Source organism: Poseidonocella sp. HB161398 (assembly GCF_005870025.1).
Lineage (GTDB): Bacteria > Pseudomonadota > Alphaproteobacteria > Rhodobacterales > Rhodobacteraceae > Mangrovicoccus.
Genome location: NZ_VATA01000001.1, coordinates 1 through 356,169, shown reverse-complemented (window position 1 = coordinate 356,169; position 356,169 = coordinate 1). Strand labels below are relative to the sequence as shown.

Annotated in this window: 290 protein-coding genes and 9 pseudogenes; 147 read left to right on the top strand and 152 right to left on the bottom strand. The window is 71.3% G+C overall.

Going from position 1 to position 356,169, the window contains the following annotated elements; all coding sequences use genetic code 11:
* Nucleotides 1–244: 244 nt before the first annotated feature.
* Nucleotides 245–442 (bottom strand): annotated as a pseudogene (locus tag FGX59_RS39555) (ISL3 family transposase); the annotation flags it as partial.
* 595 nt (nt 443–1,037) lie between these two features.
* Nucleotides 1,038–1,364 (bottom strand): hypothetical protein, encoded by a 327-nt coding sequence (locus FGX59_RS01445; protein WP_138464622.1) that lies wholly within the window; start codon nt 1,362–1,364, stop codon nt 1,038–1,040.
* Nucleotides 1,365–1,918: 554 nt separating this feature from the next.
* Here FGX59_RS01445 and FGX59_RS01440 point away from each other — a divergent pair.
* Entirely contained in the window at nt 1,919–2,146 is a 228-nt protein-coding gene (locus FGX59_RS01440) for a hypothetical protein (protein WP_138464621.1), read from the top strand.
* A 62-nt stretch (nt 2,147–2,208) separates the two neighbouring features.
* Here FGX59_RS01440 and FGX59_RS01435 read toward each other — a convergent pair whose 3' ends face one another.
* From FGX59_RS01435 to FGX59_RS01375, 13 genes are all read right to left on the bottom strand, one after another.
* The gene (locus FGX59_RS01435) at nt 2,209–3,000 is read right to left on the bottom strand and encodes a TIGR01459 family HAD-type hydrolase (protein ID WP_138464619.1); all 792 of its coding nucleotides are present in this window, start codon (nt 2,998–3,000) and stop codon (nt 2,209–2,211) included.
* The gene (locus FGX59_RS01430; RefSeq protein WP_138464617.1) at nt 2,997–4,256 is read right to left on the bottom strand and encodes an FGGY-family carbohydrate kinase; all 1,260 of its coding nucleotides are present in this window, start codon (nt 4,254–4,256) and stop codon (nt 2,997–2,999) included. The genes FGX59_RS01435 and FGX59_RS01430 overlap by 4 nt, the downstream gene beginning before the upstream one ends.
* Nucleotides 4,253–5,257, bottom strand: coding sequence for a class II aldolase/adducin family protein (locus tag FGX59_RS01425; RefSeq protein ID WP_171060470.1), 1,005 nt, complete (start codon nt 5,255–5,257; stop codon nt 4,253–4,255). The genes FGX59_RS01430 and FGX59_RS01425 overlap by 4 nt, the downstream gene beginning before the upstream one ends.
* Nucleotides 5,254–6,753, bottom strand: coding sequence for a glycerol-3-phosphate dehydrogenase (locus tag FGX59_RS01420; RefSeq protein WP_138464615.1), 1,500 nt, complete (start codon nt 6,751–6,753; stop codon nt 5,254–5,256). The genes FGX59_RS01425 and FGX59_RS01420 overlap by 4 nt, the downstream gene beginning before the upstream one ends.
* 4 nt (nt 6,754–6,757) lie before the next feature.
* Nucleotides 6,758–7,441, bottom strand: a complete 684-nt coding sequence (locus tag FGX59_RS01415; RefSeq protein WP_138464614.1) for a class II aldolase/adducin family protein — start codon at nt 7,439–7,441, stop codon at nt 6,758–6,760.
* Between the two features lie 13 nt (nt 7,442–7,454).
* Nucleotides 7,455–8,495 carry a 2-hydroxyacid dehydrogenase gene (locus FGX59_RS01410; RefSeq protein WP_138464613.1) on the bottom strand — a complete coding sequence of 347 codons (1,041 nt, stop codon included), beginning with the start codon at nt 8,493–8,495 and terminating at the stop codon, nt 7,455–7,457.
* On the bottom strand, nt 8,492–10,087 hold the full coding sequence (locus FGX59_RS01405; RefSeq protein WP_138464612.1) for an FGGY-family carbohydrate kinase: 1,596 nt from the start codon (nt 10,085–10,087) through the stop codon (nt 8,492–8,494). Before FGX59_RS01405 ends, FGX59_RS01410 begins: the two co-directional genes overlap by 4 nt.
* Complete coding sequence (locus tag FGX59_RS01400) at nt 10,084–11,193, bottom strand: ABC transporter ATP-binding protein (RefSeq protein WP_138464611.1); 1,110 nt, start codon at nt 11,191–11,193, stop codon at nt 10,084–10,086. The genes FGX59_RS01405 and FGX59_RS01400 overlap by 4 nt, the downstream gene beginning before the upstream one ends.
* Nucleotides 11,190–12,287, bottom strand: coding sequence for an ABC transporter ATP-binding protein (locus FGX59_RS01395; RefSeq protein ID WP_138464609.1), 1,098 nt, complete (start codon nt 12,285–12,287; stop codon nt 11,190–11,192). The genes FGX59_RS01400 and FGX59_RS01395 overlap by 4 nt, the downstream gene beginning before the upstream one ends.
* A gap of 4 nt (nt 12,288–12,291) precedes the next feature.
* A complete protein-coding gene (locus tag FGX59_RS01390) occupies nt 12,292–13,149 on the bottom strand; it encodes a carbohydrate ABC transporter permease (protein ID WP_138464608.1) in 858 nt (285 codons plus the stop codon).
* A gap of 3 nt (nt 13,150–13,152) precedes the next feature.
* Entirely contained in the window at nt 13,153–14,076 is a 924-nt protein-coding gene (locus tag FGX59_RS01385; protein WP_138464607.1) for a carbohydrate ABC transporter permease, read from the bottom strand.
* Between the two features lie 73 nt (nt 14,077–14,149).
* Nucleotides 14,150–15,589 (bottom strand): extracellular solute-binding protein, encoded by a 1,440-nt coding sequence (locus tag FGX59_RS01380; protein ID WP_138464605.1) that lies wholly within the window; start codon nt 15,587–15,589, stop codon nt 14,150–14,152.
* A 28-nt stretch (nt 15,590–15,617) separates the two neighbouring features.
* The gene (locus FGX59_RS01375) at nt 15,618–16,613 is read right to left on the bottom strand and encodes a sugar-binding transcriptional regulator (protein ID WP_240722201.1); all 996 of its coding nucleotides are present in this window, start codon (nt 16,611–16,613) and stop codon (nt 15,618–15,620) included.
* A 155-nt stretch (nt 16,614–16,768) separates the two neighbouring features.
* Here FGX59_RS01375 and FGX59_RS38090 point away from each other — a divergent pair, with 155 nt between their 5' ends.
* Both FGX59_RS38090 and FGX59_RS38085 read left to right on the top strand, forming a co-directional pair.
* Nucleotides 16,769–17,089, top strand: coding sequence for an alcohol dehydrogenase catalytic domain-containing protein (locus FGX59_RS38090; RefSeq protein WP_206078269.1), 321 nt, complete (start codon nt 16,769–16,771; stop codon nt 17,087–17,089).
* On the top strand, nt 17,086–17,352 hold the full coding sequence (locus FGX59_RS38085; RefSeq protein ID WP_206078268.1) for a hypothetical protein: 267 nt from the start codon (nt 17,086–17,088) through the stop codon (nt 17,350–17,352). The genes FGX59_RS38090 and FGX59_RS38085 overlap by 4 nt, the downstream gene beginning before the upstream one ends.
* Before the next feature lie 539 nt (nt 17,353–17,891).
* Here FGX59_RS38085 and FGX59_RS01365 read toward each other — a convergent pair.
* Entirely contained in the window at nt 17,892–19,304 is a 1,413-nt protein-coding gene (locus tag FGX59_RS01365) for an amidase (protein ID WP_138464602.1), read from the bottom strand.
* 825 nt (nt 19,305–20,129) lie between these two features.
* Here FGX59_RS01365 and FGX59_RS01360 point away from each other — a divergent pair.
* Complete coding sequence (locus tag FGX59_RS01360; RefSeq protein ID WP_138464600.1) at nt 20,130–21,599, top strand: MFS transporter; 1,470 nt, start codon at nt 20,130–20,132, stop codon at nt 21,597–21,599.
* An 8-nt stretch (nt 21,600–21,607) separates the two neighbouring features.
* Here the strand turns inward: FGX59_RS01360 and FGX59_RS37435 are convergent, their stop codons facing one another.
* Entirely contained in the window at nt 21,608–21,766 is a 159-nt protein-coding gene (locus FGX59_RS37435; RefSeq protein WP_171060469.1) for a hypothetical protein, read from the bottom strand.
* Between the two features lie 558 nt (nt 21,767–22,324).
* On the bottom strand, nt 22,325–23,680 hold the full coding sequence (locus tag FGX59_RS01355; protein WP_171060468.1) for a calcium-binding protein: 1,356 nt from the start codon (nt 23,678–23,680) through the stop codon (nt 22,325–22,327).
* Between the two features lie 296 nt (nt 23,681–23,976).
* Here FGX59_RS01355 and FGX59_RS01350 point away from each other — a divergent pair, with 296 nt between their 5' ends.
* Complete coding sequence (locus tag FGX59_RS01350) at nt 23,977–24,519, top strand: sigma-70 family RNA polymerase sigma factor (RefSeq protein ID WP_138464596.1); 543 nt, start codon at nt 23,977–23,979, stop codon at nt 24,517–24,519.
* Nucleotides 24,504–25,214 carry an anti-sigma factor domain-containing protein gene (locus FGX59_RS01345; protein ID WP_138464594.1) on the top strand — a complete coding sequence of 237 codons (711 nt, stop codon included), beginning with the start codon at nt 24,504–24,506 and terminating at the stop codon, nt 25,212–25,214. The genes FGX59_RS01350 and FGX59_RS01345 overlap by 16 nt, the downstream gene beginning before the upstream one ends.
* 1,065 nt (nt 25,215–26,279) lie before the next feature.
* Here FGX59_RS01345 and fahA read toward each other — a convergent pair.
* Together fahA and hmgA are read right to left on the bottom strand one after the other, a co-directional pair.
* Nucleotides 26,280–27,533 (bottom strand): fumarylacetoacetase, encoded by a 1,254-nt coding sequence (gene fahA, locus FGX59_RS01335; protein WP_138464590.1) that lies wholly within the window; start codon nt 27,531–27,533, stop codon nt 26,280–26,282.
* Nucleotides 27,534–27,627: 94 nt separating this feature from the next.
* Complete coding sequence (gene hmgA, locus FGX59_RS01330; protein ID WP_138464588.1) at nt 27,628–29,013, bottom strand: homogentisate 1,2-dioxygenase; 1,386 nt, start codon at nt 29,011–29,013, stop codon at nt 27,628–27,630.
* Nucleotides 29,014–29,176: 163 nt separating this feature from the next.
* On the opposite strand from hmgA, the gene FGX59_RS01325 reads away from it, so the two are divergent.
* The 4 genes from FGX59_RS01325 to FGX59_RS01310 all read left to right on the top strand — a co-directional run bounded on the left by FGX59_RS01325 (nt 29,177) and on the right by FGX59_RS01310 (nt 31,626).
* Nucleotides 29,177–29,650 carry a MarR family winged helix-turn-helix transcriptional regulator gene (locus FGX59_RS01325; RefSeq protein WP_138464586.1) on the top strand — a complete coding sequence of 158 codons (474 nt, stop codon included), beginning with the start codon at nt 29,177–29,179 and terminating at the stop codon, nt 29,648–29,650.
* Entirely contained in the window at nt 29,634–30,263 is a 630-nt protein-coding gene (maiA, locus tag FGX59_RS01320) for a maleylacetoacetate isomerase (RefSeq protein WP_138464583.1), read from the top strand. Before FGX59_RS01325 ends, maiA begins: the two co-directional genes overlap by 17 nt.
* 99 nt (nt 30,264–30,362) lie before the next feature.
* Nucleotides 30,363–31,100: a tellurite resistance TerB family protein gene (locus FGX59_RS01315; RefSeq protein ID WP_138464580.1), complete on the top strand. Its 738-nt coding sequence runs from the start codon at nt 30,363–30,365 to the stop codon at nt 31,098–31,100.
* 70 nt (nt 31,101–31,170) lie between these two features.
* Nucleotides 31,171–31,626, top strand: coding sequence for a MarR family winged helix-turn-helix transcriptional regulator (locus FGX59_RS01310; protein ID WP_138464578.1), 456 nt, complete (start codon nt 31,171–31,173; stop codon nt 31,624–31,626).
* A 459-nt stretch (nt 31,627–32,085) separates the two neighbouring features.
* Here FGX59_RS01310 and FGX59_RS01305 read toward each other — a convergent pair whose 3' ends face one another.
* Nucleotides 32,086–33,402, bottom strand: coding sequence for an MFS transporter (locus tag FGX59_RS01305; protein ID WP_138464576.1), 1,317 nt, complete (start codon nt 33,400–33,402; stop codon nt 32,086–32,088).
* A 280-nt stretch (nt 33,403–33,682) separates the two neighbouring features.
* On the opposite strand from FGX59_RS01305, the gene FGX59_RS01300 reads away from it, so the two are divergent.
* The 3 genes from FGX59_RS01300 (at nt 33,683) to FGX59_RS01290 (ending at nt 35,430) form a co-directional block, all read left to right on the top strand.
* On the top strand, nt 33,683–34,039 hold the full coding sequence (locus FGX59_RS01300; RefSeq protein WP_138464574.1) for a hypothetical protein: 357 nt from the start codon (nt 33,683–33,685) through the stop codon (nt 34,037–34,039).
* Nucleotides 34,040–34,154: 115 nt separating this feature from the next.
* On the top strand, nt 34,155–34,793 hold the full coding sequence (locus FGX59_RS01295; RefSeq protein ID WP_240722205.1) for a HupE/UreJ family protein: 639 nt from the start codon (nt 34,155–34,157) through the stop codon (nt 34,791–34,793).
* A gap of 13 nt (nt 34,794–34,806) precedes the next feature.
* Nucleotides 34,807–35,430, top strand: a complete 624-nt coding sequence (locus FGX59_RS01290) for a transmembrane anchor protein (protein WP_138464570.1) — start codon at nt 34,807–34,809, stop codon at nt 35,428–35,430.
* 276 nt (nt 35,431–35,706) lie between these two features.
* Here FGX59_RS01290 and FGX59_RS01285 read toward each other — a convergent pair whose 3' ends face one another.
* The 4 genes from FGX59_RS01285 to FGX59_RS01270 form a co-directional block, all read right to left on the bottom strand.
* Complete coding sequence (locus FGX59_RS01285; RefSeq protein WP_138464568.1) at nt 35,707–36,075, bottom strand: copper-binding protein; 369 nt, start codon at nt 36,073–36,075, stop codon at nt 35,707–35,709.
* Between the two features lie 41 nt (nt 36,076–36,116).
* The gene (locus tag FGX59_RS01280) at nt 36,117–39,296 is read right to left on the bottom strand and encodes an efflux RND transporter permease subunit (RefSeq protein ID WP_138464566.1); all 3,180 of its coding nucleotides are present in this window, start codon (nt 39,294–39,296) and stop codon (nt 36,117–36,119) included.
* Nucleotides 39,293–41,470: an efflux RND transporter periplasmic adaptor subunit gene (locus FGX59_RS01275; protein ID WP_138464564.1), complete on the bottom strand. Its 2,178-nt coding sequence runs from the start codon at nt 41,468–41,470 to the stop codon at nt 39,293–39,295. Before FGX59_RS01275 ends, FGX59_RS01280 begins: the two co-directional genes overlap by 4 nt.
* A 110-nt stretch (nt 41,471–41,580) precedes the next feature.
* The gene (locus FGX59_RS01270; RefSeq protein WP_138464562.1) at nt 41,581–41,946 is read right to left on the bottom strand and encodes a hypothetical protein; all 366 of its coding nucleotides are present in this window, start codon (nt 41,944–41,946) and stop codon (nt 41,581–41,583) included.
* Between the two features lie 146 nt (nt 41,947–42,092).
* Here FGX59_RS01270 and FGX59_RS38545 point away from each other — a divergent pair, with 146 nt between their 5' ends.
* Genes FGX59_RS38545 through FGX59_RS01255 form a run of 4 tightly spaced genes read left to right on the top strand, consistent with a single transcriptional unit; the run spans nt 42,093 to nt 44,728 of the window.
* Complete coding sequence (locus tag FGX59_RS38545) at nt 42,093–42,395, top strand: hypothetical protein (RefSeq protein WP_240722200.1); 303 nt, start codon at nt 42,093–42,095, stop codon at nt 42,393–42,395.
* 53 nt (nt 42,396–42,448) lie between these two features.
* Nucleotides 42,449–42,883 carry a cytochrome c gene (locus tag FGX59_RS38540; RefSeq protein WP_370295661.1) on the top strand — a complete coding sequence of 145 codons (435 nt, stop codon included), beginning with the start codon at nt 42,449–42,451 and terminating at the stop codon, nt 42,881–42,883.
* A 1-nt stretch (nt 42,884) separates the two neighbouring features.
* Complete coding sequence (locus tag FGX59_RS01260; RefSeq protein WP_138464560.1) at nt 42,885–44,267, top strand: multicopper oxidase family protein; 1,383 nt, start codon at nt 42,885–42,887, stop codon at nt 44,265–44,267.
* 29 nt (nt 44,268–44,296) lie between these two features.
* Nucleotides 44,297–44,728 (top strand): cytochrome c, encoded by a 432-nt coding sequence (locus FGX59_RS01255; RefSeq protein WP_171060467.1) that lies wholly within the window; start codon nt 44,297–44,299, stop codon nt 44,726–44,728.
* 936 nt (nt 44,729–45,664) lie between these two features.
* Here FGX59_RS01255 and FGX59_RS01250 read toward each other — a convergent pair.
* The 7 genes and pseudogenes from FGX59_RS01250 to FGX59_RS01220 form a co-directional block, all read right to left on the bottom strand.
* Nucleotides 45,665–46,975: a TRAP transporter large permease gene (locus FGX59_RS01250; RefSeq protein ID WP_138464556.1), complete on the bottom strand. Its 1,311-nt coding sequence runs from the start codon at nt 46,973–46,975 to the stop codon at nt 45,665–45,667.
* Nucleotides 46,972–47,421: a TRAP transporter small permease gene (locus tag FGX59_RS01245; RefSeq protein ID WP_138464554.1), complete on the bottom strand. Its 450-nt coding sequence runs from the start codon at nt 47,419–47,421 to the stop codon at nt 46,972–46,974. The genes FGX59_RS01250 and FGX59_RS01245 overlap by 4 nt, the downstream gene beginning before the upstream one ends.
* On the bottom strand, nt 47,418–48,431 hold the full coding sequence (locus FGX59_RS01240; RefSeq protein WP_138464552.1) for a TRAP transporter substrate-binding protein: 1,014 nt from the start codon (nt 48,429–48,431) through the stop codon (nt 47,418–47,420). The genes FGX59_RS01245 and FGX59_RS01240 overlap by 4 nt, the downstream gene beginning before the upstream one ends.
* Nucleotides 48,432–48,514: 83 nt before the next feature.
* Nucleotides 48,515–48,727: a DUF2783 domain-containing protein gene (locus tag FGX59_RS01235; RefSeq protein ID WP_240722199.1), complete on the bottom strand. Its 213-nt coding sequence runs from the start codon at nt 48,725–48,727 to the stop codon at nt 48,515–48,517.
* Nucleotides 48,720–50,342 (bottom strand): FAD-dependent oxidoreductase, encoded by a 1,623-nt coding sequence (locus tag FGX59_RS01230; protein WP_138464550.1) that lies wholly within the window; start codon nt 50,340–50,342, stop codon nt 48,720–48,722. The genes FGX59_RS01235 and FGX59_RS01230 overlap by 8 nt, the downstream gene beginning before the upstream one ends.
* A 507-nt stretch (nt 50,343–50,849) precedes the next feature.
* The gene (locus FGX59_RS01225; protein ID WP_138464548.1) at nt 50,850–51,800 is read right to left on the bottom strand and encodes an MBL fold metallo-hydrolase; all 951 of its coding nucleotides are present in this window, start codon (nt 51,798–51,800) and stop codon (nt 50,850–50,852) included.
* 320 nt (nt 51,801–52,120) lie between these two features.
* Nucleotides 52,121–52,393 (bottom strand): annotated as a pseudogene (locus FGX59_RS01220) (transposase); the annotation flags it as partial.
* 238 nt (nt 52,394–52,631) lie between these two features.
* Here FGX59_RS01220 and FGX59_RS01215 point away from each other — a divergent pair.
* Nucleotides 52,632–53,105 carry a MarR family winged helix-turn-helix transcriptional regulator gene (locus FGX59_RS01215; protein ID WP_138464546.1) on the top strand — a complete coding sequence of 158 codons (474 nt, stop codon included), beginning with the start codon at nt 52,632–52,634 and terminating at the stop codon, nt 53,103–53,105.
* A 3-nt stretch (nt 53,106–53,108) separates the two neighbouring features.
* Here the strand turns inward: FGX59_RS01215 and FGX59_RS01210 are convergent, their stop codons facing one another.
* On the bottom strand, nt 53,109–53,462 hold the full coding sequence (locus FGX59_RS01210) for a Rieske 2Fe-2S domain-containing protein (protein ID WP_138464544.1): 354 nt from the start codon (nt 53,460–53,462) through the stop codon (nt 53,109–53,111).
* 69 nt (nt 53,463–53,531) lie between these two features.
* Nucleotides 53,532–54,644 (bottom strand): 4-hydroxyphenylpyruvate dioxygenase, encoded by a 1,113-nt coding sequence (hppD, locus tag FGX59_RS01205; RefSeq protein ID WP_138464541.1) that lies wholly within the window; start codon nt 54,642–54,644, stop codon nt 53,532–53,534.
* Between the two features lie 130 nt (nt 54,645–54,774).
* Between hppD and FGX59_RS01200 the strand changes: the two genes are divergently transcribed.
* Nucleotides 54,775–55,251 carry an Lrp/AsnC family transcriptional regulator gene (locus FGX59_RS01200; protein WP_240722198.1) on the top strand — a complete coding sequence of 159 codons (477 nt, stop codon included), beginning with the start codon at nt 54,775–54,777 and terminating at the stop codon, nt 55,249–55,251.
* 1,318 nt (nt 55,252–56,569) lie between these two features.
* On the opposite strand, the gene FGX59_RS01195 is transcribed toward FGX59_RS01200, so the two are convergent.
* From FGX59_RS01195 to FGX59_RS01160, 8 genes are all read right to left on the bottom strand, one after another.
* The gene (locus tag FGX59_RS01195; RefSeq protein ID WP_138464536.1) at nt 56,570–58,168 is read right to left on the bottom strand and encodes an alpha-amylase family glycosyl hydrolase; all 1,599 of its coding nucleotides are present in this window, start codon (nt 58,166–58,168) and stop codon (nt 56,570–56,572) included.
* 26 nt (nt 58,169–58,194) lie between these two features.
* Nucleotides 58,195–59,172 carry a levansucrase gene (locus FGX59_RS01190; protein ID WP_138464534.1) on the bottom strand — a complete coding sequence of 326 codons (978 nt, stop codon included), beginning with the start codon at nt 59,170–59,172 and terminating at the stop codon, nt 58,195–58,197.
* Between the two features lie 21 nt (nt 59,173–59,193).
* The gene (locus FGX59_RS01185) at nt 59,194–60,861 is read right to left on the bottom strand and encodes an alpha-glucosidase (RefSeq protein ID WP_240722197.1); all 1,668 of its coding nucleotides are present in this window, start codon (nt 60,859–60,861) and stop codon (nt 59,194–59,196) included.
* A 34-nt stretch (nt 60,862–60,895) separates the two neighbouring features.
* Nucleotides 60,896–61,900 carry an ABC transporter ATP-binding protein gene (locus FGX59_RS01180; protein WP_138464532.1) on the bottom strand — a complete coding sequence of 335 codons (1,005 nt, stop codon included), beginning with the start codon at nt 61,898–61,900 and terminating at the stop codon, nt 60,896–60,898.
* A 16-nt stretch (nt 61,901–61,916) separates the two neighbouring features.
* A complete protein-coding gene (locus tag FGX59_RS01175; RefSeq protein ID WP_138464530.1) occupies nt 61,917–62,750 on the bottom strand; it encodes a carbohydrate ABC transporter permease in 834 nt (277 codons plus the stop codon).
* Complete coding sequence (locus tag FGX59_RS01170; RefSeq protein ID WP_240722196.1) at nt 62,747–63,751, bottom strand: carbohydrate ABC transporter permease; 1,005 nt, start codon at nt 63,749–63,751, stop codon at nt 62,747–62,749. Before FGX59_RS01170 ends, FGX59_RS01175 begins: the two co-directional genes overlap by 4 nt.
* 154 nt (nt 63,752–63,905) lie before the next feature.
* A complete protein-coding gene (locus tag FGX59_RS01165; protein WP_138464528.1) occupies nt 63,906–65,189 on the bottom strand; it encodes an ABC transporter substrate-binding protein in 1,284 nt (427 codons plus the stop codon).
* A 157-nt stretch (nt 65,190–65,346) separates the two neighbouring features.
* Nucleotides 65,347–66,390, bottom strand: a complete 1,044-nt coding sequence (locus FGX59_RS01160; RefSeq protein ID WP_138464526.1) for a substrate-binding domain-containing protein — start codon at nt 66,388–66,390, stop codon at nt 65,347–65,349.
* Nucleotides 66,391–66,848: 458 nt separating this feature from the next.
* Here FGX59_RS01160 and FGX59_RS01155 point away from each other — a divergent pair, with 458 nt between their 5' ends.
* Entirely contained in the window at nt 66,849–67,532 is a 684-nt protein-coding gene (locus FGX59_RS01155; RefSeq protein WP_138464524.1) for a hypothetical protein, read from the top strand.
* Nucleotides 67,532–69,646, top strand: a complete 2,115-nt coding sequence (locus FGX59_RS01150; protein ID WP_138464522.1) for a serine protease — start codon at nt 67,532–67,534, stop codon at nt 69,644–69,646. Before FGX59_RS01155 ends, FGX59_RS01150 begins: the two co-directional genes overlap by 1 nt.
* A 403-nt stretch (nt 69,647–70,049) precedes the next feature.
* Here the strand turns inward: FGX59_RS01150 and FGX59_RS39550 are convergent.
* Together FGX59_RS39550 and FGX59_RS01140 are read right to left on the bottom strand one after the other, a co-directional pair.
* A pseudogene (locus tag FGX59_RS39550) lies at nt 70,050–71,024 on the bottom strand (transposase); the annotation flags it as partial.
* A gap of 243 nt (nt 71,025–71,267) precedes the next feature.
* Complete coding sequence (locus tag FGX59_RS01140) at nt 71,268–72,281, bottom strand: LacI family DNA-binding transcriptional regulator (RefSeq protein WP_138464520.1); 1,014 nt, start codon at nt 72,279–72,281, stop codon at nt 71,268–71,270.
* Between the two features lie 254 nt (nt 72,282–72,535).
* On the opposite strand from FGX59_RS01140, the gene FGX59_RS01135 reads away from it, so the two are divergent.
* The 6 genes from FGX59_RS01135 to FGX59_RS01110 all read left to right on the top strand — a co-directional run bounded on the left by FGX59_RS01135 (nt 72,536) and on the right by FGX59_RS01110 (nt 80,697).
* Complete coding sequence (locus FGX59_RS01135; RefSeq protein WP_138464518.1) at nt 72,536–73,579, top strand: ABC transporter substrate-binding protein; 1,044 nt, start codon at nt 72,536–72,538, stop codon at nt 73,577–73,579.
* A gap of 14 nt (nt 73,580–73,593) precedes the next feature.
* Nucleotides 73,594–74,637, top strand: coding sequence for an ABC transporter ATP-binding protein (locus tag FGX59_RS01130; protein WP_138464516.1), 1,044 nt, complete (start codon nt 73,594–73,596; stop codon nt 74,635–74,637).
* Nucleotides 74,634–75,551: an ABC transporter permease gene (locus tag FGX59_RS01125; protein WP_206078267.1), complete on the top strand. Its 918-nt coding sequence runs from the start codon at nt 74,634–74,636 to the stop codon at nt 75,549–75,551. The genes FGX59_RS01130 and FGX59_RS01125 overlap by 4 nt, the downstream gene beginning before the upstream one ends.
* A complete protein-coding gene (locus FGX59_RS01120) occupies nt 75,544–76,332 on the top strand; it encodes an ABC transporter permease (protein WP_138464514.1) in 789 nt (262 codons plus the stop codon). Before FGX59_RS01125 ends, FGX59_RS01120 begins: the two co-directional genes overlap by 8 nt.
* Nucleotides 76,333–76,345: 13 nt before the next feature.
* Entirely contained in the window at nt 76,346–77,260 is a 915-nt protein-coding gene (locus FGX59_RS01115) for a 5'-methylthioadenosine phosphorylase (RefSeq protein WP_138464512.1), read from the top strand.
* A 2,561-nt stretch (nt 77,261–79,821) separates the two neighbouring features.
* Entirely contained in the window at nt 79,822–80,697 is an 876-nt protein-coding gene (locus FGX59_RS01110; RefSeq protein ID WP_206078266.1) for a helix-turn-helix domain-containing protein, read from the top strand.
* On the opposite strand, the gene FGX59_RS37430 is transcribed toward FGX59_RS01110, so the two are convergent.
* The 3 genes from FGX59_RS37430 to FGX59_RS01100 form a co-directional block, all read right to left on the bottom strand.
* Entirely contained in the window at nt 80,642–81,577 is a 936-nt protein-coding gene (locus FGX59_RS37430; protein WP_171060466.1) for a helix-turn-helix domain-containing protein, read from the bottom strand. The genes FGX59_RS01110 and FGX59_RS37430 overlap by 56 nt on opposite strands.
* The gene (locus FGX59_RS37425; protein WP_171060465.1) at nt 81,574–82,200 is read right to left on the bottom strand and encodes a hypothetical protein; all 627 of its coding nucleotides are present in this window, start codon (nt 82,198–82,200) and stop codon (nt 81,574–81,576) included. The genes FGX59_RS37430 and FGX59_RS37425 overlap by 4 nt, the downstream gene beginning before the upstream one ends.
* 1,445 nt (nt 82,201–83,645) lie before the next feature.
* Nucleotides 83,646–84,545 (bottom strand): LysR family transcriptional regulator, encoded by a 900-nt coding sequence (locus tag FGX59_RS01100; RefSeq protein WP_138464506.1) that lies wholly within the window; start codon nt 84,543–84,545, stop codon nt 83,646–83,648.
* 89 nt (nt 84,546–84,634) lie between these two features.
* Here FGX59_RS01100 and FGX59_RS01095 point away from each other — a divergent pair, with 89 nt between their 5' ends.
* From FGX59_RS01095 to FGX59_RS39545, 4 genes and pseudogenes are all read left to right on the top strand, one after another.
* A complete protein-coding gene (locus FGX59_RS01095) occupies nt 84,635–85,813 on the top strand; it encodes an MFS transporter (RefSeq protein ID WP_138464504.1) in 1,179 nt (392 codons plus the stop codon).
* A 13-nt stretch (nt 85,814–85,826) separates the two neighbouring features.
* Entirely contained in the window at nt 85,827–86,651 is an 825-nt protein-coding gene (locus FGX59_RS01090) for an aldo/keto reductase (RefSeq protein WP_138464501.1), read from the top strand.
* A 517-nt stretch (nt 86,652–87,168) separates the two neighbouring features.
* A pseudogene (locus tag FGX59_RS38535) lies at nt 87,169–87,364 on the top strand (hypothetical protein); the annotation flags it as partial.
* A gap of 1,148 nt (nt 87,365–88,512) precedes the next feature.
* Nucleotides 88,513–90,300, top strand: coding sequence for a transposase (locus tag FGX59_RS39545; RefSeq protein ID WP_138464499.1), 1,788 nt, complete (start codon nt 88,513–88,515; stop codon nt 90,298–90,300).
* Between the two features lie 283 nt (nt 90,301–90,583).
* On the opposite strand, the gene FGX59_RS01080 is transcribed toward FGX59_RS39545, so the two are convergent.
* The 7 genes from FGX59_RS01080 to FGX59_RS38080 all read right to left on the bottom strand — a co-directional run bounded on the left by FGX59_RS01080 (nt 90,584) and on the right by FGX59_RS38080 (nt 99,728).
* On the bottom strand, nt 90,584–90,973 hold the full coding sequence (locus FGX59_RS01080; protein WP_138464497.1) for a hypothetical protein: 390 nt from the start codon (nt 90,971–90,973) through the stop codon (nt 90,584–90,586).
* A gap of 703 nt (nt 90,974–91,676) precedes the next feature.
* Entirely contained in the window at nt 91,677–92,966 is a 1,290-nt protein-coding gene (locus FGX59_RS01075) for an HlyD family type I secretion periplasmic adaptor subunit (RefSeq protein WP_138464495.1), read from the bottom strand.
* Entirely contained in the window at nt 92,963–94,651 is a 1,689-nt protein-coding gene (locus FGX59_RS01070; RefSeq protein WP_171060464.1) for an ATP-binding cassette domain-containing protein, read from the bottom strand. The genes FGX59_RS01075 and FGX59_RS01070 overlap by 4 nt, the downstream gene beginning before the upstream one ends.
* A gap of 67 nt (nt 94,652–94,718) precedes the next feature.
* Nucleotides 94,719–96,701: a hypothetical protein gene (locus tag FGX59_RS01065; RefSeq protein ID WP_206078265.1), complete on the bottom strand. Its 1,983-nt coding sequence runs from the start codon at nt 96,699–96,701 to the stop codon at nt 94,719–94,721.
* A 136-nt stretch (nt 96,702–96,837) separates the two neighbouring features.
* On the bottom strand, nt 96,838–97,560 hold the full coding sequence (locus FGX59_RS01060; RefSeq protein ID WP_138464488.1) for an anti-sigma factor domain-containing protein: 723 nt from the start codon (nt 97,558–97,560) through the stop codon (nt 96,838–96,840).
* Nucleotides 97,557–98,099, bottom strand: coding sequence for a sigma-70 family RNA polymerase sigma factor (locus FGX59_RS01055; RefSeq protein ID WP_206078264.1), 543 nt, complete (start codon nt 98,097–98,099; stop codon nt 97,557–97,559). Before FGX59_RS01055 ends, FGX59_RS01060 begins: the two co-directional genes overlap by 4 nt.
* A gap of 1,224 nt (nt 98,100–99,323) precedes the next feature.
* Complete coding sequence (locus tag FGX59_RS38080; RefSeq protein WP_206078263.1) at nt 99,324–99,728, bottom strand: hypothetical protein; 405 nt, start codon at nt 99,726–99,728, stop codon at nt 99,324–99,326.
* A gap of 971 nt (nt 99,729–100,699) precedes the next feature.
* Here FGX59_RS38080 and FGX59_RS01045 point away from each other — a divergent pair.
* From FGX59_RS01045 to FGX59_RS01035, 3 genes are read left to right on the top strand one after another with little or no spacing between them, the layout of a single operon-like run.
* Nucleotides 100,700–101,419, top strand: a complete 720-nt coding sequence (locus tag FGX59_RS01045; RefSeq protein WP_138464486.1) for a glutathione S-transferase family protein — start codon at nt 100,700–100,702, stop codon at nt 101,417–101,419.
* The gene (locus FGX59_RS01040; RefSeq protein ID WP_138464484.1) at nt 101,416–101,769 is read left to right on the top strand and encodes a DUF1428 domain-containing protein; all 354 of its coding nucleotides are present in this window, start codon (nt 101,416–101,418) and stop codon (nt 101,767–101,769) included. The genes FGX59_RS01045 and FGX59_RS01040 overlap by 4 nt, the downstream gene beginning before the upstream one ends.
* A gap of 3 nt (nt 101,770–101,772) precedes the next feature.
* On the top strand, nt 101,773–102,438 hold the full coding sequence (locus FGX59_RS01035; protein WP_138464482.1) for a glutathione S-transferase family protein: 666 nt from the start codon (nt 101,773–101,775) through the stop codon (nt 102,436–102,438).
* A gap of 869 nt (nt 102,439–103,307) precedes the next feature.
* On the opposite strand, the gene FGX59_RS01030 is transcribed toward FGX59_RS01035, so the two are convergent.
* Nucleotides 103,308–104,261, bottom strand: coding sequence for a LysR family transcriptional regulator (locus FGX59_RS01030; RefSeq protein ID WP_138464480.1), 954 nt, complete (start codon nt 104,259–104,261; stop codon nt 103,308–103,310).
* 11 nt (nt 104,262–104,272) lie between these two features.
* A complete protein-coding gene (locus tag FGX59_RS01025; RefSeq protein WP_171060463.1) occupies nt 104,273–105,250 on the bottom strand; it encodes a LysR family transcriptional regulator in 978 nt (325 codons plus the stop codon).
* A 445-nt stretch (nt 105,251–105,695) separates the two neighbouring features.
* Here FGX59_RS01025 and tssK point away from each other — a divergent pair, with 445 nt between their 5' ends.
* The 8 genes from tssK to FGX59_RS00985 are packed head-to-tail and all read left to right on the top strand — an operon-like array spanning nt 105,696 to nt 117,313.
* The gene (gene tssK / locus FGX59_RS01020) at nt 105,696–107,033 is read left to right on the top strand and encodes a type VI secretion system baseplate subunit TssK (RefSeq protein ID WP_138464476.1); all 1,338 of its coding nucleotides are present in this window, start codon (nt 105,696–105,698) and stop codon (nt 107,031–107,033) included.
* 14 nt (nt 107,034–107,047) lie between these two features.
* On the top strand, nt 107,048–108,280 hold the full coding sequence (locus FGX59_RS01015; protein ID WP_138464474.1) for an FHA domain-containing protein: 1,233 nt from the start codon (nt 107,048–107,050) through the stop codon (nt 108,278–108,280).
* Complete coding sequence (gene tssL / locus FGX59_RS01010) at nt 108,273–109,511, top strand: type VI secretion system protein TssL, long form (protein WP_171060462.1); 1,239 nt, start codon at nt 108,273–108,275, stop codon at nt 109,509–109,511. Before FGX59_RS01015 ends, tssL begins: the two co-directional genes overlap by 8 nt.
* A 9-nt stretch (nt 109,512–109,520) precedes the next feature.
* Complete coding sequence (gene tssM / locus FGX59_RS01005; RefSeq protein WP_138464469.1) at nt 109,521–113,057, top strand: type VI secretion system membrane subunit TssM; 3,537 nt, start codon at nt 109,521–109,523, stop codon at nt 113,055–113,057.
* On the top strand, nt 113,057–113,821 hold the full coding sequence (tagF, locus tag FGX59_RS01000) for a type VI secretion system-associated protein TagF (protein WP_138464467.1): 765 nt from the start codon (nt 113,057–113,059) through the stop codon (nt 113,819–113,821). Before tssM ends, tagF begins: the two co-directional genes overlap by 1 nt.
* A 48-nt stretch (nt 113,822–113,869) precedes the next feature.
* The gene (locus FGX59_RS00995) at nt 113,870–115,408 is read left to right on the top strand and encodes a hypothetical protein (protein ID WP_138464465.1); all 1,539 of its coding nucleotides are present in this window, start codon (nt 113,870–113,872) and stop codon (nt 115,406–115,408) included.
* Nucleotides 115,409–115,448: 40 nt separating this feature from the next.
* Complete coding sequence (locus FGX59_RS00990; RefSeq protein ID WP_138464463.1) at nt 115,449–116,429, top strand: peptidoglycan-binding domain-containing protein; 981 nt, start codon at nt 115,449–115,451, stop codon at nt 116,427–116,429.
* Between the two features lie 5 nt (nt 116,430–116,434).
* Nucleotides 116,435–117,313, top strand: coding sequence for a DUF3365 domain-containing protein (locus FGX59_RS00985; protein ID WP_138464461.1), 879 nt, complete (start codon nt 116,435–116,437; stop codon nt 117,311–117,313).
* A 175-nt stretch (nt 117,314–117,488) separates the two neighbouring features.
* On the opposite strand, the gene FGX59_RS00980 is transcribed toward FGX59_RS00985, so the two are convergent.
* Nucleotides 117,489–119,168, bottom strand: a complete 1,680-nt coding sequence (locus FGX59_RS00980) for a hybrid-cluster NAD(P)-dependent oxidoreductase (protein WP_138464459.1) — start codon at nt 119,166–119,168, stop codon at nt 117,489–117,491.
* Nucleotides 119,169–119,241: 73 nt separating this feature from the next.
* Nucleotides 119,242–122,436 (bottom strand): FHA domain-containing protein, encoded by a 3,195-nt coding sequence (locus FGX59_RS00975; protein WP_171060461.1) that lies wholly within the window; start codon nt 122,434–122,436, stop codon nt 119,242–119,244.
* 280 nt (nt 122,437–122,716) lie between these two features.
* On the opposite strand from FGX59_RS00975, the gene FGX59_RS00970 reads away from it, so the two are divergent.
* The 3 genes from FGX59_RS00970 (at nt 122,717) to FGX59_RS00960 (ending at nt 126,581) form a co-directional block, all read left to right on the top strand.
* Complete coding sequence (locus FGX59_RS00970) at nt 122,717–123,742, top strand: cytochrome-c peroxidase (RefSeq protein WP_171060460.1); 1,026 nt, start codon at nt 122,717–122,719, stop codon at nt 123,740–123,742.
* 57 nt (nt 123,743–123,799) lie between these two features.
* Nucleotides 123,800–125,527: an ATP-binding protein gene (locus tag FGX59_RS00965; RefSeq protein ID WP_138464453.1), complete on the top strand. Its 1,728-nt coding sequence runs from the start codon at nt 123,800–123,802 to the stop codon at nt 125,525–125,527.
* Nucleotides 125,528–125,624: 97 nt separating this feature from the next.
* Nucleotides 125,625–126,581 carry a response regulator gene (locus FGX59_RS00960; RefSeq protein WP_171060459.1) on the top strand — a complete coding sequence of 319 codons (957 nt, stop codon included), beginning with the start codon at nt 125,625–125,627 and terminating at the stop codon, nt 126,579–126,581.
* Nucleotides 126,582–126,636: 55 nt separating this feature from the next.
* Here the strand turns inward: FGX59_RS00960 and FGX59_RS00955 are convergent, their stop codons facing one another.
* The 11 genes from FGX59_RS00955 to FGX59_RS00905 form a co-directional block, all read right to left on the bottom strand.
* Nucleotides 126,637–128,616, bottom strand: a complete 1,980-nt coding sequence (locus tag FGX59_RS00955) for a type VI secretion system Vgr family protein (RefSeq protein ID WP_138464449.1) — start codon at nt 128,614–128,616, stop codon at nt 126,637–126,639.
* Between the two features lie 31 nt (nt 128,617–128,647).
* Nucleotides 128,648–129,985: a hypothetical protein gene (locus FGX59_RS00950; RefSeq protein WP_138464448.1), complete on the bottom strand. Its 1,338-nt coding sequence runs from the start codon at nt 129,983–129,985 to the stop codon at nt 128,648–128,650.
* Complete coding sequence (tssG, locus tag FGX59_RS00945; RefSeq protein WP_138464446.1) at nt 129,982–131,055, bottom strand: type VI secretion system baseplate subunit TssG; 1,074 nt, start codon at nt 131,053–131,055, stop codon at nt 129,982–129,984. Before tssG ends, FGX59_RS00950 begins: the two co-directional genes overlap by 4 nt.
* The gene (tssF, locus tag FGX59_RS00940) at nt 131,019–132,893 is read right to left on the bottom strand and encodes a type VI secretion system baseplate subunit TssF (RefSeq protein ID WP_138464445.1); all 1,875 of its coding nucleotides are present in this window, start codon (nt 132,891–132,893) and stop codon (nt 131,019–131,021) included. Before tssF ends, tssG begins: the two co-directional genes overlap by 37 nt.
* Nucleotides 132,890–133,423, bottom strand: coding sequence for a type VI secretion system baseplate subunit TssE (gene tssE / locus FGX59_RS00935; protein WP_138464443.1), 534 nt, complete (start codon nt 133,421–133,423; stop codon nt 132,890–132,892). The genes tssF and tssE overlap by 4 nt, the downstream gene beginning before the upstream one ends.
* 72 nt (nt 133,424–133,495) lie before the next feature.
* Nucleotides 133,496–134,026 (bottom strand): type VI secretion system tube protein Hcp, encoded by a 531-nt coding sequence (locus tag FGX59_RS00930; protein WP_138464441.1) that lies wholly within the window; start codon nt 134,024–134,026, stop codon nt 133,496–133,498.
* Between the two features lie 66 nt (nt 134,027–134,092).
* Nucleotides 134,093–135,565 (bottom strand): type VI secretion system contractile sheath large subunit, encoded by a 1,473-nt coding sequence (gene tssC, locus FGX59_RS00925; protein WP_138464634.1) that lies wholly within the window; start codon nt 135,563–135,565, stop codon nt 134,093–134,095.
* Between the two features lie 29 nt (nt 135,566–135,594).
* On the bottom strand, nt 135,595–136,143 hold the full coding sequence (gene tssB, locus FGX59_RS00920) for a type VI secretion system contractile sheath small subunit (RefSeq protein ID WP_138464439.1): 549 nt from the start codon (nt 136,141–136,143) through the stop codon (nt 135,595–135,597).
* Nucleotides 136,144–136,177: 34 nt separating this feature from the next.
* Nucleotides 136,178–137,173, bottom strand: coding sequence for an ImpA family type VI secretion system protein (locus tag FGX59_RS37420; protein WP_171060458.1), 996 nt, complete (start codon nt 137,171–137,173; stop codon nt 136,178–136,180).
* Nucleotides 137,174–137,899: 726 nt separating this feature from the next.
* Nucleotides 137,900–139,273 (bottom strand): NCS1 family transporter, encoded by a 1,374-nt coding sequence (locus FGX59_RS00910; RefSeq protein WP_138464435.1) that lies wholly within the window; start codon nt 139,271–139,273, stop codon nt 137,900–137,902.
* 41 nt (nt 139,274–139,314) lie between these two features.
* Nucleotides 139,315–140,013: an aspartate/glutamate racemase family protein gene (locus tag FGX59_RS00905; protein ID WP_138464433.1), complete on the bottom strand. Its 699-nt coding sequence runs from the start codon at nt 140,011–140,013 to the stop codon at nt 139,315–139,317.
* Between the two features lie 128 nt (nt 140,014–140,141).
* Between FGX59_RS00905 and FGX59_RS00900 the strand changes: the two genes are divergently transcribed.
* Nucleotides 140,142–140,816, top strand: coding sequence for a GntR family transcriptional regulator (locus FGX59_RS00900; RefSeq protein WP_171060457.1), 675 nt, complete (start codon nt 140,142–140,144; stop codon nt 140,814–140,816).
* 346 nt (nt 140,817–141,162) lie between these two features.
* On the opposite strand, the gene FGX59_RS00895 is transcribed toward FGX59_RS00900, so the two are convergent.
* From FGX59_RS00895 to FGX59_RS00880, 4 genes are all read right to left on the bottom strand, one after another.
* Nucleotides 141,163–141,918, bottom strand: coding sequence for an aminotransferase class I/II-fold pyridoxal phosphate-dependent enzyme (locus FGX59_RS00895; RefSeq protein ID WP_138464430.1), 756 nt, complete (start codon nt 141,916–141,918; stop codon nt 141,163–141,165).
* The gene (locus FGX59_RS00890; protein WP_138464428.1) at nt 141,918–142,502 is read right to left on the bottom strand and encodes a hypothetical protein; all 585 of its coding nucleotides are present in this window, start codon (nt 142,500–142,502) and stop codon (nt 141,918–141,920) included. Before FGX59_RS00890 ends, FGX59_RS00895 begins: the two co-directional genes overlap by 1 nt.
* A 228-nt stretch (nt 142,503–142,730) precedes the next feature.
* Nucleotides 142,731–143,984: a tripartite tricarboxylate transporter permease gene (locus tag FGX59_RS00885; protein ID WP_138464426.1), complete on the bottom strand. Its 1,254-nt coding sequence runs from the start codon at nt 143,982–143,984 to the stop codon at nt 142,731–142,733.
* Nucleotides 143,985–144,724: 740 nt separating this feature from the next.
* A complete protein-coding gene (locus FGX59_RS00880; RefSeq protein WP_138464424.1) occupies nt 144,725–145,066 on the bottom strand; it encodes a hypothetical protein in 342 nt (113 codons plus the stop codon).
* Between the two features lie 489 nt (nt 145,067–145,555).
* On the opposite strand from FGX59_RS00880, the gene FGX59_RS37415 reads away from it, so the two are divergent.
* The 6 genes from FGX59_RS37415 to FGX59_RS00860 all read left to right on the top strand — a co-directional run bounded on the left by FGX59_RS37415 (nt 145,556) and on the right by FGX59_RS00860 (nt 149,297).
* A complete protein-coding gene (locus FGX59_RS37415) occupies nt 145,556–146,527 on the top strand; it encodes a hypothetical protein (RefSeq protein ID WP_171060455.1) in 972 nt (323 codons plus the stop codon).
* Nucleotides 146,487–146,804, top strand: coding sequence for a hypothetical protein (locus FGX59_RS37410; RefSeq protein ID WP_171060454.1), 318 nt, complete (start codon nt 146,487–146,489; stop codon nt 146,802–146,804). Before FGX59_RS37415 ends, FGX59_RS37410 begins: the two co-directional genes overlap by 41 nt.
* A 14-nt stretch (nt 146,805–146,818) precedes the next feature.
* The gene (locus FGX59_RS39540; RefSeq protein ID WP_370295666.1) at nt 146,819–147,250 is read left to right on the top strand and encodes a DUF3604 domain-containing protein; all 432 of its coding nucleotides are present in this window, start codon (nt 146,819–146,821) and stop codon (nt 147,248–147,250) included.
* A 498-nt stretch (nt 147,251–147,748) separates the two neighbouring features.
* Nucleotides 147,749–148,075, top strand: a complete 327-nt coding sequence (locus FGX59_RS37405) for a hypothetical protein (RefSeq protein WP_171060453.1) — start codon at nt 147,749–147,751, stop codon at nt 148,073–148,075.
* A gap of 11 nt (nt 148,076–148,086) precedes the next feature.
* Nucleotides 148,087–148,683: a chloride channel protein gene (locus FGX59_RS37400; RefSeq protein WP_171060452.1), complete on the top strand. Its 597-nt coding sequence runs from the start codon at nt 148,087–148,089 to the stop codon at nt 148,681–148,683.
* A gap of 158 nt (nt 148,684–148,841) precedes the next feature.
* Nucleotides 148,842–149,297 (top strand): hypothetical protein, encoded by a 456-nt coding sequence (locus FGX59_RS00860; RefSeq protein WP_138464416.1) that lies wholly within the window; start codon nt 148,842–148,844, stop codon nt 149,295–149,297.
* Between the two features lie 1,050 nt (nt 149,298–150,347).
* Here FGX59_RS00860 and FGX59_RS00855 read toward each other — a convergent pair.
* From FGX59_RS00855 to FGX59_RS00845, 3 genes are read right to left on the bottom strand one after another with little or no spacing between them, the layout of a single operon-like run.
* Nucleotides 150,348–150,983 carry a VOC family protein gene (locus tag FGX59_RS00855; RefSeq protein WP_171060451.1) on the bottom strand — a complete coding sequence of 212 codons (636 nt, stop codon included), beginning with the start codon at nt 150,981–150,983 and terminating at the stop codon, nt 150,348–150,350.
* Nucleotides 150,983–154,681, bottom strand: coding sequence for an AAA family ATPase (locus FGX59_RS00850; RefSeq protein WP_138464412.1), 3,699 nt, complete (start codon nt 154,679–154,681; stop codon nt 150,983–150,985). The genes FGX59_RS00855 and FGX59_RS00850 overlap by 1 nt, the downstream gene beginning before the upstream one ends.
* A gap of 13 nt (nt 154,682–154,694) precedes the next feature.
* A complete protein-coding gene (locus FGX59_RS00845) occupies nt 154,695–155,270 on the bottom strand; it encodes a GNAT family N-acetyltransferase (protein ID WP_138464410.1) in 576 nt (191 codons plus the stop codon).
* A gap of 196 nt (nt 155,271–155,466) precedes the next feature.
* On the opposite strand from FGX59_RS00845, the gene FGX59_RS37395 reads away from it, so the two are divergent.
* The 6 genes from FGX59_RS37395 to FGX59_RS00820 all read left to right on the top strand — a co-directional run bounded on the left by FGX59_RS37395 (nt 155,467) and on the right by FGX59_RS00820 (nt 161,997).
* Nucleotides 155,467–155,625: a hypothetical protein gene (locus tag FGX59_RS37395; RefSeq protein WP_171060450.1), complete on the top strand. Its 159-nt coding sequence runs from the start codon at nt 155,467–155,469 to the stop codon at nt 155,623–155,625.
* Nucleotides 155,625–156,611: a homocysteine S-methyltransferase family protein gene (locus FGX59_RS00840; RefSeq protein ID WP_138464408.1), complete on the top strand. Its 987-nt coding sequence runs from the start codon at nt 155,625–155,627 to the stop codon at nt 156,609–156,611. The genes FGX59_RS37395 and FGX59_RS00840 overlap by 1 nt, the downstream gene beginning before the upstream one ends.
* Nucleotides 156,612–156,721: 110 nt before the next feature.
* On the top strand, nt 156,722–156,973 hold the full coding sequence (locus FGX59_RS00835) for a hypothetical protein (protein WP_138464407.1): 252 nt from the start codon (nt 156,722–156,724) through the stop codon (nt 156,971–156,973).
* Between the two features lie 66 nt (nt 156,974–157,039).
* Nucleotides 157,040–158,740 carry a hypothetical protein gene (locus FGX59_RS00830; RefSeq protein ID WP_138464405.1) on the top strand — a complete coding sequence of 567 codons (1,701 nt, stop codon included), beginning with the start codon at nt 157,040–157,042 and terminating at the stop codon, nt 158,738–158,740.
* Nucleotides 158,741–159,373: 633 nt separating this feature from the next.
* Complete coding sequence (locus FGX59_RS00825) at nt 159,374–160,132, top strand: metallophosphoesterase (protein ID WP_138464403.1); 759 nt, start codon at nt 159,374–159,376, stop codon at nt 160,130–160,132.
* Nucleotides 160,133–160,545: 413 nt separating this feature from the next.
* Complete coding sequence (locus FGX59_RS00820; RefSeq protein ID WP_138464401.1) at nt 160,546–161,997, top strand: fused MFS/spermidine synthase; 1,452 nt, start codon at nt 160,546–160,548, stop codon at nt 161,995–161,997.
* A 171-nt stretch (nt 161,998–162,168) separates the two neighbouring features.
* Here FGX59_RS00820 and FGX59_RS00815 read toward each other — a convergent pair whose 3' ends face one another.
* The 3 genes and pseudogenes from FGX59_RS00815 to FGX59_RS39535 form a co-directional block, all read right to left on the bottom strand.
* Nucleotides 162,169–163,380, bottom strand: coding sequence for an MFS transporter (locus tag FGX59_RS00815; protein ID WP_138464399.1), 1,212 nt, complete (start codon nt 163,378–163,380; stop codon nt 162,169–162,171).
* A gap of 143 nt (nt 163,381–163,523) precedes the next feature.
* A complete protein-coding gene (locus FGX59_RS00810; protein WP_138464397.1) occupies nt 163,524–164,417 on the bottom strand; it encodes a LysR family transcriptional regulator in 894 nt (297 codons plus the stop codon).
* A gap of 87 nt (nt 164,418–164,504) precedes the next feature.
* Nucleotides 164,505–164,873 (bottom strand): annotated as a pseudogene (locus FGX59_RS39535) (hypothetical protein); the annotation flags it as partial.
* A gap of 1,423 nt (nt 164,874–166,296) precedes the next feature.
* Here FGX59_RS39535 and FGX59_RS00805 point away from each other — a divergent pair.
* A complete protein-coding gene (locus FGX59_RS00805; protein ID WP_171060449.1) occupies nt 166,297–167,142 on the top strand; it encodes a CPBP family intramembrane glutamic endopeptidase in 846 nt (281 codons plus the stop codon).
* A 104-nt stretch (nt 167,143–167,246) separates the two neighbouring features.
* Nucleotides 167,247–167,996, top strand: coding sequence for a YbaY family lipoprotein (locus FGX59_RS38515; protein WP_138464393.1), 750 nt, complete (start codon nt 167,247–167,249; stop codon nt 167,994–167,996).
* 11 nt (nt 167,997–168,007) lie between these two features.
* Here the strand turns inward: FGX59_RS38515 and FGX59_RS00795 are convergent, their stop codons facing one another.
* Nucleotides 168,008–168,583, bottom strand: a complete 576-nt coding sequence (locus FGX59_RS00795; RefSeq protein ID WP_138464392.1) for an exopolysaccharide biosynthesis protein — start codon at nt 168,581–168,583, stop codon at nt 168,008–168,010.
* Nucleotides 168,584–168,910: 327 nt separating this feature from the next.
* Between FGX59_RS00795 and acs the strand changes: the two genes are divergently transcribed.
* Nucleotides 168,911–170,863 carry an acetate--CoA ligase gene (acs, locus tag FGX59_RS00790; protein WP_138464390.1) on the top strand — a complete coding sequence of 651 codons (1,953 nt, stop codon included), beginning with the start codon at nt 168,911–168,913 and terminating at the stop codon, nt 170,861–170,863.
* Nucleotides 170,864–173,470: 2,607 nt separating this feature from the next.
* Here acs and FGX59_RS00785 read toward each other — a convergent pair.
* Nucleotides 173,471–174,538 (bottom strand): SDR family oxidoreductase, encoded by a 1,068-nt coding sequence (locus tag FGX59_RS00785; protein ID WP_138464389.1) that lies wholly within the window; start codon nt 174,536–174,538, stop codon nt 173,471–173,473.
* A 100-nt stretch (nt 174,539–174,638) separates the two neighbouring features.
* Between FGX59_RS00785 and FGX59_RS00780 the strand changes: the two genes are divergently transcribed.
* Nucleotides 174,639–175,040 (top strand): helix-turn-helix domain-containing protein, encoded by a 402-nt coding sequence (locus FGX59_RS00780; RefSeq protein WP_138464387.1) that lies wholly within the window; start codon nt 174,639–174,641, stop codon nt 175,038–175,040.
* 19 nt (nt 175,041–175,059) lie between these two features.
* Here the strand turns inward: FGX59_RS00780 and FGX59_RS00775 are convergent, their stop codons facing one another.
* The 5 genes from FGX59_RS00775 to fdhA form a co-directional block, all read right to left on the bottom strand.
* A complete protein-coding gene (locus tag FGX59_RS00775) occupies nt 175,060–175,758 on the bottom strand; it encodes a hypothetical protein (RefSeq protein WP_138464385.1) in 699 nt (232 codons plus the stop codon).
* A 93-nt stretch (nt 175,759–175,851) separates the two neighbouring features.
* Nucleotides 175,852–176,046, bottom strand: a complete 195-nt coding sequence (locus tag FGX59_RS00770) for a hypothetical protein (RefSeq protein WP_138464383.1) — start codon at nt 176,044–176,046, stop codon at nt 175,852–175,854.
* A gap of 214 nt (nt 176,047–176,260) precedes the next feature.
* On the bottom strand, nt 176,261–177,304 hold the full coding sequence (locus tag FGX59_RS00765) for an FAD-dependent monooxygenase (RefSeq protein WP_255471523.1): 1,044 nt from the start codon (nt 177,302–177,304) through the stop codon (nt 176,261–176,263).
* Nucleotides 177,305–177,547: 243 nt separating this feature from the next.
* Nucleotides 177,548–178,570, bottom strand: coding sequence for a LysR family transcriptional regulator (locus tag FGX59_RS00760; protein WP_206078260.1), 1,023 nt, complete (start codon nt 178,568–178,570; stop codon nt 177,548–177,550).
* A 999-nt stretch (nt 178,571–179,569) separates the two neighbouring features.
* On the bottom strand, nt 179,570–180,754 hold the full coding sequence (fdhA, locus tag FGX59_RS00750) for a formaldehyde dehydrogenase, glutathione-independent (protein ID WP_138464381.1): 1,185 nt from the start codon (nt 180,752–180,754) through the stop codon (nt 179,570–179,572).
* A 3,027-nt stretch (nt 180,755–183,781) separates the two neighbouring features.
* Between fdhA and FGX59_RS39530 the strand changes: the two genes are divergently transcribed.
* Entirely contained in the window at nt 183,782–185,896 is a 2,115-nt protein-coding gene (locus FGX59_RS39530; protein ID WP_370295653.1) for a transposase zinc-binding domain-containing protein, read from the top strand.
* Between the two features lie 223 nt (nt 185,897–186,119).
* Complete coding sequence (locus tag FGX59_RS00735; RefSeq protein WP_138464380.1) at nt 186,120–186,308, top strand: hypothetical protein; 189 nt, start codon at nt 186,120–186,122, stop codon at nt 186,306–186,308.
* Between the two features lie 884 nt (nt 186,309–187,192).
* Here the strand turns inward: FGX59_RS00735 and FGX59_RS37390 are convergent.
* The 6 genes from FGX59_RS37390 to FGX59_RS00710 all read right to left on the bottom strand — a co-directional run bounded on the left by FGX59_RS37390 (nt 187,193) and on the right by FGX59_RS00710 (nt 194,052).
* Complete coding sequence (locus tag FGX59_RS37390) at nt 187,193–187,366, bottom strand: hypothetical protein (RefSeq protein ID WP_171060448.1); 174 nt, start codon at nt 187,364–187,366, stop codon at nt 187,193–187,195.
* Nucleotides 187,367–187,621: 255 nt separating this feature from the next.
* Nucleotides 187,622–187,834, bottom strand: coding sequence for a hypothetical protein (locus tag FGX59_RS00730; protein ID WP_138464378.1), 213 nt, complete (start codon nt 187,832–187,834; stop codon nt 187,622–187,624).
* Nucleotides 187,835–188,184: 350 nt separating this feature from the next.
* Nucleotides 188,185–190,527, bottom strand: a complete 2,343-nt coding sequence (gene repC / locus FGX59_RS00725) for a plasmid replication protein RepC (protein WP_240722203.1) — start codon at nt 190,525–190,527, stop codon at nt 188,185–188,187.
* Between the two features lie 195 nt (nt 190,528–190,722).
* Nucleotides 190,723–191,721 (bottom strand): plasmid partitioning protein RepB, encoded by a 999-nt coding sequence (repB, locus tag FGX59_RS00720; RefSeq protein WP_138464374.1) that lies wholly within the window; start codon nt 191,719–191,721, stop codon nt 190,723–190,725.
* The gene (gene repA / locus FGX59_RS00715; RefSeq protein WP_138464372.1) at nt 191,718–192,905 is read right to left on the bottom strand and encodes a plasmid partitioning protein RepA; all 1,188 of its coding nucleotides are present in this window, start codon (nt 192,903–192,905) and stop codon (nt 191,718–191,720) included. The genes repB and repA overlap by 4 nt, the downstream gene beginning before the upstream one ends.
* 208 nt (nt 192,906–193,113) lie before the next feature.
* Nucleotides 193,114–194,052 (bottom strand): LysR substrate-binding domain-containing protein, encoded by a 939-nt coding sequence (locus FGX59_RS00710; protein WP_138464370.1) that lies wholly within the window; start codon nt 194,050–194,052, stop codon nt 193,114–193,116.
* 222 nt (nt 194,053–194,274) lie between these two features.
* On the opposite strand from FGX59_RS00710, the gene FGX59_RS00705 reads away from it, so the two are divergent.
* The 9 genes from FGX59_RS00705 (at nt 194,275) to FGX59_RS00665 (ending at nt 203,017) form a co-directional block, all read left to right on the top strand.
* A complete protein-coding gene (locus tag FGX59_RS00705; protein ID WP_171060447.1) occupies nt 194,275–195,144 on the top strand; it encodes a transporter substrate-binding domain-containing protein in 870 nt (289 codons plus the stop codon).
* A 69-nt stretch (nt 195,145–195,213) separates the two neighbouring features.
* Nucleotides 195,214–195,885, top strand: a complete 672-nt coding sequence (locus FGX59_RS00700) for an amino acid ABC transporter permease (RefSeq protein ID WP_138464367.1) — start codon at nt 195,214–195,216, stop codon at nt 195,883–195,885.
* A gap of 7 nt (nt 195,886–195,892) precedes the next feature.
* Nucleotides 195,893–196,621, top strand: coding sequence for an amino acid ABC transporter permease (locus tag FGX59_RS00695; protein WP_138464366.1), 729 nt, complete (start codon nt 195,893–195,895; stop codon nt 196,619–196,621).
* Nucleotides 196,622–196,623: 2 nt separating this feature from the next.
* Complete coding sequence (gene argH, locus FGX59_RS00690; protein WP_171060446.1) at nt 196,624–198,138, top strand: argininosuccinate lyase; 1,515 nt, start codon at nt 196,624–196,626, stop codon at nt 198,136–198,138.
* Complete coding sequence (locus tag FGX59_RS00685; protein ID WP_138464362.1) at nt 198,135–198,890, top strand: amino acid ABC transporter ATP-binding protein; 756 nt, start codon at nt 198,135–198,137, stop codon at nt 198,888–198,890. Before argH ends, FGX59_RS00685 begins: the two co-directional genes overlap by 4 nt.
* The gene (locus FGX59_RS00680; RefSeq protein ID WP_138464361.1) at nt 198,887–199,996 is read left to right on the top strand and encodes an FAD-binding oxidoreductase; all 1,110 of its coding nucleotides are present in this window, start codon (nt 198,887–198,889) and stop codon (nt 199,994–199,996) included. Before FGX59_RS00685 ends, FGX59_RS00680 begins: the two co-directional genes overlap by 4 nt.
* Entirely contained in the window at nt 199,980–200,267 is a 288-nt protein-coding gene (locus FGX59_RS00675) for a (2Fe-2S)-binding protein (protein WP_138464359.1), read from the top strand. The genes FGX59_RS00680 and FGX59_RS00675 overlap by 17 nt, the downstream gene beginning before the upstream one ends.
* Nucleotides 200,264–201,622 (top strand): NAD(P)/FAD-dependent oxidoreductase, encoded by a 1,359-nt coding sequence (locus tag FGX59_RS00670; protein WP_138464357.1) that lies wholly within the window; start codon nt 200,264–200,266, stop codon nt 201,620–201,622. Before FGX59_RS00675 ends, FGX59_RS00670 begins: the two co-directional genes overlap by 4 nt.
* A 54-nt stretch (nt 201,623–201,676) precedes the next feature.
* A complete protein-coding gene (locus FGX59_RS00665) occupies nt 201,677–203,017 on the top strand; it encodes an FAD-binding oxidoreductase (RefSeq protein WP_138464355.1) in 1,341 nt (446 codons plus the stop codon).
* Between the two features lie 1,212 nt (nt 203,018–204,229).
* Here the strand turns inward: FGX59_RS00665 and FGX59_RS00660 are convergent.
* The 9 genes from FGX59_RS00660 to FGX59_RS39525 all read right to left on the bottom strand — a co-directional run bounded on the left by FGX59_RS00660 (nt 204,230) and on the right by FGX59_RS39525 (nt 217,056).
* A complete protein-coding gene (locus tag FGX59_RS00660; RefSeq protein WP_240722194.1) occupies nt 204,230–204,952 on the bottom strand; it encodes a GntR family transcriptional regulator in 723 nt (240 codons plus the stop codon).
* Between the two features lie 2 nt (nt 204,953–204,954).
* Nucleotides 204,955–206,106, bottom strand: a complete 1,152-nt coding sequence (locus FGX59_RS00655; RefSeq protein ID WP_138464353.1) for a DSD1 family PLP-dependent enzyme — start codon at nt 206,104–206,106, stop codon at nt 204,955–204,957.
* The gene (locus FGX59_RS00650; protein ID WP_138464351.1) at nt 206,099–208,204 is read right to left on the bottom strand and encodes a hydantoinase/oxoprolinase family protein; all 2,106 of its coding nucleotides are present in this window, start codon (nt 208,202–208,204) and stop codon (nt 206,099–206,101) included. The genes FGX59_RS00655 and FGX59_RS00650 overlap by 8 nt, the downstream gene beginning before the upstream one ends.
* Before the next feature lie 9 nt (nt 208,205–208,213).
* Nucleotides 208,214–209,953: a hydantoinase B/oxoprolinase family protein gene (locus FGX59_RS00645; protein ID WP_138464349.1), complete on the bottom strand. Its 1,740-nt coding sequence runs from the start codon at nt 209,951–209,953 to the stop codon at nt 208,214–208,216.
* Nucleotides 209,950–210,753, bottom strand: a complete 804-nt coding sequence (locus FGX59_RS00640) for a hypothetical protein (protein ID WP_138464348.1) — start codon at nt 210,751–210,753, stop codon at nt 209,950–209,952. Before FGX59_RS00640 ends, FGX59_RS00645 begins: the two co-directional genes overlap by 4 nt.
* On the bottom strand, nt 210,750–212,033 hold the full coding sequence (locus FGX59_RS00635) for a TRAP transporter large permease (RefSeq protein ID WP_138464346.1): 1,284 nt from the start codon (nt 212,031–212,033) through the stop codon (nt 210,750–210,752). The genes FGX59_RS00640 and FGX59_RS00635 overlap by 4 nt, the downstream gene beginning before the upstream one ends.
* On the bottom strand, nt 212,030–212,656 hold the full coding sequence (locus FGX59_RS00630) for a TRAP transporter small permease subunit (protein ID WP_138464344.1): 627 nt from the start codon (nt 212,654–212,656) through the stop codon (nt 212,030–212,032). The genes FGX59_RS00635 and FGX59_RS00630 overlap by 4 nt, the downstream gene beginning before the upstream one ends.
* Nucleotides 212,653–213,735: a TRAP transporter substrate-binding protein gene (locus FGX59_RS00625; protein ID WP_240722193.1), complete on the bottom strand. Its 1,083-nt coding sequence runs from the start codon at nt 213,733–213,735 to the stop codon at nt 212,653–212,655. The genes FGX59_RS00630 and FGX59_RS00625 overlap by 4 nt, the downstream gene beginning before the upstream one ends.
* Nucleotides 213,736–216,336: 2,601 nt before the next feature.
* Nucleotides 216,337–217,056, bottom strand: a complete 720-nt coding sequence (locus FGX59_RS39525) for a transposase (RefSeq protein WP_370295665.1) — start codon at nt 217,054–217,056, stop codon at nt 216,337–216,339.
* A 1,106-nt stretch (nt 217,057–218,162) separates the two neighbouring features.
* Between FGX59_RS39525 and FGX59_RS00610 the strand changes: the two genes are divergently transcribed.
* The 3 genes from FGX59_RS00610 to FGX59_RS00600 are packed head-to-tail and all read left to right on the top strand — an operon-like array spanning nt 218,163 to nt 220,975.
* Nucleotides 218,163–219,692, top strand: a complete 1,530-nt coding sequence (locus FGX59_RS00610) for a cytochrome-c peroxidase (protein WP_138464340.1) — start codon at nt 218,163–218,165, stop codon at nt 219,690–219,692.
* A gap of 52 nt (nt 219,693–219,744) precedes the next feature.
* Entirely contained in the window at nt 219,745–220,344 is a 600-nt protein-coding gene (locus FGX59_RS00605; RefSeq protein WP_138464339.1) for a hypothetical protein, read from the top strand.
* On the top strand, nt 220,337–220,975 hold the full coding sequence (locus FGX59_RS00600; protein ID WP_171060444.1) for a GNAT family N-acetyltransferase: 639 nt from the start codon (nt 220,337–220,339) through the stop codon (nt 220,973–220,975). Before FGX59_RS00605 ends, FGX59_RS00600 begins: the two co-directional genes overlap by 8 nt.
* On the opposite strand, the gene FGX59_RS00595 is transcribed toward FGX59_RS00600, so the two are convergent.
* Nucleotides 220,959–224,609: a BTAD domain-containing putative transcriptional regulator gene (locus FGX59_RS00595; protein ID WP_171060443.1), complete on the bottom strand. Its 3,651-nt coding sequence runs from the start codon at nt 224,607–224,609 to the stop codon at nt 220,959–220,961. The genes FGX59_RS00600 and FGX59_RS00595 overlap by 17 nt on opposite strands.
* Nucleotides 224,610–224,825: 216 nt before the next feature.
* Here FGX59_RS00595 and FGX59_RS00590 point away from each other — a divergent pair, with 216 nt between their 5' ends.
* Nucleotides 224,826–225,446: an RNA polymerase sigma factor gene (locus tag FGX59_RS00590; RefSeq protein ID WP_138464333.1), complete on the top strand. Its 621-nt coding sequence runs from the start codon at nt 224,826–224,828 to the stop codon at nt 225,444–225,446.
* Between the two features lie 96 nt (nt 225,447–225,542).
* On the opposite strand, the gene FGX59_RS00585 is transcribed toward FGX59_RS00590, so the two are convergent.
* Complete coding sequence (locus FGX59_RS00585) at nt 225,543–226,193, bottom strand: hypothetical protein (RefSeq protein WP_138464331.1); 651 nt, start codon at nt 226,191–226,193, stop codon at nt 225,543–225,545.
* A gap of 80 nt (nt 226,194–226,273) precedes the next feature.
* Nucleotides 226,274–227,215, bottom strand: coding sequence for a homocysteine S-methyltransferase family protein (locus FGX59_RS00580; RefSeq protein WP_138464329.1), 942 nt, complete (start codon nt 227,213–227,215; stop codon nt 226,274–226,276).
* 270 nt (nt 227,216–227,485) lie between these two features.
* On the opposite strand from FGX59_RS00580, the gene FGX59_RS00575 reads away from it, so the two are divergent.
* Both FGX59_RS00575 and FGX59_RS00570 read left to right on the top strand, forming a co-directional pair.
* Nucleotides 227,486–227,713, top strand: coding sequence for a DUF1127 domain-containing protein (locus FGX59_RS00575; protein ID WP_138464328.1), 228 nt, complete (start codon nt 227,486–227,488; stop codon nt 227,711–227,713).
* A gap of 36 nt (nt 227,714–227,749) precedes the next feature.
* Nucleotides 227,750–228,016 carry a hypothetical protein gene (locus FGX59_RS00570; protein WP_138464326.1) on the top strand — a complete coding sequence of 89 codons (267 nt, stop codon included), beginning with the start codon at nt 227,750–227,752 and terminating at the stop codon, nt 228,014–228,016.
* A 58-nt stretch (nt 228,017–228,074) separates the two neighbouring features.
* Here the strand turns inward: FGX59_RS00570 and FGX59_RS00565 are convergent, their stop codons facing one another.
* Nucleotides 228,075–229,340: an MFS transporter gene (locus FGX59_RS00565; RefSeq protein WP_138464324.1), complete on the bottom strand. Its 1,266-nt coding sequence runs from the start codon at nt 229,338–229,340 to the stop codon at nt 228,075–228,077.
* Nucleotides 229,341–230,103: 763 nt separating this feature from the next.
* Here FGX59_RS00565 and FGX59_RS00560 point away from each other — a divergent pair.
* From FGX59_RS00560 to FGX59_RS00545, 4 genes are all read left to right on the top strand, one after another.
* Nucleotides 230,104–231,084, top strand: a complete 981-nt coding sequence (locus FGX59_RS00560) for a HAMP domain-containing histidine kinase (RefSeq protein WP_138464322.1) — start codon at nt 230,104–230,106, stop codon at nt 231,082–231,084.
* Nucleotides 231,081–231,431: a response regulator transcription factor gene (locus FGX59_RS00555; protein WP_138464321.1), complete on the top strand. Its 351-nt coding sequence runs from the start codon at nt 231,081–231,083 to the stop codon at nt 231,429–231,431. The genes FGX59_RS00560 and FGX59_RS00555 overlap by 4 nt, the downstream gene beginning before the upstream one ends.
* A gap of 60 nt (nt 231,432–231,491) precedes the next feature.
* Nucleotides 231,492–231,731: a hypothetical protein gene (locus FGX59_RS00550; RefSeq protein WP_138464319.1), complete on the top strand. Its 240-nt coding sequence runs from the start codon at nt 231,492–231,494 to the stop codon at nt 231,729–231,731.
* A gap of 212 nt (nt 231,732–231,943) precedes the next feature.
* On the top strand, nt 231,944–232,312 hold the full coding sequence (locus FGX59_RS00545; RefSeq protein WP_138464316.1) for a hypothetical protein: 369 nt from the start codon (nt 231,944–231,946) through the stop codon (nt 232,310–232,312).
* 82 nt (nt 232,313–232,394) lie between these two features.
* Here the strand turns inward: FGX59_RS00545 and FGX59_RS00540 are convergent, their stop codons facing one another.
* The 3 genes from FGX59_RS00540 to FGX59_RS00530 all read right to left on the bottom strand — a co-directional run bounded on the left by FGX59_RS00540 (nt 232,395) and on the right by FGX59_RS00530 (nt 237,468).
* The gene (locus FGX59_RS00540; RefSeq protein ID WP_138464314.1) at nt 232,395–233,348 is read right to left on the bottom strand and encodes a DUF2927 domain-containing protein; all 954 of its coding nucleotides are present in this window, start codon (nt 233,346–233,348) and stop codon (nt 232,395–232,397) included.
* A gap of 345 nt (nt 233,349–233,693) precedes the next feature.
* A complete protein-coding gene (locus FGX59_RS00535) occupies nt 233,694–236,066 on the bottom strand; it encodes a DUF1989 domain-containing protein (RefSeq protein ID WP_240722192.1) in 2,373 nt (790 codons plus the stop codon).
* Between the two features lie 58 nt (nt 236,067–236,124).
* The gene (locus FGX59_RS00530) at nt 236,125–237,468 is read right to left on the bottom strand and encodes an NAD(P)-binding domain-containing protein (protein WP_138464312.1); all 1,344 of its coding nucleotides are present in this window, start codon (nt 237,466–237,468) and stop codon (nt 236,125–236,127) included.
* A 191-nt stretch (nt 237,469–237,659) separates the two neighbouring features.
* Here FGX59_RS00530 and FGX59_RS00525 point away from each other — a divergent pair, with 191 nt between their 5' ends.
* The 6 genes from FGX59_RS00525 (at nt 237,660) to glnT (ending at nt 244,060) form a co-directional block, all read left to right on the top strand.
* Entirely contained in the window at nt 237,660–238,940 is a 1,281-nt protein-coding gene (locus tag FGX59_RS00525; protein ID WP_138464309.1) for an ABC transporter substrate-binding protein, read from the top strand.
* A gap of 35 nt (nt 238,941–238,975) precedes the next feature.
* Complete coding sequence (locus tag FGX59_RS00520) at nt 238,976–239,614, top strand: XRE family transcriptional regulator (protein WP_138464308.1); 639 nt, start codon at nt 238,976–238,978, stop codon at nt 239,612–239,614.
* A 151-nt stretch (nt 239,615–239,765) separates the two neighbouring features.
* The gene (locus tag FGX59_RS00515; RefSeq protein ID WP_138464307.1) at nt 239,766–240,659 is read left to right on the top strand and encodes a glutamine amidotransferase family protein; all 894 of its coding nucleotides are present in this window, start codon (nt 239,766–239,768) and stop codon (nt 240,657–240,659) included.
* A gap of 2 nt (nt 240,660–240,661) precedes the next feature.
* The gene (locus FGX59_RS00510) at nt 240,662–241,345 is read left to right on the top strand and encodes a protein GlxC (RefSeq protein WP_138464306.1); all 684 of its coding nucleotides are present in this window, start codon (nt 240,662–240,664) and stop codon (nt 241,343–241,345) included.
* Nucleotides 241,345–242,670 (top strand): FMN-binding glutamate synthase family protein, encoded by a 1,326-nt coding sequence (locus tag FGX59_RS00505; protein ID WP_138464305.1) that lies wholly within the window; start codon nt 241,345–241,347, stop codon nt 242,668–242,670. Before FGX59_RS00510 ends, FGX59_RS00505 begins: the two co-directional genes overlap by 1 nt.
* Nucleotides 242,671–242,743: 73 nt before the next feature.
* Nucleotides 242,744–244,060, top strand: a complete 1,317-nt coding sequence (gene glnT / locus FGX59_RS00500) for a type III glutamate--ammonia ligase (protein WP_138464304.1) — start codon at nt 242,744–242,746, stop codon at nt 244,058–244,060.
* Nucleotides 244,061–244,114: 54 nt separating this feature from the next.
* Here glnT and FGX59_RS00495 read toward each other — a convergent pair whose 3' ends face one another.
* Complete coding sequence (locus FGX59_RS00495; RefSeq protein ID WP_138464303.1) at nt 244,115–245,065, bottom strand: GlxA family transcriptional regulator; 951 nt, start codon at nt 245,063–245,065, stop codon at nt 244,115–244,117.
* Between the two features lie 120 nt (nt 245,066–245,185).
* Here FGX59_RS00495 and FGX59_RS00490 point away from each other — a divergent pair, with 120 nt between their 5' ends.
* The 14 genes from FGX59_RS00490 (at nt 245,186) to FGX59_RS00430 (ending at nt 259,059) form a co-directional block, all read left to right on the top strand.
* A complete protein-coding gene (locus FGX59_RS00490; RefSeq protein ID WP_138464302.1) occupies nt 245,186–246,436 on the top strand; it encodes a sarcosine oxidase subunit beta family protein in 1,251 nt (416 codons plus the stop codon).
* Nucleotides 246,437–246,443: 7 nt separating this feature from the next.
* Entirely contained in the window at nt 246,444–246,716 is a 273-nt protein-coding gene (locus tag FGX59_RS00485) for a sarcosine oxidase subunit delta (protein ID WP_138464301.1), read from the top strand.
* Complete coding sequence (locus FGX59_RS00480) at nt 246,713–249,658, top strand: sarcosine oxidase subunit alpha family protein (RefSeq protein ID WP_138464300.1); 2,946 nt, start codon at nt 246,713–246,715, stop codon at nt 249,656–249,658. Before FGX59_RS00485 ends, FGX59_RS00480 begins: the two co-directional genes overlap by 4 nt.
* The gene (locus FGX59_RS00475) at nt 249,651–250,214 is read left to right on the top strand and encodes a sarcosine oxidase subunit gamma (protein WP_138464299.1); all 564 of its coding nucleotides are present in this window, start codon (nt 249,651–249,653) and stop codon (nt 250,212–250,214) included. Before FGX59_RS00480 ends, FGX59_RS00475 begins: the two co-directional genes overlap by 8 nt.
* On the top strand, nt 250,204–251,121 hold the full coding sequence (gene folD / locus FGX59_RS00470; RefSeq protein ID WP_138464298.1) for a bifunctional methylenetetrahydrofolate dehydrogenase/methenyltetrahydrofolate cyclohydrolase FolD: 918 nt from the start codon (nt 250,204–250,206) through the stop codon (nt 251,119–251,121). The genes FGX59_RS00475 and folD overlap by 11 nt, the downstream gene beginning before the upstream one ends.
* 20 nt (nt 251,122–251,141) lie before the next feature.
* Nucleotides 251,142–252,080: a formyltetrahydrofolate deformylase gene (gene purU, locus FGX59_RS00465; protein ID WP_138464297.1), complete on the top strand. Its 939-nt coding sequence runs from the start codon at nt 251,142–251,144 to the stop codon at nt 252,078–252,080.
* Between the two features lie 147 nt (nt 252,081–252,227).
* Nucleotides 252,228–252,941 (top strand): FadR/GntR family transcriptional regulator, encoded by a 714-nt coding sequence (locus tag FGX59_RS00460; protein WP_138464296.1) that lies wholly within the window; start codon nt 252,228–252,230, stop codon nt 252,939–252,941.
* A gap of 327 nt (nt 252,942–253,268) precedes the next feature.
* Nucleotides 253,269–254,648 carry an ammonium transporter gene (locus tag FGX59_RS00455; protein ID WP_138464295.1) on the top strand — a complete coding sequence of 460 codons (1,380 nt, stop codon included), beginning with the start codon at nt 253,269–253,271 and terminating at the stop codon, nt 254,646–254,648.
* Between the two features lie 27 nt (nt 254,649–254,675).
* Nucleotides 254,676–254,849 (top strand): hypothetical protein, encoded by a 174-nt coding sequence (locus FGX59_RS37380; RefSeq protein ID WP_171060442.1) that lies wholly within the window; start codon nt 254,676–254,678, stop codon nt 254,847–254,849.
* Nucleotides 254,850–254,933: 84 nt separating this feature from the next.
* Entirely contained in the window at nt 254,934–256,067 is a 1,134-nt protein-coding gene (locus FGX59_RS00450) for an aminomethyltransferase family protein (RefSeq protein ID WP_138464294.1), read from the top strand.
* A 67-nt stretch (nt 256,068–256,134) separates the two neighbouring features.
* The gene (locus FGX59_RS00445; RefSeq protein ID WP_138464293.1) at nt 256,135–256,737 is read left to right on the top strand and encodes a dimethylamine monooxygenase subunit DmmA family protein; all 603 of its coding nucleotides are present in this window, start codon (nt 256,135–256,137) and stop codon (nt 256,735–256,737) included.
* Nucleotides 256,734–257,681, top strand: a complete 948-nt coding sequence (locus tag FGX59_RS00440) for a PDR/VanB family oxidoreductase (RefSeq protein ID WP_138464292.1) — start codon at nt 256,734–256,736, stop codon at nt 257,679–257,681. Before FGX59_RS00445 ends, FGX59_RS00440 begins: the two co-directional genes overlap by 4 nt.
* 11 nt (nt 257,682–257,692) lie before the next feature.
* The gene (locus tag FGX59_RS00435) at nt 257,693–258,736 is read left to right on the top strand and encodes a DUF3445 domain-containing protein (protein ID WP_138464291.1); all 1,044 of its coding nucleotides are present in this window, start codon (nt 257,693–257,695) and stop codon (nt 258,734–258,736) included.
* The gene (locus FGX59_RS00430; RefSeq protein WP_305036022.1) at nt 258,733–259,059 is read left to right on the top strand and encodes a multidrug efflux SMR transporter; all 327 of its coding nucleotides are present in this window, start codon (nt 258,733–258,735) and stop codon (nt 259,057–259,059) included. Before FGX59_RS00435 ends, FGX59_RS00430 begins: the two co-directional genes overlap by 4 nt.
* A 14-nt stretch (nt 259,060–259,073) precedes the next feature.
* Here FGX59_RS00430 and FGX59_RS00425 read toward each other — a convergent pair whose 3' ends face one another.
* From FGX59_RS00425 to FGX59_RS37375, 5 genes are all read right to left on the bottom strand, one after another.
* Complete coding sequence (locus FGX59_RS00425; RefSeq protein ID WP_138464290.1) at nt 259,074–259,373, bottom strand: SHOCT domain-containing protein; 300 nt, start codon at nt 259,371–259,373, stop codon at nt 259,074–259,076.
* Between the two features lie 120 nt (nt 259,374–259,493).
* Entirely contained in the window at nt 259,494–260,999 is a 1,506-nt protein-coding gene (locus FGX59_RS00420) for a multicopper oxidase family protein (protein ID WP_138464289.1), read from the bottom strand.
* Nucleotides 261,000–261,052: 53 nt separating this feature from the next.
* Nucleotides 261,053–261,379, bottom strand: a complete 327-nt coding sequence (locus tag FGX59_RS00415; protein ID WP_206078259.1) for a hypothetical protein — start codon at nt 261,377–261,379, stop codon at nt 261,053–261,055.
* Between the two features lie 668 nt (nt 261,380–262,047).
* Nucleotides 262,048–262,659, bottom strand: coding sequence for a LysE family translocator (locus tag FGX59_RS00410; RefSeq protein WP_138464288.1), 612 nt, complete (start codon nt 262,657–262,659; stop codon nt 262,048–262,050).
* 187 nt (nt 262,660–262,846) lie between these two features.
* Nucleotides 262,847–263,647 (bottom strand): AraC family transcriptional regulator, encoded by an 801-nt coding sequence (locus FGX59_RS37375; RefSeq protein WP_171060441.1) that lies wholly within the window; start codon nt 263,645–263,647, stop codon nt 262,847–262,849.
* A gap of 968 nt (nt 263,648–264,615) precedes the next feature.
* Here FGX59_RS37375 and FGX59_RS00400 point away from each other — a divergent pair.
* The 3 genes and pseudogenes from FGX59_RS00400 to FGX59_RS00390 all read left to right on the top strand — a co-directional run bounded on the left by FGX59_RS00400 (nt 264,616) and on the right by FGX59_RS00390 (nt 268,606).
* Nucleotides 264,616–265,986, top strand: coding sequence for a PLP-dependent aminotransferase family protein (locus tag FGX59_RS00400; RefSeq protein WP_138464286.1), 1,371 nt, complete (start codon nt 264,616–264,618; stop codon nt 265,984–265,986).
* Between the two features lie 153 nt (nt 265,987–266,139).
* On the top strand, nt 266,140–266,823 hold the full coding sequence (locus FGX59_RS00395; protein WP_138464285.1) for a GntR family transcriptional regulator: 684 nt from the start codon (nt 266,140–266,142) through the stop codon (nt 266,821–266,823).
* A 659-nt stretch (nt 266,824–267,482) separates the two neighbouring features.
* Nucleotides 267,483–268,606: pseudogene (locus FGX59_RS00390) on the top strand (transposase).
* A gap of 244 nt (nt 268,607–268,850) precedes the next feature.
* On the opposite strand, the gene FGX59_RS00385 reads toward FGX59_RS00390, so the two are convergent.
* From FGX59_RS00385 to FGX59_RS39515, 3 genes are read right to left on the bottom strand one after another with little or no spacing between them, the layout of a single operon-like run.
* Nucleotides 268,851–269,486: a nitrile hydratase subunit alpha gene (locus FGX59_RS00385; RefSeq protein ID WP_138464284.1), complete on the bottom strand. Its 636-nt coding sequence runs from the start codon at nt 269,484–269,486 to the stop codon at nt 268,851–268,853.
* 11 nt (nt 269,487–269,497) lie between these two features.
* Nucleotides 269,498–269,821, bottom strand: a complete 324-nt coding sequence (locus FGX59_RS39520) for an SH3-like domain-containing protein (protein ID WP_171060440.1) — start codon at nt 269,819–269,821, stop codon at nt 269,498–269,500.
* Nucleotides 269,818–270,114, bottom strand: coding sequence for an SH3-like domain-containing protein (locus tag FGX59_RS39515; protein ID WP_171060439.1), 297 nt, complete (start codon nt 270,112–270,114; stop codon nt 269,818–269,820). Before FGX59_RS39515 ends, FGX59_RS39520 begins: the two co-directional genes overlap by 4 nt.
* A gap of 853 nt (nt 270,115–270,967) precedes the next feature.
* On the opposite strand from FGX59_RS39515, the pseudogene FGX59_RS00370 reads away from it, so the two are divergent.
* The 8 genes and pseudogenes from FGX59_RS00370 to FGX59_RS00340 form a co-directional block, all read left to right on the top strand.
* Nucleotides 270,968–271,353, top strand: a pseudogene (locus FGX59_RS00370) (transposase); the annotation flags it as partial.
* Between the two features lie 90 nt (nt 271,354–271,443).
* Nucleotides 271,444–272,609 (top strand): annotated as a pseudogene (locus tag FGX59_RS38500) (IS110 family transposase); the annotation flags it as partial.
* A 533-nt stretch (nt 272,610–273,142) separates the two neighbouring features.
* A pseudogene (locus tag FGX59_RS00365) lies at nt 273,143–274,171 on the top strand (IS5 family transposase); the annotation flags it as partial.
* Nucleotides 274,172–274,378: 207 nt separating this feature from the next.
* Entirely contained in the window at nt 274,379–275,659 is a 1,281-nt protein-coding gene (locus tag FGX59_RS00360) for an FAD-dependent oxidoreductase (RefSeq protein ID WP_171060438.1), read from the top strand.
* A 40-nt stretch (nt 275,660–275,699) separates the two neighbouring features.
* Nucleotides 275,700–276,146: a flavodoxin domain-containing protein gene (locus FGX59_RS00355; protein ID WP_138464280.1), complete on the top strand. Its 447-nt coding sequence runs from the start codon at nt 275,700–275,702 to the stop codon at nt 276,144–276,146.
* A 63-nt stretch (nt 276,147–276,209) separates the two neighbouring features.
* A complete protein-coding gene (locus FGX59_RS00350; protein ID WP_138464279.1) occupies nt 276,210–277,592 on the top strand; it encodes an FAD-dependent oxidoreductase in 1,383 nt (460 codons plus the stop codon).
* Nucleotides 277,592–277,999, top strand: a complete 408-nt coding sequence (locus FGX59_RS00345; RefSeq protein WP_138464278.1) for a Rid family hydrolase — start codon at nt 277,592–277,594, stop codon at nt 277,997–277,999. Before FGX59_RS00350 ends, FGX59_RS00345 begins: the two co-directional genes overlap by 1 nt.
* A gap of 123 nt (nt 278,000–278,122) precedes the next feature.
* Nucleotides 278,123–278,536 carry a nuclear transport factor 2 family protein gene (locus tag FGX59_RS00340; protein WP_138464277.1) on the top strand — a complete coding sequence of 138 codons (414 nt, stop codon included), beginning with the start codon at nt 278,123–278,125 and terminating at the stop codon, nt 278,534–278,536.
* Between the two features lie 541 nt (nt 278,537–279,077).
* Here the strand turns inward: FGX59_RS00340 and FGX59_RS00335 are convergent.
* The 4 genes from FGX59_RS00335 to FGX59_RS00320 all read right to left on the bottom strand — a co-directional run bounded on the left by FGX59_RS00335 (nt 279,078) and on the right by FGX59_RS00320 (nt 283,112).
* Complete coding sequence (locus tag FGX59_RS00335) at nt 279,078–279,956, bottom strand: alpha/beta fold hydrolase (protein ID WP_138464276.1); 879 nt, start codon at nt 279,954–279,956, stop codon at nt 279,078–279,080.
* Between the two features lie 23 nt (nt 279,957–279,979).
* The gene (locus tag FGX59_RS00330) at nt 279,980–280,762 is read right to left on the bottom strand and encodes an SDR family NAD(P)-dependent oxidoreductase (RefSeq protein WP_138464275.1); all 783 of its coding nucleotides are present in this window, start codon (nt 280,760–280,762) and stop codon (nt 279,980–279,982) included.
* Nucleotides 280,759–281,556 carry an MOSC domain-containing protein gene (locus FGX59_RS00325; RefSeq protein ID WP_138464274.1) on the bottom strand — a complete coding sequence of 266 codons (798 nt, stop codon included), beginning with the start codon at nt 281,554–281,556 and terminating at the stop codon, nt 280,759–280,761. Before FGX59_RS00325 ends, FGX59_RS00330 begins: the two co-directional genes overlap by 4 nt.
* Before the next feature lie 65 nt (nt 281,557–281,621).
* Nucleotides 281,622–283,112: an APC family permease gene (locus FGX59_RS00320; protein ID WP_138464273.1), complete on the bottom strand. Its 1,491-nt coding sequence runs from the start codon at nt 283,110–283,112 to the stop codon at nt 281,622–281,624.
* A 352-nt stretch (nt 283,113–283,464) separates the two neighbouring features.
* On the opposite strand from FGX59_RS00320, the gene FGX59_RS00315 reads away from it, so the two are divergent.
* Complete coding sequence (locus tag FGX59_RS00315) at nt 283,465–284,133, top strand: TetR/AcrR family transcriptional regulator (RefSeq protein ID WP_171060437.1); 669 nt, start codon at nt 283,465–283,467, stop codon at nt 284,131–284,133.
* Nucleotides 284,134–284,192: 59 nt separating this feature from the next.
* On the opposite strand, the gene FGX59_RS00310 is transcribed toward FGX59_RS00315, so the two are convergent.
* The 4 genes from FGX59_RS00310 to FGX59_RS00295 all read right to left on the bottom strand — a co-directional run bounded on the left by FGX59_RS00310 (nt 284,193) and on the right by FGX59_RS00295 (nt 288,561).
* The gene (locus tag FGX59_RS00310) at nt 284,193–285,395 is read right to left on the bottom strand and encodes a cytochrome P450 (protein ID WP_138464271.1); all 1,203 of its coding nucleotides are present in this window, start codon (nt 285,393–285,395) and stop codon (nt 284,193–284,195) included.
* Nucleotides 285,396–285,455: 60 nt separating this feature from the next.
* Nucleotides 285,456–286,655: a cytochrome P450 gene (locus FGX59_RS00305; RefSeq protein WP_171060436.1), complete on the bottom strand. Its 1,200-nt coding sequence runs from the start codon at nt 286,653–286,655 to the stop codon at nt 285,456–285,458.
* Between the two features lie 16 nt (nt 286,656–286,671).
* On the bottom strand, nt 286,672–287,127 hold the full coding sequence (locus FGX59_RS00300; protein WP_138464269.1) for a flavodoxin domain-containing protein: 456 nt from the start codon (nt 287,125–287,127) through the stop codon (nt 286,672–286,674).
* Nucleotides 287,128–287,202: 75 nt separating this feature from the next.
* On the bottom strand, nt 287,203–288,561 hold the full coding sequence (locus tag FGX59_RS00295; protein ID WP_138464624.1) for an aminotransferase: 1,359 nt from the start codon (nt 288,559–288,561) through the stop codon (nt 287,203–287,205).
* Nucleotides 288,562–289,244: 683 nt separating this feature from the next.
* On the opposite strand from FGX59_RS00295, the gene FGX59_RS00290 reads away from it, so the two are divergent.
* The gene (locus FGX59_RS00290; RefSeq protein WP_138464268.1) at nt 289,245–290,699 is read left to right on the top strand and encodes an APC family permease; all 1,455 of its coding nucleotides are present in this window, start codon (nt 289,245–289,247) and stop codon (nt 290,697–290,699) included.
* Between the two features lie 42 nt (nt 290,700–290,741).
* On the opposite strand, the gene FGX59_RS00285 is transcribed toward FGX59_RS00290, so the two are convergent.
* Both FGX59_RS00285 and FGX59_RS00280 read right to left on the bottom strand, forming a co-directional pair.
* The gene (locus FGX59_RS00285) at nt 290,742–291,446 is read right to left on the bottom strand and encodes a zinc-binding dehydrogenase (RefSeq protein ID WP_240722190.1); all 705 of its coding nucleotides are present in this window, start codon (nt 291,444–291,446) and stop codon (nt 290,742–290,744) included.
* A gap of 686 nt (nt 291,447–292,132) precedes the next feature.
* Complete coding sequence (locus tag FGX59_RS00280) at nt 292,133–293,032, bottom strand: LysR family transcriptional regulator (protein ID WP_138464267.1); 900 nt, start codon at nt 293,030–293,032, stop codon at nt 292,133–292,135.
* A 109-nt stretch (nt 293,033–293,141) separates the two neighbouring features.
* On the opposite strand from FGX59_RS00280, the gene FGX59_RS00275 reads away from it, so the two are divergent.
* Nucleotides 293,142–293,849, top strand: a complete 708-nt coding sequence (locus FGX59_RS00275) for an NAD(P)H-dependent oxidoreductase (protein WP_138464266.1) — start codon at nt 293,142–293,144, stop codon at nt 293,847–293,849.
* 672 nt (nt 293,850–294,521) lie between these two features.
* Here FGX59_RS00275 and FGX59_RS00270 read toward each other — a convergent pair.
* Entirely contained in the window at nt 294,522–295,271 is a 750-nt protein-coding gene (locus FGX59_RS00270) for a class II aldolase/adducin family protein (RefSeq protein ID WP_138464265.1), read from the bottom strand.
* Between the two features lie 828 nt (nt 295,272–296,099).
* Between FGX59_RS00270 and FGX59_RS37360 the strand changes: the two genes are divergently transcribed.
* A complete protein-coding gene (locus FGX59_RS37360; RefSeq protein WP_171060435.1) occupies nt 296,100–296,624 on the top strand; it encodes a cytochrome c in 525 nt (174 codons plus the stop codon).
* 403 nt (nt 296,625–297,027) lie between these two features.
* On the opposite strand, the gene FGX59_RS00260 is transcribed toward FGX59_RS37360, so the two are convergent.
* Nucleotides 297,028–297,717: a helix-turn-helix domain-containing protein gene (locus FGX59_RS00260; RefSeq protein WP_138464263.1), complete on the bottom strand. Its 690-nt coding sequence runs from the start codon at nt 297,715–297,717 to the stop codon at nt 297,028–297,030.
* A gap of 125 nt (nt 297,718–297,842) precedes the next feature.
* On the opposite strand from FGX59_RS00260, the gene FGX59_RS00255 reads away from it, so the two are divergent.
* On the top strand, nt 297,843–298,646 hold the full coding sequence (locus FGX59_RS00255) for a class I SAM-dependent methyltransferase (protein ID WP_138464262.1): 804 nt from the start codon (nt 297,843–297,845) through the stop codon (nt 298,644–298,646).
* A 172-nt stretch (nt 298,647–298,818) separates the two neighbouring features.
* Here FGX59_RS00255 and FGX59_RS00250 read toward each other — a convergent pair whose 3' ends face one another.
* Nucleotides 298,819–300,234 (bottom strand): GntP family permease, encoded by a 1,416-nt coding sequence (locus tag FGX59_RS00250; RefSeq protein WP_138464261.1) that lies wholly within the window; start codon nt 300,232–300,234, stop codon nt 298,819–298,821.
* 790 nt (nt 300,235–301,024) lie between these two features.
* On the opposite strand from FGX59_RS00250, the gene FGX59_RS00245 reads away from it, so the two are divergent.
* Complete coding sequence (locus tag FGX59_RS00245; RefSeq protein ID WP_138464260.1) at nt 301,025–302,539, top strand: winged helix-turn-helix domain-containing protein; 1,515 nt, start codon at nt 301,025–301,027, stop codon at nt 302,537–302,539.
* Between the two features lie 96 nt (nt 302,540–302,635).
* Here the strand turns inward: FGX59_RS00245 and FGX59_RS00240 are convergent, their stop codons facing one another.
* The 3 genes from FGX59_RS00240 to FGX59_RS00230 form a co-directional block, all read right to left on the bottom strand.
* Nucleotides 302,636–303,454 (bottom strand): class I SAM-dependent methyltransferase, encoded by an 819-nt coding sequence (locus tag FGX59_RS00240; RefSeq protein WP_138464259.1) that lies wholly within the window; start codon nt 303,452–303,454, stop codon nt 302,636–302,638.
* An 80-nt stretch (nt 303,455–303,534) separates the two neighbouring features.
* Nucleotides 303,535–304,047, bottom strand: coding sequence for a flavin reductase family protein (locus tag FGX59_RS00235; protein ID WP_138464258.1), 513 nt, complete (start codon nt 304,045–304,047; stop codon nt 303,535–303,537).
* Nucleotides 304,047–304,700, bottom strand: a complete 654-nt coding sequence (locus FGX59_RS00230) for a FadR/GntR family transcriptional regulator (protein WP_171060434.1) — start codon at nt 304,698–304,700, stop codon at nt 304,047–304,049. Before FGX59_RS00230 ends, FGX59_RS00235 begins: the two co-directional genes overlap by 1 nt.
* 481 nt (nt 304,701–305,181) lie before the next feature.
* On the opposite strand from FGX59_RS00230, the gene FGX59_RS00225 reads away from it, so the two are divergent.
* The 12 genes from FGX59_RS00225 (at nt 305,182) to FGX59_RS00170 (ending at nt 318,788) form a co-directional block, all read left to right on the top strand.
* Nucleotides 305,182–306,657, top strand: a complete 1,476-nt coding sequence (locus FGX59_RS00225) for a 4-hydroxyphenylacetate 3-hydroxylase N-terminal domain-containing protein (protein WP_138464256.1) — start codon at nt 305,182–305,184, stop codon at nt 306,655–306,657.
* An 11-nt stretch (nt 306,658–306,668) separates the two neighbouring features.
* Nucleotides 306,669–307,703 (top strand): leucyl aminopeptidase, encoded by a 1,035-nt coding sequence (locus FGX59_RS00220; protein ID WP_138464255.1) that lies wholly within the window; start codon nt 306,669–306,671, stop codon nt 307,701–307,703.
* A gap of 5 nt (nt 307,704–307,708) precedes the next feature.
* Nucleotides 307,709–308,632, top strand: coding sequence for an ABC transporter permease (locus FGX59_RS00215; protein WP_138464254.1), 924 nt, complete (start codon nt 307,709–307,711; stop codon nt 308,630–308,632).
* The gene (locus tag FGX59_RS00210) at nt 308,632–310,629 is read left to right on the top strand and encodes an ATP-binding cassette domain-containing protein (RefSeq protein WP_138464253.1); all 1,998 of its coding nucleotides are present in this window, start codon (nt 308,632–308,634) and stop codon (nt 310,627–310,629) included. The genes FGX59_RS00215 and FGX59_RS00210 overlap by 1 nt, the downstream gene beginning before the upstream one ends.
* Nucleotides 310,630–310,690: 61 nt before the next feature.
* Complete coding sequence (locus tag FGX59_RS00205) at nt 310,691–311,761, top strand: ABC transporter substrate-binding protein (protein ID WP_138464252.1); 1,071 nt, start codon at nt 310,691–310,693, stop codon at nt 311,759–311,761.
* Nucleotides 311,762–311,832: 71 nt separating this feature from the next.
* On the top strand, nt 311,833–312,918 hold the full coding sequence (locus tag FGX59_RS00200; protein ID WP_138464251.1) for an ABC transporter substrate-binding protein: 1,086 nt from the start codon (nt 311,833–311,835) through the stop codon (nt 312,916–312,918).
* Between the two features lie 67 nt (nt 312,919–312,985).
* Nucleotides 312,986–313,648: an isochorismatase family protein gene (locus tag FGX59_RS00195; RefSeq protein WP_138464250.1), complete on the top strand. Its 663-nt coding sequence runs from the start codon at nt 312,986–312,988 to the stop codon at nt 313,646–313,648.
* The gene (locus FGX59_RS00190) at nt 313,632–314,474 is read left to right on the top strand and encodes a hypothetical protein (RefSeq protein ID WP_171060433.1); all 843 of its coding nucleotides are present in this window, start codon (nt 313,632–313,634) and stop codon (nt 314,472–314,474) included. The genes FGX59_RS00195 and FGX59_RS00190 overlap by 17 nt, the downstream gene beginning before the upstream one ends.
* 5 nt (nt 314,475–314,479) lie before the next feature.
* Nucleotides 314,480–315,877, top strand: a complete 1,398-nt coding sequence (locus FGX59_RS00185; protein ID WP_138464248.1) for an amidase — start codon at nt 314,480–314,482, stop codon at nt 315,875–315,877.
* Nucleotides 315,874–317,202 (top strand): amidase, encoded by a 1,329-nt coding sequence (locus FGX59_RS00180; protein WP_138464247.1) that lies wholly within the window; start codon nt 315,874–315,876, stop codon nt 317,200–317,202. Before FGX59_RS00185 ends, FGX59_RS00180 begins: the two co-directional genes overlap by 4 nt.
* A gap of 6 nt (nt 317,203–317,208) precedes the next feature.
* Nucleotides 317,209–318,294: an AbrB family transcriptional regulator gene (locus FGX59_RS00175; RefSeq protein ID WP_138464246.1), complete on the top strand. Its 1,086-nt coding sequence runs from the start codon at nt 317,209–317,211 to the stop codon at nt 318,292–318,294.
* Nucleotides 318,291–318,788, top strand: coding sequence for a GNAT family N-acetyltransferase (locus FGX59_RS00170; protein ID WP_206078257.1), 498 nt, complete (start codon nt 318,291–318,293; stop codon nt 318,786–318,788). The genes FGX59_RS00175 and FGX59_RS00170 overlap by 4 nt, the downstream gene beginning before the upstream one ends.
* 31 nt (nt 318,789–318,819) lie before the next feature.
* Here FGX59_RS00170 and FGX59_RS00165 read toward each other — a convergent pair whose 3' ends face one another.
* From FGX59_RS00165 to FGX59_RS00145, 5 genes are all read right to left on the bottom strand, one after another.
* Complete coding sequence (locus FGX59_RS00165) at nt 318,820–319,248, bottom strand: hypothetical protein (RefSeq protein WP_138464245.1); 429 nt, start codon at nt 319,246–319,248, stop codon at nt 318,820–318,822.
* Entirely contained in the window at nt 319,245–320,459 is a 1,215-nt protein-coding gene (locus tag FGX59_RS00160; protein ID WP_138464244.1) for a hypothetical protein, read from the bottom strand. Before FGX59_RS00160 ends, FGX59_RS00165 begins: the two co-directional genes overlap by 4 nt.
* Before the next feature lie 2 nt (nt 320,460–320,461).
* Nucleotides 320,462–322,939 (bottom strand): TonB-dependent siderophore receptor, encoded by a 2,478-nt coding sequence (locus FGX59_RS00155; RefSeq protein WP_138464243.1) that lies wholly within the window; start codon nt 322,937–322,939, stop codon nt 320,462–320,464.
* Nucleotides 322,940–323,092: 153 nt separating this feature from the next.
* Nucleotides 323,093–324,079 carry a FecR family protein gene (locus tag FGX59_RS00150; protein WP_171060432.1) on the bottom strand — a complete coding sequence of 329 codons (987 nt, stop codon included), beginning with the start codon at nt 324,077–324,079 and terminating at the stop codon, nt 323,093–323,095.
* Between the two features lie 82 nt (nt 324,080–324,161).
* The gene (locus FGX59_RS00145) at nt 324,162–324,722 is read right to left on the bottom strand and encodes an RNA polymerase sigma factor (RefSeq protein ID WP_240722189.1); all 561 of its coding nucleotides are present in this window, start codon (nt 324,720–324,722) and stop codon (nt 324,162–324,164) included.
* A 269-nt stretch (nt 324,723–324,991) separates the two neighbouring features.
* Between FGX59_RS00145 and FGX59_RS00140 the strand changes: the two genes are divergently transcribed.
* Complete coding sequence (locus FGX59_RS00140) at nt 324,992–325,171, top strand: hypothetical protein (RefSeq protein WP_138464240.1); 180 nt, start codon at nt 324,992–324,994, stop codon at nt 325,169–325,171.
* A gap of 526 nt (nt 325,172–325,697) precedes the next feature.
* Here FGX59_RS00140 and FGX59_RS00135 read toward each other — a convergent pair.
* Nucleotides 325,698–327,014 (bottom strand): ATP-binding protein, encoded by a 1,317-nt coding sequence (locus FGX59_RS00135; protein WP_138464239.1) that lies wholly within the window; start codon nt 327,012–327,014, stop codon nt 325,698–325,700.
* Entirely contained in the window at nt 327,011–327,736 is a 726-nt protein-coding gene (locus FGX59_RS00130; protein ID WP_138464238.1) for a response regulator, read from the bottom strand. Before FGX59_RS00130 ends, FGX59_RS00135 begins: the two co-directional genes overlap by 4 nt.
* A gap of 165 nt (nt 327,737–327,901) precedes the next feature.
* Between FGX59_RS00130 and FGX59_RS00125 the strand changes: the two genes are divergently transcribed.
* From FGX59_RS00125 to FGX59_RS00115, 3 genes are read left to right on the top strand one after another with little or no spacing between them, the layout of a single operon-like run.
* Nucleotides 327,902–328,156, top strand: a complete 255-nt coding sequence (locus FGX59_RS00125) for a hypothetical protein (protein WP_138464237.1) — start codon at nt 327,902–327,904, stop codon at nt 328,154–328,156.
* On the top strand, nt 328,153–329,304 hold the full coding sequence (locus FGX59_RS00120) for an efflux RND transporter periplasmic adaptor subunit (RefSeq protein ID WP_138464236.1): 1,152 nt from the start codon (nt 328,153–328,155) through the stop codon (nt 329,302–329,304). Before FGX59_RS00125 ends, FGX59_RS00120 begins: the two co-directional genes overlap by 4 nt.
* Before the next feature lie 22 nt (nt 329,305–329,326).
* Nucleotides 329,327–332,464, top strand: coding sequence for an efflux RND transporter permease subunit (locus tag FGX59_RS00115; RefSeq protein ID WP_138464235.1), 3,138 nt, complete (start codon nt 329,327–329,329; stop codon nt 332,462–332,464).
* Between the two features lie 9 nt (nt 332,465–332,473).
* On the opposite strand, the gene FGX59_RS00110 is transcribed toward FGX59_RS00115, so the two are convergent.
* Complete coding sequence (locus FGX59_RS00110; protein WP_138464234.1) at nt 332,474–333,412, bottom strand: sulfotransferase family protein; 939 nt, start codon at nt 333,410–333,412, stop codon at nt 332,474–332,476.
* 198 nt (nt 333,413–333,610) lie between these two features.
* Between FGX59_RS00110 and FGX59_RS00105 the strand changes: the two genes are divergently transcribed.
* Nucleotides 333,611–334,816 (top strand): hypothetical protein, encoded by a 1,206-nt coding sequence (locus FGX59_RS00105; RefSeq protein ID WP_138464233.1) that lies wholly within the window; start codon nt 333,611–333,613, stop codon nt 334,814–334,816.
* Nucleotides 334,817–336,287: 1,471 nt separating this feature from the next.
* Nucleotides 336,288–337,598: a peptide antibiotic transporter SbmA gene (sbmA, locus tag FGX59_RS00100; protein ID WP_138464232.1), complete on the top strand. Its 1,311-nt coding sequence runs from the start codon at nt 336,288–336,290 to the stop codon at nt 337,596–337,598.
* 36 nt (nt 337,599–337,634) lie between these two features.
* Here sbmA and FGX59_RS00095 read toward each other — a convergent pair whose 3' ends face one another.
* The 3 genes from FGX59_RS00095 to FGX59_RS00085 all read right to left on the bottom strand — a co-directional run bounded on the left by FGX59_RS00095 (nt 337,635) and on the right by FGX59_RS00085 (nt 339,526).
* Nucleotides 337,635–338,549 carry a nickel/cobalt transporter gene (locus FGX59_RS00095; protein ID WP_138464231.1) on the bottom strand — a complete coding sequence of 305 codons (915 nt, stop codon included), beginning with the start codon at nt 338,547–338,549 and terminating at the stop codon, nt 337,635–337,637.
* Nucleotides 338,540–339,175: a DUF1007 family protein gene (locus tag FGX59_RS00090; protein ID WP_138464230.1), complete on the bottom strand. Its 636-nt coding sequence runs from the start codon at nt 339,173–339,175 to the stop codon at nt 338,540–338,542. Before FGX59_RS00090 ends, FGX59_RS00095 begins: the two co-directional genes overlap by 10 nt.
* Nucleotides 339,176–339,265: 90 nt before the next feature.
* Complete coding sequence (locus FGX59_RS00085; RefSeq protein WP_138464229.1) at nt 339,266–339,526, bottom strand: PepSY domain-containing protein; 261 nt, start codon at nt 339,524–339,526, stop codon at nt 339,266–339,268.
* Nucleotides 339,527–339,909: 383 nt separating this feature from the next.
* On the opposite strand from FGX59_RS00085, the gene FGX59_RS00080 reads away from it, so the two are divergent.
* Nucleotides 339,910–340,617 (top strand): GntR family transcriptional regulator, encoded by a 708-nt coding sequence (locus FGX59_RS00080; protein ID WP_138464228.1) that lies wholly within the window; start codon nt 339,910–339,912, stop codon nt 340,615–340,617.
* Between the two features lie 21 nt (nt 340,618–340,638).
* Here FGX59_RS00080 and FGX59_RS00075 read toward each other — a convergent pair whose 3' ends face one another.
* The 5 genes from FGX59_RS00075 to FGX59_RS00055 all read right to left on the bottom strand — a co-directional run bounded on the left by FGX59_RS00075 (nt 340,639) and on the right by FGX59_RS00055 (nt 345,698).
* A complete protein-coding gene (locus FGX59_RS00075) occupies nt 340,639–341,580 on the bottom strand; it encodes a dihydrodipicolinate synthase family protein (RefSeq protein WP_138464227.1) in 942 nt (313 codons plus the stop codon).
* A 32-nt stretch (nt 341,581–341,612) separates the two neighbouring features.
* Entirely contained in the window at nt 341,613–342,920 is a 1,308-nt protein-coding gene (locus FGX59_RS00070; RefSeq protein WP_138464226.1) for a TRAP transporter large permease subunit, read from the bottom strand.
* Nucleotides 342,921–342,924: 4 nt separating this feature from the next.
* A complete protein-coding gene (locus FGX59_RS00065; RefSeq protein ID WP_138464225.1) occupies nt 342,925–343,437 on the bottom strand; it encodes a TRAP transporter small permease subunit in 513 nt (170 codons plus the stop codon).
* A 13-nt stretch (nt 343,438–343,450) separates the two neighbouring features.
* Nucleotides 343,451–344,512, bottom strand: coding sequence for a TRAP transporter substrate-binding protein DctP (gene dctP, locus FGX59_RS00060; protein WP_138464224.1), 1,062 nt, complete (start codon nt 344,510–344,512; stop codon nt 343,451–343,453).
* A gap of 190 nt (nt 344,513–344,702) precedes the next feature.
* On the bottom strand, nt 344,703–345,698 hold the full coding sequence (locus FGX59_RS00055) for an endonuclease/exonuclease/phosphatase family protein (RefSeq protein ID WP_138464223.1): 996 nt from the start codon (nt 345,696–345,698) through the stop codon (nt 344,703–344,705).
* Between the two features lie 1,738 nt (nt 345,699–347,436).
* Between FGX59_RS00055 and FGX59_RS00050 the strand changes: the two genes are divergently transcribed.
* Nucleotides 347,437–347,709: a hypothetical protein gene (locus tag FGX59_RS00050; protein ID WP_138464222.1), complete on the top strand. Its 273-nt coding sequence runs from the start codon at nt 347,437–347,439 to the stop codon at nt 347,707–347,709.
* Between the two features lie 127 nt (nt 347,710–347,836).
* Nucleotides 347,837–347,989 carry a hypothetical protein gene (locus FGX59_RS37355; RefSeq protein WP_171060431.1) on the top strand — a complete coding sequence of 51 codons (153 nt, stop codon included), beginning with the start codon at nt 347,837–347,839 and terminating at the stop codon, nt 347,987–347,989.
* Nucleotides 347,990–348,932: 943 nt separating this feature from the next.
* Here FGX59_RS37355 and FGX59_RS00045 read toward each other — a convergent pair.
* Together FGX59_RS00045 and FGX59_RS00040 are read right to left on the bottom strand one after the other, a co-directional pair.
* Complete coding sequence (locus tag FGX59_RS00045; RefSeq protein WP_171060430.1) at nt 348,933–350,138, bottom strand: cache domain-containing protein; 1,206 nt, start codon at nt 350,136–350,138, stop codon at nt 348,933–348,935.
* A gap of 270 nt (nt 350,139–350,408) precedes the next feature.
* Nucleotides 350,409–352,235: a molybdopterin cofactor-binding domain-containing protein gene (locus FGX59_RS00040; RefSeq protein ID WP_138464220.1), complete on the bottom strand. Its 1,827-nt coding sequence runs from the start codon at nt 352,233–352,235 to the stop codon at nt 350,409–350,411.
* 23 nt (nt 352,236–352,258) lie between these two features.
* Here FGX59_RS00040 and FGX59_RS38065 point away from each other — a divergent pair, with 23 nt between their 5' ends.
* The 6 genes from FGX59_RS38065 to FGX59_RS00010 all read left to right on the top strand — a co-directional run bounded on the left by FGX59_RS38065 (nt 352,259) and on the right by FGX59_RS00010 (nt 355,264).
* Nucleotides 352,259–353,098, top strand: coding sequence for a hypothetical protein (locus tag FGX59_RS38065; RefSeq protein ID WP_206078256.1), 840 nt, complete (start codon nt 352,259–352,261; stop codon nt 353,096–353,098).
* Between the two features lie 12 nt (nt 353,099–353,110).
* Nucleotides 353,111–353,749 carry a DUF2460 domain-containing protein gene (locus FGX59_RS00030; RefSeq protein WP_138464219.1) on the top strand — a complete coding sequence of 213 codons (639 nt, stop codon included), beginning with the start codon at nt 353,111–353,113 and terminating at the stop codon, nt 353,747–353,749.
* Nucleotides 353,750–353,844: 95 nt separating this feature from the next.
* Entirely contained in the window at nt 353,845–354,243 is a 399-nt protein-coding gene (locus FGX59_RS00025; protein ID WP_138464218.1) for a hypothetical protein, read from the top strand.
* A gap of 54 nt (nt 354,244–354,297) precedes the next feature.
* On the top strand, nt 354,298–354,561 hold the full coding sequence (locus tag FGX59_RS00020) for a hypothetical protein (RefSeq protein WP_138464217.1): 264 nt from the start codon (nt 354,298–354,300) through the stop codon (nt 354,559–354,561).
* Complete coding sequence (locus FGX59_RS00015; protein WP_138464216.1) at nt 354,561–355,007, top strand: hypothetical protein; 447 nt, start codon at nt 354,561–354,563, stop codon at nt 355,005–355,007. Before FGX59_RS00020 ends, FGX59_RS00015 begins: the two co-directional genes overlap by 1 nt.
* 14 nt (nt 355,008–355,021) lie before the next feature.
* Complete coding sequence (locus tag FGX59_RS00010; RefSeq protein WP_138464215.1) at nt 355,022–355,264, top strand: hypothetical protein; 243 nt, start codon at nt 355,022–355,024, stop codon at nt 355,262–355,264.
* 530 nt (nt 355,265–355,794) lie between these two features.
* On the opposite strand, the gene FGX59_RS00005 is transcribed toward FGX59_RS00010, so the two are convergent.
* Nucleotides 355,795–356,169 (bottom strand): transposase (locus FGX59_RS00005; RefSeq protein WP_171060429.1); only part of this gene is annotated, 375 nt, incomplete at its 5' end.

The following is a 356,169-nucleotide window of genomic DNA, read 5'->3' as shown; positions in this document are numbered from 1 at the left end:
CAGCCAGAAATGGCTCATCGCGCGCTCGACCGAGGCGCCGCGCCAGCGGATCACGTCCGGAAGCCCGTCCCAGGAGCCGAAGAAGACATAGGCGAGGAACACCGCCGCCACCGCCATCAGCGGCAGCCCGAGCTAGCGCCGCTCTGCTTCGAGAAGCGGCACCACGCCGAGGCAGGCAAGGCCGATATCAGTGTAAACAGGCGTCCAAACATGGCTCTGACTCGATTTTGATGCAGGGCTTTGTCTATGGCATCGCGGTCATCCTCGCCTTCAGCGTTGCGACACCCGCCCGGCCGTACATTTGCGGCTTCAGCATTTTCAGGCGGTTGATCTGTCCCTCGGTCTGGCCATTGGACCATGGCTCCGTCAGGGCTGCGGCCACCGCGTCGCAATCTTTCCGGAGGCCACGGGCAAAGGCGCCCAGCATGCTGTCCTCGGCCTCTTCGAGCCAGGGAGCCAGCGCAGCTTCCTTGCCATTGCGGAATGAGCGCGGGTGCGCCATCGGTCCGAGCGCCCGCGCGAATGCGGCGAACCTGTCCGCCAGCGTCCTGGCGGTTGCCAAGGCCGGCAGCGCCGCCTCGATGCGGGCAACCATGAGCGCGTCTTCCCGGTTCAGATGGTCCCAGCCCAGTGTCAGCAGCCGCGCGATCTTGCGGGCGGGCGGCGCTTTTCCCGTCCCCGCGGAGAGCGCCCGCCCTGCGCGGCGCTGACGAGTGGCCCACTCTCCGAGTTCAAGACGGTCTGCGAAGCAGGTCGATCGATCCGCGGGATCGATCGAAGACGCAGAACACGGAGCCCGTGAGCCATAGGAACCGGATGAGGGGCTGCAGGTCTGCACTGGCATGGGCGTTCAGCTGCTCGAACTCCTCGACCGTCAATGTCGTGCTCCGGACGTTGACTGCCAGGTGCCGAGGATACTTGCCGACGGTGGTCCAGCCCCTCTTGCCCTCCTAGCCGACCGCCTTGGCTGCGCAGGTCAGGCAAGCCTTGAATTCGGTCAACTGCTTGTTCCAGGAGCAGCGCACCGCACGCTGTCCTCACTCGTCCGGGCGAGGGCGTTCGGCGACGTAGCTGTCCCGCCAATCCAGGACCCGCTCGGCTGTGACCTCCGACAGCCGGAGCCCCTCGAATATGGGACCCAGCGCCTTGAAGCCCGCTGCCAGGGAGCTGTCTATCCTGGCGCTGCGGCTCCGGCTCCTGCGATGTCCCTCGTGAAGCGTCGACGCTTCGCCGAAGGTCGGGTCCGTGCCCTGTCCGGGAACGGCTTCCATCGCCTTCTCGACCACCTCAGCCCAGGAGAGCTCACCTGGCAGCGTCTCGAAGGTGTAGCTGCCATATCTGTCCTGGTCCTGCGGATCATCCACTTCGGAGCCGAGGTCTCGGACGTCCGGCGCCAGCCGATAGCGAGCTTGCCACGCACCAGAATGTGGATGTACGGGCTGCTTCGCGGTATGAGCTTCAGGCGCTTGGGCAGCGAGGACAGGTCAGTCAAGGGCGTTCAGGTCCAGTTGAGAACTGGGTTTGCATTCCCGTGTTGCCAACTGAAGCGCCCTAGATTAACCCCCTTAATCCATTGGCGTTTTCAACTCTCGACTGGAGAGGTCTGGGACTTCCAGGAGCGTGGAATTGGTCCCCCGGACTGTCTCCTCCACCTCATTCGGAAAAGATCCCGGGATGGCCATGCTTGCCACTTTTCTCCGAGCACCCGGTGACCTCCGGATCGAACCAGACCGGCAGCGGGAGGCGCCGGTTCAGCGACGCGCTCGCAATTGCGCTCGGACCAATGGCGCGACAATGGCTCGCTAGCCGGACCAGTTCGCCGCAGGGTAGCGCGTGGCGTCGGGCCTTGGAATGCCGACGATCTAACCCTCAGGATTCCGGTACTGAATCCCTCTCCCCGATATGTGCGGCAAGCCCCTTGGAAGTCTTCTTCCGCAGCCTGCCGGAACTCATCGGCTTTCGTCTTGCCGCTTCCCGCGCCGGGTGTGGTGCCGGAGCACGTCAAAGGTCTCACGCGGACCTGGACGCCTTCGCACCGACATTGCCGGTCAAGATGCGGATGCTGGACACTGCGCTCCATTTCCTGCCGCCCCTGTTCCAGCGGTGCGGAAACAAGCCTGACGCGGCCGAGCGGCCTGGCAAATGACCGTCGGCACGCCCGGGAATGCCCGGATCCCTCCGCCCTCGCCGGAGCTGCGGCCCCGCTTGCTACCAGGCGAGCCGCTCCGCCGCGAAATCCGCCTCGGCGCCGGGAAGTCCGGACTGCACCCCGCCGCGGATCAACAGCGTCGCCAGACCGGCGGCGCGGGCCCCGGCGATGTCGTGCAGCGGGCTGTCGCCGATCATCAGCGTCCGCGCCGGATCGGGATGGCCGAGCGCTGCGAGCGCGGCCTCGTACATGGCGGGCGCCGGCTTGCCGAGGAATTCCACCGGACCGCCCGCCGCCGCATAGTCCTCGGCCACCGCGCCGGGCCCGAAGACCGCCGCCCCGCCATCGACCGTGATCAGGTCGGGATTGACCAGCAGCGCCGGCGTCCCGCGCCGCGCATGCGGGGCGAGCATCGCGGCATAGGCGGCCCGGTCGCGGCGCTGCGGCTCCACCGCGGCGATGATCACCGCCGCGGCCTCGTCAGCGGGACCCGCCGGGCACAGGCCGAGCCCGTCGATGAGCCCGGTCTCGCCCTCACGGGCGACCAGCAGGACCGGGCTGCCGGGCGGCAGCGCCGCGAGCCGGGCGCGCGCAAGCTCGCCCGAGCTGATCACCGCGCGGAAGAGCGATCCGGGAAAGCCCAGCCGCGCCAGCCGCTCGGCATTCGCCGCGGCGCGCTTGCCGGAATTCGTCAGGGCGACGACCGGGACGCCCGATCCGGCCAGCGCCTCCAGCGCCTCCCGGGTCCCGGGGAAGGCCGCGCAGCCGTCATGGAGCACGCCGTACTGGTCGGCCACGACCGCATCGAAGCGCGACGCGACCTCGGACAGGCCCGCGATCTGCCGGGTCATCGGACCGCGGCCGGCAGGGCCGCAAGGGCGATCCGCGCGGTGCCGACCGCCGCATCCTCGGACAGGGGCGGTGCGTCCGCGACGCCGAGCGCCGCCTCGCGCAGCGCCCGCCAGACCGGGTTTCCCGCGCCGCCGCCCACGGTCCTGAGCCGCGCGAGCCGCGGCGCGCCGAGCGCCGCGAGACGGGCATAGCCCTCGGCCTCGATCCGGGCCATGGCCTCGAGCATGCCCTGCAGGAAGAGCGCGTCGGCCGCCGGGCGCGGCTCCAGCCGCGGCGGCAGGGCGGGGTCGGAAACGGGGAAGCGCTCGCCCGGCCGCGGCAGCGGATAGTAGTCGAGCCCACTCGGACTTGCCGGGTCGATCTGCGCGCTCAGCCGCTCCAGCTCCGCGCGCGAGAAATGCGCGGCAAGCACCCCGCCCCCGGTATTCGAGGCACCGCCGGCCAGCCAAGTCTCGCCGATCCGGTGGCTGTAGATACCGTGCTCGGGGGCGAAGACCGGCCGGTCCGACAGGAGCTTCACGGTCAGCGTGGTGCCGAGGCTGGTGACGCCGTCTCCGGGGCGGTCCGCGCCGGTCGCGAGGAAGGCCGCGCAGCCATCGGTCATCCCCGCGACGACCGGCACCCCGCGCGGCAGGCCGAAAGCGCCCGAGCTGCGGCCGGTGACGGCGCCGACCGGCCGGACCTCGGGCAGGAGGCCAGGCCGCAGCGAGGTGCGCGCCAGCCAGTCCGGCCAGCGCCGCAGCACGGGGTCGTAGCCGGTCTTCAGCGCGTTGCTCTCGTCGCTGGCGACCGGGGCATCGGCCAGCAGCCCGGCGATCCAGTCGGCCTGGTGCAGCAGCCGCGCGACCCCGGGCCGGTCCTGCAGGACGATGGCCCGCGCCAGCGCCGAGGCGGCGCCATGAGCGGCGCTTTCCCGCGGGGCGACGGCGGCAATGGCGGCCGGGATGGCCGGGTCCCCGACCGCGTCGTGATACATCAGCGCCGTGCCGACCGGCCGGTCGCGGGCATCGAGCGCCAGCACCGTGCCCGAGGTCCCGTCCACCGCAACCGCGCCCACCCGGGCCGGATCCTGATCGGCGAAGAGCAGCGCCAGCGCCGCCGCGAGCGTGTCGCGCCAGACGCCCGGCGTGCGCAGCGCCTCGTCCCCGCCCGGCATCCGCGCCGAGGCGAAGCCCGCCACCGCGCCGCCGGGCGCCAGGAGCGCCGCGCGCACGCCCGAGGTGCCGATATCGATGCCGAGGGCCAGCGCGCTCATGGGGCGGCCGCCATCTGCCGGGCGGTGCGTTCGGCCTCGAGCGCCTGGCGGTACTTCTCGGCATCCCAGCCGAGCAGCGCCCGGCACTCCGCCCCAGTCAGTCGCGAGGGCTCCGTTCCCGCGGGCAGGCGGAAGACGATCTCGCCCAGCGACTGCGCGAGGGCGATGGCCGCCGGGGAGGCGTCGGCGGCCATCGCGGCCCCGCGCCCGGGCACCAGCACGAGGCCGGAAACCGGGCCGGGATCGGCGGGAAGCGTGTCAGCCACAAGCGGCTCGGGGCCGAGGAAGATCACCTGGTCCGGGCAGAGCGCCAGCCCGGCCGCCATCGCCAGCCGCGCCGGATCGAATGCCAGCGCATTGGTCGCGCCCGGAGGCAGGGCCCGCCAGCCCGGCGCATCTAGCGCGGCGGCGGCCTGCGGAGCGGGGCCGGTATCGAAGCGCTGCCGCGCCTCCGCCAGCACCGCCCCGGCCTCCGCCACCGTCTCTGCGGCGGCGATGATCCCGTGATTGGCCAGGACCGCGCCGCGCGCGCCGGGCTGCCAGGCCGCCAGCACCGCCCGCGCCAGATCCGCCCCCGGCTTGACATAGGGCACATGCACCAGCCGCAGCGCGTCGAGCTCCGCCGCCGGGACCGGCCGCAGGGAGCGCGCGAGGGTGGCGACGCAATGGGTGTGGAGCACGACCGGCGCGTCGAGCGCGGCGTGGAAGCTCGCCTCGATCGAGGGCCGCAGCCCCTCGCCCAGCTGGAAGGCCTGCGGCGTCTCGGCTGACGGATCGCCGGCCAGGAGCGCGGCCTTCAGCCCGGCGGCATCGACCGGCGAGAAGACATCGGCGGTGGCCGCATCGGCCAGCCAGGTGCCCGAGGCCTTGACCAGCATGGTCCCGCCGGCCTTCAGCGACACGTTCCCGCCCGGCCCCTGCACCTGCAGCGGATCGGCGCCCAGCCGTGCGGCGCAGGCCGCGAGCGCGGCGAATTCGGCGGTGTCCCTCAGATCGCTCATGCCGCGCGGTCCCCCATCAGCCAGTCGCCCACCGCGGCCTGCTCGGCCGCCGTCATGCTCAGGTAGTGCTTGGTGCGCCGGACCAGCATGTCCTCGGCGGTCACCGCCCATTCCGTCGCCCGCAGCCACTCTGCCTCGCGCGCGTAGAAGAGCCCGCCGAAATGGCGGCCGAGATCGGCCATGGCCCCGGCCCCGTCCAGCATCTGTTCGGCCCGCGTCCCGTAGCAGCGCGCATAGTGCCGCGCGAGCGGCTCGGGCAGCCAGGCATGGCGGGCGCGGAACCCCTCGAACCAGGCGGCGAAATCCGCGTCCGGCAGGTCCCCGCCCGGCAGCGGCGCCGTCTCCGTCCAGGGGCCCGTCATGGCGGGGAAGACCGGGCGCAGCTTCTCCAGCGCCGCCTCCGAGAGCTTGCGGTAGGTGGTCAGCTTGCCGCCGAAGGCCGAGAGCAGCGGCGGCGCCTCCGGCCCGCCATCGAGCTCGAACGTGTAGTCCCGCGTCACCGCCGAGGCGCCCTTGGCGCTGTCGTCGTCGAAAAGCGGCCGCACGCCGGAATAGGCCGAGAGCACGTCCGACGGCGTCAGCGCGATGCGGAAATGGCTGTTGAGGATGCCGAGCAGGTAGTCGGTCTCGGCCGCGTCGATCTCCACGTCCTCGGGCCGGTCGTCATAGGGGATGTCGGTCGTGCCCACCAGCGCGAGGTCGTCGAAATAGGGGTTCACGAAGATCAGCCGCCGGTCGGGCGCCTGCAGCACGAAGCCGTGCCCGCCCGTCCACCAGCGCGGCAGGATCAGGTGCGAGCCCTTCACCAGGCGGATGCGCTTCGCGCTGGAGACGCCCTCGACCCGGCCCAGCACCTGCTCCACCCAGGGGCCGGCGGCGTTGAAGAGGGCGCGCGCCCGGACCTCCCGCGTGCCCTGGGGACCGCGCAGGGCCACATGCCATAGCCCGCCCTCGCGCCGCGCCGAGACGGCCTCGGTGCGGGTGGCGATCTCGGCCCCGCGCGCCGCCGCGTCGATGGCGTTCAGCACGACCAGCCGCGCGTCGTCGACCCAGACATCGTAATAGGCGAAGGCATGCGGGAAGGCCTCGCGCACCGTCTCGCCCTCGGGGATGCGGTCGAGCCGCGCCGCGCGGGTGCCGGGGATGCGCTTCCTGCCGCCGAGATGGTCGTAGAGGAACAGCCCCAGCCGGATCAGCCAGCGCGGCCGCTGCGCGGGCGAATGCACCAGGAAGAGCCGCAGCGGCCAGGTCATGTGCGGCGCCGCCGAGAGCAGCACCTCGCGCTCGATCAGCGCCTCGCGGACCAGGCGGAACTCGTAGTATTCGAGATAGCGCAGCCCGCCATGGATGTACTTGCCGGAGCGCGAGGACGTCCCCTGGCCGAGATCGTCCTTCTCGGCCAGGAGCACGCGGAGGCCGCGCCCGGCGGCATCGCGTGCGGTTCCGGCGCCGTTGATGCCGCCGCCAATGACGACCAGATCGTAGGGCGCGTCCATGGTCTCAGGCCTCTTCCGCGATCAGCTGCCGGTGCTCGTCCTGCACCCCGTAGGAGCCGAAAGAGGCGGTCGTCTTCGCGATGTCCTCCTCCGACAGCAGCACCGGCCCGCCGATCAGCAGGGTGTTGTAGTACTGCTTCGCGATGGTCTCCAGCTCGACCGCCAGCCACATCGCCTTTTCCAGCGTGGCGCCGACCGCGATCGAGCCGTGATTGGCCAGCAGGCAGGCGGTCCGCCCCTCGAGCGCCTCGAGCGCATGCGCCGACAGCTCGGCGGTGCCGAAGGTCGCATAGGGGGCGCAGCGGACCTCCATGCCCCCGAAGGCCGCCATCATGTAATGCACCGCCGGGATCGGCTTGCGCGCGATCGCCAAGGTCGTGCAGTAGGTCGGATGGGCATGGACCACCGCACCGGCATCGGGCCGCCCCCTGAGGATGTCGAAATGGAAGCGCCATTCGGTCGAGGGCTTCAGCGGCCCCTCCCAGGCACCGTATTCGCCGTCGAAGGGCATCGAGGCGATCATCTCGGGCGTCATCGCCGCATAGGGCGTGGCCGAGGGGGTGATCAGCATCCGGTCGCCGAAGCGCGCCGAGATGTTGCCCGACGTGCCCTGGTTCAGGCCGCTGGCATTCATGAAGCGGCAGTTTTCGATGATGGCCTTGCGCAGGTCCAGTTCGGCTTTCTTCATCTCTCTTCCTCGGTCAGCAGGGGTTGAGCGGCGGTTCGCCCGCCAGCCAGCGGCGCACTTCCTCTGCCGCGCCGGCAGCGGCGATGCGCACGGTCTTCAGCGATGCCCCGGCGATATGCGGGGTCAGCGTGACATTGGGCAGCTGCAGAAGCGGCAGATCGGGGGGCACGGGCTCGACCGCGAAGGTCTCCAGCATCGCGCCGCGCAGGTGCCCGTCGGCCAGCGCGTCATGCAGCGCGCCGTAATCCATCAGCGGGCCGCGGGCGGTGTTGACGAGGATCGCGCCGGGCTTCATCGCGCGGATCGTCCGCTCGTTCATCATGTGCCGGGTCTCCTCGGTCACCCGCGGATGCAGCGTCACCACGTCCGAGCGTTCCAGCAGCGTCTCCAGCGGCACCATCCGCACGCCGTCGGCCATGTCGGCCGGGTCGAGCTGCTTGTAGGGATCCGAGACCAGCACCTCGGTGCCGAAGGCCCGCAGCAGCCGCACCACCCGCGTCCCGATCGCGCCGTAGCCGATCACGCCGACGGTCATGTCCGACAGCTCGTCGCCGGTGATGTCGGCGCGGTAGAGATCGCCGCGGTACTCGCCCCGGCGCAGCGCGTCATGGCCGCGGGTGATGTTGCGGGTCTCCGCCAGGATCGCGCCGATGGCAAACTCGGCCACCGCCGAGGAGTTGCGCCCCGGCGTGTTGACCACCGTCACCCCGTGATCGGCCGCCGCCTGCATGTCGATATTGACCGGGCCGCCGCGCGACACCGCCACCAGCTTCAGCGCGGGCAGCGCCTCGAACATCCCCCGCGAGAGCGGCGCGAGATGCGTCACCAGCACCGGCGCGTCGCCGACATGGCCGATCACCTCCTCGGCGCTGCCCATGTACTCCTTCAGCCCGTCCATGCCTGGGCTGGCATAGCCGTGCTCCATCGGCGCGTCGGGCCAGGGCTGCTGCAGGCGGCGGCAGGCGATGGTGCCGCCGCAGGCCTCCTGCAGCGCTTCCTCGAACATCTCGGGCAGCATGAAGCGGTCGCCGATGATCGCCACGTCAGTCGTCATGCCATGATCTCCTGCGGCACGGTTTCGGGAAGGGGGGCCGCGGCGAGGCCGGCGCGCATCTGCGCCTGCCGCTCCCAGGCGGGGGCCATGGCGGCGCGGGTCTCGCGGTAGCCCTCGAAGAGCTTGTCATAGGTCCGCGCCAGCCCGGCATCGGGCGCCGTCGCGGGCTCGAGCAGCGGGCGCACCCAGCGGTCATTGGCCTCGCCGGCATCGGCGAAGACCCCCTGGGCGATGCCCGCGATCATCACCGCCCCGGCCGCGCCCGCCTCTGCCCGGGCGACGGTGCGCACCGGCCGCTCCAGCGCCGAGGCGAGGATCAGCCGCAGCGCGCCCGAGCGCGCGGCCCCGCCGGTCAGGCGGATCTCGCCGGGCAGCGGGCCCATCGCGGCGTAGCAGTCGCGCGCCGCCAGGGCGAGCCCGTCATAGACCGCGCGCACCAGGTCGAACCAGCCGGTGGACTGGTCGAGCCCAGTGAAGCTGGCCCGCGCGGCGGGCTCGGTGAAGGGGCCGCGCTCGCCCGCGGCGGAGATGTAGGGATGGAAGAGCGCCGCCCCCGGCCGCGCCGCCATCACATGGCCGTCGAGGCTGCGCAGCAGGTCGGCGGGGCTGCGCGCCACGCCCTCCGCGGCGAGAATCTGGCAGCCGAGCCCGAGCAGCCAGTCGATGTTCAGCGTCGCGGCCATGTTGGTCTGCAGCTGCGCATAGGCCGGGCCCGGGAAGGGCATCGTGTAGCCGGTGCGGTCGGCATTCAGCGCGACCTCCGACTGGTCGGCGGCAAAGCGCATGTGCACGCCGGTCGAGCCGAGGATGGTGAAGCCCGGACGCGCCGCGGCATCATGCAGCCCCGCGCCCATCGCCGAGGTCATGATGTCGACATAGCCGAGCGAGACCGGCAGCCCCGCGGGCAGCCCGGTCGCCGCCGCCGCCGCGGGCGAGAGCGCATGGGCCTCCTTCGATCCGTCGAGGATCGGCGGCAGCAGGCGGCGCAGCGGCGACAGCCCCAGCGCCTCGATCACCTCCTCGGAATAGTCCCGGCTGCGGTAGTCGCCGAAGGTGAAGACGCCCTCGGTCGGATCGGTGGCGAGCACGCCGGTCAGCCGGTAGTAGAGCCAGTCCTTGCAGTGCAGCGCCGTCGCCGCGCGCTCCAGCAGCTGCGGCGCATGGCGCGTCATCCACAGCAGATGCGTGCGCATCTGGCAGACATTCACGCCCGAGCCGCAGATGCGGTAGACCGCGCCGATCCCGGGCAGCTGCGCCAGGTCGCGCGCCTCCGCCGCCGCCCGCGCGTCGAGCCAGAGCCAGCCGTCATGCACCGGCCGCCCGGCGGCATCGACCAGCCAGGTGCCGTCGCCCTGCCCGGTCACGCCGAGCGCCAGCACGCGGTCGGGCCCGACCTGGGCGGCGACCTCGCGCAGCACCGCGGCGGTGTCCTCCCAGGTGCGCAGCATGTCCTGCTCCACCCCGCCATCGGGCAGCGTGGCATAGCTGTTGCGGCGGCTGGCGACGGCCAGCTCGCGCCCGTCGAGCCCGAAGGCCACGGCCTTGATGACCGAGGTTCCCGCGTCGACGCCGATCAGGATGTCCGCGCTCATGCCAGCTGCCCGCCATGGCTGATCGCGCGGCCGGTGGCGCGGTCGAAGATGTGCAGGTCGGCCGGGGCGATGGCGATCGGGATGCGGTCGCCCTGGCGCAGGTCCGCGCGGTCATGGCGGACCGAGACGATGGTGCCGCCGGCGAAGCCCGCCGAGATATGGGTCTGGTCGCCCAGCCACTGGTTCGCCGCGACCTGCGCCGTCAGCCCGCCCTCGGCGATGCGCACCGCATGGGGCCGCACGCCCAGCGTGATCCCCCGCCCCGCCGCGAGCCTTTCGCGGAGCGCGCCGGGAAAGGCGCCGGCGTCGTAGTCGAGCGACGCGCCCTCGCCCAGCCGGAAGGCCAGCCGCCCGCCGCTGTCCTGCGGCTCGGCATCGAAGACATTCATCGGCGGCTCGCCGATGAAGGTGCCGGTGAAGAGGTTCGCGGGCCGCTCCTTCAGCGCGGCGGGCGTGTCGAACTGCTGCAGCTCGCCATTCTCCATCACCGCGATCCGGTCGGCCAGCGCATTCGCCTCGGTCTGGTCATGGGTGACGAGGATGGCGGTCAGCCCGCGCTCGCGGATGAAATGCTTGATCCGGCCGCGCAGGAGCGCGCGCAGCTGCGGCTCGAGCTGGCCCATCGGCTCGTCGAGCAGGTGCAGCGCCGCCCGGCGGATCAGCGCGCGGGCCAGCGAGGCGCGCTGCTGCTGGCCGCCCGAGACCGAGGAGGGATAGCGGTCGAGGATGGCGGTGATCTCGACCAGATGCGCGACCTCCTCCACCCGCGCCGCGACCTCGGAGGCCGCCAGCTTCTCGCCCTTCAGCGCGAAGGCGATGTTCTCGCGCAGGGTCAGCGGTGGGTAGAGCGAATAGCCCTCGAAGGCCATGGCGACGCCGCGGCGGCCAGGCGGCAGGCGGTGGACCTCCTGCCCGCCCAGCGAGATGCGCCCCGAGCTGACCTCCTCGAAGCCCGCGATCATCCGCAGCGTCGAGGTCTTGCCGCAGCCCGAGGAGCCCAGCAGCGCGACGATCTCGCCCTGGCCGATGGCGAGGTCCAGCGCCTTCACGGCATGGACCTTGCCGCCGTAGATCTTGTTGACCGACGCGATCTCAAGGTAGCTCATGCCGCGGCCTCCCTTGCATGCAGGACCGGAACGATGCGCTGGCCGGTCAGGCGGTCGAAGAGGATGGCGTTCTCCGCCGCCGCCGAGATCCGCGCGCTGCCCTCGGACGGCGCGGGCGTGCCCGCCGGGCGCGACACGAAGAGCTCGCGGCCGCGCTTGGTCTGGGTCAGCGTGACGGTCTTCTCGTTGAAGGGCGTCTCCGCCTCGATCTCCACCGGGATGCCGTGCTCGGCGAAATGCAGAGCCTCGGGACGCAGCCCGATCACCGCCGCCCGGCCCACCGCCGCCTCGTAGCCCGGCGCCAGGTAGAGCTTCTGGTCCGAAAGCCGGACATGGACGCCGCGCTCGTCCCGCTCGGGGATGACGTCGAGGAGGTTGATGACCGGCTCGCCGAAGAGCCGCGCGATGCCGATGCTGGCGGGGCGCAGGTAGATGTCCTCGGGCGTGCCGATCTGGGCGATGCGGCCCTCGTCGAGCACCGCGATCGACTGGCCGATCGCCATCGCCTCCTTGTAGTCCTGGGTGACGTAGATCACCGTCGCGCCGCGGTCGGCCAGGAGCCGCGGCAGCTCCAGCCGCATCTCGAAGCGCAGCTTGGCGTCGACATTGCGCAGCGGATCGTCAAGGAGCAGCACGTCGGGCTCGGCCACCAGCGCGCGGGCCAGCGCGGTGCGCTGCTTCTGGCCGTTCGACAGCGCCTTGGGGTGGTGGCCGAGCACGTGGTCGATCTTCAGGAGCCGCGCGACCCGCCCCACCCCGTCGAGGATCTGCGCCCGGCTGGAACGGCGCGCCTCCAGCGGGCTGGCGATATTGGCCTCGGCCGACATGTGCGGGAAGAGCGCGAAGTTCTGGAAGGCCATGCCGATGCCGCGCGCCTCGGGCGGCAGCCCGGTGACGTCCTCGCCGCCCAGAAGGATGCGGCCCGCGTCGGGCTCCACCGCCCCGGCGATGCAGCGCAGCAGCACGGTCTTGCCGGCCCCCGAGGCGCCGAAGAGCGCGAGCGTCCCGCCCTCGGGCACCTCGAGCGACACGCCGTCGAGCACGGCCTGGCCCTTGTAGGTCTTGGTCAGGTTTTCGATGCGGATGGCTTTCATGGGCTTATCCTTTCACCGCGCCGAGGGAGAGCCCTTCGACCAGGTAGCGTTGCGCGTAGAGGGCGAGGGCCAGCACCGGCAGGATCGACAGCACCACCGCCGCCGCGATCTGGCCGTACTGGATGCCGCTGGCGGTGACGAAGGCCAGCGCGCCCACCGTGACCGGCTGCTTGTCCGCCGAGGCCAGCACCAGCGCGAAGACGAAGTTGTTCCAGGCGAAGATGAAGGCCAGCAGAGCCGCCGCCGCGATGCCGGGCCCGGCCAGCGGCAGCGAGATCCGGCAGAAGGTCGAGAACCAGCTATGCCCGGCGATGCGGTAGGCATGCTCGATATCGGGGCTGATATCCTCGAAATAGCCGCGCACGATCCACAGGATCAGCGGCAGGCAGATCAGCTGGTAGACCCAGATCAGCCCCAGATAGGTGTCGGCAAGGCCGATCTGCTGGAAATAGAGCGTCAGCGGCAGCAGCACGAGGAGCGGCGGCGCGAAGCGGAAGCTCAGCAGCGTGAAGGCGATGTCCTCGGAGCCGCGGAACTTGTGGCGGGCGAAGGCATAGGCGGCAGGCACCCCGAGCACCAGCGACAGCGCCACCGAGCCTGCCGAGAGGATCACCGAATTCATCAGGTTCCGCATGAACTCGATCCCCATCGAGGCGACATTGCTGTCGAGATGGCCCGAGATGATCGCGGCATAGTTCGACACGGTCGGCCGGAACACCACCGAGGGCGGGGAGCGCAGGATGGTCTCGTTGGTCTGGAAGCTCATCAGAACGATCCACAGGATCGGGAAGATGAAGAAGCACACGACCAGCACCAGCGCCAGGCCGCGCAGCAGGCGTTCGAGGGGCGATTGATGGGTCATGGCTCAGGCCTCCCCGCGGGCGCGCTCGCGGAGCCGCAGCCAGTTCTTGATGAAGACATTCGACAGGAAGAAGGTGATCGCCCAGAGGATGATCAGCAGCGCCGCCGAGCGCCCGACATTGGTCGACTGGAAGAAGGTCAGGTAGGCCTCGACCTGGAAGACCATCAGCGTGTCGCCCGGACCGCCCTGGGTCATGGCGTAGATGATGTCGAACTGCTGGATGCTGTCGAGCAGCCGGAACAGCGCCGCCGTCAGCAGGTAGGGCGTCAGCATCGGCAGGGTGATCCGCCAGAACTGCTGCAGCCGCGGCACGTTGTCGAGCGCGGCCGCCTCGAAGGGCTGGGTCGGCAGCGAGCGCAGCCCGGCCAGCAGCAGGATCATGATGAAGGGCGTGTAGACCCAGACATCGACCAGCACGACGGTCAGGAGCGCGGTCGAGGGATCGGCGCCCCAGCGCATGTCGCCGAAGCCGATCGCCTGGGCGAAGTAGCTCAGGATGCCGAAATTCGGGTTGGTCATCAGCTTGAACATCAGCGCCGCCAGCGCCGGGGCGGTCATCAGCGGCATCAGGAGCATGATCGAGACGAAGTTGTTGACCCGCGTCCGCTTCTGCAGCAGGAGCGCGATCCCCAGCCCCAGCGCCAGCTCGATCCCGACGGTCAGCGCGGCATAGAGCAGGCTGACCTCCAGCGTGTTCCAGAAGGACGGGTCGGTCAGGAAGTCGAGATAGTTCTCGCCCCAGTTCATCGCGCGGTTCCAGGGCTGCGACAGCCGGTAGCGCTGCAGCGAGTAGAACACCGCCGTGAAGAACGGGACCAGGATGCCGATGCAGACCAGCAGGGCCGGCATGCTCAGCAGGTACGGGAAAAGCGCGGGCGGTACCCGGAAGCGCCGCGAGGGCGTCCGGGCAGCGGTCATGTCAGCCATCTGCACACCTCTTGGGGGTCGGCGGGCCGCTCCGGGCCCGCCTTTTCTCGGACGATCGGCGGTGCCGGGCGCGTCAGCCCAGCCCGGCGTCCTTCAGCTGCCGGTCGATGCTCGCCGCCAGCTGGTCGAGCCCCTCGTCGACCGGGACTTCCTTCGCCACCATCTTCTGCAGGCTGGCGGCCCATTCGGTCATCAGGTCGAAGAACAGCGGCTGCGGCGTGAACTTGATCGACGCGCCCGGGGCCGAGACGTCATGCATGTCGACATAGCCCGGATAGCTGCCCGACAGCCGGTCGCGGAACCCCGCATCGGCCCAGACCGACTTGCGCACCGGATTGACGAAATCCATCTGCGTCGCGCCGAAGAGCGCATGCTCGGGACCGCTTGCCCATTGCAGGAAGTACCAGGCGGCATCCGGCTGCTTCGAGAATTTCGACATGGCCAGCGACCAGATCCAGATATTCGGCGTCGGCTTGCCGTCGCCCGAGGCGGCGAAGGGCGCATAGGCCAGCTGCCCCTCCATGGCGTTGCCCGCGCCGTTCATGAAATAGCCCAGGATGTCGGCGTCGTAGATCATCGCCGACTTGCCCGCGCCCAGATCGGTGCCGACCTGGTACCAGGTATGGGTCGACCAGTCCCTCGCGCCGCTGTCCTGGATCATCTTCACCCATTTGGCGTGGAAGTCCTTCGAGCCCGCGGTGTTCATCGCCGCCGAGAGCTTGCCGTCGTCATTCACGTTCAGGTCGGACTGGCCGAGATTGGCATAGGCCGACAGGAAGCCCGGATGGATCGTCGCCCAGCTGCGCGAGCCGCGCACGCCGATGCCGTAGACCCCCTCGTTGGCGGCCTGCGCCGCCGCGGCGGCCTCCATCAGCCCGTCGAGATCGGTCGGCACGCCGACGCCGGCCTTCTCCAGCATCGCGGCATTGTAGGTCAGGTTGTTCTGCTCGTAGCCCCAGGGGATGCACCACTGCTTGGCATCCTCCGATCCCAGCGCGCCGCCGGGCTGGCCGTTCCAGGCGCAGGACTTGCGCACGCCCTCCAGCATGTCGTCCCAGTTGTAGTGCGGATTGGTCTTCGCCGCGTCCTGGATCCATTCGGAGTGGTCGACCACCCAGCCCGCGGGCCCGTAGGTCCAGGTCATGTAGGCGCCGGTCATGAAGGCGTCGTACTCGCTGGAGCGCGAGGACAGCGCGGCCGTGACCTTGTCGAAATAGACGTCCTCGGGGAAGATGTCGTACTCGACATTCATCCCGGTCAGCGCCTTGAAGTTCTCCAGATTGGCGATCATCGCATCCGTGTAGGGATGCTTGTTCAGAAGCAGCTTGACCGACTTGCCGGAATGCGCCTTCCAGTCGAAATCGGCCGCCAGCGCCCGCGTCGCCGCGGCATTCACCAGCACCGACGCCGTCCCGGCGGTCATTCCCAGTGCCGCCAGCCCGCGCAACAGGCTGCGGCGGCTCATCTGGCCGCGCATGTAGGCGTCGACCAGGTCCTTTTCCTTTTCGTGCATTCCCGGGTTCCTCCCTGAAGCCCGCGTTTCATTCGGCGGCGACTGTCTCCTTGCCCTCCAGCCGCCCGACGAGGGTGCGGGCCGTGGCCTCGTCGATGATCAGTCCGGTCAGGAGGCCGCTCTTGAGGGCGGCTGCGATTGCCTCGACCTTGCTGGCGCCGCCGGCAATGGCGACGATGTCCCGTCCGCGCAGATCCCCCAGCGGCGCGGACATGGTCCGGCCGTCGAAGGGCGTGGAGAGGATATTTCCCCCGGCATCCAGGAACTGGCCGAGGATCTCGGCCACTGCGCCCTCCCGGCGCAGCGCTCCGGCCAGGACCGGCCCGTCCTGCTCTGCCTCGGCGATGCCGACCGAGCTCTGCAGGTCGCCGATGCCGACGATGGCCAGCGTGGCGCGGTCCATGTGCTCGAACGCCGTGCGCAGCATCGACTGCCCCATCAGCATGTCCTTGTCCTGCGCCGTGTCGGTGAAGAGCGGCGCCGGCATCAGGTAGCCCGCCGCGCCGGTCTTCTGCGCAAGCCGGTGGATCACGTCATAGGGGTTCGCCGCCAGCGACCGCGTCAGCCCGCCGAGAAGCGACACGAAGGTGACGCCGGGCCTGGCCCGCGGCCGCATCGCCTCGACGACGGCGGCGATGGTGCGGCCGTGGCTGACGCCGATCACCTCATGGGCGCCCGAGTCCAGCATGTGCCCCAGCCAGTTCGCCCCGGCCGCGCCAAGCGCCCGCAGCGGGATCGGCGCGGGTTCCGCCAGATCCATCGCGACATGGCAGGCCGTCAGCCCGAAGCGCTCGATCAGCGCATTCTCCAGCTGCACGCAGGGCGCGGCGGTGGCGTCGACGGTGATGTGGACGAAGCCGAGCCCCTGCGCCTTGGCGATGGCGCGATGGGCGCTGCTCGTGGACAGGCCCAGCCGCTCCGCCACTTCGTTCTGGGTCAGCCCCCCGACGAAATGCAGCCATGCCGCGCGCGCCACGATGTCGACATCGGACTCCTGCGGCGAGGATTTCGGGCCTCGCGCCAATGGTCTTCCTCCCTTGCGGCCCTCTCCGGGCCCGCCCCGGTCGCCCGGTGCGTTTTTTTTCGTTAATGGAATATTTTTCATTCCGGGTGAGTCTGTCAACGTTTTTCCGAAATGAGGCTGTTGGGACGGACCCCGGCGAGCTTCCCGCGGACAGGATGGATATCGGCCGCCGCGACCTGCAGCCCGGCGATGTCCACTTCGGGACCCTCGATTGCGGCAGCCGCCATTCCGGCCTGCACCAGCCAAAGACCGGCTCCGGCGCCAGCCATTTCCCGATGATCCCCGGGCAGGAGATCACCGGCCGCGTCACCGCGGTCGGCAGCGACGTCAAGAGCTTCAAGCCCGGCTGCCTCCTCGGCAATTGCGGCACTTGCGGCACCTGCCCCGCCTGCCGCCGCGGCCCGGAGCAGATCTGCGCGGACGAAGGCGGCACACGCTGCCCTTCAACGCCCCCCGAGAGGTATCTCGCGGCATGACCGATGGCGGCTTTTCGCAGGCAATTCCTGCAAGGAAGCCTGCATGCTGCGCGTGCCGAAGACCCGCGGTCCGGCCGCGCCTTTGCGCGGCAATCGCCGTCTATTCGCCGTTCAAGCACTGGGGGATCGGCGCAGTCACGACGGCGGGCATCGGCGGGCTCGGCCGTGTCGCAATCCGCACCGCCCGGGCGATCGGCGCGCATGTCGTTGCCTTCACAACCTCCGCCGCCAAGGCCGACAACGCCAAGCGGCGCGGCGCATGAGGCCGTCCTGTCCACCGATCCGGCGCCGATGACCGCGTTCAAGTCGAAGGTCGACCTGATCATCGACACGTTCTCGGCACAGCATGACGCGAACGGCTACCTAACCTGCTGGCCTGCCCGCCCAGCCGCCGGGAGTCGGCGCGTTCAATGTCGTGAAGGGGCGCGGAAGCTTCCCGGGACGGATAGCGGCGGGATCGCGGAGGCGCGGGGATGCCGGATTTCTGCGCCGGGCACGGCATCTCCGCGGAGAGGATCAGCGAGGCCTTCGAGCGGCTGGAGAAGAACGGCGTCCGCTAGCGCTTCGTCATCGGCAAGGAGACGCTGGCTGGAGCTGGCGCCACCGGCCGCAACGGGACAGGCGGCCGGCCGCCGGTATCGGCCGCCTTTGTCCCTGGCGTGCGGTGCCAGGCCGCGCGCCCCGCGGCAAGCCCTCCGCGCGGTCCGCCGCTATCGCCAGGCAGGGCCAATCGCAGCCGGGAACCGGCGCACGGATGCTTTCACATGGCCGCGCCGGACCGGTGCGCCGCTCGCGGAGCCGGTCAAAGCGCGATCTGCGGGTGGCGGCCGGCCAGATCCAGCGCCTTCTCGAACTGCCGCGCGGCGCGCAGCACCAGCGCCTCCTCGTTCGGCCGGCCGATGATCTGCAGTCCCACGGGCATGCCCTGCACGAAACCGCAGGGCACGCTTGCACCGCAATAGCCGGCGAAATTCACCGGCAAGGTGTAGGAGACCAGCGACGGGATGCGCAGGGTCAGGTCGTCGGGATCGACGACGGGCGAGACGATGCCGATCGAGGGGGCCAGCAGAAGATCGGTCTGCTCGAAGATGCCCTCGAGGTGGCGGATGAACTCGGCCCGCCGCAGCAGGGCCCGCGAATACGCCGTGCCCGTGATCCCCGCCGCCCATTCGAACCGGGTCCTGGCATAGGGCGCCAGCATCGCCGCCTTTGCCGGGTCGGCCATGATCTCCTCGCCCAGGTTCGCCTGGCGGTCGACGAAATCCAGCACCCGCCAGGCCTCGTCCACCCCTTCGGTCTCGAGCACGGCCGCCGTTGAGGAAAGCCGCGCCCCGAATCCGGGCGCGCGCCCGGCCGCCTCGCGCACCCGCGCCACCACCTCGGGATCGCTGAACCCGGCCGCCGCGGCGTTGTCCCACCAGGCGAGGCGCACGCCTTCGATCCCGTGCTCTAGGCCGCCGAGATAGTCGGGCGGCGTGTCGGTGCGGCAGAGGGGATCGCCCGCCATCGGCCCCGCGATCACCTGCAGCAGGGTCGCGGCATCGCGCACGTCGCGCGCCATCGGCCCGATCGCCGAGAAGAACAGCGTCGAGCCGAAGCCGCCATGGCGCGGCACCCGGCCCCGCGACGGCAGCAGCCCGAAGACGCCGCATTGCGCCGAGGGCAGGCGGATCGAGCCGCCCGCGTCGCTGCCGAGCGCCAGCGGGCCGAAGCCCATGGCCAGCCCCGCCGCCGCCCCGCCGCTGGAGCCGCCCGCAGTCCGGCTTGTGTCCCAGGGGTTCAGGCATTCCGGCGCGAGATTGCCGGCCGTGCGCCAGTACATCCCGAATTCGGGCGTGTTGGTCTTGCCCAGGATCACCCCGCCCGCGGCCCGTATGCGGGAGACGTAGATGCTGTCATGATCGGGCACGTGATCCGCCAGGATCCGCGACCCGCCGGTCGTGCGCAGCCCGCGGGTGAAGAACTGGTCCTTGATCGTCACCGGCACCCCGGCCAGCGGCCCGGCGCGGCCCGCGGCAATCTGCGCATCGACCGCGCGCGCCTCGGACAGGGCCTGGTCCTCGTCAACGGTGATGAAGGCATTCACCCCGCCGTCGAGGCGGCGGATGCGCTCCAGCAGGCGGCGCGTCACGGTCTCCGACGTGATCCCGCCCGCGATGATCCTGTCGCGCAATGCGTGCGCTGAGAGCCATTCGATGTTCTGTTCGCCTTGCATTCCCGGTCCGCTCTTGGGTCAGATTAGTCTCGCAGGCCATCCCGCGGCAGCGGCGGCAGGACCTGCCCTCCCGTCCAACAGCCGCATCCGCCCCATGTCAATCGACGCGGTGGCGCAGGCTGAAGGCGCGACCGGGTTCGCCGCGGCCATATGCGCGACTGGGACGGCGGCACGCCCGCCCCCGGAGAACCGGACGCCGGTCCCGTCCGGCGGAGAGCGTTCTGGAAGGCACCGGCAGTATCAGGCTGCCGGAATAGGTCTTCAGGGCGCGTCCTGGAGGGGATGCTCCGGATTTGGTCAGGGCTTCTCCCTGGATTCGGAAATTCCAGCCGCGTTCAGGACCAATTTTCCAGCTTTGCGCCCAAGCTCCGTGGCAAGACAGGCATTTTCGGCAACCTGCGAGGGCGGCTCCGGACGCGCCCGGGCCGGGTCGATCACGTGGCGGACGGTCTGACACCTCCCGGAGCCAGGCGCGGCCTGGCCTGGCCGTTCCGGCCGCCACGCCAGCGCTGCCGGCGCCCATCCGGATATCCGCCTGCGCCCGCCGCGAGCGCCACTGCACAGTGCCCGGGACCGCCGGCGGCACGCACGGACCGTCCTCTTGGGCCAGAGCCGGGCTGCTTGCATCCGAGGCGCGGCCGACGGACGGGAAGGTGCCGCTGGCGGCAGCGCGCCCCTGCAAGACCGCCCCGCGAACCGGTCCCCCAGCCGCCGCCTCCGGCGGGCCGCGCGGCCGACGCGGACGTTATGCCCTGTGTACCATGTGCGTCGGCGTCGGGCAGGGAACGGCCATGATCATCGAAGCCGCCTGAACCGGAGCGCCGCTTGACCGACCAGCCCGCCGATACCGCCCCGCGCCCCGGCCGCCAGGAGATGGCCGTCTTCCTCTTCCTGATGCTCACCCAGCTGATCGCCACGCTCGACAACCAGATCGTCGCGACCGCGCTGCCCACCATCGTCGGCGAGCTGGGCGAGGCCGAGCATTTCAGCTGGCTGGTCTCGGCCTATGTCCTCGCCCAATGCGTGGTGATGCCGGTCTACGGCAAGCTCGGCGACCTCTTCGGGCGCAAGCGGATCATGCAGGCGGCGCTCCTGATCTTCTCGGCGGGCGCGCTGCTCTGCGCGATGAGCACCTCGATGACCGCGCTGATCGTGGCGCGCACGCTGCAGGGGCTCGGCAATGGCGGGCTCCTGGTGCTGGTGCTGGCGATCAGCGCCGACATCTTCGAGCCGCGCACCCGCGCCCGCTTCCAGGGCTATCTCAGCTTCGTCTTCGTCTTCGGCTCGGTGGTCGGACCGGCGCTCGGCGGGCTGATGACCGAGTGGCTGGGCTGGCGGTCGATCTTCCTCGTCACCCTGCCCGTCGCGCTGGCCGCGATCCTCGGCTTCCGCCGCTTCCTGCCGGTCCGCGGGAACCGCCCCACCCCCTCGATCGACTATGCCGGCGCGCTGACGCTGGCCGCCGCGGTCACCGCCATCGTCATCTGGGTCGATAGCGGGCGGCTCTTCGGCAGCTTCTCGGCGCCGCAGAGCCTGTTCCTCGCCGCGCTGGTCCTGCTGCTGCTGCCCGCGCTCTTCTCGATCGAGCGCAATGCCCCCGAGCCGGTCCTGCCGGTTGCGCTGCTGCGGCAGCGCTCCTTCGCGCTGCTGGCGCTGCTGGCGCTCGGCAATGGCGGGATCTCGATCGGGCTGATCACCTATCACGCCTATTTCCTGCAGATGGGCGTCGGGCTCTCGCCCGCGACGGCCGGGCTCTTCTTCATCGCGCTGACCATCGGCGTCTCCGCCGGCGCGCTGACCACCGGGCGGCTCCTGTCCCGCGGCGGGCATTTCACCCTGCCGCTGCGGATATCGCTGGCCGTCTTCGTGCTGGCGCTCGGCAGCCTCGCCGCCGCGCCGGGGCGCCTGCCCGTGACGGTGCTGCCGGCGATCTTCGTGCTCCTGGGCACCGGCATGGGGCTGGCGATGAACGCGCTGGTGCTGGGCGCGCAGCTGCTATCGCCGCCGGAGACCGTGGGCGCGGCCACGGGCAGCATCACGCTGATGCGCACCGTCGGCGCGGCGATCGGCATCGCGGTCTACGGCACGATCATCGCCCATGCGGTCGAGGGTCTGCCGGCGGCGAGCGGGCTTTCGGGCACGGCGCTGACGCCCGGGATGATGGGCGAGCTGGAGCCCGGCCTGCGCGCCGAGGTGATGGCGACCTATGGCGCGGGCTTCTCGGTCCTCTACATGGCGGCCGCCGGGATCGCGGCGGCGAGCCTGGTGCTGACTTTCTTCATCAGGCGGAACTGAGCAGAGGGTCAGCCCAGGCGCCCGCGGATCCCGGCAGGCAGCCCGGCCGGCCGCCGCGTGTCCAGGTCGATAATGAGCGACACGACCCGCGCCCGGCCGCTGGCGAGGTCCTCGAGCTGGTGGCGCAGCTCCACCGTCTTCGCCCCCGCCGGACCGAACCACGACACAAGCCGAACTGCCTTCCCGGCACGCGCGGAGGCGGGTCCAATCGCGGAAGTACCGGTTGCGCGGGTTGCGCCATGCTGCACCGGCTCCGCGCTCCATCTTGCCCTGGCCGATCTTCCGGGAATGCCCGGCCTCCGGCCAAAGGCAGATCGCCCTGCACGCAGAGCGGCTGACCGCGAACAGATGCCTGGAAGCGCGGCCCGTTCATTCTCGCCGGCCCGGTTGGAGGATGCACCTTTCGCCCTCAGGGCAACCGGGGCCTTCCCCGATCACCGGGGCAGCCGCCCTCATCCGCGCCGCCGCTATCCGGACGCACCCCGCCGCGAAACCCGCCAGCTACAGGCGGATCGCTACGCCGTTATTCGACAAATGGGGGACGCTTGCCCGACAGACGGGCCGAACCGGCGCCCCGGCCTGCCGGAGCAGGTCTTCGTCGTGCACTGCCAAGGGATCGCGAGGACCGTATGAAACCGGACAGTCCCGGCGCGCGGGCGCCATGCGCCGATCATCACCATCCGGAAATGGCCCGGCCCGCCGGAGGGCGCGCCGGGCCGACTGCATCAGAAGAGGAAGTCGCCCTGGTCCAGCTGATCGACCGTCACGTCGGCCAGGAGGATCGATGTGCTGCCGAACTCGATCATGGCATCCGTGCCGCCGCCGGCTTCGGTGATGGACAGGTCGTCCATGCCCAGGCCCAGCCCGGCAAGGGTGATCAGGTCGACGCCGTCCTCGAAATCGCCGATCACGTCGTCGCCCTCGTCCATGTCGGCATAGGCGAACTCGTCCCAGCCATAGCCGCCGTAGAGGAGATCGTTGCCGTCGCCGCCGGTCAGCACGTCGTCGCCCAGCCGCCCCTTCAGGATGTCGTTCCCGGCGCCGCCGTCGAGCGCGTCCGCGCCCCTCTGGCCGTCGAGCTTGTCGTCCCCGCCGCCGCCATGCAGCGCGTCCGCGCCCTTGTGCCCGTCCAGGGTGTCATTTCCCTCGCCGCCATGCAGCGCGTCGACGCCGCGGCCGCCGACCAGAAGGTCGTTGCCGTCGTCGCCGAACAGCCGGTCCCGGCCCTCGTTGCCGTAGAGGCGGTCGTCGCCGCTGCCGCCGCGCAGCACGTCGCTCTGGGCGTTGCCGCGGATATGGTCGTCATCCGCGCCGCCCTCGATGCGGTCCTTGCCGGCCCCGCCATGGACGGTGTCATTGCCCGCCCCGCCATCGAAGACGTCATCGCCGCCCCCGAGATGGACGCTCACGGAGGCGCGCTCGAACTGGTCCTCGAGGATGTCCAGCGCCTGTTCGCGGCTGGTGGCCTCGATCTCGCCGGCGGCCACCGGCAGCAGACCCACATAGCCGTCCTGGGTGCCGTCGATCTCGCCGCCCGTGCCCGCGCCGAAGCCCGCGCCGACGACCTGGCCGTGAAGCACGATTTCCCGCGATTCCAGCGGCATCAGGTCGTCCGCGTCATAGTCGTTGCCGCTGACCGGGCTGAAGAAGTTCGCGCCGTCGCCCAGGTCGTAGCTCTGGATGAAGTCGAGCGTGCCATCCGCCCGCGTCATCGGCAGGGCGCCGCCGCCATCCACCAGCGGCAGCAGGATGTCGCCATAGGCGGCCAGGCCCTCCAGCACTTCGACGAAGCCGTCCTGGTCCGCATCGTCGGCGGTGACGGGCATCCTGGCATCGCTGGGCGTGCCGTCCTCGTTGAAGGTGCCATGGACATGCTGGGCATGCTGGACATCCGGCGTGAGGCCCTCGGCGGAAATGGAGATGTTCAGGTACCGGGTGCCGTCCTCCTCGGTGCTGACGGCCAGCAGGGCGTCACCGGTAACGCCGGAATTGTTCATCGCGGCCAGGTCGACCGTCCAGAAGGCCTCCGCGCGGTTGAGGAAAGCCTCGTAGGATGAATAGGATGAACCCAGATGGGCCATGTCGTAACCTCCCTTGGAATTGAACCGACACTGGTAGTCACGAACCCGCCGCCCGGAGAGTTTCAGCACGGCCGGAATTTTTTTCCGCCGCCGTTCCGGGGCGGGCCGCCAGCGCATCGCCGCGTCCGCGCCGGACGGCCGGCTGAAACTTTTCCGCGGCCGGACTCGTGTCTGGAAGGCAGAGGGCGCGCAGGCCGGACGGGACCCGCGGCAAAGATGCCCCGGGGACGCAACTTTCCGGCGCTCGCGGCCAGGCGGCGATTGACAGTGGCGCCCGGCATGCCTCTCTTGGCCCCATGACGCCAAGAGAGGACATCGAACGGCTGATCGCCCGTGTCGCGCTGCGGGACCAGTCTGCCTTCGCGGCGCTCTACGACGTGACCAGCGCCAAGCTGTTCGCGGTCTGCCTGCAGGTGCTCGACCATCGCGGCGAGGCGGAGGAGACCCTGCAGGAAGTCTATGTCCGCATCTGGCACAAGGCGGACAGCTACGCGGTCACCGGCCACAGCCCGATGACCTGGCTGATCACGGTGGCGCGGAACCTGGCCATCGACCGGATCCGCAGGCGCAGGGCGGCGACCGTCGCCATCGACGAGGCCGGCGCCGTTGCCGATGACCGTCCCGGGCCGGAGGCCGCCGCCATCGCCCGGTCCGAGAGCAGCGCGATCAGGGCCTGCCTCGACGAGCTGGAGACCGAGCGTGCGGATGCCGTGAAGCGGGCCTATCTGCACGGGGAGACGTACAAGGACCTGGCACAGCGCTATGATGTGCCTCTCAACACCATGCGCACCTGGCTGCGGCGCAGCCTCATGACACTCAGGGAATGCCTGACCCGATGACCGGCCCGGAGGATACATATGGCGACGAGGCCCTCGCGGCCGAGTACGTGCTGCGGCTCCTGGAGGCGCCGGACGAGCAGGCATTCGAGGCCCGCCTGCGCGAAGAGCCGCAGCTGCGCGCGCTGGTCGCCCAGTGGGAGGACCGGTTCGCGCCGCTTGCGGACGGCCTGCCCGGCGTGCCGCCGTCCTCGCGCCTGCGCGCCGCGGTCCTGCATGCGGTCGGCGCCGGTCCGGCGCCGCGGAGCGGCTGGCTGTCCGGATGGCGGGACCGGCCCGTGCTGCGTCCAGTCCTCGCGGCCGCGGCGATTGCGGTGGTGGCGTTCGGCCTCTTCCAGTCCGGCCCCCGGGACGGCACCGCGACCGGCTACCGGGCGGAACTGGCCAGCGAAGATCGCAGCGTCACGCTTCTGGCGCGCAGCGACGCCTCCGCGGACCAGATGCTGGTCGAGGTGACGGCCGGGTCGCCTCCGGCGGGGCGGGTCTTCGAATTGTGGCTGATTGCCGACGGCGCGCCGGGGCCGGTCTCCCTGGGGGTGCTCGACGCCGGCGGCGAGACCCGCATCACGGTGCCGACGGCGCTTCTGGCCGCGCTTCCCGCGGGCATGCTGGCGGTGTCCGACGAACCTCCGGGCGGCTCCCCGACCGGCAGCCCGACAGGCACCGTCATTGCGACCGGAGCGGTGGAGGCCCTCTAGCCTCCGGACCCGTTGCGGGTCGCTGGCAGCCGGCGGCCTGGGCCGCGCAGGAGCTCCGCGGCGATCGGCCAGGGCCGCGCCGCTGCGCGTCGCTCCTCCGTCAGCCGGCCGGATATGATCCCGTCCGGCGGCGCCACTCGCCGCAAGAGAGTTCCTCCCGCCTTGCCTCCGGGCGGGGATGCAGCGGCGCATCCGGCCGGCCTGCAGCGCTTCTCCGGTCCCGTCTTCATCGCATCCCGATCCCGGGGCAGGCAATCGCCACCCGGCGCGCGTGCCGTGGTCGTCGCGGAGGGGCGGTCCCACAGGGCCTTGCCCGGCGGTGTCCCGCGAGGATGCCCGGCAGGGACCATGCCATTGACCGGGCGGCCCGCCCGATCGGGACGTGCTGCAGCTCGTTGGCCATTGCCCCTGCTGCGATCTGTCAGGCGGCCACGGCCCTGCTTGCCCCCGCGCGATGCGCCTTCAGGCGCGCCGCCGCTCTGCGCCATGCCCGCCGTCTTCCCTGCGAAGACGCCCCCTCTCGCACCATCGCCTCCGGCGGTTCTGCGGCGTCTTGCCGGGACCGCGTTCCTTGGCGGCCCCCCGCCACCGCAGCCCCTCGCGGTTCATGACGGCACTCCCGCTCAAGCGCCGCCTGTCACTGGCCGGCGACGTGGCATGGGGCATTGGCAGGGTGCTGGACAGGGATGCCAAGATTCCGTCCTGCAGGAAATCGTTCCAGATCGGGTCAAGACGGCCGCCGGAACTCAGCAAGTTTCGCCGCCTCCGGCACCATTTTCGCGGCATTTCCCGCGACCTCCATGGCCGGGCAGACCTTTTGAGCCCCCTGCCAGGGATTATGGCGGCCAGCGCCCGAACCGCCCGCCGGCCCGCGGGAGGAGGTCAGGCTTGTCCGCAGATCTTCCCGCACGGCGCCATATCTCTGCCGGCCGGGACCAAGGCGCCCGGCCGGTCGCGCGCCCTCCGGGCCTGTGACGCGGCGCAACTGCCGGCCCTCGCATGACCGGGCCAGAGCCGGTCCGTCCGCGCGCTACGGACCGTTGCAAGGGCCGGCAGCGATCCGGCTCAGCCGGCGTAGGGGTCCTCGAGCGCGGGGAGGACCTTGCCGGCCGCCTCGCCGAAGCCGATCGTGTAGCCGTCGCCCCGCGCCGCGCCGCGCAGCGTCAGGGTGTCATTGTCGGCGATGAAGCTGCGCGTCGCGCCGCCCGGAAGCTCGAGCGGCTCCTTCCCGCCCCAGCTCATCTCCAGCAGGCTGCCGCGGCTGTCCTTCTGCGGCCCCGAAATCGTGCCCGAGCCCAGAAGGTCGCCCGTGCGCATCGCGCAGCCCGATGTGGTGTGATGCGCCAGCTGCTGCGCCGCCGAGAAGTACATCTCTCGGTAGTTGGTGCGGGCGATCACCGTCTCCTCCCCGCCCTCGGGGGCGAGGCCGACCTCCAGCGCGATGTCGTAGAGGCCGGGCTTCGGCTCTTCCAGATAGGGCAGGGTCTCGCGCTCGCGCGGCGGCACCGGCACGCGGAAGGGCTCCAGCGCGGCGGCCGTGACGATCCAGGGGCTGATCGTCGTCGCCGTCGCCTTGGACTGGAACGGCCCCAGCGGCTGGTATTCCCAGGCCTGGATGTCGCGCGCCGACCAGTCGTTCAGCAGGACATAGCCGAAGATCATCTCCTCGGCCCCGGCCACCGTCACGGGCCCCGTGCTGGACCGGCCGACGATGCAGCCCATCTCCAGCTCGATGTCGAAGCGGGCCGAGGGCGCGAAGCGCGGCAGCGCCTCGTCCGGGCCCTTCACCTGGCCCCAGGGGCGGCGCACCGGCGTGCCCGAGACCACCACCGACGAGGCGCGGCCATTGTAGCCGATCGGGATCGACAGCCAGTTCGGCGGCAGCGCGTTCTCGGCGCCGCGGAACATCGTGCCGACATTGGTCGCATGGTGCTTCGAGGCGTAGAAATCGGTGTATTCGGTCACCGCGAAGGGCATGTGCAGCTGCAGATCGGCCAGCGGCAGCAGATGCGGCGCGACGGCCGCCTCCTGCGCCGACCCCTCGGCCAGGAGCGCCGTCAGCTCCGCCCGGAAGGACGCCCAGAGCGCCGGGCCATGGGCCATGAAGGCGTTCCAGGAGGGCGCGTCGAACGTGCCCGCGGGCACCGTGACCAGCCCGGCCGCGGCCAGAGCGGCCGCGTCGAGCACCCGGTCGCCGATCGCCACGCCGCAGCGCGGCGCGCCGCCCGCGGCCGAGACCACGCCATAGGGCAGGTTGTTGAGCGGGAAGGGGCAGGCCGGGTCGTTTGCGGCCGGAAGCCAGGAACGGATCAGGGTCATGGGAACTTTCGCGTGTCTTCTGTTCGGAACCGGCGGGGCGGGAAAGGCACCCCGCCGCCTGCGCCATCTGCCGGGCGGGACCCCGGCAGCGGCGTCACTTCTCTCCGGGGGTGCCGTCGAACTTCTTCTCGAGGCTCGTCCAGCAGTCGATGTAGTCGTCCTGCATCGGCGCCTCGCGGGCGGCGAATTCGGTGAGGTGCTGCGGGAAGCGGGTCTCGAACATGAAGGACATCGTCTTGTCCTGGAAGACCGGCTTCATCTCCTCGTTCGAAGCGCCCTCGAAGGCGTTGCGGTCCGGCCCGTGCGGCAGCATCATGTTGTGGAGGCTGATGCCGCCCGGCACGAAGCCCTGCGGCTTGGCGTCGTAGATGCCGTAGATGTTGCCCATCAGCTCGGACATGATGTTCTTGTGGTACCAGGGCGGGCGGAAGGTGTTCTCGGCCACCATCCAGCGCTCGCGGAAGAGCACGAAGTCGATATTCGCGGTGCCCTCCTGGCCCGAGGGCGCGGTCAGCACGGTGAAGATCGACGGGTCGGGATGGTCGAAGAGGATCGCGCCGACCGGCGAATAGGTGCGCAGGTCGTACTTGTAGGCGCAGTAATTGCCGTGCCAGGCCACCACGTCGAGGGGCGAGTGGCCGATCCAGGTCTCGTGGAACTCGCCGCACCACTTGATGACGACGCGGGACTTCGCGTCGCGGTCCTCGAAGGCGGCGACGGGCGACTTGAAATCGCGCGGGTTCGCCAGGCAGTTGGCGCCGATCGGCCCGCGGTTCGGCAGGTCGAACTTCTGGCCGTAATTCTCGCAGACGAAGCCGCGGCAGGGCCCCTCCAGCACCTCGACCCGGTAGACGAGGCCGCGCGGCAGGATGGCGATCTCCTTCGGCTCTAGGTCGATCACGCCAAGCTCGGTGCAGAAGCGCAGCCGGCCCTCCTGCGGGACGACCAGCAGCTCGCTGTCGGCGGAATAGAAGTACTCGTCGACCATCGACTGGTTGACCAGGTAGACATGGGTGGCCATGCCGATCTGGGTGTTGACGTCACCCGCGGTGGTCATCGTGCGCATGCCGGTGATCCAGGTCATCGGCTCTTCGGAATGCGGCACCGGATCCCAGCGGTACTGGCCGAGCGAGACGATGTCATTGGCGGCCGCGCCGTCCTTCGAGGTCGTCACATGGGGCGCGGTCTTCCAGTAGGGCACGGCGATCCTGGCGAAGCGTCCGGCATGCTTGACCGAGGGCCGGATGCGGTAGCACCAGGTCCGCTCGTTCTGGCCGCGCGGCGCGGTGAAGGCGGTGCCCGAGAGCTGCTCGGCATAGAGGCCGTAGGCGCATTTCTGCGGGCTGTTCTGGCCCTGCGGCAGCGCGCCCGGCAGCGCCTCGGTCTCGAAGTCGTTGCCGAAGCCCGGCATGTAGCCCTCATGCGTCCCGGTCGTCCCGGCCGCGCGGACCATCCCCTCGGGAAGGCTGTGGCTCGTCATCGTGAAATCCTCCGTTCCGGCCGGGTCTCCCGTCCCGGCCTCTGCTCCCGTTATTCATTGCATTTGCAATGATGTCAAGCTAGACGTTGCATATGCAATGAAACAGCCCTTGCCAGGCGGCGCGGCCGCAGGCGAGACTGGCCAGGTGGAGAAGGAGATTTCCATGGAAGATCAGGATGATCCTGCCCTGCCCGGCTTCGATCTGGACCGCTTCACGCCCTACCGGCTGTCGGTGGCGGCCGAGCGGGCCTCCGAAGGGCTTGCCCGGCTCTACCGCGTCAGATTCGGCATCTCGGTGGCGGAATGGCGGGTGCTGGCGCATCTGGAGCATTCCGGCAATGTCTCGGTCCGGGACATCGAGGCGCGGGTGGCGCTGGAGAAATCCAAGGTCTCGCGCGCGGCGTCCCGCCTGGAGGCGGCCGGGCTGATCGCCAAGGCGGTCGATCCGGCGGACCGGCGGCTGGTGCAGCTGAGCCTGACGCCCAAGGGGCGCGCGCTGATGGCCGAGATGCTGCCGGTGGCCCTGGGCTTCCAGGAGGAGATCGAGGCGCGGCTGGGCGATGCCTTCGCGGGCTTCGAGCAGGGGCTGCAACGGCTTCTCGACGACATGGAGGACAAGGATGATCCGTCTGCATGACTACTGGCGCAGCTCCGCCAGCTACCGGGTGCGCATCGCGCTGGGACTGGCCGGACTGCACTGGGAGGCGCTGCCGGTCGATCTGGTGGCAGGCGCGCAGCGCGAGCCGGCGCATCTGGCGAAGAACCCGCAAGGTCTGGTGCCGGTGCTGGAGATCGACGGGCTGGCGCTGACCCAGTCGCTGGCCATCGTCGAGTATCTCGACGAGACGCGGGGGCTGGGGCTGCTGCCCGGCGATGCGGGCCAGCGTGCCCGGGTGCGGGCGCTGGCACAGGCTGTCGCGATGGAGATCCACCCGGTCTGCAACCTGCGGGTCGCCCACCATGCGGTGGCGCGTTCCGGCGGCGGGATCACCATGGAGGGCTGGATGCAGGCCTTCATCGCGCCCGGGCTCGCGGCGCTCGAGGCGATGGTCGATGACGGCGACTATTGCGCGGGCGGAGAATTGACGCTGGCCGATATCTGCCTCGTGCCGCAGCTCTACAATGCCCGCCGCTGGGGCGTCGACCTGTCCCCCCTGCCCCGGCTCGTCCGGATCGGCGCGCATCTCGACACGGTTCCGGCCGTCGCGGCCGCGCATCCCGACCGCGTGGCGGCCCCCGTCACCGGCTGACGGGCGATCACCCTTGCGTCAGGCATCGCGATCCGAACTTGAAGCGCGGGGCCCGCGTTCACAACTCCTTGTCATCACGTGATGAAAAAGGATCAGACGATGGATGTCACCAAGCTCCTGGAAGGCTTTCTGGGATCCAGTGCGGGCCAGTCCCTGAAACAGAGCCTGCCGGCCGCGCGCCCGGGCAGCAGCGGATCCGGACTGGCGGACAGCCTGAAGGGCAGCCTGCCGGGCGGGCTGGCCGGCGGCGCGGCAGCCGGCGGGCTGATCGCCATGGCGCTCGGCTCCAAGAAGGCGCGCAAGATGGGCGGCAAGGCGCTGACCTATGGCGGCATGGCGGTGGTCGGCGGGCTGGCCTACAAGGCCTATCGCGACTGGCAGGGCGGCAGGCCCCCGGCGGCGGGAACCGCTGCCCCGACCCTGCCCGCGCCGGAGACCGGGTTCGATCCCGCGCAGGATCCGCAGGCCCCCGGACAGGATTTCCGCCTGGCGCTGGTGCGCGCGATGATCTCGGCGGCGCAGGCGGACGGGCATGTCGATGCCGGCGAGCACCGCGCCATCCGCGCCCAGATCGAGGCGATGGAGCTCGGCCCCGAGGAAAAGGGCGCGCTCTTCGACTTCTTCTCCGCGCCGTCCGATCCGGCCGCGATCGCCGGCCTGGCCGGGAGCGACGCGCAGCGGGCCGAGCTCTATTTGGCCTCGGTCCTCTCGATCGATCCGGACACGCCGGAGGAGGCGCGCTATCTCGACAGCCTCGCCGCGCGTCTGGGCCTGAATGCGGGGCTGCGCGGCTATCTCGACGCCGAAGCGGAGGCCGCGCGGACGCAGCTGGCGTAAGAGGCGCCGCCGCATCTTGACAACCCCCGGCCGTTTCCGCTGCAACGATCCGGACACGGCCGGAGACCCCATGCAGATCGAGACCTTCTTCCCCTACCGCCTGGCCATCGCGGCCGAGGGATTTTCGCGCCGCCTGGCCTCTGTCTACGGGCAGGAATTCGGGCTCAGCCGCGAGGAATGGCGGCTTCTCTTCCTCGTCAAGGACGGCCCGATCGACTCGAGCGTCCTGGCGCGGCGCACGACGCTCGACAAGGTGCAGGTGACGCGCGCCTCGCAGCGGCTGGAAGAGCGCGGGCTGATCACGCGCCGCACCGCGCCCAATGACCGCCGCCTGCGCGAATTCGAGATCACCGGGGACGGCCGCGCGCTCTTCGCAGCGGCCTTCCCGCAGGTGGAGGCGATGGCGGCGGAGACGCTGGCCCGGCTGGACCCGGGCGACCGCGCGGCGCTGGAGCAGGGGCTCGACGCGCTGCTGCGCGCGATGGACGCCCTGCCCGTCCCGCCGGAGGGCAGCCCGGAGCTCTGATCGCACCGGTCCCCGCGCGGCCTTGCCGGATCACCTTCGGATCCGCGCCGGCAGTCCGCCTGCCATCGAAGCTGGCCGGGACGCCCGCGATCCCGTCCGCCGAAGCCCGCCGCGCCCGCGGGCCCGGAACGGGCCGCCGCACGTTTGCCCGCGCCAGCCTCCTGCGCGTCGTGGCCGCCATCCGCGCGCGGCATGCTCCTTCAGCGCCGCAATGCCGGAAGTCCCTGGCGGCACCTTCGATGCTGGCGCTCCATGCGGCGGTCCTGCGCAAGACGGCCGAAAGCCGCGGTTTCCCTTTCCCCGCATGCATGCGTCCTGCAGCGGCCCTGGCCCCGCGACAGGGGAAGGTGCCAGCCGCTGTTCGACGGACCAGCGCGGCGCCATTTGGAGCATCGTTCCGCCACTGGGGACGACCCTGAAGGCCGGGCCCAGCACCTGGACCGGTCCGCGACCCGGCCTTCAGGGCCGTCCCCAGTGGCGGTGGAGGTCGTCTATGACGAAGGGGTGGCTGTGGGTGCGGCGGCCCTCGACATGGGGATGCTCGAGGGGAAGGTCGTCATGGGTGTGCTCCAGCGCTTCGGCCTCCTCCGCGGGCCAGAGGATCAGCGCGAGCACGATGCCAAGGACCGCCAGCGCGGCCAGTGAGACGAGCGCGGGGACCGTGCCGAAGCCGGTCATCAGCCAGCCGGCCAGCGGATAGGCCAGAAGCCAGCAGGCATGGCTCAGGGCGAATTGCGCGGCGAAGATCGCCGGGCGGTCGCCCGCATGGGCGGAACGGCGCAGCAGGCGGCCCGAGGGGGTCAGCACGGCCGAATAGCCCAGCCCGGCCGCGGTCCACGCAGCGAGAAGCACCGGCCAGCCGGGGCCCGCGACAGCGACCGCCGCCGCGAGCCCGAGAAGCGCGGCGGCCATCAGCGCAGCGCCTGCCAGCATCACCGGCCGGTCGGGCAGCCGGTCGAGGAGCCGCGGCAGGGCGAGCGCCGCCGTCATGGAGCCCGCGCCGAAGGCGAAGAGCGTCCAGGCCAGCGCGCTGTCGCCCAGCCCCAGCTCGGCGCGCACCAGCACCACCGAATTCACCAGAACCATCGCTCCGGCCGCCGCCGCCGCGAGGTTCAGCGCCAGCAGCCCGCGCAGCCGCGGCGTTGCCAGGTAGATGCGGATGCCGCGGGTGGTGCGGTCGTAGATGCCGCGGCGCGGTCCCGGCCGGGGAGACGGCAGCACGACCGACACGACCAGCGCCGCCGAGGCGAGAAAGCCCGCGACAGTGCCGAAGAACAGCGCGTCGTAGCTCACCATCGCCAGCAGCAGCGCCGCGAGGGCGGGCGAGGCGATGTTCTCCAGGTCGTAGGCCAGCCGCGACAGCGACAGCGCGCGGGTATAGCGCGCCTCGTCGGGCAGCACCTCGGGGATCGTGGCCTGGAAGGCCGGGGTGAAGGCGGCCGAGGCCGATTGGAGAACGAAGATCAGGAGATAGACCTGCCAGGCCTCGGCGACGAAGGGCAGGCAGACCGCCACCGCGCCGCGCACCAGGTCCAGCGCGACCAGCAGGCGCCGGCGGTTCACCCGCTCGGCGACGGCCGAGGCCACCGGCGCGATGCCGACATAGGCCACCATCTTGATGGTGAAGATCGTGCCCAGCACCATGGCCGCGCCCCCGCCCGCGAGGTCGTAGGCCAGAAGCCCCAGCGCCACGGTGGCAAGCCCGGTGCCCAGCAGCGCCACGATCTGGGCCAGGAAGAGGTGGCGGTAGGTGCGGTCGGCGAGAATGGCCAGCATGATGCTCTCGGAAATGGCGGGTTACGGCCCGCATCTCGCCAGGCGCCCCGGCCCCGGGGCAGCGGTCCGCCTGCCCGGCGCTTGACGCCGGCTGCGGCTGCCGGCGGGACCGAAGCAGGGGCGGCCCTGCGCGATCACGCCGATGGCCGCGCGCGGCCGGCCCCCGGCGCGCGTCAGCCGGGCTACGACCTTGGGGTGGCTTGCATGGCGATGCGGGTCTGGCACAACGGCAGGGTACCCTCCTCCGGGGGAGACGGCAAGGCAGGCAGGAGGGCCCGGCATGGCGGCACGAAGAGGCAGAGGAGGCGCGGCGGGCATCGCTGCGGCGGCCTGTGCGCTCGCGCTGCTCGCGGCCCAGCTGTTCCCTTCGCCGCATGTGCCGAAGCTGCTGCGCGTGCTCTCCGATCATGCCGCGATGATCGCGGATCACGGCCACAGCCACGGGCTGGAGGAGGACATCGCCTGGGCCCTGCACGGCCACAGCCATGACCAGGCCGATCACGACCATATCCAGGCGGTGCTGCCCGCGCATCGCGGGGCGGTGGTCCCGGCCGAGGTCACGGCCCTCTGGCACGCCCCGTCGCTGGCGCACTGGACGCCGCCCGTCTTCCGCCTCGAACGGCCGCCGCGGGCCTGACATGTCCCGCAAGGGACCCCTCGGCAGAAAACGGCCTTTCAAGGAGAACCACATGCAATTCGCAGATGCGACAGGACGGCTGCGGCCGCTCCTGCCCGCGCTGGCAGCCGTCGCGATGGCGACCGGCGCCGCCGCCCATGACGTCACCGAAGGCGATGCGGGCTACATCCAGGAAATCTGGGGGGTCCATCTGGTCCCCTTCCTCTATCTCGGCGCCAAGCACATGGTGACCGGCTACGACCACATCCTGTTCCTCGCGGGCGTGGTCTTCTTCCTCTACCGGATGAAGGAGGTCTGGCTCTATGTCAGCCTCTTCGCCCTCGGCCATTCGACCACGATGCTCCTCGGCGTCTGGTTCGGCTGGGGCGTGAACAGCTACATCGTCGATGCGGTCATCGGCCTGTCGGTCGTCTACAAGGCGCTCGACAACCTGGGCGCCTACCAGCGGTGGTTCGGGGTGCAGCCGGATACCAGGGCGGCGACGCTGATCTTCGGCTTCGTCCACGGCACCGGCCTGGCGAGCAAGATCCTGGCGTACCGGATCGCGCCGGACGGGCTGCTGCCGAACCTGCTGGCCTTCAATGCCGGCGTCGAGATCGGGCAGCTGATGGCGCTGGCCGTGATCCTGATCGTCATGGGCTTCTGGCGCAGAGCGCCGAACTTCATGGCCCAAGCCTATACCGCAAACGTGGTGATGATGAGCATGGGGTTCATCCTCATGGGCTACCAGATCACCGGCTATTTCGTCGCCTGAAGGGAGACAGACCATGTTCAACAGCCACCGTCCCAGCCTCGAGGAACTGCCCAGCACAGCCCAGCTCCTGCGCTCCACCCTGATCGCGGCGGCCTCGGCCGCGGCGATTCTCGTCACCGTGGTGCTGCCCGCGGAATACGGCATCGACCCGACCGGTGCGGGCCGCGTGCTCGGCCTGACCGAGATGGGCGAGATCAAAAGCCAGCTTGCGGAGGAGGCCGAGGCCGACCGCCAGATTGCGCCCGCAGCCGGGGAACAGTCCAGCCTGCTCGACGGGCTTCTGGGGCTCTTCGTGGGCCAGGCCCATGCGCAGGAGGCCCCGGCCTGGCGCGACGAGGTCACCTTCGCGCTGGAGCCCGGCGCCTCGGCGGAGTGGAAGATGATGATGGCGCAGGGCGATCAGGCGCAGTACCGCGTCACCGTCGAGGGCGGGCGGGTCAATTACGACCTGCACGGCCATGGCGGCGGCGAGACCGCCAATTACGAGCGCGGCCGCGGCTCCGCCGGCTCCGAGGGCGGCCTGATCGCGCCCTTCGAGGGCGAGCATGGCTGGTTCTTCCGCAACCGCGACAAGGTCCCGGTCACCGTCACCGTGCAGGTGGCGGGCGACTACTCGGAATTCTTCGAGATCCGCTGAAAGCGGCGGGGCCGGTCCCTCACCGGCCCCGCGCCGTCGCATCGCCCGGAGGGCCGGATCGCGCCCGCGCCGGACAGGCCGGGCATCCGCTGCGCCTGGCCGCCAGGCGCGATGCCTTCGGAGACCGCGGCCGGCATCGCCGCGCCTTCCGGGCCCAGGCGCAGATCCTGCCGCAGTCCCGGCAAGCCGCCGCGCGGCTGGCTGGCGAGGTTTCCGGGCTGACCGGGCCCCGCCGGGAAGCGGGGCCGGGCGCGGACCCGGCCCCGTCCTGCCGCGTCACTCGGCGGGGTCGAGCCCGCCGATGCCGTACATGCCCTCGCCGTCCTGGCCGAGCATCATCCGCACATGGTCGCCCGGCTCGATGCCCTCGGGGACCGTGAAGCCCTCCATCAGCGGCATGTCCATGGTCATGGCGGGCCAGCCGATCTCGGGGATCGGGCCGTGGGTGACATTGACCGTGCCGTCGCCGAAGGAGTTCACCACCGCATCGGCGCCGACCATGTGCGGCATGTCTTCCGCGTCCATCGGCATCTCGTCGGCCTCCATCGGCATGTCGCCGTGATCCATGCCGGACTGGGACATCTGCGCCCAGGCGGACGGGCCGAGGCAGAGCCCCAGGGCCAGGGTTGCAAGCATCGCGCGCATCTTCTTTCTCCTTGGGATGTGCGTGGAAAGGGGCCCGGCGGTCATTCGCCGGGCTGGAGCTGACCTGCGCCGGAACGGGGTCCGGCGGGGGTCCGGTTGGCGCGCCCCAGCGTGATCCGCTTCCAGATCACGAAGAGCGCGGGGATGACGAAGAGGGTCAGGAGCGTCGCCGTCACCATGCCGCCGACCATCGGCGCGGCGATGCGCTGCATGATCTCGGACCCGGTGGCGGAGCCGTACATGATCGGGATCAGCCCGGCGAAGATCGTGGCGACGGTCATCACCTTCGGCCGCACGCGCAGGAGCGCGCCCTCGAAGACCGCCTCCTCGATATCGTCCCGGGTCAGGCGGCGTCCGGTCCCGTGCGCGGCCTTGCGGCGCTTCTCCCAGGCGAGGTTCAGGTAGAGCAGCATGACGATCGCCGTCTCCACCGCCACGCCCGCCAGCGCGATGAAGCCGACGAGCACCGCCACCGACAGGTCGAAGCCGAGGAACCAGACCAGCCAGACCCCGCCGGCCAGCGCGACAGGCAGAGCGGCCAGCAGGATCGCCACCTCGGTCGCCCGCTTGAAGGCGAGGAACAGCATCAGCGCGATGGTCAGCAGCGTCGCCGGCGCGACCAGGACCAGCCGCGCGCGGACCCGCTCGATATACTCGTACTGGCCCGACCAGGCGATGGAATAGCCCGGCGGCAGGACCACCTCGCGCGCCACCACTTCGCGGGCCTCGGCGACATAGCTGCCCAGATCGCGCCCGGCGATGTCGATGAAGACGAAGCCGGTGCGCCGCGCATTCTCCGACCGGATCATCCCCGGCCCGTCGACCACGCTGATCTCGGCCACGGCACCCAGCGGCACATGCGCGCCCGAGGGCGTGACGACCGGCAGGTCGCGCAGCCGCTCGGGGCTGTTCCGCCAGTCCTGCGGATAGCGAAGGTTGACCGGATAGCGCTCCAGCCCCTCGACGCTTTCCGAGACCTGCATGCCGCCGATCGCGGTCTGGACGACTTCCTGCACCTCGGCGACCGACAGCATGTAGCGCGCCGCCTCCGCCCGGTTCACGTCGATCTGGATGAAGCGCCCGCCGACCGGCCGCTCGGCATAGGCCGAGGCGGTGCCGTCGATGTGGCCCACCACGCGCTCCACCTCCACCGCGATCTTCTCGATCTCCGACAGGTCCGCGCCGGTGACCTTGACGCCCACCGGCGTCTTGATGCCGGTCGCGAGCATGTCGATGCGGTTCTTGATCGGCTGGATCCAGACATTGGTCACGCCCGGCACCTGCACGATGCGGTCAAGCTCGGCGCGGATGCCCTCCATCGTCATGCCGGGGCGCCACTCCGCCTCGGGCTTCAACTGGATCGTGGTCTCGATCATCGTCAGCGGTGCCGGATCCGTGGCGGTCTCGGCGCGGCCGAGCTTGCCATGGACGGTCGCGACTTCCGGCACCGTGCCGATCAGCCGGTCGGTCTGCTGCAGCACCTCGCGCGCCTTGCCGATCGAGACGCCGGGATAGAGCGAGGGCATGTAGAGGAAATCGCCCTCCTTCAGCTCGGGCATGAATTCGGTGCCGATGCGCTGCAGCGGCCAGGCCATCGAGGCGACGACCGCGACCGCGAGCAGCGAGGTCGCCCAGGGCCAGGCCACCGCGGCATCGAGGAACGGCCGGTAGGCCCAGATGCAGAGCCGGTTCACCGGGTTCTTCCGCTCGGGCAGGATGCGGCCGCGCACGAACCAGCCCATCAGCACCGGCACCAGCGTGACCGACAGGATGCAGGCCGCCGCCATCGCATAGGTCTTGGTGAAGGCCAGCGGCTTGAACATCCGCCCCTCCTGGCTTTCCAGCACGAAGACCGGCAGGAAGCTGACCGCGATGATGGCGAGCGAATAGAACAGCGCCGGGCCGACCTCGGAGCAGGTCTCCGCCACGATCCGCCAGCGGTTCTCCTTCGTCAGCGGCTCCGTCTCGATCCGCCGGTGCATCGCCTCGATCATCACGATGGCCGCATCCACCATGGCGCCGATGGCGATGGCGATGCCGCCGAGCGACATGATATTGGCGTTCACCCCCTGCAACCGCATGACCAGGAGCGCCGCGCAGATGCCCAAGGGCAGCGACAGCACGATCACCAGCGACGACCGCAGGTGCAGCAGGAACAGCCCGCAGACCAGCACGACGACAAGGAATTCCTCGGCGAGCTTGTGGGAGAGGTTCTCGATGGCGCGCTCGATCACGCCGGAGCGGTCATAGGTGGTGACGATCTCCACGCCCGCGGGCAGGGTCGGGCGCAGCTCGCCGAGCTTCTCCTCCACCGCCCGGATCGTGGCCAGCGCGTTGCCGCCCCAGCGCATGATCACCACGCCGCCCGCGGCATCTCCCAGCCCGTCGAACTCGCCGACGCCGCGGCGCATCTCTGGGCCCATGCGGATCTCGGCCACGTCGCCGAGCGTCAGCGCCGCGCCGCGCCCGTTCACCTTGAGCGGCGCCGCGGCGAGGTCGTCGAGCCCGTCGACATAGCCGGTGGCGCGGACCATGTACTCGGCCTCGCCCATCTCGATGACGCTGCCGCCGGTCTCGCGGTTGGCATCGCGGATCGCGCTGCGGATCTGGCCCAGCGTCAGGTCGTAGGCCCGCAGCCGGTCGGGATCGACCACCACCTGGTACTGCCGCACCATGCCGCCGATCGTGGCGACCTCGGAGACGCCGTCGATGGTCTGCAGCTCGTATTTCAGCCACCAGTCCTGCAAGGATCTGAGCTGCGCGATGTCATGCTGTCCGGTCCGGTCGATCAGCGCGTATTGATAGATCCAGCCGACCCCGGTCGCGTCCGGACCCAGTTCCGGCGAGACGCCCTCGGGCAGGCGCGAGTTGATCTGGCCCAGGTATTCCAGCACGCGCGAGCGCGCCCAGTAGAGGTCGGTGCCCTCCTCGAAGACCACGTAGACATAGCTGTCGCCGAAGAAGGAGAAGCCGCGCACGTCGACCGCGCCCGGCACCGCGAGCATCGCGGTGGCCAGCGGATAAGTGATCTGGTCCTCGATCACCTGCGGCGCCTGCCCCGGATAGGGGGTGCGGACGATCACCTGCACTTCGGACAGGTCCGGGATCGCGTCGACCGGCGTGGTCCTCAGCGCCCATATCCCGGCGGCACCGAGCACGATGGCGAAGAGCAGGACCATCAGCCGGTTGGCGATGGACCAGCGGATGACGGCGGGGATCACGGCGCGTCTCCTGCGGTCAGCCTCAGCGACATGTCGGCCCCCTGCGCGAAGCGCAGCGGCATCTCCTGCCCGACGGGCAGGGCCTCCGGGTCCACGCCCTCGGCCAGCGGGAAATCCATCGTCATGCCCGGCATCCCGATCTGCGTCATCGGACCATGCGTGACATTGGCCACCCGCGCGGCGGCGTCCACGCTGTTGACCGTGCCGGTCGCCTCGATGATCCGCACCGGCGGCGCGACGGCCGCGAGGCGCAAGCTCATGCCGGCGTCCTGCACGAAGCTCAGCCCGGTCTCCTGCCCGAGCGGCAGGCCCTCCGGGTCCACCCCTTCGGCCAGCGGGAAGTCCATGGTCATGCCCGGCATGCCGATCTGCGTCATCGGACCATGCGTGACATTCGCCACCCGCGCGGCGGCATCGACGCTGTTGACCGTGCCGGTCGTCTCTATCCTCCGCGACGGAGCGCCAGCCGGAGCGGGCGCCGGGGCGCCGGCACGCTCTCCGGCAGGGCGCACGGCCACGATGGCGTACATGCCCGCGTCATTCTCCGCGAGGTCGAAATCCACCGGCACGCCGAGCGGCACCGACGCCGCGTCCACCCCCTTCAGCTCCATGTCCATGGTCATGGCGGGCCAGCCGAGATCCGGGATCGGATCGTGCGACAGGCTCAGCCGTCCCTCCGCCGTCACTGCCTGTGCCGTGCCATGCCCGGTCGCGGCAACGCCGTCGTCGCGGCCGATCCGCGACAGCGCCAGAAGCCCGTCGGCGCCGCGCACCAGGGTGAAGGCCACCGCCTCGCCCGGCACGAGCCGGTCGAGGCGCAGCCCGGCCGCCGCGGCGAAGACGGTCTCCATCGCGGGCCAGTCCAGCGCCTCGATCGCCCCGTGCCGGATCGTCACGCGCCGCGCGGCGGCATCCACCTTCACGATCCCGCCCCGGCCCCGCGCCGGGGCCTCCTCGGTCGGGGCCATGCGCATCATTCCGGCATTCAGCACGCTCTCGCTGTCGATCAGGAACTGTGCCGAGGCGACCACTTCCTCTCCGGGCGCCAGCCCCTGCACGATCTCGGTCCGCCCGCCCGCGCCGAAGCTGTCGCGCAGCCCCGTGGCCACCAGCCGCGGCCGGAAGCTGCCCTCCCCGGTCTTCAGGATCACCCGCTCGGCGCGTCCCGTCCGGATCAGCGCCTCCGAGGGCACGGTGACGGCCTCCTGCGCGGCTGCCGGCAGGAGCCGCACGGCGCCGAACATGCCCGGCCGCAGCTTGCCGCCCGCCGTCCCCAGCACCAGCCGCACCGGCAGGGTGCGCGTCACGGTGTCGAGCTCGGGATAGATGTAGTCGATCCGCCCCTCGAAGACCTCGCCGGGCAGCGAGTCGAAGCGGATCCCGGCGCGCATGTCGGGCGTTAGCCGTCCCAGGTCGCGCTCGAACACCTCCGCGATCAGCCAGATCTGGCCCGGATCGGTCAGGGTCATGGCGCGGATGTCGGGCTTGAGATACATCCCCTCCGCCGCTTCCAGCGCCACCACCACGCCGTCCTGCGGCGCCAGGATGCGGATGTTGCGCGGCGTCTGGCGCGTCTCCGAGATCTCCGTGATCTGCGCCTCGGAGAAGCCGATGCTGCGCAGCCGGTTCTTCGCGATCTCGGCGATCCGCCCGCCGGGCCGGTCCTCGATCGCGCGCACCAGCTCCGCCGCCGCGGCCCCGGCCTCGGGCGAGAACAGCTCGAAGAGCAGGTCGCCCGCCTGCACCCGGTCGCCGATGGCGCGCACCTCCAGCCGCTCGATCCAGCCCTCGACGCGGGTATGGACATGGGCGGTGCGGTGCTCGTCCCAGTCCGCGAAGCCGACGGTGCGGATCTCCTGCGCGATCTCCTCGCGGCGCGCCACCGCGGTGCGCACGCCGATGGCGTTGATCTCGGCGGCCGACAGCATCACCTCCGCCGGGTCGCCCGCGGGCTCGCCGCCCTCGTAGACCGGGATCAGATCCATGCCCATCGGCGACTTGCCGGGCGCGTCCCGGCGGTAGTTCGGGTCCATCGGCGCGACCCAGTAGAGGATCTCCGGGCCGTCGCCCCTGCCCGCGCTGGGGGCGGAAAGATGGTAGCGTTCGAGGGCCACGCCGCCCCCGAGTCCTGCGCCCAGGGCGAGTACCGCCAGGGCCTGATAGCGTCCGCGCATGGAATTGCCTCGCGTGCCTGTCCTGAATCCGGGATGCACCGGTCCCGGACCGCGGCCCGGATCAGGGGCGCGGCAGGGTCCGGCAGGTCAGGGCGGAACGGATGCCGCCCTCAGGCGGCTGCGCGGGGCGGGCGCTCGGGCCCTCCGGGCGGGCCGGGCACATGCGAGACCGGCTCGGGCACCCAGTAGGCGAAGAGGATCCAGGATTGCGGTCCCGGAACCGGCGCCGGGACGAGCATGCCGCCGGTGCAGCAGATCACCCCGGTGCAGCCGGCGATCTCCTTGGCCGGAAGCGCGGGCTTGCCCGGCTTGCCGTGAAGCATCGCATGTCCGGCATGGTGCATCTCCGCGGCCACCGGGCCGGGATGATGCGGGGCGGCCAGCGCTACCGGGACGGATTGGGCGAGCACGGCCAGCACCAGCGCGACGGATACGATCCGCGCGGCCAGCAAACGGCAGGCTCTGGTCCAGGTCATCCGGCGCATGGCGCGGATGAGACCGCAATCGCCGGGGAAAGGCAACGGGATTCGCGCAACCTGCGGCAGCAGCGCCCGGCAGGCGCCGCCGGGCTTGACGCGGGGACGCCCGGGCTGCGATATGCCGGGCCGGAGAAGGAGAGCCCTTGCACGCCATCCGCATCATCGCCCTCACCGCCCTGCTTGTGCTGGGGCTGCTTCCCGCCGCGCCGACGGCGGCCATGGCGATGGATCACGGCAGCTGCGCCGCCTGCGCGGGCGGGACCGGGGCGGCACACCCCGCCGCGGCGTCCTGCGACCATGCCCAGGCCTGCTGTCCCGCCGCGCTGCCGCTTCCGCCTGCCTGTGCCCGTGCCGCATCGCGCCGCGCGGTTCATGCCGTCCTGCCGGCCGCCCCTGCCGTGCCGTCGCGCTCCGCCGGAACCGATCCGCCGCCGCCCCGCACCTGATCCTGCCGTTTCCGACATGTCCCCGCTTCCGGAACCAGACCAGGATCGACACCTTGAAGAAACCCGTGCTTCTCCTCGCCGCGGCAGCCGTGACCGGCGCCGCCGCCTACCAGCTGCTGCGCCCCGAGCCGCCCGCCCTGCCCGCCTCCGGGCGACCCGCCCCGGGCGAGCCGATCGTCGAGATCGACCTGCCCGCCGATCTGTCCGCCACCGCCAGGACCGGCAAGCAGGCCTTCGACGCCGTCTGCGCCAGTTGCCATGGCGAGAATGCCGTCGGTCGGCAGGGCTCCGGCCCGCCGCTCGTGCATGTGATCTACGAGCCCGGCCATCATGCCGACATGGCTTTCCAGATGGCCGCGGCCCGGGGCGTCCGCGCGCATCACTGGCGCTTCGGCGACATGCCCCCGCAGCCGGCCGTGACCCGCGGCGACGTGACCGCGATCATCGCCTATATCCGCGAATTGCAGCGTGCCAACGGGATCGACTGACATGAGCCTTCCCCTGTCGCGCCGCGGCTTCTGCACCGGCCTCGCCGCCCTGCCGCTCGCCCGCCCGGCATTTGCCGGGCCCGCGGAACTCGCCGCCATGCCGGCCAGCGTGCAGCTCGCCCCGGAGGGCTATCCGGCGACCGGGGTCTGGAGCTATGGCGGCTCCGTCCCCGGTCCCCTGATCCGCGCGCCGCAGGGCACGCGGATGGCGCGGCGGCTCGAGAACCGCCTGGACGTGCCGACCTCGGTGCACTGGCACGGCCTGCGCATCGACAACGCGATGGACGGCGTGGCCGGGCTGACCCAGGACGCGGTGCCGCCGGGCGGCAGCTTCGACTACGCGTTCGCGCTGCCCGATGCCGGGACCTACTGGTACCACGCGCATGCGAATTCGATGGAGCAGGTCGCGCGCGGCCTCTCCGGCGCCCTGGTCGTGGACGAGCCGTCGCCGCCCGATATCGACCGCGACGAGCTGCTGATGATCGACGACTGGCTGATCGACCCGGAGACCGGCCAGCTGGCGGATGGCTTCGCCAGCCCGATGGCGCGCAGCCATGGCGGGCGGCTGGGCAACCTTGCCGGGGTCAACGGGCGCTGGGACTTCGCGCTCGAGGCGAAGCAGCACGAGCGGCTGCGCCTGCGGCTGGTCAATGCCGCCAATGCGCGGATCTTCGTGCTGCGGCTCGACGGGCTCGCGGGCTGGACCGTGGCGCTGGACGGCATGCCGCTGGAGACGCCCGAGCCGGTGACCGCGGAGATCGTTCTGGCCCCCGCCCAGCGGGCGGACCTGATCGTCGATGTCACCGCGCAGGACGGCGTTCCGGCCGGGCTGCTGATGCAGGCAGGCCAGGACGGCTGGAAGACGCTGGCCGGGGTCCGCGTGACAGGCCGCCTGGCGGCGCGCCCGCGGGAGGCGCCTGCGCCGCTGCCGCCCAACCCGCGGATGGACCGGCCGGTCCTCGACGGCGTGCGCAGCCTCGCGATGCCGCTTCAGGGCGGGGCGATGCGGGGCCTGGAGTCTGCGCGTTTCGAGGGTGCGGAGCTCGACGTCGGCGCGCTGGCCGCGCGCGGCCAGTACTGGGCGCTGGCGGGACAGGCGGGCCCGGGCGCGGACCCGTTCGCCCGGCTTTCCCTGGACGAGGCGGTGCGGCTGCGCTTCGGCAACGCCACGGTGTTCCCGCATGCGATGCACCTGCACGGGATGCATTTCCGCGTGGTGGCGCGGGACGGCAGCCAGGGGCCGATGCGCGACACGGTGCTGGTGCTGCCCGGCGAAAGCACGGAGATCGCCCTTGTCGCGGACAATCCCGGCAAGTGGCTGCTGCACTGCCACATGCTGGGCCACGCCGCGTCCGGCATGACGACTTGGATCGAGGTGGCCTGAGGGGCCCGACCGCAATGAGAGGAGACGACATGAAGGCTTTCGGATTTGCCGCCGCCGTCACGCTGGCGGCAGCCGTGCCGGTGACCGCCCATAACGGCGTGACCGACCCGGTGGTAATGGCGCGGATGCACGGGATGAAATCGCTCGGCATGCAGCTGAAGACGCTGGGCGCGATGGCAAAGGGCGAGCGGCCCTTCGATGCGGCGGCGGCGCAGGACGCGCTGGCGCTGCTCGCGGAAGAGGCCGGCCGCATCCCCGCGCAGTTCCGGGACAAGGTGACGGTGCCGCAATCCGAAGCCCGTCCGGCCATCTGGGAGGACTGGGACGACTTCTCGGCACGGGCCGAAGCGCTGCGCCTGGCGGCTGCCGGGCTGGAGATCGCGGACGCGGACGGGCTGGGCCCGGCGCTGCGGGATCTCGGCGGCGCCTGCAAGGGCTGCCACAGCGTCCACCGGGAATGACCGCGGCGCGGCGCTGACCTCTCGGCAGGCGGAACGCCCGTCTCCCGGGACCGCCAGGCTCCGGCCCGCAGGAGGCCCGCCCCGTCCAGCGCACCCGCGGCCGCCAGCGGTTCCGCCTGCCGCATGACGATCGGCGCGAAGGCGGCGCATGACGGGCGTCTCTGCCGCTGCGCCTCCGCAGGCGGCCCCGAGACATCTAGGGCCGCCCCGATCCGCGGCAGAGAGGCCGACCGGTCGCCGGCCGTGCAAATGCCCGAGCAAGGGGGGCAGCGGCACTATTGCTGCCCAGTGAGATGCCGCTCGGAATTCGGGGCCGATCCGGATGCTTTCCGGGATGGCCGCCCTGCGGCGGCGCCGATGCCCGCGGGCAGGGGCGCCTGCCTGCCCGTTCGATCCCGAGGCTCGGCAGGACGATCCCGCCACCGCCATTCCCCCGCCGCGAAAGCCCGCCGGACCGCGGAGGCGGCGCAGTGCTCGGACCCCTCCGCCAGGATGCGATCACAGTTGAGCCGGGGCACCGGACGGACCGGCTGGCTGCACCGCTTCCTCTTGTCGGCCGGGCGAGGCAGCGATCGGTCCTCTTTCCGTGCAGGGCCGGGCCGGCGGCATGGACCGGACTCGGCGACCCGCTGGCCCGGGCACGACAAAAGCGGTCCGGCCTCCGCGGCATGCTCCGGCGGCGGAGGCGCGATGAAGGCCGGCGAGCGCCATCTGGCGCAGCGATCCGTCGCCGCCGTTGACGAAGCTGGCGGCCGCCCGGACCCGGGGCCCCGCCTGCGGCGCCGCGCCGGGCGCCCTCTTGCCGGCACGGCCAGGCCCGCGCCGCTGCGGCGGCAGGGCAGCGGCCGCGCGGGCGGCAGACCTGCCGTCCAGCCTGCCTTCGCTCGGATATCAGGCAAGGCGCCGCGCCCGGACATGCCCGGGCGCGGCGCGGTCCTAGCCGACCAGCCAGAGCGAGAGCGAGGGCACGCCCACGATCAGCGCGATCCGCAGGATGTCGGCCACCCAGAACCAGAACACGCCGCGGAAGATCGTGCCGAGCTTCACGTCCTGCACCACCGAGCGCAGCACGAAGACGTTCATCCCCACGGGCGGGGTGATCAGGCTGATCTCGGTGGCGACCACGACGATGATGGCGAACCAGATCACCACATGCTCGGGATCGCGCAGGATCGGCGAGGCGAATTGCAGGTACTCGACCACCGGATAGAAGACCGGCACGGTCAGCAGGATCATCGACAGGCTCTCGAACACGGTGCCGAGCGCCAGGTAGATCGCCACGATGACCAGCATCACCAGCCAGGGATTGATGTCGAGATCGTAGACAAGGTCGGCAATGGCGTCAGGCAGCCCCGCGAAGCTGACGAAATTGCCGAAGATCTCGGCGCCGATGATGATCGCGAAGATCATCGCCGTGGCCGAGGCGGTATCGGCGAAGGCCCGCCCCAGCGCGGCGAGGCTCATCTGGCCCATGCCGAAGGCGATCAGCAGCGAGGCGCCCGCCCCCATACCCGCCGCCTCGATCGGGGTGAAGAACCCGCCGTAGATCCCCGCCATGATGAAGACGAAGAGCCCCAGCGTGCCCAGCACCCCCATCGTGTCGCGGCGCGACATCGGCACGGTCTCCGACACCGGCGGCGCGAGCTTCGGGTTCATCCGCACCGCGACCAGCACGGCAAGCAGGTAGAGCGCGATGCCCAGCACCCCCGGCAGCAGCCCCGCGACGAAGAGCTTGCCGATGTCGCTTTCCGTCAGGATGCCGTAGATGATCAGGATCACCGAGGGCGGGATCAGGATGCCCAGCGTGCCGCCCGCGGCGATCGCCCCGGTCGACAGGCTGTCATGGTAGCCGAAGCGGCGCATCGAGGGCATGGCGACCTTCGACATGGTGGCCGCGGTCGCCAGGGACGAGCCGCAGACCGCCGAGAAGCCGCCGCAGCTGAGCACGGTGGCCATGGCAAGCCCGCCGCGGAACCGCCCGAAAAGCCGGTCGGCCCCCGAGAACAGCCCGTGCGCGATGCCCGAGGCGGCAAGAACATTGCCCATGAAGATGAAGAGCGGCACGACCGAGAGCGAATAGCTCAGCCCGGTCTCGAAGACGGCATTGCCGACCATGGCCCCGGCGGCCTCGGGACCGCGCAGCAGCGCGAAGCCCGCCGCCCCGGTCAGCGCCATGGCGAAGGCGATCGGCACCCGCAGGAACGCAAGGCCCAGAAGCAGGGCGAAGGCGATGAGCGACGCGGTCATGGATTGCGCGCTCCGGCCAGGGCGATCACGGCGGAGACCGCGCAGCTTGCCACGCCCGCGCCCGCGATCACCGCCATCGGCAGGCCGAGCGCATTGCTCCTGGCCCCGGTCGCGGCCTGGTCCTCCGCGACGATCCCGAGGCGGAGCGCGAAGAAGGCCAGAGACAGGGCGGTGACGACGGCCGCGACGATGCCGAAGACCCGGATCACGCGCGGCGCCAGGACATGGGCCAGGAGGTCGACCTCGACATGCTCGCGCCGCGCGGTGGTCAGGGGCAGCGCCGTGAAGACCAGCAGCGCCAGCAGGATCTGGGTCAGCTCGAAGGCGCCGGGCAAAGGCGCGTTCAGGATGTAGCGGCCGATCACGTCGGTCACGGTCACGAGGATCAGCGCCGCGATGAGCAGCGCCGAGAGCCCGCGGAGGACGGCGAAGAAGGTCCGGGTCATTCGCTTGCGGCGCCGGTCATCCCGCGGAACGCGGCCAGCGCGGCCAGCCCGTCGCGGTCGTCATCCAGCGTGTCGGCCCAGGCTGCCTCGAGCTTGGAGGCCTGCGCGCGGATCGCCTCCTCGACCGGCGCGGGCGCGGGATAGAGCAGGATGCCCGCCTTTTCGATCTCGGCCTCGGCGGCCGCATCGGCATCGTTCCACGCCTTGCCCACGCGCTCGGCGAAGGCCTCGCCCGAGATCGCCTCGATCGCCGCCTGGTCCTCCGCCGAGATGCCATCCCACTTGGCCTCGTTCATCACCAGGAACCAGGTCGTGTTGTAGATGCCGCCCGGCACGGTCATCGAGTACTTGATGTCGTCGGTCAGGCGGAAGGCGGTCAGCGCCTCGTAGGTGAAGGCCACGCCGTCGATCACGCCGCGGCTGAGCTTCTCGTAGACTTCCGGAGAGGACATGAAGAGCGGCGTCGCGCCGAGCCCGGCCATCAGGTCGGCGGCATAGCCGCCCGGCACGCGGATCTTCATCCCCTGGAGGTCGGAGACCTGGGTGATCTCCATCTTGTTGTTATGCAGCAGCCCCGGCCCGTGCATGAAGAGGCCCAGCAGCTTGGTCCCCGCATGTTCCTCCCCGGCGCCGAGGCGGCTGGTGTAGATCGACCAGAAGGCCCGGGAATTCGCCACGGCGTCGTCGCCGAGGAAGCTGAACTGGCCGAGCTCGGCGCCCTTGAACCGGTCATCCTCGGTGAAGCTGTGCAGCCCGTAGGTGATGTCGGCCACGCCGTCGCGGGCCATGTCGAAATGCGCCGCCGGGCTGCCCAGCGGCTTCCTGAGCACGCGGACGGTGACGCGGCCATCGGTGACGGTCTCCACCTCCTCGGCCCAGGGCTCGATGGCGTTGACGACGATCGGATGGCGCGGCGGCAGCCAGCTCGACAGCACCAGCTCTTCCGCCATGGCGGAGCCGGCGGCAAGGCACAGAGCGGCCGTGGCCGCGAAGCTCGTGAATCTGGACATGGGATCCTCCCTGAGAGTTGTCCGGTCTCTTCCTGTTCTCCCGGCGGGCCTCCCCGCCCGCCGGGTCGCGCGTTTGTCCCGGCTCAGCGGCGGGCGCGGGCCAGCGCCTCGTCAAGCACCTTCTGGTCGCCGACATGGTTCATGAGGATGAGGATGAGCCGGGCGTTCATCGCGTGGCTCTCGGCCTCGGGCAGTCCGTCATGGGCGGCGATCAGGCGGGCATAGGCCTCGTCGGGATCGCCGAGATTGGGGGCGGTGGTCAGCATGCGGGTTCCCTCGATGGATGTCTCAATCATGGCCGAGCGCCTTCCTTGCCGCGGCCAGCACCGCCGCCTCGTCGAACTGGTCCCAGCGGGCCGCCACATGCTGGTCGGGGCGGATCAGGTAGACGGCCGCGGCGGCGGCGGCGAGGAAGCGCGGGCCCGCCTCGGGCGTCTCCGCCGGGATGGAAAAGCCCGTCACTGGCAGCCCCGCGCCCTCGAGCGCGGCGGGCACCTGCGTGCCGATCCCCAGCAGGGTAAAGCCCTCCCCGGCCAGCGCCGTCAGCAGCCAGCCCTCCCCCAGCGCCAGATCCGGCACCGGGCTGCCCGGTCGGGTGCGGGCGGGCATCGCCGGATGGTCGGGACCGTTGAGGTCCGAGCCGTCATAGGTGCAGGGCACGGAGAGCCGCCCGGAATTCACGATGGTCCGCGCAAACGGCATGGTCTCGGCCAGGTCGAGCACCGCATTGCGGAACATGTGGCTGACCGGGCTCTTCGGCGTGATGAAATCCGTGGCCCTTGTCGAGTTCAGGATGTTCTCGTCGGCGCCATGGACGCGCTCGGCATCGTAGCTGTCCAAGAGGCTCTCGGGCGCCGCGCCGTTGATCACCGCGGCGAGCTTCCAGCCCAGGTTGTCGACATCCTGGATGCCGGAATTCGCGCCCCGCGCGCCGAAGGGGCTGACCTGATGCGCGGCATCGCCCGCGAAAAGCACGCGGCCATGGCGGAACCTCTCCATCCGGCGGCACTGGAAGGTGTAGATCGAGGTCCAGACCAACTCGTATTCCGTCCCCTCGCCCAGCATCGCGTCGATGCGGGCGCGGATATTCGCCTCCTCCAGCTCCTTTTCGCGGTCGATATCCCAGCCGAGCTGGAAGTCGATCCGCCAGACATCGTCGGGCTGGCGGTGCAGGAGCGCGGAGGCGCCGGACTTGAAATGCGGCTCGAACCAGAACCAGCGCTCGGTCGGGAAATCCGCGGTCATCTTCACGTCGGCGATCAGGAAGTTGTCCTCGAAGACCCGTCCCTCGAAGCCGAGCCCCAGCATGTCGCGCAAGGGCGAGCGCGCGCCGTCGCAGCCGATCAGCCAGTCCGCCATGATGCGGTAGGGCCCGTCCGGCGTCATCAGGTCGAGCGTCACGCCGTCTTCGCCGGTCTCCACCGCATCGACGCGGTTGGCGCCGCGGATCTCGATCGGCGCGCCCGCGGCCTGGGCGCGCAGGATGGCGTCATGCAGGAACTTCTCGAAGGCGGGCTGCTGGAGGTTGATGAAGGCCGGGTGCTTGTGCCCCGCCTCGGGCAGGAGGTTGAACTCGTAGAGCTGGCGGTCGTCATGGAAGACCTTGCCGAGGTTCCACTGCACGCCCTTGGCGACCATCTCGTCGCCCGCGCCCAGCCGGTCGCAGATCTCGAGCGTCCGCTTGGCGAAGCAGATGGCGCGGCTGCCCATGCCCACGCCCTCGTGGTCGTCGAGGACCAGCACGGGGATGCCCCGGCGGCCGAGATCGAGCGCGGTGGCCAGGCCGATCGGCCCGCCGCCCATGACCACGACCGGATGGCGCGCGGGGGCTTCGAGGTCCTGATCGGGGGATTTGAGGTAGGGGTACAGCTTGTACGCGAGCTGGTAGCGCGGTGCGACGAAGTCTTTCATGGCTCCTCCCGGCGTGGCGGCACGCCTCTCCCGGCCGGGCGCGGCATGGCGCCCGGGTGATTGTGGCAGACGAGGCGCCGGGTCAGGCCCGGCGCGGGACAGGGTCAGGGGGCGGGCCCGGCAGCCGGACGCCCCGCCGGAGCGCTTGGCCGGCGGGATCCGGAAGCTGCCCGGGGACCCGTCTGCGTTGCGCATGAGGCCCCGCGGGCCCCGTGCGGCGTCCGGCGCCGGGCTGCGAGAGCCCTGCCTCCGGTCTTTGGGCCTCTGCGGCCCTGAAGATGGCGAAGGAGGACCCTTGGCCGGGCCCGAGGCTCCCGTGTTCGGCGCCCGGAACCTCCGGCTGAGCTCTGCCCGGACCCTGATGGCCAGGGCTCCGCCCGTTCGGCGCTCAAACGCTCCAATGGAGCCTTCGCCGGGCTCCGCCCGGACCGTGCTGGCCGGGGCTCCGCCCGTTCGCGGCTCGGAAGCTCCACTGGAGCTTCCGCCGGGCTCCGCCCGGACCGCCGCTCACCCCTGCAGGGCCGCCCACATCTCGCGGTCGCGCCCGGCGGTCCAGACGCGCGGCGTGTCGATGCCGCGGGCCTCGTCCCAGGCGCGGGCGACGTTGAAGGGCAGGCAGTGCTCGTAGATCGCGTAGTCGCCGAATTTCGGGTCGCATTCCGCGCGCACCGCGTCCCAGGCCTCCTTCAGCGTGCCGCCGCGTGCCGCGACCTTCGCCACCGGACGGTAGGTCGAGGCGACGAAATCGGCGGTGTTCGCCAGCGCCTCGGCCACCATCGCCTCGCCCACCAGAGCGTCGCCGCGCCCCGGCGCGATCGACTTGGGCGCGAATTCCGCGATGGCCTTCAAGGTCTCCGGCCAGTCGCCGAAATGGCCGTCGCCGCAATAGCAGGCCGAGTGGTACTCGACGATGTCGCCGGTGAACATCACCTCCTGGTCGGGCACCCAGATCACCGCGTCGCCGGCGGTATGGGCGCGGCCGAGATGCAGGATGTCGACGCGGCGCCGGCCCAGATAGACGGTCATGCGGTCCGAGAAGGTCGTGGTCGGCCAGGTCAGGCCGGGGATTTCTTCGTGCCCCTGGAAGAGCCGCGGGAAGCGGCCGAACTCGCTGTCCCAGTCCTCCTGGCCGCGCTCGGCGACCTGGGCGCGGGCGGTGTCGGACATGATCACCTCGCGCGCGCCATAGGCCGAGGCGCCGAGCACGCGGACCGCGTGGTAATGGGTCAGCACCAGGTGCGAGATCGGCTTGTCGGTGACCGAGCGGACGCAGTCCATGACCTTGCGCGCCAGGCGCGGGGTCGCCTGGGCCTCGACGATCATGACGCTCTCGTCGCCGATGATCACGCCCGTATTGGGATCGCCCTGCGCGGTGAAGGCGTAGAGACCCTCGCCCACTTCGGTGAAGCTGACGACCTTCTCCTCAAGGTCCCCGGCAGATGCAAATGCCTTGTTCATCGCGTGTCCTCGTCTTCGGGCACAGGCCGAGGAGCGCCGGGACCGCCCTCCTTGGCGCTGCCCGGCCGGATCTCCTCCCCGAAACCCGTCGCTGTTGCAACGTCATTAGTCGTTACATTTGCAACGGTGTCAAGTGCAACTTTTGATCCGAGAGATTGGACGCCCATCTCCCTCTTCGCATCGCGAGCGTCACAAGCCTGAATATATGTGTATCTCTAGTCACCTGGAACTAAAGTTTGTATCATTATTTTGCCTGATGCGGGAGGATGTGATGGGTGGCCGTGTTGCTGTTCCAATTGATCTCAGCGACGAGGAACGCTCATGACGGCCTTCCGTTCGCCGTGATCGGCGGCCAAGCCGACCATCATCCGCGCGAAGATACCCTTGTCACTCCAACGTTTCCAACGGTTGTAGAGTGTCTTGTGCGGGCCATATTCCGCCGGGGCGTCGCGCCAACGTAAACCATTGCGATTGATGAAGATAATCCCGCTCAACACTCGTCGATCATCGACGCGAGGCTTGCCGTGGGACTTGGGAAAGAAGGGCTCCAGACGCGCCATCTGCGTGTCGCTCAACCAGAAAAGATCAGACATGTTCACCGCTCGATTTCCGAGCCGTGAATCACGCTGCCACCGGGAAATCAATGGGTCCTGACCCTAGCCTATTATGGGATGATCGGACCCGATCCACATGTCGATCCGACCCTGCAGTCTTGTAGCCATCTCCCGCTACTCGGTGCATCGGTAACTATATTCCCGGGCGAATCCCGTTGCAGTTGCACCCAGACGCCAAGTCCTGCCATAACAGGACCAGCCGCAGACGGAGACACGCTTGCCCCGCAAAGACCCGCCCCCGGACCCCGAATTCAACCTGGAGAACTTCCTGCCCTACCTGCTGAACCAGGCGGCGGAACGCACCAGCGAGGAGTTCCACGAGCATTACCGCGCCGAATACGACCTGACCCGGACGCAATGGCGGGTGGTCGCCAATCTCGGGCGCTTCGGCTCGATGGCCGCGGCCGAGATCTGCCGCATCTCGCATATCGAGAAAACCGCAGTCAGCCGGGCCGTCTCGGTGCTGGAAGGCCGCGGATTGCTGAGCCGCAGCCGCGACGCGGCGGACAAGCGGCAGGAGAGCCTGACCCTGACGCCCGCCGGAACCGAGGTGTTCCGCACGCTGGGGAAGCGGGCGATCGACTATGACGACCGGCTGAGGAACCGGCTCGGCCCGCATCTGAGCTCGCAGCTCGAGGCGATGCTGCGGCAGCTGATCCTCGCGGCCGGCCACGGGGACGGCGACGCGTGAGGCTCAGCCGCCGATGAGGACGATGCCGTCCTCGAGGCTGATCGGCACCGGGTCGAGGCCGCAGGGGGCGCCGCGCTCCGCCGCGCCGGTGACGGCGTCGAACATGGCGCCATGCGCGGTGCACATCAGCCGGCGGCCGTCCGCCGACAGGATGCTGCCGCCCTGGTAGTCGAGCGGCAGGTACTGGTGCGGGCAGGCATTGACGAAGGCGCGGATCCCGGCAGCGTCCTTGACGAGCAGCAGCGGGAACCGCCCCGCGCCGCTTTCCACCATCACCGCGCGGACGCCGTCCAGATCGGCCAGCGCGCAGATCTGCGTGCCCGCGGGCGGGGCGGAGCTGTAGTCGGTCCAGGGCATGCAAGTCTCTCCGGGCACGGGAAGGACCGCCCCGGCGGCCCGGAGCGGCAAGTCACGGCAGGCGGGGCGCTATTCCGCCGGTTCGGCCTTCAGGACGCCACGGCGGATCTGGTCCTCCTCGATCGACTCGAAGAGCGCGCGGAAATTGCCCTCGCCGAAGCCGTCATCGCCCTTGCGCTGGATGAATTCGAAGAAGATCGGGCCGATCACCGTCCTGGAGAAGATCTGCAGCAGGATCCGGGTCTCGCCGCCGCCGACCACGCCCTCGCCGTCGATCAGGATGCCGTGCTGGCGCATCCGCTCCAGCGGCTCCCGGTGGCCCGTCACCCGGCGGCGGGACATCTCGTAATAGGTGTCCGGCGGCCCCGGCATGAAGTCCATGCCCGCCGCCGCGATCGCGTCGGTGCCGGCATAGATGTCCTCGGAGGCGATGGCGATGTGCTGGATGCCCTCGCCCTTGTATTCCTTCAGGTATTCCTCGATCTGGCTGTGCTCGTCCGTGGACTCGTTGATCGGGATGCGGATCTTGCCGTCCGGCGAGGTCAGCGCCCGGCTGACCAGCCCGGTCTGCTTGCCCTTGATGTCGAAATACTTGATTTCGCGGAAATTGAACGTGTCGTGGTAGAACTTGTACCAGGTGTCCATGTTGCCGCGCACGACATTGTGGGTCAGGTGGTCGAGATAGTAGAAGCCGAAGCCCTCGGGACGCGGATTCTCCTCGCCCAGCCAGTCGAATTCCGCCGCATAGCAGGAGCCGTCCGCGCCATAGGTGTCGACGAAGTAGAGAAGCGATCCGCCGATGCCATGGACCGCCGGGACGTCCAGCGACTTGCCCGGCCCGGTGTATTCCGTGGCACCCGTGTCGAGCGCGCGCTGCAGGGCCTTCTGCGCATCGACGACGCGCCAGGCCATGGCAGGGGCGCAGGGGCCGTGCTCGGCGACGAAGCCCGCGGCATGGCTGCCCGGTTCGGCATTCAGCAGGTAGTTGATGTCGCCCTGGCGGTAGAGGGTGATCGCCTTGCTGCGATGCCTGGCGACCGGAACGAAGCCCATCTGGCGGAAGATCCGGTCGAGCTGTTCCGGCTCGGGATGGGCGAATTCGACGAATTCGAACCCGTCCGTGCCAGCCGGATTGACGTCGGAAATCTCGGGCTTCGGGGCGTCATGCGGGAAGGGTCCCATGCGCGTGTCCTCCTCTGAGCTGTTCTGGCGCCAGAATGCGGGAAATCCGGCGCAAGAGGGTTGCATTTGAAACCTTTCCGGACAGAAAAATGACTGCAGAGATGCATGAAATGCCGGAAGGATGCACGAGATGCGCATTGACGACTATGACCGCGCGATTCTGGACGCATTGCAGCGCGACGGGGCGATGACCAATGCGGCGCTGTCGGAGGTGGTCAACCTCTCGGCCTCGCAATGCTCGCGCCGCCGCGCCGCGCTGGAGGGGGCGGGGATCATCTCGGGCTATGCGGCGCGGCTCGACGCGAAGAAGCTGGGGCTGGGGCTGCGGGCCATCATCCGGGTCAACCTGCGCGACCACGGCCAGGGCAACGAGGAGGCCTTTGCCCGCTTCCTCGGCGACCAGCCCGAGATCCGCGCGGCCTTCTCGGTCTCGGGCGACGCGGATTACGTGCTGGAGATCAACGCCCGCAGCCTCGAGGCCTTCGCCGAATTCATCCATGGCCGCCTGCTGCCCCATCCGCAGGTGGCGCAGGTCCGCTCGGAAATCGTGCTGAAGGTGCTCAAGGACCGCGACGGGCTGGAGCTCGACGCGCTCAGTCCGCGCTAGACGCCGTCACGGGCGGCACGGAGCGGGTGCAGGTCCCGGCATCGGCATTGCGCCCGGAAAGGATGGCCATGACCGGCCGGCGCCGGCCCGCCCGGCCTCCCCCTGGGCCGCGGCAGGCGCAGGGCAACCGCCGGGCGCTGCCCCGGCCCGAAACGCTCCGCCTCGGCGGACGCCGCTGGCACCAGTACAGGAGAGCCCGGTGTCCCGCAGGAACTCGAAGGGGACGAGGCCGCTGACCGCGCCGCACAGCATGAGGGACCCGCCCGGCTGCAGCCCTTCGGGCGCAGCGAGGTGGCGCATGCCGGAGGAGGCATTCCGGGCGGACGATCGCGGGTCGTGACCGCGCGGCCGACAGGGCTCATCACCACGGTCGGCACATCCGCGAAGGCGGGACGCGCGGACGCCATTGCACCGGGCATGTCGAGAGGGACCCGGAAGGCAAATCCCGCGCCCCGGCCACCGGATGGCGACAGGCGCCACCCGGGCTCTCGCGGCCGCACGCAATCCGGGCGCGGAGACCGGCCCCGCCGCCAGGCCCGCGCCGCGGCAGGGCGCCGGCTGCCTTGGAGAAGGTCCGTCCGTCGCAGGCAGGGATCCCATGGGCGGCGCGCGGCCCCTGCCTCGGGACGATGGCAGGCAACGGCGTGCCTCGGCGAGGCTCGCACCCTGATCCGCGCACGACCTCGCTCCCGCCCCTGCCTGCTCTCCACTCCAAAGGGCCGCAGCCTCGGAGCGGCCGGCTGCGCCCTTCGCCGACCCGGACCGGGGCCGGCCAGATCTTGCCTCTGATGGCAGCGGAAGCCTGTGCACGTCGTCGCGCTCAGGCCCCATGTCCTGAACCTCCAGCCGCTTGCCGGCATGCAGGGCAAGCCCGCCTCTCCGACCCCGTTCCCTTGGCCATTCGTCCGGCCAGGCGCCACAGGTCCGGCGCCTGGCCGGCACGGACCCCGGAACACGCGCCCGCCCCCGTTCCGGCCGGCACGGCCCGGGCGAAGCAGCCGGACGTCCGCCTTGAGAGAGTGCGCGCGGCCGTCCCGTCCCGGCCGCGCTGCGCTCGCCATCTGCGACCGTCGCATCGACGCCGACAATGCACGGAGACTGGCAGGCCGCTTTCAGGCTCCGGCCCCCGCCGCAAACGCGGACCAACTGGAACTGGCGCAGCGAGCGCGCGCTGCCGGCCGGCCTCGACACCGCGGGCCCCGCTTTCATCTAGCTCGGCGCACCGGCCGCCCGGCAGCCTTCCCGGTCGTGATCGAGGCCGAGCGGCGGGCGCCCCGGCCGACTCGGAGGGGCGGACCGGGGGCCGATGCCTCCGCAGCTACTGGCGCAGGATCACCGCCTCGTCGGGCGCGAGGACGAGCCCGCTCGACAGCCCCCGGGGACGCGCGGGATCGGAAGAGAGCAGGACCTCGCCGCCAAGCCCCGTCGCCTGCGGGCGGGAAGTGAAATTCAGGCAGACGGTCACAGCCCCCTCCGGCATGGAACGGTCGAAGACATAGAGCCCGTCCCCCGCCTGCCGCGTCCGGTAGCTGCCGATCTGCAGGCAGGGCTCTTCCCGGCGCAGCTGCAGGAGCGCGCGGATGAAGGCCAGGATGGAGCCCGGCGCGGCGGACTGGCGGGCGGCATCGCCCTCGGCGGGCAGGCAGAGCGGCAGCCAGGGGTCCGCGCTGCTGAAGCCCGCGCCCTCGCCCGGCTGCCAGGCCATCGGCGTGCGCGCGGGGTCGCGGCCGAGCCCGAGCCCCGGCACCCGCTTCTCCCAGGGGTCCTGCACCGCCGCGGGCGGGATGACGGCATTCTCGAGGCCGAGCTCGTCGCCCTGGTAGAGCGTCGGCGTGCCGCGCAGCGTCAGCAGGAGCGCCGCGGCGACCCTTGCCTGCGCCGGGCCCGCGCGGCTGGCGATGCGGCCGATATCGTGATTGCCGAGCACCCAGTTCGGCCAGCCGCCCTCGGGCAGGGCCGCCTCGTAGGTCTCGACCAGCCCGGCGATCTCCGCCGCGTCCCAGCGCGCCCGCAGGAGCATGAAGTTGAACGGCAGATGGAAGAGGTCGAGCGCGTCGCCGTAGTAGCTCATCACCTCGCCGAGCGACCCCGAGGTCTCGCCGATCAGCACCCGGTCGGGGAATTCGTCCGAGACCTGGCGCATCAGCCGGACGATGCGGTAGCCCTCGGGCTGGTTCTTGGAATTCGCCTGCAGATGGCTGTGGGTCGGGCCCATATGCGGCGCCCAGTCGGGATTGGGCGGGTTGTCCCCCTTGTCGACATCCGGCGCGACATGGGTGATCGCGTCGACCCGGAGCCCGTCGACCCCGCGGCGGTACCAGAAGCGGATGACCTCCAGCATGGCCGCGCGCAGCTCCGGATTCTGCCAGTTCAGCGCCGGCTGCTCGGGCAGGAAGGTGTTGTGGTAGTACTGGCCCGTCGCCTCGTCCCAGGTCCAGGACGGGCCGCCGAACTCGCCGATCCAGTTGTTGGGCGGGCTGCCATCGGGCTTGGCGTCGCGCCAGATGTACCAGTCGCGGCGGGGATTGCCGCGCGAGGACCGGCTTTCGAGGAACCAGGGGTGGCGGTCCGAGCTGTGGCTTGGGACGAAGTCGAGAAGCAGCTTCAGCCCGCGGTCGTGGCAGGACGCGACCAGGCGGTCGAAATCCTCGAGCGTGCCGAAGACCGGGTCGATGCCGCAGTAGTCCGAGACGTCATAGCCGAAATCGGCCATCGGCGAGGGGAAGACCGGCGATAGCCAGATCGCGTCGATGCCCAGGTCGCAGAGGTAGTCGAGGCGGGACTCGATCCCGGCGAGGTCGCCGACCCCGTCCCCGTCGCTGTCCTGGAAGGAGCGCGGGTAGATCTGGTAGATGACGGCGGTCTTCCACCAGTCGGCGGCGGCCGCCTGGCAGGCGGCGAGGTTCAGCGTGTCCATGAGCGCAGGCTCCTTGATCGGAAATGTCAGGATTGGGGAACGAGGACGAGGCGCCCGTCGGGCGCCACGCCAAGCGGCGCGGGGTCCATGAGATAGCCGCCGAAGGCGTCGCGGCCGCCATCGGCGAAGCCCGTCAGCATCGGGCCCGCGCCGGTCTCCACCATGCGCGCGGCATAGCGGCGGCAGGGCTCCGCGCCGTCGAGGAAGGGCCCGGGCGCGATCTGCCAGGGGCCGCGCGGGTGCTCGGCCACGAGGTAGTGCGAGCCGGTGACCGGCGGCTGCGGCGCCTGGCGGCGATAGGCGTCGGACCAGTGCCTGGCGGCGGTGCAGAAGAGGCAGTGCCAGCGTCCGCCGAGGCGGAAGACCTGCGGCACCTCGAGCTGGCCGAACCCGCCCGCGAAGACCGGCGGCTGCAGCTCCCAGCTGTGGAGATCCGGCGAGGTGGCGAAGCCGATGGCGCCCGCGTCATTGGCCTCGGCCCGGCCGGGCACGCGGGCGGTGAAGTACATCAGCCAGCCATCGCCCTCGGGATCGGGCATCACCCAGGGATCGCGCATCGCCCGGTCCGGCCAGTGGCCGACGGCATGCCCGGCCTCGTAATGCACCGCCGCAGGACCGACAAGATCGAGGCAGGGGCCGTCGCCGACCCGCTCCCAGTCATGCAGGTCGCGGCTGACGGCATGGCCGATCCGCTGCCAGAGCCCGCCCTCGGCCCGGTCGCAGCCGGTATAGAACAGGTGGTGCAGCCCGTCCGGGCCGGTCACGACCGAGCCGGTCCAGGTCGCCTGGCTGTCGAACCCCTCCGCCCTGGGCGCGAGCGAGGTGCCCAGATAGGTCCAGCTCTGCAGGTCGTCGCTGACCGCGTGGCCCTGGCGGGCGTTGAAATGGCGCAGCTCGGGATCACCGAGCGCGCGGTCGGCCTCGAGGAACCAGGCATGCCAGCGCCCGCCGTCATGCAGGTACCAGCTGTCCCAGATCCACTTGTCCTTGAGGGTCAATGCCATGAGTGGGCTCCCGCTCTGCGCTCAGGGGCCGCCGAAGAGGACGGCGAGGCTTTCATAGGGGGCGAGCTCCAGCCGGGGCCCGAGATCGCCGCGCAGTCCGTGGCTGCCGAGAAGGCCGCGCCCGCTGCCCTGCATCTCCTGCGGCACGTCGAAGACCGCCGGGTCAGCAGAGAAATTCGCCACCACCGCCAGCCGCGTGCCGCCGAGGCGGCGCTCATAGGCGAAGACCTGGGCATGCTCCGGCGCCATGGCGCGGTAGCTGCCATGGACCACGACGGGCTGGGTACGGCGCAGCGCGATCAGGGCGCGGTAATGCGCGAGGATGCCGCCGGGATCGGCGCGCTCGGCGTCCACGTTGATCGCCGCATGGTTCGGGTTGACCCCGATCCAGGGCGTGCCGGTGGTGAAGCCCGCCTGCGGCCCCGCGCTCCACTGCATCGGCGTGCGGGAATTGTCGCGGCCATTGTCGTTGGCGCCGGCGATGAAGGCCTCGGGCGACATGCCGCGGGCCATCGCCGCCTCGTAATGGCCGAGCGTCTCCAGGTCGCGGAACTCGCCGATCTCGGCGAAGGCGGCATTGGTCATGCCGATCTCCTCGCCCTGGTAGACGAAGGGGGTGCCCTTCATCAGGTGCATGACCGTGGCCAGCATCTTGGCGGCCGCCACCCGCTGCGGCCCGTCGCAGCCGTATTTCGACACCTGGCGCGGCAGGTCGTGATTGCTTAGGAAGAGCGCGTTCCACCCGTCCTGGTCCAGCACCGCCTGCCAGTCCTCCAGAACCGCGCGGAAGCGGCCCAGATCGAAGGGCTTCGGCTTCCACTTGCCGTGCTCGGGATCCCAGCCCTCGACCACGTGGTTGAACTGGAACACCATGTCGAGCTCGGCCCGGTCGCGCCCGCAATAGAGCAGCGCCGTGCCCCGGCTGACCGACCAGCTCTCGCCGATCGACAGCAGGTCGCGCCCGGCCAGCACCTCGCGGTGCATCTCCTGCAGGAAGCCGTGCAGATAGGGGCCCTCCTCGAAGAGGCCCGCCTCCACGTCCTTGCCGATCAGGCTGATGACGTCCATCCGGAACCCGGCGATGCCGCGGTCGAGCCACCAGCGCATCATCTCGTGGATCTCGCGGCGCAGCGCCGGGTTCTGCCAGTTCAGGTCGGGCTGGCCGGGGCTGAAATAGCCCAGGTAGTAGCGCCCGGCCGCGGGGACATAGGTCCAGGCGGAGCCGCCGAAGCAGGCCTGAAGGTCGCTCGGCGGACCGCCATCGGGGCCCGGGTCGCGCCAGATGTAGTAGTCGTGCTCGGGCGCCCCGCGCGAGCGGCAGGCCGCGCGGAACCAGGCGTGTTCGTCCGAGCTGTGATTGACCACCAGATCCATCACGATGCCGATGCCGCGCGCCTTCGCCTCGGCCACCAGCCGGTCGAAATCCGCCAGCGTGCCGAATTCCGGGGCGATGTCGCGGTAGTCCGAGATGTCGTAGCCGTTGTCGCGCATCGGCGAGCGGTAGACCGGCGAGAGCCAGATGAAGCCGATCCCGAGCTCTTCGAGATAGCCGAGCTTCGAGATGATGCCGGGAATGTCGCCGATGCCGTCGCCATTGCTGTCGGCGAAGCTGCGCGGGTAGATCTGGTAGCCGGTGGCCGATTGCCACCAGCGGGCCGCGTCCATGGGCGGGGCCGGATCATGCAGCATGCTTGGTCCTCCTTGGGGTTGCGCCGTAGCCCGCTCAGTGGAGCGGCAGGCCGCCGGCGTCGAAACGGTGCAGGTTCTCGGGACGGGGCCGCAATCCGACGGTCTCGCCCAGGGCGATCGCGCGGCGTCCCTCGCGGCGGACCACGACGGGCTCCTCCGCGCCGATATCGACATAGAGGTAGGTGTCCGAGCCCAGGTCCTCGGCATGGACGACCTCGCCCGACCAGACCGCGCCTTCCCCGGTGATGTCAATGTGCTCGGAGCGGATGCCCAGCGTGCGGCAGCCATGGCCCGCGGCGATGGCGCCGTTCAGCAGGTTCATCTTCGGCGAGCCGATGAAGCCCGCGACGAAGGTGGAATTGGGCTTCTCGTAAAGATCCGCCGGGGTTCCGACCTGCTCCACCTTGCCGTCGCGCAGCACGCAGATCCGGTCGGCCAGCGTCATCGCCTCGACCTGGTCATGGGTCACGTAGACCATCGTCGCCTTTTCCATGTCGTGATGCAGCTTGGCGATCTCCAGCCGGGTCGCAACGCGCAGCGCGGCGTCGAGATTCGACAGCGGCTCGTCGAACAGGAACACGCGCGGATCGCGGCAGATGGCGCGGCCGATGGCGACGCGCTGGCGCTGCCCGCCCGAAAGCTGCCGCGGCAGCCGCTCGAGCAGATGGCCGATCTGCAGCATCTCCGCTGCCCGCTCTACCCGCTCGCGGATCGCGGCCTTTCCGGCCTTGGCGAGCTTCATGCCGAAGGCCATGTTCTCGTAGACGGTCATGTGCGGATAGAGCGCGTAGGACTGGAACACCATGGCGATGCCGCGGTCCGAGGGCACCTTGGAATTCATCCGCGCGCCGTCAAACAGCAGCTCGCCCGAACTGATGCTGGTCAGGCCCGAGATCAGCCGCAGGAGCGTGGACTTGCCGCAGCCCGAAGGGCCGACGAAGACCATGAACTCGCCCGCGCGGATCTCCAGGTCGACGCCTTTGATCACCTCGGCGGCGCCGTAGGACTTGCGGATGTCGTGAAGCTGGATATGTGCCATTTTCGGGTCTCCCGGTTCAGCCCTTGACCCCGCCGGCCGTCAGGCCCGCGACGATCTTGCGCTGGAAGATGAGGACGAGGACGATCAGCGGAACGGTGACGATGACCGACGCCGCCATGATGGTCCCCCAGGGGGTTTCGAACTGCGACGCCCCGGAGAGGAGCGCGATGGCGACCGGCACCGTCCGCGTCGTCTCCGAGGCGGTGAAGGTCAGGGCGAAGAGGAACTCGTTCCAGGCGCCGATGAAGGCCAGGAGCCCGGTCGTCACCATCGCCGGCCACAGGAGCGGCAGGAAGACCTGGGTGATGACGACCCAGGGCGAGGCGCCGTCGACGATGGCGGCCTCCTCGATCTCCACCGGCAGGTCGCGCATGAAGGTGGTCAGCACCCAGACGGTGAAGGGCAGCGTGAAGATCGTGTAGCTGAGGATCATCGCCCAGGGCGTGTTGAAGATCCCGAGGAAGCGGACCATCTCGAAGAGCCCCGACAGCACCGCGATCTGCGGGAACATCGACACCGCGAGGATCGTCATCAGCAGAAGCCCGCGGCCGCGGAACCGCACCCGCGACAGCGCATAGGCGGCCGTCACCGCCAGAAGCAGCGCGGCGCCCACCGTCGCGGTTGCAATGAAGACCGAGTTCAGCACGTTGCGCGGAAAGGCCTGCTGGCCGAGCACCGCGAGGTAGTTGCCGAAATCGAAGCCCTGCGGCAGGTAGTTCACCTCGAACAGCGCGGTGCCGGTCTCGAAGCTGGTGATGACGGCGTAGTAGAAGGGGAAGACCGAGACGGTCACGATGGTTGCCACGGCCAGCGCGAAGCCGGCCTTCTTCGTCAGGTCGAGCGCGGTCATGCCGGTGTCCTCCCGCCCAGATCCACCTTGCCGAGCCAGATGTAGAGGCTCACGAAAATCGCGATCAGCGCGAAGAGCAGCGTCGACTGCGCCGATCCGTAGGCGAACTTGTCGAACTCGATCAGGTTCTCGCGGCTGAGGATCGACATGGTCTTGGTGGCCGAGGAATTCGGCGTCAGCACGTAGACCAGGTCGAACATGCGCAGCGCGTCGAGCATGCGGAAGATCACCGCCACCATCAGCGCCGGGCGCACCAGCGGCAGGGTCACGCGGAAGAACACCTTGACCGGATGCACCCCGTCGACCTTCGCCGCCTCGTAGATGTCGCGCGGGATCATCTGCAGCCCGGCCAGGCACAGCAGCGCCATGAAGGGCGTGGTCTTCCACACGTCGACCAGGATCACCGCCGCCATCGCCGTGTCGGCATTCGCGGTCCAGGCGATCTTCTCGGAAATCAGCCCGGCGCGCAGCAGCATGTCGTTGAGAATGCCGAACTGGTCGTTGAGCATCCAGCCCCACATCTTGGCCGAGACGATGGTCGGGATCGCCCAGGGGATCAGGATCGCCGCCCGCACGAGGCCGCGCATCGGGAAGCGGACATTCAGCACCAGCGCCACCATCAGCCCCAGCACGGTTTCCAGCGAGACCGAGATCGCGGCGAAGCGGACCGTGTTCCAGACCGCGTTCCACCAGGCCGGATCGGCCAGCGTGCCGCGCCAGACGACCCGGCCCGAGGAGAGCTGGCGGTAGCTGAGATAGTTGTCGAAGCCCACCCAGCGGCCGTCATAGAGGCTGGTGAGCGTGGTGTCGGTGAAAGAGAAGTAGATCGAGCGCGCCAGCGGCCAGGCGGCCACGCAGATCAGCATGGCGAGCATCGGCGCGAGGAACCAGAAGGCGGCGCGGCGGCGGCGGGCCTCCAGGTCGGGCTCCTTGCGCAGGGCGCGCGGGCGGGCGTCGCTCGGCGGAGCGGTGTCGCTCAGGGGGGCGGTCATGTCGGTCATCGGGTCTCCCGGGACTGTCTCCCGGCGGAACGGCGGCGCATCGGCGGCCGTCCGGCCGGGCACCGGGCAAGGCGGGGGCGCCTGCCGCGATGCGGGGGAGCGGGCAGGCCTGCCCGCGGGAAAGCTGGGTCGGGACGGGTCGGGGCGGCACGGGCTACCAGCCGCGGCCTTTCAGGTCGTCGAGGTCGAGCTCCAGCAGCTCTAGGTTCTCGGCGGCGCTGCCCTGGCCCGACAGCGTCTCGTGCACGGCGCTCCAGAACCGCGCGGAGACCTCGTTATAGGCGCCCTTGGTCGGCGCAGAGGGACGCGGCACGGCCTGCTCGAAGATCTCCTTCCAGCGCGGCACGATCGGCTGGGCGGCGGCGATCTCGGGATCGTCGTAGAGCGCGACCAGCGTCGGCAGATGCGCCTCGCCGAGCGCCCCGGCCTTCTGCGCCTCGGGACCGGCGAGATAGAGCGCCAGCGAAATGGCCGCCTCCTGGTGCTGCGAGTATTTCGACACCGCCACGTTCCAGCCGCCCAGCGTCGCCGCCGAGCCGCCGTCATCGCCGCCCGCAGGCAGGGGCGCGACGCCGAAGAGCCCCTTGACCGGGCTGTCCGCGCCATTCCCCAGCGCATAGGCATAGGGCCAGTTGCGCATGAAAAGCGCGTTGCCGGTCTGCCAGACGCCGCGCGCCTCCTCTTCCTGGTAGGCCAGCACGCCCGGCGGCGAGATCGTCCCGACCCAGCCGGCCGCCAGCTCCAGCGCCTCGATGGCGGCGGGGTTGTTCACCGAGATGGCGCCATCCGCCTCGACCACATGGCCGCCGCCCGAGGAGGCGAGCCATTCCAGCGCGTTGCAGCTGAGCCCCTCATAGGCATTGCCCTGCCAGACGAAGCCCCAGAAATCGCCGTTCCCGGCCGCCCGCTCTTCCGCCTGGATGCGCGCCGCCGTCTCGGTCAGCTCCTCCCAGCTGCGGGGCACTCCGGCGCCGTACTTCTCCAGCAGGTCCGCGCGGTAGTAGAGCGCCGGCGCATCGGTATAGAGCGGCAGCGCGACCAGCCGCCCGTCGACCGTCTGGGACTCGATGATCGCCGGAAAGCTCGCCGCGGCGATCTCCGCGGCCGGCCCGGACAGATCGACGAACTGGTCGGCCAGCTGCGCGGCCCAGATGATGTCGGTCTGGTAGAGGTCGATATCGGCGTTCCCGGCCGCCAGCCACAGCCGGTACTGGCCGAACTGGTCCGAGGTCGAGGCGGGCATCGGCACGAAATTCACCGTGTTGCCGGTCGCCTCCTCCCAGGGCTTCACCCTCTCGCGGAAGCTATCGATCGCCGTGCCGACGACGCCCGAGGCATAGCTGATCTCCACCGCCGCCGCGGGCCAGGCCGCAAGCGCCAGCACGATGGCCGTGCCGATCGCCGTGCCGCCGCGCCATTTCGCCGAAATCCGTTCCATCCAGTACCTCCCGTCTGGGTTCCGGCCGCGCCGCAGGCAGGCGGCGGCGGCCACGTTCCGGCTTCCCTCCCGAAATCCGAAACGTTTCGGCAATCTTGATAAGCGAATCACTGGCAGCCTGTCAATTCGCCTGTCACAACCGGAAGCTGTCTCCGCTTCAGCCCCTGGCGGGGGCCGTCGACGCGCCGTCTATGAAGCTATAGGGAGATATTTTCTGAAGCTCTTTCAATTCCTTGCCCTCGATCGCATCTCTCAGGACATCGGCAAGCGGCCCCCAGCTTTCCGACAGCGAAGCGCGCGTGACGGTCAGGGCGGGAAAGAAAAGTTCTGGCCGCGCATGGGCCACGACATCGTCATGGGCCACCACCGAAACGTCTTCGGGGATGCGCAGGGAGAGCGCGGAGAGCGCCGTGTAGACCCCCTTGGCGATGCGCAGGTTGCCGCAGATCACAGCCGTCGGCGCATCCCCCGGATCCGAGAACATCTGCACCGCGGAGACCATGCCGAAATCCTCGGTCATCGGCCCGTTGCGCAGGCGGGCGCGGGACGGCGCGGCGCCGAATTCCGCCAGCCCGGTCTCGAACCCGTTCTGGCGCGAGTGGACATAGGCGAAATGCTCGGGACCGGAGATCAGCCCGATCCGCCGGTGGCCCAGGGCGCACAGATGGCGGGTCAGATGCAGGACCAGCCCGAAATTGTCGATGTCGAAAAAGGGATGCTGCGCGGCCTCCCCGGTCCGGCCATGGACCACGAAGGGGATGCTGTTCTCCATCAGGTGCCGGATGCGCACATCATCGGGACGCGGCCCGGTCAGGACAAAGCCGTCCAGCGATCCTCCGCGGACCAGCTGGTCGTAAGTCCTTATTATATCGTCACGTTCATGGCCCTCTGCCTTCGGCGCCAGATGCAGGACGAACTGCATGCCGCGCTCGGAGAAGGCCTCGGACAGGCCGGTGACCGTGGCGAAGAGGATCTCCTCGCGCTCGATCCCGGCAAAGCTCCGCTCGACGAAGCCGACCACGCCGGAGCGGCCCGAGACCAGCCGGCGCGCGGCCCGGTTCGGGAAGTAGTTGAGCTGCCGCGCCGCCGCCTCCACCCGCAGGCGGGTGGCCTCGCTGACATCCGAATGGCCGTTCAGGGCCCGGCTGACCTGCGTCACCGACAGGTCGAGATGCCGCGCAAGGTCCCGCAAAGTGGTCATGTCCGTCCCCGTGCTTCCTCCACCGGCCGGACACTAGACCGCCCGCCGGCGGTTTGGAAGGCGGCTTACGGCCTCTCCGGCCACTTCCGCAACGTTTCGGACGCCACCCGGACCGAGTTCTGCGCCGCCCGGAAGAGATGCGGCCCCGCCCCTGCTGCCGACGCGGACGGGCACCGGCCGAAGCGTTTCGGGAGCCGCGGGAGAAGGCGCAGCGGTCCTGCCCGGCCGCACAACGGCCCGGCGCCCCGGGTGCAGTCCGCAAGACGTCCGGTGCTGCTCCCTTCCGCCGCGACGCCCTGCAGCACGGGCCGACGAAAGGCGGTGTCCGGAACGGTCCTTGCGGCGACGACACGCGGACAGGGCAGCGCAAGCGGGAAACAACCTTGGCGTGTCTAAATACGCACTCATGCTACCATAGGGTCGCGACTCAGGAGGTCGCGATCCGGGGGGATGCCAGAATGGCACGCGATCCGCAGAGGGACGGAGGCGCTCTCGCCGACCTGTTCGCAGGATCCGGCATCGGGCTGCTGCTGGGCACGGTCATGGGGCTTTCGGTGACGCCGGTGGTGGCCACCGTGGTCGGCGTGCTGGCCACGCTCCTGGCGGCGATCCTCGGGCTGGACGCCAAGGAGGGCGGCACGCGCCTGCCGGCGGTCAACGCGCTGCGCATCGGCGCCTTCGGCTTCGCGGCCGTCGCCGGGCTTGCGCTCGGGCTCTACGCGCGGATCAACAATCCGCTCGCGGCACCGCCCCGTGCCGACATGGCGCGCTGGAGCGAGGCCTTCCCCGAGAACCCCACCCTCGCGCGGCAGATGATGGTCTTCGAGCGCACCCAGCTCCAGCCCGCGGAAGTGGCCTTCCGCGAAGACCGCGCCGCGCCGGTCGCGGCCGGGCCCTCGGCCGCAGCGCGCCAATCGGTGCTCTTCTCCGGCTTCGGCAGCTACGACGCCTGCCAGCAGCTCGATCCCGGCCGCTTCGCATCGGATGCCGACACGCTGGCGGCCTATGGGCGCGGCGATCCGCCCGTGCTGGTGCGGCGCACGGCGGCGCGCATCGCCGCCCTGCCCGAGGCGCAGCGCGGCACCGCGCTGGCCCTGGCCCATGGCCTGCTCTGCGATGTCCAGGCCGGGGACGATCCCTGATGCGCCCTCCCGCGATCGCTGCCCTGGCCCTCTTGGCGCTGCTGCTGCCAGGGGCCGCCTCCGCCCGGACCGATGCCGAAAGCGCCCGCTCGGTGGTTCAGGTGCGCTGCGCCACGGCCGACGGCGAGATGAAGGCGACCGGCTTCGTCTGGCCCGCGCCCGGCCGGATCGTCACCGCGCTGCATGCCGTGGCGGGCTGCCCGGCGGGCAAGGGCTTTGTCTACAGCCAGGCAGCCGGGCGCGAGGCGGGGATCGCCCGCATCGCCGCGGTCGACCTCGAAGCCGACCTTGCGCTCCTGGACCTCGAGGACGACCTGGGCCTGCAGCCGGTCCCCTTCGCCGGGGACGCTCCGGATCTGCGCGGCCTGCACTATGCCTGGGGCTATCCGCTGGCCGCCGCGCAGCTGATCGACCTGAGGGTCGATTTCGCCGGCGGGCTCGAGGGCGGGACGACGACGCTCGGGCGGGCCTTCTCCTCGGGCGACCTGGCCAAGCTCTTCCTCGGACAGGACTATCCGACCCGCGACACCGAGATCCTGCGGGTGACGACGACGCTGCAGCCGGGCCATTCCGGCGCGCCGATCTTCGATGCCGGCGGGCGGGTGGTGGCCATTGCCGATGGCGGTCTGCTGGGCGGCTGGCGCGGGATCAACTGGTCGATCCCGGCGCATGTCTACCTGCCGGGCCTGCCCGCCTCCGGCGATCCGGTGCCCGGCGCGGTTTCGGGCCAGGCCGCGCTTTTCAGCGCCTATGCGGTCGGCGAGCTGAAATCCATCCCGCTCGGCGCGCCGGACATCCCGGCCGCGCCCGCTGCCGCCCCGGCCGAGGTGCTGGTGCAGACCGGCCTTTTGCCCTTGCCGCTGGTGCTCGACCTCTTCGGCGCCGAAGACAGCGAGGACCTGTCCTGGATCGTCGAGGATCTCGAGGACATCCTGCCCCGGCGCTCGGACTGGCAGGCCTTCCGCTTCGCGGCCCTCCAGTCGGCGCGCTCCGGCGCGCTCTTCTTCGCGCCCGAGCGCGACGCGGTCGCCTATGACCCGGCCACCGGCCTCTTCGAGGCGCGCAGCATCGACGGCGGCGCCCGGCAGATCGCCTATTTCCGCGAAGGCCGGGACTTCGAGACGGCCCTCGCCGAGGGCAGCGCGGCCTTCTTCGGCCATCTCGCGGGGCTGGGGCTCGCCGGCGTGCCGGCCGCGGTGCCCGCCGCAGAGGTGGACCGGCAGCTCGAATACATCGACTACGAGGAGACCGTGGGCGGGGACGACGACCCCGCCGCGCTCGACCTGGTCGTGCAGATGAACGGCCCCGTCTTCTCCGGCCGCGCGATCTACCGGACCCGGCCGTTCGAGGACATGAGCGACGCGGACTATGTCGATTTCATGATGATGGATCTGGCGACCTGGGACCTCAACAGCCTCTGGCCGCTCGACGAGGAGATCGAAGCCGCTCTCGATCCCCGGGCGCTGGCCGCGTCGGGCTACCAGCCGGAGCCGAGCGCGCTGACCCTGGTGCGCCGGGTGCCGCTGGCCGATGTGGCGAAGGGCTTCGTCGCGGACCGCAACTACGGCTGGAAAAGCGACCTGTCGCATCTCAAGTCCCGGCTGGCCGATCCGGCGGAATTCGACGCGCTGGCCTTCGACATCTACGAGGACCACGCCACCGGCGCCACGGTCGCCGTGCCCGAGGGCATTGCCCTTGCCTGGCAGCCGGATCTGGGCGCGGTCGCGGCCGAGCTTGCGGGCGGCAAGGTCCGGCTGGCCGTCGCCGTGCAGCGCGCCGCCAGCTTCCGCGCCGCGACTGGCGCGGGCGCGTCGGAATTCCTGTCCCGGCTGGCCGGCTATGCCGACTGGTCGGACAGCGGGCCGCTCGACTGCGAGATGGAGATCGACGCGGAGGAAGGCGAAGCCTATTGCTGGGACTATTTCGACGGCACCGACCGGGGCAGCGGCGGCTATGCCGATCTCTACCTCGCGCTCAGAGTGAAGCGCGACGTCCTGCTGGCCAGCTCGGTCTATATCCTTGGCGAGGAAGACGACCTGAGCGATGCCGAAGTCGTCACCTATCTGATGACGCTGATCGGGGCGGAGTACCTCTCGGATTTCGCCGCGCAATAGCGCCCCTCCTGCCGCGCCCCGCCCATCGGCCAGACGGCGCGGACAGCCCCGGGCCGCCATTGCAGCCTGCCCTCCGGCAGCTGCATGCTGCCGGTGCAGGAAGGCCGGTGCGGCGACCCTTCCGGGCGCCTGGAACAGTCGCTGCACTCCGCCGGCGGCTTGCCGCGCGGACACACGGGCCGCCGGCTCTTCCCGGGCCTGCGCCCTGATGCTGCAAAGCAGCACATCGCGTTCGGGCAGGCCTCCGCCCCGTCCCGGGAGGATGGCGTTGAAGACCCCGGATGGGCTGGCAGTGGCCCGAGGATCGGAACGCCGGTTCCCGCAAGGGATGAAACGCCCCGTGCAGGGCGTTGTTGGATAGATCCGTTGGCGACCGCAGTCCCCTTTTCCCAAGACACGCCCACCCTGCGGCCACGGTCATCGGGATGCCAAGGGCCGTGACGCGGTTCATGAATGAGCGGCAAGCGCCATTGGTCCGAGCGCGGCCGCGAATGCGCGGACCTGGACCTCGGCAACCTGGCGGTCGAAGGTGAGGCATCGCGCCGCCATCGGTCCGAGGCCGATGCCGAACGGAGGGAGATCAGCCTCTGGCCGAGCAGCTTCACGCAGGTCATCCAGTCGCCGCGGAAAAGGTCCCCCGGACGGTTTCCTGATCTTCCTCCATCTCGTCTATGCCGGGGTGGATCTTGCGCCATGAGCGGGCCGCGCCACCGGTCCGAGCGGCACCGCGACTGCGCAGCTTGGAGCCGCCATGCGTGCGCCTGTAACGTGCTACGTGCTTTCGCGGCGCCACGATCGCTTGGCACGCTTCGCCGTCCACCGTGATGCCCGTGCTGTCCGCTGCCCGGCAGGGTATTGCGCAGCAATGTCCGAGAGGAGACGAGCAGGTGAGGCACGTCCCTGGGTTCACTATACGGAATGGTCACGTCCATTGTTCGACGGGCTTTCGCGGCGCCATTGGCGCCACAGTCCCGTCTCGCTCTGGCGGCGCGACAGGGTGCTGAAGTCCGGCGCGGACCAGCCGAGTCCGGACAGGTCCGGCAGGCGCGCCACGAAGCCTCACCCCGTCGCCATCCTTGCTCGGACCGATGGCGCAAGCGATAGCAACTCCTCGGACCAATGGCGGACAATCGCACGCCCTGCCGGAGCGGCAGTCCGAGGAGGGACTTGAGGGTCAAGCAGGCCTGGATCGCGTTCGTCGGGGAATTGATCCTACTCATTCGCTGTATGCCTGCTGGCGGGTGCGACGCCCGGAAGGCGCCGCTTCCCATTGCATCGAGGGATTGAACCAGACGGTCGGCGATCAGCGCTGCCTCAGCGCCTGATTGTAGCCATGCCAGCTGGCTGTCCTGTACGTGGTCGTCGCCGGTCTGCTCAGGGCCGCCAGCTATCATCCTGGAGTCGCGCCGTGACTCCCCGGCCGGATTTGCGCAGCAAGGCCGGAGCAGGAGACCCGGGAAAGGTCATCGGCAATGCCCCCGGCAGCAGGCCCCGGCCTTTCGAATGCGGGATCGGAGGCTCCGGCCGCGCCCCCGGGCGGCCGACGAAAGCGGCGGGAGCATGGCGGCCACCGGCGCGGCACGGCTCTGCGATGCGGCGCCCGGCTCCGGCCGGGCGGGCCTCAGCCCGCGGCTTCGAGCGGTCCCGGCGCGATGACCGTCCTCAGGGGCGGCGCGGCGGGGGTTTCGATGCGGCCCGCCAGGGCAGCGACCAGCGTCTCGCCCGCCAGCGCCATGTCGACGCGATGCGCCAGGACCGGCAGCGAGAGATAGCCGCAGAGCCGGGTGTTGTCGCGCGCGATCAGGGCGACGTCCGTGCCGGGGACCAGCCCCCGCTGGCGCAGCGCGGCGATCGCGCCCAGAAGCCCCAGCTCGCTGGCGCAGATCAGCGCAGTCGGCGGATCCGCCTCGTCGAGCATCCGCGCGAAAGAGGTCTGGCTGGCCTCCAGGCTGAAATCGTCGCGGCCGACCAGCGCGGGATCGGCGGCGAGCCCGGCCGTGGCCAGCGCCGCGCGGTAGCCCTCCAGCCGGTCGGCGCTGCTGACATCGGTGCCCGACAGGAGCTGCAGCGCGATCCGGCGGTGCCCGGCGGCGGCCAGATGGGCGGCGGCCTCGCGGGCGATCCGGTGATTGTCGATATCGACATAGGCATGCAGGCTCGCGCCGGCCGAGCGCCCGAATGTGGCGAAGGGCACGCCGTTCTGCTCCAGCCAGGCGACGCGGCGGTCCTCCTCGGTCATCCGCGTGATGACGACCCCGTCCGAGGCGCCGAGATGGACGATCTTGCGCAGGGCCTCCAGCGGGTCCTCCTCGGGCAGCGGCGACTGGATCGCCAGGGTGTAGCCGCGCGCCCGCGCCGCCACGGTCATGCCCTCGATCAAGGGCAGCCGGGCGATGTCCGACAGGTAGGCCCGCGCCTCGAGCGGCAGCACCGCGGTGATGGCATGGGTGCGCCCGGTGCGCAGCGCCAGCCCGCGCAGGTTCGGCACGTAGCCGGCCGCCGCGGCGGCCTCCTTCACCCGCGCGACGGTCTTCGGATGCACTTCCGGCCCGTCCTTGAGGGCCCGCGACACGGTGGTCACGGAGAGGCCGAGGCTGTCGGCGATCTGGCGGAGATTGGGGCGGGTGGCAGGCATGGATCGGTCCGGGAGGCTGGGTCGGCGGCCAGATTGCCCGCGGCGGGCGGGAATGGGAAGGCATCCGGCGGCCATTTCCGCGGCCTGTGTCCAATTTTTGGGCAGTCGCGGCGGCGCCCCCCGGAAATATCGATTGTAGACTAACAAATTTCTTCCGGAATTGTCGCCTTTCTGAAAATCGTAACGTTACGAATTGAGAAAACGGCCGGAATCGCCCGGCTCGACCGAAACTCCAGACTCGACAGGGAAGCCCGATGAACCTTTTCCGCAGCCTGCCCTCCGCGGCGCTGGCCATGGCCATGGCCGCCCCGCTGCAGGCCCAGACCCTCACGATCACCACCTCCGGAGGCGACTACGGCGCTGCGCTGCGCGAGGCCCTGTGGGCCCCTGCCAGCGACGCGCTCGGCTACCAGATCCGCGAAGACACCCAGAGCGACAGCCTCGCCGCGCTGCGCATGCAGGTGATGTCGGGCGCGGTCTCCACCGACGTGATCCAGATGGGCTCGCTCGAGGCGGCCCAGGCCGCGGCGATAGACCTGCTGGAGCCGCTCGACCCCGGGATCGTCGATATCGACGGCCTGCCCGAGGGCGCGCGGAACGCCTATTGCCACCCGTTCGACAGCTACGGCACGGTGATGGCCTGGAACACGGAGACCTATGGCGACGCGCCGCCGCGGAACTGGGCGGAGTTCTGGGACACCGAGACCTTCCCCGGCCGCCGGGCGCTGCGCGCCAACGCCCAGGACCTGCTGGAGATCGCGCTGCTGTCCGATGGCGTCGCCCCGGACGAGGTCTATGACGTGCTGGCCACCGGCGAGGGGCTCGAGCGAGCGATCGCCCGGCTCGAGGAGCTGAAGCCCGCGGTCGCGGTCTGGTGGAGCTCGGGCGCGCAGTCGACCCAGCTGCTGAAGGACGGCGAGGCCGATCTGGTCGTGACCTGGAACGGCCGCGCGGCGAACGCCGCTGCCGATGGCGGGGCGGCGGATTACAGCTTTGCCGGCTCGGTGATCGGCACCGACTGCCTCGCCGTGCCCGCAGGCGCGCCCCATGCGGCGGAGGCGATGAAGCTGATCGCCGCCATGACCACGGCCGAGCGCGAGGCGCGGCTGACCGACCATATCCTCTACGGCCCGGTCAACCCGGCCGCCTACGCCACCGGGCTGATCCCCGAGGAGCGGCTGGCGCTGCTGGCCACCGCGCCGGCCAATGCCGGAACCTCGGTCTTCTCCGATCCCGCCTGGTGGGTGGAGCATGGCCAGGAGGCGCAGATCGCCTTCGACGAGATGATGAACCGCTGAGCCGGGGAGCCAGAATGACACCGATCCCGATCACGCTCGACGCGCTGCGCAAGACCTACGGGGATTACGTCGCGCTCGACGATGTCTCGCTGGCGATCCGCCCGGGCGAGTTCCTGACGCTGCTGGGGCCCTCGGGCTCCGGCAAGACCACGCTGCTGATGGCGCTGGCGGGCTTCGTCCGTCCGGAGGCCGGGCGCATCCTGATCGGCGGGCGCGACGTCACCCGGCTGGCGCCGAACCGCCGCGACATCGGCATCGTCTTCCAGAACTACGCGCTCTTCCCGCATATGGATGTCCTGGCGAATGTCGAATACCCGCTGCGGCTGCGCAAGGTTTCCCGCCGGCAGGCGCGCGAGCGGGCCATGGCCGCGCTGGCGCGGGTCAAGCTCGACGCCTTCGCCGGGCGGGACATCTCGCAGCTCTCCGGCGGCCAGCGCCAGCGCGTCGCGCTCGCGCGCGCCATCGTCTTCGAGCCGCGGATCATGCTGATGGACGAACCGCTCTCGGCGCTCGACAAGAACCTGCGCGAGCACATGCAGCTGGAGATCCGCCGCCTGCATGACGACCTGGGCATCACCACGATCTACGTCACCCATGACCAGCGCGAGGCGCTGACCATGTCCGACCGGATCGCCGTGATGAAGGACGGGTGCATCCGCCAGATCGATGCGCCGCAGGACATCTACAGCCGCCCCGGCTCGGGCTTCGTCGCCGAATTCATGGGCGAGGCCAATATCCTGGCGGGCGGCGACTGCGCCACGCTCGACGGCACGGCGCTGTCCTCAGCGGCGACGCTGATGATCCGCGCCGAGAACCTGCATCTCGACGCGCGGACCTGCGGGACGGACGGGCTCCGGCTGGAGGGGCGTCTCGCGGGCAAGGCCTATCGCGGCGAGAACTGGCTCCTGCAGGTGGCGCTGGCCTCCGGCAAGGAGGTCATGCTTTCCATCCCGGCCGCCGCCGCGGCGGGCTGCGAGACGCTGGCCCCCGGCGATCCTGTCGCCGCCTTCGCCGCGCGCCGCCATGCCCATCCGATCCCGGCCCCGGAGGCGGCATGACCGGACCTGCCGCGATGACCGCCCCCGCCCCGCCCGCCGATGACGGCCGCGCCGGGCTGCGCCGCGATGCGCAGCGCGAGCGCGCCTTCTTCCTGTCGCTGTCCCTGCCCGCGCTGGTGCTGGTCGGGCTCTGCGCCATGCTGCCGATCCTCTGGATCCTGCGCCAGAGCGTCCTGACCCTGCGCGGCGAGTTCACCCTCGCCAACTGGGAGAAGCTGCTGTCGAGCAGCCTGACCTGGAAATCCGTCTGGACCACGGTCGAGCTCTCGGGCGCGACGCTGGTGCTGTGCATGGCGCTCGGCATCCCGCTGGCGCTGGCGCTGGCCTCGGCGCCGCAGAAGCTTGCCAACCGCCTGCTGATCCTCGTCATGCTGCCGCTCTGGACCTCGATCCTGGTGCGCACCTATGGCTGGCTGGTGCTCCTGCGCCGCGACGGGCTGGTGAACCAGGCGCTGACCGGAACCGGCATCGCCTCCGAGCCGCTGGCGCTGGTCTACAACTTCACCGGCACGCTGATCGGCATGGTGCATTTCATGCTGCCGCTCTTCGTGCTGCCGGTCTATGCCGCGATGCGCGACATCGACGGCAACGCGATCCGCGCCGCCGCCAGCATGGGGGCGAGCCTGCCCAGGACGCTGGCAACCGTCGTGCTGCCGCTTGCGGCGGGCGGCATCCGCTCGGGCGCGATGATCGTCTTCATCTACACGCTCGGCTTCTTCATCACCCCCGCGGTGCTCGGCGGCGGCCAGGTCAGCCCGGTGGCGATCCGCATCGAGAAGGTCATGTCGACCTTCCAGGACTGGGGCCAGGCCTCGGCGCTCGGGGTGCTGCTGCTGATCCTCGTCGCCATGGCGGCGGCAATGCTGGCGGCCGCGCGGCGGCTGGCCGGACGGAAGGGACGGACCCATGCTTGATGCTTTCGACGCCCGCGGCTTCCGCGCGGGGCTGTGGATCTACGCGGGCGCGGTGCTCGCCTTCCTGATCCTGCCGACGCTGATTGTCATCCCGATCTCCTTCTCGGCCTCGGACCTGCTGGAATTCCCGCCGCGGGACTTCTCGCTGCGCTGGTACGAGACCTTCTTCGGCTCGCCCACCTGGATGGCGGCGCTGAGGACCTCGCTGATCCTCGGCCTGCTGACTGCGGCGCTGGCCGTGCCGGCTGCGCTCCTGGCCTGCATCTCGATGGACCGGCTCGGCGGCAGGACGGCGAAGGCGCTCGGCGGCTACGTGCTGGCGCCCTCGGTGATCCCCGGCATCCTGCTGGCGATCGGCCTCTTCTTCGTGCTGGCCCGGCTGCGCCTCGTCGGCACGCTGGGCGGGGTGCTGATCGGCCATGTCGTGCTGGCCATCCCGGTCGCCGTCATCGTGCTGCGCCCGGCCGTCGCCCGCTTCGACTGGGGGCAGGTGATGGCGGCGCGCAGCCTCGGCGCGGGCTGGGCAAGGGCGCTGGTGCAGATCCTGCTGCCGCAGATGTCCTTCACGCTGATGACCGCCGCGCTCATGGCCTTCCTGACCTCGCTCGACGAGGCCGTGATCTCCATCTTCGTCTCCTCGGGCCAGAACGCCACGCTGCCGAAGCTGATGTTCCTGTCGCTGCGCGACCAGATCGACCCGACCATCGCCGCCATCTCCACCCTCTGGAGCGTCCTCGTCATCGGCATCGTGCTGATCGTCAATGCGCGCCGGAAGGCCTGACAGGGAAAGACCCATGACCACCGAACCCGCCATCTCCCCCGAAGCCCGCGCCGCCGCAATCCCGCAGGTCGGGCTGGCGCTGATCACCGGCTCGGCCAACTGGGGCCTGGCCTTCCCCGAGGATCTGGCCATGGAGGGCGTCACCGTCCTGGCCCGCGACCTCGCCTACGAGACCCCATGGGGCGTGTCGGAGAACTGGAAGCTCCTGGAATTCGACGGCGCGCTGACGCCCGAGGGACGGCCCAAGCGCGCGCTCTGCATGTATTCCCACGGCAATCCGCGCGACGAGATCGACCATGAATGCCACCGCCGCGCCTTCTGGGTGCTGCAGCAGGCCGGGGTGAAGCGGGTGCTGGCCTGCTCCACCATCGGCGCGCTCAACAAGGCGATCCAGCCGGGCGACCTGGTGATCAACGCCGATATCATCGAGCTGACCCAGACGCCCTATTCGCTGCTGCCGGGGCGGCAGCGCTTCGACGCCTCGGGCAAGGCGATCGTCTGCGCCGCCTGCGCGGATGTCCTGGCCGAAGAGGCCCGCCGCGTCTGGCCCGCCGCCTGCCGCGTCCACGGGATCGAGCAGGGGCTGGTCGCCGCCCATGCCTACGGCCCGCGCCTGACCACCCCGGCCGAGGCGCTCGCCTTCCGCTCGATGGGGGCCGACGTGATGAACCACTCGATCGCGCCCGAGGCGACGCTGAGCCGCGAGATCGGCGCCTGTTTCGTCCCCTGCGCCTTCGTCACCGCCGGGTTCAACGACTACATGGACCGCGGGCGCGGCACGCTCCTGCAGGACGACGTGCTGCCCTCGCTGTCGCGGCTGTGCTCGGAACTCGCCCTGCGCGCCGCCGCCCGCCTGCCCGCCAGTGCCGGCTGCGCCTGCCACGGGCTGAAGACCCCCCAGCCCGCCGCCCGCTACGACCGGTTCTGAGCGCCCGCACCGGGATATGGTTCTGAAGGAGAGCTCTTCCCGCCGCGGCGCCCGTCACCTGCGTGGCGGCGTCTGCGGCCGGGCCGCGTTCGATAAAACGCGGACCCCTCCGGCCGCCGGGCGGACCCGGTGCCGGAGGGGTTGCCCATATCGGGCTTCGCTACCTAATCAAATTTCCGTATCAAAATACGTCAGAGAGCCTTGCGGCGCCTCTTTCAAAGTCTCAGGTCAATCAAACTGGATACAGATTACCACCGGCTCCCCCCGGACAGAAGGTCCGAAACAGGGCAGTGCCCCGGTGAAAAGGATAGACCTCCTATCCCTTAGGGTAGCGCCTCCGGGCTTGACTCAACCCAAGCGTGCTTCCCGCGCCCCGACTCTCCCGCCGAGTCACCCGGCACTGCGCCCCTGTCCGCGCCTGCCGGTGCTTTCTGCGGCTTCCTCATGACCTGGCACGAACACGCCCCGCCCGCTGCCGGTCGCGGCAATGCCCGCGACAGGCCCCCCTGCGGCACGGCCATGCGAGGGGCGCCGACCGGCTTCGACCGCTCCTCCGGCGAGGCGGAGAGCCACCGGGCCCAAATCCTCCCTGCCAGCGCCGGAGCCGCTGATGCAGGGACATCGATCCTCCAGAGCCTTCCGTCTGTGTCCCGTCTCACGGCCGGTGCGGCGCCAGCGGCGGGCCGTCGGGGCATTGCGGGCCTCAGTGTCTTCCAGTTCGCGCGCCGCACCACATCCTTCGGGGCCTCCCACTTGGCGCGCCCGGCCGGAACCCCGCGCCGCCTCGCGCCACGGCGGCCTGCGGGCCGGAATGGCGCAGCCGATCTCGTTTTCCGCCAGTACCGCTTGGGCGCCCGTTCCGCGGGCCGCGTCCGCCGTGATCCGCCCCGGATGCGCGCCGAGCGTAGCCGCAATGGATTAACCTGTCGGGAGAAGAGGCCGGTGCCCTGCCCCTCGCGTGTCCCGTGCCCGGCATCGATCCCCGCGGCGGCGCTGTCCTCGACGGGCGCAAGGGCGCCCTGGCCAACGGCGCTCGATCCGGAGGCAACTCGCGTCGGGGCCGGTCGAGCAGAGCTTCTTCTGCCCGTCCGCAGCACGCGATAGCCGTTCGGCGGCATCAAGCTGCTGCGCGACCGGTGCATCCATGCCGGCATCGCTCCGGATCGGGGGGCATTCATTTCGCCCGTTTCGGCCATGACCGATCCTGTGTTCCGGCACTGCCATACGCCCTGCGCGGAGACGATCCGGAGCGTTTCCGCGCCCGATCGCTGCCGGATGCGCGCGCGCGACGAATGGCCGGGCAGGTCTCCGTGAAGCGCGCAGCCCGCGGCCCAGCGGATTTCCAAGTCCACCTGTGCTTCCCGCCCGGGTCTCCGGTCCCCGACGGTCCCGGCAAGGCCACCCGCCGGCATCCGGCGGATCGCCGCTCCGCGGTCCATTCCCGGGCTTCGCTTGTGCGGGATGCGGAGGGGACGGGCTTTGCCGGGCAGCCCGCCGGGCCGGTGGCCGCGTCAACCCGCAGGAGCACGTGGCCGTGCGGGGTCAGGCTGCGCAGCGATCCGGTCGCGGACAGGCCGGCCCGGCACCGCCTTCGCCTTGTCGGCACGGACCCCGTGAGCCAACCCGAAGCGGCTTTTCCAACAAGCTCCGCCCGGGGTCCTGGCCCTCCTCCGGCGGAGAAAGTCCCAAGGAGGCCATGCTTGCCTGTTCTCGCCCCGGGCCACGCTCCAAGAGGATCGAACCAGATCGGGCGGGCCCGCACGTCTCAGCGGAGCGCCCGACATTGCGCTCGAAGCAATCGCGCAGCAATGGTGCGCGAGCCGGACCGGGACATCATGCGGTCGCCGGCGGCACCCGATGTCGGCATGCGGCCGGTCCAAGCGCCGGATTTCCCGCACGGATCCCCTCTCGCCGCTATCTGCGGCTAGCTCGGCGCAAGTGAACCAGAGCATCCGTCCCTGCGCCGCGCCGGACGCCTGGCCCGGGGGCGGACCAGGCCCATCGGTCGGCCGCGCCAGGATGAGCAAGCGTCCAGGCTGGTCCGCGGGAGCGGGCCGAACGTTCCGGGGGAGCACTGGAGGCGCGCAAAGCGTGCTGGCGGAGACATCCATCCGCCGCCCGCCGGAGCGGGAGATATTGAAACGGGACCGCCAGGACGGCACTGGGCGCCGCCCCGGTCGCATCGGGACCATGCCTCCTGCCGGGGCGGAGCGGAACCGCCCTGACCGGCAAGCGCGGCCGGGATGGCTGCCTGAAACCGGCGCCCCCGGAGCGGACCGGGCGCGGCGGGGCACGACCCGTCCGCGGGCATCGTTCGGCATCCTGCCGCGGCGACGACAGAGCCGGCAGACGGCGGATCGCCGGTGCGCGTTCTTGTACGAGACGATCGGTTTCTTGCACGAAATGACCGCAAAACCGGCCCGGAGGGCGCGGCGGTATTGGCGGCGCCGCGCCTTTGCGGCAGACTCCGCGGGCAGTGGCGGCCGCCGCCCGCGCTCCGGGGCACGCCTTCCGAGAGGCTGGACGACATGTCGACGAGAATGATGGCAAGCAACGAACGCATGGAGTTTCTGCGCGTCCAGAAGACGCGGACGGTGCGCGCGTCGGTGCTGGACAAGGCGGCCGTCTCGGTCTCGCGGCTGACCCGCGACACGCCGAACCACGGTTTCGCGGAGCAGCACGCCCCCGAAGACGCCTTCATGCTGGCCTACCAGCTGCGCGACTACGAGGGCGACCTCTGGGTCGACGGCCGGAATCTCGATCTCGGCTCCCTGCGCAAGGGCGCGTTCAGCTTCTACGACTACAAGCGCTCGTGGCAGGCGAACCTGAAATCCCGCTTCGACTGCGTGAATTTCCATGTCCCCCGCGAGGCGATGACCGCGCTCGAGGAGGATCTCGGCACGCGCCGGGTCGAAACGCTCAACCCGGCGCCGGGTGCCGATGTGGCCGATCCGGTGGTGAGCGGGCTGGTCGGCGCGCTGCTGCCGGCCTTCGAGGCGCCCGAGACCGCCAGCCTGCTGTTCCTCGACCATGTCAGCCTGGCGCTGTGCACGCATCTTGCCATTACCTACGGCGATGCCACCGTGACGCCGCCGTCTCCGGTCCGCGGCCTGGCCCCCTGGCAGCTCGTGCGGGCCTGCGAGATGATGGATGCGCAGCTCGACGGGAGCTTGAAGATCGCCGAGATCGCGGCGGCCTGCCGGCTGTCCCGGTCGCATTTCACCCGCGGCTTCAAGCTGTCCACCGGGATGCCGCCCTATCGCTGGATCACGCAGCGCCGGATCGACCGGGCCCGGGATCTCCTCGGCAGCAGCCGCCTGTCGCTGCAGGAGATCGCGCTGAGCTGCGGCTTCGCGGACCAGAGCCACTTCACCCGCGCCTTCACCCGCTCGACGGGGATCTCGCCCGGACGCTGGCGCCAGGCCCGGCGCAGCTAGCCCGCGCATCCCCCGCGCCTGCCCGGCGGGGCGACCCCTGCGCCCTGCGCCAGCTGGCCGGCGCCTCCCCCATGATCGCGGAGAAGACCCGCGTCAGGTGGCTCTGGTCCGCAAAGCCGCAGCGCGGCGCGATCTCCGCGACCGGCATTCCCGAGCGCAGGAGGTCGCGGGCCCTGGCGATGCGGTATTCCGTCAGCCAGCGCAGCGGCGTCTTGCCGAAGCTGGTCTTGAAGGCGCGTCCGAAATGGCTCTGCGACAGGCCGCAGGCGGCGGCCAGGTCCGCAAGCGCGACCTGCCCGGACAGATGCGCCGCGAGGACCTCCGTCGCGCGGGCTTCCTGCCATGGCGCGAGCCCGCCCTTGCGCGGCACCCTGAGCCGCAGCCCGCCATGGCGCTGCACGAGATGCGCCAGGACGGCCAGCCCCATCTGGTCGAGGAAGAGCCGGCTGGCCGATCCGGGATCCTCCAGCGCGGGACCCAGGGCCCGGGCCAGACCGTGCAGCGACGGGTCGCCGATGCCGTGGGCGCTGCCCAGCCTGGCGAATTCGGGCCGGCCAGCCGAGACGGCAAAGGCGCGAAGCGCATCGAACGGGATGCGGAACCGCACCGCGTCGGGGGGCGCGCTGCAGGCCTCCCGCCAGCCGGGGCGCAGATCGCGGATCGAGACCGCGCCCTCGGCCAGCGGCCCCTCGGCCCAGAGGCGGTCGCCGCGCCAGAGCCGGTGCATCCGCTGCGCCCGCATGTGGATGTCGACCAGAAAGCCGTCCTGCCCGGACAGGCCCTCGCAGGGGTCGCGGAGATCATCGGCGGATCGCAGGCGCGCGGCGCGGATCGCGTGCAGGGCGAGCGTGCCCTCATCCGCTGCGCAGACGGCCGTCACTGGCGCGGCCCTCCGCAGCGGCATCCGGGGTCCATGCAGCCGGGGCAGCAGGCCGGATCGCCGACCAGCGGCCCCGGCGGCCGTTCGTAGGCGTGCACCAGATGCGCGCAGAGCGCCATCGCGACATGCCGCAGAAGCGGCTGCGAGGCGGCGGGGCGGCCGAAAAACGGCCAGAGGGCGCTTGCAAGATGCGCCACCACCGGATCGGGTTCGCCCCGCAGGCATCGCAGCTTTCCGCTGCCTCTGCCCGAGAGCGCCGCCACGCGCCGGAGCAGCGGCTTGGGGCAGACAAAGGCGATGGCGCGCAGCGCGCTCCGCAGGGAGATCGCGGCGCCGTCCCGCAGATCGACGAGGCAGACGCCGCCGGCGGGATAGGTCCGTGCGGGCCCCTGCGCGCCATCCTCCTGGATATCCGCATGTTCGGCGGGATCGAGATAGAGCAGCAGGAAATAGGCGTCCTCCGCGGGCAGGCGGACGTCCCGTCCCCGCGGACCGGGCGCCGCCGTCTCGATCAGGTTCGCGGACAGCGCGGCGCTCCCGAGCGGGAGGATGCTGAGGCAGGGCGCGGCGGCCAGCCCGAAGGAGCGTCCGACGCCGCAATGGCCCTCGTCCGTCGATGTCATCCCGGCCCTCCGTGCCGCCAATCCCGTCCGGCCCGGGAAGACCGGAGGCCGTTCCCGAGGCGGGGCCGTCATCCGCCGGTCCCGGGATACGGCGCTCAGGATAGCCGGGCGGGGCGGCAGGGTCTTGTCGATTCCTGCCGTCCCGTGCCGCCCCGCACGAAAGCCGCCGCGCCGGTCCTTGCGGCGCGCGGACCGGCAAAGGCCGCGACCGCCGCTGCCCGGCGTCACGCCGCAGCGCCCGGCCCGGGTCAGACCGGATTGCGGCGCCGGGCGCCAGCAGGCGCGGCGCGGCCCCCAGGAGCGCCCGGCCGGTCCGGGCCCGCATCTCCGGAACAGGGTCATGCGCGCCGCCGTCGGGCCGGGGCCACGGACAGGCCGGTCCGGGCGGGCCGCCGACAGCGCCGTTGCGCCATGCGCGGCGGGCCTCAACCTTCGGACCGCAGCCATCTCCGCGGCACACACAGGAGCCGCGCGGCTCTCCGGGAAATCCCCCCGAGGGCTGTCACATAGCGCCGGTCAGCCCTGCGGATCGCCGCCTCCGGCGTTCCGGTGCAAGGCCCGGACCAGCGGCGCGGGCGCGGGCGCGGGCGCGGGCGCGGGCGCGGGCGCGGGCGCGGGCGCGGGCGCGGGCGCGGAACAGCATGTCCCTCTTGCCGCCAAGCTCCAGCCGCAAGCGCCCGACCCTCGGTTGACGGCTGCACAGGCTGGCAGCCGGAGGCGACGCTATGTGCCACATGCGCGAGACACGCCGAACCCAGCAGCGGCGGCGATGCAGCGGCCGGGTGGCCGCGTTGCGAGGTCCCCGGGACCCGGGATGATCCCCGCACGGCCGCCCGGGACGTCTGCATCGGGACTTCGCACCGGCGCCGATTTCCATGAGCCGGGCCAGATCAGAGCGGACGCCGCGACCGGCTCGGTCGTCCCTCCCGGAGCCCGAGGGGAACAGCCCGGCGGCGTCCGCCTCGCACGCCCGCCCCGCCTGCCTTGACCCACGCCAGCCCGTTCGCGCACTGCCCGCGCTGGACCGTGCCAGCCAACTCGCGCACGCACGGCCTCGTGGACCCGCCAGCTCATTTCGCGCCCACGGGATCGCGGGCCCGCCAACGCGAGGCATCGCAGCTTCGCCGGGACAGGGCACGGCGGCCGGGTGCCACGTTCCCGCTCCGGATGCCCGATGACGACCGCCTGCCCCCGCAGGGTGCCGGCAGGCGTCGTTCCGGCGTGCCCCCGGCGATCCGTCGGCGGGAAGGCGCACGCGGATTGGCCCGCAGGATGGCCCCGGCCGGCCCCAGGACATCCGGGCCGCCTTCCCGCGCGCAGCCGCGAGTGCGGGGTCCTCTCGAAGCCCGGTCGTACCGGCCCGGCGGTGGCATGCCTGCGCGTGCGGCACGGGGCCTTCCGGACCGCCACCGGACCGCAGGGGCACAGGCAAGCGGCAGGCCGCGTCAGGGAATTTCGCGCCCGGCAAGAGCCGCCCCGAGCCAGTCGAGGAACACCGCGAGCCGCCGCAGGCCCGAGGCCCGCGTGAGATAGAGCGCCGTGATGTCCAGCGGTTCGGCGATCAGGCGGTCGGCGAAGAGCGACGCCAGGCGCCCCGCGGCGATATCCTCGGCCACCATGAACTCGGACAGCCGGGCGATGCCCATGCCGCCGAGGATCAGGCTGCGCACCGCCTCTCCGTTCTCCGCATGGACCGCGGCGGGAACGTCGACCGGCGCAGCGAGCCCGGTGAAGCGGAGCGCGTTGATATGCGATGGCGCGGTGAAGCGGACCTGCGAAAGGCGGGCGAGGTCTTCGGGCCGTTCCGGCCAGCCGGCGCGGTCGAGATATCCCGGCGCGGCCACCAGCCGCCAGGGCGTGCGGCCGAGCGGACGCTGCAGCAGCCCGCTGTCGGCGAGCGTGCCGAAGCGGATCGCCAGATCGGCGTGGCTGTCGATCAGGTCGACGGGCCTGTCGGTCATGTCGAGCGTGACATCCACCTGCGGATAGTGCGCATGGAACCCGGCCAGGCGCGGCGCGATCGCATGGAGGACGAAGCCGACCGGGGCGTTCACGCGCAGCGGCCCGCGCGGCGCCCGTCCCCGGCTGGCGAGATCCGACAGCGCCTCGGTCCGGGTGACGATGTCCTGCGCCGCCGAAAGCAGGTCGCTGCCCTCGGGCGTCAGCTCGATCGCGCGCGTGCTGCGGCGCAGCAGCGTGACGCCCAGCTGCGCCTCCAGCCGCGTCACCGTCCGGCTGAGCGTCGAGGGCGCCACCCCCAGATGCCGCCCGGCCTCGGCAAAGCCGCCCGCCTCGATCACCGCGACAAAGGCCGCCAGGTCCCGGGTCTGGGGTAATTCGTGCATTTCGCGCAACGAGCCTTTGCCAAGCTGCCTGTTCACGCAAAAGCCTATCGCGGCCATCTTCGCCGCGAAAGCGGAAACCGGAGATCCCCATGCCCCTTGCTCTCTGGGCGCTGACGATCAGCGCCTTCGCCGTCGGCACGACCGAGTTCGTGATCGTCGGCCTCATCCCGACCATTGCCGCCGACCTTGGCGTGTCCCTGCCTTCGGCCGGGCTCCTGGTCAGCATCTACGCTCTCGGCGTCACCATCGGCGCCCCCGTGCTGACCGCGCTCGCCGGGCGCGTTCCCCGCAAGACCCTGCTGCTGGCCCTGCTTGCTCTCTTCATCGCCGGCAATGCCTTCGCGGCCGTCGCCCCCGGCTACAGCAGCCTGCTGGCTGCGCGTTTCATCACGGGCCTGGCGCATGGCGTCTTCTTCGCCATCGCCTCGACCATTGCCACCAATCTCGTGGATCGCGCCAGGGAAAGCTCGGCCATCGCCCTCGTTTTCCTCGGCCTGACCGTCGCCCTCGTGACCGGCGTGCCGCTTGGCACCTGGATCGGCCAGGCCTTCGGCTGGCAGTCGGCCTTCCTGGGCGTGGTCGTGCTTGGCCTGATCGGGCTGGTAGCCTCGGCGGTGCTGGTGCCGTCCAACCTCCGGCAGGGCGCGGCGCCGGGCCTGCGGGCGCAGGCCCGGGTGCTGACCTCGCCGCGGCTGCTGCTGGTCTACCTGATCACCGCGATCGGCTATGGCGGCAACTTCATCGCCTTCACCTACCTCGCCCCGATGCTGACCGACGTGACCGGCCTTGGCGCCGGGGCGGTGAGCCTGGTGATCCTGCTCTATGGCGCCTCCGTCGCAGTGGGCAACATCCTGGGCGGCAAGCTGGCGGACCGCATGGGCGCTGTGCCCGCGCTGACGCTGATCTTCAGCGGGCTGACGGTGGTGCTGCTGGCCCTTGGCCTGGTGCTGACTTCGCCCGTGGCGACCATCTTCGTGATCGCGATCTGGGGCGGCTTCGCCTTCGCCAATGTTCCGCCGCTTCAGGTCTACACCGTGCAGATCGCCCGCGAGGTGGCACCCGACGCGATCGACGTGGCCTCGGGGCTCAACATCGGCGCCTTCAACCTGGGCATCGCCCTGGGGGCCTGGTCCGGCGGCCTGATCGTCGAGGGCATTGGCCTTGCAGCGGCCCCGTTCCTGGGCGCGGCCGCCGTCGTGACCGGCGTGCTGCTGACCCAGCTTTCCGGTCGTCTCGACCGGGCCACCTCCCCTGTCCCCGCAGAATGAAGGAACCGCACCCATGACCATTCGCAAGATCGGCCCCGCCGGCATCCCCTCGCTCGGCCTCGGCACGTTCCGCATGAATCCCGGCGAAGCGCGCGCGATGACGCTTGCCGCCCTGGCCGAGGGCTACCGCCATATCGACACCGCACAGGCCTATGAGAACGAGGCCGAGGTTGGCGAAGGACTGCGGGCCTCGCCCGTGGCCCGCAGCGAGGTCTTCGTCACGACGAAGATCCTGCCGAAGGACTTTGCCGCAAGCGACTTCCGCAAGGCGACGGAGGCTTCGCTGAAAGCGCTCGGCACCGACTATATCGACCTGCTGCTGCTGCACTGGCCCTCGAAGGAGGTGCCGCTGGCCGAAACCCTGCCGGTGCTGGACGCGCTGATCGCCGAAGGCAAGGTGCGCTTTGGCGGGGTGTCGAACTTCACCATCCCGATGCTGAAGGTGGCCGAGGAGATCCTGGGCGCGCCGCTGGCAGCCAACCAGGTGGAGATGCATCCCTTCATCGACCAGGCGAAGCTGCGGGACTTCATGGCCGGCGCGGGACTTCCGCTCGAGGCCTATGCGCCGCTGGCGCAGGGCAAGGTGATGGACGAGCCCGTGCTCGCCCAGATCGCCGAGGCCCACGGGACCAGCGCGGCGGCGATCGCCGTGGCATGGCTTCTGCACAAGCCGGAGACGGTAGCCCTGCCGAAGACCGCAAAAGCCTCGCGTCTGTCGGGCAATCTCGCCGCGGCGGAGATCATCCTGAGCGACGAGGAGGTCTCCCGGATCGATGCGCTGGCGCGCCCGGATGGGCGGATCGTCTCGCCCGACGGGCTGGCGCCCGGCTGGGACTAGCCCGCTCCGGCAGGACGGCCCGCTCCGGCGATTGCCGGTGCGGGCGGCTGTGGCCTCCCGTCCGCCCGACACTGTCCGAAGCGTCCGCTCCGGCGGCAGTTCCGGCGCCGCCCGCGGGGCCGGCCGTCAGCGCGGGCGCCGCAGCCCCTGCGATCTCCGCGGCAAAGGCCCCGCATCGCGGAGGCGGCCGCCCCGGGGACCGGCATCCCCGCGGCGCCGGCCTGTCCACGGCCATCGGGCAGATCCGCGGCCTCCCGGACCCGCTCCGGACAGGAATTGACGGAGCAGGTCTCCGGTTGCGGCCCCTGCGCGGCAGCGTGCCTCCCCTTCCGGAACTCCGGAATTGCGGCCTCCGCAGACGAGCGATGCCCAGCCTCCTCCGGCACCCGGAGCGCGGCCAGGCGGATGGGCGGCCTGCGAGACGGCCGTCCCGGACCATTGCGCACGCTGGGCGTTGCTGCAGACCTCACCGGCTCCCGGGAGTCACGGCGGGAATGCGGTGGTTGAAGAGCCGGCCATGACGAAGCCCGAACCTGCCCGCCGCCGCACTGCGAGGGGGAAGTCTCATCGCGAGCCAATGATGCGCCACTGGTCCGAGCACATTGGCGCACACGCAGAAGCGGCGCGGGTCGCTGCCCGTCTGGCTGGACCGGGACAGGGCCCGGCTCGCGCCGAGGGCAGGCAAGCCGGGGCGTCCGCCGCACGTCTCCGAATAATGAGGATCAGCCGACGGTCCGGAGGAGTCCGGACCGGTCCGCGCCAGCGGCACCTCCTCCGGGGGAGGCTTAGGCGCCCTGACGGGCGAACGCCCTCCAGAGCCTGACGGGTGGGAGCCCCCCAGCCGGCGGCGTTGCGTCAGGCTGGGGCGGAGAGGCCTTCACCGTCAAGCCGGCGTGTCGCTCATGGAGGAACTTGCCATGGCGGGCGCCGGTCCGGCTAGGGATGTCCTTCGGCTGCACGGAGCGGAGGCCTTGCGACGACGCGCGTGCCCCGGAGCCGCGTCCTGCGGTTCCAGTGCCGGATCGCGCCCCGCAAAATCGCCATGGGGCCTGCGCGAGCTCGCATCGCCGGGCCCGGGACCTGCCGGCGTCGGTCAGTGACCTGCTGCGGGAACCGCCGCGCCCTGGCGCTTGACGGAAGGCGTCACGCATGCCGGCGGGATCAGGCGCAGGCCACGGACCGACGCCGCCGGGGCGGATGCGAATGGCGGCAGAGCCATTGCCGAGGCCGCCCCGGGAGCGACGATGCGGACGGCGCCGGTGAGGACAGCCTCGGGACAGCCTCAGGACGCGGGCGCAGCAGGCGCTCGCCATCCCCTTGCGCAGCCGTGAGCTGCGGGTCGCGCAGGGACCCCGGCTGGCGCAGGCGCTGCGGGCTCGCTTGGCCGGGCAGGGTGCCGTCGCGCCGGGCGGGCGCCAGGCCGGGCGGGGCAAGTCAGCGCCGGGCCCGGGCTCCGGAGCCCGCAGGTCCGGAAGGGCCTCCATCCGCGCGGCTCCATGCCGGCCGGCGGCAGGACGAGGCCAAGCGGGCCCTGCGCGTGTCTGCAGCCGGCCACTGCCCCGCGGGACACGGCCATCACTCGCGGCACGCACATGCCTCATGGCGCAGGTGCTCCCCGGCCCGGCTGCCATTGCCGCGCCATCGGCCCGGGTGGCAAGCGTGTCGCGCCATGCGGCCGGAATGGTCTCCGGCATCCTCGAGATGGCAGGGCTGACTGGCCGGCACCCGACGTCTCCACGCTCAGCCGGGGCCGGAGCGAGTCGGGGCCGCGGAAGCCCATCGACTGATCCACATCCAGGTGCCGTCCCGCCGAGCTCCCGGCCGTCTGAACCTGGCGCCCCCTCTCGCGCATTGCAGCGCAATGCCCTGCCGGGCCGGCAGGGCTGATCGGCGCATTCGGCACCTGCGCAGCGGCACCTGTTTTCCCGCGTTCCCCGCGCCGCGGGGCTCGGCCCGGAAGGCCCTCGCAGCGGCGATCCAGGACGCAGATGCCCATGGCGTCTCGACACGCACAATGGACGATCCGGTCCAGGCGATGGGTGCGGGCGGCTTCTCCTGGGGCCAGATCAGCCGCCTCTGCGCGAAGATCGGCGAGCGTGCGGACACCTTCCTGAGGGGCGGCCGGCCGGGGGCGGATGGCCCTTCGGCGGGGAAAGGCTCCCCCTCAGCCTTTCCTGCTCCGCCCTGGCTCGTGGATCGGTGCGACCTGCCTCGGGCTGCGCCAGGGCGGCCGGATCGCAGCGGGGGCGGTCGCGCTCGCGGCTTGCATCGGCACCGCCTGCCGGCAGCATCCTCCGGATGCGCCTGCCGGGCATGGCGACCGGCGCCGCCGGGCCCTTCCGGAGCGGCTGCGGGACTTTTGCGGCGCGACCGGCGCCACGGGTCCGGCCCACTCTGGAAACGATGCTCCGGCCGCCATGTCCGGAGCGGCATCGAGGCCGGGAGGAGACCCCTCAAATCCTCCGCCGAGCGGATCCCCGCGAGGGATCCCGACCGCCAGACCGCCGAGATCCGCATCCGCGCCAGTCGCGGCTGCGCCCGGACCGATGGCGCCTGCCGCGCCTCCAAGCACCGCTTCAACGCCCCCGGCGCCGCCGAGATCCGACCCGTGCCCCGACCTCGGCTCCGGAAAGGCGCATCACGTCCGGATGACGCTTCCAGCACCAATGCCCCGTCAATGCCGAGGCGGGCAGCGCCGCCGGTCCGGGCGGATCCGCGAACGCGCAGCTTGGAGCCGCCATGCTTGCGCCCGAGCCACGCGCCTTCGACCTCCATCTTGATGCCATTCGGGATCATCCCCGGACCGATGCCGGACGCCGCCTCGTTCTCCAAGAGCAGGTCCAAGGCGCGCATCATATCCTTCCGAAGCCCGGCCCGCCCCGGGTGCAGAAAGCCGCCCTCGGGACGCTCGCGGCGGATGGCGGCCCCGGTGAAGACCGGGCCGCCGCCCCGGACCCGGACCTGCGGCCAGATGCCGGAAGGCGCCGCCGGCACATCCACACCCGCAGCCCGCTGCAAGACCCCGAGCCTCATGCCGGACCCGGGAGAGATCTGCCGGCGGAGATCGCCGGTCTCCGGTCCGGGCGGAATGGTCGCCTCCCGCAGTCCCGGCGCCGGCGACAGGGATCGCCATGCCGCGCCGGGCCGCCCTGCACAGGGTCGCGGGGAAGACCGGCGGGCGGCGGCTGACGCCGCCGAGGCGCGTGCGGATCAACGCCTGCCCGGCCCGTTCCGCGGGCGGCCACCCGCGGCCTCCACGCCCGGCACGGATATCCGCGCCAGGCCGACGATCCAGGTCACCGCGCCCTGTCATGCGGCCATCGCAGACGGATCAGCTCCCGGCCAGGGTCGCAAAGGACTTCGAGAGGCGGGTCCGCGGACCGCCCGCCGCCGGAGGCGGCTGCACGCAAATATCTGCGCGCCTCCCTGCATGCCGGGCGCGTCGCGGCGGCAACGCGGGTTGGATGCCGATGCAAACGCGTGCTCAGCGTCCCGCGGCCGGGCCCGGGGACGCGTTTGCATCGCAATCCAACCGTCAGCGCGACCCGTGCGGCGGATCTCGCGTCGCGGCTTGCCTGGGCCGAAGCCGCGCCGGGACCCGGATCGCCCGGTCCCGCAAGGGCTAGCTGCGCATGCATCGGCATCCTGACCGCCGACCGCCGCGGCATGGATGGCCAATGCCTCCGCAGGTCGCGACGGGACCCCTGTGGCGGCTCCGCAGGCCCGGCGCATCGGCCGCATCTCCACGGAGCTTGCAGAGCGCGGCCGGATCCCGGTCGAGGGCCCGGCCGGAGCGATCGCTATCGCCGATGCCAGGGACCAGCCGCGCGGAGCATGGCCCCGCCTGCGGGCAGGAACCGCGCGGCATCTCCCGCGGTCGGCCAGCTCCGGGTGCGGGCCCATGGGCCGGGAACCATCTTCACGGCCTCCGGCTAGGGCAGCCAGACCTCGACCGTGCCTGCCCGCGGAAGCGGACGGTAGCCGGTGAAATCGGCGAGTTCGTCCCGGCAGGTCCCGAAGGACAGCCTGCAGGCCGCCGCCGCCTTCTCCCGGTCGCCTGCGCGGAAATACCGGACGCTGGGGCTGCGCACCGGAAATCCGACCTTGCGGATCTCCACCTCGCCGGCGCCCGCCTGGCGCAGCTTCCCGGCCAGGGCGCGCGGCGCCTCCGAGCCGGCGGCATGGTGGATGACGACCCGGGCAGCCGCGATCGGAGCCAGGGCCCGCTCCATGGCGGCACCGGCCGCCGCAGCCAGCTCTGCCTGCAGGGGACGCGGGCGCGGCACCGGGCTGGCGGCGGCTGCCACCGGCCTTGCCGGCATCAGCGGCTCCGCGCCGGGATCGCCGCGCGCCCGGAGTATGGCGGGAACCAGAGCCGCGGGCGGCGCGACGGCGGTTCCGCCGCGCCAGGAGGTTCCGGCAGGACGCGCCGGCAGGCCGGGAAGCCGCTCGGGCGCGCGCTCCGCCAGTTTGACCAGCGCGCGCTCCGCCGCGATAACCGGTGCGCGCTCCGCCGCGACGACCGGCGCGCGCGGCAGGTCCTCTGGCCGGAACAGGGCGGGCGGTAGCTCCTGCGGGGCCGACCGCGGCAGGGCGGGCGGCGCGGCCGGAGGCTCTCCGGCCCTGCCGGCCTCCAGAGCGGGACCGGGCGGCGCAGGCAAAGGCGTCGCGACCGAGGCGGTCCCCATGGCAAGCCTCACCTCCGGCGCCAAGGGCGTCGGCCGCAGAGTGCCCCCGAGCCAGCCGGACAGGGCAATCGCCGCGAGCACGGCCGGGACGGCCCCGGCCCGCCCTCGCGGCGGGGCGGGAACCGGACGGGACGGCGGCTCCGGCAACGGGAGCGGGGCGGCGCATGCGGCAGGCGCCGGGACGGGCGGGACCTCCGCCCGAGGCGGCAGCGCCCCTGCGGGGACCCCGGCCTGCCGCATGGCGCGGCGGATCCGGTCCAGATCGACATGGTCGCGGAACAGGTCCTCGGCGATTTCCCGGCGCGCCGGCAGGGCGGCCTTTCCGGTCGGGCGCATGCTATTCCTCCCGCATCGAGCGCGCCATCGCATCCGACAGCGGCGAGACCAGGTACTGCAGGGCCGTCCTCCCGCCGGTCGCGACCACGGCGGTGACCGGCATGCCGGGCTCCAGCTGCCGGTCCGGCGCGGCAGCCGCCAGGGCGATGCGCATCGTGTAGGCGCGGGTGCCATCCCCGGCCACCTCCGGCGCCCCGGCGCTGAGTTCCGCCGAGATCAGCTCGACCCGGCCGGCCAGCGGCGCCTCCGTCCGCGACCGGACGCCCGGCAGGCGCAGCTCGGCGGCCATCCCCTCGCGCAGCCGCGCGCGCGCGGCGGGCGGGAAGCGGGCCTCGACGAAAAGGCGGCTTTCTGCCGGGACGATCTCCAGCATGGTCTCGCCCGGAGCGGTGACGCCGCCGAGCGTGGCGAGCCCGAGATTGTTGATGCGCCCGTCCACCGGCGCCGTGATCCGGCTGCGCGCGATGCGCTCCCCTTCGGCGGCGATCCGCGGCTCCAGCGCGGCCAGGGCCGCCACCACTTCGGACAGCTCGCGCGACACGGCCGAGAGGTATTCCGACCGCGCCCGGGCATGGTCCAGCCGGGCCTCGGCCTGGGCGGCGCGGGTCTCGGCGATGCCGGCCGCCAGCGCATCGCGCGCGCCCGCCAGCATCAGCCGGTCGCGTTCCCGCGCGTCCAGGTCGCGCCGCGCGACGATCCCGCGATCGGCCAGGCTGCGGGCGGAGACGGCGCTTTCCTCCGCCAGCGCATGCTGCGCGCGGACCGAGGCCTGCTCCGCCTCCTGCGCGGCGAGACGGGCGGACAGCCGGGCGATGCGGCCCGCCAGCATCTCGTCGCGCGCGGCAAGCTCGGCGCGGCGCGCCTCGAAAAGCGCCGCCTGGCTGCGCGCCGCGGAGGCAAGCCAGGGCTGCGCCGGCGCCGCGGCCTCCGGAAAGGACGGAACCCGGCCGTCCCGCTCCGCCTCCAGCCGGATCTGCCGGGCCCGCAGCGAGTCCCGCTCGGCGCTCAGCGCGGCCAGCGCGGCCTCGCTCTCGGACGCGTCTAGCCGCACCAGGACATCGCCGGCGGCCACCCGGTCGCCGTTGCGGACGCGGATCTCGCGGACGATGCCGCCCTCGAGATGCTGCACCGCCTTGACCTCGCCATCGACCTTGAACCGGCCCTCGGCGACCACCGCGCCCGAGACCGGCGCCTGCGCCAGCCAGAGCCCGGCCCCGGCCGCCGCCAGCCCGATCACCGCCGCTGCCCGGACCAGCGGGCGGGCGATCCCGTCTTCGTGCGATTGCGTCATTGCGCAGCCCCCCTTGCCATCTCCCCGCCGGTTCCGACCGCGCCGATGGTCCGGCGCCGCATCGTGCCGATGATGCGGTCGCGGGGCTCGAAATGTTCGATCATGCCGTCTTTCATCATCAGGATGCGGTCCGCGAAGGAGGCCAGCACCGGCTTGTGCGAGATCACGATGACCGTCGTTCCGGCCTCTTTCAGCGCCCGCAACGCGTTCAGCGCCGCCACCTCGCCCTCGGCATCGGCCAGCGAGGTCGGCTGGTCGAGGATGACGAGCTGCGGCCGGCCGAAGAGCGCGCGGGCCAGCGCGATCCTCTGGCGCAGCCCGGGCGGCACCTCGCCCCCCGCCGCGCCGGTCCGGGCCGCGAAGCCGCCGGGCAGGTCCTCGATCAGCGCGCGGATGCCCGCGGCCTCTGCCGCCGCCGCGACCTCGGCAAAAGGCGCCTCGGCAAAGCTGGCGATATTCTCCGCCACCGTGCCGGGATAGAGCGCGGGTTCCTGCCCCATCCAGCCGATCAGCCGCGCCCGATCAACCGGATCGAGCGAGGCCGGATCGACCCCCGCCACCCGGAGCTGGCCGCCCGCAAGCGGCAGGCAGCCGGCCAGCACCCGCGCCAGGGCCGACTTGCCGGAGCCCGCCGGGCCGAGCACGGCGATGGTCTCTCCCGCCGCGATCTCCAGCGCGATGCCGCGCAGGGCCGGGCGCGCCGCGCCTTTCGGCAGGACCATCGCGCGCGACAGCGAGACCGCCGCCCCCGCCCCGGTCCGCGCAGGGGCGGCATGCGCCGGCGCGGGTCCGGCCTCTTCCAGGCGGCAGAGCGCCGCGCGGGCCGCCCCCGCCTGCCGCAGCGCCCCCGGCAGCGCCTCGATCGGGCCGAGGGCGCGCCCGGCCAGGATCGCCGAGGCCAGCATCGCCGCCGGCGCCATCAGCCCCTCGAGCGTCAGGATCGCGCCGGTCGCCAGCGCGGCGCCATGCGCCAGCATGCGGACCATGCGGTTGAACGCACCGAGCCCGGCCGCGGCCTCCCCGGCCTCCCGGCGCAGCGCGCTCTCCTCCGCCAGCGCTGCGGCCAGGCGCTGCTGCAGGTTCGGAAGGGCGCCGATCGCCTCGAGCTCGCCGCGGTCCCGGTCGAGGGTCTCGGCCAGGGCGCGCGCCCCGGCTTCGGAGGCTGCGATGCTGGCCTCGCGGCGGCGTCCCGACCAGCGCGCGACGAGCACCGCGCCGAGGATCACCGCCGCGCCCGCCGTGGCCACGAGCCCCAGGAGCGGATGGATCAGGAAGAGCGCGAAGAGGAAGAACAGCGTGAAGGGCGCATCGCAGAGCGTCGTGGCCGCAGTGTCGGCCAGCATGCCGCGCAGCATGCCCAGATCGCGCAGCCGCCCGGCCTCGCTCTGCCCGGCGGGCTGCGGGGCGCCGCCCAGATGCCGCTCCAGCCGCGCCGCCGCACGGGCCAAGAGCCGTCCGCGCGCCGCATCGGCCGCCGCCATGGCGATCAGCACCAGGAGCAGCATCGCCGAGAGCGAGGCCAGCGTCTCCAGGCTGCGGGAGTCGAGCACCCGGCCGTAGAGCTGCATCATGTAGAGCGGCGAGGCGAAGAAGAGGATGTTGACGGCCAGGCTGAAGCCGAGCGCCAGGATGGCATGGGCCCGGATCGCCTCCGCGGCCGTGTGCTGTCGGGTCGTGTCGGGCATGTGCGCTCCCTTCGCGTGCCTGTCGGTGGAGATGGCCCGCGGCGGCGGACCGCCGCGGGCCGCGGCGTCAGGCCATGGATGCCAGGTCGTCGGCATCCGGCAGGTCGGCCATCGCCGGCATCTCGGCCATCTCCGCCATGGGCTCCGGCGCGGCAGGGCCGGACTGCGAAGAGAGCAGGGAAAGGCCCAGGTCGATCTCCAGCTCGATCGCGGCATCGGCAAGCAGGGACACGAGATCCCCGGTGCCGACCGCGGAGAGCTGGCCGTCGCCATCGACGCGGAGGAAGCCGTACTCGCCGTCGTCGATCTCGTCGGAGAAGCCGGCCAGCGTGTAGGTGTTGTCGGCATTGCCGAGGGTGAACTCGTTGTCCTCGTCCGCGACGGCGCCATTGCCGATCGCGGTCGCGTTCATCCCGGTTGCCGAGGCGGCCTCGCCCACCGCCAGCGAGAAGTCGCCGCCGGCCTCCGCCAGATGGCCGAGGGCATGCGCCCGCTCGCCGCTGGCCTCCGCCTGCCAGCCGAAGGCCGTGGCGGCGGTATTGCTCGCCACGCTCTCGCCGCCGACCGCGGTGGTCGAGGTGCCGGCCGCCATGGCACTGTCGCCGATGGCCAGCGCGTCGGTGCCGCTGGCCGAGGCCTGGTTGCCGATGGCCGTGGCGAAATCGCTCTGGGCACCGGCATCCTCGCCGACGGCAAGGCTGCGCACCCCGTCGGCCGAGGCCAGATGGCCGAAGGCCTGGGCGCGTTCCGCCCCGGCGCTGGCCTGCCAGCCGACCGCCGTCGCGCCGGGACCGTCGGTCATGGTCTCGCCGCCGAGGCTGGTGGTGGAGTTGCCCATGGCGCTGGCGCTGTCGCCGATCGCCAGCGCGTCGATGCCGCTGGCCGTGGCCATGTTGCCGATCGCGGTGGCATTGTCGGATTTCGCCGCGGCCGCCTCGCCGACGGCCAGGCTGCGCACGCCCTCGGCCGAGGCCAGATGCCCGAAGGCCTGGGCGCGTTCCGCCGTGGCCGAGGCCTGCCAGCCGACTGCCGTCGTGCCCGGCCCGGTGGTCAGGGTCTCGCCGCCGAGGCTGGTGGTCGAGGGGCCCTGCGCCACGGCCCGGTCGCCCAGGGCCAGCGCATCCGCCCCGTCGGCACGGGCGCCCATGCCGATGGCGGTCGAATGGTCGGACAGCGCCTTGGCATGGTCGCCGAGCGCGATGCCGAACTTGCCCCGGGCCTCGGCGAGCACCCCGAAGGCCTTGGCGTAATGCGCGCTCGCATCGGCATTCAGGCCGAAGGCCATGGCGCCGAAGCCGTCCGCCTCCGCGCCGTTGCCGATGCCGATCGCATGGCGCCCGGTGCTGGCGGCCATGGCGCCGACCGCGACGCTGCCGACCCCGGCGGACATGGACGCATTGCCGATGGCCAGCGCGTCCCAGCCGGCCGCATGGGCCTCGTTGCCGATGGCGACACTGCCCGGCGACTGCGCCCGCGCCGCTTCGCCGACGGCCAGGCTGCGCAGGCCCTCGGCCGAGGCCAGATGCCCGAAGGCCTGGGCGCGTTCGGCCGTGGCAGAGGCCTGCCAGCCGACCGCTGTCGCGCCGGGCCCTTCGGCCATGGTCTCGCCGCCGATCGCCGTGGTCGAGGGACCGGCCGCCATGGCCGCGTCGCCGATCGCCAGCGCGTCGGTCCCCTCTGCCATCGCCATGTTGCCGATGGCCGTGGCATTGGAAGACGACGCCGCGGCGGCCTCGCCGACAGCCAGGCTGCGGTCGCCATCGGCGGTCGCGAGATGCCCCAGCGCATGGGCGCGCTCGCCCGAGGCCGAGGCCTGCCAGCCGAAGGCCGTGGCCGCGATGCCCTCGGCCGCGCTTTCGCCGCCGACGCTGGTGGACGACTTGCCCGCCGCCGAGGCATCCGTGCCGATGGCGACGGCGTCCTCGCCCGTTGCCATCGCGTTCATGCCGATGGCGACGGTGGTCTCGTCGACCGCCATGGCGGAGGCGGCGCCGGGGAAGGCGTCTTCCGTGGAGCCGCTCGCGGAAACGGGTGTTTGATCGCTGGACATGGTTCCTCCTTGGTTGGCCGCCATGCACCTGCCGGGCATCCGGCATGCTTCAGGCGACTGGCCAAGGAAACGGGCGCAGCTCCGCGAACGGATGCAGGGAGCGGAACTTTTTTCGCTCCCTGCCGGAAACCGCGTCTCAGAAGGTCTGCTGCGCGAGGCCCACGCCGAGGACCGGGCCCGTCGGCAGCCCGGTCGGCGAGCCGCCCTCGGGCTCGATGGTGATCTCGAAGAGCTGGTCGGCCACCGGGCGCGGCAGGTCCGGTCCGGCCAGGCTCGAGCGGATCGCGCGCTCGAGGATCCCCAGCGAGACCGGCGGCCCCTCCGGATCGGGCTTGGTCCAGACCTGCAGCACCTGCGCCCCGTCCGGCGCGACCGGCGCCAGCGGCGTGACGCGGACCGTGTCATCGGCGAAGGCCTCGATCACCGCGACGGAATTGCCGTCGGCGTCGAGCAGGATCGCCATCACCGCCGGGTCGGGGGTCAGCAGCTCCGAGAAGAGCAGCGCGGCCAGGCCGATGCAGGCCGCCATGGCCAGGCCCGCGATCCCCCGCCAGCGCCGGGCCGCCTGTGGCAGCCGGTGCACCGTCGCCCCCTCCGGCGGCGGCGGGGCCACGGCCGGGACGTCGGGCGCGGCGGCGCAGGCCGCCTGCAGCGCCGCCCAGGCGCCTACGGGCATCGGCAGCTCCGGCGCGGTGCGGTCCACCGCCAGCCAGCTTTCCGAAACCGCGCGCACTTCGGCCGCCAGCGCCTCGTCCTGCGGTCCGGCCGGCGCGGCCAGCCGCGCCTCGACCTCTGCGCGCTCCTGCGGGTCGAGCAGCCCCAGGACGTAGTCCTCTGCCAGGTTGCGGATGCCGGTCATCCCAGGCACTCCCGCAGCGACAGGAGCCCGCGGCGCATCCAGCTCTTGACCGTGCCGAGCGGGCGCGAGAACCGTCCGGCGATCTCCGCCTGCGACAGCCCCGCGACATAGGCCAGTAGCAGCGCGCGGCGCGACCATTCGTCGATCGCCTCGAGGCAGCCGCGCAGCCGCCCGTCGCCGTCGAGCCCGGTCCAGGCGGCCTCCACCGCGCCGTCGCGCATCCGGTCCAGATCCTCGGGCGGCACCGCATCCTCCTGCGGCCGGCTGCGCAGGATGTCGATGGCGCGGAACCGCACGATGGCATTCATCCAGGCGCGCGGCGAGCCGAGCCGCCGGTCGTAGCGCGCGGCGTTCTGCCAGATCTGCACGAAGGCGTCCTGCACGGCTTCCTCCGCAAGGTCGTGGCGATGCAGGATCCGCATCGCAATGCCCTTCATGCGGCCGGATTCCGCCTCGAAGAGGCGCCGAAGGGCGGTTTCATCGCGCGCGGCACAGGCCGCGAGCAGCTCGGCGGAATCGGCACGCTCCGTCTCGGTCACAACAAGTCCAACTCAGTTCCTCCGGCAATCCTGCCGTCATCCGGCCCCTCGGCGGGCCCCTGCCCCGGGACCAGCGCGCCGGTCCTCCCCTGATACGGAGGGAAGGGGCAAACCGGATGCAGGTCAACCCGGTTTCGGTCCCCGCGCGCAACCGGCGCGTAGCGCAGGCCGCGGCATCGCAGCGCAAATCCGCGCCCGGATCAAGCCGCCCGGCTGCCCGCCGCGTCCGGGCCGCGGCTCCGGTCCCGGCCCTGCCGGGCGCCCCGCGGCGGCTCCCGGAGGCGCAGCGCGCCAGGCGGAGCGGGATCTCCGCGGCCACCCCGTCCAGAGCGCGCAGCCCGGCATCTGCCCCGACAGGCTGCAGATGGGACTTCGGCCGGGCTGGCGCTGCCGGAACACCCGGCCCAGGGAACTCGCAGCCCGCAGGGTCCCGTTCTGCGAAATCGCCGCGGGGCCGTCGGACCTCCAGGCGCGGCGATAGAGCCACCCTCGCCCGCGTCGCGCCAGACGATCTTGGCGAGGCTGCGGCTGTCTCGGCCTCGATCCCCCGGCGGCCGGGTCCTTCGGCAGCGGCCGGGGCCGCATCAGGCGGTTGCCCTCCCGGCTGGAGGTGGAGGCCGCCCGCATCGGCCTCCATGTGATCTGCCCCATGCACGCCTCGCGCCGCTGCGATGCACCATGCCGCCACGCCCGCCAGCCGCCGCCGGGAAAGCGGAGACCGGCGCTGTCCGCAGCCCGGCAGAACATGGCGCAGCCATGTCCCGGAGGGGATCAAGAGTCCCGGGCGCCGTCCGGAGTGTCGATATGACCCCATGCCTTCCGGCACCGGTCGTCCCGGTCCGGCGCGAAACAGGACCCGTCGCCATCGGGCACGGACCGCGCATGGATGGCACCCGAATGGCCAGGGCGCATCATGGGAGGTCGGCGCCGGGCCGGTTGCGCCCATGTCTCCGGCTCGCGGCCCGGTGGCCGCGCCGCCTGACGCATGGCACCGGTCCGCGCGGCGGGACGAGGACGGGCGGAACCCCAATCCGCCTGCCGCTGTCTGGTGCACCGTTTGGAACTGGCTTTTCCGCGCGCCCTGCCCGTCAGATCGCCGCCATCCCGTCCTGGCAGGCTGCTGAGATAATCCGGCGCGCGGAAAGGGTTCCGCGGGTTGGATGCGGCCGGGCAACTTCCCGGCCCGTTCCTGCCGCGCTGCCTGAGGGTCGGCAGCTGCCGGTCTCACATCGCCGGCAGCTGTGGCAGCCGGGCAAGGTTTGCCGCTGCCAGGATGGGGATGAAGCGGGACCGCGCCCGCTCGACGCTGCGATAGACCGGCTTGCCGCGGGCGACGAAGACATCCGCCTCGATCCATGAGCAATCTGGACGGAAACCGATCGCCCAGAACACCGAGGCCTCGGCGAGGTCCAGCTCCGTCGCCTCTTCGCCCGGCTCCCGGAGCTTCCCGAAGGGCGGCTCGACGGGCGCGTCGATGCCCAGGCGGGCGATGAAGGCGTCGATGCCCGATTGGCGCGCACTCTGCGCGACATGCGGCGTGACGCAGGCCAGCCTGCAATCGCCCGCGACCCCGGCTGCGGCGCATGCGTCGCCAGCGGTCGCCCGGACCGGTGGCGCCTCCGTCGGCACCTTCGGGCCCGGCGTCAGTCTCCGGGCCGATCCCGGGTGCCACGCCTGCGCAGAGAGGGCGCTTCGAAGCGCCGTCCGCGCCGCGTTCCACCGGCATCGCGCCCTTCGAGTGCCGGGCCGCTGACTGCGGCTTGGCGATGGCGAAGACCGCGACAGGTGTCATGTCCCGCGCCCGTATCGGGTACCCTGCGCAGGGACCATGACGGAGGCCGGGGACGGCAGCAGCGGCCGCCGGCCCATCGCCTGCAGGACCGGCGCGGCGGCCGGTCCCCGATGCGCGAGGCGCCGCGCCGTGCCGGCGGAGGCGCGGGGGCGGTCGCGCGGATGACGGATCCATTTGCCTCGGGAGACCGCAAGCCGCTTGGACAGGGCCCTGGCGCCGATGCCCGGCGGTTCGCGCGAATGCGCGGCACCAGCGCGGCCGGGACATGCGCTGCCTGACGATCAGCCCCGTCCGGCATTCGCCGGGATGTCAGGGCCGCAGGCGTCCCCGCAGAGCGCCCAGGGGGGATTCCGCCGATTGGTTACTTTTTGTGTTTTCTGAGTTGCTTTTTGTAACCAAAGTGGCCTAGCCTGTTTCCAGCTTCGGCGCGGAAAGGGAGGACGCACGATGCCCCACATGACCAGCGCGACCCTGCAGGCGGCAGAGACCGGCAGCCCGGCCACCCTCTGCGCGGCCCTCGCCGGGACCCACCGGGCGCCCGGCACGGTCCGGCCCGGCAGCATATGCGCGATGCGGCTGGTCCGGGAATTCCGGGCGGCTTGCATCAATCAACGCCATGTCACCCCGGCGCGGGCGGCACATGTGCCGCTCTGCATCGGCCGCAGGGACGCCGCCGCTGGCGGTCCCTCTGCGGCACGGGGCCGGAGCCTGCCTTGCGGGCGCCGCCTTGCCGATCGCGGCCGCCAAGCCCGCCATTCGGCACGGACGGGCACCGCGGCGGCCCGGACGGGACCGGCGGAGATGTCCGATGCCGGTTGATCCCGAGGCTGCCATCACCATCACCGCCTTCGACTGGGTCCCCGACTTCGCCCGCGGGCAGGTCCGCGACCTGCGGGTCCGATGGGCGCTGGAGGAAGCCGGACAGGACTATGCCGTGCGGCTGCTGTCCCAGGGGCAGCAGAAGGAGGCCGCCCATCGTGCGCTCCAGCCCTTCGGCCAGGTGCCGACCTACGAGGAAGGGGACCTGGCCCTCTTCGAAAGCGGCGCGATCGTCTGGCATGTCGCCGAGCGGTTCCCCGGCCTCATGCCGGCGGGGCCCGCGGAGCGGAGCCGGGCGCTGGAATGGCTGCTTGCCGCGCTGAACACGGTGGAGCCGCCGGTGATGGACCGGGCGCAGATGACGATCTTCGAAGCGGCGGAGCCCTGGGCCGCCCCCCGCCTGCCGGGCATCGAAGAACGGATCGCCGAGCGGTTGCAGGACGCCTCGGACCGGCTCGGCTCCGCCGACTGGTACGGCGGCGGCTTCTCCGCAGGCGACCTGATGATGGCCAGCGTCCTGCGGATCATCGAGGGCACGGGCCTGCTCGACGCCGTCCCCAACCTCGCCGCCTATGTCGCGCGGGCCACCGAACGGCCCGCCTTCCGGCAGGCGCTGGCCGATCACATGGCCGGCTTCACGGGCCATCCGCCGCCCGGTTTCGACGAATGGATGGCGGAACGTCGCGCCAAGCAAGGAGAACTCGCATGACCTATGTCGCCGGCTTCCTGACCCCCGTGCCGAACGGGAACAAGCAGGCCTATATCGAAAGCGCGCGCAAGGCCTGGCCCCTGTTCCGGGAATACGGCGCGCTGCAGATCATGGAGACTTGGGGCGACCAGATCCCCGAGGGCAAGCACACCGATTTCCGGCGGGCCGTGGCGCTGGAAGACGGAGAGACGGTCTGCTTGTCCTGGATGATCTGGCCCGACAGGGACACTCACGACAGGTGCGGCGCCAGCATGCAGACGGATCCCCGCTGGCAGGAGATGGACATGCCCTTCGACGGCCGCCGCATGATGTGGGGCAGCTTCGTTCCCATCTTCGAAGGCAGGGCCTGACCCGTGCCCGGGCAAGCGCGGGACGGGCTGGCCATCTGGACCTTCGACTGGGTGCCGGAGGGCCCGCGCGGATATGTGCGCGACCTCCGCCTCCGCTGGGCCTGCGAAGAGGCCGGGCTGGCCTACCGGACCGGCACCGTCCCCTTTGCCGAGCGCGGGCCGGAGCATCTCGCGCGCCAGCCCTACGGGCAGGTGCCGTTCCTGACGGACGGGGAGCTGGGGCTATTCGAAAGCGGCGCCTGCCTGCTCTATCTGGCGGAAAAGAGCGAGGCGCTCATGCCGCGCGAGCCCGGGCCGCGGGCGGACACGCTGTCCTGGATCGTCTCGGCGCTCAATTCGATCGAGATGGTCAGCGTGCCCTGGTGGGTCATCGGCCTGGCGGACCCGCCGGAGAACCCGCTCGAGCGCTGGCTGCAGGCGCGGCTGGAGGCGCTCGAAGGCGTGCTGAGCCGGCGGGACTGGCTGGCGGCGGACCGCTTCACCGCGGCCGACCTGCTGATGGCCGACATCCTCCGCCCGCCCTGGATCCGCGCGCTCGGCAGCTATCCCGCGACCGACGCCTATGTCGCGCGCGCCTGCAGCCGGCCGGGTTTTGCCAGGGCGCATGCCGACCAGATCGCGCATTTCGCCGCCGCCGACGCAGCCCGCGCGGAACGCGGGACGCAATAGCGCCGCCGGGGCGGGCGCCGGATCGCGGAGGGCCGAGCCCCGGTTCTCCCGCGCAGGCAACCGGCAGGGTGCGATGGCCGGAACCGGGCTGTGCCCTTTTCGCAAGCCGTGCCTGCCGGCCGGGCTGCCATGCGGGAGCAGGGTCGCTGCCACCATGACGCAGCGCAGCGGGGGCCGGGACCTGCCCCGAGGCCCGCGGCGATCGCGTCACGCGCTTTCCGGCTTCGCATGGAGGCATGGGCCCTAGCAGGCTGCTGGAATTGCCCTGAGGCGTCGCCAGGGAGGAAACTGTTCCGTATTGGGCTGAAACATCCCCGAGAGAAGATCACGTACAGCCGCATTCCGGACAGATTTTCCAGTCTTGCCCTGCACTCCGTCGCCGGACGGGCTTTTTCAGCACCTGCTAACGACACCGGCTTTGCCGCCCTGCTACCGGTCCCTGCCGCAAGGCGCCCGGGCACGGGGCACGGGCCGCAGGGACCGGGACGCGCAGATGGGCGCGGCTCCGGGTTCGAAGCATGCAGGCGCAGGGACACGCCGGCCCTGCACCACATGGATCGCGTCCGGCGCCCGCTGGAATGGGGCCGCCTGCTCCCTGAGCCCGGCCCTGACCGGGTGCCCCGCTCATGGGGGATCCGTCCCTGAAGCCGCTGGAGAGCTGCCAGCCCCGACTGCGGGCAGGCCCCCGATCTGGCCCCCCGCGGGCTTTCGCAATGCACGCCCATGAAACCGGCCGGCCGACGCGCAAAGCCCATGCCATCGCAACCTTCGCGCCGCCCCCGACCGGAACCCGTCCCCGAGAGAACTCGCCCTCCCGAGGCACCATGCGGGGCACGGTGCATGCAACCCGCTCCGGGCTTGGACGCCGGTCAGTCCGGACGGCTGCAGCCCTCGAGCATCATCGAGGCGACCACGCTGCGCACCCCGGCATGGATGCCATCGCGATGGCTGCGCTCGTGCCACAGAAGGCCGATCTGGTATTCCGGCAGCTTGCGCCCGCGCAGCGCGAATGTCGCCAGGCCATAGCGCGAGGCCAGGTACGTCGCGGTCCGCTCCGGCAGCACCAGCACCCCGTCGGTGTCGAGCAGCAGGCTCGCCGCGGTGTGGATGTCCGGCACGGTCAGCGTCTCGCGGCCGCGCGGGCGCAGCGCCTCGAGCCCGTCATGCACCTCGCCGAACCCCGCCTGGTAGCCGCTGCCGATCCGGATCGACAGGAAGCGGCCCAGATCGCCATGGGCGAAGCGCCCGCGGCAGGCGGGATGGCCCTGGCGGCAGAGCCCGACCGCGGCGAAGGGCGGCAGCGCGCGGCGGAAGAACCCGGCCGGGGCGTCCTCGGCATTGCCCAGCACCAGATCGACCTGGCCGTTCTCGAGGTGGTTCATCGACTGCGCCAGGCTGGTCAGCGGCAGGAAGACGGTCGAGGGCGAGATCTCGCGGAAATAGCGCGACAGGTGCCCGGAGAGCGTCAGCGCCTGGTGGTCCGGCATCGCGACGGTGAAGCGCTCGGGCGCGGGCATGTAGGGGCCGAGGATGCGGTCGATCCCCTCGAGCGTGAAGTCCAGCTTCGGCAGCAGGAACTGGCCGAGCCCGGTCAGCTCGAAGCTGCGGTCGCGCTTGACCAGCAGGTCGTTGCCATAGACCGCCCGCAGCCGCGTCAGCGCGCGGCTGGCGGCGGGCTGGCTGAGCCGCACGTCGCGCCCGGCATGGGTGATGTTGCGCCGCCGCAGGAGCGCGGTGAGCACCACCAGCAGGTTGAGGTCGTAGCGGCCGAGCCCGGGGCCTTCTTCCGGCTCGTCGATCCTCAGCGCGGGCTGGACGGACATCGCGGCGCCCCTCAGCCCGGGCGCCGGGCGGCGCCGGCGCGGCCGGGGATCAGCGCCGCCCGGGCCGAGATGCCGATCTTGTCGAGCATCACGTCGTAATCCGGCTCCAGCTCCTGGGCGATCCAGCCGATCCGGATCCGGTGCTTGGCGATCTCCAGCGGCGCCTGCACGACATTCAGCTTCACCGTCTGCTGCAGCCAGGCGGCGATCGACTGCGGCACGGTCAGCGCGACATCGCCCTGGCTGGCCATCAGCCCGGCCGAGGTGATGCCCTCGACCCGCACCAGCCGCGCGCGGGAGATGCCCGCCCAGACCAGCGCCTGGGCCACCTGGGGATAGCATTCCGCCCCGTCCTCGCAGAGCACCGCGTGGCGCAGCTCGAGGAACCGCGCCAGATCCGAGCCCGCGCCGGTCTGCAGATAGCCCTCATTGGCCACCAGCGTGACGAAATCCTCGCTGCACAGCAGCCGCGTGCGCAGCTCGGGCTCGATGTCGAAATCCGAGCCGATCATGAAATCCGCCGTGCGCGCGCGCAGCTGGTCCATCGCCGCCGCCGCCGTCCGGTGCGTGCCGACCCGCAGCGTCGTGTTGCCCGAGGGCGCGTCGCGCAGGAAGCGCGGCAGCAGGATCGGCGAAAGATGCCCGCTGATCGTCAGCTTGACCTCCACCGCCGCCTCGCGCGCCTCGAGGATGTCGCGCAGATGCGCCATCGAGGCGGGCAGGTGCCGCGCCAGGTACTCGCCCCGCGCCGTCAGCTGCATGCCGGCCGAGCCGCGCACCAGGAGATCGTCGGAAAGCATGTCGCGCAGCCGCGCCAGCGCACGGCTCATCGCCGGCTGGGTCTGGCCGACCCGGCGCGCGGCATGGGTCACGTTGCGGCAGACCACCAGCGCCTCGAGCGCGACCAGCAGGTTCAGGTCGAACCCGGCCAGCTTGCTCTCGATCCGGGCCTCCCCGGTCTCTCCCGCCTCGTCCAGCGCAGTATCCATCCCCAACCCGCGTGCTGCCGCCATGACCACTCCCTACACATCCCAGTGCGGCCGCAGCCGCGGAAAGACTATTGAAGGTATTTGTAACACTCTTTGCCCATTCGGCGGGAAATTGTTCGAATTTTGACAATCCCGCAAGAAAGTCGGGCATGTCTGCGCTCCTTTCCGCCCCGGCGCTGCGATCCCGGCGGCGGAAGGCGCCGCGCCTGCCTCCGGATGCGGAGCCCGGCCTGGGGCCTGCCTGCCGGCCGGTCCAGAAGCAGGATAGGCGCCGCTGTCCGCAGGCCGCCATGCAAATTCGCCATGCCGCCATGCCCGTCCCGGAGGACCGCCGACCGCATCCGCACATGCGAACTACGCATGGCCGCAAACCCCCGCCCCGGCGGTACCAAGATGGCAGGAGCGGCCGTTCCGGGCCCTCCGCGACATCAGACAGGGGATCGCCATGTCCTGGGACAACAGGGTTGCCTGGACCGAAGGCCTGTTCCTTCGGCCCGAACATCTCCAGCAGACCGACCGCCATGTCGACCGGCTGGCGCGCCATGCGCTGCTGGGGGGCCGCGGCTTCGGCTGGGGCTTCTCCGCGCTGAAGCTGAATGCCGAGCTGCTGGGACAGGGCAGGATCGGGCTCGCGGCGGCCGAGGGGGTGCTGGATGACGGCACCCCCTTCTCCCTGCCCGGAGAGGCCGACCCGCCCGCGCCCTATGCCCCGCCGAAGCACCTGCGCGGCGAGCGCGTCCATCTGTGCCTGCCGCTGCGCCAGCCCGGCCTGCCCGAAGTGCAGCGCCATGCCGCCACCGACCTGCCCGCCCGCTACCGCATCGCCGAGCAGAGCCTGTCGGACACAGTCGGCGCCGAGGCCGAGGCGACGGTGATCGAGGTGCTGCGGCTGCGGCTGCGCCTGCTGCCGGAAAGCGCCGACCGGTCGGGCTATGCCTGCCTGCCGGTCGCCCGGATCGTCGAGAGCCGTGCCGACGGCACGCTCGTCCTCGACGAGGGCCATGTGCCCCCCGCGCTCGACTGCGCGGTCTCGCCGGTGCTCTCGGGCTATCTGGGCGAGATCGCCGGGCTGCTGCACCACCGCGGCGAGGCGCTGGCCGGGCGGCTGGCGGAGTCGGGCACGCGCGGCGTGGCCGAGATCACCGATTTCATGCTCCTGCAGGCGGTCAACCGCTTCGAGCCGGTCTTCCGCCATCTCGCCGGGCTGGCGCGGCTGCATCCCGAAAGCGCCTACCGCCAGATGCTGCAGCTGGCCGGCGAGCTGGCGACCTTCGCCCCCGGCGCGCGACGCTGCGCCGAGGCGGCGGCCTATGACCATGGCGAGCTGGCCGCCACCTTCCGGCCGGTGATGGACGCGATCCGCAGCGCGCTGAACACCGTGCTGGAGCAGTCCGCCCTGCCGCTGCCGCTGCGCCCGTTCAAATACGGCGTGCATCTCGCCGAGACCGCCGACCGCACGCTTTTCGCCTCGGCCGCCTTCGTGCTGGCGGTGCGGGCCGACATCGCCGCCGACGCGCTGCGCCGCAGCTTCCCGCCGCAGGTCAAGGCCGGGCCCGCCGAACGCATCCGCGAGCTCGTCAATGTCGCCCTGCCCGGCATCGGGCTGGAGCCGCTGCCGGTCGCGCCCCGCCAGATCCCCTTCGCCGCAGGCACCGTCTATTTCGAGCTCGACCGCTCCGACGCGCTCTGGAAGGAGCTGCAGGCCTCCGGCGGGCTGGCGCTGCATGTCTCCGGCGATTTCCCCGGTCTCGAGATGGCCCTCTGGGCGATCCGCGGCAGCTGAGCGGAGGACCTGCCATGCCCCCCCTGGAGCTTTCCCTCGATTGCGGCAGCGGCCCGCCGCGCAGCGTCCGCGTGGAGCACAGCCTGACGCTCGGCCATGCCGAGGAGAACGGCCTGGTGATCGGCGCGCCCGGCGGCGCGGTCTCGGCGCATCACTGCGTCATCGCCCGCGACCAGGACCGCTATGTCGTGATCGACCGCAGTACCGGCGGCACTTTCGTCAACGGCACCGAGGATCTGCGCAGCCGCGACGCGCCCTTCGCGCTGCGCGACGGCGACTGGCTGCAGATCGGCCCCTGCCGGCTGACCGTGACGGGCGGCGCCGGCGCCGCGCCGCCCCCCGCCGCCGCCGAGGACCCCGTGCCAGAGGCGCCTGCCGACGCCGCTGCGGCGCCCGCCGCGCCGGACCTGCTCGACCAGGTGCTGGCCTCGGCCGAGGACGGGGTCTATGCCGTGCGCCCCGAGCCCGCCACGGGCTTCGCGGCGGAGCCGGACGCGCTTTTTCCGCAGCCGGCGCCGCGCCTGCACGACGACCATCTCGATCCGCAGCGCGGCGCCTACCTGCCGCCCGCGCAGGGCCGCGAGCCGATCCCGGAGACCTGGGACCTGATGGCGGAGCTGCGCGCGCTGCAGGACGGCACCCTGCCCGAGATGCCGCCGCCCGCCGCCGAGGCCCCGCCGGCCCCGCCGCCGCCGGACCGGGGCGCCGCGGCGCTGGCCGCCTTCGCCGAGGCGGCCGGGCTCGATCCGGCGCTGTTCGAGGGACCGCAGGGGCGGCAGCGGATGACGCTGGCCGGACGGCTGCTGGCGGCCTCGCTCTCGGGGCTGCAGATGCTGCTGGCCGATTGCGCGCGGCGCCGCGACGGGCCGGGCAGCGAGGCCGGGGACACGCCGCTATCGGCGGCGCCGCCGGGCGGCGCGCTGGCGCGGCTGCTGGAAGCACCGCAGGACGGGCAGCTGCCGGGCGATGCCGAGATCGCCCGTGCCTGCAGCGGCATCGCCGACCAGCACGAGGCGGCGGCGGCGATGCTGGAACATGCGCTGGACGCGCTGCGCCGCGACCTGGCACCCGCGGCTCTGGTCGCGCGGCTGCCCGCGCCGCCGCAGGGACCGCTCGGACGGCTGCGCCACCGGGACTGCGGCTGCCAGGACACCTTCGCCCGCCTCCATGGCGAGGTCTCCGCCGATCTCGCCGCGCTCTGCGCCGAGCTGGGCGGCCGCGCCGGAGGAGGATCGCGCGATGGATGACGGTCTCGCCCCCGGCGCCCTGCCCCGGGCCGCGCCCGCGCTCTGGGCGACCCCGGCACAGGGCCGCCACGCGCCCCTGGTCATCGCTGCCGGGCCGGTTCTGGAATTCTGCGCGGCGATGAAATCCGGCGCGCTCGGCCAGGATGCCGACCGGCTCCACCGCGCCGCCTTCGCGATGATCCGCAGCTTCGAGACCCGCGTCCAGCCGCTGGGCCTGGCGCCGAACATGCTCAAGGCGTCGAAATATGCGCTCTGCGCCACGCTCGATGACGTCGCGATGAACTCCGCCTGGGGCAGCCGCTCGGTCTGGCCGTCGCATTCCCTGGTGGGCGCGCATTTCAGCGAGACCTGGGGCGGCAACCGGGTCTTCGACCTGCTCGAGCAGCTGCGCAAGGAGCCGGGGCTGAATATCGACCTGATCGAGCTGCTCTACTGCTGCCTCAGCCTCGGCTTCGAGGGGCGTCTGCGGGTCTCGGCCCGCGGCGCGGGAGAGCTGCAGCTGCTGCGCGAGGATCTCTACCGGCTGATCCGCTCGATCCGCGGCCCGGCCGAGCGCGATCTCTCGCCGCGCTGGCGCGGCACCGGCGTGCCCTCGGTCCAGGCGCGGCAGGGCCTGCCGCTCTGGCTTCTCGCGCTGGCCGCGGCGGCCGGGCTGGTGCTGCTGCAGGCGCTCTTCTCGGCGCTGCTCATGGCGCGGGTGCAGGCGCTGCCCGACCGGGTCGCCGCGCTGCCGCCCGCAGGGCAGGTCACGCTGCTGCGCCCCGCCCCGCCGCCGCCCCCTGTCGCCGTGGCCCCGACCGAACGGCTGCGCAAGTTCCTGGAGGCCGAGATCCGCGACGGGCTGGTCAGCGTGACCGAAGACGACGGCAGCATCACCGTCACCCTGCGCGGCGACGGGATGTTCCCCTCGGCCGAGGCCGATCCGCTGCCGCAGTTCCTGCCGGTGATCCGCCGCGTCGGCCGCGCGCTCGACGGCGAGGAGGGGCAGGTCCTGGTCACCGGCCATACCGACGCCCAGCCGATCCGCACCGCGGCCTTTCCCGGCAATGACGCGCTGTCGCTGGCCCGCGCGCGGGCGGTGGCGGCACTGACCGCGGCGGAGATGGCCGATCCCGGTCGGCTCTCGATCGAGGGCCGCGGCGCGTCCCAGCCGGTGGCGCCGAACGACACCGAGGCCGGGCGGCGGCTGAACCGCCGCACCGAATTCGTCCTCCTCAAGCCCGCCCCCTAGGAGCCCGCCATGCCCTTTCCGAAGCGCCTGCCGCGCCGCCAAGTCCTTCTGATCGCCGCGATTGCGGTGCCGCTGGTCCTCGTCGTGCTGGTCCTCTGGCTGGCGCCCTTCCAGGGCACCGCCTTCGAGGCGGCGCGGGGCTACCTGCTGGCAGGGCTCTTCCTGCCGGCCGCGGGCCTTGCCGCCGCCGAGATCCGCATGGGCATCGACGACAAGGTGAACCGCCGCGTCGAGGAGCTGCTCCATGGCGGCGAGACCGCCCCTGCCGGCCGGCCCCGAGACCCCGCCGCCGCCGCGGCGCTGGCCGAGGACGAGATCCGCACCGTCGCGGGCTCGCTGCGCGCGGCGCTCGGCACGCTGCGCAAGCGCCGCTTCGGCAGCGGGCGGCGGCACTGGCTCTACCAGCTGCCCTGGTACGCGGTGATCGGTCCCTCGGGCTCGGGCAAGACCACGGCGATCCAGAATTCGGGGCTGCATTTCCCGCTTGGCGCGCGCCATGGCAGCGGCCCGCTGCAGGGCATCGGCGGCACGCGGCACTGCGACTGGTGGTTCACCGACGAGGCAGTGCTGATCGACACGGCCGGGCGCTACACCACCCAGCAGGACCCGTCGGGCCCCGAACGCGCCGCCTGGCTGGGCTTCCTGCGGCTGCTGCGCCGCCACCGCCGCCGCGAGCCGGTCAATGGCGTGCTGGTGGTGATCGGGCTCGACCTGATCGCCGGGCCGGAGGCCGCGCGGCGCGACCAGGCGCAGCGGATCCGCCAGCGCGTGCGGGAGCTCTATGACGGGCTCGGCCTGACCCTGCCGGTCTATGTGGTGATCTCGAAGCTCGACCTGGTCGACGGGTTCGGCGAGTTCTTCGACGATCTCGGGCGCGACTCCCGCGATGCGGTGCTGGGGATCACCTTCGACCTGCCCGCCGACGGCGCCCCCGCCCCCTGCGAGGCCCTCGCCCCGGAATTCGACGCGCTGGTCGACAGTCTCGACGCGCGGCTGGTCAAGCGGCTGCAGCAGGAGCTGGACGGCGCGCGGCGCGGCGCGATCTTCGGCTTCCCCCAGCGCATCGCCGCGCTGCGCGGCCCGGTGGCGGACTTCGTCGGCGATGTCTTCCAGCCCAGCTCCTTCGAGACGCCCTTCCTGCTGCGCGGCGTCTACCTGGCCAGCGGCACCCAGTCGCCGCACCGCTTCGACGCCTTCCTGCGCCGGATCGACCCCGCGCCGGGCAAGCCGGGCGGCGAGACCGCGCGCAGCTATTTCCTGGCGCGGCTCCTGCGCGAGGTGGTCTTCGGCGAGGCCGGGCTGGTCGCGGCGGATCCGCAGAAGGCGCGGCGGCGGGCGCGGCTGCGCCAGGGCGCGCGGGCCGCGATCGCGCTGGCCGCCGGGGGTGCTGCCTGCGCGCTGGTGGCGCTGCATCTGCGCGGCAGCGCCGAGATCTCCGCCTTCGGCCGCGGGCTCGACAGCTTTGCCGCTCAGGCCGCCGCGCTGCGCCCCGACACGGTGGCCGAGCCGGATTTCGCCGCCGCGCTGGTGCCGCTCGCCACGATCCGCCAGACCGCGCTGCGCGCCAGGGACGCGCAGGGTCCCGGCCCGCTTCCGGGCAGCGGCCGGGTGCTCGCCTCCCAGGGCGCCGCCGCCTACGGCGACGCGCTGCGCGGGATCCTGCTGCCGCGGCTGGTGCTGGCGGCCGAGCGCGACATGGCAGAGGCCGCGGGCGATCCCGATGCGCTCTTCGCCGCGCTCAAGGCCTATCTGCTGCTCGGCGGGCGCGGCGACTGGGATGCGGCGGCGGTCCGCCACTGGGCCGAGCGCAGCGCCCGCGCTGCCCTGCCGGGTCCGGAGAATGGCGCGAAGCGCCTCGCCCTCCTCGATCACGCCGACGCGCTGCTGGCGCTCGGCCAGCCGGATTTCCCGCTCGATCCCGGGGCGATCGCCGCGGCGCGCGCGGGGCTGGCCGGTGCCTCTCCCGCCGGGCGGCTGCTCGCCGCGATCACCGCGGGCGAGGCCGCGGCGGCCCTGCCCGCGTGGCGGCTGACCGACGTGGCGGGGCCCGAGGCCGAGAAAGTCTTCCGCGACCGCCGCGGGCCGCTCGACGGCACGGTCGTGCCCGGCCTCTACACCGCCCGCGGCTTCCGCGAGGCGGTCCTGCCCGCGCTGGAGCCGCTGGCCCGCGCCCAGGCCCGCGAGATCTGGGTACTCGAGGACCGCCCCCCGGCGGAGGGCGAAGCGCTGAGCGGCCTCGCCGCGCGGCTGGCCGCGGAGGCCACTGACCTGTATCTGCGCGAGCTGGCGCTGCGCTGGGACGAGACGCTGTCGGCGCTCGCCGTCGTGCCGCTCGACTCGCTGCCGCAGGCGCTGCGGGTGATGAACAGCCTCTCGGCGCCGAGCTCGCCGATCCGGCTGCTGCTGGCCTCGGTCGCCGAAGAGACCGCGATCGAGCGCCCCGCCCCGCCCGCGGCCGAGGATGGCACCGCGGCAGAGCACGCCCCGCCGGCACCGGGCCCGGCAGCCGCGGCCGCGCTGGCGGCGGCAGAGGAGTTCGCCCCGGCGCATTTCCGCGAGATCCGCGCGCTCATCGAGGTGCCCGACAACAGCCAGAGCGGCGCGCTGCCCTCGGTCGACCAGGTGATCGCCGACCTGCGCGACCTCTACCGCCAGCTGCGCGACATCCAGGCCTCGGGCACGGTTTCGTCGCTGGGCCATACCGCCGGGGCGGCGATGGTGATGCGCCAGGTCCGGGCCAGCGCCGCGGCCCTGCCCGAGCCGGTGCAGAGCTGGATCGCCGATATCAGCACCGGCACGGTCAGCCGCAGCGCCAGCTCGGCGCGCGCCGCGCTCAACGCCCGCTGGCAGGCCGGTCCGGCCGAGCTCTGCCGCGCGGTCGCCGCCCGACGCTATCCCTTCGCGGCCAATGCGGCCGAGGAGGCGCCCCTGGCCGAATTCGGCGCGCTTTTCGGCCCGGGCGGCGCCATCGACCGCTTCGTCGAGGAGAGCCTCGCCGCCAGCATCGACCGCAGCGGATCGCCCTGGCGCTGGCGCGACCAGGGCGGGCTCGGCGCCAATGCAGAAGGCGGGCTGGACCCCGAGGCGCTGGCCGCGCTGGAACGGGCCGCCGCGATCCGCGACGCGCTCTTCCGCGGCACCGGGCAGCGGCCCTCGGTCGATTTCCAGGTCAGCCTGCGCGCGGCGGAGCCCGCGGGCGCAACCGTGCGGCTCGCCGTCAATGGCGAGGAGGCCCGCTTCAAGCGCGGCGGCACCCGCGCGGCGCGGATGCACTGGCCGGGCGCCGCCGGGCTCGGCCGCGCCGCGATCGGCTTCCCTCGGCTCTTCGGCGGGCGGGAACCGGGCATCGCGGCCAGCGGCGACTGGGCGCTCTACCGGCTGCTCGACCGCGCCGCGCGGCGCAGCGCGGGGGCCGCGCCCGGCGCGCTGGAGGCGGTCTTCGCCGCCGACGGGCGCAGTGCCGGGCTGGTCTTCCAGTCGGACGCCGCCGTCAATCCGCTCGACCGCAGCCTGATGGCCGGCTTCCGCTGCCCGGAGGGGTTCTGATGCGCCCGGTCTCGCTCAAGGGCCGGTTCTGCGCCTTCGGCAAGCTGCCCGCGCGCCCGGATTTCGTCGCCTCCGGCATCTCCCCGGCCGCCCGGCGCGGCTGGGACGCCTGGATCCAGGCCGGGCTGGCCGCCTGCCAGCAGGTCCACGGGCCCGGCTGGCGCGAGGTCTTCGCCGATGCGCCGACCTGGAATTTCGTGCTGCCGCTGCAGATCTTCGGCCCCGCCACGCTGATCGGCGTCATGCTGCCCAGCCGCGACACGGTCGGCCGCGCCTATCCGCTGTTCCTGGGCGCAGAGATCCCCTTTCCCGCGGACACGATGGCGCTGATGGCCGGGCTGAACCGCTGGTTCGCGGCGGTCGAGGCGCTGGCGCTCGACGCGCTCGATCCCGGCTTCGACCCCGGCGAGCTGCAGCGCCGCGCCCTGCCCCGGCTCGACCCGCCGCCGCTGCCCCGGCGCGGCCGCGGGCCCCTGCCAGTGGCTCCCGGCGAGGGGCTGGCGCTGGAACTGCCCATGGCCTCCGCCGCCGCGGCCCAGGCGCAGGAGACCTGCGGCGATGCCGCGCCGAGGCGCGTGCTGTGCTGGACCGGCGGCGGCAGGGCGATGCCGCCCATGCTGGCGGTCTCGGCGCAGCTCGTCTCGCCGCGCGGCTTCGTGGCCCTCATCGACGGCGGCTGGCGGCAGCATGGCTGGCAGCTTGCCCCCCTTGCCGCCGGCCGCGGCGGCGCGCCCGGGCTGCGGCCCTGGGACCGCGACGGATAGGCGCGACGCCCTGCGCCATGACCTTCACACCGGAAGAAAGGGAAGACCATGCCCAAGCACACCCCGGCACTCGCAAAGCGGATGATGTCGACCATCCGCAAGAGCGAGAAGATCCGCAGCAGCAAGCCCGGCTGGGCGCTCGGTTTCGCGGCGGCGCGGATCGAGCAGGACAGCCAGTCGGCGCTGGTGCGGCCGAAGCTCGCCAAGGCGAAGGCCGATCTGACGAAATTCGGCATCAAGCAGCCGAAGGCCACCGAGATCGCCGAGCGGAGCGATGGCTTCCTGTGGTTCGAGGACGGCGCGATCTGGCTGTCGATGGAACGCGGCGCCTTCTCCTCGGCGCGCAAGACCCTGCAGGGCTATCTGCGCAAGTTCGGCATCGCCCCGCCGCCGATCCGCCAGGCCGACAAGATGGACGCCGCGGCCGCTGCGCGGAACGAGGAGGAGGACGAGGCCGAGATCGAGGCGCTGCTCGAGGCCGACGAACCGGACGAGGCCGCGGCGCCCGCTCTGCCGGACGAGGCTGTGCCCGGGCCGGCCGGAGCGGAGGCGCCAGAACCCGAGCCGGAGCCCGAGCCCGAGGCGGAGTCCGGGCCCGCCCCGGCTGCCCCCGCTGCCCGTCCGCTCAACGACCTGGAGAAGGCCCGCGCGGCGAAGGCCGCCCGCTCGGTCGCGGCCATCGTCGCCGGAACGGCGGCGCGGATCCCGGGCGTGGAGCCCGCCGCGCGGGAGGAGCTGGCCGCCCGGATGGAGGAGAAATTCGCCGCCCGGCTTGCCGCCACCGAGGAAGACCTGCGCCCCGCGCTGATCGAGACCGGGCCGCCGCGCATGCTGATGGAGGAGTCCCGCCGCGCCGTGCTGGGCCTGTCCGCGGAACCGCAGCTTTCCGACGCGCTCGATCTCTACGCCCCGGACCTGCCGGTCGGCAGCGACGAGGTGACCGCGCATTTCCTCGACATCGCCACCCGGCTGATCCTGAAGACCGAACCGGACGGCCAGGCCTCGCGCGAGAAGATCCGGCAGCGCGTGGACGCGTTCTTCGGCGACGGGCTGGCGCCGGACCGCAAGCTCGAGGCGCTCAAGCGGCTGTCGATGGTGCTCTTGCCGGTGATGCACGACCCGGCGCGGCTGCGCGAGAACTTCGCCGCGCCCGGCCCGCTGCCCGCGGCGCACCGGGCCGCTTTCGCGGGGCTGGCGCAGGCGATGCTGTCGGCGATGGGCACCGGGCTCGGCCAGGTCGAAGCCGCCCGCTCCGCCTTCGAGGCCGGGCTCAGGCGCGAGGGCGAGGACGGGCTCGATCCCGCGGCAGAGGCGTTCTTCGACGGGCTGGCCGACAGCCTGATGTCCGGCACGGCCGGCTTTCTCGAACGCGCCGAGACGCTGATGCGCAGCGCAACGGGTCCGGGCGGGCTGATGCCGGGCGACATCGAAGAGCTCGCCGCCGCCGCCGCCGCCCTGCGCCGCCGCCTGGCCGGGGATTTCGCCGGGCTCGATGCCTGCCCCGACGGCTTCCCGCAGAGCACGGTCGGCGCCGCCTTCGGCCGGATCCTCGACCAGGTTCCCGCCCGCCTCCAGGCCGTGTCGTGACCGCCCGGCCGCAGTTCCAAGACGCAAGGGAGACCGCCCCATGACTGCCTTCTTCTCCACGCTTTCCGGCGCCGCGGCCCTGCTGGCTGCGCTGCTCTGCGGACCGCCGCTGCGGCCTGCCGCGGCGGCGCCGGGCAGCCCGGCCGCGCTGGTCCTCGCCCAGTCCGGCTACTGGTACCTGCCCGACCGGCCGGAATGCGCCGCCGCCGCCGCCGCCACGGCCGAGGCGCTCGGCCGGGCGGGGTTCGAGGTCGAGCTGCTGCAGGACTCCACCCATGGCGAGGTCTCCGCCGCGCTGATGCGGTTCCGCACCGCCCGCGCCGAGGGGAACCGGCCCGGGATGGTCTATTTCTGCGGCTACGGCACGGTCTTCGACGGGCGCAGCTTCCTGCTGCCGGTCTCGGCGCGGATGAACCGGATGACCGACGCCGTCTCCGAGGGCATCCCCGCCCCGGCGCTGCGGGAGCTGCCGGGCAGCGGCCTGGTGCTGCTCGACCTGGCGCCCTTGCGCGACGGGGACGCCGAGAGCCTCCTGGGCCTCGCCCAGGGCACGCCCCTGCCGCGGACCGGATCGATCGCCGCGCATGGCGCCGATCCGGCCCCGCTGGCCGCCGCGCTTCCCGCCACGCTGGCGGCGGCGGCGCCCGAGATGGCCGTCGCCACGATGATCGCCCGCCTGTCGCTGGAGATCCCGCCGGGGCCCAAGGCGCAGGCCGCGAGCCTGCCGCAGGAGCGCGAGACGCAGCTTGCGCCGCCGCCGCAGCCCGGACCCGCGGCGCCGCCTGCCGCCGAAGCGGCCGCGCCCGTGCCGCCGCAGGCCGCCGCCGCGCTGACCCGTGCCGACCGGCGGATGATCCAGCTTTCGCTGCAGCGGCTGGGCTATTATTCCGGGCCGATCGACGGTCTCTTCGGCCCGGCGAGCATCAGCGCGATCCGCATGTACCAGGGCGAATCCGGCAGCCGGCGCTCGGGCGATCTGGGCCCGGACGACATCGCCGCGCTGATGAGCGTGATGGAGTGACCGGCATGAAGATGCGCGCCAAGTTCAACCTCGCCCTGATCGCCGCCTTCCTGCCGGCCTTCGCGCTGACCCTGGCCGTCTCGGCCTTCCTGATCTACCGCAATGTCGAGCGCCAGCTCCTGCACGAGGTGGCGATCCTCTCGGCGCAGTCCGACGTGATCCGCCGCTATACCTCGCGCGAGGTGACGCCGCTGCTGACGGCGCATCCCTCGGGGACCTTCCTGCCGCAATCGGTGCCGTTCTGGGTGCTCTACAACAACTACCGCGATCTCGAGGCGCATCTGCCGGCCTATTCGGTGCGCTACCCGACGCTGAACCCGACCAATCCGGCCAATGCGCCCGAGCCCTGGCAGGCCGAGCTGATCGCGGAGTTCCGCGCCGATCCGGCGCTTGGCGAGCAGGTGGTGGAGCGCGACACCGACGCGGGCCGGATGCTCTCGGTGGTGCGGCCCGTCTCGGTCAGCGACCCGGCCTGCCTGGAATGCCATTCCAGCCCCGAGGCGGCGCCGCCGGGCTATACCGACCTCTTCGGCGGCGATGGCGGCTTCGGCTGGGAGCTGGGCGAGGTGGTCGGCGCCGAGGTGATCACCGTGCCGATGAAGCTGGTCCTGACCCGCGCCAGCGGCATGATGACGACCCTGTCGATCGGGCTGCTGTCGACCTATGCGCTGATGATGGCGGTGCTGAACCTGCTGCTGCAGCGCGTGGTGATCGCGCCGGTGCGGGCGCTGCGCGACGCCGCGGCCGATGTCAGCTTCGAGGATGCCGATGTCCGGCCCGTCGAGATCCGCGGCGAGGACGAGGTGGCGGAGCTGGCCGCCGAGTTCAACCGCCTGCGCGGGATGCTCGCCAATGCGGTGAAGATGCTCGAACCGGGCAGCTGATCCGCACCCCCTGCCCCCGCCCCTCTCCCGGGGGCAAGCGGCCTGTCGCCTCTCCCCGGCGGCAGGCCGCAGTCTTGCGCGCCTCCCCGCCGTCGGCGGGTGCGGGCGCATAGCGAAAGGCACCGGCCCGCCGCCGCGGACCGGTGCCTGAAGGCGCCCGGAAAGGGAGGGAGGCTCAGGCCTCCAGGGTCACGTCCTCCTCAGCGCAGGCGATGCAGGTCAGCAGGTAGCCGCCCTCGATATCGGCCTCCGACAGCACCGGCTGCTCGGGCATGGCCGCCGCTCCCGCGCTGCGGCGCAGCTTGCAGGCGCCGCAGACGCCCGAGCGGCAGGAGCTCTCCAGCGCCACCCCCGCGGCCTCGGCCGCCTCGAGGATGGTCTGGCCGGGCGCCGCCGGAAAGCTGCCGCCGGTGACGCCCAGCGTCACGGTCGTCCCCGCCGGGGCAGGCGCGGCCGCGGCCGGGGCCACGGGCGCAGGCATGGCCGGGACCGGTGCGGGCGCGGGCATGGCGGGTGCGGGCAGCGATGGCGCGGGCCGGGCGGCGGGCACGGAAGCCGCGCCGCCGAAGCTCTCGTCATGGTACTGCTCCGCGGGCAGGCCCAGCCGCTCCAGCACCGCCTTCGCCGCCTGCATGAACCCTGCCGGGCCGCAGACATAGGCAGTCCGCTGCAGCAGGTCCGGCGCCACCTGCTGCAGCAGTTCGGCGCTGAACCGTCCGGCGAGCCCGTTCCAGACCTGGCCCGGCGGCACCTCGCCCGGCACGATCGCCAGCTTCAGCCGCGCGCCCATCACCGCGCTCAGATGCAGGAGCTCCTGGTGGAAGATGATGTCCTGCGGCGTGCGCACATGGTTGAGGAAGACCACGTCGGTGTCGCTGCAGGTATCGGCGATCCAGCGCAGCATCGACATCACCGGGGTCACGCCGCTGCCGCCGGAGAGCAGCAGCAGCGGCCGCCGCGCCTGCTCGAGGCAGCTGAACGTGCCTGAGGGGCCGAGCAGGTCGAAGTCCATGCCCTCGGCCATGTTGTCGTAGAGCCAGTTCGACACCCAGCCCTTGGGCACCCGCTTGACCGTGACCGACAGCGCATAGGGCCGCGAGGGCGACGAGGAGATGGTGTAGCTGCGGCGCAGCAGCCGGCCCTCGACCGGCAGTTCCAGCGTGACGAACTGCCCGGGCCGGAAATGGAACAGGCAGCGCGGCTCGGCGACGAAGGTGTAGGTCTTGGTGTCATGGGTCTCGCTGACCGCCGAGACGCAGCGGACCCGCGTGCGGCCGCCCTCCCAGGTGCCGGGCCCGCCGGGGGCGAGCGCGGCGGCCGGCCAGCCGTCCGCGGGCGCGGGCAGCGCGGTCGCGACCGGCGCGGCCTCGGCACCGTATTCGGCGGGCACCGGCAGCGCGCGGGCCTCGCTGTCGAGCAGGCCGCGCAGCTCGGCGCGTGCCCGGGCCCGGCCGCGGGCCTCGCCCGCGCCGAACATGCCGCCGCCATGGCTGCCACGCTCCAGATGCACGAGGAAGGATTTCAGCCCCTTGCGCAGATCCTTGCTGCGCTCCACCCCGAGCGCGGCCTCGGCCCGGCCGAGCGCCTCGCCGCGCTCCTCGAGGCTCAGCGCGCCGGTGCGCTCCTCGTAGCGCGACCAGTGCCCGGCATAGTCGTCGCGCAGCGCCGCCGCGGCCGCGCGCAGGTCGTCATTCTCGGTCCAGCCGGTCTCCTTCAGCAGCGTCTGGAAGCGGCGGACCTCCTGGGGGGTGATGTCGCGCTCGCCATCGGCGACGAAGGCGAAGACGCCGAAGAGGAGCTGCGGCAGGTCGGCGGGACGCGCCAGCGGCATCGGCGGGGTGAAGCTCTTGGTCATGGGCTTGTCCTTCGGTTCGGGAACGGGATGGCCCGGACGGCGCCGGACCGGGAGGGAAACGGGGGGCCGGGCGTCAGAGCCCGGAGGCCCGCGCGCGGCCAAGCTCGGCGGCGGCCGCGACCGCTCCGGGCGGCAGCGCGGCGCCGCGGCGGGCGGCCGCCGCGACCGCGTCGGAGGGGGCGAGGTGCAGGAGCACGGCGAAATCGCCGTCGATTTCCGACACCAGCTCGGAATAGGGCTGCGCCAGCTCGGCATGCAGGATGTCGCCGGGGCCGAACTCCGCGCCCGGGGCATAGTCCATGCGCGCCGGATCGAAGAGCCGGACCCGGCCGAAATGCACGAGGAAATGGCCGGGACGGAACTCCGGCGAGACGACCCTGGCATGCGGCAGGTAGCGCCGCGCGGTGGCACCGAGCGCGATCTCGCCGAGCGCAGCCAAGGGCAGGCGGCGCAGCTCGGGATTGCGCACCAGCATCGCCAGCCGCATCACCGGCTCGATCGCCAGGGTCTCGAAGGCGGCGGCGCCGCTGTCCCAGCTCAGGCCGAGCCGCGCGGCCTCCGCGCCGGCCGCGCCCAGACCGATCTCCGCGCCGCGGGCCAGCGGCACGGCATCCGCGGTCACCAGCTGGCCGTCCAGCCGCACCTCGCCGCCATCCAGCCGCTGCAGCTCGACCGCGCCGCGGGCGGCCTTCAGCACCGCGTGATAGGCCCAGATGCCGGGGTGGTTCAGCACGATGTCATTGTCGAAGGCGCGGCCGATGCGGACCGTCCCCGCGGTCATGGTCACGCTCTGGCGGGGGCGGCCGGGCATCTCCAGGTCGATGCGCAGCTCGGCCGGCTCGATTTCGGCATTGGCGCGCGGCTCGCTGCCCGAGAGCCGCGCCGCCACGCTGCGCAGGATCTCGTTCTCCTCCGCGGCGGGGCTTCCGGCGACCGAGAAGGCCGCCTCATGCGCCAGCTCGTCGTCGAGATAGCTGAACACCGCCAGGCCGAGCGCGCGCATCAGCGGTTCGGGATCCTCGAGCAGCCGCTGGAGATTGCCGCGCTCGTCGGCGCTGGCCGCCAGCACCTGGCGCGGCGAGCGGGCGGCAGGCGGCGCGCCCGGCCCTTCCTCGCCCCGCAGGATCTGCAGCAGCCGCTGCGGCAGGCAGTCCTCCCAGTGCTCCTCGGCGCCCGGCGCCACATGCGCGCGCAGCAGCGGGCGGATCTGGTCCGCGGCGATGGCGGCGAGGCTGCGGGCATGCGCGGCCGCGGCCGGACCGCCCGACAGCGTCCCGAGCATCGACAGCGCCCGGACGCAGAGCGCGCTTTCCCGCGTGCGCAGCCGCTCCGACAGCAGATCGGCCAGCGTGCGGCCCAGCGGATCGCCCGCCTCCACCGCCTCGATGCAGAACCGCATCCCCTGCTGGTCGACGATCTGGCCCAGCAGCTCGTCCATCCGCTGGCTGAGGATGCCGTCCTGCCCGGCCAGCGCCGCCAGCGCGGTGAGATGCTCGGTCTCGGTGACCTGCAGGCTGTCCCGCAGGATCTGGATCGTCGCGCGCACGTCCGGTTCGGCCAGCAGCTCGTCCATGCCGCGCCCCGCCGCCAGCCGCTCGGCCAGGAAATTGCCGACCAGGTCGCGGTAGACCGGCAGCCCGGCCCGGCGCTCGTCCTCGCTCAGCGCGACGCCCTCGATGCCGAGACTGCCCTGGAAGCCCAGTTCCTCGACGATCTGGGTATGCTCTTCGTCGCTGATCTCCATCTGGCTGCGCAGGTCGCCCAGCAGCTTGTTGGTCGAGGGGCTCGCCGTGCCGCCATCGGCCACCGCGTCGCCCAGCACGTTGCGGTAGGCGTCGAGCTTCTGGCTGTGGGAGAAGCCGGGCAGCACCTTGGAAAGCACGTAGAGCGCGTCGGGCTTGAGATCCTCGAGATTGCGGCCGCCCAGATAGCGGCTGACATCGACCTTCAGCCTTCGTAACTGGTCGAGCAGGCGCTGGGTCATGCTTTCCCGCTCGTAGCGGCCGGGCGAGCATTGCAGCGCCTGGCGCAGCCACATCGTGGTCAGCGAGACGATCAGCAGGTCGACCAGCCGGGTGCCGAGCTCGGGCAGCAGCAGCAGGTTCGGCCGCCCGCCGAAGAAGTAGAAGGCGTTGATCGAGGCCCAGGCCGAGACGCTGAGGCAGTGGTTGACGATCTCGGCCTCGCTGAAGCGCGTCTCGCCCGCGCGGTAGCGCCGGTAGCCGGCCTCCAGCAGGCGGCCGAGCCCCAGCGAGGCCAGGCAGCTCAGCGCCAGCGTGACCGGCGCGGCAACGAATTTCGGCACCGCCAGCGCCTGGCCGAACAGGAACACCCCCGGCGCGGTCAGCCGTCCGGCAATGCCCGCCTCGTGGGTCCAGATGCCGGAGAAGTAGTAGTCCCAGTTGCCGGCATAGACATAGTAGTAGCCGTAGAAGCCGAAGATCAGGCCGAGGAACATGTAGTAGGTGTTGCGCCGCCGGGGATCGAGGATGCCCTGCCAGTAGGCGCGCTCCAGGTCGATGTCGCCGCAGTTGACCGTGCAGGCGACGCAGGCGCTCTGGTCGCCCTCGGGCCCCGGCTTGCGGCACATCGACTGCGGGATCGCCGGGCGGTCGAGATGCGGCGCGCTTTCCAGCAGGCCGCGCGGCTCGGTATAGATCTTCTGGACGATATTGGCCGGGCAGAAGTAGTTGCACCAGGTCTTGCCGCCCCAGAGCAGCCCGGTCAGCATCGCCGCGGCGATCACCGTGATCAGCGCCACGGCCAGCGCATGGCGGTCGGAATTTATGATCAGCAGCCGCGCCGTCACCCCGGCGAAAAGCAGCCCGAACTGCACGTACCAGGCATTGCGGCCCAGCCAGCTGCTGCGCTCGACCAGCACGATCGCCTTCTGCACCATCCCGTTGCGCCGGTTCAGCGCGCTGCGCCGCCGCTGCAGGCCCAGATAGCCGGGGATCTGCGAGGCGAAGGACAGCGGGCAGATGCGCCGCCAGGCCTCGTGGCCGAAGACCATCAGGAAGAGCGGCAGCAAGGGCACCGCCATGGTCCAGAAGACCCGCGCGCCCATCGCGTAGGGCTCGCTGCCCTGGCGCAGATCCTGGATCGGCACAGTTCCGTCGGTGGTGCGGAACGGGCTGGCCAGGTTCTCCGCGCGGGTCAGCTCCACCGTGAAGGGATCCCAGAACAGCGAGGCGATCAGCCCCAGCCAGGCCAGGAAGAGGACCCCGCGGACGGACAGCATCTTGCGTTCGGAAACTCTGGCGAACATCGGCATTCCCCTGTTTCGCGCGGCCCGGCCGGGACCGTGCGGGTTGGTGCGGCGGCGGGGCCCGGCATGGCGGCCGGGTTCGCGGCGGGCACGGTTTTGCGTCACCCCAGCATCATGCAGAGGCGCTATTGCGGGAACCGTCGCCGTCCGCATGCGGGCATGGCCAAAACGCATGCAGGGCCCGGGGAGGGCTCTGGTATACCCGGTTCAGGTGCCCCGGCGGCACCGGGCGAAGGCGCCGGAACGACAGGGGCCGCCACGAAAGGAAAGGGGAGCACGCATGACATCTGCCATCCCGCAGACAGGACGGGACCGCCCCGGGACGCCTCCCGCACGCTGGCGAAGGACCCTCCTGGCCGCCGCCGCGGCGGCATTCGCGACCGTCCAGGCCGCGCAGGCCCAGGCGGTGGAGCTGTCCGCGGACGAGCCGATCCTGCCGGTGCCGATGGGGCTCGGTGCCGATCCGCGCAAGGCCGAGCTGGGCCGGCGGCTGTTCTCTGACACCCGGCTCTCGGGCGACAACGGCGTCGCCTGCGCCACCTGCCACGTGCTGCCGCGCGGCGGCGCCGACGGGCTGGCGGTCTCGCCCGGCCTGCCCGGCCATCCCGGCATCACCAACACGCCGACGATCTTCAACGTGGCGCTGAGCGCGCGGCTGAACTGGGACGCGCGCAACCGCACGCTGGAGCAGCAGGTGCTCAGCGTGATCGAAAGCCCCAACACGATGGGCGCGCAGTGGCCCGACGTGCTGCGGCGGCTGTCCGAGGATACCGGCATCACCGCCGCCTTCGGCGAGATCTATCCCGAGGGCATGACCCGCGACACCGTCGCCAATGCCATCGCCGAATACGAGCGCACGCTGATCACGCCGAACGCGCCCTTCGACCGCTACCTGCGCGGCGACGCCGACGCGATCAGCGCCGAGGCCAAGGCCGGCTACCGGATCTTCAAGGATTACGGCTGCGTCTCCTGCCACCAGGGCGTCAATGTCGGCGGCAACATGGTGCAGGTCTTCGGCATCTTCGGCACGCCCCTGGCCGCGCGCGCGGGCGCCGACACGCCCGGCGCCGCGCAGGAGACCGGCATTTCCGACACCCAGCCGGTCTTCCGCGTGCCCAGCCTGCGCAATGTCGCCCAGACCGACCCCTATTTCCACGACGGCTCCGCCGAGACGCTGCAGGACGCGATCTCGGTGATGGCCTTCTACCAGCTCGGCCGCGAGATCAGCGACCGCGAGAGCGCCGAAATCGAGGCCTTCCTCGGATCGCTCAGCGGCGAGTACCGCGGCGTCCCGCTCGGCGACTAGACCCATGCCCGGTCGCTTCCAGGCGGCCCCGTTCACTGACCTTGGAGACATCGGATCATGACGGAACTACTGAAGTCCAACCGAGCCTGGGCGATCTGCGTTGCCGTCATCGCGGCGCTCGCCGTCGCCATCGGCTTCGTGATCTACCAGATGCAGCCCCGGGACAGCGCGCTGCAGGAGTTCCGCGCCCGGCTCGCCGCGCTCGACGACAGGGAAGCCTCCTGGAGCCTCGACCTGCTGGCGGTGGAGCTGGGCATCGCGCCCAATTACGACGCCGTCGCCCGCGGGGTCGTCGAGCTGGAGGCCGGGCTGGACGCGCTGCAGGGGATCCAGCAGTCCGACGGCAGCCTCGCCGCGCTCGGGCCCGAGCTGGCGCGCTTCGCCGAAACCGTCGAGCGCAAGATATGGTACAGCGAGCAGATCAAGGCCAGCTACGCGATGATGCGCAACTCCGCCAGCGTGCTGCCCTCGGGCGTCTCGGCCTTCTTCGAGAACCCGCAGGTCTATTCCCAGGCGACGGGCGACGGCGAGCGGCTGGCCGACATGATGAGCCAGACGGTGATGGCGATGACCAGCTTCGTGATCTCGCCGACCGACAGCCTGGCGGCGACGGTGGCCGCGGAATTCGACGAGATGCGCCAGGCGGTGCGCGACCGCTCGCCCGGGCTGACCGAGCTGGTCGACCAGCTGGTGGCGCAGGCCGCGGTGGTGGTGCGCGAAAGGCAGCGCGGCAACGAGCTGATGCTCGCGGTCAGCGCCGTGCCCTCCGACATCGCCGTCGCCGATCTTCAGGGCGCCGTGCAGAGCCTGGAGGCCGGGCTGCAGGACGGCCGGCGGCAGCTCCTGTGGCTGGCCGCCGGGCTGGCCGCGCTTCTGGCGCTGTCGGTGATCGCGCTGATCGCCGCGCTGCGCAGCCGCTATGTCAAGCTCGACGAGGACAACCACATGCTCCAGCAGGCCAATGAAGACGTGCAGGAACAGCTCCTGCAATCCGCCAAGCTCTCGGCCATCGGCCAGATGGTCGCCGGGATCACCCACGAGATCAACACGCCGCTGGCCTATGTCCGCACGGTCTTCGAGCTGATCAAGGAGCGCGCCCTGTCCGAGGACCAGTCGGGCGCGGTGCTCGGCCGCGACACGGAGGACGAGGAGGAGGCGCAGTTCTACCGCGAGGAGCTGCAGATGCTGCTCGATGACGGGCTGCACGGCATCGACGAGATCGCCACGCTGATCCGCACGATGAAGAACTTCAGCCGCTTCGACCGCGGCCATGCCGAGCGGTTCTCGGTGGAGGACGGGCTGGAAAGCGCGCTGCTGATCGCCCGTTCGCAGCTGAAATACGTCGCCGATGTCGACCGCGACTTCGACGGCGTGCCCGAGATCATGGCCGCGCCCTCGCAGATCCGGCAGGTCTTCCTCAACCTCATCAACAACGCCGTGCAGGCGATGGCCGATAGCGGCACCCGCGGCAAGCTGACCCTGCGCACCCGGCTGACCTCCTCGGACACGATCCGGGTGGAGATCCGCGACAACGGCCCCGGCATCCCCGACGACGTGCTGCCGCGGATCTTCGATCCGTTCTTCACCACCAAGCCGGTCGGCGACGGCACCGGCATGGGCCTGTCCATCTGCTACCGGATCATCGAGAACCATGGCGGCACGATCACGGTCAACACCACGCCCGGCAGCGGCACGGTCTTCACGGTCACGCTGCCGCGCAATGCCGCGGTCCGGGACGACGAGGAGATGCCGGGCCTGCCCGTCCGGCAGCTCGCCTCCGCATGAGCGCCCGGACCGGCCGCCCCGCCGCGGCCGGTCCGGCTTTCCGCAGGCCGCCCTGTCCGGCCGGCTCCAGATCAAACCAGAACAAGGGATGCAACAGATGAGCCAGAAGCCGGTGCTGCTTTTCGTTGATGATGAAGAACGGATCGTGAAGCTCTTGAAGATCATGTTCCGCGCCGAATACGAGGTCCATACTGCGCTCAGCGGTGCCGATGCCCTGGCGATCATGGAAACCGTCGATGTCGACGTGATCGCCAGCGACCAGCGCATGCCCAACATGACCGGGATCGAGCTGCTGTCGCAGGTGCGCGAGCGCTGGCCCAGCACGGTGCGGGTGCTGCTGACCGGCTACAGCGATCTCGTCGCCATCATCGGCGCGGTCAACGAAGGCGAGGTCTTCCGCTTCCTCAACAAGCCCTGGAACCAGCAGGAGCTGCGCTCGGTCATCACCGAGGCGGTCGATGTCGCCCGCGGCCAGCGCAAGCTCGAGAGCGCGATCCCGCCGGTCTGGCAGGCCGCCGAGCCGCCCGCCGGGGACAGCTTCGACAGCCAGCCGCAATTCAGCATCGGCTCGCAGCTGCTGGCCATCGACGGCGTCGAGAGCGACCGGCAGAGCGTGCTGGAGATGTTCACCCGCGACTACAATGTCCGCGGCGCCGCCAGCATCCGCGAGGGGCTGGAGATCGTCCGCCAGGAGCAGATCGGCGTGATCGTCATCAATGCCGAGCTCGAGGGCACTGATGTCAGCGAGCTGCTGGCGCAGATCGCCGATTCCGACCCGGCGATCACAGTGGTGGCGATGACCGCCAATCCCAATAGCGACACGATCATCAAGCTGATCAACCGCGGCAAGATCTACCGCTTCGCGATCAAGCCGCTCAGCCCCAACCTGTTCCGCCTGGCAGTCAATACCGCGATGCGCGAGCATCACCGCCGCCTGGCGGATCCGCGGGTGATCCGCCGCCGGATGCAGCGCGGCGCCGAGGGCGAGGATCCCGACAACGCGATCTACGAAAGCTTCGTGCAGGGGCTGAGCCGCTTCACCAAGGTCGACTGAGCCCCCCGCCCCCGCTGACGCCCCGAGGCCGGCCTGCACCGCAGCGCCGGTCCGCTCAGTCCGCGATCCGCCCGTCCGCGGGCGGGATCGCCACCGAGGCCAGCGCCCGGGTCAGCGCCGGCGAGGGCTGCGGCGCCATCACCGGCAACGTGCAGACCGGCCCCTGGCGCGACATCAGCCCCACCGTCGTGCCGATGATCGACACGCCTTCGGGGCGGATCTCGATCCCCTGCGGCCCGGCCGGACCCTGCAGCACCAGGCGGATGCCGTCCGGGGCGACCTCGACGAAGCTGCGGCTGGGCCCGGTGCCGGCCGCCGCGCTCAGCAGGTAGCGCGCGCCGACGCTCAGCCGGTGGGTCTCGCCGACCTTGAGGTTGTAGTCGCGCTGCGCGCGCAGGAAGACCTCTTCGCTCCCCGCGCTGTCGTCGAAGCGGAATTCGCTGTAGCGCCCGGCCCCGCCCGGCAGCGACTGCGAGCGGAAGGTGGAGCGCGCCACGCCCGCAGGCAGGGTCTCGGGCGGCAGATGGTCGGCATTGTAGAGCGCGCCGGTCACCAGCGGCCAGTCGGGATTGCCGTCATGGAACTGCACCACGACCTCCTGCCCCGCCCGCGGCAGCACCAGCCCGCCGAAGCCCTTTCCCGCCCAGGGCTGCGCCACCCGCACCCAGCCCGAGGCGGGCGTGCCGCCCTCGCGGTCCCAGTGGAAGCGCAGCCGGATCCGGCCCAGCCGGTCGGTCCGGGGCGCCGCCCCGCCTGCGCCGATGACCACCGCGGTCTGCGGCCCGGCGATCCGCGGCCGCGGAGTGCGCAGCGGCGGGCGGTAGGGCGTCTCGGCCGGCAGCGCCTCGACCCGCGCGCGGTAGAGATAGCGCGGCGCCTCCGCCCCGCTCTCGCCCGCCTCGCCGGTGATCTCGAATTCCGACGCCACGGCCAGCCAGCGCTGCACCGGCTCGGTCCGCTCCGCCATCGCCGGGGCGTCATAGGGGTTCTCGGCGCGGAACACGCAGCCCGCCGAGATCTGGCGCATGCTGCCCTCGATCCCGGCGCGGTAGGCCTCGCAGGCGATCGCCTCCGCGCGGCGGCGCGCCCGGAAGGCGCCGTCCTCGCGGCTGAGGAAGCAGCCTGGAAAATCGAAGCTCTCGCGCAGCGCCGCGGTGCCCGGTTCGGTCTCGGCCGCGCTCGCGGGCGCGGCGCCCGAGCTGGCGCCGCCCGGCTGGATCCGCGCCGCGCTGCCGCGGATATCGCCCATCGCCGCCGCCGGAACCGGCTCCAGCGCGGAGAGCGCCGCGCGCGGCTTCTCGTGGTCGTAATCCGCCAGCGCCACCCGCCCGGGCGTCAGCGCCGTGCGCTCCGACCAGCGCCAGATCAGGTCGGCGGCATAGCGGAACGGGCCCAGGTTCAGATGCGTCGGCACCGCCTCGGGGCTGCAGGGGTCGTGGCCCGAGGGCCCGTCCGCCAGGATCATCCGGTGGCCGGTGGCGGAATGCTCGAAATAGTAGCTGATGCCGTCCTCCTCGAGCAGCCGCGAGACGAAATCCAGGTCGGTCTCGTTGTACTGGACGGTGGTCGGGCGCTGCGGCAGGCGCGTGCGCAGCCGGATGTCGAAGCTGCCGCCATGCTCGGCCAGGATCGTGCGGACGATCTCCAGGCTGGTCTGGCCATGGAACAGCCGGCAGGTGCGGCGCAGCCCGAGCAGCGCCAGCCAGGGCACCAGCTCCACCTCGTAGTTGAGCCGCCGCGTATCCTCGATCCCCAGGAACTCCGCCCGGGCGATGAGGCCGTTGAAATGGCGCAGGCCGCGGCCCGCCAGCGCCAGGCCGACCGTCATGCGCTCGCCCGGCAGGCGGCCGAAGCCGCGCAGCGGGTCCTTCGAGACGAATTTCACCCGGTAGCTGAAGGGCTCGCCGAGCGCCTCGCGCCCGGCGACCTGGCGCAGCGCCACCCCCTCGAGCGGGAAGGGCGCCGCGGTGATCGCTGCATGCCGGTTGCCCGGCAGCGCGCCCTGCGCCACCGGCGGCGGATCGAGCGGGCTCATGCGGCCGGTCCCTGGATGTCGCGTGCCATGGCTATGACGACGCGCCCGAGCCGGAGGAGCTGCCGCCGCTGCTGCTGCTGGTCGTGCGGTAGATCACGAACGCCGCGCTGACCGCGGCCAGCATCGCCGCGCCAACGGCGAGGTAGATCTGCCGCCGGCGCGCCGTGGCGCGGCTCTTCTTGTCGGAATCGAGCTTGGCGATGCTGTCGCGGCAGGCCGCGTAGTCCTTCATCAGCTCGGCATGGGTCACCTCGCCCTCCAGGAACAGGCCCATCCTCAGCTCGAAGCTGCGGATCGCCTCCTTCATCTGCTCGCCGACGCTCTCGCTGTCGGAGCCGCCGCCGCCGATCTGGCCGAGCAGCGTGTCGAGCTCTTTGCGGTAGTTCTCCTGCAGCAGCACCGCCGCCGCCTTGCGCTGCGCCGGCGTCACCCACTGGCGGCCGCAATGGTCGTAGACCACCTCGATGGTGAAGTCCTGGCTGCCGTCGAGCCGCACCCTGCCCGACGACATGAGCCACAGGTCGGGCTCGTACTCGGCATAGAGCGTCTGGCCGTTATAGAGGACCGGGATGCAGTAGCGCTGCACCTCGTCCTTCTCGTCTTCCTTGTCCTTGTCCGCCGCCGCGGCCGAGGAGCTGCCCGCCGCGCCCGGTGCCGGAACGGGCACCTCCGGGGCGACCTTCTCCTTGCGCGACATGATCAGCGCGGTCTGGCACCAGGGAAAGGCCTTCAGATCATGCGGCGCCATCTTGGCCAGGTCTCGCGGACGGACCGTGTCCGGCCTTGCGGGCAGCGCGATCGGCACCTTCTCGCGGTAGTCGCGCGGCGCGAGCGACACCGGCCGGTTGAGGAAGACCTGCACATCCGTCGCCTTGGCCGCCTTGGCGGCGGCCGTCTGCTGCGCCGCCGCGTCGGGGCCGGCAGCGCCAGCGGCGCGATTGGCGGCGCTGCGGCCCTGGCGGTAGTAATAGGCCTCCTGCGGGCTGCGCCCCGCCAGGATCCGCGCCGCCTCCGCCTCTTGCGGCGAGAGATGGCGCGCGCCGTCCTGCCCGTCGCCGAAAGGCGGGACCGGCTCGCCCGCGGGCGAAACGGCCTGGGTCGACGGACCGGCCACGGCCGGGCCGCTGCCGGTCTGGCGGCGCGCGCGTCCCGGCGCGTCCTGCGGGCGCGTCTCCGGGCCGCCCCGGGCCTCGCCCGACGGCGCGGCAGCCACGACCCCCTGCGCATTCGGCAGCGGCCAGCCGCCAAGATCGTCGAGCTCGATGCCCGCCGCCTCCTGGCCGGCAGGCCCGCCCGGCCGCGCCATCAATTCGTCCAGCGAGAAACGGGTCGGTCTCGCGGGGGCCTTGCCCTTTGCATCCGTCGTCATGGTCTCTCTCCTTGATCAGGTGGTGATCCGTCGGCAGTGCCGGGCGCCCTGCGGGACGCCTTGCAGAGCATGAGGTCGCGCGCCGGGGCCGGGTCCCGCCGCGGGCCGCACCAGGCGGTCAGCCCGAGCCTGCCCTGCCGCCCGAGCTGCAGCGGCGGCACCTCGGGCGCGGCGAGGACGAGGTTCAGCTCCCAGTCGAGCGCATCGCCCAGGTAGTTGCGCATCAGCGCCTCGAGCCGCCCCTGCGCGGGGGCGCCGGGCAGGAAGCGGAGATAGCTCGCCAGGTCGAGCGGCCCGAGCGACAGGCGGATCCGGTGATGGACCACCCGCGCCCGCGCGCCGAGCGCGCCGCCCTCGCCCAGCGTCGCCGTCTCGCCGCCCAGCCGGCAGCGCAGCTCGTCCGGCAGCGCCACGCGCGAGGGGATGAATTCCGCCACCTCGACCGGCACGCCGAAACAGCCCGCCGCCAGCGCCGCCAGCCCTTCGGGATGGCGTGGCCCGGCCGCCAGGAGCCCGGTGAAATGCAGCTTCGCCAGGTCGGGCATCGCGTCGCGGTCCTCGAGCGAGGCCATGCCGTAGCCCGAGAGCGCGGCGAGCTGCCGGGCGAAGCGGCCTCCGCCGTCGCTGTCGCTGGCAACCGCCGGATCGGCCTCGGCCCAGGCGCGGTAGAACAGCGTCGCCATGCGGTGCTGCAGCATGTCGGCGAAGGCGGCGAAGCTCCCGTCGCGGCTGTTCAGCCGCCGCCCATGGGCATGGTCCGTCAGGTGCAGCGGCAGCGGCCCGTTCGGCCCGAAGAGCCCGAAATGGAAGGTCTGCAGCCGCGCAGGCGCCCCTGCACCGCCCGGCACGACGCGGGCCAGGGACCGCGGCGCGAAGCCCGCGGAAGGGTCCTGGCCGATACGCAGCGCGTCCTCGGCCGGGCGGGCGGACTCGCCCAGCCGCGGATGCCCCTGCCGCGCCGCCTCGACCCGCCGCAGGAACAGGCAGAAGCCGTGGCGCTCGGGCGCGGCCGCGGCCGCGGCGAGGAGCGCGTTCAGAGCGTGGCCCTGCGTCCCGGCTGCGCCGTCCATCGCGCGACCTCCCCTTCGGTCCGGGTGCAGAGCACGGTTTCGGCAAAGCTGTTGAGCGAGGCATGCCGCGCCAGGAAGCGCGCCAGCACCGCGGCCAGCGGATAGATCCCGATCCCCTCGAAGGCGGCCTCGTCGAGGCAGAGCGCGATCTCGGTGCCGCGGGCGACGGCGGACTGCCCCGCCCCGCCCAGCCGGCGCACCACCGGCGCGCAGGAGACCGTCTCGATCCCGGCGGCCTGCCGCGCCAGGTCGGCCCGGCCGGGCCCGGCATAGAGCGACAGCAGCTCGCGCAGCGCCGCCGCGCCGCTGCCGCCCCCGGTATCGGCGATCGACAGGTAGTTCAGCGACAGGTGGCTGATCAGCTTCCAGGCGGTATCGCCCTCGGCGGCCGAGGCCAGCGGCGCGGTCGGCGGCGCCAGGCAGCGGATCGCGGCCACCGGCGCGCCGGTCTCCAGCGTGAAATCGGTCTCGCCGATCCCGGTCGGCATCAAGAGCGGCAGATCGCGGTTGGTGCAGCGGCAGGCGACCGAGAGCTGCCGCAGCTCCGGATCGTAGGGCGGGCAGGCGGGATCGGCGATCGCCAGATAGGCCTCGCTGCCGGCATGGCCCGTGCGCCCGCCCGCGCGGCGCGCCGCCTGCGACAGCACCCGCGGCGCGCGGCGCAGCGTGTAGTAGCCGCCCGCCGCCGCCTGCCCGTCCCCGGCGAGGCTGTAGAACGGGCGGAAGGCCTGGCTGCCGCCCGAGGCGGTCTCGCCCTCGACCGAGCAGACCGAATGCACTTCCAGATCCAGCGGCCGCACCCGGTCGGGGACGACATGGTAGTCGTGGCGGGCATCGTCGAGCTGGATGCGGTCGGCGCGGCGCTCGAAGAGATTGGCCGCCGGGGTGGCGAAGAGGCAGAAGCTCTCGCGCCGCAGCCCGCGCTGCAGCCGCGGGCAGGCCCGGCCGAGGGCGAAGACGATCTCCATCTCCTCGGCCTCGCAGGCGCGCACCGCGTCGCCGATCCCCGAAAGCTCGGCAAAGAGCGTGCGCTCGGGCAGCGCGAAGTACTCCTGCAGCAGCCGGTAGCCGTCGAAAGCCCGCGGCACCACCGGCAGGAGCGCCTCGGCGGGGTCGTCGAAGCAGTGGCGGAGCGCCGAGGCCGGCAGCCGCTCCTGCCAGGGGCAGGGCCGCTCCAGCGGGCGCAACAGGATGCCGGTGCAATCGGCCAGGAGCTGGCGCAGGAGCGCCCCGCCCGTGCCGCCGGCCGCCGGGAAATGCAGGTCGAGCGACCCGAGCCCCAGCGCCTGCAGCGGCAGGCCGTTGGTGGTGCCCAGCCGCAGCCGGATCGCGGCGGCGGCCGCGCGGCGTCCGGCCGGAAGTTCGAGCGCGGCGAGCCGCGCGGGCGCATCGACATATTCCGCGGCGCGGATCTCCAGCGGCCAGAGCCGGACGTCCCGCGCGGTGCGGAACTCGCAGGCGGTGATCGTCCCGGGCAGCACCGCGCTGGTGAGCCGCGCGCCGCGCGGCACCAGATGGCCGGCCTGCATCCGCCCGGCATCGGGATCGGGGCGGAAGCCGACAATCGCCATCGACGGCACCGGCGCCAGGAAATGCGGATAGACGATCTCCAGCAGGTGCTGGGTGAAATCGGGAAAGCGCGCCTGCAGCTTGGCCTGCACCCGCGCCGCCAGGAAGGCCACGCCCTCGAGCAGCCGCTCGACATTGGGATCGGCCGCGGGCGCCGCCTCCAGCCCGAGCCGTCCGGCGATCTTGGGATAGGCGGCGGCGAATTCCGCGCCCATCTCGCGCATGTAGCCCAGCTCCTCGTTGTAGAGCCGCAGGAAATCCGGGGTCATGGCCGGCCTTCCCCGCGCGCCTCTACGACGCGGATGGCCGGGCTGTCCGGGTCTATCTCGGTGCGCATCACCATCCGCACCGGCATCGGCTCGACCCGCAGCTCGGCCTCGATGCGCAGGCAGATCGCCGCCCCGGCCTCGCCGCTCTCCCAGCCGCTCACCAGGAGGCTGCCGGGCGCCAGCCGCGGCTCGAAGCGCCGCAGCGCGTCCGCGATCTCCTCCTGCAGCCGGTAGAGGTCGAGCCCCTCGCGCTCGCGGCCATAGAGCGAGGGCGCGCCGTAGTTCAGGCAGCTGGCCGCGACATGGGGACAGGCCGAGAGGTCGGCGCTGCGCTCCAGCGCGGCGGTGTTCAGCAGCCAGGAGATGTCGCGCAGGATCGCGCGCTTCAGCCCGGCCAGTCCGCCTGGCGGTCCGCCTGCGGGGCCGCCTCCCGGGCGGCCGCGCGGGTCCTCGCGCAGAAGCGGCGCGTCATCGGTCAGCCGGTCGAGCAGCGAGGGCATCGGCATGGCGTCTGCGGGGCTCCGGGTCATGGGATCACTCCGTCTGGGATGCGGGAAGGCCGCTGCGGGGATCCGCGCTCCGGATCCCCGCGCGCGGCGCGCTCAGCGGGCGCCGATGGTCTCGCTGTTGTTGTTGTCGACCTGGTTCCAGGCCGACAGGCCCGCCTGGGTCAGGTTGCCGTAGTCATCCTGCTTCTGGTACTCGATCTTGCAGACGCCGAACTTGAAGGTGATCGTCTCCTCCGGCGCCGGATCGCCATAGGTCCATTCGACCTTCTCGACCGCGAGCATGTGGAAGGTCCAGGTCAGGTAGTTGTTCAGCTTGCCGTTGCTGCTGCCGGTGGACTTGCGCAGCTTGAGCTGGACATTGTTGAAGTGGCAGACCCGGCCGCAGGCCTCGAGCAGGTGCGAGGAGGCGCTGTCGATCTGCTTCTTGATCGTGAAGGCCTCGAATTCCGCCTTGCCCGCGCCCGCGCCCATGGTCTGGGGCCCGATATTCAGCTTGTTCTCCAGGGCGAAGCCCCATTGGTCGGTCAGCATGATTGCGCCGCGGTCGTTGCCGACCTGCGCCTCGCCCCGGGGCCATACGCCCTGGACTGCGCTTGGAAAGAACAGATACGCGTCGTGTGCCATTCTCTACTCCGCCTTTCGGAATGCATGGATGTGGGTCGTCGCTGTGGCCGGGAACGGGCCGCAGCCCTACTCTCCGGCCGCCGAGGGCAGCCGGGAGACCAGCCGGAGCGACACGCTGAGCCCCTCGAGCTGGTAATGCGGGCGCAGGAAGAAGCGCGCGCGGTAGTAGCCCGGATTGTCGGGCTCGTCCTCGACCTCGACATGGCCGGCCGCCAGCGGCTTGCCGGCCTTGCCGTCCTCGCTGGCGAGGCTGGGCGAGGGATGGATGTACTGCTGGATCCAGCCGTTGAGCCATTCCTCGACCTCGTGGCGCTCGCGGAAGGAGCCGATCTTGTCGCGGACCATGCATTTGAGGTAATGCGCGAAGCGGCTGGAGGCGAAGATATAGGGCAGCCGGGCGCTCAGCTCGGCATTCGCGGTGGCGGCCGGATCCTCGTAGACGGCCGGGCGGTTCAGCGTCTGGGCGCCGATGAAGACGCCGTAGCCGGTGTTCTTGCGGTGCAGCAGCGGCATCAGCCCGGCCTTGGACAGCTCCGCCTCGCGGCGGTCGCTGACCGCGGTCTCGGTCGGGCACTTGACGTCGATGCCGCCGTCATCGGTGGGAAAGGCATGCACCGGCAGGTTCTCCACCAGCCCGCCGGATTCCACCCCGCGGATGCGCGACAGCCAGCCGTGCCGCTTGAAGGACTGGTTGATGTTCACGCCCATCGCATAGGCCGCGTTGCACCACAGGTAGCGGCTGCTGTCGCCGCCATCGACCACCTCCTCGAAATCGAAGGCATCGACCGGATTGGTCTCGGCCCCCCAGGGCATCCGGCCGAGGAAGCGCGGCAGGGTCAGCGCCAGATAGCGCGAGTCCTCGCTGTCGCGCAGCGCGTTCCAGGCGGCATGCTCGGGCGTCTGGAACAGCTTGGTCAGGTCGCGCGGATTGGCGATCTCCTGCCAGTCGTCCATGTGCATCAGCCGCGGCGCCGCCGCCGCGATGAAGGGCGCATGCGCCGCCGCCGCCACCTTCGAGACATTGGCCAGCAGCTCGACGTCGACCGGCGTGTGGTCGAAATGGAAGTCGCCGATCAGGCAGCCATAGGGCTCGCCGCCGAGCTGGCCGTACTCCTCCTCGTAGAGCTTGCGGAACAGCGGGCTCTGGTCCCAGGCCACGCCCTTGAACTTGCGCAGGACGCGCGACAGCTCCTTCTTGGTGACCGGCAGGACGCGGATCTTCATCGTCTCGTCGGACTCGGTGTTGTAGACGAGATGGTGCAGTCCGCGCCAGGCGGCCTCCAGCCGCTGGAACTCCTCGTGATGGATGATCTCGTTGATCTGCGCCGACAGCTTGGCGTCGATCGCGGCGATCATCGCCTCGATGGTCGGGATCACCTCCTCGCGGATCAGCGACTGGTCCTCCAGCGCGGCGCGCGCCAGCGTGCGCACCGCCGCGTCGACGGAACTGCGGGTCTCTTCGCTGCGCGAGCGGAACTCGCGGTGCAGCAGCAGCTCCAGCTCGCCGCGTTCGGCGGGAAGCACCGGCAGGCCGGCCATGGCAGCCTCGGGGACGGGATCGAACTGGGTCATGCGCTCTGCTCCGTTTCCGATGCGTCACCTTCCTCGCGGCCATCGGCCGGGGCGGCGGCGGGGTCCTGGGTCAGCAGCCGCAGGAGCTCGGGATCGGCCAGGAGCCCGGCCACCAGCGTCTCGGCCGCGCTCTTGCCGTCCATGTAGGTCAGCAGGTTCGCCAGCTGGCTGCGCGCCGACAGCAGACGCGACAGGCTGTCGACCTTGCGCGCCACCGCCGCGGGCGAGAAATCCTCGATGCTCTCGAAGGTCAGGTCGACCGGCAGCGTCTCCTCGCCGGTCAGCGTGTTCTTCACCTGCATCGCCACCCGCGGCTTCAGCGCCCGCATGCGGTCGTCGAAAGTGTCGATGTCGATCTCGGCCATGTCGCGCTGCGCGAGATCGGGCAGCAGGTCGTGCGAGCGCCCGGCAAGGTCGGACAGGACGCCCATCACGAAGGGCAATTCCACCTTCTGCTGCGCGCCGTAGGTTTCCACCTCATATTCGATATGCACCCGCGGCGCGCGGTTGCGGGCGATGAACTTCTGGCTGCTCTGCTTGGCCATGGGCATGCTCCTCGTCAGGTTGCGGTTGGGCCGGTCATCCCTCCGCGCCATCGGCGGCGGGCGGGCGGAGCCCGGCGAGATGCCGGAACTCGTCGGCGCCGGCAGGCGCGAGGTCCTGCAGCAGCGCCAGGAAATCCTTCGAGACCATCTGCCGGGCGCGCTCCAGCAGCGCGGGGACCGGGCTCGCGGGCTCGTTCAGCCGGTACCAGCGGCAGATGCGGTCGAGCATCTCGACCACCTCCTCGCGGCTGCCCGGCGCGCCGCGGCCGGCGCGCGCAGGCGCCTCAGCCGGTGCCGCCTCCGGCGGGGCGCTCAGATAGGGTTCCAGCAGCTCGGCCATCCCGGCCAGCAGCGTCTCCAGCGGCAGCAGCTGCGGCATGTCCTGCGGCGGCACCTGCGCGCGGACCGCGGCGTCGATCGCGGCCACCGCGGCGCTGCAGGCCGCCAGCCCCGCCCAGAGTGCGTCATGTTCGGCGGCAGGCGCCTCGGCCAGCGCGGCGGCGATCTGGCCCGTGTCATGCTCCGGGCTGTCCTCGTAGCGCGCGGCATGCCAGTCGCGGTAGCAGAAGCTGCCCGCGCGCCGCGACGAGACCAGCACCAGCCCGCGCAGATCGCCCAGCAGCCCGCCGGGATCGGCGAATTCGGCAAGGGCGTTGAGCCGCACGGTCTCGTCCTCGTCCTCCTCCTCGGGACAGGGATGGAGCCCGGGCCAGTGGGCGGCGGCCAGCGCGGCGACCCGCTCCAGCCGCAGCGCCAGCGCGGCGGCGCCCTCGCGGGCCAGCGCGGCCCGGGCCAGCATCAGCTCCAGCCGCAGGTCATGGGCGCGCAGCGCCAGGCGGCTGCCCAGCTCCCAGACCGCGCCCCAGTCCGGCCCCTCCCCCGGCGCGACGCTGTCGCCGGTCCGGCGCGCGGGCTGGCCGCGGGCGAGGATCTCGAGATCGAGGAATTCGAGGTCGTAATCCAGCGCCTCGCCGCAGGGCGCCCCGCCCGCAATGGGCTCGACCTGGATCACGCTGGCATCGTCGCGCATGCTCGGCTCCTGTCGGGTCCGGCCGGGCCCGGAGGCCGCGGCGGTTTCATCCTGCTCCGAGCCTAGCCCCGCCCTGCCGCGCCGCTGGCATGCGCAATCCTCATGCGGCCATGTCGGCCGGGCGACATCCACCCGAGGCATGGCGCAATACCAGAAGCGGATTGCCGACGGGTCTTGCACCGCCGCCGATGACGCCCCGGCCCCGGCGAAATGCAGCGCTGGCCAACTGTCCGGCGCTGCGGTTGCCTCCACGCCGGGAGGATGTTCCGTGGCGGGATCGCGGAGACCGCGCCGCGGGGCGGGCGCTTCGGAGCGGCCGTGGCCGGACCCCGGCGCTGATTGCGGCGCGGCTCCATGGCGCCGAGGCCGGAGGCGGCGCGGCCCGCGGTAGGCAATGCCGAAGGGCACGGCGGCCGGAGGGTCCGGCAGGACTGCCGCCGCTTCTTGCGGCCGCCGGGCGGGCGGGATCGTGCCCGCCGCTTCCTTGGCATCCCGGCGCCTCTCCGGCCCCCCGGACCGGCAGTGGAGGGCGCTGCGCGCGCCCGGATCACGGGCGCCACCAGGGCGCCGCATCCCCCGGCGCCGCCGCAGGGCCAGTCCCCGGGATGGCCGCCCGCCGGGGCCGGTCCAGTGCAGCGACGGAAAAACGGCCCGGGCTGGTCCGCCGGGCCGGTCTTGCGTGCTGTGCCGGTCGCCCCGGAGCGTGAATTCCGGGGAGGCGGCCGCCTATCCGGCGGAGACCAGCGCGCCGGCGGCAGGGCCCTCGGGGCGGAAGCGCTGTGCCGCGGGCAGGTACTGCATCAGCAGGCAGTAGCTGGCGCCGGCCGGGATCAGGCTGGCATACCAGGAGATCGACGGGAAGGTCAGTGCCGCGGCCACGCCGATGGCAGAGGCGATGACGCCCGCCCAGTTGATCCCGGCATAGGGGCCGGTCGCGTCGTAATGCGCCGCGATGTCGAGCTGCTGCCCGCGGATCACGTAGTAGTCGACCACCATCACCGCGAAGATCGGGCCGAGAAAGGCGGAATAGGTCTGGATGAAAAGGTTGAGCCCGGCCGAGCTTTCATCCTTCACCAGCTCCCAGGGGAAGGTGCAGAAAGCCAGCAGGCCGACCGCGATGGCCGACTTGCGGAAGGACCAGCCGAGCGTGTCCATCAGCGCGTAGGCCGGCGGCACCACGTTGTTGAGGATGTTGGTGGTCAGCTGGGCGAAGGCGATGAAGAGCAGCGTCACGACCAGCAGCACGGGATTGTCCACCGCCGAGGCGAAGACGTCGATCGGGTCTACCACGCCGGTCGCCGAGGAGACCATGATGCCGATCATCCCCATGAAGAGCGTCGCGGGCAGGATCGAGTTGGCATAGATCATCACCTGCCGGAACGGCCCGGTGCTTTCCTTCAGCTCGCGCGAATAGTCCGAGACGTTGAGCATCATCGTGGCGTAGATGCCCATGAAGAGCATGGTCGCCCCCCAGAACGGCGCGCCCCAAGTGCCTTCGGCCGAGACGAGATTGGTGCCGATTTCATCGCCGTAGCGGTTCAGGACCGAAACGAACATGTAGATCAGCGCGCCGATGATGAAGACCGAGCCGATGTTCTCGACCCACTTGATGCCGTGGAAGCCGAAGACCGACAGGGCGATCTGCAGCACCTGGAAGGCGACGAAATAGAACACGATGCTGTCGAAGCCGAACATCGTGGCCGAGACGAGGTTCAGCGCGCCCGCCCCGACCCAGCTCTGGAAGCCGAACCAGACGATGGCGGGGACCGACCGGACCAGCGCCGGGAGCTTGTTGCCCTGGAAGCCGAAGGAGGTGCGGGCCTGCACCATCATCGGAATGCCGTAGCGGTGCCCCGCCTGCCCGTTGATGGCCAGGGCGACGCCGATGACGAGGCAGCCGATGGCGATGGCGACGATCACCTGCAGCAGGTTCAGCGTGCCCACGAGGCCGGAACCGACGGTGAAGGTGCCGATCGACACGCAGCCGCCGAGCCAGGCGAAGAGGTAGGACCAGGGGTCCATGATGCGCTCTTTCTGCGGCGCCAGGGTGTCATGTTCGATCCCGTGGCCCTCGGGGCCCGGGTTTCCGGCATTGGTCATTGCAGTTTCTCCTGTTGGGTGGGGTCCTTGCGGTGGGGGCGTTACTTGGCCAGCGGCGCCGCGTAGGCGCCTGTCTTGCTGGTCGTCAGCCGGGCGCCCACCAGCGCCTCGGCGAATTTCGTGGCAGCGGCGACGCCGTCGACCACCGGCAGCCCGAACTCGGCAGAGAGCTCCTGCGCGAGGTCGGCCATCCCGGCGCATCCCAGCACGATCGCCTCGCAGCGGTCTTCCGCCATGGCACGGGCGATCTCGGCCCCGATGACGGCGCGCGCATTGCTGCCCGGCTCCTCGAGCGCGAGCACCGGCAGGGCGGCGGCGCGGACCCGGCGGCACTGGTGGTCCAGCCCGTAGCGGCGGACCAGATCCTCGATCACCGGGACCGAGCGCGGCAGCGTGGTGATCACGCTGAAGGACGTCGCGATCATCGAGGCCGCCTTGATCCCCGCTTCGCAGAGCCCGATCACCGGACCGGAGGCAATCTCCCGGCAGGCGCCGATCGCTGGGTCGTCGAAACAGGCGACGACGATGGCGTCGGCCCGGTCGGCCTCGGCTTCGGCAACCTCGCGCAGGAGATGCGGGGCGCACATGACCTCGTCGAAATGGCCCTCGATGCTGGCGGGCGCGCCGATGGCCGTGCGGCCTTCGATCCGGACATGGGCCGCGGCGACGGCGCGGGCGGAGGCGACGATCTTGCGGGTCATGGCCTCGGTGGAATTCGGGTTGATGATGCGAAGTTTCATTGGGCCTCCATGTGTTCTGATTTTTTGGTAACACAAATTGTTCACAATCCTAGTTGCAGATTTTATCGAACAGGACTTGATGCGAAGGATCCGTTGCAAAGCCTCGGACGGCTGATTAAATGCCGGGCATGACGACGACGCCCGAACAGATCATCGTGGACAGCATCCTCGACTCCATCGCGGACCAGAAGCTGCGCGCCGGAACCAAGCTGGGCGAGCAGTCGCTGAGCGAGATTTTCTCCTGCAACCGCACGCAGGTACGCCGCGCGCTGGCCACGCTGACCGGCTACCAGGTGGTGGAGCACATCCCCAATCGCGGCGCCTTCGTCGTGACCCCCTCCGAGCGGGGCGCGCGGGACGTGTTCCAGGCGCGCCAGGCCATCGAGCTGACCATCTGCGAAAATGTTGCGCAGTCTGAAAACCTGCCCGATTTCGCGCCGCTTTACGAAAATATCGAGGCGGAAGGCCGGGCAATCGCCTCTGGAAACCGTCCCGAGGCGATCCGGCTGTCGCGGAAATTCCACCTGATCCTCGCCGCGCTCGGCGAAAATTCGGTTCTGGAACGGTACCTTGAAGAGCTGACCATGCGCAGCTCGCTGATTCTCGGGCTCTACGGCGGCGATACCGAAAGCCAGTGCGCCTCCGAGGACCATCGCCGCATCGTCGCCGCGCTCGAGGCCCGCGACACACAGGCCGCCCAGTCGGAGATGCGGACGCATCTGCGGCACATCGAGGCCGCCGTCGATTTTTCGGGCGCGCGGAAGCCCACAGGCGCGCTCTCCGGCCTGCTGACGCGGCGGTGACCCCGGCCGCGACGCAGCCGCCAGGGCAAAGCGCCGCGCGGGTCATCCGGACCCTTGGACCGGCAGGGCCAATCCGGGCATCTGCGGCATGCGCTTGCGGCCACAGCCCGGGCATGGCCGCGCTCTGCGCCAGTGGTGAAATCTGCCGCGACCGGCCGGACCGGCGCCCTTGAACCGGTGACCGCCGCGACTGGCCGCTTCTGAAAGTTAGCCACTTGCCCGCCGCAGCACTGCCTGCCGGCGTCTCTCGGCCGGCCCCCCGGCGCTGTCGCGAGCGACCGTAAAGGGCTGGCCGGGCCGCTCCGCGGGCCGAGGATGACCGGCAGCGATTGCCGGCCAGCCCTGGTCATGCGCCGCGGCGGGCCATAATCCTCGATCCGGGCGAGCGCGCCCGCCGTCCCCGGCACGCCGTGTTCCCGGACCGGCAGGCCATGGGCCGCGCCCCGCCTCGGCGGAGCAGCGGGCGCAGAGCTTCGGCCAGGATCGGGACCTGGTCCCTGGACATCCCGGCAATGTCGATGCGCCCGCTGGCCGGCAGATGGATCGCATGGCGCTCGCGCAGCTCCGCGACCTGATCCGGCGCGAGGGGCAGTAGGGAGCACATCCCGTGCTGGCGGGCGATCTCCGCGGCCGGGCGCCCGTCCTGCAGCGCCTTGCGCAGCTCCCTGACGCGCGCCGGGGCGGACAGGATGAGCCGCCCGATCTCGGCGCCTTGCGCGGGCGGCATCGACGACTGCCAGCGGGCGATCGACGCCATATGCGAGGCCGCGCCCGTGCGTTCCCGGCAGAGGCCGGAATTCTTCGAACGGCTCAAAGCGAGCAGGCCCGGCACGGCCGCAAGCAGCAGGCGGAGCCCCGCCGCATCCTCCCGGACGCCTTCGCCGAAGCCGAGATAGGCAGGGCCGACAAGCGGTACCAGCCCGAATGCGGCCAGCGTCCCGGCCAGGACGGCCAAGTCCGCCGGGCCGAAATCGGCCCCTGCCGGATTGTGGCAGCAGGCATGCAGCAGAACCGCGTCGCCGGTCCCGGCAGCGGAGAGGGCATCGAGGAACCGTTCGGGGTCGAGCTGCCGGCCGAGCGCGCAGAAGACCGGCACGCGCATCACCTCGAAGATGGCCGGAAGCCCGGTCCAGATGCGGCGCGCGCCGCCGCGAGGCTCGGCGCGCCGGTGCCGCCGGGCGTCTGCACGCCGTCGAAAGGCAGCGGCACGAGAACCGGCCTGCCGCGCTCCTGCAGGAAGACCGCGTCGCCCTTGATGTCCTGCGTCTCCAGAAGCCGGGCCTTCACCGCCGCCATCACCGGCGTGCGGCCCTCGGCACCGCGGTAGACGCCGAGGTCGAGGCCGATTTTTCCCTGTTGCGACGCGCCCGGAAGGACATCAAGCGCATCGAAGGAGATCGCGCGGCCCAGTTGCTGGGTCACCGCCGAGATGCCGAACACCGCGATGGCGGTGCGGACGGTGAAGGCCGCCCAGCAGCGCTTCCGCGACAGCCAGAAGAACGGCAGGCTGACCGGGATGAAGAGCGCCCCGAAATCGAGCGGCAGAAGATAGGACAGCAGCCCTGCGGGCCCGGCAGTCTGCCTGGTCACCCGCCCCGCGGCCTTGAGGAAGGCCACGCCGAGGCTGGTCAGCGCGATGCCGGCGACAAGCCCCTGCGTGCCATGGAGCGAGAGAGGCGGTTTCATGGTCAGAATTCCGATGCCAGCTGGCCGCCCGGCGCGTAGATGTCCTGGTGGTAGAACGGCTGCCCGTCGCTGAGGGCGGTGCGCAGTGACCTGGAGGATGCGGGCCGCCGGCGTCATCTCGACCAGCGCGGCATGGCGCAGGGGGAGCGTGCCGGTCTGCATCTGGGGGGAGGCCTGCTTTGCGCGCAGGCCGAGAACCGCCTCGGGATGAACGCGCCGGTTCACGCCTTAGAGGTTGCCGAGGTCGATCGTGCCGATCTTGATCACGGTCCGCGGCAGGTACATTTCCGCCCCGATCCGCATGCCGTCGCCGCACAGTCGGCGGCGCAGCACCGTGTCGGGCCCCGGTCCGAGATGGTCGCTCCCGGGACCGGTCCCGGTGCTGCGCAGGGCCTCAATCTGCGCCGAGGTCAGCCGCAGAGCACGCCGGGTCGCGAGAACGCGGAACCGGAAGGGCCAGACGCTGGGGCTGATCGGCTCCGCATCGGCCACCCGGGTGCCGTCGCCGCGGCGGCGCAAGATCAGGCCGGGATCCTGCAGGTGTCCCAGCGCGCTCCGGACCGGTCCCGGAGCCAGCTGCAGCCGCTGCGCCATCTCCGCCTCGGGCGGCAGCCGCTCGCCCTGCTTGACCGTGCCGTCGCTCATCGCGGCCATCAGCGCGAGCCGCTGCGCGCTGCGCCTGGTCTCGCGCGGGGTGCAGACCGGTTCCTCGCCGAGCCTTACGTTGATCTGGTCGCACAGATCGGGGGCCGTGATGTTACGGCTCATGCCGGCGTCGTGCTGCGCCAGGCTGCGCGCAGCACGACGGCAGCCGCAAGCAGCAGGAACACGGCCGCGGACGGGCTCTTCGGCACCGCCATGCCGTCTGCCTCGAAGAGCCGCGGCGAGGTGCCGAACATCTTGCCGAGCAGAAAGACGATGACGGTGCAGACAACCGGAAAGCCCGCGCGCGTGACGGCGATGCCGGGACCGGCCAAGGCCGGCATCCCATGGCGACTGCGTCCGCAGGCAGATCCCGAGGAGGCAGAACATCGGCACCGGCGGCAGGAAAAGCCTTCGCGGGATGCGCGCGAACGGCACCCGGACCGACAGGCCGGCGCGGCCGATGGCCAGGTGGATGAGGGTGGCGGCGATCATCGAGGCGAAGAGCGCGAAATTCATGGCACCGAAGGCTTCGCCACACCGGGCCATCGGGTATCCGTCCCAGGCGGGGGCGGCGGATTCCGGCGAGCCGGGGGAATTGAGCAGGATCGCGGGGTTCTCGCCGCCCGAGGTCCCGCCCTTGTTCTCCCGGCGAGGAAGGCGATGGCCGCCAGCGGCGACATGCAGAAGGCCAGCAGGATCAGCACGGCCATGGCCGTCACGCTGCCGGAGCCCGGGCAGGACGCCGATGACGATGCCCAGCGTGATGCCGAAGGCGGCCAACAGGAGGTTCATCGGGCCGAGCGCCGCGGCGCAGGCAGGGAGGAACATTTCGGTCATGACCGCACCTTAGGGAAGGCGGATGCAGAAGGCGTGCCAGGCCAGCTGATGGATCGCCCGCGGCGACAGGATCGAGGCGGCGGCGCTGGCCGCCCAGGATCATGGCGGCGACGCGCGAGACCGCGCCCGCAGCGACGACCCCAGCATGGCCGCTGTCGCCCAGGCTGCCCGGGCCAGAAGCTCGAGCAGCATCGCCGGTCCGGCATGGGGCATGCGGACAAAGGCGAAGGCGCCGTTGCGCGCCATGAGCACCAGCCCGGAGCGGCCGGCAATCGCGGCCGACCGCGTCGGGAAGAAGCGCGGCGAAATCTGGCCGCCCGCCGCTTGATCTGCGCCGGGATCAGCCGGAGGATCGCCGCCGACCCGGCCGCTGCGACCGCGCCGATCAGAACGTCTAGGTGACCGGGGGCGCCTCCTGCCTATTGCCGGTTCCGGTCATTTCGACGTGGTCTCGTGGATTTCGCAAGACCGGCATCGACCGCCTCGAGGCTGGCGGCAAGCTCGGGCCCGCTGACGGCGACCGCCGGAATGCCCCGCTTGTCCTCCATGAGCGACACGAAGGCGCCGGAGCTGGCGGCGGCCGCCCCGGCCTCTTCAAGCTTGCCCCCGGATGTCTTCGCGCAGGCCCGCCGGAGCCCGGATCGCCGCGCCGGTCGGCATGGCGATGCCCTAGCCGGACTGGATCGCCGGCACCTCGGGGGGCTGCAGCAGCGGCATGCCGGCCACCGTCAGGACGTCGTTCATCTGGTCGATGATAGCGGTTGTGCGACCCGCCGGACCAGGCGAAATCGACCTTGCCGCCAAGCAGGGAGGACACCATCTCGCCGCCACCCCTTGGCCGGCACGGCGATCCAGTCGACGCCTTCCTGCGCTGCGATGCCGTCGGCGAAGGCGCGCGCTATCGCGTTCTGGTCGGCAGAGCTCAGCTTGCCGTCCTTCGAGGCGGCGATCAGGTCGTCGAAGGTGTCGGTGCCCGAAGCCCTGGAGGTGACAATGGCCTGCTGCAGCACGGCGATGCCGACGGCCGGCATGAAGCTGCCCGGCGCGAAGTCCACGCCTTCCGCGATTGGCAGCCAGGGCACGGCGGAATCCCGCGCGAAGAGCCGCGTGCAACCGTCGGCCTGGGCGGCGACGATGGTTCCGATCTTGCCTTAGGCGCTGCGCTGGGTCTTGCCCCGCCCCTTGCCGCCGAGCGCGGCCCCGAGTTCTCCGGCGAAGGCGCGCCGCATTGTCTCGATGGATCTGCCTGCCGGTCAGGGGAGGATGAGCGTGACCGGCCTGGCGGGATCGGTGGCCCCGGGAAGGGCGAGGGCGGCAGCGGCGCAGGCCGCCATGGCGCGCTTCGAGAGCATGGGAGTTCCTGTTGGGCGTCCACGACCATGTCGTTTCCGCTGGGCGCCGCGATGGAGCCAGCAGGAGAGACTTCGCCATTCTGCCGTTCCCCTCCCCGAAAAGTGGAAACTCCCGCCGCGCCAGATGGGCTCTTCATCATTGCCGTATCGTTTCGAGAGCACTCCGCCTGACGGGTTCAAGGAGGTCCCATGGCTATCAACCGCGATGCCGATCCCGCAATGATCGGCCTGTCCCGTCTCCAGACAATCCCCGGCACCGCCATTCTCGACGGACCGGACCATGTCGAGCTGCGCAGCTGCCGGACCTTCCGGATCCGCTGCACGACCGGCAAGCTCGCGCTGGACGACACCGGCGCCCTGCGCATCGCGCTGCGGCGGATCTCGGATGCGGGCGCGCCCAGCCATGTCACCGCCCGGTCCCCGGGCGAGGGCCAGCTCGTCCTCAACTGCGACCGCAACGGCGGGCAGCGCCCTTGGAACGAGACGCAGAAGATCTACCAGCGCGGCGGCCATCTGCGGTCCGGAGAGACCATCGAGATCACGCTCTGCGACACGTCGCAAGGCTCGCCCGGCCTCCTGATGGCCACCTTCTTCGAGGGCGCCCGCGTCTTCCGGGTCAGGGCCGGTGTTCAGGCCACGGGCAGCTTCGTCCCGCCGCCGGACATGCGCCGCGAATTCACCGTCGGCGCCGGACCGCTGCATCGCCGCCTCACCGTCCTGCCGATGCGCCGCCCTCCGGGCGAAAGCTCCTGCCTGAGCCCCAAGGCCGAAGACCTGTGGGGCAATCCGACCGCCCAGGGTCCGGCGCGGTTCACCGTCGAAAGCCCGCTGCCGCTTGCGGGCCTGCCGGAGGTGATCGCGTTCGCGCCGGAAAGCGGCGCGCTCCGGTCCCGGCGCCTGAGCAACGCCGAAGAGGGCCCGCTGCATTTGCGCCTGTCTGCGCAGGACGGCAGGGCCGCCGGGGCCGGGCCGCTTCGGATCAAGGCCGGCCCGGCGCATTCCCGGGGCGATCTTCACGGAGAGACCGGCGGGCCAGCACTATTTCGACGTCGCCCGCAACACGTCCTTCCTGGACGTGACCTCGGGCCAGGCGAACGGCTTCCGGATCAAGCCGGCCTTCCGGGAAAAGCGGAACCGGCTGACGGCCGAGGTGAACGAGCCGGGCGTCTTCACCATGCTGCCTGGTTATGAATGGTCCGGAAACACCGCGGGGGAGGGCGACCGCAATGTCTTCTTCCCCGGGAAGAACGCGCAGACCGGCCGCTGTTCGCACGCGCTGGTCGCGGAACACGGGGACATGGACGCCGACGCGCAGACGCTCGCCGATCTCCAAGCCAAGCTCCATGCCGAGCCGGTCGAGGCCGCGATGCAGGCCCATGCCGGCGGCCGCCATGCCAATATCCATGTCGACCATGAGCCGCGGCCGTCGAGGTGCAGTCCGCCCGGGGCAGCTTCGAACGGGTGCTGACCGACGGCTTCCCGATGCGCCGCCGGGTCGGCGCGGTGGCGGACTCGGACGGGCACAAGGGCCGGCCGGGCGCGTCCTTCTTAGGCGCCCATGGCGGCCTGACCCGCTTCCTGGCGGAGGAGAACACCCGCGACGCGGCGTTCGAGGCGATCCGGCCCCGCCGCACCCACGCCCCCTCGGGGCCCCGCGTCGCCATCGACCTCGTCGCCGGCCGGCCCGCGGGCGGCACGCTGATCCCAACGCATCCCCCTGTCCGTGCCCGGCTGCGCGACCGAGGAGGTGCACCAGTGCAGCATCGGGGACATCGTCCGCAGCAACCCGGACAGCGCGCGGATATCCGTGGCCATCAAGGCGCCGGCCGGTCTCGAGAGCATCGAGCGGCACCGGGGCGGTCAGCCTCCGGCGCGGCCATGGCGAGGACCGGTCGGGCCGCCGCCTGCAGCTGATGTGGCCGGCGGACGGATGCCGCGGCCGCAACACCCGCTGGCAGGGGCGCGTCCCGGTCTCGGGCGGCAGCATCGCGGCCTTCGCCCCGGTCAACCGCCTCAAGCCCGAGCAGCCCCTGCATCAGGTCGGCTCGAATGGCGCGGTCTTCAACACGAGCACGACCGGCAACCGGATGGGCCGCGACATGTGGGGCGAGGGCGCAGCGCCCGGACTGCACCCGGCCACCAACCCCGGCAGCCTCGCGCTGCGCCCGTCCGGGATCGGCGGCAAGCCGGTGGTCACGGAGGTCGGCGGCCTTGCGCAGCGGCTGCCCCGGAGCGCCGCCTACGAGGCCGGGATCGGGGCACGCCGGTCTGGATCTGCGCGAATTTCGAGGATCGCAACCAGGCCTGGACCTCGCCGATCTACCTGCGCCGCGACCGGCGACCCTGGACCCGCCGCCAAGTGCGGCGGCTCTCCCGGCAGTCCGTCCCATCCGTCCTCCGCCGGTGCCGCCCATGAGTCGAAGCTCCGTCGCCCCTCCTGCGCGCAGTCTCGGATATGTCCGGGCACGGCTGCCCCGGGACGACTTCCGGCTGGCCGGGGCCGCGGGCCTTCCCGGCCGGGCCTGCGGGATCAGCGTCGCCGCCTTCGACTGGCTGGCGACGCAGATCCAGCTTGCCGCCTGCGGGCTGGGCACCGGCGGGATCAGCGGCGCCGGGGCCATGCCGCTGGACCGGCTCTGGGCGCCGCTGGCCAACAGCATCGCGGTCGGCACGACGATCTGGCTTGCCGCGCGGCGCGGGCGGCGGCTGGAGAAGGGCGATCCGACCGCGATGCCCTGACCGGCGGCTGCATGCCGTTTGCCGGCGCGCTCTGGATCATGATGCAGACGCTCCTGTCGCATGGCTCCGGCGCCTCGGCGGGCATGGCAGGCGCGCATGCCCGGCTCTGCTCGGCCTTCGGCTCCAGGGCCGGATCGCTGGCCTCGGGGCGGCGCAATGACATGCGGCTGGTGCTGGCCTGCGGGGCGGGCGCCTCGATCGCCGCCCTCGTCCAGTCGCCGGTGGCAGGCACGTTCTGCGCGTTCGACCTGGTGATCGCCGCCTATTCCATCGGCAATCTGGCCCCGGCGGTCATTACGTCGCTCGCCGCCGCCGGCACGCGCGCCCTGCTTGATCCTTCGGCCGTCCGCCTGGAGGGCGCCGCCCTGCCGCCCGGCGCCGATGCGTTCCCGATGCTCGCTCTGGTCACGCTGGCCACCGCGGCCATGGCCGTCGGCGTCATGCGCGCCTGCACGCGGGTCGAGGGGCTCGTCCGCGGCGCCATGCCGGGCTGGCTGGCGTCCATGCTCGGCATCCTGGCACGCGCCAGCCCCGCCGCGCTGTCCTCGGGGCGCCAGAGCCTGTTTTCCCGCGACGTCTGGCTGGCCGTGGCGCGCTCCTGGCGCTGAAGGCCGCGGCCGTGGTGCTGTCGACCGGCCCCGGCTTCCGCGGCGGGCTGTCCTTCGCCTCGCTGTTTCCCTGAATGCTCTGCGGAAGGCTGGCCGCCGTCCCGGGCGCATCGCCGGGCCGGAAGCCGGTGCCCGCGGACCTCTGCGAAATCGCCGGCATGACCGCGTCGGCGACGGCGATCACTGGAGCGCCGCTGGCCTTGGCCTTCCGCGTGGCCTTCGCGACCGGCGGCGTCGGCATGGTGGTGCCGCTGGTCTGCATGGCGGCGCTGTCCAGCGTGCTGGTCCGGCGGTTCTCGGGCTTCTCCTTCGCGACCTGGCGCTTCCGCCTGCGCGGCGGTCCCATCCGGCCGGCGGCGGACCTGGGCTGGCTGCGGGACCTGCAGGTCGGAGAGATGATGCGGCGGGACACGACCTCTGTCCTCTGCGGCACCGACCTGGCGCAGTTGCGCAGGAGCTACCCGCCGGGCGCGCGCAACCGGGTCGTGGCGACCGGCCGCGACGGGAGCTATCTGGGCGTGCTCTCGGTGCCGGAACCTCGCAATCGGCATCGGACGGCAAGGAGATGGCGGTTCTCCTGCGGCTGTCGGACTGGCAGCCGGCGCCGGACATGACCGCCGCCGAGGCGCTGAGCGGCAGCAAGGCGCTCGGCGTCCCGCGGCGCAGCACCGAGCTGGCGGAACGGCGGATGCGCGCGCTGGTCGGCTGAGCCCCTCGGCGAAGTGCAGCATGGCGAAGCCGCGCCGCATGGATCGCCCCGCCCAACCGAGGTCCCGTGGGCTCGCACCGGCGGACGGATCGGCGCCTGGCCGGACCCGCCCCTCGGCCGCATCGCGGACCCGGGAGCCCCGGAGGCGCCTGCCGATCCCCTTGCAGGACCCGTCACCCGTTCTGCGAGACGTGGCAGCGAGGCACGGGTCCGCTTCCAAGGTCCCCTGCCGCGCGACGGCCGGAATTGCCAGGCCGGGGCGGCAACAGCATCCCATCGCAGATGCGGAGGTCGGCACTGTTGCCGGGAGGGGGGGCAAAGCGCACCTCTCCGCCCGCCAGCCGGGGAATGCAGCGGACCGGGCCGAGCGGCCGCTTCAGGGACGGCCGCAGCAGGGTGGCGCTCGACGTCGAAGAACCGGACTGCGGCGCAACGGCCCGGGCCTAGCTCCGGCAGAGCCCGCCTGCCGCCGGCTGCCTCCCGTGCCTTTCGCTGGCAGAAAGGCCGTGCCGCGACCGGCCAGGCCGGGGCGGCGCGGCCCCGCCCGGCCGTTCCTGGATGTTCACCAGCCAGGTTCGGCAGCATGCCGGATCCGCGTCTTCCGCCCGGGCGCGGCGCCGTCATGTCCGGCCGCAACGGACGGATACTGAAAACTCGGCAGCCCGGCCACGAAATCCCCTGTGCCGGGAAACGGGGCCGCCTCCTCGCGACCGTGCCCCGAAAGCCGGCCTTTCCGGCTGCCATTGGAAACGATGGCCCGGCTTCGGACGGCCCTTGCGCTGCGCCATGAGGCCTCCCGCACAATCGGCGAGCCGGAGACCCGCCCTCTCCGCGACGCGGCAGGCATCGGCCGGGCCGCCAGAGCGGCAGGGGCAGAGCGAACATGCCGCGAGACCGGGCCCCGTCTGCCGTCTTCGCGACCTTGGCGTCGGCCGGGCCCTTCCGCTGCCTGCAATCAGCGGATGGGCCCCACTCTCTCCGACCCGGAACCGGAGGCGACCTCGAGTTCCAGCCCCCAGTCCTCGGCGGGCCGGAGCGTCAGCATCGTGCGCGCGGCAAGATCGCGGAGCACCGGACCGGCGCGGAAGCCGCGGGGACAGTCCAGGATGATCCGCCGGACCGGGCCGAGACCGGCGGCCGACTGCAGGCCCCCGGCCCGCCCGTCCGTCCAGTCCGCGGGGGCGGCCGTGGCGGGAGAGCGGAACACCATCGGGTGGCGCATGTCGTCGCTTTCCGCCGCGACCGGAATGAATGCGCCATCCGGCAGGAAGGGCGCGTGATAGCGCCACAGGGACCACTCCGGCGCGGGATCGTCCGGATCGCCGCGCCAGGCGAGCCCGAAGGGACAGGCCGCGGGGTGCCCGGACCCTCTCTCCGCCAGTCCCGTGCGCCGGACCCGCGGATCGCGCAGGGCCCGCCGGTCCTCGATCCAGAGCAGTTCGAGATACGTGTTCTCGAAGCAATAGCACAGGTTCGCGGTGCCCTGCCCGGGATGGCGGCGCCCGAAGGAGGGCACGAGGCCGGCCGCGCCCAGCCGGTCTTCGAGCGCCGGCAGATCGCGCGGAAACACGAAGACATGGTCGATCTGCATCAGACGGCCTCTGCGAGCATCCGCACCCACGCCTCCACCTGCCGCGCCGAGGGCGGAACCGCCTGCCGGTACCCTTCGGCGGCCGAGATCCCGTCCGCCATCCGCGCAAGGGCCGCGGCCTGGCCGGACCCGCTCTCTGCGAGCCGCGCCGACATCGCGTTCAGCAGCTTGATCCGGACAAGCGGCAGCGCGGCCGCTTCGGCCTCGGCCAGGGCGGCTTCGAGGGAGGCCATGCCCGCCGCTCCCTCGCCCGGCATGGCACATGCCAGGGCGGCCTGCGCCTTGATCTGCGCGATCCTCAGAAGCGCCCTGCCGCTGCTGTCGAGGAACCGGCGCAATGTCGCGGCGGCCGTCTCCCGATGGCCCGAGTCCAGCTCGATCTCGGCGATTTCGGCCTCGGCCCAGGTCACGTAGGCCGGGAGCTCCGCCCGTGCCGCGATGTCCCGCGACGCCGCGAAGGCCCGGTGCGCCAGATCATGCGCCCCGGCCAACGCGCAGACATCGCCGATCACCCGGCAGGCAATGTAGCGGTCCACCGGCCGCGCCGTCTCGACCGCCGTCCGGACCGCCTTGCCGATATGCGCGCAGGCGCCGCCGCCGTCTCCGAGCGCCCCGCTGATCCGTGCCAGGTGGAACTGCAGCATCACGTAGCGCGTGACCAGCAGACCGTCGAGCGCGTGCCTGCGGCCGTCCCAGGCACCGGCATGGCCGCCGATCGCGTCCCGCGCCGCGCGCATCCTGCCCTGGAGCGAGAATATCTGGCAGCGCGCCAGCGCCGCCTCCGCGGCCAGGCGGCGGTCGCCGGCCCGCGCCGCGGCCGCCGCCGCCTTTTCCGAATAGTCCAGGCCGGTCCCGGCATTGCCGTCATCCGAGTGGATATAGGCGCGATGGATGCAGACCTCGGCAAGCATGAGATCATCGCCCAGATCGCGCGCGATCGCCTCGGCGCGCTCCAGCCCCTCCACCGTCTTCGCCTTCTGGCCGAGCGGCCAGAGCAGCGCGCGCCGCCAGGTCAGGATTTCGGCCTCCAGCCGCAGCATGTCCTCGCCCGGCCGGCATTTCGAGACGGCCTCCAGCGCGATATCGGTCATCCGGCCGGACAGCGCATAGGCGGATCGTTCGGTCGCGCTCCGCGCCGCCTGCATCGCGAAGCCGACCGCGCGGTCCGGCAGGCCGCCCTCGAGCGCATGGCGCGCCAGCGCGGCCTCGTCGGCCATGTCCGCGGTCCCGGCCTGGTCATGGACCGCGATCACCGCGGCATGAAGCTCCGCCCGCCTGCGCCCGGGGATCCCGTGATAGGCAGCGTCCTGGATCAGGGCATGCTTGAAGGCGTAGGACCGCCGCGGATAGGTCCGGATGCGGTAGAGCAGATCGGCATCCGCCAGAACCGAGACCGCCATGTCGTAGACGTCCCGCGGCAGACCGCAGAGCGCGGCGAGGCTGCTGTCATCCGGTTCCGCGCCGAGCACCGAGGCCGCATCCAGCACCTGGCGGGCATGCCCGGGCAGCGCGTCGATGCGGTGCGACAGGATCCCGCGCAGCGGCACCGGCATCTCGCGCAGCGGCGCGTCGGGCGGGCTGTCCGCGCCCGGCCCGCCGAACAGGGCCGCATCGGCCGCGGCGGCGCGCGACAGCTCCTCGAGGAACAGCGGCACGCCCGCGCCGCGCGCCAGGACCGCCGGGCGGGCCGTGCCCGGCAAGTCCAGCGTATCGAGCAGCGCTGCCGCTTCGCTGCGCTCCAGCGCCCGCAGGGCCAGGTTCAGCACGGTCTCGTGCCCCTGCCAGGCCGCCGCCGCCCCCGTCCGCCTGGTCACGATCATCATCGGCCCCGCGGCATGGAGCGAAAGCGCCAGCCGTTCCAGCAGCAGGCCGGCATCCTCGTCGGCCCAATGGGCATCCTCGACCAGAAGGATCGCCTGCCGTCCGGCAAGGACCTCCACCGCCGTCAGCAGCGCATCCGCCAGCGCCTGCATGCGCTGGTTGCGCGGCCGGCCGAGCCAGGGGCGCATCTCCTCCCGTTCGTCCAGGACGGCCGCAAGGGCGGGCCGCAGGCTCGCGGCTGGTCCCGGCGCCTCCCAGCCCTCGGTCAGCCTGTCGAGAAGCTGCCCCGCGGGCAGGTCCGGTCCGGCCGCCGCGAGACCCCGCAGGATCGCGGCAAACCGCGCGAGCCCGCCGCCGGTCTCGCCCGGCGCCAGCTGGACCCGCAGCACGGTGCCCGGCCGGGACTGCCCGAGGAATTCATGCACGAGGCGGGACTTGCCGATGCCGGGCTCGCCGGTCACCACCGCGATCCGGGGCGTCTGCTGGCGGGCGACCTCGCCCAGTTTCTCCAGCTCGGCGACGCGCCCGCAGAACCGGCTGAGACCGCGCGCCCTGCGGATATCGAACCCGCCGCGGCCCGCGGTCTCGCGTCCGAGCCGCCATGTCGGGATCCCCTCCCCGCCGCCCTCGTCCGCCAGGGCCCCGGCGCGGTGCATTTCGAACGCGCCCCGGCAGGCGGCCTCGATCTCCGCCGTGATCCGGACCTCGCCCGGCACTGCCAGCCCGGCCAGCGACTGGGCGAGATGGACGAGCGGGAAGGTGCCCGAGCGCAGGCCGACGAGGCCCGGGCCGGCATGGATGCCGACCGCGCAGTCGCGGCCCGCGATCTCGAAGGCGGCCAGGGCCGCGGACAGCGCCGGGCTCTCGTCGGGACGGCTGGCACCGAACACGGCGGAGAGGTGGTGCCCGGCCCGGCCGATGAGTTCGCCGCCCTCGCGGGACACCGCCGCCTCGATGCCGGCAATCACGGCGAGGCTTCCGGCTTCGGCGCTTTCCGGATCGGGGTCGCGCAGGGCCGCCCGCAGCCGTTCCGAGGCGACATGCACCACCGCGAGAAGCCGCAGATGCGCCGGTTGGGCCACTGCGGCGGCGTCCGGTTCCGCAGCCGCGGAGAGCGGAACCTCCGTCTCCCGGGGCGCGCTGCCGGGAGACGGCGCTGCTTCGGCCGGGGGCGGGCGCGTGACCGAGGCCCGGATGGCCTGGTAGAGCGCCTGCGTCTCGGGCTCGACCGCGACGGACAGATCGTTCCGGATGCGCTGGCTGATGTCGCGGAAGGCGGTCAGCGCGGCATTGCGCTGCCCCTGCCGCCACAGCGCCGTCATCTGGTCGCGCAGCGCGGCCTCGTCATAGGGCTCCAGCGCGAGGCGGCGCCGGGCAAGGCTTTCCAGATCAGCATAGCGGCGGTCCCCGGCCGCCCTTGCCGAGGCGGCGGCCAGCCCCTCGGCCAGCCTGCGGCGCAGATCGGCGCGCGCGGTGTCCAGTAGGTCCTCGATCTCCGGCTCGAAGCCGGAAAGGCCGTCCAGCGGCAGGCCCTCGGGCAGATCCGCATCCTCCCCCGCCGCAAGGGCGTCGGCATCCAGCGCGACAGCCTCGGGCCGCAGCTTCAGCCAGACCGCCGTGCTCTCGATTGCCGGGGCGTGGGCGTCCCCGAGCGCGCCGCGCAGCCGGAAGATCGCCTGCCGCAGCGACGCCCGCGCCTGGGCATCCTCCTGTCCCGGCCATAGCAGCGCGGCGAGATGGGCCCGGCTGACCGCCTTGCCGGGCGAGAGCGCCAGCAGCGCGAGGACGAGTTCGGCCCGGCGGGTCGGCATCCGCAGCGGGACGCCGCCCGCGCGGGCCGAAAACACCCCGAAGAGGTTGATGCAGAGCTTCTCCATGCTCCGCAGCCTATCACGGCCGGGGCAGCTCCGGTCCCCCTTCGGCCGGGCCGGCAGCGATCTGCCGCTCTTTCAGCCGGGCCATCAGGAAGGCATCGCGGTAGACCCCGTCGACGAACACGAACTGCCGCAGCCGGCCCTCGGCGGCAAAGCCGAATTCCTCGTAGAGGCGGATGGCGCGGTCGTTTCCCTCCCAGACGAAAAGCTGCAGCCGCGAGAGCTGCAGCCACCGGTCGGACAGATCGACCATCGCGGCAAGCAGGGCCCGGCCGACGCCGCGGCCGCGGAAGGCGGGATGCGTCGCGACCATGTCCACCTCGCCGCCATGGCAGAGCCGCGGCCGGTCCGGCCAGGTTTCCAGTTCGCCATAGCCGGCGACGCGGCCGCCGATCTCGGCCACCAGCTTGAATTTCGCGGGATCGTCGGCCAGCCGCGCCTCGATCACCGAAAGCGGATGGAAGGGCAGGCGCTGCGTGCCCTGATTCACATGCTCCGACTCCAGGATTTCGGCCACGGCGCCGATGTCCCCCGGCCGGACATGCCGGATGGAAATGGTCTCCTCCGGCTCTGCCGGATCTGCGGGGCTCATGGCGGGGTCTCCTCGGTCGGTGTCCGGCGCGTCGCGCGAGACGGGCTGTCCTGCCCCACGCTCACAGACCGCCGGCGCGCTGTAAATCGCGATCCGCCCGCGCTCTGCCGTTTTAACGCTGCGGTAACGCCCGGGGGAACGGCGCGATCACGCCCCTGCGAGAAGACGGGGCATCAGCTCCCGAAAGGATGCAATCATGCTCTTCCGTCGCTTTCGTCCTCCGCTCTCCCGCCGCCCCGGCGACCGTCCCTTGCCGATGGGCGCGCATCTGCGCCGCGACATCGGCCTTGCCGCCGTCGATCCCGCGTCCTCCGCCGGTGCCATCGCATTGGCCGGCCTGCAGGGGAGGCTCTGATGCGCGCGCTCCACCGCAGCAGCCTGCCCCAGGTCGAGGGCCGCGACATGCTGACCGATTCCGGGCTCGAAACCACGCTCATCTTCCTCGAGGGCCTCGATCTGCCCTGCTTCGCGGCCTATCCGCTGCTCGCCAGCGCCGAGGGCCGCGCCCGGCTGCGGGCCTATTTCCGCCGCCATCTCGCCATCGCCGCAGAGCACGGCACCGGCTTCCTGCTGGAGGCCCCGACCTGGCGCGCCAGCCGGGACTGGGGCGCGCAGCTGGGCCACGGCCCGGAGGCGCTCGCGCGCTTCAACGCGCTGGCCATCGCCCTGCTCTGCGACCTGCGCGAGGAGGCCGGGACCGTCTCGCCGGTTGTCATCTCGGGCAATATCGGGCCGCGCGGCGACGGCTACCGCCCCGACACCGCGATGACCGCCGACGAGGCGCAGGCCTATCATGCCGAGCAGATCGGCTGGTTCGCGGCCACCGCCGCCGACATGGTCAGCGCCTTCACGCTCTCGACCGTGAACGAGGGGGCCGGCGTCATCCGGGCGGCCGCAGAGGCCGGCCTGCCCGCGGCGGTCTCCTACACGGTGGAAACCGACGGGCGCCTGCCCGACGGCACGCCGCTTGCCGATGCGATCGAGCAGACCGACATGATGACCGCCGGAGCCGCAGCCTATTTCATGGTCAACTGCGCGCATCCCGACCATTTCCGCACGGCCCTGCAGACCGGCGCGCCCTGGCTGAAACGCATCGGGGGCATCCGGGCCAACGCGTCGCGAATGAGCCATGCCGAGCTCGACGCCGCCGAGGCGCTCGATGCCGGGAACCCCGACGAGCTCGGCCGCGACTATGCGGGGCTCCGGCGCCTGCTGCCCGGCCTGCGGGTCTTCGGCGGCTGCTGCGGCACCGATCACCGGCATGTGGACGCCATCGCCGGGTGCTGCCTGGCGCATGGCACCGGCAGCCCTGCGGCGCGGAGGGCCACCGCATGCCCCTGACACCCGCAAGGCGGCGACGCCCGCCCTGACCTCTCCGCGTCCCTGGCCCCTCCGCCGCCCGGAGCCGTTCCGCGCAGCACGTCCATCTCATTGCCGAAAGGAATTCATCCATGTCCGTTCTCTCGCCCGAGTTTTCCCCGGCCGGTCTCGCGTCTGGCCTCGCGCGCCCTGCCGCCGCGCCGACCGCGGGCTCGGTTCTGCAGTACCGCGGGACCGCCTATCGCCCTGCGGACCTGCCGGAGGCGCAGGTCCGCAGCCGCCGCCGCCTGGTCTATCGCGGTGCCGCCCATTGCGGTGCCATCCCGCGCGCCGCGTCCGCGCCCGCGCCTGGTGCCCGCCGCTACCGCGGCACGGCCTACTGAGCCTCCCGCTTTCCCGTCCGCGCGGGCCCTGCCCGGCGGCTACAGATTTTCCAGAAAGGAAACCAGATGTCTTTCCGACTGACCCGCGCCGCGTTCCTTGCGGCCACGACGGCCCTCGCCCTGCCGGCAGCGGCCCATGAAACCGAGCGCCGCACCGAACTCTACAAGCCCGGCGTCGCGCATGCCGCCGGCGATCTGCCCGCAGCCAATGCGGCCGCCGCCGCCGCGATATCCGGCTACGGCGATTTCGGCTTCGACCCCGGCACCCCCGTGCCCGGCGCGCGCGCGGCCTTCGAACAGGGGATCGCCCATCTCTGGGGCTTCAACCACGCCGCCGCGGCCCGGGCCTTCCGCGCCGCGCAGGAGGCGGATCCGGACTGCTCGGCCTGCTTCTGGGGCGAGGCCTATGCGCTGGGGCCGAACCTCAATGACGGCATGCATCCCGAGAACGCGGCCCGGGCCTTCGAGGCCGCCTGGTCGGCGGTCGACGCCGCCGCGCCCGGACGGGAACGCGATCTCGCGATGGCGCTCACGCAGCGCTATGCCGCGGAAGGCGGCGACCGGGCGCTGCTCGACCGGGCCTTCGCCGCGGCCATGGCCGAACTGGCGGCCGCCCATCCCGGGGACGCGAACATCCAGGTCATCTATGCCGACGCGCTGATGAACCTGCAGCCCTGGGACTACTGGGAGGCGGACGGGATCACGCCGAAGGGCGCAGGCGCGGAGATCCTCGCCACGCTCGAGCGCGCCATGGCGGCGGATCCGGACCACCCGGCCGCGCTGCATCTCTACATCCATGCGGTCGAGGCCTCGGCCGATCCCGCGCGGGCAGAGGCCGCCGCCGATGCGCTGCGCGGCAGCGTGCCGATGGCGGGCCATCTCGTCCACATGCCCGCGCATATCTACAACCGCATCGGCCGCTATAGCGAATCGATCGCGGTGAACGAGGCGGCGATCGCTGCCGACGAGGCCTATCTGCAGGCGGCCGGCGACGGGGCCAGCGCGCTCTACCGCTTCGGCTACTACCCGCACAATGTCCATTTCCTGCTGGTCGGCGCGCAGATGGCCGGGCTGAAGGAGGCGGCGCTCGACGCGGCCGGGAAGCTCGCATCGGTGACCTCGGAGGAGATCGGCAGCGAACTCGCCTGGGTGCAGGCCATCGATACCGCCCCCTATACAGCGCATGCGCAGTTCAGCGCGCCGGGCGACATCCTGGAGCTGTCCGATCCGGGCGACCGCTTCCCCTTCGTCAAGGGACACTGGCACTATGCGCGCGGCACGGCCTTCGCGCTGATGGGCGATGCCGAACGGGCGCTGAAGGAGCAGGAGGCCATCGAGCGGATCATCGCCGGGGCGGATCTTTCGGGTCTGGAGGCGCAGTTCCTGCCGGCCCGCGACGTGCTGGGCATCGCCAAGCACGTGCTCGAGGCCAGGATCGCCCAGGCCGCGGGCGACTGGGCCGCCGCCGGGCATCACCTCGAGGCGGCAATCGCGCTGGAGGACACGATCGCCTACATGGAGCCGTCCTACTGGTACTACCCAGTGCGCCAGACGCTGGGCGCCGTCCGCCTCCAGGCCGGTGACATGCAAGGCGCCCGGGCGGCCTTCGAAGCCGCGCTCCAGACCCATCCCGCCAATGGCTGGGCGCTCTGGGGGCTCTGGCAGGTCGAAAGGGCGCGGGGCGATCACTGGTCGCAGGACCAGGCCGAAGAGGCCTTCCGCCGCGCCTGGCTCGGCGATGACGCGCCCGAGCTGAACAGGCTCTGACCTGTGCCGGGGGGCCTCCGCCCCCCCCCCGGACCGCGCAGCAGGCTGCCCTTCCCTCCGGGAGGGGGCCCAGCCGCGGGTGGCGTCCGTGCCGCCTCCCTGCGCGGCGCGCTGCCCGCCCGGACAGATCAAAGGGCCCGCGCGCCGGATGCGCCCCCCATGCGCCCGCCCGGGAGGATGGCCAGCGGCGGGTCCGCGCAGCCGCTCTGCAGGCGGCCCTGCCCCGGACAGCGGTCATGGGCCTCCGGGACCGGCGCCGCGCCAGGCGCGCCCGGTTGCGCGGGCGGGCCCGCAGGACCGCAGGTCAGCGCCTGCCGCCGCGCGGGAGACACCGGCCAAGGCCAAGGTATTCGCGAAGGGCGCCGCGTCGCCGAAGCGGGACGGGACCACCGCGCCCCTCGCCGACGCGAAGAGCCAGGCGGCCGGACGGGCCGATCCGGACGGGAAGCCGCCGCCGGCCGGGCTTGCGCGGATGCGGGCCGCACCGGCGCCGCGGCCGCGCAAGCCCCGACGCAGCGGCCAGGCCGGCTGGACGCCGCGCGGGATGCCTCCATTCCGGGCAGATGCGCGGGGATGCCGGGAAGGAGCGCGTTTCCGGCTGCCTGCGCACCGGAGCCGTGGCAGGGTACCGGCATGAAGACCTTCGATTCCAGCCGCTTCGCCGTCATTGCCGACATCCACGGCAATTCCGATGCCCTGAAAGCCGTCCTGCGGGACATCGCGGATCAGGGCATCGCCAGCATCGTCAATCTCGGCGACCATCTGAGCGGGCCGATGGCCGCGCGCGAGACGGCCGACATCCTGATGCCGCTGGACATGCCGTCGGTCCGCGGCAACCATGACCGGTGGCTCGCCGCGACCGCGCGCGAGGACATGCACCCGGTCGACGGGGCCGCGTTCGACCAGATCGAGGCGCGGCACCTCGACTGGCTGCGGCGGCTTCCGCCCGAACTCTGGCTGTCCGGCGATGTCTTCGCCTGCCACGGGACGCCGGAAAGCGACACGACCTACTGGCTGGAGACCGTTTCGCCGGAGGGCGACGTCGTGGCCAGGCCGCGGGACGAGGTCGCGGCCGCCGCGGCCGGGATCGAGGCGGGCCTCCTGCTCTGCGGTCACACCCACCTGCCCCGCCGCATGGATCTGCCCGACGGACGCGTGATCCTGAACCCCGGCAGCGTCGGCTGTCCCGCCTATGTCGACGACCTGCCTGTGCCCCACATGGTCCAGGCCGGCACCGGCGCCGCCTGCTACGCGGTGGCCGAGCGGACAGGCGCCGGGTGGCAGACAAGCTTCCGCCACGTGCCCTATGATCCGGGCAGGATGATCGAACTGGCGCGGGCGGGCGGCCATGCCCATTGGGAGACGCGGCTGGCGACGGGCTGGGTCGCCTGAACGGGCCGGGAACGCGACGGCCTGCCGGTCGGCCCGGCCCGCTGCAGCACCTCTCCGGGCGCGCCGCAAGCCCGCCTTTCGCGGCGCGGCGGCGGAGGTGCCGCGACCGCAGGGCAAGGGTCGGCCGGGGACTGGCGGGGCGACCGGCAGGCAGCAATCCGGAGCGCGGTCCGATGACGGTCGCCCCCCGGGCAGGCGCGATGCGCAAGGCAGGCTCCGCGGCGCAACGGCCGCGCACGGTCCCGGCGGCGGCGCGGCGGCCTTCCGCCCCTGTTTCCCGGCCGCAGCCGGATGTGCCGCATCGGCGCAGGCCCGGGCCGGCGGCTTGCCGCGCTCCGGCGTGGCGCCTAGATCCGGACGCGGCGCCCGCAGGACCGCCCGGCGCCGGAGACCATAGGACCGAGGAGACGCCCATGAGGTTCTGGACCACGATCGGCCTGCTGCTGGTCCTGTCCGTTGTCGGCCTGACCTACGAGATCGCCGCCGGGCGCGTGCTGGCCCCGTTCTTCGGCACCTCGCTGATCACCTGGACCGCGGTCATCGCGGCGGTGCTGGCCGGGTTCTCCCTGGGCAATGCGCTTGGCGGGCTCGCCGCGGAAGGCGAGCGCCGCACCGCCTTCGGCCGGATGCGCCGGGCGCTCGTCGCAACCTCGGTGCTGATGGCGCTGTCGCCCGCCATCCTGGCGCTCCTGCACGCCGCGGGCGCGCGCGGCACCGGCGGCATGATGGTCACCGTCGCCGCCGCCTTCTTCCCGGCCTCGGTGCTCGTCAGCTTTCCCTCGCCCTTTCTCGCCAAGCTCGCCGTCGAGGCGCGGCCCGGCCGCGAGGGATCATCGCTCGGCATCGTGCTTGCGGCGGGCTCGCTCGGCGCGATCTTCGGTGCGATCCTCGCCGGCTTCGCGGCACTGCCCTTCCTCGGCTCGGCCGCGACCTTCGCCGCCTGCGGCGCGGCCAGCCTGCTCTGCGTGCCGTTCCTGAGGGAGGGCGGGCGTCCGCCCCTGCGGGAAACGCTGCGCTCCCTGGCGCTCCCGGCCCTGGTCCTGGCGGGCAGCCTGGCGCTCGGACCCGCCTGCAGGTACGAATCCGGCCTGTCCTGCATCGATGTCAGGCGCCACGGCGCAACGGTGACCCTGCTGTCGGACCGCACCGCCCAGGCCGCAGAGCGCATTGCCCCCTCCGATGCCCCGGCCGACGTGCCGCCCGAGCTGGTGCTGCCCTATGCGCAATGGGTCTGGGCGCGGATGGAGCGCGATCTCGCTCCGGAAGCCACCGTGCTCTTCATCGGCGGCGGCGGCTATACCCTGCCCGCCAGGCTGCTGGCCTCGCGCCCCGGGGCCAGAGCCGTCGCGGTCGAGATCGATCCGCTGGTCACGCAGGTCGTGCGGCAGCACATGCCGGCCGCCTCGGCGATGATCGAACGGACCGGCTATGAGGCGGGCCGGGGCGGGACCGGCCGGCTCGGGATCGTGCATGCCGACGGGCGGGTATTCGTCAACGAGACCGGACAGCGCTTCGATGCCGCGGTGGTCGACGCCTTCTCGTCCTCCTCGGTTCCGGCGCATCTGGCAACGGTAGAGACCTATGCGCGGCTGCGGGAGATCGTCGACGGTCCGGTCTACGTGAACCTGATCGACCGCCCCGGAGGCCGTCTGGAACGCGGCCTCCATGCGATCCTGACCGGCCTCTATCCGCATGTCGAAGCCGTGCAGGGGCCCCTCAGCGCACGCGGCGCCGCGAATACGCTGCTCGCCGCCGCGGACCGGCCCCTGGCTCCGCTCGAGGCCCTGCCAGCCGGCTACGCCCCGGTGGCCATCGCGCCGGGCCGGGCCTTCACCGACGACCGGGGCTGGGTCGGCCACCGCTAGGCCGCGCGGAACCGTGACGGCCGCTCGGGCGCCGATTGCCGCCCGAGCGGCCGGTGGCAGGGCTGCGGCCGGGCGCGGCGGGCCGCCGGCCGGAGCGCGCTGTCGCGGGACGCAGCAGGGCCATGGCCCGACGCGGGCACAGCGGCATCCACCCAGCTGCGGCGAGCCGGGTCAGGCTGCCGCGGCGCCGCGCTGCGCGCCTGCCGTCGCCATCGCGCGCAGCGCCGCGCCGCTTGACAGGACCAGCAGGACTACGGCGGCGCCGAAGGCCGGCACGTGGCCGCCCGCGTCGTAGAGGAGGCCGCCGAGGCTGGCCCCGAGCGTGATCGAAAGCTGCACGATCGCCACCATCAGGCCGCCGCCCGCTTCGGCATCGTCCGGCAGCGTGCGCGCCAGCCAGGTCCAGTAGCCGACCGGGGCGGAGGTCGCGAGGAACCCCCAGCAGATCATCAGCGCGCCGGTTCCGGCCGCGCTATGGCCGAAGGCGATCAGCCCGGCCCCGACAGCGGCCAGGAGCAGCGGCCAGATGACCAGCACCGGGTAGAGCGCCCGCGCGAGCGGCCTGCCGATCGCCGCCGTCCCGGCCAGGCCCGCGAGGCCGAGCAGCAGCAGCATCGCGGTCAGCTCGGGCACCGCGACCCCCGTCACGGTTTCGAGGAAGGGCCGCAGATAGGTGAAGAGGGTGAACTGGCCCATGAAGAACAGCGCCGTCGCCAGCAGTCCCAGAGCGACGACAGGACGGCGCAGCAGGGCGAAGACATTGCCGTTTCCGGCGCGCGCGGCGGGCGCCATGCGCGGCAGGCTGGCCCAGAGCCAGACCAGCACGATCGCCGCGACCGGGACCAGGCACAGGAAGGCCATGCGCCAGCCGAACATCCCGCCCAGCAGGCTGCCCATCGGCGCCGCCACGACCGTGGCCAGCGCGTTGCCGCCATTGAAGATCGCCAGCGCCCGCGGCACCGAGGCCTCGGGGACCAGCCGCATGGCAATGGCCGCCGACATCGACCAGAAGCCGCCGATCGCCACGCCGATCAGCGCGCGCCCCGCCAGGAAGACGCCGAAACCCGGGGCGAGCGCCGCCAGCGTGCCCGAGACCAGCATGAGCGCGACCAGCGCCAGCAGGACGTGACGGCGGTCCATGTCCCGCGTCAGGGTGCCGAGGCCCAGGCTGGCCAGCACCGCGAAGCCGCCCGAGACCGCGATCGCCTGGCCCGCCTGGCCCTCGGTGACGGCAAGGTCGGCGGCGATCGGCGTCAGCAGGCTGACCGGCATGAATTCCGAGGCGACAAGGGCGAAGGTCCCGAGCGACAGGGCGATGACGGCGCCCCAGTTGGCCGGGCGGTCGAGGGACGCCCCGGCGGGCGCGGCGGTGGCGGATGGCATGGGGATCTCCAAGGTCGGGCACCCCGCGCCGGCATCCGGACGCAGGGGGAGGGGACGCCTCGGCGGGGAGGCTCGGAGGGGAGATACAGGCAGGGCGGTCCGGGCGGCAGAGGCGGAAATGGCATGAGAGCCATGAATCCCTCTCATCCTCGGTGGCGCAGCCGGTCGATCAGCAGCCGCAGGGCCGAGCTCTGGTTGCGGCGGCCCATGTAGCACAGGTGGTAGCCGTCGAAGGGCGGGCAGAACCCCGCCAGCACCCGCCGCAGCCTGCCGCTGTCAAGATCGGCCTGCACTTCGGGCAGCGGAAGATAGGCCAGGCCATGCCCGGATCGCGCCGCCTCCAGCACCAGCCGCGGGTCGTTCAGGATGAACGGCCCCGTCAACTTCCGGACCACCTCGGCGCCGTCGATCTCGAATTCCCAGTCATAGACCGGCCCGTCGGCGCGGTGCCGCATCAGGAGGCAGTCATGCGCCTCCAGCTCGTCGGGATGCCGGGGCGTGCCGCGCGCCGCAAGATAGTCCGGCGCCGCGACCGCGGCCATTTCCAGCGGCGGCCCGACCGGCACGGCGATCATGTCGGGGCTCAGATGCTCGCCCAGCCGGATCGCGCAGTCATACCGGTCCTCGGCCAGATCCGACAGCCGGCCCTCGCTGCTGATCTCGATCCGCACCTGCGGGTAGTCGCGTACCAGCTGCGAGGCCACCGGCCAGAGGATGTCGCGTGTCGCCGGGACGCTGGCGGTGATGCGCAGCAGGCCGGAGGGCCTTTCGCCGAGGGTCCGGATCTCCTCGATCCGGCTGCCGAGCGCGGCGAAGCTCGGCCGCAGCGCCGCCAGCAGCTGCTCGCCCGCATCCGTGGCCGTCACCTTGCGCGCGCTGCGGTTCAGCAGCCGGACGCCGATCCGGTCCTCCAGCCGCCTGATCGTGTGGCTGACGGCGGATTGCGACACGCCCAACCGGTGGCCCGCGCGGGTGAAATTGCCTTCCTCGGCCACGGCGAGAAGGGTCGAGAGGTCGCCGAGCAATTCGCGGTCCATGAGGCATCTCCGGTGGGTCTGGCCTTCCAGCCATGGACCAGGACGGTCCCGGTTGCAAAGGGCCGCGGCAGGGCGCTGTCGCGGAAATCAGCCGAGGGCCGCAATTTCCCCGCTCCCCGGATGCACCAGTCCCAGCGCCACGGCGACCGGCATGCCAAGGGCCGTGAAGGGGGCGGGGACCGCCGCGCGGATCCGGACCTCCTCCCCCGGACAGGGGAACGCGCGTGACATCGGGCGCTGCCCGGCAAGGGGCGCGCCGGTCCTTCAATCGGGGGGAAACGCCATGCCGGAGCGCTTCCCGGTCCGGCATATGTCCCGACCCTGCTCCGGCAGTGGTTCCCCGCTCCGGTTCCGCCAGAGCGCCCGGCCAAGATGCTTCGATGCCCGCAGGACCTCGTTTCGCGCGCGAGTTCCGGCCGTGTCCGGCTTCCGTGACCTCGCCATCCGCCTCGGCGGACGTGAGGAGGACCGGCGAAAGGTCCGGGGGAGGTCAGGCCGGTCCGCTTCAGCGGCACATCCTCCTGTGGAGGATTTGAGGGCTGTACGGGCGGAGCCCTGCCCGGCGAACCGCCTCCGCTGCGCCGCCGTCGGCGATGGCATCAGGGCAGGGCCGCATGTCATGGCCGTCGCCAGCGGTGCTCGAACCGGTGGAGCATCCGCTGGCAACTCGGCGGTGCCCCGGCGCCCTCCCCGTCCCCCGGGGTCTGAGGGAGCAGCCCGGGCGGCATCCCTCGCCGGTTGGCCCGGACCGGTGGCGTTCACCGGCTCGGCATCGCCGGCATTGCCGGAGGTCACGCCGACGGCGCGGATATCCATATCCGCCAGGGCAATCCGTCCCCGGGAACGGTTGGCCGATCCTCCCCGCTCCCCGGATGGATCCTGCGCCACGAGCGGGCCGCGCCACCGGTCCGGGCGGCTCCGCGAACGCGCCGCTTCCAGCCGTCACGCTTGCGCCTGTGCCTTGCTGCGCGCTTGCACGGCCCCATCGGGACCAGGGTCGCACCGCCCCTTCGCCCTCGATGCCATTCGGGATCGTCCCCGGACCGATGGCGGGCGCTGCCTCACTGTAAACGGAGCACGTGCAGGGGCCCCGTCAGGCCGCGGTTCGAGATGGTCACGCCCTTTGTCCGGCGGGATTTCGCGGCGCCGCTGGCGCCGGGATCCCGTCTCGCTCTGCCGGCGGGACAGGGTGCGGGCGTCCGGCACGGACCAGCCGCGCTCCCCCCTGGCGCAGCGGCAGGGCGAGGCGAAGCTTGAGGGCAAGGCGGGCCTGCATCGGCGCGTCGCTACCGGCTTGCCGGCAGCCATGCCGCCCGGCGGGCACCGCGTTCCGCTGGATCGAGGGATCGAACCAGACCGCCAGAGGCCCGCGCGGCCTCATCGCCGGATTGCATGCGCGCCAGTTGGCGGTGCTGCAGGCCGTCTCCGGCAGCCTGCTCTAGCCGTCCGGCTACGACACTGGAGCGCGAGGTGAATCCCGGAGCCTTTGCGCAACAAGGCCCGATGACCCCCTCGCCGGTCCTCGGACGGGCCGCGCGCCGTCCTCGCGTGACGCAAGCGGGGAAAGGGACGCCCGCGTCGTGCGATCGGCGACAAGCGCAACGAGCTCCCGTGGCTTGCCAAGCTCCCGGAGACCAAGTTGCGCCTCAACGCCGCTTGCCGGACAGGCCCTGGCCCGGCTGGAATGCATTGAAAATCATGCTAGGCAGCTTCCGGGCCCTGACCGGCCTTGCGGCAGCGCGGTTTCCGGTCCTGCCGCAGACGCGTATGCAATTGCGGCGGGCCCGGGGCGCGGATGGCATGAAACGGCGGTCCCGGCCCGATGGCCTGTGCCGCGATGCGGCCGCAGCGCAGGGCCTTGCGGAGGAGACGGAGGCGGATGTCGAGCACACTGACCGGACTCTGGCCGGACATATCCGTCTGGATGCTCCTCGCGGCGGCCCTGGCCGTTGGCTGGACGGGACGGCGCGCGGCGGCGATGCCGCTGCTGGCCGCGGCAATGGCCTCCGGCTGGTGGTCCGGGGTGCTGGGCGGGACGGCCCTGCTGCTCTTCGCGACCTGCCTGGCGGCGGCGTCCCGCTTTGCCGCCATCCCGGCGCGGCTGCGCCCGGCGGGACATGCCGCGCTGATTATCGCCTGCCTCGCCTTCAGCCTCGGGCTCGTCCCCGGGCTCGGCAGGCTGCCCGTCGCGGCGGATGTCCTGACCGGGCCGCAGAGCGTTCCCTTCAGCTACAGCCTCGGAACGGGCAAGCCGCTCGCCTTCTTCCTGCTGCTCTTCGCTCTGCCCGGCCTCCTGGACCGCCCGCAGCAGCGCGACGCCCTGCGGACCGGGGCGGCCGCCATCCTGCTGGCCGCCCTGTTTGCCCTCGCCCTCGCCGCCGGCATGATCCGCTGGGAACTTTCGCTGCCGGACTGGCTGCCGGTCTTCCTCGCCGGCAACCTGCTCCTGACCTGCCTGCCGGAGGAGGCGTTCTTCCGCGGCTATCTCCAGCGCGGCCTGTCCGGACGGCTCGGCCCCTGGCCCGCGCTGGCCGTCTCGGCCGCGCTCTTCGGGCTCGCGCATGCCGGCGGCGGCCCCCTGCTCGCGCTCTTCGCGGGGCTGGCGGGCCTGGCCTACGGGGCGGCCTTCCAGTTCGGCGGCGGGCTCGGCTGTGCCGTCCTCTTCCATTTCGGCTTCAACCTCGCGCATCTGCTGCTCTTCACCTATCCGGCGGCGGCCCCGTGAACGCCAGCGGATCTGCCGGGACGTCACGGAAAACAGCATTTGCCTCCGCGCGCCGGAGCCTGCACCCTGTCCCCAATGGCGCAGCCTGAACCGCGGAGCCCCGCATGACCGAATTTCGTTTCCCCTTGCGTCCCGTCTCTGCGGGCGTCGCGCTGCTTCTCCTAACGACGGTGCAGCCCATGGCAGAGGACAGGACCCTGACCGGCACGGTCACCTACCGCGAGCGCATCGCGCTGCCGCCGGATGCGCGGGTCGAAGTCGAGCTGCTCGATGTCTCGCGCGCCGACGCGCCCGCGCTGACCATCGCCGAGACCGGCTTCGTGCCGGAGACGCAGGTGCCGGTCGCCTTTTCGCTGGTTTACGACAGCAGCGAGATCGACGCGCGCCACAGCTATGCCCTGCGCGCGCGCATCCTGCGGGGCGACGAGGTGCTGTTCCGGACGGTGCAGCATTACGGCGTCCTCACCCGCGGCGAGAACAGCACCGAGATCGTGCTGGAGCGCGCCGTGCTCCCGCCGGAGACCCCGGCCGGGCGCTGGCTGGCGGAGGATATCGGCGGCGGCGGGGTGCTCGACCGGGTGCGGACGGTCCTGGAGCTCGGGGCGGACGGCGCGGTCTCGGGATCGGGCGGCTGCAATGCCGTATCCGGCAGGGCAGAGCTGTCGGGGACGGATCTGGCCTTCGGGCCGCTGGCGACGACGCGGAAGCTCTGCCCGCCCGCCGTCATGGACCAGGAGGCGAAATTCCTGGCCGCCCTCGCCGAGACCCGCTCCTGGAAGGCGGATCCGGCGCGGCGCAAGCTCCTGCTTCTCGACGGAACCGGCCGGACGGTGGCGGTGTTCTCGCGGGACTGACCCGCCGGGGCTCAGAGCGCGGCCGTCCCGGTCCAGATCGCCGGGACCAGCAGCAGGACGCCGAGGATCACGACCAGCCCGTCTCCGGCGGTCAGGCCGAGGCCGAAGAGCAGCACCGGCAGGGCCAGCAGGAACGGCAGCCCGGGCAGGAAGCCGAGCCCCGCCATCGCCGCGCCGATCACGATCAGCAGCCCTGCGATGACCCGCGCCGCCCCGCCCGAGACCGCCCAGTGCATCCGCCCGCCGATCAGCTTGCGCAGCCGCCGCACCGCGGGCCAGGCCTTGTCGAGGCTCTTGCGCAGCGTGTCCGCGGGCGCCTCGATCCGTTTCAGCCGCTCGGGCAGCCAGAGCCCCTTCGCACCGCGGACCATCTGCGCGCCGCACAGAATGAAGAGCAGGCCGATCACGGCCGGAAAGCCCGGAAGCATGCCCACGGGCAGCAGCATCAGCGCCGCCAGCACCATCAGCAGCGGACCGAAGCCGCGGGCCTCCAGCGTGCCGACGAGCGCGCCCAGCTCCACCGTCTCGCGGTCCTGCGCGAGCTCGGACAGGTCCTTCATGATGCCGTCGATCGGGTGGTGGGACATGTGCGCTCTCCTGTTGCGGGTAGACAGCGCGCAGGTCCCGGCCAGTGTTCCGCCGCTCCGCGGATCGTCATGGAAACTTCATCTCCGCGGGCCGGGCCGGGCCGCCGGCGCTCTGCTCTTCCGCTGCCTCCTGGACCACGTCCGGCCGGTCGCGCTGCAGGCGGCGCCGCCCGGGGACGGTCCCAGTCCTGCCCTCCGAAATGGCGCGGTGCCCGGAGCGGCCGGCCGCCGGGAACGCCGCCGGTCGGCGAAAAGCGGCCTGCTTGCCACCTCCCTGGCGGAAGACCTAGGCTCGGACCACTGCGATCACGGGAGGAGGAACACGTGATGAGCGAGAGGATCTACCCGCCAGCGGAAGATTTCGCGGCCAATGCCCATGTCGATGCGACGGGCTATGCCGCGATGTACAAGGCCTCGGTCGAGGCGCCCGAGGCCTTCTGGGCAGAGGAAGCGCGCAAGAGGCTGGACTGGATCGAGCCCTTCACCAAGGTGAAGGACACCGATTTCACCCTCGGCCAGGTGAAGATCAAGTGGTTCGAGGATGGCGTGCTCAACGTCGCCCAGAACTGCATCGACCGGCACCTGCCCGCCCGCGGCAGCCAGACCGCGATCATCTTCGAGCCCGACGACCCCGGGGACCCGGTCCGGCACATCTCCTACAGCGAGCTGCACGAACGGGTCTGCCGGATGGCCAATGTGCTCTTGGCCCAGGGGGTGATGCGCGGCGACCGCGTGGTGATCTACATGCCGATGATCCCCGAGGCGGCAATCGCCATGCTGGCCTGCGCGCGGATCGGGGCGATCCATTCCGTGGTCTTCGCCGGATTCTCCCCCGATGCGCTGGCCAACCGGATCAACGACTGCCAGGCCAAGGTCGTGGTCACCGCCGACACCGCGCCGCGCGGCGGACGCCGCACGCCGCTGAAATCCAATGCCGACGCCGCGCTGCTGCACTGTTCGGACAAGGTCCGCTGCCTGGTGGTGAAGCATACCGGCGACCAGACCAGCTGGATCGAGGATCGCGACGTCGACGTGACGGCGATGATGGCGCAGGTCGCCCCCGACTGCCCCATCCGCCCGATGAATGCCGAGGATCCGCTGTTCATCCTCTACACCTCCGGCTCCACCGGCAAGCCCAAGGGCGTGGTCCACAGCTCGGGCGGGTACCTGCTCTTTGCCGCCATGACCCAGCAGCTGACCTTCGATTGCCACGAGGGCGACATCTTCTGGTGTTCGGCCGATGTCGGCTGGGTCACCGGCCACAGCTACATCGTCTACGGTCCCCTGGCCAATGGCGGCACCACGCTGATGTTCGAAGGCGTGCCCACCTGGCCCGACGCGAGCCGGTTCTGGCAGATCTGCGAAAAGCACGGCGTGACCCAGTTCTACACCGCCCCCACGGCCATCCGCGCCCTGATGGGACAGGGCGATGCCTTCGTCGAGGGCATCGACCTCTCGGCGCTGAAGGTGCTGGGCACCGTCGGCGAGCCGATCAACCCCGCGGCCTGGGACTGGTACCACGACAAGATCGGCAAGGGCCGGCTGCCCATCGTCGACACCTGGTGGCAGACGGAGACCGGCGGCCACATGATCACCCCGCTGCCCGGCGCGACGGCCACGAAGCCCGGATCGGCCACCACGCCCTTCTTCGGCGTGCAGCCCGTCGTGCTGGATCCCGCCGACGGCACGGTCATCGCCGAGACCCGGTGCGAGGGCGTCCTGGCCATCGCCGACAGCTGGCCCGGGCAGATGCGCACCGTCTGGGGCGATCACGAGCGGTTCGAGAAGACCTATTTCTCGGACTACAAGGGGGTCTACTTCACCGGCGACGGCTGCCGCCGCGACGCGGACGGCTACTACTGGATCACCGGGCGCGTCGATGACGTCCTCAACGTCTCGGGCCACCGCATGGGCACGGCCGAGGTCGAGTCGGCGCTCGTCGCCCATGCCAAGGTCGCCGAGGCCGCCGTGGTCGGCTACCCCCACAGCGTGAAGGGCCAGGGCATCTATGCCTATGTCACCCTGATGAACGGCCAGGCGCCCTCGGAGGCCCTCCGCAGGGAACTGGAGGCCTGGGTCCGCAACGAGATCGGCCCGATCGCGAAACCCGACCTGATCCAGTGGGCGCCCGGCCTTCCCAAGACCCGGTCGGGAAAGATCATGCGGCGGATCCTGCGCAAGATCGCGGAGAACGACTACGGCGCGCTTGGCGACACCTCGACCCTGGCCGATCCTTCGGTGGTGGAGGACCTGATCGAGAACCGGATGCACCGCGACTGACCGCCGGAGGCGCGGCATGGCATCGGGCGGCCCCCGCGCCCTGCGCCGGGGGCCCTGCCAGGCTGCCGGAGGCGCGCGGCGGCGGTCGCCCGACGCCATGCGGACCTGCGCGACCTGTCCCGGATCAGAGGCTGCACCTGCCTGCGGAGCGCCACCGGTCATGCCGCATCGGCGTGTCACCGCCGCGTCCCGGAGGTTGCGGACCTCCCGTCTTGGCGCGGCCTCCCGCGACCCGGGTGGCCGCGGCGGCATCGGGCGGGACCGCGCAGCGCCTGCCGGCAAATGGCGTTCCGCAAGGTCGCCATCCGGCCGGCGCGCCAAGGCCTCTCCGCCCGCTCCGTGGCCTCCGCCCCTCGGGCCGATCGCACGGCCGGGCGCGCCGCCAGGAACGCGGACGCGGCGGCTGCACACGCAGAACCCCCGCGCCCGTCGCGGCCGGACAGGACGGCGCCATGCCCAAGGCGCCGGTGCGCCCCCCCGAGCAGACGCGGACCTGCGGCCGCAGCCAGCCGCGGCGGACCGGCAGGCGAACGGAGGCGACCCGGCCTGCCCCGGCAGAAGCCTCCCATTCCGGAAGAGCGCAGGTCATCGACGTTCCAGGCCCGCCGCGAACAGGCCGGACGGTGCGGGACGCGGACATGGCGCCCGGGGCATCCGCCCCGGAGCGGCTCCCTGCGTCCAGCCGATACTGTTGGAAAACGCCAAGTGCGGTCGAGAGGGGACCCGAAGTTGGAACCTTGTTCCCAAGCTTGGCTGAAGAAGTCGGATACCGAAGCATTTGCGCCCAATCGCGGAACGTCTTCCCTCGAGTTGAAGGGCCGCGGGCAGAATTGCGAGTTCTTCAACAGCATCGGCCCGGAGCTGCCCCGGGGACCGCCCGCGAAAAGCGTCCGGTCCGCGCCAGCTGACGCCGCTCGGGCCGAGCTGGCCAATCCGGTTTCCGCTCCTTGGAGGCGAGGGCCGGCATCCGGTTGCCCGCAACAGATCCGGCCAGCCGGATGCCGCCCCCGAGATCCCGGGATCGACGGCATCCTCGGGCACCTTGACCGGCCTGCGGAGAAAAAGCTCCGCCGCCTCCGAAGCGACGATCCGGCAGACGCCCCTGGCCGCTGCCTCCGCCCGACGGTGGCGGCAGACGAAGGGAGGCCCCCGCCGCACGCAGCTTCCCGCAATGGTCCGAACCGCGTCGGGCCCGGCGGCAGCGCGCGGCGCTCCGGGTTTTCCGGCAGGCCGGGCACGGCTGCCGCCGCGAGCCGACGCCGCGCCGGGACAAGCGGTCGCCCGGGATGAATGACTTTGCACGATGACCGCCGGGGCCCCGACGGGCCGGACCGCTGCGCGGCAGTCACCGGAAGCAGGCACCCGCATCGGCGCGCGCATGTCCGGACGGGAGTGCGTGCAAATCCCCGGCCCTCGGATCGCGGGCTTTTCGGTTGCGCCCGGTTTCCGCCATGCGGGCCCGAGCCCGAACGGCCAGGCGGCGCACCATCCCGGACGGGACATGGCCTTGCCGCGCAAAGGGGGGCCGTGATCCGTTCCGTGGCTCCGATGCAGTCGCCGGACGGCCTGAGCAGACCGCCGAAGCCAGCCTGCAAGGCCGCCAACTGGCGCGCGCATAGTCAGGCGCCGCGGAAGAGAGGGGCGCTGGCCGCATGGCCCGATCCCTCGATGCACGGGAAGCGGCACCTTGCGGACACCGCCCGTCGGCAGGCGCATAGCGGTCAGGAGGATCAGGACCTGAAGCGGGGACCAATTCCCCGGCGAACGCCATCCGGGCTGGCCCGGCCAACAAGGCCCTCCTCGGGCTGCCGCTCCGCCAGGGGGAGCGCGCGAACGTTCCGGTCGAACTGGCGAGGGATTCCACCGGACCTGCTGGGCCGGTTCCCGGCGGGCGGGGCGATCGCCAGGGCGATGACCGGCGGCGTCCATGGCACCCGCGCCTGCAGTGATGCCATTGCCGCACGCGGCGCGGCGGCGTTCGGACATGCCTTCGGACCGGCGGCCGTCATGCCCGCGCGCCCGCCAGGACGGACCGCAAGGCCGTGACATCCGGCCGGGGCCCAGGCGCGCAACGCGATCCCGCGGGCATCGGAGCCCCCTGGCCGGGCGCAGCGGCGGAACCGGAGCGGGGAAGCGCCGACGCGGCAGGGGCGGGATACGCGCCGGACCGCGAAGAGGTCCGGAAACGTCTTCCCCGGCGCGGGAAAGACCGGCGCGAAGCTGCCCCGGCCTGCGGCTGGCGTCCCGCGGCTCCGGCGGCCAGCTGGCGCAGCTGCGGATCCGCGCGACGGCACTCAACCGCGTCACGGCCCCCGGGATCCCGGTCGCCCTGGCCCCGGGATGATTGTGCCCGGGGTAGCGGACCTGCGGTCCTCGGCCCGCTTGCGCCACTTCGCCCGCATGACGCAAGGGCCAGCGGTCATCCAGGCACTGCCGGGGCGATCCGCTTGTTCATCGCTTGGCGCCTGTCCGGGGGGCGGCGCGCTGGCGCAGCATGGCGCCGTTCCCGCACGGCCGGCGCTTGCCCCCGCCGACAGGGCCGGTAGACCGGCCACCCCCCTGGCCTTGCCGCAGGCGGCGGGACGGCCAGGCCACGGGGGCCTGCCTTCATACGCCGGGAATGATCCTGTCGGCGCGCAGCTCTTCGAACAGCTCGAAGAACGCGTCATCCGTGGCCACGTAGCCGGTGAAGCCCCGCTTGCGGCTCTTGGACATGTCGGTCACCACTTCGATCGGGCGGCCGAGATCGGCATCGGTGTGCCATGGCGTGGCGAGGCGGGACAGGTCGCGTTCGGCAAGCCCATGGCGCCCGGCGATCTCCGCCCAGATCTCCGCATCGCCGGCCATCTGCTCTTCCAGAGGGCGCGGGATGCCGTCGAAATCCTCCGCCGCGATGCCGAACCATTCCGCGATCCGGTGCCACATCCAGCTCCAGCGGAAGACATCCCCGTTGACCACGTTGAAATCCTCGTTGCGCGCCCGGGGACTGGTGGACGCCCAGATCGCCTGCGCGGCAAGCTGCCGGGTGTCCGTCATGTCGGTCAGCGAGTCCCACTGCACCTGCGAGCCGGGGAAGCGGAAGGGGCGCCCCGTTTCGCGGCAGATCGTGGCGTAGACCGCCAGGGTCTGCCCCATGTTCATCGCATTGCCCACGGCCTTGCCGATGACCGTGTGCGGGCGGTGGATGCTCCAGCTGAACCCGTCGCGCCCGGCCGCGGCGAAGAGCGCGTCTTCCTGGGCGTAGTAGAAATTCTCCACGTCGAGACGGCCCTGGTCCTCGCGGAAGGGCGTCTTCGGCAGGGCGCCCCTGCCATAGGCCTCGAACGGGCCGAGATAGTGCTTGAGACCGGTCACCAGCGCCGCATGCTCAACCGATCCGTCCGGGCGCAGGGCATCGAAGAGATTGCGCACCATCGCCGCGTTGACGCGGATGTTCCCGGCTTCGCTCGGCATCCGCAGCCAGGTGGCCAGGAAGACATGGGTCGGACGGATGCCGCCGAGCGATGCGGCAAGCCCCGCCGCATCCAGCAGATCGGCGGCGACCGGTGCCACGCCCGCCTGGCCAGCGGGCCTGCGCGCGAGGCCGAAGACCTCCCATCCCTGCGAAACCAGGTCCCGTGCCAGGGCGCTGCCCTGAATGCCGGTCACCCCGGCGACCAATGCGCGTCTGGACATGCCATGCCCTCCTTTTGCCGTTGCAGGCGCCTACCTAGACATCGGCGGGGCAGGCCGCTAGACGGCACCAAATCGGGACATAGGCACCAGGAGGTAACCAGTGCAGCCGGGCAGCGACGAGAGGGAATGGCGCGAGGATTGCGCCCCGCGCAGGGTGCTGGAGATCTTCTCCGCGAAATGGACCAGCATGATCCTGCACACGCTGCACGCCCGTCACGGCGGCCAGGCGCGCACCGGCGTCCTGCAGCGCAGCCTGCCGGGGATCTCGAAGAAGATGATGGTGCAGACCCTGCGCGAGATGGAGCGCAGCGGCCTGATCGACCGCCATGTGGAAAGCGCGGTGCCCCCGGCGGTGCGCTACAGCCTCACCCCGCTCGGGCGCAGGTTCGTGGATCTGGTCGACCTGGTCTATGACTGGGGACGGCAGAACGCGGATGCGCTCGACGAGATGCAGGCCCGCGCGACATCCCGCCGGGCCTCCGGGAACGGGTCCGGACTTTAGCAGGCTGCTGAAGCGATCTTCAGGGCGCCGTCATGGAGGAAATTCTTCCGGATTTGGCCAAGGCTTCTCCCTGAATCCGGAAATCCCAGCCGCCGTCAGGACCATCTTCCAGGCTTTGCGCCCAGGCTCCGTGGCCAAGCGGACTTTTCCAGCACCCTGTCGGGGAGGCGGGATCTGCCCCCGGGCAAGCGGCCGCTTCCGGCGCGCGCCCTTTTGCGGCAGGCGCGGGGCAGGCCTGCTTCGGCCCGTGGAAGCTGCCTCGGGCGATGCGCACCGGATGCTCTGCCGCGGTCCATTTTCCCGGCGACTGCCCGTGCGGCCGAACCGGGCGGCCATGCCCCCGGCGATCTTCATGGCGGCAGTGCCGGGGCGCATCGCCTTCGCGAACTCGATCAGAGCCATCGTCATGGCCTGCCTGAACCGGCGATGGCAGGTCGCGCGGCGAGCCATCGCGCTGACCGAGACCGCCGGACAGATGCGGCGGCAGGGGGATGACGGCCCGCGCAACGGCAGCCCCCGCACCGGACGCCCGGCGGGCGACGGGCCCGGCCCCGCCCTTCAGGATCGCGTCGCACGTCCCATGCCCGGTCGGCACGGCCCGGCCATCGTCGTCAGGGTTGGCGGGCGCCGGGACGTCGGTCTTGCGCAGGTCGTCGGTGCAACCCGCTTCGAAAAGCTCGCGGCCCGACGCGCATTCGGCCAGAATGCCGCCCTGCATGCCCCGCATCCGCCGCCGCGCCGTCGCCGCCGAAGAAGGGGATCGCGAGGCTGCGCCAGGCGGCCCGCCGGATGCCGTCGAAGACCGCCGCCGTCAGGCCATTCGCCGCTCGAGACCATGACCGGCGGCGCCTGCGGCGGCGGGAACCGCCTTCGCCACGCGGGCAGTTCCATGGCGGCCGGCAGAGCGGGCCACGTCGCCGCCGCCGGTCGAGCGCCCGGCCAGGACGTCGGTCCGGACGTCCAGCGCGTCCATGGGGACGGCCAGATCGTCGGCCCGGGTCGTCATGCCGCCGCCGGAGGCGGACCGGCCGCGGCCCCGCCGGTCATCGGCGATCGCAGGAGCGCGCGCTGCCCGCCCCGGGCCCCGGCACTGAGCGGCCGACCATGCAGGAAGGCGAGCAGCCGGGCCGCCTTGTCGCCCCGCTCCCAGCAGATGATGCGGGAGGCGTCCCGAGCATCGGCGAAGATGGTCCTGTCCCCGGCGATGCCGCCGCGCCCTGTCAGCCGGTCGCCGAGGCCGGCCGGGCATGGAACAGGAGGTGGTCTCCGGCCTCCCTTCCCTGCCGCTCGAGCTGCTTGCCATAGGCGACCTGGGGGATCTCCCAGCGGGCCAGCGCCCCGGCGATGTCGCCGGGCGCGGCCGCCAGCTGGTCGGCAAGGTCCAGGGCATTCGCCGCGGCCTTCGACGTGCTGGCGGCGGTGTGCGGGCGGGGAATCGCGGCGGCGTCGCCCAGCAGAAGGACGCGCCCCTTGACCATCTGGCTGGCTGCCAGATCGCGGATCGCCTGGGCGAAGGGCCTCTGCGTCGCCGCGACGATCTGGCGGAATGGCAGCGGCAGGAGCCGGGCGGCATCCCCGTGCAGATGCCCGGCCCAGCGATCCGCAAGCTTGCCCTCGGGCACCGAGTAGCCGCGCGCCACGCCGTCCCGGTCCGTCATGATGTCCTGCAGCTGCCGCGCATCGGCCACGCGGTACCAGACCCAGTTGTAGAGCCTGTGCCCGGGGCGGATGTCGTTGCCGTCCCCGGGCACGAGATACCCCAGGATATGCGAGCCCGTGTTGCTGGCGAACCCGAAATCGCCATGCAGGGCGGCGCGCGCGGCGGGGGGCATGGCATTTTCCGGGACCAGCCCGCGCCAGGCGAGATAGCCCGCGTAGCCTGGCTGCAGATCCGGCCAGAGCAGCGAGCGGACGGTCGAATTCCCGCCATCGGCCCCGATCAGGAGGTCGCCGGTTTCCCGGCTGCCATCCTCGAAGAAGGCGGTGACGCCGGCGGCGTCCTGCGCGACCCGGACCAGGCGCTTGCCGCGGTGGTACTGCGCATCGCCGAAGCTCGCCTTCAGCGTCGAGTAGATCAGCGGCCACGACGTCTGGATCTGCGGCGCGCGCTGCCGCGACCGGATGCTGCCATCGGGGCGGAACACGGTCCGGGCTTCGGACCGCACCCCCATGTGGCCGGGGGTCGAGCGGGGCGCCGATGCGGCGGAAGACCTCGACGACGTCCGGCTGCAGCACGATGCCGCCGCCGCGACTGTCGAGATCATGCTGCGAGCGTTCGAAGATGCCGGCCTGCCAGCCGATGCTGCGCAACATGACGCCGGCGAAAAGGCCGCCGAGCGAGCCGCCGATGACAAGGGCCTTGCCGCGACTGGCCGGGGCGGGCGAGGTGTTGGTCTGCATGCGAACCTCCTTGGGTGCCGAGGCCAGAATGCTCCAATGCACGGATGGCGATAATCACCTCATGTCCGAGATGTACTTTGCGCTGCGCGCAATGATCGCCCCGCCGCTCAGGGCGCCGGCCTGTCCCAATAGGGCGGCGCGCCGAAATGGCCGGCGAGGAAATCGAGGAAGCAGGCGACTTTGCGCGATCCGCGGCGGTTCGTCAGGTAGACGGCCCAGACGGCCCCTTCTTCGTCACCGGCCGACACGGTCCAGTCCGCCAGGACCGGCACCAGCCTGCCAGCCGCGATGTCTCCCCCGACAAGCCAGGTCGGCATCATCAGAAGCCCGGCGCCGCCGAGGGCTGCCTCGCGCAGCAACTCGGAATTGTCGGCCCGCAGGCTGCCCGTCACCCTCACCTTTTCCCGCCTGCCCGCACAGGCCAGCGTCCAGGTCGAAACCGCGCTCTGGTCGTCGAAGAGCAGGCAGTCATGGCCGGCCAGGGCCCCGGGCGCATCGGGGATGCCATGTTCGCCCAGATAGTCCGGACTGGCGCAGATCACGCGGCGATGGGGCGCCAGCTTGCGCGCGATCAGCGCCGACGGAGCCAGGGCGCCCAGGCGGATCGCCGCGTCCGGCCGGTCCTCGGCCAGATTGGCCGGGGCGTCGCTCAGGTGCAGATCAAGCCGTATCTCCGGATGCCGACGCATGAACCCGGGAAGCGCCGGGCCCACATGCAGGCGACCGAAGGCGACCGGCATGGTCACCCTCAGCAGCCCGCTCGGCGGGCCGGACAGCTCGCTGGCCGCGCGATCGGCATTGACGAGATCCTCGAGGATGCGGCGGGCGTCCTCGTAGTACTGCGCGCCCGCCTCGGTCAGCGTCACGCTGCGGGTCGAGCGGTTCATCAGCAGCGTGCCGAGACTGCCCTCCAGCGCATTCAGCTGCCGCGTCAGCGAGGATGGCGCAAGGCCCAGCCGCCTGGCCGCCGGCGCGAAGCCGCCATGCTCGACAACCGCGACAAATGCCTTGAGGGCGGAAAACTGGTCCATGTCTCGCCTTTGCGCATGACGCAATGAACATCTCTGCAATGCCCTGATTGCCATATCCGGTGCAAAGCGCGGGATTGCTCTTCGAACGGTGACCGGCAAGGACCGTCTCCGTTGCCCTCGCCTCCGGCTTCACCGGCCCCTGGTGCCGGATCGCCGAACGCTATCCTGCCGCGGCATTGGAAATGCCTGCCCCGGGACGTCACCGCCACGTTGGCGCGCTCGCCCCGGCGATGCCGGCCGAGGGCGTCGACAGGAAGCCCTGCCGGACGGCGAAATTCGGCAGCTGGAGCCGCATGCTCGATGCCCAGACCCCCGCGGGACATCGGCATCACCTTCGGCTAAGACCGGATCGAGAGGACGCCGAGCACGTTCCAGGCCCCGCGCCCGATGCCGCTGGCCAAGCTCTGCGGGGCCTATGTCGAACATGGACGCGACATCGGCGACCAGGCCAGGCCGACCGGCATCGCGGCGCCGTCGCGGCCTTCCCTGCAGGCGATGCCCAAAGCGGCACGCAGGCCGCAGGCATTCGCGGCGTGCCGGGCATCGAGATTGACGGCGAGATCATCTCGGGCGCCCAGCCCCTCGCTGTGACCGGGAGGCCCGATGCGCGCCGCAAAGCGCGCCCGCCTGTCCGGCGGGACCGCCAATGGCAGCTGCGTCGGCCGGCTGATCTCCCGCCGGAAACGAACAGGGCCAGGTCCCAGGCTGCACCCGGCCATCCTTCCGGCTTCGGCCGCATGTTCCGGCAGGGCCGCCTGACGCCCGGCGGGATGCCTCCGATGGCGCCCCTGACCTGCCGGGCCGCCCGGACTGGCCGAGCCGCCTCCAGCCACTTCGCGAAGCTGCCGGCCGTTGCGGTCAGCGCCGTCGACCGCTCCCCCGGAGCGGCGCGGCCGCGCACGGGCTCACCGGCCCGCAGACACCGCATTCGCCGAGACCGCGCCGAGGCCGCGCGGCTGCCGCGGCCGGTGCGGAACGCGCCGCCAGCGGCCGGGACCGCGAACCGGGATCCGGCCGGGCGCTGGAGAACGGCGCCAGGCACGCCCCCGAAGGCGGACGCGGAGGCCGGGACAGCGGGCGCCGTCCCGGCCAGGTCGCTCAGGCCGCCAGGCTGCCATGCGGGTCGAGCACGAACTTGCGCGCCACGCCGCTGTCGAAGCTCTTGTAGCCGCTCACGGCCTCTTCCAGCGGCATGATCGTCGCGTTGACGATGTCGCCGATCGGCAGCCGGTCATGCAGGATCGCCTGCATCAGCTGGCGGTTGTACTGCAGAACCGGCGTCTGCCCGGTGTGGAAGGACTGCGCCTTCGACCAGCCGAGGCCGAAGCGCATCGACAGGTTGCCGTGCCTGGCCGCATCGTCCGCCGCCCCGGGATCCTCGGTCACGTAGAGCCCCGGAATGCCGACCGAACCGGCCACGCGGGTGACCTCCATCATCTGGTTCAGCACGGTGGCCGGCTGCTCGCCGCCGGAATGGCCGCGCGCCTCGAAGCCCACCGCGTCGATCGCCGCGTCCACCTCGGGCGTGCCGGTGATCTGGGCAACCATGTCCCCCAGCCGGTCGCTGGCGGAGAGGTCCACCGGCTCGAACCCAACCCTGGCGACATGCGCCAGGCGCTCCTTGTTGAAGTCGCCGACCATCACGACGGCCGCGCCGAGGATGCGCGCCGAGGCGGCGGCGGCAAGCCCCACCGGGCCCGCGCCCGCCACGTAGACGACCGACCCGACGCCGACCTTGGCCTGCACCGCGCCATGGAACCCCGTCGGCAGGATGTCCGACAGCATCGTCAGGTCGCGGATCTTCGCCATCGCGCGGTCGCGGTCGGGGAATTTCAGCAGGTTGAAATCCGCGTAGGGCACGGTGACATAGCGGGCCTGCCCGCCGATCCAGCCGCCCATGTCGACATAGCCGTAGGCGCCGCCCGCGCGCGACGGGTTCACCGTCAGGCAGACCCCGGTATCGCCCTCGCGGCAGCAGCGGCAGCGGCCGCAGGCGACGTTGAACGGGACCGAGACGAGGTCGCCGATCTCCAGCATCTCGACATCGCAGCCCTTCTCGATCACCTCGCCGGTGATTTCATGGCCAAGCACGAGCCCCGGCTCGGCCGTGGTGCGGCCGCGCACCATGTGCTGGTCCGATCCGCAGATATTGGTCGAGATGACCTTGAGGATGACGCCGTGCTCGATCCGGCGGCCATCCGGCGCCTCGAGCTTGGGATCGGGGATCTTCTGGACCTCGACGGTTCCCGGACCGGTATAGACGACGCCGATATTGCTGCTCATGATGGTTCCTCCCTCGAGCTCCGCCCAGCCACGGCCGGGCGCATGCCAGAGTGGCAACCCGCGGCCGCTCCGGCCTGCAGGAATGCGACACTGGCCAAAACTGCTGCGACAGCGGAGCCCCGCGGGCGGAGACCCGCCCATGCCCCGGGCCCCGCCCCTGCCCTGCCCCGCCCGGTTCCGCAGCATGCCGGGGCGGAGGCCGTCGATCGGCGCTCCGGCCTCCGGCGCGGCGCTGGCCCCGATCCGCCGGCGCGTGCACCGCCGCCGGGACATGCCCGTCCCTGCCGCCGGACGCCTCCGGCGCGCCGAAACGGCCGGGCCCGGGGCGTTGGCGCCGAGAAGCGCCCGGGCCCGGCGGCCGCGGGCGCGCGTGCCGCACAGGAGGCGCCCGGCGCGCGCCTGCCGCGGCAGGCGCCGGGGCGATGCCCCTGCCCGGCGCCTGCCAGCGGCGATTGCCGTCCCGGCAGCGCTCCGGGATCCGCGGCACCGCCCCCGGACGCCGACGGGCAGCTTTCCCGGACCGCCCGCTGCGCGGCATGGCCGCAGCCTTCGAGGATGCCCGCCCTCGCAGACCCGTCCCGGATCACGCGCTCCCGCTGCCCGGGCAGTGCCATCGTCCATGCCGCCCGGCCGTGTCGCCGCGCCGCGCTGATCTTGCGCGCCGTGGCGGGCCGCCTGGCCGCGCGCGGCGTCACGGTCTGCCGCCAAGCGGTCCGCGACCCGGCTGGCCATCCGCATGCCGCCCGCCCCGGTGCCCCCGCAGCAGAGCACGGCCTGCGGCCGGACAAGATCAGGCGGCGGGTCCGGCCAGGGCGCGGGCGGGACGGCCACCGGACCGGGCGGGCCCGGGATGCCCCGGAGCCACCTGCAGGCCCCGATGACGCGGGAAAGGCCGGCGGCGACCTCCCCGCAGGGGCCATCCTCCGTCACCTGCGCATCCTCGGCCTTCGGCGACTTCACGAAGCTCTTGGCCGTTGCGGTCGGCGCCGTCGACAGCTCCCCCGGATCGGCTCGGCCTCGTACGGGCTGCCGCAGCTCACCGGCCCGCAGACGCCAAGTTCGCCGAGACCGCCGCGGCGCGCGTGTTGCGCAAGCATGCCGCACGTCCCGCTGCCCCGCCAACCCGGCCCCCGCGCCACAGCGCAGCCCGGAATTGCGCCGGACACCGCCCGCCCGAGGATCGGAGCCCGCCACCGCCACCCCCGCGAGCAGCTACCGGGCGGGGTCAAGCCTCCCGGTCCCGCGCAGCGGTTCCTGCCGGTCCATGGCCAAGCAGCCGCCTTGTGTCGGCCAAACCGCCAAGTCCCGCTGCCAGCCAAGGTCAGATGCCTTCGATCTGCCGCGCAGATCACCGCCAGACTCACCCCCCGAGAGCGGATCCCGGACGGGGTCAAGCCGCCCGGTCCCGCGCAGCGGCTCCTGCCGGTCCATGGCCAAGCAACCGCATTGCTCCGGCCAAAGCACCAAGTCCCGCTGCCCGCCAAAGTCAGATGCCTTCAATCTGCCGCGCAGATCACCGACAGACTCATCCGTCGCAAAGTGGCCCGGGTCACCCTCGCCGGGAAACGGATAGCGACCCGTAAAGGCGACCAGAAGGGAACCCCGGCACGGCACAGCGCCCCTCTGGTTCAGCCGGATCGCGGGTTCCGCCGCCAATGACTACGGCGCTTTTATATCACATGAACCTAAGTATCCGCCGCCACATGCCAGTCTCCGTTATGTCCGCTAATCTACGCATGGACGACGCCGCGCGCAGCATCGGCGCGCTTGGCGTCTGATCGCGCCGATCGATCCCCTATGCGTCTGGAAATGAGGGCACATGCCTGGCGATTGACGCCTCTCAATCGACAGGCGGGAGGGTCCCGTCACGGAGGAGAGGATATCGCCGCCGCGGGCGCGGATGATCGAGCACATGCGCATCCCGGGCATGGGCGAGACGGCGCAGAGAGCCCGCATCCGGGCGGTCGGGGATGTCCCGGCTTTCCCGGGCCGATTGCCGGACAGGGCCACGCCGGACGATCTCCCGGCCTGCCAGCTCCACAGGACCGATAGCGCGGTCGCGCCATCGACCCTCAAGATGCGCATCAAGGCGCTCAGCGGTTGCGGGACTTTCGCGGCGCCAGTGGCGCCACGGTCCCCCAGCTCTTCGGAATGCCCCGCGGGCGCGATGAGAGTGAAGCGGAACGGGAAAGGCGCCAGTGGTGCGTTGCCCGCTGAACGCGGGACATGCAGTTCCGCACGCTGCCGGGGAACCTGCCCCGCATGTTCAGCACGGCGGACATTTCCGATATCCTGATGGCGCCGCCGGGGGGGCGCGCAGCATGTCCTGCGGCGGCGGGCGGCCGAGCTCTGCAGCCTCCAGACCGGCGGCATCGTGCCGAAGGCGCGTCTTCGGCACGACGGCAGCGGCCCGCTGCCGATCCCTGTCGGCCAGGGCAAGGGGCGAAAGGATCGAAAGGGGATGCTGCCGCCGGGATTGCCGGACATGCCGCGCGACGGCCGGCGCGCAGCCCGTCCCGAGGGCGGGCTGTTTCCCGCCGCCCGGCTGGCGATCGAATGCAACCGCCGAGCGGGGGCAAGCCGAAGATCACTCCCCTCTCGCCGCGGCAGCTGAACCGGGCGTTCCTGTCGGCTAGTCCATGGCCGGGATCAGGACAGCCCCCACGCTGCCCGCGTCGCGCTAATAGCGCGCCTCTGGCGCGACGGCCCGGCTTCGCCACGCATCTGCCGCAAGCCAACGCCGATATGCAGGTCATGCAGGGGCTGCCCGGGCACGCGAAGCGCCCCCCACGGCACAGTCCGCGCATGTCTCGCCCAAGACGATCCGCGGCACGGCCAGCCTCTCCGCGACGCTGGCGAAGCTGCGGGATCGGACCGCGAAGGGAGTCCCCGGCCCGGACTGGAGATTGCCGATATCGACCGTGACCATGCAGCCGCGCGGCGGCGAGCCCATGCCGCCATGTCAGCCTGGCCCAGCCGAGGGCCATTCCGGTGCTCGGCGGGCATGCCGCGTAAAATTCCTGCAAGATGCCATCGAGCGGCTGGCGATTTGGCGAAGCCAGATCTGCCGGTCCGTGCCACTGCCCGCATTGCCAGGGGCCAGCGGCGCGCGACTGGGTCGCGGCGCGGGCGGCGGGCCTGCTGCCCATCGAGTACTTCCGTCTCGTCGTCACGCTGCCCGCGGAGGTCGCGCACTGGAGTGAGCCATCGCGTCGCCAAGGGTCCGCGGCCATTGGCGGCCAAGGCGGTCTGCGGCCTGCTGTTCCGGGCCTCGGCAGAGACCGTCGCGGCGATCACGGCCGGTCCCGGGCATCTCGGGGCGCGGATCGCCATGACGTCGGCGCTGCACATCCGGGGATCGGCGTCGTGCCGACGGCACGCCTTCCCCGCATCCGCGTGATCGTTCCCGGCGGCGGCCTCTCGCCGGAGGGCACCGGCCCAGATTGCCTGCCGCCTCGGCCCTGCGGCTTCGCCGACAGCGGTCTCCGCCGGGCCGCCATCGCGAGGCTCGGGGCGCTGACCAGAGTGGTCCCGACAGAACCGGCAGACGATCCCCGCCCCCCGCGCTGCGCGAGCCGTGCCCGTGCTGCGGCCAGCCGATGCGCATCGTCGAGACCTTCCGGCGCGGACAGGTGCCGCGCTCGCGCGCGCCGCCGCGAGGACCGCGAAGAGCGCGCCTTCACCACCGCCGAGGCCAGGCGCATGGACGACATGGCCCGCCAGCCCGGCCAGGTCCTGTCGCGCGACCGGCTGCTCGTCGCCACCTTCCGGGACCGGCCCGGACCGCGGGCCGCGCTCGATCGACGTCCTCGTCAACCGCCTGCGCCGCAAGCGCGACGACCAGGCCCGCGCGGCACCGCGACCCGCCATGGCCGCCCCTGCCCCGCCCGGAAGCCCGCCGGGGACCGCCAGGGCGCCGCGGGCTGGGCGGGTGCCCCGGCGCCCAGACCCGCTTCGCCCCGGGCCAGCAGGGCGCGGTGGCGCGCGACGGCCCCGCCGACGCGCCGGGCCGCAATGCCCGGTCTCCGGCCGCGCAGGCAGCGGCACCGGCGTCTTCCTCGCCCGCTGCATCCCGCTCGATCCCGGCCCCGACGCGCGGGTCCGCGCCGCCCCGTTCCTCGCCCGCGGCTGGCGCAGCGCCATCGAACAGCGGCCCCCCGCGCGCGCCCCCTGCCCCACGCCATGAGTGACGCCAACGGCAGCACGCTCCAGCGCCATACCGGCATGCGCCGCACGGCCCCCGGGCACCCGGCGGACCATCTGCACAGGCTCGACATGGTCGACGGCACCGACGAGGCGCTGGCCCGCCCCGGGCGGCGCCGGGCCGATGCCGCCGAGATCGTGTCGCTGGACCTCGGCCCGCTCTCCTTCGCCAGCCCCCGCTGCGACGGCCGCCAAGCGGCCGCAAGTTGCCGATCCCGGCCATGCCGCGCTGTCGCGGCAGATCGCCGAGGATGCGCAGCGCCGATCCGCCGCGGTGGCGGGCTCGATGGCGGTCCCCGGCCAGCTGCGCACCTATTGCGGCGAGAGGGAGCGGCGGTCCGACGACCTGCGACAGGCACATGCGATGACGCAACGCGGGATCAATTTCGAGTGCCATTCCGTCATCCCGCCCTGCCAGGCGCTGACCGCCGCGCTCGACATCCACCGCCGCCGCGCCTTCGAGTTCCGCAAGCTCCTGGCGCCGCTCTGCGAGCCCGTGGTGACCGATCCGGGCCACCCCCTCGCAGGCGGTCCGCGGCGCTCCCGGCCCTGCCCGGCACAGGCTCAGAGCCTGTCTGTGCCGCATGCACGACTGCGACGCACGGCTCTTCGCCGATCCGCGCCAATGCGATGCGCGCGCTGGTCGCGAAGCGCCCCGAGGCGGGTGTCATCCCCGCCGGGATCCGCAAAGATGTTCCTGACTTGTTCTCCATCGCGCCCCCTGCCCCGCCGAGGCGCACCAGGGCGCTAGCCCTCCGGATCCTGTCGCTCGCGGCCCGGAAACCGCGCCGCTCACAAAATCCTGCAGCAATTGCCCGCGACCCTGCCGAGACGGCCAAGCGGACCGTCCGCGCCCCGGCCGGAACAGCCGCCAGGACCCTACCGGCCCGGCGACCCCTCCGGCAAGAGGAGACGCGCGAGATGGCAGGGTCAGACTGATCCGGCCGCGGGGGTGCCCCTACTGCCCCTCGCCGCTGGCTTCGCCGCATCGCGGCATGGCGCCTTCCGCCCCGCGCCGCCCGGCCGCCATCGGACCACGTCCCCTGCGGCCGGACCTGGATCCGCTGGCATGCCCTCCCCCAGCCCCGGCGCCCGCGCATGACCCGCTCCGGCAGCCAGCTTCCGGGACACCGCCGGCATCGCCGCCGCGCGCGCACCCGGCATGGCGCAGCTTCCGCCCGAGCTGCCAGCCTTCCTGCACCCCGGCCCCGCCAGTCCCGCGTTGCTGGCCTTCCTGCACCTCCGCCCCGCCGGTCCCGTGCTGCTGCTCGCGGCACTTGCCTCGGGATGGCCGCCGGTCTCGGGGCTGCGGGCGCTGCACCTGCCCGGCCTCTTCGGCTTCGCCCGCTAGAGCGCGGTGCTGCAGGTCTGCCTCTTCCTGTCCTCCGACCTGCTCAGCGTTGCCCTGGCGGTCTGCATCGGCTCCTGCCTGCGGCCGGTGATCGCCAGCCTCTGGCGCTGCTTCGTGCGGCGCGAGCGGATCTCGCGCGATACGGTCCCGGCGATGCTTCTGGCGACCCGCGGGCTCGCCAGCTTCAGCGTCGGCGGGATCGGCCCGGCCGGTCGCGAGACCGGCTGGCTGGCCGGGCTGCGCGGCGGCCGCGATCGCCTTCGTCGCCATCGCCTCCTGCAGCCGGACGCTGTCTTGCCACAGCCCCGCATGGCCCCGACCGGCGCGGGCCGCTCGCTGGCGGTGCTGCTGCTCCGGCCGCTGGCCCGGCCCGGCTGCCACCGGAGCTTCTGTCGGTGGCCAGCCGGTCCTCCGCGACATCGCCCATGTCAGCCTTCCGGCGACCGCACCGGCCTATGCACTCTTCGCCCGCGGCATGGCGCGCTGCCCCACCATCCTGGGCGGGGTCACGGCGGCGCTGCGCTCGGCCTTGGTCCTCGGCGCGCGGCTGGCCCCGGTCGGACTGCTCGGCTGCGTGGCGCTGGTGGCGGCGATCCTGTTCCTCGGTGCCGGGCCTGCGCCGGAGACGACCCCGCGGACACGCCGCAGCTGGCCCCTGCAGCGGCGGCTCGGAACCGGCGCACGGCGCGCCGCCAGACGCGGTCCCGATCCTGGCCCCGCGCCACGGTCGCGCGGTCGAGGATCCGCGCCGCGGCGACCCGGCAGATGAAATCCTCATGAAGCGTGCGCCCGCCGATCGACAAGCTCGACCAGAGGTCCTACCCGGGCAGTGCGGCCTCCGGCGCGAGCGTCTCCAGCCGGCCCCGGTTAATCCCGGCAAAGCCCTAGGTGAAGCACATCTCCGCGCCGGATCCCCTGGGCGGCTCCAGCGCCACCGCCCGTTCCGCGCGCCCGGCCAGGCAGCGGTCCCCGGTCACCAGCGCATAGTCGAAGCCGCGGGCATGGCCGTTGGTCTCGAAGCTGCAGCGCTGCGACACGGGCAGGCTGTCCCTGTCCACTGGCTGATCGGTCCGGCGTTCACGGCCCGGCGTCAGCGGAAACGCCCCTTCGGCAGCGAAGGATCCGCACGGGAAGTTCTTGCGCGCGCCGGGACGGGAGGCCCGTGGATTGTCGGTCTCCTAGGCACCGAACGCTACGAGCCCCTTGGCCGCCGAGACCGCGGCCGGTGCAGCAGCCCGAAGGGCACGGGGTCCCAATAGCACACCGAGGCGCGGATCATCCGCAGGTTCCGCGACCACCGACCGGCCCAGGACCTAGCTGCGGACGTCCCGCGCGCCCGCTTCGGCAGAGAGTTTCAGCGGCCCCGTTCCGATCAGCGCAAGCCCCGGCGTCAGCTCGAGGGCGATCGGCAGCCGCGAGCTCCGGGCATCGAGGGCGAGAGCTTCCTTGCCGAAGTCGGCATTCGGGAGGCCGCCGAGCACTGGTCGCCAGAGCCGCAACCGGACGCCGATGCCGCCAGACAGCATCTGCCGCGTGCCGTTCTCTGAGGCGTCGGCAATGGTGGCCGCGAGGTCGAAATGGTCTCCGGGGGGCCAGAAGGCCGGGCAGCGAGAGCCCCTAGCCGAAAACCAAGGGCCCGGACAGCTCGGGGCCGGGGTTCGCGACGGTCCGGATTAGTGTCAGGGACGGGAAGAATGCCTGGGCAGAGGCGCTTCCGGTAAGGGAGATGAACGCAAGGGGGCGGACATGGCGGAATTGCTTCCGGAATGCCCGCGGTTGAGGGCAACATCCGGGGCGTCATTCCATGTTTTGCCTCGGTTCCGGACGGGTTCACAGCTGTGAACCCTGTGACGCAGGCCCGCGACGGGGGGCGGGTTCACAGCTGTGAACCCGCGGAGTCTCCGGGCTGGCACATCGAGGTAACCATTTTCTCAAGGCAGAGTTCGCCGCGCGCGGCACGTTCGCAGAGACGGGCCAGATAGGCGCCATGGCTGCGGATCGAGGCGAAGCGCTTGAGGATCGAGGCCAGGCAGATCGCGGCGCCCTCGGGGCCCATGACGTCTTGCGCCGTGTTCCAGACCGCCTGCGGAATGCCCAGCATCGGACGGATTGCGTCCGCCGCACGGGCCAAGTCCTGCCAGTCGCGGATCGGATCCGGGCTGTAAGTCGCCATGCCCGGCGAGGCCGTCAGGACCTCCTGGAGCGTGATTGCGCGGGGCCGGGGCATGGCTCCAGCCGGGGCGCGGCCTTCGGCATTCCGGGTCCGGACGCATCCCGGCGCAGACGGTTCAGCCCAGCGGGCGGCCTTCGGCGCCTCAGTCGCGTCGCACCCGGAAACAGCTTCCGGGGCAGGCGGCAGAGGCGCCGGATGACCGTCCGGTTGCCGCGATTTCGCGGCAGCTTGTGCCGGGTAGCGAGACCTCGCCACGGGCATCACCGGCGCCGGGGGCGTGGCCTGAAGCATGGGAAGGCGAGACGTGTTTTCGCCAGCCTCACGGGGACGGACAGGCGACGCGAAGGGGGGCAGGCTCTTTGCAGACGCAACGGGCGCCGCGGCGTCGCCGGAGACCGTTCCGGGGTAATGCGGCGAGACGGAAACCGGCGTTCCGGACATGCTCCGGGGGCTGCGTGCGGCGTCGGCGGAAAGGCGTGTTTCCAGCCCGGAGCGGGCGCGTGCCGGGCTGGCCTTGATGCCCGATATACGGCCGGGATCCGTCGCAGGCAGGGCGGTTTGCCTCGCTGCGGCCGTCACCAGACGCGAGGCAGGCGAGATGCCCGGAGCGGTCAGTTCCGCAGGCACAAACGGGGTCGCGACAGCCGAACGGGCCGCCGGTGTTCCGGCTTTGGCGGCGGGCTGAGGATGGCGAAATCCGCGTTGGTTTCTGCCGCTCATCTGGGGTGTCGCATCTGCGGTGAGGAGCGCTGGCGCCTTGTCTGCGGATGGCAGGTCTTCGCTTTGGGCAAAGGGTCGGTACTGGCGATGATGGCCGGAGTCCGAGACGGAATCCAGCGCGGAACGCGGGAGGTCAGCGGATGCCGCCCGGGCCGCGGCTTGGCCGCTGGGCGCCGCGATGTGCAGGGCCGGGAGCCGGGTTTCGCGCGCAGAGGGCGTCAGGTCGTTGCCATTTGAACCGGGTGCGTCAGGCGTCTCTGTGTCGCCGAGAAAATCGGGCGCTAGGGACGGAAGGGACGGATCCTGACCGGCGGCTTGCGTGGACCTGTTGGCAATGGGTGTCCGGCAGGCGAGCGGTTGGGCGGTGCCAGGCAAGTCGCCACCTTCGGAGGGCCGGTGTCGGGTCGCCGGAGCCAGCCTTTGCCGTCCGTCGCCGGATGCGGTGCGGTTTGGAGGCTGGGGGGCAGGCTTGCCGCCGCCACCGCAGGTTTCTCTGCAACCCGGCGCGGCCACGGGCGTGTCCGCATGGCTAGCTTCGAACCGTCCCGCAGGATCTTTCCAAATTAATTTTTGGGAGTCTATGTGCTGCCCGGTTTGGCTGCCGCTGGTGCTCATTTCTTCTGCGGCACGGGCGCCGAGACGGGTGCGGGCCTCTGCCAGGGCGGGGGCGAGACGGGCCTCGATCGCGCGCAGACCGGCCAGGTCGAGCTTGCGGCGCAGCAGCTTGGCGGTGTCTTCGGCAAGGGCGGCGAGAGCGGGCCAGACCGGGGCAGGGCAGGCGTCTGCGCCGTATTGCGCCAGGGCGGCGGCGTCGCGGCGCATCAGGCTGAGCTCCTGCCGGAGGGCGTCGCGGGCCCCGGCCTCTGCGGCGAGCGTGGCGGCGGCGGCGCGGAATTCGCCGAATCGGTCGCAGAGCGGGGAGAGGTCGAAGCCGAAGGCGGCGGGCGTGCCGCCCGTGCGGCGGGCATAGCGCTTGCCGTTCGGGCTGTCGCGGCGCAGAATCGCCCCCGAGGCCACCAGCTTGGCCAGATGGCGGCGCATGGTCGAGCAGGGCATGCCGTTCAGCCGGTCGCAGAGCGTCCGGTTCGAGGGGAAGACGACCGGCGCGGCGCCCGATTCGCCGAGCAGGACCGACGGATGGAAGCTGACAAGCGCCTGAAGCACCGAGAGGTCGCGGTCGCTGAGCCCGTAGAGGCTGCGCGCGGCGGCGAGCGCGCGCAGAGCCTCCCATTTATTCACGGGATCTCCGGCAGGCAGGGCCGCAGCCCTGCGCTGTGTGTCCAATAGGACAGCATCCACCCTTCGCCGGAAGGGCGTTATCGGCATGTACGTCATGATTTCTGTCACGAAGACAAAAAAACCCCGCTCCGCAAATCCGATTGGACTTGCAGCGATGGGCTCCGACCTCTAGCTTGAGAGTGCGAAAAACAAGTGAGGGTCTCGTGGAGCGTTGTCTTTGCGGGACCTTTTCTTTGCCTCTGGCGTGCCTCCTGTTTCCTGCCTGTTATCTTTTTTTCTGCCTCAGTCTTCCGCGCGCGCCTTCCAGCGCGCGTGAAGCTCTCTGACCAGGCCGGGCGCCTCTGCCTCGACCCAATCCGCGAATGCGCCGCCGCCGAGGTCTATGCTGACCCCCTTGGACGTGCGGCGCAGCGATCCGATGCGCTTGCCGTCGACGGCAAGCGCGCGTGTTCCGCCCTTGGCGGCCGGGGCGGCGCGCTTCGGGGCAGGGGGCGTGCCCACCGCCTTCATCACCGCGTCGAAGGCCAGGACCGAGGGGTCCTCGACCTGCGGGGCGGCGGGATCGAAGGGCGCGACGGCGGCGCGGTCATGCACCTCGCCGGCGATCTCGGCGAGATGCTCGCGGTCGATGCCCGAGGCGTCGATCGCCTGGGCCAGCGCCTCCCAGCGGGGGCGGCCGATGCCATGGGCCGCGCCGATGGCGGCCGCGAGCTCGCGCCCCACCGATTCGGCGACGGCGATGCCCATCGAGATGGCGGATTTGGTGACGGTCAGCACCTCGGCCACCTTGGCCTGCGTGCCGAAGCCCGACTCGACGAGGGATTGCGCGAACAGCGCCTTCTCGATGAAGGAGAGGTCGCGGCGCGCCATGTTCTCGGAGATCTGCGAGCGCAGCGCGGCGGTCTCGTCGAGGCTGGCGACCAGCGCGCGGACCTTCTGGACCTTGTCGGAAGAGCGGATCGCCTCCAGCCGGCGGCGGCCGTAGACGAGGAGGTAGCGCTCGGGCTCGCTCGGGTGGCGGCGCACGAGGATGGGGACGGCCTGGCCGTTCTCCTCGATGGCATCGCGCAGGTCGGCCACGTCCTCGGGATCGAGCCGGTCGGCGATGCGCGCATCCTCGATCGCGGAGGGATCGAGTTCCCAGACATGGTGGCTGTCGACCGCGTCGCGGGCCGAGCGCAGCGCCCGGTTGGCGCCCATCATCGAGGGCGGCGGCGCGGCGGATCCGGTCGAGGTCAGGCCGTCGAGCATCGACATGCGGCGTTTCTTCTGATCGGTCATGTCCGTCCCCAGGTTTTCTGGATGAGATCGGCGATCTCGCCATTGACCGCGTTCAGGCTTTCGATCGCGCGGTCGTAGGTGGCGCGGGTGAAGGCCGAGCGGGAGACCTCGTAGAGGGTCTGCTTGGTGAGCCCCGCGTCGGAAATCGCGGTGGATTTCAGCATCGGCGAGTTCAGCACGTTGTCGCCGTACATGGTGCGCAGGAAGGCGACGATGCGGTTCTGCGGCGCGTCGGTCGGCTCGTAGCGGGTGAGCAGGTAGCGCATCCAGTCATGGCTCATGTCGGCGCCGGATTCGGCGATCACGTCCATCAGGTCGGCGGTCATGCGCAGGAACTGCGACATCGACATGACGTCGAGCATCTCGGGATGGATGGTGACGAGGACGCCGGTCGCGGCCGAGAGCGCGGACATGGTCAGGAAGCCGAGCTGCGGCGGGCAGTCGATCACGACGATGTCGTAATCGGCATCGACCTGGGCCAGCGCCTCCTTGACGCGGAAGAAAAAGAGGCCTGCGGCGCCCTGGGCGAGGGCGCGCGGGGTCTCGTGCTCGAATTCCATAAGCTCGAGATTGCCGGGGATCAGGTCGAGCCCGGGGATGTAGGTGGGGCGGATCACGTCGCGGATCGGCGCGGGGTCGACATAGCGGATCGCGTCGTAGAGCGTGCCGCCATCGGGCAGGTCGTATTCCGGCTGCACGCCGTGGAGCGCGGTCATCGAGGCCTGCGGGTCGAGGTCGATCGCCAGCACCCGGTAGCCGTTGAGCGCCAGGAACTGCGCCAGATGCGCCGAGGTGGTGGTCTTGCCCGAGCCGCCCTTGAAGTTCATCACGCCGATCACCTGCAGGTGGTCGCCCTCGCGGCGGCCGGGCAGGTAGTCGCCGGGCTTGCGCGCGGTCTTCTCGAGGAGCTCGCGCAGGTCGCGCAGATCCTGGACGGAATAGAGGCGGCGGTTGCCGCCGGTCACTTCGGGCGTCGGCCCCTTGCCGTCGAGATGCAGCTTGCGCAGGTACGAATCATTGATGCCGAGGAGCTGGGCTGCCTCCCCGGAGGTGAATTTCCGCATCTGCTTGGCCGCGTCGGGAGGGAAGAGTCCCTCGCGCAGCGCATGGAGCTGCACGGCCAGCGTCTCGGAATGCCCTCGGATGACGGCATTCAGATGCGCCCGAGCTTCAATAGTGTTCATCTGCTTCCTGCCCGAATCCGTGTTCACGGAATTTGACGTTCTTGGACCCTTTTCCGTGACTATTGGGCAAGGAGTCGGATTCGTGCAAGAGTTTTCGTGGGATGGCCCAAGCGGCGGGGCAGGGGGATGCCCTGATGTCACGGCCGGCGGGGCGAGTCGGGCGCTGTCCAGAGCCTAGCAGCGGCGCTGCCGCGAGGGAAGCACGGGCTCAGCGCGGCTGCCAGGCGGCGGGATCGGCGCAGCTCTCGCGGAAGGCGGCGAGCTCTTCGGCGAATGTATCAAGGAAGATCCGCGCGAGTCCGCCGCCCGTGCCCTGGCGCGGCTGGACGCAGACGAAGGTGAAATCCAGCCGCTCCTCCAGCGGCCGGACGGTGCCGCCGCGCCCGGCGAACTGCCAGGCGGCGAAGGCGTCGACGATCGAGGCGCCGAGCCCGGCCTCGACCAGTTCGGCGATGGTCGCCGACCAGCGGGCATCGACATTGACCCGCCGCGCCACATTCAGCGAATCGAAAAGCGCGTCGGTGCGCAGCCGGCTGGAGGTGCCCTCGGAGGTGGCGATGAACTCCTCGCCTTCGAGATCGCGCACCGAGATCCGGGGCAGGGCGGCCAGCCGGTGGCCCGGCGGCAGGATGCAGAAGGCCGGGACCGACATCAGCGGGCCGACATCGACCCGGTTGCGGTCGACCGGCGTCATCGCGAAGCCCAGGTCGCAGAGTCCGGCGGCGACGAAATCGACCACTTCCTCGGAATTGTAGTTCTGCAGCGAGAGCTGGATCGCGGGATGCTCGGCCCGCATCCGGATCACCACACGGCCGAGAAAGGCCAGCGAGAAGGTCGGCAGCGCCGCGATCCGCAGCCGCCCGGCCGAGCGGTTGCGGATGCGGTGCGCCGCGCGGGAGACCCGCTCCAGCCCGCTATAGGAGCGCTCCACCTCTGTATATAGAGAGAAGGCGGCGTCGGTCGGCTTCAGCCCGCCCTGGCGGCGCTCGAAGAGCGCGAAGCCCAGCGTCGCCTCGAGCTGGGTGAGGATCTTCGACACTGCGGGCTGGGTGACGGACAGCATCCGCGCCGCCTCTGTCACCGAGGCCGCGACCATCACCGCGCGGAAGGCCTCGATCTGGCGATGGGTCAGGCGCTGCTCGGACATGCCGGGGCTCCATAAGGTTGGGTTATAACTTCAAGCCCATTTGTGCTTTGACTTCATGTCCTATCACCCGAATGATCCGGGGAGAAGGTGCCGCAGAGCGCCGCGACAGACAGCAATCACCATCAGCCAGAGACGGGACACCGGCGCGCCCTGCGTCCGGACATGCCCCCGCCATGGCTGCGGATGGCCGCGCGCCGTCCGGTGTCCAGCAAGGAGAGTCCAGTGACCGCCGACCCGAAGACCGTCTCCCCGCCCATCCGCCGCCTCGCCTGCGCCGCGCTCGCGCTGGCGGCCGCCGCCCTGGTCCTGCCCGCCGCGCCCGCCGCCGCGCAGGACATGCCGCCGCTGCCCGCCGCGATCGCCGATGCCGGCGAGATCCGCGTCGGCACGAAATGCGACTACCCGCCCGAGGGCTATCTCGACAATTCCGGCACGCCGATCGGGGTCGAGGTCTCGATGGCCCACCAGATCGCCAAATACGCCTTCGGCGAGGATGCCGAGGCCGAGATCGTCTGCGTCACCGGCTCGAACCGGATCCCGGCGCTCCTGGGCAACAAGATCGACCTGATCATCGCCACCATGGGCATCAATGCCGAGCGCGAGGAAGTCGTCGATTTCACCAATCCCTATGCCTGGTCCTCCTCGGGCGTGGTGGTGAAGGCCGACAACCCGGCCGACACGCTGGCCGAGCTGGAGGGCTCGACCGTCGCCTTCATCAAGGGCGCCTGGCAGATCCCCTATTTCGAGGAGAACTATCCGGACGTGAAGATGCTGCTGCTCGACGGCGTGTCGGACAGCCTGCAGGCGCTGATGCAGGACCGGGTGGTGGGCTATGCGCATGACACGCCGGTGCTGATGTCGCTGGTGGCCAACAATCCGCGCATCCGGCTGATGGACGAGTCCTACAAGATCGGCACCCGCGGCGCCGCGGTGCGCCCGGGCGAGACCGAGTGGCTGGACTATGTCAACGCCTCGCTCGACCGGATGGCCGCCGAGGGGCTCTTCAAGACCTGGTTCGAGGAATATGCCGATGACGAGAACCTGGACGTGAAGCTGGCCTTCTGGGACATGTCGAAGAAGCCGGCCGAATAGGCCCGGAAACGGGCGGCCCCGCTGCGGGCCGCCCCCCTTGCCCTGACCCCGGCCGCCTGAAAGTCCTTCATGACCTACCAGTTCAGCTTCCCCTATATCTGGGGCGCGACCCCGGATCTGATGCAGGGGCTGTGGATGACCCTGCTGGTCAGCCTGGTCTCCATCCTCTTCTCCGTCCTGATCGGCACGCTCTGCGCCTGCCTGCGCACCTTCCGCGTGCCGGTGCTGTCGCAGATCGCCAGCGCCTACGTCCATTTCATGCGCTCGACGCCGCTTCTGGTGCAGATCTACTTCATCTTCTACGGGCTCGCCTCGCTCGGGCTCGGGCTCGGCGGCTTCTGGTCGGGGGTGCTGGCGCTGTCGCTCTGGGGCGGGGCCTATAACAGCGAGAACATCCGCGGGGGGCTGTCGGCCGTGCCGCACGGGCTGCGCGAGGCGGCCTTCTCGCTGGGGCTGAAGCCGATGCTCTACCTGCGGCTGGTGGCGCTGCCGATCGGGCTGAGGGTCTGCATCCCCTCGATGCTGAACACCTCCGTCTCGGTGCTGAAGAACTCCTCCTACCTGCAGGCGATCGGGCTGGCCGAGCTGACCTTCGTCGCGATGAACCGCGTCGCCATGGATTTCCGCACGCTGGAGATGTTCGTCTCGATCGGCGCGATCTACCTGGTGATCGTGCTGGCGCTGTCGGCCGGGGTGCGGCAGCTCGAACAGGTGCTGCAGGCGCCGTTCCGGACCGCGTGAGGCTGCCATGGACCTGATCATCGAAAGCCTGCCGCTGCTCGGGAAAGGGCTGGTCGTCACCTTCCAGCTCGCGCTGTCGGCGCTGTTCCTGACGACCATCGTCTCCTTCGCGGTGGGGATCGCCGCGGTCTCGCGCTTCCGCGCGCTGCGCATCCTCAGCGTGATCTACGTGGAGGTCTTCCGCGACATCCCGCTGGTGGTGAACCTGCTCTTCGTCTATTTCGGCGCGCCGCTGGTGGGGCTGTCGCTGGACCCGTTCGCCGCGGCGCTGGTCAGCTTCACCAGCTGGGGCAGCGCCAATGGCGCCGAGATCATCCGCGGCGGCTTCAAGTCGATCCCCAAGCACCAGCGCGAGAGCGCGGTCGCGCTGGGGATGCGCCCGGCGGAGACCATGGCGCTGGTGCTGCTGCCGCAGATCCTGCTGCCGATCCTGCCGGCCTTCACCGGGCTCTTCTCCATCCTGATCCAGTCGACCGCGCTGGCGACGATGGTGGGGGCGACGGAATTCCTGCGCACCGCGCAGATCATCGTCGAGCGCACCACGATGATGACCGGCATGAGCCCCGCCTTCGCGGTCTACGGCTTCGTGCTCTGCGTCTATTTCGTGATCTGCTTCAGCCTGAACCTGCTGACCGCCTGGCTCGAGCGGCGCATCGCGCGGTCGCGCAGCGCCCATCGTCCCGCGGCGGAGGCCCCCGCGAAAGCGGCCGAGATCAAACCTGCCGAGGCCACATGACCATGTCCGAGACCAAGACGACCTCCAAGGTGAGCGGGCTGCTCTCCGAGCCGCTGGCGCCCGAGATCATCGCCGGGATCAACGCGCCGCTGCTGGCGCGCAGCTTCGCCGCCTCGCTGCCGGGCTTTGCCGCGATCAACCGGGCGCATCTGGTGATGCTGGCCGAATGCGGGCTGGTGCCCGCGGCGCTGGCGGGGCGGCTGCTGGGCCATGTCGCCGAGCTGGAGGCAGAGGGGCCCGGCGCCTTCGCGCTCGATCCCGAGCGGGAGGATGCCTGGTTCAACTACGAGGCGGAGCTGGCGCGCCGCGCGGGCGCCGAGGCGGGCTTCCTGCACATGGCGCGCTCGCGCAACGACCTGAAGGCGACGCTCGACCGGCTGCGCCAGCGCGAGCTGGGCGAGAGGCTGCTGGCCCAGGTGCTCGACCTGCGCGAGGTGCTGCTCGAGCGCGCGGGGGAGGAGGCCGCGACGGTGATGCCGGGCTACACCCATCTGCAGCATGCCCAGCCGGTGACTTTCGGCTGGTACCTTCTGGGGATCGAGGCGGCGCTGGGGCGCGATGCCGGGCGGATCGCCGATGCGCTGGCGCGGATGGACGACTGTCCGCTGGGGGCGGGGGCGCTGGCCGGGACGCGCTTCGGCATCGACCGCGCCCGTACCGCCGAGCTTCTGGGCTTTGCCGCGCCGCAGCCCCATGCGCTGGACGCGATCGCCAGCCGCGACGGGCTGATCGAGCTGGGCAATGCCGCCGCGCAGCTGTCGCTGACGCTGGGGCGGATGGCGCAGGATTTCTACCTGTGGTCGACCCATGAATTCGCCATGCTGCGCTTTCCCGACCGGGTGGCGATCACCTCCTCGATCATGCCGCAGAAGAAGAACCTCGCCGTGCTCGAGCACCTGAAATCGCGCCCCGCGGCGCTGTCGGGGGCGCTGGCGACGGCCTTTGCCGCCAGCCGCGCGGTGCCTTTCGGCCATAGCCAGGAGGTCGGCGCCGAGGCCGGGCGCTGGCTGTGGGAGGCGCTGGAGGAGCTGGCGGGGATGCTGCCGGCCGCGCGGGTCGTGGCCGGGGCCGCGATGCCCTGCCGGGCGCGGATGGCCGAGCTTTCGGGGGCGAATTTCGCCACCGCGACGGCGCTGGCCGATGCGCTGGTCACCGATTGCGCGCTGCCCTTCCGCGAGGCGCATCACATCGCCGGGCGCTTCGTGCGGCTGTCGCTGGAGGGCGCCGCGCCCGGGGCCGCGCTCGACGCGGCGGCGCGCGAGATCACGGGGCGGTCCCTGGGGCTGGCGCCCGCGCGGCTGGCCGAGGTGCTGGATCCTGCGGGCGTGCTCGAGGCGCCGGGCTGCGGGCCGAGCCTGGCCGAGACGGCGCGGTTGAGGAATGGCGCGGCGGCGGCACTGGCCGCCGAGCGCCGCGCGGCCGAGACCCGCGCCCTGCGCCGCGAGGCAGCCGCCGAGCGGCTGGAGGCCTGCTGCCGCGCGCTGATCGGCGGCGCGATGGCGGAGGCCCCGGCATGAGCCCGGTTCCGCTGATCGAGACCGCCGCGCTCTGCAAGGAGTTCCGCGGCGGGATCCGCGCGCTCAGCAATGTCGACCTGAAGGTCCGCCAGGGCGAGGTGGTGGTGATCCTCGGCCCCTCGGGCTCGGGCAAGTCGACGCTGATCCGCTGCGTCAACGGGCTGGAGGAGATCACTTCGGGCGCGGTCATGGTCGGCGGCCGCCGGGTCGATGGCGCCGGGCCCGGGCGCTGGCGCCAGACCCGGCTGGAAATCGGCATGGTCTTCCAGAACTACGCGCTGTTCCCGCATCTCGACGTCATGCGCAACATCACGCTGGCGCCCTGCCGCGCCGGGCTGATGACCCGCGCCGAGGCCGAGGAAGAGGCGCTGCGGCTTCTGGGCATCGTCGGGCTGACCGAGAAGGCCCGCGCGCCGGTCGCCTCGCTCTCGGGCGGGCAGCAGCAGCGCGTCGCGATCTGCCGGGCGCTGGCGATGAAGCCGAAGGGCATGCTCTTCGACGAGCCGACCTCGGCGCTCGACCCGGAAATGGTCGGCGAGGTGCTGGCGACGATGCGGCGGCTGGCCGATGACGGAATGACGATGATCTGCGTCACCCACGAGATGGGCTTTGCCCGCGAGGTCGCCGACCGGGTGATCTTCATGGACCGCGGCGAGATCGTCGAGGAGGGCACGCCGGCCGAATTCTTCTCGGCGCCGCGGACCGAGCGGGCGCGGCAGTTCCTCGACCTGATCATGAGGCATGACGCATGAGCGACGCGATCGTCATCGGCGGCGGCATGGTCGGCGCGGCCATTGCCTGGGGGCTCCTGCGCCAGGGCATGGGCGTCACCGTGCTGGACGGCGCCGACGAGGCGCAGCGCGCGGCGCGGGCGAATTTCGGCCTGGTCTGGGTGCAGTCGAAGGGCGACGGCCTGCCGGAATACGCCGCCTGGACCCGCGAGGGCGCCGCGCTCTGGCCCGGCTTCCAGGAGTTGCTGGCCGGGCAGACCGGCGTGTCCTGCGGCTTCTCGGCGCCGGGCGGGCTGCATCTGTGCATGAGCGAGGAAGAGCTCGACGGCCGCCGCGGCCTAATGCAGCGGATGCACAATGTCGACGGGCCCGGGGCCTTCGACATGCGGATCCTCGACCGCGGCGAGCTGGCGGACCTGCTGCCCGGGATCGGCCCGGAGGTCGTCGGCGCCAGCCTCTGCGCGCAGGACGGCCATGCCAGCCCGCAGGGGCTGCTGCTGGCGCTGCATCGCGGGATCCTCGCGCAGGGCGGGCGGATCCTCTCGGGGCAGGAGGCGGTCGCGCTCGGCCGCGAGGCCGGGCTGTGGCAGGTGGAGACGGCAGAGGCGCGCCATGCCGCGCCGGTCCTGGTGCTGGCGGCGGGGACGGGCAACCTGGCGCTCGGCCGGATGGCGGGGATCGAGATCCCGGTCTCGGGGCTGAAGGGTCAGATCCTCGTCACCGAGCGCACCGGGCCGCGGCTGCCGCTGCCGACCCACAAGGTGCGCCAGACCGAGGCGGGCACGCTGCTGCTCGGCGACAGCAAGGAGCCGGAGGCCGGGCTCGACGACCGCAGCTCGGGCGCGGTGATCGCCGATATCGCGGCGCGCAGCCTGAAGATGTTCCCCTGGCTCTCGGAGGTGAACCTGGTCCGCGCCTGGGGCGGCATCCGCACGATGACGCCCGACAGCTTCCCGGTCTACGAGGCGCCCGCCTCGCTGCCCGGGCTTTTCGCCGCCAACTGCCATTCCGGCGTCACGCTGGCGGCGGTCCATGCCCTGAAACTTGCGCCGATGATCGCCGCCGGGGCGCTGGCCCCGGAGATCGCGGCGCTGTCCTCGCGGAGGTTCGATGTTCCGGACAACTGACACGGAGGCCGCCGCGGCGGTCGAGTTCACCTGGGAGGGGCAGGCGCTGGCCGGGCGCGAGGGCGACACGGTGGCCGCGGCGCTCCTGGCGGCCGGGATCGCGGCGACGCGGTCGCATCCGCTGGATGGCGCGGCGCGCGGGCCCTACTGCCTGATGGGGACCTGCTTCGAGTGCCTGGTGGAGATCGACGGGCGGCCGAACCGGCAGGCCTGCCAGGTGCTGCTGGCGCCCGGCATGAAGGTCGCGCGGCAGCGGGGGGGGCGGGCATGACACCGGATCTGGCGATTATCGGCGCGGGGCCCGCGGGGCTCGGCGCGGCGATCGAGGCGCGGGCAGCGGGGCTGTCGGTCGTTCTGATCGACGACCAGATGGCGCCGGGCGGGCAGATCTGGCGCGGCGCGGGCCAGGTGCCCGGGGCGCGGCGGCAGCTGATGGGCCCGGATTACGCGAAGGGCAGGGCGGTGATCGACGCCTTCCACGCCAGCGGGGCGACCTATCTGCCAGGCCATGTCGCCTGGAATATCGAGGCGGAGCCGCTGGCGGTCGACTGCGCGGGGCCCGAGGGCAGCCGCCGGATCCGGCCCGGCACGCTTCTGCTGGCGACCGGCGCGGTGGAGCGGCCGGTGCCGGTGCCGGGCTGGACGCTGCCGGGCGTGCAGACGGCGGGCGGGCTGCAGATCCTGATGAAGACCTCCGGCCTTGCCGCCGAGGGCGCGGTTCTGGCCGGGGCGGGGCCGCTCCTGTGGCTCTTGGCCGCGCAGATGGCGGCGGCCGGCGTGCCGCCCCAGGCGGTGGTCGAGACCCTGCCGGCCGGGCGCTATCGCGAGGCGGCGCGCGCGCTGCCCGGCGCGCTGCGGGCGCCGGGGCCCCTGGCCAAGGGGCTGGGGCTGATCGCCAAGGTGCTGCGCGCCGGGGTCGCGGTCCATCGCGGCGCCTCGGGGCTGCAGATCGAGGGGACCGACCGGGCGGAGGCGGTGCGCTTCCGCGATGCCGCGGGGCGCGACTGGCGGCTGGAGACGCAGACGGTCGGGCTGCATCTGGGGGTGGTGCCGAACCCGCAGGCGCCGCGGCTTCTCAGGATCGGCCATGACTGGGATGCGGGCCAGGCCGCCTTCCGCCCGCGCCGCGACGGCGATCTGCGGCTGGCGCCGGGGATCCTGATGGCCGGGGACGGCGCCGGGATCGGCGGGGCGGAGGTCGCCGAGCTGGAAGGCCGGCTGGCGGCGCGGCTGCTGGCAGGCGGCGAGACCGCCGGGCTCCGCCGCCGGATCGCCCGGGCGCGTGCCGCGCGGCCCTTCCTCGAGCGGCTCTACCACCCCGGCACGGTGCTGCCCGATGACGGCACCGTGGTCTGCCGCTGCGAGAATGTCACCGCGGGCGCGATCCGCCGCGCCGCGCGCGACGGCGCCGCCGGGCCGAACCAGGCGAAATTCCTGCTGCGCGCCGGCATGGGCCCCTGCCAGGGCCGGACCTGCGGCCTGGCGGTCGCGGCGCTCGTCGCCGAGGCGCGCGGGCAGGGGATGCAGGAGACCGGCTATTTCCGCATCCGCCCGCCGCTGAAGCCGCTGCCGCTGTCGGTGATCGCCGCCGCCGGGATGGCGGAGCCCGATTTCCCGCCGCCCTGAGATCCGGCCCGCCGCCCGATCCCTCCCTTCCCAAGCTTGCGAAAGGCCCCGGTCATGCCCGGTCCGACCCCCGATCCCGTCCCCTCCGCCGAAACCCTGCCCGCCCGCGTCGACACGGTCGTCATCGGCGGCGGCATCATCGGCTGCTGCACCGCGCTGGAGCTTGCCGAGCGCGGGCTGAGCGTCCTTCTGTGCGAGAAGGGCCATATCGGCGGCGAGCAGTCGAGCCGCAACTGGGGCTGGGTGCGGCTGACCCATCGCGACCCGCGCGAGATGGAGCTGATGGTCGAATCCGCGCGGCTCTGGCAGCAGCTCGACCAGCGGGTGGAGGGGCAGACCGGCTACCGCCAATGCGGCATCGCCTTCGGCTTCCGCGACGCGGCCGGGCGCGCCGATCTGGAGCAGTGGCTGCCCTCGCTCCGGGACTACCAGCTGTCCGCCTCCATCGCCTCGGCGCAGGAGCTGTCGGCGATGTTCCCCGGCATGGATCACGGGCTGAAGGGCGCGCTGGTCAACCGCGCCGACGGCCGGGCGGAGCCGCAGAAGGCCGCGCCCGCCGTGGCCCGCAGGGCGCAGGAGCTCGGCGCGACGGTGATGACGGGCTGCGCGGTGCGCAGCCTCGAGACCGCGGCGGGGCGGGTCTCGGGCGTCGTGACGGAGAAGGGCACGGTCGCCTGCGACAGCGTGGTCGTGGCCGGGGGCGCCTGGTCGCGGCTCTTTCTCGGCAATGCCGGGGTGGAGCTGCCGCAGCTGCGGCTGCGAAACACGGTGCTGCGCACGGCCGCGGTGCCCGAGGGGCCCGACGTCACGATCAAGCATCCCGATTTCACCGCGCGGCGCCGCGCCGATGGCGGCTACACGGTGGCCAGCGTGCTGGCGAACCGCTTCGAGCTGACCCCCGACAGCTTCCGTCTGTTCGCGAAGTTCCTGCCGGCGCTGCGCAATGAATGGCGGACGATCTCCTTTTCCGTCGGGCCGGGCTTCGTCGAGGCGGCGCGCGAGACGCGGCGCTGGGGCGCGGACGAGGTGACGCCCTTCGAGCGCTGCCGCGTGCTCGACCCCGCGCCCGACCGCAAGGCGATCGACCGGGTCTATGCGGCGATGCGCAAGGCGATGCCGGCCTTTCGCGACGTGCCGGTGGCGCAGTACTGGGCGGGGATGATCGACGTCACGCCCGACGCGGTCTCGGTGATCTCGAAGGTCGAGAAGATGCCCGGGCTGGTGATCGCCACCGGCTTCTCGGGGCACGGCTTCGGGCTCGGCCCCGGGGCGGGGAAGCTGGCGGCGGATCTGGCCAGCGACGGGCGGCCCTTCACCGATCCGGGGAATTTCCGGCTGACGCGCTTCACCGACGGCACGCCGATCCGGCCGATCAGCGGCGTCGCCCGGCGCTGATCCGGGCGGGTGTGCCGCTCCGGCCTGACCCGGGGATGCCCGCGCGGGCCGGATCCGTGACCGGCCTGCAGGCACCTTCCTGACAGCTTGCCGCAAAGGGATGCCGGCGCGGTGTCTCGCCGGCACCGGTCCGGTTCCGGCCAGCACCGCTCCCGGATGCGCGCAAGCGCTGCCGCCTTCCGGACCACATTTCCGGTTCTGCCCCCGGCCTTGGTGGCGGAGCAGGCTTCTCCCGCGCGCTGACGAGCTCGCAGGGATGCGGTCCCGCGCCGGAAGAGGATCGCCCTTCTGCCCGGCGGCGGTCGATCCGGGAAAGTCACGGCAGCGGAGATGAGGCCGGTGCCGGAAATGGCGCCGTGCATGGCGGGCGCGGCGCCACGGGTGCCGGGACGGCGGCAGGGAGCGGCGGGCTGTCCGCGTGGCGCCTTTCTTGCCGCATCCGCGCAGCTGCTCCCGCACGCCCCGGACGGCGCCATTGTGTCGGGACGCCCGGACGGCCGTGATCCGGGCGGGCTGTCAGGGCCTTGCCGCGGGCCATGGGAGGGCAGGGGACCGGCATGGGCGCGGTTGCCGTCCCGACGCGGCCGGTGGAGGGCCGATGGCCCCTCGGCGGCGAGCCTGTCCTATCCGGCTCCGGCGCATGGAGCAATGCCGGCTGGCCGGGACGGGATCGCCTCCGTCGCCCGCCGCAGGGCCGGTCCCGGCCCCGGAGGCGCGGGACGGGGCAGGGCGACCGGCGCCTCCCGGGCCGGAGCCGTCCGGTCCAGTCGCCCCCGGCGCCATGGGACCGGGGGCCTCCCGCGCGGCCCCGGGCGCCCCGGCAGTCCGCGATGCGCAGGCGGAGATCAGGGCCGCCGCTGCATTGGCCCTGTCCGCGACGTGTCCGCTGCCCGGCCGCGCGGGGCTGTGCCCTCCGGTTCCGTGCGGCGGCTGCCGCTGTCCGGCGGTCCCCGAACCGTGGCGGTCCATGTGAAAGCCCTGCGGGCTGTGATCCCAACGCCTGCATTCATGGCGACCCGGACTGTCGGGGGCGCGGCAGCCCCCCGGCGGGCCGGCCTGCCGCCAGCTTGCGGCCTTCCGCCACGGACGGTGCTCCGGGGCGCGGCCGCCGGCCGGTCGGGAGGGCGGAGCGAGCCGCGGAGCCGCGGGGCGATCGCCCGGCTTCCGTGGAGGCGGGGCGGTCTTCTGCAGGCGCCGCGGATCGAAGGGCGGCTAGGCGCCGGGGCCGGGCATGACCCAGGCGGGGACCAGATCGACGCGGCGGCGCTCCAGCAGGTGGATCAGCCGGTGCGAGACATAGCGGCCGTGATCGACCAGAAGCGTGGCGAAACCCGTGCGGTCGCCGGCGGCCATGGCGGCGAGGATGTCCTCGTGCTGGGCGAGGTTCAGCTCGAACTGCGCGTCCTGATGGGCGGGATCGGCCAGCTCGTTCTGGTAGGTGTAGTTCAGCACCCGCATCACCCGGCGGTGGACCTGGCGGGCGAACTCCTCGATCAGCGCGTTCTCCATCGTGGCGTACATGCGCATGTGGAAGGCGGTGTTGAGCCGGGTGATCTCGAGGAAGTCGCGCGCCGCGACGGTGGCGGCATAGCGGTCCTGGAGGGCGCGCAAATCCTCCAGCAGCCCCGGCGCGTCGAGCCGGCAGCGATGCGCCAGCATGCCCTCGCAGAACTGGTGCGCCTCGATCAGCTGCTCGAATTCGCGGAAATCCAGCGGCTGGACCACGGCGCCGCCGCGGTTCGGGCGGAAGGCGACGAAGCCCTCGGCGGCCAGACGGTTCAGCGCCTCGCGCGCGGGCGTGCGGCCGAGCCCGAAACGGTCGATCAGGAGCCGCTCGTCGATGCGGCTGCCCGGCGCCAGCGTCAGGTCGATGATCCGGTCGCGCAGGAGCTCCACGGCCAGCGAGACCTGTGACGGCGTTTCCTCCGGCGCCATGCTCAGAACACCTTGCCGCGGGCTGTGACCGGCCAGAGCGCCTCCACCCGGCCGCCGCGCAGGCCGGCATACCAGTCGTGGAGGTTGCAGGTCGGGTCGCAATGGCCGGGGATCAGCCGGATCATGTCGCCCAGTTGCAGGCGGCCCTCGGGGTCGTCGAGCGTGCAATGCTCGTCCGAGACGGCGCGGACCGAGACGCCGGGCACGCCATGGGCGACCGGCGGGCCGCTGTCGACGGCCAGCGCCTTCAGCCCGGCATCGCAGACTGCGCGCCCCGGGACCGGGGTCGAGATCACGGTCGCGAGCACGAAGAGCGCCTGGCCGAAGCCGCCCGGCGGGCTGCCATCGGCGCGGCGGATGCGGTTGTAGTCGGCATCCATCACCGCGTAGCTGCCCGGCTGGATCTCGGTATAGACGCCCGAGGCGCCCTCGGTCTCGTAGCTGCCGGTGCCTGCGCCGGTGATGCGCGGGCAGGGCAGGCCTGCGGCGAGGATCGCGTCGCGCGCCTCGGCCGTCCGCGCGATCGAGAGGGCGAGGAGCCGGTCGCGCTCCGCCGGGTCGGCGACATGCTGGGCGCTGCCGTAATAGGAATGGAGCCCGCCGAAGCGCAGGCCGGGGCTGTCGGCGATGGTCTGCGCGAGGGCCAGCGTGGCGGCGGTGTCCGGGGTGCCGCAGCGGCCGCCGCCGCAATCCATCTCGACCAGCAGCTCGAGCTCCAAATCGTCCGGGGCGCCGGCGGCGCGGGCCTCGATCACCGCCTGGGAGGCCTGGGCCACCTGGACGGGATGGTCGGCGCAGGCGGCGATCCGGGCGCTCTGCGCCAGCCGCACCAGCCGCGCGAACCGGGCGGCGCCGACGAGCTCGTTGGTCAGGAGGATGTCGGTGATGCCCGCGCGGATCAGCGCCTCGGCCTCGGAGAGCTTCTGGCAGCAGACCCCGGCCGCGCCGCCGCGGGTCATCTGCAGCCGGGCGATATCGGCGGATTTGTGCATCTTGGCATGGGCGCGGAGATCCACGCCCAGCCGGCGGGCATCGGCGCGCATCCGGTCGATATTCGCCTCGAGCTGGTCGAGATCGAGGATCAGCGCCGGGGTGGCGATGGCCGCCTCCGGGTCGCCGATCCGCGCCGGGATGTCGTAGCCGGGGTCAGGCATTCTCGGCCTGCCTCTGCCCGGCCGCCGGCGCGGCGGGCGCGGCCAGCGCGATCTCCAGGCTGCCGGTCGCCGTCACGCGGGCCAGCGCGCCGGGCGGGACCAGCGTCGTGGCGTCGGGATCGGTGACGATGCAGGGGCCCGCGGCCTCGGTCAGGGCGGTGCGCGGGATCACCGGCGCGTCGAGCCAGCCCGCGGCGCCGAACCAGGCGCGCTGGGTCGCGGTCCCGCCCGCCCGCGCCAGCCGCCGCCGGTTCGGGTCGAGCCGGCCCACGGGCAGGGCGTAGCAGAGCTCGATCGCGGTGATCCTGACCGGCTCCGTCTCGGGCGCGGTGAACTTGAAGACCGCGTCATGCTCGGCGGTGAAGGCGGCGCGCATCGCGGCCCGGGTGAGCCGGGCGGGATCGCCGAGGGAGACCTGCAGATCCGAGCTCTGCCCGGCATAGCGCATCCGTGCCGTGGCGGTCAGGCGCCCGCCGGGGCGCTGCGCCTCGGCCTCGGCCAGCTGCGCCATCTCGGCGAAGGCGGCCTGGGCATCGGCGACGGCACCCTCGTCGAGCAGGCGGCGGAAGCTGCGGGACTTGTGGATCTCGATTTCGGCGCAAAGCAGGCCGAGCGCCGAGAAGACGCCCGGGGCCGGGGGGACGATCACCTTGGCGCAGCCCAGCGTCTCGGCGATGCCCGCGGCGAAGAGCGGGCCGTTGCCGCCGAAGGCGAAGACCGCGAAGTCGCGCGGATCCTGGCCGCGCTCCGTCGTCACCGCGCGGATCGCCTGGATCATCGTCATGCAGCTCAGCGTGAAGACGCCATGGGCGGCCTCCTCGGGCGACTTGCCCAGAGGTCCGGCGAGCTGCGCGCCGCAGGTGGCGACGGCGGCGGCGCGGTCGAGCACCATCTCGCCCCCGGCGATGGAATTCTCGTTCAGGTAGCCCAGCGTCAGGTTGCAGTCGGTGACGGTCAGCTCGGTGCCGCCATTGCCGTAGCAGACCGGCCCCGGGTTCGAGCCCGCGGAGCGCGGCCCGACCTGCGGCACGCCGGCCGCGTCGCGCGCGACGATCGAGCCGCCGCCGGCGCCGACCTCGGCCAGGTCGATCGCCGGGACCCGCAGCGAGAAGCCGCCGCCCGAAAGCAGCCGCTCGGTCTGCAGCACATGGCCGCCGACCTGGAACTCGGTCGCCATGCCGGGCTGGCCGTCCTGCACCAGCGCCGCCTTGGCCGTGGTGCCGCCGATATCGAGGGTGATCATCGTGCCGGTGCCGGTCGCCTGGCCCAGGATCGAGGCGCCGACGACGCCCGCGGCCGGGCCGCTCTCGATGATGTGGATCGGCTGGCGCGCGGCGGTCTCGGCCGGGGTGAGCCCGCCATTGGACTGCATGAAGAACAGCGGCGCGGCGATGCCCTTGGCGGCGATCAGCGTCTCCAGCCGGGCGATGTAGTCGCGGAAGACCGGCTGCACATAGGCATTGATCACGCAGGTCGAGGTGCGGGGATACTCGCCCTCCTCGGGCAGGAGCTCGTGGCTGAGCGACAGGTGCACCTCGGGCCACATCTCGCGGATGATCTCGCCCGCGCGGATTTCATGCGCCGGGTTGGCGTAGCTGTTGATCAGGCAGACCGCGACCGAGGTGATGCCGCCGGCCCTGAGGAAGTCCACCGCCGCGCGGATGTCGTCCTCGTCCAGCGGCGCCATCTCGGTGCCGTCGGCCAGCATGCGGCCCTCGGCGACGCGGCGCCAGCGGCGGCGGACCAGCGTCTCGGGCTTGTCCCAGTCCTGGTCGTAGAGCCGCGGCATGCGCAGGTCGCGGATCTCCAGCACGTCGCGGAAGCCCTTCGTTGTGATCAGCCCGGTCTTCGCCCCGGTGCGCTCCAGCAGCGTGTTCGAGCCCAGCGTCGTCGCGTGCAGCACCTGGCCCACATCGGCGGCGGCGACGCCCGAGGCGGCCAGCAGCCGGTCGATGCCGGTGCCGATGGCGGCGGTGTAGTCCTCATGCGTGGTCAGCGTCTTGAAGCTGTGCAGCTCGCCGGTGGCGTCCTCCAGGATGAAATCGGTGAAGGTGCCGCCGATATCGATGGCGAGGCGGGATTTTGCGGTCTCGGTCATGCTCTGTCCTCAGGCGGTCAGCTCGGCGCGGCGCGCCTGTGTTGCGGGCAGGTCGACGGCGCCGTCGGGCGTCAGGATCACGCCGTAGATGTCGCGCGCGGTCTCGGTGGAGACGAAATCGTCGAGCCAGTCCTCGGCCACCGCCTGGGGATCGCGCTCCAGCGGGTTGCCGTAGCCGCCGCCCGAGGGCAGGCAATGGCTGAGCACGTCGCCCTTGCGCATGGTCATGGTGAACTTGCTGACGAGCTTCTCGGCCGGTCCGTCGGGGTTCATGACGTTGATGCCGGGCGCGCCGTCATGGCCGCCGTCCAGCCCCCAGGGGCGGAAGGCCTGGCGGTCGGCGCGCACCGACAGGACCGCCTCGTCCTCGAGCAGCATGTAGTCGCGCCGCATCGCCACGCCGCCGCGGAACTTGCCCGCGCCCGCGCTGTCATCGACGAATTCGTTGACGGTGATCAGCACCGGGTTCTCGGATTCCACCGTCTCGGTCGAATAGCTCGCCATATTGGCGAAAAGCGTGGTGTTGCCCTCGAGCCCGTCCTTCCACGGCCGCGCGCCCCAGGCGGCGGAGACGAAATCGACGAAGATGAAGGGCTTGCGGTCGCTGTCATAGCCGCCGATGGAGACGTTCGTGTTGCCGCCGTCGGAACAGGCCAGCACCCGCCCCGGGGCGAGGCCCGCCATCGCCCCGAAGGCGCAGTCGGCCATGCGGAAGCCGGTCAGGCCGCGCGCGGCGCAGGCGGCGGGCATCACGGCATTCGCGATGGTGCCTTCGGGGGCGATCACCTCGATGGCGCGGAAGACGCCGTCATTGTTGGGCGCGCCGTCGCCCAGCACGGTCTTGACCGCGGTATAGCTGGCCGCGGCGGTGTAGCTGAAGGTGTTGTTGATCGCGCCCTTCACCTGCGGGGAGGTGCCGGTCCAGTCCATCACCAGCCTCTCGCCGGACTTGCGCACGGTGCAGACCAGCGGGATCGGCTTGCCCACGTCGATGCCGTCATCGTCGATATAGTCGGTGAAGGTGAATTCGCCGTCGGGCAGGGAGCGGATGCCGTTGCGGGTGAGGATCTCGGAATAGGCCATCAGCTCGTCGAGCTTGGCGATGAAGGTCCCGGCCACTTCGGTCCTGGCCAGCGCCTGGACGCCCTGCTCGGCGATGCGGCAGGCGGCGAGCTGGCCGCGCAGGTCGCCCCTCAGCCGGTCGGGCATGCGCACATTCGATTCCAGCATCGCCATCAGCGTGCGGTCGACCTCGCCCTTGCGGTAGAGCTTCAGGGGCGGGATGCGGATGCCCTCCTGGAAGATCTCGGTGCTGTCGGAGGCGTTCGAGCCCGCGACCCGGCCGCCGACATCGGTGTGGTGGCAGACGGCGCAGGCGAAGGCGACGATCTCGTCCGCGACGAAGATCGGCTTGAAGGTGAAGATGTCGGGCAGGTGCATGCCGCCCGAATAGGGGTCGTTCATCACCAGCACGTCGCCTTCGCAGACGGGTTCGTCCATCGCGGCGAGCGTCGCCTTCAGCGCGACGGGGATGGAGCAGAGATGCCCGGGCAGGGATAAACCTTGAGCCGCCAGCCGCCCCTCGCGGTCGCAGATGGCGGTGGAGTAGTCCATGATGTTCTTCAGCACGCCGGAATAGGCGGTGCGGAAGATGGTCAAGGCCATCTCGTTGGCGATGCCGGTGATGGCGTGGCGGAAGAGCTGGAAGGCGATCGGATCGGCGATGGCCGGATCGGTCTCGGAGGTCATGCGGGCGTCCTCGGGAACAGGCGGTGGCGGAGGGAGGTCGCGGCGACGGCGGTGGCGGCCGAGGGCAGGAGCCCGGCGGCGGCCGCCGCGAGCCCGCCCCAGCGGGGCGCGGCCAGCGCGACAGTGGCGAGATAGACGAAGAGGGTCGGGCCGGCGAGCCGGGCGGACTGGTAGGTGGCCGCCCAGCCGGGCGTGCCGCGGGATTTCAGCCCGTAGGTCACGGTGATCATGGCGACGGGAATGGCGGTCAGCACGGCGCTCCAGCGCGGGCCGAGCACGCGGGCGAAGAGGCCGATCACCATGACGAGGAGCGCGGCCTGCAGCGCCACGGGCCAGATCCGGCGGGCGGGACCCGCGGCCCTGCCGGGCGGGGAAAGCGCCAGGTCGAAGGGCAGGGCCAGCGACGACAGGAGCAGCATCGCGGCCAGCACCGCGGCCGAGACGCCGAGCGGCCAGGCCGGCCCGGCCGTCAGGACGCAGATCGCGGCGAACCAGGCCGCCATCGCGGTGCCGATCAGCGGCCCGGCGGAGAGCCGCGGAAAGAGCCGCGCGGCGGTGACCACGAAGACCAGCAGCGCCGGCAGCGCCTGGGCGCCGCGCAGCGAGGCCTCGGCGACGAAGGCCGGGCTCTGATGCGCGGCCATGGCGAAGGTCCCGGCGGCGATCGCGATGGGCAGCGCGATCACGGTGGCGGCGACGCCCGCGGGGGCGGCCTCGGCGGTCTTCAGCACCGCCCAGACGAAGGCTCCGCCGCCGGCCCCGCGCAGCGCGTGGGTGGCAAGGTCCATCGCGTCGGTCATGCCAGCCATCCCGGCAGCCAGAGCGCGATCCCGGGCACCAGCACCAGCGCCAGGATCGCCAGCAGCAGCGCCGCCAGGAACGGCAGCACGCCGCGGACGACATCGGACAGCGCGCCGCCCTGGCGCACGCCCTGCACCACGAAGAGGTTGATGCCAACCGGCGGCGTGATCATCGCCGTCTCGATCAGCATGATGACGAGGATGCCGAACCAGACCGGGTCGAAGCCCATGGCGACGACGATCGGGGTGAAGATCGGCACGGTGGCGACCATCAGCGACAGCGTCTCCATGAAGAGCCCGAGCACCAGGTAGAAGCCGATGATGACGAAGAGCGTCTGGTAGGCGCCCATGTCCAGCTCGTTGAAGAAGGCGACGACCTTGGTGGTCAGGCCGATATTGCCGAAGACGTAGTTGAGGAAATAGGCCGCCATGACGATGGCCATCATCATCCCCGTTGTGCGCATCGTGCCGGCGAAGGCCGAGCGCAGCATCGCGCGGCTGAGGCTGCGCGAGAGGGCGGCGATGCCGAGCGCGCCCAGCACGCCGAGCGAGGCCGCCTCGGTCGGCGTTGCCCAGCCGGCATAGATCGAGCCGACGACCAGCAGGAAGATCCCCGCAGGCGGGATCAGGTGCGGCAGCCCGGCAAGGCGCTGGCGCCAGGTGACGGCGATCGGCGAGGCGCCCCAGTCGGGCCGCAGCTTGCAGGCGCCCCAGACCGCCAGGCTGAACATCGCCGCCAGCACGATCCCCGGCAGGAAGCCCGCCAGGTAGAGCTGCGGGATCGAGCTGTTGGTCAGCGCGCCGTAGATGATCAGGTTGATCGAGGGCGGGATCAGGATGCCCAGCGTGCCCGAGGCGGCGATCGAGCCGAGGAAGAGCCGCTCGTTATAGCCATGGCGGCGGATCTCGGGGATCGCGGTGGTGCCGACGGTGGCGGCGGTCGCCACGGAGGATCCGGAGGTCGCGGCGAAGAGCATCGAGGTGGCGATATTGGCATGCATCAGCCCGCCGGGCAGCCAGTTGAGCCAGGCCGCCATCGCGCCGTACATCCGCTGCGCCAGTCCCGAGCGCAGCAGGATCTCGCCCATCAGCACGAAGAGCGGCACCGCGACGAGCACGCCGTCATTCAGCGCGCTCCAGCTGATCGTGCCGATCCCGCGGGTGGCGGGGATGAAGCTGTAGGAGGAGCTGAGCACCACGCCGGTCAGGCCGAGGACGGCGGCGACGGGCAGCGACAGCAGCAGCAGGCCGAAGAGCACGGCCAGGGTGGTGACGATCATGTCCGCGCCTCCCCGGCGGCTTCGGCGGAAAGGAGCTGCTCGTCGCGCAGTTCCTCCTCGGCGTCGCGCAGGCCGATGCGGGCGGCAATCCCCTCCCAGTCGCCGAGTGCGGCCGCGGCCAGCGCGCGCATCAGGAGCGCCAGCGCCGAGAGCCCGAAGAGCAGCAGCGCCGCGTACCACAGCGCCTGCGGCAGGATCAGCGGCGTGGCCAGCGGGGTCATGGATTTCGTGCCCATGGTCGCGCTGCGCAGCACCAGCTTCCAGGCGAACCACAGGAGGATCGACAGGAACCAGATCAGCCCGCCGAGCGAGACGATGTCCATCAGCGCCCGCAGCCGGGGCCCCAGCGCGTCGCGGACCAGCCCGATGCGGATATGGCTGCGGGTGAAGAGCGCCTCGGTGAAGGCCAGCGCCGCGACGATGGCGAGCGCGTAGCCGCCGAGCTCGTCGAGCCCGCCGAGGCTGGTCCCGGCGAGCTTTCTCAGAAGCACCTCGGCGCCGACCCCGAAGGCCAGCGCGACAAGGAGCAGCCCACCGGCCCAGACGCCCAGCGAGGAGATGGCGCGCAGGACCGCCAGGATGCGGTCGAGCCCCTGCGCCAGTGCCTGCGCGCCCTGTCTCATGGCAGCGGCGCTTCGATGCCGAGCGCGGCACCGACGGTCTCGTTCCACTCCTTGGTGCAGTCCGCGCCGCAGCGCTCCGCCCAGTTCGGCAGCACGTAGTCCGAGATGATCGTCGCGTGCTTCTCCATGTCGGCATCCGAGACCGGAACCAGGGTCATCTCGGCCTTCACGCCGAGCTTGCATTCGCCGCCGGTGGAGCAGGAGACGGCATCGGTGTCCTGCTCTTCCTGCACGGCCCAGGCCTCGGCCTCGAGCTTGCCGTACTGGTCGCTCAGCAGCGCCTGCTGCTCTTCGGAAAGACTGTCCCAGAGGTCCTTGTTGGCCGCCCAGAACACCATCGACCAGCCCACATTCATCGGATAGAGGTAGTCGGTCACCTCGAACCAGCGCGCGGTATTGCCCGAGGACGTGCCGGTCACGGCGCAGTCGGCGACGCCGCGCTGGAGCGCCGGGATCACCTCGACGAAGGGAATGGTGACGGTCGTGCCGCCCGCGCCGGTGACGAAGTCGGACAGCGTCGAGTTGAAGACCCGGACCTTCTTGCCCTCGAGGTCGTTCAGCCCCGAGATCTCGTCGCGGCACCAGAAGACCTGGCTCGGCAGCGGCGCGATGCCCAGCAGATGGGTGTTGAACTTCTCTTCCATGACGCGGGCCAGCACCGGCTTGTAGGCATCGGTCGCCTTCTTGGCATCGGCATTGGTCAGGGTGACGCCCGCCAGATCCAGCGCCTCGAAGCGGGGATCCTCGCCGGCCATGTAGCTCATGTTCTGCACCGCGAGCTGCAGCGTGCCGTCCTGCAGCATCGACAGCACCTCGGGGCCCTTCAGCCCGGCCAGGTCATGCGGCACCGCCTCGATCGAGATCAGGTCGCCCGCGGCCTCGGGGAAGGTCGTGCCGTAGAACTCCTCCTCCATGTTCCACAGATAGAGGTTGGAGGTGTAGCCGAGCGCGCGGATCTCGGTCTCGGCCGCGCCGGCCAGCGGGGCGGTGGCGGAGAGCAGAACGCCGCCGAGCGCGGTGGCGGCGAGCATCCGGCGCAGCCCGCCGGTCTTGGTCTTCGTGGGGGTCCTCGTGGTCATAGCCTCGACTCCGTGCTGTTGGACTGTCAGGTGCCTTCGACGCCCGGGACCCTCTGGCGGGGCCTTCCGGACCGGCCCGCGGGGGGCGGGCCACGAAATATACGCTACGTATATTCTATCGGGATACCAGCGCAGCACCGTCCGCGGAGCAAGCCCCGCGGGGCGGCGCGGCCGGGCGGCGGCGGGCGGAGGCAGAAAGCGTCCAGAAAATATGCCGTCTTTCCGGGCAACTGCCCGGCGAAAGGGCGCCTTGTCGCCGGATCGCCGCCGCCGGGACCGCGCATTGGCCGCCGGGCCCCTGCCGCCGCGCGACGCGGCCCGCCCGCCTGCAGCGCAGGGCACAGGCGCGGAGCCGGGCCCGGGGCCGCTGCCGCCGCCCTGCGGAGATCACGGGCCAGAAGAGCGCGCTCCGTTCTCCGGCCGGCACATGTGCCGCGGGTGCCCGTCGCTCTGACCGGCGCCGGTCCGACGGCACAAGTCCCCCGGCCGGATCCCCGCGCCCCGCGGATCGCCCAAGCGGCCGGCAGGGGCGGGACCCGTGCCCTCATGCAGCCCTGCCGCTCCGCCGTTGCCGCCGGCGCGCGCCGCTTCAAGTCCCGGCAGCGGGGGAACCCTGACGCTGCGGCCCCCCGGGCGCGGGCCGCGCACGCGTTCCGCCATCCATGCCGCGTTCCCGCACCTCCCGGAGGCGCCGCGGGCCGGTCCTGCCCAGCAGCGGCAGTGCCGATCGCAGGACCAGCGCTCCGGTCGGCCGTTTCCGGTCGCGTGGCGGCGGGGGGAGAGCGGAATGCCCATCTTCGCCCGTGCCGGTTGTCGCGGATATCTCCGGTCGAGCGCCCGTCCGCAGGCAGGTCCCCTCGGGCGAGGGCGATGCGCCAATGTCCTGCACTGGACCGGCGGCCGGTTCCGTCCGCAGCTCCGGCGGCGCGCCGGAGGGATGCCGCCGAAGAGGAGGGGCATCGGCGACCAACGGTCCCCTTCCGGGGGCGACCGGTTCCGGCAATGTCTTCGCGGCACTCGCGGCACTCGCGGCACTCGCGGCACTCGCGGCACTCGCGGCACTCGCGGCACTCGCGGCACTCGCGGCACTCGCGGCGCAGAGCGCCTGCCGCCGAGCTGCTGCACCGAGGCGATCAGGTCCGGCGTCAGGATCCGATGCGCGCGCGTCCCGCTTGGCCGGATCCGGGCGGCGCTATTCGTGTCGGCGCGGCCCGGTTTCCGGCGGTTCCCCTGCGGGTCGGCCGTCGCGCCTGGCGGCGGAACCTGCGGCCGACCTGCCCCGCATGGCAGGCGCGGCTCATGCGGGGGACCGCTCCGGTCGTCAGCCCTTTGCCATCCCGGCGAGCGGTTCGGGCCCGCTGCCCAGAGGCCCGCCTAGTCCCAGCGGGACAGGGCGGGAGGGGCGACGACAGGGCAGGGGGCGGGCCAGTCCCCGGGCCACTGCGGGGAGGAAGGCTGCCGTGCCTGACATGCGCCATCCAATGTTGCGGCAAGGCCGGATCGCATCCCTTGGGGGGCGCTGGGATTGTCCGTCGGGCTTCCGTGGAGGGTCGGGGTGCCGAGCCAAGCCGACCCGGGGGAAGTGTCCGATGATCAACCCCTGGATGGACCTGCGCGCTCGCCACCGGTCCGGGGACCGCCCCGAGCGCCGATGCCGCCCTGCTTCGCGAGATGACCGGTTCTGCTGCCGAGCAGCGGATCGAATTCGGGCGTCTGGCCATGGATCCTGGGGCTCGATGGCTGAGAGAACGAGGGCGGCGCCAGGACCGGTACCGGCTGCGGCGCGCAGAGCAGCGACCGGCTGGTGCGGCGCAACGGCGATCGCGACCGGGACTGGCCGAGCCGGGCCGGCAGGGCTGAGCGGCGCATTCGGCACCTGCGCAGCGGCGCCTGTTTTCCCGCGTTTCCCGCGCCGGGGGGTCGGCCGAGACGGCCCTCGCCGCGGTGATCAGGACGCAGATGTCCATGGCATCTCGACACGCACCATGGACGGATCCGGTCCAGGCGATGGGCGCGGGCGGCATCTCCTGGAGCCAGGTCAGCCACCTCCGCGCGGAGATCGGCGAGCGTGCGGACGCCTTCCTGAGGCGGCCGGTCGGGGGCGGATGGCCCTCCGGCGGGGAAAGGCTCCCCGGAGCCTTTCCTGCTCCGCCTCAGCTCGGGGAACGATGCGACCTGCCTCGAGCTGCGCCAGGGTGGGCGGATCGCGGCGGACGCGGACGCGCTTGCGGCTTGCGTCGGCCCCGCCTGCCGGCGGCACCCTCGGGGTGCGCCTGCCGGGCATGGCGACCGGCGCCGCCGGGGCCGGGCCCTTCCGGAGCGGTGGCGGGACTTTCGCGGCGCGACCGGCGCCATGACCCCCGGTCTCTCCTGCGTGACCTCGCCCGGCGCGGCCCTGGCGGTGTGACGCGGTGCGCATGCGTCCTCTCCACCGCCTGGCAGCGCTGCCGGGCACTCCCCCGGACCGGTGGCAGTCATGCCCGAACGCCCGAACGAGGCAGCGATCCGGCGCCTCGCCGGCGCGATCCTGGCGGAGCGGACGGAGGATTGGACGGTTCAGCGCGCCAGGTCCATGAGGCTTCCGTCCTGGGGCCCCGGCCGTCAATCCGGGAACCGCACGGCAAGGCTGCCACAATTGCCGGGCCGACAGCGGACGGGGGCGCGGAGACCCCGGATATCGGGGCGCCGCCTGCGCCGTCGGCCGCGTTGGTCCCGTGCAGAACCATGTGCTCCCTCCGCAGCGCCATCGCTTCCGCTCCCGGTCCCCCGGTGCCATGCCTGCCGCCGTGATCGGCGCGCAGGCCGCCTGCAGGACATCCGGAAACCGCGCCGGACGCACATGGCGGGACGGACCCTGCCGGGAGCTGGCTTCCCACTTTCCTCTGCCGGTTGGCGTCCCGGGCCGCAGCCGGGACCGGATCGCGCTTCAGGCGGACCCTGGTGCCGTCCAGCCGAATGCGATGGCGCCGTGAAGGCGACCGTGGCCCCTGCGGGACCGCGAAAGCGCCCGAACGCCGATCCGCCATGCGACGGCCACGATGGCGGGCTTCCAGCCGTGGCGCCTGGAAACCTGCATGCCTCGAGCCCGCATCGCCTCGCATGGTGCGCCATCACCGTGGCCGCATCGAAGAGCGCCCTGCGCAAGCCGCCATCCCCTGCCCGGGCGATCCGCCCGGCGATATTGCGCCCGCCCGACTGTTCCCGCCGCGGCGCCAGGCCGGCCCGTGGTCCCGCGCCCCGCGCCGGATCGCCGCGCGCGGGGCGATGCGATCCCGCCCGCTGCCCGGCAGGCGGTTGCCGGCATTCGCCGGGAGGCGGCATCGTCGCCATCCCCCGTCCTGCCGCGCACGCTCGAGCCCCCTGCGATCCAGCCGCCTGTCGCGCGGTATTGCCCGGGCAACGAGGATGGCCGGGGCGGCGGTCTCCGGCGCGGAAGTTCCGGCAACCAGCGCCCCTTGCCCTTGCCGGCGGGACCGGGCTTCCTCCCGGAATGGCGCGAGGCACGCCGTGCAGCGACGGCCCGATGTCGAGCGCCGCCTCCCGGACCGCCCTGCGGGCGCCGGGCAGGGCGCGCATCCTGCGCGCGGATACCGGCGTGCAACCGACCGGCCCCGACCAGCCCATGCGGAGCAGCCGGACAACGCACACGGCATCGCGGCGGCGGGTCAAGGCGGGCATCGCCTCGAGCACGGCCAGGACCCGCCGCGTCTCCATCAGGACCAGCGCGGCGCCGCCTCGCCCCGGCCGCGGAGGGAGCCGCTGCGACAGGGGGCCGGCCTCGAGCCCGGTTGTCCAGATGGTCCCGATCGTCCAGGCCAGGTCCCGCAAGGCGATGAGCGCCTCGGGCTCGCTGCCGATCTGCGCCCGCTTCACGGCCTGCCGATGTCGCCAGGCATGCAGACCGCGGAACTCGCGCGCGAAACGCCGGTGCCGATGAAGGTCGCCATGCCGTCTTCCTCCGGGATGCGGACGCGCCAGCCTGTCCGGCCCCGCCGCCCCGTGACATCCGGAAACACTTGCGCCTGTCCGAGATGATCTCGGTGCCAGCCTGCCTCCAGCGCAGAGTGGCCGGCCAGCTCGGCCCGCCAGTCACCGCCAGGCCCGTCATGAGCGACAACACGACAAGGGGCGCGATCTGCGGCCGTGCCGCGTCGCAAGCCCGAGGCGGCGTGCCCGCCCGTCTCTGCCGCCCGGCGGTGCCTTCGGACGCGCGACGGGGCTGACGCCGAAGCGGTGCGACGGGCGGGGCCGGGGTCTCGCCCGCGAATGGGCCGCGGGGCGGTGGTCCTCTGCGGCGGGGGCGGTCAGACGGGAGGGGAGCGCGGCGACGGGCGCTTTTCACGGCAAGGTCACGGCGAGTCGCGTCCCTGCGGTCACGCGGGCGGGGTTCAAGGCGGCATCCGCTCGCCAATGGAAAGCGCATCGCCATGACCTTGCTCGCCTCTTTCGCCCTCTGGGCCCGGCCGCTCCTCGGCTCGGCTGCCATTGCCTCCGCCGCCATCGGCACCGCCGCGCCTGCCGCGCCGGACCTGCCGCCGCCGCTTTCGGATGGCGACTTCCTGCAGGACGGCAAGCCGGACGCCGCACTGGTCGCGCTGGGGACCCTGCTGTTCTTCGATCCGGTGCTCTCGGGCAACCGCAACATCTCCTGCGGGACCTGCCATGACCCGGGGCTGGGCACGGGCGACGGGCTGGCGCTGGGGATCGGCGAGGGCGGCGAGGGCCGCGCGCCCGAGCGGATCGCCCGGGCGCCGGTGACCGGGCGGGTGCCGCGCAATGCCCAGCCGCTCTACAATATCGGCGCGCGCGCCTATGTCTCGATGTTCCATGACGGCCGGGTCGAGGCCGATCCCGCGGGCACCCGGCCCGGCGGATACCGCAGCCCGGCGCGAGCGAAGCTGCCCGGCGGGCTGGCAAGCGCGCTCGAGGTGCAAGCGCTCTTCCCGGTGACCTCCGCGATCGAGATGGCGGGGCAGCGCGGCGAGAACCCGGTGGCCACCGCCGCGGCGGAGCACCGGCCCGACATCGCCTGGCAGCTGCTGGCGGCGCGGCTCGACGCGATCCCGGGCTACCGGGACCGGTTCCGCGCCGCCTTTCCCGGGCTCGGCGCGGAAGTGCCGCTGCGCTATGCCCATGTCGCCAGGGCGCTGGCGGCGTTCCAGACCGTGGCCTTCCGCTCCGATGGAAGTCCCTTCGACGCGGTGCTGCAGAGCGGCGACCTCTCGCTGCTGCCGCCCCTGGCGCGAAGGGGGCTGGATCTGTTCTACGGCGCGGCGGGCTGCGCGGCGTGCCATTCCGGGCCGCTGCTGACCGACCACCGCTTCCACGCGATCGCCATGCCGCAGATCGGGCCGGGCAAGGGCCATGGCCAGGACCGCGGCTACTGGCGGCTGACCGGGCTGCCGGCCTGGCTGGAGGACGAGGGGCGCTTTGCCGTCACCCGCGATCCGGCCGACCGCTTCGCCTTCCGCACGCCCTCGCTGCGCAATGTGGCGCTGACCGGGCCCTGGGGGCATGCCGGCAGTTTCGACACGCTCGAGGCGGTGATCCGCCACCATGCCGATCCGGCGGCGAGCCTGGAGGCCTTCGACGCCAGTGCCGTGCCGCTGCCGCCGCTGGGCCCGGTCCTGCAGGGACGCGGCGCCAATGCGCGGCAGGAATTCGCCCTGCTCGACGGACCCCGCCGTGCCGCCTTCGCGCTGCGCGACACCCATGTGCAGGGCTCCGCGGCGCTGCGCGGCCGGATCGCCGCGGCCAGCACGCTGCCGCCGCGGCCGCTGAGCGGGGCGGATATCGCCGCGCTGACGGCCTTTCTCGAGACGCTGACCGATCCCGGTGCGCGGGACCGGTCGCACCTGATCCCGGCCACGGTCCCCTCGGGCCTGCCGGTCCAGCCATCGCCCGGCGGCCCGCGGGGGCCGTCGCCGCGATCCCCCGAAGGGGCGGGTCCCGAGTGACCCGCCCGTGCCCCGCGATCCCTTCCAGACCAAGACCGAAAGGACTTTTCCAATGACCTTCCTGCGCAACGCCCTCGCCGCGCTGGCGCTCGCCGCGGCGAGCCCGGCCCTGGCCGAGGTTCCCGGCGCCTTCGACATGGCCGAGGACCATACCCGGTTCATCTACGCGCCCGAGCCGGTGCATCCCAACGGCATGCCCGCCCATGGCAATCCGTTCGTCACCCAGGGCTATCTCTATCCCGCCGGAACGCTGGCGGGGAATGTCCCGGGCGTCCGTGACGACGGCTCGCCGCGCTTTCCCGACAAGGTGATCGGCACCTGGACCTGCGACGGCTGGTTCGTCGGCGAGGGCGGCAATGCCGAGCACGGCGTCTGGCTGGTCAGCCGCCAGATCTTCGATTTCGAGGACGGCTCCATGCTGATCACCCAGGGCACCGAGCTGGCCGATATCGGGGTGGAGAACCTCCGCCCGGTCACCGGCGCCAAGGGCGGCTTCGCCGGGCTCGAGGGCGAGGTCGGGCAGACGCTGCTGGGCTTCAGCGAGCATTTCGCGGTCCGCGCCAGCTTCCGCGTGCTCGATGCCCGCGACCCGGCGGCCCCGGGGATCGAGCATGTCCGCCATCCGGGGGCCTCGGAGATCGACGATGACTGACTATCCGGCCCGCTTCGGCGATGCGGCCCCCTCCCGCGCGGTTCCGCGGCGGGAGGGCTGGCCGGAACCGGCGCTTCCCCATGACGCCGCGGCGCTGGCCGAGCTGGTGGTGATGGCGGGGGAGGGGCTGCCGCTGGTGGCCTGGCAGGCGATGGCGGGCCCGGGCGAGACCGCGATGCAGGTCGGCCGCCGCCGCGCCGCGCGGTCCGAGGGCGCCTTCTCCTGGCGCAATGCGGATGTGCTGCGCGACGATTGCGGGGTGAACGGGGCGCTGGTCTCCTATCCGCTGGCCGAGCGCGCCGGCGAGGCGGAGATCGCCGAGGCCCCGGCGCTCTTCCGGCCGCTGATCGCGCTGGAAAACCTCGCGACCGGCAGCTGGTATGTCAACGTGCTGGCGGTGCGGCCGCATCTGCGCGGGCTGGGGCTCGGCACGCGGCTCCTCGCCCATGGCGAGGCGCGGGCGCGGCGGGCGCTGATGCCGCGGGCGAGCCTGATCACCGGCGACGTCAACCCGGCGCGGCGGCTCTACGAGCGGGCGGGCTTCACCGAGCGCGCCCGCGCCCCGGTCGTCAAGGACGGCTGGGACTATGCCGGGCGGGAATGGCTCCTCTATGTCAAGGAGCTGGACTGAGCGGCGCGTCCCCCGGGCCGAAGACCGCCGCGAGCCCCGGCAGCAGCGCCCCCTGGAGCGCGGCGGCGATCTCCTGGCGGAGCGCCGCCGCCTCTGTTGCCGCCTGAGGCGTGACGCCCTGCGTCATGGCCCCGGCCAGCAGCCGGGCGCGGCGGATCACCAGCCCGGTCCAGCCGAGCGGCTCTGCCGCGGTCATCTCCTCCAGCGCCTGCGCGGAGGCCAGCGCCAGATCCTCCCGGCCGATCCGCAGGGCCGCGTCGATCGCGATCCGGTGGTACCAGAACTGGGTGAAGCGCGCCTCGCCCGAGGCCGCCACCCGCGCGCCCTCGGCCAGCGCTTCCTGCGCCTCCTCCGGCGTTTCCGCCACCTGGGCGAGCAGCGCGTAGTGGTCGCCGCGCAGCCGGTCGGGGCAGGCGGCCGCCGCCCGGGCGAGCCAGTCCGAGATCAGCCGCCGCGCCTCCGCCGGAGCGGTCTCGGCGGCGATCTGCGTGCGGTAGCGGATCTGCCAGCTGTCGAACCGGTCGGCGCTGATCGCGTCCATCACCGCCTGCGCGGCGGCGACATGGCCCGCGGCCTCGGCGAAGCGGGCATCCTCGACGCAGATCTCGGCCAGGGTGATCAGGCACATGATCTCCACCCGGGCGTTGCCGGCGTCGCGCGCGCGGTCGAGGATCAGCGGCAGCATCCCGCGCGCCTCCGGCCCCGGACGGGCGAAATGCAGCGCGTCCGCCTCCATCAGCAGATGCGACAGCTCCACCACGCCCAGCCCGTGGGTGCGCGCCAGCGCGTTGCATTCGCGGAAGGTGGCGCAGGCGGCATGCATCCGCCCCTCGGCATAGAGCGCGTCGCCGAGCCCGCCGAGCGCCCGGCTCTGGTGCAGCGGCGTCGTCGCCAGCTCGCGGGCGCGGCGGTTGTGGCGGGCGCAGGCCTCGAAATCGCCGCGCACGAAGGCCTGGGCGCCGAGCTGGTTCTCGTATTCCGAGACCTGGTCGGGCGGCAGCGCGCCGAGATCGGTCGCCCCGGCTTCGGCCAGGACGGCATCGGACAGATCCGCCTCGCCGCGCAGGCGGTGGACCCAGACCCGGCGGATCAGCGCCTGGATGCGGACCCGCGGCGGCACCTCGGCGCCGCTGGCCGCCTCGTAATCGGCCAGCGCCTCGTCGAGCATGCCGCGCTCGCGGTTGATGCTGCCGCGGGCGATATGCAGCAGCGCCCGGTCCTCGATCCCGGTCGCGCGCTCCAGCCCGGCATCGATATAGCCCAGCCCGCGCTCGAATTCGTAGCGCGGCAGCAGCAGGTCGGCGGCATCCGAGCAGGCGCGCGCCGCCTCGGGCAGATCGGCCGCCAGCGCGTGATCCGCCCAGAGCACCGGGTCGATCTCGGCGAAGAAGGCCGCCGCCTGGGCGTGGTACTGCCGCCGGTCGGCGCGCGTCAGGCCGGAATAGACCGCCTCGTGGACCAGCGCATGGGGGAAGACCAGCCGGTCCTGCTCCTGGTAGAGGCAGCCCGCGGCGCAGAGGCTGTCCCAGCCGGCCGGGCCGAAGATCGCGGCGTAATGGGCGGGGTTGAAGCGCTTGCCCAGCACGGCGGCGCGGCGCAGCTGGGTCCGGGGCGCGGCAGGCAGCAGGTCGGTCTGCTCCTGCACCAGCGCGACGATCGTGCTCGGGAGCCCGCCGCCCGGGCTGCGCCCGGTCTCCAAGAGGCAGGCGAGGAACAGCGGATTGCCCTTGCTGCGCAGCACCGCGTCGCGGACCAGCTCCTCGTCCTCGATCCCCATGCCGGAGGCCAGCATCTGCGCGTCGCGCGAGGTGAAGGGCGCCAGCGTCAGGGTGGAGGCGGTGGTCTGCCCGGCCGCCTGCGCCAGCGCCGGGGCGAAGAGCGCGCCGCTGATCCGCTCGGTCGCCACGATCATCGCGCGCAGCCCCGGCAGCACGTTCGACAGGCTGACGAGGAAGTCGATGTCCCGGCGCCTGGCCCAGTGGGTGTCCTCGACCAGGATGGCGGCGGCATGGACCGGGATCGCCAGCAGGAGGTCGCGCATCACCTCGATCGAGAGCTGCCGCCGCCGGTCCTCGCTCATCGCCGAGATCAGCGAGGCGCCGCCTGCGGGGATGTCGAGCCCGGTCATGTCGGCGAAAAGCGCATGGGCGGCGGGACCGGCAGATTCCGGCAGGTCGCCCCCGGCCTCGACCGCGGCGCAGGCGAGCTTGCGCGCGGCCCCGGCGCTCTGGGCGAAGGGCTCGAAGCCGATGCGCAGCACCTCCATGCCGCGCGCGGCGATGCGGGCGGCGAATTCCCCGGCCAGCCGGGTCTTGCCGATGCCGGGCTCGCCCTGCACCACGGCGACCGCGGCGATGCCGTCCTGGCAGCGGTCGAAGAGCGCCGAGAGATAGCCGAGCTCGACCTCGCGGCCGACGAAGACCGGGGCGGGGCGGCAGGCCAGCCCGCGCTCCGAGACGATGGCCTGGCCGCGGGCTGCCTGGCCCATCAGGCTTAGCGCGCGACCGCGCGGCTCGCCGCTGATCCGCAGGCTGCCGCCGGGCTGGCGGGCGACCACCACGCGTCCCGAGGCGACCCCGGCCCGGAGCCCCGGCGCGCCGCGCACCAGGAGCTGCGCCAGCGTGGCGGCGCGCACCGGATCGGATTCGCTGGCGCTGGCCGCGCCGAAGACCAGGAAGGCCTCGCCATCCTCGCCCGGCAGGGCGAGGGCGCCGTGCTCGGCCGCCATGGAGCGGATCGCCTGCGCGGTCTCGGGCGGCAGGCCGGCATAGTCCTCGGGGTCGTCGCTGGCGGCCGCGCCGACGCAGATGACCGAGACCTGGCGGATCTCGGTCTCCTCGCCTTCAGGCTCGGCCTGGGCGCCGGCGCTGCGCGCGGGGGCGCGGGACGGGGTGGCGGAGGCCTGGCGGCTGCGCAGCTGCTCGGAGAGCGTGCGGGTGGCGGGCTCTGGCGCGACGCCGAGCTCGTCCATCAGGATCGCCTCGCATTGCTGGTACTGCTCCAGCGCCGCGCTGCGGTTGCCGAGCCCGGCATAGGCGCGCATCACCGCGACATGCAGGCGCTCGTCGAGATTGTCGATGAGCAGACCCTTCAGCCCGGCCTGCAGCGCCGCCTCGTGGCGGGCGTCGCCGAGCGCCTCCAGCGCCATTGCCAGGCAGTAGCGGGTCTGCTTCTGGCGGATGCTGCTGCGCTCCACGGCCAGCCAGTTCTCGGCGGCGGGCTCGCGCGGGGTCTGCCCGGCCAGCAGCTCGCCGCTGACCAGCGCGTCGTCGAAGGCCGCGCCGGGCAGGACCGGGTCGTCGAGGCGCCCGGTATCGGTGCAGAGCCCGGGTCCGAGCCGCACCATGTCGAGATCGCTCTGCACGCAGTCGGCCGCCGCGCCCAGCCCCTTGCGGATCCGCGCCAGCGACTGGCGCAGGCTGACCTGGGCCTGGCTGTCGCTGCTCATTTCCCAGAACATGTGGCGCAGGTCGTAGCGCGGCACCATCCGCGCGGGGGCCAGCGCCAGCCGCGCCAGAACAAGCTGGGACTTGCGCACGGGCAGTTCGCGCGCCTGTCCGCCGACGCGCAGGCTGAAGCCCCCGATCAGGCCCAGCTCGACGGCAATGGAAGGACTGTTCGACGGCGTGTCCAAAGGAATTTCCCCCAATTGCCGCAGGGTGGCACAAGTTGACATTTTCCGAAAGGATCCGCCGCTGGCGGGTCCGAATTTTGCCCGGCGGCCCCTGCGGCAGCCGTTTTTCACGCCGCTGTCACGCCCGGCTTGCCGCAGGGGTCACGCCGCGGACCTAGGGCAGATGGCAGAAGGCGGCGCAGTTCCGCGGCCGCCCCCTTGCCGGAGATCCATCACATGGCCCAGCTTTCCGTCCTGCCCGCCGAGACCGGGCGCCCCTGTCCCGCCTATCCGCCGCGTGTGGCGGCCAACCGTCCCGCGCCGGAGGGCGATGTCGTCGCCCTGCCGCCCGGTACCTGCCTGCGCGCCCGCCGGATGCGTGTCGGCACCGAGCTGGCAGCGGCGCTGCCGGCGATGACCCGCTTCGCCCGGTCGCTGGCGCGCTCGCGCGCGGATGCCGACGACCTAGTGCAGGAGGCCAGCCTGCGGGCGCTCGAGCGCGCCGGGCAGTGGGATCCCTCGCGCAGCTTCGAAGGCTGGATCTGCCGGGTGATGCGCAACCTCTGGATCTCCTCCCGCCGCCGCGACGCGGTGCGCCTGGGCGAGGGCCAGGTTCCGGCCGAGGATGTGCTGGTGGAGGATCACGACGCCTGGCAGCGGCTCGAGTCCCTGGCGGTCCGCGCGGCGGTGCTGCGGCTTCCCTCCGATCTCGGCGACGTGCTTGTCGCCGTTGCGCTGGAGGGCTGCAGCTACGCCGAAGCCGCGCAGCGGTTCGGCATCCCCGCGGGCACGGTGATGAGCCGACTCCACAGGGCGCGTCGCGCCTTGCAGGAGATCTCCGCGGACGGGGCGCCGTAGCCCTCGCGCCCCTCCGGCAGCAAGCCGCCGGAGGGGCGTCCGCAACCCGCAGGGATCAGGGGCGGCGCCCGTTTCCGGGTCCGCCCCTCTGGGCGCTCAGGACCGGGCGGCGGCGATCCGCTCCAGGTTCCGCTGCATGGCGGCCACGGCCGGATCTTCCGGTGCCGCGCGGGCGGCGCGCTCGATCAGCGCTGCGGCCGCGCCGAGATCGCTGCGGTCGCCGCCGTCATCGTCCCGCTCGGCCAGGATCAGGATCGCCTCGGCCGCGACCAGCTGGAGGTTGGGCTCCTGCGGGTACTGCGCGGCCAGCCGCTCCATGTAGCGCGAGAAGATCACCCAGCCGCCGGGCGCCTGGTAGCGGTAGACCATGGCCCCGGCCAGCGCGAGGTCGCGCGGCGTTCCGGCCGTTTCCCGCGCCAGCAGAGCCAGCTCGTAGGCCGGTCCCTGGTCTGCGGGCGCCATCGCCGCGCCGATCCGCGGGCCGAGCGCCAGCGCCTCGCCCCAGGCGCAGATCGCGCAGTCCCGGTCGGCCTCCAGCGCCTCGGCGAAGAGCGCGCGGGCCGCGGCGCAGTCCCCGTCCCAGTAGAGCGCCATTGCCTGGTCGAAGAGTGCGCGGGCGTCGGGGGCCGCGGCCTCTGCCAGCGAGGCGCCGGGTCCGGGCAGGCTTCGCCCGTCGATCGCGGCGGCGGGGCCGGCCAGTGCCAGCATCGCGGAGAGAAGAACAAGGGATCTGGTCAGTCTGGTCATTTTGAAAAGTCCTTATCGGGCCCCGGGCCGCGCGCGGCGGTCCCGGGGGGAGGGTGCTATCAATGAGGGTGGGAGAAGGGTCAGGCCGCGCCGCAGCAATGGTCGGCGATCGCGGCGACATGGCGGTGGTCGGTGCCGCAGCAGCCGCCGAAGACCCGCAGGTTCGGCATCAGCTGCGCCAGCGCCCGGTAGTCGCGGCCGAGCTCGTCCGGATTGCCGTCATCGAGCTCGGTCGCCTCGTCGAGCTCGGCATGGCTCATCCGCGAGGCATTCGCCCGGAGCCCGCCGATCCGTGCCGCCACGGCCGGGTCCTGCGCGATCATCCCGCGGAAATGGTCGGGATGCGCGCAGTTGATCATGTAGTAGGCAGGGTGCCCGCCAGAGGCGGCGTCGGTCGCCCGGATCGCCTCGCCCAGGCTTTCGCCCGAGGGCAGCCGGCCGTCGGTTTCCAGCGTGAAGGCGATGACGCAGGGCAGGCCGGTCGCGCGCACCGCGGCGGCAATCCCCGCGGCCTCGCCCGAATGGGTCATGGTCACTGCGGTGATCATGTCCGCCCCCGCCGCGGCCAGGGCGGCGATCTGGTGGCGGTGATAGGCGGCCGCGGCGGCCGGATCGAGGCTGGTGCCGACCGCGTAGCCATCCCCGGCCGGGCCGATATTGCCCGAGACGAGAACCGGGCCGGCGCCGCTCTGCGCAGCCTCGGCGGCCAGCGCGCGCATCTCGGCGATGGCCTGGCGGTTGAAGGCGGCGATCTGGTCCTCGGAATGCCCGAGCTGCGCGCCCCAGCCCGTGGAACAGCGCCAGGTCGGGCTTTCGAGGATGAAGCCCAGCCCGCGCTCGGCCGCGAGGGCGAGATAGCGGCGGTAATAGGCGCGCAGGCTTTCGCGCCCCTCCGCGGTGTCGAGGAGCGTGTAGGCGGCGAAGAGCGGCAGGTCGTGGCCCTCGTGGAAGATCAGCGTGGTCTCGATGCCGCCATCGGTCAGGAAATGGCCGCCGGACGCAGCAACGGTGGTCGTCAACATGTTTTCTCTCCAGGAATGAAAGACTGCGCAGCGGCGCTTTGCAGCCGGGTATTTTTCGGGGTCCAATATCAAGCGCCGCCGGCATGTCCCGTCGGGGGCTCGCCGGTATTACGCTTCCGGAGCCGCCGATATTCCCGCGCCCGGGCAGTTTCGGTTCCCGCTGCGGGTATTCCCGACCTGCCGTGCATTTTCCGCGCCGGCCGGGAATAAACCGGCCCGCCGCCGCGTAATGTCCCCGAAGCGACTGAAGCGGCACCCGCTGAAGCCCCTTTGAAAATTCATATCTTGCAGAGCCTTGCGGCCGGCGGCGTCCCCGCCCGGGCGGCGATCCGGCTCGGGAAATTAACTGGGAAGACCGAAATGCTCATTGCAAATGCACTCCTCGAAGCCGTCCGCAGATACCGGTTGGCGCGTGCCCATAACCGCCTGCTGCGCGATCTGCCGCCGCATCTTCTGCGCGATATCGGCCTCTTGCCGGATGACCGTCCGCAGGCCTGAGAAAACCACGATCCAAATTCAGAAAGGAAGAATTCGATGACGACCTTCAATCAAGATGCCGCAAATGCCGATCTTTCCCGCCGCATTGCGGCTTTTGCAGGGGCGCTGCTCCTGGCTGCGCTGCTTATGGCCGCGGCGCAGGACGGCCGGCCCGCGGCCGGCGCGATGCCCGGCTGGTCCGGCGAGGCCGCCAACGGCGTCACCTCGGGCCGCAACGATGCCGGGCGCCGGTCGGCGCGCCCGGCGGAGCGGGTCGAACTGGCCGGCATGCTGATCGGCTCGGGCCGCAAGCGGGTCCGCTGAGATCCGCAGCGCAAGGACGGGGGGCGCCCGCGGGCGTCCCCCTTTGCCGTGGCGGGGCTCAGGCCTCGTCCTCTTCCTCGGGCTCGTCCTCCGCCTGGCCCGCCGCCCAGGCGCCGGCCGCCTCGACCGCGACGGCCGAGCTGCTGGGCAGGACCGCGAGATAGCTCTCGGTCTCGTCCGAGGGCACCGGGGGGCGCTGCGTCATGCGGTAGAGCGCATAGAGCGCGACCGCCGCGAATGTGACGCTGAGCACCAGCCAGAAGGCCTCGGGCCCGATCCCCTGCATCGCCCAGCCGGTCGCCAGCGGCCCGGCAATCGCGCCGAGCCCGAAGGTGAAGACCAGCCCGCCCGAGGCTGCGGGCATCTCCTCGGCATCGAGCGAGTCATTGGTGAAGGCGAGAAAGAGCGCGTAGAGCGGCGTTGTCACCCCGCCCGCGAGGAAGGCGGCGGCCATCAGCAGGTGCAGGCTGCCGCCCGTCGCCCAGCCGGCCGCGCAGGACGCCGCGCCGAGAAAGGCCGCGGCGAAGATCAGCCAGCGGCGGTCCATCTGGTCGGATAGCCAGCCGATCGGGTATTGCAGCACCAGCGCGCCGGCGAACATCATCGCCACGAAGACCGCGATCTCGGCCGCGCCCATCCCGACCAGCGTGCCGAAGACCGCGCCCATGCCCGATTGCGTCGCGTAGATGCCCCCGAGCAGGAAGATCCCCACGGTGCCCAGCGGCGAGCTGCGGAAGAGCTTCTTCAGCGGCATCGGCCGCGCCAGCTCCACCGCCGGGACCGGCGTGACCGACAGCAGGATCGGCGCGACCGAGAGCGAGACCAGGATCGAGGCGCCGATGAAGAGCGCGGGCGTCGCCGCATCGCCCAGCGTCAGCAGCCCCTGCGCGCCGATGATCCCCAGCGTCTGGGCGATCATGTAGGCCGAGAGGATCTTGCCCCGGGTCTCGTTGGTGGCCGCATGGTTCAGCCAGCTCTCGGCGGTGACATAGACCCCGGACATGCAGAAGCCGATGACCAGCCGCAGGATTGTCCAGGCCCAGGGATCGGCCATCATCGGGAAGGCGATCAGCCCGGCGGACATCGTGCTTCCCAGCGCGGCGAAGACGCGGACATGGCCGACCCGCCGGATCAGCCGCGGCGTGACCTGCGCGCCCGAGAGGAAGCCCATGAAATAGCCCGAGGTGATGATGGCGAGCTGGGCCGAGGAGAAGCCCTCGATCCCGCCGCGCAGGCCGATCAGGGTGAAATGCATGCCGTTGCCCAGCATGATCAGCACGATGCCGATGAGAAGCACCCAGATTCCCGAAAACGCGTGTCCCATGGTCCAGAATCCGCCCCTTCCGGCAAGCTGCTGCGGCAGGCACTGTCGCCGATCCATTGGCGGCATCTGCCGCAGGGCCGACCAAATGCGCCGCCTTTGCGACACGCCCGCCTGCAGCGCGGCGCGCCCTGCCCGGGAAGACTGTCAGAATTCGCAAGGATTCACGAGAATTGATGGCCTTGCGGCAGCGGGGGCCGGTGCCGAGGGCGGGAATGCAGTCGCGATGCGAAGCTCCTCCGCCGCGGCGGCCGTGGCGCAGGGACATGACGGTTTCCATGGACTCCGCGCTGCAGGCGGAAGGGCTTTGAGCGCCGCGGCGGCGCATCCATGCCCGGCCGGGCCCCGCTGCCGGACGCGGCGCATGTCGTTCCCCAGGCGCCATTGACCGAAGGCGCGATCTCCAGACCGTCCTCCTCGTCTCGCGCAAGGCCGGAAGCCGCCTGGCGGCGATCGGGCTCACGTCTGGATCGCCTGGCGCCATCTCTGCGAGCGGGCCTTCCCGGCCGCGATCGCCGCCGGCATCCTGCTGACGATCCTGCGGGGCGGCGCGCCGTCGACCTGATCGATCCTGCTCGACTTGGTCATTCGTCCGGGCTGGTGCTGATTGCCAAGGGACAGTCGCTTTCCCGGCCAGCCGGGCGGTGTCCGCATCGGCGGGACGCTGCTGGCGTTCCCGGGGATGGCCCGGGCGGAGGCGATCCGGGCAATCTCGCGCTGCGGCTCCACAGCTCGGCGCGGTTCACCCCTCACGGCGATGCCGCTGATGCGCGACCGGACGCAGCTGCGGCTGCTGCGCTGGATTAAGATCCCGATCCTGCCGGTCTGCTTGGGCACGAGCGTGGTGCTCGGTCTCATCGAGGCCCGCCCGCCCGCCGCCTTCCAGAGCGCTAGCGTGCTCGGCGACGGCAATGCCCGGTCCCTGCTGCAGGGCGTGCTCTTCATGATCGCGCATTTCGCCTGCCGTCTGGCGATGGCCAGCTTCCAGCGCTGTGACGACCTGCGCAAGCGCAGCCGCGTCCTGTCGCCGGAGTTGCCGAAGCGGCGGCGGGAGGCGGACCCGCGCAAGAGCCTCGATGCCGAGCGCAGCCCGCGCGAGGCGCAGGCCGATGCCATGCGCGTTGTCAGACACGAATTCCGTACCCCGCCGGCGATCACCCGCAACGGGCTCGGCATGATCCGTCTGACCACGGGCCCCGCGAAGGGGCCGGCGCCGGAGCGCTTCGCCGGGATCGAGGAGGCGCTGAACCGGCTCTCGGGGCTGATCGTCCGCGTCATGACCACCGACCGCGACTGGAGCGTCCAGCCCGAGCCGCTGCAGGTCGACAGCCTCCCGGCCAGTGCCGAGGCGCATTTCCGCAGGACCGGGCGGGGCGGGCGGCTGGATGCGCGCGGCGACGATCCGGCGATGCAGCTCTTCGCCGATCCCGACCTGCCCGAGGCGGGGATGATCAACCGGGGCGACAATGCGCTGAACTGCTTGCCCGCGGATCGGCCGGTCCCGGCCACCGCCCGCGCCGAGCAGGGCAGCGCGGTGATCGAGGTGCGGGCCAAGGCATCGGCGTGCCCGCAGCCGAGGCGGCCATCCTTCCGGGCGTCGAACACGGCGCATGGCGACCGGCGCGGGCCTCGGCATCCATGCCGCGCGTGTCGCCACGGGACGGTCGAGATTGCGGCGGCGCCCTTGCGCCCGCCGCTGTCGCAGGAGGCGGCCATCCCCTATCCGCATGCGGAGGCCGCGGCATGACCCGCAGCCCGGTTGTCGAGGGCGAGGCGCGGCTGCCCCGGGACCTGGCCGATTTCCTCCAGCGCTGCGGTGTCGACTCGGGCAGCCCGGACACGGTGCGCGGGATGCTGGCCCGCGACGAGACGGTGGACATGGTGATCCTCGATGCCGACCTGCCGGAGGGCCACGGCGTCGACCTGGCGCCCGGGATCATCATGCGGTCCGCGCTCGGCGACAGCGACGACCGCATCCGCTGCGTCGGGAGCGGCGCGGACCTCTCTTTCGCCAAGAACAGCACGCTGCGCGGGATCGAGGCGGGGGGCGGGCGCGGCCGCGCCGGACCCGTCGCGCGCGCCCGCCGCCGATGACAGCGCGGCAAGCCGGGTGCCGGACGATAGCGGCGGGATCCCGACCTCGCCCGAGACTCGGTGACGGCGACAGAGTTCGCCTTTCCCGGCGCGTTCTTCGCCGCCGGGAACCGGGTCCGCCGCCGCGAGGACCTGCTGCGCCTGCCGATCCGGCGGCGGGCGCAATTCGAGAGCCGCCATCTCGACACGACAGCCGCGCGGCTGCGCCGCAAGACCGAGGCGCAGACCGGCCGGAAGGCGCCGTTCCAGTCGATCTGCGGCGTGGGCTGCGCCGTCACCGCGCTGCCCGCCCTGCGCTGAGCCCGGAACGGCCGGCGGGCCCGTGATACCGGATCGTTTCGCTCGTGTTTATGACGGAACTTTGATGCTTTCGGGGCGAAGACTGGCGCCGAATGCATGCCGTTTGGCTTGTGTCCGAAAACAACTTCAAGTAGAAAATTTATCCTGAGGTGTGTCATTCATCGGCAAGCGGCCTTCCAATTCAACCCTCTGTTATTGGAAAGGATCGACCAATGAGACGTCTAGTTCTTGCATCTGTCCTGGTAACGGCCATTGCGGCACCGGCTTTCGCAAGCGACCAGCTTGCCCTCCAGCTTGGCGTCGAACCGGGAATGTACTCCACGACCGACCTGATGCGCCTGACAAATGCGCGGGAGGACGGCGATACCCAGAGAGAGAAGTTCATCCTGGGCGGTGGCTCTGAAATCATCTCGACTCAGAGCATCGACACCCATGCGAATGGCCAGTTCGTGCAGCAGCTCGGTGTCGAGCCGGGCATGTTTTCCACCCTCGACCTGATGCGCCTGACAAACGCGCGCGAGGATGGCGACCTGCAGCGCGAAAAGTTCATTCTCAACGGGGGATATGGACCGACGGAATGAAACGGACCGGGAAAAGCATGATTTCGAAAGAAAAGGGGCAAGCCCTTCGGGGCTTGCCCTTCGCCGTTCGGGCCGGGGCCCGCTAGCCCGAGGCCAGGACTTTCCGGGCCAGCGCGCCGATCTGGCCGCTGACGGCGCCGGCGCTCATGCCGGGATGCAGGCTGTCGTGATAGAGCATCTTCAGGAGCAGCTCGTCATGGCGGGTCAGCACGCCGAATTCCTCGTCGTCGTTGAAGATCGACGGCCAGGCCTCGGGGCTGTCATTGGCAAGGCCCATGCCCTGGGCCAGCTCCTCTTCCATGCAGGACCGCCGCATCACCGGCGAATGCTCGGCGCGCACGATCGCGAGCGCGTTGCGGTAGCCGTCCGCGGGCGAGGGGCCGGGCATCGCGACCGCCATGCAGAGCGTGTCCGCCGTCATCCCCAGAACGGCCTTGCGCGCGGCGCGGCTCATCCGCGGGGCGACCTCCTCGAGGACCGGGCGGGCGGCCGCGCGCTCGTCGTCATTCAGGATCAGGATGTGGAAATTCGCGCCGCTGGAGGCCAGCTGGACCGGGTGGCCGCTGGCGCGCTGCAGCCGGGCGGCGATGTCGCGGAGCGCGGCCATGTCGGCCTTGCGCTGCTCCGCCCCGACGGAGGCGCCGAATTTCACGCCGATGCGCACCGGCTGTTCCCAGCGGCGCAGCGCGCTCGACTGTCCGGACCGCGCCATCCCGCCGGCTTTCAGCGAATATTCCGACTTCATCGCGATCGCCATGAAATCGCGCGCCAGACCGTCCGGAGAGAGTTTCCCGGGATTGCGGTCGCGGCGCAGATGGCCGCTTGAAACCAGCCGCTTTTCCATCCCGTGATAGTAGCTGGCCAGTTTCTCGGAGCGGGCGCTTCCGGTTTTCGGCGTCACGGCGATGGCGGTTCCCTGCGTGCTCAGCACGGTCTGGTCACCGGCCCGGCTAGCGGAAGGGGCCATCGAGAGGAACAGGGCAAAACTCGCCATGGCAAGCGCGCCCGCGAGGGGCGTGTTGCGGAATGAGCGCATGCAGGTCTCCTGACTGCTGGTGTCGAGTGCGATCTTCGAGCGCTTCGTCTATTTGCGGCAAAATGGCGAAAGACACCCCTTTCTGTCAACTTTGATCCCGGCCGCGTTTCCCGCCCGCCCGCCGTTCGGCCGGAGTTTCGAAAGCGCTGCGGAATTCAAATTACTGACCTGCAATGTGAATCCCGGGTCAGGAGGGGGCCGGATGAAAATTGGCTAAAATTCGCCAGAGATCTGCAAAAGGCGACAGCGGTCGACTTCGTGAACGGATGTCCGCCAGGCGGAGAGTTGCCCGGCGCCGATCCGCAAATGGCGGGCGGGGGAAACCGGACGGCCTCCCCCGGGTGCTCAGGAGCGCGGCCTGGTCTTCTGCGGGTCGTAATGCGGGAAGGGCACGACGCGGGCGGGATAGCGCTTGATATGGCCGTCGAGCTGGCCGACCTCGACCGCCGTACCCTCGGCCGCGCAGGCGACGTCCAGCCGGGCGAGCGCGATCCAGGTGCCGCTCTGCGGGCTGCGCATCGCTGAGCAGATCTCGCCCACCTGCGCGCGGCCGATGCGGATGCAGTCGCCATGCGCCACCGGCGACTGGCCCTCGATCTCCAGCCCGACGAATTTGCGCGCGGGATGCTCCTTGCGCCGCAGGAGCGCGTCGCGCCCGGCGAAATCCGCCGTCTTCGATTTCAGGGGCACGGTGAAGCCGATCCCGGCCTCGAACGGGTCGGTCTGGTCGGAGAAGTCGTAGCCCGCGAAGACCAGCCCCGCCTCGATCCGCACCAGATCGAGCGCGGCGAGCCCCATCGGCCGTAGCCCGTGCGGCTGCCCGGCCTCCCAGATCGCGTCGAACACCGCCTTGCCGTCCCTGGGATGGCAGAAGATCTCGTAGCCGAGCTCGCCGGTATAGCCGGTGCGCGAGATCACCACCGGGGCGCCCTCGGGCCCGCCGAGCCGGGCGGGGCAGAAGCGGAACCAGGCCAGCTCATCGAGCCGCGGCTGGTGCGGGGCGGTCCAGAACACCCCGGAGACCAGCGCGCGCGAGGCCGGGCCCTGCACCGCGAGGTTGTTCATCTGGTCGGTGGAGGAGCGGATCATCACGTCGAGCCCCAGCCGCGCCGCCTCCTCGCGCATCCAGGCGCCGCCCGCATCCGTGCCGCCGATCCAGCGGAAGTTCTGCGCCCCCAGCCGGAAGAGCGTGCCGTCGTCGATCATGCCGCCATGGGGATGGCACATGGCCGAATAGACGACCTGGCCCTGGCCCAGCTTCTCGACATTGCGGGTCAGCACCCAGTTGAGCAGGCCTTCTGCGTCGGGGCCGGTGACCTCGAATTTCCGCAGCGCCGAGAGGTCCATCACCACCGCCTTCTCGCGGCAGGCCCAGTAGCTTTCCAGCACGTCGCATTGCGGAAAGCTGTTCGGCAGCCAGAACCCGTTATAGTCGGCGAAATCCGCGGTCATCGCGGCAAAGCTGTCATGGAAGGCGCTTTCGCGGGTCATGATCGGATCCTCGTCGGGGGTCGGACGCCAGGCCGTCGCGCGGCAGAACCGCTCGGCCGCGCCATAGGTGCGGACATGGATGTCGCTCGGGTGCCAGCCATTGGCCGCGGACGTGTCGTCGGGACAGGCGGAGGAGACGCAGACCAGATCGGTCAGCGCGCGCATCAGCACGTAGTCGCCCGGGCGCGACCAGGGCTCGTCGGCGGTCATCACCCCATGGGCGTCGATCGCGGTGTTGAAGAAGAAATTCGCCGCCATCCAGCCCGGCCGGCCGGGAATGCCGTAGGGCGCCAGCGCGGCGTTGAAATTGTCCGAGCAGTTGGCATGGCCGGGATAGCCGATATCGTCGTAGTACTTGGCATTGCAGGCCAGCGCGAAGGCGTCGTGGCGGCCGCAGGTGTCCTGCACGACCTCGACCAGCGGGGTCAGCTCCTGGTCGAAATACTTCCCGTGCAGCCCGGGCATCGGATAGCCATGGCCCTGGATCGTGCGGGTGGTGGTGACATCGAGCGGCAGGAACAGGCCGCGATCGGCCTTGCGGGCGTCGAAGCACTGGAAATCCGTGCATTGCCGCCCGTCGACATCGAGGATCTGCAGGAACTCCCCCTTGGCGACGCGGTAGGCGCGCGCGGTGGCGGAGGCGATGCGCAGATCCTGCAGCGGATCGGCCAGCGGATCGGGCAGGGCGAAACGCCCGGTCTCGCGCGGGGCGGCGCGGGCGATGCGCAGCACCAGAGGCGTGGCAGTGGCCTGGGCCTCGAAATCGGGCAGAGGCGCGGGCGCGGCGACCAGCAGCCAGCCCGCGCCGGTGGCGGTGAAGCCGGCCGTGTCGCCCGCGGGCGAGGCCGCGCCGAAAAGCGAGACCGTCCGCGCCCCTGCCGGATCGATCCCGCGCCGCGCCAGCCCGGCGCAGAGCCGCGCCATGCCGGAGGCGCCGCTGGCCAGCACCGCGCGCAGCCCGTCGCCCGGCGCATCGGCTGGAACCCCCAGCAGCCCGGGATCGGCCTGCCCGCCGGGACGGGCGGCCAGCATCTCGCAGATCTGCCCGCCCTCGGGATTGGCGAGCGTGACGCCGTCGCCCGGCCGCAGCTCCACCAGCACGGCGCCGCCGCCGGCGACGCGGTGCCATTCGTCGCCCGGGGCGCGGCGGTAGGCGGCAGCGCGGCGCGGGGCAGAGGCGCGGGGCGGGCCGGAACGGAAGGGCAGGCCGGTCGGGTGGGGGATCACGGCACGGGTCTCCTTGACTGGGGGATCCGGGGGCCGGAGGCCCCCGTCGGCAGGCGGGTCAGTTGGCCAGGTAGGCCTCCATGCTGTCGTCCAGCGCGTCCTTCCACGGCGTGTGGTGCAGGGGCGCCATCGAGCCGGTGATCACCGAGCGATAGGCATTGTCGCGGAAGCCCATGATGTTCTCGGCCTTGTGCGCCTTCCATTCGAAGAAGGCCTCGCAGGCGCCGTCGACATCGAAGGAGGGATAATCGGTCTCGGCGATCAGCTCCTTCACGTAGTCGCCCTGGTAGCGGATCGCGTATTTGGTGTCGTCCGAGGCCTCCTCGCGCGCCTCGCGCTCGGCGACATCGGCCATCAGCGCCTGGCTGTCGGCGGGCACCTCGATGCGGCCCAGGATGATGTCGCGCACGAACCAGGCCTGGGCGTCGAACATGTTGAAGGTGAACCACTGGTCCTGCATGCCGAGGTAGAACAGCGCCGTGTTGTGGACATAGGCCACGCCCTTCCACAGATCCGCCGTCGCCAGCCGGTTCGCCGTCTTCAGCCGCAGCTCGTCGGGCAGGAAGGGGAAGACATGGCGGTAGCCGGTGCACAGGATGATCGCGTCGACCTCGCGCGAGCTCCCGTCGGAGAAGACGGCAGTGCGGCCCTCGACCCGCTCGAGCGCGGGCTTCTCCTCCCAGTTCTGCGGCCAGTCAAAGCCCATCGGCGCCGAGCGGTAGCAGCTGGTGACCGAGCGCGCGCCGTATTTCCAGCATTGCGAGCCGATATCCTCGGCCGAATAGGAGGCGCCGACGACCAGCACGTCCTTGCCCTCGAATTCGCGCGCGTCGCGGAAGTCATGGGCATGCAGGATGCGGCCGTTGAACTGGTCGAAGCCGGGATAGTCCGGCACGTTCGGCGAGGAGAAATGCCCCGAGGCGACGATCACGTGGTCGAAGATCTCGCGGTAGACGCGGTCCCCGGCCAGGTCATGGACGGTGACGGCGAACTGCCCGGTCTCTGGATCGGACTCGACCCAGCGGATCACGCTGGAGAAGCGGATCCAGCCGCGGACATCGGCCTTCAGCACGCGGCCCTCGATATAGTCGAAGAGCACGGCCCGCGGCGGATAGGAGGCGATCTGCTTGCCGAAATGTTCCTCGAAGGAATAGTCGGCGAATTCAAGGCCTTCCTTCGGCCCGTTCGACCAGAGGTAGCGGTACATCGAGCCATGGACCGGCTCGCCGTGCTCGTCGACCCCGGTGCGCCAGGAATAGTTCCACAACCCGCCCCAGTTCGACTGCTTCTCGAAGCAGACGATTTCGGGGATCTCCGCGCCCTTCTGCGCGGCGGACTGGAAGGCGCGGAGCTGGGCAAGGCCGGAGGGCCCCGCTCCGATGACGGCAACTCGTTTCTTCACGGCATATCTCCCTGCGCTGTTCTCGGCTGTCCTGAAGGTGGTTTGGACCAAAGTTAGAAATTGGTTCCTTATGATGATTTTGGGTGGGCCATAATTTTCTGGTGGTCAATGAATTTTCTTTGGGGGAATATCATTTCCGGAGCCGCACCGGGCGGACGGCTAGATTTTGGGCAGAAGGGAAACGGGTCGCGATGGCATCGCTGGCACAGCGCCTACTGGCGACGGGCAACCTGCCGCGGCTGAGCGTGCAGGACCGCGCGCCGGTGCGGATCGGCGCTCTGGTGCCGTTTTCCGGCCCAGAAGAGCCCTGGGGACGGCCGGGAATCGACGGCTGCCGGATCTGGGCGGACTGGATCAATGCGCATGGCGGGCTGATGCTCGGCGGCAAGCGCCACCAGGTGGAGCTGGTGGTCGAGGACAGCGCCCTGGGCGAGATGGCGGCGCTGGCGGCGGCGCGCGAGATGGTGGAGACGCGCCGCGTCCGGCTGGTGCTGACGCTGGGCGGGGCGGAGATGGCGCTGGCCCTGGCCTACCTGGCTGAGCGCCGGGTGCTGACCGCGACGCTGCTGCCCTCGGACCTGACGCCCGAGCATCCCTTCCTGATCGCGCCGAGCGAGGTGCATCCCTTCTTCAATGTCACCGGCGTCGACTGGCTGGCGCGGCACCGGCCGCAGGCGCGGCGCGTGGCGCTCTGCTCGCAGACCGACCGGCTGGGCCTGCCGTCGCTGGCGACCTACCGGGCTGCCTTCCGCGTCGCCGGGCGCGAGATCGTCCATGAAACCCGTTACGATGCGGAAAGCGCGGATGCCGCGGCCATCGTCCGGGACATGATGGCCGCGGCGCCGGACATCCTGTGCTGGTGCTCCTCGGCGCCGCCGGTGATCGACGCGCTGACCGTCGCGGCCTACGAGGCGGGCTTCAAGGGCGAGATCCTGGCCTGCACCTGCGACGGCTACGACCGGCTGGTGGCGCGCACCTCGCCCGAGTTCATGGAGCGCTTCACCTTCCAGTTCCCCGATTTCGACGATCCGGCGCTGGAATCGGCGGAGTTCTTCTTCCGCCGCCCGAAGGCCTTCTACGACGCCTATGTCGACCGCTTCCCCGGCCAGTGGACGGCGGTCAGCTGGGAATACGCTGCCATTCTGGATCTCTGGCACGCGGCGGTCGAGACGGCGGAAAGCCTGGCCGCGCCCTCGGTGCTGGCGGCGATGAAGCGGGGGCGGCAGATGCCGCACGCTTTCGGCATGGCGCGCTGGTGGGGCACCGAGGTCTACGGCATCGACAATGCGCTGGTCGGCGACTGGCCGGTAGTGGCGATCCGCGACGGCAAGGCGCGGATCCAGGGCTTCGGCTCGGTGCTCGACTGGCTGGAGGCGCATGGCGGCACCCTGATCGAGGAGCTGGGCAAGCTCGATCAGCTCTGGCACCAGCGGCTGAAACCTGATCTGCGGCGCGCCATGGGCGAACCGTAGGCGGCGCGCGACGGCAGGAAAAGGACGAGGCAGCGATGAAGAAGACGGCGGAGGCCCGGCCGGGACAGAACCCCCATGCCATCCGGGAGGTGCGCGAGAAGAACCTGGAAGTCGCGATCGGCCGGTCGGTGCGCGAGCTGCGCAAGCGCCAGCGGCTGACCGGGGCGGAGCTCGCCGCCTCGGCGGGGCTGTCGGTCGGCATGCTCTCGAAGATCGAGAACGGCGTGATCTCGCCCTCGCTCTCGACCATCCAGACCCTGGCGCATGCGCTGCGCGTGCCGCTGGTGCAGCTCTTCTCGGGCTTCGAGGAAGAGCGCGGCTGCATGCTGGTCAAGGCGGGCGAGGGGGCGGAGACCGACCGCGCGGGCACGCGGGCCGGGCACCAGTACCACCTGCTCGGCCATATCGGGTCGAACAATTCCGGCGTGGTGGTCGAGCCCTACATGATCACCCTGACCGACAAGAGCGACACCTTCCCCACCTTCCAGCACGAGGGGATCGAGATGCTCTACATGCTCGAGGGCGAGATGGGCTACCGCCATGGCGACGGGCTCTACCGGATGGAGCCGGGCGACACGCTGCTCTTCGACTCCGACGCGCCGCACGGCCCCGAGGAGCTGCAGCGCCTGCCGATCCGCTACCTGTCGATCATCACCTATCCGCAGAAGGGCTGAGACCGCCTCGGCCGGTTTTCCGGGCAGTATTCCCCGGGGAGAAAAAAATTTCCTGCGAGGCAGTGAATTTTACTGGCAAGAATGTTTGTTTCCTCCTAAGGCTGTCAGGGACAGGCGGAATCGCCGCCTCCCAGACCCTTATGGAGGACCCATGTGTGGCATTGTCGGCTTATTTCTGAAGAATGAGGGACTGCGCCCGCGCCTGGGCGCGATGCTCGCGGACATGCTGGTGACGATGACGGATCGCGGGCCGGACAGCGCCGGGATCGCGATCTACGGCGATGACGGCGCCCGGGGCCAGGTCAAGGTCACCATCCAGTCGGACGCGCCCGCCGCGGCATTTGCCGGGCTGGGCGACGCGCTCGCGGAAGAGCTCGGCACGCCGGTGGCGATGAAGGCGGTCGACACCCATGCGGTGCTGTCGGTCGCGGAAGGCGCGCTCGCCCCGCTTCTCGAGGCGCTCGAGGCGCGCGGGCTGCGGGTGATGGGCACCGGCCGGTCGATGGAGATCTACAAGGAGACCGGGCTTCCGAAGGACGTGGCCGAGCGCTTCGGCATCCGCGCCATGGGCGGCAGCCACGGCATCGGCCATACCCGCATGGCCACCGAATCCGCCGTCACGACGCTTGGCGCGCACCCGTTCTCGACCGCCGCCGACCAGTGCCTCGTGCATAACGGCAGCTTGTCGAACCACAACCAGATGCGCCGCAAGCTGGCGAAGAAGGGCGTCTTCACCCGCACCGAGAACGACACCGAGGTGGGCGCGGCCTACATCTCCTCGCGGATCGCCGAGGGCGCGACGCTGGGCGAGGCGCTGGAGGGGACGCTCGCGGATCTCGACGGGTTCTTCACCTTCGTCACCGGCACCGAGACCGGCTTCGGCGTGGTGCGCGACCCGATCGCCTGCAAGCCCGCGGTGATGGCCGAGACCGGCGACTATGTCGCCTTCGCCTCCGAATACCGCGCCTTCGCGGATCTGCCGGGCATCGAGGCCGCGCGGGTCTGGGAGCCCGAGCCTGCCACCGTCTATTTCTGGGAGCGCTGAGAATGACCGTTCTGGACATGGCGCAGCTGAGCCTGCGCGAAATCAACGAGACGCTGCAGGGCGCGGCGAAGGCGCAGGCCAATGCCGCCTACGAGATCGCCAATCCGCGCGGCGCCCATGCCGTGGCGGTCGGGCTCGACGGGCCGCTTGCGGTCACGGTGAAGGGCTCGACGGGCTATTACTGCGCGGGCATGAACAAGGAGGCTGCCATCACGGTCGAGGGCTCGGCCGGGCCGGGCGTGGCCGAGAACATGATGTCGGGCACGGTCACGATCGAGGGCGATGCCAGCCAGTATGCCGGGGCGACCGGCCATGGCGGGCTCCTGAACATCAAGGGCAATGCCTCCTCGCGCTGCGGCATCTCGATGAAGGGCATCGACATCGTCGTGCATGGCAGCATCGGCCACATGTCGGCCTTCATGGCGCAGAAGGGCAACCTGGTGGTGCTGGGCGATGCGGGCGAAGCGCTCGGCGACAGCCTCTACGAGGCGCGGATCTTCGTGCGCGGCGCCGTCAAGTCGCTCGGCGCGGACTGCGTCGAGAAGGAGATGCGCCCCGAGCATCTCGCGCTGCTGGCGGATCTGCTGGCGAAGGCCGGGGCCGAGGCGAAGCCGGAGGAGTTCCGCCGCTACGGGTCTGCCCGGACGCTCTACAATTTCAACATCGACCACGCGGACGCATACTGATGGACAAGACCCCCCCGACCGAGCCGCGCCAGAGCTGGACTTTCTCGCGCGAGGTGAATGCCGAGATCCGCCGCGCGGCGGAAACCGGCATCTACGACATCCGCGGCGGCGGCGCCAAGCGCCGGGTCCCGCATTTCGACGACCTGCTGTTCCTCGGCGCCTCGATGTCGCGCTATCCGCTGGAAGGCTACCGCGAGAAATGCGGCACCGGCGTGACGCTGGGCACGCGCTTCGCCAAGAAGCCGATCGAGCTGAAGATCCCCGTCACCATCGCGGGCATGTCCTTCGGCGCGCTCTCGGGCAATGCGAAAGAGGCGCTGGGACGCGGCGCGACGCTGGCGGGCACCTCGACGACGACCGGCGACGGCGGCATGACCGAGGAAGAGCGCGGCCATTCCGAGAAGCTGGTCTACCAGTACCTGCCCTCGCGCTACGGCATGAACCCCGACGACCTGCGCCGCGCCGACGCGATCGAGATCGTGGTCGGGCAGGGCGCCAAGCCCGGCGGCGGCGGCATGCTGCTTGGCCAGAAGATCACCGAGCGCGTCGCGGGGATGCGCGACCTGCCGGTGGGGATCGACCAGCGCTCGGCCTGCCGCCATCCCGACTGGACCGGCCCGGACGATCTGGAGATCAAGATCCTCGAGCTGCGCGAGATCACCAACTGGGAAAAGCCGATCTACATCAAGGTCGGCGGCGCGCGGCCCTATTACGACACGGCGCTGGCGGTGAAGGCCGGGGCGGACGTGGTCGTGCTGGACGGGATGCAGGGCGGCACCGCGGCCACCCAGGACGTCTTCATCGAGAATGTCGGCCAGCCGACGCTGGCCTGCATCCGTCCCGCCGTGCAGGCGCTGCAGGATCTGGGCATGCACCGCGAGGTGCAGCTGGTGGTTTCGGGCGGCATCCGCTCGGGCGCGGACATGGCCAAGGCGCTGGCGCTCGGCGCGGATGCCGTGGCGATCGGCACCGCGGCGCTGGTGGCGCTCGGCGACAACGACCCGAAATGGGAAAGCGAGTACCAGAAGCTCGGCACCACGACCGGCGCCTATGACGACTGGCACGAGGGGCGCGACCCGGCCGGCATCACCACCCAGGATCCGGCGCTTGCCGCGCGGCTCGACCCGGTCGAGGGCGGGCGGCGGCTGCGGAACTACCTCAACGTGATGACGCTGGAATGCCAGACGCTGGCGCGCGCCTGCGGCAAGAGCCATGTCCACAACCTGGAGCCCGAGGATCTCTGCGCGCTGACCATGGAGGCGGCCGCGATGGCGCGGGTGCCGCTGGCGGGCACTGACTGGTGGCCGGGCAAGCCGGGCTTCTGATCCGGACAGACGAGTGAAGGACGGGGCGGGCACGGATCCGCCCCGCGCATATGACAGGGAAAAGGACGCGAAGATGACCGATCTCGCCGCCTATGCCGCCGACCGCGGCATCAAGTACTTCATGATCTCCTATACCGACCTCTTCGGTGGCCAGCGCGCGAAGCTGGTCCCCGCCCAGGCGATTGCCGGCATGGCCGAGGACGGAGCGGGCTTCGCCGGTTTCGCCACCTGGCTCGACCTGACGCCCGCGCATCCCGACATGCTGGCCGTGCCGGACGCGGCCGCGGTGGTGCAGCTGCCCTGGAAGCCGGAAGTCGCCTGGGTGCCGGCCGATTGCGTGATGGAAGGCGAAAGCGTCGAGCAGGCGCCGCGCAACGTGCTGAAGAAGCTCGTCGCCGAGGCCGCCTCGGAGGGGCTGCGCGTCAAGACCGGGATCGAGGCGGAGTTCTTCCTGCTGACCCCCGAGGGCACGGCGATCTCGGACCCGTTCGATACCGCGGAGAAGCCCTGCTACGACCAGCAGGCGGTGATGCGCCGCTATGATGTGATCGCCGAGATCTGCGACTACATGGCCGAGCTGGGCTGGGGCCCCTACCAGAACGACCACGAGGACGCCAACGGCCAGTTCGAGATGAACTGGGACTTCGCCGACGCGCTGGTCACCGCCGACCGCCACAGCTTCTTCAAGTTCATGGTGAAGTCCGTCGCCGAGAAGCACGGCCTGCGCGCCACCTTCATGCCGAAGCCGATCGAGGGGCTGACCGGCAATGGCTGCCACGCGCATATCTCGGTCTGGGATCTCGACGGCAAGGTCAACGCCTTCGCGGGCGATGCCGGCGGGCAGCTGGGCGAGGTCGGGCTCTCCGAGCGGGGCGGGCATTTCCTCGGCGGGATCATGAAGCATGCCGAGGCGCTGGCCGCGATCACCAACCCTACGGTGAACAGCTACAAGCGGATCAACGCGCCGCGCACGATCTCGGGGGCGACCTGGGCGCCGAACACCGTGACCTGGACCGGCAACAACCGCACCCACATGGTCCGCGTCCCGGGCCCGGGCCGGTTCGAGCTGCGCCTGCCCGACGGCGCGGCGAACCCCTACCTGCTGCAGGCCGTCATCATCGCGGCGGGCCTTTCGGGGCTGCGCGCCAAGGCCGATCCGGGCCCGCGCCGGGACATCGACATGTATGCCGAGGGCCACACGGTCAAGGATGCGCCGAAGCTGCCGCTGAATCTGCTCGACGCGCTCCGGGCCTTCGACGCGGATGCCGGCCTCAAGGCGATGCTGGGCGAGTCCTTCTCCGGCTCCTACGTGAAGATGAAGATGCAGGAATGGACCTCCTTCGTCTCGCATTTCTCGCGATGGGAGAAGGAGAACACCCTCGACATCTGACGGGGTCCCTGTGCCGGAGGTCTTCCTGCCTCCGGCCTTGCTCCTGGCCCGGCATCATGCCGGGCCTTTTTCGTTCCGCCGCAGCGCCGAGGGGGCAAGCCCGTATTCGCGCCGGAACGCGTCCGAGAAATGCGCCTGGGCGGCGAAGCCCGTCATCTGCGCGATCGCCGAGAGCGGCAGCCGGGTGGAGGCCAGCAGCTCGCGCCCGGTCTCGAGCCTGAGCCGCCGGTACTCGGCCATCACCGCACGGCCGAGGCTCTCGCGGAACTGCCGCTGCAGCTGGCGCGCCGAGATCCCGGCCAGCGCCGCGATCTGCTCCAGCCCCAGCGGGTCGGCGATATGGCTCTCCATCAGCTCCAGCGCGGCCGCGACCGGTGCGGGCAGCGGCCCGTAGCGCGCCGCGATCGAGGCGGTCTGCGGCGCCTCGGCCCCGCGGATCTCGGTCTGGATGAACCAGTCGGAAATCCGCTGCGCGAAGCCGGTGCCATGGTCGCGGGCGATGATCGCATGCATCATGTCGAGCGGCGCCGTGCCGCCCGCGCAGGTATAGCGGTCGCGGTCGATGACGAAGAGCCGCCGCTCCAGCAGCCAGTCGCCGGGCATCGTCTCGAAATCGCCGTAATGGTGCCAGTGCACGGTGAAGCGCCGCCCCGAGAGCAGTCCGGCCCGCGCCAGCACCACCGCCCCCCCGGAGATCCCGCCGAGCGCCGCGCCGTTGCGGTCGGCCTGGCGCAGCCAGCCCAGCAGCGCGGGGTCGGCGATCCGCGCCGGCGCGCCCCCGGCCACCACGAAGATCAGGTCGTGGATCGGCAGCGCGTCGCGGTAGTGGCGCGCCGGGAAGGCCGCGCCGATCGAGGAGACCGCCTCCGTCCCGGTCGTCGAAAGCAGCGTGATGTCATAGGCCGGGGAGGGCGCGAAGAGGTTCGCCGCGCGCAGCGGCTCGAGCGCGGCGGCGGTCGACATCAGCGCGTAGCCGTCGGCCAGCAGGAAGGCGAGTCTGCGCATGGCGCGCGGCTCCGGAAGATTTCTGGGTCATGGCCGTAATACGGAAACGAATGTCCTGAATCAAGAAGAACGGCGGATGGCAACCCGGCTAGAACGGTCCTGCATCAAGGAGCGGACTGGATGAAATTCTCAGGTTTCAAAGTCGTCAAGGAGGCCCTGACCGGGCACCGGGGCTGGGGGCCGCTCTGGCGCGATCCCGAACCGCAGGCGGCGTATGACATCATCGTCGTCGGCGGCGGCGGGCACGGGCTGGCCACGGCCTTCTACCTGGCAAAGGAATTCGGCCAGGCGCGGGTCGCGGTGCTGGAGAAGGGCTGGCTCGGCTCGGGCAATATCGGCCGCAACACCACGATCATCCGCTCGAACTACCTGCTGCCGGGCAACGAGCCCTTCTACGAATTCTCGATGAAGCTCTGGGAGAACCTGGAGCAGGAGACGAATTTCAACTCGATGGTCAGCCAGCGCGGGATCATCAACCTGATCCATACCGACGCGCAGCGCGACGCCTACCGCCGCCGCGGCAACGCGATGCGGCTGGCCGGCGCCGATGCCGAGCTTCTCGATCGCGAGGGCGTGCGGGCGCGGCTGCCCTACCTGAATTTCGATAATGCGCGCTTCCCGATCAAGGGCGGGCTGATGCAGGCCCGGGCCGGGACCGCGCGCCATGACGGCGTCGCCTGGGGCTATGCCAGGGGCGCGGACCAGCGCGGCGTCGACCTGATCCAGAATTGCGAGGTCACCGGCCTGCGCATCGAGAACGGCGCGGTGCAGGGCGTCGAGACCACGCGCGGCTTCATCGGCGCGAAGAAGGTCGGCGTGGCGGTGGCGGGCAGCTCCTCGCGGGTGATGTCGATGGCCGGGATGCGCCTGCCGATCGAGAGCCACGTGCTGCAGGCCTTCGTCTCCGAGGGGCTGAAACCGCTGATCGACACGGTCATCACCTTCGGCGCCGGGCATTTCTACATCAGCCAGTCGGACAAGGGCGGGCTGGTCTTCGGCGGCGATATCGACGGCTACAATTCCTATGCGCAGCGCGGCAACCTGCCGGTGATCGAGGACGTCGCCGAGGGCGGCATGGCGCTGATGCCGATGATCGGCCGGGCGCGGCTGCTGCGCGCCTGGGGCGGGGTGATGGACATGTCGATGGACGGCTCGCCGATCATCGACCGCACGCCGGTCGAGGGGCTCTATCTCAATGCCGGCTGGTGCTATGGCGGGTTCAAGGCGACCCCGGCCTCGGGCTATGCCTTCGCGCATCTGCTGGCCACGGACCGGCCGCACGAGACCGCCGCCGCCTACCGGCTGGACCGCTTCGCCCGCGGCCACCTGATCGACGAAAAGGGCGCCGGCGCCCAGCCCAACCTGCACTGAGACCGACATGCTGATACCCCATCCCCTTCTCGGCCTGCGGGACGCGCAGGAATTCACCTATCTCGGCGATGCCGCACTGATCGGCAGGCCCGCTCCGGAGGCGGGCGAGGCCGCCTTCTGCGACTATGTCTTCCTGCGCGACAACCCGGCCGGCATCCACCGCGAGCTGTGGTTCCACGAACAGGGCGACCGCTCCTGGCTGGTCGTCACCCGCAACACGCTGACCCACGAGATCCTGGGCGCGGAACTGGCCACCGACGTGGCGCGGAGGTCCGCATGACCCGGATCGACGGCGGCCTGACCGACCGCGGCACGACGCTCGGCTTCCGCTTCAACGGCCGCGCCTATGCCGGCCATCCCGGCGACACGCTGGCCTCGGCGCTTCTGGCGAATGGCGTCCAGCTGATGGGCCGCGGCTTCAAGTACCACCGGCCGCGCGGCGCGATCTCGGCGGGCAGCGAAGAGCCGAACGCGCTTGTCACGCTGCGCTCGGGCGCACGGGCCGAGCCGAACACGCGGGCGACCGTGGCCGAGCTTTTCGACGGGCTCGAGGCACGGAGCCAGAACCATGCCGGCCCGCTGGAGCGCGACCTCCTGGCGGTCAACGACCTGCTCTCGCCCTTCTTCGCCGCCGGGTTCTACTACAAGACCTTCATGTGGCCGAAGGCGTTCTGGGAGAAGCTCTACGAGCCCGCGATCCGCAAGGCGGCGGGCCTGGGCGCGCTGTCCGGGCTGCCGGATCCGGACGCCTATGACCGCGGCTACCGCCATTGCGACCTGCTGGTGATCGGCGGCGGCGCGGCGGGTCTCGCGGCGGCGCTGGCGGCCGGGCGCGCGGGGGCAGAGGTGATCCTGGCCGACGAGGATTTCCGGCTCGGCGGGCGGCTCCTGGCCGAGGGCGGGCGCATCGGCGGCCGTCCCGCGGCGGACTGGGCGGCGGAGGCGGCGGCAGAGCTGGCCGCAATGCCCAATGTCCGGCTGATGACCCGCACGACGGTCTTCGGCGCCTATGACCACGGCATCTTCGGCGCGGTGGAGCGGGTGGCCGACCATCTGGCGGCCCCGGGCGGCAAGGTGCGCCAGACGCTCTGGCGGATCACTGCCAAGCGCAGCATCCTGGCCGCGGGCGCGACCGAGCGGCATATCCCCTTCCGCGACAATGACCGCCCGGGGATCATGCTGTCGGGGGCGATCCGGGCCTATCTGAACCGCTGGGGCGTGACCGGGCAGCGGCAGGCGGCCGATCCGGTGGCGATCTTCGCCAATGGCGATGACGGCCACCGCACCGCGGCGCAGCTGGCCGCGCGGGGCGTGCCGGTCCTCGGCGTGATTGACCCGCGTGCCGATGCGCCGAATCTCGGCGGCTACGAAACCTTCGCGGGGGCCATGGTCACCGGCACGAAGGGGCGGCTGGGCCTGACGGCGATCGAGGTGATGCGCAACGGCCGGGCCGAGTGGCTGTCCTGCGGGCTGCTGGGCGTCTCGGGCGGCTGGAACCCCAATGTCCATCTGGCGTCGCATCACCGCGGCCGGCCGGTCTGGGACGAGGACCACCTGGCCTTCCTGCCGGGCGAGGGCGGACCCGCCGGGCTGATCCCGGCCGGGGCTGCGGCCGGGCAGGGTGGCACGGCGGAGGCGCTGGCCGACGGGCTGCGCGCGGCCGGGCAGGCGCTCGGCGATCTGGGGATCGCCCCGGCGCCGGTCGAACTGCCCGCGGCAGAGGCCGAGCCCGCGCGGCAGGAGGCCTTCTGGCACGTCCCGGGCAAGGGCCGCGCCTGGGTCGATTTCCAGAACGACGTGACCGTGAAGGACATCGCGCTGGCGCATCGCGAGAACATGCGTCCGGTCGAGCACCTGAAGCGCTGGACCACGCTCGGCATGGCGACCGACCAGGGCAAGACCGCCAATGTCACCGCGCTGGCGGTGATGGCGGAGCTGACCGGCAAGGCCATCCCCGAGACCGGCACGACGATCTTCCGTCCGCCCTATACCGGCGTCTCGCTGTCCGTGCTGGGCGGCGGCGACACGGGCAAGGCCTTCCGGCCGACGCGGCTGACCCCGACCCATGCCTGGGCCGAGGCGCAGGGCGCAGCCTTTGTCGAGGTCGGGCCGTGGATGCGCGCGCAGTACTTCCCCCGCCCGGGCGAGACCCATTGGCGCGAAAGCGTCGACCGCGAGGCGCAGGCGGTGCGCGCCGCCGTCGGGCTCTGCGACGTGACCACGCTGGGCAAGATCGACGTGCAGGGGGCGGATGCGGGCGAATTCCTCAACCGCGTCTACGCCAACATGATGGGCACGCTGCCGGTGGGCAAGGTCCGCTACGGGCTGATGCTGCGCGAGGACGGGCACGCCTATGACGACGGCACCTGCGCGCGGCTGGGCGAGGCGCATTACGTCGTCACCACCACGACGGCCAATGCCGGGACAGTGTTCCGCAACATGGAATTCGCGCGCCAGTGCCTCTGGCCCGAACTCGACGTGCAGCTGATCTCGACCACCGATGCCTGGGCGCAGATCGCCGTGGCGGGGCCGAAATCGCGCGAACTGCTGTCGCGGATCGCGGACGGCTTCGACCTGTCGAACGAGGCCTTCCCCTTCATGGCCTGCGCCGCGCTGACGGTCTGCGGCGGGCTCCGGGCGCGGCTCTTCCGGATCTCCTTCTCGGGCGAGCTGGCCTACGAGATCGCGGTGCCCGCCCGCTACGGCCAGGCACTGATGGAGCGGCTGATGGCGCTCGGCGCGGATCTGGGCGCGACGCCCTACGGGACCGAGGCGCTCGGCGTGCTGCGGATCGAGAAGGGCCATGCCGCAGGGGCCGAGCTGAACGGCCAGACCACGGCGGCGATGCTGGGGCTCGGCCGGATGGTGTCGCAGAAGAAGGACGCGATCGGCGCCGTCATGTCCCGCCGCGAGGGGGTGGCCCAGGACACGCGCCGCCTGGTGGGGCTCGCCCCCGCCGATCCGGCGCGGAAGGTCGTCCCCGGCAGTCATCTCTTTGCGCCCGGCGCGCCCGAGGACACCGCCCATGACCAGGGCTGGATCACCTCGGCCTGCTTCAGCCCGCATGCGGGCCACATGATCGGCCTCGGCTTCCTCGAGAACGGCGCCAGCCGCCTCGGCGAGACCGTGATCGCCGCCAACCCGCTGGAGGGGGAGCGCGTCGAGCTGCGCGTCGTCTCCGCCCATTTCGTCGATCCCGAAGGAGGGCGCCTGCGTGACTGACCTGACCCCGATCACCGCGCTCGGCGGCACCGCGCCGCGCGTCCTCGGCGCCGCCCGGCTGACCCTGTCCGAGCGCCCGGAGCTTGCGCTGGCCTCGCTGGCGCTTGGCCGGGGCGCCGAGCCCCCCGCGCCCGAGGGCCTGGCGCTGCCCGGTCCCGGCGGGCTGTCCGTCCAGGGCGCGCTGGCCGCCTTCTGGACCGGTCCGGACCAGTGGATGGTCGAGGGCGCGGATCTGGCCGAAACCGATTTCGCCGCGCGGCTGCAGCAGGCGGCGCCCGGCGCCGCCGTGACCGAGCAGACCGATGGCTGGGCCTGCTTCGAGATCGCGGGCGAGGCGGCGCAGATCGAGGCGCTGGCCGAGCGGCTGGTCAACCTGCCGCGGGACGCCTATGCGCCCGGCCGCGCCAGCCGCACCGCGCTGCACCATATGGGCGTGTTCCTGCTCCGCCGCTCGCCGGACCGCCTGGCGGTCTGGGGCATGCGCTCGGCCGCGGGCTCGCTCTGGCACGCCCTTTCGGACACGATGGCACGGATGGAGGCCCTCCATGACAGCTGAGACCACGGACCGGACCCGCCTCCTCGACGGCAAGGCCTTTGCCGCAAAGCTGCGCGCGCGGATCGCCGCCCGGGTGGCGGAGATGGCGGCGCAGGGGATCGTCCCCGGCCTCGCCGTGGTGCTGGTGGGCGAGGACCCGGCCAGCCAGGTCTATGTCCGCAACAAGGCCCGCCAGACGGTCGAATGCGGCATGCAGAGCTTCGAGCACCGGCTGCCCGCGGAGACCTCGGAGGCGGCGCTTCTGGGCCTGATCGCGCGGCTGAATGCCGACCCGCAGGTGCATGGCATCCTCGTGCAGCTGCCCCTGCCTGCGCATCTCGACGCCGATCTCGTCATCAACGCCATCGCGCCGGAGAAGGACGTGGACGGGTTCCACATCTCCAATGCCGGGAAGCTGGCGACGGGTCAGAAGGCGATGGTGCCCTGCACGCCGCTCGGCTGCCTGATGATGCTGCGCGACCATCTGGGCGATCTCTCGGGCAAGTCGGCCGTGGTGGTCGGGCGCTCGAACATCGTCGGCAAGCCGATGGCGCAGCTCCTCCTGCGCGAGAGCTGCACCGTCACCGTCGCCCATTCCCGCACCGCCGATCTTGCCGATACCTGCCGCCGGGCCGACATCCTGGTCGCCGCTGTCGGCCGGCCGCAGTTGATCCCCGGCGCCTGGGTGAAGCCCGGCGCCACCGTCATTGATGTCGGCATCAACCGCATCCCCGCGCCCGAGAAGGGCGTGGGAAAGACCCGGCTGGTCGGCGATGTCGATTTCGCCTCTGCCGTGGACGTTGCCGGGGCGATCACTCCGGTCCCGGGCGGCGTCGGGCCGATGACCATCGCCTGCCTCCTTGCCAATACCCTGACCGCCTGCGCGCGGATCCATGACCTCCCGGACCCCGCGGATCTGACCGCCTGATTTCCAACAGAGAGAGTGCCATGAATATCGAGACCCCCAAGACCCGGCCGCTCGCGGCGGGGGCCGCAGAAGCTGCGTCCAAATTCTGCCTGACCGTGGCCTGCCCCTCGACGCGGGGCATCGTCGCCGCCATCGCGGGCTTCCTGGCCGAGCATGGCTGCAACATCACCGACAGCGCCCAGTTCGACGACATGGAGACCGGCCAGTTCTTCATGCGCGTCAGCTTCGCCCCCGAGACCGGCGCTGCGCTCGGCGCGCTGGAGCAGGACTTCGCCGCCGTCGCGGCCGGAAAGGACATGGAGTTCGCCTTCCATGACGAGGCCGCGAAGATGAAGGTGGTCGTCATGGTCAGCCGCTTCGGCCACTGCCTGAACGACCTGCTCTACCGGGTGAAGATCGGCGCGCTGCCCGTCGAGATCGTCGCGGTGATCTCGAACCACATGGACTACCAGAAGGTGGTGGTGAACCACGACATCCCGTTTCACTGCATCCCGGTCACGAAAGACACCAAGCCCGAGGCGGAAGCGCGGATCATGAAGGTCGTCGAGGACGCGGGCGCCGAGCTGATCGTTCTGGCGCGCTACATGCAGATCCTCTCGGACGAGATGTGCCAGAAGATGTCGGGGCGGATCATCAATATCCACCATTCCTTCCTGCCCTCCTTCAAGGGCGCGAACCCCTACAAGCAGGCCTATGCCCGCGGGGTGAAGCTGATCGGGGCGACCTCGCACTACGTGACGGCCGATCTCGACGAGGGGCCGATCATCGAGCAGGACACGGTGCGCATCACCCATGCCCAGAGCCCCGAGGACTATGTCTCGCTCGGCCGCGATGTCGAGGCCCAGGTCCTGGCGCGGGCGATCCACGCCCATGCCCATCGCCGCGCCTTCCTCAATGGCTCGAAGACCGTGGTCTTCCCCGCCTCCCCGGGCAGCTACTCCTCCGAACGGATGGGCTGAGCCCGGGCGCGGGCGGCCGGGGGCAGGGCGCCCCTGGTGCGCCTGCGCCGCAGCCTGTCCGCCCGTTCGCGGCAGGCGCTGGACCAGTCGGACCGAATTGGTCTATTGCATCGGAAGTGCCGAACTGGCTTTCCGAAGGGTCCTTCTGTGTCGAATGCTACGCTGCCTCCTGCCGGCGCGTCCCTGCCGGGGGCGACGCTGCGCTACGTGATCGAAACCCTTTCGACGCGGATCGCCACGCAGGAATACGCCACCGAGGAACGGCTGCCCTCCGAGCGGCAGCTGGCGCAGGAGCTGGGCGTCGCCCGCAACACCGTGCGCGAGGCGCTCGACCAGCTCGAGGCGCGCGGCATGATCCGCCGCCGCGCGGGCTCGGGCTCCTTCGTCACCTATGATCCCGAAGGCGGGTCCGAGGCGCTGTCGCCGGTGGCCGCCGATACCGGACCGCTGCATCTGCAGGTGATGCGTGGCATTCTCGAACCGGAAATGGTGCGGCTGGCCATCGTCAACATGGCGCCGCGGCAGATCGAGGCGCTGTCCAAGGTGCTCTCGAAGATGGAGGCCGTGCAGGCCGACGCCACCGCCTTTGTCCGGCTGGAGGAGGAATTCCACCGGCTGATCGCCGAGGGCACCGGAAATCCGCTGCTGATCGCCTGCTACAACCTGGTGCTCGACGCGCGGCGCCAGTCCTTCCGCGCCGCCATGTACCGCCGCCACCTGACCCCGTCGCGGATCGCGATCTACCAGCGCGGCTATAACGGCCTCTTCAACGCCATCGCCGCCCGCGACATCGAGGAGGCCAGCGAGTTCATGAAGCTCGCCCTCGTCGAGGACCAGCGCCTGCTGCTGCAGGAAGACTGAACCGCCCAATTCCGCGTTTCCGTCCGCGAATCCGTCGCCGCCGCCTTGCGCGCGCGGCGCTTCCGGCTTGTCCGGCCGTTGCCATTCTGCCGCCTGCAGAGGCAGGCCGCCGCCATCGCGGCCCATTATTTGGACTCGCTTCTCCGCCGGAGCCGAAGAAACAGGCATTTTCCCCGGCAAAAAATTCTTGGGAAGAAAAAAGTTTGACCAACGGTGATCCAGCCCCCTCAACTCCGCTTGAGTGAGCCAATACGAATAATTGGTCCAAACCAAAAACCGGCGCGCTCCAGACTGCATTCGAGTCACGAACAGGACGAGGAGAACGACTTGGAACCGGATCTTGCATCCCTTGCCGCCGCCGTGGCGGAACTGAAGGAGAGCGCCGCCGCGACGAACGGCACGTTCTCGGAGACCTTCTACTACCTGACGATCCCGCTCATGGTGCTGATCCATGCCGGGTTCCTGGCCTACGAGATGGGGGCCTCGCGGTCGAAGAACGCGCTGGCCTCGGGCATCAAGAACATCCTCGCCTTCGCGATGATCGTGCCCTTCTTCTATTTCGTCGGCTGGTGGATCTACTGGGCCTTCCCCACGGGATTCTCGCTCTCGGCCGGACCGGTGGGCACCTCGGGGCTGGCCTATGCCAACGAGGTCGCGCTGCCCTGGAGCCCCTATATGGGCCCCAATCTGGACGACCGCGCCTCGGGCGTGTTCTGGGGCGCCTTCGTGCTTTTCGCCGCCACCACCGCCTCGATCCTCTCGGGCGGGGTGATCGAGCGGATCAAGCTGACGGGCTTCGTCGTCCTGGCCATCGTGCTGGGCGCCTTCGTGTGGATCCTGGCGGCCGCCTGGGGCTGGCATGCCGACGGCTGGCTGGTCACCGAATTCGGCTATCATGACTTCGGCGCGGCCGGCGTGGTGCACATGATCGCGGGCTTCTTCACGCTGGGGGTGCTGATCAATCTCGGGCCGAGGATCGGCAAGTTCAACGCCGACGGCTCCGCCAACCACATCGCCGGGCACTCGATGCCGATGACGCTGATCGGGCTGATGCTGATTATCGCGGGCTTCTGGGGTTTCCTGATGGGCTGCGTGATCGTCCCGGGCGAAGCCTGGTCCTGGGGCAACGCGATCGAGGCGACGATCTACGGCACGCCGATGACCATCTCGGGGATGACCTTCAACACCCTGATGGGCTTCGCCGGCGGCATCATCGGCGCCTGGATGGTGACCCGCGATCCGTTCTGGATGATGTCGGGCGCGCTCGGCGGGATCATCTCCTGCGCGGCGGGGCTCGACCTGTGGTACCCGCCGATGGCCTTCGTGATCGGCTTCCTCGGCGCCTGCGCCATGCCCTTCGTCGCCTCCTTCATCGAGCGGCGCGGCATCGACGACGCGGTCGGCGCCTTCGCGGTGCACGGCTTCCTCGGCCTCTGGGGCCTGATCTCGGTCGGCATCGCCGCGCAGGGCTATCCCGCGCTCTTCGGCGAGGACGTGATCGAGACCTCCTTTCTCGGCCAGCTGGTCGGCGCCGTGGTCATGGGGCTGCTGGGCTTCGTGCCGGGCTATGCGGTCTCCTTCGTGCTGAAGGCCACCGGCCAGCTGCGCGTCCCCGAGGAGGCCGAGATCATCGGGCTCGACGCGGTGAAGGTCCCGGCCTCCGCCTATCCCGAAGGCCTCTACCCCTCGGCCAGCCCGGCCGAGTGATCCCCCGGACAGCGAAAGGATACTGCAATGGAAGCTCCCTTTGACGCCACCAGCTGGGACGGCATCACCGGCGCGATCTATGCCGGCTACGGCTCGGTCGAGGGCCTCTGGCTCGCCGCCTGCCTGGTCCTCGTGGTGATCGCCATCTTCTTCGGCTGGAAGCACGAGGAACACGCCTACAAGGCCACCAAGAAGCGCTGAATGCGCGCCCGGCGGCCGGCGCGCCCGGCCGCCGCTTTCCCCACACGTGACACCGATGACGACCAAAGACGGAGGAACACCGCGATGACTGTTTCCTGGAGATTCTCGGCCCTGGCCGACCGCCACCGCGCGCTCGGCTCGCAGCTCGAGGACTGGAGCGGGATGGGCACCGCCTGGAGCTACGACAAGGACCAGACGGAGGAGTACCTGGCGATCCGCACCAAGGCGGGCGTGATGGATGTCTCGGGGCTGAAGAAGGTCCATGTCATGGGCCCGCACGCGCAATACGTGCTGGACAAGGCCACGACCCGCAGTATCGAGAAGCTCAAGCCCGGCCGCTCGACCTATGCGACGATGCTCAACGACCAGGGCAAGCTGGTCGACGACTGCGTGATCTACCGGATGGGGCCGCACAGCTTCATGGTGGTGCACGGCTCCGGCGCGGGGCACGAGCAGCTTTCGATGTATGCCGCCAACCGCAATGTCGCGCTGATCTTCGACGACGACCTGCACGACCTGTCGCTGCAGGGACCGCTGGCGGTCGACTTCCTGGAGAAGCACGTGCCGGGCATCCGCGACGTGGTCTATTTCAGCCATGTCCAAACCACGCTCTTCGGCAAGCCGGTGATGATCTCGCGCACCGGATATACCGGCGAGCGCGGCTACGAGATCTTCTGCCGCCGCCAGGACGCGGTCGAGATCTGGGACGGGATCGTCTCGGGCGGCGCGGAGATGGGCATCATCCCGACCCGCTTCACCACGCTCGACTGGCTGCGCGCCGAGAGCTACCTGCTGTTCTTCCCCTATGACAATTCCGAGATGTACCCCTTCGCCGACGAGGCGCCGGGCGACACGCTGTGGGAGCTGGGGCTCGATTTCACCGTCTCCAAGGGCAAGACCGGCTTCCGCGGCGCGGAAGAGCACTACCGGCTGCAGGGAAGGGAGCGGTTCAAGATCTACGGGCTGAAGCTCGAGGGCACCCGGCCCGCCCCCGAGGGCGCGGCGGTGCTGAAGGACGGCGCGAAGGTCGGCGTGGTCACGGTCGGGATGTATTCCGGGCTGAACGGCCACAATGTCGCCATCGCCCGGATGCCGGTCGACTGCGCAGTCGAGGGCACGCCGATGGCCGTGGATCTGGGCGGCAGCGAAGCCGCCGCCATCGCCTGTCCGATGCCGTTCTACGACCCCGACAAGACGCGCCGCACCGTCAAGGGCTGATGCCGCGCGAACCGGGGGCGGGCCTGCCGCGCCCCCGGCACCAACAGGAAGGCCAAGGGTAGAGGCAATGCCGCAGACAGAGTTCACCCCCTCGATCGACAGCCGCCCGACCTATGCGGCGCTGGTGCCGCAGGGCTCGGCGCCCGCGCTGATGGTCGCCGATGCCGCCGGCGCGGCCGCGCTCGCCGATCTGGCATCCGCCGATGCCGCCGTGATGGACCGCGCCCATGTGCTGCTGGTCGGCGCGCCCGCGGCGGCGGCCGACCGGATCGCCGCGCTCGGGCCGGTCTCGGTCCATCCCGCCCCCGATGCCGAGGCCGCGCTGCCGCTTCTGGCGCAGCTCCTGTCGACGGCGCGGATGGGCACCCAGCTCTATCTCGCCGGCGGCGAGGGGCTGATCGGCCAGGTCGCCGCGCAGGCGCTTGCCGCCGGGATGGCGGCCGGGGCGATCCAGGCCGAGCATCGCGGCCCGGTCGCGCGGCGCATGCAATGCGTCCATTGCAAGGGCTTCACCGAGGAGGTCGAGACCGACCCCTTCACCTGCGCGCATTGCGGCCTGACGCTTTTCGTGCGGGACCATTTCTCGCGCAGGCTCGGCGCCTTCCAGGGCGTCTGCGTCGATGCCGAGGCACCGGGAGAGATCCCGGAAACCCGGGAGATCCGGCCATGACCCGTCCGCTGCTGAAAGTTGCCGCGATCGAGACGCTCTCGCCGCTGGTCAAGCGCTTCCGCTTCGAGGATCCCGAGGGCGCGCCGCTGCCGGTCTTCTCCGGCGGGGCGCATGTCACCGTCGAGATGGCCGATGGCGACGTGCTGCGGCGCAATTCCTATTCGCTGATCTCCGATCCGAATGACGGCTCGGGCTACGAGATCGCCGTGCGGCGCGAGGACCGGGGCAGGGGCGGCTCGCGCTACCTGCACGAGGCGGTGGCCGAGGGCGACCTGCTGGCCGTCTCGCCGCCCGCCAACCTCTTCGCGCTCGACCTGCGGGCGCGGCGCCATGTGCTGATCGCCGGCGGGATCGGCATCACCCCCTTCCTGTCGCAGCTCCGCCAGCTCGACCGCGCGGGCCAGCCCTGGGAGCTGCACTATGCCGTGCGCTCGCGCGCCGAGGCGGCCGGGCTCGCGCTCCTGCCCGAAAGCGCGCATGTCCATCTGCATGTCTCCGAGGAGGGCTCGCGGATGGATATCGGCGCCATTCTCGACGGACAGCCGCTCGGCACCCATGTCTATGCCTGCGGCCCCGAAGGGCTGATCGCCGCCGTTGCGGACCAGGCCGCGCGGCTGGGCTGGCCCGCCGCCGCCGTCCATTCCGAGGCCTTCGCCGCCCCGCCGCCGGGCGAGGCCTTCGAGGTGGTGCTGGCAGCCTCGGGGCGCAGCGTCGCGGTCGGGCCGCGGCAGAGCCTGCTGGAAGCGCTGGAAGCGGCCGGGGCGGAGATCGACTCCTCCTGCCGGGGCGGCGCCTGCGGCCGCTGCGAGACCGCGGTGACCGCCTGCGAGGGCCGCATCCTGCATCACGACCACTGGCTGAGCGAGGCGGAGCGCGCCGCGCAGACGCGGATCATGCCCTGCATGTCGCGCTTCAAGGGCGCGCGGCTGGAACTGGATCTCTGAGGAGGCGACCGATGACCCTGCAATTCAACGACGAGACCTTCCGCGGCGACTACACCTATTCGAACTCGTCCGCCGCGGTCCGCCGCTTCCCCTTTCCCTTCGACCGCGACAGCTACATGTACTCGGTCAATATCGAGCCGCATCCCGGCGGCCCCGAAGGCTCGCCCTTCGAGCATGCCTTCGACGTCGACGAGCACTATGTCGCCGAGATGCGCGACCGGGCGATCACGCTGGCCGGGGATCCGCTGCGCTGCCAGTCGCTGCCGCATATGGAGCTGGCGGGCTGGGATCTGCTGGAGCTGATCATGGTGTCGAAGGCGCGGGACTATCCGGCGCTGTTCTCGCTCGCCCGCGACGGCGACCGCTGGCACTGGACCAACCGCCCGCTGGGGATCGAGCAGCGCTTCACCTTCCTCGACGCCTCGACGCTGCCCTGCGGGCCGATGGAATACATCACCCGCCAGGCGCAGGGCGATTTCGCGCTGCTCGACGCGCGCGAGGGCAACCTGTGGATGGATGCGGGCATGATCACCTCGCAGGCCGACTGGTCGCTCGATTTCGATGTCGGGATGAATTTCTTCGAATGGCACGCCCCGGTGCCGAAGGCGCGCGGCATGGGCGTCTTCGACAAGGCGCTGAAATTCCTCAACGCGGTGACGCAGGAACAGTCCTACCGCCGCCTCAACTGGACGATGACGGTCAATCCGCGGCTCGACACCAGTCCCGAAAACTACCACAAATGGGGGCCGGAGAAGCGCACGGTCACCCCCGACAATGTCGGGACGAAGCAGTTCCTGCGCGTCGAATTGCAGAGCTTCTGGCGGCTGCCGCGCTCCAACGCGCTGGCCTTCCCGATCCGCTGCTACCTGGCCAGCCTCGCGGATCTCTGCACCCAGCCGAAATGGGGCCGCCGCCTGCACCGGGTGCTGCGCGATCTCGATCCCGACCTGGCCGAGTACAAGGGCTTCGCCCTCAACCGCGCCATGATCGTCGACTACCTGGCGCGGCATGACGACGGCGCGCCGACCTCGCCCGGCATCTTCCCGGACCGATGAGCGGCGCGCTGCCCTGGGTCCTGCTCGGGCTGGCCGGCTGCCTGGAGGTCGTCTGGGCGCTGGCGATGAAATCCTCCGAGGGCTTCACCCGCCTCTGGCCCTCGGTCGTCACGGTGGCGGCGATCCTCGGCTCGCTGGGGCTGCTGGCGCTGGCCATGCGCAGCCTGCCGCTGGGCACGGCCTACATGATCTGGGCCGGGATCGGCACGCTCGGCGCCTTCGCGGCGGGCGTGCTGCTTTTCGGCGAGCCGGCCAGCTGGCCGCGGCTCCTGTCGGGGGCGATGATCCTCGGCGGCATCGCCCTGATGAAGGCCGCCTCCTAGCGGCGCTGGCCGGTTCAGTGCGCCAGGAGCTTCTTCAGCGCGGCATAGTCCTCGGCCGTGATCTCGCCGCGGGCGAGGCGCAGGTCCAGCTCGGCCTGGGCTTCCGCGCCCGTCGGCGCCTTCGGCGTCGCGCCGCTGCGGCGCGCCATCCAGATGGCGCCCGCGACCGCGAGGCCGAGAAGGACGAGCCAGATCACCGGGCCGAGCATCATGCCGAACCCGGATCCGAAGCCCCAGCCGGTCATGTGGCCGACCCCCTGCGCCAGCGCAGGGGCGGGCAGGGCGGCGGGGAACAGGAAGGCAAGGCGTTTCATGGCAGCCTCCTTTCATCTTCTGTGTGCCGCCATTCTGGCCCTGCCGCCGCCCGCGCGCCATGATCTGGCGCAAGCCGGAGCGGTCCGGCGGCGGGAACGGACCCGCCGCCGGGCGCCGGGTCAGGCCGTCGCGTGGACCGCGAGCTCGGTCATCATGCCGGTCGCCAGATGCCCCATCTGGTGGCAGTGAAGCATCCAGCGCGCCGACTCGCCGGCATCGAAGGCGACCGCGACCGTGCCCATGGCGGGGACGAGCACCGTGTCGCGCATCGCCCCGGCGACGCTCTGGCCGTTGATCGCGGCCACCTGGAAGGCGTGGCCGTGCAGATGCATCGGATGGGCCATCATCGACATGTTGCGGAACTCCATCTCGACGCGGGCGCCATGGCGCACGGCAATGGGCTCGTGCGTGTCCCAGCCGGCGCCGTTGATCGTCCAGGCATAGGGATCCATCGACCCGCCGAGCGTCACCACGCGGCGCTCGTCCACCGGGCGGGGCGCCAGCGGCACGGCGGCACGCAGCGCCAGTTCCAGCCGCATGTCGCCGGCCACGGGCGGGGTCTGCTCCGCGGCGAGGGAGCGCAGGCGCGGCACGTCGCTGCCCGCCGGGGCGAGGATGATCCCGGTCTGCTCGCGCGCGCCTTCGCGCAGGGCGAGGACCGGGCGGGCCAGCCCGTCGCCGGGCAGCTCGAGATCGATCTCCAGCCGCTGCGCGGGCGAGATCGGGAACCGGCTGCCGGCAACCGGCAGGACCGGGTCGCCATCCACAGCGGCCAGCGTCCCCTGCAGCGCCCCGGTATCGATCCAGTAGGAGGTCATCGACGAGGCATTGACGATCCTCAGCCGCACCCGGCCCGCGCGCTCCACCGCCACGACCTCGGGATCGTCGAGCGTCCGGTCATTGGCCAGATAGGCGTCGAAATCGACATCGTTGAGATCCATCGCCATGCCGGACATGCCGGACATGCCCGGCATCGTCCCGGCCTGCGGCATCTCCATCCCGGCCATGCCGTGATCCATCCCTGCCATGCCGCCCTGCGGCGCCGCCATGGAGCCGTCGGCCGAGGAATGGGACATGCCGTGATCCCCGCCGCCGCCGGTCAGCCCCGCGAGCAGCTCTTCGGGCGACTTGAAGCTGAAATCATGCAGGAAGAGCACCACCTCCTGCCGGTCCGCGGCCGCATCCGCGGCGCTGCGCACGATCAGCGGCGCGGCCAGCATCGCGATCTCCTGCGCGGGGATGTGGCTATGCATCCAGAACGTGCCCGGGCGCGGCGCGAAATCGTAGCTGCGCCGCTCGCCGGGCGCCAGCATCGGATTGGTATTGGGCGCGCCGTCCTGGGCATTGGGCGGGATCTGCCCGTGCCAGTGGATGATGGTCTCCGTGTCCAGCGCATTGGCCAGCTCGACGCGGAACCGCTGGCCGGGATCGAGCACCAGCCCCTGGCCGCCCGTGTTGCTGGCGAGGCCGAGGACGGTGGCGGCGCGGCCCTTGACCTCGATCGTGCGGGTCGTGGCGGCCAGCGTCATCGGCTCCGGCGCGGCGCGCAGCCGGGCGGGCAGCAGGAGGGCAGCGGACATGGCGGAAGAGGCGGCAAGAAAGCCGCGGCGGGTATATCGGGTCATGATGATCTCCGGAAAAAGGGGGAAGGAGCTGCGGGCGCGCTGTCCCGTGGAGATCAGAGGCGGGGAGGGGGCGCGGCGGGGGCGATGCTGCGCGAGGCGGCGGTCACCGCGGCCGGGCGCGGATCGAAGCGCGAGACGCGGCGCTCGGGCAGCGCGGGGGCCGGAAGTGCCGCCCGGTCGGCCGGGAAGCAATGCGCCATGCACAGGGTGGCATGCTGCATCGCGCCGTGATGGCCATGCCCTGCCGGGGCGGCCGCCGGGGCGGCGGGATCGCAGCAGGGCGCCGCCATGGCCATGGCCTGCGCCGGCCCCGAGGGGGGCAGCGCGGTCCACAGGACCAGTGCCGAGAGCATCAGCAGGCGGAGGACAAACCGGATCATGCCGTGTTCATACGCCTTTGTCCGGCAGCGGGGAATCACGTTCCCGGCATCGGCCCTGCGGCACAGCTGCGCCTCCGGTTGGCGCCGCGCATCGCCGGTGACGCAGGAGCGGCCCGTTGCGGCCGCGCTCCGGCGACGGCAGGCCCGCCGCTGCGATGCCCCGGCCCGATCCCCGCCACCCTGGGCGGGCCTCCGGCAGCGCGCCGGTCACGGCGCGCCGCCGCGTGCCCGGTGCCTTGGCATCCGCCCACCGTCCCGGTGCGCCCCAGCGGGCAGGGGCGCACCGGGACGGCGGCGGGGCGCGCCGGGGGAAGGCCGTCAGGGCTGCCCCGGGGACGGCGGGCGGGAATTGGCGCGCCCGCCGGCCGGGCACCGGCTTGCGCGCGCGGATCGCCTGCGAGGCCATGCCGGCGATCCGCGGCAGGCGTCCCCGACCTGCCGGACGTGCCCGGCGGGTCGCGGATCAGAGGATTGCCGCTGGCGTCGGCATGCGGCGCATCCGCTCTGCGCATGTGGGATGGAGCGTGCCGCGGCCCCTCCGCGATCCCGCAGCGGCCGCGCTTCGGCATGGCGGTCGCCAGGCTGGGGCGCCGACCCGCCCGCTTTCCGGGATGGAGGGGGACGGGTCGCGCGAGGCGCCGGCCGGGCCGCGCGGCGGCGGCGGGAGGTCAGGCCGTCGCCAGGGCAAGCCGGGCGGCGAGAAGGACGAAGGCCGCCGCGAAGCCGCGGCGCAGCCAGGCCATTATTGCCGGGCGCGCGGCGACATGGCGCCGGACCTGCGCGGCGAGGGCGCCGTAGCCTGCGAAGACGGCGAAGGTCATCGCCATGAAGACCGCGCTCAGCCCGAGCATCCGCGCCAGCGGCGCGGGCGCCCCGTCGGGGACGAATTGCGGAAGGAAGGCGAGGAAGAAGATCGCGAGCTTCGGGTTCAGGATATTGAGCGCGAACCCCGCCAGCGCCACGCGCGGCAGCCTGCGGCGGGTGCCTGCGGAGGCGATCTGCAGCGCGCCGGTCTCGCGCAGGACCGCCCGGGCCATCCAGAGCAGGTAGAGGGCGCCGAGGATCCGGAAGAGCCCGAAGGCCGGCGCGCTGGCCTGCAGCAGGGCGGCGAGGCCGAGAATGGCGGCCAGCATCGCGGGCAGGATCCCCAGCGTGCAGCCCGCGGCCGCCGCGAGGCTGGCCCGCGCGCCCTGGGAGAGCCCGATGGCCAGGGTGTAGAGAACGCCGGTGCCGGGCGCGAGCACGACGATCAGCGAGGTGAGGAGGAACGCGGGGCCCATCTCTCACGCCGCCTCCGGCGGTGCGGAGACGGCCGGCGGCCGCGGCGGGGCGGCGCGGCGCCCGGGATCGGCAGGGGGCGCCGGAAATGGCGGGAAGCAGGAAAAGCGCATCGGATCCTCGTCGCTGGCTCGGGATGCCCGCGCCCTAGCGCAGCCCGGGCGCCTCCGGCTTGAAGGATATTGCCTTTCAGCGGCCCGCGGCGTTGCGGAAGCGTCCCGGCGGCAGGCCGAACTGGCGCACGAAGGCCCGGGTGAGGTGGCTCTGGTCGGCGAACCCCGCCGCCAGCGCCGCCTCGGCAATCGGCAGGCCCGCGGCGATCCCGGCCCGCGCCCGCTTGACCCGGTGCTGGGTGAGATAGGCATGCGGCGTGGCCCCGATCTCGCGGGAGAAGCGGCGCAGGAAGGCATAGCGGCTCATCCCGGCCTCCGCCGCGAAATCCGACAGCGAGAGCGGCGCGCCCCAGTCCTGCGCGATCAGGTCGAGCACGCGCGCCACCGGCCGGGACGGCCCGCCGCCCGTGGGCGGCCCGGCCTCCAGCGGCGCCTCGCCGGCAAGGGCGCGGATCGCGGCCAGCAGCGCCTCTTCGATCCGGCCGGGATCGGGCCGCTCTGCCGCCACCGCCGCGAAGGCCCCGGCCACCACACGCCGCGTCGCGGGCTGCGAGAGCACCGGGTCGCTCCATTCCGCCGCCTCCGCCCGCAGGTCGCCGTAGCGGGCCAGCGCCCCGGGCGCCAGGAACAGCATCCGCCAGTGGCGCGGCGCGCCGGGCCGTCCCCGGCCGTCATGGATCTCGGCGGGGTTCACGGTGATGACGTCGCCCGGCCCGGCCTCGACCAGCCCGCGTCCGCTCCAGCTGTCCTGCCCGCCCGCGACGAGATAGCCGAAGCCGAACTCGTCATGGCTGTGGCGCGGAAAGCTCCTGTCCGAGCGGATCGCCAGCGCTTCGATGCCGTCGGGGCCGATCCGGTGATGCAAAGTGGCGTGCATGGGCGCATGCTTACCTGTTCGCGGGCGGTTGAAAAGCCTCCGCGTCGCGCGGGCGGAGCGTCCCCTGCGGCAGAGGGCCCTCCCGGCAAGACGGCAGTCCCCGGAGGACGCCAGGAGAACGGCGCCGCAGGCGGGGACGGGCGCGTCCCATGCCGGTCGGTCCTCCTGGCCGCCGATTTGCCGTGAAGCCCCGCCTGCCGGTTTCGACGGGCGGCGTACCGGTCCCGTTCTGCTGCGCGCCTCGGCTTCTGCGCCGCGCTTGGCGACGGCGTCGAGGCGGTTCCGGCGCCGGTCCGCGGTGGCTGTCCTTTCCGGTCCGGCGGACGTCGCGGGGCCCAGCCTGGCCTGCCGTTGCGATCTGCGCCAGTCCGGAGGGCATGACCTGCCTCTCGGCCGCGCGGGCTCCCTGGTCGGCGGCAGATTCGAGCGGCGGCCGGGCGCGACATTCCCTGAACGGTTGGCAGGCCCTGCCCGGACGAGGGCCCGGAATTGCCCCGCGCCGGCGGCAATGCCGTCCCGGCCCGAGCGGGTCATCATGTTCCGGGCGGCCCTCGCAGGGCCCCTGGGCCGCGACGGGGCCGGATCGCGGTCGGTGGCTGCAGCCGCTTCCGCCCTCGGGCGGGCTTGCACCCCCGGGGCGGGTCTTCAGGCCGTGTTTCCCCGGCGGGACGCGGCCGGACCGGGCTGGTCACACCGCACATGCGGCAGGCCGTCGTGGGGCGGCGGGCTGACCCGACATTGCCGGAGAAAGTGTGCATGCATTTTCGGGGCCCATGCGGAGGAAAGACGCGGGCGCACCGCCAAATCTGCGTAATCCGGGGGCATTCCTGCCGGATCTCGCGTCGGAACTGGCCGTTTATCCTGCCGAACCGGGCGGATTCCTTCAAAACCTCCGGGAATTGATCCGGGTCGATCCGGCATGCATACAATAAGCTTCAATCCCGGCGAGACCTGGGCTAGGAGAAGCCATGACCGACTGGATCCCCGCACTTGCCGGCGATGGCAAGCCCCGCTACCTGGCGATTGCCGACGCCATTGCCGCCGACATCCTTGCCGGAACGCTTGCCCCCGGCGACCGGCTGCCGCCGCAGCGGCGGCTGGCTGCGGCGCTGGGGATCGACTTCACCACCGTCAGCCGCGCCTATGCCGAGGCGCAGCGCCGCGGCCTGATCGACAGCCATGTCGGCCGCGGCACCTTTGTCTCGGCCCCGGCCGCAGCGGCGGCGCAGCCCGACGAGAGCCGCGCGGCCGAGGCCGATCTGAGCATGAACATGCCGCCCGAACCCGCCGATCCCGAGCTGCTGGGGCGGATGCGCGCCGGGCTCGATCATGTCGCCGCCAATCTTGTGCCGCTCCTGCGCTACCAGTCGCCGATCGGCGCCGAGAAGGACCGCGCCGCGGCCTCGAGCTGGCTGAGCCTGCGGGGCATGGTCCCGCGGCTGGAGCGCATCGCCGTCACCCCGGGGGCGCATGCCACGATCACGGCGATCCTGACCCTGCTGGCGCGGCCTGGCGACCGGATGCTCTGCGAGCGGATCACCTATCCGGGGCTGCGCAACATCGCCGGACGGCTGGGGGTGGAGCTGGTGGGCGTCGAGATGGATGCCGATGGCGTCCTGCCCGATGCGCTCGACCGGGCGATCCGCGCGCATGGTCCGCGCGCGCTCTATCTCAACCCGACGCTGCAGAACCCCACGACCGTCACCATCCCGGTGGAGCGGCGCCTCGAGCTGTCGGAGGTGGTCAACCGCCACGGGCTGCCGCTGATCGAGGACGACGCCTACGGCTTCATCCCGCCCAAGGCGCCCGCGCCGCTGGCGGTCAGCGCGCCGGAGCTGACCTGGCATATCGGCGGGCTGGCGAAATGCATCGGCGCCGGGCTGCGCCTGGCCTACACGGTCGCGCCATCGGGCCGCGAGGCGCATGCCCTGGCGCAGGCACTGCGCGCCACCAGCGTCATGCCCTCGCCGCTGAACACCGCGCTGGCGACGCAATGGATCGAGGACGGCACGGCCGACAGCATCCGCCGCTTCATCCGCGCCGAAAGCGCGGCCCGCCAGCAGATCGCGGCCGAGATGCTCGACGGGCACCGCTACTGCGCGGCGGACAACGCCTTCAACATCTGGCTGAGCCTGCCCGAGGGGATCGGCCGCGCCGACGTGATCGCGCGCATGGCGGGCCGGCCGCTGGGGCTGATGCCGGCCGACGCCTTCACCGTTTCCGGGCCGGTGGGCGACAAGCTGCGGGTCTGCCTTGGCGGCGCCATCGGCCGCGACGCGCTGCGCGACAGCCTCTTCTTCCTGGCGAATGCCATGGGCCCCAACGCCTTCATGGGCTGACGGGCCGGCCATCCGCGCGGCGGAATTCCCGCGGCGCCGCAACGGGTCCGGTCCCGGACAGGCTGCGCCGGGACGGTCCCGGCGGGCGGCCTCCGGCGTTGACATGGCGCTCTCCGGCATTATGAATTCATTCTCATTTCGGAGGGGTTGGCCTTGAGGCAGTCGCTACATGCTGAGCTCACGCAGACGGTCCGGCAGAAGATCCTCGACGGCGAGCTGAAACCCGGCGAGAAGATCCGCGAATTGCAGCTCTGCGAGGAACTGGAGGTGTCGCGCACGCCGATGCGCGAGGTGCTCAAGGCGCTCTCGGCGGAGGGGCTGGTCACGCTGCTGCACAATCGCGGGGCCATCGTCTCGATCGTCTCGGCCGAGCAGATCCAGGAGCTCTTCCCGATCATCGCGGTGCTCGAGGAACTGGCCGGGCAGATCGCCGCCGGGACGCTGAGCGACGCGCAGATGGAAGAGCTGGAGGCGCTGCACTGCGAGATCGAGGCCGGGTTCGAGGCGGGCGACGAGGGCCGCTACCGCAATGCCAACAGGACCTTTCACGAGAAGCTCGTCGAATGGACGGGGAACGGCTCGCTGCTAGAGCTCTACAAGCTGGTGCTGACGCGGATGCACATGGGCCGGTTCCTGCTGCAGAAGACCGAGGCCGACTGGGCGACGGCGATGCAGGACCATCGCGACATCATGGAGGCGCTGCGCGCCCGCGACGGCGCGCGGACCGGGCGGATCCTGCGCTTCCACGCGGAGAAGACCGCGCGAAACGCCTCGCTGAACGCCCTGACGCGGGCGGCGGCCCGGGAGGGCGGAGAGGCGGCGCCGGAGCCCAGGTGATCCCGCCGCGCGGCTCCGGCCTCCAGCGCCGGCTCAGCCGTATTGACGGCCCCTGCCGCAGCAGCGCTCCGCGGCCCGGGCAGCGATCGCCGGGCCTTCTCTTGAACGGGCGCAGCCATCGGCACGGTCCACTCCATTCGCGGGAGGGCAGAGTTCCGGGCCCTTCGCAGGGCCGAGCGGAGCTTGCCCGGCGCGCCACCACCCGTAGGGGCAGGGCGGCGGCCGGGCGCCGGGCCTTTCCGGTGTCGGCCCCGGCGTCGAGCGCGGGCACGTCCGTCTTGCCGACCCCGGCCACAGCAATGATCCACGGCCCGGGCAGGGATTGCCGGGCCTTCTCTGCCGCGGGCGCGGCGATCGGCACGGTCCACTCCGACAGTCATACGACTGGCACCGGTCATCGGGCAGTTCGGTTGGAAATCCGGTTCGGATTTCGGTGACTGGGGCTGGCTGGCATTTCGGTATGACCTGACCCCCACTCCGATCGACCTCTTGTGTCCTTCCGTTGATCTGTCGGTCATCCGGAATTCCGGCCAGCGAGGCTTTGCCTTGGAGATGCGCGGTGACCCGAGAAGGGCGTGGCCACCTGGTCCCATGACTGTCCTGTCCCAGCAGCTTCCGGGCGAGCAGCACGTTCAGGTTCTGAAGCAAGGGGCCATCAAATGGCCGGGAATTCGCATGTTGCCGGCGGCGTCGTGCATCATGCACGCCTCTGGCGCGACACCCGCAAGGATCTCCATGGCGCGGCGGTCGTCGATCATTTCGACCGCCTGCTCGGTGTCGATAGCGTCCCGGCCACCAGGCCGGGATACCGCCAGATGCTCGCCTGGATGCGTTCCTTCGGCGATCTCCGGCGCATCGGGATCGAATGCCCGGGCAGCCATGGGGCGGGATTGCTGCGCTTCATGCAGGAGGCCGGCGTCACCGTGCTGGACGTCACCGCACCGGACAAGCTGGACCGGCGGCGGAGGGGCAGGAACGACGACTTCGATGCCGAAAGCGCAGCCCATGCCGCCGATGCGGAACGCCGCACGGTGACGCCGCGGAGCCGCGACGGGATGGCCGAAAGCCTCCGCGTCCTCAGGGTCTGCCGGAGCAAGGCGGAGCAGGCATCCGTCCGGGGGACGGATGTCCCGCCGAGCGGCCATCCAGGCACGGCGCATCGCCTTGCAGATGATCCAGACGACGCTCGTCTGCGCCCCGGACAAGCTGCGGGACCCGCTGCGCAAGATGACCCGGATTCAGCTGATCCGCACCCTTGCGGCCTGGCGCCCGGACCTGTCCGCCTATCGAGAGGTGGACGTGGCGTATCGCATCTCCCCGAGATTCCCCGCCCGGCGGTACCTGGAGCTGCATGACGAGGTCGCCGATCTGGACAGGATGATCGATGCCATCGTGACGGATCTGGCCCCGGAGCTCCTGGAGCGGCCCTGCGTCGGCATGAACAGCGCTGCGCAGCTGCTTCTGGCGGCGGGGGACAACCCGGAGCGGCTGAAATCCGGAGCCAGCTTCGCGGCGCTCTGCGGGGCGAGCCCGGTGCCCGCGCTCGGCGGGGAAACGATTCACCGGATCGTTTCCATCTCCGCCTCGCTCCGGGAAGACGACCCGCCACCGGCTCAACCGCGGCGGGGACCGGGCGGCGAACAGCGCCCTGCACATCATCGCCATCGGGCGCCCGAGAACTGATGCCAGGACACAGGCCCATGTCGCCCGGCGTGTCGCCGAGGGGAACTCGAAGCTCGAGGCATTGCGCAGCCTCAAGCGCTACATCGCCCGCGGAGTCTAAGCCATCCTCCGGAAGGGCAATGCCCGCATCAGCCAGTCCCAGATCGCGCCTTGACTCTTAGAAGGGCATCAGCGGGAAGGCAGTGACCCGGGCCCCTTCGCAGGGCCGAGCGGAGCTTGTCCGGCGCGCCACCACCCGCAGGGATCGGGCGGCGGCCGGGCGCCGGGCCGGTCTCCGTGCCTCGCGGCGTCCGCGTCCGCTAGGCTCGGCGTCACGCTGCCCGCGCGGCCGGAAGGCGCCGCGGCTAGAGGACCGTCACGCCGATCATCGCATCCCGGGTGACGTGCGCCGCCAGCTCCCCTTCGGTCAGCCCCTCCGTCCCCGCGGGGCGCAGAGGCAGCACCAGATAGCGGCAATCCGCGGTGGAATCGACCACCGCGACGCGCTGGCCCTCGGGCAGGACGGTGCCGAATTCGCGCAGCACGGCGCGCGGCTCGGTGACGACGCGGGAGCGGTAGCTGCGCGACTTGTACCAGACCGGCGGCGGGCCCATGATCGCCCGCGGATAGCAGGAGCAGAGCGTGCAGACGATGACGTTGTGCAGCTCGGGCGTGTTCTCGACCAGCACGAAATGCGGATAGGAGGGCATCGCGATCCCCAGCTCCGCGGCGGCGGCGGCCAGGTTCTTCCTGGCGCGGGCGAGGAAGGCGGGGTCGCTCCAGCAGCGCGCGACGATGCGGGCGCCGTTCTCCGGGGTCCGGGTCTCCATGTCGCTGATCTGGGCCGTCACCTCGGCGCGGGTCAGAATGCCGGCGGATTCGAGATGGTCCATCACCTCGTCGAGCAGCCGCGCGAAGGCCGCGGGCGGCTCGCGGTGGTCGCGCGACGCGGGATGCGGCGCGTGGCCGTGGTCATGGCCGGTGGCGTGATCGTGGGGCATGGGGGTGCCTTTCAAGCGTCTTCGGAAGGAATCGGCCGCAGCCAGTGTTCGTAGACCTCGACCCTGAGCGTGTCGGCCGGGTCGCCGTCATAGCCTGCCCAGAGCTGCGCCATCGGCACCTCGACCTGGAAGACGCGCACCGCCGGAAGGCCGGTGCCGCCATAGGCCAGATCCTCGGGGTTGCGGAACAGGCCGACATCCTGGATCACCGTCCCGCGGTTGCCCTTCAGATAGCTCGGCGTCCGGCAATGGCCGAGGGAGCGCGCCCGCAGGATCTCCACCGCGTCGCCGGGGCGGAAGCGCGGCAGCGGCGCGGAGACCTGTCCGTCGCTCACTTGCCCAGAACCTGCGCGGCGGAGGGCAGGTCGCCCGGCTCGGCCAGGCCCTTCTCCAGGAGGAGCGCGGCGAGCGAGGCCAGCCAGCGTTCGTAGTAGCTCATCTGCAGGTAGCGCGCCTCGCCCAGATCCTCGGTCCTGCGCCGCACTTCGTCCATGGTCACGACCTGCCTCTGGGGATGGGTCAGCAGCGCGTAGAGCGCGTCCACCCGCTTGTCGAACAGGGTCTGCTCCTGCTCCGTCGTGTCGATCGGCCCGGCGGGCAGGCCGCCGAGGTCATGCGGTTTCGCCATCATGTCTCCTCTATCCGGACGGGCCGGGCGCGGCGGCCCGGCGGTTCGATTGCGTGCGGCGCCCGCCAGCCGGCCGCCTGCGGCGACGGGCGGGAGGCAGCCCCCCGGAAAGCCGACCGGGCCGAAGGGGAGGATGCTGCCAGGGACGCCGCAAATCTCCAGCGCATCCTTGGCCGTGCCGGCAGGGAAGGCAAGCGCGCATCCTCGGGACGGCGGTACGGCCGTCGCCAGCGGCATCCGGACCGTTTCGGCATTCACCGCGCAGCGCGATGGCCGGTCCCCGCCTGCCCGGGCACCGGGTGGCCGGAGCCCGGGTGGCGGCGGCGCCGATGGCAAAGGATGGCGAAGCATTCGAAGAGTGGAGTCGCCGCCTCCCGGCGCGCGCGGCACCAGATGCGGCGGACCGGCCGGCCTTCATCGGCCGGGAGGACCGCGCCATCGAAGATTTGTGCAGCCCCCCCTTCCGGCCTATCGAAACGGCCGCTTTCCAGGCGTCCGGAGGCCGCCGGCCTATCGGCCTCCGCGGTCGGAATGGCAGATCGGGCCCGCCCCCTCGTCCGGGACGGGTCTCGGCCGGTTCCGCTCCGGGAACATGCTTGAGGCGGCCAGGACAGGATGACGACCGGCGGCTTGCCCTCGGCCATGTTGCGCCTGATCGGCGCCTGGCCGTGACTCCCCCATTCCCCGTTGGCGTCAGCCCATGGATTCGATCCCGGCCGTTCCAATTGCCGGACAGCAGGTCTTGAATGAGCGGCAGGCGACATCGCCGGAGTGGAGGCTCCCGCTCCCGGCATCGCAATGTGCCGCATTGGGTGCTGTCACGCGCCCCCATGAAGGGAGCCATCCATGAGAGATTGCCACGGTGGGCCTCGATCTCTCGAAGACCGTTTTCCAGGCGCATGGCGCCGATGCCGAAGGCACGGTCGTCCTGCGGTGGCAGCTGCGGCGGAACCAGATGCTCAAGCGGCTCGAGCCCTGCCTGATCGGCATGAAGGCCCGTGCCGGGGCGCATCACTGGGCACGCGAGCCCGGCAAGCTCGGCCAAGGCGTTCGGCTGATGGCGCCGTCCTACGTGAACCCCTGCGTGCGACGCGGGAAAACAGACCAGGCCGATGCTGCGGCGATCTGCGAAGCTGTCGCCCGGCCCTCGATGCGCTTCGTGCCGGTGAGGGAGGAGATACGCAGGCGCTTCTGATGACCCACAAGGCGCGGGAGTTTCCCGTCCGCCAGCTCACCCAGGCCGCCGTCACGCCAAAGTCGTGCTTTCAGCACGACGCAATCCGCGCCCAGGCCCTGATCCTGTCCCCGCCCCCCCCCGACGGCATCACTGTGCCAAGGCGGGATCGCGACAATCCGAATTGGGCGGCGGTCAAGTCGGAGATTGTCACGGTCGGGCTCGATCCGCTGGCCGACAGGCGAAGAATGCGTTCCAGGTCCATGGCGCTGAAGCCAGGGGCGCAACGGTCCTGCGCAGGAAGCTCCGACGGGCCGGGGTGCCGGAGGTCTTCGCCAAGCTTCCGGCCTGCCTGGTGGCGATGGAAGCCTGCGGCGGCGCGCGTTTCCGGGGCTGCGACCTGTCCGGGCTCGGCCACGATGCCAGGCTCATCCCGCCGGCCTGCGTGAAGCCCTTCGGGAAGCGGCAAGAAAATGATGCGGCCGACGCGGAGGCGCTCTGCGAGGGTCCGAAGCCGCTCGCGCAGCGATCCAGCGATCCAGCGATCCGGGGATCGATGGAAGGCGGAAGACGCAGCGGCCCGGCATGCGCTTCGTTCCGGTGAAGAGCGGGGAAACACAGGGGGCGGCGAGCGTCTTCCGGGTCCGGGAACTGCTGATCCGGCAGCGCACCCAGGCGATCAACGCGCAGCGCGGCCACCTGGGCGAGTGCGGCTGGGTTGTGCCGCAGGGGGCTGCGAATGTCCGGCGCTTGGTTGCGGTCGTCGCCGACGAAGACTTGGACCTGCCAGAAGCGGCACGAGCCTCCCTGCAGGTCCTGACTGCACCGCTCGCGCAGCTCGACGGGCAGTTCGAGACCCTGGATGCCGGGATCGACCGGCGCGCCAGGGAAAATAAGGTCGCCCGCCGCCTCATGGGCTCCGCCCGTCGGTGCCTCAAATCCTCCACCGGAGGGATTTGCCGCTGGTACGGACCGTCCCGAACGCCCCGGCATCGGCCCGCTGACTGCCACGGCCATCGCCACGCTTGCGCCGCCGCCTGGAGTTTTCCGCAAGGGCCGGACCGTCGCGGCGGCGTGACGCTTGGCCTCGCGCCAAGGCAGCACTCGACAGGCGGCAAGCAAGAGCCCGGCGCCACGACGACCCTCTCGGGACATTGCGTTCGGCAATGCCCTGCCGGGCAGCGGATGGGCGAGCGCTCTTTGCGGCTGCTGCTGATCATCGGCGCCAGCAGTGTCATCATCAAGCAGCACTGCCACACCGCGGCTCGCGAGGATGCTGGAGAGCAAGCCGCCGATGCTGGTCCGCGCGGCCCTTGCGAACAGCGAGCGGTGACGCGCCACCGGTCCGAGCGCATCGCGAGCGGCGCGCGTTCGCCCGCTCACGCGAACCATGGCGTTCGCGGGCTCGCTCCGGGCGCTGATGGAGAGTGCAGAGACCTGCCGGGCGCCGGCCATGGCGGCGCAAGCCCGGCCATCGGCCGCGAGACGCCGGAGCGCAAGGGGGCTGGGAGCAGCTTGGCGCAACGGTCGCGAGACGGGATCGGCAGACCCGGAGTGCAGCGCTGTGCCTGCGAGCACGCGGCTTCGATCTGGACGTCCGGCATCTCTCTCGGACCGTCGCCCATCGGGCTCGAACCAATGGCGCCACGATGGGCAACCGCTCGATGCCTCGCTCCGCGAACACCATGCGGGCCCGCGGCATTCCATGGCCGCATCATGAGGCCGGATGCATGTCAGCCCCCGACAGCGCACCAAATTGCTCCACCCCCCCCTAGCACAAGGGGCGGTTATACATGTTGCGCAAAGGCTTGGTCAGGGATTCATCCCGTGAATCCAGCGTGGTAGCTGATCTGCATGAGCAGACCTATCCCGCCGGGCTACAAGCCAAAGAACTGGCCGGCCTGCAATGAAGCGCTGAAGCAGCGCGGCTCCCTGCCGATCTGGTTCGATCCGGACATGGTCCGGGTGCCGTCGCCGACCGGCAAGCGAGGCGGACAGCTGCAGCATAGCGACGCCGCGATCCAGACATGCCTGACGATGAAGGTCCTGTTCCGCATGGCGCTCCGGCAGGCCACGGGGTTCGTTGAAAGCCTCCTGCGCCGGATCGACCTCGATTGGGCAGTGCCGGATTTCAGCACCCTGAGCCGGCGCAAGAGTGAGACGGGACCGTGGCGCCAGTGCCGCCGCGAAAGCCCGTCGAACAATGGCCGTGACCATCCCCTACCGCGGCTCCAAGGGGCCGTTGAACCTGCCAATTGACAGCACCGGCATCAAGGCCGGAGGCGAAGGTGAGTGGTGCCCCCGCAAGCACGGGGGCGCGAAACGGCCCGTTCGCGGTGCCGCTCGGACCGGTGGCGCGGCCCGCTCACGGCGCAAGATCCATATAGGCGTCGACGAACAGACGCTGGAGATCCGTGCTATCGAGATCACCAGCAGCCATGTTGGTGACGCGCCCATGCTGCCCGAACTGCTCAGCCAGATCCCGGCAGATGTGGAGATCGGCTCTGTCACTGCCGATGGGGCCTGCGACACGCGCAAATGCCATGGCGCTGTCGCCGGCCGAGGCGCTCATGCCATCATGCCGCCACGCAAGAACGCAAAACCATGGAAGCCTATGACAGCTGGTGCAATCGCCAGGAACGAGGCCGTGCCATCTGGCGAAAATGGAGCGGATACCTCCGCCGGAGCCGCGCCGAGACATGAGCCGGATGAGGAAAAGGTCCGGGGGACCTTTTCCCCGGCGATTGGATACATTGCGCGAAGCTGCTGGCGCAGAGCCTCATGGCACGCGACTTCGATCTTTAGGTTGCAGAACTTCAGATCCGCGCCGCCGTGCTAAACCCTTACACCGCGCTCGGCATCCCCGTCACAGAGCCCATGGGACAAGTGCGTCTGGGAAAGGGGAAGTGCGGGCTTCGCGCGCTTTGCTCAACAAATGCGCATCGCGCCCAAAATTCGTTCCATAAATTGGCAAACCTCCATGCGGCCGGGCCGGGATGCCGGGTTTCCATGGCCAGTTCTGATCGACACTCACTATAGCTAACGAATGTTCGTATGTGCGTTCAGATCAGCCAGCAGGGGAGTCATGCCATGACAGGGACATCGTTCAAGATCGCCATCATCGGCAGCGGGCCGTCGGGCTGCTTTGCCGCGCAGTTCCTGCGCAAGGCCTGGAAGGATGCCGAGATCACCATCTTCGAGGCGCTGCCGGTGCCCTACGGCCTGGTCCGCTACGGGGTCGCGCCCGATCACCAGGGCTCGAAATCGGTGACCGCGCAGTTCGCCCGGCTCTTCGAGCGCGAGGGCGTCCGCTTTGCCGGCAATGTCACCATCGGCGAGGACCTGACCTTCGAGGATCTGGCCGCCGCCTTCGACATCATCGTGCCGGCCACCGGCCTCGGCTGCGACCGAAGGCTTCCCGTCGAGGCGCATCCCGACTGTCCGGTGATCGGCGCCGGCGCGCTGATCCGCGCGCTGAACGGCCATCCCGACATGGCGCTGCCTGCCCATGCCGACGGGCTGCCCAGGCCGCTCGGCGCCCGCGTGGCGGTGGTCGGCAACGGCAACGTGGCCATGGACGTGGTGCGGCTGCTCGCGAAGCCGCTGGACCAGTTCGGGGGCTCCGACATCGATGACACCCGCCTTGCCGCCCTGCGCCGCCGGGGCGTGGCGCGGATCGACGTCTTCGGCCGCTCGCCGATCGGGGCCGCGAAATTCGACCTGTCCATGTTCAAGGAAATCCTCGGCCTCGCCAATGTCCGTGTCAGCCAGAGCGGAACGGCGGCATGCCCTCCCTGCGACGCGCTGGAGGCCCTGTCTGCCGCCGAGGCGCGCAGCGCCAATGGCGCGCTCTCGATCCATTTCCATTTCGGTGCCCAGCCCATCGCCTTGCTGCATGGCCCGCATGGCCCGCTCCTGTCGGTGGAAACCGGTGACGGCATCGCCAGCCACGAGGTGGATAGCGTGATCACCGCCTTGGGCTTCCATGACAGCCGCCCCTCGGGCCATCCCTGCAGCGCCCAGAGCTGGTCCGGCGCGCAGGTCTTCCCGGTCGGCTGGCTGCAGAACGGCGGCAAGGGCACGATCGCGGCCAACCGCAAGAGCGCCAAGGAAACCGCCGGCGAGATCGCCGCCGCGGCGAAGGACCGCCATCTGGTCCCTGCCGCGCCGGGCTTTGCCGCCGTCGCGGACCGGATCGCGGACACGCTCGTGGATTACGAGGGCTGGTGCCGGATCGATGCGCATGAGCGCGCGACCTGCGCGCCGGGCCGCCCGCGGCTGAAGCTGACCGATCGCGCCGAGATGCTGGCCGTCGCCCGTGCCCTTCCGCGGGATGCGGACGGGACGGACCGCCCGCATGCGGCACACTGAACAAGACGCGCAAGACCAGACCCATCAAGGAGACGCCCCCATGACCAAGATCCTTTTCGGCACCGAGAGCGGCAATTCGGAAATGGCCGCCGACGACATCGCGGACTTCCTCAACGACAACGGCGGCGAGGCCGAAGTCGTGGCGATGGAGGACTATGATGTGGCCGATCTGGCCGCCGAGGGCTTTGCCGTGGTCATCACCTCGACCTATGGCGAGGGCGAACTGCCGGAGACGACCCAGCCCTTCTACGACGCGCTGAAGGAAAGCCGCCCGGATCTTTCGGGCCTGCGTTTCGCCGCCTTCGGCCTCGGCGACAGCACCTACGAGACCTATGGCAACGGCATCGACATCGTCGCGGCGCTGCTGGCGGAGCTGGGCGCGGTCCAGGTCGGCGAGACCGGCCGCCACGATGCCGCCAAGACCGTCACCCTGACCGATGCCGCCACCGGCTGGGCCGAGGGGCTGCAACCGACGCTGGCCGCCTGATTCCGCAATTTCCGGTTTCCCGGCCGTCCCCGGCGGGGCGGCCCGCATCCCTGGAGGCAAGACATGAACATTGAATCCGGCCATGACGCCGATGTCATCATCGTGGGGGCAGGGCTCTCGGGCATGACCGCCGCGAAGGATCTGGCCGCGGCCGGGCAGTCCGTACTGGTCTTCGACGGCAAGGACCGCGTCGGCGGCCGCACCTGGTGCGATCCCTCCTACCCGGAGGGCGCGATCGATTTCGGCGGCATGTTCGTCGGAACCACGCATTCCCGCTCGACGGCGCTCGGGCTGGAGATGGGGCTGGAGCTGGTCAGGGCCCGCCCCGAAGGCGCCGCCGTCTGGGATCTGGGCGGCACGCCGCTGACCGCCCCCGACGGCTATCCCGAACGGGTGCTGGAGGACGGCACCAGCCTGAAGGACGCGCTGGCCGCCGCCTTTGCCGAGGTGGACAGGATCGCGGCCGAGATCGGCAAGGACGATCCGTGGAACGCGCCTCGGGCGGCCGAGCTCGACGCGATGACCATGCAGGGCTGGCTTGACGCGACCGTCGCCGATCCGCTCGCGCGCCGGATCGTCGGGGCCGATGTCTCGATCATCACCGGCGTCGACCCGTCCGAGATCTCGGCGCTGTTCTTCGCCTTCTACGTCGCCCAGTGCGAGGACATGCATGCGCTGCAGGTCACGTCGAACACGCTCCTGTGGAAGGGCGGCGCCGGGCAGATCGCGGACCGCATCGCCGACCGCATCGGCCGCAGCCGCCTGCGCCTGTCGGAGCCGGTGATCGCCATCGACCATGCGGAGGACGGCGCCACCGTCACCACCATGCAGGGCAGCTACCGCGCCCGCCGGCTCATCCTTGCCCTGCCGCCCTCGGCCGCCGCGCAGATCCGCTTCTCTCCCGAGCTGCCCGATGCCCGCCGCCAGATCAACCGGCGCACCAATTTCGGCCGCTACATGAAGCTGCAGATCCGCTTTGACCGGCAATTCTGGCTCGACAAGGGGCTCTCGGGCGAGATCTTCTCGCTGAACCCGGGCTTCTTCTCGCTCGACGTGACGCGGCCGGACGATGCGCAGGCGACGCTGGTCGTCTTCATCGGCGCCTCCGCCTATGACGCCTGGCATGGCAAGGGCGAAGAGGCGCGCCGCGTCGAGATGCTCGACGCCCTGGCGCGCTGCCTCGGTCCGGACGCGATGACGCCCGCCGCCTATGTCGAGACGCCCTGGAACGAAGTGCCCTTCACCATGGGCGGGCCGGTCTGCCACATGCCGCCGGGCCTGCTGAGCACCGCCGGTCCGGCGCTGCGCGCACCGATCGGGGCGATCCATTTTGCCGGTACCGAGGCCGCGCCGAACTGGACCGGCTACATGGAAGGCGCCGTCCAGTCCGGCGAGGCCGCCGCCGCCGCGATCAAGGCAACCCTGAAAACCGGAGAACCCGCCTGATGACCATCCACCAGACATCCGCCATCGTGCCCGCGGGCATGGAGAGCGCCGGCCCCGATTACGGCTTCGCGCCGGGCCGGGTCGCGGGCGGCCTGCTTTTCGTCTCCGGCCAGATCGGCGTCGACGGCACTGGCGCGCTCGGCGCGACCGAACAGGAGCAGGCACGGCTGGCCCTGGCCAATCTCGGCCGCGTGCTCGAGGCGGCAGGCTGCGGCTTTGCCGACATCGTCGAGATGACCACCATGCATGTCGGCGACTGCACCAAGGTCAACGCCTGGTTCCTCGACCTGAAGAAGGACCTCTTCGCCGATCCCTATCCGGCCTGGACCTCGATGGGCGTGACCAGCCTGGCCATTCCCGGCGCCCTGATCGAGATCAGCGCCGTCGCGGCCCTGCCGCAGGCCTGACCCCCCGGCGGGGCTGCCCCCTTGCTCCGCCGACCCCTCCGGGACGGGCCTGTCCCTGTCCGTCCCGGATCTGTCTCCCGCGCCGGCTTCGCCCGGCCGCGCCAAATCCAGAGGAAACGCGCCATGACCACCCTCGACAAGACCGTCGCCCCCGAGATCGCCGCCGCCATCGACGCCCAGCACGAGCTGATGCGCCTCGCCTACGAGACCGCCGATGCCGCCGCGCTGGCCAATGACTACTTCACGGCGGATGCCTGGGTGGTCGGCAGCGACGACATGACCTGGCGCGGCAGGGAGGGCATGATGGCCCTCTACAAGGACATCGTCGGCACCTATCGCTGGAAGACCGAGCGCGAGAGCCTGATCCAGCTCTCCGATACCGCCGTCATGGAATTCCTGATCGGCACGATCACCCCGGTGAAGCCCGGGGACGAGACCCTGGTCTACAAGATCCAGTTCATCTGGACGCTGGAGGACGGCGCCTGGAAATGCGCCTCGCAGTTCTTCGCCTTCGGCACGAGCTTCACCGCACAGTAAGCCGCGCGCCCGCCGCGCTGCGGGGCCGGTCACGGAAAGCGGGAGAGGGGCCGGCCACATGCGATGGCCGGCCTCTGTGCCTGCGCGTCTTCACGACAGGAGAGACGGATTGAGACTTGGATTTCTGGTTGAGTTGGGGGTTGGAGAGCGGCGGGTGGCGCTTGTTCCCGCGACGGTGGCGCAGGACGCGAGGTCGACGCAATCTAGCGGAACCGGGATTGGCAGCGGGCTGAAAGTCTGTTTGGCCACGGAGCTTGGGCGCAAAGCTGGGAAAATGGACCTGAACGCGGCTGGATTTTCCGTATTCAGGGAGATGCCGTGACCCGTTCCGGAAGTGTTTCCTCCACGACGGTGCCCTGAAGTCCTTCTTCAGCAACCTGCCAAGACTGGTACAGGGACCGTGGCGGAGGCCGGAGGCGGCTTGGGAAAGGGCCGCTTCCCGTGGCTCCGGTGCCGCGCCGGCGGCTTGGACCCTGCCTCCGGCCCCGCTGCTCGCCGCCACCGCGCGGGAAGCCGCCCCGGCATGCGGGGCGGCAGGGGATCAGTCGTCGAGGAAGGCCGTCAGGTCTGTCGCGACCATTTCGGGATTCTCCCAGTACATCGAGTGGCCGTAGCCCTCGTAGGCGATGAAGGTCGCCGCGGGCATCGCCGCCTGCAGATCCTCCTGGTCCTGCGCCTTGGCCATGCCGTCCTGGTCGCCCCAGAGGATCAGCGTCGGCGCCGCGATGCGCTCGGCCGCCAGGGTCCAGTCCACCAGCTCCATGCCCTTGGCCATGCCCGCCCAGGCCCGTTTCGGCATCCCGGCCTCCTCGATGCGCAGATAGGTCAGCATCTCCTCGTCCATGCGGCCGTTATTGCCGCCCCAGTCCTGGATGAACTCCCCCATCGGATCGAGCGGGAAGTCGAGCCCTTCGACCATGTCGAGAAAGCCGCGCCGCCCGCTCTGGTCGAGCCGCGAGGAGATCAGCACCAGTCTCTCGACGCTCGCGGGATGGAGCGCCGCCAGCATGCCGGCATAGATCGAGCCGACCGAATGGCCGACGACCGCCGCCTTGTCATAGCCGAGGGCATGGATGAAGGCGTTCAGATCCTCGGCGAAATCCGTCGGATAGTAGCAGCACTCCGGCTCGGAACTGTCGCCCATGCCGCGCAGGTCGACGGCGATGAAGCGGTGGCCGTCAAGAAAGGGCGCAATGGTCGAGAAGGCCCGCGAGCTGTCCGAGAAGCCGTGGACCAGGATCACCGGATCGGCCTCGGGATCGCCCCATTCGACATAGGCCAGCTCGATGCCGTTGCCGAGATCGGCCATCTGCTTGGCGCCGTTCCAGCTGGCCTGGTCCGGCGGGGCGATGCTGTCGGCGAGCACGGGGCCGCCGAGCCCGAGCGCGAGGAGCGCCGGGAGGATGACTGCGCGTTTCATTTTCTTCTCCTGTTGGGGGGTGTTCAGAACGCCTCGCGGGCGCCGGCCAGCCAGCCGCCGTCGATGACGATGTCGCTGCCATGCAGGTAGGAGGCCGCGTCCGAGGCGAGGAAGGCCGCGAGCCCGGCGATCTCCTCGGGCTGGCACCAGCGCCGCGCGGGGACCCTGGCGACGGCCGCTTCCATGTCCGGCGAATGCTGGCCCTTCTCCTCGGGGATGGCCATCGGGGTCGCGGTTGCGCCGGGGCAGATCGCGTTCACGCGCACGCCCAAGGGCCCGTATTCGAAGCAGAGCTGCCGGGTCAGGCCGAGCACCCCGTGCTTCGAGGCGGTATAGGCCGAGCCGCCGCCCGCCGCGCTATGCGACGAGATCGAGGCGATGTTGACGATGGCGCCCTTGCCCTGCGCGACCATGCCTGGCAGCACGGCGCGGCACATCAGGAAGGGTCCGGTCAGGTTGGTGGCGATGACCTGGTGCCATTCCTCCAGCGGCACCTCATGCGCCGGGGCATAGCTGTCGAGCACGCCCGCGTTGTTCACCAGCACGTCGATCCGGCCCCAGCGTGCAAGCACCGCCGCGATGGCCGCCTCCACGCCGGGCGCATCCGCCACGTCGAGCGCGACGGGCAGGACCTCACCCGCGGCCTCGGCCGCGACGGCTTCGAGCTTGGCCATCGTCCGGCCCAATGCGGCGACCTTCGCGCCGCGGGAGGCGAATTCCCTCACCATGGCGCGGCCCATGCCGGAGCCGGCGCCGGTGATGAGGACAACCTGTCCTTCGTAGTCCTTCAAACTCTGTCCTTTCATGCGGAAACCTCTGCGCGCAGCAGCGTCACGGGATCGCTCCTGCGGATGCGGCCCGGGGTGACGACCTCGGCATAGGAGGCGAAGCCGGGCGTGGCGTAGTCGGGCATTATTCCGTCGGGCATGCGCACCTTGGCGCGGTAGCCCATCAGCGCCGGGATGGTGCGCAGGTCATTGGCCCCGGTCTCGGGGTTCAACTGGGTGACGAGGCAGCGCGGCACGGAACTGCGCACCTTCAGCACGGCCTGGCCGACCTGCAGGAGCTGCCCGTCCCAGCCATCTTCGGCCTCTGGCTCGCCGCAGTCGATCAGCAGGTTGGCGCGGAAGCGGCGCGGGTCGACCGGCCGGCCAAGGGCCTCCTCCAGCCGCCGCAGGCTGCCGGTGGTCATCAGCGTTACCGGCTTGATGTCGATGCCCTCGCCCTGGCCCTGTGCCTCGACCAGCCGCACCTCGCGCCCGGCAACATCCGACAGATGGCGGCTCCAGCCGCCCGCCGCCTCGCGGACCGGGATGCTGCGCAGCCCCATGTAGTCGAGCTGCTCGACCGGCCCTTCGCCATGGCAGGGGCCGGTGATCTCGCGGCCGAAGGGATAGCGCAGGGTCATGCGGTCGCCCTCGACCAGCGCGGTCAATGGCAGGAAGAGCGCGTGCCGCGCGGGCGAGCAGGGCTGGCCGTCGCTGTCGAGGATCAGGAAGCGGCGGTCGCCGGCGATCCCGGTGGACGTCAGCTCCGCGGCATCGATCTGGTGGAAGCGGGTGCATTTCACCGGCGTCATGCCGATGGCCGAAACCAGCATGTCAGGCTCCTGTCTGGGAGGTGTCCCGGGGGGTCCGGGGGGCGCCTGCGCCCCCCGGCTGCGTCTCAGGTCATGGTCTTGGAGATCGACTCGAAGACCCGCTCCGCGCGGCCGAGCCCGTCGAAGACATGGGGCTTCTGGCTGCGGAAATAGGCGGCCAGGCAGGCGCCGGCGAGGAAGACCGCGACCAGCAGCCAGACGATCCAGTCCGAGGCGCCCGGCTCGCCGCCGACCACCAGGTCGAGATGGAGGCAGGCGAAGACGGTGGTGGACAGAAGGACCACGGCGGCCAGGCCCGGCGCGTAGTAGACCTTGAACTTGTTCTCGCGCGCGGGGATGCCGGTCTTGGTGAACCAGCCGATGACCGAGATCGACACGAGCCCCATCAGGAAGATGATGCCGATGGCGCCGATGCCGACGACGATGCCGTAGAGCGCGCCGCCGTCGATGCCGCTGAGGAAGGCAGGCACCATCAGGAGGCCGACGGTGACCGCCACGGCGACCGAGGCGCGGTGCGGCGAGGAATGCCGGTCATGCACGGCGGCAAGGACGGTGGGAAGCGCCTTGTCGACGGCGAGGTTCAGGATGTAGCGCGACAGAACGTTGTGGATCGAAATCAGCGCGGCGAAGATCGACAACACGACCGAGCAGTAGGTGATCTGGGTGAAGACCGGGCCGACGAAGGTGCCGATGCCGTGGGAAAACATCGAGGTCGGGTCCTCCCTGGCAACATCCCAGGCTGCGGAGCCATAGGCCGAGACCAGCGCGTAGCAGGACAGGATGTAGAGCCCGCCGATCAGGATCACGGCGCCGTAGGTCGCGCGCGGAATGGTCTTGTCGGGATCGCGGACCTCGTCGCGGAAGAGCGCGGTCGCTTCGAAGCCCATGAAGACGAGGATGGTGTAGAGCAGCGTCACCGCCATGTCGCCCTGCCCGAAGGAGGCGATGGTGAAGGGTTCGAGGCTCAGCCCCTCGGCGCCGCCCTTGCCCAGGGTGAAGACATTGAAGATCATGACGATGACGACCTCGAACACCATGGCCCAGGTCAGGATCTTCGCCGAAAGCTCGATATGGAAGTAGCCGAGCGTCGAGACCGCGGCCCAGCCGAGGACGGCCCACAGGAGCCAGGGCGTCTCGGGTCCGCCGAAGGAGGCGATCAGCGACGCGGTGCTGACGCCCAGGAAGATGTAGGTGCCGCCCAGCACGCAGAGATAGCCGAAGATCGCGAGGAAGGCGGCGCCGAGCCCGGTCACCTTGCCGAGGCCCGAGCTGACGAAGGCGTAGAAGTCGCCGGGTTTCGGCACATGGCGCGCCATGGTCACATAGCCGATGGCGAAGAGCAGCAGCACCACGGTGGAAAGGCAGAAGGCGAGCGTCGCGCCGGGGCCGCCGAAATAGATGGCGAAGGGGATGAAGCCCTCGACCACGGCAATCGGCGCCGAGAAGGCCAGCACGGTCAGCATCAGCGCGGCGGGACCCATCTTGCCGGATAGCCTTGGCGCGGCCGCGCCCTCCGCGCCCGCGTAACTGTCAGTCGAGGTGGTGATGTCTGTCATGGCGTTCCCTGTCATGGTCCTGGCGGCGGCCGCGGCGCGTCCGGTCCGGCACTGCGGCGGCCGTCCTGCGAAATCGCTCTGCGATCCGGTAAAAACGAACGGTCGTTAGTGTTTTGATCATGCGAATTCCGCTGGCGACACGCCAAGAAAATGCATGGCGCCGGCAAGTTTTGCTTCCCGTCTGCCAGATTTCATGCAGGGAGGCAGGCTATCGCCCGTTCGTCTTGCAGTTTGCGAACGCACGTTCGTACCGGATTCCTTGCATCTCCTCCGGCAAGGCCCTAATTCAGAAGGGTAGCAGGGCCGCAAGGGCCGGAACCCAGGGTGGCACCGCAGCATGACTCCAGAAGCATTGGCGATTCAATTCGAGCACGCGGGCGACCTGCCTGCGCCGGTCCGCGCGGCCATTGCCGAAATGGAGAAGGCCATCGCGCGTCAGGACTGGACGCTGTTCAGCACGAAGAAGCTGGAGATCCTCAAGGTCTTCCTGCGCGTCGCCGCTGCGCAGGGCTATGCCGCGGTGACCATGCGCGGCCTCGGGGCGGAGCTGAACCTGAAGGCGCCGAGCATCTACTCGCATTTTCCCGGCGGCAAGGAAGAGATCATCGCGCATTCGCTGCGCTGGCAGGGTGCGCTTTTCGGCCATGCCATGCTGGAGGCGACCAAGGATGCGCAGGATGTCCGCGGCTTTCTCGACGCGCTGGTGCGCGGCCATTGCGGGATGAACCTGCAGAACCGCGAGAACAACCTGTGGGACATGATCGTCGCCGCCGACCGCGTCGGCCGGTTCCTGCCCGAGGAGCTCCGTTCGGAAATGACCGACTGGCTGCGGATCTGCACCCGTCTCTACAGCTCGGCCGGGGAGGCGCTCGGCGTCGCCGAGGCCGGCCTGAAGGCCCGGCAGATGATGGTGATGATCGACGGCGTCCATTCCTGGGCGGACTGGGACGGCAGCGACGCCCAGCGTGCGGCCATCCTCGACCAGGCCGCCGCCTTCTGCCGGACGATGATGATCCCCTGATGCGGAAAGGCCCGGATCGCTCCGGGCCTCGGGGTGATGCTGCCAGTGTCGTAGAGCCCTCAGGCCGACCGCTTCACGATCGAGACCGGCAGGCGCACATAGGCGCGCGAGCGGTCAGTATTGTCCATCTCCGGCTCGCCCTTCATCTCGAAGCGCTCGACCAGCTCCGCCAGCGTGCCGAGCACGGTCTCGACCTCGGTGCGGCTGATGATCTGGCCCGCGCATTGATGCGGTCCCATGCCGAAGCTCATGTGCATCGCCGCGCCCTTCGGCCGGTCGAGCACCATGGCGTCCGCCTCCGGAAAGACCTCCGGGTCGCGGTTGGCAGCGTCAATGATGAACTTGACCCGCTCGCCGACGGCGATCTGCTGGCCATGGATTTCCATCGGCTCCTGGGTCCAGCGCGCGAAGCTCAGCTCCGGCGGGTAGAGACGGTGGATCTCGTTGATGAAGGCCGCACGCTTCTCCGGTTCGTTGCGGTAGATGTCCCAGATCTCCGGGTTACGGGCGAAATACTCGATCGAGGAGCCGATGATATAGGACGGGTTGTGCCCGCCCGAAGCCCAGAACAGCATCAGCGTCTCGATCACCTCGTCTGAGGAGAGCTCGCCCTCGGCCTCGAGCGCCAGCAGCGCGTCGGCCATGCCGTCGCCAGGATCGGCTCGCTTGTCGTCCAGCATCTTCTCGACCCGTGCGCGGATATAGGCGAACGCTTCGGCCGCCGCCTTGTCATGGTCCGGACCGGCGACGGCCGAAAGCGCGGACATGGTCTTGTGCATCGAGAAGATCGCGGGCTCGAAATCGTCCTCGGGGAAGCCCAGTGCCATGCACATGGCGACATGGCTCGGTCCGACGCCGAGATACATGTTGGCGTCGAAGACCTCTCCGTCCTGCAGACCGGCGATGTAGTCGCGCACCGCGCGCTCGGCGCCTTCGGACCAGCGCTTGCAGAGCTTCGGCGTGAACCACTTGTTGCCGAGGCGGCGCATGCGGGTGTGCTCGGGCGGGTCGATGCCCAGGACCGTGTTCGACAGCGCGGCCCAGGCGCCTTTCGGCACCCAGTCCGGATCGACGATGCTGAGGCTCGCGGTCTTGCCGTATTTCATTACGTCGTCATAGCGGGTGATGACGAAGGTGCCGTCGGTGTCGCGGTAGACCGGATACTCCCGCCGCGCGCGGTCGTACCAGGGATAGGGATCGGCGACATAGGCCGGGTCGGACCAGGGCAGGACCTGGCGGCGGGAGGGGTCGATGACGTTCATGGTCTCTCTCTCGGATGTCCTGGCCTGCCGCGCCGGAACCGGGGCAGGCGGTGATGGGGCTCAGCGGATGACGCGCAGGGGCAGCCTCAGGTAGCGGGCGGAGCGGTCGTCATGGCCGTAGACCGGGTCCCCGGCCAGCTCGAGCGCGGTTGCCCGTTCGGCGACCGCGTCGAGGATCGCCGTCGCCTGGGCCAGCGCGATGGCCTGCCCGGGGCAGATATGGGCGCCGACGCCGAAGCTGAGATGCGCGGGCGTCCCCTCGGGGCGGTCGATGCGGAAGGCATGCGGGTCCTCGAAGACCTCCGTGTCGCGATTGGCGCTGGCCACGAGGAAGCGGATATGCGCGCCCTTCGGGATGGCGACGCCCTCGATCTCCAGGTCTTCGGCCACGAAGCGGTCGAAGGACATCTCGGCGGTGTGCAGCCGCACGAGCTCCGCGAGGATGACCGCGCGCATCTCGGGGCGGGACTTCCACAGCTCGAAATATTCCGGCTGGCGCGCGAAGAGTTCCAGCCCGCCGGTCGTGACATAGGCGGCGTTGGGGGTGGCGGTCGCCCAGAACAGGAACAGCCCCTCGTAGAGCTGGGTCTCGGTCATGTCGCCTGCGGCGGTCTGCTCGATCCAGCTGGCCAGCATGCCAGGCTGCGGATTTCTGCGGGCTTCGGCCAGGTGATGCGAGACGCGGTCGCGCAGGAAGCGGAAGGCGGTATAGGCGCGCTCCTGCTCTTCCGCGCTGACATCGGAGCCGAGCGCGATCATGCAGTCGCGCATATAGGCCGCGCCGGTGCGGTAGCCTTCGCGTCCGACGCCGAGCGCCGTGCACATCGCGTAATGGCCGGGGATCAGCGCGAGGTTCTCGTAGGCCTCGGTGACGCCCTCGGGGCCGAGATCGTCGATGATGCGGTGCACCTCGGCGGCGGACTGCTTCGCATATTCCGCGGTGGCCTTCGGGGTGAACCACTTGTTTGCCTTGCGGCGCAGCGCCGTGTGCGCCGGCGGATCGATTGTGATCACGCTGTCCTTGAACCAGCTCCAAGGACCCTTCGGCGTGCCTTCGGGCGCTTTCATGGTCAGTGCGGGATGCTTGCCGTACTGCACGACATCGCGGTAGCGCGACACGATGTAGCCGCCGGTCAGCGGGTCGAGATAGACCGGTGCCTCGGCGCGCAGGCGGTCGTACCAGGGATAGGGATCGGCGCGGAAGGACGGATCGCGCCAGGGCAGCAGCGTGTCTTTCGGGGCGGTGGCCTGCATGTTCATCTGGTCTCTCTCCGGGTCATTCGGCGGCGATGGCCGTGGCGGGCAGGACGGCTTCGGCCCAACTGGTGCAGGTATCGGCCAGTGGCTCGGTGCGGGCGGCGTCATGGCGGCCGGTCTCGCCAACCTGCGTCGCGCCCAGGTCCTTCAGCAGCGCGGCGAGGATGTCGATGCCGTTGCCATAGGTCTCGTAGGTGCTGTCGCCGAGGCCGAAGGCGGCGAAACGCAGGCCGGAGAGGTCGGGCCTCTCGGATGCCAGCATGTCATGGAAGGGCTGGGCGGTCTCGGGCAGCTCGCCCTCGCCATAGGTCGAGGTGATGATGACGGCAAAGCCGGTGCCGACCAGCGTGGAGCCGTCGGCCTCTTCCATCGGCACGATCTCGGCGTCGTGGCCCGCGGCGCGCAGGACGTCGGCGATGTCGTCGGCGGCCATCTCGGAATTGCCGCTCTCGGTTCCGAAGAGGATCTTGGTCATGCTCAGGTTCCCGTTGTTCATGTTGCTTTTGCCATCTTGGCCGGGAGGCCGCCGAAGGGCGGCGTCCCGGGCGGGTCAGATCAGGCCGCCGGCGTCGAGCTCGGCAAGCACCTCGTCCAGCGCCTTGCCGAAAGCGTCGACGATCATGCCGATCTCCTCAGCGCTGATGATCATCGGCGGCGACAGCAGGATCGCGTCATCGGTCGGACGGGTGATCACGCCATGCGCCTGCATCCGCGCGGCAACCATCGCGCCCAGCGTTCCGGTCTGCTCCAGCGCGGTCTTCGCCGCCTTGTCGGTGACCAGCTCGACCCCGGCCAGCAGCCCGGCGCCGCGCACTTCGCCCACCAGCGGGTGATCGAGATGCTGCCGCAGCCCGGCGCGCAGAAGGTCGCCCATCTCGCCTGCATGTTCGGGCAGGTTCTCCTCCTCGATGATGCGGATCGTCTCCAGCGCCATCGCCGCGGCCACCGGATGGCCCGAGGTGGTGAAGCCGTGCCACATGCCGCCGAGCTTCTCGGACAGCGCATAGATCGGCTCCAGCACCTTCTCGTTCATCAGGATTGCGGCGAAGGGGATGTAGGACGAGGTCAGCTGCTTGGAGAAGACCATGACATCCGGGTGCAGGCCGTAGGTCTGGGTGCCGAACATCTGCCCGGTGCGCCCGAAGCCGCAGATCACCTCGTCGGCGACGAAGAGGATGTCGTATCTGGCGAGCACCGCCTCGATCTTCTCCCAGTAGGTGGCCGGCGGGGTGATCACGCCGCCGCCGCCCATCACCGGCTCGGCGATGAAGCAGCAGATCGTCTCGGGGCCCTCGGCCAGGATCGTCTCTTCCAGCTCGGCGGCGAGGCGGGTGGCGAAGTCCTCTTCGGTCTCGCCGGGCAGGCCGAAATGGTAGAAATGCGGGCAGCCGATCCGCACCACGGGCAGCAGCAGGTCGTGATCCCAGTGGCTGGCATCGAGGCCCGTCAGGTTGTTCGAGGCGATGGTGGCGCCGTGATAGGCGCGGCTGCGGGCGATGATCTTCTTCTTCTGCGGCTCGCCCAAGTGGTTCGCGCGCTGCCACAGGAGCTTGATCACCGTGTCGACCGCCTCGGAGCCGGAGGCGTTGAAGAAGGCCTTGGACATCGGCACCGGCGCCATCTCGATCAGCTTGGCGGCCAGCTCGATGGTCGGCAGGGTCGAGCGGTGCACGAAGGTGTGGTAGAAGGGCAGGCGGTCGAGCTGGGCCTTCGCGGCTTCGCCGAGGCGCCGCTCGCTGAAGCCCAGCCCGGCGGACCACATGCCCGACATGCCTTCGAGATAGCGGTTGCCGTGGATGTCGTAGACAAAGACGCCTTCTCCGCGCTCCATGATCAGCGGCCCGACCTTGCGGTGCCGGACATGGTTGGTATGCGGATGCAGGACCGTCGCGATGTCCTTGGCTTCCATCGAGTTCACTGGCAGGGCCTGGGTCAATGTCGTCTCCCTCGGGATGCGGATCGGGCGTTCGGAAAGGGCGCGCGCGCCCCTTGTCTTGCGTTGCAGTAATAAAAACTAACATTCGTTAGGAAAGCGCCGACAGAAAAATCGGGGCGGAAAACCCGGGGCGGCGCGCCGGCCGCAGCCGATATCGATCAAGAAGCGTGCAGTTTCGGCAGAAGTGACCGGGTTTTATGCGGCAGGCGTTCCGCGCCGCCTGCGATCCTGGGATGGACCGCCACCGGCCGCAGATGCCCGGCTGTCCGCGCTGGCCCGCCAGGACGGGAGAGCGCCAGCGCGCCCGGCTGGATCACCGCCGCCGTGTCGCGTCCTGCCGGCAAGGCGCTTGGCCGCTTCGCGCAGGCGGCGGCCGGGCGCAGTTCTCCCAGCGCCCGTCGAACGATCTCCGGCAGCTGTTCTGCCGCAACTTCGTGCAGATCCGCGCCGGAGCGGCAGCGCGCTGGCCCGCCGGATGCGGCGGGGCCTCGGAGGCAGGGCTTCCGGGAGATAGGAACACCTGTTCGCACGTTCTCCGGTGCGAATGGAAACACGCCGGTTCCGGGACCGGGCAGGGACAGGCGGCAGACGGGCCGCAGACGGGCCATGGACCGGACCGGCCGTCGGCGCCGCGGCGCGAACTGGCAGGGAATGCGATGACAGGCACCATATCCGCCACCGACGGCCTTCCCGGACCGCACATGGCGGCGCCCCGGCTGAAAGGCGCGATGGGACCTGCGGCGCTCATGCTCGCTGTCCTGGCCTTCTCCGCGCCGATGGCCGTGGTCGAGGGCTTCATCCCCTACGCGATCCGCTTCGGCGGTCCGGGCGCGGTCTTCGCCTTCGCGCTGACGACAGGGATCCTGATCCTCTTCGCCCTGGGCTACATCGCCATGACGCGCCGCATGACGGTGCCCGGGAACTTCCATGCCGTCATCACCGCCGGCCTCGGCCGCGAGGCGGGGCTGGGCGCTGCCTTCCTGGCGATCTTCGGCTATCTCTGCGTGCTCGGCGGCAACTACGTCTTCTTCGGCATCTCGGTCTCCGGACTGGTGTCCAGCTTCGGCGGCCCGGAGAGCCACTGGCTGGCCTGGAGCCTCGCGGGCCTGGCCGCGGCCACCATTCTGGGGCATTTCAACATCGAATTCTCCGCCCGCATCCTGACCTGGGCGATGGCGGTCGAGGTGCTGATCGTCGCCATCTTCTGCATTGCCGTCTTCGCCCGGGGCGGAGCGGAGGGCCTGAGCGCCGCCCCCTTCGCGCCGGGCACGTTCCTGCAGGGCAACATGGCCGTGACGCTTCTCTTCACCATCCTCGTCTTCCTGGGCTTCGAGGCGACGGCGCTCTTCCGCGACGAGGTGCGCGACCCGGACCGGACGATCCCGCGCGCGACCTATGGCGCCGTGATCTTCATCGGGCTCCTCTACGTCGCCGCCAGCTACGCGATGGTCAGCGCCCACGGCGCCAGCGCCTGGCAGGTCGCGACAGAAGACCCGGTCTCGATGTTCCCCGATGCGATCGGCGCCTTCGTGCACCCGGTCTTCAAGCAGCTCGCCTATGGCTCGGTGGTGCTGTCGATCTTCGCCGCCTCGGTCTCGATCCACAATGTCGCCGCACGCTACATCCTGGCGCTGGCCGCCCTCCGCGCGCTGCCCGGGTTGCTCGCGGCGGTGCATGCCCGCCACGTCTCGCCGCACATGGCCTCGGCCGCGGTCGGCACCATTGCCGGGCTGACGGTCCTCGGCACCTGTCTCGGCGGCATCGACGGGACAGCCGCCTATGCGGTCGTCATCGGGATCGGCGCCATCGCCATCATCGCGCTGATGGGGCTGGCGAGCTTCGCGGTGACCGGCTGGTTCCTGAAGACCGGCATTCCCGCGGAAGAGGGCGCCTTCCGTGCCGTCGTGGCGCCCGGGATCGCGGGCGCCGTGCTGGCGGGCACGGTTGCCTTCGCCTGCCTCAACCTCGAATACCTGGTCGGCGGCGCGCCGGGACAGAGCGACTGGATCCTCCTGGTCCTCGCGGCGGTCTTCCTGGCGGGAACCGGCGCGGCCGGCTGGTTCCGCCTGCGCCATCCGCGGATCTACGCGGGGCTCGGCGGCGCGGGCTGAGGCAGGCGCGGACCGGGCGCGCGCATCGCCCGGCCGACGGGATCAGGGCAGCGTCAGGACGATCTTGCCGACATCGTCCTTCCGCAGGAAGACCTCCTGCGCCGCGACCAGCGGAGCGATCTCCCCGCGCCCGATCCGGCCGGCGAGATCAGGGAAGACCTGCGGGCCGTGCACTGTGGTGCCGAAGAAACCGAGACCCTTCAGGTAGAGCGTCCGCATGTCCACCGTGACCAGCGGCCCGCCGATGGCGCAGGCGACGGCAGAACGGCCGCCGGGCCGCAGGATCCCGGGCAGGGCGGGGCAGTCCGGACCGGCGACCAGATCGACAACGGCATCCACGCTGTCCGGACCCAGCCCGGCCAGCAAGTCCGCCCCTCGGTCAAGCGTGCGTGCCGCGCCCAGATCGCGCAGCCGGGCGGCCTTGGCGCCGCCCGCTCCGGAAATGACCTCCGCGCCGCGGGCCCGCGCGAGCTGCACGGCCGCGGATCCGACGCCTCCCGGGGTGCCGGTGACCAGGACGACCTCTCCGGCCCCGATCCCGGCCCGCGCCAGCATCTTCTCCGCCGTCGCATGGGAGCAGGGGAAGGAGGCCCGCGCGATGTCGTCGAGCGGGCTCTCGATGCGGTGAGCATGCCGGGCGGCGACGCGGACATGCTGGGCGACGCCGCCGTCGCATTCCGAGCCGAGATGCCAGGGCCGGGCCAGCGCCTCGCCTCTGGCGTCGCGGAGGCAGGGCTCGACGAGCACCCGCTTGCCGATCCGCGCCCCTCGCCGACCGCGGCGATGCGGCCGCAGACATCCGCGCCCTGATGCGCGGGAATTCCAGGGATCGACCGGACCAGGTCGCGTCCGGGACCGCGGCGCCGGCCTTCGAGTGCCAGGCCAGCCGGGTGTTGATGTCGGTATTGTTCACCGCCGCCGCCGCGACGCGGATCACCACATTGCCGGGCACCGGCAGGCCGTCCCGCGAGTCCCGCCGGTCCGGGCAGCACAAGGCCGCACATCGTACCAGGCAACGTCATTCTGCAGACCTTCTGCGTGGTCCTGGATGATCCGGGGAGACCGGGGAGGGTCCGGCGCCAGGTTTCGCCGCCCCGCTGGACGTCGGCGCGCCGCATCCCGGATCCGCCCGCTGCGGAACAGGCGCCCGCGCCTTGCAGCAACAGGCGTGACCGCAAAGCGGAGCCTGCGGCAGAGCACATGCGATCCCCCCGGTCCGGGCATTCCAGTGTCAAGGAGGGGGGCCTGCATTGCCCGCCTGCGTGACGCCCGGAGGCTGAGCAGACAGGTCGTTCCGGGCGTCGCCATGACATCCGTCCGCAGGCGGCAGGTGCCCGGCACCTGCGTCCTGGCTTGCCACGAGTTACAACACCGTCAAGCCGCGCAGGGCCGGGTGCCGCGGCAAAGCCCGGGGCCTGACGCCCGGCCACCTGTCACCAGCCGGGCCGGTCGCCCAGCCGGTCGCCCAGGAAATCCATGAAGACCCGCGTCTTCGGCGTGAGCACGTTGGAGCGGGGATAGAACAGCCAGAGCACCGAGCGGTCGTTCAGGCGCCAGTCGGGAAGCACGCGGACCAGCCGGCCGGCCTCGATCTCCCGCGCGATGTTCCACAGCGAATTGATCGACAGCCCGGCGCCCGCGACCGTCGCTTCGCGCTGCGCGCCGCCGTCATCGAGGATCAGCTGGCAGACCATCCGGGAGGCGTCGAGCACCGCCGTCTCTCCGGCCGTGTTCACCAGCTCGCGCGGCTGCAGGCTGCTCCAGGCGATCATCCGGTGCCCGGCCAGATCCGAGGGCGTCCGCGGCGTGCCATGCGCCTCGAGATAGCCCGGCGCGGCGCACAGGACGCGGGTTTCATCCGAGAGCTTGCGTCCCTTGAGGCTGCTGTCAACCAGCGGCGCGCTGCGCAGCGCAAGGTCGAAACTGCCCTCGATCAGGTCGAAGCGGGAATCCGACAGCCGCAGGTCCAGCACCAGATCGGGATAGAGCGCATGGCATTCTGGCAGGAGCGGCATGATGTGGAGCTGCGCGAAGCTGCTCGGCGCGGCAAAGCGCAGGGTCCCTTTCGGCCCGGCGCCCGCCCCGCCGAGCACCGCCCGCGCCGCCTCGGCCTGGGCGAGGATCTCGCGCGCATAGGGCAGGAAATCCGACCCGTCGAGCGACAGCGACACCTTGCGCGTGGTGCGGCGCAGCAGCTCAACCCCGAGCTCGTTCTCGAGCCGGGCGAGCCGCGCGCTGGCAACGGCCGGGGCGAGGCCGAGCGCGCGCCCCGCCGCGCTGATATTCAGCCGCTCGGCGGCCAGGACGAAGAGGCGGATGCTGTCCGTGTCCACGCGATTATCTCGAAAAACCGGAAACAGAACTCCTGATTGCGGCGATTTTATGGATTTCCGCAAGTGCTATCTCCGATCCGAGACAGCAGCACGCCCGATGGAGGGGCACATGGACCTCGTCAACACCGACACGACCCGCATCCAGGCGCAGATCGCCGATGCCTTCCGCTTCCGCCATGCCACCAAGCTTTTCGATCCGCACAGGACAATCGCCGAGGAGGAATTCGCCACGATCCTCGAGGCCGCGCGCCTCTCGCCGACCTCCTTCGGCCACGAGCCGTTCCGGATCCTGATGATCCAGTCGCCGCAGAAGCGCGCGCTCTTCCGCGCCTTCTCCTGGGGCGCCAGCGGCCTGCGGAACGGGACCCCGGGCCAGCTGGGCACGGCCAGCCATTTCGGCATCATCCTGGCCGCGACATCGACGGCGATGGCGGCGGGCTCGGACTACCTGCAGGCGCATTACCGCGAGGTGAAGCAGCTGCCCGAGGAGGTGATCGAGATCATCAACGGCAGCTATGCCCGGTTCCAGGAGGCCGGCCACGCGATCCGCACGGACCGGGAGATTTCCGACTGGTCGGGCAAGCAGGCCTATATCGTGCTGGCCAACATGATGACGGCGGGTGCGCTGCTGGGCATCGACTCCTGCCCGATCGAGGGCTTCGACATGGCGCCCGCGACCGAGACCCTGGCGCGCGACTTCGGCGTCGACACGGACCGGTGGCGCCCGGCCGTCATGTTCGCCTTCGGCTACCGCGCGGCCGCCCCGGACGTCCCGAAGACCCGCCGCAGGATGGAGGATGTGGTCAGCTGGCACTGAGGCAAGGAAACGGGGGAGCGGACGCGCCCGGTCCTCCGGCCGGCCCAGGAGCCATGGCTGCCGGAGCACGTCCGCTCGTCCTGCGATCCGGCCGAGGGCAGCGCTCTGGCCGGCACCGGCCGCGCGGCCGGTGCCACGCGGTCGCAGCCCGCCAAGCGGAGGCCCGGCGCTCCGGAGGCTCTTCCCTTCGGCCGGACCTGGCGGACATAGCTGCCGGAGCACGTCCCCTCCTCCTGCGATCCGGCCGAGGGCAGCGCTTTGGGCGGGACCGGTCAGGCAGCCCGGAGCAGCGCGGTCGCGGCCTGGCCAACGGCGGACCGGGAGCTTTCTTCTACGGCCATGCCAAGACGTCATGGCTGCCGGAGCGCAGTCGGTCCGTCTGTGACCCGCCCGGGGAAGCACTCTGGCGGATAGCGGCCGGTGCTGCGCGGCCGCGGACTGCCCTCAGGCGGGCCTGGCGTCGGGGATCATCGTCCTGCGGCCGGGCCCAAAGAACATGGTCGCCGGAGCGCGTCCGGCCCGTCTGCGATCCGGTCCGGGGCAGCGCTCCGGCCGGGACCGGCCAGGCGGCTGGTTCTGCGCGGTTGCGGCCTGCCCTGCGGCAGGCCGGGGGAAGGGCGCGCGCCGCGTGAATGCTGTCCCGCCGGCACCGGCCTGCCGTCGGGATCCGTCCTAGGCGCGGTAGTCGCTGCCCAGCCCCTCGAGTGAGCGCAGATGCGCGTCCCATTCGAGCGCCAGATCGCCGTCCTCCTCCAGCATCTGCACGTACTGGCCATGGACATGCGCCGCGATCGCGTCCTCGACCAGCCTCAGCGGCCGCCCGGCGGAAAGCGCGGCGATCTGGATCTCGCAGGCGCGCTCCAGGTAGAACATGTTCGAGAACATCTCCGCCGCGCTGCGCCCCGTCGCGATCAGCCCGTGATTGCGCAGCACCATCACCGGGTGGCTGCCGAAATCCGCGACGATGCGCTCGCGCTCCTCCAGATCGAGCGCGATCCCCTCGAAGTCGTGATAGGCGGTGCGGTTGTGGAACTGCAGCGAGATCTGGTTGAGCGGCAGCAGCCCCTCTTCCAGGCAGGACACCGCCACGCCGGCGCGGGTATGGGTGTGCATGATCCAGGCGGCGTCGTGGCGGTGCATGTGGACCGCCGAATGGATGGTGAAGCCGGCCGGGTTGACGCGGTGCGGGCTGCCGTCGACCTTGTTGCCGTTCACGTCGATCTTGACCAGAGACGAGGCCGTGATCTCCTCCCAGCGCCAGCCATAGGGGTTGATCAGGAAATGCCCCTCCTCGCCGGGCACCCGCGCGGTGACATGGGTGTAGATCAGGTCGGTGAAGCGGTGCAGCGCCGCCAGCCGGTAGCAGGCGGCCAGCTCTTCGCGGGCCTTCCGCTCGGCCTCGGTCATGGCGATGTCCTTCATGCGATGTTCCTTTCCTTCGCTGCGGCGGCGCGCTGCCCGACGGCCCCACCGGCCCCCTCGGCGGGGATGTCCCGATGCGCCGCGGCAAGCCGTTCGGGTTCTCGTGCCACCTGCGGCGGCGGCGGGCAAGTCCGCCGTCCGGAAAGTCCGGCATGCGGCAGCCTGCCCGCCGCCGCCGCGACCGCCCGGACCCGGTGCAATGAAGGCCGGTTCCGTCCGCCGCATCTGCGCGGCCCGCGCGGGCCAGGCGCCGTCCCGTCCGCAGGGACGGGCAGGGAGCGCCGCGGCTCAAACCGGTTCGCACCCAACTGCGGAGGCGCTGCGGGCAGCGGCGCAAGGCACCGGCAAGGCGGAGGCGCCCCTGCCTGTAGGGCAGAGCAGGCCCCTGACGGGAGATTCCCTTCCCCGGGCACTTTTCTGGCACACGCGCGGGACCCGCCCGGACCACCGGCTTTTTCGCGGCTCTGGCCGCTTCCGGCCACCGCTTCTGCCCGCGGCGGGCATGGTCCGCACCCGCGCCCTTTGCCTCGGGAAGCCGGGATGTCCCGTTCCCCGCCGCCTTGGCGATCCGTCGGTGGCGCCATGGTCCCGCGGGCTCGCGGCAAGGGTCCGATGGCCTCCCCCGAGGCGGCGGTGCGGAACGCATTCCGTGCGCGCCGGTCTCGCGGGCTGTTCGGACCTGGGTCCGCGCCACCCGCCGCCCCGGCCCTGAGCGGGCTGCCGTGCTCCTGCCTCCTGCCATTCGCGCCAGAAGGGCGCCTTTGCGTGACAGCGATGCGGCGGAGGCGCATGCTGGCGGCGGGAAACGCGGCAAGAAGGAGACATATCGTGAAACTGTCACTCACTGTCCTTGCCCTCGCAGCCGCCGCCGGGATCCCCGCAGCGGCGCACCAGAAGGCCACCGGTGTCGTCAAGGAACGCATGGAACTGATGGAGCGCTTCGACGAGCTTGCCGACCGCATCTTCGCGATGATGCATGGCGAGCTGGCCTATGATCCGGCGGCAGTGCGGCGCGCCGCGGAGGAGATCTCGGAAGGCGCGGGCCCGCATCTGACATCGCTGTTCCCGGAGGGCTCCTCCGGCGCGCCAAGCGAGGCGAAGGCGGCGATCTGGAGGGATTTCTCCAGGTTCGAGAATGACGCCGCCGCGCTCGCCGACTGGTCGCGCGCGCTGGCGGCCCAGGCGGACCGCCGGCCCGAAGGCAGATTGCCGAAGGACTGGGAGGATGCCGTCATGGGCCCTGGGATGATGCGGGGCGGCGGCATGATGGGCAATGGCGGCCCGGTCTCCGCGGCCTGGCATGTGGCGGCGGTGTGCAATGCCTGCCACGCGGCCTTCCGGGAGGAGGACTGAGGACCGCGCCCCGGCGGGGATCAGGGCGGGGCGCAACCCTGGGCCATCCGCTGGGGCGGAGATGGCGGGGCCCCATGGGGGCGGGCGATGGACCGCCCGCCTTCCGGGCGACGCTCTGGACGCGCAGGGACGGGACCGCGTTCGTCCTGCTGACCGGCACGTGGGCGGACCCGGCCGGAGGGGCTGCGCGGGGAGCTCCCATCCAGGGCCCTGCGTGACGGGCTTGCGCGGCGGTTGCCGGCGCAGCCCGACGTTAGAGAGTTGCATGACGGTTCGCGGCGGTGCCCGGAGCAGATGCCCGCGCCCTCCCGCCATCGCCTCTCCGCGGCGACCGCACGGCACGCTGTGGCGGAGGCCCTGCATGCCTCGATGCACGGTCCTGCCATGGCTGGCGGCGTGCCGGTCAGTCCCGGACCGCGAGAATGCTCAGGACGAACCAGCGCGAGAAGGCGCGGACATGCGGCGGCGCCCCTTCGAGGAGGATCTCGCGCTTGCGCACCGCCGTCTCCAGCGGCAGGTGGCCCAGCCAGATCTGCGTCATCGTGCGGATATGGGCGGTCACGCAGAGCCCGGTCTCGTGGCCCGGATCGCGCAGGCAGATCTCCACCTCGGCGCCGCGGAAGAGCAGCCAGAACCGGCTCTTCGCGGCGGGGACGCCGAGGAAATGGAAGGCCACGGCGAAATGCCGGTCGCCGGGAATGCCGTCGCGGGTCACCCGGCGGCGGATATTCCACATCAGCAGGTCGGGATCGAGGTTCTCGTCCTTCGTCATGTCGTCGCGGCTATGCGCCTGCGCCCAGCGTCCCATGGCTTCGAGCACCGGAAAGAGCGCAAGGCCCGCTTCGGTCAGGCCATAGGTCTTCCCCGGGCCGCTGCCGGAGGCGGTGCAGGTCACGATGCCCGCGCTCTCGAGCTCCTTCAGCCGCTGCGACAGCAATGCGCTCGAGATCCGGGGCAGGCCGCGGCGCAGATCGGCATAGCGGGTGCTGCCGAAATAGAGCTCCCGCACGACCAGCGGCGTCCACCGGGTCGCCAGCAGTTCGGCGGCCCGCGCCACCGGGCAGAACTGGCCATATCCCTGACGCATGTTCATGGCGGGCAGCCTAGCTGCGGCGCCTTTCGCATTCAACTTCAGTTATTGAACTTGAGCGCGCCGTGTCCGCGCGCAGAATGGCGACGGGCGCTGCGGCGCATATGCCGGCAGGGGGAGTGCAGATCATGACAACCGATGCGGAATTCGATGCCTGGACCGCGGGGCAGAGCTATGACCGCTACATGGGCCGCTGGAGCGCGGCCGTGGCCGAGCGGTTCCTCGACTGGCTCGAACCGCCCGGGGGCGCCCGCTGGGTCGAGGCGGGATGCGGGACCGGGGCGCTGACCTCTGCCATTCTGCGGCGCTGTGCGCCTGCCTCGGTGCTTGCCACGGATGCCTCGGCAGAGTTCGCCGCCCATGCCCGTGCCGCCATCTCCGATCCGCGCGCGCGTTTCGCCACGGCCGACGCGGCGGATCTGCCCGCGGAGGATGGCAGCGCCGATATCGTCGCCTCCGGCCTCGTGCTGAACTTCCTGCCCGACCGCCTGGCCGGGCTGGCGGAGATGCGGCGGGTGCTGCGCCCGGGCGGGCTGCTGTCCTTCTATGCCTGGGACTATCCCGGCGGCGGGATCGGCTTCCTCGATGCCTTCTGGCAGGCGGCGGCCGCGCTCGATCCGGCGGCGGCGGCGCTCGACGAGGGGGCGCGGTTCCCGTTCTGCACGCGCGACGGGCTCGCGGCGCTGCTGGCGGAGGCGGGGATCGGCGCGCCCGCGATCGCGCCCATCGAGATCGTCACGGAATTCCCGGATTTCGAGGCGTTCTGGCAGCCCTTCACCCTGGGCGCGGGCCCGGCGCCGGGCTACTGCACGAGCTTGCCGCCGGACAGGCGCGAGGCGCTGAAAACGCGGCTGGCAGAGCGTCTGGGCGCCGGCCGCCCCGTCAGCTTCCGCGCGCGGGCCTGGGCGGTGAAGGCCCGGATGCCGACCTAGGCCCCGGACCGCGCGGGATAACCGGGGACGGGTCCCTTCCGGGCGCAGCGGTTGCTCCGCGGCGCCGACGGAAGAAGGGGCATCCCGCCACCGGAGCCCGCCCGGTTCCGGCAGCGCAAATATGGTCCGTGTCTTCCGGCAGGCCATTGCCGCAGGACGCGGACCGCCCGGGTCAGGCCATGACCGCGAGCGTGGCAAAGGCGGCCAGCAGGCCGAGGACCGGGCCGGCCACGGTGACCACGAAGATGTCGGCGTAGGCGCGGGCATGGCTGCTCTGGCAGATGGCGAGAAGCGCGATGACGGCCGCGCCATGGGGCGCGGTGTCGATGCAGCCCGATGCGAGCACCGCGATCCGGTGGAGGAGGTCGGGCGGCAGGGCGTCGGTGGCGCCGGGCGCCCCGGCCTGGAACCACAGCGCCAGGCCGCCCGAGGAGGAGCCGACGATGCCGGTATAGAGCGCGGTGGTCGCCGCCGAGGAGGCCAGCGCCGCGCCGGACAGGCCCGACACGATGGCGCCGCTCAGGCCGGTCGCGGCCGGCGTGGCCGCCAGCGTGGCTCCGAAGCCGAAGCCCGCCGCCGTGCCGAGCAGGGGCCCGACGGCGGCCGCCGCGCCGCGATCGAGGCTCAAGCGGAGGCAGTGTGCCCCGCCGATTGCGGCCGCGGCCGCGAGCCCGCATCCGAGCGCCAGCATGACCGCCCAGTAGGTCGGCCCCATCTGGCCCATCTGCCCCGGCACCCGCGCGGCAAAGAGCCAGGACAGGACCCAGCCCGCGGCGAGCGCCACGAGGAGCGGGGCGAGGGCCAGCGCGAAGGGGAGCCCGGGAGCCGCCGCCTCCTCCGCCCGCGGTTCGGGGGCCATCGGCGCCCGGGCGGCCCTGCGCACCAGCCACCAGCCGCCGAAGACCGCCATGACAAGCGCGGCTGCCAGCCCCGGCACGGGGGCGGCGAAGGCGGTCGTGCCCAGATGCGCGGAGGCGATGATGTTGTTCAGCGAGGGCGCGCCCGGGATCGCCGTCATGGTCATGGTGAAGGCCCCGAGGGCGATGGCCGCAGGCGCGAGCCCGGCGGGCAGGCGCTCGCGCTGGTAGATCGCGCGGGCCACCGGGAAGACCGAGAAGGCGATCACGAAGACGCCCACGCCGCCCATGGCCAGCAATCCGCAGACCCCGGCGACGACCAGCGGCGCGCAGCATCGCGGCACGCCGCGGGCGAGCCCGCCCGCCAGGCTGCCGGCGCAGCCGCTTTCCGCCAGCGCATGGCCGAAGACCGCGCTCATGACGAAGATCGGCAGGAATTTCGCCACGAAGGCCGCCGCAGGGACGGCAAAGGAGGTCTCGAAGAAGGGCACCGGCGGCGTGGCGCCATTGACGAGGGCGAGGAACCCCGCCAGGGCGGGCGCCGCCCAGAGCACGCTCGCGCCCCGCCAGAGGAGGCAGATGAAGGCGGCCAGGGCCAGGGAGGCGAAGATTCCGCTCTGCAGGGCCGGTTCGCGGAGAGCGCCGGGCGGCGCCCGGCCGACGGCCAGAAGGGCGATTGCCAGCGGCAGGAGCAGAACGAGGCCCGTCCGCCACGAGGGGAGGCGGAGCATGCCGGACAGGCCTCGTGCGCTCTTCGGCTCCGGAAGGCGGACCATGCCGGTCATGCCTCCCGGGCTCCGAAGACGCCTCGCGCTGGCGGCCGGAGCCGCGGGGATCTCGGGCGGGGGACCCGGCGCCGGCCCTCTGCGACCGCCGGATGCAGGGAGGCGCCGCCCGCCCAGGGGCCATCGCTGCGGGCTGACCTGTGGCCAGACAGGCCCCCGCCGGGGGCTTCGCCGGGAGGGGCATCCCGGGCTGCGATCGCCGGGCAGGCGGCGAAGCCGGGCGCGCCGGGGATGCCGCTGCCGGGCGGCCGGTGACGGAACGGGCCCGCGCTGGCAGTGCCGCGGGGACTGGCAGCGAAGGGCGCGGCGACCCGCGCCGGGCGTCCTGGCGCCCTGCAGAGCGCGGCGGCCATCCGGGGCGGGACCCGGGGACCGGCCGCGGCGGTCGCGCTGCAGGCGGGGAGCGCTGCGGGGCGGCAACGGCGCGTTCCGCCGTGGTGGCGACTGCCGGAGATGGGCGCGTGCGGCGGGCGTCGGCCCGCGAGACGGCGCCTGGAGCCGGCGGTCCGGGGGGACGGACGCGGCTTTGCGATCAATTGCATCTGTTCTCCGATTCAAGGGAATGTCCGGAGGGCGGCACGCCGCCTCCATGGGAAATTTCTGCCGTCGAACGTGTCTGCTGGATCGAAGGTAGCCGGTTTCCGGCCGGGTCTTTGTGGAGTCTTCGTGGAGTCTCCGCCCCGGTCGCGCCGCGCGGGACGTTCCCGCAGGGCGCCGGACATGCTAGAATCCGCGCATGCGGGAATGGATCTTCAAGCCCGGCGAGAACCGGCTGGAATGCGGTGCCGAGATCGCGCATCTGACCAGGAAGGCAGGGGCCGTCCTGGCGCTTCTCGCCGCCCGGCCGGGCGAGGTGGTCGGGCAGGACGAGATCCGAAGGACCGTCTGGGACGGGCTGCATGTCACGCCGGATCTGGTGCGCGAATATGTCAGCGACCTGCGCCAGGCCCTTGGCGACCGGGCGGCGCAGCCGCGCTATATCGAGACCGTGCGGGGCAAGGGCTACCGGCTTCTGGGCGGCGTCACCCTCGGGCGCTATCCCGAAACCGAGGCCGGGCCGACGCGGCGCGCGCGGATCGCGGTCCTGCGCCCGGACTGCCTGGAGGGCGGCGAGCGCTGGCAGCGTTTCGCCGAAGGGATGGCCGGCGAGCTGATTACCGATCTCGCGCGGTTCAGCGACCTCGCCGTCATCGCCCGCAGGTCGTCCTTCGCGGTCGGCAGGACCAGGGCGATCCCGGATATCGCCGAAGCGCTGAGATGCGAATACCTGCTCGAAAGCAGCCTCTCGGCCTGGAACGACCGGCTGCGGGCGCAGTTCCAGCTGATCGACGGGCGCTCCGGCCTGCATGAATGGGCCGAGACGATCGAGATGCCCCTCGGCGCGCTGCCGGACATGTCGAGCCGCATGGCGCTGGCGGTGGCCAATCTCCTCGGCGGGGCGAGCGGCGCGGTGATGCGCGCGGAACGGCGCTATGCCATGCGCAAGCCCGCGGCGGAGCTCGGGGCCTACGAACATTACGTGCTGGCCTGCCACCATGACCAGAGCTACGACCGGGCGTCGATGCGCCGGGGCCTGTCCCATGCCGAGCAGGCGATCTCGCTCGATCCGGCCTTTGCCCGCGCCCATCTCGTCAGGGCGTTTCTCTGCGACAAGGGCGAAAGCTTCTCCTCGGGCCAGGCGCGGGAGCGGTGGAGCGCCGAGATGTCCCGGTCGGTGGAGGCCGGGCTGCGCCTCGATCCGCGCGATCCGCTCATCCTCGCGATCGCGGCCCGGGTCTTCGCCGCTGCCGGGCGGACCGCCGAAGCCAGGGACGCGGCGGCGCGATCGGCCGACATGGCCGAGAACGAAGCCTGCGCGGCGCTGAATGCCGCTTCGGCGCTGACCCTGATCTCGGGCGACTACGCGCTGGCAGACACGCTCATCTCCGGGGCCTTCGATCTCTGCCCGGCGCCGCCCGGCTACTACGCTTTCGCGAAAGCCAGGAACCTGCTGTTCTCGGGCCGCGCGGAAGAGGCGGAGGCGGTCGCCAGGGCGGGGCCGGACTTCGAGTCCGCGCTCGTCATCTGCTGCCTGGCCCAGAGCCTGCAGGGCAGGCTCCCGGATGCGCGCCGGACCCGGGACGTCCTGCTGCGGCAGCATCCGCAGTTCTCCTTCGCTGCCTATTCCCGGTCCATGGGCATGATCTGCGAAGACACGCTGGCAACCTATCGCGAGGCCGTCGCCCGGCTGGACCATCCCCGCCGGTCCTGACCCCGCGGCCCGTCTCTGCCGCATGGCGGCGCGATCCCGCAGGGGTGCCCAGGGCAAGGCCGGCCAAGGGCGCCCCCGGGCCGCAGCGGCGCCGGCTCAGCGGGCCGTGGCGGAGATCAGGGCGATGGAGACGGGCACCTCGTAGCCTGTTCCCGCGGCATGCATCTCGCTGACCCGGCGGGCGATTGCCGCGGCGATCTTCTCCACCGTCCCGGCGCTCTGGCTGCGGATCAGCATCCCGGCCCCGACGGTCGCCGTCAGGAAGATCTCGAAGAGCTCCTCCGGCCGGTCCAGCCGCCAGGCCGCATCGAAGGTCGCGTGCTCCGCCATCTCCAGCTGCGCGGCCGCCAGCAGCGCACGGGCCTGCCCGGGATCGGCGAAGGCGAAGAGGTCGGGCTGCGCCGGCGCGGCCGAGACATCCGCATGCGCCTTCAGCGCCCCGAAGATCGCCGCAAAGGCAGGCGAGGCGGCGGGGCTGTTCCAGGTCGCCATCGCGAATGTCCCGCCGGGCCGCAGCACGCGCCGGATTTCCCCAAGCGCGCGGGGCTGGTCGGCGATATGCATCATCCCGAAATTGCACAGCACCGTGTCGAACTGCCCGTCCGCGAAGGGCATCGCCGCGGCATCCCCCTCGACGATCGTGGCACCGGGGGCCGCCTGGCGGGCCTTGGCCAGCATCTCGGGCGAGAAGTCGAGCCCGGTCGCCGCCGCGCCGCGCTCCGCCAGCATCTGCGTCAGGCTCCCCTGGCCGCAGCAGAGGTCCAGCACCGTGTCGCCCGCAGAGACCCGGCCCGAGATCAGCTTCCCTGCGGCAAGATCGGTGATCGGGACGAAATGCCTGACATAGGCATCGACGATCCCGCCATCCGACCAGCCGTCGAATTCGCGCGCGCCGAATTCCGCAAACTCCGCCATTGTGGCTCTCCCCCCGCGGCTGGGGGCAGTCTAGCGCATCGGCGCCGCCGGCCAAAGCGCCGGGACGGCACCGCGGAACGTCAGGCCGAGAGCGCGGCGGGGGTGCTGAACGTGCCGGAGGTGTAGACCAGGCTGCGCGCGCCGTCATTCTGCCGGATCGCGGCGACGCGGCCGATCAGGATCGCATGGGTCGGCGAGTCGTGCTCGCAGTCGAGATGGCAGTCGAAGACCGAGAGCGCGTCCTCGAGCACCGGCGCGCCGGTGGCCAGCCTGTGCCAGGCGCTGCCGTCGAAGCGTTCCGCGCCATAGACCTTGGTCATCCCGGCGAAGCGCATCGCCAGTGCGCTCTGCGCCTCGGTCAGGAAATTCGCCGAGAAGCAGCCATTGGCGCGGATCGCGGGCAGGACCGGGCTCGCGCGGTTGACGCAGGCCAGGATCATCGGCGGCGCGTCGGAAAGCGAGCAGACCGCCGAGGCGGTCAGCCCCATCCGGTCCTCTCCGGAGCCGGTGGCGATCACGGTCACGGCGGTCGCGGGCAGGCGCATCGCGGCGCGGAAGGCGGCGGCCTCGACGGGCGGCGTGCGGTCGGTCATCAGATGTCCTCTCTGTCAGGTGCGGCGCTGCCGCCGTTGAGCCAGGCCAGGATCGCCGAGAGATGGGTCCGCATCACCCGTTCGGCCTCGGCGGCATGGCGGTAGCGGATCGCGGCGGCGATCTGGTCGTGATGGCGCCAGCCGGTCTCGTCGGTATAGGCCGGCAGGCGGGTGCGGAAGGCCTCGTCCCGGGTCAGCGCCAGGATCTGCGCCAGGAGATGCTGCGCCAGCGCATTGTGCCCGGCGGCGGCGACGGCGCTGTGGAAGGCGATGTCGTGCTCCAGGTCGAACACCCCCGGCTCCGCCATCGCATGGGCGGCCAGGATCGCCTCGATCTCGGCGGGGGTGCCGCGGACGGCCGCAAGGCGGGCGATCTCGGGTTCGATCAGCAGCCGCACCTCCCAGACCTCGGCGGGGCTGGTCAGCTCGGCGATCTTCTGGCGGCCGCGCGCCCGTCCGGCATTCCGCGGCCGGCTGGAGGGGATCTCGCGCTTGTCCCGCAGCGCGCCGAGCGCCTTGCGCAGCGCGTAGCGGTTCACGCCGAGCTGCTCGGCGAGCTGGCGTTCGGGCGGCAGCTTGCCGTCCTGCGACAGGCCGAGGATCCGCGCCTCCAGCGCCCGGGTCCCGCCAGCGGGCTGTCTTTCGTCGTCCATGCTGCGGATCCCCCTGCTGCCGCCATCTTCCCGGAAGAATGAACCGAATGTGGTGGATGGCAACAACCCTCGTCGAGCCACTCGCCCGATCCGTACAACCAGAATCAACCAAAGCGCAATATGGTTCTTTGGTTGGCATTTGGTTGATCGCCTTGGATGGCGGCAATTGGCCATTCCCGCGATGGGCGCATGTCAAAAAACAAGCATCTCGCATATCGCAATTTTGACTGGAAAACAGCGTATTTCAGCGAGAAATGGCGCAGAATCCGTGTCCCGTCCTGTGAGTTTCGCGCGGTTGGATCAAAACTTCCACTTTTTTGAAAATGCATCTGGTGCCTATCTTTTCCGGGATCGGGGCGCTTTGGTTGAGTAACCAAACTACCGGATGCACCAGATGGTTGAAAGTCGGCCCGACTTGGCCGGCACTGGTCCGGCAGCGGTCGCCCGGAATACCGACCCGGATTACTGACAGGGAAATCGAATGAACCAGATGACGAAGACCATGCCGGCCCATGCGCTCAAGACCGGCGCCGAGTTCAAGGCGTCGCTCGATGACGGCCGCAGGCTCTGGGTGAACGGCCGCAAGCTGGAGAAGGTCACCGACGAGCCCGCGCTGGAGGCCGGGATCGACATGATGGCCTCGATGTTCGACGACCAGTTCACCGAGGAATTCGCCGAGGCGACCACCGTGCTCGACCGCAAGTCCGGGCTCGTCACCGGCCGCTCCTGGCAGGTGCCCGAAACGATCGGGGATCTGGTCGGCCGCCGGAAGATGATGGAATACACCTCGCGCAAGACGGTGGGCACCTTCGGCCGCCCGATCGACCTCGGGCCCACGCTGGCCGTCGGCATCCTCGCGCATCTGCATCTTTTCAAGGACTTCAAGTCGGCCTTTGGCGACTGCCAGCCCGATTTCGCCGAGAACGTGCAGGCCTATGTCGAATATGGCCGGATGAACTCGATCACCTGCGCCGAGAGCCTGACCGGCCCGCAGAATGACCGCTCTTCGCCGATGGCGCAGGCGGCGTCGCTCTTGCGCGTGGTCGAGGTCGAGAAGGACGGGGTGCGCATCTCGGGCGCGAAATCCGTGGGCTCCATCGCTGCGCAGACCAACGAGATCTTCTTTTCGAACCTCGCCTATCCGGGCACCCCGAAAGAGGCCGCGATCTGGGGCGCGGTGCCGATCAATTCCGACGGCATCAAGCTGGTCAGCCGCGAGATGCTCTCCGAGCCCGGCGCCGACCCGTTCGACCACCCGCTGACCCATCGCGGCGAGGAGGCGGACCAGCTGGTGATCTTCGACCGCGTCTGGGTGCCGAAGGACCGGATCTTCAACCTCGGCAACGAGCATGTGCTGGAGATTTCGGGCAAGGCGACGATCTTCGCGCATTACCACGTGCTGACCCGGCTGAAGGTGAAATCCGAGATCTTCGTCGGCTGCGCGCAGATGGTCGTCGACATGCTGGGCACCGGCGGCATCCCGGCCGTGCGCTCGATGCTGGCGGAGATCATCGAGTACAACCGCACGCTCGAGGCCTTCGTGCTGGCCGCAGAGGCCAACGCGCAGCTCAATGAAAGCGGCGTGATGTGCCCGGACGTGATGATGCTGACCACGGGGCGGCTCTATGCGATCCGCAACTACCCGCACATCATCCACGTGCTGCAGGAAATGTGCGGCCAGGGGCTGGTCATGCGCTTCGGCCGGGCCTCCTTCGAGAACCCCGAAATCGGCCACCACCTCAAGGAGCTGCTGCCGGGCAAGGGCGTCACCGGCATGGAGAAGGAGCATGTGATGAACTTCATCTGGGATCTCACCTGCTCGTCGCTGGCAGGCCGGGTCGCGCTTTTCGAGAACGTCAACGCCAGCCCCGCGCCGCGGATGCGCGAGCGGCTGGTCTCGGAATTCGACACCGCGGGCATGGTTACCGAGGCGCGCCGCGCCGCGCTGATCGGCTGAGGAGGGGCAAGATGGCCACGCAGCATGAAATGGTGAAGCTCTTCACCGACCAGCTGAAGCTCTGCGCGCTGAAGCCGCATGAAACGGTGATCGTCCTGTGCGAGGACGACATCCGCGCCGATTACGCCAAGGCCTTCCTGATCGCCGCGCGCGAGATGGGGGCCACGCCCTTCCAGGTGACGGTGCCCTTGCGCGAGAAGCGCTCGGCCCGCCAGACCACCGGGCGCACGGCGATCGCCGGAAACCGCCCCGTGATCGAGGCGCTGAAGAAGGCCGACCTCGTCATCGACGTGATGGGCACGCTCTTCTCCCCCGAGCAGGACGAGATCTGCGCGGCGGGGGCAAGGATGCTCTTCGTACGCGAGCCCTTCGACGTGCTGGCCGCGAATTTCCCGAACCCCGACCTGCGCCGCCGGATCGAGGTCGGCGAGAAGATGCTGGGCGGGGCGAAGACCCTGCGCATCTGGTCCGAGACCGGCACCGACGCCACCTTCCAGATGGGCGGCTACCGGGTGATGACGCAATACGGCTATACCGACACGCCCGGACGCTGGGACCACATGGGCACCGGCCAGGTGCTTAGCCAGGCGCATGACGGCATGGTCGAGGGCACGGTGATGCTGATGCCCGGCGACACCGTCACCGCCTTCCAGCGGATGATCGAGAGCCCGGTCAAGCTGACCATCGAGGGCGGCAAGGTCACCGGGATCGAGGGCGACGGCATGGATGCGCCCCTGATCCGCGACTACATGGAAAGCTTCCGCGACCCGCGCGCCTATGCGATCAGCCATATCGGCTGGGGGCTGCTGGACAGCGCGACCTGGTTCCACCGCGCCATCACCCGCACCCGCCCCGAGGAGATCAGCGTCAACTCGCTGAGCTACTACGGCAATGTCCTGTTCTCGCTGGGCCCGAATACCGAGCTGGGCGGCAAGAACGACACGATGTGCCATCTCGACATGCCGTTGAGGAAGACCTCGCTGTCGCTCGACGGGGTGACGGTGATCGACAGGGGCCGGGTGGCGATCCCCGAAATGGCGGTCTGAGGCGGATGACCCAGATCGACGCCTCCGATGCCGGGATCGCCCGGCTCCAGCCAGAGGAGCGGCGGCACGGCCCGACCGCCTGGGAGCGCCAGCAGCGCGGGCTGACCCTGTCGCTGATGGCGGTGCCGATGGCCGTGATGGCGCTGGCCTTCGTGCTGCCCCTGCTCGTCCTGCTGTGGATGAGCTTCGGCGGCGGCAGCTCCGAGGGGTTCAGCCTGAAGGGCTATGGCGACCTGATGCAGCCGGTCTACCTGCGGCTCCTGGGCTTCACGCTGCAGCTGGCGCTGGTCACGACGCTGGCCTGCGCGCTTCTCGCCTATCCGCTGGCCTATCTGATGGTGAACATCCGCTCCCGCTTCGGCGCCTGGATGGGGATGGTCCTCTTCGTCACGCTCTGGCTCAGCTTCCTGGCGCGGACCTTCAGCTGGATCATCATCCTGCAGCGCCGCGGGGTGGTGAACAACCTGCTGGTGAATACCGGCCTGATCGACCAGCCGCTGGAGCTCGTCTACAACAAGCTCGGCGTCTATATCGGCCTCATCCACATCCTTCTGCCCTTCATGGTGATCACGCTGATCCCGGCGATGAAGGCGATCGACCCTGCCTATGTGCGCGCCGCGCTCAGCCTCGGCGCCACGCCGGGGCGGGTCTTCCGCGAGATCTACCTGCCGCTCAGCCTGCCGGGGCTGGTCGCGGGCTCGATGCTGGTCTTCACGCTGGCCTTCGGCTTCTTCATCACCCCGGCGATCCTCGGCGGCGGTCGGGCGCCGACCATCGTGCTGGCGATCCGCGACCAGATCCAGACGCTGGGCAACCTGCAGCTCGCGGCCGCGACCTCGATGCTGCTTCTCGTCTTCTGCCTCGGGCTGCTGGTCCTCTACGACCGGATCTCGGGCATCGACCGCATCTATGACAGGGGAGGGCGCTGATGGAGTTCCTCATCCGCGGGCGCGCGCTGGCCGCGCTGAAGATCTACGGCTGGGCGATGCTGGTGCTCGTCATGCTGCCGATCCTGCTGATGGTGCCGATCAGCTTCGGCAAGGGCAATGCCATCGTCTTCCCGCCGAAGGAGTTCTCCTTCGAATGGTACCGCGGGCTGGTCGAAGATCCCCGCTGGGGCCGCGATGCCTGGCTGTCGCTGAAGGTGGCGCTGCTGGCGACGCTCTTCGCGACCGTGATCGGCACCGCCTCGGCGATCGGCATCTCGCGGATCCGCCATCCGGGGCTGGCCAAGGTGATGAAGATGTTCTTCATCGCGCCGATGATCGTGCCCTTGATGGTGATCGGCGTCGGGCTCTACATCGTCTTCGCCCGGAACGGGCTGTTGGGCTCTGTCTGGCCGCTGGCGCTGGCCCATGCCGTGGTGGTGCTGCCCTTCGTGGTGATGCCGGTCATGTCGCGGCTGGCGAGCCTCGATCCGGCCTATGAGCGCGCTTCGGCCTCGCTCGGGGGCTCGCAGATCCGGACGCTCTTCGAGGTGATCCTGCCGCTTCTCGTCCCGGCCATCCTCGCCGCGGCGGTCTTCTCCTTCGTCTTCTCCTTCGACGAGGTGGTGCTGGCGCAGCTCCTGGCGGGCCCGCGCTTCGAGACCCTGCCGCGGAAGATCTGGGAGAGCCTCAGCCAGAACGGGCTCGACAAGTCGATCACCTCGATCGCCTCGCTGCAGCTCTTCCTGGTGCTGGCGGCCTTCGGCGGCTGGAGCCTCTGGGCGCGTGCCGCGAAGGCGCGCGCGGGACGGCGTCCGCCCCGCTCCCTCGGCGCGGCGGCCACGGCCGAGCGTCTGGTCCCCGATACCGGCGTCCCCGCGCCCCAAGCCGCTCCGGCACGCGATGCCGGGCCCGGCCCGACCGTCACGGAGGCAGTCAAGATGAACGACGACGACCAGCATGGCTACGGCATCCATTTCCACCGCCTGAGCAAGTTCTACAATGGCAAGGCGGCCGTCGAGGAGGCGGATTTCTCCGTCCGTCCGGGCGAGTTCCTGACCATCCTCGGCCCCTCGGGCTCTGGCAAGACGACGCTGCTGATGCTGATCGCGGGCTTCATCTCGCCCGATGCCGGGCGGCTGATGCTGGGGGACCGCGACATCTCCCGCGTGCCGCCGCACCAGCGCGACATCGGCGTGGTGTTCCAGTCCTACGCGCTCTTCCCGCACATGACGGTGGCGCAGAACGTCGCCTATCCGCTCAGGGCGCGGAAGATGCCGAAGGACGAGCAGGCCCGCCGCGTCGCCTGGGCGCTGTCGCGCGTGCACATGCAGGACTATGCCGACCGCCGGATCAGCCAGCTTTCGGGCGGGCAGCAGCAGCGCATCGCGCTGGCCCGCGCGATCTCCTTCGGGCCGCGGGCGCTCCTGATGGACGAGCCGCTTTCCGCGCTCGACCGGAACCTGCGCGTCGACATGCAGCGCGAGATCCGCAGCCTGCAGCAGAGCCTCGGCCAGACGGTGGTCTTCGTCACCCATGACCAGGAAGAGGCGCTGAACATGTCCGACCGCGTGGCAGTGGTGAACGAGGGCCGGATCCAGCAGGTGGCGACGCCGAGGGATCTGTACCTCAAGCCCGCCAACAGCTTCGTCGCGCATTTCTTCGGCGAATCCAACCTCTTCCGCGGCGCGGCCGCGGGCGACCGGCTGGCCTCCGCGGGCCGCTCGCTGCCGCTGCCCGCGGCGCGCTCGGGCGAGACGGTGCTCTGCGTCCGGCCCGAGGCGATCCAGATCGACGCGCCCGCGGCCCCCGACTGGGCGGTGGACGGCACCGTGACCGAAGCCCGTTTCCTCGGCAGCCTGCTGCGGATGCAGTTCGACACCGAGCTGGGCCCGATGGTGGTGACCCGTCCGCTCGACGGCTCCATCGCGCCGCCCGCCCCGGGCGAGCGCCGCCGCCTCTCCTGGGCGCCCGAGATGTCCCACGCGATGGCCCGCTAGGGCCCCGCATTCCCGATCAGAGGCCGCAGAACGGCCCGTTCCCCCCAACATGGAGACCAAGATGACACTGACTGCAAGAACGGCCCTCCTCGCCGGGCTCCTGCCGCTCCTGCCGCTTGCCCCCGCGCTGGCCGAGGCGCCCGAGGCCTTCCAGGGCGACGGCATGCTGATCGTCAACAACTGGGGCGGCCCGACCGTCGACCGGATGCACAAGGCCTGGTACGGCGACTTCCCCGACGAGAGCGGCATCGACGTGTCCTTCACCTCGATCCCCGATGTCGCCAAGCTGAAGATCATGGACCAGGTCGGCAATGTCGAATGGGACGTGGTCGATTTCGAGGGCAACCAGATGCTCCTGGCGATGAAGGACGACCTGCTGGCGCCGATCGACTACGACCTGATCTTCCAGCTGGTCCCCGAGGCCGAGCTCGACCCCTCGCAGATGGAGGAATACGGCATCGGCTCGGTCGCCTTCTCGACCGTCATCGCCTGGAATACCGACGAGTTCGGCCAGGAGGGCCCGCAGGACTGGGTGGAATTCTTCGACACCGAGAAGTTCCCCGGCCGCCGCGCGCTCTATGCCCGCCCGAAGCCCGCGCTCGAGATCGCGCTGATGGCTGACGGGGTGGCGCCGGACGCGGTCTATCCGATCGACATCGACCGCGCCTTCGAGGCGCTCGACAAGATCGGGCCCAAGGTCGATCTGTGGGTCGAGAAGACCTCGCAATGGGATGTGCTGATCCAGAACCGCGAAGTCGACCTGATGGGCTCCAGCCTGACCCGCACCATGGCGCAGATCGAAGAGGGCGAGCCCTTCGCGCTGACCTTCAACGAGAGCATCGTCGAGCAGTCCTACTGGACGATCCCGAAGAACGCCCCGAACGTGGAGGACGCGCAGAAGCTCGTCGCCTGGATGATGCGCGCCGAGGGCCAGCGCGCCGCGCTGTCGGATCTGCCCTATTACGGCATGGCCAATACCGCCGCGCTCGACGGGCTGCCGGAGGCGACGCTGGCCAAGCTGCCCGGCGCGCCGGAGAACGCGAAGAACGTCATGCGGATCAATGCCCAGTGGTGGTTCGACCACGATGCCGAGGTGCAGACCCGCTGGCTCGACTGGCTCAGCCGCCAGTGACCCGTCCCCCGGGCGGGGTGCCGCCCGGGGCCTTCCGCAGATCGCAGCGACATCCAGAAGGACAGGACGACATGACCGATTTCACCACACGGCGCGGCTTTCTCGGCGGCACCGCCGCCACCGCGCTGGCGCTCGGCGCCGGGCTGCGCCCCGGGCTCGCGCAGGACTATTCGGCGCTCAAGGGCAAGGGCAGCCTCGTGGTCTGCACCTGGGGCGGGCACTATTCCGACGAGATGCAGCGCATCTGGTTCGACCCGTTCTCCGAGGTCTCGGGCGTCGATGTCTCGACCACCTCGCTGCCCGACATGGCCAAGCTCGAGGTCATGGAGAAAGTCGGCAATGTCGAATGGGACCTGGTCGACACCGAGGGCACGCAGATGCAGCTGGCCATCGAGAAGGGGCTGCTGCAGCCGATCGACTACGACATGGTCTTCTCGCTGGTGCCGAAGGAGACGATCGACCCGAAGGTCGCCAAGGACTACGGCATCGGCTCGGTCGCCTTCTCCACCGTGATCGCCTGGAACAGCGACCTCTTCGGCGCCGAGGGACCGCAGACCTGGACGGAATGGGCCGATACCGAACGGTTCAAGGGCCGCCGCGCGCTCTATGCCCAGCCGCGCCCCTCCTTCGAGATCGCGCTGATGGCCGCGGGCGTGCCGCCCGAGGAGATCTACCCGATCGACATCGACGCCGCCTTCGAGGCGCTCGACGCGCTGAAGCCCAAGATCGACCTCTGGGTGCAGAAGACCTCGCAATGGGCGGTGCTGATGCAGAATGGCGAGGTCGACCTGATGGGATCGAGCCTGGCGCGCACGCTGGAAGAGAAGAAGCGCAGCGGCAGGATCGACTTCACCTTCAACGAGAGCATCGTCGAGCAGTCCTACTGGACCATCCCGAAAGGCGCCCCCGGCGGGGCCGAGGCGCAGAAGCTCCTGGCCTGGATGATGCAGCCCGAGGGCATGCTGGCCTATGCCTCCTCGCTGCCCTTCGTGGTCGCCAATACCGCGATCTACGGCGACATCCCCGCCGACATGCAGGAGCAGCTGCCGGGCTTTCCGGCGAATGCCGCGCGCAACCTGCAGATCGACGAGGCCTGGTGGGCGGCGAACACCGCGGAAGTGCAGCCGCGCTGGCTCGACTGGCTGAGCCGCGCCTGAGTTTCCCCCTGCCGGGGCCGCCAGGGCCCTGGCTCCCCCGATCAAGACCCGAAGACCCGGAGCCCCGATGGAACTGTCCGAGATGACCGCCCGCCAGATGTTCGAGCATCTGCGCGCCAACCCCGCCCGCCCGCGCTACGGCTTCGGCACGCGGCCGATGCTGATCAATGTCGATCTGCAATGCGCCTATACCCAGCCCGGCACCTACGCGACCGCCTACGAGACCGACCCGCGCCAGACCGAATACGTCAACCGCCTGGCCGCCGAGACCCGGCGGCTGGGCCTGCCGGTCGTGTGGACCTATGTCGCCTTCTCACCCTCGGGCGATGATTGCGGCATGTTCGGCACCCGCACCGACACGCCCGACAGCCTGCAGAACATCAAGATCGGCTCGCCGCGCGCCGCGCTCGACCCCCGGCTGGAGGTCGTGGAGGGCGATGTCGTCCTCAACAAGAAGATGCCCTCGGCCTTCTACGAGACCCACCTGACCTCGCTGGCGATCCACCACGGGATCGACACGGTGATCGTCACCGGCGGCTCGACCTCGGGCTGCGTGCGCGCCACCGTGGTCGACAGCCTGTCGCGCGGCTTCCGCACGATCGTGCCGGTCGAATGCGTGGCCGATCTGCACGAGAGCCCGCATTTCGCCAATCTCTACGACATGCACAAGAAATATGCCGATTGCGTCGGCGTGGACGAGGTGCTCGGCTGGTATGCGACCCTGGCCTGAGCTGCGGGGCAGGCCGGTGGCCGCGGCGCCGCCGGTGCTCGACGGCACGCGCCGGGCGCCCCCGGACCTGCGCGGCGCGGTGCTGCTCTTGGGCAATTTCGACGGGCTGCATCCCGGGCATCTGGCGCTCTTCCGCAAGGGCGCGGCGCTGGCCGCGGGGCGGGGCGTGCCGCTGGCGGCGATGCAATGCGATCCCCATCCGCGCAGCTTCTTCGGCGGCGAGGCCGGGTTCCGGATCGCGACCGGCGCCGTGCAGGCGCGGCTGCTGGCCGGGGCCGGCGCCGAGGTGATCTACGCGCCCCGCTTCGATGCCGGTTTCGCGGCGCTTGCCCCGGGGGACTTCGCGGCGCGGCATCTGGCCTGCGGGCTGGGCGTCTCGGCGGTGGTGGCGGGACAGGGCTTCCGCTTCGGCCGGGGCAGGGCCGGGGACATGGCGCAGCTGGCAGAGGCGGGACGGCGGCACGGCTTCTCGGTCAATCCGGTGGCGGATGTGGGCTGCGCCCGGGAGGGGCGGCGCATCTCCTCCAGCCGGATCCGCAGCGCGATCCGCGCCGGACGGATCGCGGAGGCGGAGGCGCTGCTGGGCCATCCCGTCGAGCTGGCGCTGGCAGAGACGGGACCCCAGGGGCAGGCCGGGTTCGACCCGCTGCAGATCCTGCCGCCGGACGGGCTCTGGCCGGTGCTGGCGCTCGGTCCGGCAGGGCAGCCGATCGGCCGCGCGGCGCTGCATCTCTCGGGCCGGCACGGCCGCCTTGCCGGGGCAGCGGGACAGATCGCGGCGCTGCGCCTCCTCGCGGGCGCCGGGACGCAGACACAGGAAGGATGACGGTGATGGACTATGATGCTCTGAGCGCGCTGGAGATGGCGGCGGCGGTCCGTGCGGGCGACGTGGCCCCGGATCATTTCGTGGCAGAGGCGGCAGCACGGATCCGCGCGGCGAACCCGGCGCTGAACGCGGTGGTGCACGACTTCCCGCCGCAGATGCCCGCAACGCTCGACGGGCCCTTTGCCGGGGTGCCGCTGCTGCTGAAGAATATCGGCGTGGCGATCAAGGGCGCGCCGGTCAGCTCGGGCTCGCGGCTCCATGCCGATGTGGTCAGCCCGGCCGACAGCACGCTTGGCGCGCGGCTGCGCGCGGCGGGCTTCGTGCCGATGGGGCGCACCAACACGCCCGAGCTGGCGCTGAGCTTCACCGCCGAGGGCGCCTTCCACGGCCCGGCGCGCAATCCCTGGGACCTGTCGCGCAGCCCCGGCGGATCCTCGGGCGGCGCCGCGGCCGTGGTGGCGGCGGGGATCGTACCGGTGGCGCAGAGCTCGGACGGGGCGGGCTCGACCCGGGTGCCCGCGGCGCATTGCGGGGTCTTCGGTTTCAAGCCTTCGCGGCTGCGCAATCCGGTCGGCCCCGCCCAGGCCGAGGGCATCGCCGGCATGTCGACCCCGCATGCGATCAGCCGCGGCGTCCTCGACAATGCCGCGATGCTCGACGCCACCCACGGGCCGGATACGGGCGATCCCTGGGCCTGCCCGCCGTCCGGGGGCCGCTTCGCCGAGGCCGTGGTGCGCGCGCCGGGCAAGCTGCGCATCGGGCTGGAGCTTTCGGGGGCGCCCGACTGCCGCGCGGCCGCCGAAGCGGCGGCGGCGCTCTGCGCCGATCTCGGCCACGAGGTGGAGATCGCCCGGCCGGATTACGGCAACGAGGCGCTAAAGGAGGCCTGGTTCACGATTTCCGCCGTCTCCGTGGCCCGCGGCGTGGCGGCCTTCGCCCGCGCCCGCGGCATCGCCGACCCGCTGGCGCTGCTCGAGCCCGTCAATGCCGACTGGGTGCGGCGCGGGCAGGCGGTCCCGGGCACGGAGTATCTCGGCGCGGTCAGCCTGCTGCACCAGACCAGCCGGGCGATGGGGCGGTTCTTCTCGGAATTCGACCTCTACCTGTCGCCGACCACCGCGGAAATCGCGCCGCCCCTGGGCTGGCTGGCCGGGGAGGGGATGGAGGCGGAGGCCTTCTTCGACCGGTTCTGGGCGCATGCGCCGCTGACGGCGGTGTTCAACGCCTCGGGCTGCCCGGCGATGAGCGTGCCGCTGCACTGGACCGCCGGGGGCCTGCCGGTCGGGGTGCAGTTCGGCGCCGCCTATGGCCGCGACGCGCTGCTCTACCAGCTCGCGGGCCAGCTCGAGGCGGCACGTCCCTGGGCGCACCGGCGCCCGGCCCTGGCGGAGGCCGTGGCATGAGCGCGGCAGCGACCGCGCGCGACATCGCGGAGGGACATGCCACGGCGCGGGGCGTGGCGGCGGCGGTCCGGGCCGGGACGCTGGCGCCGGAGGCGGTGGCCGAGGCGGTGATCGCGCGCATCGCGGCGGTCGAGCCCTGGCTCCGCGCCTTTGCCTGCCACGATCCGCAGGCGCTGCGCCGCGCCGCTGCGTCGGGCGCCGCGGGGCCGCTGGCGGGCGTGCCCTTCGGCGTCAAGGACGTGATCGACACCGCCGATCTGCCGACATGCCATGGCTCGGCCGCCTATCCCGCGGACTGGCAGCCCGCCCGCGACGCGCCCGTCGTGCATCTGGTGCGGCAGGCGGGCGCGCTCATCGCGGGCAAGACGGTGACGACGGAATTCGCCACCGCCGCGCCGGGGCCGACGGTGAACCCGTTCGATCCGGAGCGCACCCCCGGCGGCTCCTCCTCGGGCAGCGCCGCGGCGCTGGCGGCGGGGCTCTGCCTGATGGCCTTCGGCACGCAGACCTCGGGCTCGACCATCCGCCCGGCCTCCTATTGCGGGGTGGCGGGGATGAAGCCCTCGCCCGGGCTGATCGAGCGGCACGGCGTCAAGCCGCTGGCCAGTTCGCTCGACGTGGTCGGGCCGATGGCGCGCGACCTGCGCGACCTGGCGCTGCTGGCCTCGGTGGCGATGCGGCGGCCGGAGATGGCGGTGCCCGATGCGCCCCTGCCGCTGGCGCCGATGGCGCTCTTCCTGCCCGCCCACGAGCCCGCGGCAGAGACGGGTGTCGCCGAGCGGGCGGCCTCGGTGCTCGGCGCGGCCCGGCAGGTCCGGCCGCCCGCCTGGTGGGAGGCGCTCGGCCCGGCCCAGGCGGATGTCTTCGCCTGGGAGGCGTCTGCGGCGCTCGCGCCCGAGCGCGATCTCCACTGGGACCGGCTGGCCCCGGCGACCCATGCCTTCCTGCGTCGCCAGGACGGGATCACCGCGGCGCGCTGGCAGGCGGGGCTCGCGGCGCGGGACCGGGCGCTCGGCGATCTCGATGCGCTTTTCGGCGGGGCGGAATTCCTGATGACCCAGGCGGCCCCGGGCGAAGCGCCGCGGGGGCTCGCCGCCACCGGTCCGGCAGCCTACAATATCCGCTGGACGCTGCTCGGCCTGCCGACGGTCACGGTGCCGGCGGGGCTCGGCCCGGCCGGGCTGCCGGTCGGCGTCCAGATCGCCGGGCGCCCCGGCGAGGATGCGCGGCTGCTGCGGCAGGCCGCGGCGGTAGAGGATCGCCTCCGGGCGGCGGGGCTCGAGGCGCGGCCCCGGTTGGCCGGGACGGTCCCGGCGCAGGTGTGAGACGACATGAAGAACGCAAACGAGACCGGCAGCGGCCTGGCGGCGCAGCCGCTGTGGCTCAACTGGGCGCTGCTCGCGGCCGCGGGTCTGGCCGCGGGGCAGGTCCTGGCCCGGGCGGGGCTGCCCGCTGGGCTCCTGATCGGGCCGATCCTGGCGGGGGCGGCCCTGGCCCAGGCGGGCAGCCCCGCGCGGATGCCGAAGCTGGCGCACCAGCTGGGGCAGGGCGTGCTCGGCTGCCTGATCGCCACGCATCTGGATGCCGAGGTGCTGGCCGGGCTCGGCCGCAACCTGCCCGTGGTCCTGGCCTTCGTCGTGCTGACCTTCGCGGCCGCCTGCATCGTCGGGCTGGCCTGCGGGCGCTGGACGGCGATCGACCGCGAGGTGTCGATCTGGGGCTTCCTGCCGGGCATGGCGGGCACCGTGATCGCCATTGCGCATGAGCGCGGGCTCGACAGCCGGCTGGTGGCGCTGATCCAGGTGGTCCGGCTGATGGTGGTGATCGCCACCATGGTGGTCGCGGCGATGTTCCTTTCGGGCGCGGCGGCGATGCCCGTCTCGCCGGGGCCGGCGCCCGATGCGGGCTCGACCCTCGCCGTGCTCGGCGCCTGCCTCGCGGGGGTGGCGGCGGCGCGGCACCTGCGCTGGTTCCCGGCCGGGGCGTCGCTGGTGCCGATGTGCCTTGCCGCGGCGATGGGCATCGCGGGCTGGAATGTCAGCCTGCCGCCCGTCCTGATCGCGCTGGCCTTCCTGGCGCTCGGCGCGCAGATCGGGCTGCGCGTCACGCCCGAGCTGGTCCGCACCGGGGTCCGGGCGCTGCCCGCGCTGGTGGCCGCCTCGCTCCTGCTGATGGCACTCTGCGCGCTTTCGGGCGGGCTGCTGTCGCTTGTTGCGGGCGTGGATCTGATGAGCGCGCTGCTGGCCACGGTGCCGGGCAGCATCGACTCGATCGCGCTGATCGCGGTCAACGCCCATGCCGACGTGACCTTCGTGATGATGCTGCAGACGCTCCGGCTCTTCGCGGTGGCGGGGCTCGGCCCCTTCGTGGCCCGCGGGCTCGTCCAGCTGACCGAGCGCCGGGCGGTGCCGCGGTGAGCAGCGCCGCGGAGATGGCGCTGCGCACCGCTTCGGACGCGGATATCGGCTTTGTCATGTCGGTGGAGCGGCTGCCGGGCTATCCCGCGCTGGTCGGCACATTCGCGGCCGGGGCGCATGCCCGCGCCATGGCCGCGCCCGGAACCCGCTATGTCATCGCGGAACAGGCCGGCCGGCCCGCGGGCTTCGCGGTGCTCCGCCAGGACGCGGAGCGGCCGAACAACGTGACGCTCGCGCGCTTCGCCATGGCCGAACGCGGCAGGGGGCTGGGCCGGGCGGCGCTCGAGGCTATCTGCCGGGAGGTCTTCGCCATGCCCGGGGTCGCGCGGATCGCGCTCGACGTGCTGCCCTCGAACCTGCCCGCGCGCCGCCTCTACGCGCGCTGCGGCTTCGCCGAGGAGGGGCTGATGCGGCAGGTGCTGCGGCTGCCCGATGGCAGCCTGGCGGATCTCCACCTGATGGCGCTCCTGCGCGCGGACTGGAGCGGTCCCTGACCGGCCGGACCGGCCAGGGCGATGCGGCGGCCTAGGCCGCGGCGGTCCAGCCCTGCGCGCGGGACAGCGCCTCGGCCTCGTCGAGCGTGACGAAGATCGGGAAGCTGAAGAGCTTCGAGGCGACCTTCTCCACGCGCTCGTGCAGGATGGCGTGCATCTTGTCGTTGGGCACGACATAGGCATAGCCCTGCACCAGCCGGTCGAGATCCCTGCGGACGCGCTTCAGCCAGACATGCGCGGCGCGGTCGTCGTCCCGGGGCTCGTCCTCGGGGTCGTGATCGGCGACGTACCACATCACGCTGAAGGGCTCGCCGCGGGCGATCAGCATGTCCATCCCCTCGGTCAGCCGCGTCACCCGGCCCGGCTCGCCGAGCTGCGGGAAGCGGATGCGGGCGACCGGCCAGTCGCGGATGTCGAAGAGATCGGGCAGGCTGTCCTGCGGGAGGGGTCCGGAGGTCATGTCTCCACCTTTGTGCTGAAATGCGCCATGAGCAGGACGAAGAGCAGGGCAAGCACCGCGAAATACCACGTCCAGTCGATGTATCTGGCCAGCTGCGCGCTCAGCAGCATGGCGACGGCGGCGATGAACCGGCCGATCCCGTAATAGGCGGCATAGTCGGTGACCGGCTGCGCCCCCCTGGCCCAGCCGAGGATCATCGCGGCATAGACGACGAAGATGCCGCCGACCGAGCCGCCGATCACCACCGCGCCGGCAAGCGCCGGACGGGTGTCGCCCAGGATCACGCCCCAGAGCATGAGCAGGATCGCCGCCAGGCTGACCGCGCCGAAGACCAGCAGGCTGCGGCGGTGGCCCGCCCGGTTCATCAGCGGGATCGCCAGGGCCGAGGCGGCGATCATCCCCGCCGGGCCGAGCGTGCCCACCACCCAGCCGATCTGGCCGAGCGGCACGCCGATCGCCACCAGCATCAGCCGGTTGAGCCCGCTTGCCGGGAAGATCACCGCGCAGATCGCCACCAGCCGCAGGAGCCGCGCGCGGCTTTCGGGGTCCCTGAGGAGCCGCAGCAGGCTGGCATGGGCGCTCTCCTCCCGCGCCGGCCGCTCGGGCAGGCCGAGGGCGAGCACCGGCAGGAGCAGCACCGCGAGAAGCGCCGCCAGGACGAGGAAGCTGGTCTCGCGTCCCCAGTCCGCGAAGCGCGCCACCAGGAGCCCGCCGCCGAACATCGAGCCCGAGGCCAGCGCCGCCAGCTTCAGCCCCGCCGCCCAGTTGCGCGCCTGCGGCGCGATCCGCTCCACCGCGAGCCCGTCGAGCGCCAGATCCATCGTCGCCATGGAGAAGGCCGCCAGGAAGCCCAGGGCGATCAGCAGGGCGATGGCATCGCCCGGCACCAGCGCGACCCCGGCCACGGCGAGGATCGTCAGCGCCTGGGTCGCCACGATCCAGCCCCGGCGCGCGCCGAAGCGCGAGACGAGGGGCAGCCGCCAGCAGTCGATCCAGGGCGCCCAGAGGAAGGCGAGCCCGAAGGGCATGTAGAACCCGTAGGCGAGCCCCGCCGCCCCGGTCCCCATCCCCGCGGCCATCAGGAGCGGCGGCAGCCCCCCCTGGATCAGCCCGAGCACGGCGCCGAAGCCCGCATAGAGCGCAGTCAGCGCGGCGAGGAGCGCGATCTGGGACGGGCCCTCGCGCGTCATGATCCGGTCGGTGACGGCCATGGCTACCACCGCCGCGTCAGCTTGAGCGAGACCGCCCGCTCGTTGCCGTAGTTGCAGAAATTGTTGCCCAGGCAGGTGACATAGGTCTCGTCGAAAAGGTTGGTGACATTGAGCTGCATGCTCATGCCGGTCCAGCCGTCGCCGAGCTGCGCCAGGTCGTAGCTGACCATCGCGTCGGCCAGGGTGTAGCTCGGCACGCGGATGCGGCTGCCGTCGCTCTGGAAGCCGCCGGTGGAGCTGCCGACATGGCGCAGGCCCGCGCCCACGGCCAGGCCCCTGAGCGCGCCCCGCTCGAAGGCGTAGTCGCTCCAGATCGAGGCGGTCTTCTCGGGCGTGCCGACCGGGCTGTGGCCGACGGCGTAGCCCTCGCCCTCGACCAGCTCGGCATCGACGGCGCCGATGGCGGCGACCACGTTCCAGTTCGGCAGGGGACGGAACTTGGCCTCGAACTCGATGCCCTGCGCCTCCGTCCGGCCGTTCTGGTACTTCTCGTTGACCGTGTTCGTGGTGATCGTGTTGTCCTGGGTGATGTCGTAGACCGCGAGGGTGAAGAGCCCGGGGAAGGCCTGCGGCGCGTATTTCACGCCGATCTCGTACTGCTCGGCGGTCAGCGGCTCGAAGGCGTCGCCCGTCGCGGTGTCGGTCCCGGCGACCGGCAGGAAGGAGGTCGACCAGCTGGCATAGGTCGAGACGCCGTTGTCGAAATTGTAGACCGCCGCCAGCCGGCCGCTCAGCTCTTCGTCGGTGACATGCGCGTCGGTCCCGGCGATCCGGTCCCTGGTGTCGGTCTCGACATGGTCGTAGCGCAGCCCCGCCCAGAGATCGACCCGGCCGATCGTGGCCTTGTCCTGCAGGTAGATGCCCGCCTGGCTCTGCTCCTGGTACTGGTCGATATACTCGCCCGGATCGGCCACCGCCTGCCCGTAGACCGGATCGAGATAGTCGATCGAGGGCGCCGCCCCGTACTGCGCCTGGTAGTCCCAGTTCAGACGCTGGTAGTTCACCCCGAACAGAAGGTCGTGCTCGACCGGCCCGGTGGCGAATTCGCCCAGCACATTGGCGTCGAGCGCGACCCCGTCGAGATCCTCCTGCGTGTCCCAAGCGTAGCGGTAGATCGTCGTGCCGGCCAGCGCATAGGGCAGCACGGAGGCGGTATCGACCGTCAGGTCGATGTAGCTGGCCTTGGCATTGAGGGTCCAGACATCGGTGAGGCGGCGCCGGAGATCGGCGGTCAGCAGGACCTGCTCGCGCTCGAACTGGTCATGCGCGGGCTCGCCGTCGAAGAAGTCCTTCGGAATGTCGGCAAAACCCGGATTGGCATAGACCGAGCCGAAAGTCGGCAGGACGCCGTAATAGCCGCCCTCGGGGTCGTGGGTGTAGCTCAGCGAGACGTTCAGCTCGGTATCCGCGTCGGGATGCCAGTTCAGCGAGGGATTGAGGAAGACGCGCTGCTCTTCGGTATGGCGGACCTGGGTGTCGGCATCCTTGAAATGGCCGATGAAGCGGTAGCTCAGCGTCTCGCTCTGCGCCACCGGGCCGGAGAGATCGACCGTCCCCTCGACGCGGTTGAAGCTGCCATAGGTCAGCGACACCTCGCCCTGCGGCGTCGCGGTCGGGCGCTTCGTGACCACGTTCACCAGCCCCCCGGCCTGGGTGCCGCCATAGATCGACGAGGACGGGCCCTTGAGCAGTTCGACCCGCTCGATGCCGGCAATGTCGATCTGCGGGATCGAGTAGCTCGACCCGCGCAGGAGCGGCAGCCCGTCGGCATAGAGCACCGATTCCGACGGCGAGCCGAAGCCGCGCATGTAGGGGATGTCGTAGCGCGTGGAAGAGCCGCGCACTTCGGCATTCACCCCCGGGGAATAGCGCAGCGCCTGCACCACGCTGGCGGCGCTCTGCGCGCGGGCCTGGTCGGCGGTGACCACCGAGACGGAGCCCGGGGTCTCGGCAATCGGGGTGTCGGTCTTGCTCAGCGTGGCGCTGCGTTCGGCGATATAGCCGTCGACCGGCCCGTTGGCCCGCTCGCCATTGACGTAGATCGGATCGAGCAGCAGCACGTCGCTGCCCGGCGCCTGCGCCTCGCCCGGAAGGATCAGCGACAGGCTGGTGGGCGAGGTGAAGCGGTAGCTGATCCCGGTGCCGCGCAGCAATTGGGCGATCGCCTGGTCGGCGGGCATGGTGCCGTTCACCGCCGCGCTGCGCAGCCCCGAGACCGCGGCCGTGTCATAGAGCACCTGCACCCCCGCGCGGTTGGCAAAGCTCAGGATGGCGCGGTTGAGATCCTGCGCCGGGATGTCGAAGCTGATCGCGCGGTCGGCCGCCGCCTCCTGCGCCGCCGCCATGCCCGCAGGCAGCGGCACCGCCATTGCCAGGCAGAGGGCGATCCGGCCCGCCATCCATGCGCTGCGCCCCGCGGCGCCCTGCCGCGATCCCGCCCGGCGCCGCACCGGCCGCCGCGGTTCGAAATATCCTGTCATGTCCCGTCCTTCATTCGCCCTTTGCCGGGCAGCGAGGGGCCGTTTTCCGGCCGTCTGAATGTAAGACGGAATTAGTCGGGTATTTCGGTAAGAAGAATTTCGACTATTTTCGTTATCGCGTGATTCCAGCGGGTTGGGCGGCGTTCCTGCGGCTCAGTAGAGCACCGTCACCATCGGCGGCAGCTGGAAGACCCCCAGATCCAGATCGCGCGCGATATGGTCCACCGCCTCGTCGATGCGGGTGATGTCGAAGACGCCGCTGACCCGCCGCGCGGCAAGGCTTGCGCTGCGGATCACGATCTTGCCATGGCGGTATCGGTTGAGCTCCTCCACCACGTCGCCCAGCGGGCGGTCGTCGAAGATCAGCAGGCCGCGGCGCCAGGCGGTGGCGAAATCCGCCGTGCCGGTCTCGACCGCGGAGAAGCCGGTCCCGGGGGCAAAGCGCACCTCGTGATCCTCCGGCAGCGTCAGCTGCTCCGGCCCCGCCGACACCCGGACCGAGTGGCGGGTGACGAGGACCGACAGGCTGTCCGGCGCGATCGCCACCATGAATTCCGTGCCGAGCGCCGTGGCGGTCACGCCCTCGGCCTCGACGACGAAGGGGCGGGGCTCGGCCTCCGTCTGCGGGGCGGCGATGAAATAGCCGGTGCCGCGCAACAGCTCGACCTTCCGCGCCGCGCCGTCATAGGCCACGCGGATCGCGCTGCCCGAGGCCAGCTCGGCCTGGCTGCCATCCGGCAGCGCCACCTCCCGCAGCCCGCCGCGCCCTGCCAGGTAGTCCGCCTGCATCAGCACGGCGGGATTGCCGTACCAGAAGGCCGTTCCCGCCACCGCCGCGATCCCGGCCAGGGCCAGCACTGCCGCCGCACGCACCAGCCGCCGCGGCCGGGCCGCCGCGGCGGGCAGCGCACCCGCCGGGGCAGGGACGAGATCGGCCGCGTCGAGCTGTCCGAGCGCGCCCCAGAGCGCCTCCGCCTCGGCGTAGGCGGCGCGCTGCAGCGGTCCCTGGGCCAGCCAGGCCGCGAACTCCGCCTCGGCCTCAGCCCGCGCCGCGCCGTCGAGCCCGGCATCGCCGAGCCGGACCACCCATGCGGCGGCCTCGGCCTCCGGGTCTTCTGCTGCGAGATCCTCGATGCTCACGTCTGGTCCCTGCCGTTCTGGGCTTGCGTCACCGGATGGGACGCCCGGGGCGCCGCACTCCGGCAAGGGTCTTGCCATCTGGTCATTGCCGCCGCCCGCGCCCGGTCCGGCCCGCCGCCGCAGGTGACGGCATCTCGCCGCCCTCCGCCAGCCGCCGGGTCACATGCAGGAGCGTCCTGGCAAGATGCTTCTGCACGGAGCTCTCCGAGATTTCCAGCCGGGCGGCCACCTCGCGGTAGCTCAGCCCCTCGATCCGGGCGAGCAGGAAGATCTGGCGGCTGCGCAGCGGCAGGTCCCGCAGCGCCGCCGCGAGCAGCTGCAGCCGTTCGCGGTCCAGCGTCGCCTGTTCCTGGTCGGGCCGGTCGTCGGTGAGATGGTCCATCACCTCCGGCCCCGGCGTGTCGACCCGCGCGCGCCCCTGCTGGCGCAGGTAGTCGACCATCAGGTTATGCGCCGTGCGGTAGAGATAGGACCGCACATTGCCGATCACCTCGCCGGTCTCGCCGCCGCGCTGCATGAAGCGCAGGAAGGTCTCCTGCGTCAGGTCGGCGGCAACCTCGGGGTCGCGGATCTTGCGGGTGAGATAGGATTCGAGCTCGCCGCGATGGGAGGTGAAGAGCCGCTGAACCGGATTGTCTGCCACTGTCCCCGCATCCCTGACATCAACTCCGGCTCTGTGATGTTGGCGACGGGACCTGAGAGGACAGGCGCGAAAGCTGTGCGAAGGCCGGCGTGCCATTTAAACCGCATCCCCCGGAGCACTGCAAGACCGGGGCGCCCGGCAGGACCGCGGGACAATGGCGGCCCGCCGCCGGGTCAGGGATTCCGCTATCCGGCCCGGCGGCCCTGTCGCGCTACGGTCACCAAGCGGGTGTACTCCGCCGCGCAGGGCAGACAGGCCGGAGCAGGACGATGATCGAGATAGTCGAGGAGGGCGGGCGCTTCGTGGTGCGCGACCGGGAGCAGGCAACGGGCGTGCCGGTGACGGTGCGCTTCGGCCCCGAAGCCGAAGCGCGGGAATTCGCGGCGCTCTGGCAGGACTGGATCCGCACCGAGCGCGCCCGCCGCGCAGGACTGGACCCGGCAGCCTAGCGCCGCCATCCGGCGGGACCGCGGCACGGATCGCGCATCGCGGGGCAGGGCGCTGTCCGGCCCCGCGGCAGCGCCGTTTCGGGCCCCCGGCCGGAGCGGGGACGCGCGAGGCCGAGCAGGACCGCGCACCCTTGGGGAGGCCTTCCGCGATGCCTCTGCATGACGGCTATTCCCTTAGTGCAACACTACTTTTCTTGAGAAGTTTTCATTTTGCCTATACGGTGTGCATATCAGCGGGCGATGCGAGGAAGCTCTCATCACCTTCTGTTTCCCTGTTGGACTAGGGCCGAGCTTGTCTCGGCCTTTTTTTTGTCCGGAGCCCGGGCAGACCGGTAGTGCAGACGGTCCTGCGTCCCGGATGTCCGCTACGGAAAGCCGGACCGGCCGGAGGGCCCCGAGGCGAAGGGCGGCTGCAGGAAGATGCCCGGCCCGGGCCATGTGCAGGCCGCCGCAGCCAGGCGGGTCGCCCTGGCTTGCTCCGGTCCATCGGCGGCAAGGCCGCTCGCACCGGGGCCGCCCCGCGCCGTCAGCCCAGGGTCAGACGCACCAGCAGCCCGCCGCCCTCGCGGCCGAGAAGCTCGAGGCTTCCCTCGGCCTCGGAGACGAGGCGCTGCACGATCGCCAGGCCCAGCCCCGCGCCGCCCAGATCGCGGCTGCGCGAAACCTCGAGCCGGACGAAGGGCTCTAGCACCCGCGCGCGCTCCGCGGGCGGAATGCCGGGGCCGCGATCGGCGATCTCGAGGCAGAGCGCGTCGCCCTGGCGCTGCGCGCTGAGCTCGCCGCCGCCGCCATAGCGGCGGGCATTCTCCAGGAGGTTGTCGAGGATGCGCCCCAGCGCCTGCGCCGAAAGCGGGACCTCGGGCAGGTCCGGGCCGAGCTGCAGCCGCTCCGGGCCGAGCCCGTGCCGCTCGGCCCGGGCCGCCAGGACCGGCGCCGGATCGCAGCGCTCGGCCGGGCCCCGTGCCGCGGCGGAGGTGCCGATGAAGTCGATCGTGTCCTCCATCAGCGCCTCCATCTCGTCCATGTCGGTCACGGCGCGGTCGCGCTGGGGATGCTCGGGCATCATCTCCAGCCGCAGCCGCAGCCGGGTCAGGTAGGTGCGCAGGTCGTGGGAGATCGCCGCCAGCGCCAGCGTGCGGCTGGCGATCAGCGCGGCATTGCGGGCCTGCATCCGGTTGATCTCGCGGGTCACGACGCGGATCTCGGGCGCGCCGGCCTCGGGGATCGCCACGGCCGGCGCACGGCCGCTGTCGCGGGCCACCATCGCCGCCAGCCGCCGCAGCGGGCGCAGCTCGCGCTGGACGGCCAGCACCGCGGCGAGCGCCACGAAAAGCCCCACGAGCCCGACGAAGAAGCCCAAGGGCATGCCGAGCACGCGCAGGGTCGGGCCCTCGTCGACCCGGATCCGCAGCACGCCGCCGTCCTCGAGCCGGACCCAGACCTGCAGATGGCGGTCCTCGCGCGAGGGACCGGCCACGACGACATCCGTGCTCAGCTTCTGCGCGGCGAGCTTCAGGCGCAGCAATTCGGCGGGCCGGGCGAACTTCGCCGTCGACGCGGCGGGCATGCTGCCGACAAGCTCGAACCCGGCCTCCGCGCCCCCGGCCGCGGCCAGGATCTCCTGCCGCGCGCCCTGGTCCGGGGCGGCGTCGAGCAGCCGGACCAGGGCGGCGGCCTGGGCCGCGATGCTGCCGGTCCCGCCGGGGCCGGTTCCGGCCGCGGGGCGGGCCACCGTGTAGAAGGCCGCCATCGCCATGAGCTGAACCCCGAAAAGCGCGGCCGCCACGATCAGCATGACGCGGGTGACCATCGTCAGGCCGGGAAGTCCGGAACCTGGCCTCATGCCGGGTCGGCCGCGACGGTCAGCAGGTAGCCGGCATTGCGCACCGTGCGGATCAGCTGCAGGCCGCCGGGCAGCGCCGGCGCCAGGCGCGCGCGAAGCCGCGACATGGTCACGTCGATCGTGCGGTCGAACGGGTCATGGTCGCGCCCGCGGGTCAGATCGAGCAGCAGGTCGCGCGTCAGGACCCGGCGCGGCCGGTCGAGAAAGCAGGCCAAGAGGTCGAATTCCGCCGTCGTCAGCCCCAGATCGGTGCCGCCGGCATCCAGAACCTGGCGGGCGTCGAGATCGACGACCAGCCCGGCGAGCCGCAGCTGCCGCCGGGCCGGCGGCGCGGCCTGGGCCGCCGCCCGGCGCAGGATCGCGCGGATCCGGGCCAGGAGCTCGCGCGGGTTGAAGGGCTTGCAGAGATAGTCGTCGGCGCCGAGCTCCAGCCCGACGATCCGGTCGACATCGTCGCGCCGCGCCGTGAGCATCAGGATCGCCAGATCGGGCCGGTCGCGGCGCAGCCGCCGGCAGATCGACAGCCCGTCCTCGCCGGGCAGCATGATGTCGAGGATCACGATATCGGGCCCGCCGCCGGGGCGCAGCCGCGCCAGCGCCGCGTCGAGATCGCTGCCGCTGGTCACGGCGGTCACGTCGAAGCCCTCGCCGCCGAGATAGTCGGTCAGCAAGACGCGGATTTCGGGGTCGTCCTCGACGATCATCAGGCGGTGGCGGTCCATGGGCGGCATGATGGGACAGCGCGGCGGGACCGGCAATCGCCCTCGGGCGGCCGTTACAAATTGATACATTGGCGCAATCCCCGCGAAAACCGCGAGGGCGAAAGTGGCGTCGGTCGATCGGCGGCTGCCATCGGGGCAGCCTCCCGCAACCAAGGAGACATTGACGTGCTACGCAGACCCTTCCGCCCTGTCCTTGCCGCTGCCATGCTGCTTCTGGCAGTCCCTGCGGCGAGCTTCGCCCAGACCGTGCAGGAGGCGGCCCGGAACGTGGCTTCGGCCTGCGAACCCGATGTCGCGGAGTTCTGCAGCGCGGCAAGCGGCCGGCGCGAAGTCGGCCAGTGCCTGTCGGAGCACAAGGACAGCCTCTCGGTCGCCTGCCAGGACGCCGTGGCAACGCTGCAGTCGCTGCGCGGCCAATGAGGATTCCCGGCCGTCCGCTCCGGGCATGCCTCCAGTCAGCGGGGCTGGCGGCCGGGATCGCGGCGCTGTCCGGGGCGCAGGCCCTGGCAGCGCCGCCCGAGCTGGCCGTGGCCGCGACCGAGATGCGCGCGCTTCAGGCCTACTACACCACCAGCGGAACGGCGGCCGCGTCGCTCCAGGTGGATCTGGTAGCCCGGGTTCCGGGCTACCTGCGCGCGGCGGATGCCGCGGACGGCACGCGAGTCGGGGAGGGCGATGAGCTGTTCCTGATCGAGCCGGAGCCCTACCGGGCCCAGCTCGGTCAGGCGCAGGCCGCACTCGACAGCGCACGGGCGCAGCTCGCCTATGCCGAGACCCAGCTGGCGCGGCAGAAGGCGCTCCGGGCGCGCGACGTCACCGACCAGTCCTCGCTCGACCAGGCGCAGGCCACCCGGGACGAGGCCGCCGCCGCCGAGAAGAACGCCGAAGCCGGGCTGCGCACCGCCGAGCTGGAGCTGGGCTACACCAGCGTGCGCGCGCCCTTCGGCGGCGTCATGGCCGCCCGCACCGCCGATCCGGGCGCCTATGTCGGCGCCAATGGCGCCCAGACGCTGGCCACGCTCTACCAGACCGATCCGATCGAGGTGCAGTTCACCGTCTCGGAGACCGACATGCTGCGGCTGCGCGCGGCGCTGCGTGCCGAGGGGCTGCCCTTTCCCGGGACGGGACCGGTGCGGATCGAGGCCGGGACCGGCCGCGGCGGCGGGGACTATCCGCTTGCGGGGTCGGTCAGCTACCTGGCTCCGGCCGCGACCGAGGGCACGGGCACCTTCGCGCTGCGCGCCACCTTCGCCAATCCCGACGGCGCGGTGATGCCCGGCACCTTCGTGCGGCTGCGCCTGCCGCTCGGTCCGCCGCGGCCGCGCATGCTGGTGCCCACCGCGGCGATCGGCACCGATCTGCAGGGCCGCTACGTGCTGGCGGTCGAAGACGGCGTGCTGCGGCGCGTGGCGGTCGAGCCGGGGCCCGCGCAGGGCGGCATGACCGAGCTCGAGACGCCGGTCGAAACCGGGGAGGGCGTCGCGGCGAATGTCGCCGCCGCGCCCCCGGCCGGGACGGCCGTCACGCCGCGTCCCGCCGCCGGGGCCGACTCCGACTCCGGCTCCTGACACCGCCTGCCGAAAGCCCGCCATGTTCTCGCGCTTCTTCATCGCCCGGCCCGTCCTGGCCAATGTCATCGCGCTGGTCGCCGTGCTCGCCGGGGCGGTCGCGCTGCTGCGGCTGCCGGTGGCGCAGTATCCCGACGTGGTGCCGCCGACCATCCAGGTCAGCACCCGCTATCCCGGCGCCTCCGCCCAGACCCTGGCCGAGACCGTCGGCCAGGTGGTCGAGAGCGCGGTCAACGGCACGCCCGGCATGCTCTACATGCAGTCGACCAGCAGCAATGACGGCAGCTACGCGCTGACCGTCACCTTCGCGGTCGGCACCGATCCGCAGCGCGCGCAGGTCGATGTGCAGAACGCGCTCGCCCCTGTGGAGGCGCAGCTGCCCGAGGCGGTGCAGCGCCAGGGGCTGCGGGTGCGGCAGCGCTCCTCGGCGATCCTCGAATTCATCGCCCTGACGGCAGGGGACGGCGCGGCCGACAGCCTCTACCTGTCGAACTACGCCCGCATCCACCTGGCCGATCCGCTGCAGCGCGTGCCCGGCGTCGGCGACGTGACGATCTTCGGGGCGGGCGACTACGCGATGCGGATCTGGCTCGACCCCGAGCGGATGCGCGCCCGCGGCCTGTCGGTGGCCGCCGTCACCCAGGCGATCCAGGCGCAGAGCCAGACCGGCGGGGCAGGCGCCATCGGCGCGCCGCCCCAGCCGGAGGAAACCGGCCAGCAGGTGCCGATCACCGTCGAGGGGCGGCTGAACGCGCTCGGCGGCATGGCCGGGCTGGTTCTGAAGACCGACGCGGCGACCGGCGGGGTGACCCGGCTGGAGGACGTTGCGCGGATCGAGCTCGGCGCGCGCTCCTACGGCCAGATCTTCCGCCTCGACGGCCAGCCTGCCGCGGCCATCGCGATCAGCCAGCTGCCGGGGGCGAATGCGCTGGAAGTGGCAGAGGCGGTCAATGCGCGGATGGAGGAGCTGGCCCGCGGCCTGCCCGAGGGGGTCGCCTGGTCGGTGCCCTTCGACACCACCGCCTTCGTCTCGGCGGCGATGGACACCGTATGGGAGACCCTGGCCGAGGCCTTCGTGATCGTCATCGCGGTGATCCTGCTTTTCCTGCAGGACTGGCGCGCGGTGCTGGTGCCCGCGACGACCGTGCCGGTGACGCTGATGGGGGCGCTGGCGGCGATGGCGGCGATGGGCTTCACGCTCAACATGTCGACGCTCTTCGCGCTGGTGCTGGCGATCGGCATCGTGGTCGACGACGCCATCGTGATCGTCGAGGGCACGGCGCGTCACCTGGCCCGCGGCCTGCCCGGGCGCGAGGCGGCGGGCCGCGCCATGGACGAGCTCTCCGGCCCGATCGCCGGGATCACGCTGGTGCTGGCGGCGGTGTTCCTGCCCGCGGCCTTCCTGCCGGGGCTGACCGGGCGGATGTACCAGCAATTCGCGCTGGTCATCGCCGCGACGGCGGTGATCTCGGCCGTCAACGCGGTCACGCTGAAGCCGGTGCAGGCGGCGCTCTGGATGCGGCCGCCGCGGCCCGCGGCGGAGAGGAATGCCGTCTTCCGCGGGTTCGAGCGGGGCTTCGCGCGGCTCGAGCGCGGCTATGCCCGGCTGCTGGCGCGGCTCCTGCGCCGCTGGGGCGCGGGCACGGCGGCGGCGCTGCTGGTGGCCGGGCTCGCCATCTTCGGGCTCTCGAAAGTGCCGGGCGGCTTCCTGCCGCTCGAGGACCAGGGCTATTTCATCGTCTCGCTGCAGCTCGCCCCCGGCGCCTCGCTGGAGCGCACCGACCGCGCGCTGGAAGAGGCGGGCAGGCGGCTTGCCGCGGTGCCGGGCGTCGACAAGGTGCTGACCGTTGCCGGGGTCTCGGTGACCGACGGCAATGCGGCGCTGCCCTCGGCGGGGCTCGCCTATGTGGTGCTGGAGCCCTGGGACGCGCGCGGCCGCGCCCTGTCGCTGGCGCCGATGTACCAGCGGCTGAGCCAGGCGCTGGCCGGGCTTCCCGACGGCGCGGCGCTGGTCGTCCCGCCGCCCTCGATCCAGGGCATCGGCGCGACCGGCGGGCTCTCTGCCATGGTCAGCCTGACCGATGGCAGCGGCGACACGGCCCGGCTGGCGGAGCTGACCGGCGCGGTGATCGAGCGCGCCCGCGCCGCCGATCCGGCGATGGTGGGGCTGCGCAGCACGACCGGCTTCGCCGCGCCGCGGATCGACATCGCGCTCGACCGGGTGCGGGCCGCGCGGCTGGGCGTCTCCGCGGATGACGTCTTCACCACGATCTCGGGCTATCTGGGCTCGGCCTATGTCAACCAGTTCAGCTGGTTCGGCCAGACCTTCCAGGTCTACCTGCAGGCCGAGGGCAGCGCGCGCCAGCTGGAACGGCAGATCGGCCGTCTCAGCGTGCCGAATGCCGACGGCCAGGCGGTGCCGCTCTCCGAGCTGGTGACGATCGCGCCGGCGGTCGCGCCGCCCCTGCTGACGCGTTTCGACAATGCCCCGGCTGCGGCGCTTCTCGGCCAGATCCGCGGCATCAGCTCGGGCAAGGCGATGGAGCTGGTCGCGCAATCCGCCGGCCAGGCCCTGCCGCCGGGCACCGCGGCGCTCGACTGGACCGGGCTGAGCTACCAGGAGGAGATCGCGGGCGGGCAGATCTACTGGGTCTTCGGGCTGGCGCTGGTGCTGATCTACCTGGTGCTGGCGGGGCAGTACGAAAGCTGGCTGCTGCCGCTGGCGGTGATCCTCTCGGTGCCGCTGGCGCTCGCGGGGACGGTGGCGGCGCTGCTCGGGCTGGGGCTGGCGAACACGCTCTACACCCAGATCGGGATCATCCTGCTGGTGGCGCTGGCGGCGAAGAACGCCATCCTGATCGTCGAATTCGCCCGCGACCTCGGCCGGGACGGGCACGGCCACGCGGCGGCGGCACTGCGCGCCGGGCGGCTGCGGCTGCGGCCGATCATGATGACCTCGCTGACCTTCATCCTCGGCATGCTGCCGCTGGTCTTCGTCACCGGCGCGGGCTCCTCCGCCTCGAAGTCGATCGGCGTCGCGGTGGTCTCGGGGATGCTGGTGCAGACCCTTCTGGCGATCTTCGCGGTGCCGGTGCTCTTCGTCGCGCTGGCCCGGCTGGAGGCGCGCCTGCGCCGCAACCCCGCCACGCAGCCCGCCTGAGCCCGGCGCTCAGCCGCCGGCGGCCGCGCGCTCGCGCAGATCGGCGACGCGTTCGGCGCCAAGGCGGCCCGCCGCGCGCTCCGCGTCCAGCGCGGCGTCGAACCCGGCGATATCCGCGGCCGGATCCGGCAGGCCCAGATGCCGCGCCGCCAGCCGGACGGAGCGCTCTGGCGCTGCCATGCGCGCGGGCGGCGCCGCGGCATCGGCCAGCTCGGCCGAATAGTCCAGGAGGGCGAAATCGAGCGCGTAGATCTCCTGCGCCAGCCGGATCTCGCGCGGCCCGAAGAATTCCGCCAGCCGGCTGTTCGCCGAGGTCGCGTGGTGCCGCCCCGTGCCCGCGGTCGCGTCCTCTTGCGGGGCGCCGTAGTAGCGCCGCTTCATCTCGGCGAAATCCGCGTCGAAGCGCTCGAAGGCGCCGAGGAAGTCGTAGGAGACATCGCCGATCATCAGAAGGCGCGTCTGGCGGGCGAAATGGATGTCGCGCTCGGCATCGGGAATGGCCGCCAGCGCCTGCAGGAAGGTCGCGAAATCGATCCGCGCGTCGGGCGCGAAGCCGAGCCGGGGCAGGTGGCGCGGGCGCTCCCACTCGTTCCGGACGATCTTGTCGAGATAGCCCGAGAGCACGCGGGTGAAGGGGTTGCGGGTGAAGCCGAAGCGGCGGACCGGTCCCGCCAGGGTCGCCCAGCGGTCGGCGATCTTCAGCGCCGAGAGGCGCGGCAGCGGCGAGGCGTCGCGGTCATGCACCACGGCCGGGACGGTGCCCGCGCGCGACTGCATATAGGCCTTGATCGCGGTGCAGGCGACTTTCGGCGTCTCGATATAGGCGATGCCGCGGGCCAGGTCGGGATTGACGAGATAGTCGAGCTGGCGCCCGTTCACGCCGAGCCTGGCCGAGAGCCCGGCCAGCGGGACCCGTTTCTTCGCAGGCTGTCTTGCGGTTCTGTCCAAGCGCTCCGATCTCCCCTTCGCGGCAGTCCGGGGCGGATGCTGGAGGCTCGCGCGCCCGGACGCAAGAGGTCAGGTCCCCGCAGGCCGCCGCCGGTCAGGACAGCGCGGGCGGCGCTTCCGGGTTGAGGCGCGCCCCGGCAGATGGCAGACATTCGGCCGGGGCTTGAAGCCGGGACTTGAAGAGGGCGGAAACGGCACATGGACTGCATCCTGCATATCGGGACCGCGAAGACGGGCACGACCATCCTGCAGAACTGGCTCTACCGCAACCGGGCGCAGCTCGGCGCGCAGGGCGTCTACCTGTCGGAGCGGCTGGGGATGACGAACAACCGGCTCCTCCCGGCCTATTTCCGCAAGGAGCTCGACGACTGGGCCAGGCGCGAGCGCATCGCGACGCAGGCGGCCAAGGCGGCCTATTTCGACGGCTTCCTCGAGGGGCTCTCGGCCGAGATCGCCGCGGCCTCCGCAACCCATGCGCAGTTCGCCATCACCAGCGAGCATCTGCAATCGAGAATGACGGAGCGCGACGAGGTCGAGGCGCTGCGCGACTTCCTCGCCGGGCAGTTCGCGCGGGTCAAGGTGGTCTGCTATTTCCGCAACCAGTTCGACATTGCCGTCTCGCTCTACAGCACGGCGCTGAAGATATCGGCGGTCGCGGATTTCGACGCCTTCCTCGACCAGGCGCGGCCGGAGAACCCCTTTTTCAACCACGCCCGGATCGCCGATCTCTGGAGCGGCGTCTTCGGCCGGGAGAACTGCGATTTCCGCATCTACGACCGCGGCAGCTTCCTCGGCGGCGACATCCGCAGGGATTTCCTCGCCGCCATCGACCCGGCGCTGGATTTTGCCGCGCTCGATGCCGAGGTCGGCACCGCCAACGAGTCGATCTCGCTGCTCGAGGCCGCGGCCTTCCGCCGGATCAACCTCGCCTTCCCCTACTGGGCGGAGGACAATGGCGGGGTCGATCCGGTCAACCTGCAGGCAAAGCGGCGCTTCCAGAGGCTCGACGCCCTGAAGGCGGGCAGGCAGAGCCCTGGGCGGCGGCGCGAGATCGAGGACAGGTTCCGCGACGCGAACAGCGATTTCTTCGGCCGGTATTTCGGCTGCGGAAACCGCTTTGCCTCGGCGGCGGAGCCCCCCGAAGCGGCCGGGATGGTGCCGGTGGAGGAGGTGGCGCGGATCGTCGACCAGACGCTCGAGGCGGCGTTCGGCCTGGTCGCCGCCACGCTGCGCGACCGCGATGCCGACGCGTTGCGCGACATTGCCTCGAAGATCGCCCGCGGGGACGGGACCTCGCTCGAGGACGCGCTGGCGCTGATGAAGCTGGCCAGGCGCGCCCGGCCGAACGGGCCCCATATCGCACGGATGGTTGAGGAGTGGTCGGCGCGTCTCGCCGGAGAGTAGGCCCTCCGGGGGGCGTCACGGCCGGCGCCGCCCGCCCGCAGAACGTCCGGTTCGCCGCGCGCCGGGCCGCCTCCGCAGAGGGACAGCCCCGGAGCCCCCGGCGGAGCCCGCTGACGCCGCAAGCACGTCCGGCCGCCGGGAGGATCGCCTTCGGGACAGCTCGGCTCCGGCAGTATCGCAGCAGAGCGCAGGCAAGGTCTGGCGGGAAGAGGCGCCTGCGGAACCGCATGTGGTTGGGCGACGAGTTCCGGCCGCTTCGGAAGCGTCTCCCCTGGTGCGCCGCCTCCCCGGAAGCGGCGACCTCCCGAAGCGCCCGAAATGCAGGCAGGCGGGCTTGCTGGCCCAGGGCCCGCGGAGCCGCCGGGCCCGGCCGGACTGATCTCCGGACGCCCCCACCTCCGGCAGCGCATCGCGTCACTTCCCCGGCGCGATCCTTCGAGATGCCCGGAACGCCGGAAGCAACGGTCGCCTCGGCGGATGGCGGCCTCCGATCTGGCGGCGGCTTTGCCGCCATGGCGCCGGCCCGGGCGCCGTGCCATCTCCGGGCGGTGCCGCCCCGTTTCGCGGCCTATGGCAGAAATCCGGGCGGGCTGGACTGCGACGGACCTGTACGGGAGCGGAACAAGCCCCGGGCCGCGCTGCAGAGCCGTCTTCGGCATCCACCGCCACCGCTGGGCCCTCGCGGCCCGGTACGTTCCGCGCATCTGGACCCGGGCGGGCACGAGGTCGCTGTCGTTGACAAGCAGCAGGATGCTGTCCCGCAGCCCGGCATGCGCCATCGCGCTGGGACCGGTGGCGCATGATGGCTCATTCCTGCGACGGTACTGGCGGTAGACGGACCCGCATTTTCCGAACTCGCCGGGCGGGTCCTGCCACGGGGCACCGCTCCGCGTTCGGCGCGATGTTCGAACCCATGGCGCATTCACGCCTCACTCCAGAATATGCCATCCAGAACAGGGCGGAGGTTGACAGGCTTGCGGCCGTTCGGGGCGCGGACGGCGGTGATGGAATGCTCGAAGAACCGCCTTCCGCATCGGACATCAGATTGCGCGCCAAGGTCGCCTCCATCGCAGCGATGATCTTGAATCACCGAAGCGCCCGGCAGTGACGCCCTTTTGCCAACGGAACCCAGACGGGACGGCGGGCAATGCGGCAGCCAAGGTCCGGCACAAGCGCGTCGCGCGGGCGGCCGATTTTTCATCGCGGGCGGCCGGATTCCGGCGGGCGGCGGCCCTGCGGCAGCAGCGCACTCGTCAAGCGCCGCCTTTCGCGTCACTCTGGGGCGGGATGGATGTCCACGTTGGCAGCAGCACCGGCCCTGATCCCGAACCTGTGCGCGCCCGTGACGGCCGTGCCGGTTTGACTCCGTGCTCCGGCGCGTCATACGCGGGAGTGTCCGCGGGGCTCCGGCGAGCGCCGCCCCCGCTTAACCCGGGGCGGTCCTGGCCCCCCTTTTCCGGATGGCGTTGCCGTGTTTGAGTCCTTCTTCCCGAAACCCAAAGCCTTCTTCCTGTCAGTCCTCGCCTGGACCGCCCTCGGCATGCTGGTCTGGTACGGTCCGGGCGACTGGATCGGCGCGGCGCTCGGCTTCGCCCTGCCCGAAACCGGCGACCCGGTCGTCGGCATCGGCTACTTCTTCACCCCGTCCTTCCTGTGGTTCTACATCTTCTACGTGGTCTGGGTGGCGATCTTCGCAGCCTTCTGGTTCACCGTCTCGCCGCATCGCTGGCAGGTCTGGTCGATCCTCGGCTCGGCCTTCATCCTCTTCACCACCTATTTCGGCGTGCAGGTCAGCGTTGCCATCAACAACTGGCGGCGGCCCTTCTTCGACCAGTTCCAGGAGGCGCTCTCGGGCAGCGGCACGGTGACGGCGGGCGATCTCTACGGGCTGATCGGCCTCTTCGCCGAGATCGCCCTGGTCGCGATGGTCGTCTTCGTCGTCACCCGCTTCGTGGTCAGCCACTACGTGTTCCGCTGGCGCACGGCGATGAACGACTACTACATGGCCCGCTGGGACACGATCCGCAACATCGAGGGGGCCTCGCAGCGGGTGCAGGAGGACACGATGCGCTTCGCCTCGATCATGGAGGGGCTCGGCGTCTCGGTGGTCGATGCGCTGATGACGCTGATCGCCTTCCTGCCGGTGCTGTGGGACCTGTCGCAATACGTGACCGAGCTGCCGCTGGTCGGCGAGATCCCCGAGCCGCTCTTCGTCGCGCTGGTCTTCTGGGCGGCCTTCGGCACCGGGCTTCTGGCGATTGTCGGGATCAAGCTGCCGGGGCTGGAATTCCTCAACCAGCGCGTCGAGGCGGCCTACCGCAAGGAGCTGGTCTATGGCGAGGACGACCCCTCCCGCGCGCAGCCGCCGACCGTCGCGCAGCTTTTCTCGCATGTCCGGACCAACTACTTCCGGCTCTACTTCCACTACATGTACTTCAACATCGCCCGCGGCCTCTACATCCAGGCGGACAACATCTACGTCAACATCATCCTGGTGCCGACCATCGTGGCGGGGAAGATCACGCTGGGCATCTGGCAGCAGATCCTGACCGCCTTCGGCCAGGTCTCGAACTCGTTCCAGTTCCTGGTGAATTCCTGGACGACGATCGTCGAGATGCTGTCGATCTACAAGCGCCTGCGCGCCTTCGAGGCGGCCTTCAAGGGCGAGGAGCTCGCCGCGATCGAGGCTGCCGCCATCGGGGAGAGCGGCTTCGCCCAGCCGCCGGCAGAGCCGGAACCGGGCGAGGGCGGGCACAAGCGGTCGCACGATCTCGGTCACTAGAGGGGGCCTCTCCGCGGCCCTGGCGGCCGCGGGAGCTCAGAGCGCGGCGCCGAGCGTCAGCAGGATGACCAGGCTTCCCGCGGCGATCTGCAGCCCGGCCCCGGCCAGTCCGGGGGCCGGGCCGAGGCCCGGGCGCGCGGCGGCGGCGGAGAGCCGGCTCAGGAAACTGCCGCCGGCGATGGCCATGGCATTGAAGGCCGCGGTGCCGATCCCCATCGCCAGCACGCCGAGGATGCCCGCGGACGGAATGCCGAAGCGGAAGGCGATGGCCAGCAGGAACAGCGCCCCGGTGCAGGGCCGGATCGCGACCCCGAGGATCAGCGCGGCGACCTCGCGCGGCGAGCGCAGCGCCGCGACCTCTTCGGCCGAAGGCGCGTGGACATGGCCGCAGCCGCACTCGCCGTGATGGTCGTGATGGTCGTGGGCATGGTCGTGCCGCTCCGCCGCGGCCGCGCGCCATGTCCGCCAGAGCTGCCTGGCCCCGCGCCAGGCGATGACGGCGCCGATCGCGGCGATGGCCCAGCGGCTGAAGGCGGCCAGCAGCCCGTCGGCCAGCTCGGCGCTGCCGCCGGCCATCGCGACAAGGCCCGCGCCCGCCGTCATCAGCAAAATCGCCGTGACCGACTGCCCGAGGCTCGCCGCCGTGCCGATCGCCAGCATCCGGCGCAGCGGCACGCCGCCGGCCAGCGCGGTCCCGCCGAGGATCACCTTGCCATGTCCGGGCCCGACCGCATGCAGGAAGCCATAGGCGAAGCAGAGCGCGCAGAGCCCGGCCAGCGCCAGCGGATCGCCGCCGCGGATGGCGCGCAGCGAGCCGGCCATCGCCTCCTGCACCGCGCGCTGCTGCATCGACGCCCAGTGGAACAGCGCCGCCGCCTGCGGGCCGGTCGCCGCCCAGGCCAGCACCGCCACCAGCGCGGCGGCGGCGGCCAGAACCGCGATCACCCGCATGTCAGGCGCAGCTCGTCGGCGAAGCGCGCGCCGATCTGGGGGTCGTCGGGAACCTCTTCGGCCGAGAGCGCGGCGAGTTCGCGGCGCAGCGCCTTGTCGGCGGCATCGGGCTCGAAGGGGATCACCTCCGTCCGGCAGCCCGCGGGCAGGGCCGAGTCGAGCACCGTGCCCAGCGTGTAGGCGTAGAAGTATTCCGGATCGTAGAGCTTCAGGCTCGCCGCATGGCCCGCCACCTCCAGCGGCGCGGCAAGGTCGAGGTCGAAGGAGACCTCCACCCGGTCGTCCTCCATCCGCGCCGTGCCGTTCTCGGGCCGCGCCAGCGCGACCGGGGCGCCGTCGAGGAACAGGTAGGTGTCGCCGGGATAGTCCGGCGGCCAGTCGGTTTCGCCCTCGGCGATCTTCGCCAGATCGCCGGCATCGAGCGCGCCGTCATTGTCGGCATCCAGCCCGAGCTGGACATAGAGGTTCAGCGTGGTGAAGGCGTCATAGAGCCAGGTGATGCGCAGCCCGGCCAGACGGCCCTCGGCATCGAAGCGCAGCCCGGCGGAGGCATCGACGAAGACATGCGGATGGGCCGCGGCGAGGCGCGGCAGGAGCAGCATCAGGACGACGAGGATCGGTTTCATGCCGTGCTGGTTAGCCTGTTCCGGCCCGCAGCTCAATTCACCTCGGCGATGCCCGGGCGGCGGCGCGCCGGTCTCCGCCGCCCGGCAGGGTCACTCGGCGCGGCGGCCGGTCTCGTTCAGGTCGGTGTCGAGCATGATGTCGAACTGCTGTCCGCCCTCGCAGATCACGTCGTCGAGGTCGTAGCCCTCCGCCTCCATCTCGATATCCGACGGGTCCATCTGGCAGTTCATCCCGGCGAGCTTCGCCATGATCGCGTCGACGGTCTCCTGCGGGACGGCATCGTCTTGCGCCAGCGCCGGGGCGGCGGCGAGCGCAATGGCGGCGGCTGCGGCCAGGAACAGGTGTTTCATCGGGGTCCTCCTCACGGGTTGGGTGATGCGCGGCCGTCGCCTCCCGGTCCCGCCGCGGAGCGCACCGGCCGCCATCCCGGACCTTCCGGAATATCGCTGCATGTCCGTCCTCCCCGGGCCCGTCTCCGGCCTGCCCGGAGAGACTAGCGCGCCGCCCTGAGAGCCGCCTGAGAGATGTCTGAGAAGATCGTGAGAGCGGCTCAGACAATGGTCGCAACCGGGCAGGCGCTTGACAGCGGGCCGGTTCTGCCCTGACTGCCGGACAGCCGGGGGAATCCGCGCCCCGCGGGTGTTTTCCGCATGGCTTTTGCATACTTTTTGTATTTTAGTAATACGCAAGATCGGCTGCCCGTGCCGGGGCGGCGACAGTCCGGAGCATGACCATGGCCAAGCCACAGCAGAAGACGGAGGCCCCCGAGCGCGCGCGCGGCTCGGGCGTGCGGACCGTCTACGAGACCCTGCGCAGCGAGATCCTCGATCTGGCGATCGCGCCGGGCAGCCCGATCGACGAGGTGGAGCTATCGGCCCGCTTCGGCATGTCGCGCACCCCGGTGCGCGAGGCGCTGGTGCGGCTGGCCGCGGACGGGCTGGTGGTGACGCTGCCGAACCGCTCCAGCATCGTGTCGCATATCGACTTCCTGAACCTGAACAGCTTCTTCGACGCGCTGACGCTGATGTACCGCGTGACCACGCGGCTGGCGGCGGAGTTCCACGAGCCTGCCGATCTCGAGCGGATCCGGCCCTACCAGCAGGCCTTCTCGGCGGCGGTGGCGGCGCAGGACGCGCTGGCGATGATCGCCGCGAACCGCGATTTCCATGTCGCCATCGCCGAGGCCGGACGCAATCCCTACTACACCGCGCTCTTCACCCGGCTGCTCGACGAGGGCAGGCGGCTGCTGCGGCTCTACTATTCCTCCTTCGACGACAAGCTGCCGGTGCAGTATGTCGAGGAGCACGAGCAGATGATCGAGGCGATCGCGGCGCGCGACATCGCGGCGGCGGACCGGCTGGCGACCGGCCATGCCGACCAGATCGTCCGCCAGATCCAGGGCTATATCGCCCGCGACCGCCGCCGCCCGGTCAGCCTCTGACCGGGAGGGGCGGAGGCGGCCTCAGGCCGCCGCGGCGCTCCAGCCGGCATACCAGCTGCGGAACAGCGCGTACTGCGCCTCGGCATAGGCCTTCTGCGGCGCGCTCAGCGCGTCTTCCTCGTTGAAATGCAGCCGGTATTCCTCCTCGCCGTTCAGCACCATGAGATGCTTGTAGTAGAGGACCAGATCCGGCCCCTCGTCGAAGGAGGACAGCACGTGGAGCGCGGCCTCCAGCTCGGATGCCCGCGCCCGCGCCACCGCATCGCCCGCCGCCGCCGCGCGGCTGAGCGCGACCAGCTGCAGCACCTCGCGCGGCAGGGCATTGCCGATCCCGGTGATCGCCCCGGTCGCGCCGCAATTGACATAGCCATGCACCACGCAGGTATCGACCCCGACCATCAGCGAGACCTCCGGATCGGCCGAGGTGATGCTCTCGGCGGCATAGCGCATGTCGGCCGCGCCGCCGAATTCCTTGAAGCCGATCAGGTTCGGATGCTCCGCGCGCAGCGCGAAGAACAGGTCGGCGCGGGTGGCGAAGCCGTAATAGGGGCTGTTGTAGATCACCGCCGGCAGATCGGGCGCGGCCGAGAGCACGGCCTTGAAATGCGCCTTCTGCGCCGCCGCGGAGGAGCCGCGCGACAGGACCCGCGGGATCAGCATCAGCCCCCTTGCCCCGGCCTCGGCGGCATGGGCGGCATGGGCGGCGGCGAGGCGGGTATTGACCGCGCCGGTGCCGACGACGACCGGGACGCCCGCCGCGGCCAGCCGCGCGACGCCCTCCATCCGCTCGGCATCGCTCAGCAGCGGCCAGTCGCCCATCGAGCCGCAATAGACCACGCCGGACATGCCGAGCGCCACCAGCTCCCGGCCCTTGCGGACCAGGGCGTCGAAATCGGGTTTCCGGTCCGGCGTGCAGGGGGTCATCAGCGCCGGCATGCAGCCGTCGAACACGCTTTGCGTCATCTTCTTGTCTTCCTTCGGGAGAGGGGGCCGGGTCAGAACCCGACGATTTGCGAGGGCAGCCAGGTCGCGAGGCCGGGCCAGAGCGCCACGGCGGCCAGCGTCGCGAGCTGCAGCAGGATGAAGGGCACCACGCCGCGGCACATCTGGCCGTATGTCATGTCCGGCGGCGCGATCGACTTGAGGTAGAAGATCGAAGAGGCCATGGGCGGCGTCAGGTAGCTGGTCTGGATGACGATGATCGCCATGGTCGCGAACCAGACCGGATCGATCCCCGCCTGCCGGATGAAGGGCGTGAAGAGCGGCACGCAGATCAGCACATTCGCCGTCCAGTCGAGCACGAAGCCCAAGAGCAGCACGATGCCGAGGAAAAGCAGGATCATCCCGGCATCGCCAAGCCCCGCCGCCGCCACCGCCTCGCGGATCAGCTTCGAGCCGCCATTGGCCGCGAACGTGCCCATGAACATCGTTCCGGCGGCCACGATCAGCAGGATCATCGCCGAGATCCGCACGGTGATCCGCAGCGCGTCCGCCAGCATCGGCAGGCTGAAGCGGCGATAGGCGACCGAGAGGATCGCGGCGCCCGCGGCGCCGACCGAGGCGGCCTCGGTCGGCGAGGCGATCCCGGCCAGCAGCGAGCCCAGCACCGCGACGACCAGCAGGCAGACCGGCAGGAGCGAGGTCAGCGTCATGCGCAGCTTCTCCGCCAGCGGCAGATCCGGCACGGGTTCCGCGTCGCCCGCGGGCGGGAAGGCCATGCCCTGCAGGATCAGGAAGAGGATGAAGAGCCCGACCATCAGCAGCCCGGGCAGCATCATCCCGGCCAGCAGCTCGCCGACCGAGAGCTGCGCCAGCGAGGCGTACATCACCGCGATCACCGAGGGCGGGATCATCGTGCCGAGCGAGCCGCCCGCGCAGATCGTGCCGGCGGTCAGCGAATTGCGGTAGCCCGCGCGCTGCATCGCCGGGATCGCCATCATGCCGATCATCACCTCGACCGCGCCGACCACCCCGGCGGCGGCGGCGAAGACCGCGCCCATGGCGATGGTCGCGACGGCCAGCCCGCCGGGCAGGCGCCGCGTCCAGGCCTGCATCACGCCGAAGAGCCGCTCGGCAATGCCCGAGCGCTCCATGATCGCGCCCATCAGCACGAACATCGGGATGGCGGCGAGGATGAAATTGGTCGCCGCGGAATAGAAGGAGCCGTAGAGCTGCGCGAAGGCGCGGTCGCCGAAGACCATCATCCCGGCGCCGGCCGATACCACGGCCAGCGAGAAGGCGATCGGGATCCCGGCCAGGACCAGCGCGAAGAGCGCGGGGAACATCAGGGCGGCAACGGACATGGGATCAGGTCTCCGGCTGGACGTCGGGGCGGCCGGCCAGGGCGCGCAGCCCGTGGACGGCGATCTGCAGGGCAAGCGCGGCGAGGCCGAGGGCCAGGAGCGCGTAGAAGGGCCACATCAGCGGCGCCCAGGGGCTGACGCTTTCCACCTCGCCCTGCTGCCAGGCGCGCCAGGCGCGCTGGACGGCGACGCGGGCCAGCATCGCGAAGAGCGGCGCCAGCGCCAGCAGGAACACTGCCGCCTCGATGCCGCGGCGCAGCCGGGCCGGCAGCCGCGCGGCCAGCACGTCGATGCGCACATGGGCGTCCTCGCGCAGCGCCTGGGCGGCGCCCAGCACGAAGAGCGTGCCGGTCGCCATGTAGGAGATGTCGAAGGCCCAGAGGGTCGGCGCGCCGAAGAGATAGCGCGCCGCCACTTCGTAGAGCATCGCGGCGACGAGGATCACGGTCACCGCCTGCGCGACCCGCGACAGCGCCAGGGACACCGCGTCGACCGCAGAGAGGATCCGGTCCATCATCGCCCCGCTGCCGTCAGTCCTGGTTGCGGATCAGATAGCTGCTCTCGGCCGACCAGCTGTGCTCGAAGGCCTCGTATTTCGCGAGCAGCTCCGACATGGCCGGCTTTCCCTCGGCCTTCTGCGCTTCGGCGGTCTTGGCGATCCAGTCCTGCCCGGCCTCCGACAGCTCCTCGACGAAGGCGGGATCGAGCGTGATGATCTCGTTCGCGCCGCTGCGGTAGGTCTCCATCGCCTTGATGTCCTGGCTGTAGAAGTGCAGCAGCCCCTGCATCGTCGTCAGGTCGGCGGCCTTGTCGATCAGCCCCTGCAGATCCGCGGGCAGCGCGTCCCAGGTCTCCTGCTTCAGCACCACTTCCCACAGGAAGGTCGGCTGGTGGACGCCCGGCACGATGATGTATTTCGCCGCCTCGTGGAAGCCTTCGGGCAGGTTGCCGGAGGGCGGGCCCCATTCGATCAGGTCGACGCCCTTGCGCTGCAGCAGCGTGTAGATCTCGCCCGGCGGCACCACGGTCGGCACGGCGCCGAAATATTCCTTCATCACCTCGGCCCAGGGCCCGGAGGTGCGGTATTTCAGGCCCTTCAGATCGGCGGCGGTGCGGATCGGCACGTTGGAATGCGCCATGATCTCGGAGGAGCCGATGCCGACCACCAGGCTCTTCAGCCCTTCGGCCGCGCGCAGCTCGTAGAGCGCGTCCTTGCCGCCATCCTCGTAGATCCAGGTGATGTAGGCCTCGGGGCCCATGCCGCCCGGGAAGCCCGCGAAGATCGCGTTCACCGGGTCCTGGTTGACGAGGTAGCTCGGCGTCGAATGGCCCGCGGCGATGACGCCGTCCTTGACCCCCTCGTAGACCTTCAGCGCCGGGACCAGCACGCCCGCGCCGAAGGGCTCGATCTCGACCCGGCCGCCGGTCAGCGTGTCGACATTCTCCGCGAAGCGCTCGAGGAAGTTGACGTAGAAGGGCGAGCCCTCGGGCACCGAGGTCGGCACCTGCCAGGTCACCTCCTGCGCAAGCGCCGCCCCGCCGGCGAGCATCACGGGCGCGGCCAGCGCCCAGCCTTTCAAGAAATCCAGCATCATCCGTTCCCTGTTCTTGTCCGTGGCCGGTGGAATCGCCTGCGCGCCCCGGCCTTGCCTCCGGGATAATTGCCTGCGTTTTGTTTGTCGACAAGAAAAACGCAAGATGGATGCAGGCGCCGCCGGGGCAGGCGGGAGAGGCCCGGGGAAGGGCGGGCCGGGCCGCCCGGGCGGACGGCGCGCGCCGGGCTCAGGCGATGTCGAGCGTGATCGGGAAATGGTCCGAGGCGTCGAGCAGCAGCGCCTTGAACGGCTTGGCGATGTCGCTCTGGTAGGGGTTCCAGATCGTCAAAGCGCCGGGCGAGGCCGGGCGCAGCTGCTGCGAGATCATGATATGGTCGATCAGCGCATTGACCTTGTCGCCGGTGAAGATGTCGGTGAAGCGCGCGGTCGAGGGCTCCCAGCCGTAGCGGCCGAACTCGGGCCGCCCCGCCGGGTAGCAGAGCAGCCCGTCGAGATCGAAGAGGTCGCCCAGGATGATCTCCACCGCGCTGCGGCCGAAGCGGCTCTCGTAGTAGTCGAAGCCCGGCCCGTCATTGATGTCGCCCATCACCGCCAGCGGCCGGCCCTCCTTCAGCCAGTCCTCGACCCGGCGGCGGATGGAGGTGCATTCGGCGAAGAGCTTGCGGCGGTTGCGGTCCGAAGTACGCTCGAAATGCACGCGGTCCATGGCGGTGAAGATGCCCTTGGACTTGGCATGGGCGACGATGATCCAGAACGGCGCGCCGCCGTCCAGCCGCGTGACTTTCGCCTCGAGCGGCGGGCGGTAGTGCTTGTAGACCTCCATGATGCCGTCGCCGTCGCTGTCGACCTTGAACTCCTGGTCGAAGGGCGGGTTCGACTTGCTGCGGGCGCTGCCGCCGGGATCATGCGCAATCCCGGCCACGGCCGGGTCGTAGAGCAGCGCGATCTCCTGCCGCCCCGGAGAGGGGAAGCCGATCAGCGCCCGCGACTGGCGCAGCCCCTCTGCGGCGGCGAAATTCTCCAGCGCCGCGACCGTGCTGCGGATGCCGGTCGTGGTCGTGGTGTTCGGACCCTCGGTGATGCCGATGATGTCCGGATCCGCTGCCCGGATCACCCCGGCGACGGCGCCGAACTTCGTCCGCGCCTCCGGGGTCGTCTTCAGCGCGTTGTCGTCTTCGAACCAGTCGTCGAACCATTCGATATTGTAGGACATCAGCCGCATCGTCGGTCTCCTCTGTGCCGTGCGGCCAGTATGGGCCCGGATGCGTCACAGCCGTGAGACAGGGGACAGGCTTGCGCGGCAAAAGTGACGCTAAGGCAAGATTTCTCCAGAATTCAGCCGAATTGGTGGTCAGCATGGGACGTCGCCCGGAGGTAGCCTGAGGCGAAACCCGGCCTGTGCGGGACCTGCGGCAGAGCATAGCCCGCCTTGCATGGCCGGTCCCTCCTTCCGGTTGCCTGCGTGCCCGTCCATGTTCACGCCTGTTTGGTGCGACGGCGAACCCCGTGCCTACCGGTCCCGGACCGCGCCGTCGCGCCGCGGTCATGACATCCCTTTGCGCCGACTTCCCCAATGTCCCTGCCGGTCCGGAGACCCCGGTCCGGCAGAAATTTGCGGGCGCCAAGAGCCAGGAGAAAGCGACGACTTCCCCGGACCAGAATGTCCCGTCCGCCGTCACCCGGCAGGCGCCGCTGCGCGTCGCCACCCGGCCCTGCCGATCCGCACCTCCTTGGCGGTCTGGGGCCGGGCCGTGCGCTGGATCGGCCGCGCGCCCTGCAGAGCCGCACCGTCTGGCTTCACCGCCTTGGTGCCCCTTGCCCTTGCCGCCGGGCTCGGCCCGCTGGCGCCGGTCGGCCTGCGACAGCGGCAAGGACCAGTGCGCCTGGGACATCTGCGTCGGCAGTGACGGCACGAATGACGGCAAGACCGGCAAGGCAGGCGCGAGCGCCGCGGTCAAGAATGGCCCCAGCTCCACGGGAACCCCAGCCGGCTGCCCAATGGCGGCCATGGCGTGGAGAAGAACGGCATCGTGATGGCCTGCTCCGAGAGGGACGAGGGCTGTGCCACCGCTCAGGGCAGCTCGGGCGGTGCCGTGACCATCGGCAATTCCGGCGCGGCTTTCACGACATGCCAGTACGACGGCGGGGGCATAGGCGCCCTGATTTCGGGGATCAGCCTTGGCGCTGACGGCGAGTCCGGCAATGGCGGCGACCGGTCGAGCGGCGGGCCCGGCGGCACCGGCAACGGCGTGACCAGCCGTCAGTTCCGGCTCCTTGTCCGTGGAACCGGTGACCGATGCCGAGGACCGGGGCATGGCCGCCATCCCCGGCTGGAGCGAAGGGGGCACCGGCGGCAGCCAGAAGAGCGGCCTGACGGCTGGCCGGTCCGGCGGCACCGGCTGGTCCGGGCAGAACTGCAACAAGGACAGCGCCAATATCGGCGACAGCGGCGCTGCGGTCTCGGGGATGGCATGCGCCTGGGGCATTGCCGCCAAGTCGATCGGCGGCAACGGCGATGGCGGCGCACGGGATCACGGTCGTGAACGGCGAAGAAGGCCATGCAGCGATCGGGACCTAAGCGGCTCGCCCGGCAGCGCCCGGGGCATCTGCGCCCAGAGCGAAGGCGCCGGCGGCAAGCCGACCCATGACCGCTCGGATCATGCCGCCAATGTGAGGATCGCGCCCCATGAGGACATGACCGTGTCCAATGCCCAGGCGGGCAGCGGGGTGTCGGGCGGCATCGTCGCGCTCAACTCCGGCGGCGGCACCCGGACCTGCTTCGCGAAGGGCGGCCATGGCGGTTCCGGGCCGCTGGAGGGCGAGAGGATCGACGTCACGGAAGAGGACGGCGTCATAGTGTCATCGCCCTGTCCCGCGGCGCCCAGGGCGAAAGCGACAGCTCGGGCGCCAGCGTCGGCCTCTCGGTCAGCGACAGCCTGGCCGGTAGCCCGGAAAGCGACGTGCCCGACGAGACCCTGGAACGCTCCGGCAGCTCCAGCTTCACCGCTTCGGTCGATGTTGGCATCGGCCGCACCGGTGGCATGGCGGCGACGGTGGATATCACCACCGACGGTCTGATCTGCACCCCGGGCGCGGATGCCGACGGCGTCCTGGCCCAGTCGATCGGTGGCGGCGGGCGCGGCACTTCGGTCGTCCAGGCCTCCTCCGACGACGGCGCGGCGCTCGAGGACAGCGGCGGGAGCGACGGCTCGAGCGAGCATGGCGACGGCTGATCCGGCTGCTGCGAGCTTCGCCGTCGAGGCCGCGGACAGCGCCCATGCGGGGGCCGTGCCCAACAAGGCGGGCGGGGTCATGAGCGGGGCGGCGCTCTAACAGGCGGATGTGACCAACGAGGGCCGGATGGAGATCGGCAGGCTCGCGGAAACCGAGACGCCGAGGGTCGCGGGCGGCTTTGCCCAGCCGGAGAGCGGCAGCCTGCATGTCGCGGTCGACTTCGCCGGCGGCATCTCGGACCTGCGCGAGCTCGCGCGCGGCGTCACGCTCCGGCTTTAGCCGCTCTCGGTTCGCTGCGACGCCGAGAGAACGCTCCCGACCGCGGGCGAGGGGATCGCCAGGGCCTTCGCAGCATCGAGTCCGTGCTCTTCACCTGCGAGCAGACCCTCGGCGCGGACAGCTTCATCCTGGCCGTCCCGGGCGAGAGGTTCAGCCACGAGCGCCACGGGCGCGGCGCGCAGCCGCTGGGCGAGGCGTTCCGTAGCGGCGATGCCGCGATGTCCGAGGCGCGCTGGAGACGGCGGCGGCCGGTGGCGGCTATGCCGACGTGCTGTCGCGGCGCGCTCCCGGGGCCAGCCTGGTCGAGCTGGCGCGCAGCCGTTTCGCCGCGGTGATGGACTGCTGCGGCAGCGCCGGCGCCTAGTCGGACGGCCAGCGCTGCCTGCAGGCAAGCTGCCGCCGGGGAGTCGGCGCCTCCTGCCTGGTGCCGATGACGGTTCCCGACGTGATCTGGACCCGGTCGGACGGCCATGCCGAGACGGGCGCGGGCGAGCGCTCCGTCGAGGTCGAGGACAGCGAGGCGGCTGCGATCGAGGCGGGGCATGCCTGTGTGCCGGGCAATGGCGCGGCCTTGAGGCTCTACGGCCGCGCGGGCGTCAGCCTGTCCACCGGACCAGCGCTTCGCCGCGGCCGATCCGGCGGCAGGCTCCTTCGCCAGCGACGTGGCGCAGCCCGGGGCCGTCGGCCCCATCAGCGCCGGGGCGGAGATCCTGGATGCCGGCACCCCCGACCCACGGCCTGCGCCGTGACGGCGCCTTCGGCAGCGGCCTGACGGGCCATGCCGGCCGCCTGAGCGTCAATTGCCGGGTCTGACCGGATCCGCGGCGGCCCGTGCCGGGCCGCGCGCTGTTCCCTGCGGCCCGCAGATCCCCGACCGGGCCCTCGAGACGCCCCAGCCGTCAGGCGGCATCCCGCCGCCGGGCAGTTTTCCGTGGCGCCCCGGTCAGCCCTGCCGGGCCGGGGCGGGGGCGTCGGGCTCCGCGGCGGTGCCGGGCGCGGTTGCGTCCCGGTCGCGGTCGAAGAGCAGCTTCAGCGCCCCCTTGCCGCGGCTCGTCGGGCGGTTGACGCGCAGCCCCGCGAGCTCGACCTGGATCTTGGCCAGCGCAATTGACAGCGTCGCCGCCTCGCGCGAGCTGGCGGTCTCCACCGGGAAGGCGAAATTGCCCTTGGCCACTTCCCGCGCCGTGTCCGCCAGGCTCTCGATCGGGCCGAGAAGCAGCCGCATGGAGATCGTCACGGCGGCCAGCACGAAGAGCGCGGCGACGGTCACCACGACGCCCAGGTTCCGGATCAGGTCGGGCAGGACGTTGGTCAGACGGCTCTTGTCGAGCACCGCGAAGGCGTTCCAGCGGAAGTCCGGCAGGCCCTGCTGGATGAAGTCGGGATTGTAGGCATAGGCGCCGGTGCCGCCGTCGAGCATGCTGAACCGCCCGGCGGTCATCTGGCCCAGCCGGGCGCTGGCGATGACATCCTCGGGCAGGGACTGCGGATCGTCGCGGGTGTCGACCAGCGTGTCGCCGGCATCGTCCAGCACGACGATGTCGATGCCCAGCTGCTCGCGCGCCTGGCGGAGGAAGCCGTTCACCCAGGCCATCCGCAGCCCGTAGACCAGCACGCCGATCGTCTCGCCATCGGCATTCTTCACCGGCGTGGAGAGGTTCAGCAGCGCCTCGGGCTCGCCATCCGTGCCGCCCGGCAGCGAGGCGCTGCGGAACACGCCGCCGACATTCGGGCGGCGCAGGCCTTCGCGGAACCAGCGCCTCTGGCTGACATCCTGTCCCTCGCGCAGCCGGTTCGAACCCGAGATGATCGTGCCCTCGGTCGAGGCGACCCCGGCCCAGGCGACCTGGCCGCCGGTCGCGGACACGGCATCCATGAAATCCGCGATCTCGTCCGGCGAGGAGGAGCCGATATTCGCGGCCACGGCATGCAGGCTGTCCCATTCCCGCTTCAGCGCGGTGTTGAAGCTCAGCGCCACCGCTTCGGAGCCGCGCAGCATGATGGCGCGCTGGGACTCCTCCTGCGAATTCCGCACGGCCACGGACACCGAGCCGGCGACGAAGACGGCCGCCGCCAGTGTCGCCAGGAGGACCGCCATGGCCGCGCTGAACGTGGCGCGCGGAATCCGTTCGGGACGCGTTCTCTGCATGGAAGCCCCTTTCATTCAACATATAAGTAAGTTGGAATTTTTTCTGTTAACATCGTAAACCAATATGCAGAATATGCCAATGCCGTCCGCCGTGAAGCGGGCGCTTTGCGCCGCATCCCGAATGCTGGACGATGGTCGTATTCCCGGTAGATTGGGCTCTATTTATGGCCTCGGCCGCCGGATTGGCGCGCAGCCATGCGACAGTCCCGGCGCGGCGCGGGCCCGCGTCTTATCCGCAGGCCGCGGCGCTCCGGCTTCCCGCGAGGCCTGTCACCGCCCCCGCGGCGAAGGCAGCGCTTTCCGGGTGGATCGGGCGGCGCTCCTGGCGATGCCGACATGCAATGCCCCCCAGAGAAGGCCGCCATTCCGGCTGGACCCTGCGCCGGGCGCCTGCAAGCGGAGGCTCTCTGCCCGCCGGTCGCTCCGCCCTGGCAATCCGGTCTCCGGCCATCTTGTCCACGCGACCGCCGCCGGACCCCGGCCATCCGCCGACCGCCCGGACAGCAGCGGGCGCGGGTTCCGGCGGCGGCCCAGGAGAAGGCAGGATGCTCCGGCGCTGCCGCCGGGCAGCGGAGCGGCTGCCGCCAGGGTCCGGCCGGCCCTGCACGGCTGCGGGTTCAGGCTGCCCGGCCGCGCAGGGCGGCGCGGAGCTTGCGCGGCGAGAGCCGGCAGGTCCCGCAGGCGCAGCCCCGTCGCGTCGGCCAGCGCATTCGCGAGGGCCGCCGTGGCCGGACCCTGCGCCGCCTCCGCCACGCCCAGAAAGGCCGCGCCCGGCTGGTCGAGAAGATGCACATCGAGCCGTTCCGGCACCTGGTCGAAGCGCAGGATCGGGTAGCGCCCCCAGTCAAGCGAGATGCGCTGGCGGGGATCCATCGCCACCTGCTCCAGCATGGCCCAGCTCAGCGACTGGATGACCCCGCCCTCGATCTGGTTGCGCACCCCGTCGGGCGAGGCGATCTGCCCGGCATCCGCCGCCGCCACGACCCGGCCGACCCGGATGCGGCCGCTGTCGCGGTCGACCGTGATCTCCAGCGCCACGGCGCAATAGGCGCCCTGGTTCTTGTAGCGGGCGAACCCCAGCCCGGCGCCGGAATAGCCGTCCCCCCGCTGCCGGCCCTCCCAGCCGAAGGCCGCGGCCGCGCGGCGCAGCACCGCGATGCCGCGCGGGTCCGGGAGATTGGCCAGCCTGACCTCCAGCGGATCGGCCCCGGCCGCCAGCGCCAGCTCGTCGAGCATCGACTCGATCGACAGCACATTGAGCTGCCCGCCGAGCGAGCGCATCGCCGATCCGCGCTCCAGCGGCGCCGCGGCGAATTCGTAGCGGATGTCCATGCCGGCGAAATCGTAGATCGGATCGGCATTGCGGTCGCCGCCGCCCGCGGGCATCGGCAGCGGCTCCAGCACGGGCGCCGGAAAGCACTTGGCGATCTGCTGCGCGGCGACGAAGCCCCCGGCGCCGGTCGCGCGGGCGTCATGCGGATTGCTCCAGACCCGGTAGCGCCAGCCGGTGACGCGGCTGTGCGCGTCGAGCCCGGCCTCCACCTCGGTCACGCCGGCCACGCCGCAGGGCTCCCAGCCGAATTCCTGCGCGCGCATCCATTGCAGCCGCACCGGTCGGCCGGGCAGGGCCATCGCGATCAGCGCGGCCTCGGCGGTGACGTCATCCGCGCCGTTCTGGCCGTAGCAGCCCGCGCCGGGGGTGAAGATCACCCGGACCTTCTCCGGCGTCAGGCCGGTGAGCTCGGCGATGGCGCGCTTCATGTCGAAGACGCCCTGGCTGTACGACCAGAGCGTCAGCCCCCCCTCCCGCGCCCAGGCCACCGCGCAGGAGGGGCCGATCGAGCCGTGGCTGAGCCAGGGGCGGCTATAGCGCGCGGCAAGGCGGACGACCGGATCCTGGGATCCGGCGGGGCTGCGGCCCACCGGAATTTCGCGCAGCGGCGCCTCCAGAAGCGCCTCTACGCCCGCCGCGGCAGGCAGGGCCGGGCCCGGGCGCTCGAACGGGCCGGTCTGTGCCGCCCGCATCGCCTGCACCGCCTCCCACTCGCCCTCGGCGACCACGGCGGCGAAATCGCCATCCTCGACGACAGCCACCACGCCGGGCAGGCGCCCCCGTCGCGGTGGCCGTCGCCGGGATCGCCGCCATTGGCGCCGCGGACTTGGCCTTCGGCGACGACATCTCCGCAATCTGGACCGGGCTGCGGGAGAAGTTCGAAGCCCTGCCGGGCTGGGTCAAGCTGATGGCGACCGGGATTGCAAATGCCCTGCTGGCGGCAATCGCCCCGTTCAAGATGCTGATTGACCTGGTGCGCCAGGCAGAGGGCGCCTTTGCCTGGCTCTATGACAAGGTTGTGGGCAACTCCTGGGTCCCGGACCTGGTGGAAGAGGTCGGGCACCATTTCAGCCTCCTGGACGGCAATATGGTCAAGCCGACCGAGGCCGCCACCGGCGCGGCGAATGATGCTTTCAAGGGGCTGGCGGATGATGTGTCCGGGTCGCTGACCATGCTGGCCCGGGAAGGGGACCTGACCTGGCGCGGCTTCCTGGGGTCCATGGAAGACGCGGCGCAGCGCCAGGTTGATTCCATCATCGGGACCGCCTTCGACAGGCTGACCGCGGCCGGGGCGGATGCTCTGTCCAGCGCGTTTTCCGGCGGCCTGTCCGGCGGCGGCGCCGGTGCTGGCGGCGGCGGGGCCTGGGGCTGGGTCCGGGGCCTCCTGGGTTTCAACACCGGCGGCGCCTTCACCGTCCGGGGCCGGGCAGGGGTGGACCGCAACGTCGCGGTCGTCCGCCTGTCCGAAGGGGAACAGGTGGAAGTCACGCGCCGGGGCGGGGGCGGCAGCGCCGTCAACCTGACCATGAATATTTCCACCCCGGACGTGGAGGGCTTCCGCCGCTCCAGGTCCCAGATTGCGGCCGAAATGCGCCGCGGCCTGGCCCTGGCGGAACGGGCGAGCTGATAGGGGCAACGCATGGCGCATCTTGACCTAGACTTCCCCCGCGACGTCGCCCAGGGGTGCCAGTCCATCCGCGAGCGGCGCACCGATGTTGTGACGCTGGAGAGCGGCCACGAAGAACGGAACCAGCGATGGGCGCATGCGCGCCGATCCTGGCAGGCCGGGCTAGGCATCCGCCGGGCGGATGACCTGGACGACGTGGTCGCCCTCTGGGAACAGGCGGCCGGGGCGCGGCATAGCTTCCGCTTCCGCGACTGGACGGACTGGCGGTCCGGCCTGCCGTCCGAGCCCGTCACGCCGCTGGACCAGCCCCTGGGCACCGGCGACGGCTCGGCCGTCACCTTCCAGGTGGTGAAGGTGTACGGCGCGCTCCAGCCCTACGCCCGGCCGGTGGCCCTGCCGTCCCTGGCATCCCTGCGGATCGCTGTTGACGGCGCGGAGCTGACCAGCGGCTGGAGCCTGTCCGCCACCGGCGGGCGGGTCACCTTCGACAGCGCCCCGGCCCCTGGTGCCGTGCTGACATGCGGTTTCACCTACGCCATGCCGGTCCGCTTCGGGGACACGCTCACAATCGACGCGGCGTTCTTCCGGTCCAGCGGCGCCGGGATCGCCTCCGCCCCGGACATCCCGCTAATGGAAGTCCGCCTCGACTGAAAGAAGAGGCTTGACCGGCCCGCCATATGTCGTAATTTTTACGACATATGGCGACGGCACCAGGCCGCGCCAGGCAACGGCGAAAGGGCCGAGACATGACCAGCACTAGCACCAGCACCACCGAAACCGCCGCCAAGGCCGCGCTTGTGGCCTTCTGGGTTGCGGACTTCCAGGCCCGCCGCGCGGAGCTTTGCGACATGATTGCACCGAAGGGCTGCACCACCATTGCAAGCCATTCCTGGGTTGTGGTGATGCCCGGCGATATGGTGCTGTCCTTCACCTTCGAAAGCGCGGGCCAGGGCCGCCGCCGCGCGACCGGCTCCGCCGTCTGCCCGATTGAGAAGGCGCCGCGTTTCACCCGTGCGGATGCCGAAGCCCTAGCCGCCGACTGCCGGAACGGCAAGGGCGAGCTTGGCACCGCCATGCATTGGCGCGATGTGGTCAAGGCGGAAGTCGCCAGCCTGGACGACACAATCGCCCGCCTGACCGCGTGAGCCGCGACAGGGGCGGCGCTGGCCGCCCCGGGATCGGCAAGGGAGGCCGGACACATGACACATGCATATTGCACGCAACTGCGCCGCAAGCTTCTGATCCATGGGAAGCTGAGAACCGGGACGGGCGACATTCGGGAAGAGCGGCGCGAATGGGTAACCGAGCAATGCGCGGCGCCCCTTTTCAGGACGGAAGAGCGCCAAGAGGGCCGGTGCCGGTGCTGCGCCGGGGGCTGGCAGGTGGAGGAAAACCGCCCGGCGACCGAGGCGGAAACCCGGGCATACCAGCTTGCGGCCATGCGCGCCCGCGGCCCGTTCTGATGCGCTGGACCCTGACCGCCGCAGAGCGCCGCTTTGTCCGCGCCTATGCGGCCCGCCGGGCCGGGCTTGCCCCCGGCGCCCTGCTCCTGGAGATTGTCTCTAGGCGCGCCAGGGGCGCGGATGCGGGGCCTTCCGACAATGCTCTTGCCCTGGGCGGCATCGGCGGCACCGACCCCGAAGCCTTCACCGCCTGGAGCCGCTGGCGGGGGTGCGCTACGGTGCGGGGCTGCGCGGCCGTGGACATCATGATCCGCCACCGCGACCCCTTCGGCGGCTGCCCTGATCTGGTCGGGCAAATCGAGATTGTGGCGGGCGTTCTGGACGGCCGGACATGCCTGTCCTATTGTGCCGAAGTCGGCCTGAATGTTGCGCTTTTTCACGACGACAGGCGGCATGATTGGGACCACCTGCCGAGCCCTGGCGACGTTTGGGGCCGCAATCCTTGACGCAAGGGGATGACATGACCCGCCAGGAGCTGGAAGCCTTCGGCATTGCCCTTTATGGCCCGCAATGGGTCACGCCCCTGGCCCGCGATCTGCGCGAGCTGACCGGCGGACCGGCCAATCGCACAATGCAGCGATGGGCTGCCGGGACGCATGACATCCCCGAGACCCTGCGCCCAGACCTGGAGCGCCTGGCGGCGGCGACCCTGGCCAGGATCGAGGCGGCGCGCGCCGCCCTGATCGCCCCCGGCAAAGCGTGACCGCTTAAATTGGGTATCCAAGAAGCTTGGTAGAAAAACCATTGCAAGTTGACAGCGCTGCATTGCCTCTGGGTGGAATTTTGGCCCAGCATGGTACCCTCTACCCGTTGCTGGGCATTCGTGCCAAGTGCCCCTCGATTCGTTCCGAGCCCACTTCGGGCGTTCGTGCGCCTTGCAGCATTGATCGAGAAGGCGGCCGAGCCGACATTCGCTGCTCCTTCCACGAATGGCTTCAAGACGCAGACAGCGGCCGTAGCGCCCAGGGTCGCGTCTCCTGCATCGCTCCACGCTTTCGGGTCCAAAGCGGTCATGATCGCAATTATGCAACGAACCGTCGATGGAGCAAAAATCACTTTCCAAGACGGACAAGCCTTGCGCTCACTCCTGTGTCCCGACAGAGTGAACGCAGTAACACAGGACAGTACGCCTGATATGGAAACTAAAATACTAGATTTGCAAACGGACCAGCGCGTCAACTGCTGGTCAATCATGCTCTCCACTAACGTCAAATTGTACCTAGTCACCTGAATCTAAAGTCCCTGACATACGGTCTTTTGGCAGAAGCGCTTCACTGAGGCGAGAATTTCGTCTGCGGACTTGTGCCAGCGATAGGGCTTGGGTTCCTCGTTGTGGGCTTCGATGAAGGCGATGATATCGGCCTCGAGTTCGGCGACCGAGCGATGTACGCCACGCTGGATCTGCTTGCGGGTCAGCTCGGCAAACCACCTTTCCACCTGGTTCAGCCAGCTGGCCGAGGTCGGGGTGAAATGCACGTGCCAATGCGGACGGCGGGCCAGCCACGCCTTGACCCTCGGCGTCTTGTGCGTGGCGTAGTTATCCATGACCAGATGCACGTCCTGCCCTTCGGGCATCCGCCGGTCGAGCTCCTTGAGGAAATCCAGGAA

Bases quoted from the DNA above. Each gene is read 5' to 3' on its own strand.
- FGX59_RS01435 (WP_138464619.1), bottom strand. From the start codon at position 3,000: ATGACCCGGCAGATCGCGGGCCTGTCCGAGGTCGCGTCGCGCTTCGAT.
- FGX59_RS01430 (WP_138464617.1), bottom strand. From the start codon at position 4,256: ATGAGCGCGCTGGCCCTCGGCATCGATATCGGCACCTCGGGCGTGCGC.
- FGX59_RS01425 (WP_171060470.1), bottom strand. From the start codon at position 5,257: ATGAGCGATCTGAGGGACACCGCCGAATTCGCCGCGCTCGCGGCCTGC.
- FGX59_RS01420 (WP_138464615.1), bottom strand. From the start codon at position 6,753: ATGGACGCGCCCTACGATCTGGTCGTCATTGGCGGCGGCATCAACGGC.
- FGX59_RS01415 (WP_138464614.1), bottom strand. From the start codon at position 7,441: ATGAAGAAAGCCGAACTGGACCTGCGCAAGGCCATCATCGAAAACTGC.
- FGX59_RS01410 (WP_138464613.1), bottom strand. From the start codon at position 8,495: ATGACGACTGACGTGGCGATCATCGGCGACCGCTTCATGCTGCCCGAG.
- FGX59_RS01405 (WP_138464612.1), bottom strand. From the start codon at position 10,087: ATGAGCGCGGACATCCTGATCGGCGTCGACGCGGGAACCTCGGTCATC.
- FGX59_RS01400 (WP_138464611.1), bottom strand. From the start codon at position 11,193: ATGAGCTACCTTGAGATCGCGTCGGTCAACAAGATCTACGGCGGCAAG.
- FGX59_RS01395 (WP_138464609.1), bottom strand. From the start codon at position 12,287: ATGAAAGCCATCCGCATCGAAAACCTGACCAAGACCTACAAGGGCCAG.
- FGX59_RS01390 (WP_138464608.1), bottom strand. From the start codon at position 13,149: ATGACCCATCAATCGCCCCTCGAACGCCTGCTGCGCGGCCTGGCGCTG.
- FGX59_RS01385 (WP_138464607.1), bottom strand. From the start codon at position 14,076: ATGGCTGACATGACCGCTGCCCGGACGCCCTCGCGGCGCTTCCGGGTA.
- FGX59_RS01380 (WP_138464605.1), bottom strand. From the start codon at position 15,589: ATGCACGAAAAGGAAAAGGACCTGGTCGACGCCTACATGCGCGGCCAG.
- FGX59_RS38090 (WP_206078269.1), top strand. From the start codon at position 16,769: ATGGATATCGGCCGCCGCGACCTGCAGCCCGGCGATGTCCACTTCGGG.
- FGX59_RS38085 (WP_206078268.1), top strand. From the start codon at position 17,086: ATGACCGATGGCGGCTTTTCGCAGGCAATTCCTGCAAGGAAGCCTGCA.
- FGX59_RS01365 (WP_138464602.1), bottom strand. From the start codon at position 19,304: ATGCAAGGCGAACAGAACATCGAATGGCTCTCAGCGCACGCATTGCGC.
- FGX59_RS01355 (WP_171060468.1), bottom strand. From the start codon at position 23,680: ATGGCCCATCTGGGTTCATCCTATTCATCCTACGAGGCTTTCCTCAAC.
- FGX59_RS01350 (WP_138464596.1), top strand. From the start codon at position 23,977: ATGACGCCAAGAGAGGACATCGAACGGCTGATCGCCCGTGTCGCGCTG.
- FGX59_RS01345 (WP_138464594.1), top strand. From the start codon at position 24,504: ATGCCTGACCCGATGACCGGCCCGGAGGATACATATGGCGACGAGGCC.
- fahA (WP_138464590.1), bottom strand. From the start codon at position 27,533: ATGACCCTGATCCGTTCCTGGCTTCCGGCCGCAAACGACCCGGCCTGC.
- hmgA (WP_138464588.1), bottom strand. From the start codon at position 29,013: ATGACGAGCCACAGCCTTCCCGAGGGGATGGTCCGCGCGGCCGGGACG.
- FGX59_RS01325 (WP_138464586.1), top strand. From the start codon at position 29,177: ATGGAAGATCAGGATGATCCTGCCCTGCCCGGCTTCGATCTGGACCGC.
- maiA (WP_138464583.1), top strand. From the start codon at position 29,634: ATGATCCGTCTGCATGACTACTGGCGCAGCTCCGCCAGCTACCGGGTG.
- FGX59_RS01315 (WP_138464580.1), top strand. From the start codon at position 30,363: ATGGATGTCACCAAGCTCCTGGAAGGCTTTCTGGGATCCAGTGCGGGC.
- FGX59_RS01310 (WP_138464578.1), top strand. From the start codon at position 31,171: ATGCAGATCGAGACCTTCTTCCCCTACCGCCTGGCCATCGCGGCCGAG.
- FGX59_RS01305 (WP_138464576.1), bottom strand. From the start codon at position 33,402: ATGCTGGCCATTCTCGCCGACCGCACCTACCGCCACCTCTTCCTGGCC.
- FGX59_RS01300 (WP_138464574.1), top strand. From the start codon at position 33,683: ATGGCGGCACGAAGAGGCAGAGGAGGCGCGGCGGGCATCGCTGCGGCG.
- FGX59_RS01295 (WP_240722205.1), top strand. From the start codon at position 34,155: ATGGCGACCGGCGCCGCCGCCCATGACGTCACCGAAGGCGATGCGGGC.
- FGX59_RS01290 (WP_138464570.1), top strand. From the start codon at position 34,807: ATGTTCAACAGCCACCGTCCCAGCCTCGAGGAACTGCCCAGCACAGCC.
- FGX59_RS01285 (WP_138464568.1), bottom strand. From the start codon at position 36,075: ATGCGCGCGATGCTTGCAACCCTGGCCCTGGGGCTCTGCCTCGGCCCG.
- FGX59_RS01275 (WP_138464564.1), bottom strand. From the start codon at position 41,470: ATGCGCGGACGCTATCAGGCCCTGGCGGTACTCGCCCTGGGCGCAGGA.
- FGX59_RS01270 (WP_138464562.1), bottom strand. From the start codon at position 41,946: ATGACCTGGACCAGAGCCTGCCGTTTGCTGGCCGCGCGGATCGTATCC.
- FGX59_RS01260 (WP_138464560.1), top strand. From the start codon at position 42,885: ATGAGCCTTCCCCTGTCGCGCCGCGGCTTCTGCACCGGCCTCGCCGCC.
- FGX59_RS01255 (WP_171060467.1), top strand. From the start codon at position 44,297: ATGAAGGCTTTCGGATTTGCCGCCGCCGTCACGCTGGCGGCAGCCGTG.
- FGX59_RS01250 (WP_138464556.1), bottom strand. From the start codon at position 46,975: ATGACCGCGTCGCTCATCGCCTTCGCCCTGCTTCTGGGCCTTGCGTTC.
- FGX59_RS01245 (WP_138464554.1), bottom strand. From the start codon at position 47,421: ATGACCCGGACCTTCTTCGCCGTCCTCCGCGGGCTCTCGGCGCTGCTC.
- FGX59_RS01240 (WP_138464552.1), bottom strand. From the start codon at position 48,431: ATGTCCAGATTCACGAGCTTCGCGGCCACGGCCGCTCTGTGCCTTGCC.
- FGX59_RS01235 (WP_240722199.1), bottom strand. From the start codon at position 48,727: ATGATTGAGACATCCATCGAGGGAACCCGCATGCTGACCACCGCCCCC.
- FGX59_RS01230 (WP_138464550.1), bottom strand. From the start codon at position 50,342: ATGAAAGACTTCGTCGCACCGCGCTACCAGCTCGCGTACAAGCTGTAC.
- FGX59_RS01225 (WP_138464548.1), bottom strand. From the start codon at position 51,800: ATGAACAAGGCATTTGCATCTGCCGGGGACCTTGAGGAGAAGGTCGTC.
- FGX59_RS01210 (WP_138464544.1), bottom strand. From the start codon at position 53,462: ATGCCCTGGACCGACTACAGCTCCGCCCCGCCCGCGGGCACGCAGATC.
- hppD (WP_138464541.1), bottom strand. From the start codon at position 54,644: ATGGGACCCTTCCCGCATGACGCCCCGAAGCCCGAGATTTCCGACGTC.
- FGX59_RS01200 (WP_240722198.1), top strand. From the start codon at position 54,775: ATGCGCATTGACGACTATGACCGCGCGATTCTGGACGCATTGCAGCGC.
- FGX59_RS01195 (WP_138464536.1), bottom strand. From the start codon at position 58,168: ATGGACACGCTGAACCTCGCCGCCTGCCAGGCGGCCGCCGCCGACTGG.
- FGX59_RS01190 (WP_138464534.1), bottom strand. From the start codon at position 59,172: ATGGCATTGACCCTCAAGGACAAGTGGATCTGGGACAGCTGGTACCTG.
- FGX59_RS01185 (WP_240722197.1), bottom strand. From the start codon at position 60,861: ATGCTGCATGATCCGGCCCCGCCCATGGACGCGGCCCGCTGGTGGCAA.
- FGX59_RS01180 (WP_138464532.1), bottom strand. From the start codon at position 61,900: ATGGCACATATCCAGCTTCACGACATCCGCAAGTCCTACGGCGCCGCC.
- FGX59_RS01175 (WP_138464530.1), bottom strand. From the start codon at position 62,750: ATGACCGCGCTCGACCTGACGAAGAAGGCCGGCTTCGCGCTGGCCGTG.
- FGX59_RS01170 (WP_240722196.1), bottom strand. From the start codon at position 63,751: ATGACCGACATGACCGCCCCCCTGAGCGACACCGCTCCGCCGAGCGAC.
- FGX59_RS01165 (WP_138464528.1), bottom strand. From the start codon at position 65,189: ATGGAACGGATTTCGGCGAAATGGCGCGGCGGCACGGCGATCGGCACG.
- FGX59_RS01160 (WP_138464526.1), bottom strand. From the start codon at position 66,390: ATGACCACTTTGCGGGACCTTGCGCGGCATCTCGACCTGTCGGTGACG.
- FGX59_RS01155 (WP_138464524.1), top strand. From the start codon at position 66,849: ATGGCACGCGATCCGCAGAGGGACGGAGGCGCTCTCGCCGACCTGTTC.
- FGX59_RS01150 (WP_138464522.1), top strand. From the start codon at position 67,532: ATGCGCCCTCCCGCGATCGCTGCCCTGGCCCTCTTGGCGCTGCTGCTG.
- FGX59_RS01140 (WP_138464520.1), bottom strand. From the start codon at position 72,281: ATGCCTGCCACCCGCCCCAATCTCCGCCAGATCGCCGACAGCCTCGGC.
- FGX59_RS01135 (WP_138464518.1), top strand. From the start codon at position 72,536: ATGAACCTTTTCCGCAGCCTGCCCTCCGCGGCGCTGGCCATGGCCATG.
- FGX59_RS01130 (WP_138464516.1), top strand. From the start codon at position 73,594: ATGACACCGATCCCGATCACGCTCGACGCGCTGCGCAAGACCTACGGG.
- FGX59_RS01125 (WP_206078267.1), top strand. From the start codon at position 74,634: ATGACCGGACCTGCCGCGATGACCGCCCCCGCCCCGCCCGCCGATGAC.
- FGX59_RS01120 (WP_138464514.1), top strand. From the start codon at position 75,544: ATGCTTGATGCTTTCGACGCCCGCGGCTTCCGCGCGGGGCTGTGGATC.
- FGX59_RS01115 (WP_138464512.1), top strand. From the start codon at position 76,346: ATGACCACCGAACCCGCCATCTCCCCCGAAGCCCGCGCCGCCGCAATC.
- FGX59_RS01110 (WP_206078266.1), top strand. From the start codon at position 79,822: ATGGAGTTTCTGCGCGTCCAGAAGACGCGGACGGTGCGCGCGTCGGTG.
- FGX59_RS37425 (WP_171060465.1), bottom strand. From the start codon at position 82,200: ATGACATCGACGGACGAGGGCCATTGCGGCGTCGGACGCTCCTTCGGG.
- FGX59_RS01100 (WP_138464506.1), bottom strand. From the start codon at position 84,545: ATGCACGAATTACCCCAGACCCGGGACCTGGCGGCCTTTGTCGCGGTG.
- FGX59_RS01095 (WP_138464504.1), top strand. From the start codon at position 84,635: ATGCCCCTTGCTCTCTGGGCGCTGACGATCAGCGCCTTCGCCGTCGGC.
- FGX59_RS01090 (WP_138464501.1), top strand. From the start codon at position 85,827: ATGACCATTCGCAAGATCGGCCCCGCCGGCATCCCCTCGCTCGGCCTC.
- FGX59_RS39545 (WP_138464499.1), top strand. From the start codon at position 88,513: ATGCCCTGCCGGGCCGGCAGGGCTGATCGGCGCATTCGGCACCTGCGC.
- FGX59_RS01080 (WP_138464497.1), bottom strand. From the start codon at position 90,973: ATGCCGGCAAGGCCGGTGGCAGCCGCCGCCAGCCCGGTGCCGCGCCCG.
- FGX59_RS01075 (WP_138464495.1), bottom strand. From the start codon at position 92,966: ATGACGCAATCGCACGAAGACGGGATCGCCCGCCCGCTGGTCCGGGCA.
- FGX59_RS01070 (WP_171060464.1), bottom strand. From the start codon at position 94,651: ATGCCCGACACGACCCGACAGCACACGGCCGCGGAGGCGATCCGGGCC.
- FGX59_RS01065 (WP_206078265.1), bottom strand. From the start codon at position 96,701: ATGTCCAGCGATCAAACACCCGTTTCCGCGAGCGGCTCCACGGAAGAC.
- FGX59_RS01060 (WP_138464488.1), bottom strand. From the start codon at position 97,560: ATGACCGGCATCCGCAACCTGGCAGAGGACTACGTCCTGGGGCTGCTC.
- FGX59_RS01045 (WP_138464486.1), top strand. From the start codon at position 100,700: ATGCCGGTTGATCCCGAGGCTGCCATCACCATCACCGCCTTCGACTGG.
- FGX59_RS01040 (WP_138464484.1), top strand. From the start codon at position 101,416: ATGACCTATGTCGCCGGCTTCCTGACCCCCGTGCCGAACGGGAACAAG.
- FGX59_RS01030 (WP_138464480.1), bottom strand. From the start codon at position 104,261: ATGTCCGTCCAGCCCGCGCTGAGGATCGACGAGCCGGAAGAAGGCCCC.
- FGX59_RS01025 (WP_171060463.1), bottom strand. From the start codon at position 105,250: ATGGATACTGCGCTGGACGAGGCGGGAGAGACCGGGGAGGCCCGGATC.
- tssK (WP_138464476.1), top strand. From the start codon at position 105,696: ATGTCCTGGGACAACAGGGTTGCCTGGACCGAAGGCCTGTTCCTTCGG.
- FGX59_RS01015 (WP_138464474.1), top strand. From the start codon at position 107,048: ATGCCCCCCCTGGAGCTTTCCCTCGATTGCGGCAGCGGCCCGCCGCGC.
- tssL (WP_171060462.1), top strand. From the start codon at position 108,273: ATGGATGACGGTCTCGCCCCCGGCGCCCTGCCCCGGGCCGCGCCCGCG.
- tssM (WP_138464469.1), top strand. From the start codon at position 109,521: ATGCCCTTTCCGAAGCGCCTGCCGCGCCGCCAAGTCCTTCTGATCGCC.
- tagF (WP_138464467.1), top strand. From the start codon at position 113,057: ATGCGCCCGGTCTCGCTCAAGGGCCGGTTCTGCGCCTTCGGCAAGCTG.
- FGX59_RS00995 (WP_138464465.1), top strand. From the start codon at position 113,870: ATGCCCAAGCACACCCCGGCACTCGCAAAGCGGATGATGTCGACCATC.
- FGX59_RS00990 (WP_138464463.1), top strand. From the start codon at position 115,449: ATGACTGCCTTCTTCTCCACGCTTTCCGGCGCCGCGGCCCTGCTGGCT.
- FGX59_RS00985 (WP_138464461.1), top strand. From the start codon at position 116,435: ATGAAGATGCGCGCCAAGTTCAACCTCGCCCTGATCGCCGCCTTCCTG.
- FGX59_RS00980 (WP_138464459.1), bottom strand. From the start codon at position 119,168: ATGACCAAGAGCTTCACCCCGCCGATGCCGCTGGCGCGTCCCGCCGAC.
- FGX59_RS00975 (WP_171060461.1), bottom strand. From the start codon at position 122,436: ATGTTCGCCAGAGTTTCCGAACGCAAGATGCTGTCCGTCCGCGGGGTC.
- FGX59_RS00970 (WP_171060460.1), top strand. From the start codon at position 122,717: ATGACATCTGCCATCCCGCAGACAGGACGGGACCGCCCCGGGACGCCT.
- FGX59_RS00965 (WP_138464453.1), top strand. From the start codon at position 123,800: ATGACGGAACTACTGAAGTCCAACCGAGCCTGGGCGATCTGCGTTGCC.
- FGX59_RS00960 (WP_171060459.1), top strand. From the start codon at position 125,625: ATGAGCCAGAAGCCGGTGCTGCTTTTCGTTGATGATGAAGAACGGATC.
- FGX59_RS00955 (WP_138464449.1), bottom strand. From the start codon at position 128,616: ATGAGCCCGCTCGATCCGCCGCCGGTGGCGCAGGGCGCGCTGCCGGGC.
- FGX59_RS00950 (WP_138464448.1), bottom strand. From the start codon at position 129,985: ATGACGACGGATGCAAAGGGCAAGGCCCCCGCGAGACCGACCCGTTTC.
- tssG (WP_138464446.1), bottom strand. From the start codon at position 131,055: ATGGACGGCGCAGCCGGGACGCAGGGCCACGCTCTGAACGCGCTCCTC.
- tssF (WP_138464445.1), bottom strand. From the start codon at position 132,893: ATGACCCCGGATTTCCTGCGGCTCTACAACGAGGAGCTGGGCTACATG.
- tssE (WP_138464443.1), bottom strand. From the start codon at position 133,423: ATGACCCGGAGCCCCGCAGACGCCATGCCGATGCCCTCGCTGCTCGAC.
- FGX59_RS00930 (WP_138464441.1), bottom strand. From the start codon at position 134,026: ATGGCACACGACGCGTATCTGTTCTTTCCAAGCGCAGTCCAGGGCGTA.
- tssC (WP_138464634.1), bottom strand. From the start codon at position 135,565: ATGGCCGGCCTGCCGGTGCTTCCCGCCGAACGCGGCGAGCTGGAGCTG.
- tssB (WP_138464439.1), bottom strand. From the start codon at position 136,143: ATGGCCAAGCAGAGCAGCCAGAAGTTCATCGCCCGCAACCGCGCGCCG.
- FGX59_RS37420 (WP_171060458.1), bottom strand. From the start codon at position 137,173: ATGCGCGACGATGCCAGCGTGATCCAGGTCGAGCCCATTGCGGGCGGG.
- FGX59_RS00910 (WP_138464435.1), bottom strand. From the start codon at position 139,273: ATGACCAATGCCGGAAACCCGGGCCCCGAGGGCCACGGGATCGAACAT.
- FGX59_RS00905 (WP_138464433.1), bottom strand. From the start codon at position 140,013: ATGAAACTTCGCATCATCAACCCGAATTCCACCGAGGCCATGACCCGC.
- FGX59_RS00900 (WP_171060457.1), top strand. From the start codon at position 140,142: ATGACGACGACGCCCGAACAGATCATCGTGGACAGCATCCTCGACTCC.
- FGX59_RS00895 (WP_138464430.1), bottom strand. From the start codon at position 141,918: ATGCGCGTGCCGGTCTTCTGCGCGCTCGGCCGGCAGCTCGACCCCGAA.
- FGX59_RS00890 (WP_138464428.1), bottom strand. From the start codon at position 142,502: ATGAAACCGCCTCTCTCGCTCCATGGCACGCAGGGGCTTGTCGCCGGC.
- FGX59_RS00885 (WP_138464426.1), bottom strand. From the start codon at position 143,984: ATGACCGAAATGTTCCTCCCTGCCTGCGCCGCGGCGCTCGGCCCGATG.
- FGX59_RS37415 (WP_171060455.1), top strand. From the start codon at position 145,556: ATGATCGGCCTGTCCCGTCTCCAGACAATCCCCGGCACCGCCATTCTC.
- FGX59_RS39540 (WP_370295666.1), top strand. From the start codon at position 146,819: ATGCGCCGCCGGGTCGGCGCGGTGGCGGACTCGGACGGGCACAAGGGC.
- FGX59_RS37405 (WP_171060453.1), top strand. From the start codon at position 147,749: ATGAGTCGAAGCTCCGTCGCCCCTCCTGCGCGCAGTCTCGGATATGTC.
- FGX59_RS37400 (WP_171060452.1), top strand. From the start codon at position 148,087: ATGCCGTTTGCCGGCGCGCTCTGGATCATGATGCAGACGCTCCTGTCG.
- FGX59_RS00860 (WP_138464416.1), top strand. From the start codon at position 148,842: ATGACCGCGTCGGCGACGGCGATCACTGGAGCGCCGCTGGCCTTGGCC.
- FGX59_RS00855 (WP_171060451.1), bottom strand. From the start codon at position 150,983: ATGCAGATCGACCATGTCTTCGTGTTTCCGCGCGATCTGCCGGCGCTC.
- FGX59_RS00850 (WP_138464412.1), bottom strand. From the start codon at position 154,681: ATGGAGAAGCTCTGCATCAACCTCTTCGGGGTGTTTTCGGCCCGCGCG.
- FGX59_RS00845 (WP_138464410.1), bottom strand. From the start codon at position 155,270: ATGAGCCCCGCAGATCCGGCAGAGCCGGAGGAGACCATTTCCATCCGG.
- FGX59_RS37395 (WP_171060450.1), top strand. From the start codon at position 155,467: ATGCTCTTCCGTCGCTTTCGTCCTCCGCTCTCCCGCCGCCCCGGCGAC.
- FGX59_RS00840 (WP_138464408.1), top strand. From the start codon at position 155,625: ATGCGCGCGCTCCACCGCAGCAGCCTGCCCCAGGTCGAGGGCCGCGAC.
- FGX59_RS00835 (WP_138464407.1), top strand. From the start codon at position 156,722: ATGTCCGTTCTCTCGCCCGAGTTTTCCCCGGCCGGTCTCGCGTCTGGC.
- FGX59_RS00830 (WP_138464405.1), top strand. From the start codon at position 157,040: ATGTCTTTCCGACTGACCCGCGCCGCGTTCCTTGCGGCCACGACGGCC.
- FGX59_RS00825 (WP_138464403.1), top strand. From the start codon at position 159,374: ATGAAGACCTTCGATTCCAGCCGCTTCGCCGTCATTGCCGACATCCAC.
- FGX59_RS00820 (WP_138464401.1), top strand. From the start codon at position 160,546: ATGAGGTTCTGGACCACGATCGGCCTGCTGCTGGTCCTGTCCGTTGTC.
- FGX59_RS00815 (WP_138464399.1), bottom strand. From the start codon at position 163,380: ATGCCATCCGCCACCGCCGCGCCCGCCGGGGCGTCCCTCGACCGCCCG.
- FGX59_RS00810 (WP_138464397.1), bottom strand. From the start codon at position 164,417: ATGGACCGCGAATTGCTCGGCGACCTCTCGACCCTTCTCGCCGTGGCC.
- FGX59_RS00805 (WP_171060449.1), top strand. From the start codon at position 166,297: ATGTCGAGCACACTGACCGGACTCTGGCCGGACATATCCGTCTGGATG.
- FGX59_RS38515 (WP_138464393.1), top strand. From the start codon at position 167,247: ATGACCGAATTTCGTTTCCCCTTGCGTCCCGTCTCTGCGGGCGTCGCG.
- FGX59_RS00795 (WP_138464392.1), bottom strand. From the start codon at position 168,583: ATGTCCCACCACCCGATCGACGGCATCATGAAGGACCTGTCCGAGCTC.
- acs (WP_138464390.1), top strand. From the start codon at position 168,911: ATGAGCGAGAGGATCTACCCGCCAGCGGAAGATTTCGCGGCCAATGCC.
- FGX59_RS00785 (WP_138464389.1), bottom strand. From the start codon at position 174,538: ATGTCCAGACGCGCATTGGTCGCCGGGGTGACCGGCATTCAGGGCAGC.
- FGX59_RS00775 (WP_138464385.1), bottom strand. From the start codon at position 175,758: ATGCAGGGCGGCATTCTGGCCGAATGCGCGTCGGGCCGCGAGCTTTTC.
- FGX59_RS00770 (WP_138464383.1), bottom strand. From the start codon at position 176,046: ATGACGACCCGGGCCGACGATCTGGCCGTCCCCATGGACGCGCTGGAC.
- FGX59_RS00765 (WP_255471523.1), bottom strand. From the start codon at position 177,304: ATGATCTCGACAGTCGCGGCGGCGGCATCGTGCTGCAGCCGGACGTCG.
- fdhA (WP_138464381.1), bottom strand. From the start codon at position 180,754: ATGAGCAGCAATATCGGCGTCGTCTATACCGGTCCGGGAACCGTCGAG.
- FGX59_RS39530 (WP_370295653.1), top strand. From the start codon at position 183,782: ATGCCATCGAGCGGCTGGCGATTTGGCGAAGCCAGATCTGCCGGTCCG.
- FGX59_RS00735 (WP_138464380.1), top strand. From the start codon at position 186,120: ATGGCGCAGCTTCCGCCCGAGCTGCCAGCCTTCCTGCACCCCGGCCCC.
- FGX59_RS00730 (WP_138464378.1), bottom strand. From the start codon at position 187,834: ATGCTGTCTGGCGGCATCGGCGTCCGGTTGCGGCTCTGGCGACCAGTG.
- repC (WP_240722203.1), bottom strand. From the start codon at position 190,527: ATGCCGATAACGCCCTTCCGGCGAAGGGTGGATGCTGTCCTATTGGAC.
- repB (WP_138464374.1), bottom strand. From the start codon at position 191,721: ATGACCGATCAGAAGAAACGCCGCATGTCGATGCTCGACGGCCTGACC.
- repA (WP_138464372.1), bottom strand. From the start codon at position 192,905: ATGAACACTATTGAAGCTCGGGCGCATCTGAATGCCGTCATCCGAGGG.
- FGX59_RS00710 (WP_138464370.1), bottom strand. From the start codon at position 194,052: ATGTCCGAGCAGCGCCTGACCCATCGCCAGATCGAGGCCTTCCGCGCG.
- FGX59_RS00700 (WP_138464367.1), top strand. From the start codon at position 195,214: ATGACCTACCAGTTCAGCTTCCCCTATATCTGGGGCGCGACCCCGGAT.
- FGX59_RS00695 (WP_138464366.1), top strand. From the start codon at position 195,893: ATGGACCTGATCATCGAAAGCCTGCCGCTGCTCGGGAAAGGGCTGGTC.
- argH (WP_171060446.1), top strand. From the start codon at position 196,624: ATGTCCGAGACCAAGACGACCTCCAAGGTGAGCGGGCTGCTCTCCGAG.
- FGX59_RS00685 (WP_138464362.1), top strand. From the start codon at position 198,135: ATGAGCCCGGTTCCGCTGATCGAGACCGCCGCGCTCTGCAAGGAGTTC.
- FGX59_RS00680 (WP_138464361.1), top strand. From the start codon at position 198,887: ATGAGCGACGCGATCGTCATCGGCGGCGGCATGGTCGGCGCGGCCATT.
- FGX59_RS00675 (WP_138464359.1), top strand. From the start codon at position 199,980: ATGTTCCGGACAACTGACACGGAGGCCGCCGCGGCGGTCGAGTTCACC.
- FGX59_RS00670 (WP_138464357.1), top strand. From the start codon at position 200,264: ATGACACCGGATCTGGCGATTATCGGCGCGGGGCCCGCGGGGCTCGGC.
- FGX59_RS00665 (WP_138464355.1), top strand. From the start codon at position 201,677: ATGCCCGGTCCGACCCCCGATCCCGTCCCCTCCGCCGAAACCCTGCCC.
- FGX59_RS00660 (WP_240722194.1), bottom strand. From the start codon at position 204,952: ATGGCGCCGGAGGAAACGCCGTCACAGGTCTCGCTGGCCGTGGAGCTC.
- FGX59_RS00655 (WP_138464353.1), bottom strand. From the start codon at position 206,106: ATGCCTGACCCCGGCTACGACATCCCGGCGCGGATCGGCGACCCGGAG.
- FGX59_RS00650 (WP_138464351.1), bottom strand. From the start codon at position 208,204: ATGACCGAGACCGCAAAATCCCGCCTCGCCATCGATATCGGCGGCACC.
- FGX59_RS00645 (WP_138464349.1), bottom strand. From the start codon at position 209,953: ATGACCTCCGAGACCGATCCGGCCATCGCCGATCCGATCGCCTTCCAG.
- FGX59_RS00640 (WP_138464348.1), bottom strand. From the start codon at position 210,753: ATGACCGACGCGATGGACCTTGCCACCCACGCGCTGCGCGGGGCCGGC.
- FGX59_RS00635 (WP_138464346.1), bottom strand. From the start codon at position 212,033: ATGATCGTCACCACCCTGGCCGTGCTCTTCGGCCTGCTGCTGCTGTCG.
- FGX59_RS00630 (WP_138464344.1), bottom strand. From the start codon at position 212,656: ATGAGACAGGGCGCGCAGGCACTGGCGCAGGGGCTCGACCGCATCCTG.
- FGX59_RS00625 (WP_240722193.1), bottom strand. From the start codon at position 213,735: ATGACCACGAGGACCCCCACGAAGACCAAGACCGGCGGGCTGCGCCGG.
- FGX59_RS39525 (WP_370295665.1), bottom strand. From the start codon at position 217,056: ATGCCGCCTCCCGGCGAATGCCGGCAACCGCCTGCCGGGCAGCGGGCG.
- FGX59_RS00610 (WP_138464340.1), top strand. From the start codon at position 218,163: ATGACCTTGCTCGCCTCTTTCGCCCTCTGGGCCCGGCCGCTCCTCGGC.
- FGX59_RS00605 (WP_138464339.1), top strand. From the start codon at position 219,745: ATGACCTTCCTGCGCAACGCCCTCGCCGCGCTGGCGCTCGCCGCGGCG.
- FGX59_RS00600 (WP_171060444.1), top strand. From the start codon at position 220,337: ATGACTGACTATCCGGCCCGCTTCGGCGATGCGGCCCCCTCCCGCGCG.
- FGX59_RS00590 (WP_138464333.1), top strand. From the start codon at position 224,826: ATGGCCCAGCTTTCCGTCCTGCCCGCCGAGACCGGGCGCCCCTGTCCC.
- FGX59_RS00585 (WP_138464331.1), bottom strand. From the start codon at position 226,193: ATGACCAGACTGACCAGATCCCTTGTTCTTCTCTCCGCGATGCTGGCA.
- FGX59_RS00580 (WP_138464329.1), bottom strand. From the start codon at position 227,215: ATGTTGACGACCACCGTTGCTGCGTCCGGCGGCCATTTCCTGACCGAT.
- FGX59_RS00570 (WP_138464326.1), top strand. From the start codon at position 227,750: ATGACGACCTTCAATCAAGATGCCGCAAATGCCGATCTTTCCCGCCGC.
- FGX59_RS00565 (WP_138464324.1), bottom strand. From the start codon at position 229,340: ATGGGACACGCGTTTTCGGGAATCTGGGTGCTTCTCATCGGCATCGTG.
- FGX59_RS00560 (WP_138464322.1), top strand. From the start codon at position 230,104: ATGCGCGACCGGACGCAGCTGCGGCTGCTGCGCTGGATTAAGATCCCG.
- FGX59_RS00555 (WP_138464321.1), top strand. From the start codon at position 231,081: ATGACCCGCAGCCCGGTTGTCGAGGGCGAGGCGCGGCTGCCCCGGGAC.
- FGX59_RS00545 (WP_138464316.1), top strand. From the start codon at position 231,944: ATGAGACGTCTAGTTCTTGCATCTGTCCTGGTAACGGCCATTGCGGCA.
- FGX59_RS00540 (WP_138464314.1), bottom strand. From the start codon at position 233,348: ATGCGCTCATTCCGCAACACGCCCCTCGCGGGCGCGCTTGCCATGGCG.
- FGX59_RS00525 (WP_138464309.1), top strand. From the start codon at position 237,660: ATGGCATCGCTGGCACAGCGCCTACTGGCGACGGGCAACCTGCCGCGG.
- FGX59_RS00520 (WP_138464308.1), top strand. From the start codon at position 238,976: ATGAAGAAGACGGCGGAGGCCCGGCCGGGACAGAACCCCCATGCCATC.
- FGX59_RS00515 (WP_138464307.1), top strand. From the start codon at position 239,766: ATGTGTGGCATTGTCGGCTTATTTCTGAAGAATGAGGGACTGCGCCCG.
- FGX59_RS00510 (WP_138464306.1), top strand. From the start codon at position 240,662: ATGACCGTTCTGGACATGGCGCAGCTGAGCCTGCGCGAAATCAACGAG.
- FGX59_RS00505 (WP_138464305.1), top strand. From the start codon at position 241,345: ATGGACAAGACCCCCCCGACCGAGCCGCGCCAGAGCTGGACTTTCTCG.
- glnT (WP_138464304.1), top strand. From the start codon at position 242,744: ATGACCGATCTCGCCGCCTATGCCGCCGACCGCGGCATCAAGTACTTC.
- FGX59_RS00495 (WP_138464303.1), bottom strand. From the start codon at position 245,065: ATGCGCAGACTCGCCTTCCTGCTGGCCGACGGCTACGCGCTGATGTCG.
- FGX59_RS00490 (WP_138464302.1), top strand. From the start codon at position 245,186: ATGAAATTCTCAGGTTTCAAAGTCGTCAAGGAGGCCCTGACCGGGCAC.
- FGX59_RS00485 (WP_138464301.1), top strand. From the start codon at position 246,444: ATGCTGATACCCCATCCCCTTCTCGGCCTGCGGGACGCGCAGGAATTC.
- FGX59_RS00480 (WP_138464300.1), top strand. From the start codon at position 246,713: ATGACCCGGATCGACGGCGGCCTGACCGACCGCGGCACGACGCTCGGC.
- folD (WP_138464298.1), top strand. From the start codon at position 250,204: ATGACAGCTGAGACCACGGACCGGACCCGCCTCCTCGACGGCAAGGCC.
- purU (WP_138464297.1), top strand. From the start codon at position 251,142: ATGAATATCGAGACCCCCAAGACCCGGCCGCTCGCGGCGGGGGCCGCA.
- FGX59_RS37380 (WP_171060442.1), top strand. From the start codon at position 254,676: ATGGAAGCTCCCTTTGACGCCACCAGCTGGGACGGCATCACCGGCGCG.
- FGX59_RS00450 (WP_138464294.1), top strand. From the start codon at position 254,934: ATGACTGTTTCCTGGAGATTCTCGGCCCTGGCCGACCGCCACCGCGCG.
- FGX59_RS00445 (WP_138464293.1), top strand. From the start codon at position 256,135: ATGCCGCAGACAGAGTTCACCCCCTCGATCGACAGCCGCCCGACCTAT.
- FGX59_RS00440 (WP_138464292.1), top strand. From the start codon at position 256,734: ATGACCCGTCCGCTGCTGAAAGTTGCCGCGATCGAGACGCTCTCGCCG.
- FGX59_RS00435 (WP_138464291.1), top strand. From the start codon at position 257,693: ATGACCCTGCAATTCAACGACGAGACCTTCCGCGGCGACTACACCTAT.
- FGX59_RS00430 (WP_305036022.1), top strand. From the start codon at position 258,733: ATGAGCGGCGCGCTGCCCTGGGTCCTGCTCGGGCTGGCCGGCTGCCTG.
- FGX59_RS00425 (WP_138464290.1), bottom strand. From the start codon at position 259,373: ATGAAACGCCTTGCCTTCCTGTTCCCCGCCGCCCTGCCCGCCCCTGCG.
- FGX59_RS00420 (WP_138464289.1), bottom strand. From the start codon at position 260,999: ATGACCCGATATACCCGCCGCGGCTTTCTTGCCGCCTCTTCCGCCATG.
- FGX59_RS00415 (WP_206078259.1), bottom strand. From the start codon at position 261,379: ATGATCCGGTTTGTCCTCCGCCTGCTGATGCTCTCGGCACTGGTCCTG.
- FGX59_RS00410 (WP_138464288.1), bottom strand. From the start codon at position 262,659: ATGGGCCCCGCGTTCCTCCTCACCTCGCTGATCGTCGTGCTCGCGCCC.
- FGX59_RS37375 (WP_171060441.1), bottom strand. From the start codon at position 263,647: ATGCACGCCACTTTGCATCACCGGATCGGCCCCGACGGCATCGAAGCG.
- FGX59_RS00400 (WP_138464286.1), top strand. From the start codon at position 264,616: ATGACCGACTGGATCCCCGCACTTGCCGGCGATGGCAAGCCCCGCTAC.
- FGX59_RS00385 (WP_138464284.1), bottom strand. From the start codon at position 269,486: ATGCCCCACGATCACGCCACCGGCCATGACCACGGCCACGCGCCGCAT.
- FGX59_RS39515 (WP_171060439.1), bottom strand. From the start codon at position 270,114: ATGGCGAAACCGCATGACCTCGGCGGCCTGCCCGCCGGGCCGATCGAC.
- FGX59_RS00360 (WP_171060438.1), top strand. From the start codon at position 274,379: ATGACAGGGACATCGTTCAAGATCGCCATCATCGGCAGCGGGCCGTCG.
- FGX59_RS00355 (WP_138464280.1), top strand. From the start codon at position 275,700: ATGACCAAGATCCTTTTCGGCACCGAGAGCGGCAATTCGGAAATGGCC.
- FGX59_RS00350 (WP_138464279.1), top strand. From the start codon at position 276,210: ATGAACATTGAATCCGGCCATGACGCCGATGTCATCATCGTGGGGGCA.
- FGX59_RS00345 (WP_138464278.1), top strand. From the start codon at position 277,592: ATGACCATCCACCAGACATCCGCCATCGTGCCCGCGGGCATGGAGAGC.
- FGX59_RS00340 (WP_138464277.1), top strand. From the start codon at position 278,123: ATGACCACCCTCGACAAGACCGTCGCCCCCGAGATCGCCGCCGCCATC.
- FGX59_RS00335 (WP_138464276.1), bottom strand. From the start codon at position 279,956: ATGAAACGCGCAGTCATCCTCCCGGCGCTCCTCGCGCTCGGGCTCGGC.
- FGX59_RS00330 (WP_138464275.1), bottom strand. From the start codon at position 280,762: ATGAAAGGACAGAGTTTGAAGGACTACGAAGGACAGGTTGTCCTCATC.
- FGX59_RS00325 (WP_138464274.1), bottom strand. From the start codon at position 281,556: ATGCTGGTTTCGGCCATCGGCATGACGCCGGTGAAATGCACCCGCTTC.
- FGX59_RS00320 (WP_138464273.1), bottom strand. From the start codon at position 283,112: ATGACAGACATCACCACCTCGACTGACAGTTACGCGGGCGCGGAGGGC.
- FGX59_RS00310 (WP_138464271.1), bottom strand. From the start codon at position 285,395: ATGAACGTCATCGACCCCTCCCGCCGCCAGGTCCTGCCCTGGTCCGAC.
- FGX59_RS00305 (WP_171060436.1), bottom strand. From the start codon at position 286,655: ATGAACATGCAGGCCACCGCCCCGAAAGACACGCTGCTGCCCTGGCGC.
- FGX59_RS00300 (WP_138464269.1), bottom strand. From the start codon at position 287,127: ATGACCAAGATCCTCTTCGGAACCGAGAGCGGCAATTCCGAGATGGCC.
- FGX59_RS00295 (WP_138464624.1), bottom strand. From the start codon at position 288,561: ATGGAAGCCAAGGACATCGCGACGGTCCTGCATCCGCATACCAACCAT.
- FGX59_RS00290 (WP_138464268.1), top strand. From the start codon at position 289,245: ATGACAGGCACCATATCCGCCACCGACGGCCTTCCCGGACCGCACATG.
- FGX59_RS00275 (WP_138464266.1), top strand. From the start codon at position 293,142: ATGGACCTCGTCAACACCGACACGACCCGCATCCAGGCGCAGATCGCC.
- FGX59_RS00270 (WP_138464265.1), bottom strand. From the start codon at position 295,271: ATGAAGGACATCGCCATGACCGAGGCCGAGCGGAAGGCCCGCGAAGAG.
- FGX59_RS00260 (WP_138464263.1), bottom strand. From the start codon at position 297,717: ATGAACATGCGTCAGGGATATGGCCAGTTCTGCCCGGTGGCGCGGGCC.
- FGX59_RS00255 (WP_138464262.1), top strand. From the start codon at position 297,843: ATGACAACCGATGCGGAATTCGATGCCTGGACCGCGGGGCAGAGCTAT.
- FGX59_RS00250 (WP_138464261.1), bottom strand. From the start codon at position 300,234: ATGCTCCGCCTCCCCTCGTGGCGGACGGGCCTCGTTCTGCTCCTGCCG.
- FGX59_RS00245 (WP_138464260.1), top strand. From the start codon at position 301,025: ATGCGGGAATGGATCTTCAAGCCCGGCGAGAACCGGCTGGAATGCGGT.
- FGX59_RS00240 (WP_138464259.1), bottom strand. From the start codon at position 303,454: ATGGCGGAGTTTGCGGAATTCGGCGCGCGCGAATTCGACGGCTGGTCG.
- FGX59_RS00235 (WP_138464258.1), bottom strand. From the start codon at position 304,047: ATGACCGACCGCACGCCGCCCGTCGAGGCCGCCGCCTTCCGCGCCGCG.
- FGX59_RS00230 (WP_171060434.1), bottom strand. From the start codon at position 304,700: ATGGACGACGAAAGACAGCCCGCTGGCGGGACCCGGGCGCTGGAGGCG.
- FGX59_RS00225 (WP_138464256.1), top strand. From the start codon at position 305,182: ATGAACCAGATGACGAAGACCATGCCGGCCCATGCGCTCAAGACCGGC.
- FGX59_RS00220 (WP_138464255.1), top strand. From the start codon at position 306,669: ATGGCCACGCAGCATGAAATGGTGAAGCTCTTCACCGACCAGCTGAAG.
- FGX59_RS00215 (WP_138464254.1), top strand. From the start codon at position 307,709: ATGACCCAGATCGACGCCTCCGATGCCGGGATCGCCCGGCTCCAGCCA.
- FGX59_RS00210 (WP_138464253.1), top strand. From the start codon at position 308,632: ATGGAGTTCCTCATCCGCGGGCGCGCGCTGGCCGCGCTGAAGATCTAC.
- FGX59_RS00205 (WP_138464252.1), top strand. From the start codon at position 310,691: ATGACACTGACTGCAAGAACGGCCCTCCTCGCCGGGCTCCTGCCGCTC.
- FGX59_RS00200 (WP_138464251.1), top strand. From the start codon at position 311,833: ATGACCGATTTCACCACACGGCGCGGCTTTCTCGGCGGCACCGCCGCC.
- FGX59_RS00195 (WP_138464250.1), top strand. From the start codon at position 312,986: ATGGAACTGTCCGAGATGACCGCCCGCCAGATGTTCGAGCATCTGCGC.
- FGX59_RS00190 (WP_171060433.1), top strand. From the start codon at position 313,632: ATGCGACCCTGGCCTGAGCTGCGGGGCAGGCCGGTGGCCGCGGCGCCG.
- FGX59_RS00185 (WP_138464248.1), top strand. From the start codon at position 314,480: ATGGACTATGATGCTCTGAGCGCGCTGGAGATGGCGGCGGCGGTCCGT.
- FGX59_RS00180 (WP_138464247.1), top strand. From the start codon at position 315,874: ATGAGCGCGGCAGCGACCGCGCGCGACATCGCGGAGGGACATGCCACG.
- FGX59_RS00175 (WP_138464246.1), top strand. From the start codon at position 317,209: ATGAAGAACGCAAACGAGACCGGCAGCGGCCTGGCGGCGCAGCCGCTG.
- FGX59_RS00165 (WP_138464245.1), bottom strand. From the start codon at position 319,248: ATGACCTCCGGACCCCTCCCGCAGGACAGCCTGCCCGATCTCTTCGAC.
- FGX59_RS00160 (WP_138464244.1), bottom strand. From the start codon at position 320,459: ATGGCCGTCACCGACCGGATCATGACGCGCGAGGGCCCGTCCCAGATC.
- FGX59_RS00155 (WP_138464243.1), bottom strand. From the start codon at position 322,939: ATGACAGGATATTTCGAACCGCGGCGGCCGGTGCGGCGCCGGGCGGGA.
- FGX59_RS00140 (WP_138464240.1), top strand. From the start codon at position 324,992: ATGATCGAGATAGTCGAGGAGGGCGGGCGCTTCGTGGTGCGCGACCGG.
- FGX59_RS00135 (WP_138464239.1), bottom strand. From the start codon at position 327,014: ATGAGGCCAGGTTCCGGACTTCCCGGCCTGACGATGGTCACCCGCGTC.
- FGX59_RS00130 (WP_138464238.1), bottom strand. From the start codon at position 327,736: ATGGACCGCCACCGCCTGATGATCGTCGAGGACGACCCCGAAATCCGC.
- FGX59_RS00120 (WP_138464236.1), top strand. From the start codon at position 328,153: ATGAGGATTCCCGGCCGTCCGCTCCGGGCATGCCTCCAGTCAGCGGGG.
- FGX59_RS00115 (WP_138464235.1), top strand. From the start codon at position 329,327: ATGTTCTCGCGCTTCTTCATCGCCCGGCCCGTCCTGGCCAATGTCATC.
- FGX59_RS00105 (WP_138464233.1), top strand. From the start codon at position 333,611: ATGGACTGCATCCTGCATATCGGGACCGCGAAGACGGGCACGACCATC.
- FGX59_RS00095 (WP_138464231.1), bottom strand. From the start codon at position 338,549: ATGCGGGTGATCGCGGTTCTGGCCGCCGCCGCCGCGCTGGTGGCGGTG.
- FGX59_RS00090 (WP_138464230.1), bottom strand. From the start codon at position 339,175: ATGAAACCGATCCTCGTCGTCCTGATGCTGCTCCTGCCGCGCCTCGCC.
- FGX59_RS00085 (WP_138464229.1), bottom strand. From the start codon at position 339,526: ATGAAACACCTGTTCCTGGCCGCAGCCGCCGCCATTGCGCTCGCCGCC.
- FGX59_RS00080 (WP_138464228.1), top strand. From the start codon at position 339,910: ATGGCCAAGCCACAGCAGAAGACGGAGGCCCCCGAGCGCGCGCGCGGC.
- FGX59_RS00075 (WP_138464227.1), bottom strand. From the start codon at position 341,580: ATGACGCAAAGCGTGTTCGACGGCTGCATGCCGGCGCTGATGACCCCC.
- FGX59_RS00070 (WP_138464226.1), bottom strand. From the start codon at position 342,920: ATGTCCGTTGCCGCCCTGATGTTCCCCGCGCTCTTCGCGCTGGTCCTG.
- FGX59_RS00065 (WP_138464225.1), bottom strand. From the start codon at position 343,437: ATGATGGACCGGATCCTCTCTGCGGTCGACGCGGTGTCCCTGGCGCTG.
- dctP (WP_138464224.1), bottom strand. From the start codon at position 344,512: ATGCTGGATTTCTTGAAAGGCTGGGCGCTGGCCGCGCCCGTGATGCTC.
- FGX59_RS00055 (WP_138464223.1), bottom strand. From the start codon at position 345,698: ATGCGGCTGATGTCCTACAATATCGAATGGTTCGACGACTGGTTCGAA.
- FGX59_RS37355 (WP_171060431.1), top strand. From the start codon at position 347,837: ATGGAGATCGGCAGGCTCGCGGAAACCGAGACGCCGAGGGTCGCGGGC.
- FGX59_RS00045 (WP_171060430.1), bottom strand. From the start codon at position 350,138: ATGCAGAGAACGCGTCCCGAACGGATTCCGCGCGCCACGTTCAGCGCG.
- FGX59_RS00030 (WP_138464219.1), top strand. From the start codon at position 353,111: ATGGCGCATCTTGACCTAGACTTCCCCCGCGACGTCGCCCAGGGGTGC.
- FGX59_RS00025 (WP_138464218.1), top strand. From the start codon at position 353,845: ATGACCAGCACTAGCACCAGCACCACCGAAACCGCCGCCAAGGCCGCG.
- FGX59_RS00020 (WP_138464217.1), top strand. From the start codon at position 354,298: ATGACACATGCATATTGCACGCAACTGCGCCGCAAGCTTCTGATCCAT.
- FGX59_RS00015 (WP_138464216.1), top strand. From the start codon at position 354,561: ATGCGCTGGACCCTGACCGCCGCAGAGCGCCGCTTTGTCCGCGCCTAT.
- FGX59_RS00010 (WP_138464215.1), top strand. From the start codon at position 355,022: ATGACCCGCCAGGAGCTGGAAGCCTTCGGCATTGCCCTTTATGGCCCG.